This is a genomic window from Alteromonas sp. OM2203 (genome assembly GCF_048517045.1).
Taxonomy (GTDB): domain Bacteria; phylum Pseudomonadota; class Gammaproteobacteria; order Enterobacterales; family Alteromonadaceae; genus Alteromonas; species Alteromonas gracilis.
Genome location: NZ_CP183209.1, coordinates 3,804,348 through 4,265,720, shown reverse-complemented (window position 1 = coordinate 4,265,720; position 461,373 = coordinate 3,804,348). Strand labels below are relative to the sequence as shown.

Sequence of the window (461,373 nt, the reverse complement as noted above, 5' to 3'; positions counted from 1 at the left end):
TATAGTTGATACCGATAATACTGCAATTATAGGGTACTCCATGGGAGGTTACGGTGCTGTTATAAATGCAGGGGCCAAGTTGTCAGATCCTGCCATCAAAAGCCCAATAGCTCCACCTTTTGAATTGCTTGAGCTATATGCGAAACAAAGCAGCAGGGTGGTAGATAGTCGTATTAAAACGGTTGTTGCATTCGCGCCTTGGGGAATGAACCACGGGGTATTTGATACAAATACAATGGCTGAGGTGAAAGTGCCTATTTTATTTGTTGCTGGCTCACAAGATGATGTATCTGGTTACGAAAATGGCGTGAGAGCAATGTGGAAGAGTGCTATTCATATTGATAGAGCGCTTTTGACTTATGAAAACGCTAATCATAATGCGGGCGCGGTAATGCCAGCACCTGAAGAAGCGTTTTTTTTCGATGAGGATTTAGGCTTCAATGTGAGCGAGCACTATACCGATGCTGTGTGGGACAATGTGCGCATGAATAATATTGCACAACATTTTTCTTCGGTGTGGTTGGATCAATACCTTAAGGGGCAGGACAGGTCTGCTTATCTTTCACTGATCCCCTCGTCAAATGATGGCGTATGGGCGCTAGATAAAGAGGGAGTAGCGCTAAAAGAACACACGTATTGGAAGGGATTCAAGGAGAGGACTGCCAAGGGACTGCGCTTTGAGAAGCTAAAAGCTTCGGATAATCCACATTAAATGCAGGGAAAAGGGGCTGTAGCGAACCAGCCCCTTTAAGTTTCGGTCTCAATAAATCACTTTTCCAATAACTAGAATTGGTAGCTCAAACCAAGATGCCACTCTCGCCCAGCACCAGGCACGCCTTCACCTACTTCAACATCGGCATTCATTACACGGTTAATGCCGGCTGTGTGCGGGGCATATTGTTTGTCGAACAGGTTATGAATAGTTGCCGTAACCTGAAGATTCGACTGCGCATTATCAAAAAGCGTTAAAAGCCCCGAGATATGAAATAAACCATAGCCTGCTGTGGGTGCCTCATTTTGAAGTGCCGAGATATGGTTTTGTGCACCTGCTAATTCAGATGTAAGCTGCATCTGAAGCGGCGCATTAAATACCTGAGTATTCCATCGAACTGTTGTTGTTAAATGCTCTGGCGCAATGCGGAACAAAGCATCATCAATGTCATCACGGTTACCATGCTGAATGGTTGCTACTGCTCGCACACTCAAGTATTCACTAAGCTGTCCTTGCACCGTTATATCGGCACCTTTAATAATAGCGTCGGTATTCGTCCACTGAAACGGCGCTGTACCAGCCATCATGGTAGACACCATGTTTGCTGCCATATTCGTACTCGGTGAGCCGGTAATGTAATCTTCTATGTCTTGATAGAAAAGGCGGGGCGAGATGGTCCAATTTTTATAGGTGTAATCAACACCCATATCTAATTTACGCGCAGTTTCATTGTCTAACTCGAGATTGCCTATGTAGTTAAAGCCGTCAGCCATGCCCCCCGAGATGCCAAGTGGCAGCCAGGTGTAACGTTCGAAATAGGTAGGAGCGCGATTTTTCTGAGATATACCGAGCACGATATCAAGCGAGTCGCTCCCATGGTATCGGGTGGTAGCGGCTATATCTAACATGTTGTAGTTTTCGTCACGCTCAGCGGTATTAAAATTACTGACTAACGTAGCAACTGCGGGGTTCATCATCACCATGTTAGACCCCGCTTCTCCGGCCTCCATATTAACGCGGGTGTATCGCGCACCATAAGTAGACGAATAGGCTTCTTTGTTTACTGTCCATTGGGCATAAATACTCGCGGTATCTCTTTTAGCATTAGTAAAGTTATCTACAAAGAACATACCGTTGTTAGGGTTGGTAATAACGGAGTTATTCCGGGCGTGGTGTAAGTAAGCCCCCAATTCAAGCTCGCCAGTATCTAATGGCATAACGTATTTTGCATCTAACCCTTGCGCGATAGCGTCAGCGTTGTTTTCTCGCACCATACCTTCAGACATTATCATGCGCTGGGAAAAGTTATCCATGGCATGTTGGTTACTGTTGCCAAACCAGTTCATAGCAAAGTACTCAGCTTCCTCGGCGTTATAGCGATAACCTAGTCGATACCATGCTGCATCGATAAAACCTATATCCATCGCGAGTGCTGGCGTACCGCTTTCATTGGTATTTAGCTGCTGGTAGCTAGCGTCAAATTGGTGTTTTCCCCATTCATAGCCAAGTCTAAATTTTGCGCCATTTCGCTGATAATTGCTGTTGGGTATAACAATGTTATCACCAGACTCTCGTTCGTCACGCTGCTGATGCATAAACGCGCCACTAACGAAAGCTTGGTCCGTTTTGTAAAGTACATTGCCCTGATATTGTTGCCCGCTACCTGGGGCAATTAAGCTTGCATTTACACTGCCAGTAATACCGCTTCCTAAAGCAAAAAGAGATGCCGCATCGGCGTTAATTCGCAGCTTACCGCCTAGCGTTTGTACTCCAGCATTCACCGGTACTATACCGCGATATAAAGTAGCGGTAAGCCCAGGCTCTGGCAGTACATGAGATAATGGCGAGTCCATTGAATTAGGACCAGCGCCAGCGATGTCGACCCCGTCAACGGATACACCCACTCTATCGCCAAACAAACCCCGATATTGAATAAGGCCTGTAACCGGGCCGTTTCGCGAGATAGAAATACCGGGCAGAAGTGCTAACTGATCGCCAAAGTCCGCGTCTATGTTGGTTGCGGCGGTCACAGCCTCTCGCTCAACTTCTACTGTATTGTCAGTAAGCGAAGAACCAATCACAGTAATCACTTCTGTTGAAGCGCTATCAATGAACTCAGATGTGTTTGCATACACGTGTGCAGATGTGCAGGCAGCTGTTACAGCGAATGCCAATAAAGAATACTTCATAACAATTCCATTAAATAAACGAACGTGTGCACGGTTAAACCATGCGTGTTAAGTGTGTTTTAGGCGTTGTTATGCGAGAGGTGGAGCACGACCTGGCGGAGCCGCAAAGGCAAACGATGTGTGGGGTGCTGCTGCAAGGCGAGACGCCAAGGCGCGATAGCGCACAAAAGATATCACTACCAATGCATCTACAGGTACGTTGTCCATTTGAGGAAGGTCGGCCAACGTGCCGTTGGTACAATCTACGTGCTCAACAGGTGCTTTTAGTAGTTCTGGGCTTATAAATACAAACTCACCTTCAAGCTCTGTTGCGCTTACCGATATATAGCGCATGGTCTTGCCAGTACAGATAAGTTCAATGTCATCGCCCATTAACCCACGAGCATGCTGCATAGTATGCGAAGCAAGGCCCAGTGCTAATGCATTTTGCAAGAGCATACAAAGGCAGAGTGTTAAGGCTGTCAGGTGTTTAATCGACATTGTTTATCTTTTTACGTTGCGCATTTTTATCATAGCCTGCGATGGATGGGTATTTCCACATGTTAATTAATTTCTTTAACACCGGCTTTTTTCAGTTTTCGGTAAAGCGTGCGGGTACTTACGCCTAGTGCGTCTGCGAGGCTGTTTATATCGCCTCTAAAGGTGCTTGCTACCTGAGCGAGATAAGCATCTTCTACCTCTTCGAGAGTCATAACATCCTTGCCAAGATTAACTCCGTTTGTTGTTAGTGGGTATTTATCACCTATACCCTCCATTAAAGCGTTATCCTCGCCGGTGAAATTGTCTAAGACTGGGAGGTCCGACTCGTAGATCACGGTCTCATCGGCAAGTAATACTGCTTGATCAACGATGTTGCGCAACTCGCGAATATTACCCGGAAAGGCGTAGCTGCTTAATTTTTCGAGGGCTTTTTTATGGAAACGCTTTTTCTCATGGGATTGGGCCAAAAAGTGCGTTGCAATTAGCGCAATATCTGACCTTCTCTCTCGCAAGGACGGAAGGTTGATAGGAAAGCCAGCAATTCGATAGTAAAGGTCACGCCGAAACTCCCCCTTTTCTACCATTTGCTTTAAGTTTTTATGCGATGCACACACCAATCTAAAATTGGCTTTCTTCGAAACTACGCTTCCCACAGGACGGTAAGTCTGGGTTTCAAAAAGCCTGAGTAGTTTAACCTGCATGGCGAGGGGAATATCGCCTACTTCGTCGAAAAATAGAGTGCCACCCTCTGCCGCCTCTACCAGTCCTTTTTTATTGGTGGTCGCGCCGGTGAACGCGCCTTTTTCATAGCCAAATAACTCGCTTTCAAGCAAAGCATCAGACAACCCAGTGCATTCAATTACAACAAAAGGTTTTTCAGCCCGATGGCTACTTGAGTGTAGAGCCTGAGACACCAGTTCTTTACCGGTTCCGGTTTCACCAAACAGTAAAACAGATATGTCTGAGTTTGCAGCGCGGTTGATTTTATTCAGCATCGTTTTAAATGCTTCTGACTCGCCAATCATTTTTCCAGCAGAGGGGCGGTTAGACGCAAAGGCAAGCTTATCTAGAATTTCCAGATAACCTATTAAATCCCCGTGACCGTCGAAGATAGGTCGCATCAGAATGTCGCAGTAGCTTTGGCCCTCGCTGGTGGTATGGATATGCACCACACTAGCTGCTCGGCCCGACTTTTTACTTTCCTGCATAGGGCACTGCTCGCCGCATTGGTCACAGGGCTTATTGTTTCGATGAGATACCTGATAACAGGTGCTATAACCGAGCTTGATATCGACAGGATAAGTATCTCTGTAAGGCGCATTGACCGCCTCAATAATGTAGTTTTGATTGATGAAAATAGCGGGTTTATCTATTGCATCTATCATTGCTTGTACAATTGATATGTTCATTGTCAGCGTATTAGTTAATGCTACTTTTATCTTGCCAACTTAACATATTGGCATAGAGCTTGTTGATTGTTTTAGTTGAATCACAATGCCTGAGTGCAAATACGTCCGTCAATAGGAGAGTTAAACAATGAAAGAACGCATCTTTTTAATTGCGTTGGGGTTAGCCGTAAGCGCCGGGTGCCCTTTCGCTAATGCACAAACCAACGAGCTAGCTGAAAGCGATGAGCACGCAAAAGTGAAGCAGGCAAGAGTTCACGCTAAAGCCCTTGGTGGCGCGCTTAAATCTAGACTAAAACAGGCAATTCAGTCTGGCGGTTTGGAAGCAGGTGTAGAAGAGTGTCAGTTGGCCGCAGAGCCTATCGCCGAAAGTCTTAGCCAAAATGGGTGGGAAGTAGGGCGCACTGCGCTAAAAGTGAGAAACCCGAATAACGCGCCAGAAGAGTGGGAGCGCGAGCAGCTAGCCCTTTTCGCCTCTCTATTAGAAAAGACTGAGCTAGAGGGTAAGCAGCCACCCATGCCCATGGATACCTATAAGTATGACAGCGACAGTGGCGAGTTCCGGTACATGATGGCTATTCAACAAGGCCAAGTTTGTATGGCGTGTCACGGCGCCCAAGTTGCACCTTCAGTAAAGGAAACCATTTTAAAACATTACCCTAAGGATGAGGCCACTGGGTTTAAACTTGGTGAATTGCGCGGCGCGTTTACGCTGACTTATTCTGGGCAGTAACTTAAGTTAATTTTGTATCAGCTAATATAAAAGCTCTTTACTCAACCATTTTAAACAAGGCTACGACGCCCCCTCTTCTTTTTTATATGTGTCAATTTTGTCGCTGATAATGACAAAATTGGCGCAAAATTCATATTAGATCCTTGCGATGGATCAAAGTGCACAACTTTTCGCCATGGAATAATTGACCCGCACAGTACGAATAGACTGTCATTCATCAGTTGCTGATTCAGATTAGCGAGAAAAGTGATGAATGGCACAAACCATGCTCTAGCTGTGATGAATGTTCATGTGACAACCACTGAATAACCAATAAATTTATTTAAGGTCAAGCGCTTATCGCGCAAGAGAGACGAGGGAGATAACCCATGAGCGATACGTTAATAGAACTATCGCGGTGGCAATTTGCATTAACTGCGATGTTCCACTTTATTTTTGTACCCTTAACACTAGGGCTAAGCTTTCTACTTGCTATCATGGAGTCGGTCTATGTGATGACAGGTAAAGAGATATACAAGCAAATGACCCAGTTTTGGGGAAAGCTGTTTGGTATTAACTTTGCCATTGGGGTCGCCACAGGCTTAACCATGGAATTCCAGTTTGGCATGAACTGGTCATATTATTCCCACTATGTCGGCGATATCTTTGGCGCGCCTTTGGCTATTGAAGGGCTTATGGCTTTCTTCTTGGAGTCTACCTTCGTGGGCCTGTTCTTTTTTGGCTGGGACAAAATGTCTAAGGTGAAGCACCTTATGGCTACTTGGTTAGTTGCCATTGGTTCTAACTTCTCAGCACTTTGGATCCTAATCGCTAATGGTTGGATGCAATATCCAGTAGGCGCTGAATTTAACTTTGAAGCGATGCGTATGGAAATGACCAGCTTCGCTGACGTTATTTTTAACCCTGTAGCACAGGTTAAATTCGTTCATACGGTTTCAGCAGGTTACGTGACCGGCGCCATGTTTGTGTTGGCAATTTCTAGCTACTATCTACTAAACCACAAGCATATTGCGTTTGCCCGTCGTTCGTTTGCGATTGCAGCCAGCTTTGGCCTAGCTTCAACTTTGTCAGTAATTGTTTTAGGTGACGAAAGTGGCTATGAACTTGGTGACGTGCAAAAAGTGAAATTAGCTGCTGTTGAGGCTGAATACGAGACGCATCCCGCGCCAGCACCGTTCACTGTTTTTGGTATACCTAACGATGAAAAAGAAGAAACCGAATACGCCCTTCAGATTCCTTGGGCAATGGGCATCATTGCTACTCGCTCTTTAACCGAAGAAGTGAAAGGTATTAAGGATCTTAAAGAAGATAATCGTGAGCGTATTTTAAACGGCATCAAAGCTTATGAAGTGCTTGATGATGTAAGAAATGGTACTGCAACAGCTGAGCAGCGCGCAGCCTTTGAAGCCAACAAAGACAGTCTTGGCTACGCCATGCTGCTTGAGCCCTACACAGACGATGTGTCAAACCCATCAGAAACGGCCATTCAACAAGCCGTTGACTACAGCATTCCACCGGTGGCCCCGCTATTTTGGAGTTTCCGAATCATGGTTGCCGCAGGCTTTATTATGCTTGCTCTGTTCTTGTGTGCATTTTATTACAGCACAAAACATAAAATCACCAAGCCTCGCTGGCTACTAAGAGGCGCTCTCTATGGTTTGCCACTTCCTTGGGTGGCCTGTGAAGCTGGCTGGTTCGTTGCTGAATATGGTCGTCAGCCATGGTCTATTGCAGAAGTACTGCCGGTGCATACCTCGGTGTCTAACTTGGCGATTAGCGATGTGGTAACCACTATTGTTGCCTATACCGTCTTCTACACAGCAATGTTCATCATTGGCTTTTACCTAATGAAAAAATTCGCGAAGAAAGGTCCTGTGCCTCCGGAAGATACAAAGACTGAAACTGAGCTTGATCTTATTGACCTTGATGAGCAAGGAGCAAAAGCATGATTGATTATGAACTGTTACGCGTCATTTGGTGGTGCTTAGTTGGCGTGCTGCTAATTGGGTTCGCCGTAACTGATGGCTTCGACTTAGGGGTGGGCGCATTGCTTACCCTTATAGGGAAAAATGACAAAGAACGTCGTGTGATGATTAACACCGTTGGGCCTCACTGGGACGGAAATCAGGTGTGGTTTATAACGGCAGGTGGTGCCATCTTTGCGGCGTGGCCAATGATTTATGCTACGGCGTTTTCGGGCTTTTACCTTGCTTTAGCGCTAACGTTAATTGCCTTATGGATGCGTCCTATTGGTTTTGATTACCGCAGTAAATTACCTAACCCACAGTGGCGCAAAGCTTGGGACTGGGCGCTATTTGCTGGTGGCATTATTCCGTCGCTCATCTTTGGCGTGGCGTTTGGTAACCTGTTATTAGGTGTGCCTTTCGAGCTAGATAGTACCCTTAAATCAACGTATACAGGTTCGTTCTTTGGTTTGCTAACGCCTTTCGCCCTGGTGAGCGGATTACTGTCAGTAGCTATTTTACTTAACCACGGTGCAACCTGGTTACAAATGAAAACCGATGGATTTATTGAAGTTAGAGCCCGCGCTGTGTCAGTAGTATTGAGCCTTGTAGGCGTAGCCTTGTTTGTTATTGCAGGTTTTTGGGTAGCATTTGGGTTAGATGGCTTTGTGATTACCTCTGCAATAGACACTATTGCTACATCGAACCCGCTTAAGAAAGAGGTAGCGATTGAAGCGGGCGCTTGGATGAGCAATTACAGCAAATATCCTTTCATGGTAATAGCCCCTGTATTAGGTGTAGTAGCTGGTCTTGCCTGCGCGCTCTTCTCTAAGAAAGGCAATCCGGGTATGGCGTTCGTATCAAGTGCACTGTTTATCACTGGCGTAATTTTAACGGCGGGCTTTTCAATGTTCCCGTTCTTAATGCCTAGCATCACAATGCCAGAAGCTAGCCTTACCGTATGGGATGCAACATCTAGTCACATGACGCTAAACGTTATGTTCATCGTTGCCTGTATCTTTGTGCCCATTGTACTGAGCTACACCGCTTATAGCTTTTACGTGATGCGTGGTCGTATCAAAAATGATGACCTCGACCAATCTCACACTATCTATTAAGGAGATATTTATGTGGTATTTCGCTTGGATATTAGGTGTTTTACTGGCGTGCTCTTTCGGCATTATTAATGCGATGTGGTTGGAAGCAACGGAAAACATGGATAGACCCGAAGACCAAGAGTAGAAGTGGAGATAGGCTGGCCGCAAGAACACGCCGTGAACCCATCCATGGGGGCTTCGCAGCGGCATCCCTGCCGCTGAGAGTTCTTGCAGCCAGCCTACCACTTCAAAAAAAGTTAAAAATAAACGAAACAACAAAAAAGATAGAAAAGAACAGTGATTAAAGAAAAGGTTCCCAACAGACAAACACTTACTAAGTGGTGTAAGGAAGTGGATAGCGCGCAATCGCTTGGCTTGCGCCGTTCGCTTATGTCACAGGTAGCGGTTAAGTGTTTGTCGCTTTTTTCTTTAATTATTGGCTTTTATTACTTTTCTAATATTGCTCAAGACTGGGTGGTGAATAAAACACCTGCGACTCGTGGCGATGTAGTAGGGCTTTCTTGCTGCTTAGCATTGTGCTGGTTATTTCAAGGCGCGTTTAACGCCCTTTCTAGTATGGGTAAAGCGAAGGCACTTGATAAACTTGAAGCGCATTTGAAGCAGGTGTTTGTCGCCCGTCAGCATGCGCTTATCCGCCAGCACTCTGTTTATTATTGGCAAACCCTTTGGTTGCAGCATATGCAGGCTTTTACCGATTGGGCCCTAGAATATCGGGTGCAGCAAATGATAGCGGTGATAGTGCCATTGCTGGCTTTAGCCGTTATTTTTTACGTAAACCCTGTAATCGGTTTTGGTCTACTGCTTACATTACCTGTTGTGCCGCTTTTTATGATCATCGTAGGCAAAGGGGCGGCCGCACTGCATCGCAAGCACTTTATTGCGCTTGAACGATTGGGTAGCTTGTTTACCGATCGCTTGGCGGCATTGCCTATGCTGGCTAGCTTTCAGGCTCATCAAAAACAAACTGATTTGTTAAAGCAAGCCAGTGATAATTTAAATACGCGAACTATGAAAGTGGTGAGTGTGGCGTTTCTATCTAACAGCGTGCTGGATTTTTTCGCCACGCTTGCCGTGGCCTTAGTGGCGGTATTTATCGGTTTTTCATTGTTGGGTGAATTAAGTATTGGGCCTGCAATAACACTACAGCAAGGTTTGTGGGTGCTGCTTACCGTACCCTTACTGTTAAGTGAAATGAAAAAATTGGGTCAGGTTTATCATCAAAAAGCACAGGCAGAAGCCGCGCAAGACGAACTTGCTCCTTTGTTCTCTGTGTATATTCAAGCTCAAATTAAAATGCTTTCAGATACAAAAGAAGATAGCCATTCTGAGCATATAAACACACCACGCGAATCTTTGCTTTCAGCCTCTCACTTTAACGTTTTTGAGATGAACGCGTCGCTATTTACGTCGTTATCATCCTCTACAAACGAACTGCCTGCATTGCTTAGCGCAGATAGCCTTAATGTTTTTAAAGGCGATAGAATTTTACTCAGCGGTGCTTCGGGCTCTGGTAAAACGCTGTTGTTAGAAGCACTCGGTGGGCAGCGCCCTGCATCTCACAAATTTAACGAGCCGGTTGTGTGGATCACGCAGCACCCAGTAGTAACACCAGGTTCGGTACGAGAGAACTTATGCCTTGATGACTGCTATACGGATGAAGCGCTTAACGAGGTGCTTCACGCGGTAGAATTAGGGCAGTGGCTAGCCCTATTACCCTATGGACTAGACACGTTAATGACAGATTACCCATTACTTTCTGGGGGCGAGGCGCAGCGTCTATCTCTAGCTCGGGCTTTGTTGCGAGACGCTGGCATATGGTTATTGGATGAACCAACGGCGCATTTACCAGATCCCCAACATCACAGACTGGCTCAGCTTATCAACCGCCTAGGTGGCAACAAAACGTTAATTTGGGCTTCGCACAAGGCACTGCCTGCCAATTGGTTCACACACTTCTGGAGTATCAAAAACGGTGAAGTGAAAACAGTATCAATTGCTAGCCAAAGCAAAGAGCAGGCGTCGACCAATGAATAGTACTAAACCCGCCTATTTGACTTTATTGCTCGCCCTAGCTCATGGTGTAGCAGGCATCAGTATCTTGGTTATTTCTTCTTGGTTTATTGCCGTCAGCGCAATTGCGCCTGTGGGCTTTAACTATGTCATTCCTGCTGTTGTTATCCGCGCACTTGCGCTACTTCGCATTGCATCAGGCTACGCCAGTATGTGGGTTGGCCACAACGATTTACTCGCTCGAATAGCCAATATTAGATTAGGCGTATTCAGCCAGCTTGAAAACAGCCAGATTAATGAAAAAGCCTTAACGACGGAAGCACTAGCTCATCATACCGAAGAGCTTGCTAGTCGTTGGATAGCGTGGATAGCGCCGCTGTCTAGCATTATGTTTATTTTCACAAGTCTTTGTTTTATAGCCACGTGGTTTGACTTTCCTGGTGCAGGGTTGCTTATTGGCTTTTTTGCGGCGTGGTTGATAGCGGTAGTACTACAAGGGCTAAGGGCGCTTCGTATCGCTAAGCGCGCAACGTGCGCGAATGCCGAGTTTAGACAAGCGTCAAACAACTTTTTAAATAGTAGTGCAATCTGGCATTTAAACAGGGGGCTTGAAGATCAGCGCGAAGACAACGTTAATTGGGAGCACAATAGCCATAGCGCTTCTAATGCCAGTACGCTGGATGATAAAGAGAAAAAAACATCGAACATAATCGGAAAAAACGTTAGTGCTAAAGCAGTATGGCAAGAAAAGATCGAACAAAAAAATACAGCTAATCGAGCCGCGTGGTGGTTTCAGGGTATAGCGTTTTTGCTGGTTGTGCTAATGATGTCTGGAGCTTTATCCATTGCGCAGACGTTGCTTTTTGCACCCATCGCTATCGTAGTGCCTATGGTATTGCTTGCGGCGCCCGATTGGGCGGGAAACGCGTTTTCAAGCATATCTAAGTTTGCACAATACAAGCAAAGCGTAAAAGCGCTTCGGCAAATGAAAACAACACCCGTCAAGATGCTTTGCGAAAGAGAGATAAATACAGCGATAACCTTAACGGATTTTTCGATAAAAGGCCGTCGTACGAACAAAGTGAATACAAGCATGTCAGCTAAAGGTGTGGTTTGTGTGTCAGGTGCCTCTGGTTGTGGTAAATCATCTTTGCTTCAGGGGCTCGCGGGGCTACTTCCTGCCAACGGGAAACGAGAGATTGATGGCGTAACCATGCCCCCTGGTTTAGTCTCAAACTGGCGCTATGTTGAGCAAGAGCCCATCATATTATCTGGTACGCTTGCTTTAAATTTAGACCCTGCTGGACAGGAAATACCCCACAATCAAATGACGACGCTGCTGCAAGAGCTAGGTTTGGATAAGGGCTTATTATTGACTACTTGGGTAGGCAAAGCAGGACGGCCACTATCTGGTGGTGAAAGAAAGCGCGTAGCGCTAGCTCGGGCTATTTTAGCTAATCCACGAGTATTACTTGTAGATGAGCCGTTTGAAGGCTTAGACATTCACACACAACAACGTGTGTGTGACGTGTTAAACCGCTTTGCTACCGATAAGCTAGTGATAATTGCTTCACATGTCACCCCTAAAGCCCTCGCGGTGAAAAAAAACGTACAGTTAGACGAAGCGAGCATGGTTACCGTTAACGGCGAGCATCGCGCTACTTTGTAGCGAACTGCTCGAAGTCTTTTGTAATGTCTTCCAGGCTTCTTCCTTTTGTTTCAGGGAAGAGCTTGGCGACCAGTATCAAGCTCACTAAAGCGAAGCCTCCGTATATGGCAAATGTGGCGGCAGCCCCCAAATTGGCTAGCTCCCATGGGAATACCATTTGAACCAAGAAGCTTGTGAGTGAATTCACCATACCCACCAATGAAATAGCCAGTGCCCGAGTTTGGTTAGGAAATATCTCGGCCAGCATGGCCCACATAACAGGGCCCAATGACATAGCGAACGAAGCAACAAAGGCTATGATGCCAAAAAGCACTAACGGCGCATTCATAGTAATACTGCTAGTAAGTAGCGGTTGTTGATAGGTGTCGTATTCACTGCTTGTTAGCACGGCCTTAAGCGCACGTTTAAAGCTTACATCTGAATAATAGGTTTCTTTGATTAACGGAGTTAGCTTGGCAGCGACCGAAGGACTCTCTTGGGAAAGTTCTGTAATCTCAGTTTGCTGTACTTGATACGTTGCCTGCTTAAACCCATAAGTGCAGATAGCCATACTGATCACTACGCCAGTAAGACCTATCAACAACAAAGGCTTTCTGCCCCACTTATCAATGGTTAACATGGCGACTATGGTGAACGCTACATTTACCACGCCAATCAATACAGCTTGCATAAAGGCTGCATTGGTACCTACACCACTTTGTTCAAAAATAGTAGGAGCGTAAAAAAAGATAACGTTGATGCCGGTAATTTGCTGCGCAATGGCAATAATGATTCCCACCATCAAAGGAAAACGCATGGCTTTTGTTTTTAGAAAGCCAAGGCGCTCGCCTAGTGACCAAGATCTTTCTTTCAACGATGACGAAATGTCTTCAACCAGCGCTTTTGCTTGTGCATGGTCGAATAAGCGGTTTATTACCTGCTCTGCCTCTTTCTGACGCCCTTTTAATACCAGCCAACGGGGGCTGCGAGGAATAGTAAAAAGTAAGCTAAACCATAGAAGTGCAGGAATAATTTCTAGGCCCAACATATAGCGCCACAAATGTATATCTAAGCCTATGTCGGTCACCCAAGGCGCTGCGCTGTTACTTAGCTGTAATAAATAATAATTGGTGAAATAAGACAGGGCGAAACCAAACACAATGTTGAGCTGGTTTACCGACACCATCTTTCCCCTATTGCGTGGTGCGCTAATTTCGGAAATATACAGTGGGGCGATAATTAGTGAACAAAATGCGATGCCGCCGATAAACCGAGAAAGTACCAGCAGTTCGAAATTGGGAGCGAGGGCAGAGCCAACGGACGAAAGTAAATATAAGAAAGCCACAAGTATGAGCGCTTTTCGCCTGCCTATAGCGTCACTGATACCGCCAGCAAATAGCATAGCGATGAGCGCTCCAAGGGTAGGTGAACTGACAACAAATCCCTGCTGCCAGTCATTTAAGCCAAATTCAGCGTCTATAAAGCCGTTGGCTCCCGCTATTACACTGGCATCGAAACCGAAAATAAAGCCTCCAAGCGAGACAATCAGAGTGTAATACAGAGATGGAGACAGGGCTTTATTCATTTTATAGGTTGCCTAATGTATCCCTATTTATCACTTCAGGAACAAACAGGTGCTCAATTGGAGTAGGGCTCTTTATGTTATAAACATGTTGAAGCACCCAATAAGCCGCCATTTCTCCCATAGCGTGGATAGGGTTATTTATTGTGGTGAGTTTAGGGTAAAGATAGCGCGAAAATAACACGTTATCGAAGCCAACAATGGAAAGCTGTTCAGGGATATCAAAGCCAGCTTCTCTCGCTGCTGTCATTGCGCCTGAGGCCATTTCGTCGTTGGCACAAACTAGCGCAGTAAAATTTGGATAGTGTTTTTGAAGGTGAAGCATGCCTTCATGGCCTGCCGATTCGTGAAAATCTCCTTCAAACATACTAGTTTCTTCAAACTTAATCCCGGCCTCTTCAAGCGCGCGCTTGTGGCCAGCAAGCCGATCACTGGCATCTTTTTTAAACAGTGGGCCGCTGATATACCCAATATGCTTGTGGCCAGCATTAATTGCTGCCTGTGTGGCCAGATAGCCGCCTTGTTCGTTGTCTACAACAAAGCAGTTGTCATTTAAGTCATCTACCTTGCGGTTAATAACAACAACGGGAACATTACCGTCGACCAGTTGTTTTAGATACTCGTCAGACACTGCTTCAGCGTGCAAAATGAGAGCGTCGCAGCGACGACTTTTTAAAAACTCTATAGCCTCGTGTTCACGTTTTTCATCGACATGCCCGGCGGTAATGATAACGTGCTTGCCGTTTTGCTTTAGCACCTGTTCTACGGTACTCATCAAGTCGCCAAAGTAGGAGCCGTGCAGTTCTGATACGAGTAAACCCACACTGTTCGTGCGGTTTGACGCCAAAGACTGGGCAATAGCGTTGGGTTGATATCCCAATGATGCCATTGCTTCTTCAACTTTCTTGCGCGTGCGCTCACTTACCCGCGCGTTACCATTCATAACACGAGAGACGGTAGCCAGCGATACACCCGCAGCTTCTGAGACTTGATAAATTGTTGCCATACAGTTCGGTACTTATTCTTATTTGATACCGCTAATGTACCCATTTAAACGGCTCTTAACCAGTTTTGAGTAGGCCAAAGCACTTTGTTTCAATGTACGTTTTTGCGTCTCATAGTCTACATAGACAATGCCAAAGCGTTTTGAATAGCCTAGCGCCCATTCAAAGTTATCCATTAGACTCCAGGCAAAATATCCGCGTATATCCACGCCTTGCTTCATCGCCTCATCAACCGCGTTAAGGTGGGTATGGAAATAGGCAGTTCGATCGTCATCTTTTACTTCGCCGCCAATTAGCTCATCGTTCATTGCCGCACCGTTCTCAGTGATGTAGATAGGCGGCAGCGCGTAGCGCTGATTAAGATCGACTAATAATTCTGTAAATGCATCTGGCGTGATTTCCCAACCCATAGCCGTAAGTTCGGTGGTAGCAGGAGGGACAACTTCAAACCAACCTGCGCCGTCACTTTTATAGAGAGTGCGGGTGTAAAAGTTGATACCCAAATAATCGATAGGCTGTGAAATAAGATCCATATCACCATCAAGGATCTCAGGCCTAACTTCTGCGTCTAGTCGCTCGATTACGTCAGGGTACTTACCATCTATGATTGGCTGCAAATACCATTGATTATGATATTCATCGGCAAGTTTTGCGGCTTCAATATCGTTACTGTCACTGCCTATCGTATGGCAGTTGCTAAAGTTAAGCACAATCCCATTTTTGCTGTTTGGGCACAGGCGCTTAAGTACTTTTAGCGCTAGGCCGTGAGCAAGTAGTAGGTGATGAGCTGCTCGACGCCCGTTAGCCATGCCTGTTTTGCCAGGCGCGTGTATCCCTTCTTCGTAACCTAGGTAAGCAGAGCAGAAGGGCTCATTTAACGTGGCGTATGAATAAACTTTTTCGCCTAATGTACTTGCAACAGCTTCGGCATATTTCTCAAATTCAAAGGCGGTGTCGCGGTTGAGCCAGCCTCCGTTGTCCTCTAAGTGTTGAGGAAGGTCCCAGTGATATAGCGTTACGAACACTTTCATGCCACGTTCAATAACCTCGTTCACTAGGTTGACGTAAAACTGCATGCCCACTTCGTTGATGGTGCCATCCTGATTCATTACGCGAGGCCAAGAAATAGATAGGCGATAAGCGTCTAAGCCAAGGGAGTCAATAAGTTCAATATCCTGTTTCCAAAGCTTCACATGATCGCAGGCAATATCTCCGTTTGTGCTGTCGGAAATTGTATTTTCTTCTGCACAAAACGTATCCCAAATACAATCTAACCTTCCCCCTCTATCTCCTTCTATTTGAAAGCTTGATGTAGCCACACCAAATAAAAAATCTTTCGATAACATCGCTGAAGTAGAAGGGAGGTTAATTTCTGGCATCGTGAGAATGTCCTGATTATTACAAAATCTTATATTTACAATGTGCAATACAAAGTAAATAACATCATATTTACATTGAATTCGATAACGCTTCATGTAATTATCTGCTCAATGTAAGCGCTTACAAAGTTATAAAAGGGCTATTTTTGCTGTTGTGTAAGCGCTTTCAATTCTAAATCTATCATTAATTCGAAAAATAGCAACAGAGGTTATTTGTGGACACACCAGTGCAGCCTAATAATTTAAACGCCCAAGAGGGAAATGTGAATGGTAGTTACCGTTTTGCACTTATCTCGCTTACTACGTTGTTTTTCATGTGGGGTTTTATAACGTGCTTGAACGACATTCTCATACCTTATCTAAAAGGGGCTTTTAATTTAAGCTTCACACAAGCAATGCTTATTCAGTTTTGCTTTTTTAGTGCCTATTTTGTCGTATCTTTACCAGCCGGTATGGTGGTGTCGCGCATTGGTTATCAAAAAGGTATTGTTCTAGGTTTGGGCATAGCCTGTGTTGGATGTTTGTTGTTTTTCCCTGCTGCCTCGACCCAAATATACGGTATTTTCTTACTAGCACTTTTTATCCTGGCGTCGGGAATTACCGTTCTTCAAGTCTCTGCTAATCCGTATGTTACCGCTCTTGGTGACCCTAATACTGCGTCTTCACGCCTTACGATGACTCAAGCGTTTAATGCGTTTGGTACCACAGTTGCGCCGTTTTTTGGCTCCTACCTGATTTATGGGGCTACCGGTGAACATGGCGGCGGCACGCCAAGTGCGTCAGATGTCCAGGTGCCTTATCTGATTCTTGCTGCTTCGTTACTTTTATTAGCGCTCGTTTTTATGTATTTGAAGCTACCTAAGCTAAATCATACCAGCGCCAGTACGGGTGTATTTAAAGGCGGCGCGTGGCACCACAAGCATCTTGTTTTAGGCGCAGTAGGCATATTTATGTATGTAGGCGCTGAAGTTGCTATTGGCAGTATGTTAGTGAACTATTTAGCGAGTCCTGCAGTTGGGGGGCTTACCGAGGCAGGTGCTGCAAAACTTCTGGCTTACTACTGGGGTGGTGCCATGGTCGGACGATTCATCGGTGCAGTAGTCATGCAAAAAATATCTGGCGGTTATGTGTTGGCGTTCAACGCCTGTGTTGCGATCGTATTAATTTTGTTATCCCTTTCAAGTACAGGAAGCGTAGCGCTATGGACTATACTCGGTGTGGGCTTATTTAACTCAATTATGTTTCCAACCATTTTTAGTCTTGCCCTTCAGCAGTTGGGGAAAGATACGCCGCAAGGCTCAGGTATTCTATGCTTGGCAATAGTAGGTGGCGCTATCGTGCCCTTGCTTCAAGGAATGCTGGCGGACTCTATTGGCGTCACATTGTCGTTTTTACTTCCAGCTTCTTGCTATCTCTACATCGCCTATTATGGTCTTGTGGGAAGCCGCGTAGCTAAATTTCAATCCACTGAAAAGTAACGAGGATTAATAATGCGAAAAAGTCTAATCGCAAACGTTGTTACAGGTGCACTAGTTAGTGTTTTAGTTAGTGCTTGTACAACCGAGAATAACGCTTCTTCAGTTAACAGTGCCAATGATAAACCGAATAAAGCCAGTGAAATTTGGCCTGCATTAAATATCGAGGTGAAGGCTGACCCAGCGGTAGAAAGCAAGGTTTCAGACATTCTTTCTACCATGACACTTGAGCAAAAAATTGCACAGATGATCCAGCCTGAAATTCGCAATATAACCGTCGAGGATATGCGTCAGTACGGATTTGGTTCTTACCTAAACGGTGGTGGCGCATTCCCTAATAACGACAAGCATGCGACACCTGATGACTGGGTAGCGCTTGCCGAAAAGCTATATCAAGCGTCGGTGGATGACAGCCTTGATGGCTCGACTATTCCGACGATGTGGGGAACGGATGCGGTTCACGGTCATAACAATGTTATTGGTGCGACTTTATTTCCTCATAACATAGGTTTAGGTGCAGCAAACAACCCTGAGCTAGTAGAGGAAATTGCCCATATCACAGCAAAAGAAGTGATGGCGACAGGCATTGATTGGGTATTTGCACCAACGGTTGCTGTTGTACGTGACGACCGCTGGGGTCGTACTTATGAAAGTTATTCTGAAGACCCTGCCATTGTTAGGGAATATGCAGCTTCTGTTGTAAAAGGCCTTCAGGGCGCTGCAGAAAAAGATTTTTTAAGCGACCAGCGCGTTATCAGCACAGTAAAACATTTCGTGGGTGACGGTGGAACGGTTGGTGGTGATGACCAAGGCGACAATATTGCCAGCGAGCAAGACTTGTTCGATATTCATGCCCAAGGTTACGTGGGCGGATTAACGGCGGGTGCTCAGTCGGTTATGGCGTCTTTTAACAGCTGGAATGGTGAAAAGCTTCATGGTCACAAATACTTATTAACTGACGTACTTAAAGATCAAATGGGTTTCGATGGATTCGTAGTCGGCGATTGGAACGGCCACGGTCAAGTAGCCGGCTGTAATAACGAAGACTGCGCTCAAGCCATTAACGCCGGCTTGGATATTTTTATGGTGCCTAGTGACTGGAAGGTGCTTTACGACAACACAATCGCTCAAGTGAAAGATGGCACTATTGCAATGTCGCGTATTGACGATGCGGTTCGCCGAATTCTTCGCGTCAAAGTTCGAGCAGGCCTATTTGACAAGCCAAGTCCGGCTAATCGTCCGCTATCGGCCGACCGCTCATTAATTGGTAAAGCTGAGCACCGTGAAGTAGCCGGTCAAGCGGTTCGTGAATCGCTAGTGTTATTGAAAAATAAAGATAAAACTTTGCCGCTTTCGGCGACTAAACGCATAATGGTAGCAGGTGATGGCGCCGACAATATCGGCAAGCAATCAGGTGGTTGGAGTGTTACGTGGCAAGGCACAAATAATACGAATGATGACTTCCCAGGTGGCAGCTCAATTTATGACGGTATTAAGGCGCATGTAGAAAACGGGGGCGGTGACGTAGAACTTTCGGTTGACGGTAGTTTTGAAACCAAGCCTGACGTGGCGATAGTTGTTTTTGGTGAAGAACCTTATGCTGAAGGCCATGGTGATAGAGAAACCTTAATTTATCAGCACGGCAGCAAAAAAGACTTAGCACTGCTAGAAAAACTGAAATCCCAAGGTATTCCTGTGGTATCGGTGTTTATCAGTGGTCGTCCAATGTGGGTAAATGCTGAACTTAATGCTTCTGACGCGTTTGTTGCTGCTTGGCTTCCGGGCTCTGAAGGTGCAGCGGTAGCCGATGTACTTTTTGGTAAGCATGATTTCAAAGGTAAGCTTTCTTTCTCTTGGCCATCGGAACCTCAGCAAATCGTGAATAAGGGCGATGAGACCTACGAACCATTGCTACCCTATGGATTTGGTCTAACCTTTGATGCCGAAAACGTATTAAGCGATTCGCTAAACACTGAGATAAAAGTAAGCACTGATAACAACGAGGCAATGGAAGTTCTAAACGGTGCCGTTCAGTCTCCATGGGTGTTGTGGTTGTATTCGGGTGATGAGTCGTTAACAGTGAGTGCAAGCACTCATACTGTCGGAGCATTGACGTACCGCACCGTCGATAAGGTGGTTCAAGAAGATGCCCGTAAAGTGACATTTGATGGCTCTGAGTTCGCGGCGATGCGCTTTGCAAGTAAGAGCTTTTTCCGCGAGGATTTAAGTGCGCAATTACTCACGCAAGGTGCGCTTAGCTTTAATGTAAGCCGTCATTCAGATATCACGCAGCCTGTAACTGTGGGAATGAACTGTGAAGGCGAGGGCGACGCGCCAGGAAGTTGCTCAACACAACTTGATATCAGTGAGCAGCTTAAAGCAATGCCTGTTGATACCTGGACGAATGTGAGTATTGACCTACAGTGCTTTGTTGACGAAGGTATCGACTTTACCGGTCTTGTAGTACCGTTTGAATTAGGTAGTGCGGGTAAAGCAAGCTTGAGTGTGGCAGATATTCAGTTTAAGCCAGGTGCGGCAGAGTCAGCGAGTATAAGCTGTCAGGATTAACTAGAAAGCTTAAGTATTAACGCTACTACTTTATGAAAGTCGCCAGCCTAAACGCTGGCGACTTTTTTATTTGTAATCACCCGTTACTACGTAATAATGCCTTAGAGAAAAAAGTGTTTTAAAAACCATTGTTGATGCTTTTTGAGAAAATATGCCAAGTACAGGGTTAGCGTTTTCGGACTCAAGAATTACAATGTTCTCAACTCATTAAGACTTGAATTCACAGATTGTTTTAGTCTTTATGACTGAAAATAAAAATGCTACTTCCGCCAAATTTGTTATCCACATTAAGTTCATCGTTACTTTGTTTAATAAGCTCCTATGTTTCCATATCTTTTGGTACTGAGAAGTACTTGGATAAAAGGTTTGTGCGCTGAATCTTGGGGAAATACGCACTTGCCGATAATTATCAACAATCGAATCTACAATTTTTTTAAGCCTCGAAAACCGGCGTTATTTTTGAAGGGAAAGGTCAGGTGACCTAAAGTGAGTTCCTTTCTACCATAGCGTGCTTAGGCACTTGCTTGTCTAATACTACTCTTACCTCAGTCCCTTTGTTCAGGTTATCAAAATTGAAAAGTACTTAGTTGAAGAGTACTTTGGAAAATTTGAGCGCGCTTAAAACAAAAAAAGGGCCTTAAAAAGGCCCTTAGCGTAATAGCTTGATAACTTAGAAAGAATATCTAGCGCCTAGCGTGTAGCGAGGACCATATTGACGAGCAAATAAGAATTGCTCTTCAAAGCGGCCGTAACCACGCTCGGTTTCGTCGTTGATGTTTACACCTTCTAGGAAGACCGTTAAGTGCTCATTTACATCGTAGTTGATGCTGGCGTCAACCTGACCAAAGGTGTCGAACTGAGTCGCTGGGTTATCCGCCGAGCCCTGCGCTTGACCAATACCAACTAGATAGTCTGAACGCCATGCATAGGTTACTTTAACTGACAAGCCTTCTTTCTCGTAGAACACTTGAAAGTTAGCAGAATCACTGATGCCTACCAGCGGGTTTTGCTGTTCAAGGTCGTACGGGTCATACTTTACGTCACCGTCAACAAGCGTTGCGTTAGCGCCAAAACCGAAGCCTGTTTCACCGAACGTATGTTGAACGGCAAGCTCGATACCTTCTACTGTTCTAGAATCACTAAGGTTACGAGGTTTAACCACGTTCCACTCAATAAGCGGGTCGTCTGAGTTAGGCTCAACAACGCCATCTGCATCAGCGTAGCCTGCTTCTCTGAAGTAGTCGTAAATGTTACTGTTGGTGGCCTGAATGCCTTCTGCCTGAAGTGCAGAAACAGCTTCTTGCCATCTTGGCCCCTGATAGATGTCGTTTAGGCCGTCAAAGGTCTCAAGCCTACCTTGGGTATCGATATAGTTTTTCACTGACTTTCTGAATAGGCCGACAGACGCATAGCTCGCTTCGTCGTAGTACCATTCGAAAGATAAGTCTAAGTTAGTTGACTCATATGGTTTAAGGTCGGTACTGCCTTCAGATACTACCCTCGAGCCAATTTTAGGGCTTCCGCTAAATGAACGTCCGCCTTGCAAGAAACCGATAGGTGCGCGAGTAATTGATTTACCCCAAGAGAAGCGGGCAACAATATCGTCTGTTACATCAACTTTCACGTCGAACATAGGAAGCAGTACATCGTACTTACCGGTAAAGTCCTGCTCTTCAACGCCGTCTTGGAAAACAGTGATCCACTCGCCAGCCGCAACCCAATTAACCTGAATAGGTACGCGAACTTCAGCCGTGCTTGGTACTTCCGTTTCTTCGTAGCGAAGACCTGCGTTAACCTGAACATAGTAATCGCTAACTTCAAAATCCCATTCAGTCTGTACGTAAATTGAGTCTGTTGTCTCTTCTACATTACTTACTGAAGGATCGCCGCTGAAATATGGGTCGATAGAGTACGCATTGCTCTCACCCACAACATCAGCAGTGATGAATTGAAGCTGACGCGCAATGGCTTCATCGAAGTCAAAGGTGTAGTAATAGCCAGGGTTCATGCTTGCGCCACCACCATCAAAGGCGTTTAAGAAGCCTGAGGTGTCGTTGCGAACGAACATGCTGTCTGGGAAAATTTCCGTAAACGACGGGCTAAAGCCAGGTCCGCCGCGTAGTCCGCTCCATGCGGTAAAGCCAGAAAGAGACTGTTCTGTGCGAGCTACACCAAAATCAATTTTAACAAGCGGAATATCCCACGCAGAGTTATACCAAGTACCGTCTAATTGCAGTTGCTCAATGTCAGAGCGTCCTGGTGAATAGATGAACTGACTGAAGTTAGAGTCAATTTCACCCGGCATAATTTCGTTGGTGCCGTTATTCCAGTTTACATAGACTTGTGGGATTTCACCTTCACGGTAGTCATAAACTTTAGACTCTAACTGATTTGAACCAAGAATGATCTGCCCAGCGCTACCCAGCCCTTCGTCATAACCATTGTCGGTTTTGTTGTAAGAATCATGGTAATCCAAACGTAAATGCCAATCGTCATTTACCATCCAGTCTAAGTTTACACCCAGTGAGCGGGCGTCAACGCGAGTGGTATTGCGGCTTGCGGTAAACGAGCCGTCATCGCCACTGATATCTGCATAAACAGCTGTGCCGTTCTCATCAAGCTCATAAGCATTAATGTTAGCACCAAAGTTGTTCCATATACCCCAACCTACAGTATTAGTGCCGGTGGTAGCGCGAGACGCCGTGTAGTCTATGGTTGCAGTAAACGCATCTACAGGGCGGAACTGGAAAGTAACCTGACCATTCGAACGTTCACGTTGAATGTCGTTAATGCTGTAGTTCATGTCTTTCGGGAAGAACGCTACATCGGTAATATTGGTGCGGTTATCAACAACATTACTTGGATCTATATTTTGAGGAAGGTCTTCATTCTCTTGAAGTACCCAACCTTGAATGCTAGCAGCTTGTTGTTGGAAATCACGCTCTTGGTGAGAGAATGAAACGCCGAACCCGAACATGTCGTCCGCGAAGGTATTGGTGTAAACACCTGCAATTTCTGGCGTTACATCGTCACCAGCTTCGTTAGACGTATCGTAAATACCTTTCACTGAAATAGTTGCGTTTTGTCCTGACTGGGCAAGCGGCTTCATAGTAATGATATTTACCGTAGCACCTAAACCACCACTTGGGTTTTCTGCACGGGCTGTTTTTTGAAGCTCTAACGTGCTTACGCCTTCAGATGAAAGGTTGGCAAGGTCAAATGAACGGGTAAAACCAGTACCCGGCATTTGACGACCGTTTAGTGTCACTAGGTTGAATTCTGGACCAAAACCTCGAACGGTAATTTGGCTACCTTCACCGTTATTACGGCTAATGGTTACACCGGTAATGCGTTGCAGTGCTTCTGCTAGGTTTGTATCAGGGAATTTACCTAGCTCTTCAGCTGATATGGCGTCTACTACACCGTTTGAACTGCGCTTTAAGTCCATCGAGCGGATCATGCTGCCGCGAATACCGCTAACTTGTATAACTTCTACTTCGCCTTCCGCGGGTGTTGCCGTTTCCGCCTCTTGTGCGTAGGTAGGTAGTGCTAGTGTGGAGCCCATCAACAAAGCCATTGACGTGGCAAGCTGGGTCTTTTTAAAAGTAGTGTGTTTCATAATTGCCCTACTGATTCTTATCAATAAAACACCGCCACCCGTTTTCGAGCGGCGGTGGCTTTGTTATTGCGCCGCTATTTCTACGTTATCTACGCGATATACTGCACCTTCGCCCGTCCCCCATGCTGGGAACATCATGATGACGTTGATAGCACTAATATCTAGGCCAGCGTCAAACAGAGTTTGCAGTGGGAATGTATAGGTCTGCCATTCGCCTTGCACAGGTTCTGCACCTTCAAGACTTGCAGAAAGTGGAAGCTCAACAGCGGTTGATGCGCCTATTGACTCTATTTTAAATAGCCAAGGTGCTGACGAATCATTTGGCATTGAGCTTACTTTCATCTCAAAGCGCACTGCGCCGTTTGTAAGTAGTGAGGATGCATCGTATGAGTGACCGTCATCTGCAATGATGCCCATTACGGTTGGTGCTTCGCCAATTCTAAACTCTGCAACGGTGCCATGCTCAGCGTCATCTATTTCTTCTGTAGGTGTAGAACCGCCGCAGCAATCCCAGATTCTCCACTGCTCTGCGGCAGTATCTGCAAACAGGGTAATACCACCAGCTGGCGCTTCAGCACCACTGTCAGGGTGATAAATCTTCACGTTGTCTAAGCGATAGACCGCGCCCTCACCTGTTCCCCAAGCTGGGAATACCATGATCACGTCGATACCACTTACATCTAAGCCACGTGCCTGCAGGTCTGAAATAGGGAAGGTATAAGTTTGCCATTCACCTTCAGATGGCGCTTGACCCTCTACGCTTTCAGCAAGCGGAAGCTCTACAGCAGTGGAGGCATCGTTAGACTCTACTTTGAATAGCCATGATGCCTCGGCGTTGTTAGGTGCATTAACTACACGCATATCAAATTGCAGTAAACCGCCATCTGTTAGCGCTGTTGCATCAAATGGTGTATCACCGCCGCCAGCAGCAGAGCGTGTGATAAAGCCCATTACGGTAGGTTCTGCGCCAATGCGGAACTCCGCTGTTAAACCGTGTTCTTCATCGTCCATTTCTTCCGTTGGTGTTGAACCACCACAGCAGTCCCACATCGGCCAATCCGGATTTTGGCCGTCTTCGAAGATGGTAAGTTCAGGATAGGTAACGCCACCTTCTTGTGAGATTTCAACATTGGCAATGCGATAAACTGTGCCGTTACCAGTATCCCACGCAGGGAAAACCATGATTACATCGATAGCACTCGTATCAAGTCCAGCCTCAGCCAGTGTACTTAGAGGGAACTCATACGATTCCCACACGCCTTGCTCTGGCGTTGCGCCAGCGGTGTCTGACGGCCCTACATAACCATCCATAAGAGGAAGTTCTGCAAAAGTACTACCTTCAGAACTTTCAATTTTAAATAACCAGTTTGTGGTTGCATTGTTTGGGAGCGAGGTTACCTTTAAGTCAAACTTAACGCTGCCGGTCTCTTCTATTGGCGAAGCGTCGAACGGCGATGCCTCACCTTCTGGGTCGGAGATGAATTGCGATCGGCTAATAAAGCCCATTACTGTAGGTGCTTCACCAAATGTGAATTCATACACTTGACCTTGGCTCGCATCTTCAACTAATGCAGGCGTTGAACCACCACAGCAATCCCATGCTGGCCAATTCGGATTTGGTGTTCCATCAAAGATAGTCAGGTTTTGTGGAATACCTGTAGATGGCGGAGTCGGTACAGGTGCTGCACCTTCAACTAATGCGTCATCTAAAGAATCATAACCTGGGCGCACAGTTTCACAGCCTTTGCCAGTATCTGGGTCTGACGCACATTCATATACGCGTACATAATCTACTTCGAAGGTTTGACCTTCTGCGAATGCTTCAGCATCAATACCGGTTTCATTTACATTGGCTGGCCAATCGCCACCTACCGCAAAGTTTAGAATCAGATAAAACTCTTGGTCAAATGGCGCATTATCCCAGTGAGTTGTTAGCTCGCCAGTACCTTGTTCATAGTACTCAGCATACCAACCGCGGTGTGTAAGACCGGTAGCGTCGCCGTTTGCATTGTAACGCACCTCAGAACGTCGCTGTGTAGCGTACAAATATCCATCCATGTACCAGCGGATTTCTCCTTCCTGCCATTCAATGGCGTAGGTATGAAAGTCATCAGCAGGGTTTGCGCCATCTGGCAATGAATAGGCTTGGCCAGAGCTATCGTTATTTGGCCATTCTTGACCGTAGTGAAGGGTGCCATAGATGTGATTTTCTGGATTACCTTCAGCGTTGGCCGCTTTTAGGTTCACTGCTTCAACAATGTCTATCTCACCAGAGCGTGGCCAACCGCCGTAAACTTCATCAGTTGGCATCATCCAAAATGCTGGCCAGCTACCTTGGCCTTCTGGCATTTTTGCACTCATTTCAATGCGTCCGTATTTAAAGTCGGCTTTGTATCGTGTATTAAGACGGGCTGATGTGTAAGGTTTTGGCGCACCCTCTTCTGCTGGGAGCGCAACAATTTTTAAACTGCCTTCTGAAACAAAGGCGTTGCCTTCACTGTCGGTATAACATTGTGCTTCGTTATTACCTCCACCGTTACAATCTACTTCATGGGTCCAGTTATCGTCATCAATACTAGTACCGTCAAATTCGTCACTCCAAACAAGCTGCCAGTCACTGACTGGAACAGACGCGTCCACAGCTGTGATATTGGTAGAGGTTTCTGCTCCACCACCACAGCCAACTAGGGTTGTGACTGATATCGCAGCAGCTACCTGCGATAGTTGAGTGAATTTTTTATTCATTATTTCAGCCTTGGTCAAAGATTTTGGGTTTTTATGTTGTGGCAAAAGCCACATTTAGCCTTTTGGAAGCGCTTACATTTTTGTTTTAGAGTTTTGTAAGCGCTTACATTTTGCTAACATTAATTCAACGGCAATCAAAGGTCAATGCATCTAGCTTAGTTTTGAACCTTATATTGTTAAATAATTGGTCTAATATATTGCCTCTACAAGTAAGGCGAAAGCGGCGGTGTAATCGATATTTCTTGGGCTGCAAAACGGCAAAGGCAGTCATTTTTTGTAGTTAACAGATTTTTAATGAGAATAGAGATATCAATGTTTATTTCAATCTGTATAGCCGTCAATAGTGTCTAACCACGCGTGTTTTACATCTGTATTGTTAAGTAATGTAGGAGCATGTTTTTTATTTAACAGTTATTAAACACTTGCATTACATTCATCCTGATCGTATTGTTGCATGTAAGCGCTTTCAAGCATTCCGCACTCTTTTGTAAGCGCTTACATAAGGTGCTGAATTTAAGTGCCAAAATAAAGTATCGAATTAAAAATGTGGGGATAGAGTAACGTTTCTACAACTTACCCTTTTCCTACATCCATTAAACAGTAATGCTGGGATACACATGACTACATTTAAGAAAACACGTTTGGCATCAAGCATGTCATTAGTATTGGGAGCACTCATTACCTCTCCAGTACAAGCGCAGGAAAATGATAAAGAAATCGAAGCCGGAAACTTTGAGGTTATTGAAGTAAGCGGTATTAGAGAAAGTTTGACGAAGGCTATGCTGACAAAGAAAGCAGCATCAGGCGTAGTTGACGCAATTTCTGCCGAAGATATTGGTAAGTTTCCCGATACTAACCTAGCAGAATCACTTCAGCGAATTACTGGTGTTTCGATTGATCGCTCTCAAGGAGAAGGTAGTCGAATTACAGTACGTGGTTTTGGACCAGACTATAACTTGGTCACGTTAAACGGTCGTCAAATGCCTGCGGCTAACATTGCTGCTACTTCTGCATCATCGTCACGTTCATACGATTTTGCGAATTTGGCGTCTGAGGGTGTTTCTGCGGTAGAAGTGTATAAAACAAGTCTTGCATCTCAGCCTACAGGTGGCATCGGTTCTACGGTTAACCTAGTTACTGCAAAACCATTGGCAAACCCTGGAAGAAAGGCCACTATCACAGCGAAAGGTATGATGGACGGTTCAACCGAGACCGGTAGCTCTATCACTCCACTGGTGTCTGGTATTTACAGTGAAACGTTCAATGACGATAAGTTTGGTATTCAGATTATCGGTTCTTATCAAGAGCGTGATGGCGGTCAGGCAAGCGCCGAAACAGGTAATGGTTGGTATACTATTAAAGGTGACGGCGGTGACTGGGGCTCGCTACCTCGCGATGGTTCGTTTACCAATGTTCCAGGTCCAAATGATGTTTATTCAACACCTCGTAATCTAGCGTATAACTTTGATGAATTCAGCAGAACAAGAACAAATGGCCAATTGACACTTCAATATGCGCCTAACGACAGAATTACTACATCATTAGATTACACCTACTCTGAGTTGGAAGTTCAAACACAGAGACAGCAACTTTCTACTTGGTTCAATGGGCTTCCTGCCTATGGTGAATATACTCCTGGCACGAATTCAGAAGGCTCTGTAATGGGCCCGGTAATTTACGCTGATTCTACATGCTGTGACATCGGTTTAGGCACTTCAGATACTTCAACTTATAACGAAAACAAATCACTTGGTTTCAATGTTGAATGGGTAGCGACCGACAATCTTACGCTAGAGCTAGATGTCCATTCATCTACTGCTGAAGCGGGCCCTTCTAATGACTTAGGAAGTGATAATGTAGTTAGCGCAGTGTCTTTTGACCGCGTATTAACGGAAGTTGACTACTCACAAGACTTCCCAGTCATGGACATTACTTACGCAGATGGCGTGAACGGGCTAGATCCTGCTCGCATGTCTACATCAGGTACGTCATTCAGAAATAGCTACATGAAGTCTGAAATTGACCAAGTTCAATTCCGTGGTAATTACTTCTTCGACGAAGGAACAATCACGAGTATTGATTTTGGTATTACGGCGATGGAGGCGAAAAACCGTTCTGCTTACTCAGTTGCACAGCGCGATACATGGGGTGGTTATGGAACGGCTGATGATTATCCAGATGATATCTTCATGCAAGAAGACCTTCCAAGTCGCTTCGATGACGTGTTAGGTAGTAATGGTGCTGATTTAGAACCGTTCTACTATGCATCAAATATGCAGGACCTGATTGGAGCGATAAGCGCTATAGCGACAGCAAATGGTGAAACTATCAGTCCATGTGGTACGCGTCTATGTATGGACCCAAATTATCAAGTAGATCGCCGTGTTACTGAAACTCAAATTGCTGCTTACTTGCAAGCAAATATGGAGTTTGAGTTAGCAGGTAAACCAGTGTGGGTAAGTGCAGGTCTGCGCTACGAAGACACTGACGTAGAGTCTACGGCTCTTGTTCCTCAGTTCACGACTATTCAATGGTCAGGAGCAAATGAGTTTAATGCAGTCATTGACGGCGAAACGTTTACGACACTTGACGGTGGATATGACCACTTCTTGCCATCACTTGATTTCAAGATGGAGATGAGTGAAGACTGGTACGTAAGAGCATCTTACAGTGAAACCATCACCCGTCCTGGATACGGAGATATACAAGGTGGCTTAACCGTAAACCAACTTGCACGTTTTAACGGCGGTACAGGTAATGCGGGTAACCCAAATCTATTGCCATTTGAATCAACGAATATCGACTTTTCGACAGAGTATTACTACGGCGAAGGAAGTTATGTGTCTATCGGTTATTTCGATAAAACGGTAGATAACTTTATTGGTTCAGACACGTTTGTAGATACGATTTTCGACTTGCCTACACCATTTGGTGGACCGCGTTACGATGAAGCTGTGGCAGCACTGGGAACAGATGATGCTGGTGCGGTACTTGAGTATTTGCGAGCAAACTTTGGTGACCCTGTACAAGGTATTCCTGGTGAAGATCCGCTGTTACCTATTACGGTAACTCAGGCAGTTAACTCTGATACCTCTCGTTCAGTAGACGGCTTTGAGATGGCGGTTCAGCACATATTCGGTGAAACTGGCTTTGGTGTTATCGTCAACTATACAACGGTAGACGGTGATGTTACTTACGATAACTACAACACGAACAAAGGTGAAGGGGTACAAAACCAGTTCGTGCTTCTTGGTCTAAGCGATACAGCTAACGCCGTACTTTTCTATGAAAAAGACGAGTGGGAAGTACGTGTTGCGTGGAACTGGCGTGATAAGTTCCTGTCAGGAACGATTGACGGAAACGGTGAACGTAACCCGACTTACGTAGAAGCATACGACCAAATTGATGTAAACGTGCGTTATAACGTTAATGAGAACCTTGAACTCTTTGTTGAAGGGATTAACGTAACTGGCGAATATCAAAGAGCGCATGGCAGACACCCGAATATGCTTATGGGTATCTACGATGTTGAGCCTCGCTACAATGTTGGTGTCCGTTACAGCTTCTAAGTATTACTAAGTTGTAACTTAAAGAGCGTTGTGGCTTATGCCGTAACGCTCTATTTTTATCTGCGTTAGAAATAGAGTAGTGTTCACCAAGTCGAAACTCCATCATTGTTGGTAAGTAATATGAAGGAATCACATTTCCAAGCTCCATTAACTTCCATTGTCGTGGCAGGCGGTGGTGCTGCTGGGTGGTTAACAGCTGCAATTCTCGCAGCAGAGCACAACATCAAAAACAATGACCGTGTGTCGGTGACACTTGTAGAATCCCCGGATGTAAAAATATTAGGGGTAGGCGAGGGCACATGGCCCACAATGCGCGATACACTGAGAAAAATAGGGATCAGTGAAGCCGATTTTATCGCATCTTGCGATGCGTCATTCAAGCAGGGCACCCGTTTTGTAAACTGGAAGTCGACAGAGTCGGAGAATGTATACGACCATCCTTTTAGCCTTCCGGCCGGATTTTTCGAAGGTGAAGTTGGGGCATGGTGGCTATCACACGGTCACAAGCATCAAAAATCTACCTTTTCCGAAATGTTTAGTACACAGTCATTACTGTGTAACTTTTCTAAAGCGCCAAAGCAGGTGCAAACACCACCCTATGCCGCCGTGGCTAATTATGGCTATCACCTTGATGCTCACAAATTTGCAGAGCTACTAAAAACACATTGTATCGAAAGATTGGGCGTTAATTATGTTAACGACCATATAGAGCATATTAAAGAAGATGCTGAGGGTTATATAGCAAGTTTGCAGTGTAAGTCCCAAGAAATAAGTGGTGACTTATTCGTCGATTGTACGGGGTTCTCTGCAACCCTGATTGGAAAACATTTTAATTCACCCATCACCGATGTATCACATGGCCTGAAAAATAACAGTGCGATGGCAGTTCAAGCTGGCTACGTAGATGAAAATGTTGATATTGCTTCGGCGACATTATCTACAGCCCATGAGAACGGATGGATTTGGGATATTGGTCTACCGCACAGAAAAGGCGTAGGCTGCGTCTATAGCAGCGAATTTACCAGTGACGAGAAAGCAGCGGAAACGCTAAAAGCCTATCTAACATCATGTAAAAAAACGAAAGATGTATCGGAAAGCGACTTTAGAAAAATCACATTCAGTCCAGGCTATAGAAAAACAGCATGGGTTAAAAACTGTGTTGCGGTAGGGACAAGTGCTGGTTTTGTAGAGCCACTAGAGGCATCGGCTTTAGTAATGGTTGAAATGTCCGCTCGTTTTATTTCGGAGCACTTGCCAAATCATCGTGAAATTATGCCTTCGGTGAGCAAACGTTTTAATAGCAACTTCACGCGTCGCTGGGAGCGTATCGTTGACTTTCTCAAGTTGCATTATGTATTAAGCGTACGAAAGGATTCGCCCTATTGGCGCTTTATGACTAACCTTGATAATGCCTCTGAACAGCTCAAAGACTGGCTGCTTGAGTGGCAGTATAGGCCTATCTCTTTAACAGATTTCTGCTATGCCGACGAACTTTTTCCAGCGGCTAGCTACATGTATGTACTTTACGGAATGAAAGCGCCAGAGCAATTCGCTATTAACTTCTCTCGATACTCTGATAGCGTGATGGGGCAAACGTTAAACGCAGTAAAGGCGAACGAAAAACTGTCTCAGAAGCACATTGCTGCTCTTCCGACTAATCGTGAACTAATTAAGGCAATTCGCGCATAGAATTGCACCTAGGAGAAAATGATGGCAAATCATGTTTTGCTAAACAATGTGGAACATAAAAATCTAAGAGTGATTCAAGACTTTTCACTTTCACCTGACGCTAAGCAAATGTGTGTCGCCGCTTTTCCTGTTGAGGCTAGACATGCACAAGCACATTATCCTCTTGTTTTCGCAAAAGATGGTGAAGGCAACTTTCAAATGGTTGCATTGTTTGGACTAGAACAAGGTGAAAACTTATTTCTAGACGATGACAAGTGGCACGCTTCTTACCGTCCTTTAGTCATTGAAAAAGGGCCATTTTTAATTGGAAGAAGCAACACTGATGACCAAGAGCGCTTGTCTATTCATGTCGATATGGACGACCCGAGAGTAGTAAACGAACCCCACGATAATAGTGTTGATGTGTTTTTGCCTCATGGAGGTAACAGCGAATATATCGACAATGTAGCAAATGTACTCAGCACACTACACGAGTCTCAAGCTAGTCACGAGCAATTTATAGCTGCCCTTGAGGCAAATAACCTTATCGAGTCGTTTGTTGTAGATATTGATCTGGATGGCAACGGAACGAATCGTTTGTCTGGCTTTTATACAATTAACGAAGATGTGCTTAAATCGTTGGATAAAGATGCACTAGGAGATCTGCACGAGAAAGGTCACCTAAACACGATTTACATGATGCTAGCGTCTATGTCTCAACTGAGTACTCTTGTTACGCGTAAAAAAGAACGCGCGTGAGAAATAGACAATTGAGCCGTTGCAAAGATAAGAGAGCGTTTCGCGTCTATGGATAACATGTGGCAGCGTCGCTGCGCCAAACCAGAAACTGTAACAACGTCGACCCTTGAATGCTCGCAAAGTGGACTTGCTAACTATCTTATTGGGCGGGACGAGCCGCTCGTTATAGAGCAGCTTGTTGCAGAGTGGCCACTTGTTCAAGCTGCGAAGGCTAGCAATGAATCTTTGTGTGACTATCTTCTTGAGTTTGATAGAGGTGCAGTCGTTGACGCAATTCGATTGCCAGCGTCTGCCGATGGCCGCATGTTTTATAACGACGATATCACCGGCTTTAATTTCTCGCGGGTTAAAATGCCCTTTAAAACTGCGCTAGGCGCGCTTTTGGCTGAGCAGCATAATTCAACGGCCGAGACCCTTTATGTGGGCTCTACAACAGTAGATTCCTGTCTGCCAGGTTTGCTTGGAAAAAACAAAGTCGCGATTGAGTCGTTAGACCCATTGGGTACGCTATGGATTGGCAATAAAAGTCGCATTGCTGCGCATTACGACGCTCCTGATAATTTAATCTGTGTTGCGTCTGGTAAGCGAAGAGTAACGTTGTTTCCCCCTTCTCAGACGAAAAATTTATATGTTGGGCCGCTGCATTTTACGCCTGCTGGTCAACCGATCAGCATGGTCGATTTCAGTGCCCCAGACCTGAATAAATATCCTCGATTTGAGGAGGCGATGAAGCATGCCTTGGTGGTAGAGTTGCTTCCGGGCGACGCGCTATACATACCGTCTATGTGGTGGCATCACATAGAAGGTACAGAATCAATTAATCTACTTATCAACTATTGGTGGCGAAATGTACCCGCATATATCGGCCGCTCCGAAAATGCTTTATATCACGCGCTACTTACGTTAAAGCAGCTACCTAAGGCACAGCGAAGAGCGTGGCAGGCGCTTTTTGATCATTACGTCTTTGACGACGACGGGATGCGTTTTAATCATATACCGCCGTCAAAGCAAGGCCCTCTTGGCGAGCTAGACGAAAATACCGTCCGCCAGTTTAAAGCGTGGCTGGTTAACAATTTAAAGCATTAAATTAGAGGTAAATATGGCATCTACGCAGACAAAGAAAAAGCAGCGATTGGTCATAGCTGGTGGAGGTACCGCAGGCTGGATGGCAGCAGCGGCATTTACACGGCTGCTAGGTAAAGAAGTTGACGTCACGCTTATTGAAAGTTCTGAAATTGGGACTGTGGGCGTAGGCGAGGCCACTATTCCAACGCTTGTCTTTTTTCATAAGTTGCTCAAGATTAATGAGCAAGAATTTATGGCCCAAACCAACGCAACATTTAAGCTGGGCATTAACTTTGAGAACTGGAAAGATCTTGAACATGCTTATTTACATGCCTTCGGTGTAACGGGAAAAGACTGCTGGGCAGCAGGTTTCCAGCATTTCTGGATGCGAGGTCTGAAAGAGGGGCTCGCAACTGACTTCGGCGATTACTGCCTAGAGCGGAAGGCGGCAGAAGCAAATAAGTTCGCTCATTTGCCAAACAATGGCCTAAATTACGCTTATCATATTGACGCCACACGCTACGCTGGATTTTTACGCAACTTGGCGGAGAAAGAAGGTCTACGTCGCATCGACTCTACAATAAAAGAAGTAACAACAAGAGAGCAGGATGGCTTTATAACGGCGTTAACCTTAGCATCTGGTGAAGTAATTGAAGGTGACTTCTTTGTTGACTGCACAGGCTTCAAAGGTCTATTGATAGAAAAAGCGCTACATACAGGTTATGAAGACTGGTCGCATTGGTTACCTTGCGATAGTGCTGTAGCGGTTCAGACAGAGTCTGTTGGAGAACCTATCCCTTATACTCGTTGTATCGCGCATGAAGCTGGATGGCAATGGCGAATTCCTCTGCAAAATCGAGTTGGTAACGGCATGGTGTTTTGCAGTAACTATTTTTCTGATGATGAAGTCATTGAGAAACTGTTAAACAACGTAGAAGGCAAGCCTCTAAACGACCCTAGAGTTATTCATTTTAGAACGGGAAAAAGGCGCAAACAATGGAATAGGAACTGTTTAGCACTAGGGTTGGCCAGCGGCTTCCTTGAGCCTTTAGAGTCTACGAGTATTCACCTAATTCAGCAGGGCATAGTGCGCTTTCTTCGCATGTTTCCAACTGCAGGAATTGTGCAAGAGGATATTGATGAGTTCAACCGTCAAGCTGATTTCGATATTGAGCACATTCGGGACTTTATTATCCTTCACTATCATGTGACTAACAGGACAGATTCGCCGTTTTGGCGACACTGTCGTCAAATGGATATTCCAGCATCTCTGCGACATCGTATAGATTTATTCAAAAAAACAGGACGTGTGTTTAGAGAAGGTAGCGAATTGTTTGATGATTCTTGGCAGCAAGTCATGATTGGACAGGGATTAATGCCACAAAGCTACCATCCGATTGTGGATACAATGAGTCGACAGGAGTTGGAAACCTTATTAAATAGTATTAAGCAAGGTATTGAAAAAACCGTTGCTAAACTACCTCCTCACCAAGACTACATTACTCGTTTCTGCGGGTAAGGCTTAACAGTTAACTTTCCAGCGTGGTGAGCAATAGGCGCCGCGCTATATCTCAGTTTGTTAACCCTGCTCCAGCGCATTATTTTAATTGCCTCAAAATCGAAAAAAGAAGAAAAAGCTTAAGTAGGTTGGCATAGTATAGTTCGGTACACTTAGCATCGGACACCTACATGCACCATCACCACCACAGTCATCATCATGGTGAACCATCGGCTCATCGCGAAGACTCCGCGCGCATTGGCTGGGCATTCTGGCTCAATTTTATTTTTACTATTATTGAATTTATTGGCGGATGGCTAACTAATAGTGTCGCCATTATGGCTGATGCTGTTCACGACTTAGGTGATTCGCTTTCCATAGGCTTGGCGTGGTATTTAAGTAAACTTGGTCACAAGGCATCAACCGAAAAATACACCTACGGCTTTAAGCGTTTGAGCCTCATGGGGGCGATGATAAATGGTGTGATCCTTGTTATTGGATCAATATGGGTATTGTCTGAAGCCATCCCCCGTTTATACAACCCAGAAATGCCTATGACGGAGGGCATGATAGGGCTCGCTATATTGGGTATTTTGGTAAATGGATTCGCGGCCTACAAGCTCCATGGCGGTCATTCAATGAATGAAAAAGTGCTGAACTGGCACCTAATTGAAGATGCAATGGGGTGGGTCGCAGTACTGGTTGTTGCCATTGTCCTTCACTTTGTAACGTGGCCTATTCTCGACCCAATATTGTCTATTTGTTTTACGCTCTTCATATTAATAAACGTAGTGAGATACGTTGTGCAGACCATGTCTTTGTTTTTGCAAGGAGTGCCCGACTTGGCAACAAGGAATGCAATCAGTAATGCGTTGTTGGCAATACAGCACGTTGAAGAAATCCACCACGTGCATTTTTGGTCACTTGATGGAGAGCAGCATGTGCTTACCGCACATGTGGTAATTAACTGTGCAATAGACAATGAAAAATTGCGACTACTCAAACAAGAAGTCCACGCGCGTTTATCGCCCTTTGGGCTTGCGCATACCACGATAGAGTTTGAATTACCGGGAGAACCCTGCCGTGATGAAAGTGATCATTTACATGCTCATTCTCATCATCATGAGCACGAAGAACTCTAAGCGGGCTGCGAGGTTAGACGCTCTAAACCTCGCTCATATCTTACACGCCACCATTTAAGGCTTAGTCCAATTACGACAAAACATGTCACCCATAATCCAATAAGTGCCGGAATAAAGGCGCTGCTAACACCACCCACAAAGCCTACAGGAGAGAACATCAGATAGAGCGTAGCGATAAGGCCAACCAGCACAATGGCGCACGGTATCGCATAGCGCCACGGGGTCATATTAACTTCGGCTTTGGGCGTAAAGTGCCATGGTGTCGCCATTGGATAGAGCTTGCCTATCGTTAACATAATGGCCAGTTCGATAGCGAATAAGATGGCATAAATATGAATGAAGTTGATATCGACTTCCCATACGAACTTGAGCAGTCCATAGGCGATTACGTGAAAAATGATGGCTACTTTTGCGGCTAGGGCAGGTACTTTCTTGGTAAACAAACCAACTAATACAATGGTGATTACCGGAATATTGTAGAACCCAGTGAATATGCGAATAATTTGCCATAAGCCCTCAGGTGCAAACATCAGTAGTGGCGCAGTGATAAAAGACAGCACAGCGATAACGATACTGGTGATTTTAGCGACGCGTATTAGCTTTTCGTCACTTACTTTGTCTTTCTTGAAGGGCTTATAAACGTCTAAACAAAATAGGGTGGCTGCACTGTTAAGCAGTGAATTAAAAGAGCTAAATACCGCCCCAAGCAATACGGCTAGGAAGAAGCCCGACAAATACTGTGGCAGCACATCTTTCACCAAGTGGGGGTAGGCTAAATCGATAGTTTGAAGATTTTCGTCTTGATACAGGTGGTATGCGATTACGCCTGGCAGCATCATCATAAAAGGCACTAGCACTTTAAAGTAGCCTGAGGACAATACGCCTTTCTGGCCTTCAACCAGGTTCTTTGCCCCAAGGGTACGCTGAATCACGTATTGGTTTGTACCCCAATAAAACAGGTTAGCTAAGATCATACCGGTAAAAATAGTACCGAAGGGGACAGGATCGTCAGCGCCGCCTATGGCATTGAGCTTTTCGGTTTCCGTTGTCGCAATAGTTGAAAGGCCGTCACTAAAGCTTCCGTCACCTAAAGCAATTAAACCAAGTATAGGGACTAGCAAGCCCACAATTAATAGACCTACACCGTTAATGGTATCTGATACGGCCACTGCCTTTAAACCACCAAAAATAGCGTAAAGCGCGCCTACGGTGCCAACAATCACAATGGTTATAACTAAGCCTACTTCATAACTTACGTTAAAGAGGCCTGGTACATCAAAAAGCCGAAGTACGGCAATAGAGCCAGAGTAAAGTACCGACGGAATAGTTACTAATGAGTAGCCCACCATAAATAGAACAACCGTCATCCTACGTACGCTATCGTCAAATCGGTCGCGCAAAAACTCAGGCAATGTGGAGAAAGCGCCCGCTAAATAACGGGGTAAGAAAACAAGCGCCATGATAATGGTAGAGATGCCGGCAGTGACTTCCCACGCCATTGCGCTAAGGTTGTAGCCGAAGGCAGAGCCGTTTAAGCCAATAAGCTGTTCAGCTGAGAGGTTGGTAAGGATCATGGACCCGGCGATAAAAGTGCCGGTAAGCCCTCTTCCAGCAAGGAAGTAACCGTCTTGCGTGTTTACTTCCCCTTTAGTTTTCATGTAAGAAATAACGGCAACCAATGCCATAAATGCCATGCATGATAGTAGGGTAAGGGTGATATCCATGTACTACTCCTATTCGCTACGCTGGCCAGTGTGTCGTGTTCGACATATCCATATCGGTATGCTGAACATCTGGGCCCATGACAATGCGACTGCCTTTTTGAATGAATACCGCCACATCATTAAGTGTAAGTATCTCTTCCTTATATTGTTCTCCTTGCACGACTTCATCGGTACCCAAACGCACCCATTCACCTTTTGGCAAGTAGTACTTAATTTTTCCGCCAGGCACAACACAAGGTACGACAAGTAAATCATCACCGCACATAAATTGTTGTTCAAAACTGTGAGAAAGCGGCTGGTCAGGAAAGGCTAACGCCATAGCTCGCTGAACCGGCAGGCCCGTAAGAGATGCTTTTTCTGCGGTTTCTTTAAGGTATGGAATAAGCTTGTATCTTAGTTTCAGCGCTTCAAACACTGCATCTGAAGCTTCATCGCCGTAAGACCAGGGTTCACGAGGGCCAATACCGTGCAATCTCATGTGAGCGCTAAATACCGACGCTTGTGCCCATCTGACATATAGCTCTGCATCTCGGGTGTCTTTGTAAAACCCGCCTATATCGGTAGCGAAAAAAGGTCCGCCTGACATTCCCCAGGACAAGCTGCCACGGATACTTGCTGCGAGCCCGTGCCAATCTGCTTGTGGATCGCCGCCCCACTGTGAAGGATAACGCTGGCTTCCCGTCCATGCTGAACGGCTAAATAAGAACGGGCCAGTTTTGCAGTAAGCCTCGGCCGCCTCATAGACACAGCGGTTGTAGAGCATACTGTAAACGTTGTGCAGACGATTGCCAGAATCACCGCTATAAGACAGCATATTGTCGTCTTCTAGCTGCTCGCCAAAGTCGGCCTTGATCATGTCTACGCCAAGGTCAAAAAGAGGTTTATGCGAGGTTTTCCAAAACTCGTAAGCTTCTGGATTGGTAAAGTCTAAAATACCTGAGTCTGGTAGCGGTGTAAGCACTTCACCAAATGGACTCAAATCCCATTCGTAGCGATACGCTTCGCCAGTGCGTTTATCTTTTATGAGCCAGCCTTTTTCTGCAGCTTTTTTATAGAGTGGGTTTTTCACTGAAATCATGGGGTATTCCCATACGCAGATTTTGAAACCTAGGGCTTTAAGCTCATCAATAACCGGCTGTGGATCTTCGTAGCGCTTAGGGTCCCACTCAAAAGCAAAGCGGGTATCAGTGTCTTGCCATGCGCGGCCATCGAGTGTTATTACATCGCAAGGCATGTTCTTTTCGCGCACCTCTCGGGCAACGGCGAGTAGCTCATCAGCATCTTTATAATATGCTTTAGAAAGAATGACGCCCAAACTCCACGTAGGCGGCGTTGGCGCAAAGCCTGTTAATTCGCTGTAGGTTTGAAGGTTTTTAGCTGGTGAGTCTTGATGGAACAAGAATATGTCGAGTACTTCATCTTCAACCAAGCACACATACGCTCGCTGTGACCAGAGCGCATATCCCACACCATGAGTAACAGGAGCTGGCGTGTGTACAAAGAGGTTCCAACCTTGTGGGCTCCATGCGTAAGGCGTATTTTTGTATGACTTCTCTGCGTTTACGCCCAAAGCATCATGATTGTACGAGCGAATAAGTTGGCCGCGTTTATTAAGCTTGCCCCATTTCTCGCCAAGTCCATAAACGGCTTCGTCGTAGCTTAGCTCTAAACTTACTAACCAACCCTTGTCAGTTTTAGCAAACGGCGGCAAGCGATGCTGTCGCACAAAGTGGCCGTCAGTGGCGCTTTGCTGAACTAAAACGTCATTTTTATATAGTTTGAAATGAAGAGGAGCGGCAAAAATTTCTAATCGATAGTCACCTGCTGCCAGAGTACTGTGGGACTTGTCACCGGAAAGTACCAATGTTTGTCTATCGGGTGCTTGTGTTAGCATTCCAAAGTCATCAGTTATGTTTGCATCACTTTGAATACGTAAACCAAACTGGCTGATACTTAGGCTCAACTCGCCGTGTTGCGTAGGGACGATAAGTGTTTTATCGTCAGACAAAAAGGGCTGCTCAGTAATGTCAGCGGCTTTAATATCGTTCCAATCTGGCTCAGTTACACAAAAAGCGTTACTCATTTTTACATTACCCTTGATGTCTTATATAAGACATAAGTTAATGAAATGTAACTTAGGTGTCAATCTGCAATTAGTAAATTATGAAGATTTAGATTCGGAGTGGCTTCGCTTTGATGCGTTTGTAGCTTATTAAGTTCTGTTCCTTATCACTGAAGTTTGGGTTAAAAGGGCTTAAAAGCTTATGTTTTTCACAATTAGCGTAACGCCACTTAGCGCGAGCATGGTTAACGCCAGTAATCTCACTGAAGATGCTGACACTCGCGCAGCCAGCACGCGGCCTACTCGTGTAAATATAAGAATGACTGGCACTGCGAGTAGTGCAGAAATCACAACGTCTATCGAGGGGGGTGTGCCGAAAGGTACTATGGCAAGACGTATCAATGCGGTTACGCTAAATACGGCCAACAATGTAGTGCGTATTTCATTTATCGGCCATGTTTGACGATAACACTGAAACACCACAGGAGGGCCAAAGGTCGAGAAAAGGCCGCCGAGCAGCCCTCCTAAGGCGCCCGCAATAGAAAAACCATAAGCGCGGCCTGATGGCTGTACTTGCTTTCTCTTTATTAAAAGTAGGCCGCAGCAGCTTAAAATAGCGAAGCCTAGTAACAGGTTTAACCACGTAGCCATACCTATCGATAAGTATTCTAGTAGCGCATAACCAATCGCCATAAAAGGAATGCCGCTAATAAGTATTATTTTAAATGCACGCGAATTAATTTGGTTACGATTTTTGGCAACTAAGCTAACCGAATTAAAAAGGCTTAAAAAGCTCACCATAAATGTTGTCGCGGTAAGCGGCATGATACCGAATAAGGTAAAGCTAGATACCACCATTAACCCAAAGCCAAACCCGCTTAGGGTTTGCAGGAGCGTCGCAAGACCTAGCAGCGCAAACATGGGCAGCATTGTTTCCAAAAGCATTTACGTTATTCCTATGATGTATGTGATTTAAATCAAAAATGCGCTATAACTCTTGTGTATGATATAAAAACAAAAATTAAGCATTTAGGTTAGAGTTCATGTCTTCATCTCAATTCGATCACAAACTCAGCGGTCCAAGTCTTGCCTTTCAGCCTCTATACCAACAAGTAGCTGAATACATCAAGCAGCTTATAGTTGAGCGTCGATGGCAACCCGGTGAAATGCTGCCTAGTGAGTTCAAACTTGCTGATGAATTCAACGTGAGTCAGGGAACGGTTCGCAAAGCGTTAACACTGCTTACTGACACTAAAATTGTAACCCGCAGGCAAGGCGTTGGTACATTCGTTTCTGAACATACCGCTCAAGATGCATTATTTCGTTTCTTTCCATTGCAAGCCGACGGAAAGGGTGCTGACTTACCTAAAGCAGAGCTAATAAGCAAAGAGCTGGTAGAGCCCAATGAAACGGTACAGGGGGCCCTTGCTTTAACGGCAAAGGATAAAACCGTGAAGCTTAAACGCAGGCGCATACTAGAAAACGAATTTTGTATGCTAGAGACTATTTTCCTGCCTTCCAAAATGTTTCTTAATATCGAAAAACGTGAAGACATTCCTCACACGTTGTACCATTTTTATCAGACTGACTATAACCAAACTGTTTTTAAAACCCGTGACAGCATTAAGGCTGTTCTTGCGTCAAAAAGTGATGCGAAAAGCTTGGGTATTGAAAAAGGAACACCACTACTTTTGGTCACCCGCGTTACTGAATCTATTGACGGCAAGTTAATTGAGTATCGCGAAAGTAAGTGCAGAACCGACCATTATCATTATCAAGTTGAACTTGATTAATTTGATACACCCTAAGGAACCTTTAGGCTGAGTCATCTAGACGGTGGCTTTGCGCTTTTCGCTTACATTATCTTCTGTTTTGCTTCTTCTGTCGCTCATTCTTCACGCTAGAAAGCCGCACCCTAGATTGCTACTACTCTAAGTTAGCCACGGCCTGAATTAAAAAGCTTACGGCAGGTATCCATTCAGGTACCTTGATGCTAGCGCTAATCTTTTTATTTAGCTTGTTAACAGTTTGTTGACATAACAATATCTGTGTAATAACTTATGTCTTATACAAGACCAAAGTTTAAAGCTGAATTTATACAAGAGCATATTGATAAAGTAAAACAAATTAGCTTAATGCAACAAATTCTAAGGTGAATGAAACAATGAACAAGATACCAGAGGTAGGTTTTGGCTTTTGGAAAGTAGATACTGCCATTTGTGCCGAAACAACTTATCAAGCCATCAAAGCGGGCTATCGCCATTTAGATTGCGCAGCAGACTATGGTAATGAAAAAGAAGTGGGCGAAGGTATAAAGCGCGCTATTGATGAAGGTTTATGTACCAGAGAAGAGTTATGGGTAACATCAAAGCTGTGGAATACCTTTCACGCCCCTGAACATGTTGAGCTGGCGCTTGAAAAAACGCTATCTGATTTACAGCTAGACTACCTAGATTTATACCTAATCCATTTTCCAATCGCGCAAAAATTCGTGCCAATCGAAACACGATACCCGCCTGAATGGTTCTACGAACCAGATGCAGCTGAACCTAAAATGGAGCTTGCTCCTATACCGCTTCACAAAACATGGGAAGCCATGGAGGCGCTAGCGGATAAGGGGAAAATTAAACAAATCGGTGTGTGCAACTACAACACAGGCTTGCTTAACGACCTAGTGAGTTACGCGCGTATCAAGCCGGTCATGCTGCAAATTGAATCTCACCCATATCTTACTCAAGAACGTTTAATTCGCTTAGCGAAAGACTATGGTTTAAACGTCACTGCGTTCTCTCCTTTAGGTGCGCTTTCATACCTAGAGCTTGAAATGGCTGATCAGACGGAATCAGTGCTTGAGCAAAGCGTGGTAAAAGCTGCGGCAAAAGCCCATGGTAAAACACCAGCGCAAATTGTATTGCGTTGGGGTATTCAGCGCGGTAACGCCATTATTCCGAAAACGTCAAAAGTGGAACGTATGAAAGAAAACTTGGCGCTTTTCGATTTCTCACTAAGCGACAGTGAAATGCAGGCAATTTCTGCGTTAAACATGAACCGTCGATTTAACGATCCGGGTCACTTCTGTGAAGCTGCCTTTAATCGTTTTCACCCCATTTACGACTAGGAGTTAACTATGAAAAACGTCAATAACAGCTCTGCAGTAGCGTACGCAAGCGTACCTACACAGCACAACTATAACGGCGGCGTATTCCCTGAAATAGTCGTGAACAATGAAAACTGTTCCACCGTAGAGGAAACCGTTGCCTTTGTTAAAGCTAATCAAGCAGAACTTGAAGCAAAGCTTGCTAAATCTGGTGCGCTGCTTTTCAGAGGGTTTCCTCTTGATTCAGCAGAGACTTTTGACGTTTTTTCAGCAGGCTTCGACTATCCTAACTTTACTTACCAAGAGTCGCTGTCTAACGCGGTGCGTATCAATTATACCGAACGGGTGTTTACCGCAAACGAAGCGCCTAAAGATGTAGAAATTTTTCTTCATCACGAAATGGCGCAAACGCCTATTTCTCCCAGCAAGCTTTTTTTCTTCTGTAAAACCGCAGCGGACGAAGGAGGAGCAACGCCTCTGTGTCGCTCAGATAAATTATTTGAAGCGTTGAAAGCTGAAAACCCAGCACTAGCAAACGATTTTAAAGAGAAGGGTCTGAAGTACACGACCACAATGCCAGCAGCAAATGATGCCAATTCTGGTCAAGGGCGCAGTTGGAAGAGTACGCTGAGCGTTGAGACGGTGGAAGAAGGCGAGGCTAAACTTAAAGAATTAGGTTATAGCTGGGAATGGTTGGAAAATGGCAGCTTAAAAGCTATCACTCCCGTACTGCCTGCGGTCATCGAGTTAGATGACGGCTCTGAAGTGTTTTATAACCAACTTATCGCAGCCTATATGGGCTGGAAAGGCGTTCGCGAGAACCCATCCTCAGCAATAACGTTCGGCGACGGTAGCGCTATCCCAAAAGAGGGGTTAGAACGTGTAGCTGCGCTATCAGAAGACTTTACGTTTGACTTAGAGTGGCAAGACGGTGACGTAGCAATTGTTGATAATTATCGCGCAATGCACGGACGTCGTCCTTACTCTGGTGACCGCAAGCGTGTAGTACTTGTGGCCTTGGTTGCGTCAGAGCGATGATGGCATGAATGACATAGCAGTAAAGTGTAAAAACATTTGGCCTGGGCTGGGTATTGCTACCATAACAGGCATGGCGGCGCTGTTTTTAAGTGAGCACTACAATGCCCCTGCTATGTTGTTCGCATTATTGTTAGGCATGGCGGTATCGTTTCTTTATCAAAACGATACGCCATGCGCTTGCGGTATCGACTTTACTGCAAGTACGCTGCTTCGCGCAGGTGTCGTTTTGCTTGGCTTAAGAATAGCCCTAGGTGATTTAGCGGTATTAGGTTGGCAAACGGCACTCATGCTCGCTGGCGCCATATTCACCACGATTGTATTGGGTGTGGGACTGGCAAAAATATTAGGACTTCAAAAGCGTTTCGGAGCGCTTACCGGCGGCTCCGTTGCTATTTGCGGTGCCTCTGCAGCCCTTGCGATCTCTACTATTCTCCCGAAAGGTGAAAACCACGAGCGAGATACGTTACTTACCGTTATCGGCGTAACGGCTATGTCTACTATCGCCATGGTGCTTTACCCGCTAATTGCGGGGCAGTTAGGTATGACAGATACCGAAGCTGGCATCTTTCTCGGCGGCACAATTCACGATGTAGCACAGGTAGTAGGTGCAGGTTACTCAGTGTCAGAAAGCGCTGGTGATATGGCGACACTGACCAAATTGGTTCGCGTTGCCATGCTCATGCCGGTGGTATTGATCATGATGCTTGTCATCAAGCGTTTCTATAAAACCAATACCCAAGCAGAGGGCGGTGAAGTACCTAAAATGCCGCTGTTTCTCATCGGGTTTATTGCGTTAATGCTGCTCAATAGTTTTGTAACGTTACCTGAATTTGTGATTGAAGCAGGCACGCAGGTTTCTCGTTTCTTTCTGGTGGTTTCCATTACTGCTATCGGCATGAAATCAAACCTGGGCAAGCTTGCCGAAGTGGGTGTGCTCCCCATTGTAATGATAGTCGTTGAAACCCTATGGATTGCGCTGCTTATTCTTGGTTTTCTTTACGCCATGTAAAGGCAGTTCATCATTTTACAGCTGCACGTTCTGCACATAATGCGTTTGTATCGATAAGGTGGTCTAAGTGAAAAAACACGGTCTTCACGAACTTTATGCTAAAGACCCTGTAAAAGCCGACGAACAGGTTTTTCAGCAAACTAGCAACACGCTGACTCGGCGCGGTTTTATTAAAGGCCTGAAGTCCCTGTCTTTGTTGCTTGGCGCTGAAGTCGTTTATGGTCAATTTATGCCGGCAGGTCTTATTCCTGCTGCATTTGCCCAGGACGAAACACCATTTTCTATAGAAGGCAAAGACGGCTTAACCATACTCAACGACAGACCACTAAACGCAGAAACCCCCGCACACATGTTAGATGATGCGGTGACACCCGCCTCGCGTTTTTTCGTGAGAAATAACGGTATTCCCCCGCAAAAGCCAGACGCGAGCGCTTGGACTCTCACCATTGAAGGAGAGTCTGCAGAACGGTCGAAGACCTTTACCCTTGAAGAGCTTAAAGCTCAGTTTAAGCATTATACCTATCAGCTAACGCTAGAGTGTGGCGGAAACGGGCGTGCCGAGTTCTCTCCGGCAGCCACAGGTAATCAGTGGACAACGGGGGCGGTAGGCTGTCCGAAATGGACTGGGGTAAGGCTCAAAGACGTACTAGAATCAGTGGGAGTAAAGGATGACGCGGTTTACATTGGCTATTATGGCGACGATCAACACTTGAGTCGAACGCCGGGAAAGGCGGCTATTTCGCGGGGTGTACCTATTGATAAAGCGATGGAAGATGAGTCGTTAATTGCATGGGCTATGAATGATGAACCGCTTCCCTTAATGAACGGCTATCCGCTTCGACTTGTATTTGGCGGCTGGCCTGCATCAACGTCAGGAAAATGGCTCAAGAAAATAGTTATTCGGGATCGTATTCACGACGGTGCGAAAATGCTAGGAAAGGCCTATCGGGTTCCATGTAAACCTGTTGCGCCTGGCGCTAAAGTCGCCGACGAGGACATGTGTATTATTGAAGCCATGCCGGTTAAGTCGCTAATTACGTTCCCTAAGTCTGGCAGCGACCACCCTCTGGCAAAGAAGCTGGACGTTCGCGGTCATGCCTGGAGTGGCGAGGGCAAAATAGCCAAGGTGTTTACCTCTATTGATTTTGGGCAAACATGGCAGCTGGCTCATTTGAGTGCGCCAGCAAACAGGCATGCGTGGCAGCAATTTCGTGCACAGGTCAATTTTCCTCAACAAGGCTATTATGAGGTGTGGGCGAAAGCACAAGACGAACATGGAAAAGCACAGCCTATGGTGTTGCCTGGCTGGAACCCCAAAGGTTACTTAAATAATGCCTGTCATCGAATTGCTATTCGCGTTGTGTGAAAGTAATGATCCCAGTTTTTGAAAGGGCGAGTGCTGCGTGAATAATCTCAAAAGACAACCGTACATCTCTGGCTTACTTGTTTTTATTGGCTTTATTTTATCTTTTGCCGCACTTCATACTAGCTATGCGAGGGCGGGCGAAAAAGGACAGGTAATCAAGGGGACGTCTATGACTGTTGCCAAACCTGAAATAGACGCCCAATCTGGTTTGGTGAAAGCAGAAGGCTTTAATCTAGTACTCGCCCATTGTAGCGCATGCCACTCTCCTTCTCTTATTACACAAAATGCAATGAGTCGAGAGCGCTGGCTGGGCACTATCCGATGGATGCAGGAGACACAAAAGTTGTGGGCTCTAGGAGAAGCTGAACCTGTCATTCTGGATTATTTATCAACCTGGTACGGACCAAAAAAAAGTGCAAGGCGCCCTCAGCTTTCACCTCACTTATTACCTAAACAATGAACTAGAAAGAATTTAGACGAGTTTTTTCTTAAGCTTCTCAATTTTATACCGATATTTAGATAACAACGCTACTTCAGGCTAATAGGTAAACTGCCTGAAAATCTGTTAATGTAAAATTAATTTCATAAATACACTGGTAATCAAAAAATGTTTGTATCTCGCAGTAAATACGAAGAAAAAGAATCTCAAGTGCGGGCGTTAGAGGCAAGAGTTCAAGATGCGTTAGATAAAATTGAGCGACTCGAAGCTGAAAACAGCCAGCTAATTAATACAATAGAAACTGCGAGTAATCAAAGCTCATCGGTCGCTGACTCTACCGTAGTAAGATGCTTGATAGATGCGCTAAGACAATTAGAGGGTGTGAGAGAGACCGTTCTAAGTTCTTATGAACGAATCAATGCAGAAAGCCAATCTATTGTGAATATCAATGATTTATTCAGCGAATCAGCTTCTACACTGAATAAAATTGTTTCAGATATGAGCGGTCTTAATGTACAGATGGGGAGTATGAGCGAGCGTATTTCTGGCTTATCTACTACTGCTGACAACATCAACAAGTTCGTCACCACCATTACAAGCATTTCCGATCAAACTAACCTCCTTGCACTTAATGCGGCGATTGAGGCTGCGCGAGCGGGAGATGCAGGAAGAGGCTTTAGCGTAGTGGCCGATGAGGTTCGCGCACTAGCGACTGAGACAAACAAATCAGCTACGGAAGTATCTGAGCTGGTCAACGGTATCATCCAGTCGACATCTAAAGCTGTTTCTGGTGTGAATCAGCTTCGCGGTAACAACGAACAGTTAGAGAAAGGCATCAATCAACTCAATGGCAGTTATGAAATCATGGTACAGCACTGCGATAGTATGAAATCTACTATCAGCGAAGGTGCCATGGCTACATTTATACAAACTGTTAAGTTAGACCACGTAGTATGGAAAGCTGATGTCTATTCAGTCTTGTGTGGATATAGCACCAAATCGCTTTCTGAATTTAGCGACCACGTAAGCTGTCGATTAGGGCAATGGTATCGTGAAAATGCGAGTAAACCTATTGGGCAGACTGCTGCTTTTAGAGAGATTGATGCACCACATGCAAAAGTGCATAGCAGCGGCGTAGCTGCTATTCAAGCTAAACAAAATGGCAATGATGATGAATCAGATGCTAAGCTTTTAGAAATGGAACAAGCAAGCGAAAGGGTAATGACGCTACTTGATAGGCTACTTGGTTAGCCTATTCAAACTGGTATCAGTTTGATAGGTCAACAAAAATTCTTCGTTAGCAAACACAGCGTTGGGCTTCTCATTGAGTGAATCATCAAAATCCACTGAACAAGAGCGCATTTTAGCGTTAGAAGCCCGCGTTAATTCCCTAGAGCGTCAGTTAAAACGCCAGAAATCGGCGCGAAAAAACGCCGAGTCATTCCTCGAAACCTACTCCCAAGATGCGTATCTCGCGAACCAAGCGTTAAGAAAAGCCCTTAACGACTCAAAGAAGCGGGAACGTGAACTGCTTTATCTTAATCATACCGCGTCCGAACTTACTCAGGCAAAATCTTCGAAAAGTCTCATAATTTCAGCCCTAGAGTCTGCGGTAGAATTTAGCGGTGCATATTGTGGTAAAGCTTTCTCGGTTAAAAATGGAAGATTATGCCTAGGCGATGACGACCGTGTTTTGGTAGATGGACAAGGTTGGATAACGTCTCATGCTTTAGCGGAATTAATGTTAAAAGAGACGCCACTAGATTTAAGGGAAAGCTATTCTCATTGGTGTGTGAGTGTCGTAACGCGGCCAGATACAAATCAAGAAGCTCGCTTGCTACATTTTATGCATGAAATGTCAGAAGGCCAATATACGTGGTTGGTACTACTCACCAAGGATGATCATCTCGAAGAAGAGACACTGTATGTGTTAGACACAACAAAGCACTATTTAAATATCACCTCTCGATATCAAAATAAAAAGAGTGAGCTGAGTATTAGGCAAAACGAATTAAGTCGCATTAAAAAAGACCGCGATTTTTTAGAAGAAAGGCTTGTTAGTGCAGATAAAATGGCGATGCTTGGTCAACTTGCTGCCGGTATTGCTCATGAAATTAACAACCCCATTGGCTATGTGCGCAGTAACACTGTAGTGGCTAAAGATATTTTTAACGAATATCAACGTGCGCTAGACGAAATTGGCGGCCTATGTAAAGTTGCGGGTGGTGAAGTAGAAGAAAAGTTCTTACAGCTTGAGAAACGATTTGCTTTACGTGAAAGCGCCTCAGAAATCACCGAAATGTTTGATGAATCTCAAGAAGGAATAGAGCGAATAATAGACATAGTCAAAGCTCTGCGCAGCTTTTCCTATCCTAGTGGTGGTAAGTATTCTGAAATTAGTGCCATCGAAGCAATGAACACGGCTATCAAGCTAACTAATAACCTGCATAAATATCGTAATAATGTTGTGTTCGACGCGCCAGAAGAAGATGTTTACTTCAATGGAAATTCAGGTCAAATACAACAAGTGCTGGTTAACCTTTTAACAAATGCTATTCACGCCACGCCGCAAGATAATAAAATAGAATTACGAATAGAAAAGAGTGAATACAATTTGTTCCTTATCATCGATGATGAAGGCGAGGGCATGTCGCAAGAGGTTCAGGACAAAATATTTACGCCCTTTTTTACGACTAAACCTGTGGGCGAGGGAACCGGGTTGGGAATGTCAATTTCAATGACCATTATCGAAGAGCATAATGGCAAGATAGATATCGTTAGTGAAGAGGGCAAAGGTACAAAAGTCACGGTCGTTTTGCCTTTCATCTAAAGTTTAATGTCTTACTCTAAGTTGTTGGTAAAATAAATTTTTTTCTAATTTACTTTCCGCACTAGACAGAAGCGTTTTATGATCTAGTCTTATGAGAAAGCATTGCTTCCAATAAAACGGACCCACGCTTTGCGAATTGGAGACAGTAATAGATGAGAAATAACCAGCCAATTACACAAAAAGAATATAAGTTCCCTACTCACCACCGCCTTATTTCTTCCACGGATAAGCGTGGCGTTATACAGCATTGTAACGATGAATTTATAGAAGCAAGTGGCTTCAACAGAGATGAACTAATTGGCAAAAACCATAACATCATAAGACATCCTGACATGCCTTCAGCGGTGTTTAAGGAAATGTGGCGGACTTTGGAGTCTGGGCAAAGTTGGCTAGGGCTGGTTAAAAACCGACGAAAAAACGGTGATCATTACTGGGTGTCAGCGTTTGTTACGCCTGTTTATCAAGGGCAAGCTATAGTTGGGTATGAGTCTGTTAGAGTGCCAGCATTAAATGAAGAGATTCAGCAAGCTTCCGATATTTATGGCAGGTTACAACAAGGAAAGTCTGCGGTATCACCTGTCTCTCGCTTTGCGGATATGTTTAAGCAGTTACTTCCGTCTTTGGCTATTGGTGCGCTTATAATTGCTGTACTTGGTGTTACCCATGGCTTAGGGGCAGGGGCGATAGCGTTGGTCGGAGCGCTAGCACTAATAACTGTTCAACAGCTACAAAACAAGAAAGAATGGAGTGCAATACTCTCACTTAGCCCAGAAAGCTATACCGATGAAACGGTGGCGCAAACTTACTTTTCCGACCCCACGCATATTGCCAAGGTTAAACTTGCTCTCGGGTGTGAGCTTGCCCGCAATCGCACTGCGCTTACACGAATTAAGGATGCGTCGGCGAGCTTAGACAGAATCGCCAAAACAACTCACGAGCAAGCGGAAGGGACCAGCGCAGCGGTTGTACAGCAGAATCAAGCTACACAACAAATTGCCTCTGCTGTTACGCAAATGAGTCAGGCTATTCAAGAAGTCGCGGAGCGTGTAGAAAGCAATGCTAAAAGCGCCCAGTCTGCCGCAGAAAATGTGGCTACAGGCAATAAAAAAGCAGAGCAGGCGATGCAAGCGATTGTCGAATTGCGTGAAGCGGTTCAGTCTATTTCAAAAACAGTTACAGAGCTGGCGCAATCAACGACTGATATCGGCGAAGCGGCAAATATAATTTCTACAATAGCTGAGCAGACTAACTTGCTTGCGCTCAATGCTGCAATTGAAGCGGCAAGAGCAGGCGAGCAAGGACGAGGTTTTGCTGTCGTTGCTGACGAAGTGCGCACATTAGCCTCAAAGACCCGCGAGTCGACAGATAAAATTCATAATATTATTAGTGAGTTGGCTGAGCGTTCAGAGCGTGCGGTGAGGGTTTCTAATGAAGGGCTTGCGTCTGCCGAAAACGGAAGCGCTATTGTAGAAGAAACACGGGGCGCACTATTTGAAATAAACACCGCCGTTAAAGGTATTGCCGACGCCACAGTTGAAATGTCTTCTGCTGTGGAAGAGCAAAGTACTGTAGCAGAACACATCAATCAACAGCTGGTTGAGGTAGCTGACGGTGCGGCAGAGACCCAGCGCTCATCAGAGGCGTCACTAGTTGCAAGTGACGACTTACGTAAAACGGTGACGCAAGTGAACGAGCTTATTATTCGGTTTAGTTCAAATCGCAGAGTAGGAGAATAAAACCGTTGTCACGATAAGCATTATCAATGCTGACTTAAACCTGCATGTAACCCGCGTTTGTAAGCAGCAATAGCGGGGAAAAGAGACACGAGGTAGGTACAGCTTAATATTAACAAAATGATGATGGCACTGCTTTTACCGAACAATGGGCTACTTAAAAATAGCCCATAGGTGCCGCTAAGCCACGGCTTGAGTACATTCATTAACGCTCCCACTAATCCAATACTTAAAACAGCACTTATCACCGTAAGCAACATAGCTTCAATTTGAACAAGTAAAAGCAACGTAAAGGGTCCTGCACCAATGGTTCTTAAAATCGCTATTTCTTGATAGCGCTCGCGCATTGTTGCCAAAAGCATAGTGGCAAGACCTATTAAGGCGCAAATGACAATCAACCCAGATAAACCTAACAGTAAGGCTTCAATATTCCCCATTATTTGCCACAGTTCGGCCAGCGCCATGCCTGGTAAAATAGCCATTAGCGGCTCTTTTTTACTTTGATTGATTTGGTATTGAAGTTGTAGCGCAGTGATACGGCTTTTAAGCCCTAACATTACGACAGATACCGACTGTGGCGTAAAAGCGTCGCTATCGTAATTAACTTGAGTAAGCTCATCATGCTCATGCTCATGCTCATGCTCATGCTCATGCTCATGCTCATGCTCATGCTCATGCTCATGCTCATCAGAAGTCTTGATATGATTGTCGGCCGGATTCCTCACTAGAGAGGCAGTTACCGGCTGCGAACCTGAGTGTGCTTCTTCCAAGCCTTGCAGCGTGACATATACGGCTTTATCTACAGGTGTGCCTGTTTTTTCTAAAACTCCAGAAACGATAAATGGATGTTTGTCGTGGTTATTAAATGAAACATTACCCAAGCCATGAGAAATGACCATCTCATCGCCAACGCCGTAACCTAATTTTGACGCAATATCAGATCCGATAACAGCAGATAAAGGCTGGTTGAATACACCTCCTTCAGATAAGGCCAAATGCTGCATATCACCATACTTAAAATGCTCAAAAAAGCTGTTAGTTGTGCCAACAACTCTAAATCCTTGATGTGTATCGCCCAATGAAAGTGGGATTAACCAAGAAACTTGGTTATTCGTCTTAAGCGATGCAACGCTTTTATAGTCAATGCCTTTTGTTGGAGTACCAATGTTAAATACAGAAGACAATAGCAAATTGAGCTGCCCACTTGGTGCACCCACAATAAGGTCAACGCCGGAAACGGTGCGGGTAAAACTCGTTTTTACCTGATTGCGCACAATATCTACGCAAAGCAACAAACTAATGCTGATAGTTATACTCAAAATCGTAAGTATCGCAGTTGCTTTCCTACGCTTTAAACTTTCTATTGCGATGGTGCTGAGCATCAGACGCACTCCTGCGAAGAATTAGTAATATCTGTACTTGAAGACGAGGCAGAGTTGCCGAGAGAGCCATTTAGTTGAGAGATACTACAATGATGCTCGAAATAACTTTTCATTGCCTCGTCATGACTTACAAATATCATAGTACTGTCGGCCGCAACGTCTTTTAGCAACGACATAAAGCTGTCCCTTGCGTCAGTGTCTAATGCTGATGTTGGCTCATCGATAATCAGTAATTGTGGGTCGTTAATAAGCGCACGGGCTATTGCTACACGCTGTTGTTGACCAATGCTGAGAGCATCGGCTTTGGCGTGTAGCAAACTATCTGATAACTGAAGCCGGTTCAGCAGTTGATAAGTTGCAGCTGTAACCTCTTTAGTATTTTTGACGCTCCCTTCATTAGCAAAATAGACCGCAGCGTTAATGTTTTGCGCAACAGAAAGATAAGGAATGAGATTGAACTGCTGAAATACTACGCCAATATTGCGCGCTCGAAATGTGTCTCTTTGTCGGTTAGATAACGAAGAGAATGGCTGCTCTAATAACGAAATTTTACCCTTTGATGGTGTTAGCGTGCCGCATAGCAGGTTTAGCAGGGTACTTTTACCACTACCGGAAGGGCCAGAGAGAAATATATGCTCTCCTTTCGAGATCTGCCATTTCTTGATATCGAGTATGGGTTTACTCTTTTTAGAATACGCGAACTGTAAGTTAGTTACTTCAATAGCGGTAGTAAACTCAACTTCTCTGTGTTGAACTCTTTGCTTTTGTTCACTTAAATCCACGTTTCGCTCGACCCGTCTACACGTCAAAAAATTAGAATAAGCAGAGATGAAGCAGCAGTTCATCGCAGCCGTAAATAAGTTACCGCTTTATGGTAATGTTATCAAATAACATCATCATAAGCGGTATTAGCTTTTATTATTCGCTTGTATTAAAGACGTAGTAAATCGGAAAGCTTAAATTTACTAGCCGTTAGCCTGAAGCTTTACCACTTCTGCGCTCTCGTCTTCAAGTACGCTTTCAGCTGTGGCGCCTTTGAATATCTTGCTAATTTTATCTTTGTTTTTCGACAGCATAATTGTCAACTCTTCTACGACGCTGTCTTCTAGTTTAATGCCTTTAGCGTAAATATAGCTTGCTAAGTTGTCTGCTGCATCAAGCATTTTATCGTACTGATCGGCTTCTTTTTTGTCGGTAGTTACCAATTTTTCTACCCCTTTGTGCGTAACAACATACTGTGTGGTAATGGCCATGGTAGGTCCCCTATTTATTTAAGACGTAAAAACTGTACAGCATGTTACTGTATAAATAAACAGTAACTGGTAAAATATTTTGCTTAATAATGTTGATAGACTCAAGTATTATACTTTAGTCAAAATAGATTAATTTTTTTGATTACAAGACTACCTTCGTTGGTTCAATCAGTATGGCATTTATTAGTGCCATTGGCTCAAAGGCTCAAACAGGATAGACGGACACGACTTTGTTTTATCCCATTAAAGGAATTAATAAGGCGACTGATATGAGCACGGAAATTCAAAGAGATATTCAGGCGATAGTGTCAATAGATGCCATCCCACACATCATGCAAATATTGGCAAGTAGCTTGCGGCTTCGTTTTATTTGTGTCGCCAGGGTAACCGAGCAAGCATGGACCATGTGCGCTGTCTTAGATAAAGCAGATTTTGGGCTAATGCCGGGCGATCACTTAGAAATAGACACAACATTTTGTCGTACGGTGCGCGCGAGTAAAAAAGAAATCGTGATAAATCACGCATCTGCTGACAAAGAATACCGCGACAATCCAATACCTATAATGTACGGATTCGAAAGTTACTTCTCTTATCCTATCTTTGATGCAAATGGCGAGTTCTTCGGTACCTTGTGCGGTCTAGATCCTGAGCCAAGAGAGCTTCGCAACGAAAAAGTTCATGGCCAAATAAGTGCGTTTGCGAAACTTATCTCAAATCAAATACTGTTGAGTGACCATATCGAGCAAACCTATGCTCAACTTGACGATGCGAAAAAGATGACGCGTCTGCAAGAGCAGTACATCGCTATATTAGGTCATGATATTCGTACGCCTTTGTCTTCAATTCAAATTGGTATTAACTTTTTAGACGATGTTATAAAAGACAGTGAAATAGCTAGCACAATACAAGTCCCAGTATTTAAAGCTGTTTCACGAATGAAAAATAGCGTGCAAAGAATGACGCGCTTGATAGAAGATGCAATGGACTTTACTCATAGTCGGGTAGGTAAGGGGTTGCCGGTTGAACTCGATATTTCACATGACCTGTCAAAGCAGCTGCATTACACAATAGAGGAACTGGCTACAGCAAACCCGCAAGCGACGATAAATATTCATATTGATATCGCATATGGCTTAGTGTGTGATGAGAAACGAATTTGCCAGTTACTTTCCAATTTGTTGAAAAACGCGTTAGTCCATGGTGATCAGACCCACCCTATTTACGTTAAAGTTATTACCAATAACACTGAGTTTCTATTAAGTGTAACTAATAGCGGATCAGCAATTTCAGATGAATCTAAGTCTAGGCTTTTCCAGCCTTTTTGGCGCAGAGAAGAGAGCGAGAAAAAAGAAGGGTTGGGGCTAGGGCTTTTTATTGCTTCTGAAATTGCGAGCGCTCACGAAGGAGCAATAAAAGTCTCCTCAGATTCTAAAAACACGGAATTTACTTTTACCTTCCCATTGAGCCAGCCTTTATCAAACGTTCGTAAAGACGTGTCTTACTAACCGTAAATACGCTGGGTCTGTTGATTAATGCTTGTGCAACGATGTAAGTATGCGTATAATGCGCGCCCTTACAGCCATCCCAATTCGTTCCTTGTCTCCATACAGTCGGCTGTACTGTCGAGGCTACAACCGTAAGGAGCTATAATGCGTCATTACGAAATCGTATTTATGGTTCACCCTGATCAGAGTGAACAAGTACCTGGTATGATCGAGCGTTATACTACAATTCTTAAGCAAGACGGTGGTCAGATTCATCGTTTAGAAGATTGGGGCCGTCGTCAACTGGCTTACCCAATTGAAAAGCTGCACAAAGCCCACTACGTACTAATCAATGCTGAAGCATCTGCAGAAGCTGTTGACGAATTGGAAAATGCTTTCCGTTTCAACGACGTGATCCTACGTAACATGGTTATGCGCACTAAGACTGCTGTGACTGAGCCTTCTCCAATGATGAAAGAAGAGCCTCGTCGTGAGCGTCGTGACGATTCTGCTCCTCGCCAAGACCGCGCGGAAAAGAAAACTGAAACCACTGAAGACAACGCTTAAGGAGATCACCCATGGCTCGTTTTTTCAGACGTCGTAAGTTCTGCCGTTTCACTGCAGAAGGTGTGACTGAGATTGATTACAAAGATATCGCTACTCTTAAGAACTACATCACTGAGAGCGGTAAAATTGTCCCTAGCCGTATTACTGGTACAAGCGCAAAATATCAGCGTCAGCTGTCTTCTGCGATCAAGCGCGCACGTTTTCTTGCGTTGCTTCCGTACACTGATTCACACAAGTAATTTGGCGAATATAAGGGTTAGCTAAGATGAATATCATCCTACTAGATAAAATCGCCAACCTTGGCGGCCTGGGCGACCAAGTGACTGTTAAGTCTGGTTACGCTCGTAACTTCCTTTTCCCACAGGGTAAAGCGGTTCCTGCAACTAAAGACAACGTTGAAAAGTTCGAAGCACGTCGTGCTGAACTTGAAGCGAAAATTGCTGAGCAACTAGCTGCTGCTAACGCACGCGCTGAAAAAGTTGCTGAGCTTGCTGAAGTTACAATCGCAGCACCTGCTGGTGACGAAGGTAAACTATTTGGCTCTGTTGGTACTCGTGACATCGCTGATGCAATCACTGCAGCTGGCGTTGAAGTACAAAAAGCAGAAGTTAAACTACCTACTGGTACTCTTCGCGAGACTGGTGAGTATGACATCGACTTACAACTTCACTCTGACGTTATCACTTCAATTAAAGTGATCATCATTGCTGAAGCGTAATCGCTGACGTATTCGAAAAGAGCCGCTCCTAGAGCGGCTTTTTTTTGCTCTAAATTTTTGTTCGATACTTAAAGATCAATACCAATCCGCATAGATGATTGCTCACCCAGAAGGCGCTGGCAAGTTTCCTAGCAAAGCGTGGGAATGCAGGAATGGCCGTTGCTTTTTAAATTCCCAGAGCGAAGCTTGCCAGACCTTCCCGAAGGGCGAGTTTAAAATATCCCTACCCTCACTCCACGTCGCGGCGCCTAATTAACGATGGGTGTAAGCAAATATGTCCAGCGCCGACAAACAGCGTATTTTTGAGGTCCACTCATCTGCGATAAATAACGTTTTTTAAATGGTATTTAAACAAAATGTTAATAATCGCTAAAATTCTTAGTGTCATGGCTTTAAACTTTTTCTGTCACTACTGCGACCTATAGTAAACCACACAATAAAAAGCATAAGTGCCATATTATGGACATCACTAAGCAAGCAATAAAAAACGCGACCGGGGTAGGTATAGGAATAACACTGCTGGTATTTTTAGGGCTATATAGCCTGTTTAATTTACCTGTACAGCTGTTTCCTGACATTGAAAGACCGAATATTAACATCCAGACCTCGTGGCGCGCAGCGTCTCCCAAAGAAATTGAGTCGGAGATCATTGAGCCTCAAGAGGAAGTGCTGCAAGGGATCCCTGGCCTTGAGTCTATGAGCGCATGGGCAAACCAAGGCAATGCGTGGATTAATCTAGAGTTTGGTTTAGATACGGACATGCAGAAAACGCTCATTGAAGTGATTAGCCGCATGAACCGCGTACCGCCACTACCTCGCGATGCCCTCTCCCCTAATATTATGCTTGCTGGAAGTGGAGGAGACGCGCCCGCTTTGACCTACTTTTTTCTTCAGCGCCTTCCGGGCAATCCAAACGAAATTAATACCTATGTCACCTTTTTTACCGATGTCATTAAACCTCAGCTTGAATCTATCCCGGGTGTTGCAAGGGCGCGTATGGAAAGCGGGGTTGGCGGTGTTGAAGAGTTTCAAATTGTTTTCGACCCATTTAAAGCGGCGCAGTTAGGCATTGACCTAACGGCAGTCGCCAACGAGTTGGGTCGTGCGAATGATATTTCAGGCGGCTTTGTCGATGTGGGTAGAAGACGCTATACCCTGCGTTTTGACGGTCGTTACGAGCCTACGCAAATGGGTGAAATGATTCTTGAATGGCGAGATGGCAGCCCTATCACTTTAAATGACATTGCCGAAATTAAAATCACCCGCGCTGACGGTGCAAACTACAGTGTGCAAAACGGCAATCCGGCCATATCTATTCGCGTAGACAGACAAAACAACGCCAATGTTCTAGCTACCTTAGAAGCCGTAAAAGAAAAAGTTGCACAAATAAACGAACAGGACTTGGCTCCTGAACAGTTAGTAATGGCGCAAAGCTTCGATGCCTCAGTATTCATCTATAGAGCGGTGCAGTTAGTTACCAGTAATTTGTTTATAGGCGTGCTGCTTGCCATTGCCGTGCTTTGGCTCTTTATGCGCCAGCTGCGGGCTACGCTCATTGTGGCATTGGCCATTCCTATCTCACTACTTAGCACTTTTGTGGTGCTTCAACTTACCGATCGTTCGCTCAACATCATTTCACTGGCAGGACTCGCCTTCGCGGTAGGTATGGTGCTAGATGCCGCTATTGTCGTGCTGGAAAACATTGTAAGAACGCGCAAGAGCGCCGAAGCCGAAATCGAAAATAAAGACCCAAATTCACAAACGCACATGGAGGATTGTGCCCATCGGGGAACGAAAGAAGTGTTTGGTGCCCTCATGGCGTCAACAGCCACCACCGTTGCTATTTTTATTCCCGTCATGTTTTTGGAAGATGTTGAAGGGCAATTGTTTGCTGACCTCGCTCTTACCATTGCCATTGCAGTGTGTATGTCGCTAGTGGTTGCGGTAACGGTATTGCCTGTTGTTGCCGCTAGATACCTTAATGGCAATATGCCAGCTGATAGCTTACAGCGGGTATGGGCAAAAATAACCCGCGCTATTATGTCGCTATCAAGTACGCCGCTTCGCCGCCTCGTATTAGTAATAACGCTTATGGGCGTGCCTATTACAGGTAGTGTTCTGCTTATGCCTTCCATGGACTATTTGCCACCCGTAAAACGCGATGCCGTTGACGCCTTCTTAAGTTTGCCTGCAGGTGCCAGTGAAAACTTTATTAGTGAAGAAGTGATGCCAATTATCGTTGAGCGATTGCAGCCCTATATGGACGGAGAAAAGCAGCCAGCGTTGAAAAACTACTACATTATCACATGGCCAAATGGCGGGAGTTTGGGTGTGCGCGCTAAAGAGCAGTCTAAGGTTAAAGAGTTAGAAGCCATTGTTCGCGATGAAATTTTAAAGGATTTGCCGGATACACAAACCTTTTCACAACAAGGCAATTTGTTCGGCGGCTTTGGAAACGGTCGGTCAATTGACATACATCTTCAAGGTACTGATCAAGCCATGCTCGGCATTGCTGCGCAAGCAGGTTTAGACAAATTGAGAGAAGTTTTCCCTAACGCTAATGCGCGTTCGAATCCTCCACTAGAGCAAGCTGAACCAGAGCTTCGCTTTTACCCCAATGACAGCCGAATGATGGAAGTCGGGTTAAATCGCGGCAGTATGGGGAACCTAGTACGTGCCATGGGTGATGGTATGTATGTGGGGGAGTACTTCGATGGCACCAAACGCATGAATATTATCTTCCGCTCAGCGCCCTGGTTTACACCCGAAGACTTGAACAGTACGCCAGTCATGACGCCATCAGGCGAGGTGGTGCAATTAGGCGAACTGGTAGGTATTGAAAGAGCCGTAGGACCAAGCCGTATTCAGCGCATTGATGGTCGAAGAACCCTTACGCTAAACGTAAATCCGCCAGAGGGTATGAGTTTAGAAGAAGCCATGAAAGTGATTACCTCTGAGGTTGAGCCCGCCATTATGGCCATGATGCCTACCGATGGCGCTATTCATTATGGTGGTAGCGCGGATAGCTTAAAAGGGGCTATTGCCTCGATGGCTGATAACTTTCTTTTTGCCATGGTGTTGCTACTGCTGTTAATGGCGGGTTTGTTTAAGTCGTTAAAAGACAGCGTTCTGGTAGTACTTTCTATTCCGCTAGCCACGGTGGGCGGGGTGATTGCTATTCGTATCATGAACATCTTTACCTTACAGCCCATGGACCTGTTAACCATGATTGGCTTCATTATTTTGCTAGGGCTTGTAGTAAACAATGCCATTTTACTCGTGCATCAGACTCGCCTAGGAGAGCAAGAAGGGCTGACCCGTGATGACGCGGTAGAACAAGCCATCAAACTACGTTTACGGCCTATCTTTATGAGCACGCTGACTTCAATCTTTGGCATGCTGCCCCTGCTGTTGCTACCAGGTGCAGGCAGCGTTATTTATCGAGGTCTTGCGGCTGTAATTGTGGGGGGAATGACGGTGAGTACTATATTCACCTTGCTATTACTGCCTACCTTGCTGCGTATGACGGCTTCAACGTCATCTGTAAATATACTCAAACCCCTGGCCGAGCGCATAGAGAGCACTGGCGCTTCGCCGACTACCTCATCCACCGTAAAACAAAATAAATACAACGATCATGTGTAAGGAAAAGACAACCATGAAAGCAATGACTTCTACTCTCGCCCTTAGTTTGTTTACCTTATTTGCAAGCAGTGTATCGTTGAGCGCACAAGCACAGGATAGCAATCAACCACCGCCGGTGCTGGTTCAAATAGATGAAGCCAGAGAGCAAGCGATTTCACAACTAACCTGGGTTCCTGGAACGGTACTTAGCGTTATCGATGCAAACCTTGCTTCTGAGGTAGATGGTCGCATCACTTGGATGGCAGATGTAGGTGATGTGGTAAAAGCGGGGGAGCCTTTAGTTAAAGTCGACGATACTCGCTTAAGCATTACCCGCAATCAAAATGCCTCAAATATTGCCAGATGGCAGTCGCAGGTTGAACTGTTTACCAAACGTCTCGCGAGGTACAAAAACCTTCAGGCCAGTCAAAACACGTCCAGAGGTGAGTTAGAGGAAGTGGAAGCTGACTTAGAGAATGCTAAGCAGGAGTTAGCGCAAGCCAAATTGGATTTAGAATTCACCGAATATCAGATAGCACAAAGCAGTATTCGTGCTCCCTTTACGGCGTTGGTGGTTGAAAGGCTGCAGTCGCCGGGCGAATACACTGGGGTAGGGCAAACCCTACTTCGCGTGGTAAACCCTGATAGCGTTGAAGTTCAGGTGCGCGCACCGCTCAACATATTACCCTATATTGCTAACGGCATGAGCGTAAGCGTTCACAATAACGTGAACCAAGTAGAAGAATCTATTCGTGCCATTGTACCGGTAGGCAACAGTACATCGCGCATGATGGAGTTACGAATTGCCATCAACCCCGGTGACTTTCCTATAGGCAGTGCAGTGCGCGTGGCGTTGCCTAGCAGCGATACTCATGATGGTGTCACCATACCCCGCGATGCGCTGGTACTAAGAAAGTCGGGCACCTTTATCTATCAGCTCAATGAAAATAATGAAGCGGAGCAGGTTAAGGTGACAACAGGAGTGGGCATGGGTGATAGAATTGAAGTGTTTGGCAATGTGAACCCGAAGCGCTCGGTTGTGGTGAGAGGAGCTGAACGCCTGCGTGCAGGCCAGAAAGTACGTTACAACAATGAGCGTGAGTCTTTGACGGCGAAAAGATAAAAAGGAAGCAAGCCAGCTCTCTACCGATAAAGAGACTGTTAACTTGTTACAAATAAAAGGTGGTGAATTACATACTACTGATTAGACTGTAGGCCAATCTAGTTTATCGTTAGCGAGCGAGACTTTAAGGGACTAAAGCAAATGAAGCAGTATATCGCCACCTTTTTTATAGCAACCTGCATGCTAGCTGGGTGTGCTACACCTAATCAAGTGACGAGAGTAGATGAGAGCAATGCTGTAATCAAGTACACCAATGAGCCTGGGTATGAGGATAGATTCAGCAATATTTATGGCGGTTTTAAAGCATACCCCGTCACGTGTACTAATGATTGCTACCCGGCGTCTGCCGATATTGAATGTGAAAGTGACATGCAAAATTGTCAGTTCGTTGGCAACAACCCGCCAGTCAACTCACATACCGGCTTTACCGTAACCTGGTTGGGGCACGCAAGCTTTTTACTTAACACCGCAGGTGGCGAGCAAATACTTATCGACCCTGTGTTTGGGCAGTTTGATTGGCCCGTTAATTGGGCTTTTCGATTGGCGGAGGGGTTTAGCCGCAACGAACCCGCTGAGGTAGGTGAAGACAAACTCGCACAAACCGATGCTGTGGTTTACTCCCATATTCATTATGACCATTTTAATAAGGCCGATATTGCCGAATTAGGCACAAAGCCCGAATATCTCGTTCCGTTAGGTTTCGCAGAGCACTTTCCTAATAGAGGCTACACCATTAGCGAGATGGCGTGGTACACCAGCAAAAACGTAGGCAAAACCTCTATTCACTTCGTGCCTGCCCATCATTTCAGTAACCGAATTTGGGTGCCGTATTTGTACGAGGACGACAATGCAACACTGTGGGGTGGTTGGGTATTTGAGAGTGAAGGCAAAACATTGTTCTTTGCGGGGGATACGGGATATTCACCACACTTCAAAGATATTAAAGCGCGCTTTGGGGAAATAGATGTTTGCCTGTTACCCATAGCGTCTTATTTCAGCGAAACCTCACCTAAATGGTATCGCAAGGTACATACTACGCCAGAAGATGCCATTGTTGCGGCCCAAGACCTAGGCTGTAAAGCCGTAGTGCCTTGGGGCTATGGAAATGCCAGCTGGATGATGGGTGACAAGACGTCACATTCTGCGCTGTTTCGATTGATGAAAATGAAGAAGCAGCTAAACCCTGCAATGCCTTGGGTTATTTTGAATGAAGGTGAGCAGGCGTCTTTTTAATTTAAGCTACGGATAAATGGCCTATTTATCCGCAATCTTATCTGCAATTTTTTGGCATTTTCCCCGCCATTCATCATCAAGCGGTTCAAGTTTCGCTAGCTTTTGTGCCAGGGCTTTGTCTGCTTTGGTATGGGCGCATTGCATTAGGGTGTGAACATTAACGGTATCGTCCTCACGGTGCAGTAGTGTTACTTCGTCGCCAACGCTAATAGTTCCAGTTTTAATAACCCGGTAATACCAGCCAGTAATACCTCGTTCGCCGACAAATCTATCTAAATTGGGCACTTCGAAGCGTTGCGAGATTTTACTGCAAGGGGCACGGGGTGCACTTACTTGCAGTTCTACCTCGCCGAACTTCCATATGTCGCCGATATAAACAGTGGCATCGTCCATGCCCTCTACACTGATGTTTTCGCCAATGCTGCCTAGCGAAAATTCGCCTTCAGGAAAATGCTTTCTTAATGTTAGATAGTTGGTCGGGTTGAACTGATGCAGCACTTTTTCCGGTCCACCGTGAAGACGTTTATTGGCTTGTTCGTCTTCATCGGTTCTGTCCATATGTACCGTTAACTTGTCGATAGGGCTTTTGACAATACTACTCGGTGCCCCACGAGGGCCTAGCGGCTGAGGTTTTCCAGCAAACAAAGCGTTAACAGTAAATGTGGCAGACATGGAATCTCCAAAAAAATATTTTTGTGCATTTAAACCTTTCTACTATAGGGTACGACTAACCTTATAACACTAACAAGTGCTAATGCTAATCAGCACCACAAATAACAAAGAGAAAAAAATGGAACACACACAACAACGTGTTGTACACGCCAATGTGGTGTTTGGTAATAAAAGCGAAAATGAGCTGATATCTAAAGCGAAAAAGGGCGATAAGCAGGCGTTTCGGTCCCTTTACGATGAACATATTGGGCGAGTCTACGCGCTTTGTTACCGGCTTACAGGTGAAAAGGGAATGGCGGAAGATGCTTCGCAAGAAGTCTTTATTCAGCTATGGAAAAAATTGGGTAATTTTGATGGGCAAAGCCAATTTTCCACATGGTTACACAGTGTTACGGCAAACATTACCATCTCCTATATGCGCAAGCAGAAAGGGTGGGTGCAGCGGATGTTTAACTTGGAAAACAGCGGTATTAACGAGATGCCGGCTGAAGGTAACAGTACTGATGTGGACTTAGAAGCATTGGTTATTCGTCTTCCTGAGCGAGCCAGAATGGTTTTTGTGCTCCATGCGTTAGAGGGTTACCGACACGAAGACATTGCAAATATGTTGAATATGGCAGTGGGTTCGAGCAAAGCGCAGTTTTTCCGTGCTAAGCAGTTATTAAAAGATTTTATGGGAGTCGATGATGAGTAATTTTGACGACAAGCTTGCTCAGCATATTTCTGAGCTATCAAAAGAGAAGCAGCCCGAGCGAGATCTGTGGCGAGGCATAGAGCTAGGTATAGCATCGGCTCAAGACAACCCTTCAAACGATGACGCTTCATCACCTACGGTTACATCGAGACAGTGGATGGCGATAGCCGCAAGTGTTTGTTTAGTTACTGTATTGTGGTTCGCTGCTCCTTTTGCGTTTAAAGCTGATGAAAGCCGAAGTGATGGCTATGCCCTGATCGACGCAATGAGTATGCAGCAGCAACAACAAGTAAATAGTCTTCTTGCTAGTTATGAAAGTACAACAGCGCTAACTGAAGATTGGCAAGAACAATTAAAAGAATTAGACGATGCTGCTGATGTTATCAAAGCGGCGTTAAAAGACGATCCAGACAACTCAGCATTAATCAAAATGCTGCATCACGTATATCAACAGCAAATTGCCTTAATTGAGCGAGTGCACGCGCCAAAGTGGCAGCAAATTTAATAAGGGTTTAAAGATGAATATGAATACTAAAAACACATTTTTGCACACGTTTAAAACGCCTGTTGCGGCTAAGGTGCTACTTACTACTGCGTTGCTAAGTATCGCTACAGCGGCATTTGCAGGGGAAAAGGTAGATAAGACCATCGATACATCGGCTTCGCCGAAAGTAGACATTGAGCACATTAACGGAAAAGCGGAAATTCGAGTTTGGGATAAGTCTCAAGTTCGTGTCACCGGTGAATTGGGCGATCAAACTGAAGAGTTCATCTTTGAAAGACGCGGAGATGTTGTGGTTATACACGTTGAAGTCGAGCGCCATTCAAAGAGCTGGTTCAACAAAGGGAAAGATGGCGACGACCTTGTTATCTACATACCTAAAGCAAGCGACCTGCATTATACCGCGGTCAATGCAGACCTTATTGCGGAAGGTGTTACAAAAGCAGTAGATGTTGAAGTCGTGAATGGCGACGTCACACTTAAAAATATTGGTGAGCGTGTTGAGGTCGAGTCGGTGAATGGAGATATCGTGCTCGAGAACGTAAGAGGCCGATTAGAGGCGGAAACGGTAAACGGCGAAATCGAAGCGACACACTCAGGAAACACGCCAGTAAGTTTTGCGTCAGTAAATGGCAAGCTCGACATTACTTCCGATAGCCCAGACGTATCAGTAGAAACCGTCAACGGTCGAATTGATGTAGCCCTTCAAGCGGTTGATGTTTTACAGATTAATACAGTTAATGGGCGTACTTTCGCGAGTTTAGGCCTTAACAAGAACGGCAGTGTAAAAGCTAACTCTGTGGGCGGCGCGATGGAATTTGTCTTTCAAGATGGGGTATCGGCACAATTTGATATTGAAACGCACGCTGGCGGCAATATTGTGAATAATATCAGCGATGAAAAGTCGCAAAAGCCGAAGTATGGCCCAGGTAGCTGGCTACGCTTTATCCATAACGGTGGGGCTGCAAATGTAGATATCTCTACGGTGCACGGCCGAATCGAAATAGACCAAAAGTGAATAAGCTATAGGCAAGGCAATTGAAACTTTAGGTTGAAAAAAAGAGTTTAGTCCACATTTATTAATCAGACATGTGGTGAGTATTGAAAAGCTGCGAGTTACCGCAGCTTTTTTTGTTTGGTCGCTAAAAATGTGTGATTGAGCGCTTAAAAGTAACAAAACTACATTTTAATCGCTCTTAGGTACACGGTAGGAATACTGCGCGCTACGCCTAAGAAAATTGCGCAGTTAATTGTTTTATGCATGGAGGTCAAATTGAGTATTGTTGGACACGTCAAAAGGTTTTGGCGGTTTCATAGCCTAATTATTGGTGCGTTTGGGATTTGCGCGTTTACCTTAGGTTGTGCTGTTCAAGAGCCCGCTTTCTACGAGGGTACTTGGGTTGTGACTAAGGCTTATAATCCGGGTATTTCCGCCCACTCTGTTTCAGAATCAGAAAAGTTCTTAGGTCGCTCTATAACGTATGCTTCAGACACGGCTAAACTAGATCAGACGCTTTGTGAATTGCCGGTCTATTCAACAAAAAATATCAGCAACCAAGATTTTTACGCTGCTTTTAAAGCATCGCCGTCTTCTCTGGGCTTTAGTGACGACAAGATTACTGAAGTAAATTTGTCTTGCTCAGAAGGCACGGACATCTTTGGTTCTACCCTAATCTTTCAGGAAAACGGTAATACCTATACCTTGGTCGATGGTACGTTTTTAAAGCTGGAGAAAACGCTTTAAACGATGTCGCCTTTTTGCGCTTTCACAACAAAAGTCCTACTTCCTTTGTTGAGAGATGAGCGTTAAAAGCGCATAATATCCAACTGACTTTTGTGCATTGGAATAGGTTTCACTTGTGGCTTCTGCGTCTAAAAACGATAAAAGTGTTGAGAAATTGAAGGTTCCACCTCATAGCATTGAGGCTGAGCAATCTGTTCTAGGCAGCATGCTTATCGACCCTGATAGCTGGGATAAGGTTGCAGAACGGGTCACAGATAGTGATTTTTACAATCGTTCGCATCAAATTATCTTTCGTGCAATCACACGTCTGCTCAATAGTAGCCAGCCCATCGATCTGATTACCGTTTCCGAAGAACTAGAAAAGCACGACGAACTTGAAGATGCCGGTGGTTTTGCTTATTTAGGCGAGCTTGCTAAAAATACACCGAGTTCCGCGAATGTTGTGTCTTATGCGCAAATTATTAGCGAGCGGGCTATCACCCGTGAGCTTATTGGTGTGGCGCACGAAATTGCTGAGGTTGGGTACAATCCAGAAGGACGAGATAGTGCTGATATTCTCGACCTAGCCGAAAGCAAAGTATTCGAAATTGCTGAGCGCAGAACGGGGGAGAACGAGGGCCCTCGCGATGTAGAGTCTGTTCTGGGTAAAACTATCGACCGCCTTGAGGAATTGGTGAAAACCAATAAAGAGGTGACGGGAGTAACGACAGGCTTTACTGACTTGGATAAAATGACCAGCGGTATGCAGCCATCTGACCTAATCATAGTGGCGGCTCGTCCATCGATGGGTAAAACTACCTTTGCTATGAACTTGATTGAAAACGCTATGATGGCAGAAGAAAAGCCGGTGCTGGTTTTCAGTCTTGAGATGCCCTCAGAACAAATCATGATGCGTATGTTGGCTTCATTAAGCCGTGTAGATCAAACTAAAATCCGTACTGCGCAACTCGATGATGAAGACTGGGCACGTATATCTAATACCATGGCCATGTTGAAAGACAAAGATAGCTTATTTGTTGATGACTCTTCAGGCCTTACACCAATGGATGTACGAAGTCGTGCAAGAAAGCTCGCTCGTGAACGCGGTGGGATCAGTCTCATCATGGTGGATTATCTACAGCTAATGCGCGTACCTTCACTCAGTGATAACCGTACCTTAGAAATAGCAGAAATCTCCCGCTCACTTAAAGCACTGGCTAAGGAACTTGAAGTACCTGTTGTTGCACTTTCTCAGCTTAACCGTACGCTAGAACAACGTGCTGATAAACGCCCTGTTAACTCTGACCTTCGTGAGTCTGGGTCAATCGAGCAGGATGCCGACTTGATCATGTTTATTTACCGTGATGAGGTGTATCACGAGAACAGTGAATATAAGGGCATAGCGGAGATTATTATAGGGAAACAGCGTAACGGTCCAATCGGAACCTGTCGCCTTACCTTCCAAGGTCAGTTCTCGCGTTTCGATAACTACGCTGGTCCTGCCATAGCAGACGAATATTAGTCTGCTTTTTTAGCGGCTAAATTATGCGTGTTAGCCAATAAGCCATATACGGTATTAAAGAAAATATTATCGACACAAAAAAGGCGCCGTGCGGCGCCTTTTTCAATTCATAGAAAATAAATTACTTTTCTTCAGCTACTTTTACTGTGTCTTTAACTGTCACTGAAATGCGACGGTTAACACGGTGTGCTTCAGCATCGTTATCAGTATCTAGAAGCTGAGTTTCGCCGTAACCGATAGTCTCTAGACGAGATGAATCGATACCGTACATGTCTACCATTACTTCTTTGAAGTTAGCAGCACGGCGCTTAGAAAGGTCCATGTTATATGCTTCAGTACCTGGAGCAGAAGTGTGACCTTCTACTACTGCAGTTGTTGAAGGATATTGCTTCATAAATTCAGCGAATTCAGAGATTTCTGGATCTTTCGGCATTTTAACAACAGCGCTTTCGTTGTCGAACAGAACGCGTAATGTAATTTCTACGGTCTCTTCGTCAAATACTGTACAACCTTTAGCGTCAACTTTAACGCCAGCAGGTGTATCAGGGCACATATCTTTGCTATCTACTACGCCGTCATTGTCTGCATCTTTGATTGCGCAGCCAGTAGCGTCTACCTTAGTACCTGCTGGTGTGTTAGGGCACTGGTCTACGCTGTTAAGTACGCCGTCGTTATCATTGTCTACACTACAGCCTGTTGCATCAACGCGAACACCTGCTGGAGTCATTGGACACTGATCTTTGCCATCAACAACGCCGTCATTGTCGCTGTCTTTAGGTGCAGATGGAGTAGATTTACCAAACGGAACAGCAATACCTACTTTGATGCTGTAGTCGTTGTAGTCTTCGCCAAAGTCATGGTAAGCCGCGATTTCAGTAACTAGCTTAACGCTTTCATGAAGATCCCAGTGTTTACCAATACCGATGTTACCTAGCGTAGTTGATTCACCTACTGCTTGGCGCTTAATACCACCAAACACGAACCATGCATCGTCAGGCATGAAATAAAGTGCGTCGACACCAACCATCTCGCCGCTATCATCGCCGCCGCCAACATAATCTAGATCTAGCGCTGTAAACTCAACACGAGCCGCCCAGCTTTGAGTGAAGCGGAAGCCGTATTCAAAAGCTACACCACGACCATCGTCGTAAAGCTCACCTTCAGTAAGGTCTAGCGGACGAGAATCATCAGTGTTGTAGTACATGCCAGATAGGCCGAACCAACTTTTATATTCAGGTTCAGAAGAATCTTGTGCAAATGCATTGGTTGAAGATAGTACAGCAAGAGATAGCGCTGCCATTTTAAAGTGTTGTTTCATAGTCACATCCTGTTTAACGTTGAGTGATTATCGATTTTTGATAATTTTGTTTTGTGCTTAGTGAAAATTCCAAGCACAAACTATGCCATTTATAATATGGGTTAGGCTGCGATCCCTTGTAATGTGGCAATAATAGTTCGTCTTCCACCATGATCCCGGTGTTCACCGAGCATGATACCCTGCCATGTGCCAAGTGCAAGCTTGCCTTGTTGGACAGGAATAGTAAGTTGACACCCTAGTATACTCGATTTTAAGTGCGCAGGCATATCATCTTTACCTTCATAAGTATGCCTGAAAAAAGGAAGCTCTTCTCTTACACTATGGTTTAAAAAAGCCTCCATGTCCTGCCGGACAGTAGGATCAGCATTTTCGTTAATCGTTAAACTTGCGCTAGTGTGTTGAAGGAATAAATGTAGTAGGCCTACTTCAACGTGGCGGATACTGGGTAGGGCTGCTTCAACATGAGATGTAATCAGATGAAAGCCCCTTGGGTAACTGTCGAGTGTAATTTTTTCAGACTGCCAGAAATTATTTGTCAAAACAAATTTCCAGGTACGCTAGGCCTTCATCGCACATAAACGGAAGGATAATTTTTGCGCCGTCCACTTGATGGCTTATGGTATGCTGTTTTCCCGATACGACAATCGGCGTTGCCATACCAAATTCATAGCCCCGTTCAGCTAAATCACGCTTTGCATTACCGCAAATCATGTTGGTAACTTCACCAACCATATCACCGACTTCTGCATCAAGCTTCTCTGGACGTTCCCCCACCATTCTTTCCATAATGGTAAGAGCTAGAGGTTCATCGAAAGTAATAGACATTGACCCTCTTACATCCGGACCCACCATTCCAATAAGCCCTGAAACATCACCTTTTGCAATATCATTTTGTTTACGCTTCGGCTTTCCCGGTGTCAATTTTGTCTGTGCCATCGTTTCAAGTACGTTTAGAAGGCCAGCAATAAACGGGTTAACAAAATCAGCATTCATTTACACTCTCCAAGTCAGACTGCGCTTCCGTTTTTTGACAATCGGCACATAATCCATGAGCCTCTATAGTTTGTTTCGATACTTTAAAACCATGTTGCTGAGCCTGACTGTCAAGCGTGTCTTTTAGCCCCTCAGACTGAATCTCAGCGACATCGCCGCAGCTATCGCAAATTAAAAATTGAACGGGATGGTTACAACCAAAGTGATAGCAGGCAACAAACGCGTTTGTAGACTCTAGCCGGTGTATCAATCCAAAATCAAGAAGGAAGTCGAGAGCGCGATAGACGGTTGCCGGCTTGGCGCTCGATTCCGTTTCTTTTAAAGAGTCGAGGAGCTCATACGCACCCATAGGACCGTGCTTTGAAACAAGAATTTCATACACCTTTTCCCGTAGCGGTGTAAATCTAGCGCCGCGCTGCTCGCAATACGCCCGTGCTTTATGAATAAGTGTGGTTTTGTTCATTGATGATAACCGTAAACTCGACTTTCATTGTTATATTAAAGCGTTACTTCTGGATCACGTGGGTTTGAATGTACGTGTGATATCAACTCATCTTCCAACGTAAAACGCTCTTCTAATGTTTCACCGAGCGACGCTAACGCTGAGTCTAAATCAGCGGCCTGCTCAAGCGTTACTGATTGTGCAAACGTATCATTAAATGCGAGAGCTGCGTCAGTAGTTTTTGACAATTTGGGGTAGAGACTGTCTCTTAAATTAAGACCTTCTGTGTCGTTTTCCACCAAAATATCAAAGACCTCAAAGTGTCCTGCAGATAAGTAATCAAGTAATGCACTGCAAAAGTTAGCTATTTCATCAGCGTCGGGTAAGCACTCGCTGTCATTATTAATGCCTGCTAATTCACAGTAGGAAACGAGCAACGCTTGCCTGTCCATCAACCATCGGTCAATAACATGGCTCTGACCACCCCATTTCGATTTTACGCTTTCCAATTGTTGCAACATATTGATGTGCTACTCATCTAGCGACAATAGGGTCAGTATAACACTGTGCTCTTGCGACACAAATTTTGCTAGAAAAAGTTCCAATTGAAGTCGCAGCGTTAAAATTACTAGAGCTAATTAATAGTGTACTATCTGAAATTAAAAGACAGAGGTGATATTCAATGATGATTAAGCTAGACGAAGCAATGCTCACAACTCAGCAAGCCTTGTGGGTAGTATTCAGCCGAGGAAAATTAGTTGTTCAAGAGTCATCAGAATCTATCCCTGTCGCTTATTTGCACGAGCTTCCATTTTTGACGTCATATATCAGTGATATTCATCAACTACCTCCTTTAAACGAAACCGCGCAGCGAGATTTGCCGGTGTTTGTGGTTGATTTAGGTGCCGAGCATATTGATGAACCAGGTTGGGAGCGCGTGTCATTACGGCAACTTCTTTTTGCTGAATATGATATTGCTTTTTCGGTTATCGGAAGAGCTTGGCAATACATCCATTTTTTGCGCACTCATCAATTTTGTGGCCAATGTGGTTCGAAGACAGAGCGAGTTGATTGGGAAATGGCTACGCATTGCCATCGCTGTCAGCATCGAAGTTATCCGCGAGTCTCACCTTGTATCATCGTTTCCATTCACAATAACGAAAAAGTACTGTTGGCAAAAGGCGTTCGCCATAGAGATGCCAATATGTACTCAACGCTAGCTGGCTTTGTGGAAAGTGGAGAAAGTCTTGAGCAAGCAGTACACCGAGAGGTGTATGAAGAGGTTGGGGTCAAAGTCAAAAATTTACGATATTACAACAGCCAACCTTGGCCGTTTCCTCATTCACTTATGGTGGGATTTATTGCTGAATACGATGAAGGGGAAATACGCTGCCAAGAGAACGAAATAGATGATGCGCAGTGGTTTGATATCGATAACCTTCCAACTATTCCGCCGAAAGTGTCGATTGCAGGGCAGCTTATTGCAGAAACGGTGTCTCTAATTGGCAACAAATAAAAAACCCTGCCGAGGCAGGGTTTCAGTAAGTTTAGCACGGTCCCATTAGTGGGCTTCTTTTCTTTAACCTCTATATTGTTAGCAAACCACTTTTATTAGTGCAAGCTTTTTTTCAAGATTTATCCGTCTTTAATAATCGACAGTGTGGCGTTTTCAAAGAAGTTGTCGCTTAAACGTAGATTTTTTAACTCAGGTTGTAGCGCACCTCATAAAGAATGCTGGTATACTTTCGCGCTCAATTATCTTCTGTTATTTAGGTGAGTTATATGTCGCAAAATTACCCCAGTGTTGATAAACCCGCGTTAAAGAACGATCGTTATTTGCGTGCGTTACTTAAACAGCCGGTAGATGTCACACCTGTCTGGATGATGCGACAAGCTGGGCGTTACTTACCAGAGTATAAAGCGACCCGCGCAGTAGCTGGCGATTTTATGTCACTTTGCAAAAATGCAGAGCTAGCCTGTGAAGTTACGCTTCAACCTTTGCGTCGTTTTCCACTGGATGCGGCTATTTTGTTTTCAGATATTTTGACCATTCCCGACGCAATGGGACTAGGTCTTTATTTCGAGACCGGTGAAGGCCCTCGTTTCAAAAATCCTATCACGTGTAAAGCAGACGTTGACAAAATTGGTCTTCCTGATCCAGAGGGTGAGCTGCAGTATGTCATGAATGCCGTTCGCACAATCAGACGTGAACTTAAAGGTGAAGTTCCGCTAATAGGCTTTTCTGGAAGCCCATGGACCCTTGCTACCTATATGATTGAAGGTGGTTCAAGTAAAGCTTTCACGAAAATAAAGAAAATGGCGTTTTCGGAGCCAGCAATCCTTCATGCACTTTTGGAAAAATTAGCCGACTCTGTAACGGAGTACCTAAATGCACAAATTGCAGCGGGTGCCCAGTCAGTGATGGTGTTTGATACTTGGGGTGGTGTGTTATCACCTCGCGACTACAAAGAATTCTCGTTGCAGTACATGGAACGAATCGTTAGCGGCCTAACTCGTGAAAATGATGGTCGTAAAGTTCCGGTTACTTTGTTCACGAAAAATGGCGGTATGTGGCTAGAATCAATTGCGGCTACTGGCTGTGATGCGGTTGGTTTAGATTGGACTATCGACATCAAAGAAGCGCGAGCACGTATAGGCGATAAAGTGGCACTCCAGGGAAATATGGATCCATCCATGCTCTATGCACAGCCGCAGCGCATCGAACAAGAAGTTGCCACAATTCTGGAAGGTTATGGCGAAGGAAGCGGTCATGTATTTAACCTTGGTCACGGCATTCACTTGGACGTTCCGCCTGAAAATGCTGGCGTATTCGTTGATGCAGTGCATAAATTCAGTAAGCAATATCACAAGTAAGCATACTTCTCTAAGGTATTTTAATGAAAACGTGGCTTGCGGGGCTGATAATATTTGCATTGATAGCAGGTTATAAGGTCTTTAGTTATCAACACCAACTTAGCGAATCAAACGCTGAGAAAGAACGGCTAACCTCTGTGCTAGACCGTTCTCGAGTCACTGAAACAAGCGAGCTTAAAGTCATGAAACCAGCAACAAAGCTTGTTGCTGGCGGCGGACCGGGCGATAAACAACTAAGTGATAATCAGCTGAGTGATAAGCAACTAAGTAATCTGTCGTACGCCGGCTCAAGACAGCATAGCGCGCTCTCAAATGGGAGCGTTAAAAGCTCAAGGCTACCTGCGTCAGATAATTTCTATTCTGAGACTGAGGGTTCGCTTACTTCTTTTTTCTCGCTCCCTCCAAACAACGAGCGCTTTGTCTTAAGTTCTGTTAAATGTGAAAATGGATTGTGCGAGCTAGTGGGTGAATACGACGGCTCTGAAGCAGAGCTTTCTTCGATCATTGAAGCGCTTGAGAGAGAACCTTGGTGGCACTTCGGCAAGCCCATAATAGCAACCGAGTTCGCACAGCGTGGTTTAAAGCTTAACGTTTCTTTTGCAGCTGAACATTTACTGCATAATGATGAGAAGTTTGGCAACGATGTGCAGGCTGAATTAAATCAAAAGGTGGCTTCAGCGGGTTAATCAGGGAAAAGCAATTTTCGCGTAGTTGCGCACTAAGCGTCGCGCGGTAAGCCTTTTTCTATAACCCGTATTAGCCGATGCTGCTGCCTATTTTGCAACTCTAACGCGCTTTTTTTGAGCCCTTGTTGTTGAAGTGCCCAATCAATATGCCTGTCTACCAAATCACTTACTGTGCCTCGCCTCTCGTTTAAAAGCATTGTGATTCCGCTGCTGTATGAAGCGTTTCCAAGTGCCACGGCTATATTACGCTGCCACTTTTCATAGCCAATTCGCCTTATTGGCGAGCCCTCAGTATTAGATAAAAATGTTTCTTCAGACCAGCTAAAGAGAGTATGTAAAGTTTGTCCGTGGAGGGCTTCTCTAGGATGGAAGTCTTCTTCATCCGTGACGTCGGCATAGCGATTCCAAGGGCAAACCAATTGGCAGTCATCGCAGCCATAGATTCGGTTGCCCATCATGGGCCTTAATTCTTCCGGTATGTCTTTGTCCGATTCTATAGTGAGATATGAAATACAGCGGCGAGCATCTACCGTATATGGGGCAACAATCGCATTAGTGGGACATATCGTTAAGCAGGCAGTGCAATTACCGCAGTTTTCTTCAACAGGAGCGTCAACAGGAAGGGGAAGGTTGATAAAAAGCTCGCCTAAAAAGAACCAAGAGCCCGCCTCTTTATTAAGCGTTAAACTATGTTTTCCTGTCCAACCTATGCCTGCTTTTTCAGCGATAGCATGTTCTAATACTGGCGCGGAATCTACAAACGGACGGTACTGAGTATGCTTGAGTGATGCGGTAATTTTGTCACCCAGTTGTTTTAAACGCTTACGCAATACCTTGTGATAGTCGCGCCCTAGCGCGTAGCGACTTATGTATCCTATCTCTCTATTTTTGAGGTGCTTGGCAAATGATGCATCCGGAGGTAAATAGTTCATACGAACACTAATGACGCGCAAGGTGCCAGGTACCAACTCGCTCGGCCGAGCACGCTTCATCCCATGGCTTTCCATATAGGCCATGTCGCCGTGATACCCATTGTCTAACCACTTTTGCAAATGGGACTCGTGCTGATTTAGATCAATATCGCTGATGCCGACTTGTTGAAAGCCTAGCGCTGCACCCCAAGCCTTGATATTGTTTGTTAATTCAACGAGGTCGATAGAACTAATTTCGGACATTTGCTCATGCTAGATACTCAATTAACGTCAAGTTTATCATACAAATTATTTCGGGCCGATCAGGTTAAAGAAAATGAAGCGCAAGCGGCGGCTGAATCAGGTTGCGATATGTTTACCCTGATGCAGCGAGCGGGTGACGTTGTGTTCAAGCAATGTTTAGAGCTTATGCCAAACTCTGATGTCTATTTAGTACTCGTTGGTCAGGGGAACAACGCTGGCGACGGTTACATCGCGGCGGTTAACGCTAAGTTAGCGGGTAAGCAAGTTCACTTATGTGCGGTTGAGCCACAAAGAACGTTAGAGGGCGATGCAGGAAAGGCGCAGCAGCGTTGGCTTGATTCCGGCGGAAATATCGATGGTTTTGACGCTGCATGGCTGAAAAAAGCTGATGTTGTCATCGATGCCTTGTTGGGAACTGGTATTAACAGTTATATACGAAATGAGTTTGCCGATATTATTGATGCGGTAAATGAATCTTCAACCCCAGTTGTTAGCGTGGATGTACCATCTGGGTTAGACGCCAATACTGGTCAAAGTCTTGGCCGCTGCGTACAGGCCGATATTACGGTGACCTTTGTAGGGATAAAACCTGGCCTTGTGACGGGGGCTGGAAAACAATCCTGTGGCAAGTTGGTTTATGCTGATTTAAGTATTGGGAAAGCCTTTCAGGGGCTTGCGAAAGCTTCTGCTACCATGCTCAATATCGACCACTTTAAGGGAATGGGCCCTCGCGAAATTAACAGTCATAAGGGGACATATGGTCGACTGTTATGCATCGGAGGAAACCGCGGAACGGCGGGCGCTATTCGTTTAGCGAGCGAAGCGGCGCTTAGAAGTGGTGCAGGTATGGTGAGGGTTTATACTCATGAGTCTTCAGTAATCCAGGTTAGTGCAGGTAGGCCAGAACTAATGGTAACCGACTTCAATTTGGACGATGCGCTAGCGTGGGCAACGTGCGTAGTGATAGGCCCAGGGCTTGGGCAAGATGAATGGGCTGAAGATGTGTTTGAAATCACACTGAAGCATTGTCAACACCAGAACAAGCCCGTGGTCATCGACGCTGATGCGCTAAACTTGCTATGTAAACAATCAACAGCATTTACCCTTTCAGACAGTATTCTTACTCCTCATTCTGGTGAAGCAGCAAGGTTACTAGGAGTATCCATCGACGACGTAGAAAGCGACCGGTTTAACTACGCAAGACAGTGCTCTCAGCGTTATCATGCAGTCTGTGTACTTAAAGGCGCGGGAACGCTAATTGACAATGAGAAGAAAACTTGGGTTTGTCGTCATGGTAATCCAGGTATGGCAACGGCAGGAAGCGGCGACGTTTTAAGTGGAATTTTAGGCGCATTGCTTGCTCAGGGCGTAGAAACTGACATCGCAGCAAAATATGGCGTTGTACTACACGCAAAGGCCGGAGATGATATTGCCCAACGCCATGGTCAACGTGGTATGATAGCAAGCGATTTGTTTGATGCAGTTCGTGCGCTTATAAACCACTAATTAGCGTGGTTTTGCTCTAATCGGGCAGGCATCTGCTGTGTTACTCGGCCTTAGACTACTGTGGAATATTGTTGATGTCTTACCCGCATACCTCTTTTTTTGCTAATGAATTAGATGATACCGCGCACCTTGCCAAAGACTTGGCGCAAGCCGTTTCAAGTCAGTTACCTACCGACGCTGTTATCTATCTTAACGGTGACTTGGGCGCCGGGAAAACCACCTTCAGTCGTTACTTCATTCAGTCGTTAGGCCATTCAGGTAGCGTTAAAAGTCCAACCTATACATTGGTTGAACCTTATGAGTTGGATAACGTCAATATTTATCACTTTGACCTGTATCGCCTTGCCGACCCTGAAGAGCTCGAATTTATGGGAATCAGGGATTATTTTGGCTCAGGAGCTATCGCGCTCATTGAATGGTCTGAAAAAGGTGGTGAACACTTGGCATCTCCCGACTTAGTGATTAGTATAAATATTACACCGTCGGGTAGACAGTTCAGCCTAGAAGCTAAAAGTTCGCATGGTGCTAAATTGCTTCAACAATGCAAACGTGTTTAACACGCGCTACAAGTGAAAAAATAGAAAGCATAGCCGCTCCGAGGTTTACGAGAGCGGCATAACAACAATACGAAGGCTAAATATGGTGCGCAGTATAGTTTCGGTATTACTTTTGTGTCTTGTGGTGCAGTTTGCCCACGGCGCGCAAAATAACATCGACGGAGTAAGAATATGGCCGTCGCCGGACAATACCCGTGTAGTCTTTGACATGAAAACGGCGCCTGAGTATACCTACTTTACGCTCAAAAACCCGCTTCGCTTAGTTATCGATCTCAACAATACGAACGACACATATAAACTCTCGGATATCGAAAATAGCGGTAACCTAATCAACAAGCTGCGCTATTCAACACCGAAAAACAGATCGTCTGCAAGGATTGTTGTTGAACTAAACCGAAATACGACACCTTCTCTATTTGCTATGGCGCCAGAGGGTGCCTATGGTCATAGGTTGGTGGTAGATTTACCAGACAAAGCAGCTAAAAGTGCGCCAATGCTCACGGCTTCTGCATCAACAGGCTCTGTAGTGCTCGACGACTCGACGAGCTCTCGCGACAGAGACATAATTGTCGCGATAGATGCAGGACACGGTGGGCACGACCCCGGCTCGGTAGGACCTGCGGGCACGTTTGAAAAGCACATAACGCTGAGCATAGCCAAAAAACTTGAAGGCATGATAAACAAAGAGCGCGGAATGCGAGCCATCATGACACGCAGCGATGACTACTATATATCGCCTAACCGCCGACCTGAAATCGCAAGAGAGAAAAAAGCGGACTTGCTGATATCTATTCACGCCGATGCCTTTAGTCAGCCACAGCCACGAGGTGGTTCTGTTTGGGTACTTTCCATGCGAAGGGCTGATACAGAGTTAGGTCGATGGCTAGAAAAATCGGAGCGCCACTCTGAGTTGTTAGGTGGCGCAGCAGAAGTAATTAACGATAAATCAAGCGAGCGTTACTTAACGGAAACCATTCTTGGTCTTTCTATGGATCACAGTATGGCAACCAGTCATGATTTGGGTAACAAAGTTGTTGAGGAATTGAAGCAGGTAACCAGTCTTCACAAGAGGAAACCTCAAGCTGCGAGCTTTGCGGTTTTAACAGCGCCAGATATTCCATCCATTCTGGTTGAAGTTGGTTTCATTTCTAACCCGCAGGAAGAAAAGAACCTAAATTGGTCTAAATATCGCGAACGTTTAGCTGCCGCCATGTTTAATGCAACTAAGCGTTACTTCAAGCAAGTTCCTCCCGATGGTACACTATGGGCTCAAGAAAGAGAGAACAACCGAACCCACAGGGTTAGGAGCGGTGAATCGTTATCGCTGCTGGCTCAACGTTATAATGTTAAAGTGAGCAGTATAAAAGCAGCCAATGATCTCTCAAGCGATGTAGTTCGAGTCGGGCAAGTATTAAATATTCCGAGAACGTAGCATAGCGCACGCTTTATAAGTCTTTATCGGCATCGTTGCCTCGCGTTGCGCTGTATTCGTCTTTTATCCACTAATTATTTCATAGGGTAGCCCTTTGCCTATACAGCTTTTATCTCCACAACTAGCTAACCAAATTGCCGCTGGTGAAGTGGTTGAGCGCCCCGCATCTGTAGTTAAAGAACTGTTAGAAAATAGTCTAGATGCAGGGGCGACAAAAATTGAAGTGGATATTGAAAAGGGCGGCCATAAGCGAATCCGAATAAAAGATAACGGTTTGGGGATCGTCAAAAGTGAATTGCAGCTGGCGTTAAGTCGCCATGCAACCAGCAAAATTACAACCCTCGATGACTTAGAGCAGATTTTATCTCTTGGTTTTCGTGGCGAGGCGCTGGCGAGTATTAGCTCTGTGAGCCGATTAACGTTGACCTCGCGAACTGAGTCACAAACCGAAGCATGGCAGGCTTACTGTGAGGGTAGAGAGATGGCAGTGAATATACAGCCAGCAGCTCATCCCGTTGGAACCACTATTGACGTCGCCGACTTGTTCTACAACACGCCCGCAAGGCGTAAATTTTTGCGAACGGAAAAAACAGAGTTTCAGCACATAGAAGACGTTATCAAGCGCATTGCGCTAAGCCATCCTGAGGTGTCTTTCATTCTTAAACACAATGATAAGGTTGCGAGACGATTTATTGCTGACAGAGAAGGGAGCTTAGCAAACCGAATTGCTTCTGTTGTTGGTCAAAAGTTTATTCAAAATGCCGTTCACATTGATACCGAATATGAAGGACTCCACATTGACGCTTGGCTAGGTAATGAAGCTATGCTGCGAAGCAGCAACGATTGCCAGTTTAGTTTTGTTAACGGAAGAGGAATGCGTGACAAACTTATTATGCACGCTATTCGTCAGGCCTATGAAACAGTGTGGGGCGTTATAGAACAGCCGAGTTTTGTCGTCTATCTCACTGTTGATCCAAAAGACGTAGACGTTAATGTTCATCCTGCTAAGCACGAAGTGAGATTCCAGCAAGGTCGCTTAGTACATGATTTTATCTCCAAAGCAGTAGGTGATGCATTACATGCAATAACAGGTGACCAGCCCTTGCTCGGTTCACAAGACCAAACAGCATCGAGCGGCGGTTTCATGTCTACTAACGTAGAGCACGACTATATAAGGCCACTTCAAGCTCAATCGGAAAATGGTAGTCGAGCTTTTGGTGAATCGAGTCCTTATCCATCCCAACCTTTCTCACAAGATGATTATTCGAATTCACCGTCAATCAGCCATGGCCAGCCAACATTTGGCTCGGCTAAAATGGCAGGGACGAGCAGAGCGAGCGGCGCTACCCCTCGACAAAGTCGAGGGCCAAACGCAGCATATCAGTCTAGCTATAATGCGCTGATGACGCCAAATAGCGACAACGTTAAAAGAGAAGACAACGCTCAAGGGCCTCTTGAATGTGTAAATCTCTCTTCACTTCAAAGGATGTACCCAAAATCTGAAAAAATTTTCCTGCTTTCGGCGACAAAAGTTGTCAGTATGTGGCTGAGCGAACTATTTTTAAAAGCAGAGCATAGCCAACCGTTACTTATGCCAGTTGCCGTATCACTTGATAACGTAAGCGAACCGCTTCTTACACTTTTGAATTCCTCACACTTTGAAGTTAACAAGGTCGCAGGAAAATATCGATTGCAACAGGTACCGGCAGGAACACGGCATTTACCTTGGCTTATGTGGTTCGAACACTTATTAACTGCTACACCTGACGAAAATTGTGACACATTAGATAAAGTTGTTACGTCGCTGGTATTACCCGCCCACGTACTTGCTGAAGATGTGCATAATCACGTGTGGTACTGGTTGGATGAGCAAAGCGAAGTTAAACAATGGGAAATTATTGAGCAATTTGCTAAAGTGCGCTCGTTAAAACAAGTGCTAGATGTATGGGGAGAATAAAGTGTCCAATGGCATAAATTCTGCATTACCCGTTATAGCTATCATGGGTCCTACGGCGTCAGGTAAAACAGGTTTGGCACTTGAAATTGCTGCGCAAGTAGACAGCGAGATAATAAGCGTCGATTCTGCCTTAGTTTATAAAGGAATGGATATTGGGACGGCAAAGCCAACGCTTGAAGAGAGAGCGGGTGTTGCTCATCATCTCATTGATATTATTGACCCAGTAGAAACGTATTCTGTGTCACAATTCGTGAAGGATACCAACGCACTTATCGGCGAAATATTAGCACGAGGCAAAGTGCCAATTCTGGCTGGTGGCACAATGATGTATTTTAATGCCTTGATAAATGGAATTTCGCCACTACCTAAGTCAGATGAGAACATTCGAGACGAAATAACAAAGCAGGCACAACAGTTGGGTTGGCCTAAATTACACGACGAATTGCGTGGTGTAGACCCAGTTAGTGGTGAGAGAATTCACCCTAATGATCCTCAGCGGATCACGCGTGCATTGGAAGTATTTAGAAATACGGGCAAAACCTTGACACATTGGCAACAGCAAGAAGGTGAAAAATGCCCTTATGATATTGCACAATTTGCCATAGCGCCCGCAGACCGCGCAGTATTGCACTCGCGTATTGCAACTCGCTTCGACATGATGTTGGAGCAGGGGTTTGAGAAAGAAGTATTAAAACTCTACGAACGTAGTGATCTACATGAAGCATTGCCTTCTATACGTTCAGTAGGATATAGGCAGATGTGGCAGTACTTAGATGGCCAGTTGAGTTATGCCGAAATGCGTGAAAAAGGCATAATTGCTACAAGGCAACTAGCCAAGCGTCAACTAACGTGGTTGAGAGGCTGGGAGCAGGTTACGTGGCTAGACACATTTGCTAACGATAATTTGACTAAAATTACAGCGAAAGTCACACTTTAAACAGTTGAGTGTGGTATACATTAGACGTGCAGTGATAGTGAAATTTCTATCACGAATAATAAAAACTAAGGATATCAAATGGCTAAAGGGCAATCTTTACAAGACCCATTCTTGAACGCTTTGCGTAAGGAACGTATTCCAGTATCAATTTATTTGGTAAATGGTATTAAACTTCAGGGACAGGTTGAATCATTCGACCAATTCGTTATTTTACTGAAGAACACAGTAAGCCAAATGGTTTATAAGCACGCAATTTCTACTGTTGTTCCAGCACGCGCTATAACAATGCCTAGCGCAGGAGATTCTGAAAATACTAAAGGTGAATAATTTAAAAGGTAACGCGCTTGTTTGACCGTTATGAAGCCGGTGAACAGGCTGTACTTGTTCATGTAAATTTTTCCGATGAAGACTCAAAAGAGGACTTAAGTGAGCTTGAATTGCTTGTGTCTTCGGCAGGGGTGAATGCGGCTGAAGTTATTACAACTTCACGTACTGCGCCTCTTGCTAAGTATTTCGTCGGCTCAGGTAAGGTAGAGGAAATAGCAGCAGCGGTTAGGGCACATGACGCCAACGTTGTTATTTTCAATCACGCCCTTTCTCCTTCTCAGGAGCGAAATTTAGAGGCCGTGTGTAAATGCCGGGTGTTAGATAGAACGGGGCTCATTCTTGATATCTTTGCGCAACGCGCGAGAACTCACGAGGGTAAGCTTCAGGTTGAACTAGCTCAGTTGAGACATATCTCAACGCGTCTCATCAGAGGATGGACTCACCTTGAGCGTCAAAAAGGTGGTATTGGTCTTCGCGGTCCGGGTGAAACACAGCTAGAGACTGACCGTCGTTTACTTCGTGGTCGTATTAAAGCCATTCTTCGTCGTTTGGAAAAAGTGCAGAAGCAACGAGAGCAGGGTCGCCGCTCTCGTAAACGCGCAGAAATTCCTACGGTATCCTTAGTTGGCTATACGAACGCGGGTAAATCAACCCTGTTTAACACCATTACCGACTCTCACGTCTATGCTGCTGACCAGCTGTTTGCAACGCTAGATCCCACTTTACGTAAAATCGAGTTGAAAGATGTAGGCCCTGCCATACTCGCAGACACGGTTGGTTTTATTCGTCATCTTCCTCATGACCTTGTTGCTGCGTTTAAAGCAACGCTTCAAGAAACTCAAGAAGCTGATTTACTGCTCCATGTTGTTGACGTTGCTGATGCAAAATACCGTGAAACCATGGATGAAGTTAACAACGTGCTTGAAGAAATAGAAGCGGGAGACATTCAACAATTACTAATCTGTAATAAGATTGATAAACTAGACGACGTAAATCCCCGTATAGAAAGAAACGATGAGGGCGTGCCCGTTCGAGTGTGGCTTTCTGCGCAGACAGGTGAAGGGACGGAATTATTAAGCCAAGCTTTAACCGAGTGTTTGGGTAAAAGCATGGTCAATTACACATTGAAGATTCCCCCTGCACAAAGTCGATTGCGCGGTGTGCTGTATGAGCTAAACTGCATTTCTAGCGAAGAGTACGACAGTCAGGGAGACTGGGTAGTGGACGTAAGAATGCCCGCAGCTGACTGGAACAGATTGGAAAAGCGTCTGGAAAACGGAATATCAGAGTATGTTGTGCGACATTAGTCAGTGCTAGTCACTGGGTTGAGCATAAAGAATTCAAAAATATAACAGTAATCTATGGAGTATCAGCATGGCTTGGAATGAGCCGGGTGGCAATAATAACGACCCGTGGAAAAATCGCGGGGGGAAAGAACAAGGTCCCCCAGATCTAGACGATGTGTTTAAAAACTTATTCGGTAAGTTTGGAAAGTCAGGTGGTAACGGTGGTGGCTCAGGTAAAAGCCTTGGTGGTATCGGTGCGGGTATTCTAGTAGGCCTGCTCGTTGTGATCTGGTTTATCAGCGGCTTTTACACTATCCGTGAAGCAGAGCGCGGTGTAGTGCTGCGTTTTGGTGAGTATTATCAACAGGTTGAGCCGGGTCTTCGCTGGGCGCCAACGTTTATTGATACTGTGATACCTGTAGACGTTCAGTCAATACGCGATCAATCTTCATCTGGCTCTATGCTCACGGAAGATGAGAACGTTGTGAGCGTCCAAATGGAAATGCAATTTCGCGTTGTTGACCCTTTCCGTTGGACCTTCGCGGTGGAAAGCCCAGAGCAAAGCCTTAGTCAATCGCTAGACAGCGCAATTCGTTACGTTGTAGGTCATTCTAAAATGGATGACGTGCTCACCGATGGTCGTGAAGTTACTCGTCAGCGTGTGTGGGAAGAGCTCCAAGCTATTATCGAGCCTTACAATATGGGCGTGTCGATTATCGATATGAACTTCCGTGATGCCCGTCCACCTGAGCAAGTAAAAGATGCGTTTGATGACGCAATAGCCGCGCAAGAGGATGAACAGCGCTTTATTCGTGAAGCAGAGGCGTACGCAAGAGAAATTGAGCCTCGTGCTCGTGGTCAAGTAAACCGCATGAACGAAGAAGCGCAAGCGTACAAAGAGCAGGTGACGCTGGAAGCGCAGGGTGAAGTTGCACGATTTAAAGAGCTTCTTCCACAGTATGAGCGCGCGCCGCAAGTAACACGCGAACGTATTTATTTAGAGACTATGGAAGAAGTGTTGAGCAGCACCAGTAAAATCATGGTAGACAGCAAGGGCGGTAACAACATGATGTACTTGCCACTTGATAAGATTATGGAGCGTCAGCAGTCTACATCTAAAGAACGTTCACGCAGCACATTAGAAGGCTTACAAGCACCGGTAACCGATGCAAATGGTCGCAGCCGTAATAGCTCGCCTACCTCAGGCCTTCGCGGTGACAGCTTTAGAGAGGGGAGATAAGTATAATGAAGAATTTATTAATTGCAGTATTCGTTCTTCTTGTCTTGCTAGCATCAGGCTCTCTGTTTGCAGTTAAGGAAGGCGAGCGTGCTATCGTTATCCAGTTTGGTAAAGTCCAGAGAGATGACGCCACGGGCGACACGAAAGTCTTTGAGCCGGGTCTTCACTTTAAACTCCCGTTTATCGACTCAGTACGCGTACTCGATGCGCGAATTCAAACCCTTGACGGTTCTCCGGATCGCTTCGTAACAAGCGAGAAAAAAGACCTTATCGTTGATTCTTATGTTAAGTGGCGCATTGACGATTTTGCACGCTACTACCTTTCAACAGGTGGTAATAAGCTGCAAGCTGAAGCGTTATTAAAGCAAAAAGTTAATAACGGTCTTCGTTCAGAGTTCGGTACGCGCACCATTGCGCAAATTGTCTCTGGCGAGCGTTCTGCGCTTATGAATCAAGCGATGGAACAAGCTTCAACTTCGTCTGATGAACTGGGTATTGAGATTGTTGATGTACGCGTTAAGCAGATTAACCTGCCTACCGAAGTGAGTAACTCAATCTTCCAACGCATGCGAGCAGAGCGAGCGGCAGTAGCCCGTGAGCACCGTTCAGAAGGTCAGGAGCAGGCTGAAGTCATAAAGGCTAATATTGATGCGAAAGTGACAGTTATGCTTGCTGACGCCGAGCGTAACGCTCGACAGCTTCGTGGTGAAGGTGATGCAATTGCTGCGCAAATTTATGCTGAAGCGTATTCGAAGAATGCAGACTTCTACAGCTTCTTGCGCAGTATGGATGCCTACAGAAACAGCTTCAATAGTAAGCAAGATGTTATGGTCATTGCCCCTGACAGTGATTTCTTTAAGTATATGAATCAGTCTAAAGGCAATTAACCCGTCCTTTATTCCTTTTAAAAAGCCAGTCTTTTCGACTGGCTTTTTTATGCGAGCTTGTATATTAAGTTAATGATTTTCAGACTTAATTTCCTTATTTCAAAAGCTTCGCAAAAAATTTGTACAGGACGTTTACCTTTCATTTTCCCTCTCCACTGCCAAATTTTCACTAAATCGGGTAAAATACCGCCTGACTACAATTAAAACGCGTCACTATTTCTGTATAAAGTTGGTGCCTTCCCAGCACTAATCTTAATGTGGTAGACGTCAATAAACGACAGAGGGAAGATTTTGACAACGGAAAACACAAATTCAGCGTCTGCCGATAAAAATGGCGGACAAGGCGGGTTATTTTCTCGATTTCTCGCTACGGTAGAATGGTTAGGAAACCTTCTCCCCCATCCGGTAACGTTATTTGCGCTACTTTCACTCTTCATCGTAGTGTTAAGTGGAATACTAGGCTTTTTCGATATTGCCGTTGCTGACCCACGCCCAGTTGGCGCAAAAGGTCGCGAAGAAGACGGTATGATTGAAGTGATATCGCTTATGAGCGCAGAAGGGCTTCAGCGTATCGTTACTGGTTTGGTAACAAACTTTACCGGCTTTGCGCCGTTAGGTACCGTACTTGTTGCACTGCTTGGTGTATCTGTCGCTGAACACTCCGGCCTGCTATCTGCGGCGATGCGAGCTCTTGTGATGAATGCATCAAAGCGTGCGGTAACGTTTGCAATCGTTTTTGCTGGGATTATTTCAAACACGGCTTCAGAGCTTGGCTATGTGGTGCTTATTCCTTTAGCGGCTATGATTTTCCATTCCTTAGGCCGTCATCCCCTTGCTGGTCTTGCCGCAGCATTTGCTGGGGTCTCAGCTGGCTACAGTGCCAATCTATTGCTTGGTACCGTTGACCCTCTCCTTTCGGGTATTACTGAAGCGGCTGCTCACATGATTGACCCCGATTATATGGTTGGGCCGGAAGTGAACTGGTATTTCATGTTTATCAGTACGTTTGTTGTAGCGACGATGGGCGCATTGGTCACTGAAAAGGTTGTTGAGCCTAGATTAGGAAAGTATGACCCTAGCGAAGCGTCAATAGATTTAGGCAAACAAACGATGGATGCACCGACTGATCTAGAGAAGAAAGGTTTACGTTGGGCCGGTATTTCCTTTGTTGTTGTATGCGCTATCTTGGCATTGACCGTGGTGCCAGAAAACGGCATTTTGCGCCATCCTGAAACCGGCGAAGTGGCAGGCTCTCCTTTTCTTAAAGGAATTGTTGCCTTCATATTTATTACCTTCGCTATTCCTGGTTTCGTGTACGGCAAAGTTACGAAATCGATGAAAAACGATAAAGATGTCATCGATGCCATGTCTAAAAGCATGGGGGCCATGGGCCTTTACATTACGCTAGTATTTTTTGCAGCGCAGTTTGTCGCTTTCTTTAAGTGGACTAACTTAGGCACAGTTTTAGCGGTTAAAGGCGCTGCGTTGCTGCAAGCGGCAGGACTAGACGGCCCAGCGGTATTTATTCTGTTTATCTTGATGTGTGGTGTGGTTAACCTTTCTCTAGGCAGTGCCTCTGCTCAATGGGCTGTAACCGCTCCTATATTCGTGCCCATGCTTATGCTAATTGGCTACGCGCCGGAAGTTATTCAAGCGGCTTATCGTATAGGTGATTCGGTTACGAATGTTATTGCGCCTATGATGAGTTATTTCGGACTTATCTTGGCCATGGCCGCAAGGTATAAAAAAGACTTAGGTATGGGGACGCTTATCGCAATGATGTTGCCTTATTCCATGGTATTTATCGTAGGTTGGACCATACTCTTCTATATCTGGGTATTCCTGCTAGGTATGCCGGTGGGTCCAGGGGCGGCGACTTATTATCAGCCCTAAGCAAATAGTCTGACTCATCGCTGTACGGTTTACTCGGTGGCGAGCAAAAGCGGCACATGTTTATGAAAAGTTTTTCTGAGCATCTGCCGCTTTTTTAATATCTAAAAACTATCAATCTAATCGCACATTTTTGACGTTATCAAAGATCATAAACTACGTTAATTCAGTATAATACGGATACAGCGCAGTACTTCTCGGAATAAGCATAGATGAAATACAAATCGAATAACGGTTTCACCCACGGGCAAGCTGACAAAATCGGGGTGCTAGTAACAAATTTAGGAACACCGCAAGCACCAACTAAACAGGCGTTACGCCCATATTTGAAAGAGTTTCTTTCTGACCCTCGTGTGGTTGAAGTTCCAAAAGCGATTTGGTGGTTTATTCTTAACGGCATTATTTTAAATATTCGTCCCAAGCGTTCGGCAGAGGCCTATTCAACGGTTTGGACCGAAGAAGGCTCGCCTCTGATGGCAATCACGAAAGCGCAGGCGAGTGCTATAGCAGAACGCTGTAAGGCAAAATACGGCGACGATGTTATTGTCGATTTCGCCATGCGTTATGGCAAGCCAGCGGTATCAGACACAATTGAAGCTATGCTTGCAAAAGGCGTGCGTAAGCTTGTGGTTTTACCCCTCTACCCGCAGTACAGCGCGTCGACAACAGGTTCAACCTTTGATGCTATTGCCAAAGATTTCACCTCGCGCCGTTGGCTTCCTGAGTTTCGTTTTGTAAATCATTATCACGACCGCGATAACTTTATCACAGCGCTTGCCAACAAGGTAAAAGCCCACTGGGAAACGCATGGTAGAGCAGATAAGCTGATTTTGTCTTATCACGGTATTCCTAAACGTTATTTGATGAACGGCGACCCGTATCACTGTGAATGTCATAAAACGTCACGACTACTTGCTGAAAAACTTGGGCTTTCACACGACGAATACATGACAACGTTTCAATCTCGTTTTGGTCGAGAAGAGTGGTTGAAGCCGTATACAGATGAAACCCTGAAATCTTTGCCTGAGAAGGGCGTTAAATCGATTCAGGTTATGTGCCCAGGCTTTTCAGCAGACTGCCTTGAAACTATTGAGGAAATTGGTGAAGAGAACCGCGAGTACTTTATGGAAGCAGGTGGAGAGCGTTATGAATATATTGCCGCACTAAACAGCGACAAAGAACATATCGATGTGCTTTTTGACATAGTGCAAGAAAACCTGCACGGCTGGACAGTAGAATCTGATAATGGTCTGCGTGCTGGATTGGCGAGAGCTTTGGGCGCGGAAAAGTAGCTGCGCATTATTCTCGATTTGGTCTAAATCAGTCGCATTTATTTTCACCGGCCGCTTTTCACTCAGGCTATAGGGTTTAGCAATACGATTAAAGGGAGAGAACAACGTGGACGCAAAAGCACCCAAGGCACTACTTAAAGCACAAAAACTAGCGAATCTGCTAGATACGGCGGTAAAGCTTCCTCTTATTCCAATAAGAATAGGTTTGGATTCCATTATTGGCCTTATCCCTGGCGCGGGTGACGCGCTTATGCTGTTTGTATCGTTGCGCATTGTTTGGCTTGGAAAATCTTTAGGTATGCCGAAAGCGCTTGTTGCGCAGATGGTTAAAAACTCGGCCATCGATTTTGGTTTAGGTTTTGTTCCTTTCATCGGCGATATCGTTGACGTGTTTTATAAAGCGAATCAAAAAAACGTTCGCATTATGGAGCGCTGGTGGATAAGCGAAAACAAAGTGAACGTTGATGCCGCTACCCAAGCTAAGCTAGCGCAGTGGGAAAGTGAAAACCCATAGGTCATAGCGTGATCTTTTAAAGTATCGGTCAAGCCATTAGCCCTCGGTTTGGCTTTGTTACTCATGTCTCAAACCCTCACTACAAACCTATTTATCGCATAACTTATACACTACATGCGATAAGCATGGGGCGGCCCTTATTCTCTTATTAACGAGTGAAATAAGGGGCTGAACATAACAATCGACTCACGTGTCATAAAAAAATATCAATCGTTTTTTATGCTGTTGCCGTAGGAATCAATCACAATCTATTAAAATATACCCTTCTACAAGGAGCGTGCAGCACATGAAAGCGTCCGATTTATTTGTGAAAGCGTTAGAAGCCGAAGGTGTGGAATACGTTTTTGGTATTCCCGGTGAAGAAAACCTCGACTTATTAGAGTCGTTGCGTGAGTCTTCGATTAAGTTGGTGCTAACTCGTCATGAGCAAGGAGCAGGCTTTATGGCTGCTACCTATGGACGACTTACAGGAAAAGTCGGAGTATGTTTATCAACCCTCGGGCCGGGTGCTACCAATTTAGTGACTCCAGCGGCTTATGCTCAGTTAGGTGCTATGCCTATGCTTATGATTACTGGACAAAAGCCCATTAAAACCAGTAAGCAAGGTCGTTTTCAAGTGATTGATATTGTCGACATGATGCGACCGATTACCAAGTTTACCAACCAAGTTGTAAGTGGTGACAGGATCCCTTCTACAGTAAGGGAGGCATTTCGACTCGCCTCTGAAGAGCGTCCGGGTGCAGTTCACATAGAGCTTCCTGAGGATATAGCGGCAGAGCAAACGAGCGCACCGCTGTTAAAGCCTAGCGTAGCTCGTCGTCCTATTGCTGAATATAAAGCAATTTCTTCAGCTATTAGCATGATAGAAAACGCACAATCCCCTTTACTACTTATCGGCGCAGGTGCAAACCGTAAGCTAACAGCCAAAATGTTAAGAGAGTTCGTCGATAAAACCTGTATTCCCTTTGTCACTACGCAAATGGGTAAGGGCGTGCTTAACGAGAGCGATTCTCGATTTGTTGGGAATACGGCGCTGTCTGACGGAGACTTTGTTCACAGAGCGATAGAACGTGCAGACCTCATTATTAATGTGGGCCATGATGTAGTAGAAAAACCACCGTTTTTCATGCACCACAACGACAAAAAAGTAATTCATGTTAATTTTGATTCGGCAGCCGTAGACCCGGTTTACTTTCCTCAACTTGAAGTGGTTGGTGACATTGCTAATAGCATTTGGCAAATAAAAGAAGGAATTACCCCGCAAGATAGTTGGAAACTCGATTTCTATAAAGACGTGCATCAAGCCTATGTCGAACATCGCGCCGAAGCGGAAGATGACAACCGATTCCCTATCTTACCCGAGCGTTTAGTGCGAGATATACGTAAGGTAATGCCAGACAACGGCATTGTTACGTTAGATAACGGCATCTACAAAATTTGGTTTGCCAGAAACTATCCCGCTTATCACCCAAATACACTGCTTTTAGATAATGCACTCGCATCAATGGGTGCTGGTTTGCCTTCCGCCATTGCCGCTAAACTCGTCAATCCAGATGCCCCTGTTTTAAGTGTCTGCGGTGACGGTGGCTTTATGATGAATAGCCAAGAGATTGAGACCGCAGTGAGGCTCAAGCTAGATCTTGTTGTGATCATATTGCGTGACGATGCGTACGGTATGATCAAGTGGAAACAGGCAAACATGCAGTTTGATGAGTTTGGTTTAGACTACGGCAACCCTAATTTTGTCAAATATGCGCAAAGTTATGGCGCGCAGGGCTGGCGGGTAGATGATACCGACGTACTCATTCACATGGTGGATAAGTGTTTGAACACAAATGGTGTGCACATTATCGATTGTCCCGTTGATTACAGCATGAATGACAAAACACTAAATCATACGATTAAAGAGCTAAGTGCTAAGCTTTAAGCCAACGCAACATAACGTTAAGGAGTCAACGATGTTAAAGGAAAGCTACCCCTATTATCTAGCGAGTGAACCACATTATGCTAATACCGACCTGGATGTAACTAACAAATACACCCAAGAGGTAGCGACCAAGGTTGCGTTAGCAGATGCGGGTGTTATTGACAAAGCTATTGCTGCTGCTGAAAAAGCCCAGCCTGCAATGGCGGCGATGGCACCTTATGAGAGACAAGCCGTATTAGAGCACTGCGTGAAGCGCTTTACTGAGCGCGCAGACGAACTGGCGCAAGCATTGTGCATTGAGGCAGGAAAGCCAATCAAAGATGCGAAAGGCGAAGTAAGTCGCCTTATCGACACGTTTAAAATTGCCGCTGAAGAGTCAGTGCGCATCAATGGCGAGACGGTCAATTTAGAAATATCAGCCCGCGCAAAGGGCTATCAGGGTATGACCAAAAAAGTACCTATTGGCCCATGTTCGTTTATATCGCCGTTTAATTTCCCGCTTAACCTAGCAGCCCACAAAGTAGCGCCAGCTATCGCTGCGGGCTGCACCTTTGTTCTTAAGCCAGCGTCGCGCACTCCTATTGGCGCACTTATTATTGGTGAAGTACTAGCGGAAACAGACTTACCAAAAGGCGCATTCTCAATTCTGCCGTGTAGTCGTGATGGCGCTGATTTGTTCACTACAGACGAGCGACTAAAGCTGCTTAGCTTTACTGGTTCACCCGATGTGGGCTGGGCGCTTAAAGCAAAAGCTGGAAAGAAGCCTGTAGTGTTGGAACTTGGCGGTAACGCAGCGTGCGTGGTTGACGAAGATGCCGATATTGAAGACGCCATCGACCGCGTCATTGTGGGCGCTTATTATCAATCTGGACAAAGCTGTATCAGTGTTCAGCGTCTGTTAGTGCACAGCAAAATATATGATGAATTTAAATCTCGCTATGTAGAAAGAGTGAAAGCGCTAGTATCTGGCGATCCATCTGATGAAGATACGTTTATCGGCCCAATGATTTCAGAAGGGGAGGCTGAACGCCTCCATGGCTGGATTGAAGAGGCGAAAGACAAAGGGGCAACTATCCTGTGTGGTGGTACTCGAGACGGTGCCATGCTTCAAGCTACGGTCATGGAAAATGTACCGAAAGATTGCGATGCCAGTGCTGAAGAAGCGTTTGGTCCGCTATCCATCTTAGTGCCGTTCGATGACTACGACGAAGCACTTAACGAAGTGAATAACAGTCGTTATGGGCTCCAAGCCGGTGTGTTTACTCGCGATATTTATAAAGCACACAAAGCATGGGACGTGCTAGAGGTTGGTGGCGTCGTCATTGGCGATGTGCCAAGCTGGCGCGTAGACAATATGCCGTATGGCGGTGTGAAAGACTCAGGTCTTGGGCGCGAAGGAATTCGCTACGCCATTGAAGATATGTCTGAAACTCGACTTATGGTAATTCGAACACCACAATAATTAGGTGAGTTTTTAACTAAGTAAACTTAACTGACGTTACACTGCTAACGCAGTAAAAAAGGGCATGTTATCCGACATGCCCTTTTCATTACTTCAATTCACTGACTACAACGATGTAGATTGTAAATTATACCGTTTAGCTCATTGCCCTTTCCCCAAAGGTGCAGATAAACGCCTAGTCGGCTGCATATTCTTCCAATAGTGACAGCGGGATAATATCCAGCGCCTTTTCATGCGTCGCTTCAAGACGAACTTTAGGTGCCACTCCGGCTTCATGAGCTTGTAACCAGCGAGCCGCGCACAAACACCACCTGTCTCCGGCAAGTAGACCGGGAAATGTCATGCTAGGCCAAGGAGTAATAAGATCGTTTCCTTGTCGTAATGAAAACTGAAGAAATTCATCGGTTACTATGGCGCAAACGCTGTGGTTGCCCACATCTGCATCTGGGACATAACAAAACCCTTCTCTAGTAAAACCCGCATTCCCGCAACACAGCTGCAGTGGACGACCATAAACATTTTTTGCGTTCGCCAAAATCAGAACCCTCTTTTACAACGTATCTTTATATTGATGTCGCTTTGTCAAAACATAAGAATGTAAATCGCGTCAAATCTATAACCCTATTCTGCTCACCTTATGGCCCTAAGTATTGAGGGTCAAGTGTGAAGCCATAGTGTAATTACGTTTAAAGGTAAAAAATCGTGCTCGATAAAAGCAAAAAAACAGGTGGAAGTAATTTCTCTGAGGATGAAATCGCGCGCTTTGATGCGCTCGCCGAATCATGGTGGGATCCGAAAGGGAAATATAAAACCGCTTTAGATTTTAATAGGGCGAGATTAGATGTCATTAAAGCGCAGATAGAAAATCATTTCGGAAAGGGTAAATTACCCCCAGACTATTCAACTCTGTCAATGATTGATATTGGCAGTGGTGGTGGCCTTATCAGTGAGCCCTTAGCAAAATTGGGCGCTCATGTAACAGGCATAGACGCCAGCGCGGTCAGCGTAGAAGTTGCCAAGCGGCATGCCGAAAAAAGCGGTGTGGATGTTAATTATAGACATATGCTCTCCAGTGAAGTTGTGGGCGAAGGACTTCAATATGATGTCGTAATTAATGCTGAAGTGGTCGAGCATGTACCAGATCAACAGCAACTGATAAAGGAATGTGCGAGTTTAGTGAAACCAGGCGGACTTCTTATTTTAGCCACATTAAACAGAACGTTTAAAAGCTATATCATTGCAATTGTTGGCGCTGAATATGTTATGCGCTATTTGCCCATTGGTACTCACGATTGGAGAAAATTCGTGAAACCTAGCGAGTTACAACAGTGGGTCGGGGATGCATTTTCCTTAAAATATCAAGTAGGAATGAAATTAAACCCGTTAAAAGGTGAGTGGTTAACGACACCAAGTCTTGCCGTAAACTTTATTCAAACCTATTCCAGAGATGAATAGCTGGCTATAAATTATGCTTATGCTCTGTATGAAAGATGGAAATGGTATTATGAGGCATACCCAATAGCTAGCGCTAGCTAACTGAATTCGCAAACTATTGTCTAGACGGCATGGCTAGAAATGACGTGTATTTGCGGGAGCGCTTTATTAAAACTTGTTAGTAAAGCTTGATCTTTACATTGTGTTTACATAATCATAACAAAGGTCTGACCACAGACCAGGTATTTACCAAAATTATGGGGCACACACTATGACACGAAGCAAATACACACGAATAACCCAAACACGAACCAACCACACGCGACTAAATCAAACGAGAAAAAGCACCTTCGCGGCTATATTGACGTTGCTCTGCTTGTTTGTAGGCTTTTCTGGACAAGCGCATTCAAGCACATACGCAAAAACTAAACACCCAATTGTACTTGTTCACGGATTATTTGGGTTTGAAGATATTTTATTTGTCGATTATTTCTACAAGGTTCCGCATAAACTCAGCCGAAACGGCGCTGTGGTTTATATTGCCGAAGTCTCACCAGCTAATTCTACGGAAGTGCGCGGCGAACAGCTGTTAGAATACATCGATGAAGTTTTAGCATTGTCTGGTGCTGACAAAGTAAATCTAATTGGTCACAGCCATGGGGGTCCAACAGCGCGTTACGCTGCCAGTGTCGCGCCTGAAAAAGTCGCTTCGGTAAGTTCGGTAGCAGGTGTGAACTGGGGAAGTAAAGTAGCCGACCAATTGCGAGATGCCTTTTCAGCGGGCTCTGTTGGTGAAGGTGCTACTGGGCTTGTCGTTGATGCATTTGCCAATATTATCGAAATTGCTTCGGGCTCAGACCCAAGAGACAAGCCTACCGATTCAATTGCCGCCCTTAATTCACTCTCAACTGCTGGTTCAGTGGCCTTTAATCAGCAATACCCAGAAGGGATGCCAACGGCATATTGTCGTAACGATGGCAAAATGCTCGCTGAAAACGGTGTTTATTATTTCTCGTGGAGCGGCGGAAAAACTTACACTAATGCGTTAGATGTTGTAGATCCATTTTTGGCGATAACTGGCACTGCGTTTAAAGAGCCAAACGATGGATTGGTCTCAACCTGCAGTTCACATTTAGGTAAAGTGCTCAAAGATAACTACAAGATGAATCATCTTGATGAGGTCAATCAGAGCTTCGGCATCACACATTGGTTTGAAACCAACCCCGTTGATGTTTTTGTTCGCCAAGCAAACCGTCTCAAAGGCCTAGGCCTTTAATGAGGTATATACCTTGAATTGGCGTTTTATCACCGCAGGAGGGCTGAGTGCTCTCCTTATCGTTGGCGTTCTCTACTATATCAACTCAGACTTTATCGTGTCAGAAACGGGCGCGACTTTGCCGAATGCAAAAGATAACCTTAAAGGTGAAGACGAGTTCGACAAAGAAAGGGCGAGCCAACAAGACGATTCAGGCGTTCACGCGACAAACTATATTTCTGAATATAAGACTGATTCAACTGATACTAGCCTTGAAGTCTTCATCTTAGATTACACAACAAAAGACATCTTCGACCGCTTTATATTCGAGCGAACCTCCGAACTCCCCCATGTGGTTAAACTTGACTATTCGAACCATACTATATCGAAATACACAGAAGAGTCTGCCCATACAGCAGCAGATTTATTTTCTCGCTACGTTGATTATAAGGTGGCGCTATCGTCTGTGGAATTAGAGATAGACCTGTCCGCGCACAATTTACGAGATGTAACCTTTAAGTTAGATGAGCGAGAAAACATACGGCGTAGGTATTTTACCGACAACGAATATCACTACTTATTCAGTCAAGAGGCACAAGTCGACGAAGCGGCATTGGCAAGATTGAGCATTGCTCAGGAAGACACGCTTTCAAAAGAAGAGAGAAAAGCGCTTATAGTAGACGCCCTGAAGGCGGGAAATCCCGCTGAGCGCAACGCCTTTCAACCTACATTGAATATGCACCGCATCAATGAAATTAAAAACACGTATAGTAATGTAAATGATCGCTTCAATGCTGTGGCTGCTGAATTTGGAACACAGGTCGCCCAGCGCTTTGCGAAAACGTGGGAAGAGCGAGCTCATTGGCAGGCAAAAGTAGAAGCATACACACGTTTTAGGGATGGGTTGATGGAGCAAGGGCTTTCACCTGAGACGATGAGTGAGTCGCTTACGGAATACCAAAGGCAGCACTTCACTGCGAACGAGATTAAACGTCTTAAGGTGCTTACAGCGCGATGACAAGGCAAGCAGATACAAAGCACAGTGAGCGAGCAATGGTATGGTAAGACCATAAAAACGCTGAATAGTGTCACCGCTATACGAAGTGATTTGAAAGCGTGCAATACTCTTACTAATCTAGATTTTGTTTATTAACTTACACCGTTAATTTCAACGTTATTTCTACCGAAATTTCCATTGTTATTTCGCGAGGCTAGTCATATCACTATGAAAATCTATGAAACGAAGACCGCTCCTAACCCACGCCGAGTACGTATGTTCTTAGCCGAAAAAGGCATTGATGTTGACTATGTTCAAGTCGACATTCAGAAAGGGGAAAATTTAAGTGCAGAAATGCGGGCTAAAAACCCGCTGGGTAAAATTCCTATTTTAGAGCTCGATGACGGCACGTGTATTGCTGAAACCGATGCCATTTGTACTTATTTTGAAGCGCTTCAGCCAGAGCCGCCGTTAATGGGAACAACGCCAATTGAAAAAGCCACGATATCAATGTGGCAGCGGCAGGTAGAGCTTGCGTTTATGATGCAAATTGGTATGTGCTTCCAACATACTACGGGTTATTTTAAAGACCGCATGACGCCGGTACCAGAGTATGGCAAAGAGGCGGGTATAAATGCGTCTAAATATCTCAATATTTTAGAGCGCCGACTTGCTGTAAAAGAATACATAGCGGGAGATGCTTTTTCTATTGCCGATATAACGGCGTTATGTGCTATGGATTTTGCCCGAGTTGTAAAAATACGTATGAGTGAAGAGCATGTTAATTTAGCCCGCTGGTACGACGCGGTGAGCAGCAGAGCGAGTGCAAAAGCCTAATGATAGATTTATATACTGCGGCAACGCCTAATGGCTGGAAAGCGTCGGTGGCTTTAGAAGAGATGGGTCTTGAATACACCGCTCATACGGTTAATTTAATGAAAGGCGAGCAGAAAACCCCTGAGTTTTTAGCCATGAACCCGAATGGACGTATACCCGTTATCGTAGATAGAAAAGCCGATGGCCACGTTGTTTTCGAGTCTGGCGCCATTATGATTTATCTCGCTGAAAAGACCGGAATGTTCTTGCCGAGTGATGCTAAGGGTAAAAGCCAGGTTATCCAGTGGCTAATGTTTCAGATGGGTGGAATTGGCCCTATGATGGGGCAGGCGAACGTATTTCATCGGTACTTAGAAGAAAAAATCCCTGTTGCTATCGAGCGATACCAAAACGAAGTTCGACGTCTGTTCACCGTGCTCGATGGCAGGCTAGAGGATCGTGAATACTTAGTAGACAACTACAGTATTGCTGACATGGCTAACTGGTGCTGGGTGCGTACTTACGAATGGTCAGGTGTTAGCATTGAAGGCTTGGATAATCTCATTCGCTGGAAGAACAGCATTGAAGCAAGGCCAGCAGCGCGACGTGGCGTAGAAGTGCCTAATAAGATAGATAAAGAGGCGCTGCTTAGAGGGGCTAAAAACGTCGTGACTAGGTAGGCTCTCTCGCTCCTGCTTATTTGAAGAGACTAATCATACTGCGGTTTAAGCGCGTTTATTTTCCTACGAACGCGCTTATGGTTTTTATATGCTCGGGTCCAATACCGCAACATCCTCCCACGATATCCGCGCCTGCCGCTATCCACGTTTGAACATAATCTAAGTAGCGTTCGGGTGTGACGTCATCACGCAGTTCAGAGAGAAGCGCATTTGCTTCATGGCTACGCTTTCTTTCTGAAAAGCTATTGGCGTAAGCGCCAGTGGTAATGGTAGCGTTCATCTGGCGTGTAATAGTGATTGCGCTTTCCATTTCCTCGGGCTGTGAGCAGTTAAAAAGCACGCTGTCGACATGAGATAATAGGTAAGCGATATCTGAAAGGGGCTCGCCAGAGCGTAGAGTTAACGGCTCATCTGGTGAAGCGCGATTTTGCAATGAAAACGACAGCCAAATAGGACGGGAAGAAAGGGTTTTGATAAGTGATACCACTGCCTCTGCTTCCTCCACGGAGCTGGCCGTTTCAATTAACCAAATATCGATATAGGGAGCTTGGGCATCGATAAGTGGTGAAAGTATTTCACTTAGTCGACTGGCATCAAACAAATCTGGACGATAAGAGCCAAACGCCGGTGGAATGCACCCCGCCACGGTTAATTTGCTGGCTTGCTTTGCCTGCTGAGCGGTGACGGCTTCTCTTGCTAGTCTGGCAGCGGTCTCGGCTAGTTTAAATGCTTGCTCGTTAAATGTTTTCTCGCCAATATGAAAGGGCACTAGTGCATATGCATTGGTTGTAATGACGCTGGCACCTGCTTCAAGAAAATGAGCATGAACCTCTCGGACTAATTCTGGCGTTTGCATCAGCGCTAAAGCAGACCATTCGGGTTGTCTAAAAGGCGCACCTATTCTTTTTAACTCGCGCCCCATGCCGCCATCTAGAATTGTAATGTGCTTTTCTCTCACTGGTATACCGCCCCCAACGCTGTCTTGAACTCTTAGATGATTAGTAATAGTTTGCTTGGAGCGCTAAGTTTGCACTGCCTATAGATTGCGCTTTTGCGCCTACAAGGCCAGGACTCACTTGTATCTTTGAAAGCCCCCGCATATCAAGGTGCTCCATCGCCCCTTTGGTTTTTTCAACCAGCGATTCCTTAACGTCATTAGGGATAGCACCATCTATGATTACACCCTCTACATCCAAAAGGCTCATTGCGCATTGAGCTGCAAATGCTAATCCCTTGGCGGTTTCTGAAAGCCAATAGTCAATGACGCCCTCGTCGCATGACCAGTGTGAAGGCGATTCATAAATATGTTTGCCGTTTTGCCCAGCGTCTACGAGTGCCCGTTCTAACAAATAGAGCGAAGATTGAGTAATCAACTGGCGCTGCGACGTGCCGCTAAAAAATGGTAAAGAGCCAATAGCGCCTGCATTGCCCGTTTTTCCGTTTATCAGCTGGTTATTCAAGACAAGACCACCACCTAAAAAGGTGCCGACGAAAATATATAAGAAGCTTTCGTAGCGTTTAGGATTTCCGAAAGACATTTCGGCGCTGCACGCCGCTCCAGCGTCATTTTTAATAAATACCGGTAAGTTGAGGAGGCTTTCAAGGGCGCTTTGAGGATCGAATTCTCTCCACTCTTCCAATTCATTTTTCGGAGCTCCAGCCTCCTCTGCCCAACTCCAAATCTCGAAGGGCATGGCTACGCCTAGACCCCTAACAAGGCGTTGTTGGTCGGTATCAAGATTCTTAATGAGCACGTTGAAGGCACGCTTTGCGAAATTAAGTAAATTGCTAACCGTTGGATAGTCAGACTTCTCGTGAAGTGTTGCTTTTACATTGCCTTTTAAGTCAAGCAGTGTCATGTCGAAGCTACGACGTCCCACTTTGAGGCCGACGCCAAATGCACCATTAGCGTTAATGCCAAAAGGAACCTTTGGCTGACCTACACCACCTTTAATAGGCTTTAAGCGTTTTACTAAACCATCGGCTTCTAGCTTTTTAATGATTACCGTAGCGGATTGCGCGGACAAACCGGTTAATTGAGCGATTTCAGCCTTGGGTAATGCAATACGCTGACGAATGAGCGTAAGGATTTCCCGTTCATTAGTTGAGCGCGCATCAAGTAGTAAAGGCATCCTTTGGGATGGCAGGTGAAAAGCCGTTTCAATATTCAATGTAATTACAATCTGTCCATTAAAAGAGACTAGAGTTTAATAACAAGCTAGCCGTGTATCAAATTTAAGAATTAACGTAGCGCGTGCTTCTGGGTGTCTATTTTAGACTGGTCTAAAATTACGCAAGCTTATCCTACAATTCTTTAGGATGATTTTAAATCAATTGGGTTGATTTAATTGTTTCTTTCGACAATACTATGCCCCAATTATTTAACGATTCGTTAACTTTGTGTTTTTGGCATAAATTTAAACGTCTATTTTGAACTTTGTTGAGCGAGGCTGGTATGAAAATTTTATGTTTAGGTGAAGTGCTTATTGATATGTTAAGCCAAGGTGCGGCGCCCAAAGATGGCAATATACCAGCTATGAAACCTTTTCAACCTTATGCAGGTGGTGCACCTGCAAACGTTGCTGTTGCCGTTGCTCAGCTCGGTGGTAAGAGTGCAATGGTATCAAAAGTTGGCGACGATACTTTTGGCGCATTCCTTAAAGAAATGCTTGAGCACTACAACGTTAATACAGATTTCGTGTGGACAACACAAGAAGGTAATACCGCGTTAGCATTTGTTAATTTAGATGAAAACGGCGAGCGCTCGTTCGACTTTTACGTCGATAATGCAGCACACAAGCACATTTCAGAGCAAGATTTATCGACAATCGATTGCGATAAAAATACTGTACTTCACTTCTGTTCGGGTTCGATTTCAGGCCCTGAGCTTATTCCTGGCACTGAGTTTATTCTAAACAAGGCGAAGGAAAACGGCATGATGGTGTGCTTGGATATCAATTATCGCCCAGCGTTTTGGGATGACACCGCCAACGCGCCAACGCGTATAGACGAAGCGGCGAAGAAAGTGTCTATACTAAAAGCAAGCCGTGAAGAGCTCGCGGAGCTTTATGGCGAAGAAAATGCCGATACAAAAGTGCAGCAGTGGTTAGATAGCGGCGTTAAAGTGGTGCTGGTCACTGATGGCGGCGAGCCAATTCACTATATCACTAAGTCGTTTAGCGGCACGCTAGCATCACCAAAAATGGATGTTAAAGACACCACAGCAGCGGGTGACTCGTTTATTGGTGGTTTCCTGTATTTCCTTTCTACTAAAGTAAAAAATGCCGATGAATTTGATGCATGGGCAGAAAACTTTGAAAACGTAAGTGAAGCCACTGAATTTGCTATTCGCTGCGGTGCTTACACGGTTACTCAGTACGGCGCATTTAGTGCTTTGCCTACACAGGCTAATATAGCTAAATAAGTTATTTGTCAGACTGTTAAAAAAAGAGGGTTCACGTCAAACTGAACCCTCTTTTATTTCTAAGTACTAGCAACAGCGATATTAAAAGTGCCAGGCTATTGAGCTAACTGCATTAATTGAGCCTAGTGCTTATCTGCTCTGCTTTGAAACTTGCGCTCTTCAGTGTTGACCTTAATCCACTCACCCGTGCTGATATACTCAGGTACCTGCACTACCAGGCCAGTAGAAAGGGTGGCTGGTTTAGTACGTGATGTTGCCGATGCGCCTTTAATTGAAGGGTCTGTCTCAACCACTTCAAGCTCAACACTCATTGGTAAGTCCAAGGCAACCGGCACTTCGCTAACGATAACAACCTGAATGCCGTCAGTTTCCTCGTTAATGAACAAGGCTTCGTTTTCAATACTTTCTTTGTTCAAGTGATAAGGGGTGTAGTCTTCCTTATCCATAAACACATACTCGTCACCGTCGATATAAGAAAACATTGCCGGGCGGCGGGTGAGGTCTGCCATATCCAATGTGTCTGAGTCTTTAAATGTTTCGTCGTATTTAGCACCCGTTACCACGTCATACATACGCATGCGATAAATACTGCCACCAGCACGGCCTTGGGGAACAGATCGTTCGATATCACGAACAATGCACGTTTTTCCGTCAAATACCACGGTGTTATTCTTTTTAATTTCACTAGCCTTAGGCATGGCGACTTCCTATTGTTTTATTTTATTCAGGCTGTAAACCCAATCATTTGTCTCTTGCCATTCTCTGCGATTTTGCATGACGAAGAAAGTGTTTTTGCGGGCTTATACCAATCCGTATAGATAAGTCTCGCTGAGTGGGGAATTATCTATGCGGACTGGTATTAACTCTCTATTAACGCTTTTACGTTAGCCAAGGTATCAGCTTCGTTGGCAGGTTTGTCCCAACGAATTCTATGTATGCGTGGAAAACGAAGTGCAACCCCTGATTTGTGCCTTGATGAAGGGTGTACAGCGTCGAATGCCACTTCTAATACGAGTTCTTTTTTTACTTCCCGCACGGGGCCAAATCGGCCCACTGCGTTTCGTCTTACCCAGTTATCCAGCTTCTTTAGCTCTTCATCGGTGAAGCCTGAGTATGCTTTACCAATGGGGAGCAGTTGATTGTTTTCCCACGTACCAAAAGTGAAATCGGAGTAAAAACTGGAACGCTTGCCGTGCCCGCGCTGGGCGTACATCATGACAGCATCAACAACCAGTGGATCGCGCTTCCATTTAAACCATTTACCCTTCGGCCTGCCGGGAATGTACTTACTATCGAGGCGCTTTATCATTAGCCCCTCGACCGCCCGGTTTTGGCAAACGTCTGTGTGCAGTTGGCGAAGGCTTTCAGGGCTCGAAGCGGTGAGGGTTTGCGATAAAAACAGGCGTTTGTTATCTGTTTTGCTGAACCATCTTTCCAATGCTAGGCGCCGAGTTTTCAGCGTTTGTTCTGTCAGGTCTTTCCCATCTAGCACTAACGCATCGTAAACAATAAGCCCAACCGGTGCAGACGATTGTAGCGCCTTACTTGGTTTCTTTTTATTTAGGCGCTGTTGAAGGGCATTAAAGGTGTCCACATCCGGCTGTACGATGGACGAAGCCTGTAATTCGCTTTTATCACTCGTTGTATTTCCAGTAGTTATACCTTGAGCGGTTGAGCCTTCAGATAAGTTATTGTCATGTTCCACGTTGTGGATAACCAGCAGTTCTCCATCTAACACCATGTTACCGCTAACAGACTCAAGTAAGTCGGGAAATGAGTGGCTGATGTCATCGCCAGTGCGGGAAAAGAGTGCTTTTTCGGGCTCATCCTCATTGGTTTTATCACTGTCAAAAGACCTATCATTAAAAGCTTTACTTGACTTAACAACGAGCTGTACACGAATGCCGTCGTACTTGTTTTCAATTTGCCATGTGTTCTCAGTAAATGCCTCAATATCGCTATCTTCAATGGGGTGAGAGAGCATGACAGGGTGAAAGGTTACCGCATTTTCGATATCTGGTTTTTCAGCTTTTCCTTCTAGCCAACGAAGCATATCAACGTAAGGAGGGTGAACCGCATGCCAAAGTGTTTCTATTTCTTTGATATCTTTGTCGCCATAATCGGCCAGTATTTGCTTTATAGAGCGAGCTGACACGCCTATACGCAAGCCTCTTGTGCCCAGCTTTAGTAACGCCCAGCGTTGGGCAGGTGTCATCACTGTTAGGTAGTTGGCAAGTGTGTCAGATACTTTTTGCTTACTTACCGACGCGAAGGTTTCAACGACCTCGGTGAGACTAGGAAGGGAATCCGTAGGCTTACTGTATGGCCACAAATGCGCCACTGTCTCACTGACTTCGCCGACATAATCGTAGCTCATAGCAAATAAGGCGGGGTCGCTGTGTTCAGTGATGAGCTTTTTGACTGTATTGCGCTTAAAAAAATCGAATCTCAATGTGCCTGCCATAGCGGCAATGGCCCATCCACGGTCGGGGGCTGGCGTATTGGCAATGTAGTCCGCTATAAGCTGCGCTTTGGCTTTGTTTCCAGACGTGAAATACAGCTGCTCAAGTAAATGACTGAATGCTTCCACTAATCGCCTCCTTGCTCTTCTTCATCGTAACCCACAAGGGAAAGCGCCCTTGCTTTGAACCCCATCTTCTCAGCCTGATACATCAAGGCATCTTCTCTGCCGTGGGTTACCCACACTTCTTTGGGGTTTACTTCTTCAATGGTTTTTAGCAATTCGGGCCAGTCGCAATGATCAGAAATAATAAGTGGCAGCTCGGCATTTTTTTGCTTGGCACGAGCACGAATTTGCATCCAACCAGATGCCACAACCGGACGCACGTTAGGTAAGCTTCGTGACCATCTGTCGGCAAGTGCCGAAGGCGGCGCAATGACTATCTCACCGGCCAAGGTTTTTTTATCCGTAACCTCAGATACTGGAATTAACTCACCCAAATCTATTCCTAATTGCTTGTATAAATCGCACAGTTTTAGCTGTGCACCGTGTAAGAAAATTGGCTTGGCGTAACCCGCTTCGCGCAGTGCTAGTATCACCCGTTGGCATTTACCTAACGCGTAAGCGCCTACCAGATGACATCGCTCGGGAAAAACCCGTAACGAATGAAGCAGCTTTTCAATTTCCTGTTCAATGGGCGGGTGTTTAAAAACAGGGAGCCCAAAGGTAGCTTCGGTAATCAATATATCGCAAGGGACAACTTTAAATGGCGGGCACGTTGGGTCGTGTCGACGCTTGTAATCGCCAGACACCACAACACGGTAGCCCGCATATTCAATTAGGATCTGTGTAGACCCAAGAATGTGGCCTGCAGGATAAAACGTGACTTTCACGTCATTAAATTCAATGGTTTTTCCTAACGTTACAGCATGCTGATGAATCGCCATCTCTTCACCGTAGCGAGTTTTCATTATTGCCAGTGTTTCTGGGCTGGCATACACGCTGTTATGGCCTGCCCGTGCATGGTCTGCATGCCCGTGTGTGACAAGCGCGGCTGCTACCTCATTCATGGGGTCAATGTAAAACTCACCTGGTTCGCAATACAAGCCGGTATCATCAGTTTTTAGCCACGTTGATGGATGCACTACTTATCATTCCTGCCAAATTAGAGAATGCTTGTTACTACGTAATCAGTCCCTTAAAACGACCACTTGAAGTGTGTAAGGCCAATAATTCAATAAGCGTGCTGAACTTACTGGCTTTATTAATTGTCACAAAATATGTCGATGTGCTTTCGGGCATTGCACTACACGACCTTTTAATTTAACCTCAACGCCCTACTAAAAAAGCTTTTTTTGGATGCTCATAATAAATAAGGATATTGCCTAATGTTACGTTTAAGCGCTTGTTTACTTGCTATTTCAACCCTCCCTGTTTTTGCCCAATCAACAGATATTCAGCATGAAGTTGCGTTAGGGTTTTCTGATGTACGTGATGCCGACGACAATTTTATTGGAGCAAGCTACCGCTACTATTTCGAATCAGTGAACATTGACCAGCAACCCTGGTCGATTAGCCCTTATCTTCAAAGAACGAACAATGTTTCCGTTGATTATTTTGGTATTGATAATATCGACAGCGTAAATGTACGAGGTGAGTGGTTTTACTCAGACGGGTTAGTTATTCGAGGTCGCTATGGACGTATAACCAACGACAGTAGGTTCTTTGACGAAACGTTAAATCGCTATGCTCTAGAAGTGTCTACCTTCGCGAATCAAAATTGGGAATACGGCATTGGTGTTGAGTATTTTCACCTTAATGAAGAGCTTTTCAGTCCCATCAATCCTGGCGTTAGCGAAAAGCGTTCTGATTCAGAATTCAGCTACAGTGCATTTGCAAGATATACGAGCTTTGGGCAACGTTCTGGTAAGTTTTCTCCAGGGTGGGATACCAAATTGAAAGCAACACAGTTTGATGGTGAGTTCTCCGTTGAGCTAGATACAGATTATTACTTCCGTCCTGATTGGAGCGTGGGAGTGACCTATATTCACGAAAGCAATGAAGTAATAGGCTCTGACAACGTTATTGAATTAGGCACCCACTACTGGTTCAACCCGCATTCATCTATCGAATTTGGGTTGGGCTATGATACTGACGAAAGCCAACTAGGCTCGGCTACTTTGCTAGGTACTTTCAGGTTCTAGATAGTTGCGCCAATATGCTTTAGGACCAGGCTTGACCTGGTCCTTTTGGCTGAATCGGATTTATATAACTTCTTTTAGTACGGATGTTAGCTATAAGGTTTTGTTTGCCTCTGTCGCCAATTCTTGCTCTGCAACCAAACCATCATGTTGCTTACTCTGTTGCTTCTTATGAAAGCTGCGAAGATACAGTCTTCGCCATGCCGCTTCAAATGGGCCTTGATCAAAATGATTAGTAATAAAATTCGCCAGCAGCATTTGAATTGCTGTGAGCCCAAGAGTAATTAACATCAAATCGAGCAGCGTTACGGTATAGGCAAACTCGGGATAGTAGTCGGGCATAATCACACGAAACAACATAGCCAAAACAATAGATTGTGTTAGGTAGAGAGTAAACGCCACCTTGCCGCAGTTAATAAGTGACTGATACCACCACGTCGTTGTATTTTTCATTTTGATTAACAGATGAGCGTAGGCAAAAGCACAGAAAATAGCGGGGATGCTTGTAAACATGGGAATAACATCTGAGGTTACTTGCTCAAACATTAGCTGAGGAATAACGGTAATAACAGAGGTGGCTACGGCAACTATAGCCACTTTTTTGAATACAGTAGAAGAAAAGCCAAGGTTAAAGAAATCGCTTCTGTAAAGGTAGGCACCAAACATCATAAGCCCCATCGACTGCCAAAGCATGGTAAAAGGCGCTGCAATAACGGTAGCAAGAACAAAAGAAGCTTGAACTCCAATTTGGAATAAATAACTACTTTGCCATTTTGTAACCTCTTCGGCGTAAGCTTCGCTAGACCTAAGTGGAGGGGCGCCACCGTAGTCGTATCCAAGCGTAAGTACTATGCCAAAAACAAGCATAATGATGCTCCCCAAGACTAAATATTTAACGCTTTTCGCGCGAAGCTCTTCTTGGTCTAACGTTAAGTGTTTTAGTACAAAGTAGGCGCAAAGACTGTAATAAAGCAGTATGTCGCCGCCAAATATAAACACGCCATGTATTAACCCAAATAAAAATAGCCATTTAAGCCGAGATTTAGAAAAGTCTAAAAAGTTGTGCTCACGCTTTTGGCAAGCATCAAATTGAATCGCTAAACTTGCTCCAAACAGTAGGCAGAATAAGGTGCGAAATCTACCATCTAAGAAAAGCGCGCTAAGTGTCGAGATAATCTCATCTGACAAAAGTGATTCTTCAAAAAACGCGTAGCCGGTGTGAAAATTTTGATGATATGCAATGTTTAAAAATAATATGCCAAGGATTGATAAACCTCTAATGGCATCTATGGATTGAATTCGCATTTACGTTCCCTGTAATCATATTTTGTAGTTTAACGAGTGTAGAGTACTCGTTTTCGAAGTGTCGATACTTAAAGTGTATCCGAATATTAACTATTACTAATAACTTAAATCCACTAACAAATAAAAAGTACAGGAGATACCTATTTTTTCAAGAAAGTTATATTGCGCTAAGCCTTCATGGTTATTGCAAAGGTAAAAAGTAAGGTGTTGGCGTATATAAACTTAACTAAGGAATTGGCGTATAAAACCGAAAAGGCATAACAGATACTGTAAATGACATTACTTCCCTCCGCTTTCGCTAAGTGGTTTAAGCAAAAAGGCTGGCAACTTCGCGATTATCAACAGGCTATGTTGGTGGAAAAAGATAAACATGACTGTACTTTGTTGATAGCACCAACAGGGGCGGGTAAAACGTTGTCAGGCTTTCTGCCAAGTTTGGTAGAACTTAGTGAACTCAATGAGAGTAATGCATCAGCTGAAAACAAGGGTAAGCAGAGTGGGTTTAATGGTCTACATACCCTTTACATCTCGCCGCTAAAAGCGCTCACGCAAGATATCCACCGTAATTTGTTGCAGCCCATTGAAGAAATGGCGCTGCCGATAACGGCCGAGACACGCACTGGCGATACGCCCTCGCACAAGCGCCAGCGCCAGCGTAAAAAGCCTCCAAACATACTGCTTACCACACCAGAATCGCTCATGTTGATGTTGAGCTACGCCGATGCCGATAAGCTTTTTGGCAAGCTAAAGCGTGTCATCATCGACGAAACGCATAGTTTAATGGCCAATAAACGCGGCGATTTTTTATCACTTGCTCTCGCACGGTTAAGCGTGCTTTCTCCAAACTGTAAGCGCATTGGGCTGTCTGCCACTGTAGCATTTCCCGAGAAGTTGGGCGCTTGGCTGGCTGGCAGCGACAGTGTAGCTAATATTATAAAAGTGAAAGCGGGTGAAAAGCCTAAAGTTGAAATGTTGCACTCTAAAGCGCGCATGCCTTTTGGTGGCTTTATGGCTCGCTACGCTATCGACGATATATATCAAGCGATTGAGAGTGCTAAGACTACGCTGGTTTTTGTAAACACCCGTGCTCAATCAGAGTTGTTGTTTCAAATGTTGTGGGAGGCAAATAAGGCTGCGCTACCCATTGCACTGTATCACGGTAGTTTGAGTAAAGAGCAGCGCCGGAAAACCGAAGCCATGATGGCAAGCGGCATGCTGCGGGCTATTGTATGTACGTCGGCGCTTGAACTCGGTATTGACTGGGGCGACGTAGACAAAGTCATTCAAGTCGGCGCACCTAAAGGCGTAAGCAGGCTGCTGCAAAGGATAGGGCGAGCGAATCACAGGTTAGATGAGCCGAGTGAAGCGTTACTTGTACCTGCAAATCGTTTTGAGGCACTGGAATGCCAGGCGGCGATCACCGCTATTGAAAAAGGAGAGCTAGACGGCGAAAGCCCACAGCCAGGCGCGTTAGATATTATTCCCCAGTTTATCTTGAACTGTTTGTGCAGCCAGGCTGCTAGCCCTGATACTTTATATCAAGAGATTCTCACTGCTACGCCTTATCAAGGGCTAGATAGAGATGATTTCGATAAACTGTGGCAGTTTACCCAGGACGGCGGTAGCGCATTAAACGCGTATGAGCGTTACCAGCGCCTGACAAGAAACGATGATGGCACTTTTTCGCCAGCTAATCGGCGTGTTATTCAAAGGCACAGACAAAATATCGGCACAATCGTTGAAGCGGGGCGGCTTAAAGTAAAGCGAATCCGTCGAGGAAATCAAGGCAAGATTATCGGAGAGGTGGAAGAGTATTTCGCTCAACAATTAACACCGGGAGATACCTTCTATTTTGGAGGAGAGGTGCTGCGCTTTGAAGCTATTCGCGATATGCAGCTTCACGCCAAACCAGCAAAAGCCAAAGAGCCTAAAATTCCAAGCTACGCAGGTGGGCAAATGCCGCTGTCTACCTATTTAGCGGAAGGTGTTCGCGCTATCTTGGCCAATCAAAACTCATGGAAAGCATTACCTGTGCAGGTACAAGAGTGGCTTAACCTTCAGCAGGCCTTTTCTGAGTTACCTAGTCCTGAGCGGGTTCTGGTGGAGCAATTTCCATTTAGGCAAGCGCACTATACCTTGTACTACACCTTCGATGGACGAAAGGCAAATCAAACTCTAGGTATGTTGCTAACTCGGCGAATGGAGAAAATGGGTATCAAGCCTTTGAGCTTTAGCGTGACCGACTATGGATTATCGGTAGCATCGGTAAACGCCATCACGCAAAGTCAGCTTCAGCAGCTATTTCAGCCGGATATATTAGGGGACGAGCTAGAAGATTGGATGTTACAGGCGCCTATGCTTAAGCGCTCGTTTAGACAAGTGGCGGTGGTGAGCGGGCTGACTGAACAGCGTTATCACGCTAGTCAAAAAACCATGAAGCAGGTTACGTTCTCAACTGATCTTATTTACGATACATTGCGTGAACACGACCGCGATCATATTTTACTCAAAGTAGCCCGGGCTGATGCTGAGCGAGAGTTACTCGACTTGCGACGACTGGCCAATTTACTTATTCGCTACGTAGATTCAGCAACACTGGTGAATCTTGAAAAACCATCGCCCATGGCCATTCCTATAGTACTCGATGTGCGTAGTGAACAAGTAAAAGGCGCTGGTGCGCAAGCCATTATTGAGCAAGCTAATTTATACGCCGAAGCCGAAACCATGTTAGACGAAGTTCGCGCGTTACTTTCAGGGGTTAGCGTTGAATAGGGTGAAACTAAAAAGAATATTCAAACTTCGCTTTTCCATATCGACGATTTATTTCACGCCTGATGCTTTACTTAACAAACATTTGCGGTAAGTCCGTTGAACAGGAAAGCTTAATAGCATTTCGCTAAATAAACGCGCAGCTTTGCCCCGGTAATAAAAACTCACAAACGAAAAATAAAGAGGATAATTTGGCAATAACCGACGCGTGGCTGACTGAAAAAGTCAGTCAGCGCCAAATCACAATTACGAAATACGCAGATTATTTGTGGCTATTAGACGCACGCGGTGTGGCGTATTTACCCGCATGCGATTGGCTGATTGTGTCTGATCTTCACTTAGAAAAAGGCAGCTATTTACGCAGCTATGCGAACCCCTTACCCAGTTTAGATTCCACCGCCACGCTAAAGCGCCTAGAAGGCATTATTGATGATTACCAGCCTAAGCGCGTAATCAGCTTAGGCGATAGTTTTCACGATAAGCACAGTATGTTGCGCATGACCGTTGAAGACCGTCAGCACTTATGTAGGCTTGTTGATAAAGTCGATGAGTGGATGTGGGTGGAAGGTAACCACGATCCTGATTTACCCGACGGCATTCCGGGTACGCCATGTTTTGAAATAGTGCTAGATAACATGGTGTTCAGGCATGAACCAGAAATGTGCGAAACCCGTGCTCAGATTATCGGTCACTACCACCCAAAGAAGCGCACCACTATTTCTCGCCGTCGTTACTCTGGTAAATGCTTTACTAACAACGAAAACTTACTTGTGATGCCAGCCTTCGGCCAGTTCACCGGCGGGTTAGACATAGACGAAGACGTCATGCTAGCGCTTTTCCCCAAGCCGACCCGTCAGGTTTTCATGCTTTACGACAACATTATTTTTAAAGTGTGAGCCACCCAAATAGGGTCAGAGTCTGAGGGATCCCCACGAATTTAATTCCATGTGCCTGCGGCCCAGGCCCGGTCGACTATGGAGCTGTACCATTTGAGTGCAGCTTTCCACTGTCGCATAGTGAATCGTATTCGGCAAGCAACAGCTCTCAGGCCGAGATAGTGGAATGACAGCACGCTTCTGGTGTCGGTATTTGCTTGGAAGCGCCGATGTTTATTCGAAGAGACGACCACCATACCCAGTAGTATTGCCACCAGTGACGCTAACGTAGTCAGCAATACCAGTATTGTTAGACGCTGCTTTTTCACGCTTTTATTCTGTTCATAGCCAAGCCCGAACTTCGTGCTTTTCATGTCTCTGAAGCCCTCTTCAATCTGCATACGTTGGCGATAAATAGCAACGACCTGTTTTGATAAGCTTCGGTGAGACGCCAGTGATGTCGCTAATAGCCACGGGTCTTTTGCGCCTTGTGCATGCACTTTTGAGCGCTTTGAGGCTTTGCGTGTACCATCTGGATTTGAAGCATGACGTCCTTTAGATTTCTGTTTAAACAGAACTAGCGTGCAGGTAAAGGGGTTGCTCCTTACTATTTGGCTGTTATCAAAGCGCTTCGGTCGATTGGTCGCTTGGGCATAAAGGTGACGAATACACTGCCACGTATCTCCTCTATCAAGTGAATAAAGATGTGGCTTACGGATACGTCCAATAATGTCCCATCCAAGTGCCCTAACTGCCCTGAACCAAGGCGATTTATACCCTGCATCGGTAACGATAATGGGTCGGCAATTTGAAGGTAACATGGCGTGTAATGCCTTTAAGAATGCTTTGTGGGTGGCTGGTTTCTCTTTGGTCTTGTTGCAATGCACTTCTTGATAAAGTGTGACGGGCCGACCTTTTAAAGATATTGCCGCGCGTAAAAGAAAATGCGCTTTACGGTCATCTAAATCTGACCAGTCGATTGAGATAACAGGGCGTGTTGTGTTGCCGCAAAATAGTTGGCATATAGATGCATAGATAAACGGTGTTTCACTGAATAAATGCGGGTTTGAAAGCAAGCGGTCAGCTCGTTTAATCCGATGTTTTTCATAAGCTTTAGTGTTAATCCCACGACCTATGCTGGTTACGGTTGCTGCGCTTCCATGAAGAAGGCTTTTTACGCACGCCGTTAGCACATCCCGACGCGCTTTATGCATTTTATAGCTGACAAGCGATACGACATTGTCCACAATAGATAGGGCATTCATGGCAGTTTGGTCTCAGTGATTTTTGGCGATTGATCTGATCACCAAACGTCATGAATGTTCCTATCTTTTTTATCTCACTGATATCGTTATATTATTTGTGGGGATACCTCAGGGTCAGAGTACATTTCTACCGCGGCAGAATTAAAAAAAGGGGTCAGAGTACATTTCGCAGTTATTGCTGCTTCGAAAAAATGTACTCTGACTCCATTTATTTAGGTTAGTCGCGCCAGCGTTTGGTTAGTTCGTCGTAGGCGTCTATGCGGCGGTCGCGGAAGTAAGGCCAAATGCGCTTCACTTGCTCGGTGCGTTCCATATCAAGCTCTACTGTTAGGGTTGTTTCTCCTTCAGCATCGGCTTTGGCTAAAATCTCACCTTGTGGGCCTGCTACAAAGCTTTGCCCCCAGAACTGAATACCAGGGTCACCTTCAACAGGTGAAGCCTCAAAGCCGGTGCGGTTTGCCACGATGACTGGAACAGAATTCGCCACGGCATGAGAGCGCTGAATGGTTTCCCATGCACCGTGCTGACGCGCACGCTCTTCTTCTGTGTCAGTTAAATCCCAGCCAATCGCGGTAGGATAGAACAACAAATCTGCGCCTGCCATTGCCATTAGGCGTGCTGCCTCTGGATACCACTGATCCCAACATACCAATACGCCAAGCTTACCTACGCTGGTTTCAATAGGCGTGAAGCCCATATCGCCCGGTGTGAAGTAAAACTTCTCATAAAAGCCTGGATCATCGGGAATATGCATTTTACGGTATTTGCCTGCAATTTCTTTACTGCGGTCAAATACTACGGCAGTGTTGTGGTACAAACCTGAGCCGCGCTTTTCAAATAGAGACGTTACTAATACGATATTGTGCTTTTCAGCGAGTTCACCGAAAAAGTCTGTCGCTGGGCCTGGAATTGGCTCAGCCAAGTCAAAGGCGTCAGTATCTTCTTGCTGGCAAAAATACAGGGTGCTGTGCAGTTCTTGAAGAAGAATACACTCGCAGCCTTCAGCCGCTAATTTAGCAATTTGTTCAGCACTTTTATTCCAGTTCGTTGCTTTGTCGTTATCAGCAACGGCCTGTTGTACCAGACCCACTTTTAGCTTAGCTGGGCGCATGTATAGACACTCCTTTTTTTAAGGTGGTGATAATTGAATCTTTTAACGTATTTGTGGGTACCTGCATGGAAATACAATGCAAGCTGCCGTATTGTCTTACGAGTACACTGCAATCAATTGGTTCAACAATATGATTGGGATGTGCTCTTTTTACTGTTTCAATGGCTTCTGCGTCTTCTTCTTCACCATAAACAGGCAGTAAAATAGCGTTGTTACAAATCAAGTAGTTAGCGTACGATGCCGGCAAGCGATCCCCTTCATCATTTACAATATTAGGCAGCGGTAAATGAAACTGTTCATGCTCAGGCAGTTCAAGGGCGCACTCGTCACACAACGCTTTTAACCCTTCAAAGTGACTATCGTTAGGGCGGTTGTTACAGGCTTGAATCACTAAGCCTTTATTCGGGGTGAAGCGCACCAAGGTGTCGATGTGACCATCAGTGTCATCGCCTTCTAAATGACCATTTTGCAAAACAGTCACCTTGCTGCAGCCCAGCATGTCTTTAAATGCATCTTCATAGGCACTTAAGGACATATCGCCGTTGCGCTCCGGGTTAAGCAAACACTGCGCGGTACTCAGTAAATGCCCGTTTTCATCAATCTCTAACGCACCGCCCTCTGCAACAATAGGACTGCTGCGTAGTGCAGATTTACACATGGCGGCAAGATAACGCTGATTGGCAAGGTTATCCTCAGCAGCATTAAACTTATTACCCCAACCGTTAAAGCGAAACTCTACCGGCGAGCCATTACCTTCACTATCTTTACAGGTGATGAAACCGTAGTCGCGCATCCACGTGTCGTTAAAGGATGCTGGAACAATAAGCACTTGTGCACTTTCAGGCAGACGAGATAAAACGTTGTCAACATCATCAGGGGCACACAATAAAATAACACTCGCATTATTGCGATTTACTGCCGAGATCACGTTAAGGTAGGTCGTTCTCGCTTCTTCTAGCCATGGAGCCCAGTCGGTTTGTGCATGCGGCCATGCCAGCATGACAGCATCGATGTCATACCATTCAGGTGCCATAGTACGGTTGCCGTGCATAGTAAAATTCCAAATAGCGTAAAAATAGGGTTCGGATTATAGCCATGCCCCACCTGTAGACCAAGGCAAATGGCGATGAAATTAAATGGCTGTGACGATTACTTTATTACATTGGTCTACGCCGGTTAGTTGACGAACGGGTATGCCTTATTTCAAATGCCGCCCACCATTGAGATGAAGGGTTTGCCCGGTCACATAATCACTATCAAAAAGATAGTTCATCGCTTTCACGGCTTCTTGCGCGCCAGGGACTATTTCAAGTAACGACTTTTTAAGTGCTTTCTGTTTATAGGCTTCATCGTCATTTTCATTAAACATAAGCAAAGCAGGAGCAATGCTATTTACTTTTACCTGAGGGGAAAGTTTTTTTGCAAACGATAAGGTGAGATTGTGCAAGGCAGCTTTACTTGCTGCATATGCCATGTGTTTTTCGCTGCCCGTTTCTTGAATGTAATCAGTCATATGAATGATATCGGCTTGGCCTTCATACTCGCGTAGTGCATCTTCTAGCGCTAAGTTAATGCGGTAGGGTGCGATAGCGTGAATCATCATCATTCGCTCTATGAGGCTCTGCTTATCGCTACTGTCTTTTTCTTGTGCCCAATCGGATGCATTATGAATAACGGCCCGATAGGTTTTACTGATTGCCTTAATCTCATCAATTGCTCGATCAATAGCCGCCTCAGTGCTAAAATCAGCGTGTAAAACTGTTGCGCCTTTATCCTTAAGCATCGTGATACTCGGGCGTGGTGTTCGATACGTCACCACTACATGCTGGCCTTGTTCAAGTAAACTTTCGGCCATGGCTAGTCCAAGACGTTGGCTAGCGCCTGTTATAAGTACAGGTGATTTCAAGATGATGTCCTTCTTAAATAAGCAGTCGCAGTTTTATTATTGTGTTAGTAGCACTATCGGTAGCAACAACATTAAATAAAAGTCATGTTGTTGTATAACCGAACTTTTACGAGTAACTCAGCGTAGAAGTTCAAAAAAAGCAGTAACAACGGATAAAGCAATGTTAGCAAAAGAAGCGGTAATTGTGCGCGACGCACTGGACCACTCTATTTCAGAATCAGCACAACGTGTACGAGATGCATTGGAGGCCAAAGGGTTAGAAACGCCAATGGTAGCTAATGGGCTGACAGATGAACAGAAGCGAAAGCGAATTGAAAGTGCCATGCGAGATGTTATGGACACGCTTGGTTTAGATTTGGCTGACGATAGTCTTTGTGACACGCCGGCGCGAATCGCTAAAATGTATGTTAATGAGATTTTTGGTGGGCTGGACTATCGAAAGTTTCCTAAAATTACTGCTATCGAAAATAAGATGCAGATTGATCAGCCAGTGCAGGTTTCGGACATCAGCCTGACAAGCACGTGTGAGCATCATTTTGTCACTATTGATGGCACTGCTACGGTTTCTTACATTCCCAAAGACACCGTAATTGGGCTTTCAAAAATAAACAGGCTCGTTGGCTTTTTTGCGCAACGCCCCCAGGTGCAAGAGCGGTTAACTCAGCAAGTGCTCGTGGCATTGCAAACGCTCACAAACACTGAAGACGTTGCAGTGAGCATAAATGCCACACATTATTGTGTTAAGGCGCGTGGCATTCGAGATACGAATTCATATACAAAGACGTCTGCATTAGGCGGCCGCTTCCTTACAGACAACGAGTTAAAGCGGGAGTTTTTCCGTTAGGCTCATCCCGTTGCTAGCATTAAAAAAACCGCTGAATTCAGCGGTTTTTTGTTTAGAGAGACATGAACTAACCTAGAAGCGAAGGTTACTTGATGACATTGTCGTTAATAATCTCATCGACGATAAGATTTACGCGTCCTGCAATCCCGTCAGCGGGGGTCAGGCTTAGTATCTTGTTACAGCAACTGCATGACTCATGCTGTTCGTGATACATATCGCGAAGACTGTCGAGTTTAAAATCATTAATTGCCCCGCAATAAGGGCACATGTATTCCAAAGTGCTATCACTTTGCATCGTTCTATCCGTTACCATGTTAAACATATCCATATGACACAATTCGAATTTCGCCGGCGGCTTAATTCAGAGAAGTACTGCTAATAGTATTCCAAGAAGTCTTAGCAAGAATTAACCTAGCAAGTATTAAACCAAACCTATTGGAGCATGCATGTTCTCACTTCCTGCGCTTTTAGTGGTCTAACGTGTCGCACACTTCCAAGCATGTGAAATAATCACCAACACACTTAAGTATAGTAGTAATTTTTTCAATTGCTTTTGAAACTATGGGATAGTTGTTAAGTTGTTGACGTGAATGAATTTAAATTGTTTGCTGAACAAGTCCCAACTAATCTGCTAGCTGACGCTAGAAATTAGTTGGGTGTAGTTTATAGAAAGATAATTATGCGGGAAGTAGCCACATTTGTTGAAACGGGGCGAGTAGTAGTGCTGAAGAGTTTATCTCGACCGTTTCACCAGTAAGCAAATCTTTACTCGCAGAGTGCTTAAGTGTTGCCAAAATGCTACGGGATAGTGATTGAGGGTGTTCACTAAAGTTACAAATCGCAAGAAGCTTTTCACCCTCAATATTTTCACGCAAAAAGGCGAAGCAATGCTGATTGTGGGTTTCTAGTATATGGGTCTTGGCCTGACCGAAGATGGCGTTCTGCTTCCTTATCGCTATCATTTGCTGAAGACCTTTAAAAACGCGCAGGCTCGCGGTCTGCGCCGTATTTGAAGGTGTGGTTTCACCTAGTGCTAACTGGGTGTCTTCATTAGTCACAGCGATCCGATTTACCCATCTGTCATCGTGTTTCTTGCTATCGTCATCACGGTAGCTGTAGTCATTAAGCTTTCCAATTTCATCACTTGAATAAAGCAAAGGAATACCGCCGATACTAAACGTAATGCCGTAGAGCAATAACATGCGTTTTACCGCTTCGTCTACGCCTTGCGCGTCGTTATCGCTTAGTGCGCCTTCCAAGCCACACAGTGATGCTAGCGACCCGCATACCCGGCAATCGCCGTTAGACGGGTTTTCAGCAAAAGGTACGCCGTTTGCGAAGCTTCCTTCGAACCTTCCGGTGTAAAACTGATTGAGAAACAAACGATGATCGAACGGATTAATGCCAATGTCATGCGCGACAGCATCGTCGAATGTCCATCCTATATCATCGTGACAGCGCACATAGTTTACCCAGGTACAGTTATCAGATATTGCAAAACTCTTTTTCATTGAGCTGGTTAAAAGCCGCGTTTTGCGCGTTGCCAGCGAGTTCCATAGCAACGCCATTAACAGTGGATTGTAAGACAGTTGACACTCGTCTTTATCGATATATTTCAGTACCTCATCGGGATGTACGATAGCTTCTGACTTAAACACTACGGCGGGCGCTACAATTTGAAGACAACAGTTAAACGCTTGAATCAGCACGTGTGCTTTTTCTTGGTTTTCGCAGTTTGTGCCCAGTTCTTTCCATATAAACGCCAATGCGTCTAAACGCAGCGCAGCACAGCCCAGGTTTGCAAGAAAAAGCATTTCTGAAGTGATTGCATTAAATACTTCTGGGTTGCTGTAGTTAAGATCCCACTGAAAACTGTTGAATGTGGTCCACACCCACTTTTCCATTTGCTCATTAAAGGTAAAACTGCCTCTTCTTACCTGTGGAAAGATTTCTCTAAGCGTATGTTCGTACTGATCTGGAATCGTTCTGTCATCAAACAAGTAGTAATAGTTTTGATATTGTTTGTTACCATCTAACGCCTCTTTGGCCCAGGTATGCTCATCTGAGGTATGGTTAAAGACGAAATCGAGAACAAGATTAATCCCTTCTTTTTGGAGTGCGTCAGCAAGTTTTTCCAGATCTTTGACCGTTCCTAAAGTTGGATTTACCTTGCGGTAATCCGAAACTGCATATCCACCGTCACTATCACCTTTAGGGGCATCGTATAAAGGCATCAAATGAACGTAAGTAACACCAAGTGCTTTGAAATAGTCAATTTTGTCGTGTAGGTCGTTGAGCGTTGGTCCCATCAAATCAACATAACAGGCCATTCCGACCTGTTCTTCATCGCGATACCATAAAGGAGAGTCGAGGCGCTGGCTATCTAACTTTTTAAGTGCAGGCTTCCGGTTTTTTAAACCATCTCTTAAAATTTCAACGAGCTTTTGTAAATGAAAATAGCAGTCGTACTGATGACCATAGACGTAAGTATATTTTTCAAAAAGACGGGGAAAATGCGCCTTCAATCGACGAGTGAATGTCGTCGCGTCTTTCTTTGTAAGGCCAGATAAATCGGTAGATGCCAAGATTCTGTCTAAACATACACCACTGTCAGCAGCATAGCTCATAGAAAACTCCAAATTGTTACACACTTGTATGCTAAGTTAGCCCATCCAAATTATCGGGTTTACAGGCTTTTTAAATTCTGTTAACTTTTATCTTAAACGATTAAGCTTATTTTTCAAGGTTATTAAATCGTTATTTTTTACAAAATGAGTACGTGAAACAGTAAACGTATTTTTATGAATTTAAGAAAGGTTAAGCTAATCCTTTCGCCAGTGTAATTGCGAGACAAAATATGCCTAATCATGACTCTAGTAGCAGAATTATCAGGTGGTTGACGTACCTTATGTTTATGATGTTTGCAATGACATCAGATTCTGTAGGCGAGATAATCAAAGAAGTAAAAGTGGCGTTTTCGGTCACTAATGCACAAGCTAGCTTGATGCACTCACTCCCTATGCTGGGTATTGCGCTATCAGGTCTATTTTTGGGCTTTTTAGCCGATAAGCTAGGGCGAAAACCTACCATAATCATAGGGCTCGCGCTTTTTGGCCTAGCATGCTACAGCTTCCTAATTGCCAACGACTTTATGCTTATTGTGAGTCTAATGAGTCTTTCAGGTGTAGCCGTGGGTATCTTCAAAACGGGTGCCCTGGCGTTAATTGGCGATATCTCGTCATCTACTAAACAGCACACAGCTACCATGAACGGCGCGGAAGCATTCTTTGGCGTAGGTGCAATCATTGGCCCGTTAATTGTTGCATACCTTATTCATCAAGGCGTTGCATGGCAGTGGTTATATGTCATTGCCGGTGGTGTTTGCACCGTACTCATTGTGGGGGCGTTATTAGTTAAGTACCCTGCTTATACAAGAAACACCGGAAACGGTGAAGAAAAGGTATCTATAGCGCAAAGTCTGAAATTGGTTAAAAATCCCTATGCGCTGGGTTTCTCGATAGGTGCATTTCTTTATGTTGCTGCAGAAAGTGCAATTTATGTTTGGATGCCAAGCTATTTAGTGTGCGATGCAACCACACTTAAGGCGACGTATGATTGTTATACAGAAGGCTTTTCACAAACGTTGGCCATATATTCAGTGACCGCCTTCTTTATTCTTCGAGCGGCAGGGCGATTTGTAGGCATCTGGATGATGTCTCGTTTCAACTGGGCACTTGTGTTGATGCTATTCACTGGCGCGATTGTATTGTGTTTCGGTATTGGTTTGTGGGGCGGAAAACAAGTTGCCCTGTTCTTGTTCCCTTTGACAGGTATTTTCATGTCAGTCATATACCCAACCTTCAACTCCAAAGGGATAAGCTGTTTTCCTAAGCATCAGCACGGCAGTGTAGCCGGCGTTATATTGTTCTTCACCGCCGCAGGTGCGGCAGCCGGGCCTTTTATAATGGGGCTTGTGAGTGACGCTAATGGCGGCGATGCTAAATACGGTTTCATGGTGGCAACAGGGTTCGCAGCGTTACTATTTGTGGGCTTGGTGTATAACTACATTAAGAACCCTACAAAGGCGCGTTTGGCTGAAATAGAGGCAAGCGAATACGCTAACTAATGTTCGTTTTTTCTTAGGCTTGTCATCAGCAGGCCTTACTTTCTCTTAAACAGTGCCAGACCTTCCCGAAGGGCGAGTTTAAAATGTCCGTACTCTTTGTTGCGTCACCTTGATGTAGAACCACTATACCTGCGGTAACACGCCGCGATTACGAACATTTTAACTCTCGCTGAGAGGGTAATTGTCTATGCGGAGTGGTATACTCTTCACCTATTCAAGTATCACCGCTAATTGTACTCACGCTAAATGGATGAATTAAAACAAGCGCAAGCGCTATACGACACACTGGTTGAATTTGCAGTGACCTACAGCTTCCAAATTGTAGGTGCCATCATCATATTTTTCATTGGTTGGTGGGTTGCCAACAAAATAGGCCATGTGGTTGAAAACCTAATGGTAAGCAAAGGCATTGATGTCACGCTTAGTCGTTTCACTGGTGGCGCCTGTAAATTGGTGGTACTTGGGCTTGTCATCATCATTGCGTTAGGCAATGTTGGTATTAGTGTTACGCCACTCATTGCTGCGTTAGGCGCAGTGGGCTTGGGGGCAGGCCTTGCCATTCAGGGAATGCTGGCAAATTATGCGGCTGGATTTACCATTATCATCACTCGCCCCTTTGTTGTGGGAGATACCATTCGCGTTCGTGGGGTTGCCGGTGTTGTCGATCAAGTGATGCTGCCCTACACCATACTTATCGACGAAGATAATGTGCATATTCAAATTCCCAATAAGCTTATTGTAGGCGAAATATTGCACAACTCTGCAGAAAATATGCTTATCGAGTTGGAAATCGGTGTTGCATACTCTAGTAATGTAGACAACGTAATTGACGTAATTCGAAACGCGGTTAAAACCGTTGACGGTGTAAGCATTGAAAAGTCACCGGCCATTGGCGTTGATAACTTTGGCGATAGTAGCATCAACTTTGGAATTCGGGTGTGGGCACCCGCGGTCAGGCATTTCGAGGTGCGATATGCACTCAATCAAGCTATTTTTAACGCACTTCAACAGCATGATATTGATATTCCATTTCCGCAGCGGGAAGTTAGAATGCTCGATTAGTCCAAATGATCAGACGCTTTAACTAAAAAATGCCGAATAAAGACACGCTTCTATTCGGCATTTTTTTAATAAAAGAACGCCCTTTAGCGCTCATATAACTCTAGAGGTAAACCGTCAGGGTCTTGGAAAAACGTAAATCGTTTGCCGGTATATTCATCAATTCTTACCGGTTCGCATTCCACGCGCTTTTTCGTTAAGTGATTAATCACTTCGTCCAAGTTGTCGACTTTAAATGCCAAGTGCCGGAGCCCCTGTGCTTCGGGGCGTGACGGCCTTTGCGGTGCGCCTGGAAACGAAAACAATTCTATTTGACTACCGTCAGGCAAGCCCAAGTCGCACTTATACGAATCCCTGGCTTCTCGGTAATTTTCATCAATGATAGAAAAACCTAAGACGTCCGTGTAAAACGCCTTTGATCGCGGGTAATCGCTACAAATAACAGCAACATGATGAAAACCTTTCAACATACTATTTCCCTCGGTGATTCTTATGGCATCTCTTGGCCGCGAGCTACCTCAAATAGCTTATACCAGTGCTCTCGGGTCAGGTGGACACCCATCGCTTTCTGACTAGCCTTAATCCTTTCAACGTTGGTACTACCCAAAACCGGAGCAATATTTGCGGGATGGCGCATAAGCCAAGCCAACACAATAGCTTCGGGTGTCGTTTGATATTCACCCGCAAGATGCGCAACCAAATCAGCCGTGTCTTTATCACTACTCGTTTCTGCCGTTGCACCCGTATACTTGCCTTGGGCCAAACTTCCCCATGCCTGCAGCTGTACATTGTTCATCATGCAATATTCAAGTGTGCCAGGCGCGTACCCGATGTTGCGGTTTGCAGCATTGTTGGTTGTAATACCGTCTTCTAACCAGTCTCTAAAACCCAAGCTCATTTCTAACTGGTTGGCGACTATCGGCGTTGAGAGCGCTGATTGAAGATAGTTAATTTGGTGCCCGTGCATGTTTGATACGCCCACATGCTTAATTTTTCCTTGCTGTTGTAAAAGCTGTAGTGTCCCCGCGACTTCTTCTAACTCCATTAATGGATCAGGGCGATGAAGCAATAAAACATCAAGCTGCTCTATGCCTAAGCGTGAAAGAATACCTTCCACCGAGTTGTGGATATGGTTCGCAGAGAAATCGTAACGCTTTGGTCCCAAATCATCTTCAAAGCGTATTGCACATTTTGATTGGATGATCATGTTATCTTTTAACTCGGGCGCTTCTTTCAGTGCCTCACCAAAGGCAGTTTCGGCTTTGCCAAAGGTATAAATATCGGCGTGGTCAAATACGTTAATATCTAGGTCTAAAACGGTGTCGATAATGGAGCGGGCTTGGCTAATATCATCTTTTGTGACAGGTGAATCATTCCAACCTCCACCGAGCCCCATGCACCCGTAAATTAATCGGCTTGCGTGTGGAAAATGTGCGTTCATTTGTTCTACTTCCTATTCAAAATATCGAGTGGACAAGACGTTAAGGCACTCGTTATTGGTATCAATTCGTTGTTACTCGTCAGGCACTGTAATATGAGGGCACTCATAATAAAAGTTTGATTAGGCGAAATTATTTTTTATAACGACAGCTGGCTTATATCGAATGGTCGAGCCTCACATTGAGGGTCAATGCTCTGTTGTGTCAAGCGACGGCCGTGTTGAGTAGCAACGCGCCTTTGCTATAAAAAAGTTTAAGGAGAGAGAACATATGTTTAAAAAACTGATTTTTGCGATGGCAAGCGGGATTTTCCTTTTGGGTATATCCGGATGTACTGGTGTACCTGAAAAGGTTACACCGGTTAATGAATTTGAGCTTCCTCGTTACTTAGGTAAGTGGTACGAAATTGCAAGATACGATCATAGTTTCGAGGAAGGGTTAAGCAATGTTACAGCAACCTACAGCATGCGCGATGACGGTGGTGTAAAAGTTATCAATCGTGGTTTTTCTAAAGAAGACAACGCTTGGGATGAAGCGGAGGGCAAAGCGTATTTTGTAGATTCCCCTTCAATCGGACACCTTAAGGTCTCTTTCTTTGGCCCATTTTATGCGAGCTACGTAATCATGGAACTAGATAAAGAAGGATACCAATACGCGTTAATCACCGGCCCTGATAAAGACTATCTTTGGATCTTAGCTCGCACGCCCTCAATTGCCGATGATGTGCGTTCTCAGCTTTTAGATACAGCCACAGCTGCTGGCTATGACGTCAACAAGCTAATTTGGGTAGAGCACGAAAAAAATCAGCCATAGCCCAAAACCGTAGTCTCGTTCTGCGCGCAAAAATTGTGAGTTGTGCTATTATTGCGCGCAATATATCCCTCTGTTTGAATAAGTACTAAGAGAGACAAGGCATGCAAACGCTCACCATTACCACGCCAGATGATTGGCATCTTCATTTTCGCGATAACGAAATGTTGGCAGAAACCGTTCCGGCAACCGCGCGCTGCTTTCAACGTGCTATTGTAATGCCGAACCTTGTGCCGCCTGTGGTCAATGCTGATATGGCGATGGCATACAAAAGCCGTATTGAGGCTGCAAGACCTAGTGGCAGTAGCTTCGAACCATTAATGACCCTGTTTCTTACTAATCAAACAACACCTCAAGATATTGTTGACGCCAAGCAAGCCGGTGTCACGGCGTGCAAGTTGTATCCTGCGGGAGCAACGACGAATTCTGACGCGGCAGTAAAAGGTATTCAGGCTTTATACCCTGTATTCCAAGCCATGCAAGAACAAGGTTTGTTGCTACTAATTCACGGTGAAGTGACAGAGCACCACATCGATATTTTCGATCGTGAAAAAGTGTTTATCGATACACACCTAGGCCCAATCGTTGAGGCGTTTCCAAAACTAAAAGTAGTGTTTGAGCATATTACGACCGCAGATGCGGCAAGTTTTGTTGCAAGCGCGAGTGATTTTGTTGGTGCCACCATCACTCCTCAGCATTTATTACTAAATCGCAACGACCTTCTCGTGGGGGGAGTACGGCCACACAATTATTGTTTGCCAGTACTTAAACGCAATACGCATCAAAAAGCGCTTCGCGATATGGTGGCGAGCGGCAATAAAAAGTTTTTTCTAGGAACAGATTCAGCGCCTCACGCGAAACACAAAAAAGAAAACGCATGTGGCTGTGCGGGTTGTTACAGTGCGTGGTCGGCAATTGAGCTTTACGCAGAAGTGTTTGAACAGCTAGGCGCAATAGACAAACTAGAAGGCTTTGCCAGCCATTATGGTGCAGATTTTTATGGTTTACCGCGAAATACAACTACAATGACATTAGTTAAAGAGTCATGGGCGGTGCCAGAACAAGTTACCTTAGCTGATGGCACCGAAATGGTCCCATTCTTCGCCGGACAAACGTTACAATGGAAACTAGAAAAGGCTTTCCAAGCCTAATTTTACTCATTGCTTGTTTAAGTGCTCTGTGGATCAATCCCGCAAGGGCACTGTTCCTTTTTCAGTCCGATACCCATGACTTGCGAAATGTGTTTTCTCAACCTCTGCGAGAAAGCATCGATGAGTATGCCCGTATGGTGCTGGATAATGCTTTATCATCGGAGCAAACTGAGCTGCGACTTATGTCAGATGAAGAGCAGGCGAGCCCTCGTCTCTATCTTAATCTAATTAGAACGGCAGATAATGAGCGGGAGTATTATTGGGTGTCGCCACTGTTTGCTTTTGAGTGTGGCGAGAACGTGCCCTGTACGCCGTACGCAGGGAATCAGCTAACAGAAGTCGCGGTCAGCTACATTGCTATCGATAAAAATTCCACCTCTTTTCAATTTGCAGAACGCGTAAGCGAAAAAATTAGTGAGTATAAAAACTCTGAGGGTTTTTACCTGCTTGCCAATAATGTGAAATCTGCGCTGTCAGCGAGCTTTTCCGAGATAGAGCTAGCCTATGGTCTTGTGAGTCTAGTAGGCCCGTTGGATGCTGATGCAAGCGACCTTTGGGTAATTGCAGACGTGATTCCACTATTTTCTGAAAAGGGGGAGCGGGGCAAGTTAAAAGGCATCGCTGCCGACCTGGTTAATAGCGTTCTCAAAGAAATTTCCTTGCCACAAGATATATTGTCGGCGCCTTGGGAGCGCATTGCTAAAGAGGCTATGTCTAAATCGAACGTATTGGTTTTTGCCGTTATTCGTACGGAAGAAAGAGACGATGTGTTTCACTGGATAACGCCGGTGTCACGCAATCTGCACGGTCTCTACGGCATAAATAAACCCCATTTTGAAAGCTTTGATGATGTACCGCGAACATTCAGAGTAGGGACGCTATTAGAAGACTATCGCTATAACGTTGCCCTTGAAAATGGATTTAAAGTGAGCGCTTATGGCTCTTGGAACGAGTTAGTTGAAGCATTATTTAACAACGAAATAGATACGATTTTCGGTTCTCAGGGCGCGATTGACTTTGGATGCAATCCAAATCAATTCAAATGTGAGACAATAACACTTTCAAGTAAGTACGATATCTCAACGGCCTACCTAGCACTATCCAAGAAAGACACCTGTGTTTTGGTTTTAGAAAAGCTCAAGTTAGCGGCGGCCGATGTGAAAATGAGTGATGAATTTAATGAGCGGCTTTCTTCATGGAGTGACATGGTGTCCCAAGAATACGGCATAGCTCATCATACCGAACATGGTGTAGTGCACCTTTGGAACCCAAATTAATGACAGTTGAAACAGTAAAGCAATTAGATATAAATCCCGCCATCGCAAAGGCGCTAGACTCACAAGGTATACACCAGCTCTCTCCCATACAGTCGCAGTCACTCCCAGAGGCATTGCAGGGTAAAGATGTTATCGGTCAGGCCCAGACCGGCAGTGGCAAAACGCTGTGCTTCGTGATCCCCGCGTTGCAGCAGATAGAAGTGAACGACTTCACCACACAGGCAATTATGCTTTGCCCTACGCGAGAACTAGCTGAACAAGTCGCGCAGCAGTGCCGTACTGCGGCAAAAGATATCGGTAACATCAAGGTGACCACCTTGTGTGGTGGTCAGCCGATGGGGCCGCAAATTCAATCGCTTAAACATAGCCCGCATATCATTGTAGGAACGCCAGGCCGCGTAATGGATCACGTTGAGAAACGCCGCATTGATTTACGTAATGTAAAATTACGCGTTCTTGATGAAGCGGACCGCATGTTAGACATGGGGTTTGAAGATGACCTGCGGGTTATTTTTGGTCAAACGCCAAAACAGGTACAAACTCTGTTGTTCTCTGCCACCTTCACCGAACAAATTGAGCGTGTGGCAAAGCAGTACCTGCATAATCCGGTAACTTGCAAAGTAGAATCTCAAGAGAATAAGCCTGCAATAACTCAGCTGGGTTACAACGTATTACCTCACACCCGCACGCAGGCACTTAAAGCGGTGTTGACGGAATATCAGCCTAAAAATGCCATTGTTTTCTGTAACCGTAAAACTCAGGTCAATGACGTCGTAGATGAATTAATTGAAGACGGTTTTAGTGCAAAAGGGCTTCAGGGGGATATGGAGCAGCATCAAAGAACCTCTGTGTTGATGCAGTTTGCCAGCGACTCATTGCAAGTGCTTGTTGCCACGGATGTAGCAGCCCGAGGATTAGATATAGACGATGTTGCCTGTGTTATAAACTACACCGTGAGCGAAGAGCCCGAAACCCATATTCACCGGATAGGACGCACAGCGCGAGCAGGTGCAAAAGGCATGGCTATCACTCTGGTAAGTGATGAGGAAGAGCATTTTTTAAGAAAAATAGAAGTGCTACAGGAAAGCGATATTCCACTTAAAGGCGCGCAAAGTTTACGGTTCCATAAAAACAAAATTACTCAGCCTGAGTTCACCTGTATTTCATTAAGCGCCGGTAAAAAAGAAAAACTTCGTCCTGGTGATTTAGTTGGGGCGCTGACCAAAGATGCGGGAATTCCTGGCGATGACCTAGGCAAAATCGCAGTTCAAAACAGTATGAGTTTTGTCGCTGTAAAAGCGCGTAGCGTGAAAAAAGCCATGACGCAGTTCAGAGAGGGTAAAATTAAAGGTAAGCGTATTAGAGCTAAAAAGCTTTAATCAAATCATAGCTTTAAAATAAAAGAGCGTATCGTGATAGCCGAAACCGACTTAAGCGTGTTACTTAAAAACTTAAATCCCGTGGCGAGTAGTGAAAATTATGTTTTCACTACACTGCCTGCCGACAAGTTATCAAGCACGCTTGTCTCGGTGGCTAAAGGCATGTTTCAGGAATGCGAGGGCACAACGCTCATCCTGCCAGTGGCCGCGGCCAAGCAAGCTAATCTGCAATTTGAAGGCTACTACCGCTGTATAACGTGTGAAGTGCATTCAAGTTTGGAAGCGGTAGGCATGACTGCAGCTATGTCCACCGCGCTGGGTAATGCGGGAATTAGCGCAAACGTGGTGGCCGCGTATTACCATGACCATATTTTTGTGCCAGTTGAAAAAGTCGATGTGGCGCTAGACGTTTTAACGTCGTTGTCTAACTAATCCTACCTTGTCTGTTTTCTTAATAACGCGTTAACAAGGCCCACCGTTAAACAATATTGCGCGGCATAATACGTCGTCATAACCCAAAAGGCTGATGATGGAAGCGGCGTTTTAAAAACCGACTGGGCGAGAATGGCATCTGAGACCACAAAAAGCATAGCGCCAGCTATAATTAGCTTGGTTCGTGCCAGGCACACTGCGGCTAACCCCATTAGCGTGATAACGCTAATATAGGCGACGACAGGGTAAAATAAGCTTTTCGATGCTGGCAGGATATGGGCAGCCATCAGCGTGGCGAAACTAACGATAATAATACTAACTAGCCACTTAGTTTTGTGCGAAATAACATCGTCGGTGTGTATTCTTTGTTGACGGCAATGCAGTGAAGCAAAGCATACGGCGTAGGATAAATGCGCAAGGAAAAAGCACGATAATCCAGTTATAAAACTGTCCTCAAACGGTATAGCCAGACTAATATCTCCAGCCATGCTAAAAAGTAGTGCAGCCAACACGACATATCGCGGCGTACTATTAAGCTTTATAAACGCAAATACCATCAGTACACAGATGGGAAGCGCTTTAGGTAGGAATTGTGCGACATAAGGTGAAAACGGCAACGTCGCTAAGTAAAGCAGCGCCAAGATCATAAAAACGATAGTTGCTCTTACATTCATATTTAGTTATCTAAAACAGCTTAATTCTATTTTTGTTACACCACGAAAAAGCCCCAGTTTGACGAACAAAACATGGGGCTTTAACTGACGTATTATCTACGCGCGCATGTGTATGCGAATTACCAAATTTTCACGCGTTCTTCTGGTGGTAAATACAACGCATCTTCTTCGGTCACGTTAAACGCTTCGTAGAATTCAGGCACGTTGCGAACAGCACCGTTAGTGCGGAACTTGGTAGGTGAATGAGTATCGGTTTGTACTTGGCTGCGCAAGGCTTCTTCACGGTATTTGCTGGCCCACACTTGGCCGTAACCAATGAATACACGCTGATCGCCAGTAAAACCATCTAGTTCAGGCGCTTTTTCACCATCAAGAGACAGATGATAAGCTTTAAGTGCGATGCTGATGCCGCCAAGGTCGCCGATGTTTTCACCTAAGGTATATTCACCGTTCACGTGCAAGTCTGGCAGAACCTCAAACTGGTTATACTGTTCAATTAAGTTTGCAGTGCGTGCTTCAAACTCGCCGCGATCTTCATCAGTCCACCAGTTTCTCAGAACGCCGTCACCGTCGAAAGTTGACCCTGAATCATCAAAACCATGGCCAATTTCGTGACCAATTACTGCGCCAATACCACCGTAGTTAACCGCGTCTTCGGCGTTCATATCAAAGAACGGAGGTTGCAGGATAGCCGCAGGGAATACAATTTCGTTTAGCGGTGGGTTGTAGTAGGCATTAACGGTTTGTGGTGTCATGCCCCATTCATGGGTCCACACTGGGCCGCCTTGTTTCTTAAGCATTTCTTCGTACAGCACGTCCGAAGAACGCTTTAAATTTCCAAACAGGTCACTGGCATTAACTGTCAGCGCTGAGTAGTCTCTCCACTGGTCTGGGTAACCAATTTTCACGGTAAACTTAGACAATTTGTCCAGCGCTTGCGCACGAGTTTCATCTGTCATCCAATCAAGATTTTCGATACTTTCTTTGTAAGCTAACAACAGGTTATTAACCATTTCCATCATGCGATCTTTCGCTTCAGGCGGGAAGTGCTGTTTTACATAGACCTTACCGATAAGTTCACCAACGTGGGCATTTGAAAGACTCACTGCACGACGCCATTGTGGCTGCTGCTCTTCTACGCCGCGAAGCACTTTGCTGTAGAAGTTAAAGTTTGCTTCATCGAGTTCGGCGTTCAGACGGCCGGCAGACGCATTTAACAAGCCCCATTTAAGAAACGTCTTCCAGTCCTCAAGTGAGGTTTCAGCAATAACGCCATCAATGTTTTGCATGTAGTCTTTTTGTAAAATGCCGAGTGAAGGAATGTCGCTAATGTTAGCTTCAGAAAGGTAAGCGTCCCAGTCGAACTTAGGCATTAAGGCTTTGAGCTCTTCAATGTTTAGCTTGTTGTAATTGGCAGCAAAGTTACGGGCTTGCTCTTTTTTCATGTGCAGTTGAGCAATCTTCGTCTCTAGCGCGAAGAGCATATCTGCGCTTTCTTTAGGCGCCTCGAAGCCCGCTAGCTCAAACATGGTTTGGATATGTTTAACGTAGGCATCACGAATGGTTTGTGACGTCTCATCGTCCTTGAAATAGTACTCGCGCTCAGGAAGCCCCAGTCCCGACTGCCACGTATACATCAAATATTCTTTCGGCGATTTAAGATCTGGATATTGGGTTAGGCTAAATGGTGTGCCGTAGCCATAGCGAGCGGCGTATGCGAAGTACTCGGCAAGGTCGGTATAGTCTTCAATAGCATCAATCTTGGATAGCTCAGGTTTTAGCGGCGTCGTGCCAAGCTCGTTGCGGGTCTCCATGTCCATATAGGCACGGTAGAAATCCCCCACTTTCTGTTCGTCGCTTCCCGCTTTAAAGTCACCTTCGGCAGATGATTTAATAATGTCCATTACGTGGTCTTGCGCTTCATCGCGAAGGATCACGAAAGAGCCGTAGCTCGATTTGTCTGCCGGTATTTCAAAATTATCAAACCATTTGCCGTTTACATAGCGGAAAAAGTCATCACCTGGGTCAACAGACAAGTCCATATTTTCTTTTATAACACCTGAGGAAAGCTGCTGTTGAGCCTCTTCAGTGGCCGCGCTTTGTGTCTGTTGTTCTGTGGACGAATTTTGTGGGCTACAAGCCGTTAAGGCCAGCGCCACGCTTAAGCTTAAAACGCTACGTAACATGTCGAGTTTTTCCTTTTTATTTTATCGGTAGTGGTGACATCTACCGTTAATTTGTTTTTGGCTCGAGGCAATAGCTCTCTCATTTGCTTGAAAGGTTAAGAACTTGAAACACCTACTCGCCTTTTATAATCACACATGTTTTTAGCATGGCAGTGCTAACAGAAAAAGTGTTTATAGTGAAAATACACAGCTTGTAACAACTTGGGGCCTTAATTTCGTTATAGTGATTTCTCTCACCAGAAAAAAGACAGGAAAGGCAATGGAATTAGACAATATCCCTTTTGACAGCGTCTCGCCTTGCGAATACGCAGATGCGCTTCCAAGAGACCAGTTTATGGATTACGCCATAAAACCTTTATGGGATGGTATCCCGCGTATAGCTGGCCCAGCTTTCACCGTAAAATGTGAACCAGGAGACCATCTTATGCTCCATGCGGCAATTTATCGCGCAAGCCCTGGTGACATTATTGTCGTAGAGGCCGATGACAAGTTCGCTGTCGCTGGTGGTAATGTGTGTGCAATTGCGCAGGCTCGCGGGATCAAAGGTTTTGTTATTGACGGTGTGATTCGTGATATTGCAGAAACACGCGAAAACAAGTTTCCCGTGTTTGCTCGCGGTGTGGTACCTAAGCCGGGTGCAAAAAAATGCATATCGCCGCTGAATGAACCAGTGAGCTGCGGTGGTGTTGTAGTTAACGCGGGAGACATTATCGTGGCGGACGAGGAGGGCATTGCTGTTATTCCAAAAGCGGATGCATTAACGGCCTTTGACACTGCCAAAAAGCGGGCCGAGAAAGACGGGGCTATGACGTTAGCGCAATGGCAGGCCGAGCACGTCAAAAAAGTGGAGAGTATTCTGACAGAACTCGGATATACAAACGAGTAGTCTTACCAATTAAACGAACCGTGTTTGTCTATGTCGCTGCCAGCGGTTCACGACATCATCTAATTGGGGCTGGTTGTTCAGTCAAACCACCTAACAGCTTCTCTTTGTTTAGCAGCCATGACCAAGTGTTCTATCAACGGGCGTGGTCATGAGCTTTCTAACACGGTAAAAGAGAAAGGAAATCAGCCCTTATTACTCCATAGTATTAACTAACTTTAAATGAACTTTGCGGTAAAACATGACGCAAAGTTCAACACGCGTTTTTATATCGTGTAGAATTGTGACCTAGCATTTTGGGGCATGCGTAAATGTGCTCTGTCACTGAATAATTAACGAGTTTTACATGTTTTCATTTTTTGAAAAGCTTACCCAGCCTTTCCCTGATACGCCACCTACCCAACCACCGCAAGGCATTGTTGCTTTTTGTAAGTATTATACCAAAGGTATGTGGGGCGTAATTCTCACCGTTTCCGTGCTAAGTGCAATTGTTGCCATGCTAGAAGTGGTATTGTTTGGTTTCTTAGGACAGCTAGTCGATTGGTTTTCCGAGCAAAATCGCGAAACATTTTTAGCCGACCAAAAGTTTACACTTATAGGAATGGGAGTTACCGTACTTGTACTAATTCCCCTGTTTATTTTGCTTCGCTCCTTATTTTCCCGTCAGTCGTTGATGGGGAACTACCCAATGCGCATTAGATGGCAGGCGCACCGCTATTTGCTGGGTCAAAGCCTAACGTTCTTCCACGATGAATTTGCCGGGCGTGTTGCCACTAAGGTAATGCAAACCGCACTATCAGTGAGAGAGACCGTGACTAAAGTTCTCGACTTGCTGGTGTATATCAGTGTTTATTTTATCTCAATGGTTGTGCTTATATTCAGCACTGACTGGCGCCTAGCCATGCCGCTTATCGTGTGGTTCTTTGTGTACATTGGCATCTTAAAAGTGCTGGTGCCTAAACTAAAAGAAGTATCGCAAAAACAAGCAGACGCGCGTTCATTAATGACGGGGCGTATTGTTGATAGCTATACCAATATCACAACGGTAAAGCTGTTTTCACATAGCCGCCGTGAAGCGGATTACGCAAAAGAGAGCATGGATGGTTTTCTTAAAACGGTTTACCCGCAAATGCGTTTGGTCACCGTATTGGAATTCTGCGTGGAAATGGCTAACGCCATTCTCATTTTTACTGTGGGCGCGCTGTCTGTGTACTTGTGGATGGAAAACATCGCGAGCCCCGGTGACATCGCCATTGCTATAAGTTTGTGTCTTCGTTTAAACGGCATGTCCCACTGGGTAATGTGGGAAGTATCAGGCTTATTTGAAAACTTGGGCACAGTGCAGGACGGCATGAACACGCTGGCTCAACCTATTGCGGTTAAAGACAAACCCGAGGCAAATGCACTTAAAGTTAGCGGTGGAGGTATTACGTTTGATGATGTGAACTTCTCGTATTCTGGTGCTGATGACAAACCTATCGATGTCTTTTCTCACTTGGATTTAAGCATTAAGCCAGGGGAGAAAGTTGGCTTAGTGGGGCGTTCTGGTGCAGGTAAATCGACCTTGGTAAATTTACTTATGCGTTTTTACGACACCCAAAGCGGCCGCATCATTATCGATGGACAAGATATCACTCACGTTGGGCAAGAAACCCTGCGTGCCAAAATCAGTATGGTGACACAAGATACCTCGCTTATGCATCGTTCGGTGCGCGACAACATCCTTTACGGACGCACGGATGCTACCGAAGAAGACATGATCCGCGCTGCCAAGCAGGCCGAAGCACATGACTTTATTCTGACCCTCACCGATAGTTACGGAAGAACAGGATACGACACACATGTAGGTGAACGGGGTGTGAAACTTTCTGGTGGGCAGCGACAGCGAATTGCGATTGCTCGGGTATTGCTCAAAGATGCGCCTGTGCTTGTACTAGACGAAGCGACATCTGCATTGGATTCAGAAGTCGAGGCGGCCATTCAAGCTTGTCTAGACAAAGTAATGGAGGGCAAAACCGTGCTCGCTATTGCACATCGCTTGTCAACGATAGCGCAAATGGACCGGTTGTTGGTGCTCGATAAAGGCAATATTGTAGAGCAGGGCACACATGCAGAACTCATTGCTCATAATGGTATTTATGCGAAGCTGTGGGCGCATCAAACCGGTGGTTTCATTGGGGTAGAATAAATCTTAGAAAGAAATAATAGGAAGAGCATTTGGGAGCGATAAACCGCTTGTATCTTGAAAGTGGTTAAGTATAATACGCGTCCCTCCCTTGCGATACCGCACTTTCCTTAGAAAAGACGCACAACTCCCAAGGGCAGTGTAAGTAAATTTTGTGATGTAGACACCACAGGGGTGTAGTTCGAATTGGTAGAACAGCGGTCTCCAAAACCGATGGTTGGGGGTTCGAGTCCCTCCACCCCTGCCAAATTTACTTAAACGAAGAATTTTAAATTGCGCATTGAATAAGTGCGTAAAACAACGACGCTGTAGTGCTAGGATCGTAACATGAGCGAAAAGACGGAAAATCAGTCCAATGCATTGGACATGTTTAAATGGGTAGTGGTTTTTGCACTGCTTGCCGGTTTAGTAACCGCTAACACAATGTACGGTGAGATCTCGGTTCTATACCGTGCCATCGCGATTGTAGTAGTAGTTGGTATAGCTGGTTTCATCGCAGCAACTACCGAAAAAGGTAGTACCTTCTTGAGCTTTGCTAAAGAGTCTCGCACAGAAGTTCGCAAAGTAGTATGGCCAACCCGTCAAGAGGCGAACCAAACTACGCTTATCGTACTTGCAGCGACGTTAGTTATGGCACTAATTTTATGGGGACTAGACGGCATCATCGTTCGTGTAGTTGGCTTTATTACTGGAATAGGAGCATAAACGTATGTCTGAAGAAGAAGCAGTAAAGAAAAGATGGTACGTAGTTCAAGCCTATTCGCAATACGAAGCTCGCGTTAAGAAGACGCTGCTTGAATATATTAAAATGCACAACATGGAAGACTACTTCGGTCAGGTACTAGTACCAACAGAAGAAGTCGTTGAAATGCGTGCAGGTCAAAAGCGCAAATCAGAGCGTAAGTTCTACCCGGGTTATGTATTGGTAGAAATGGCGATGACCGAAGAGTCATGGCACTTAGTTAAAAGCGTTCCTCGCGTATTGGGTTTCATCGGCGGTACATCAGACCGTCCTATGCCAATTACGCAAAAAGAAGCAGACGCTATCCTAAATCGCCTTGAAGAAAATGTTGATAAGCCAAGACCAAAAACATTGTTCGAGCCAGGCGAAGTGGTTCGCGTTACAGACGGTCCATTTGCAGACTTCAACGGTGTGGTAGAGGAAGTAGACTACGAAAAGAGCCGCGTAAAAGTATCGGTACTTATCTTCGGTCGTTCTACACCAGTAGATTTAGAATTTGGTCAGGTAGAGAAAGGCTAAAGCTAACAACGACTCGCAATTTTGAAAAGGCCCCTATTACATAGGGGCTTTTTTATTTGACAAATAAGTTAGTTAATTTTTTTCTAGTATATTGCTAGTAAAGTAATAAAAATTGGCAGACCGTGTAAGACATGGCAAACCCATTGAGGAAATACCACGCTTTCGATGTAAGAATCCCAAAAACCAATATTGGCCCAGCGTTTCAAAACAAAGTTTGAAACGACTAATGCCATTACCCAAGTAAAGGGACAAATATATTCCAGTGCTCCGATAAACAATGCTAATCCTTTTTCTCTAAGAACGAAATTTCACAATTAACAGATAAAGTTTTAATTAGGCTTATTCAGGTAAACCGGAAAGAGATAACTTAGGGATGATATGATGAGGGCAGCAAGCACAACCCACCATTTATAATCTTCACTAACTAATAAACCAATAGTTAAAGCAGTTACGAATAAGAAATTTGTGACAATTATACGCGCAATTGCAAAACGCTTTAACTGACCTATATGAGCTCTCGAACTAAATAGCCGGATCCAAAGTATCGCTGCAATCCCTGAGTAATTGATTAAAAGTAAAAGGCTATTACTTGCAATAAACGCACTAAAGGAAAACAGGCTTAGCATAGCACAAGCCATGTAGAGTCTTGCTAACGGTGATAAAACCATTTGTCTCTCAATTTTGTTTTACCCGTTACTCAGTAATTAGTGTTAGAGCACTTTGACCCAAATATTGATTTCGAGAAAGCCCCAAAGGGGCTCTTTCGAATTAAATAAGCCATAAGTAACAGCTGGTGAGCGAAAAAAATATGAATAGAAAGTGCAGTACTGTAGCAGTCTTCTTTGAAATCTTATTGCTCTCTCCAAAAGAATCCCAAAATCCAACACCTAAAGAACGTTTTAATATTAGGTTCACCCCACAAACTAATAGGGTCCAAATTAAAACAGCTCGAATATCTACCATTATAAACGCGACCTTCATTCATCTGTTGTTATTAATTCCTCAACTTCCGATGCAACGCTTGTTATCGCACCCGAAATCAAGCCACCGCCTACAGATGTTGCGAGAGAGCTAAAACCTCTAACCGGACTCAACGCACCTGCACCCATTCCGGCAAGTGTTCCAGTAGCGATACTACTAAAGGTCGCGTTACGTCCACCACCTATAATTGCGCCGTAGAATCCACCTATTCCACCGGCAAGTGCACCTAAAGCATTGGCCCAAAGAGCACCAGAAACTTGTGAGACCTCTTCATTATTTAATTCAGTAAGTTTTTCCATTGTTAATTAATCCTTATTTAAATGAATATAACTGACTCTGCGCCCCCTGTCTGACGCTATGTAAACTTTGAATCACTTTTGCGATAAAAAATACTGACCTTTCGATGGTTTTTTATTCTAAATAGCCCTTGCATAGTAATTAATCACCTTATATAATGCGCGCCCTTTTAAACGGAAACGGGAAGCCGATTGAGCAAATAATCTCTGTATTTGCGAGGCGTTAGACCCAAACAAGAGAGCATGTAAAATGGCTAAAAAAGTAAGCGGTATTATTAAGCTTCAGGTTGCAGCTGGCGCTGCTAACCCAAGTCCACCGGTTGGTCCTGCACTAGGTCAGCACGGTGTGAACATCATGGAATTCTGTAAGGCTTTCAACGCGAAAACAGAAAGTCTTGAGAAAGGCGCTCCGGTACCAGTAGAAATTACGGTATACGAAGATCGCTCTTTCACGTTCGAAACAAAGACTCCTCCTGCGTCTTACCTGCTTAAGAAAGCAGCTGGCATCAAGAGCGGTTCTGGCCGTCCTAACACTGAGAAAGTGGGTACTGTTACTCGCGCTCAGTTGGAAGAGATTGCTAAAACTAAAGAGCCAGACCTTACTGCGGCTGACTTAGATGCAGCGGTACGTACTATCGCGGGTTCTGCTCGCTCAATGGGCTTGAACGTAGAGGACTAATCGAATGGCTAAATTAACTAAACGCGCTCGCCTGATCCGCGAAAAAGTAGATTCAAGCAAAGAGTACGAAATCAATGAAGCAGTAGCGCTTCTTAAAGAACTAGCAACAGCTAAGTTCGCAGAAAGCGTTGACGTATCTGTTAACCTTGGTATCGACGCGAAGAAATCTGACCAAAACGTTCGTGGTGCAACTGTACTACCTAACGGTACTGGTAAAGACGTTCGCGTTGCAGTATTCACTCAAGGTGCAAATGCTGAAGCTGCTAAAGAAGCGGGTGCGGACATCGTTGGTATGGAAGACCTAGCTGAGCAAGTTAAGAAAGGCGAAATGAACTTTGACGTAGTAGTTGCTAGCCCAGACGCAATGCGTGTTGTTGGTCAACTAGGTCAAATTCTAGGTCCACGTGGCCTTATGCCTAACCCTAAAACTGGTACTGTAACGCCTGACGTTGCAACGGCAGTTAAGAACGCTAAAGCTGGTCAGGTACGCTACCGTAACGATAAGAACGGTATCATCCATGCTAGCATCGGTAAGATTGCGTTCGAAGCGAACCAAATTCAAGAAAACCTTGAAGCGCTACTTGAAGCACTGAAGAAAGCTAAGCCTTCTTCTGCTAAAGGTACATATATCAAGAAGATCAGCCTAAGCACTACAATGGGTGCTGGTGTTGCTCTTGATAAGGCTTCTGTAGGTCTTTAATTTCGCTGAGCATAGGCTCATCGAAATCTCTTAAAGGTTATGGGTTGGAGCTGTGACAATTAGCAGTGCTAATAAGCAGCTCCCGTCCAAGACCGCAGGTGCGGTGTGGTGAAAGAGGTAAGAGAACTTTCACAGTCAACACACTGCTTAATACAACAACCTGCGCAGACGGTGGTTTGACTCAGACTCTCTGGGGTAACAAACACCGTAGAGCGGTATCAACCATGAGGGTTGGTATCAATCTGTGAACCCTGATGGCGTGAGTAGTTAACTACAAACAAAGTCAGATACAAAGAGGTGAACTCAGTGGCACTAGGTTTAGCAGCAAAAAAAGAGATCGTAGCAGAAATTTCTGATGTTGCGTCTCGCGCTCTATCCGTAGCCGTTGCTGAATACCGTGGGATGGAAGTTGGTGAACTGACTGAACTACGTGTAAAAGCTCGTGAGCAAGGCGTATACCTAAAGGTTGTACGTAATACTCTTGCAAAACGTGCTCTAGCCGACAGTCAATTTGCAGACTTAGACAGCGCCTTAACTGGTCCGCTTATCTATGGTTTCTCTATCGACGCACCAGGCGGTGCGGCACGTCTTTTCAAAGACTTCGGTAAGACTAACGATAAGCTTAAAGTTACTGCACTTTCAATTGGTAGCGGTCTTCTTGGTCCAGAGAAATTGGACGCAGTTGCAGCACTACCTACCCGCGACGAAGCGCTTGCGAGACTACTTGCAACCTTCAAAGCACCAGTTGGGAAATTCGTTCAAACAATCAACGAAGTTCCTGGCAAGTTTGTGCGCGTATTGGCGGCGGTCAAAGACACCAAGTAATTGGCGTTTTTGGCATATTGATTTTTTTAACATTTTATACCCAGGAGTTTAGAGAACATGGCTCTAACTAAAGAAGATATCTTAAACGCAATCGCTGAAATGCCGGTAATGGAACTGGTTGAACTTATCGAAGCGGCTGAAGAAAAATTCAACGTATCTGCTGCAGCTGTTGCTGTTGCTGGTCCTGCTGTTGCTGGTGAAGCAGCTGCTGCTGAAGAACAAACTGAGTTCGACGTTGTAATGACTTCATTCGGCGCTAACAAAGTTGCAGTTATCAAAGCAGTTCGCGGCGCGACTGGCCTAGGTCTTAAAGAAGCTAAAGAAGTAGTTGAATCTGCTCCTAAAGCTATCAAAGAAGGCGTAAGCAAAGATGAAGCTGAAGCACTTAAGAAAGAGCTTGAAGAAGCTGGTGCAGCAGTAGAAATCAAGTAATCTGACTTAGTCAGATTATTGCCTGAGACGGCAAGGCTGGTGGTTTTTTGAACCACCAGCCTTTTTGCGCTGTATAGTGTGTAGATTCTAACCCTGACTACATTACGTAAAAGCGCCAATCGGACATACCCATAAAAAGCATAAAAATCCAACAAGTTAACTAATAATTGGTTAAATTTTGTTGTATGCTGGTGTATCTGCCCGAAAAAGGGTTGTGGAAGTTTGTTGCTTAGTGCGCCATTTGAAACGCAGCTTTTAGCCCATAGCACGCGTTTTAAAGCATTTTGCAGCAGGTTGGGTCATAAATCAGCAGGCTGAGGAACCCATGGTTTACTCTTATAGCGAAAAGAAACGTATCCGTAAGGATTTTGGCAAACGCCCACAGGTATTGGAAATTCCATACCTTCTTTCAATTCAGCTTGATTCTTTCAAAAAGTTTATTGAGATCGACGCAGATGCTCAATACGGTTTGGAAGCAGCATTTCGTTCCGTTTTTCCAATTAAAAGCTACTCAGGTAGTTCAGAGCTTCAGTATGTAAGCTACCGCCTGGGAGAGCCCGTTTTCGACGTTAAAGAATGTCAAATTCGTGGCGTAACTTTCTCTGCTCCTTTAAGAGTAAAACTACGGTTAGTGTTGTTCGATAAAGACGCTGCCCCAGGTACCGTAAAAGATATTAAAGAACAAGAAGTGTACATGGGCGAAATCCCGTTGATGACAGAGAACGGTACGTTCGTTATCAATGGTACAGAGCGTGTTATTGTGTCACAGCTACACCGTTCACCTGGTGTATTCTTTGATCATGATAAAGGTAAAACCCACTCGTCAGGTAAAGTGCTATATAACGCACGTGTAATCCCTTACCGTGGTTCGTGGTTAGACTTCGAGTTTGACCCGAAAGATAACCTGTTTGTACGTATTGACCGCCGTCGTAAGTTGCCAGCAACGATTATTCTACGTGCGTTGGAAATGACGTCTGAAGAGATTCTAGACACTTTCTTCGAAAAAGTTAATGTGCGTATCAGCAAAGACAAGCTGATGATGGAAGTGGTTCCAGATCGCCTTCGTGGTGAAACGGCACAGTTCGATATCATTGATGGCGAAGGAAATGTCGTTGTTGAATCAGGTCGTCGTATCTCTGCCCGTCACACTCGTGCACTTGAGAAAGCAGGTCTTACAGAACTTGAAGTTCCGGCAGATTACCTAATTGGTCGCGTATTCGCTGCTACTTATGTAAATGAAGACACTGGTGAAGTGATCGTAAGTGCAAACGAAGAACTAACTTTAGAAAACCTAGCGGCACTTAGCCAAGCGGGTATTAAAGAGTTCGAAACACTTTACATTAACGAACTAGACCACGGTTCATACATTTCAGACACATTGCGTATCGATTCTTCAACTAACCGCCTCGAAGCGCTAGTTGAAATCTATCGTATGATGCGTCCTGGTGAGCCACCGACAAAAGATGCAGCAGAAACCTTGTTCGATAACTTGTTCTTCTCTGAAGAACGTTATGACCTTTCTTCTGTTGGTCGTATGAAGTTCAACCGCCGTTTAGGTCGTGAAGAGCTTATCGGTTCGGGTACATTAGATAAAGAAGACATTATTTCTGTAATGAAGCAGTTAATAATGATTCGTGACGGTAAAGACGAAGTTGATGATATCGATCACCTTGGAAACCGTCGTATTCGTTCTGTAGGTGAAATGGCAGAGAACCAGTTCCGTGTGGGTCTTGTACGTGTAGAACGTGCAGTGAAGGAGCGCCTAAGCTTAGGCGACCTAGACAACGTGATGCCTCAGGATCTTATAAACGCTAAGCCTATTTCGGCTGCGGTTAAAGAGTTCTTCGGTTCATCTCAGCTTTCTCAGTTCATGGACCAAAACAACCCGCTGTCAGAAGTAACGCACAAGCGTCGTATCTCTGCATTAGGCCCGGGTGGTCTAACACGTGAACGTGCAGGCTTCGAGGTTCGAGACGTACACCCGACTCACTATGGTCGTCTATGTCCAATCGAAACGCCGGAAGGTCCGAACATCGGTCTTATCAACTCATTGGCAAGCTTCGCACGCACCAATGACTTTGGTTTCCTTGAAACACCTTTCCGTCGCATTGTTGACGGTGTGGTTACAGACGAAATCGATTACTTATCTGCAATTGAAGAAGGTCAATTCGCAATCGCTCAGGCTAACATTGCGTTGACTGAGAACGGCGAATTGGTAGACGACCTAATCCCATGTCGTCACCGTGGTGAAACTACTTTGATGCCGACTGAAGACATCAAGTACATGGACGTTTCGCCACAGCAAATTGTTTCAATTGCTGCGAGCATTATCCCATTCCTAGAGCACGATGATGCGAACCGTGCACTAATGGGTGCGAACATGCAACGTCAGGCAGTACCTACACTACGTGCTGATAAGCCGTTAGTTGGTACCGGTATGGAAAGAACCATCGCGGTTGACTCAGGTGTTACTGTAGTTGCTAAGCGTGGTGGTGTGGTTGATTACGTAGATGCCAGCCGTATCGTTATTAAAGTAGATGAAGATGAAATGCTTCCAGGTGAAGCAGGTATCGATATTTACAACCTGACTAAGTACACACGTTCTAACCAAAACACGTGTATCAATCAGAAGCCTACATGTAACGTTGGCGACCCGATTGTTGCAGGTGATGTGCTAGCTGACGGTCCTTCAACAGACCTAGGTGACCTTGCACTTGGCCAGAACATGCGTATCGCGTTCATGCCTTGGAATGGTTACAACTTTGAGGATTCAATCCTTATTTCTGAGCGTGTAGCACAGGAAGACCGTTTCACCACTATCCACATTCAAGAGCTTAGCTGTATCGCTCGTGATACTAAGCTTGGGCCAGAAGAAATTTCTTCTGATATCCCGAACGTGGGCGAATCTGCACTAAGCAAGCTTGATGAATCAGGTGTTGTTTACATCGGTGCGGAAGTGAAAGGCGGTGATATCTTAGTAGGTAAAGTAACGCCTAAAGGTGAAACTCAGCTTACGCCAGAAGAAAAACTATTACGTGCAATCTTCGGTGAAAAAGCGTCTGACGTTAAAGATACGTCTCTACGTGTACCTAACTCTGTTCACGGTACCGTTATCGATGTTCAAGTATTTACCCGTGATGGTGTAGAGAAAGACAAGCGAGCGCTAGAAATTGAAGACATGCAGTTGCGTCAGGTTAAGAAAGACCTTACCGACGAGTTCGAAATTCTTGCAGACGGTATCTTTAGTCGTGCACAAACTGCATTGTTACGTGCTGGCGTTGACCAAGCTAAGCTTGACAGCCTACCCCGTGAAAAGTGGTTTGAAATTGCACTTAACAGCGAAGATGCACAGCTAGAGCTAGACCAAATCGCTGATCAACACGCTGAAATTAAAGCTGACTTCGATAAGAAGTTTGAAACTAAGCGTCGTAAGATCACGCAAGGCGATGACCTAGCGCCTGGCGTACTCAAGATTGTTAAGGTTTACCTTGCAGTTAAACGTCACATCCAGCCGGGTGATAAAATGGCGGGACGTCACGGTAACAAAGGTGTTATCTCGACTATCCAGCCTGTAGAAGACATGCCATATGATGCTGACGGCACGCCGGTAGATATCGTTCTAAACCCACTAGGTGTACCGTCTCGTATGAACATCGGTCAGATCCTAGAAACGCACTTGGGTATGGCTGCACACGGTCTTGGTGTGAAGATTGACCGCATGATCAAAGAGCAGCGTGAGCTGGCTGAGTTACGTGAGTTCTTGAAGAAGGTGTACGAGCTTGGTGAGAATCATCAAGAAGTCGACATCGATAGCTTCACTGACCACGAAGTTCGTCGCTTGGCAGAAAACCTTCGTAAGGGCGTACCTGTAGCAACACCTGTATTCGATGGTGCTCGTGAATCTGAAATCAAAGAAATGCTGAAGCTTGCTGATATTCCAGAAAGCGGTCAGATTACTTTGTTTGACGGTCGTACCGGTCGCGAATTTGAGCGTCCAGTAACGGTTGGTTACATGTACATGCTGAAACTGAACCACTTAGTAGACGACAAAATGCACGCGCGTTCTACGGGTTCTTACAGCCTTGTTACACAGCAACCTCTTGGTGGTAAAGCACAGTTTGGTGGTCAGCGCTTTGGTGAGATGGAAGTGTGGGCACTTGAAGCATACGGTGCAGCATATACCCTTCAGGAAATGCTTACTGTTAAGTCAGATGACGTTAACGGCCGTACCAAGATGTACAAGAACATCGTCGATGGCGACCACAGAATGGAACCTGGCATGCCAGAGTCATTCAACGTACTACTTAAAGAAATTCGCTCGTTGGGTATCAACATCGAGCTTGAAGAAAAGTAATACGGCAATCGCCGCGTAATGTTATGAGATGGCCCGGCGCTTGCGCCGGGTTCTAGAGACTGACTCCGCTGGGAGAGTAATGTGAAAGACTTATTAAAGTTTCTAAAGCAACAAAACAAGACCGAAGAATTCGATAATATTCGAATCGGTCTGTCTTCACCTGACATGATTCGTTCATGGTCATTCGGTGAAGTTAAAAAGCCTGAAACAATTAACTACCGTACGTTCAAACCTGAGCGTGACGGTCTGTTCTGTGCGCGTATCTTTGGTCCGGTTAAAGACTACGAGTGTCTTTGCGGTAAGTACAAGCGCCTTAAGCACCGTGGTGTTATCTGTGAGAAGTGTGGCGTTGAAGTTACACTGACCAAAGTGCGTCGTGAGCGCATGGGTCACATCGAGCTAGCTAGCCCGGTTGCGCATATTTGGTTCCTTAAATCACTTCCGTCTCGTATCGGTCTAATGCTTGATATGACACTTCGTGATATTGAACGTGTTCTTTATTTCGAATCATATGTGGTTACAGAGCCAGGTATGACGACGCTTGAGCGCAGTCAACTTCTTAACGAAGAAGAGTACTTGGATGCACTTGAAGAGCACGGTGATGAGTTTGATGCGAAGATGGGTGCTGAAGCAGTGTTCGATCTTCTAAAAGCGTTAGACGTTGACGCAGACGTAGCCGCTATGCGTGAAGAGCTGCCTTCAATCAACTCTGAAACTAAGCGTAAGAAAATTACTAAGCGTCTTAAGTTGCTTGAGTCATTCCAACAGTCTGGTAACAAGCCAGAGTGGATGATCATGACGGTACTACCGGTACTTCCACCAGACTTACGTCCTCTAGTACCACTAGATGGCGGCCGTTTTGCAACGTCTGACCTTAACGACCTTTACCGTCGAGTAATTAACCGTAACAACCGTCTTAAGCGTCTTCTAGATCTTGCTGCTCCAGACATTATCGTACGCAACGAAAAGCGTATGCTTCAAGAGTCTGTTGATGCGCTACTAGATAACGGACGTCGTGGTCGCGCGATTACCGGTTCTAACAAGCGTCCACTTAAGTCGCTTGCAGACATGATCAAAGGTAAGCAAGGTCGTTTCCGTCAAAACCTTCTTGGTAAGCGTGTTGACTACTCAGGCCGTTCTGTAATTACCGTTGGTCCAACGCTACGTCTTCACCAGTGTGGTCTTCCTAAGAAGATGGCACTTGAGCTATTTAAGCCGTTTATCTACGGTAAGCTTGAAGCACGTGGTCTTGCGACAACAATCAAAGCAGCTAAGAAGCTTGTAGAGCGCGAAGCTCCTGAGGTTTGGGACGTACTAGACGACGTTATCCGCGAACACCCGGTACTACTTAACCGTGCACCTACACTTCACCGTTTGGGTATTCAAGCATTCGAACCAACACTAATCGAAGGTAAAGCGATTCAGCTTCACCCGCTAGTGTGTGCGGCGTACAACGCCGACTTCGATGGTGACCAAATGGCGGTACACGTTCCGTTGACAATCGAAGCACAGTTAGAAGCACGTGCACTTATGATGTCAACGAACAACATTCTGTCACCTGCGAATGGTGAGCCAATCATCGTACCTTCACAGGACGTTGTATTAGGTCTTTACTACCTAACGCGTGACAAAGTAAACGGCTTAGGCGAAGGCATGGTATTTACCAGCCCGAATGAAGCAGAAAAGGCATACCGCACAGGTAATGCTGAGCTTCACTCTCGCGTTAAAGTACGTATTACTGAATATGATATCGATGAAGATGGCAACAAAACTGAGAAAGTAACGCTAACTGACACTACTGTTGGTCGTGCGATTTTCTCGTTGATCCTTCCAAAGGGTCTGCCGTTTGAAATCATTAACCAAGCGATGGGCAAGAAGCAGATTTCAAGACTATTGAATGCTTGCTACCGTACGCTAGGTCTGAAAGACACAGTAATTGCTGCTGACCAAATCATGTATACCGGTTTCCACTACGCGATGATCGCGGGTGCATCTGTTGGTATCGACGATATGGTTATTCCAGAAGCGAAGAAAGAGATTATCGACGCGGCGGAAGCAGAAGTTATCGAAATTCAGGAACAGTTCCAAAACGGTCTTGTTACCGCGGGTGAGCGTTACAACAAAGTTATCGATATCTGGTCAAATGCCAACGAAAAAGTTGCTAAAGCCATGATGGACAACCTTAAGACTGACATCGTAATTAACCGCGATGGCGAAGAAGAAGAGCAGACATCATTTAACTCTGTTTATATGATGGCCGACTCGGGTGCTCGTGGTAGTGCCGCTCAGATTCGTCAGCTTGCTGGTATGCGTGGTCTGATGGCTAAACCAGATGGCTCAATCATCGAAACCCCAATTACGGCGAACTTCCGTGAAGGTCTGAACGTACTACAGTACTTCATCTCTACTCACGGTGCGCGTAAAGGTCTAGCGGATACTGCACTTAAAACGGCTAACTCGGGTTACCTAACCCGTCGTCTAGTAGATGTTGCGCAAGATTTGGTTATCACTAATGACGACTGTGGCACATTCGAAGGTGTAACAATGACACCGCTAATCGAAGGTGGAGACGTTGTTGAGCCGTTACGTGAACGTGTACTAGGTCGTGTTGTCGCAGAAGACGTGCTTAAGCCTGGTACTAACGAAGTACTTGTTGAGCGTAACGTTCTGCTAGACGAAGCACTAGTAGACATGCTTGAAGCTAACTCAGTAGACCAAATTCAAGTACGCTCGGTTATCACTTGTGACAATGACTTCGGCGTATGTGCTAAGTGTTACGGTCGTGACCTTGCACGTGGCCACATGGTAGGTAGCGGTGAATCGGTTGGTGTTATTGCAGCACAGTCAATCGGTGAACCAGGTACACAGCTTACCATGCGTACATTCCACATCGGTGGTGCGGCATCAAGAGCATCTGCTGAGAACAGCGTACAAGTTAAGACTGCGGGTAGCCTTAAGCTACACAACGCGAAATTCGTACGTAACTCTGACGGCAAAGTGGTTATCGTTTCTCGTTCAACAGAACTTACTGTTATCGATGAGCAAGGCCGTGAGAAAGAGCGCTATAAAGTACCTTACGGTGCTGTGCTTAGCGTGGATGACGGTGCATCAATTACAGCTGGCGACGTTGTCGCTAACTGGGATCCGCATAGTCACCCAATTATCACTGAACGTGCAGCTAAGATTAGCTTCGCAGACATTGATGACTCTAACACCGAAATGCAGCAAGACGAGCTTACTGGTTTAACACGTATCGTTGTTAAAGACCTTGCGAAAGTTAACTCTAAAGAGCCTAAGCTAATTCTTGAAAGCGACGAGTTCGGTCTTCAAGAAATTCGTCTTCCAAGCTTCACAACAATTGAAGCGAAAGAAGGCAAAGTGGCGAATGAAGGTGACGTGCTAGCACGTATTCCTCAGGAAAGCTCGAAGACTCGTGATATCACGGGTGGTCTACCGCGCGTTGCGGACTTGTTTGAAGCACGTAAGCCTAAAGAGCCTGCTATTCTTGCAGAAATCTCAGGTACTATTGGCTTCGGTAAAGAGACCAAAGGTAAGAAGCGTCTTGTGATTACACCTGCTGAAGGTGACGCATACGAAGAGATGATTCCTAAGTGGCGTCAGCTTAACGTATTCGAAGGTGAGAAAGTGGAAAAAGGCGAAGTTATCGCTGATGGTCCAGAGTCTCCGCACGATATCCTACGTTTACGTGGTATCTCAGCAGTAGCCAACTACATCGTGAACGAAGTTCAGGAAGTATACCGTCTACAGGGTGTTAAAATTAACGATAAGCACATCGAAGTAGTTATTCGTCAGATGCTACGTAAGTGTATTATCACGCACCCAGGCGATACGCAGTTCCTTGAAGGCGAACAGGTTGAAGTATCGAACGTTAAAGTGGCGAACCGTGAAATTGAAAAACACGGTAAGATCCCAGCGCAGTATGAAACACAGCTGCTTGGTATCACTAAAGCGTCACTGTCTACTGAGTCGTTTATCTCAGCAGCGTCGTTCCAAGAAACAACACGTGTTCTAACTGAAGCTGCGGTTCAAGGTAAAGAAGATGACCTACGCGGTCTGAAAGAAAACGTAATCGTTGGTCGTCTAATTCCAGCGGGTACAGGTTTCGCTTACCATGAACGCCGTGCACAACGTCGCAAAGAGCAAATCGAAGAAATGTCAGTTTCAGCTGCTGAAGCAGAACAGGCACTAACCGAAGCGCTAAATGCCGGTGCAGACGAAGATACTGCCGAATAAGGCAAAGATCATAGGAGTACGTTAACGTACTCCTAACATATTGGCATGTCAGGCTGACAGATTGCAGATAAATTAACTGCTTAACCTTTGTACACCTTGACAGTCAGGGCGATGATCTTTAATATTCCGCGACCCGATTTTGGATAGCCATCAAGTGGCTCGATAAACGGTCGCGGTTTTTTGTATCAGCGCTCAGTGAATATTGACGAGCACAATGTTCACAAAGTAGAGCGATTAAACAATTAATCGCATTAATATGGACCCAATCATAGTGATTGGGTTTTCGTAGTTTTTAATCAGGAGCTAGTTAATGGCAACAGTTAACCAGTTAGTGCGCAAGCCGCGTAGAAAGCCCGTTGAAAAAAGCAACGTAGCTGCTCTACAAGCTTGTCCACAAAGACGTGGTGTATGTACTCGTGTATATACTACTACGCCTAAGAAACCAAACTCTGCACTACGTAAAGTATGTCGTGTACGTCTAACTAACGGTTTTGAAGTTTCTTCATACATCGGCGGTGAAGGTCACAACCTACAAGAGCACAGTGTAGTACTTATCCGTGGTGGTCGTGTTAAAGATCTACCAGGTGTTCGTTATCACACAGTTCGCGGTACTCTTGACTGCGCAGGTGTAAACGATCGTAAACAAGCCCGTTCTAAGTACGGCGCGAAGAAGCCTAAGTCATAACGGTTCTCCGTTAGTAAGGCCAAACTGAAGTTTAAGAGTTTTGGGTTTTCCCTGAATTCATACGGAGAATAGAAGATGCCAAGAAGAAGAGTCGTAGGTCAACGTAAAATCCTACCAGAGCCAAAATTTGGTTCACAACTGCTTGCGAAATTCATGAATGTCGTAATGCTCGACGGCAAAAAGTCAGTCGCTGAAAGAATCGTTTACGGTGCGCTTGATATTGTTGCTGAAAAAACCGGCAAAGCACACCTAGATATCTTCGAGGAAGCACTTGATAATATCCGCCCAACAGTAGAGGTTAAGTCTCGTCGTGTTGGTGGTTCAACTTATCAGGTTCCAGTTGAAGTACGTCCAGTTCGTCGTAACGCGCTAGGTATGCGTTGGATGGTAGAAGCTGCACGTAAACGTGGCGAAAAGTCTATGGCACAACGCCTAGCGGCTGAGATGTTAGACGCAGCAGACAACAAAGGTTCAGCGGTTAAGAAACGTGAAGACGTTCACCGTATGGCCGAAGCAAACAAAGCGTTTGCTCATTACCGTTGGTAATCAACGTAATATAACTGAGAGAGATTTATGCCTCGTAAGACCTCGATTGAGCGTTATCGCAATATTGGTATTGTGGCTCACGTGGACGCGGGTAAAACCACGACCACAGAGCGTGTTCTGTTCTATACAGGACTGTCTCACAAAATCGGTGAAGTGCACGATGGTGCTGCTACCATGGACTGGATGGAACAAGAGCAGGAGCGTGGTATTACTATCACGTCTGCTGCGACGACGTGTTTCTGGTCTGGTATGGAGCAACAGTTCGATCAACACAGGATCAACATCATCGACACCCCTGGACACGTTGACTTTACTATCGAAGTAGAGCGTTCATTGCGTGTGCTAGACGGTGCCGTAGTTGTATTCTGTGGGTCTTCTGGGGTAGAACCTCAATCAGAGACAGTCTGGCGACAGGCTGACAAATATCAAGTGCCACGCCTTGTGTTCGTTAATAAGATGGACCGGGCTGGCGCTGATTTTGAACGTGTTGTGGGTCAAATTCGCAAACGTTTAGGCGCAAACTGTGTTCCGATTCAAATCAACATGGGCGCTGAAGAGAATTTTCATGGCGTCATCGACCTTGTGAAGATGAAAGCCATTAACTGGAATGAAGACGACATGGGTATGACATTTACCTATGAAGACATTCCTGCTGAATATCTAGATACCGCTGAACAGTACCGCACCGAGATGATTGAAGCGGCTGCAGAGGCATCTGATGAGTTAATGAACAAATACTTGGAAGGTGAAGAACTTTCTGAGGAAGAGATCCGTTTAGGTCTTCGTAAGCGTACGCTGAACAACGAAATTGTTCTTGCCACTTGTGGCAGTGCTTTCAAAAACAAAGGTGTTCAGGCTGTGCTAGACTCTGTTGTTCATTATCTTCCGTCTCCTACGGAAGTTAAGGCCATCACGGGTGTGCTTGACGATAAAGACGAGACGGAAGCTGAGCGTCACTCAAGCGACGACGAACCGTTCTCAGCATTAGCATTTAAAATAGCGACCGACCCTTTTGTAGGGACGCTAACGTTCTTCCGCTGCTACTCAGGTGTAGTTAATACGGGCGACACGGTATATAACCCTGTAAAGGGCAAGCGTGAGCGCTTCGGTCGTATCGTGCAGATGCATGCAAAAGACCGTGAAGAACTAAAAGAAGTTCGCGCGGGCGACATCGCTGCGGCGATTGGCCTAAAAGATGTAACGACTGGCGATACGCTTTGTGATCCTAATCATGTGATTACATTAGAGCGTATGGAATTCCCAGAACCGGTAATTTCGATTGCGGTAGAGCCTAAGTCACAAGCTGACCAAGAAAAAATGGGTATTGCCCTAAGTAAGCTTGCAGCAGAAGATCCGTCGTTTAAAGTTAAGACAGACGACGAGACGGGGCAGACAATTATCTCAGGTATGGGTGAACTTCACCTTGATATCATTGTCGACCGCATGAAGCGTGAGTTCAAAGTTGAATGTAACGTAGGTAACCCTCAGGTTGCCTATCGCGAGACCCTTCGTAAATCCGTTGAAGTTGAAGGGAAGTTTGTTCGTCAGTCAGGCGGCCGTGGCCAATTCGGTCATGTGTGGCTACGTATTGAGCCTCAGGAAGAGGGTTCAGGCTACGAATTTGTAAACGAAATCGTCGGTGGTGTGGTACCAAAAGAGTTCATCCCAGCGGTCGATAAAGGAATTCAGGAGCAGATGCGAAGTGGTGTTCTAGCAGGGTTTCCAGTACTTGATGTAAAGGTAACGTTGTTCGACGGTTCATACCACGATGTTGACTCTTCTGAAATGGCGTTTAAGATCGCCGGCTCTATGGGTTTCAAAAAAGGCGCCGCAGAAGCAAATCCGGTGTTGCTTGAACCCACAATGAAAGTTGAAGTAACTACTCCAGAAGACTGGATGGGTGATGTAGTTGGCGATATTAATCGTCGCCGCGGCATGATCGAAGGTATGGAAGATGGTGTCGCAGGTGTTAAAATAATACGTGCAAAAGTGCCGCTTTCAGAAATGTTTGGCTACGCAACTGATTTGCGTTCACAAACACAAGGTCGTGCTTCATACTCAATGGAGTTCTTCAATTATTCTGAGGCGCCTAACAATGTGGCGCAGGCTATTATAGAATCTAGAACTTAATCTAAATGAAGGTTCGGTCCGGTCTATTGGTGGGTCGGACTTTTAACTTAGGAAACGAGAAAAATGGCAAAAGAAAAGTTTGAACGTACGAAACCCCACGTAAACGTGGGTACAATCGGCCACGTTGACCACGGTAAAACTACCCTAACTGCAGCTATCACTACAGTTCTTTCTAAAACTTACGGCGGTTCTGCTCAGGCATTCGATCAAATCGATAACGCGCCTGAAGAGAAAGCTCGTGGTATCACCATTTCTACTTCACACGTAGAATATGACACTCCTACTCGTCACTACGCACACGTAGACTGCCCAGGACACGCTGATTACGTTAAAAACATGATCACTGGTGCTGCTCAGATGGATGGTGGTATCCTAGTAGTAGCTGCGACTGATGGCCCTATGCCACAGACTCGTGAGCACATCCTACTTGGTCGTCAGGTTGGTATTCCTTATATCATCGTATTCATGAACAAGTGTGACATGGTTGACGATGAAGAGCTTCTAGAGCTAGTAGAAATGGAAGTTCGTGAACTTCTTAACGAATACGAATTCCCAGGTGATGACCTACCAGTTATCCAAGGTTCAGCTCTTAAAGCGCTTGAAGGCGACCCAGAGTGGGAAAAGAAAATCATCGAGCTTGGTGAAGCGCTTGATTCATACATCCCAGAGCCAGAGCGTGCAATCGACAAGCCGTTCATTCTTCCAATCGAAGACGTATTCTCAATCTCAGGCCGTGGTACTGTTGTAACAGGTCGTGTTGAGCAAGGTATCGTTAAAGTTGGTGAAGAAGTAGAAATCGTAGGTATCAAAGACACTACTAAGACTACTTGTACTGGTGTTGAGATGTTCCGTAAGCTTCTTGACGAAGGCCGTGCAGGTGAGAACGTTGGTGTTCTTCTACGTGGTACTAAGCGTGATGAAGTTGAGCGTGGTCAAGTTCTAGCTAAGCCTGGTTCAATCACTCCACACGTTAACTTCGAAGCAGAAGTATACGTACTGTCTAAAGATGAAGGTGGTCGTCATACTCCATTCTTTAAAGGCTACCGTCCACAGTTCTACTTCCGTACAACTGACGTAACTGGTGCTGTAGAGCTTCCAGAAGGCGTAGAAATGGTAATGCCTGGTGACAACCTTAAATTCAAAGTTGAGCTAATTGCTCCCATCGCGATGGAAGAAGGTCTTCGTTTCGCAATCCGTGAAGGTGGTCGTACAGTAGGTGCTGGTGTTGTATCTAAGATCCTAGACTAATCTAGACTTAGTAACATAAGCCAAAAAAGCGCACTTAGGTGCGCTTTTTTTATGTCTGCACATCAGGGAGCACTTGTTCACTCTAGAACACGCCGTGGACCCATCCGTGCTTTTATGTAAGAGCTCCGACACCGCATCCATGCGGTGTAGGGTTTCAGAGGGCATACACTCACTCTATCGTTAAACGGCATAACAAGAAGTTTAATGGGGAGAAGAAGTAACACGCCGCGGACCCATCCGTGCTTTTGTATTAGCGGCTTCGCAGCTGCTTCCATGCAGCTGAGAGTTCTAGAGTGAACAAGCGCCCCCTTTTAAGTCTATTGAGCCTGTACGGAGAGGAAGAAACGCACCGTAAAGCCACCCTTAGTAGCATCAATCAGCTTCCTTGCTGCGTCAATTTTTGATAGAGCTTTATCCCTTGCAATAGGCATAAAAAAGCTAGGCAAATGCCTAGCTTTAGTCTTGATGCGGTCGAGCCAAGGGAAAACTACATTTGCTCTATTTTGTAACCTTTTGCTTCTAATAGGGCGATTACGCTGTCCTCGCCAACTAGGTGCCCCGCGCCCACTAAAACAAACTCTTGGTCTTCATCACCAAACATGGCTTCAATCTGAGGTACCCAATTTTGGTTACGTTTGGTGAAAACATCATCATAAGAGGTAGGAGATTCACGTTTGAATGTATCTACCACCAATTCATCAATTTGCCCAGTGTCACCCTCTCTCCATGCTTTTATGGTGCTTTTAAGCATGTCTTTTAGCTCTGGTAAGGTTTCCAAGGTTTCAGATATAAGGCGGTCTTCTTCACCCGCACCCATATTAGCTAGCATGTTGATTTGAAAATCTAGTGACTCTAAGTATTCGCTTGTTTTACCGTCACGTGCAGCTAACTGCATAAAATAGGCATCTACACCTTGGCCTGCTAATTGAGAACGCTGCGCTTCCATGGCCACTAGCATAGAAGCAACCATGCCGGGCTTGAATCGCGCGAGTTGATCAGCACTTGCACCAAAATTACTGAGGTAAGTATTTAGCGCTTGATAGGTTTCGTCTGAAATTACGTCCTTTAATGTCTTGCCCTCAGCATACGCTAATCCAGCCATCATCTTTTGTTGACCTTCAATATCTGTGGGATCGGGCATTTTCACTTCAAACACTAACGTATCGGCTTTTTCATAGGTGTCCGTAAATTTGCTAGGAAGCGGAAATTCAGAGACAGGCAAAATGTGGATTGTACCTCCCACATAAACAGTATCTTCGCCGTTGCTTACTTTCCAAACGGAAGTTTTGTCGTCAGCACCGCTAGAGGCAAAAGAGGTGGCTACAGAGCAGAAGGTAAAACCTAATGTTAGTGCTAGTTTGCGTACAGAAAAATTTTTCATCTTAATCCCTAATGTGTTTTACTCAGCAAAAGTTGTTTATGTGTTGCAGCATCCTTTCATTTACTTTTTGAATATTCCTGCGACGACACGTGGCTAGCATAGCAGACTAAGACCCCGTTGTGCCCTGTACTTTCTCTCTGAAAATAGCAATAGTTGCTTGAGATCAGGTGAGCATTTGAATAAAAGTAATTCAAGCAACACTAACGTTAAGTAAGCTGCTCTTTTTTCTTGAGCACATTGCTGTCCAATCACGCAAGGCCGCTTACGGTTTTTCGCGAAAAACGAAACAATAGATAAGGCAAATAAAATGTTTATTGCGCTAACTTGCACTCACTGCCATGGTCACCGAATCATACTGATATGACAACGCGCACTCCTACGTTACCTAAAGCTGCCAGTGATGCCCTAGTGAAAGGCATAGCCAGTTTCCCAACGTTGACAAAAGATGAGGTTATCGCAGCCACACCTTCTACAGATGAAGATTGGCGAAGCTATAGTCAGGCAAGAAATGCCGAACAGAAAAAGAAAGTAAAGAAAATGAAGAAAGAGTTTGAGGTAGGTGTCGAGCTCTTAAAGCTGGGTCAAGTCGTCGTGAGAAAGCTTACGCCTAATGTAGTTAGCCCTGAATTTGAAAACAAAGCCTATATAGATGTCCACGGCGGGGCTTTCGTATTGTTCGGCGGGTTACCTAGTATTGAAGAAGGTTTGCTTGTGGCGAGTCGTTTGGGAATCGTGGTGTATAGCGTTGATTATAGAATGCCGCCGACCTTTCCTTCACCCGCAGCCCTTAACGATGTCACCTCCGTCTATAACACATTGTTAGAGGAAATAGGCGCGCAGAATATTTTAGTAGGTGGGACGTCTGCAGGAGGTGGCCTGGTGCTATCACTGGTGCAGACTCTGATTCAAAAGAACACCCCTCTGCCGAAGGCCATTTATGTAGGTACGCCGTGGGCCGACCTCACGAATACCAGCGATAGCTTGGTCACCAATGAATGTGTTGACAATGTGCTGGTAACTTATGAAGGTCAGTTAAAAGCGGCTGCGCATTTATACGCGGGAAACAAGTTGCTGTCTGACCCTTCAGTATCCCCAATCTACGGTTCTTTTGCCCACTTCCCACCAACGTATTTAGTAAGCGGAACGAGAGACATGTTTTTAAGCGATACAGTCAGGGTTAACCGCGCCATAACAGACAGCGGAGGACTTACACAGTTAGAGCTGTTTGAAGGCCTATCTCACGCCGAATATTTAATTTTTTACAAAACGCCAGAGTCTGAAACCACTTATCGCTTAATGAAGAGGTTTTTTCTTTCAAACTTGTAAGGAGAAAATACGCATACCGGCCGATATGCGTATGGAAAATGGACCTTATCGTACTCACTAGGAACCGAAAGCTACGGCCAATATCGTAACAATGGCACCGAGCCCGGCAATTTTAAGTCCATTTTTGTACATAGGGAGTTTTGGAATAAACATAAGAAAGGCGGATATAACAAAAAACAGCAAACCTAAACCAAAGCTTATATTCAGCCAGAATAGTGGGCTGTTGTTGGTTGCCTTATGTAGCTTCACCATTTTGGCGAGTACAAGTGGATAATCTTTTTTGGTGATGGTGGCTTCGCCCGAGTCTTTATCGTACTGGCCCACGTTTAGCACGACTACGTCTGCATTTTCATCCGTAACTTTGCTCCCTCTTATTTTAAGAAGAGGCAGAAGATCTACACCTGAAAGATTGGATTCAAATTGACGCGTTTCTGTTTGCTCGTATTTTAAAATATCGGTAGGGCGGAATATAAGAAGAATTCCGCTTAGTGCATAGACTCCCATAATACCCGCGAGAAAAAAGCCAAGCCAGCGGTGATACTTACGAAAAGCCATGTGAAATTTTGGAGATGCCATGTTGTTATCTATCTATTTAAAAGTTGCGTATTTATAAACGAGAATGAATCTTATTTAAAGGCTTATTGCGAGAAACGATCATATATGTCGGATGAAAAGAAATTATTTTAGATATCTAAGGTAAAACGTTTTTTGGCCATTCTTTGAAGTGGTATGAAGAGTGTTAAAAAGTTGTGTCTAGATTATACTTTAGTCTTACAATGCAACTTTAGAGCAATAACAAATGATTTAATTAGGTATTGCACCTTTTAATAAAACCAAAATAACGACAGTAGGATTTTAACATGCAGTCTATTGCTATTGTAATACTGGGCATCATAGGAATGTTGTTCGGTTGGTTCGTATATTCTAAATTCATAGCGAGCCGTATCTTCCAGTTGGATGATAGCTTCACAACGCCTGCGCATACGATGCGAGATGGTGTAGATTTCGTCCCTACCAACAAAGTGGTTTTATGGGGGCATCATTTTACGTCGGTAGCCGGTGCGGCACCCATCGTCGGCCCTGCAATCGCCGTTTATTGGGGGTGGGTACCTGCCGTACTTTGGGTTGTATTTGGTACGATTTTGTTCGCCGGTGTTCACGATATGGGAGCGCTGTGGGCAAGTGCCCGTCATAAGGGTAAATCAATGGGAGCGCTGTCAGAAAGCGTAATTGGGAAACGTTCCCGAGCACTTTTCATGATTGTTATTTTCCTCGTTCTGCTAATGGTAAACGCTGTATTCGGTGTTGTAATCGCCAACTCATTTGTTTCACAGCCAAATGCCGTTTTTCCTGCATGGACTGCAATAGCAGTAGCACTCATCATTGGACAGCTACTTAAGCGAAACTTCAGTCTTATCCCCTTATGTATCGTGGGTATAATCGTGTTATACGCATCAGTGTATGCAGGTAGTTATATTCCACTCAGTTTGCCAGAAACCATGTTCGGCCTGGCGGATAAAGCTAATTGGATAATCATTCTCTTTATTTATGCGGCTATAGCATCCCTTCTTCCCGTTTGGATGTTGCTGCAACCTCGAGACTTCATTAACGGCATGCAGTTACTGGTGGGGCTCTTTTTGCTTTATGGTGCGGTGTTCTTCGCCATGCCAGATATTACTGCGCCCGCATTTAATACACAGACAGCAGTAGACTCACCGAGTTTGATTCCGTTGTTATTTGTAACTATTGCCTGTGGCGCTGTATCAGGCTTTCACGGCATTGTGTCTTCGGGCACTAGTTCTAAGCAGTTAGATAAAGAAACTGACGCGCGCTTTGTAGGTTATCTTGGCGCCGTAGGAGAAGGGTCACTGGCGCTTATCACTATTGTAGCCGTAAGTGGTGTTGCGTTTGCGGCCTCACCAGAAGAATGGCATGAGGTCTATAGCCACTTGGGCGCGGGTAGCGTAGGCGCGTTTATCACAGGTGGAGCGAACCTTATCCAGCAAGGCTGGGGCTTACCTGTTGATTTCTCGTCAACAATTCTTGCCGTGATGGTTGTTCTTTTTGCGGGCACAACCATGGATTCCGGAGTACGCCTTCAGCGCTACATTATTCAGGAATGGGGTGACATCTACTCTATCAAAGCATTAAAAAGTGGCTTAGTAGCAACTTTAGTTGCGGTTGGTTGTTGCTTATTATTGGCCTTCGGTGCAGGTGGCGCATCGGGCAGTGGGGGAATGATTATCTGGCCATTGTTTGGTTCAACTAATCAGATCCTAGCAAGCCTTACACTTCTGGTTATCTCAGTAATGCTTATAAAGCTCGGCAGGCCGGCAAAGTACACTCTAATTCCTATGGTATTTGTTCTGATCATGGCTTTCTTCGCAGGGCTGATAAAATTAAAAGAATACTATGTTGAGGGAAATTACTTATTAGTGTTCTTAGATGCCGTGGTGCTCATTGTATCTGTACTTGTTATGTTAGAGGCTTTTTCGGTGGTCTCTAAACTAAGAAAAGAGAAGCAGAGCAACTAAAACGTGACACAAAGGTTTTTCATGGTTGACCTCGTAGTCTAAAAAGCACACTCACGAGATAGTCAACATTCGGCCAGTACATTCGTACTGGCCATTTTTCTTTCCTGGTAATCATTACAATCAATTTTGTCGATTTTCTGTCACACTACACATCTGGTATCATGAATACGTTTTCAATACTGTTATTTGTGCTTCGAACACAATTCTAATGCCAAATAACTAGCGAGGCTGTGTGTCAGATATTATTTTACTTGCTCAAAATTTCTTAGCGCTCTTCGTCGAGTCTGCACCTTGGTTGATGCTAGGGCTACTCGTGGCAGGCATCATGCACGAATTGGTCCCTGTGACTTTTCTAGAAAAGCACATGGGAAGCGCTTCGTTTGGTTCAATTAGTAAAGCAGCAATTATTGGCGCCCCGTTGCCGCTATGTTCTTGTGGGGTGATTCCAGCCGCTCTTGGTTTACGCCGCAGTGGTGCATCTAAGTCTTCAACTATTTCATTTCTTGTTTCTACACCAGAGACCGGCGTGGACAGTGTTTCCGTGTCTTATGCGCTGCTAGGTCCGCTTTACGCCATTGTAAGACCTATTGCGGCGATACTTAGTGCAATCTATGCCGGCTTAATGGTTCGTTTTTTCGCAGAGGCGGATACTCATATTAATAAGAAAGATCAGGTTGACCGTTATCAGTCGTCGTGCTGCTCGTCAAAAGTAACGCCAGAACCAGTGGCAAAAACTTCCTGCTGCGCAAGTGAGCATTCGCATGATCATGACGGCGCAGATATGACCTCACAGACGGATGATGTTCAGTCTTCCAAATTAACTAAAGTGTTCGCTTACGCCAGCGGTAAATTACTAGAAGACATTGTGGTTTGGTTATTGATTGGCTTAGCGTTGGCCGCCGCCATTAAAACCTGGGTTCCCACAGATTTCCTTACGCAGTGGGGAGATGGCATTATTGCTATGCTAGTTATGGCGCTAATTGGCATCCCTATGTATATATGTGCAACTGCGTCTACGCCTCTAGCCGTTGGCTTCCTTGCTGCAGGTCTATCACCAGGCGCCGTATTGGTCTTTTTAATGGCAGGGCCGGCGACAAACGTATCGACGATGGGAATGATTAAACAAGAAATGGGCGCGCGAACCCTAGTGCTTTATTTATTTAGTGTGATTTCCGCAAGTATCGGATTTGGCTATGCGCTCAACTACTTGGTCTCATCTTTTTCATTGGCGTCTATGATAAAAATCGATAGCCATGTTCACGAACACGGTGCCAACGTTCAGGTTATTTACGCACTCTGCGCGCTTTTGTTAGCTGGTTTGATGTTGAGACTTGGCTTTAAAAAGCTCAAAAACTATCGTCAATCCCAAACGCAGCAATCGGCGTGCTGCGGTTAGGTTATATCTTTCATTCTTTCTTATATTTTGCATGCGCGCTTTTGTTATGAATAGAGCGCTTGTATATCCTGTTCTATTATCCATAATAGTCGCTCAATTTATTAAAAATAAACGCGTATAACCCTACAAGGACGCTTGGAATAACGACATGCTTTTACTTATTGTGTACGTCTTGATCGCATTGGGCTTTTCTTTTTTGTGCTCTATTGCCGAGGCTGTGATTCTAAGTGTTTCATCTGCTTACATTTCGGTGTTGGAAAAAGAGGGGAAGCCTAGTGGCGCTTTGCTTCGAAAGCAAACCGACAACATTAATACACCGCTATCAGCCATACTTACATTGAATACAATTGCGCATACCATGGGCGCTGCTGGTGCAGGTGCGCAGGCTGCTGCAGTGTTCGGTGATGCCTACTTGGGCATTATTTCCGCCGTACTTACCTTACTTATTCTTATTTTTTCAGAAATTATTCCCAAAACACTTGGTGCGACCTATTGGCGTGCTCTCGCGCCAGTTACGGCGTATTTTTTGAAGTATCTTTCAATTATCCTTATGCCATTCGTGAAAATGTCAGAATTGATGACCAAGGGATTTAAAGAAGATAGCCCGCTTCGAGGTTTAAGCCGCAGTGAATTACACGCTATGGCAGAGCTATCTGGTCAGGAAGGCCAGTTGGCAAATCACGAAGCCGTATTCCTACAAAGCTTGTTGAGCCTGCATGAGTTAAAAGTAAAAGATGCAATCACTCATCGTACCGCCCTTTTTAAAGTGAGTGAAACGATGACGGTGGAAGAGTTTTTTCATAAGCATGCCAACATTGAGTTTTCCCGCATACCAATATTTGAAGATCAAGACTCAGAAAATATCACTGGATTTGTTATGCGTTCAGACTTGTTGGTGGCTCAAGCGAGAGGGAACACAGATAAACCACTTTTTGAATATGCGAAAGATATGGTCACTGTACTTAATACTATGCCCTTATCTGTAACCTTCGAACACTTTATTAATAAGCATGTACATATGCTTTTGGTGGTTGATGAATATGGCGGTTTAGAAGGGGTGCTTACCCTTGAAGACCTGCTTGAGCGTTTACTGGGTGTGGATATTATTGATGAAAAAGATACCACGGTAAGTATGCGTCGCTTAGCAAAAATGATGACAAAGCGCAAAGAGCAGATGATGATAAAAAATGTGCCTGATGCGTCACTTGAAAATTCCGCGAAGAAACAATAGTCTAATACCAATCTGCATAAGTTAGTACCCACTCGGCGAGAGTTAAAATGTTCGTAATCGCGGCGTGTTACCCCAGGTATAATGGCTAATGCAGGCAAAAACCTCTGTAATTATTAAGGATGATAGATATGAGTCGAGTTATACGGAAAAAAGTGGTTGGTACTGAATGTTCTCGTAAACAGGCTACTAAGCGAAATTCGTTGACGTTAGCGGCCTTTCTCTCTTTTGGTGTGGTTGGAAGTGCAGTAGCTCAAGAGCTCAGTATTCCCTGTGATGAAGTGGAAGAAAAAGCGCTTGCTGAAGCCAAAGATGATGAAGTGAAGCGTATAAGTGCATTCACCCCTGCGGCTCCACTAGAACGTGTCGATCCTAAATACCCTTCTTCAGCAGCCAGAAAAGGTCGTGAAGGCTGGGTAAGGTTGAGCTACGTTATAGATGAACAAGGCAGAGTAAAAGACCCTGTTGTAGAAGATTTCTTCGGAAGTCCCTCTTTCAAAAAAAGTGCACTATCAGCCGTCAAAAAGTGGCAGTATAGCCCAGCAATTAAGGATGGCGAACCTACTCAGCAATGCCATCAGGCTGTTCAAATGGACTTTGCCATGGTCGGGAAAAGTGGTGCTACGCGTAAATTCATTAAAGCTTATAAAAACGTAGACGACATATTTAAAGCGGGCGATCTTGAAGCGGCTGATGAAGCATTTAAAGAACTTGAAAGTTGGGATACGCTCAACCGCTATGAAAACGCGTGGTTGCTCAACTTAGAGTCGGAGCTTGCAAATGAGCAAGGTGATATTGAAAGGGAAGCACGAAGCCTTACTCGATTACTTGCCAGCAACGGACAAAAGCGTTTTAACAATGCGGTCTTCGATGAAGACTACATTGCTTATGTGCTACAAAGAAAAATCCTTCTTGATGCCCAGCGCGGGTATTACGCAGAAGCTTTAAAGTCATATGATCGACTTCAAGAAATGGATGAGCAGGAAACACGCAAAGCAGAAATTGCCCCAATCATTGATAAAATTAACGCATCCATTGCGTCTGATATTAACTTACAAGTGCCGGTGAGCATGGATGATGATGGACGCTGGTTCCACACGCTTGTACGAAATAAGTTTGCTTTTAACAACGTTCAAGGCGAGCTTGATACCGTTGAAGTGCGCTGTGATACTCATAGAGAAAAATTCACGGTTGCTGAGGATCATATTTGGCATATTCCACAAAGCTGGGGGCAATGTCAGGTGATGGTGAAAGGTGACGACGCCACCACATTCGATCTTATTGAAGTCGCTGAGAGTTCATAGGTTCGTTCAGACGGGCTAAAACTGGATAAAGGGAATTAACCATATGAATCGTAAGTTAATAGTAGCGACGATTGCTATTATCGCGGTCTTACTTTATTACTTGCTTTATGTTTCATCTGGAGTTGAACCCAGTACAGCGAACTCAAACAATAGGGCTAGCGAAGAGACAGCAAACCCGCTCAGTGTTAAACAGGAATCTCACTCAACGCAAATGATTCGTGAAAGCGAACCTGATGGTTCTTTGCCGCCAGAGAGCCACAGCGCAAGTCGATGGTGCTCCACAGAAACTGAACCCGAGCATTCAGAGAGTGTAAGAACCGAAAAAGAATCTTTAGAGTGGGATATCGAGAGAGGTAATATTTTATTAGCCGCCGAAGATTCAGTGTTTGAATTCCCAAATGCTGTTTTGCTAGCGCCTTATGCAGAACTGGACTTACAAGATCTCATTGCACACGCAAAAAACGATGATTTGTTCGCATTATTGACTATTATGCAGCGCAGAGATGTTCCTATGAAACATCGAAATAATGCTGCTCGTCATTTAACGGTAATGGGAAATACTTCGACTGCCTTGTCACATTTAGTTGCTTTAGAACTGACACGAGCCAATCATATTTTCGAAATGGAAGGGCAAGTCAATGAGCAAGTAAAAACGCATTTAGTGAACAGTTTAACGTATGTTAGCTATGGGCTAGAGCAGCTTGATGTAACGGCGCTTCGCAGTTATTTGTATTTTGTTCAGCGACACAAAAATGGAAGTTATGCCTTAGATTTAGAAGCGGCACTTTCTCAAAAGGAAGTGGAAACCGTGAAATTTGCAAGAGCACAATTTAAGCAATACTTAAACCACAAAAGACAAGAAAAGTACCTTTCAACTATAGAGGAAAAAGCGTTTCCGAAAGTGGCCAAGCGTCAATTTGAAAAAAGCTTGGCTCTTGAATATCGTACTTTTGGAAGTCTGATACTGGGCAGTAACAATCTGAAAAACATGGGTTTTGATTTTGAAAATCTACCAGATTGCGCTAAGCGTTTATTTTAGAAAAGAATATCAATATAAGTCGATTAAACCCGCAAAAAGATAACCCTGATGGAAAGCAGGTTAATTAGAAAGTGGCCGTGAGTGCCAACTGGAACAAGTGCTCGGTAAAGTGCTCGCTGTCTTGAAAAAAGCGAAGGTTTTGCTGAGTGCCTGAGTTTATTTGCCATTCGGCGGTTAACGAGAAGTGTTCGCTAATATTGCGCCCTGCGCTGATAGTAAACGCACGCCCCGAGCTGCCATTGGGGTCGAGCGCGTAATTGTCATCATCATTTACTTGATACCAGTCAGCACGTGCAGCAAGCGTGTATGGAGTCATGCTGTATACAGCAGCAACAAAGCCACTATTAAAATCGTTATCTACAATACTTTCACCCATTAGAGTGTCGCCCACCAGCAATTGAGAAAATACCGTAAAGATAGGATTATACATGTAGCGAAGCGTTAACGAATGAAAGCGTGTATGCCATGCATAGATGCGGTCGGGGTCGACTGCATTTGCGTCTGCGTTGTTATCGTAATAGTAATAGCGCATTTCAGCGCTGCGCTTGTACGCCACATGCGCTCCGAAATAATAACCAAAACGATTGTCTATTTCTCTAAAAGGTTCGGTCCATGCAGGAGCATCCAGTCTATCTTCATCGATTACACCCGGAATAGGCAGGAAATTCAGTCTATCGTTGTAAAGCGACTGTCTGTCGTGAAGTGCAAAGCCGCGCCAAGAAATCAATGTTCCAGTGCTATCGTTTCCTTTAAATAAGCTGGCTAATACTTTCCAAGACCAGTTGCTTCGCACTTGTCTGCCATTTTGTCTAAAGCTAAATTCAATCCCACCGATTCTGAGTTCTTCACCGATCCAGCTATTTATTGCTGAATTGGTTAAAAAGTGCGGCGATAACCAGCCAAAATCGGTGTTTTCGGCAGAAATAGCGGGGTAAAACGCGCCTACTTTTACCTCTGGCTTTATAGATGAGGCGCTAAGTGGCCGATATCTCAAGTAAAGTTGAGAAATGTTGAGCCGTTCTTCTCCGTCACTGTAAGCATTTAAAACACCAGATAATGTCCAATCATCAAACAAACGCTGGTTGCTTGAGATAACTGCTTGAGAGAGGTGAAAGGTATCACCTTCGAATCGCTGGTGGTTTTGGCCAAAGTCTTGGAAGCTTTGTGTGTTTTCTTTTAGCGCCCAGGTTCCGCGTAACAAAAAGTCTGTTTCTGCGTAGCTTGCTACAGAAAAAACTAACGACAATAGAGCTAATGGTTGAGTGACAAACCGCATTAATAGTCGCCGAAACCAGAATCGAATCCGTCATCCCTGATTATGTTTGTATCAAGCGTCCATATTACTTGAGTATCGGCAGTCACAGAAATGGACTGTGAGGGAAACGCTTTTTCACCTTCCACTTGCGGATGCCAAAAACGTACGGTGTACTCACCATGAGGAAGTGAAATTGAAGACTCACCCTCATTATCGGTTTTTCCAAAATAAGGAGAGTCTGAAACAACTATGTATCCCAGCATCCAGTCATGAATATTACATCCAATATCAACAATACCTGCGTTTTCAAAGCGAAGCGGCTCTGCAGTAAACTCTTTATAAAGTTTTAGTTCGAATTGCTTTGTGGGAGAAAAAGAATAGACGTGGTGAAACAAGTTATCCGCATTAGGGAAGGTTACTTCGGTACCCGCCTTTACCACAAGCACGTGAGGTTCAAACTGTTTATCTATTTGATTCATTACGGCTGGTTCTTGCTGCGGCATCTGATGTGCATCCGGCTCAAATTGAGGCTCAAAAAGAAACACGCCGTTATCGACCGGCTCACCATCGCTATCATTCAGCGTTATAGAAAATGTTGCGGTTTGCTCATCTTGTCCTAAAGCCATACTTGAACAAGCCATAAGAAAAACGGCGCTAAAAATTATTTTATATTTCATTCAAGTACCACGGCAAAAAGTATTCAAAGAAGACGTCAGTTGAATTATACCAGTTCGTATAAATAATTACCCACTCAGCGAGAGTTAAAATGTTCGTAATCGCGGCGTGTTACCGCAGGTATAGTGGCTCTACATAACATTAACACAACAAAGAGTACGGACATTTTAAACTCGCCAGCGCCTTCTGAGTGGGCACTTATCTATGCCGATTGGTATTAGCCATAGAATAAACCCAGTAATATACAACTGCGTTACATCTTTAGTATAGGACCTTGTTGACTGCGTCTTTATTTCGCTTTTAAGAAAACTTTCGCGTTTGTACTTGTGTCAAATTGTGCTTGAGTTTGATGGTGGTTAAAGCTGAGAAAACTTTCTTACCAAGTTATGGTAAACATGATGAAGCCCATCAAGCTGTTCTCGCTCTGCGGTGCCTGCGTTAACCAGTGACTGAATACTTTGATCAAGCTGAAAAAGCGTTTCTCGCATGTGCTGATCGCTCACCATGCTCTGTATCCAAGTGATAGCCGCCATGCGCTCTCCTTTGGTCACGGGTATAACTTTATGCAGGCTCGATGAGGGATATAGGATTGCACTACCGGCGTCGCACTTAATGTTTTGCTCGCCGAATCCTGTTTGAATAACTAATTCCCCGCCTTCATAGTCCTCTTTGGGCGTTAAGAAAACGGTCATCGACATATCGCTTCTCAATACGTCAGGCGTGTTAGGAATACGCATAATGGCAGCGTCCACATGATACCCATAGGTCTGGGACTCGCTGTAGCGATTAAAGCAAGGTGGAAAAATACGTTGAGGTAGCGCGCCTGAAATAACTTTAGGGTTATTGCCCAGCTTACTCAGTAGTGCGTTAGCAAGTTGTTGAACGCGAGCATCCTGAGCGTCAGCCTGACCGTTATTTTTGACACCGGCAGCCATTCCCATTGCCGTATTTTTGCCATCCATAAAGGGAACTTTCGCCAATTGCTGACGAAACTGAGCCACTTCACTTTCTGTCAATAAGTCATCAATAATTATCATGTTTTTCAGCGCTTTTTAGAGATTTATTTGAAATAAAAGACCTAGGCGGTTGGCCACCTAGGTCGTGTTAGCATTAAAATTCGTAGCTAACGGTGCCCGTAATGTTGCGGCCATCACCAATATACATGAAGGCGCCAGAACGGTAGGCTGCCGTCCAGTATTCTTCGTCAAATAGGTTTCCGATGTTAACACGGAACGTCAGCGACTCTGAGTGGTAGTAATTAGCGAACAGGTTCACTACTTGATAATCAGGTACCACAATTGAGTACTCGCCAGTTTCAGCACTGTAGCCAGCGGCCGTATCAGGTTGACCGCCGTACATTTCTGACTGATAGCTATAGTCTCCACCAAAGGCAAACTTATCGTTAGGCTGATAGCGCATTTGAATGTAGAAGCTTTCGTCTGCGAAGTTACTTAGCGCTAGGCCAAGATTGTCTTCACTGTATGATTTGAGAACTTCCGAATCCATGAAAGCAGCGGAAGCTTGAATACTAAGCTTATCGGTAATATCACCGCTTAAGCCGAACTCAATACCTTCTACGCGGTTTTCACCGGTGTTTAATGTACCAAGCGTTGAGTAAGCGTCGCCTACACTCTCGTGTACATCGCTTTTAGTAATGCGGAATAGCGCAGCATTTGCTACAAGTTTTTCATTAAACAGCGACCATTTGGTGCCAAGTTCGATGTTTTCTACTTGCTCAGGGTCAGCTTGTGAGGCTTGTTCTGGCGTACCACAAATGCCGCCATAACCACAGTTAGCGCCAAGATCTGATTCACCGCCGTTTATGTTTGTTGCGGTGCTATAGGAAACGTAAATGTTACCGTTTTCGGTCACATCGTAAACTAACCCTAAATGACCGTTGTAGAGTTCATCTGAGAACTCATAAAGGTCGCTAGAAGTTTGGTTGCTATAGTCGTAGCTATCTACACGAAGACCGGCAAAAAAATTAAAGTTATCGGTCAGCTCAAAGGTATCCATTACGTATAGCGAGTAAGTTTCAATATCAAATAGCGCATCCACGTCGCCACGGGTAAAGGCTTTGCCCATCAACGAACTAATGTTATCAACTTCATTGCCACTACCATCTAATAGGCAGTAACTTTCAGATACACCGCGACGACCGCCGGTTAAGCAGTTTGATGGACTAGTGTAATCCATATTGAACACGCCGTTATCTACCGACTCATCTGTGTATTCAAAACCGAACACGAAACGGTGATCAATACCTGCAAAAGCCGTATCCCAGAATAGGTTAAACTGGGTAGTTACATAGTCAACTTCCTGCCAACCTTGGTGGTTGCTTAAAGATAACGTGTAAGCACCTGGTGCAGTAGGGTCGGTTGCGTCACGGTTAGTGCCGCGCATGCCCGTAGTAATGTACTCGTTCTCTGTTTTACCTACACGGGTTGCGTTATAAAAACGCACGTTGTCACTGATATCGTACTCAGTACGTAAAGTGAATGTGGTAACTTCTGAATTTTGAAAGTCTTCATCCTGCGTGTATACGGGGATATCTTCAAGTGGGTAACCTGCATCTCTGTCGTAGTAGCTACCCAAATCAGGAATATCTTCAGCGTTTAAGTAGTAAATGTCGCCTGTAAATGACAAGCGGTCGGTAGGTTGATTCACATAGGAAAGCTGAACCCCTTCACGATCACGCTCTATACCTTCACGGCCAGGCTTATCTTCTGACGAATAAAGCCCGTTTAAGCGCACAGCGCTGGTTTCAGTAAGGGTTTTGTTTAAATCGACAGTTAAACGCGTGTGTTCGTCGGTACCCACTGCCGCATCAACGCGACCAAAGTTATACGCTGTAGATGCTTTTTTGGTAATTGAGTTAACCGCACCACCTGAAGAGCCACGCCCTGCAAACGTTGAACTTGGGCCCTTCGTAATTTCAACACGCTCGGTTGCGAAGCTTTCTCGAGTTGTCATACCTGGGTCGCGAAGTCCATCAACGAAAACGTCGCTGCGTGCTTCGTGGCCGCGAATAATGTAGCGGTCACCAAAAGCATTACCATTCTCACCGGTACCCAACGTTACACCTGCTTGTGCTTGTAGGATGTCTCTAAGGTCTGTTCTGCCACTTTCTTGAATTTGGTCTTGGGTAAGAACACTAATGGTTTGTGGTGTGTCTACCAAATCAGCCAGACGACGAGGATCACCAGACTTATTGTAGCGATATATTGATTGCTGAACCCCATGAATTTTAATTAGCTCGATGGCTTCGTCAGATACTGCTTTGCATTCTGCTGAGCTGGCATCGGTACACTTTTCTACGTCTTCCTGTGCCATAACTGCGCCACCGCCAAAGGCAAGCGCTGCGGCAATGGTTTGCGCACCCATTGTTAATTTAGTGTTTTTCATCATTTTTCCCTTGAGTGTGTGTAAGGACGACGAAGTCTATGTAATTATTTTTATAATGTAAATATAAATGATAACCATTATCATTAGTAAAATATAAAAGGAGTTTTAAGCAGTGTTTAAATAGAAGTTTTCTAATGTTCTTTTCGTTACTCAGATAGGGTAGGCTAGGAGGTTGAACCCGTTGGGCAATAGTCTGTAGATAGTATGTAGTTGAGTAATTTAGAAGGTACGGTTCTATATCTACTGGTTTTTGAAATACCCGCTATCTAGGCAGAGCAGTTGTCTCATTGAGAAACGGCATAGCGTAATCTAATTATATTTTGCAGTAGCATTGCGGTTTTCAGGTATTGATATTAAAGAGGGAAACCAACCTTAACGATCACTCCTGTTTCATCCTCTCTGTCATACAAGGAAAGATGACCCTTATGGAAGGTGGCAATCATGTTTGCGATGTAAAGCCCTAATCCAAGATGAGGAGAGTGTGCGCCATGTTGTATATCGTTCTCTTTTCTTACCGAAACCATAGATTGGGTGAGCTGATTTTTCATGCCTTTTGGTAAAAGCGGGCCTGGGTTACTTACAGTAAGTACAGCCTGCTTGTCCCTCTTTTCAAGAGCGATGAGTATTTCATCGCTGTCTTGGCTGAAATCTACTGCATTTGAGATAACTTTATCAAAGAGTTGAGCAACAAGTTCAGCAGAGCCGTACACCATCATAGAATTATCTGTTGTTGCAAACTTCCACTGACGCTTTGCATAGGCATGCCTGTAGCCATCAACACAGCCCTTTATCACTTCAACAATGTTGAAGCTTGCCATATCTTCCTGCGCGATAGCTTGTTCTAATCGCGTCGCCTCACTCATGCTGTTTAATATACTGCTCAAACGATTCACACCCGACTGGGCCCGTTCTACAAACACCGCCTGCTGGTCAGCATCGCTCACGTGAGTCAGCATATCCAGTGACGATTTCACCACTGCTATAGGCGTTCTTAATTCGTGAGATAAGCGGGATGCCATGTTTTCTAGATAAGAATTGTACTGCTGCAGCCGCGAGAGTACATCGGCAAACGAGCGGGACAAGTCACCAATTTCGTCACGTTGATTCGATATCGGCATAGTGCCAATGATTTTCCCATTGTCATCAATAACGGCCTCAGTATTGTCGCGAAGGGAGCGAATGCGATTTGAGATTCGCGTGGCGAATAATAAGAGTCCTAATGTGCCTATGGTCATAACTGCCAAAATAACGTGGAATAGCTGCTCTAGTGCCCGGTTTCGCAGGGTGCGAATACCATTCGTCGTTTGCTCTACAATAACCGCTCCCATCACATTTCCTTCAATAAATATGGGGTAGGCTGCAGAAAGAATTATGGCCTTGTTATCGGGGGATAAACGCCAGAGTGAATCGGGCTGTCCGTTAAGTGCGGTCCCTAAATCCTGTCCAGCAAGTGCGTAAGCATCGTCTAGTTCATCAACAAAATCTGACGGTGGTCTAGTAAGAATCTGATAATAAATAGGTAGTAACCACTCACTTTCTATCCAATGCCAAATTGAATTTGATGGTGCTTCTTTCTCGTCTACTTTAATTCCCGTTGCAGACTGGATGTTGCCTGCCCGAGCAAGTACTCGTTTGTGTTTGTCCACAACCCACACCCGCGAGTCGGCATATTTAAGCCCTGCCAATATGCGCTCAATTTCAGGTGATGGCGTTATAACAGTACCAAGCTCAGAGAGTTGATTAGTATTCGCTGTGCCAATGGCATATTGTTTTAATCGGCTTACCGTATCGTCAACATCTACAATAGAAAACGCTAACCCGCCGGTGGTCATTGATAAAGGAAAACGCAGTTCAATGTTATAGCCAACTGCGGTTTCTTGCCACCGTCCCTGAATAGACAGCGCGTTTTCTACCGCTCTTATTGTTGCAGTATTGTCCGAAAGTTTGTAAGCATTTACCCAGCCACTTTCATAGGGAGCAACCACGTATCTTGCTAACTCACCCTGAGGAGTTTCCAGACCTATGAGCAAGTGGTCGCCTGTTTCAACACTTAAACTGTTAGGCTGTCGCCACAGCAACACGTCGTCATTAACTTCAAACATGGCATACAGAAATTGTCCATAGCGCCCCACCATATGCTTAAACGATAAACTTGTTGGCTCGCCCTTATATGCATTGTAATACTCAATAACCTCGTCACTACCATACTCACTCATCAAAGCACCGACTTGCTGCCAGTCGTTGAGTTCTCCATCAAGTCGAATAGGCGATGGAATGGGAGGCGCATAAAGGTCAGTGCCAGGGCGTACGTCTTGAAGATAAGCTGATTGGCTGTCAAATAGGGCAGGGCGCTCATGAAGTGCGGTGGCAACAGCTCGGGCAGTCCCTATCATGGTTTGCTCTTGACCATTTCGCAGGTACTGTTCAAGTTCCCAGACGTAGTTATAACCCAGGTAGGGAATAGTGAATAGGAACAGCGACAGCACCATAAGCTGAAGGCGGATAGAAAAGCGAAATCCCATGGTCTTAGACGGTTGCCTTTGTTGTGCTAAGTTTAATTTTGTCTTCGCGTAAGCTATTTAAAGCTGCCAGCGATACCCCATGCCGTAAACTGTGTCGATATGATCGAAGTTTGAGTCGAGCTGCACAAACTTCTTACGCATACGCTTAATGTGAGAAGTAATCGTTGTGTCATCAACCACCATTCTAGACTCATCCATGAGTTGTTGACGACTCTTCACATGACCTGGGCGCTTGATTAGCGCATGTAACATCCAAAATTCGGTAACTGTGAGTAAGACGGGTTGGTTTTGCCAGCTTACGGTCATTCTTGACACGTCTACTTTCAAGTCTCCTACTTTTAACTCATCTTTTTGGTCAGTAGGTGCTGCGAGTAAGTCTGTGCGCCTAAATAGAGCAGCAATACGCGCTAGCAAGTGGGCCATACTTATATCTTTAGTCAGATAGTCGTCAGCACCCATTCGAAGGCCGCTGATAGTGTCTACGTCATTATCCCGAGCGGTGAAAAAGATAATGGGGAGGGTTTGTGACAGGCCTCTTAGTTGCTGACACAACATAAAGCCCCCTTCTATTTCATCTTTCAAACCAATATCAATAATGGCTAAGTCGGGTAAGGTGTGGTTAAACGCTTCGGCAGCAGACGGCCTATCTTCATAAGCATTTACGCTATAGCCCTGCGCTTTAAGCGCCATAATGTAATTTTCGCGAATGGCCGCGTCGTCTTCCACTAATGCAATTGTCTTTGGCATACATTAATCCGCAAATATAAGTCATATAAAGTGCACACTATACCTATGAATGAAACCTATTGCCTAAGTTCGACATAAAATCCATAAGCCTGCCTCAATTACGCCATAATTGAGGCGCGTAAAGCGTTACCTTCACCCGCATAATACCTTTGAACCTGGCTATTACACCGCTTAATGGAGCCAAATACAGGCGACGAGGATATGGGGGGAAGCATCACAACATTTCCATAATTGCGTACTTTTTCTGCCATGAATATCGCGTTTAATGATGGGGTGCTGTTAAACAATATACCTACGGTAACACGCCGCGATGACGAACACTTTAAATCTCGCTGAGTGGGTACTTATCTATGCGGACTAGTACTATTTGTATGTTGCATAAACAGTACCGTAGAAGCGGTAAGGCTGAACTTCTACGTTAAAAAGCTACCCCTTGCGCTGCGTGCTTCCCCAACGGTACGCAGCGCTTTTTTATGGCGGGTAAAAGGTGTTTTAGGGCTTAGAATCTAAACACGCCCTAGTCTGGCGCCTTCAACGTTTCGCTTTTCAATCTGACAAGCAGACTTGAAAATGGTGTTTTCGCTATTACCTTGTGAAATAGCAGAACTCGATTCAACAGAACTGCTTTAAACAACCACTAAACGCGAGTGTATTCATTTAATAGCATGAACTAGGTTACACTTCGTTAGTTGATTTCTAAATCTCTCTAAAGTTGGTTAGGGCGTGCTGACCTTTGGTGCACATCAAAGGTCAACACGTCTTAGTGGACACACTCTCACTACGGGCAAATCATGAAAGCGTTGGACATTACAGGGTTAACCAAAACCTATAAAGGTGGCGTACAGGCATTAAAAGGCGTCGATCTTACGGTACAAGAAGGGGACTTTTTTGCTTTACTTGGTCCCAATGGGGCGGGTAAATCAACCACCATTGGTATTATCAGTTCTCTTGTAAATCAAACCAACGGCAGCGTTTCCGTGTTCGGGTACGATTTAACAACGCAGAAAGAGCAAGCGAAAGCATGCATTGGTTTGGTACCACAAGAATTTAACTTCAATCAGTTTGAAACGGTACTGCAAATTGTACTGAATCAGGCGGGGTATTATGGCGTGCCACGCAGTGTGGCCAAAGAGCGTGCTAAGAAGTACCTTGCTCAATTAGATTTGTGGGAAAAGCGGGACGCACGGGCCCGCGAATTATCTGGCGGTATGAAGCGCCGGCTTATGATCGCTCGGGCGTTAATGCACGAACCGAAACTGCTTATTCTTGATGAACCAACGGCTGGCGTAGATATTGAAATTCGTCGCTCAATGTGGGGGTTCTTAGAAGAAATTAACCGTCAAGGGATCACTATTATTCTCACCACGCACTATCTTGAAGAAGCGGAGATGCTGTGTCGCAACATCGCAATTATCAATAAGGGCACGATTGTAGAGAACACCAGCATGAAGGCGCTATTATCGAAGCTAAATGTAGAAACCTTCGTGCTTGATATCAAGCTACCGGAAAACGCCGTAGAGAACGACATGTTGCTCATTGGCTTCGAGCATCGCCTTATTGATGATCATACGCTTGAAGTCGATGTTGAAAAAACCGAAGGCCTAAACCCAGTATTTACGCAATTAAGCGAAAAGGGAATACAGGTCATGAGTATGCGCAATAAATCAAATCGCCTTGAAGAGTTGTTCGTACGTTTAGTTGAATCGGCCAAGCAGGCTGGCTAAGCGAATAACGGAGAAGGTAAAAAACAATGAAAACTGAAAGTACGTCAATGAACACAGAACAAAATGTGGGATGGTTTAAGCAAAATTACGTTGCACTCACCACTATTTGGATAAAAGAGTGCACGCGTTTTTTACGCATATGGGTACAAACCCTTGTACCGCCTGCTATTACGATGAGCTTATACTTTGTCATTTTTGGCAGCCTGATCGGCAACCGTATAGGTCAAATGGGTGGCTTTACCTACATGGAGTTTATTGTACCGGGTCTTATCATGATGTCGGTGATTACAAACTCGTACGCTAATGTCTCTTCATCTTTTTTCAGCGCTAAATTTCAACGCAATATTGAAGAGTTATTGATATCACCCGTGCCCACGTCAGTGATTATTCTTGGTTATGTCGGCGGCGGCGTAGCGCGAGCCATACTTATAGGCATAATCGTTACCCTGGTGTCGCTCTTCTTTGTGGATGTGCAAATACATCACCTAGGTATTATTGCACTCACGTTACTGCTCACTTCAACTCTTTTTGCTACGGCAGGGTTAATCAATGCCATATTCGCTAAAACTTTTGATGATATTAGCGTAGTGCCGACCTTTATTCTAACGCCACTCACCTATCTGGGGGGCGTATTCTACTCACTTACGCTGCTACCAGAGTTTTGGCAGTGGGTAAGTAAAGCTAATCCTGTTGTGTATATGGTGAATGGTTTCCGCTATGGGTTCCTAGGCGTGTCTGACGTGAACGTAACGTTGTCGCTAAGTTTACTTGTGGGCTTTAATGCGCTGCTATTTAGCGTAGCGTATTACCTACTTAAAACCGGCAAAGGTATTCGTAGCTAATGGCAAGCGGTAACTCAAGAGAAATCACAACATCGCAGGTGGGTATTCACGATAAGCTAGATGACCTAGTGAAAAAATATCAGATCAGTGAAAATAAAAGACCTATCAGCGAACATACGCAATCAGCCTTTGATGAGGTTTGTGCCTGGCTCAACGCGTTTGATGGTGAAGTTATTTTAGATTCTTGCTGTGGCGTAGGGGAAAGTACGGCGAATATAGCCAGAGCTAATCCCGATGCCCGGGTTATTGGCATTGATAAATCAGCACTACGGATAGACAAGCACGAGCATTACAGTGCGCAGCAGGATAACTATCGGGTGATCCGCGCAGACGTCAATGACTTTTGGCGTCTTGTAAAGCAATCTGATTGGAATGTTACTCAGCACTTTCTGCTATACCCCAATCCGTACCCTAAAAAGACCCAAGTCCAAAAGCGCTGGCATGGCAGTGCGGCCATGGTGGATTTGATGGCGATAACGCCTAATATTCAGGTGCGCAGTAATTGGCTGATTTATTTAATGGAATTTGCGCAAGCAGCAAAGCACTACGGCATGGTGTCAGACTTATCTGAAGTAACCGGTGAAAACCATATGACGCCCTTTGAGCGAAAGTATCGGGGAAGTGGACAGTCTTGCTGGCAGCTAAACTGTCGTAGCGAAGAAAGCTAGGAAAACCAGTAAAAAGACTCGTTTAGTACCGGTTCTCGTTAAGATAAAGACGAATTAATACTTGGTCTTACAGGGCGGGTTTACCGATTTACTCCAGCAAACCTTGTTAGAGCGTATCGCTCTAACAAGGTTTTTTTAAGGTTTGTTCTGCGCGATACGCAACGGCTTTACGTTTTTACAATACACATGCATTGTCAAAGTTAATGGCGCGCATTGGCGCTGCGGACATTCGCCAATGGTGGGCTAAAAACGTAGCCTTGTGCATAGCGTATAGGAAGCCGTTTAACGCACTCTAAGTGCCCCTCGTCTTCGACTTGCTCGGCAATGGTGCTGATACCATGACGCTCACAAAGCAGCAGCAGGTAGTCAACGTATTCTTTCACTGCGTCTTGTTGGTCGTAGTGTTTTATTAGCCCCCCTGCCAGCTTTATCCCTCTTATTGGCAAATTCACGAGTGCACGTATATTCCCTGGGCAAGAGCCTACATTATCTATAAAGACACCTAGTCCCGCGTGCACACTTTTTTCGATAAATGCGGTCAAGCCTTTGGGGTTAGATAATGCGGTCGAGGCGCTTACTTCAATGCTTACGCGCTCCGGCATAGGGTAGCTAGCTAAGTGCATAACTAAGGTATTAGTGAGCGCTTCATTATATAAATCCCTGGCAGTAATGTTGATGTTCCAGGGAATATTGACATCGTGAAAGTAGCTTGCGCATTGCACAAACATACTTGCTGCGAGCGTGTTTACATGTTGCTCTCGTTCAATTAGGTAAAGAAACTCACTTGGAAGAAATGTTTTATCGCCTTGAGTGATAAGTCGTGCTAAACATTCATATCGCCAAACTCCCTGACTCTGTAAGTCCACGATAGGTTGGAAATAAGGCACGATATCTTCGATGGAGAAGTTCTCGGATATTTCGCGTATGGGCATAAACCGACCTCCTTGCGTTGACGTAATCATAGTGTTTGCAGGTTTGATTGCTCATTAAACGTGGCTTATATAGCAGGTTTAACATCAACACTATTCACAAATTAAATATAGTAGAGAGTCTGAAACTTTGCGGCGCTAATTTTAAAGTAGTAATGTGTGTGTCACTGGAAGCTTATTAACGGTAAAGCGAGTTTAAATGCTAGCTCGTTTATACGTTAAATCTGACTAATCAGTCTGCATTGCTGGTTTTGTGCAACGAATTGCTAGGCGCTGCCTCTTGGCGAGCTAGGCAATCTGATGTAAAGTGCGACACCCTGAAAGTGTTGTGATAAGTTTTCAGGTTTGGCAACGAATGGACCGCGCCAACAGGCTTCAGCTTAACCGGTATTGCTTTCGGGTGAGCTCGCAGCTAGCTGCACTGATAAAGGCATGCTAAATGGCTGAAAGGAAAAGTAAGTGTCAGGCCGGTGTCCTACAAAACCGCCTGTTGATTTCGCCTAATAAAAGATAGTGCGAAATGTGTGAATGTTTTAAGTATGAGGTGTGTTGAGTGGGTGAAGCGCAAGTTAGTCTAGAGCACCTGTTTAGGGTCTTTACCAAACCTGAACACAAAGACTCAAAGCTTGCTCAAATTGAGCAGCATTTATCTGACAATATCTTAGATTTTTTGTCGCAGCACGTAGTGACAAAAAAGACATCGTTAGAAGAAATTGAAAAAGACTTCTCAGACTCGAAAGTACCTGAGTCACCAGAGTTTGTCTCGACGCATGCCGAAAGCTTACTTGATAAGCTCGTCGCTCATTCTGTTAATACCTATTCCCCCACGTTCATCGGTCACATGACCTCTGCGCTTCCTTATTTTCACTTACCCCTTTCCAAGTTGATGGTGGGGCTTAATCAAAATCTAGTGAAAATTGAAACGTCGAAAGCCTTCACGCCATTAGAGCGGCAGGTGCTAGGGATGATGCATAACCTAGTGTACGACCAACCACAAAGTTTTTATGACGAACATTTGCACAGTGCTGCCCATTCATTAGGCGCATTTTGCTCTGGTGGTACTATCGCTAACATCACGGCATTGTGGGTAGCGCGAAACAAACTTCTTGGTCCACAAAAGGGGTTTTCAGGGGTGGCGAAAGCCGGTCTTGCAGCGGCATACCGACATCTCGATATAAACAATTTAGGTGTAATGTGCTCTAAGCGAGGTCACTACTCGCTGTCTAAAGCCGTTGACGTACTTGGTTTAGGTCGCGACCAGCTGCTTACCATTCCAGCTCCACAACAAACCCTTGACCCAGCGAAAGCACTTCGTATCGGCAAGCGTTATCATGAAGAAGGCAATAAGCTGCTGGCTATTGTCGGCGTGGGTGGTACAACCGAAACCGGGCATGTGGATCCTCTCGATGAGTTGGCAGACGTTGCTAAAGAGTTAGGTTGCTGGTTCCACGTAGATGCAGCCTGGGGTGGAGCAACGCTTTTCTCATCACGCTACCGCGATAGGTTAAAAGGTATTGAGCGAGCAGATTCGGTAACTATTGATGCTCATAAACAAATGTATGTGCCTATGGGCGCTGGCATGGCATTGTTTAAAGATCCGCAAAACGCCAATGCAGTAAGACATCACGCTCAGTATATTCTTCGTGCAGGCTCGAAAGATTTAGGTGCGACTACACTTGAAGGCTCACGGAACGGTATGGCTATGATGGTGTATTCGGCGCTACATATCTTCGGTCGTAAGGGCTATGAACTGCTTATCGATCGCAGTATTGATAAGGCAAAAGATTTCTCGCACATGATTGATAAAGCGCGAGACTTTGAGCTGACTACTACGCCTACTTTATCATTACTGACGTACCGTGTGTGTCCCGAAGAAGTGCAAGAGAAACTCAAGCACGCCGATGCAAAAACGCGTAACGCCATTAACGAAAAGATTGATGCCCTTGTTGTTGCGGTTCAAAAGCAGCAGCGTGAAGCGGGTAAGTCGTTTGTTTCTCGTACCCGTTTAGAAGCGCCTGATTATCCTTCCCAGTGCATAACGGTATTTCGCGTAGTTTTAGCCAACCCGTTAACTAGCCACAATGATTTGGCGGCGATATTGGCAGAGCAACACTTGATTGCGAAAGAAACGCAGGCGTGGAAAGAGCTAATGGAATTTGTTCGAGAGTTAGAAAAGGTTGCGTCCTAGCCCATCCAATTAAATAAACGCCCGATATCGCAGCCGCTATATTGGGCATTTTTTATTGTTGAATTACGCAGCGCGCTACAATACTAGCTGACTGTATAAGCCAAGTGGCAGGCGTAACTATCGCGTAATTTGAAGGTTATCAATAAGCCGAGTTTTACCCATAAACATAGCAACGAGCAAAACCAGCTCTTTGTCGGTTTCTTTTGCTGCCTGAAAAGTACTCGCGTTAACTACCTGACAATAATCTTTCTTAAAGCCTTTGGCTTCAAGGTTAGCGATCATCGTCTCTTCTAATGCTGTAAAGTTAACGTTGCCTTTTTCGATGGCGCTTTTTACGCGCTGCATTTCTTCATAAATAGCACTGGCGGTAGCCTTTTCTGTCTCAGTCAGATAGCCATTGCGCGAGCTCATTGCTAACCCAGAGGCCTCGCGCTCGGTAGGTACACCATGAATCCTAACCGCCATTGATAAATCGTGAGCTAGCGCACGAATTACCTGAAGCTGCTGAAAGTCTTTTTCGCCGAAAAAAGCGTCATCAGGCTGCACCATGTTAAACAGCTTAGTGACAACAGTAGCGACACCGCGAAAATGACCAGGGCGGCTTGCCCCGCAATGAGAATCTGAAATGCCGGGTACTTCAACAAAGGTCTGAGCGTCGAGACCCGCAGGGTAGATTTCTGCAACGCTGGGTAAGAATACCGCATCAGCTCCAACGGAAATAAGTTTGGCCTTGTCTTCTTCAATTGTGCGGGGGTAAGCGTCTAAATCTTCGTTTGCCCCAAACTGCATAGGGTTAACAAAAATACTTACGACAACTCTATCGTTGTGCCCCTTCGCTTTTTTAACAAGTTTCAGATGACCATCGTGCAGGTTCCCCATTGTGGGAACAAAGCCAACGGTTTCGCCATTTAGCCGCCATGCATTAACGGTAGTGCGCAACGCTGAAATACTATCAACGACTTTCATAAATAACCTCGTTACTCGAAGCTGTGTTCAGCAGAAGGAAACGCACCGCTTTGTACATCTTCAATATACTTCGATACGGCTTTACGCATATCGCCTGTTTCTACTAAATAGTTTTTTGAGAATTTAGGCATATAGTTAGCGCTTATACCAAACATGTCGTGCATTACCAGAATTTGACCGTCGGTATCTTTACCTGCGCCAATACCGATAACTGGGATAGTGAGTGCTTCGCTTACGGCTTTGCCCAACGATGAGGGCACACACTCAAGCACTAATAATTGCACGCCAGCTTCTTCTAGCGCTTTCGCTTCGCTAAGTAGCTTTTCTGCTTGGCTTGCTTCTCGGCCTTGTACTTTAAATCCACCAAATACGTGCACTGACTGTGGCGTTAAACCTAAATGGCCACAAACAGGTACACCGCGCAGGTTCAGCCCTTTGATGGTGTCGCACAACCAACTACCGCCTTCCATCTTTACCATACTTGCACCTGCTGCCATTAAGATGGCAGCGTTGGCATAGGTTTGCTCTGGCGTGGCATAAGACATAAATGGCATATCGGCTAACACAAAAGCGCGCTCGGTACCGCGGCGTACACTTTTAGTATGGTAAGCAATATCCTCTATGGTGACTGGCAGCGTATCGTCTTGACCCTGGAGAACCATGCCTAAAGAATCGCCTATGAGCAATGCATCAACGCCTTGCTCATCGAACATTTTGGCGAAGCTGGCATCATAAGCGGTTAAAGACGTGATCTTTTCCCCGGCTTGCTTCTTCTTAAGCAGGCCCGAAACTGTTACTTTCTTCATGACATGTCTCAGATTGATATTTGTTGATATCGTGTGGCGAACTATACGGATTTTGAGGCTAATTGGAAGTGCGTAGGCGACGAAGCCCGTCTAGTGAACAGTTGGCTACCCACGCTGAAATGGGTTTACCGTCGTACATAACCATATTAGGTGCAATCTCGAATAATGGCACCATAACGAACTCACGCTCAGCCATTCCATAATGGGGAATGATTAAGTCTGCGGTATCGATATTTTCGCTGCCATACAGCAAAATATCGAGATCTAGGGTTCGTGGCCCCCAACGCTCGCCTTTGCGCTCACGCCCCTCTTCCAACTCAATACGTTGAAGCTGCTTAAGTAACCCATGAGGTTTTAACGATGTTTCTATAAGGCAAACCGCATTTATATAATCTGGTTGATCTTGTGGGCCCATAGGCTTACTCGCGTAAAGCGATGAAACCTTAAGTACTCGCGTATCTTCAATTTCACTAATAGCTTCAAAGGCACGCAGGGCTTTACCTTGGCTATCACCAAGGTTGCTTCCAATACCGATGTAAACATGTTCTTTATTCATCAGGACCTCGTTTCGCAGGTTTACGCTTGCGCTTGCGCGGTGGTCCTTTTGCTCCGCCTTCACTTTTTCGAAGGGCATTGAGCATCCCTTTTTGTTTACCATTGTCCGCGTGCTGGAAGTGTGTCCACCACTGAGCTAGTTCAAGAAGGTCGCCACCTTCTATTTGGCCTCTAACTAGCAAGAAGTCATAGCCAGCTCGGAACTTAGGGTGTGTGAGAAGTTGAAATGCACGGCGCCCGAAACGTTTCGGGAGGCGTTGCTGTAAAATCCAAACATCACGTATCACGGTAGAGAAGCGCTTGGGTATCATAATACGTTGAATCTGACGCGAAATAACCTCGCCAGAGGCAATGTTAAACGCATCAAAAGCATTTAAGCCAGACTCACTTTGCAAGCGCTGCGATTGTTCTTCAAGAGGGTACCAGAGTAACGCCGCGTACAAAAATGCCGGTGTAACGCGCTGATTGCTATTAATACGCTCATCGGTATTGGCAAGAACCCGTCGAACAAACTGCATTTCTCGACTGTTTTCGTCTTTTAAAAACGGCGCGAGCTGTGGGAATAAAGGTTCAATTAAGCCGTATTCGTGCAGCATCAGAAAGGTATCTTCGCCTTTACCAGACAAAAACAGCTTTAGTGTCTCTTCAAATAAGCGCGCTGGTGGAATGTTCTGCAAAAGATTGGCGAGTGACTTAATAGGCGCTGCGGTTTTCGCCTCTATTCGCATTCCTAGCTTAGCGGCAAAGCGCACTGCACGTAACATACGAACAGGGTCTTCACGGTAGCGTGTCTCTGGATCGCCAATGAGCTCAACTTCTCGTTTTTCGATGGCGGCGAGGCCATTGGCAAAGTCTTTAACCGTGAAGTCGGCAACGCTGTAATACATGGCGTTAAAGGTAAAGTCACGACGTTCGGCATCTTCTTCTATAGTCCCAAATACGTTATCCCGTACCAGTTGACCTTCGGCATCACGCTTTCCTAATGATTTACCCTTTGGAAGGTCATCATCTTCGTCTGATTCTTGGTGATGCCCTCTGAAGGTCGCCACTTCAATGATTTCACGGCCAAAAACAATGTGTGCAAGACGAAAGCGCCTTCCTATTAAGCGACAATTTCTGAACAAACCTTTAATCTGTTCAGGAGTAGCGTTGGTCACCACGTCGAAGTCTTTCGGTTCGTACCCCATCAAAATATCGCGTACACAGCCACCTACCAAATAGGATTCAAAGCCTGCTCCATTAAGGCGATACATTACTTTCAATGCATTTGCGCTTACGTCTTCACGAGATATACCGTGTTCTCCACGGGTCATAGTCCTAGGCTTTAAAGCGTTAGGTGACGAACTCTCTTTTGAAAAAGCGCGCTTAACAGATTTAAAAACACGATGAATGATGATGGTATCTCCGCAGACTATAAAGGTTCGTTATAATAAGTTGATTCATGCTGTGGAACAATAATTTCGGGCGTTTTCGCTACTTTTTTCCTATCCCACGCTGATATTGCTTCCGTTAACACTGTGCTGACGTCCTCAAAAGCCGATGCATTCGGAAAAGAAAAGCCAAGGAAGCGCATAACTCGCACAATGTTGTCGATGGGTGTTTTGTTGTTAACCGGAGCAGCTCGGTTTTGTTTGCTAAGCTTGCGGCCTGGGGCAACTGCCGCAACCGGGATGTGTCCATATTCAGGCGCTGTATAACCAAGGGCTACATATACAGCGCGCTGCAAGGGTGTCACGTCAATAAGATCGCAGCCCCGAATGACATGGGTTACATGCTGAAAAACATCATCAAGAATAACAACAAGGTTATATGAAAATAAGCCGTCTCTGCGCTTAAGCACAACATCTTCAGTAGATATTCTTCCGTCGCTTGAAGCGTCATTGATATTATCGTGTACGTCGCTTGGTGAAAGAAGCGGTTGAGGCTTAACCTCGCCCATTATGACATCGTAAAAGGGGGCGAGTTGTGTATCAAGTTTTAACCTTATAGCGCTATCTACTTTAGGGCTGGATCGCGAGGCAGAGATACCCTTGTTACGACATTGCCCGTTGTAAATGCCGCCCATCGCTTTAATTTGTTTTCTGGTACACGCGCAATAATACGCGAGCCCATCATTCATCAATTTGTCGAGCACAGCTTGGTAACGGGCATGCTGCCGGCTTTGATAAATTACCGTATCGTCCCAGTGAAGGCCATGTGCTTCAAGGGTAACGAGAATATCTTTATCGATTCCGGCAATACAGCGAGGCTCGTCAATGTCTTCCATGCGTAATAGCCATTTTCCGCTTTGACTTTTAGCGTCGAGATAGCTTGCAACGGCAGTTACTAGCGAACCGAAATGAAGTTGACCTGAAGGCGAGGGGGCAAAACGCCCTACATACTTGTTATGCATAATAAAGACTTAACAAAAAGCCCCATCTTTTCGGGATGAGGCTTTCTATAACAACATTAACGAGGCTAGTGAATTAACCTTGTAGCTGCTTTTCTTTGATTTCAGCCATTGTCTTACAATCGATACATAAATCAGCTGTAGGACGGGCTTCTAAACGGCGAATACCTATTTCGATACCACATGAATCGCAGAAACCGAAATCATCTGCTTCAATCCGCTTAAGCGTTTTTTCAATTTTCTTTATTAGCTTGCGCTCACGGTCACGTGTGCGTAATTCTAGGCTAAACTCTTCTTCTTGAGCTGCGCGGTCTACAGGGTCAGGGAAGTTTGCGGCTTCATCCTTCATGTGAGTTACCGTACGGTCAACTTCTTCGCGAAGTTGGTTACGCCACGCTTTAAGCAATAGTCTGAAGTGTTCTAATTGGGCATCGCCCATGTACTCTTCATCAGCTTTAGGCTCGTACGGCTGCAAACCTGCCAGCGCTAATAGTCCTAGGGATTTTGTTTCTTTTCCTGTTGGCATTTGCCACATCTCCTACACTACGACATCCATCTTGTCCTGATTGGACCGATATCTATATCAGACTCGACAACTTCAGGCAATCAATCGTGTCTATGTAATTATTATGCTGGTGTATCATTTTTATCATTTAGCCAGGTGGCTACCAGCAATCGAATTAGTGCGTTCTCCCACTAAAACAAGGCGCAAATATGAAGGCGAAATGAAAAAAATCAACCTATTTTTTACAAAATCAAAGGGAGTGTTTGATTTAATAGGATTTTTTGTTCGTCTATTATACAGCCTGCAGCAGAGACCGTTACACCAGCGTTAGCGGCAATCTTTACGCTTTTAGCATAGGTTGGATCAATGTGGGTTGCGACCTGCACACTCTTTATCGCCGTATGCTGAACACAAAACAGCAAAGTAGTTTTAACGCCACTCTCTGCTAAGCGAGCAAGTTCTAAACAATGTTTAGCCCCCCGTTGTGTTACGGCGTCGGGAAAAAAGCCTTTATCTGTATTTGCTAATGTAACCGACTTTACCTCCATGTATTCAACTATGTCGTTAAGCTGCGTATCTTTGCGCATTAATTGGAAGTCGAACCGGCTGTTGGCTAAAGGCGGTGTTACTTCAGCTTTCCATGAGGTTATGTCAGAAAATTGATCCAAGACCTTGTTATCTAGCGCTTCTGCCACCAACTTATTAGCATTGTGCGTATTAATGCCGATGAAATGGCCGTCGAAAGTTTGTGCGAGTTCCCAAGTGTATTTCAGCTTTCGATTAGGATTGGTCGACTCGCTAAGATATACCGTGTAGCCGGGCTCGGCACAGCCTGTCATGGCGCCAGTGTTAGGGCAGTGTGCAGTAACGATAGCCCCATTATCAAGCTCAACGTCGGCAAGAAAACGCTTGTATCTTTTTATTAGGGTGCCACGTAGTAAAGAAGGTGAAAACTTCATGAGTCGCCTCTTTGTAAATAATTAGTTTGAAGCCGCTAATGTGTGATGGAGTCAAAATACGCTCAACGTGAATAATATTCATTGAGAAGGCTCAAGTTTTTAGGCTCTCAGTTTATAGGCCGATATACTAATACACTGCTTCAAGCCGTAAGGCAGTTTATCAAACGCAAGAGAGTAACAAACATTCGACTGAGCGCAAAAAGCGTTCATCAATATTATAACGATGTATAAGGAAAAGACGCGATGGCAGATTTTACCATTAGCCTTTCGACAAACAGCGCAGATGCTGTTTGGGGCGAAAATGCAAAGCTTTCTTTTAATGAGTCAGGTGCAGTTATTCATCTGCCTGACGACAAGCTTAACGAGCGTTTTATTCAACAAGCAGCCAGGAAGCTAGATGGCTTAAACTTACCCTCAGTAACCTTGGTGGGAGACTGGCATAAAGAGCAACAGTGGGCTTTTGCATTGAGCTTTACCCGTGCCCGTAAACCTGCATCAATTAAGTGGGCAGACACGAATGACAAAGCTGCGCTCGAGCAAGAGTATGCAGCGCTCCTGTTCACCCGTCAGCTTGTTAATGATACACCAGAAGATTTAAGCCCTGAAACCCTAGCTACGCGGGCGGCGCAATGGATCAAGTCATTAGGTGGTGATAACGTCACTTACTCTATGACGGTTGGAGAAGAGCTTAAGGAACAAGGTTGGATTGGTATTTACAACGTTGGCCGCGGCAGTGAACGTCCACCGGCAATGTTAGTATTAGACTATAACCCTACAGGTAAAGAAGATGCGCCTGTTGACGCTGTGCTTGTCGGAAAAGGAATTACCTTTGATAGCGGCGGTTACAGCATTAAGTCTAGCGAAGGTATGCTAGATATGAAGTGCGATATGGGCGGCGCAGCGACGGTAACAGGTGCTTTAGGTCTTGCCATAACGCAGGGTATTGAAAAACGCATTCAACTTATTCTTTGCTGCGCAGAAAACCTAATTAGCGGTCATGCTTACAAATTGGGCGATGTGTTGACCTATAAAAATGGTGTTACGGTCGAAGTGGTTAATACCGATGCTGAAGGGCGATTAGTGCTGGCTGATGGACTAATGGCGGCAACGGAAACGGGGGCGCCACTCATTATCGATGCGGCAACGTTGACGGGCGCAGCAGCAGTGGCGCTCGGTTCCGACTATCACGCAGTATTTTCGTTAGATGACAATGCTCGCGAACAAATGCTTCACGCAGCAAAAGAAGAAAACGAGCGCTTTTGGCCGCTTCCACTTGAAGATTTTCACGCCGAGCGTTGTCCGTCAGCATTTGCAGATACCGCTAACAGTAGGCCAATGAAAGGCGGCGGCGGTGGTGGTGCGTCAAATGCTGCAGGGTTCCTTTCGCGCTTTGTAAAACCTGAAGGCTGGATACACCTAGATTTAGCTGCGGCATACCATGGCGGCGCAACATCTGAAATGCCGGTGGGCGCAACTGCGAAAGGTATTCGCTCTATTGCTAGAGTCCTAAAGGATTATAGCGCGTAAAGGTCGATTTAGGCGTGAACGGTTTCGTACAAGCTACTCTTGTACGTTGCCTTTACCTAAAACGCTATTTAACAAAAGAGGGGCGCGATGATAAACGTTGCGCCCCTTTCTCGTTAAATGCCACCTAAGCGTTCGGCGAGCTGTTTGTAGCGTTCTACGTCTGAGCTGTCAAAAAGTGGGTTGCCATCTGTGTCTTTGTCTTTAGACACTAATAAACTCTCTCGCTCGAGGCGTTCAACCCTAACATCTTGTACGCCGAGATAGGCTGCCACTTCTTTAACTGTCATTAAACTCATTGTTTTTCCTAGTTTTGATTATTGGTATTAAACCTCTGCGTCGGGCAAAATACTTATCAATTTTAATTACATCAAAAGTTCGCTCGATAAAACATTACCTAAACGGTGTAAAGGTTAGGTTTTCGGGTAAGTCATCTTTTCGTACTTTAAAGTCATTTAAGCGCATTAGCGCTGAAATGACCTGCAAGCAGTCAACCTGACATTAACTTGCCACTTTATCGTCTTTTTAGTTAAGCGCATTTCGGCGAATTTTCGACTATTTTTTGTGTTTTTATTAATTTTAGCCGAGTTCGGTCTTACAGCACGGGCGACGTAAGAGGCATTTGACATGCAAAAGGTGTTTTTAACTCAGGTCGCTTGGTTTACCATTGCGCGCGAATAGCCCCAAACTTGAGTTATACTTGGCGGTTTACATAAATAACGGGCATATGCTCAATTTCGGAGACACGAAGAATATGGACACTTGGTCTGCTGCCATCATGCTCTTTTTGATCATGGACCCCCTTGGTAACCTTCCTGTGTTCATGTCGGTCCTCAAGTCTATTGAGCCGAAAAGACGCCAGTTTATTCTCATAAGAGAGTTGTTGTTCGCCTTAGGTATCCTGTTTCTTTTTCTTTTTAGCGGGCAATCGGTGCTTAACTTTTTAAATGTTGAGCAGGAAACGGTGAGCATTGCTGGTGGTATAATTTTATTTTTGATAGCACTTAAGATGATATTTCCTTCATCGGGCAGTACAAGTGGTCTCGCCGTTGGCGAAGAACCCTTTCTAGTGCCGCTGGCTATCCCCATGATTGCTGGTCCATCAACGTTAGCCGCGTTAATTTTACTTGCTAATCAGGCCCCCGATAGAATGGCTGACTGGTCGATAGCGCTCGCAGCGTCGTGGACAATTAGTGCAGTAATTTTAATGTTTTCAAACATTTTCCATAAAGTTTTAGGGGAGCGTGGTCTAGTTGCTATGGAACGATTAATGGGTATGATCCTGGTTATGATTGCCATCCAGATGCTTCTTGATGGCGTTACCAAATATTTCATGCATGCCACTGGAGCACTGTAAAAATGGTAAAGCAAAAGCTTAATACATTCGGGCGGGTTCGTGCCCTAGAAGGCTGGAAAGCCGTTGCATTTGGCGCTGCGTTGCTCGAGCGTATGTTGCCAAACTATGCTCTTTTTTGTGAATTAACTGAAAGTGGCGATGCAGATGCGCTGCGTAACTGTTTAAATTTGGTGTGGGAAACGCTTAAGTCACCAAAAAGCAAATTCAATATTGCTGTTCAACTGGAAAAGGTGGAAGTAGCCACGCCAGATACCAGTGACTTTGATAATTATGGCGTTTATCCGGCTATCGACGCTGCTATTGGTTTGGCTGCATTGTTGAACCTGATAGCGGGTGATGATCCCCAAGGTGCGGTTGTCATCAGCAAATTATCTCAGGGAAGCGTTGAAGCTTACTTGCTTGCTACTGAAGAGGCCGATGATGAAAGCGTCAAAGCCCATCCGTTAATGGCGTTTGAAGTCGAAGTGCAAAACGAACTCCTCGACTATGTGGAACAAGCTAAGTATCCGGCAAAAGCTGTCGATGAGTTGAAAGCCCTTGCCTTGGAGGCTGGCATTTCTAATATTGGCCTAGAGCTGTAATTTGTTACTTACTCCAAGTTAGTCTTATCTATGCGGATTGGTATAAATGCAAATATCAATGGAAAAGCAAGGTTGGTATTTGCATATTGTTGGCGACAAACAAATTTCTCAACGGCACGTGTTCTTCAGTATTGCGCGACTTATAGCACCTCAATAAGCATATATCTCAGCGCGCTAGTTTGCTTTTCTTTAATAATCTGCCAGTTGTCAGGTAGAGCGGGCGTTGTCAGTGAACTCTCATGCTCCAAATACACCACGCTACCACTTTGCACTCTATTATTTTTTTCTAAAGACGTGAGCGAGGGCAATACCAAGTCTTTGGCAAATGGTGGGTCGACAAAAACAATGTCGTAGGGGGCCGCGCTAGTGCTGTTCAAAATACTAAGCGCATCACCTTGGTGAACACTGGCTGACGCCACTTCGTTTGCTTTCAGTAAAGCGAGATTGCTTTCAAGCTGAGCTGCCGCATGTTTATCAAGTTCAATAAAATCGCAATGAGAGGCATAACGAGAGAGTGCTTCTAAACCTAAGCCTCCGGAACCCGCAAAAACATCCAGGCAGCGAGCGCCATTTACGTAAGGCATTAACCAGTTGAAAAGCGTCTCTTTATTTCTGTCAGTTGTCGGTCTTAACCCTTCTGCATCTAGCACGGGTAGCTTTCTTCCACGCCACTGACCACCAATAATTCTAATTTGACCATTGCTATTTGGCCTGTGGACTTTGGCATTTTTGTAAGAATGCTGTTTTTTTGCAGAAGATGATGCCCGAGTAGGGCGAGAAACTCGCTTCATAGTGTCTGACAGTGGTATCATGCGTTCATTCAGTAGGCGGCAAGTGTAGCCGAATTTGCTAAGAATTTATAAGGATTTGTCCTAACGATGTCGAAACTTTTTGGCTGGTTCAGCAAGAACAAAAAAGCAGAGAAACAAAAAGCGCAAGCGGAAGAAGAAGCGCGCGCGAAAGCCGAGGCAGAAGCACAGGCTAAGGCGCAAGCGGAAGAAGAGGCGCGCTTAAAGGCCGAGGCAGAAGCACAGGCTAAGGCGCAAGCGGAAGAAGAAGCGCGCTTAAAGGCCGAGGCAGAAGCACAAGCGAAGGCGCAAGCGGAAGAAGAATCGCGCGCTAAAGCCGAGGCAGAAGCACAAGCCAAGGCGCAAGCGGAAGAAGAAGCTCGCGCGAAAGCCGAGGCAGAAGCACAAGCTAAGGCGCAAGCGGAAGAAGAAGCGCGCGCTAAAGCCGAGGCAGAAGCACAAGCTAAGGCGCAAGCGGAAGAAGAAGCGCGCGCTAAAGCCGAGGCAGAAGCACAAGCCAAGGCGCAAGCGGAAGAAGAAGCGCGCGCTAAAGCCGAGGCAGAAGCACAAGCTAAGGCGCAAGCGGAAGAAGAAGCGCGCGCTAAAGCCGAGGCAGAAGCACAAGCTAAGGCGCAAGCGGAAGAAGAAGCTCGCGCTAAAGCCGAGGCAGAAGCACAAGCGAAGGCGCAAGCGGAAGAAGAAGCGCGCGCTAAAGCCGAGGCGGAAAACAAGCCCAAAGAAAAGAAATCCCTTTTTGCACGTTTAAAAGAAAGCCTATCGCGCACGAAAGAAAATTTAGGCAGCGGGATTGTTAGCCTGTTTAAAGGTAAGGCGATAGATGACGAGCTGTATGAAGACCTTGAAACGCAGCTTTTAGTGGCAGATGTGGGTATGGACACCACTCAGAAGATCATAAACCACCTTACTGACAGTGCCTCTCGAAAAGATCTTAAAGACGCGGAAGCGTTACTAGAGATAATGAAGCAGCAGATGTCAGGCATGTTGTCACAAGTCAATCAGCCCTTACCTGATGTGATGAAGGCTCATGACTCTAGCGAAGGTCCTTTTGTCATTTTAATGGTCGGGGTAAACGGTGTGGGTAAAACCACCACCATAGGAAAGCTGGCCAAGCAGTTTCAGCAAGAGGGTAAGAAGGTCATGCTTGCTGCAGGTGACACGTTCAGAGCAGCAGCGGTTGAGCAACTTCAGGTATGGGGCGAGCGAAACAATATTCCTGTTATAGCACAGCACACTGGCGCTGACAGTGCATCAGTGCTTTATGACGCGCTTGAGGCGGCTAAGTCTCGCGGTACCGATATATTAATTGCAGACACCGCCGGGCGCTTGCAGAATAAAAATAACTTGATGGAAGAGCTTAAGAAAGTGGTTCGCGTGATGAAGAAGATTAATCCAAACGCGCCTCACGAAGTTATGCTTACGTTAGATGCGGGTACTGGTCAGAACGCAATTAGCCAAGCGAAGTTGTTTAACGAAGCGGTGGGCTTAACGGGTATTACCCTAACTAAGTTAGATGGTACTGCGAAGGGTGGCGTTATCTTTTCTATTGCTGATAAATTTAATATTCCTATTAGGTATATCGGTGTAGGTGAAAGCATTGACGATTTACGCCAGTTCGACGGACAAGAATTTATTGATGCGCTGTTTAGCGAAATGGAAACACCGGAAAGCTAAAACCAGTAAGCGTTAGGGAAAAAGAATGATAAAGTTTGAGCAGGTAAGCAAAACCTATCCGGGCGGTCAGCGCGCGCTTAGTAAAGTGAACTTTCATATCGCGCCAGGCGAAATGGCCTTTTTAACAGGGCACTCTGGCGCAGGGAAAAGTACACTGCTCAAACTTATAAGCCTTATGGAACGCCCAACGGTGGGACGGGTTCTCATCAACGGCCACGACCTTAATGCTATTACTCGCCGAGATATTGCCTATATCCGTCGTGATATAGGGATGATTTTTCAGAGCCACCAACTGTTGATGGACAAGTCAGTTTTTGACAACGTGGCTTTGCCTCTAGTCATTGAGGGGTATACTCACAAAGAAATACGTAAGCGTGTGGAAGCAGCCCTTGAGATGGTTGGTCTTAGAGATAAAATCCGTTGTTTGCCCATCACCTTATCAGGGGGCGAGCAACAGCGTGTTGGAATAGCTCGTGCTGTTGTCAACAAACCTCCCTTACTACTTGCCGATGAGCCTACGGGTAACCTTGACCCTAAATTGTCCATGGAGATTATTCGTCTCTTTGAGGATTTTAACCAGGCAGGTGTGTCAGTGTTAATTGCTACTCACGATCTGGGTCTTATTGCCCGAATGCGATACCGTACTTTAACGCTCAAAAACGGACAAATGATTACCGATGGCCTGACCGACGGCCTTGACTATGGCACTTCAGATAGCGGTGAGGGAGACTGGTCATGAGTATATTATTCAAAGGGCGAGCGAAGGGAGCGTCTTCTGCTAAGGTGGGCTTTCTTCAATCTATCGTCATGTTTTTTGTAAGTCATGTGCGACAAGCGTTATCGAGCCTGGGCGAGCTTTGGCGCCAGCCACTAGCATCACTAATGACTATAGGTGTATTGGGTCTAAGTATAACCTTACCCAGTACTCTTTATATCATGGTTAAAAACACGGAAAAAATAACTGCAGGCTGGGACCAGGCCTCGGAAATTTCGTTATTCTTGAAACCTACTATGAGTGCCGCAAGTTCACAGCAGTTGGTGGCTAGGCTGAATACATGGCCTGAAATAGACAGTGTTGTTTACATTCCTGCCGATGATGCGCTTAGGGAGTTTCAGCACTTATCGGGGCTAGGTGATGCGATTGCTTACCTTGAGAAAAATCCGCTGCCCGATGTAGTACTCGTCACGCCAGCTGAAAAATATGCATCGCCCACCGCTGCAAAAGCATTGTTAGACAAGCTTCGTCAGCAGCGAGAGGTAGATATTGGTAAGCTTGATATTGAGTGGTTAGAGCGACTATATGCAGTGATTGATATCGCCCGAGACCTTGTCACGTTAATTGGGCTTCTGCTTTTCATTGCAGTCGTGCTTATTATCGGCAACACCATCCGCCTCAACATACTCAATAAATACGACGAAATAGTGGTGATGAAGCTGGTTGGAGCCACCGACGCATTCATTCACCGTCCATTTCTATACACCGGGTTTTGGTATGGCCTGTTAGGCGGTCTTATGGCCTGGTTTGCTGTAATCATAATATTGTGGTGGATGGATAGCAGTATCACTACCTTCGCGGCCATGTATCAAAAAGACTTTAATATTACCGGTCTCACTGGAACCGCATTGCTGACTATGCTTGGATTATCAGTGCTTTTAGGTTTACTGGGCTCACTCATCTCAGTTCAGCGACACGTTAGAGAAATAGAGCCAAAATAAATAGCCACTTTACTAACTATAAGAATGGCTACTGTGCTATTGCTCGTGGGTAATGGGATGTGACTGCACTACGAACCCCGTTACCCCATACAATTGCTTGGTTATAAAGCATATGAAGCTGCTTCTGGTCGATATTAAGTAGCTTTGCTTGTTTTATTACATTCATCCAAAGTGCACTTTCAAAAGCACGAACTAGCGTCATGTAGTTGGCAATTTCAATGTTTTTACCAAGCAAGGCATCGTTCACTTCTTCTGACAACGGCAATTGTTTCAAAATGTCAGTCATAGATTGGTCAAGGAGTCCCTCAAGCAGCGAGAACAAACCAGCTAAGAAAGCTATAGGCGGATTGTTTTTCATTCCTCGACGCTCTGCCAGAAGATCAAAGAATTTAGCGCGAACCAGTGACATATGAATAATTTCAAGTGGCTTGTCGTCACCTAAATTCGTTAAGCTTAATAGCGCAATAAATTTCTTAATCTCTACTTCGCCCATATAATTTAGGGCATGCTTGAGCGAGGTAATCTTATAGCGCTTGTTGATGGTAGGGTTATTAATAAATTTCAGTAGTAAAAAACTTAGCGTGGCATCGCGCTCAATAATCTGGCTAATACGGTCAATGTCAAAACTGTTATTCGAACTCTCACCCATCAAATCGACGATGTTCATTTTCGACGCAGGCAATTGCTTTAAAATTCGCGCTTCTGGCTGAGAAAAAAAGTACCCTTGAAAAAAGTCGAACCCTAAATCGAGACATGTTGAGAAATTGTCTTGAGTGTCAACTTGCTCAGCCACTAACTGGACATCTGCATCGCGATAGCGTGGAATATGTTTTTCAATGGTTTCAAAACGCGCCTTCGACACATCAACTTTGACGATATCAATAAGCGGGAATATATCGTGTTTCGATGCCACCATCATGGGGTCGTCTATTGCCAACCTAAACCCAAGCTGCTTTATGTGCTGGCAGGCTTCAAATAGTCCGCTGGATGTGTCCGTTGGGTCAGCAAGTTCAACAACGACAAACTCCGGATTCAGAGTTGTGGGAAAGCGAGAAATGAGTGTGTCAGAAGAAAAAGAAATAAACGATGTTTTTTCGCCGCTAATATCATCAAGGCCTAAAGGGTGAAAATGTTCAGATATAAACTTTGCTTTCTCTTCCTTATGTTCCGGATAAGCGCCCGCTTTACCATCCCTGAACAAAAGTTCGTAGGCAAATACGCTTTTGCTTTTATCTAAAATGGGCTGACGAGCTATAAACGCGAACATAATTTCTTCCTGTTGAAAACGAACTGATATCGTTACTAATTATAATTCCAATTTTGACCGAACCGACGTTAAGTCACTCTCTAGTCTATGATATGTATTCGTAATCTAACAACTATTCAACCATTAATTATCAACTATCTCCTAAGGTGAACCATTTAATTATCCTTCAACGCTGATTGATGGATATGTTTGGCCCATTTAATTGCTTCATTATAATAGCTGTGAAGAAGGCTTTGGCTAATGTCATATTTCACGGCAAATTGTTGTATTCCGGTCCACTTTGCACGTTCGAATAATTGCGCCAAGGTTAAGCAGTTTCTAAGCATTCCTGTGCCACCGCAAAGGGCATTTTTTACATCGTCACTAATTGGAACTTTACTGACTAAGTCATCTATACGCTGTTCCATCATGGCATCTAATAAGGACAATAGGCCCGTTAAAAAACCCTTAAGCGGGTTATCTGCATCTTTAAGCTGAGAAAATACTAACTCGCAAAACTTTGCGCGTACCAGTGCCATCTGAAGCAGCTCTGTCGGTTGACCATCGTTTAAGTTGGCAAGAGCGAGCAGAGAAATAAATTTCTTCACTTCAATTTCGCCCATAAATGTTAACGCGTGCTTGAGAGAAGTAATCTTATGCCGCTTATTCACCATAGGATTGTTTATAAAGCGCAGCAGCAAATAAGTGAGGGACGGGTCACGCTCTATGATTTTGTTTACTTCATCGAAATTCAGTTTCGCCTGACTACTCAGCGTGAGTAACTCCATCATGGTAAGGCTGCTAGGGCCTAGCTTTCTGTGTTTAACAATTTCAGGTTTTGCTAAAAAGTAACCCTGAAAATAGTCGAAGCCCATGGCTTTAAACTTATTAAACTCTTCATAAGTCTCAATTTTTTCAGCGACGAGTTTAATATTTTTAGACTTAAAGCGTTCAACTAACGCGGGAATTTCATCGTGAGCAATTTCGGTAATGTCGATTTTGACTATGCTGGTAAAGGGGATAAACGCCTCCCATTTCCCTTTCATATCGTAATCATCTAAGGCGATAGGGTAGCCAAGCCCGCGAATGTGCCTGCAAGCAGAAACTAGCGCCTCGTCTACTTCAACCGTCTCTACAATCTCGATGACAACCTTGTTCGCGTCCAAAGAGGTGGGAAAGCGAAACATTAGCGTATCGCGATGAAAGTTAATGAACGCTTTTTTATCTCCCGTGATCTCTTCAATACCTAAGCTCAAATGGGTTGAAGTTAGTATCTTAGAGGTAGCTTCATCGGGAGGGATATCTGGAAAGCAATTTTCTTCGCCAATACGAAAAAGTAATTCATATGCGTACACCTCTCGGTCTACATCGAATATGGGCTGTCTAGCGACGTAAGCAAACATCAAGGTCCTCTTTGCTTCACTTGCCTTACTTCTTTGCCTAGTATTTCCCTTTAAGCGTTAAGTCCATTTATTGGCACATTATCCGGAAAATGCGTTGCAGCAGCTGTAGTGCAAAATCGATTAATCCAATCTATTATCTTCAGTTTTAAAGAGGAAAAGCAAGAGATATGATTACCCGATTAAGAATCACGAAAAACGATAGTGATTGAGTAATCGCGTTGGGGTGACAATTAAGCGTTGAATTTCATACCACTGAGATTAGCTTTGCGTCTATATTTGGTAATTAACGTATAATGCTATGATAGTTTACTGAAGATTCAGACTAACTGCAGTCAAGCAGGTGTGACTGCTTCGTTTGGTATTGTTCATTTAATTCGATTATTGCTTTGGTCAGCAGTTAATTTAATATTACTCGCCAGCCGTTTAGTGTGGAGCGATATTCAGAACGTTAATTTGAACTTTTTTTAATAATCTAGGTCTTGATATTGTAGGAAGTGCCACCATACCTACATATCGGTAAAACTTCATATCTTAATTAGGTCTCGCGCAGCTTCGGTTACTTTGTTAATATGAAGCGGCAATAAATGAGGTGAACAATGAGCAACAATTTGCAATCTATGGCCCTGTCAGTGCCACACAGCGGTAGCATTGAAGGCTACATCCAAGCTGTAAGCAGCATTGATATGCTTAGCGCTGAGGAAGAGCGTGAGTTGGCAGTGCGCCTTCGCGAAGACGAAGACTTACAAGCCGCTCGAAAGCTAGTAATGTCGCACCTTCGTTTTGTAGTGCACATTGCAAAATCTTACTCAGGTTATGGCTTACCACAAGCCGACTTAATTCAAGAAGGTAACATCGGTCTGATGAAAGCCGTTAAACGCTTCGACCCAACAGTGGGCGTGCGTTTGGTTTCTTTCGCGGTTCATTGGATCAAAGCAGAAATTCATGAGTTTGTACTTAAAAACTGGAGAATAGTGAAGGTTGCGACTACAAAAGCGCAGCGTAAATTGTTCTTTAACCTACGTAAGGCGAAAAAGCGTCTAGGTTGGTTTACTCATGCTGAAGTACAAACCGTAGCAGACGAGCTTGGCGTTAGCACAAAAGAAGTGCTTCAAATGGAAGCGCGTATGAGCAGCCAAGATCAAGCGTTTGACTTAACAGCAGACGAAGATGAGACGGGTAATTTTGCGCCGGTTCAATTTTTGGAAGATAAGTCTTCTGATGTTGAAACTGATGTCATTAATAATGACTGGGATACAGCGGCAAGTAAGCGACTGTATTCAGCGATAAAAACGCTAGACGAGCGTAGTCAAGATATCATTGAGACGCGTTGGTTAGCAGATAACAAAATTACGCTACAAGACTTGGCTGACAAATATCAGGTTTCTGCAGAGCGTGTTCGTCAAATTGAAAAGAATGCGATGAAGAAACTGCAAGCAGCTATGGTTGCGTAGTAATAAACGTAATCAGCCTGAACGCTTGATAGATACGAATTGAAAAAGCGCCTTTAAGGCGCTTTTTTATTGCTTCAAAAAAGTTAAAACATTAGCCTTACTTTTCTTTATTTTTAGCAACAGGAAGTACGTAAAATACTCCCTCAAACTCCGCCACCGGTGAATCCCCATCTAATATCGCCACGCTCAACTCGAAGCGAGCTTTATTATCATTCTCTAAAGGTTTGAATTTTCCAGATAAGGTTTCGATATTACAGATTGCCCTTGGCTTCATAGTAATAGGTTTGTGGTAGTGAATGTCTCCATCGCCCAAGACAATATCGCCGTCTAACCCACGCTCTTTGAGCTGCAGGTAAATCATTCCCCACCCCGTAAGTGTGGCTAACGAAAATATACTGCCTGCGAACATGGTGCCGTGAATATTGATGTTTTTATTTAGCGATGCGCGCGTTTCAAGTGTGCGCCCGGTGTATTGATACAGCTTGATACCCATATGTTCAGTAATAGGTATCGTTTCTGACCACGTTTCTTGAAGCGTTTTGCACCACTTAGGGTGGAGCACTAAAGTATTATTTTCGGTAAACTTTTTTACCATCTGCTGGCGCTTTAACATACCGAGCTCGTTTGGCGCTTCTCGTTCTATTTCAAAGCCACAAGCACTGAAGAAGTCGATTGAAATCTCGCGACTGTTAGTGACTGCTCGCTCTGCACCAAGGTCTTTTGCAACGTTTTCTAGCGCTGCCATCATCATCTGACCTAGCCCTTTGCGCTGATGATCAGAGTGAACGGCGATGTGTCTTATTTGTGCTTCTTCTGCAGTATTCAAATGCACTCGACCACAGGCTACCACTTCTCCACTGCGGTTGGTAATCATACGGTGCTCTGCGACTTGTTCGTATTCGTCTTTTTCTGAACCCGGAGGGAAGTTCCACGGCTGGCGTAGGTGTTCCCACCGAAAATGAAAATAGGCTTCAAATTCGGTATCGCTCTTTGGCGTCACTACCTTATACACAATAAACCGGCCTTATTAAAAAAATGAAAGAGTATTTAAACGTAAGAATACGAACGGTACAAGTTTATTTGTAGGAGCTGAGAAGGGCGTTTGTAGAAGAGAATGGCTCCTCTGTGTAGCTAAGAAGCAACTACACGTTGAATTGGAATGTTACTGGACCGTCATTGATAAGACCAACCTGCATATCTGCCCCAAATTCGCCCGTGGCCACGGTCATGCCTTTATTTTTAAGCGTATTAACAAACTTTTTGTAAATGGCTTCACCGTGTTCGGGAGGCGCGCCACGCGAAAAACCGGGTCTGTTGCCTTTTTGCGTATCTGCTACGAGAGTAAACTGTGATACGACTAAGAACTCACCGCCTACTTGCTCAATATTAAGGTTCATTTTCCCATCTTCATCATTGAACATGCGATAGCGACACAGTTTATTAGCAAGCTTTTCAATTTCTTCGTCACCATCTTTTTTTTCAACGCCTAGCAGCACAAGCATGCCGTTACCAATTTCGCCAATAACTTCGCCTGCTACAGTTACATTAGCCTGTGATACACGTTGGATTAATCCTATCACTTAGATGACTCCTGAATAAAACGTGACATATCGCGGGTCGCGCGGCACAGCGCATAGCCGATGCTTGGCTCTGACGTACTGTGTCCTGCATCGGGTATGATTTGTAACTGGCTTTGTGGCCATGCTTTATGAAGGGTCTCCGCCGCTTCTGTTTTACAAATCATATCGTATCGACCGTGAACAATTGTGCCAGGAATATGGCTTATTTTGCTAATGTTTTCAAGTATATAGTTTTCTTCTAAAAAGCATTGATTAGAAAGGAAATGACATTCCAGCGTGGCTAAACAGGTTACCAGATGCATAGGGTAGTGGGTGGTTGAGTCACCAACGCCTGGCGGCAAAGATAGACGCGAAAGTCGCTCTTCCCACTGATACCATCTTTTCAGCGCGGCGTGACGCAGCACGTCATTACTAGAGCGAACCATTGCGCTGTAGAAGTCACAAACGGCTTTCGACGTAACGGGCGTGGGAACATCTTTGATAAATCTTCGGTAGTGTTCTGGAAATAACTGGGCTGCACATCCAGATGGTGCTAAAAACCAGTCTCTATCTTCTTGTCTGGCAAGAAAAACGCCGCGAAGAATAAGCCCTGTCACATGGTCGGTGTATTTAAGCGCATACAGCAACGCTAACGTAGAGCCCCAAGAGCCGCCAAACAAAAGTAATTTGGGCACGTGAAGGTGTGCTCTTAACGCCTCAATATCTTCAACATTTAACCATGTGTCGTTGTTAAGCGTATCTGCAATAGGTGTCGAACGACCACACCCTCTTTGTTCATAGCCGATTATGCGATACTTATTACTGTCGAAGAAGCATTTATAGTTAGGTGGCAAGCCAGCGCCAGGCCCACCGTGGATAAAGAGTACGGGGATACCGTCTGGGTTGCCACTTTGTTCAAAGTAAAGCGAGTGCCCATTTCCTACTTCGATAAATCCATTCTCATAGCAGGTAACATCGGGGTAAAGTCGTTTCATTTTGTTTCTGCGCGTTGTGTGAGTGCCTGTTTTAGTTTAGTTTATTGTTATACAAACGTTTGCGTGCTGACTGCTTCAACGCTGTTTTTGTTTAGATATTAAGTGTTAAACACAAAGTGTATACTATAGAACAAATGTCATTACGTACTAGCTAATCATATTATAGTCATAAATGCGAGGATGTTTATATGGCGGGTCAAGGATCGGGCGGTAATGTAATCGCCGCAATTTGTAACTTTTTTATTCCTGGTTTGGGTCATTTGGTTCAAGGTCGAATTTTAGGTGCCTTGTTCTACTTTGTGGCAGTTGGCGTTTGCTATGCTCTCGCGGCAACAGTCGTGCTTGCTATTGTATTTTGGCCATTAGGAGCCATCTTACATCTAATCAGCATCATAAGTGCAGCACGTTATAGAGGTGGAGTAACCGCATGAAATTAATCGCATCGGCATTGGTTGCTATGCTTGCCCTAAGTGGATGTCAGTCTGCATACTACGCGGCATGGGAAAAGGTAGGCGTTGAAAAGCGCGATATCTTAGTCGACCGTGTAGAAAACGCCAAAGAATCGCAAGAAGACGCACAAGAGCAGTTTAGCTCAGCCCTTGAGGCGTTTAGTGCAGCCGTTGCTTTCGATGGCGGCGAATTAGAAGATATTTACGACCGTCTTAACGGACAGTACGAAGACAGTGTTGCCGCATCAGAAGAGGTAAGCGCACGTATTGATAAAGTCGAGAGTGTGGCCGAAGCCTTGTTCGATGAATGGTCAGAAGAGCTGGAAAAATACGAGAATGCTTCGCTCAAGCGCGACAGCTCAGCAAAGCTTCGTGAAACTCAGCGTCGCTATGCGTCACTGATGAAAGCCATGCGCAAAGCAGAGAGTAAAATGCCTCCTGTGCTTAGCGCACTGCAAGACAATGTGTTGTACTTAAAGCATAACTTAAATGCTAGCGCCATTGGTGCACTGCAAGGTGAGCTCTCAACGATTGAAAACAACGTTGCACAGCTTATTGGCCAGATGAACTCGGCTATAGCAGAGTCTGATGCTTTCATAGCATCAATGAAAAATTAGAGAATAAGTACTAACAGAGAAGGGGAGCAACGCTCCCCTTTTTTATAACTACAATCCTACTTCGAGTGCTTTTTCACTACAGTTTATCGTGAAACGACGTACTACTCTTTAGGTACCTTGCGAGGTTCATTTTCCGCTTTTTTGTTCTCAAAGGCTTCGCCTAGACTACAGGTGAACTCTGCACCGAATAATACGATTATCCATGATAGATAGACCCACAAGAAGAGGATGGGTACGACGGCAAGAGCACCGTATATCAGTTCATATGATGGAAAGTTTGTGACGTAGAGCGCAAAGCCAGACTTCGTTATTTCAAAAGCGATAGTGGCAACAACAGCGCCAACAAAGGCATGTCGCGCATAAACTCGTCTGTTTGGGACCACCATATACAAAATGGCAAAAGCGAGGAGGGCAGCGCCGCTGGGCACGAGACTTAATAAAAATGTTCCAAGCCCAGGTGTGTACTCTTCGGTAAATGCCGCAAGACCGGTTAAATAAGAGCTGACTACTACGCTAGAGCCAATAAGCATGGGGCCAAGGGTGATTACCATCCAATAAATAGCGAAGGTATATACAATCGGTCTGTCACTTTGTGTGCGCCAAATTCGGTTAAGCGTTTTGTCTACGTTTGATATTAGCATGAGCGCAACGACCAAAAGCGACAAAATACCAATGGCGCTCATTTGAGAAGCATTTCCCACAAAGTCGGTCATGTATTTGTGGACTACATCGCTGGCCGTCGGCACGAAATTGCTAAAAACAAAGTGCTCAAGTTTACTGCGCACAGACGCAAAAGCGGGAAACGCAGACATGATGGTAAAGGTCACCATAATAAATGGCACCAAAGATAACAACGTTACATAAGCTAAATGGCCGGCAGAGATAGTTATATTATCTTCTTTGCAGCGCTTTATGAAAATGCTGAAAAGCTCTCTCATCTGAGGGGTAACATTGTTATATAAGGTTTTAACCTTGTCTAAATCCACTCAACTTCTCCTGACGATACCTTATAAAGAAGGAGTATGGGGGGCTTGATTTTAAGACCCATGGGTATCGATAGTTCATAACTTGTTATTTGAATGGTAACTGGGGGCGGCCTCGCTGGCAAAAGTTTAATATAAACTTTATACAAAAAAGGCGCATTAGCTGCGCCTTCTCGTCTGCATGTTTCGTCCACTCAAAGTGACTACCTTTGCGGATTGGTTTTACGCACCTGAACGCACACCCAACATGTGACAGATAGCATAGCTGAGTTCACTGCGGTTCAATGTATAAAAGTGGAAGTGCTTTACCCCTTCTTTTGCCAGCACTTTAACCTGATCCATAGCAATGTTTGCACCAATAAGGTTACGAGTAGCTTGGTCATCAGCATCAAGGCCATCAAACATTTTGTGTAACCAGCCAGGCACGTGTACGTTCGTAAAACCTGCGAACTTAACCAAAGTTTGGTAGTTGGTTACGGGTAAAATACCCGGTACTAAATCTAAATCTACACCAGCGGCGGCGGCTCTGTCTCTGAATCGCAAAAATACGCTAGTATCGAAGAAGAACTGCGTGATGGCTTCCGTAGCGCCAGCCTCTGCTTTGCGCTTTAAATTGAGTAAATCGAATTGGGCATTAGGCGCTTCGGGGTGTTTTTCAGGATAAGCAGCAACAGAAATATCAAAATCGGCAACGTCTTTCAAAAGTGCAACTAAGTCAGAGGCATACATCTCTGTTTTTTCTACTCCCGGCGGCAAATCGCCCCGTAGCGCTACAATACGGCGAATACCTGAATCCCAGTAGTCTTTAGCAATTTGTTTAAGCTCATCGCGGCTCGCATCGACGCAGGTTAAATGAGGAACTGCGGCTACGCCTGTCTGCTGCTGAATGCGTTTAACAACATCGTGAGTTCTGTCGCGTTCGCCACTGTTTGCACCATAGGTTACCGACATGTAGCTGGGCTTTAGCGGCGCTAAACGCTCGACCGATTTCCAAAGGGTTTGCTCCATGGCTTCCGTTTTAGGCGGAAAAAATTCAAAAGATACATCTATATCACGCAGTTCCGACAGGGACTGGTTTAATGCATCGATACCTTGCGCGTACGAAACCATGGTTTATTCTCTCAAAAATATGTTCTTATGGACGTTTAGACGTCTAAATTAAAGAATATATGTCTAGACGTCAAGAGGTTTACACTGCTCAATTGACCTTTTCGTGAACTTGTTTAGAATTTCTGTTCATAATATAAAAAGAGTAGACCGAGTTAGCACAATGGCAGAATGGAATGGCAAATATATTCACCCCTACGCAGAGCATGGCAAAAAAAGCGAACAAGTAAAAAAAGTCACTGTCTCTATCCCAATTAATGTACTCAAAGCTCTGACTGATGAGCGCACCCGCCGTCAAATAAACAATTTGCGTCACGCGACTAATTCCGAGCTGCTTTGTGAAGCATTTCTACATGCGTTTACTGGGCAGCCTTTGCCAAACGATGATGATCTGCGTAAAGACAACCTTAACCGCGTCCCGGCAGAAGCTAGACGTATTATGGAAGAGATGGGGATTGACCCAAGTTTCGAGAACAACGTAACCGAAGACGACTAATCGTTACCTTCTAATTAAAATATAAAAAGCGGCGCCCTTACTGTGAAATGATTTCGCACTAAAGGCACCGCTTTTTGCTGCGTGTTATATCAGCAATTTACAGCCTGTGTTGAGAAGCTAAAACCTGCGCTTAGCAACCTTAGCTTTCAACGACAAAAAGATTGAATTTTATTCGCTTGCGCTCTCGGGCAAACGTGCCACACCAGACGCTATTGCTGCTTTAGAAACTGCAGTTGCAATGCGTTCACAAAGGCGAGGGTCCATCGGCTTCGGAATAATATACTCTTTACCAAACGTCAGGCTGTCGCTTTTACTGGCCGCTAATACTTCCTCGGGAACAGGCTCTTTGGTAATACTGCGAAGAGCTTCTACGGCCGCCACTTTCATTTCATCGTTAATTGCCGTTGCGCGAACATCCAACGCGCCCCGGAAAATAAACGGGAAGCATAAAACATTATTCACCTGATTCGGATAGTCAGAGCGACCTGTGGCCATGATAAGGTCTTTGCGCACCTCATGAGCCAGTTCTGGTTTTATCTCAGGGTCTGGATTTGAACAGGCAAATACAATTGGGTTTTCAGCCATTAGCGCCAGTGTTTCTGGTGGCAAAACATCTGGTCCTGATACGCCAACAAAGATATCTGCGCCTTCCATAACATCTTCTAACGTCCGCTTGTCGGTATTATTCGCAAAGAGCTTTTTGTGTTCAGTTAAATCTTCGCGACGAGTATGGATGACGCCTTTTCTATCAAGCATGTAAATACGCTCGCGCTGAGCACCACACTTAATAAGCAGCTCCATACAGGCAACCGCGGCAGCCCCTGCACCCATACATACAATTTTAGCGCTCTCGATATTTTTACCCTGAATCTCTAGCGCGTTAAGCATACCTGCTGCAGTTACGATAGCCGTGCCGTGCTGATCGTCATGAAACACCGGAATTTTGCAACGCTTAATAAGCTCTTGCTCAATTTCAAAACACTCTGGCGCTTTAATATCTTCTAAGTTAATTCCGCCGAAGGTATCAGCAATGTTGGCAACAGTGTTGATAAACTCTTCTGTAGTGCGATGCTTTACTTCAATATCGATAGCATCAAGCCCCGCAAAGCGCTTAAACAGCAGGGCTTTGCCTTCCATTACAGGTTTCGATGCCAGAGGTCCTAAATTCCCCAACCCTAAAATAGCGGTTCCGTTACTGATAACGGCAACCAAGTTACCTTTACCCGTATATTTATAAGCGTTGTCGGCATCTTCAGCGATTTCTCTGACCGGCTCGGCAACGCCTGGGCTATAGGCAAGAGCAAGGTCATCGACACTATCGGCAGGCTTGGACAGCTCAACGCGGATTTTTCCAGGGGTAGGTTTAGCGTGATAATCGAGTGCGCGTTGTCTAAAATCTGACATGTAAAATGGTATCCTTGAATGTAGGGTTCATCGGTGTTTTGCCCTCGGTCTGTCGCTATTTTATTGTTGTTGTAGGTATAGATAAATTAACGTGAGCGCAATACAACTAAGCAGTTAAAAACGTCTTATAATCAATTGCTAGCGCCAGAGTTAGTACTGAACGATGTGTGTCGTACCTAAAGCGCCAGAAGGCTACTATTGAGCTATTATTCACAGAATTAATACTCACTATTAGTATGCCGTTGGCAACTCTAACACAGCTAATTACTGTGTACATATCTGATCAGAATTCTCATTTACCAATGTAGGTGAGACGTACTAATTAGACCAGTAAAATACCGCTATAATTGGCATTCATATTATTTATTTTGACCGGCTGCTTCATTCGGTTGATCTATTGAGAGAGCGTGGGTTTTAACGTTGCGTTGACCGAGTGCGACTAAATAGAATGTTTGTTTCAGCGATATCCAAGCGTCTTCAGCATTGTATGGTGAAAACCATCGTCTTTTTTAGGCGCCTATTTTGTCTGGTAACATGACATAAAAACTAATGCGAATGCTCACTTTTATGAGTGAACGCTCCACGGAGAGTTACCAAATGACAGAAAGAAAATTAATTGCCGTTCTTACCGATGTTTGTGAAACGGCGAAGCAAGGTGAAAATGGCTTTGTTTGGCTAACTCATACTGGTCACTGGAGAACGCCACAGGTAGTGGCGGTATTCACAACTGAGCAAGCAAGAAAAAAGGCGCTAAGTAGCGGATGGGATACCTGGTTCATCAATGAAGTGAATATTGCCTTGGACTCAGTTAAATCGGAGGCACAAGCCATTCATTTTGATAGCGAAGAGGCTTGTAACAGTAGCAGTAGGGGTGACTGGGAAAAGCATCTGTCGCGGCGAGATAGCTTCCATTAACTTCAAGTGACGCTGCTTGGTATAAACCATCAAAATAGAAATAATTTAAGTAATAAAAAAGCGCCATAAAGGCGCTTTTTCAAACTCGATATCAGGCTTACTTTTTGCCCAATGCACCGAAACGCTTCTTGAAGCGATCAACACGACCACCAGTATCAACGTTACGTTGCTTACCAGTGTAGAATGGGTGACATGAAGAACATACGTCTAGGTTGATGTCTTTACCAAGCGTAGAACGAATATTCATTACGTTACCACATGAGCAAGTTGCTGTGATTTCTTCGTATTTAGGGTGGATATCTTGTTTCATTGGGTTACCTCACATAATAAGGCCGTATCGCTATACAACCCGAAGTCGCACACCATACGTTACTTAATTCAAATGATAAGTCGTTCAAAGAACAGCCTATCGCAAAAAGAGCGGCGCATGATAAAGGATGGGAGGGGCTTGATCAAGCGGTTTTTGACTAATTGCTAAACAAGGAAGCGACACAAGAAGGCCAAGCCAAAACATTCCTTTCATGCTTAACCGTAAAGTATGTTTAAATATTTGTCGTACAAGACTAAGGCAATACGGGCGAGTAATAAATTGTGCTGTGAGCAGCGCAAATTTCTGCAATGTTAGGCTTAGCAGATAGGCCTAGTCGTGTAAGTGATTTTAATATAAGTAGCCCATTATTAAGAGTTCGGTAAGCGCAGTGTGCGCTGTAAAAGTCATCAAATAAGGTAGAACGTTCGCAATGGCCTTTATCCAAGTTGCCGTGCCAGTGCCACTGCGCCAACTTTTCACATATACCCACGGCAGCGCACTAAGTGCGGGCGTGAGGGTGGTTGTACCTTTTGGTCCACGCAAATTAGTGGGTGTGGTCGTTGAAACACTGCAAAAACCTGAAAGTAAAATTGATAATGCCGATAAGCTAAAGGCCATCGAGTCGGTACTTGACGACAACTCTGTTATAGATGATGCGTTGCTGAAAATGGCCCAGTGGCTCTGGCAGTATTATCATCATGCGCCGGGTGAAGTTTTACACGCCATGTTGCCTGTTTTACTGCGCAAAGGTGAGTCGGCGGCCCCTACACCGCAAGATATGCTAATGCTTACCGAAGAAGGTAAGCAAACGGCTGCAGACACGTTATCGCGGGCTCCTAAACAACAAGGCTGTTTTACGGCTCTGGCTGGTGGTGCCTTATTAGCCTCGCAGGCGCGCAAGCAGTATGGAGCACCTGCAGTCAAAGCGCTCGTCGAAAAGTCTCTGGCAAGTATCGAAGAAGTGGCACCTGAATTGAAGTCAGGCAGTTGGCTTGCCTCTTTATCACTGTCTGAAAAACCAATTCCAGACACTGAGCAGTCAGTTGCTATTGCCGCGCTTAACCGTCAGCAAGGCAACTTCGCGGTGAGTTTGCTTGAAGGGGTTACCGGTAGCGGTAAAACAGAAGTGTATCTCCAGGCTATCGAGCCTTTGTTGCGTGCGGGTAAGCAGGTCCTTATTCTGGTGCCAGAAATCGGACTTACGCCGCAAACGGTGTCTCGTTTTGAAAAGCGGTTCGGTATAGCCGTGGGTGTTTTGCATTCTCAGCTTTCTGATAAAGAACGGCTGCACGTTTGGCAGCGGGCCAAGGCTGGCGAGCTCGGTATTGTCATAGGTACACGTTCGGCAATTTTTACTCCCCTAAACAACCCCGGCATGTTAATTGTAGACGAAGAGCATGATGAGTCATTCAAGCAGCAAGATGGCTTGCGTTATCACGCGCGGGATCTTGCTGCTATGCGCGCCAAGCAGCACAACATTCCACTTCTATTAGGTAGCGCCACTCCGGCACTTGAAACGCTAAACAATGCATTAACTGGTCGCTATGCACACTTACAGTTGACCAAGCGTGCTGGCGGCGCGAGAAGTACGCACCAGCACGTTTTAGATGCTCGTGATCAGCCGATTCATTATGGTATTTCGCAAGGCCTGTTGACCATTATGCGTCAACATATCAGTGCAGGTAATCAGGTATTAGTATTTGTAAACCGTAGAGGCTATGCGCCAGCGCTGCTATGTCATCACTGTGGTGAAACCGTAATGTGCAAGCGTTGTGAGCGCCCTTATACCGTTCACAAATCACAAAACCGGCTACAATGTCACCATTGTGGTGGTATGCGTTCGATGCCGTCGAACTGCGAGGCGTGTCACCATCCTGAGCTTGTAACAGCTGGAACTGGAACGGAGCAGGTTGAGCAAGGCCTTTCAAACCTATTTCCTGGCGTTAAACAAGTGCGCATAGATAGCGACACCGTGCGGGGAAAAGACAAGCTTCACCAAACCCTTGATGCAATAAACCGACAAGAGTATCAGCTACTGGTTGGCACTCAGATTTTATCAAAAGGTCATCATTTTCCGCATGTAACATTAGTCGCGGTTTTAGACTGCGATGGCGCCTTGTTTAGTGCTGATTTTAGAGCGCCAGAAAAGCTTGCTCAGCTTGTTACGCAGCTTGCGGGAAGGGCAGGACGCGCTAGCAAACCGGGGGAGATGTGGCTGCAAACCCTAAATCCTCACCATCCGCTGTTACAAGACTTGGTGCACAATGGCTACGGGCATTTTGCTAGACATGCACTAATGGAGCGAAAAGCGGCAGGGCTTCCACCCTTTACAAGTCAATTCGTTATTCGTGCCGAAGCCAGCGACAGCAGTTTGGCCTATCACTTCTTGAGAGAATGCAAACAGGTATTCAATCAACAACACGCCGTTGAAATAAACGGTCCGTTTCCCTGTTTGATTGAAAAGCGGCAAGGCCGATTTCGGTTTATGCTGGTATGCAGCCATGAAAAGCGAGCGCCCCTTCATAACGCGCTACGTTTGGCACTGCCATTTCTACAGGCGTTGCCACAGGCAATGAAGGTAAGGTGGTCAATAGATATAGATCCTACCGATTTCAGTTAGCTTGTTGAGTAGCAATACGTTAAAATTTCTACTCAGTGGAAGGTGTGATAAACACTTTTCTTTGCCAAATTTGAACCTTAGTCAAATTTGAATTACGACGTTTCCTTACGAATACGAACAACGATAACAAGTAGGAATATTGCCGACTATGGCCCAACGCGATTATGTCTCTCGTGGACGCTCTACCCAAAAAAAGAAGTCTTCAGCAAAGGGACGAAAACCTGCTGGAAACGCTCAGGTAAACGGAGCGGTAGCCGCAAAGCTCCCCATTATTCGAATTGTAGGTGTGTTTGCCCTTGTGATTGGCTTCGGTGTTTTTTTATGGTCAATCAAAGATAACGTTGAAGAAGATGTAGATACACAAGTATCGCGCCCCATTGCACCAACGGAAGAGTCATTGCCTGAATTGCCCGAAGAAGAGTGGGAATACATAAAAACTCTGCCAGGGTATGAAGTTGAAGTAGAAGTAAAAGAGCAGGAAAAATCCGATAAGCGTTATTTAATGCAGTGCGCCTCGTTTAGAACACGTGCTCAGGCTGAAGAGATGAAAGCTAAAATTGCGTTCCAAGGTTTAGAAGCTTTGATTAAACAAAGCTCTGGCAGCAACGGCGAATGGTTTCGCGTTATTTTAGGCCCTTACGAGTCGAAAAGAGATGCGGAAAAAGCGAAGCACAGTCTGCGTAAAGTGAACATAGCGACTTGCCAAATTTGGTACTGGAATTTATAGCATTTCATATTAGGTAACATGTAATACGTAGCATAAAGCGCAGAAATAGGGTGTATGTAAGGAATGCATTTACAAGGAAGTTCAAATGAGTATTGCCACTAATGAGCAACCCGACTACGCGGCTTATAGCATAGAAGAGCTTGAGGACGTTCTAGAAAATATCGATAAGGAGGCCTTTCCAGAGCGCTACCAGGCAGCGAAGAAACAGCTCGCTTCAAAGCGAGCAATGTTGCCGTCTGAGGATGATACGGATAGCGTCCATCAAGATGAGCATTTCACTCGACCTAAATGGTCTGAACTACACCTGATAACACGCATCTCAAACGTTACCTTTTTGGTACTTATTGGCGCAATGTTCATAACAGTTTTTAATGATTTTCTAGTGATTAATGCATGGCTAGACAATTCAACATGGGCCATTCTACTGCTCATTGTTGTTTATAGTGCCCTCTTTTACTTCTCTATCTATATCGATCAGCGACACGCGCAATTCGTGACTAAAGATTTCCGCGGCAAAATAACAGTTTTCGGTATGCCGTTTCTGGTATTTTTCTTAAGCTCGAGTTTTGTTGATACGGCATTGCCCTACACCCTGCATTTAGCGTCCCATAAACAAGAGGTAGAGCGAAAAATAGCTTATAAGAAAGGAAGCGGTTCTAAACACTGTCGACATTCGCTGTTGCTACAAGAGAGCGTAACCTTTTCCGATGGTCGCTTATGCTTAAGTCAAGATGAGCATAAACGTTTACCAAATGAAGGGTGGGTTTATGTAGAGGGCCATGAAAGTGGTTTTGGTTTTGAAATCGAAGAGTATCGATTTCGCTAAATTTCAATCATGATTGCCTGTACATCAATAACTTCAAACACAATTAGTCCGAGCACAATCAGGTTAACCACAATCGTTATCCAATAAACACTCATAAATGCCGATTTGCTGCGCTTGTGTTTAAACAATTGCTGAGCTATCAATGCGCCAGGCCAGCCTCCTACTAAGCTCAATAAGTGCAGCTTTGCCTCTGAAATTCGCCACATGTTGTTTTTTGCCGCAAATTTGTCAATACCGTAAAAGAGCACGGTAACTAAGCTCAACGCTCCATAAACAATCGATACTACAACAGGTAACTGACCCCACAATGTTAGCAAGGCAATTACACTGCAAAATATGCTTGATAGAATAACGTTTCGCTTTGTGTGTGAGGTATGCTTATTAGCGCTAGAGCGTTTTGCTTTGTAATCTTTCAGCAAACTAATGTTGTGAGCGCGGTGGCTACCTTTCTTATCTTTCTCTATTTCATAAATGATGATATCGCCATTGATGGGGCGCCTGGAACATTGTTTAAATGCCTTTATGTGAGCAAACGCTCTTATACCACCGCCGTTAGGCTCGACGAAACCAAAACCTTTAACATCATCCCACTGCTTAATTCTTCCCTGATACTTCATAACCCTTCCTTTACTGCTATTCGTGTCGCTACTACAACTTCATTTTACTGCTTGGACATTTCTTCAAATAACCACAGGCAAAACTGATGAGAGTATGTATGCAATAAATAGCGCATTCAATAGATAACCTTTGCACTAAGCCCCTAGCGCAGAAAGCTTTGAGCGCACATTATTCACTCTTACCCTTGAAATTAACACGCCTCCCCCCACTTATTTGTTATTGAATTATTACGCTGCTGCCTTAGTGAGGCAAAAAGCTACACATATAATGCAGTAGCGCCCAGCTAAACGGGGAATTAACGTGACAACGATTGTATCTGTACGACGTGGGAATCAAGTGGTAATGGCCGGTGACGGACAGGTATCACTGGGCAACACCGTGATGAAAGGTAATGCGCGCAAGGTGCGCCGTTTATACCACGACAAAATTTTAGCGGGCTTTGCGGGTGGTACAGCCGACGCATTTACGCTATTTGAGCGCTTTGAGGCTAAGCTTGAAGCCCACCAAGGCCATTTAACCAAAGCGGCGGTAGAGCTTGCCAAAGATTGGCGGACTGATAGGGCGCTGCGCAAGTTAGAAGCCTTGCTTGCCGTAGCAGATGAAACTGCATCATTTATTATTACCGGTAACGGCGATGTCGTGCAGCCAGAACAAGATCTTATTGCGATTGGCTCTGGTGGTAACTACGCGCAAGCTGCGGCTACGGCACTACTTGAAAACACTGAACTGAGCGCCAAAGAAATTGCTGAAAAGGCGCTGACCATTGCTGGCGATATTTGCGTATTCACTAATCATAGCCAAACGGTTGATGTACTGGATTACTAAGTAATAGCGTAACGCTGTTATCAGCTCGCTGCCACAGCTTTGAAACTGGTAAAGCGAGTACTTGTTAGATAAGGGTTTATTCATGTCTGAAATGACACCAAGAGAAATTGTTCACGAGTTAGACCGTCATATTATCGGTCAGCAAGATGCCAAGCGCGCAGTGTCTATTGCACTTCGAAACCGCTGGCGTCGTATGCAGCTTGAACCAGAGCTGCGTCAAGAAGTCACGCCAAAAAACATTTTAATGATTGGTCCTACGGGGGTAGGTAAAACTGAGATTGCTCGCCGTTTAGCAAAGCTAGCAAACGCGCCTTTTATCAAAGTTGAAGCAACAAAGTTCACTGAAGTGGGCTATGTAGGTAAAGAAGTTGAAACCATCATTCGTGATCTTGCCGACATCGCGGTAAAGATGACGAAAGAAAACGAAATGAAAAAGGTGAAATTCCGTGCAGAAGAAGCTGCGGAAGAGCGAATTTTAGATGTTTTATTGCCTCCACCAGAAGATGCGTGGGGCAATAAAGAAAACGTTGAAGATCGCGGTACACGTCAGGCATTTCGCAAGAAGCTTCGTCAGGGCGACCTAGACGACAAAGAAATTGAAATCGATGTGGCACTTCCGCAGGTGGGCGTAGAAATTATGGCGCCTCCAGGCATGGAGGAAATGACCAACCAGCTTCAAGGCATGTTCCAAAACTTGTCCGGTTCGCAGAAGAAAAAGAAGAAGCTGAAAATTAAGGAAGCTTTCAAGCTGCTTATTGAGGAAGAGGCGGCGCGCCTTGTCAACCAAGAAGACTTGAAAGAAAAGGCCATTGAGTCGGTAGAGCAGCATGGCATTGTGTTTATCGACGAAATTGACAAAATTTGTAAGCGCGAAGGTAACTCGTCTGCAGACGTATCTCGCGAAGGCGTTCAGCGTGACTTACTCCCACTTGTGGAAGGTTCAACGGTATCAACTAAGCACGGCATGGTGAAAACTGACCATATCTTGTTTATTACCTCGGGCGCTTTCCAAATGAGCAAGCCGTCAGATCTTATTCCTGAACTTCAGGGCCGTTTGCCTATTCGCGTTGAGCTTTCTGCCCTTAAAGTCGGTGACTTTAAACGCATTCTTACTGAGCCAAATGCGTCGTTAACGCACCAGTACATTGCGCTAATGAAAACCGAAGGGGTTGATATCAGCTTCGATGATTCGGGTATTCAGCGTATTGCCGAAGCAGCGTGGCAGGTGAATGAGCGCACTGAAAATATTGGTGCCCGCCGTTTGCACACGGTGCTTGAACGCCTTATGGAAGACATCTCGTTTGACGCTTCTGAAAAGAGCGGTGAGTCATTCGTGATTGATGCAGATTACGTTAACAGCCACCTAGAAACCTTGGTGGATAACGAAGACCTGTCGCGCTTTATTTTGTAATGCAGTTTTGAGCTCGCAAACAGCTCAGCTAAAAAGCCTATCGGGTGTAACATGACCCAGTGAGCTTTTGAAAATAGAGTATTTAAGCCCAGAAATATGCTCTGGGCTTTTTATTTTTCATTTAAAAATCTTGTCTTCATATTGCTATATAACATTTTAATGTTGCCCTCCTGCAAAATTTTTCGGCATACCAACTTCTATAAGCCTCAATTGAAAACGACCTGGCGTGTAAAACCTCTTGTTAAATTTTTGTTGATCAGACTTTACATAAATAGTATAACCTAAAAAGACAACGTTGTTTATTTGAAATTACACCACTTCAACAATCAAGGCGCGATATGAAAAATTACACATTGCATCCATTAACACGTCAGCTAAGGACGGCTATAAAGCCTACTCCACTTTTACTGATGCTAATGGCAACGTCGTTACAAGCTCAAGAGGCTGGGTCTGATGATTCGGAATTGCCAGAGGAAGTAGAAGTAATAGAGATTTCTTACGGTTATAGCGCCGTCGAGAAGAAAGATTTAACTGGGGCAATAGCCACAGTGGACATCGAAGACGTGATTGATTTGCCTGCCGGCAACATTATGCAAAATCTTCAGGGAAGAGTACCTGGTTTACAAATCACCACCACAGGTAATCCAAGTTCGACAGCAACCGTGAGGATCCGCGGTCAGGGACTAGGACCTCTTGGCAACAATGACCCGCTTTACATTATCGATGGAATTCCAACAAAGTCTGGTCTACACGAAATTAATAGCAACGATATTGCCGATGTACAGGTGTTACGTGATGCGGCCGCTGCAAGTATTTATGGGGCTCGCTCTGGAAACGGTGTAATTGTTGTGACCACAAAGAAAGGTCACGATGGCCTGGACTTTAACTTCCGATACAACCAGAGTATTGAAGATTATGACTATGACCTACAGCCACTCAACACGTTAGAGCGTGGTGCCGTAGTGTGGCAGGCGGCAGTCAATGACGGGTCAAACCCTAATTCAGCGAGCCCGCTTTATACATTTGACTGGAATCAAAATTTTCAAAATCCCGAATTATATTCGGTCATTCTGCCTACCTTTACTGATCCAGAAGGTGTTCAACGCCCCGCCGATACTAGATGGTTTGATGAAGTTACAAGAACCTCTAAAGTCTCTGATGTGAATTTCTCGGTGGCAGGCGGCAATGACGTTTCCAAGTTCTATACATCACTGGGCTATTTTGAGGCCGAGGGTATCGTAGATGGTTCCAAGTTCGAGCGATTAGCTTTCAGAGTCAATTCTGAACATGTCGTTGTTGAAGATAAATTAAAAGTCGGTCAGACATTTTTGATCACTGATCAGCAAGCTAACCTTATCAATGACCTAGCGGGCCAGATACTAGGACTATCAATTGAGCAGCAGTCAATCGTTCCCGTTTACAACGATGTAGGAGGCTGGGGTGGGCCGGTGCCTGGAATTACTGACAGAGACAATCCGGTTCGAATAATCGAGCAAAATCGTGATAACGGTCATACCTACAATAAACTCATGGCGAACTTTTTTGTTGAGTACACACCGATTGAAAACTTAACGCTTAGGGGAAATGTAGGGGTTGATTACAGTCAGTTTTATTTTAGAAATTTCACTCGTGCGTTTACCGCTGGCTCACTAAGCGGTGCAGACAGATTAACGGTTGAAGACAACTGGAATCAAAGCATCATTACTGGCGCTACAGCCACTTACAAACTCGTACTTGATGACCTGCACAAGTTCAATTTCTTAGCCGGGGTTGAGCAAATTAATTATGAGCGTGAATTATCTCGCGGCATTGGGTCAGGCTTCGCTTCGGATGACCGTTCTTTCGCTTATCTGTCACAGGCTACGTCGGATGTAAGAGTAGAAGGCGAAGGAGACAACTGGTCTCTCGATTCTCAGTTCGCACGCGTGGACTACAACTATGACAACCGTTACTTGTCCTCATTCACCATTCGCCGAGATGGGTCGTCTAGATTTGGTGATGCTAATGAGTATGGTAATTTTCCAGCAGCGTCATTGGGCTGGGTTGTCAGCAACGAAGACTTTTTCGATATTGATTTTATCGACACCTTAAAGTTCAGGGGAAGCTGGGGGGAAACCGGTAATCAGGAAATTCCTACTGATGCGACGGTTACAACCTATATACCCCGTTATGCGACCCAGTCACTTTTCACAAACCAGCAAGATGAGGGCACGGCATACGACATTACCGGCGCAAATGGCGGCACATTACCATCCGGCTTTGTTCGGGCGCAAACTGGCAACTCTGATCTGAAATGGGAAACATCAACCCAGGTTAACTTCGGCTTAGATTTCGAATTGTTTGAGAGAACGGTCTATGGAAGCGTAGATTGGTTTAAAAAAGAAACCCGCGACATTCTTACTCTCACTCAACCAATTGCAACGCTTGGCGAAGGGGCACAAAAGTGGGTCAATGGCGGCACCATTGAAAATGCTGGTGTTGAATTGGTGCTTGGATATGAAAAGTGGATAGATACAGGCTTGCTGGAAGACGAGTTGCTTGTAGATATCAACTTCAATATATCTTCTGCTGAAAACACCGTTACAGCCTTGCCTGAAGATGTCGTGAATTCCTTTGGGGGAAATGGACAAGATAAAACAATCTTGGGGCGTTCAATTAACTCAGTTTATGGGTATGTAGCAGATGGTATATTCCAAAATCAAGACGAAGTGAATGAACATGCTACACAATCGGGCGCAGCGCCGGGTCGAATCCGTTGGCAAGATTTAGATGGTAATGGCGTTATTGATGAGAACGACCAAGACTTCTTTGCAGACACGGATCCAGATTTTATCTATGGAATGAACTTCACGTTTAAATATAGAGACTGGGACTTCAACATGTTCTGGCAGGGAGTTAAAGGAGGACAGATAAGGAACAACTGGCGACTATTCACCGATTTTACTTCCTTAAACATTGGCTCAAATTATGGTGCACGAACGCTTGATGCCTGGACTCCTCAAAATACAGACAGCGATGTCCCTGCTCTTACCCTGATTGATAACAATGGGGAGGGCCGTCAGTCTAGCTTTTTCTGGGAGGAAGGCACTTACCTGAAACTTCGCAATATCAGCGTTGGCTACACGCCTACATTAGATTTCATCGAACGCTTAGGCCTTAACGATGCTCGCATTTATTTGCAGGCTCAGAATCTTTTGACTATCACGCCTGATGGCACATTGAGTGAAGATCCTGAAACTCCTAATGAAGTTTTTCCTGTACCCCGCCGCGTTACTCTCGGGCTGGAATTCTCTTTTTAAGCTAACAGGATAATGGATAAAGACACATGAATTATATAAGCAAACTTTTGACAACAAGCTTGATTGCGCTTTCAGTCGTATCTTGCGGAGGAAGCGATGAATTGGACAGTGAACCACAAGCAGTGCTCACTGAAGACCAGGTAGCAACGACTGAGAATATAGATGCTTTGGTTATCGCCACGTACTCCTATCTTGGCAATGATCACTATACAGCACCTAATTATCTGTGGCCGACAGGCAACCTGCGTGCTGGTGATGCGCACAAAGGTGGAAACGGTCCTTCGGATATCTTCGCCTACCACGCACTTTCAATGTACGAGCCCTTAGTGCCGGATATGGAGTCATTCCCACCTGATTTGATCGATCTCAATAACAAGAAATGGACCCGTAACTATACCGGTATTTCGAGAGCTAACGCAGCACTTAAGGTTATTGCAGAGACGCCTTCTGGTGAATTACCAGGTGCCGATGAAAAAGCGGCAGAGTTACGTTTTTTAAGAGCTATCTTTTATTTCGATTTGAAAATCCATCACAAGCATATCCCTTGGATTGATGAAACAATGACTCAAGAGGAAGTATTAGCGACGACGAACCGTGATCTCACAGACCAGCAGTTATGGGACAAGATCGCAGCAGATTTTCGTTTTGCCGCGAACAGCCTGCCAGATGTTCAGCAGGATGTCGGCCGGGCGTCCGCACTGTCAGCCAAAGCCTATTTAGCTAAAACCCTTTTGTATCAGGCGTACGAGCAAGACGAATTGCACAATGTGGTGAGTATCAATCAGCAGAAACTCGAAGAAGTAGTCAGCTTGGTGGATAGTATTGAAGCCAGTGGACAGTATGGTCTTTACGACGATTATGCAGAGAATTTTCTTATCGAATTTGAGAATGGAAAGGAGTCTGTATTTGCTATTCAGCGTTCATTGAATGATGGCAGTCCTGACGGAAGAGGTTCGTGGTCTAGCGCGTTGAATGCGCCAATGTCAGGCGGTTTTGGTTGCTGTGGTTTCCACGTTCCAACAGAAAACTTCGTTAACGCGTTTAAGACCGATAACTCGGGTCTGCCCCGCTTCAACACATTCAATGACAGTGTGTATAACGTAAATAATGACCATGTTGACCCTCGGCTCGACCATACAGTGGCGATGGAAGGCAAGCCATTTAAGTACGACCCTAACCTTATTCATGGTGGCGACAGCTGGGCACGGGCACCAGGTATCTATGGCAATTACACTGGAATGAAAGACTTAGAACACCCTGAGTGTGACTGCCGGGGTGAGAACGGTCCTTTCCCAATATTCTCTCTCAATACCGTATTAGTACGCTATGCCGATGTATTGTTGTGGAAAGCAGAAGCGCTGATAGAGCTTGACCGCTGGGAAGAAGCAACCCCGATTATCAATCGTCTTAGAGAGCGGGCCGCAGCCAGCACGGCGAGATTAAACGATGCGAGCTTATACCGTATTGGCACTTACGACACATTTTCCAGCAAAGCAGAAGCAAGGCAGGCACTGCGCTGGGAAAGGCGCGTTGAGTTAGGGCTAGAAGGTCATCGATTTTTCGATTTGGTTCGCTGGGGCGTAGCTAAAGAGACCATTGATGAATACCTCACTACCGAGCGCGGCAGAAAGCCCTACTTGGAAGACGCTGCATTTACAAAAAATAAGCATGAATACCTCCCAATCCCTAATCAGCAGATTAATTTGAGTGGCGGAATTTATATACAGAATCCGGGCTATTAAGCCCGGTATTCCTAAAGTGGTTAAGAGGTAAAAATATACATCATGAACAAAATAGTTTACTGGTCACTCACTGTTGCAATAGCCGGATTTTTATTTGGCTTCGACACCGCAGTGATATCTGGAGCAGACCAATCCATTCAAGCACTTTGGGACACTACGCCCCTTTTCCATGGGTTGTTCGTCATGTCTTCTGCACTGTGGGGAACGGTGATTGGCGCGTTAATGGGGAACTGGCCCTGCGATAGGCTTGGGCGCAAAAAGACGTTAGTCCTTATTGGCATCCTCTATTTACTCTCTGCTATAGGTTCAGCACTCGCTCAGGATCCGTATACCTTTGCCATTCTTCGGTTTATCGGAGGCTTAGGAGTAGGGGTATCTTCAATCGCTGTACCCGCTTACATTTCTGAAATTGCACCAGCCAAAATCAGGGGGCGGCTAGTCGCAACCTACCAATTTCAAATAGTATTTGGGATCCTCATCGCTTTTCTTTCAAATTATTTGCTCTCGGGCGTTATTGTTGATGACTGGCGAGTGATGCTAGGAGTTGAAGCCGTGCCAGCATTGATCTACTTCCTAATGGTACTGAAAGCACCGGAGAGTCCTCGCTGGTTGTTGCTGCATCGCGATGACGAAGCCCGTGCTCGAGAGGTCTTTTTATCGCTACAGAGTGAAGGTGTCGAACAAACTATCAGCGCGATAAAAGCTGATAAGGCAGGGCGTAAAAGAGAGTCTTTATTTAAACCTGAGTTTCGACTTCCGGTGATGCTTGCCTTTTTACTTGCTGCATTTAACCAACTATCAGGTATTAACTTTATCATCTATTACGCACCACGCGTGTTTGATATGGCGGGTTTAGATGGCAGCACCGCATTGCTTTCCACAGCGGGTGTCGGATTAGTCAATCTTGTATTTACGATGGTTGGATTAAGCCTGATAGATAGGCTTGGGCGAAAATCATTAATGTACATTGGCTCTATCGGTTACATCCTGTCTTTAGCAACCGTTTCATGGGTTTTCAATAGCCAGGTTAGCGGCACCATTGTGGTTGGCGCAGTGTTCGTATTCATCGCGTCTCATGCGGTTGGGCAGGGCGCCGTTATCTGGGTTTTTATTGCAGAAATTTTCCCCAATTCCGTGCGCTCTAAAGGACAGTCATTGGGAAGCGGTACACATTGGGTTTTTGCTGCGCTGATCGCGCTTTTAATGCCTCAGGTATTAGCCGCCTTTTCTGCCAGCCAGGTCTTCGCGTTCTTCACATTTGCTATGTTCTTACAGCTTATTTTTGTTCGATTCATGATGCCAGAAACGAAAGGGAAAACGCTTGAGGATGTGTCTGCAGCGTTATCAAAATAGAGGCATTTTAAATATGAAAACACTATTAGGTCTTATTATTTCTTCAGCTCTTGTTGGATGTTCCATGAATCAAATTAGTCCACTTCCCGAGGACTCGACTCTTATGGTCGAGGCCGCTCGCAACGAAGCTTTTCGTCCCCAGATCCATTTCTCACCGAAAGAAAAGTGGATGAATGATCCCAACGGTATGTTTTATCTCGATGGCGAGTATCATCTATTCTTTCAGCATAATCCCGATGCCTCCATCTGGGGTCCTATGCATTGGGGGCACGCTGTGAGTAAGGACCTCATGCATTGGGAGGAGTTACCAATAGCGCTTTACCCTGATGAGCTTGGCACCATTTTCTCTGGAAGTGCAGTCGTCGATGTCGAGAACACCAGTGGCTTGGGAAGCAAAGCTAATCCCCCTATTGTAGCGTTGTATACCTATCACAATGCGTCAATGGAGAAACAGGGAAGAATTGACTTTCAAACCCAAGCGCTTGCTTACAGTTTAGATAAGGGGAGAACATGGGAAAAGTATTCTAATAACCCTGTTATTGACAACCCGGGCATAAAAGATTTTCGCGACCCGAAGGTCATGTGGCATGAACCGTCAGGAAAGTGGGTGATGGTGCTAGCACAAAAAGATCATATTGGTTTTTACAGTTCAGATAACCTGATTGACTGGTCGTTAGAAAGCACATTTGGTGAAGATATAGGCAGCCATGGCGGTGTGTGGGAGTGCCCGGAACTGCTGCTATTGCCTGTCGAAGGAACTGATGAATCTAGATATGTATTGTTGGTAAGTATATCGCCAGGCGGCCCAAATGGAGGCTCGGCAACCCAATACTTTGTTGGTGATTTTGACGGCAAAAAATTCGTATTAGATGCTAAGTGGCAAAGCGAGCTCTCACCTACTGTGGCTAATTTTCCAAAAGGCACGGTTTTCGATAATTTTGAAGATGGAGCTGACAAGTGGACGCAAGAAGGGAATGCCTTTGCTGATGCACCCACTATGGGGGGACATGCCAACCAGCCGCCCCCCTCTGGTTACTCTGGTGATTATCTTGTAAACAGTTTTGCAGATGAAGATCGTGCGCAAGGAACACTGACGTCGGAAACGTTCACCATCTTTGAACCTTATATCAACTTTAAAATTGGTGGCGGCCATCATCCAGACCGGGTTGGCGTTCAACTCGTGGTGGAAGGCAATATAGTAAAATCTGAAACAGGCCTTAACCGAGAAATGCTCCATTATGCGAGCTGGGATGTTAGTCAGTGGCAAGGTAAATCTGCATTTTTGAGAATTATCGATAACGAGTCCGAAAGCTGGGGACACACTTACATTGACGATATTGTGTTTGCGAGCGAGCCTGCAACAAATCGAATAGAGCCCGCTATTTGGCTGGATCACGGTACAGACAATTATGCAGGGGTAACTTTTTTTAAATCGCCAGAAAGCGATGAAGCACGTCATATCTTCATGGGCTGGATGAGCAATTGGTTATACGCTAATGATGTACCAACGGAAATGTGGCGTAGTGCGATGACATTGCCTCGCACGCTGCATCTCGTTAAAACTAGCAAAGGACTTCGTGTCCGTAGTCAGTTGGTAGACGAAGTGGATAAATTGGTTGAAGCTTCTACTGAGTCGTCACTGCTGGTGGCAGGAAAAGCAATGAGCCTCTCTTCTCTAGATAACACTGGCAGGGAATCGGCGCTTCGCTATTCTTTTGAAGTTCAGGGAAATTCGCCTTCACCCCTTTTGATTCGACTTGAAAACCAAAGCGGTGAATTTGTTGATATTGAAATAGATCATCAACAATCGAAGGTGTTACTAAACCGAAGTAATTCTGGAGAAACATCATTTAGTGAGCATTTTGGAAAAGTGCAGAAGGCAGAGTTAGCAACAACAAGCGACTCCTACAACGTTACAATAATTGTCGACCGGTCATCATTGGAACTATTCATTAACGATGGCACTACCACAATGACAGCACTGGTATTTCCTAAGTCTGTTTACGAAACGCTGCGAGTAGGACCTGATAGTCAATCATTGCATCAAGTATCTATTGAGCGCTTAGGCTCTGTGTGGTCTTCTAATTAGGTAAAACGCCTAGGGAATTATTATGAAGTGGCAGTCAAACTCAGCATACTGGTCATCCGCGTTAACGTTTTTTGCGTTTTTCCTGACCTGGTCGTTTTGCTATTCGCTCTTTCCGTTATGGCTAAACCAAACCCTTGGGTTAACCGGAAGGGAGACGGGCGTCGTCTTTGCGATCAATGCAATGGCTGCCTTATTCATAATGCCAGTTTATGGTGTGCTGCAGGACAAGTTGGGAACCGGCAAGCAGCTATTGTTTATGTTAGGTATCCTCATGGCTGGTGTGGGTCCTTTCTTTATCTTTGTCTATCAGCCGTTGCTCGCGTCTTTCTTTTATCTTGGTGCTGTAGTGGGCGCTGTGTATAGTGCGTTATCGTTTGGTGCCGCGGTTGGAACGCTTGAAGCGTTTATTGAAAGGCTTGGTCGGCAACATAATGTTGAGTTTGGTAAAGCCCGATTATGGGGGTCGCTAGGCTGGGCAAGCGCGACGTTCATTGCTGGAGGTCTTTTTAATGTTGACCCCAGGCTGAATTTTGCGCTAGCAAGCATCAGTGGACTGGCGTTTGTCATCTGTCTATTCTGGTTGCCTAAATCTGCGAGCACGGCGTCGTCTTCAAACAGTAACGTCAATTTAAGAGACGTATGGGCGCTCTTTGGGCAGAAGAAGTTTTGGCGCTTGAGTGTGTATGTGATGGGCGTATCCTGCCTGTATCAAATATACGATCAGCAATTCCCTATTTATTTTGCATCGTTATTTGCCTCGCCAGAGGAAGGAAACAGGTTCTACGGTTTTTTGAACTCACTCCAAGTATTCGTTGAAGCAGGGATGATGTTTGTTGCTCCTTATATTGTCAATCGAATAGGTCCAAAACAGGGTTTGCTGTTAAGTGGGGCCATCATGGCCATTCGAATGTTGGCTTCTGGTCTGGTTGCAGACCCTGTGTCCATTTCACTGGTAAAATTGCTACATGCATTAGAGCTTCCGATCTTATTAGTCGCGATTTTCAAGTACATTGTAGCGAATTTTGACGCAAGGTTATCGGCGACGATTTACCTCGTTAGCTTTCACGTATTCACTCAGGTAGTGACAACCCTTCTCTCATCGCCAGTTGGGGAGCTATACGACACACTGGGATTCGCAGATGCTTACTTGCTCCTTGGCAGTGCGGTCACGATTAACCTTGTCGTTTCTTTTTGGCTTCTGGAAAATGCTAAGCCTGAAACGTTAGTAACGGTTAAAACGACTGACGGCTGACAAGAGAAAAACGCGCGGTTTCGCGCGTCTTGTCTGTTCTTTCTGTAAGCAGGTAATTAAATGCCCACTTACCCATTTCGTAATGAGGAAGTGCCATGGTTGTTAGCCCTGGTTGTAAAAGAGAAGGGATGATATCCCAGTCATCGAAGCTGCCTATTCCAATGTCTTTACCAACCTGAAGGCCAAGAGATTGAACCACAAAGTAGACTTCCACGGCCATTGGGTCCTGACCACAGAGAATTGCGTCAGGTTTAAAATCTTTAATTAATTCCGCTGCGCGCTGACGGGTAATAGAGCGTTCTTCACCCTCGTTACCAATAATAACGGATTCGATTACAAGATTGTCTGAGCTTTGTTTGGCGTCAGCAAACGCCTGCTCAACCCCTTTTTTACGAAGCTTGGCAGCAATAATATTTTCGTTTAGGTTCAAAAAAGCAATACGCTTGTAGCCTTTGCTCAGCATGTTCGCTGTAATTTCCCGCGCGGCTTCTTGTTCGTCGGGTACAATAGAGGGAAATTTACCATCGCTGTCGTAGCAATTAGCTAGCACGGTGGGAACTTCTGAAAACTGAGACGGTAGCCGAACTTCTCGATGGTACATCGCCGCATAAATAATGCCTTCTGCTCGGTGCTCAAAAAGATGGTTTACGGCCCCTTCAACACTGTACTTATTCACGTTTACGTTGAGTACCATCAGCTCTTTATTGTGCTGCCAGGCAAGATCCTGTGCCCCCCTAATAAGATCAAAAGTGTAAGGTACTCTTAGTAGCTCATCTGCAATAAAGCCTACAACGCCAGATTTCTTACGACGGGTCATTTGTGCTGCGCGATTGGGACGATATCCGAGTTCTTCGATTGCCTTAAGCACCTTCTCCCTATTCTTGGGTTTAACTGTAGGGTCGTTATTCACTACCCTAGAAACAGTTTTGAATGCGACGCCTGCATGTGCAGCTACGTCTTTAATCGTCACCATAGCAGATTATTCCCAAAAAATTTGTCATCAATATCAATGTGCTAACGCTTATCACTTTTATCACACTTTTGAATAAACTGGTAATAGCCGAGACGATTTTTATCAACCTCATAAAAATGTAAAAAAAATGTTGAGTTAATGTGCAGCTGACATTAATATCGTAAAGACAACGTTGTTTATTTGTATGGAAACCCAAAAAGAATGTCAAAGAACAGCCGTACGAATTTGACATAACCAATTAAAAGTAAACGGACATAGCCTTACAGGGGGCTATGGAGGAAAACCATGAAAATATTAAAACCCACTAACAGAGGGTGGAAATTATCAGGACTCATTTTAGTGGTAAGTGCATCTCTTTCAGCATGCTCCGATAGTGATACTGATAAAAATGAGGTTGAGGCAGAGCTAATTATTTTACAGGAAGGGCAGAGCCCCTCTGATGTCATTGGCGGTGGGAATCCTCCCGAAGAGCAAGAGCCTGATGAAGATATCGTTATCACAGACAACCCAGAGACTTCCGGTCAACCTCTTTTTAACAACCCCGAAAATAGTCAACAGGTGCTCTCGGGCTTTGAATTCTGTTGTGGCCAGTATAATACATACGCTGAACACGGATTTGAAACCGTGACCGGCGACTTCGACAAATTAGACGGAGGCTGGTGGGGAGCCGATGTCGCAGGCGTGATCGGAGAACGGGTTTTCTCAAGCTTTGGCGATGGATTCGATAGTAGTGACGAGGCACTGGGTTGGATAGGATTTAGTGCAGTCGGCACGATGGATAGTCCATCCTTTGAAATATCCGAACGATTTATAAACTTTCTTGTTGGTGGTGGCGCAAATGGTGTGTCTGAATCTAACACCACGGCGGTAGCGCTGGTTGTTGATGACGAAATAGTGTTACAGGCTAGCGGTGACGATACAGCTATGAGTATGAGATGGGTCAGCTGGGATGTGACCGATTATCTTGGTATGACCGCGAAAATTCGTTTTATCGATCACCACCCAGATGATAAATCTGACACTGCTTTACCTTATTTATTGGCTGATGAGTTTCGTATCTCAGATGAAGCGGCCGCCCTTCCAGAAGCAAGCAGTCAGTTGTTAACGTCGGTAAATATTTCTGTCGAACCAGAGGTGGAGGGAGTCTCTGCATTTAGACGTGTTTCAGATCCTGGCCAGAATATCGCTGGGTTCGAGTTCTGCTGTGGTCAATTTAACACCTACGCAAATCACGATTTCTTGGCTACGGGCGACATGGTCAAGCTTGATGGTGGCTGGTGGGCTGCTGATATTGTCAACCATCAGGGCGAGCGAATCTTTTCCAGCCGCGGAGATGGTTTTTCAGCAGACGGCACCGGACTTGGCTGGATTGGCGATGAAGCTACCGGCACGTTAAGCACGCCTCCTTTTGAAATCAGCCATAAATTTTTAAACTTTTTAGTAGGTGGCGGTACCAACGACTTTCGCACTGATAACGCAACGGCAGTGGTGTTACGAGTTAATGGCAAAATCGTGCGTCAGGGCGTAGGAAATGGACTAGAGTCGCAGCTTGACTGGTACACGTGGGATGTGAGTGCACTGCAAGGGCAGACCGCTGTACTGGAGATTATTGACCAGCACGAAGGAGAAGATGATGGAAGTCTCGCCTTCATCATGCTCGATGAGGTCAGGCTTGCCGATTTTGCGGCAGTAGAGCCAAACAAACTCGATTTGGTGAGTATGCCAGAAGGTCATGATGTGTCTTTACCTTTGGTAATGGCCGACCCAAATCCGTATTTCCGTGATGGTGAATTCTACATTTATTATTTAATAGACACCGCATTTCATGATTGGTATCTCACTAAAACGAGCGACCTTCAGCAGGCTAGCTTTCCCCAGCGGGTGCTTGAAGCTACTGGAGATACCAATACGCAAGACCAGTGGACGGGCTCAGGCAGTGTTGTAGAAGATGCAGAGGGTCAGACGCATATTTTCTTTACGGGCCATAATGCTGACTTCAATCCAGTGGAAGCAACAATGCATGCCGTGGCGACAGACAACACGCTTACAAACTTTACTAAAATCCCAGAGGATACCTTTACGGGAAGTAATGGATATAGCGATTTTGACTTCCGTGACCCCAAAGTATTCTGGAATGAGGAAACCAATAACTACTGGATGCTTATTACCACGCGCTTTGAAGGGCAAGCGGCAATTGGCTTGTATACTTCTGACAATCTTGTAACTTGGGCAGCGCAAGCCCCCCTGTTTATGATGAATACGCCACTTAACCTTGAAGTGCCGGATTGGATTGATTTTGGCGACAATCAGTTCATGGTGTTTTCAGATCAGAATGACGGCGAAAGGGATATCAAGTATTTGCATCAGACGAGTGCTGGGTGGGAGCTGGCAAACTATGCGTCGCTTGATGGCAAGTTTTATTATGCTGGCCGCACAGCATCTTCAGAAGAAGCGACGCTTATGTTCGGCTGGATACCTCATAAAATTACCAGAACTAATGCCGGTGTGGGAACGTTTGGCGGCGACTTGGCGATTCATCAATTACATCAAACCTCTTCTGGTGAGTTAGGTGTGATGATTCCGCACTCTTACAAAACGGAGTTTGCACAGCCTATCTCTACCGATATACAGCAACAGGAGGGCTCGGTATCAGGTGTTGCTCCGATTTCATTGATGTCATCCTCTGCTTTTACGTTGGACACATTGGGCGAAAAAAATCGCCTGTCGATGACGGTAAGAAGTGAAGCATCAGGCGGTAGATTTGGACTTTACTTCCCCTCTCAAGGAGAAGGTGAGCAGGTGGCCAGACTTGAATTTGACACCAACAGCAATAAAGCATCATTTTATTTTGGTGACACACCTCCAACGGGTGGTGCGAGCGTAACTCCTACTCCAGCCATTGAAGGTGAGTCGCTTTTCGTCAGAGCAGAGGATCCTGAACAAAATATAGCGGGGTTTGAATTTTGCTGCGGACAGCACGGGACATTGTCTGGGCATGAATTCACAAACGTCACTGGCGATTTCGTGAAGCTGGATGGCGGCTGGTGGGGCGGTGATGTCGCTAACAACGTGGGTGAAAGGGTATTTTCAAGCTTTGGTGACGGTTTTGAGGAAGACGGAACTGCCCTTGGCTGGATTGGCTTTGGGGCAACCGGAAGCGCAGACTCCCCGTCTTTTGAAATTACCAAACCCTACATAAACTTCTTAATTGGCGGTGGTTCCAACCCGTTTGACAGCGCTAATGCAACCGCCGTTGTCTTGTTGGTAAACGGAGAAGTAGTGCGTAGCCAGTCAGGTGTTGATGCTGAAAAAACGGCGGATGATAAGTTTCGAATGGAATGGGCAACCTGGGATGTCAGTGATCTTATAGGACAGACCGCCGTTATCAGATTGATAGATCAACATTCAGATGACGGTACAGATACAGCGCTACCTTATCTTTTGGCCGACCAGTTTAGAGCTGCTGATTTACCTGCGGTCAGTGACGGTGAAGAAGTAAGTTCCGGAAGTCTAGATGCGCAAGTCGCAGTACCTATGGACCTTACCTCTAACGTTAAACTTGATGTGTGGTTAGACCCAGAAGCAGGGCTTGGAACGGTTTACATCAACGATTTCAGGGCGCTCAGCTTCAGACTATACGACCTTGATCAAAGGCCGATAGGGGTTTATACACGAGAGCACAATATTTCAATAGTTGATCTTCAGAGATTCACAAAGAATCCGTAAATATAAGCCATGAGCAGATCACAGAGATGTGGTCTGCTACATTGATGAGGAGCTCATCTTAACTTTGTATCTGACAAAAGTTCTATAAGCCTGCTCGTAATATCCAAGCCAGTATCGTTTTCTACTTTCAAAAAATAAGGGCTGGGGTTGGCTTCTAAAAAAAAGTACTTTCCTTTCGCACTTTTGCGCCAGTCTATCGCGCACCAGTGCATACCTAATGCTTTGCATATTTTGACAGCTAACTGCTGAATGTCGTTGGGGATTATGGTCACCGATACACTGGCATTATCGTCGTTCCTGTAATCTAATTCACTAGAGTCAATTTGTACGCTGAGCACGTCATTGCCCAGCACATAGCTTCGTATATTTACGCCGGCAATGTATTTTTGAAAGGTAACAGGGCGTTCACTGAGTAAGGTGTTAAGTAAGGGCCGCATATTGGGTTGTTTATTCACGAATTGTGCAGTTCTTCCGCCGCGCACAGGCTTATAGATAACCTCGCGCATATTATTGCAAAACTGCGTGGCGACTTCAGGCGCATTGCCTACAAAGGTGTAGGGAATATGTGCACCTAGTTTGCCAGCAATACGCGATTGATAAGGTTTGCACTGGTGGCTTCGGACAGCGTCGATAGGGTTGACCCACTTAATGTCAGCATAACTGAACCAGCAAAGCAAAGTGCTGGCGCGCTCCTGCTCGGTCCAGCCGTAATGCTCAGCCGCGCGAGCGCGTTTATCTTGTACTTTGCCATCTAAAGTTGCATCTTTGACCCCCTTGTCTGGTAACTCGCCCGGCAGGTATTCATGCCAGTAGGCAGCCTTGGTATTTGAAAAGGTCACTCTAGGCTGGTCACATAGCGACGATGAACTGAAATGAATTAATCCGTCATCAAAATCGGGGTCGTAACTGATGGTCCAGGTCGTGCCAAAATAACGTGTATTGGCAATATAAAAAGGTATATCACGTTGACGTAAGGCCTGTGCGATATGCTGAATTTGGGGGTCTTGTTCACTTCCTAATAATGCGACGTGCATCCGTGCTCCTTGCTCGAGGAAAACTTTAAATTACGGGTAATAAAAACAACACATGCATGCACATACCGCTGAAGGCATACATATGTTGTTAAAGCATGCTAAGTGGGATTAAGACAATATATCCGGAAGTTCGCCGCCGCCCTCTCCAATAGCCAATGTGATATATACAGGCTCTTTAGGTTCGGGAACGATCGCTGGTGGGTTTTCAATCAATCGTGCCCGCAAGCCTCCGGATACCTCAAAAAGTTGGGCTTCTGCAAGTTGCACAGGGTGACCGGCTGTAGGTTGTTTATGACTTAGTTGATGTTGATGGTTTTTCATAGTGTACGCTCCTTGTAGTGGCGTGTTGAGTAACAAGACAATGTCACTTAAAGTGACGTTGCCTCTTGGTAAAGCGTTCTAAAGCACCCTGCAATGAGCGCAGAACGATTTGATATATTGAGCTTTTTATAAATATTGGCGCAGTGAAACTTTACTGTCCTTTCACTGATGAATAACTCTGAGGCGATGACTTTGTTAGAGCAGCCTTCCATAATTTTGTGTGCAACTTGTAACTCCCGTTTAGATAAGCAATCAATTGGGATCACGCTGCCATAGGCGGTAATACCACTTGCATCTATCTGCAAACGTTCAGCGGCTGTCATCAACACCGCAGGTTCTCTTATTTCATGGTCTTTCATTAGATTTCTCCGTGTTTACCTGATATTGCGCTCCAGATACTTCTGCGGGAGAGCAGGGATATAAGATGCCGTCTGCCAGACGATAAACTTTGTCTGCCATGGCGATAGACTGTGGACGATGAGCCACAATGATTCGTGTCATATTTAAAGATTTGAGGTGATGATTGATTTGCGCTTCGTTAGCCATGTCCAAATGGCTACTAGCTTCATCTAAAAACAGTATGTCAGGGTTCTGATAAAGGGCTCTGGCAAGAAGCAGTCGCTGCTTTTGGCCGCCGCTTAAACTGCTACCCATATCGCCCACGAGTGAGTGATATTGCATGGGCATTTTCATAATTTCTTCGTGTATGCAGGCAAGGTGTGCAGCATGAACCATTTTCTTAAAGTCAGCCGCTTGCTCAAAACAGCAGATGTTTTGTGCAATTGTACCGCTTAAGCAAGTGTCTTCTTGTAACACCGAAGCGATGACTGGGCGTTTGACGTTAGCAAAATTCACGCTACCTTCTGATAAAGGATACAGCCCCATTAAACACTTTAAGAGCGTACTTTTTCCGCAGCCGCTATCGCCAATAATGGCAACGATGTCGCCACATTCGACTAAAAGGTTGATATGCCTGAATACCCATTCATTCGACGCGCTATAGCGATACCCTAACGAGTTGGCATTAAGCGCTATGGTGTTAGATGGTGTGCTTGATGAGAGCGCATGGGTATAACTAAACGAACTAATAGTATTTGCCGCCAGAGTATTTGGCTTTGCCTGAGCAGGTGTTAACAAGATATCGCTGAGACGAGTAAAGTGAACGCCGAGCATATTTAGCTCAATCACTTTATTGACTACGCCGTCCAGCGCATTCACGAAGCGGGTTTTATAAGCTATAAACGCGAGCAACATCCCGATTGAAAGCGTATTTTCCATTACCAGGCTTGCACCAACATACACAACCACTAGGTTCTCAGCGCCAAATAAAAGCTGATTTGAGAGTGTGCTGCCGATATTAATTTTGCCAAGGGTAATATCTTTATTTAACGTTGCTACTAGCTTGTTCTGCCAGTGTCCGTGGCGCTGCACTTCTTGTCCGTAGACCCGAATAGGCAGTATAGCCCTAACGCTTTCCATAAAATGACTTTGCTCTGATGCGGCCAGCGCAATACGTTCCGTGGTAAGTCGCTTAATTAGCGGCATTAGCCCTAGCCGAATACATAAATACACCAACATAATAGCGACGACGACAAGGGTAAGTTTTATCGAGTACAGCATCATTACGGCTAACGTGACCAGGGCCATGAGCCCATCTAGCAATGCGGTAACTACGCCAGTCGTTAAGAATTCTCTGATATTTGCTAGCGAGCCAAAACGTGAGACTACATCACCGATATGGCGCTTATCGAAATAATCTAGGGGAAGTGAAAGTAAGTGCTTAAATACCGACGCCGACATTTGAAGCTGAAGGCGAGAAGACACCGATAAAATAACCAGTTTTCGAACGCCGCTTGTAAAAGTTTCAATAATTAGAAGAAGAGCAAACCCAATAGCAAGGGCCTTTAACAGCGCTTCGTTGTTGTAAATCAGTACATCATCGACCACCGTTTGCATGTAATAAGGCGCGGCTAATGCAAATAGCTGCAACACAATGGATAGGGCGAATAAGGTGATCAGATTGCGCTTGAACCCTGTGGTGCGCGTAAAAAATTGAGAAAGCCCTAGGCGCGGCGAAGACGTTTTAGGTGAAAACGTGTCTGTAGGTGATACTTCAAGCGCAATACCTGTTATGCATTTGGATGCGTCATCAAATGTGAGCTTCCTCTCTCCGAGTGCTGGGTCATGAATAGTAATCACGTCACCTTTTACTTTGGTGAGTACAACGAAGTGATTCATATTCCAATGCAATATGGCGGGACAGGCTAGCTGCGCTAGGTGTTCCATTTCAATTTTAATGGCTCGGCTTTGAAACCCTAAGTCGCTTGCAACTCCCATAACATCCTTTAACGTACTGCCTCTAAGTGACACAGACATGGTGTGTCGCAGTGCGTTGAGATCTCGCTTATCGCCGTAATATTGAGTAATCATGGCCATACAAGCTAGTCCACACTCAGCCGCCTCGCTCTGCAAAATAACGGGAACGCGTCGCTTTGTGTGAAGCGAGGTTGAGACGAGATTCATGATAACGCTAGTCATCCTTAAAGCTTCCCTTTAATGCTATAAATCGGTTCCATCAACCACTCCATCAAGGTGCGTTGACTGAGATGCACATCAGCAGAGAAGGTCATACCGGCTTTAAGCGAAATGTTGTTACCGTAAGCCAATATTTCGTTAGCGCTTATCTTCGCAGTGACCAGATACGCAGGTTCGTTTATTGATATCGGTACATCGATAAGTTCGCCTGGCAGGATCAGGGAGGGCGAGATATTAGTAATTTCTCCCGTCTGCACGCCAAACTTTTGATAGGGAAATGCATCGTAGCGAATGTGTAGGGCCTGGCCTTCACGCAAAAAGCCCGCTGAACGCACCGGTACCGCGATACGCGCCTGGATATCGGAGTTGACAGGAAGTAAAGTCAGCAAAGGGCGCGCGTTGTCAACGGTGTAACCTTTCTTTGCACGCAGGCCAGACACTTGCCCGCTGCGAGGCGCATAAATGGTTTCCTCAGCACTGCTCTTATGACTTACAATCTGCTGCTGAAGATCGCTCAGCGCGTTTTCCAAATTCGCCATCTCATTGGCCTGGCGCTTAGGTAGCGTTGCGATTTCATGCTGTAGCTTTGTAATGTTGGTCTGTTCTATACGTTTGTCTTTTTTAGCCAGCGTCATCTGTTGTTCTGCTGTCAAGCGCTGAAGCGTTTGGTTTTCAAAATCGGCACGGCTGATATGCCCTTTATTTAAGAGAGACTGTGCTGTTTCCCATTGATGAAACGCCATGTTCCAATGGGCCTCAGAAAGTGCAACGATAGCGTCTAAGTCATCTAATGTGCGCTTTGCCTGAGCTAACTGGTCGCTCAAAGTTTTGGCTTGAGCAAGATGAAGTGCCTGCAGGCGAGAAATATTTTCTAACGTTCGCTCATGTTTAGCTTCAAGTTCTCTAAGCAGTTGGATGCTCACGGGATTACCTGATGCATCACTATTACTGTAATCAATCGTGATTAACGGTGTGCCTGCCTCTACCTGATCACCATCTTGAACTAGCACATCAATCACTTTGCCACGACGAGTATCAGAATAGAGCTTAAATACACCGTGGCTAGGCTCCAGCCATCCATTAACCGAGGCCTTTCGGGCATAACTACCCATGTTCAGGTAAATGATCACCGCAACTATCCAGACAATGAGTAGAAGGGCAATAGCCGAAAAGACAGGTTTAGGTGTCATTAAAAAATTACCGTCGAGTGTGTTTGCTTGTTCATCCACGGCTTCCTTTCTAAATAGTCCTGTTCTCATCGTCTATCCTTGTACTGAGGGTCTGGTTGATTGTTGCTGATGGTTAATACGTTCTTTTTGTGTCCCGCATAGAAAGGTATCTGGCTGCCGCTTCCTTACCGGCTATTCATCCGTGGCATCGCAATCCGTGATGCCTCCTTTGTTGTGCTACCAGATACCTAGTGGTCATCGTTACTGCGGTGACGGTGTTCACTTTAGATGGGCGGCTAAGTTAATGAATTTTATGAGAGGTCTATATTTTTAGAGCGCAAGGTTTATAAAGGTTTGGCCTATTTTTAAATGTGTTTGGCTCGATTTTAAAGGTTGATATGACGCAAAGAATTAGCAAACGAATAAAAAGAAGTCATAGATCTGTATAAAGAATGTGCTATAAAAAACAATGGAATATGAAAATAACACGGTAAGAATAAATAGAAGGAAGTCTCATGTTTGTGCCAAGCATACTTTTGAAACAACTTTACACACGCGCAAGTCTGACCAAGACGGATAAAGGCCTCTCTTTTTCTCTAAAAAACAGATTAAAAGACGCAACCATCAAAGAGGTAAAATGGATATCCCTTGATGGCGAAAAAATTCCCGAAGAAAAAATTTCGCTTCAACTTACCCCTGATTCTTGCATTTCAGTAGACGCATTGAACAAATCAGGCGGAGAACCCTTTGGTTTGCGTCAAACTATAACCGTGCATTTAGACATCGACGAAGCACCTTGTCCGGAAAAGCGAAAGCTAGGCATTTGTTTTTCTGCATCCCCATTCGGAAAGCTCAAATTTGAGGTGGAAGATAATATAACGGCACCAGGACAACGCAGTGCGTTTATTCCTCGAGACGACATGGATGACTACGGTGAGAGCATTATAAAAACACGCCAAGAGTATTTCGAAAGTGCGACGGGAAAGAAAATTGACCATGTAGGTCAGTATTCCATCGACCCACAGGCACTCAAAGGAAATATTGAGCACTTTATCGGCGTTGCTCAAGTTCCTATTGGTATTGCAGGGCCTTTAAAAATAAACGGCGAACATGCGCAAGGAGAGTTTGTCGTGCCGCTGGCAACTACCGAGGGTACATTGGTAGCATCGTATAATCGCGGTATGAAATTGCTCAATATGAGCGGCGGCGTAACGGCTACGGTAGTAGATGATGCTATGCAGCGAGCGCCAGTATTCATTTTTGAAAATGCCCGAGGTGCTAGAGACTTTGTTAAGTGGATAAAAAAGAATTTCGAGAAGATAAAGGAAGAAGCTGAAGCAACATCAAGTATTGCAAATCTTACCTATATCGATCACTTCCTTTCTAATAAGTTCGCCTTTTTGCGCTTTAACTTTAAGACGGGTGATGCAGCGGGGCAGAACATGGTTGGCCGCGCTACTTTCGCTGCCTGCGGGTGGATCTTGGATCACTACGAAGGGATAGAGAACTTTTATCTTGAATCCAATTTCGCCACTGATAAGAAAGCATCACAGATCAACATCATGCGCACTCGCGGTAAGCGCGTTACCGCCGAAGCAACAATTAAGCGTGAACATTTGTTAGAGGTGATGCGTGTAGAGCCTAAACAGATTGACTACCACGGCCGAGTTGCTGGTGTAGGTTCATTCTTGTCTGGTGTGAATAATACCGGTCTTCATTCGCCGAACGGTATTACTGCTATGTTCATTGCCACAGGGCAGGACGTGGCAAACGTGTCTGAATCGTCGGCAGCAATAATGTATTCCGAGTTAACTGAAGACGGAGACTTGTACGTCTCTATCACAATACCTTCTCTTATAGTGGCCACCTATGGCGGCGGTACAGGTATCGGTACGCAGCGCGAGTGTTTAGAGCTTCTCGATTGTTACGGTCGTGACCGCGTGTATAAATTTGCGGAAATTGTGGCCTCGGTTGTGCTAGCTGGGGAGATATCGTTGGCATCAGCAATAAGCTCATCAGACTGGGTATCGTCTCACGAACAGTACGGGCGAAATAGATAGACGGTGAGTTAGGTTGTCCTTCATCGGCCAATAACGGTTAAAAGTATTGGCCGATGAATGCACCTCGGTTTCGTTTCGCTACGGCCTGCATAAAGGCGCTAAAGCGCTGTGCGTTACCGTTACTTCGGCTAAAGCCAACGCCGTGTATACGAATGACAGGCTGCCCGTTGTTACCTTTGTTAGCTTGGGTAATTTGACCAACGATTTGATCCAAGTTAGTCCTTTGATAATCGTCACCAAATACGTAAAGGCTTACCCGGCCCTTGGTGTTCTTATATAGCTTTATGGCCTTTAAAATACCCGCTTCGGGCTGACTCGCACCGCCTTTGAAGTTTTTCATTTGGTTCATCGCCGTATCGCGCATGGTTTTTCTATCATCTAACCATTGCCCAGCTTTACTTGAAAACATAAAGCTACCGTCTGCGGACATTATTTGAAACCCTTTCATTTTAGGGTGGTTCTTTAAAATGTCGTTCACTACTGTGATAACGCGATTCCACCCACTGCCGGAGGACATTGAGCCCGAATTATCGATAGCAAATATGACATATTCAGCGTCGGTGGGTATGCCTCCCACGTCATCATCAGGCGTATCGGTTGGGTTTGGTGTGTTTAGCATGGCAGTAGCTTGGCGAATCTCCTTACGTAAGGATGACGCCTTATCTCTTAGCTGGTCTATGGTTTGCTGCGCACGGGGAATAGACGAATCGAGATTATCTCTTTCTTCTGTAACTGAAGCGGTTTTGCTTTGCGCTGCTTTGAGTTCCTGCAGTTTGTCTGACAAGGCGCCTTTTAACGTTTCAACATCAATCTGGGCCTGTAGTACCTGATCAATCAGCACGCTCACGTTACTCGGGCCGCGCTCGGTATCCTCGGTGCCGTTTTTCGCCAGCAGCACAAGCATAACTACCGCGCCAAAGGCACAAGAAATGATGTCAAGAAAGGCAATGTTGAATACCTCAACAGGGGCACGCTGAATTTTCCTCACGGTTTCATTCTCACTATGGCCACTCCGGTGCTGGTGATAAGAAAGTGCCGCTGGTTGCTCGGGTCCATTCCCAGTACATCGGAGATGCGAATGGATCGCCTTCTATCGGCAGCAAAATGACGTTGTAGTGCACGCCTTTTTTGGCCCGCTTAACAGTTTCAACAAAAAGGGTCTGACGGCAGTCAGAAGAGATTGATTTTTTACTGCTAATAAAATTTTTACAGTTTAATGGCAACCCATCGCCCAGCGTAGGCAAGCCATCGGTTACGATATACACGTCGGTAATATTGGGGTTGGCTTTAAACAAACTAGCTAAGCCTTCTTGAAGATTAGTCCCACCATTTGGCACGACGCCTCCGAGGTCTTTTACGATAGCGTTCATAGAACCGCTTACTTTAGCGCTGTTTACATTGCGAAGCCCCAGGGTAGTTGCTGTATCTGAAAATGCTACTACCGTTACCCGTGATTCTAACGGCACGCGCGCCAGCATCCATTGGGCAACGCGCTTTGTGCGTACCCATTTAGGGGTAGAGACTTTCTGTCCATCACTGAGCGCCAGCTTGCCTAAAATATCCAGAAGATTATCGCCCATCATTGAGGCACTTTTGTCGATAAGTAAGCCGATTTCGGGGCCCTCTATCTTCATACCGGTAATATAGTTTTGTTCGCCCGTACCCTGCATTTGTATATTGGCCGACTTTTCAACTTCTTTAGACAGCGCTGCCAGCTGATTTTCAAGGTCAGCGACTACCGCCATTTCGGTAGACATGTCTTGCAATAGCTTCGACTGATCCTGGGTGCTGTCAGCCTGGGCTTGTTCAGCGTCATCTTGCTTTGCCGACTCCAGCGCAATCTTGTCATTAACTTCGTCGAGCGACTTTTTAAGTTTTTGCTGTTCCTGTTCAGCGGCAGCGAGCTCTTGCTCTAATTTCTCTTTTTCTTCCGTTGGCGTAGGCGTGAAAGCTTTGAAATCCACCAGAATAAAAATAAGAATAACCGCGCCAAGGCCACAGGCCATAACGTCTAAAAAGGCTAGATTAAATCCGTCTTCGGCTTTACGCACTTTAGGCATGGGTATAATCGCCTAATTAGTTGTGAAGGTGCGATAGCAAGTGATGTTCGCAAGACTCTTGTGTGCGAATAACCATTTTGTCTTGGCGGCCGTTTAAAAGATGCATTAGTAACATCAAGATAAGCGAGATAAAAAGCGCCACTAGCGTTGAATTAAAGGCAACGCCGAGAGAGGCGGTCATGCCTGCAATATCACCGTCTAGCGCGGCGTCTGCCTGGGCTAGGGCAGCACCTATACCTCGCACGGTGCCAACGAAGCCGATAGAAGGAATGGCCCAGATAATGTAGCGAATCACGTTGTTACCGCTTTCCAATTGCGCCGCTATATTTTCTACCGATGCATGGATAGCGTCCGCGGCATGCTGCACGTTTTGCGTATTTTTGAAGCGTCTAATACAGTTTATCCAAGTGCTGTAAGCTGGGGTGTCGCTGTATGATGAAGACGAAAGCTCATTCAATGCTTTATCTACGTCAAGGGGCGTGTCTTTGTTGTGTTCAGGAAGAAGATCACGTGAATAGATCTCTTCTTCATCAAGCAGCTTCCAAAGCTTGTAGACCATCAGAAAAATACAGAACAACATTAGTGATATACAAACTTGTTGTTCGACATCTTTAAGGATAACCCAGATAGATGAGAGGGAAGCCGTTCCCGCGGTCGCCATGACTTTCTCAGCTGCAGGGCGAATAACTCCCGCAAATAGAAAATGTACCAAGGCGAAAATAAACAAAAATACCCCGCCACTTACTAGAAAGCTGGGGTTCATTGACAACGTATTCTCTTTACTCATGGTCAGTCCTTGATACTTAAATATTAGTCGGGAAGTCTTGTGGCGAGTCTAGCGATACAAAGTAGGCGCTGGCCGTCCCCGCTATGCCTAAAAGCACAGCAATGATTAATAGTTTCTTTTTCATGTTAGTTCTCATATCTCGCTATGCGAAAGCCTATGTCGTCCGCCGGCGTATTTTCACCACTGCGTACACTAGCCCGAATATTCTTAAGTCTGCCTGTTAGATAAGACGCCCCTTTGACCACATGTTTCCCTTGTCCAACGGGGCCTAAGTAGTTGGTGTAGGAACCTGAATGGCTGGATGTTGCAACATCATAAGTATCGTGAACCCACTCGCGCACATTGCCGTCTAAATCGAAGAATCCGCCGCGCTCGGCCTTAAATGAGCCAACCGGTGCTTTATTTGCGAATCCGTCGTCGTAGTCTTTCAATATGAAAGTTTGTTTGCCGCTGAGTGATGCGTCGGCGAAGTTTCCTTGCTTATCACGTATACGATACTGATCACCCCATACGAAAGTTGTCGAAGATGCTCGTCGATTTAATTTGGCTACAAACTCCCATTCAGCTTCAGTAGGCAAGCGGTAACCCTTCGAAGAGGCATCAACTCCCGCTACTCGTTTATTTTTAATGATATAAAAAGGCGTTAGCCCTTCTTTTTCGCTCAGCCAGTTCGTAAAGGCCGCGGCTTCATCCCAAGAAACGTTGCTAATTGGTAGTGCGCTGCCGCCACCTTTTCCGGTAAAGGCGGCAAATTGAGCTTGGGTTATTTCATGCTTAGACACCCAGAACTTGCGAGAGAAAGATACCTCTCGTTGAACTTCATTGCGTTGACGATCTTTTTCGTTTGAAGGAGAGCCCATGGTGAAAGTTTTTGGCGTTACCAAGGCGAGTTGAATGCCTAACGTAGTGGCGAAAAGCGGTTTGCCTTCACGGCGCCTTGCTTCAAATTCAGTTAGCATATCAGCATGAACTGTTGCAGTGCGCTTTGCGCTGGGTGTTACTGTTTTAGTTACGCTGCGATAACCTTCGCGCTCAAAAGTAACAGTATGTGGTAGCGCTTGGAGGGTAATGTCCAGCGGTGTCTGGCCCTGTGGTGCGCCGTTGATTGAAACCTTTGCATCGAGTGAGGCAGTAATGTTTACCTGGCCCAGCTCCTTTGTAAGGGTAAAAGAGAGCGACTTGTTTTCACCGGGTGCTAATCTTATTTTCTCACTTTGCGAGACAAACCCTGTTTTTTCATATTTAACGGTATGAAGAGAGTTCGCATCTACGCGGGAGTTATTGTCCACTGGCTTATTGTTTACGGTAAGCACGCCGCCTGGTGGCGTAGTAAATACTGATAGCTGTGCCTGAAGCGGCTTGAGATTATAGTCTCTCGACGGTGAAAGCCGTTTATTAGTCACTTCAATCACGTCTTTCAACGGTTCTAGGCCCGGTTTTGTTACTTCTACCTCGTACTTGCCACCTTCTGTTTCGAGTGTAAGGGGTGTTGTGCCAACGTCCTTACCGTCTAAGGCTACTGATGCACCGGTAGGGGTAGAGTTGATAGTGATCGCACCCTTAATCGGAGATAAGGGAATGACTTTTTCTAATTGTTGTGCGATATCAGCCTCAAACTGAACTTCACCTATTTCAAAGTGCGGATGACTTGCGCTAACTGTATAGCTACCCTGAGCTAACTCGGTAGTGAAAGTCTGTGATACCGACATTTTTTCGTTATTTAAATACCACGTTACCTCATTGAGCGAGGGAGATGTGGATGCGGTAAGCTCTGCTGGTAGAGGCGAGAGCGTAACGTTAATTGTGCTTGGTGAGGTTTCGTTAATGATGACGCTTGCAGCTTGATATTTAGGTGCTGATAATTGTACTTCCGCGTGGCTGCCAAATACATACAGTTTGTCGCTGATGAACATGGCGGTACCATCTGATACCGAAAGTTCCGGCGCCACTGCGGCTCGCTCTGGAGAAACGACAAAAGCATACCCTTTTGTAAGAAACAGCCAGCTAAAGTAAACAACGAGTACGGCGATAAGGCCTATAAGTGATGCGATAGCAACGCCCTTTCGTCGTTTTTTTCCTTTAGCAATGGCGTCGTCAATACTGCTCACAATATAGGCCCTTATACTTTTTCAGTGCAAACAATATGCACTGATGGATTGTTGTCTGATGGTGATACCACAATTTCTTTAATTGTAGAGCGGTAACCTTCGCGGCTTCCTTCGACGCGGTACGTACCTGGTTTAAGTTGAATGGTTTTACGCTTTATCTCACCAACAACCCCAACGCCGAGTACCTTGATATAGGTGTCGTTATCAGAGGTGATAGTAACGGGGCGAGGTTGTTTAATTTTATCGACAATACCTTCTAGCTCCGTTATTTGTGTAAGGAGTTTGGCGCTTTTATTGGCGTAGTTGCGAGCCTGTTCGATATCTTGTTGGGCAAGGTTTCTGACATTGTTATCAGATAGGCGCTCAGGTCTTTGTTGATACGCCTCTAAACGCTTACTTGCATTTAAAATGCCATCGGCATCTTGTTTGGCTTGAAGTAGCGTTGGGCTGGCAGAAAAAGATGTAAGGCCCTTATTAGCCAACATCTGCACGGTTTTCCATTCATCAGCGTCTGCGAACAAGGTGACTTGGCTTTCAATTTTTTGCTGTTCGCTCCCCGCAATTAAAGACGCCAACTTTTTACTGATGATATCTAGCTCGCTGCTCGAAGACTTAAGGCTTTTAGCCTCATTAATACGTTGTGTTGCTGTGGTAAAATCTCGCGCTTCAATAGCCTTATTGGCGCTGGCGAGTAAAGTGTTGAAGCGGTTTTCGCGTATCTGGCGTTCAATAGCATCGAGCGCTTGCTTCGAATCTTCTCGAAAGGGGTCAAGGGCGACAATTTCCGCATATGCATCACGCTGTTTTTGAATATTATTTTCCACACGACCAACGCGTGCTTGTTCGTAAGCGTCTTGCACTTCGCTATATACATCAATTCGTTGCTGCAATATCTTAGCTTTTTCGAAATCTGGGTTGGTTGTAAGCGATACTCTGTTTAAGTTAAATGCCTCTGAAATATCATCTTTTTCGAAAGCAGAGAGTGCGCTTTCATAAGGCGCGGTATAGGCACTTTCGTATTCAGCCTTCAATGCTGAAACAGAGCCGTTAACCACTTCTAGCGCTGTTTCAACCTCGCTGAAGTTAGACGAGCTATAGGCGTTAAATGCCTTGTTTAGTTCATCCTCAACGACATTTACTTTTTCTGAAAATTCCTTTGAATGGGCAACGCGCTGAACGAGTTCACTTACGCGCTGTTTGCTGTCACTGAGCGCCATTTGAAGAGCTTTTCGTTCTTCTGGGCTCAGGGACGTTGATGAGGGGCTTTCAGAAGGTTGATTTACCGTTTCTGTCTTATCAACCGACAAATCAACATCCGTTGAAACGCTCGGCATAAAAGATATAAGGACGACGCTTGCCGCACCAACAAAGAGTATTACTGCACAGCCAAGCAATGCCTTTTTTATCAATGCTTTCTTTTTGGCTCTGCTTTGCTCTATTTGCTGTTCAACACTTGGCATGCGTGTTCCTTCGCTTTCTTATTTTATTGTGTAAATGAGTAGTGGTGGAACTCAACTTTGAAACAACGCAAGAAGATGACTACGCTTACAGCGCAGTCATCGGTGTTGCTTCCATATCATAAATATCTTTAAGGCGAGAGCGCAGCTGGTAATATTGCTCAGCTGCCGTGCCCTGTAGCTCAATACGTTGATTATCAATTTCAACAATCTGATCAGCAACCTGAATATCAAGGTTTTGACCCATCTCGTCGAACAAGTCACGTTGGGCGTGAAGCTCTTTATTGGTTTGAATTGCTTGGCTTAGTGAGCCTATAGCAGCAATACCCGCACCTGCAGCAGCCACTTGCCCAACAGTAGAACTGGAGTTCGAGCCTAGCAGTACCGAGGCTACAGCAAACAAACCCGCAGTAACCTGTTTGGTGGTGCGTTCTGCTTCAAGCTCTCTGATTTTCTTGGCTTCGGGCAGCGTTTCTTTCTGATATTTTCTATACGGCGCTTCTGTTGTTACCCAGAACGAATCGTACGTTTCTTGAAGACTATCAATAAACTGTTCATCTTTTGCTTGAATTGCGCGCACGCGGCGAAGCATTGGGTCGCTTTCAGAAGGCGCACTGACCAAGTCAATTTCGCCTTTGCGGTTCTGAGAAAGATACTGGCTGAACGATTCAGGGCTATACATTTGTGCGTAGCGCAGATCAGAGACCATTTGAACCTCTTGCTTGTAAGCCTCTGACTTCTTGATAAGCAAGTCGTAGACAAACTTGGCAATTTGTTCGAACACTGGGCCATTTGGGTTTTCACCACGAGACATCGCATCGCGATACCAGCCTTCGCTTACGCGATACTCAAACTCTTCCTCACCCCATACTGTGTTCTTAGCGTCCATGACTCTTACGCCAATCTCTACGGTTTCAGTATCTGAATAATTGATTTTTCCAAGTACGTATACATCGGCAAGAGCAGATGCATCAGGCGTTACATTGATGCTGCCAAAAGACTTGGTTTCGCCCAACGCTTCTTTGGTTGCAATGGCAAAACGGTTAGCCTCTAGCCTACGCACCTGTGGCCAGATGCCTTCTTCTTCTATTTCGTCGTAATCGATAGAGCCATCGCTGTCAGTTGGAAAACCTGGGTCGAATACCGGAATGGCAACATCCATATAAATTTCTGAGTTATAATTATAACTATTTCTCTGGGCGCCTAAAGGCTGACCAACCCCAGGCCCCACCATAGATGGACCAACACTAGAAACATTCGTTTGCGTGGAACCACAGCCGCCTAAAAGTATAAACGACGCTGTTGCGACCACTGTAAGCAGGGCCTTTGGTTTAAATGAAGACATTTCCTTTCCTTCCTCTGAGTTTATTAACAGCCGTATTGCTCTTTTAATGCTTGGAAGTGAGCTTTTTCGGTCTCATCTTTTGCTCCTTGCAAACCGGCAATTACGGCGTCACATACCGCTGAACTACCACCTTTTGCTTGTCCGCCAACGGACTGTTTTGAAGGACCAGAGCTTGAGGTAGTGGTTTGTGTATTCGATGATGAATCTTGAGATTCGGTATTACTTTGCGAGTCAGATTGCCCTGCACCTGAGCCAGAAGACGCGGTGACGGAGGTACTTCCTGTACCGCCACCTTGCCCTGTACCTTGGCCAGCTGCGTTAGCAACACTTTGTGCGCTGGATTGTGCAGCAGCGTCCATGCATTCTTCGCTTTGATTTAATGCGCCGAAAAGAGAGTCATCTAGCGCCTGAATTTTTTCTGCTTCGGTCATGGTTGACATATCTTGTTCACCAAAGTCGAGTACCGAGCAATCTTGATAATAGGTAGGAGTATCGCTTGTTTGTGCGCAAACAGGCGTTAAAGAAAATGTATAGAGTAATAAAGCAAAGGGCAAATAGTTCGGCATCGCCATTAAGTCCTTTTATTTACAATGTTTGAGACATGCGTACAACCTCATTCCTTTTTTATTTATAGCATTCTTTCATCCAAGACAAAACACAGATTTAAATTAATGGTATAAAGTAAAAGCACTGAGACAAAAAAGCCGACAAAACATAAGGTTTTATCGGCTTATTAATTTAACGTTAGTCAATGAGCGCTAGCGTTAATTAATGCTCCCAATGATAGTGGTGCGCCTTTGCTTCAACTTCATCTGCGGTTTGCTGCGGCATAAAGGTGGCATTGTCTTGCTCAAAGAAGAACGGTTTGCGTTTTTCTTTGCTTCCCACTTCGTTCATGGTCGCTGACTCATAAACGCGGCCATTGAGTACGGTGTATTCTACGAATTCACTCTTTCTGATATCGCTAAGTACATCACCATCAATCACGACCAGATCAGCAAGTTTACCTTTTTCGATACTGCCAAGGTCTTTGCCCATTCCTAGGTGTTTCGCGCCATCAATCGTGCCACCGCGTAGCGCTTCCCAAGGTGTAAAGCCGCCTTGCTCCATGATCCACAGTTCCCAGTGAGCAGCTAAGCCTTCGCGTTGCCCGTGCGCACCAATATGTACACTGACCCCATTATCTCGAAGTTCTTTGGCGTAGCTAGCTACGTTTTGATGGTTATACTGATTTTCTGGCGCTGTTGGTCTGCGAATCGCGCGGCTATCTAGAATAGTTGACGGGGTATAGCGAAGAAGGCGCGGGTTCTTCCACACTTCTGTTTTGTCGTACCAGTACTCTTCACCCATCATGCCGCCGTAAGAAACAACAAAGGTCGGCGTGTAGCCAAATTCTGTGGCTTTCCATAGCTGAGTGACGTCGCTGTAGCCTTTCTCCACAGGAATGCTGTGCTCAAGACCCGTGTGACCGTCTACCAGCATAGTCAGGTTTTGTTGAAGCTTACCGCCCCCTTCAGGCACTACCATCATCTCTTGATTTTTTGCTGCCCACAGCACCTGCTGACGCTGATCACGGCGGGGCTGGTTGTAGCTTTTCACCGAGATAGCCCCGGCTTCTTTCAAGCGCTCTACATGGAAGTACGCATCTTCATAATTGTTGATAATCGCTTTGTAACCTAGTCCTTCTGCACCGTATAAAATAGTACCGGTGGAGTAGATACGCGGCGCAACAATATCGCCTTTACGCTGTAATTCAGCCGCAGCGAAAATTTCCGTTGTATCGTTTGAAGGGTCATGAATGGTGGTTACACCGAACGACACATTCGAGTACTGACTCCAGTTTTGCTGAGGAATAATCTCATTGCGGCCCTGTGAGCCGTGCGCGTGTGCATCAACAAGCCCTGGAATAATCGTTTTACCTGAGGTATCTATTTGCATAGCATCTTCAGGAATAGCGATGTCGCCACGTTTACCCACCGCTTCAATACGATTGTCTTTAATGAGCACCACGCCATCTTCAATTACCTCTTGGGTATTGTCTGCATCGCGCATGGTGACCACTTTACCGCCAACCAAGGCTTTGTAGCCAGAGGGCTTGTCAGCTTTAGTGGTGAACGACAAATCCATACCTTCAGCTACCGGCTCAGGCAACGTTTCTGCTGCGCCATCAACAAAGGCAAAGGCTTCATCGAGTGAACGGCTAAATAGGGTAGGGCCGTTAAACCAGCTAAGGGTTTTGTTGTCAGGCGACCACGTTAGGTATTCACCTGCGCGACTTGAGAGCTGAGTTACTGGCAGTGACGTCATATTCGGACCAACAGTAATGCGTTTGCCATTTTCTACAAACGGCGCCACATAAGTTTTAAATTGGTATACGAAGGCAACCCATTTCTTATCATGAGAAAGTTTGTACTCACTTACCTTATCTGCACCGTAAAGGTGAGTTCGTTTGTCGTTGCCTTTAAGGTTAACGCTTGAAAGTTGGGTTTCGTAGTACGCTTCGCCGCCCGCTGATTCGGTGAAGTACACCCTGTCGTCGTTACCCGCGAAATGCGCGTTATAGCCGCCTTCAGAGACTTTTTCTACCGTGTCTTCTTTAAGGTTCGCGACATAAATACCTGGCTCAACCGAGTATTTAGGGTCGAGTAAATAGCCGCCGGTAAATTTGCGGAAAACCACTTTTTCGCCATCGGCAGAGAACGAAGGCTCAATGTAGTGACCAGGCTGTTGGGTAATGACTTTTCCTTTACCACCACGGGCAGATACCACGCGAACAGTGCCTAAATCTTGGTCATCCCATGTGGTATAAACAATCGACTTTCCATCGTTAGAAAAACGCGGATAGTATTCGTCGTGATCGTTTTGTTTAGTTAAGCGCTTAATTTTGCCAGACTTCACGTCGCGTACATAAAGTTTACCTAACGCTTGGAAAAGTACGGTTTTACCGTTCGGCGACATTTGCGACCAGCGGATCATGCGAACGTCAAACTCATCAGGGGCTACATCAACGTTAAAGCGCAGGGCATCTGCGTATTTCACGGTGCCTTCAACGGTTACGTCCATGGTGCTGGTGGTTTTATCTTTCACGTCAATGGTGTGAAACTTGCCGCCTGTCCAATATACAATTTTACTGCTGTCTGGCATCCAGTCGAAGTAGGCAAAGTAGCCTTCCGAGCCAAAGCCTTCTTGCATATCTCGCTCAAGTTCCAACGTAAGCGGAGTTTCCACCCCTGTCTTTATGTCTTTAATGAAAAGCGCGGTTCTGTCTTTAACACGGCGCACGAAAGCAATGTATTTTCCGTCGGGTGAAGGCGTAGGTACAACGGCGCCGCCTGTACCGCTTATATAGCGGCTCTCTTCGCCGGTTTCGCGATCGTAGCGAGTGATAGCAAAAATGCCTTCTAGCGGGTCGCGATTATATTCGAAACGGGCGCCTGGAACGGTGTTTTCGGTGAAATATATATACTTACCGTCATGAGAAAATACAGGGTCGGCAATGTTTTGCTGGTCGCGTTTTCCGCTGTTACGGGCTTTAATTTGAAGTCCGTCGCCACCTGATTTGTGGTACATCCAAATCTCGCCTGCTGGAATACTGCGGCTAGACATAATGCCTTTGGTTACCACTAAATATTCGCCGTCGGGACTCCATTTAGGTGAGTGTATGAGATTACTTTTTTCTTTGGTTATTTGGCGAAGGTTGCTGCCGTCAATATCCATAACCCACACGTTACTTAACCCATCTTGATCCGAGATAAACGCAATTTGCTTACCGTCAGGAGAAATGGAAGGGTGAATATTCCACGCGAAGTCTTGAGTAAGTGGCGTCGCATCGCCGCCTTTTGTGCTCACTTTGTAAAGATCGCCGAGCATGTCGAAAACCATAAACTCGCCATTTGGCGCCACGTCTAAGCTAGACCACGTGGTTTCATTGGTTTTGATAGTAACTTCGTTTAATGCATAAGGCGGGTTGTTAACGTCCCACTTTTCAGATTCATTTTCTGTCTTTTCTTCACCGTCGTTTTGGGCATATGCAATAGGTGCTGCACTTAAGCCCAACGCGCTTACCAGCGCTATGGCTAGCAAGTTTTTCTTTGTTGTTATCATAATAATGTTTCCAAGTGCTTATTTTTTATTTTCTGTCGGCATCAGAGTACATGAACTCACTTACTGTTTTGTACCCTTCATTTGTAAATTTGAGGTTAATCTTACTGCAAAGTAGTCGAGATTAATTTAGCTGATGCGATTGTAGGTATGATTTTAACGTTCAGTTATCCTTTCATCACTGTCAATGATGCTTGTCTATTACAGCAATAGCCGCTAATTTCGTAACAAGCTATTAACAACGAATTGTGTGGATATAACCGTGAGCGACGCTGAACAACAAATGCATTATTCTACTTGTACGCTTTGTGAAGCAATGTGTGGCATTGAAGTAGCGACAAAAGGCCGTCAAATACTGTCAATAAAAGGGGATAAAGATAACCCGTTTAGCCAAGGACACATTTGCCCGAAAGCCAGTGCGCTCAAAGACTTATATGATGATCCTGACCGTTTAAAGCGCCCTGTAAAAAGGGTAAAACGTGAAGGACAAGAAAGCGCCTGGGAAGAGATCGGGTGGGATGAAGCCTTCGACCTAGTTGCTAATAACCTGCACCGCATTCAACAGACCCACGGTAACAATGCGGTAGGTGTATATCTAGGAAATCCCAATGCGCACAACATGGGCTCTATTCTTTTTGGTCCCTATTTTTATCGCGCGCTGAAGACCCATAATCGTTACTCTGCCACATCAGTTGATCAGCTGCCGCATCATATTATCAGCCGCAGGCTTTTCGGCCATATGTCGCAAATTCCTATTCCTGATATCGACCACACGCAGCACTTTATGATTATTGGGGGTAACCCGCTGGCATCAAACGGCAGCATTATGACTGTGCCTAACGTTAAAAAGCGCTTAAAAGGTATTCAAAAGCGGGGCGGAAAAATTGTGGTTATTGACCCGAAAAGAAGCGAGACAGCAGACCTAAGCTGTGAGCATCATTTTATCCGCCCTGGCAGTGACGTATTACTCTTACTCGCTATGCTTAACGTATTGTTTGAAAAAGAGTTGTATAACGTAGATGCCTTAAAGCCTTACGCTGAAGATATCAGCGAAGTAGAAAAATACGTTAGGCCTTATTCGCCACTAAAAGTGAGTGAGCACACGGGAATCTCAGCTAGTGTGATTACTCAGCTTGTTACCGAATTTTGCGAGGCTGAATCGGCCGCTTGTTATGGGAGAATGGGGGCGAGCGTGCAAGCGTTTGGTACGCTAACGCAATATCTAATTATGCTATTTAACATGCTCACCGGAAACTTAGATAAGCGCGGTGGCATGATGTTTACTCAGCCAGCGGCTGATACCCTGCCAGTGTCAGGCAAAGGCAGTATGGGTGATTTCACTTCACGGGTGCGCGGGCTTCCTGCCTTCGCTGGAGAGTATCCTGTAGCCTGTTTGGCTGAGGAAATCCTTACCCCAGGTGAGGGGCAAATTAAAGCAATGGTAATTGGCGCAGGTAACCCAGTAGTTACAACGCCAAATGCCGAGCAACTCGACCGCGCTTTTTCCACTCTCGAATTTACCGTAGCGGTTGATTTTTACATTACTGAAACCTCTCGCCATGCAGACATTATTCTTCCTCCGGTAACTGCCCTTGAACGGGATCACTACGATGTCGTTTTCCATAATTTTGCAGTACGAAATTTTGCTAAATACTCAGAAGCGGTAGTGGAAATAGACGAAGATCAGTTAACCGACTGGCAAATTTATCTGTCTTTGGCGCAGCGGCTAGATGCACTAAACGGAAAGAGCACGGACCACTACCCATCGCTATGGGAAAAGCAGCCCAAAGGCGTGGTTGACGACCTCTTAAAAAGGGGGATGTACGGGAAAAATGGACAGGGTGAAAATGCTGGGTATAAGCTTTCTTTAGAGACGTTAAAAGCGCATCCTCACGGTATTGATTTAGGACCGCTGCAAAGCGCGCTACCACAAGCAATTTTTCACGAAGACCAAAAAATACATTTAGACTTTGAATATTTTATGGCGGACTTGAAAAGGGTTGATGCTCACTTTTTTAACGAGCAGAACCAGCCTAACTCGCTGGTACTCATTGGTCGACGTCATATAAAAACCAACAACTCATGGCTTCACAATAGCCCGAGAATGGTCAAAGGCAACAATCGGTGCACTTTGCAGATAAATCCAGAGGACGCGGATAAACACGGTGTTAAAGATGGAGATGCAGTAACCGTGCGGTCTCGTGTGGGGCAGCTACAAATAGAGACTGAAATTACAGATGCGATTATGCCCGGCGTAATTTCTATTCCGCATGGGTGGGGGCATGATAAGAAAGGTATTCAGCTATCGGTCGCAAGCCAGCACCCCGGCGTTAATACGAATATTCTTACCGATGATCTGCAGGTAGATGAGCTTTCCGGAAATGCGGTGTTAAATGGCGTGCCGGTGGAACTTGAAAAATTAAGTTAGGAAAAAGGGGCACCCATACTAAAAAAACGGCTTTTGTTGTGAATCAAAAGCCGGTTTTAAAATCAGGGCAAAGTCGCTTACAGAAATAGCGCTTGCAAAAAGAGAGTGACGTGAGCTGATAGGTTGTGATCAGCTTTTTTGCCATGCGAATCAGAAGTATTAAGTCATCGTAACAAATTCTTCGCCACTGGTAGGGTGAATAGCCACGCATGCATCAAAGTCAGCTTTCGTTGCGCCCATCTTAATTGCAACAGCAAAACCTTGCAGAATTTCGTCCATGCCATGACCAATACCGTGTAGGCCAACTACTTTTTCATCTTTACCTGCACACACCAACTTCATTTTTGTCATCTGACGATGGCGAGTCACTGCAGTATACATAGACGCAAAGCTTGAGCTATATACTTTAATATTGTCCTCACCATACTGCTCAATGGCCTCAGGTTCTGTTAAACCAATCGTACCGATAGGCGGGTGGCTAAAGACAACCGTAGGAATGAGCGAGTAATCCATGTGTGCATCTTTTTGGCCGTTAAACAGACGTTCACTGAGCAGACGACCTGCTTTAATCGCCACCGGAGTAAGCTCGGCTTCACCGGTAATATCACCTACTGCGTAAACGTTTTTCGCTGTGGTATTTTGATATTTATCCACTTTTACTGTTCCGTCATCACTAAGCTCAACGTCAGTGTTTTCAATATCAATATTGTCGGTAGATGGCTTACGGCCAATGGCCCAGATGAGGCAATCGGCCTTTATCACTTCGCCATTGGTTAAATGCACTGAAAGCTCACCATCGTCAGCTTTTTCTACTTTTTCCACGCTGGCATGGTCATGTAATTTGCAGCCTTCAGCGTGGATCATATCTACCAAGGTTTCATGAATAATGGGGTCGAAATTTCTCAGTGGTGCGTGTTTGCGAACGACCAGGTGTGATTCAGTACCCAGCGCATGAAGGACACCCGCTAACTCAACACCTATGTAACCTGCACCCACAACGACGGCGCGCTTTGGCTGCTCTTTGAGAGCAAAGAAACCATCGGAATCAATACCGTACTCAGCACCTTCGATATCTGGAATGATTGGGCGCCCGCCAACGGCAATAGTGATATGGTCAGCGGTATACTTTTCCCCGTTTACCTCTACCGTATTGTTATCGATAAACTTGGCAAAACCGCGAATTAGCGTCACGTCATTTACAGTGAGTACACGGTCGTAAGATGCGTGGATACGCTCAATGTAGGCTTGGCGACTAGCAATAAGACTGTCCCAACTAAAGTGATTTACCGATAAGTCAAAACCGTATTCTGGCGCATAACGGTGAATGGCTTCTGCAATTTGGGCCCCGTACCACATGGCTTTTTTTGGAACGCAACCAACATTTACGCAGGTTCCGCCGATGTCTTTTGCTTCAATGATGGCGGCTTTTTTGCCGTGTTTAGCCGCGCGATTGGCAGAGGCAATACCGCCACTACCACCACCAATGCAAATATAGTCAAAATGTGTCATACAAAAAGCCTTTTTTGTGGGTTAGACGAGTACAAACCTCTAAAAATTCTCTACGCCTTGATGAGGTTCGCTCGCGAAGCAACGTCGACGCCAGTGCGTATCATATAGAATAGTATTCTAGAGACCGGAACTTGCTTCAAGGAATTTCAGATAAATAATCAATGGGGATGAGTTTAACTGGATAAAAGACAAAACGAGATAAACTTTATGTAAGTTACCATCTCGCTTTGCCCGATAGCCTTTTATTCACTTTAGCTATTTATAGGTGCAGAAAGGTTTTCTGGTTCAATTTGAATACTAAACGCTTTACCGCGTTCTTCTTCAAAGTGAATCAGTTTTTGTATCGTTGCATCGCTAAGTACGTGACCTTCAGGAAGTATTAGTATATGGCTATCGTTATATAAGTTTTGCGCCAAAATCATTCCAGACTTTAACTGTGACGCTTTTAACGAGGTGGACAGCAATTTAGACGTCGTTACGTCTTCCGCCTCTAAAAGAAGGTCAAGAAACTCACCATCATAGCGGGTATTTCGGTGCTTTTTCATTTCTAACTTTGCGTCACGGGGGCTCATCTCAATACCGCTCATGCGGCCAGTCACATGGCGCCAATAGTCGCGCGCTATAGCGAGTATACGCGCTCCGGCGGGGATCTCTTTGGCGACTTTATTGTAAAGTCCTGAACCATTATAGTGTTCAAATTGAAACTCAATGATATCTGAAACTTGGTTAAGTTCGTGGGCAGGCGCTAAGATCAGCGCAGCTTGCTTGGTTTGCGACAGGTAATTTTGTTGCTGCTGATACTTAAGTTTTGAAAATGGCGCTTTAAAGTCTTCCGTTTCTAACCCTAAAAGCCCTAATTCACATATCAAGCCCGCGTAACGGACATTCTTTATTTCATCTTTTTCAAAACGAGCGATGCGCGCAATTTTTGAGGCAAGTTCGCTTACTTCAATAGCGAACTTGCCATCAATGTTCGGATTAATACTAATTACATTAAAAAGCACCTGTTCCATCGCAATATTGTGTTTTTCAATCTTGTTAAGGGCGGCCTTTATTTGACGCGTGCGTTTTTGAACAACTTGTTCTAGGGATGCATTAACATCCTTTAACTTTTTATTCTGTAGTCGAGTCAGTTTCTGAAGGCGTAAATTTTCTGTTTTTAATTTTACCCTTTCTAGCCCTTCTTCAACGACCGCGATTAGCTCTTGATTATCCCATGGCTTTTGCAAATAGCGATGGATCTTGCCTTGGTTTACTGCCTTGATAGTTGACTCTATGTCTGCGTAGCCGGTGAGTACAACACGAAACGTTTCAGGGTAATTAATGGCTACTTGCTCTAATAGCTCAGCCCCGGACATCTGTGGCATCTTCATGTCAGAAATAACCACGTGAACTTCGGTTTGACTCATTAGCTCCAAGGCTTTTGCACCGCTGTCAGCAAGAAGCAATGTAATATCCATGGTAAATAGCGCGCGTTTTATCGCACGGAGTATGTTGGGCTCGTCGTCAACAAATAGTACCGTGTAGGTTGTTGCTTTTACGTTAGGCTCTGTCATAAATAATAATCCTTTTGCACGACACTATAATTGTTGTTTAAAGCAAAGCATAAAATCACTGATAACTCGCCCATTATTCGTGTTCTCCCTCACTATTGTTGTTTGACTCACCTGAGTCAATAGGAAGCATAAGAGTAAACGTACTGCTTTCACCTTCAATGCTAGTTGCACAAAGCGACCCCCCATGCTCCTGTGCAATGCCAAAGGAAATAGAGAGACCTAGCCCTGTACCTTGACCTTCAGGTTTGGTGGTAAAGAATGGGTTAAAAAGTTTATCTAGATGGCTAGCTGGAATACCGCACCCTGTATCTTCTACGCGAAGTTCAACGAAGTTGTTCACCGTACAAGTAGTGATGACAATTCTTCCATTTTTACCCGTTGCCTCAATTGCTTGTCCCGCATTGATTAATAGATTCGTAATCACCTGTGAAATTTTGCCCACGTTCATTGTTACATCTGGCACTCTGCCCAAATGGGTTTCTACTGTGCAAATATATTTAAGTTGATTGTTAACCATGGCTAACGTGGTACGAACACAGTCGTTGATATTATGCTGTTGCATTTGGTCGCTATCAACGCGCGAAAACAATTTAAGTCCTTTAACAATTTCAGCAACCCGATGAAGCCCTTCCTGCGAGTCAGCCAATAGTTCTGATATGTCTTCATTAATAAACGTCATATCCTGATTGGCTAGCATTTTTTCAAGCTCGCTAAGCGCAGTGTTTCTGGTTTTTTCATCCTTTGCTTCAAGCGCTGCGTTTATCTGTGAAAAAATCATTTGATACGTAGCAACATACTCGCTCAACGTGGCTATGTTGCTACCAACAAAGCCAACAGGGTTGTTTATTTCGTGCGCCACGCCAGCTGCCAACTGACCCACTGAAGCCATTTTTTCCGCTTGTAGCAACTGAACTTGGGTCTCTTTTAAGTCTTTATTTGCTTCCTGTAATTGGAAGTTTTTCTGGTTTAAAAGAGAGGTTCTATCTTGGACTTTCTCTTCAAGTAACGTGTTAAGTTCTTTCAACTCGTCTTGCGCACGTTGTTTTTGCTCATTTTCTTCTTTTAAGCGCTCAACCAATTGGTTAAATGCCTCTGCCAATTCACTTAATTCGTCTTTACCACGAACAGGTACAAACACTTCTTTGTAGTCATTGCTTTTGACCGCATCGCCTAAGTGTTTCGCACCCTCGTGTAATTGACGAAGCTGCAACATTAGGAATGAGCCAAGTAAGTATGAACAGAGCCCAACTAAGATAAATTCAAGTAGCGCTAGCGTAACAGTCCAGTTCTTAACTCGCGACACTGACTCAGTAACTGAAGCTATGTTCAACCCAATTTCTACATATCCGTAAAGCGTGTTGCCTACCATGATTGGAGCACGAGTATCATAAATACCATCGCCAGCTTCTGACACTGAATTATCGGCAATAAAATCACGGCTTAATGCTTCTTGATTGCCTTTTTCTACAAATATATTGCCATCCTTATCTTTAACTTTTACATAGGCGATATTGGGGTTAGTCAGTATTTCTGAGACATCGGCATCAAGCGATGCTAAGTCATAACTTAAAAATGCGTTCTTGGTTGTCGAAACAAAGAGTGACACTGTGGTGTCGGCAGATTTTTTTACATTGTTATCGACGAGATCGTTTAACAGTTGAAACACAGTAACGAGTAGTACTAGAAGCAATAAGGCTGCTATCGATGCTACCCCTGCTATAGTTTTTGTGCGTAATGAAAACTTCATGCTCAGTCTACTCATAGGTGAGGCCTAGATAACGATGCAATCCCGAGTGCCCTTACATCATCCCAGTCCTTGTCGTCAGACGCGGTAAAACCACTTAAGCCAATATTCTTCAAAAGCAATGATTTACTTGTGTCGTTAGATACTGCTATTAACGCATTAAGAATAGCTTGTCTGTCGGCTTCTGCCATATTTGGGTGGGTCACAATAGGGTGGGGTGTGTAACCCTCGCTTGTCCAGAGAACTCGCAAATCCTTTCTTACATTCTCTGGCAACGTATTAAGAGTGCGCATAATACCACCCCCGGCACTGAAAAAGTTACGTTGTACAGCAAGATAAACGGAGTCATGTGAATTAACATACCGTGGGATAAACGGGATATCGTTGTTGCGAAGGTGCGCGCTTGTAATAATAGTCGCAGCAAACGCTGCGGGCGCAGGGAATGCGATCTCAGCGCCTGCTAGATCATCGATTTCTTTGATCGGGCTGTCTTTGCGTACGACAATTAAGCCACGTATTTTCTTGTCTTTCTGATGGACTAGCGAGCGATAACCCGGTGATTCATTGAAGACCACAAAATGATAGGGGTTGATGTAAGCTAAATCATATTTGCCTTGTGCTAAATCAGACTCGAACGTAGGGATGTCTTTAGCCGTCTTAAACTCAATATCAAGGCCGGTGAAATTACTAATGTAATCAATTAACGGCTGCCATTTCTCCGCCATTTTTTTCGCCGACTGTTGCGGCACCACACCGATGGTTATAGGGTCTGCACTCAAAGAAAAACTGCTCAGCAAAAAGCAAACAGTCACAAATACACATCGTAGATATAGACCCATACTTATTCCCTGTAGGTGATATTACATTGACATAAACTGTTCTAATACAACAGTTAAATCGTGGTTAGAAAACGGCTTTTGAAGCGTTGCATCTGCTCCGATATCAAGTGCACGCTCTAAACTCGAATCATCAAGTGCTGAAATAACTACTATCTTTAGATCTCTAAATTTCGACTGCTCTCTTGTGAACTCGATGACGCTGTAACCATCCATTCCAGGCATACTCAAATCAAGCGTCATAACTTTGGGTTCGTACTGACTTAGCATTATGCCCGCCTGAAACCCACCCGTTGCAATGTGAGAGTCAAAACCTGCACGTCTGGCAACGCGCTGAATAGATTTAGCAACTGGCATCTCGTCGTCAACAATAAGGATTGAAGATGATGCTACACCTTTCAAGGCATCTGGTATGGGCATCTCATGACGCTCTAAAAACTCTACAAAGTCTTCAACTAATACGCGATTATTGCCGCGTCCGGGAAGCTTAAAACCCTTGAGCTTGCCGCTTTCTATCCACCGGATAACGGTACGGAGATTCACATCGCAGTAGGACGCTATCTCACCTGACGTCAACGTTTTCATATCATGGCCTTGTTGTTTTATTAATCAAAATTATAGTATGAGAAGTAGGGTGAGACAAAGTAGACAAAAGGATGATATGTGACAATTGCGACAGAGTCTTGGTTTGCTCGCATAGTGCAAATTGAGTATCACGAACGCCTGATCCTAACACTAACAATAGAAGTAGAACCGAAGTAGATCAATTAGAGGCTCAACAATGGCTTGCTTTTACCCCGTGAAGCCCCATCATTATTTTATCAAAGCGTAAAGAGTGAAAAGATTATGACAACCCCTGCAATTGAGATGGTCGACGGCCTACCTATTTTTTCTGCTATTGAACCTGAATCAATCAAGCCTGCAATCGAAAAAGCAATTGAAGCATGTAAAAGTGAGATAGAAGAAGTTGTAGCATCGAAAGATTATTCTTATGAGAATCTCGTGCTGCGATTAGAAGAAGTAGACGACCGTTTAAGCAAAATGTTCTCACCCGTGTCGCATATGAACAGTGTGGTGAGTAGCGACGCGCTTCGCGAAGCTCACGATGCCTGCTTGCCCTTGTTATCTGAATATGGCACCTGGGTTGGTCAACATGAGGGGCTGTACAATGCTTACTCTGAGCTCAAAGCATCGGAGGAATTCGACATACTGAGCGAAGAGCAGCAGAAAGTGATTGAGAATGCTGTTCGTGATTTCACGCTGTCTGGTGTCGCGCTTCCCGAAGACCAAAAGAAGCGCTTTGCCGATATTCAGGCAAAGCTCAGTGAGCTATCGTCGACATTTTCTAATAATGTGATGGACGCTACTATGGGGTGGACTAAGCACGTTACAGATGAAGCCGAACTTGCCGGTATGCCAGAATCAGCTGTAGAAGCCGCAGCGCAAGCGGCGCATCAAAAAGATTTGCAGGGATGGTTGTTTACATTAGATATTCCTTCTTATCTGCCAGTTATGCTTTATGCGGATAATCGAGACCTGCGCGAAGAAATGTATCGCGCTTATTCTACCAAAGCGTCAGAGCAGGGCCCGAATGCAGGCAAATGGGATAACACTGATATCATTAAAGAAACCCTGATGCTTCGCACCGAACTTGCTGAGCTACTTGGTTTTAGTAGCTACGCAGAACGTTCCCTTGCGACAAAAATGGCTGACTCTACTGACCAGGTTATCGGTTTCTTGCGCGATTTGGCTGCAAAATCTAAACCTCAAGCCGAACGTGAGCTAGAAGACGTAAGAACGTACGCTAGTGAGAAACATGGAGTGACAGACTTAGCTGCTTGGGACTTACCTTACTACAGCGAAAAACTGAAGCAGGAAAAATACACCATTTCTGATGAAATGTTGCGCCCTTACTTTCCTGAAGACAAAGTATTATCAGGTTTGTTTGAAGTGGTGCATCGCCTTTACGGCCTCAAAATCATTGAGCAGCCTGGTATTGATACTTGGCATAAAGACGTTCGCTACTTCACCATTACAGACGATGCCGATGTAATGCGCGGTAGTTTTTATCTAGACTTATATGCGCGGGCGAAAAAGCGCGGCGGCGCTTGGATGGACGAGTGTCGCGTTCGCCGTGAAAAGGTAGATGGTGAACTACAGCTTCCAGTTGCGTACCTTACTTGTAACTTCAATGCACCAGTGGGAGATAAGCCAGCGCTTTTCACTCACGATGAAGTGGTGACCTTGTTCCATGAATTTGGCCACGGTATCCATCACATGCTCACTAAAATGCGTGTCGCGGGTGTTTCTGGTATCAATGGCGTTCCATGGGATGCGGTAGAATTACCTAGCCAGTTTTTGGAAAACTGGTGCTGGGAAGAGGATGCTCTCAACTTTATCTCAGGGCATTACGAAACCGGTGAGCCGTTACCGGCTGATTTATTAGAGCGGATGCTGGCGGCAAGAGACTATCAATCTGCAATGCAGATGGTGCGACAGCTTGAATTTAGTTTATTTGATTTCCTATTACACAGCGAAAAAGGCAGTGAAGTAAACGTTCAAGCCACTCTAGACAAAGTTCGTGAAGAAGTAGCGGTTGTTATCCCGCCTTCATTTAACCGCTTCCAGAATAGTTTTGGGCATATCTTCGCGGGTGGTTACGCTGCGGGTTACTACAGCTACAAATGGGCTGAGGTACTCTCTGCAGACGCTTACAGCAAGTTTGAGGAAGACGGTATTTTTAACCGCGAAACAGGCAAAGCGTTCTTAGAAAATATACTAGAAATGGGCGGTAGTAAGCCTCCGATGGATTTGTTTGTAGCCTTTAGAGGACGTGAACCTAAGGTCGATGCACTTCTTCGCCACAGCGGTATAAAGGGCTAAGCGGCTATGGCTGAGTCTTTTCAAACTATTTACCGCCGAGCGTGCGAGCGCAAAGGCGGCGAGAGGGTGCTTGAAGCAATGCTTCGAGCGCCTCTTACTAAGGCAAACGTTGAAAAAATCTCAGATGATCGTTTTTTGGCAGCTATGACCAAGCAAGTCTTCAAGTCTGGATTTGTGTGGCGTGTAATCGAACAAAAGTGGCCTGACTTCGAAACTGTATTTTTTGGTTTTGACGTGGATAAAGTGTTGTTGATGCCTGATGAAATGTTAGAGCAAAAAGCATCTGACAAACGCATTGTAAGAAACTATAAAAAAGTCACAACCGTTCGCGATAATGCCATGATGATTAAAGATGTCGCCCTCGAATACGGCAGTTTTGGGAAGTTTGTCGCGAGCTTCGAAAAAGATAACATCACAAGCTTGTGGGAGTTTATGAAAAAGCGCGGCGCGCGGCTTGGTGGAAATACCGGCCCCTATATGCTTCGGGCGTTGGGTATTGATACTTTTTTATTTTCTCGCGATGTCGAGGATTACCTGAGAAAGCACGATATTGTTAACGGCGGTTTAACATCAAAAAAATCATTATCCTCAGCGAACGCAGCCTTCGCGCAATGGCATCGTGAAAGCGGGCGTTCTCTTCAAGAAATAAGCGCTATCGTGGCGTTCAGTTGGGGAACCAACAATAGGCCAGTCTAGAGAAAAAGGGGCGCATTAAGCTTAATGCGCAACTCGGGCATAAAGCTTTTGCTTGGCAACACAATCCTATACACTTCAGCATTAAGAAAAATATTCAAACTACAGGACTGTCATGAGCGACAATCAAACTCCCGCTACGCAAGTAGACACTGCAACCGAGCAAACAACGCACTTCGGTTTTAAACAGGTCGATAAAGGCCAAAAAGCGTCTTTAGTTGCTAATGTTTTTGATTCAGTAGCGGCGAAGTACGACGTCATGAACGACCTTATGTCGATGGGTGTTCACCGTTTGTGGAAACGCTTCACTATTGATTGTAGCGGTGTGCGTGCGGGCAATAAGGTATTGGACATTGCAGGTGGCACTGGCGACCTTACGGCAAAATTCTCTCGCCTGGTAGGTCCAACGGGGCGAGTTACCCTTGCCGATATTAACTTGTCTATGTTGAAAGTAGGGCGCGATAAATTGCGCGACCGCGGCTTGGTTAGCAATATTGATTACGTTCAGGCAGATGCTGAGGCACTGCCGTTTCCAGATAATCACTTCGACGTTGTAACAATGGCATTTGGCTTGCGCAACGTTACAGAAAAGCAAAACGCGCTTAATTCAATTTATCGTGTACTTAAGCCCGGCGGTCGGTTGTTAGTTCTTGAGTTTTCAAAGCCAACTACTGAGCAGTTGAGCAAACTTTATGACATGTATTCATTCCATATTCTGCCAAAGATGGGACAGCTCGTTGCTAACGATGCCGAAAGTTATCAGTACTTGGCGGAAAGTATCCGTATGCACCCTGATCAAGAGACATTAAAAGGTATGTTCGAGGAAGCTGGTTTCGAGCAATGTGATTACCAAAACCTCACAGGCGGGATTGTTGCGCTGCATAGAGGGTATAAGTTTTAATGCCTACATCTGCGCTAGTGGCCGCTGCTGCTGAATCGGTAATCAATAAGATCTTGTCTTTGGATGAAGATAGTGAGACGAGGTTGAAGCCTCTTCGAGGTGCAAGACTTACCGCATTTGTATCGCCGCTTCCCTACGGTATAACGCTGTCATTTTCTGACCGTATCGATGTGCTCACTGAGCAGGGAACCTTCGAGGAAGCCGTGGCGTCTATAGGGCCAAAAGATTGTTGTATTAAAACGTCACTTCAAACACTACCCGAACTCAAAGAAACCAGTCAGCTTACTCGACTTATCCAGCAAAAAGCGTTGGTACTAGAGGGGGAGCTAAATGTAGCTCAACAAGTAAGCGCGCTTTTTCAACAGCTTGATATTGATGTTGAAGAGATACTGGCACAGAAAACCAATGACGTGGTTGCTCATCAAACTGTGAAAACAGTAAACGCAGTGCATGAAAAAACAATGAAAGCACTGGCTTCCATGGGGCAGGTGCTAGGCAACGCCATGGTAGAGGAAAAGCAGCTAGCTGCTCACAAGCTTGCGGTTATGCATTTCAGTGATGAAGTGAACGAGCTTCGTGATAGAGCAGAAAATGCAGATGCGCGGCTACGCCAGTTAGAAGCAAAGATAAAGCAAGACTAATAGAAACAGGCTCATAGATGCGTATTGTTAGGTTTTACCGAATTAACAAGGTACTGTTGGAACACGGTTTAGACGAGTTGATTCCAGCGAAGTGGTTACCCTGGTACGCGCGAGCAATGCGCCATACTATTTTTTGGGTGAGAAATAAGCATAAAGGAAAATCTGCCGGAGAGCGTATCACTCTTGCTCTTCAAAACCTTGGCCCAGTATTTATAAAGTTCGGTCAAATGATGTCTACCCGCCGTGACCTGCTTCCTCCGGCCATTGCAAATGAACTGGCACGTTTACAAGACAAAGTGCCGCCGTTTTCATCAGATGCGGCACAAGAGATTATTAAGCAGGCATTGGGGCTTTCTGATTTAAGCGACTTATTTAGCGAGTTTGAAACAAAACCGTTAGCGTCCGCCTCTATCGCTCAAGTTCATGCGGCTAAGCTCAAGCACAACAACGAAGACGTTGTGGTTAAAGTACTACGACCAGATATACGCGATACCATAGTAGCCGACATGGAGCTATTGTTTAGCCTAGCTAATGTATTGCAGCGCTGGCTCCCCGACGGTAAACGGTTACGCCCGGTAGAAGTGGTTGTGGAATACCGCAAAACGATAGTTGATGAACTCGATTTGCTGCGAGAATCAGCAAATGGTATTCAGCTAGGGCGCAATTTCGAAGGTTCTGATGCGCTGTATGTGCCGAAAATTTACAGCGACTATTGCCGCAGTAACGTGCTTGTAATGGAACGTATTTACGGCCTGCCTATTTCAAATATCGACGCCCTGCTCACACAAAATACCAACATGAAAAAATTGGCAGAGCGAGGTGTAGAAGTATTCTTTACCCAAGTTTTTCGCGACAGTTTTTTCCATGCTGACATGCACCCGGGCAACATATTCGTATCTACGGAACACCCTGAAAACCCAAAATATATTGCTATTGATTTTGGCATTGTGGGAACCCTTAATCGCGAAGATAAACGTTACCTAGCTGAAAACTTTATAGCGTTCTTCAATCGCGACTACCGCAAAGTCGCGCAGCTTCATGCTGATTCAGGCTGGGTGCCGCAAGATACCAACATCGATGAGTTTGAAATGGCCATTCGCACAGTGTGCGAGCCTATCTTTCAAAAGCCCCTTGCTGAAATTTCTTTCGGCAACGTACTGTTACAGCTATTTAATACAGCGCGTCGTTTCAATATGGTTGTGCAACCCCAGCTTGTGCTGCTGCAAAAAACCTTGCTCTATATCGAAGGGTTGGGTCGACAGCTTTATCCTCAGCTCGATTTATGGAAAACAGCGAAACCGTTCCTCGAAAACTGGATGAAAGAGCAAATTGGCTTCACAGCGATGATGGGTAAAGTAAAAGATAACTTGCCGTTTTGGTCAGAAAAACTGCCTGAAATGCCTGATCTGCTTTATGACAGTTTGCAGCAGATGAAGCGCCTGCCTTTACAGCAACAAAGAGCGCATTTGGCACTGCTTCAAGAGCAGAAAAAGACAACTCAGACCACTCATTTAAGTGTGGTGGGTGCCACCTTTGTGCTCACATCCGTTATTCTACCTACTTACGGTTTATCATGGTATTTCCCTGCATTTACTGGCCTGATAGGCGCAGTTTGCTGGTTCTTAGCTTGGCGTAAAGGGCTCTAGTTATTGTTACGTTGGGGTGAAATATTTATGAAATCCGTTGTTTAGTGATTAATTTGTATAGTAATCGTCCCGAAGAGTGTTATAGTGTTCTTGGCTCTTAGCCAATGTCTTTAAATAGACGCGATTTTGTATTATTTGCTATATGTTAAAACCGCTCGAGTTACCCTGTAATTTGTTGTAAGTTGTTTGTCCATTCGTAAGTAAGACCCAATACTCCGCCAATTTAAAGACTTTAAAGAAACTAAGTTACACGCGCTTATGCGCAATTTAATATGATATTTGAGGTCTATACGACATGTCTAAAGTTACAGGCACAGTTAAGTGGTTCAACGCTGATAAAGGTTACGGTTTTCTAACACAAGATAATGGCGGCAAGGACGTATTCGTTCATTTCCGTGCAATTATCTCTGACGGTTACAAAACGCTTCCAGAAGGTCAGCGAGTAGAATTTGAAGTTGAAGAAGGTCAAAAAGGTCTTCAAGCTGCTAACGTGCAAGCTATCTAAGAATTCAAAAACGGCGGTCATTAGACCGCCGTTTTTCTTTCAGCAACACCCAAAATTTTTCTTCTCCCCAGCTTTGATATTCTCAAATCAATTACTACGCGTTTTATAGCAAGCCACTTCTTAATCCTTAAATACGGCCCACAAATATTGCGTCTCGATAGGCTTTAATGCTTTACTCACCGTATTAGCTAACTTCTTCAAAGTTACTCTTTTATGGAGAGCACCATGCGAATTATCGTTTTCTTGCGAGTTTCACTGTTAATTTCAATTTTCGTCTTTACCGCGCAGTCTGCTAACGCAGAACCACAGTCCCAACCTGAGCCTGTTCAGCAGAGTGATGGGAATATACTAGCTGTCGTTTTAGGTCAAAACGTTACTCGCACCGATGCGATGCCTAATGAAAAAGAGCAAAAAGAAATAAAAGAGCAGGCTAAAGAAAATTATAACGACATGCTTGATTATGTTGTTCGTGTAAATGCTTCGACAAAAATTTATGAATTGGTTTTAGAAGACTACGCGGCAAAAAAGGGGATTGAGCTTAACCAAGCTCTCGTTACTAAATTTATGGAAAAGTTTGCCAATCAGATGTCTGAGAAAAATAGCAGTAAGCCAATTAAAGAGATTGCAGAAAAACAGGTCATGCAGTTTCAAACTGAAAAGGTCCTGTTCGACGAGTTTGGTGGCAAGGTGATATTTCGTCAGTCTAACCCGCAAATGCCGATTGATGCATATAAGGCCTTGCTCAACCGCTATCGTGAAAATAATCAATTACAGATAATAGACAGTGCGCTAGAAGAGGCATTTTGGAATGTTTTTACTCCGCCATTTCAATATGAAATTGCACCAGAAAATGTAGACTTTACTCAGCCATGGTGGCTGTAGTGCGCGGGATGAGAGAAATATATGAAGCCAGTTAACGTCGAAGCCTTATCAATCCTTTTTATAAGAGCAGCATATCTTTATGCGTAATGATAAAAGTAAAAGCATCGACGGGATTGATAAAGCCATTTTAAGGTTACTTCAAAACAATACAGAAACGCCTGTTGCAGAAATCGCAGATCAAGTAGGGTTAACAGTAACGCCCTGCTGGCGTCGCATTCAAAAGCTTGAAGAGAAGGGAATTATTTCAAAGCGCGTTGCTCTGTTACAAGCTCGGCAGCTCGGCCTTACCATGACCGTCTTTGTGCAAGTGAAAGCAGGTCGGCACGATGGAAAGTGGCTTGCTTCGTTTGCTAAGCACGCCGCATCTTTTGATGAAGTTGTAGAATGTTATCGCATGTCAGGAGAGTATGATTACTTACTTAAGGTACTGGTTACTGACATGGATTGCTTCGACCATTTTTACAAGCGCCTAGTTAACGGAATAGAGTTCTCAGATGTCACATCGAGCTTCGCTATGGAGCAGATAAAGTACACGACGGCAGTGCCGCTGAGCCATCTTTAATCGTTAAAACGCCAGTAACAAGCAGCAGAACAAGAAAAGAAAAAGCTGAATATACAAAGAAATAGTGGATTAAGTTATCATTTAAAAGGCAAAAAAATGGGGCCGGTTTGACGGGCCCCATATGAATTAATGATTTTGGTCTTCAACGTGCTGTTCGGCGAATATCTTGGATTTCTTTTTGATTTTACATCCTAAGATACGCTGCGCATTCTTTCTGCCGATGTAATGAGCTACAGGGTAGGGGTGCGCGCGCTTGAAGAACCGTGAGATTGAATGGAAAACATTTTCCATAAGTTGGCTCCTTCTAGTAAAAATTGCCCCACTTAAAATATAGTAATGTTACAGTTTGATGTCAACACTTATCTTCGTTAAGGAATAACGACGCCATGCAGAACGAGCTCTTTGCACAGATTTCGTTAAATCAAACAGTTACCATTTATTTTTATACTTTAGTTTAAGAAAAAGATCAGTTTTTACGCTTTTAGCTAAAATATTTGAGGAAAATAAATGAAAATACGTGAAGAGAAGCTAAAAAATATGTAATCGATAATACAGCTGGAAAGAAAGTGAACACCATTGTTTTCCAATGATGCCCACTATTACTTTAATTTATTTAACTAACAAGGAGGTGTGTTACTAAGACATACACGGGCCTCAATAGTAAGAAAGCTTTTCTGATTTACCAGAAAAGATCTTATACACCATGGCCGTGTAGGCCAGAATAATGGGCACAACAATGACCACGCCAACAAGTAAAAAACGTAGAGAGTTTGCGTCACTGAGCGCATCCATCACTGTCATCTGTCCAGGAATGATAAACGGATAGTAGCTTATGCCGAATGCGGCGAAGCAAAGTAAAAATACGAGTAGAGCAATAAAGAACGGAAGCCATTCGCCTTTACCTTGCGCGTCAGGTAGTTTCTTAAGCAACACACCACAAAGTGCTAAAAGCGCGAAACACGTTACCGGGATGGCGAAAAGTACATACCCCCAAGGTGCAGACAGCCATAAGTCTCGCACGTCATCGTGTAAGGTTAGGTTAGCGATACTTACTGCGACAATCCCAACAGCCAGTATTCCCAAACCTCTTCTCGCCCAGTAATAGGCTTTTTGCTGAAGCTCACCTTCCGTTTTAAGTATGAGCCAGCACGAACCAATAAACGCATAGGCTGCGGTAACACCAAATGCTGCAAGTAAGGCGAAGGCTTGTGCCCAGATATCTGTGCGAAGCCCCGTTACGTAAATACCTAACATATAACCTTGCGCTAGTGTGGTAAGCAACGAGCCGTACTTAAACACCAAGTCCCATTTTCGCTTTTTCACCTGCACAACCTTGGCGCGAAAATCGAACGCTACGCCGCGAAGAATAAGCCCTAACAGCATGAAGGTTGCAGGCAAGTACAAGGTTTGTAAAAACTCACTGTGGGCTTCAGGAAAAGCAATGAGTAACAGACCTATTGCAAGTACAAGCCAAGTCTCATTTGCATCCCAGTAGGGTCCTATGGATGCAATCATATCATCTCTAAACGCTTCTGTTCTTGGTGGGATCAATACACCTACGCCTAAGTCGTAGCCATCAAGAATGGCATAAAGTAAAACCGATAACCCAAGTAGCCCCACGTAGATATTGCCGAGCATTTCTGCTGATACATTTTCAAACATGTTTGCTCTCCTTAAACCGTGGCAGGATCGGGATCGCTAGGCTGCATTTTAGCTTTCGCAACTTCCCGTTCCTCTGTTGTGATCTCTTCTATTTCAACAGCTCTTCTGCACATCAACATCAATGTGCCCATGTAAGCTATAAGTAGTACCGTATAAATAACCAAGTACAGGGTAAACGAGAGTGCTATGTTTCCAGGCGGCAACTGCGTAACGGCGTCAGCGGTTTTCAGTACGCCGCTCACCAAATAAGGCTGTCTGCCGATTTCGGTTACATACCAGCCTGCAAGCGTGGCTATCCAACCGCTAAACGCCATGCCAGCAAAGGTACGTTTAAGCCATAACGGGAAATCTTTTTTACGTAGCAAGTACAGACTGCCTATCCATGAAACCGCAAGCATTAGCATGCCCATCCCTACCATTACCCTGAATCCGTAAAATACCGGCGCAACGGGAGGATGTTCGCCTTCGAATTCATTTAGCCCTTTGATTTCACCTTTGAGCTCATGAGTTAGAATAAGGCTTGCACCGTAAGGAATAGGAATTTCAAAGTGATTTTCTTTACTTTCCTCATCGGGAATGGCAAAAAGTAACAAAGGCGCACCTTCGGTGGTCTCCCACAGCCCTTCCATAGCCGCTATTTTTTGCGGCTGGTGTTCAAGGGTATTTAAACCGTGCATGTCGCCTGCAAATATCTGCAGCGGTATTAACACTGCTGCCGTATAGGTGGCGGTTTTAAGCGCAAGCTTCGGCGCTAATTTATCGTCGCCTTTAAGCATGCGGTACGCTGAGAGCCCGGCTATAAGAAAACTGGCCGTAAGCCCTGAGGCTAACATCATGTGAACAAAGCGGTAAGGGAAAGAAGGGTTAAATATAATTTCCTTCCAGTTTGTTGCATACACCACACCGTCGACCACTTCAAAACCCTGCGGCGTTTGCATCCAGCTATTTAGTGCCAATATCCAGAAGGCAGACGTTGTAGTGCCCAGCGCAACGATGAGGGTAGACGCAGTATGCAGCCAGTTGGGGACCCGGCGTATGCCAAATAGCATGATACCTAAGAAAGTGGCTTCTAAGAAAAAGGCAGTGAGCACCTCGTAACCTAAAAGCGGCCCGGCGACATTGCCCACCTTTTCCATAAACCCAGGCCAATTGGTGCCGAACTGAAATGACATTGTCACACCGCTTACCACGCCAAGCGCAAAGCTAAGTGCAAACACACGAACCCAAAAACGATACATGCGCATCCATACAGGATGGCCCGAAGTGTTTGAGCGCAGTTTGAAATAAAACAAAAACCATCCCATTGCCATCGTGATGGTTGGAAATAAGATATGAAAGCTAATATTTAGCGCAAATTGTAAACGAGACAGCAAGAATGCATCCACAGAAGGCCCCCTTAGTTAACGCTGTTTTTTCCCGGAAGTAGCTTATCCTTAAGCTCAAGCATACGACCTACGCCAGAACCCAACTTCATTAAAGTGTTAAGCTTTTCAGGTCCAAGATTTTGAAGTTCTTGTGACCATGCCGTAATTGATTCGAGTAAATCGTGAATTTCGTTCAGTTTGTGTTGAGCGTTCGCCTCTTTTTCATTGGCTGGTGCGTCGAGCAAGAGATCCCGCAGCAAGCTCATAGTTGGGTCTATTTCCCGCTTTCTACGCTCTTCAAATACCCGATTAGCAAGCGTCCAGATATCGCCAGCGGGAATAAAGAACTCTTTTCTCTCCCCTGGTACTAAGTGCTGTTTTACTAAGCGCCAAGACTGAAGCTCTTTTAAACCCATACTGGTGTTGCCTCTGGAGATATTCAGAGCGTCGGCGATTTCTTGCGCTGAAATGGGTTCTTCATTCAACACAATAAGCGCAAGGATTTGCCCTACGGTTCTATTGAACCCCCAGCGACTTCCCATTTCGCCAAAATGCATAACGGCAGAAGTAATTAACGGCGTCATCTTCATTTTTATATTCCAGAAGTTTCAGAAATTACTGAAAGTTTATTGCGATAAATCAATAAACACAAGAGTAATTTAGGTTTGTGAGCTATTTTTAATTGAAAATTTAATGAATATTAATTAGAGGGCTTTAATAGATATCGCATGATCTTTGGTAAGTAACTTGTTATCGTTGCACGAATTTAATATTTACTACGAAACCTAGCTTTCCCCAATTTCTCGGCCAAGGCAATGCAACACAATATAGATAGAAAAAACACACAGCTTCAGAACTGTGAAGATGAGGCTATACATTTAATCGAAAGTGTTCAGAGCTTTGGGTATGTCATGGCAATAGACCCTGAGTCAAAAAAAGTTCAGGTGGTCAGTGAAAATATCAACGATCTTTTTAAGGTTGATATTGTACCCAACCAAACCCTTATTACCGAACTCATAGACGTCCCTTCTGCTGAAGCACCAACTTTCCAAACCATATATGAAACGGTAAAGGGCGGAAACACTCGCCGCGCATATCAGTGGAAATTTGCCAAAAATGCGCTTTGGCTTGATAGTTGGGAAAAAGAAGGTAGTGGGGTAGCATTTGACTCAAATGGCTTACTTGTCATCGAATTAGAACCTACACCGCAGCTTAGTTACGAAGCCGCCCAACAGTGGGTACCAATGGACGTAGATATACGTACCTTGTTACCTGACGTGGATGACTGTGAGTCAATCAACGATGTTGCTGATGCTATCGCTCAAGTGTTCAAGAGATACATTGGTTTTAGCTCTGTCATGGTTTATCAATTTGATAAAGATTATTGCGGAGAAGTTATAGGAGAAGCAAAAGCCGCTTCTTCGCGCTCTTTCAAAGGGTTAAAGTTCCCTGCATCTGATATACCGAGCCAAGCACGTGAGTTGTATTTAAAAAATAGAGTACGCTGTGTATTTGATGTAGAAGAGGCGCCAATTGGCTTACAACCACCAATAGCAGAATCGGGCCGTCCTCCCGTCAATTTGTCCATGTCGATGGTCCGCTCGGTTTCTCCGGTTCATATTGCCTATTTAAAAAATATGGGGGTTCGCTCTTCGTTTTCCGTTTCCCTTGTATTCGAAGGTAGGTTATGGGGTCTGCTGGCTTGCCACAATAATGAACCTAAATATATTGATCAGAAAAAGCGATTAGTATGTGAATCACTCGGTCATTTGTATGCCTGGCAACTGCATACAAAAGCTCTACACGAAAAGAAAGAGCAGTTTCAAACTCGTCAGCGTAAGCTAAATAATATTATTCATCAGCTAACAAGTTATCCAAACCCATTAGAGGCCATTACTCAAAAAGAAGCAGGCCTTTTGGACGTGGCCAATGCATCAGGAATGGCGGTTATAACGCCAATCGATAAATACTTAGTGGGCAGAACACCGTCTGAAAAAACCTTAACCAGGCTACTTAACAAGCTGGTTGTTACCAATTCGGAAGAGTCGATAGCTATTAATAAGCTGGGAAATGAAGTCACTGAAGACTGCGACCTAAACGGCATTCGGGGTATGTACATATCTTGTGTGTCGGCAAAGTTGGGGTATTACACCGTATGGTTCAGAGAGCCTAAAGACAAAACCATACGCTGGGCAGGTAAAGAAGCTGCCAAAAAAGACATTGGCAAATCACTCACTCCTCGCAACTCGTTTGATATGTACTTACAGAGCGTTGCTGACGAGTCAGTAGAGTGGACAGAAGACGACCAGCTAATTATCGAAGGCTTTGACCACTTATTTATTCCCTATGCACTTAGCCTAAAGGCATCTTTAGATAAGCAAATTAGTAAGTTGGAAGAACTAGATAAGGCCAAAGATCAATTCTTGGCAAGTATATCCCATGAGCTTCGTTCGCCGCTCAATTCTATCGTTGGCTGGACCGATTTGGCATTAATGGATGTTAAAAACGTTGAAAGAATGACTGACGCTTTAGGTGTTATAAAACGTGCTGCGTCAACTCAGGCGGCATTGATAAATGACATCCTAGACCTATCACGCATCATTTCAGGCACTATGAAACTCAGTATCCATTCGTTGAATATTGCCTCGTCGATTTCAGAAGTGGCAAAGTCTTTTGAGGCTGGGTTTGCAAGCAAGAATATTAAACTCTCCATAAATTGCGAAGACGAATACACCCAAATATTAGGTGATAATTTACGGATAAAGCAGGTTATTAATAACCTGTTAAGCAACGCCCTCAAGTTCACGTCTAAAGGCGGCACAGTACATGTTCGCGGCAAACGAGAACATTCTAACTATTTGTTCCGTGTGAAAGACAATGGAAAGGGAATGACACAAGAACAAGTAGCCAGAGTATTTGAACGCTTTTATCAAGGTAAAAACGAGCATAATAAACACGGTCTTGGATTAGGGCTGTCTATTGTGAAAAGCCTTGTGGAAATGCATGGTGGCGAGATATACGCTGAAAGTGATGGGCTAAATTCAGGCACCACATTTTTTGTTTCCATGCCCATTGCGCCGCTTAGCCTGCACGATGATATTATCGAGACCAAAAACACGGAAATTAGTGATTTGACCGAGTCTCTGCGACTCGACGGCTTGCGCATATTAGTAGCGGAAGACGAACAAGACGCAAGAGACTTCATTAAACTCTTTTTGGAATCAAATGGTGCTCGCGTCAACGTGGCGAAAAATGGTTTATTGGCATGGAAAGAGTTAAACGATATGCCAGAAGCATTCGACCTGTTGCTGTCAGATATTGGCATGCCTGAGATGGATGGGTTAGGTTTAGTTACTAAAATTCGCGCCAGCGAAGTTCCAGAAATTGCCAAGCTCAATGCAGTTGCGTTAACGGCTTACGCTTATACATCAGACAGGGTGAAAGCCCTTAAAGCAGGCTTTAATAACTATGTTTCTAAACCGGTCGATGGTGAAGAGTTACTGACTATTTTGGAAATGTATTTGCCAGAATCTGCTCATTAGCAAGTTAAAGCGTAAACGCTGCGCTAACGAGTTCTTGTTAGCGCAGTACATTGAGTACGGTAACTAACGCATAAACGCATTAACGCAAGCGCGTAAGAATGACGCGCAAAGATTAGCGCCTAACAGGGCGTCTTAAAGATTGCTCATGGTTACCGCGAGTAGACACCGCTACCAGCGTTGAAGCAGGCGTTGATAAGTCGTCTTGTCTAACAAAGACGCTCTGATCGAAGGTGTTTCGTCTTGTACCAGTGATGCCTGCGCTTGTTCCAATGATTCGTAAGCCTTGCCATCAATGAAGAACTTACTGTTTTTCGATGTAGGCTTCCCGTCGAGGGAGTATGAAGTAGCCAGGCTATCAGATGAACGTGTTATATCAGTATGACCGATAAAGTCAGCAGTACCATCGCCGTCAACATCTTTCGTTAACCAAGGCAATGAGAGAGGAGCGTTGAACTCCCCATTACTCTGCATGGAAGACACCGTTTCATTAAATCGTTCGATCATGCTTTTTGCGTCAGCAAGCTCTTTCCTAACTGCGAGCTGAAAACCAGTTTGTGCCAGCGGTTTTGCCGAATAATGCAATGTTTCTTCGTTATCATTTGCCAACAGAATATTAAGTTCTCGAGCGAGCAGTTCTGTGGTTAGCAGGAATGGCGCTCGATCATCTGCAAGCTGACGAAATGCATCAAACGTACTAGGGTTTCGCGACCATTTTATCTCTTTGAGTGTTCTGAACATGGGGGTATTGGCAAAGCGATTTTCAATGGCAACGCGATTATCTTTGAGGTGGGGAAATAGCCTTACGTTCTCTACCTCGGCGTTTTTACTTACGGCATATAAGTAGGCGGGCAGGTAGACATCAGACAAAAGTAAGTGGCTACTATCTTCCCCTAAGTTAACGTAAGCAAATTCGCCATCTAATTTCCCCGTTAAAACAGAACTTCCCAAAAAAGCATCGCGCATCACGCGAAGCTCGACGTCTAACTCAGCTTTTTCAAACACTTTTTTCAGTAAGTTATTAATACGAGCGGGCTCGCCGTCATCGCTGATGTAAGTCTCGAAGGATGAGGCGCCAAGAGTTGTGGGCGCAGCGTGAAGTTGCAAAATATTGCAGCAGTAAAGTACAAGGCTTACGCTCAAGAATAAAGCGCGACGAGTGAAAAAGGAAAGCGGGAAAGCGTTACATCTTGCCAAAAGTGGACTCCGTACTGCAACCATGCATTTTCTACACTCTAATGCAGTTAGCGGTTTAATTCCAATAAACTCACCATTCGCAAAATTAACAAAATGTAAGCGACATCAATATATTGCATATTGTGTCGCTAACTTGATAAGTGTGATTTTTAATTTGATAAGGAGCGTTTACTGTTTTAAACGTCGCCCAACCCCTAACGTAATGAGTAAGGGGTTGATACTATTGGTTTACTCGCCGAAGCTACCTGCGGGACCCGGGTAGACCACTACGCTTTCCACGCCATCTTTATTAACGCTGGCAACTCCGAAGAAGTAGTTGTCGATAACCACGTTCTCAAGTACCGCTTCAGTAACGTTACCCACGTATTTACTGAATTCCCATTGCGGAGCGTCAGTATGACGCCAATACACCTTGTAACCTTTGAGCTGAGGGTTTTGCTTCGCATCCAGAGCATCCCACTTAAGCGTAGTTGAAGGCTGCACAGCGCCCGCAATCTCTACATTAGCTGGTGGGTTAGGGGCCCATGCCATTGCTGCAAGGGAAACCGCATTTAATCCGGTAAGCTTCGCTGCGTAATCAAAATTAACGCCATCTAAGGTATCGCCATAGGCAATGCCATCTTCAACGCGAAGGTCTTGGTGCTGGCGGGTGTAGTTTTCGTTGGTTTCCATAATGCGAATGCCCGGATACCCCAAGTCATTAAATGGGCGGTGATGACCACCACGACCAAAGCGGTCTAAGCGATAAATCACCATGGTGTCTAAATTCTCAATGTACTTGTCAGCAATGTTATCAATATAGCGGGCAAGGTTGCGACTTGGCGAGTCAACTTCACCCCCTGTGAAACGACGCATACGTGCTTCTTTTTCCGTCTCAGTTACTCGCGTCCCTTCAGCAAACAAACGCGCGGTGGTGTTGTTAATTACACCGTTAACCCCTTCAATGTTGCCAATCATGTCATTATTTAAGACCGCTTTAATTCGCCAGCCGTCTTTTTTGGCTTGGTTTGCCATAATACGCCCGCCGAAAAGCCCTTGCTCTTCGCCAGATAGTGCTGCATAAACAATGCTGCCGTTGAACTTATATTTTGATAAAACCCGTGCAGCTTCAAGTGTTCCAGCTACACCCGAAGCATTATCGTTAGCGCCCGGTGAGTCCGAGGCGAAATCCATCACATCTGACACCCGTGAGTCGATATCGCCAGACATGATCACGTACCGATTAGGATCTGTGGTGCCACGTTGAATGGCGATTACGCTAACAACCTCTACTGGGTCGGGAATACGCTTCTCTCCGCTAATCACTTCAGACTGATAGTACACCTCTAAGCAGCCACCACATTCAGCCGAAATCTTGTCAAACTCAGACTTTATCCAACGCCGTGCCGCGCCTATGCCACGAGTATCAGACTCGGTTTCAGAAAGAGTGTGACGAGTGCCAAAGTTGACCAGAGTAGTAATGTCTTTCTCAATGTTTTCGGCAGAAACGTTTTTGGCTATATCGTAAAGCGCTTGTTGCTGTTCGGTTTCTGCATTGGCGACAAAAGAGGCGGCAGTACTCAACAACATAACTGATACTATTCGGCTGGTTGTTGGTCTTATTTTAGTTAGTGCGGACAGTTTTTTTATCATTGTTTTCTCCAGTGTTTATCTTTTCACCATAACGAATACGGTAGAAACGTACAATTAGAGTAAACGTGTGTAATGGTTGGTTATCGCAAGTAATAAAAGATGAACGTTAAGTTCGAATAATTCGGTGATTAAAACGGGTTCAAATAGACAATAAAAAGCCGGCGTCTGCCGGCTTGTAGGATATGAGACTGCGTTAGTGTTTAGATAAACGCAAACGCGTCACCAAACAGATTCTCTACTTTCAAACCGCGCTGAGTAAAATCATCGCGTACAACTTTTGCCATTTCAAATCGACCGGCAACGTATACTTGAACGTTCGAGAAGTCAGCGTGGTCAGCCATCACTGCATGATGCACCCAACCCGTTCTGCCTTTCCACTCGTCGCAAGCAAATTCAACAACGGGAACAAAAGTAAAGTGGTCGTTCGCATCGGCTAATGCGTTAAGCTCTTCAGCTAAATATAAATCTGCGGCATGCTTCCCGCCCCAGTAAAGCGTAACCGGGGTCTTGTCGCCATTTTTCAGGTGCTCTTGTAAAATTGAGTAGGTATACGAGAAACCGGTACCACCCGCAATTAACACTATTGGCAAGCCGTTGCTTTGCAAAAAGGCGTTACCGTTACCCACATTCACAACAATTTCACCTTCTGCGCGCATGCGTTCAAGCACTTCACCTGCATAGCTGTTGCCCGGCTCGGCACCAATGTGTAGCTCGATACGGCTATTATCAAATGCGGCATTGGCAATAGAGAAAGGGCGCATATCTTTCTCGCCCATTACTACCATAGCGTATTGGCCTGCTTTGAATTCAACTGCACTTTCAGGCGTTAACTCAACTTTTTGTACCACTTCTGTTAAAGGCGTGATGCTTGCAACCTTGCATTTAATCTCTGACATGTATTCTCTTCTAACCTTCTTGCTTAGCGTAACGCCTTAATATGGGATATTAAAAAACCGCTCGTTTGCATTTAAATGAATTGGCTTAAACGTAGTGACTACATAATACCAAGACTATCCCAAATATCATCTACGCGTTTTTTAACGTCTTCATCCATCACGATGGGGACACCCCATTCCCGGTCAGTTTCGCCAGGCATTTTATTGGTAGCATCCATTCCCATTTTTGAGCCGAGGCCTGAAACGGGTGATGCAAAATCTAAATAATCTATGGGCGTGTTTTCTATCATGACCGTATCGCGGGCTGGGTCCATGCGGGTAGTAATTGCCCAAATAACGTCGTTCCAATCACGCGCATTTACGTCGTCATCGCACACTATCACAAATTTAGTGTACATAAACTGTCTTAAAAACGACCATACGCCCATCATCACTCGTTTCGCATGTCCAGGGTACTGTTTCTTCATCGTTACCACCGCCATGCGATAAGAGCAGCCTTCAGGTGGTAAGTAGAAGTCTACTATCTCAGGAAACTGTTTTTGTAAGATGGGCACGAATACTTCGTTTAACGCGACACCTAAAATGGCGGGCTCATCGGGCGGACGACCAGTATAGGTTGAGTGATAGATAGGATTTTTACGGTGCGTAATGTGGGTAACAGTAAACACCGGGAAGTCATCCACTTCATTGTAATAACCGGTGTGGTCGCCGTAAGGGCCCTCAGGCGCAGTCTCATCTTGTGCTATATAGCCTTCAAGCACAATTTCTGCGCTGGCAGGTACTTGCAAATCGTTACTGATAGACTTAACCACTTCGGTTTTATCTCCGCGAAGCAAGCCAGCAAAGGCGTATTCAGAAAGTGTATCTGGAACGGGGGTAACTGCCCCTAATATGGTAGCTGGATCTGCGCCAAGTGCTACGGATACAGGGTAGGGCTCCCCGGGGTGTGTTTGGCACCATTCACGAAAATCGAGTGCGCCACCACGGTGCGACAACCAGCGCATAATAAGTTTGTTTTTACCGATAACCTGCTGACGATAAATACCCAAGTTCTGACGCTTTTTATGGGGGCCTTTAGTTACACTTAAACCCCAAGTAACGAGAGGCGCTGCGTCACCTGGCCAACAGCGCTGTACAGGAATTTTAGATAGATCTACGTCATCACCCGTTAATATCACCTCCTGACAAGGTGCTTTTTTTAGTACCTTGGCAGGCATGTTCAGTACCTGCTTAAATACCGGAAGCTTTTCCCATAGGTCCTTAAGCCCTTTTGGCGGCTCAGGCTCTTTCAAGTAGGCGAGTAATTTGCCTACTTCGCGCAATGCTTCTACAGAGTCTTGCCCCATGCCCATCGCCACGCGCTCTGGTGTACCAAAAAGATTGGCAAGAACCGGCATATCATGGTTTTTGGGGTTTTCAAATAACAGAGCAGGGCCGCCAGCGCGCAAGGTACGGTCTGCAATTTCCGTCATTTCTAAGTCGGTGTCTATGGGCTGGGTAATGCGTACTAGTTCGCCTTTGGCTTCTAATTGGCGAATAAAGTCTCGTAAATCTTTGTATTTCATCAGTGCAGGTGTATCCACGAATGTAATTTATGGCAAGAATATACTATTTAGCGATAAAGTCCGATCAGTAAGCGCTGCTAATCTGTGATTAAACCTTTTACAGACAAATTAACCTTTACAGAGGCCATATTTCTGTGTGATATAAGAAAACGTTAAAAATTTTAACAAATCTAGGTTCTGTCAATCCAACGTGTATGAGACGACTACACTGTAGACAAGCAGGCCTATCTTTTGCCTAAGGTGGTTACATGAGCTCATTCGATCAGGATATGCTAGACGAATTAAACTTATTGCTTAAGTTCCCTGCAGACAGTTTACTTCAAGGCCTTAAAATTCATCACGACGCTAGTCAAACAATGGTAAACGCAGCGTCTAGACTGTACTCAAAAGGGTTGATTACTCAGCCCGACGGCGGTTATCTCACCGATTTAGGTATCGATCTCGCCGATCACGCCCGTCACATCCAATCAGCATTGTGCCCGAGAAAAAGTAGTCACTAGGTTTTTTAGACTGCCAATTAACCTGCCTTACAATAGCCTTCACGGGAATGTAAGCCTTATTATCTAGTCATTTGTACGAGATTGTGTAAAGAAAGGCATGTCTTAGTTAAGATAATCTATAATAAGTCGATAACTTAACTAAGACACTGCAATCATCAGATACACTTTTGCTATGAAACGTTTTTTATCGACCGCTTTATTTATTTGCGCCTCAGCGACAGGCTTTTCCGCTTGTGCGCTAGAAGGTGAAACGATTGAAGAGCTGCGCGCTGTTCAGCTCTACAGCCAAGACGCGTTAATCGATATGATCAATGCCAATACGCATTTAGATAAAGTAGTAGAAGATAGGTGCCAGTTAGTACAAGACATTGAAGCGCGCGCCGACGTACTTAAAATCCCCGCCTACCAGTTTTTATGGGGTGATATGTTAGCGTGGGGCGTGTGCATTGATGCAGCGCCGTCGCGAGGCATTGGTTACATGGAAGACGCTGCTAACCAAGGTTTGCCTGCCGCGCTCGAGCAGCTTGGACGTTATTACGCAAATGGCACGTTGGTTCAGCAAGATAAGTCCCGCGCCGTCGTGTATTTACGTGAAGCCGCTGCGCTCAAAAACTTAAAAGCGCAGATTAGGTTAGTTGAATTATTCTTGGAAGGCTTCGGTAGCCCTTACGACTATGAAGATGCCTACCACTGGCTTTATAACTCGGTGACGAGCGATAAAAAACAGCATCAACAAATCGCGTCTTACTTAGCTCGACTGGAAAAGCTAATGCACCCTAAAGCTGTGCGCCAAGCTAAGCGTCCGATGGACAGTTAAACAACATCTGTAGAGGCTTCATTCCCAGTGGCTTGAACGGTTGCTCTTTCTTTTAACGCCTTGCGTTGTTCATCCTGTTGCGTGGGTGTGGATAGCAAGTTCAACAGAATTTGGGTAAGCCAATAACCTAACGCTTTCGCCACCCGGTAAGCATAGGGCGTATGAGCTGAACTTTGCCTATGTATTGCACTAAAAATACTGCCGGAATGTGCACTAGTACACAGAAGTAAAGTACATCGGCCATAATACTGTGTACCCATTCCAGCGTACTGTTGCCGAACATGGCATCAATCTCTTCCATCATAAACCCGGTAATACTCAATCCAAGCATAAGAGCTATGACAGCAAATACCATAAGCCAGCCGAAAGGGTTGTGACCATGGCTAGTCGGAATTTGCCTATGTCTTAAGTGACCGACATGGTCTAAGAAGGTTTGCTTATCTAGCGATATATTCGAAAAACTAGCGTATGATGCACTTTCATTTTTATAAGAATTAGATTTGCTCGAGTAAAACCCCCACGCAACACGCGACAATATAAGTGCTAAGGCAACATAACCCGCTATTTCATGATAAAGCCGGCCGGGCTCTACAATAAAGTAATTGGTGAGAAAGGCTGCGACAATACCCCAGTGGCATACGCGCACAATCCTATCCCAAACATAAATATCTGAAGGCGTGTCTTTAGCTTTACTCATCACGAGCTCTTCTTAAGTTAAAACAAAAACGCTGCAATAGTTTGCAGCGCTTTTATCAAGTTATAAAGCAAGCGACCCATATGCCGTTTGCTAACACGAACTTAGTGCATTTCTTTTTTAACAATGCTGCCATCAACAGGGTTGAAGTAAATTTCAACTTTATTTTCTTCTTTATCGAAGCCATAGATTTCGTAGCAGCTGCCGTCTGTCACTTTGAACTCATTAATTTTATAGCCTTGTGCTAGCAACTGAGCCTGAAATGCATCTTGATTTTGCCATTCAGATTCTGGTGCAGTAGTACATTGCGTAGTGCCGTGCTCAGCACTACATGCGCTTAATAAGGTTGCAGCGCCAATAGCAGTAGCCATCATTAGTTTTTTCATCGCAGTCTCCATTTCGCTTTTTAGTTAAAAGTTATTTCTGTCCTACAGGGGAAGAGTGTACTTATTTTGTTCTTTTATGAATAGGGCTTTTGTTGTTCACTGTAAGTGCTTATTCTTGTCTATTTTTTGGTTCAGGTTATTAATGTATGCAAATAAAGAGCATCAGCAAATAAAAATTAGCGAATAGTGTGTTGCTCTTTTTTATAGTGAATAAGTGAAAGCTCAAAGCCACAGGCATCTGCATATTTACGTAAGGTTGTCCAACTAGGGTTACTATTTCCTTTTTCTAAGCGGCTAATATTACTCTTGTGCGTTCGCAATTTTTCTGCAAGCTCTTCTTGAGTGAGCCCCGCTTCTTTTCTCATGGTTAACAAGTGCTCGATAAGCGAGAACTCACTTTCTAAGCGCTCGTACTCTTTTTTTACTTCTGGATTTTTAAATGCTTCTTGTTTTAGATTTTGTAAAGTCATAGCGAGGTCACCTCTTTCATCCTCAGTTTAGCTATTCGCAGTATTTCTTTTGGTGTTTTTTGAGACTTTTTTACGAAAGCATATAAAATGTGTACTTTTCGCCCGTTGTCATAACAAAATATTCCCCTGCCAATCCCTTCTTTTGCTTTCGCTCTCAATTCGAATAATCCGTGACTTAAAGACTGAGTATGCGGAGCACCTAAATTCGGGCCATGTTTTTCCATAAGTTCGAGTAATCTTATGAAGCGCGCCAGTATTCCTGGTGGCATAGTCAATATTTGCTTATTTACGTCCTTATAAAACTCGACTTTCCAATCCATTATAATTCCAATTGAGTTGTCATAAATGATAACTTTTGTTGCGCATTAATTCAACAAAAGTTATATAACCCGCTACCGTGTAACAACTGAATTTTGGTATAGGACGAGACAAGCGGTAGCTGTCATAAAATTGCCTCCAACTTGTCATGTATGGTTCATCGAACCGTCTCAAACGAGCTCTAGATTCTTGTGCTTCTGTATTCACAAATAATAAGTAGTGTCGTCAATTTGTTGGCGAAATTCTTATAAACATACAAAACACTTAATAAGCACACTAAAGGAATCATTTGATGCACCCCCTGTACCTACGAACGGTTTATTCTCGCTCTCTGCTAGCCACAACAATTGCTTTTGCGCTATCTACAGCTGCAACTGCTCAGGAAAATACGCCAAATAGCGCCAACGAAAAAGACTACATAGAAGAAATTACCGTTACTGCGCAAATGCGTGAGCAGTCTGTTATGGATGTGCCAGTAACTATGGATGTCATTGGTAGCGAGTTCTTAGAGCGTACCAATATTATGGAGCTTGATGAGCTTTCTCGTATTTTGCCGAATGTCCAAATTCAAGAGCAAGCAGTAAGTCTACCGTCGTTCAACATTCGCGGAGTGACCGACGATGTATCTTCAGTATCGGCAACCCCTCGTATTTCCGTATATCAAGACGGCTTTGATATCAGTAAGAAAACGGTAGCGAGTGTTGCACTTTACGATATTGCTCGCGTTGAAGTACTCAAAGGCCCTCAGCCAACACTTTTTGGTGTGGCAGCAGCAAACGGTGCGGTAAGCATCCACTCTAATCTTCCTACCTTTGAGCAAGAAGGTAAAGTACAGGTTGGCTACAACTCTGAGCAAGGCCAAGAACTCGAGTTTATGTATAACCAGCCGATTAACGACAACCACAGTTTTCGTATAGCGGGTCTTTATCGTGAGATGGACGGCATTGTAGAAAACAATGCATGTAGCGCCGACTCTTATTACGGTAACGCCAATATGTACAATCATCTTGGCGAAGAAGTGCCGTGCAATAGCGAAGATTTACAGGGTGTATCAGTCCAGGCGTTGCGCGCAACGTGGCGTGCGAACTATGATCAGCTAGAAATTATCGCTCGTGCTGCAATGGAATATAACGACCAGCCGGGTATTGCATTTAAATCCGGGTCTATTGCTCCGAATGGCGGTGACACAAGTCCGTTTAGTTCGGCAGAATTTAGTTTGGGTGGTGAATTGGGAATTGAACGCACGCTTCAAGCTTACGATCTGACTTTAAACTACGACTTTAACCAAATGCTTAGCTTGCATGCCGACGCCTACTATAAAGATGTAGAAGTAAGCGAAGGTTTCGACGCTGATGGTTCAGCTTTGCGTATTCAAGACGCCTACTTTGATAACGACGCTACGCTTCAAGGTGCGTCAATGCGCTTAGTGTATGATTCTGGTGATAAACTTGCAGCATTCGTTGGCGCGTCTATCACCCAAGACGATTCGATTTTGCCATTCTATGTAATGGTAGACCCGTTTGTTCGTGGTACGTTTGATGCCGTAAAAGCACAGCTTGAGGCCAGTTCAAACATTCCACTTAATCAAAATATTGCCACCGACGCGTCGCTAGGAGACATTGAAGCACTGCGCGCTATGTTAGTGTCACAGCTATTTAATGCCGACGGTTCTCCTATTTCCAACCCTGCGCTGCCGCCTATTTTCATTCAAGGGCCCTTCATATTTGAAGCCGAGTTAGATATTGCGTCTTACGTTGCTGAAGTGTCGTACTTTGTTACAGATAGCATTAATGTGACAGCGGGCGTGCGCTATATCGATGAAACCCGCTATACACGCAATACCTTTACTACCGCAGATGGTGCTTTTACTTTTGACGCGGAGCGTGACTTCGACGATACCCTACCGCGCTTTGCCGTAAGCTATGACGTTAATAACAACTGGAACGTATATGCGAACTACGCCAAAGGTCGTCGTTCACCGGTTGTCGATACTAACGCAGGTGGTGTTAACGTTACCAAAGCAGAAATAGTTGATAGCTACGACGTAGGTGTTAAATATCAAAGCGCCAACTTCATGTTCTCTGGCGCCATTTTCACCTACGAATATAGCGACTATCAGCAAAGCTTCACCGATGCAGAAACTCTTCAATCTATCACCGTGACGGTTGGTGACTCTACCATGTCGGGTATCGAAGGTATGGCTACTTACAATTACAGCGAAACGCTGACATTAACAGCAAGCCTTGGTTTTCTAGATGCAGAGTTTGCCAATGACACTGCCGATGGCTCGCCATTTCAGTACGGCGGCAACAAGTTCCGCTTAGCACCAGAAGTTAGCGGCGCGATAAATATCAATAAAGTGTTCAACATGAACAATTTTGATATTGATGTTAACTGGCTAACCAGCTTCCAGTCTGAAGTATTTTTTGAAAGCAGTAATTACCCGGGTCTTTCTCAAGATACCTACTCACTCACTGATGTGTCGGTGAAACTGCTTCAAGACAACAGCAAGTTCGCTTACGAGTTCTACGTAAATAATCTGTTTGATAAAGAGTTCTTGATTGATGCGGGCAACACAGGTGGTGGTTTAGGTATTCCTACTTTTGTTCGCGGCATGCCGCGCATTGCAGGTGTGCGTCTTTACTATGAGTTTTAAAAGCCGATAGTCAGAAAAGACCATTCCCGTCAAAACGCCGTTCATTTTGACGGGAATAGAACTTAGCTTTTAATGAATGTTTAAAAAGTCGTACCTAAAGTTTTAATTGTCATTTAGGTGATCCTCCCATTCATACTTCCTTTTTGTCTTGCTATACTTGAGATTCTCAAAGAACCTTGGAGAATCTTTATGCCCTTAAAAGCTACCTCAGTAAGATTAGATGATGAAACGCTTGCACGTGTAGGCGAAATGGCTAAAGCGATGGATAGGCCTAGGGCGTGGTTGATGGCCGAAGCTGTCAAGCAGTATGTTGCTCGCGAAGAGTGGTTTATTCAAGAGGTGGAAAAAGGTGTGAAGTCCGCTGATGAGGGGCGCTTGACCGACCAAACTGATGTTAAAGCTAAATGGGAGGCTAAGCGTGCAACTCAAATGGACTGATCTCGCTGTTACCGACTTAGAGAAAATTGAAGTTCATATTGCTCAAGAAAATAGCCCCACTGTCGCTATCGATGTTGTTATAAACATCATTGATAGTTCGCACCTAATCTTATCAGAACACCCTAGGGCGGGTCGCCAAGGCCGATTGAAGAATACGCGGGAGCTTGTGATTAATGGCCTGCCGTTTATCGTTATATATCGAGAGAACATTATTACAAATTGCATCGAAATACTACGTGTTCTTCATGACGCTCAGCAATGGCCGAACGCAGACTAAAAACAAATTGTTTTTGGAAAGAATTAAGTTTGTTGTGCGACTCGCAACATAGCGTTCATAGCCTCTAGTTGTACAAATAACGTGTATAGACTCAAGCCTATACACGCTAACGAAATTGCAGAATGCTATGCCTTCATCTCATAGCTATGCGTATTAACCACTTTTCCAGTTTTGGTTAGAATAGCATCCACATAGTGCCATGTGGCTTTTGCAGTATTCTCTGTAACGGTCAACGTCATGAACCCGCGCTGGTGAAGATTACAGTACTGCAAGTCTTCAATGAGTAACGGAAGATCATCGGCAAGGGTTTCTGCCATTTCATCATCCATGTTTAAATAATGTTCCATTCCCGGCGATGTCACACCTGGTGTGGCAAGTTCAACTCCCACCTCTGTGCCATCTTTAAGGGTTAATTTATTGTGCCATGCGTTATGCGTATCGCCAGCAAGCGCTATTACTGGTTTGCCGATAGATTTTAGCTGCATCAATACTTGTTCGCGCTCAACAGGGTAGCCATCCCATGCGTCTAAATTATAGGGCATTACGGTATTGATAAGTGCCAACTCTTGTTCGCTTAGCGTCGCCCCCTGCATTTGCTTGCGCTTAATATTCGCAAGTTGGTGCACGTGCGCAGGGATCTCCTCTCGCTTAACACCGTTAAAAATAGAGACAGGAAATAGCATGCGGCCAATCAATAGCTGTTGACCGAGAACTTGCCATTTTGCCTGGCTTTGCTGCATAGAGGTATGTAGCCAATTGCGCTGGGTTTCTCCAAGAAGTCCCCGTTTAGGGTTGCTGATATCTTTCATAAAGCCCACTTGGTCAAAGGCTTTAGTTTCAGCGTCGCGATAGTTGGCGTATTCAAGCTGCTTGTCACGAGCAAGTACACGGGTATCAAGCATGTATAAATCAAGCAGGTTGCCAAAGGTAAATTGCCGATAAATTTCTAAGCGCTCAGTGCCAAATGGCGGGCGAATAGGGAGCCATTCGTAATACGCTTGCACTGCTGCCGCGCGACGTTCATAAAAATCACCTTCATCTGCCTGATGATTTTCAGCCCCATCTTTATAGGTGTCGTTTGTAATTTCATGGTCATCCCACACAACAATAAAAGGCTTATTCTGATGCAGCGCAAGTAGGCCTTCATCCGTGCGGTATAGCGCGTAACGGTTTCGATAGTCGGTGAGCGTATAAAGCTCTGTATCGTTATCGGGCGCGAAGGTTCGACCAATTTCTTTTGCATGTTCCGTGGCGTAACCCTTTCCATCGTACTCATAAATATAGTCACCAAGGTGCAATACATAGTCGATGTTGTTGTCTTTCGCTGCTTCCATATACGGGGTGAAAAAGCCAGCTGGATAGTTAGAGCAAGAAAATATACCAAATGTGACGTTAGACACATCGGCTTCAGGTAACGTGCGGGTTTCACCTACAGGGCTGGTATTGTTCGCGCTTTTGAAGCGGTAAAAATAACGACGGGCGGGGCTGAGACCTTTTACATCTACTTTTACAGTAAAGTCATGGGTTGCTTTGGCTTCAACCATGCCGCTGCTTACCACATCGCTAAAATCAGCATCGCTTGCCATTTCCCACAAAATATTGGCTTTAACTATCCCTGTACCTTGTGCAGGCAAGGCGCGCGTCCAGATAATAACGGCATCTTTTAGTGGGTCGCCACTAGCGACTCCATGGGTAAACTGTGCGTCAGTTTTGGGGGAGTTATTTGCAGAATTGCTAACAGTACAGCCCGCTAGCCCAGTAGACACAGCCACGCTTGCTCCAGCGAATGACGACAGTTTAATAAATGATCTTCTATCCATATCCATGCTCTTTTAAGGGTTTGTAAGATAACTAGTGATGTAATTGTTTTGTTGAACGTGCGTGAAACAAAAATGCAAACCCATTTTTATACTGAGTGTTTGTGACAATGGGATGTCAGGCTGAAGTGAATCGATAACTGAACGTTAGATCGAAGTTTACACATTTGTGCTCGATTAAAATATAAACATATTTTTGAGACAGGATTACCTCTATGGTAATCTTATATAGGTCGTTATATGACAATTGTGAGCTTCCTACATCAAGAGCTACTCGAAATGTGGCTCTCAGATTACGATGAATGGCTTCCGCTAGCATATCGTCATGAAGTCTGGAATGCTTTGTTCGATTTGGACGCTGCATCACAAATATCTGATTTGCTAGATATCGGCGCACTAAGATCCGAAGAAAGCGCTCTTTGGTATGTGACAATCACGGTGAATAGCGTAGAGCCTTGTGGAGCGGTAACTTGTTATTTTAACGATGGTGACTGTTTCAGTCTTGATTTCAGAGAATACAATCCATGAAACAAAGTATGCACATAGGTATTGAATACAGAGGTAACCAGGGCAATGCAATAATTGATGCTGGAGAACGAGCGTCAAGGCCCGAACATCTCAAGAGGCCTCATCCCGGTGAAGTGTTCAAACGTCGGTGTATGTCGAAATCATCGTTGAAGCAAAACGAGATTGCGCAATGTCTAGAAATTTCGACTAAACATTTATCGCGATTTGTTAACGGGCATTCAAATCTAACTATTGAATTTGCTCGCAAGCTAGAAGCCGTGAGCGGAATAAGTGCTCAGGCTTGGATGCATTACCAAGTTGCCTACGATTTGTACAGAACAGCAAATAATAAACCCAGTTTAAAATCAATTTACTAAACCAAAACTCAGCTAACTGGCTTATCGCCGTTACGGCAAGAGGGTGACTAAAAAAATTTCAGTGTCACCCAAATTGAAGCAGTTCGCTTAGCACGGCAACGACATTTGGGTTTCCAGCGAAGTAATTTGTTAAATCCAATATGCCCAAACAACGCGTAATCTTTTACCGTAAATACTGTTATACTGTGCATCAATTAACCACCTGAACCAAATTCGGTTCGAGTGTCTAAAAATTCATATTCCAACGTTTTCTCTGGTGCCTTAAAAATAAAGGCCGCAAATAAAAACGTTTTGAGCGAAATACAAAAGGTAAATTTAAAATACATGAGTGACGATCCGCATTATCAGCGCGAGAAAGAGAAGTACGACAATCCGGTAGCTAGCCGGGAATATTTAATGAGTTTACTAAAAGAGCACGACAACCCGTTGTCGTTTCTTGATATCTGTAATTTGGTGAACGCGTTCGACGAAGAAGCGCGTATTGGTATTCAGCGTCGCCTACGTGCTATGGAGCGCGAGGGGCAGGTACAGTTCACTAAACAGAAGAAATACATACTTCAAAACCGTGATGAAATAATTAAAGGTCGTATTATCGGCCATAGAGATGGTTTTGGCTTTCTACGCCCGGAAGATAAAAGCGGTGACTTGTTTATAAGTGCAGGGCAAATGAATTTATTCCTTCACGATGATGTTGTAGAGGCGCGAGTGAGCGGTACTGATCGCCGCGGTAGAAAAGAAGCCTTTATTACCCAAGTCATAGAGCCTCGTAGCGAACCTATCGTGGGTCGTTACTTTGTAGAGCAAGGTTTTGGCATGGTTGTGCCAGATGACAGCCGCTTGCAGCACGAAATTGTCATTCCGCCCGAAAGTACACATGGTGCCCGCATGGGGCAGGTGGTTGTGGTAGAACTTACTCAGCGCCCACGTCGCAAAATGAATCCAGTGGGAAAAATTGTTGAAGTACTTGGCGAGCACATGGCGCCAGGTATGGAAATCGAAATGGCCCTTCGCACGTTTGATATCCCGCATCAGTGGCCAAACGGCGTTACTAAGCAAGTGGAAAAGCTTACCGATCAAGTGCCTGATGAAGCCAAAGAAGGGCGTATGGATTTGCGCCAGCTTCCGCTGGTGACTATTGACGGTGAAGACGCCCGAGATTTCGATGACGCTGTTTATTGCGAACCTCTCGATGATGGTGGCTGGCAGCTTTGGGTAGCCATTGCTGATGTGAGCCACTACGTGCGCACCGGCACAGCCCTTGATGATGAAGCGCAGCAGCGCGGTAACTCAGTGTATTTCCCTGACCAAGTCATCCCCATGTTACCTGAGGTGTTGTCGAACGGACTGTGTTCACTAAACCCTGAAGTTGACCGCCTGTGTATGGTGTGTGAAATGACCATCAGCGCCCAAGGGAAGCTAGAAGAGTTTCAGTTCTATGAAGCAGTGATGAACTCTCATGCCCGTCTTACCTATAATAAAGTATGGGGTATTCTACAAGGTGATAAAGAGCTGCATCAGCGCTACGAGCCACACGTGCCTCACCTTCGTAACTTGCACGACCTTTACCGCGCTCTCAAAAAGGCCCGCGCCAAACGTGGTGCCATTGAATTTGAAACCCAAGAAGTGAAATTCGTCTTCAATGCTCAGCGCAAAATTGAAAATATTGTACCGCTAGTACGTAACGATGCGCACAAGCTTATTGAAGAGTGCATGATCATGGCGAACGTAAGTGCGGCCCTGATGCTTGAAAAGCATGAAGCGCCAGCGCTATACCGAGTGCACGATAAGCCCGATGCTGACAGGCTAACCGCATTTACCAGTTACTTAAGTGAAATAGGCATTCCTCATCGTATTGTTGAAGATGCAGAGCCTGCTGCGTTTACCGATGTGGTGCTTAAAACTCGTGGCCGTGTAGACGAAGAACTTATTCAAACCATGTTGCTGCGTTCAATGAAGCAGGCGGTATACGATGGTGACAATGTGGGTCACTTTGGTTTGGCCCTTGAGGCTTATGCGCACTTTACGTCACCAATACGTCGCTATCCTGATTTAGTGGTACACCGAGCGCTTAAAGGAATTATCGCTAAACAGAAGGGCAAAAAAGCAGTAAGTGGTGCGAAAAACTATACAGTCGAGGAAGTAGAGCAGCTAGGCGAGCAGTGTTCAATGACCGAGCGACGCGCCGATGATGCAACCCGCGATGTTGCCGACTGGCTGAAATGTGAGTTTATGCTCGATCACGTTGGCGATACCTTTGAAGGTGTGGTGAGCTCGGTGACAAACTTTGGTTTATTCGTTCGCTTAACGGAATACCATATCGACGGCCTGGTGCACATTACATCGCTAGATGATGACTACTATCACTACGACGACGTAAAACAAGCGCTCGTTGGCGAGTCAGGCCATGGCCAGTTTAGGTTAGGTGACACGGTAGAAGTCACGGTTGCTGCGGTTAATCTTGATGAAAGAAAGATTGATTTATTGCTCGATAAGTCTATGCTGCGCTCCGCAAAAGGCAAGAAGGTTAAAGTGAAATCAGCGAAAAAAGCAGCTGATAAACCTACTCGCTTCGATAATAAGCCTCGCTCTGACAAAGGCTCCCGTTCTGACAAGAAAGGCAGCAAGGGTAAAGGCGGGTCAAACTCGTCCAGTCGTAGCGGTGGAAAGTCGTCAAGTCGCGGTGGCGCAAAAGGCGGTAGCAGCGGCAAAACATTGTCATTGAATAAAAGAGGTAAGCGTTAAATGGCGCAGCAAGAATGGTTATACGGGTTACATGCTATGCAGTCGGTACTTGAAAAAGAGCCAGAGCGTGTAATGGAAGTGTGGGTGCTAAAAGGGCGTAACGATGAACGCTTAACCAACATTGTTAACCAAGCACGACGTTTTGGCATTTCGGTTCAATTTAGTCAGCGCAAAGCGCTAGACGATAAAGTGAATGGCGAACAGCACCAAGGTGTCGTAGCAAAGGCGAAGCCTGCCCGTGTACTAGATGAAGCCGACTTGGATAAGATTCTGGCAAACGAGGCGCAGCCGCTTATTTTAGTGTTAGATGGTATTACTGACCCACATAACCTGGGCGCTTGTTTGCGTACCGCGGATGGCGCAGGTGTTCACGCGGTTGTAGTACCCAAAGATAATTCAGCAAGTCTTAACGGTACGGTGAGAAAAGTGGCCTGTGGTGCAGCGGAAGTCGTGCCCCTTATTCAAATCACAAACTTAGCTAGAACGTTAAAGCATCTTCAAGATAAGGGACTGTGGATTATAGGTACAGCAGGTGAGACCGATAAAACCCTTTATGACGTTGATCTAAAAGGCCCGACCGCGCTGGTAATGGGCGCTGAAGGTAAGGGTATGCGTCGATTGACCAAGGAAACTTGTGATGAACTGGTTAAATTGCCAATGGCAGGCAGCGTAACCAGTCTTAACGTATCGGTGGCTACTGGCGTTTGTTTATACGAAATAGTCAGGCAGCGCAGTTTGTAGGGCTATATGAATGCTGTTGCGTCGATAGTTAAGCGCAAAAGCACATAAAAAATTTGGAAGGCGCGCAGAACGAGTTTTGGCGCGCCTTTTTTGTTTCTGCTTTTCTCAATAAAAAATCACTCTGCTAACGCGAAAGGTATAGTTTTTAGGCTTTACTGAATAGCATTTAATATTTTGTTACATTTCTAATTGTAAAATAAATGTTATTTATGGGGTTTCATTCCTAATATGAATTCGCTCATAGCGTTTGATTAGAGTGGCTTGCGTACATTAGAGGGGGGTTCTGCCCACATTTAAAGGTATGAAAAATACTCACCAAGGTTGAGGTATTATACTCAACGTATTGATTAGCCGACTAATATGAGCTCTGCGAATAAGCTGACGCACTTGCTTATTTGCATACCTGACAAACGGGTAGGTCGTTGCAACGCTGTTGCGTCGGTTGTCATGGATGAGCTTTTCGTATGAGGTAATGGTTATACCTGTATGTCATTTAATAACAAATAGCTTCAAAAGCACGAACAAAAACAGTGCTGAAGTTAATAAGACAGATAAAACAGGAAATAAATTTTGAACTCAAAATTAAATAAGAAACACACATGTCTAACAGCAGCTGCTCTAGCTGTATCACTCGGTTTAACAGGTAACTCTGCAATGGCTGCCGGCGAAGGCCTGGTAAAAGTCAAAGAGAAACCTCAAACCGTAGAACAAGCATTAGGTAAACGCCTAACTGTTGATCGTTTAGTTACCGCAGGGCCACAGCGCTACATCGTTAAGTTTAAAGATGAGATGCAAAGCGAGTCGATTGAGGTTGTTTCTTCAAACGACAAACTGAACGGCAATAAACTTAAAAGCGCGAAGACTAAAGGTAAAAAACCTTTCGACATTGCTGCGGCAAAATCTGAAGTCAGAAAAGCAGGTGGCGCTATCAATAAAGAGCTGAAAAAGCAAAAAATGGTAGCGGCTACCATGAGCAAATCAGCGCTGAACAAGCTTCGCAATAACCCTAACGTAGAAAGTATTGAGGTGGACGTACTTCGTAAGCCAATGGCGCAAACAACCCCTTACGGGTATACCATGGTTCAGGCCAACCAGTTCGGCCAGTCAGACACCACTGCTCGCAAAGTATGTATCATCGACACAGGTTACAATTTGGGTCACCCAGATTTGCCAGGTACTAACGATGGTGTAACAGGCCAGGCAAACAACAGTGCAGTAGGTAACTGGTATAACGATGGCAACGGTCACGGTACGCACGTAGCGGGAACGATAGCGGCATACGACAACAATGAAGGTGTGGTTGGTGTATACCCGGGTGTTAACATGCACATCGTTAAAATTTTTAACGATAATGGCCAATGGACGTATGCGTCAGATCTTATCGATGCCATCTCTCAGTGTCAGGATGCCGGCTCTAATGTTGTGAACATGAGCTTAGGTGGGGGCAGCGCTTCTACTACCGAGCGCAACGCTATGCAAAGCTTCACTGATGCAGGCATGTTGTTAGTTGCAGCTGCAGGTAACGATGGTAATAGCGCCAAATCTTATCCAGCATCTTACGATGCCGTTATGTCAGTAGCAGCGGTAGACTCAAATGAAAACCGTGCAAGCTACAGCCAGTATAACGACCAAGTAGAAATCGCAGCGCCAGGTAGTGCGGTTCAATCGACCTACCCAACAAATACGTACGCAGCACTTAGCGGTACTTCAATGGCAACGCCGCACGTCGCTGGTGGTGCAGCTCTGGTATGGAGTTATTTCCCGCAGTGTACAAACAATGAAATCAGAAGTGCGCTTAATGCGACAGCAGAAGATAAAGGTAGTGCAGGTCGAGATAACTTCTATGGTTACGGTTTAATGCAGCTCGCAGACGCTTACAACTATCTTAATACTAACGGTTGTGCCGGCGGTAGCGGTGGCGGTGACAACGGAACAGACCCGGGTGTAGAGCCGGTATCGGGCCAGTTAACTAACTTGTCTGGAACGCGCAGAAACTGGGACCGCTACACATGGACAATTCCTGAAGGTGTGACGCGAATGACAATTCAAACTTCTGGTGGCTCTGGCGATGCAGACCTTTACGTGAAGTTTGGCTCTCAACCAGAGACAAGTAGCTTTGATTGTCGCCCTTACCAAAATGGTAATAACGAAGTGTGCACCTTTGATGCGCCAGCATCTGGAACCTGGCATATTGGAATCCGTGCCTATTCTTCGTATAGCGGTGTAACGCTTTCTTACTCATACGAGTAGTTACTTCGGTCTCCCTAACGACAACTTTTAAGCCTGCTTTTGCAGGCTTTTTTATTTTTTTAAAAGGTTATTGCACCTAATTTTCTGCATAAAGCGGTCAGCGTTTTATAAAGATATGTCAGCTTTGCAAAGAGAGCGTAAAGCCAAGAACTAATCCCATCTAAGACAGCCATATCGCTGTATTGTGCGTGCCCATAAAGCACTTCAACTGTGCCTATCCCGTTCGACACTGGCACTCATCCAACAAAAGAAAAATTTTAAAGGACATTCAATTTATGCAATTGACCTCTCATTCTTTGCTTACTGGAACCTGGTTCCGCACACTGGCAATGGGATTTATTGCCCTCGTGTGGCTTACTGCTTGTGGTGGCTCAGACAGCACCAGTTCAGATTACTCTTATGCTTATCTTCAGTTTTACAATGCGTCTCCTAATGGCGCGAATGTGGAAATGCGGGAAGTAGATGGAGATAGCTTTGGCTCAGCACAATTTGGTGACACAACGTCAATGTATTCAATGGATGATGGTGAGCTTGAGCTCGAATTCATACGCACAGATGCAAACGATCAGGAAGTGTATATAGACACCGTAACGGTAGACCTTAAAGACGGTTATAAAACTATCGTAGTGATGAGCGGCGACTTTAGCTCCCCAATATTTACGACCTATTCATATGAACGCGAGACAATGGAAGACCACTTTCGTTTGTTCGGCTTATCAGTAGCGGTGGATGGTGCATCTTATGACTTTTATATGAGTGAGTCTGGCGATCCATTCGAGGCTGCAAACTATCTTGGTACGGTAACAACATCAGATATGCTTGAGTTTGAATACTGGGATAAAGATGACGACAGCGACTATTTCGATGAAGGTGAATATACCATCTATCTTACCGAGCCGGGCAGTGATGAGGTTTTGTTCGAGTCGCAAACCCTTGATTTCGTTTACGAGACAGAATACGTAATGACGCTTCGTGATGTAAGTGGGGCGATCCAGGACGGCCTTGTTGTTGACACCATACTAAATTCTTCAACAGTGACTGCGCTTACCGATGTTGAAGCCGACTCTCAATATCGCATCTACAACTCAACCAACCTTGATACCCCGCTTCAAGTGACCTTTGGCGGTAATACCGACGAAGAAGAGGTAAGCTTCACATTGGCCGCTGGCGCATTATCAGAGTTTAGTGCAATTCGCTACGGCGACTACCGTGTAACGGTTACCGACCCTTCTGGCAAAGTATCGGGGCTTAGCAACAAACTTATTACACTTAATCAAGGTGAAAGTAAGGCGGTATTGATTTACAACACCAACGAAATTCTTGGTGCAGCTACATTTGTAGAAAGCGGTTTGCCTCAGGCATACGATAAAACCGTAAACTTTATTAACCTTGTTAGTGATTTTGACGATGTTGATTTTTACTTAGTTCGAAACGATGAAACCATCGACACTGCCGAATATGATGTACAGAATCTAGAATTTGCAGAAAGCACCAGCGAAGTTTTGCCCTCTGATTATTACGAAGTGATTGCCGTTTATGAAGACGGAAATGAAGAGCAAGTGCTGCTTGATAGAACAGCGTTATTTGGTTTTACCGAGGAAGAGAATTACATCGTGACCGTCGAACCTGCAGACACACCTACTGGCTATGAAATTAACATTCTTTATTAATGAGTTAGTGGCAAAATTAGACTAATTGATAGGGTCTAAAACTTTAAATTATTGAAATTTCTTTTACGTTTAAAAGGTCGACATATTATATGTCGGCCTTTTTAATTTCTGACGTCGGCTGGGAAGCACATGAGTATCATCAAAGAGTTACAAATAATTTCTAACGACCACACCATGTCTTTAGATACTAAACTTCGCAACCTGTTGGCGGTGGGGACGAAAATTCTTGGCCTAGAAACCGGGATTGTGAGCAATATCCGAGGCGACCAATACAGCATATTAAGCGTTGTAACGCCAGATGACAGTATACTCGTAAACAGTTTCTTTGCGCTTCCTGATACTTACTGTGCAGATGTTGTAAATGCACAGTCTCACATTGCTTACCACGACATTAATTGTGAACCTGGTGCGTCACACCCTTGCTTTGCTAAATACACGCTTAAAAGCTATTTAGCAGCACCGGTTAATGTATCAGGAGAATTCTTCGGTACCGTAAATTTCTCTTCACTTACATCTCGGCAAAAGCCTTTCACCTCAATAGAGGTAGATTATTTGCTGTTGCTGGCAACTTGGATTGGTAATGAGCTCGAGCGCCAGCAGGTAATGGAGAATCTTCATGTACAAAAAGCAATCTTGGCAGAGCGTAATTTATTACTCAGTCAAGTGACTAATCTTGCCGGCGTGGGGACATGGGAGCTTAACCTTGATACGCAGGCACTTAGTTGGTCTGGTGCACTCAAGCGCATGTTACACATGCACGGAGAAAAAACTCTCAAACTCGAAGATGCGACCAATTTGATAGCCGACGATGCTCAGCGGAAGGACTACATAGAGCGCTTCGCACATATGATAAAAACAGGCAAAGACTTTGTGTACGAATTAGAGGTACGTACCGATGCCGGTGAGCCTCGTTGGCTGGAGAGCAGAGCACACCCCATTATCGAAAATGGACGTTGTACAAAAGTGATTGGCGCAACTATGGACATCACTCAGACTTATCTTGATAAGGCCGTGTTAAAACATAAATCTGAGCTAGCAGAAAACGCTTTAAAAACCCGAAGCGAGTTTTTAGACAAAATCAGTCACGAGATACGTACTCCCATACATGGCGTGCTTGGTATGCTAGAAGTGCTGATGGGCACGTCTTTGAATACCAAACAGTTTGAACTTGCTTCCAATGCATCAAAGAGTGCAGATTCTTTACTCAAAATTGTTAATGACATACTAGATTTTTCAAATATTGACGCAGGTGATATTCCTTTTGAAGAAGCGGCGACTGATTTAGCCCTAACAATTGAAGAACAAGTGCCCATGTTTGCTCGTTTGGCTAAGCAAAAGGGGCTTGAATTAAACGTAAACACAGAGAATCTTAAAGGAAAGGTATTCAAAGCTGATAAATTACGGTTAGGGCAAATTTTGCTTAATCTTCTTAATAATGCGATGAAATTCACTAAAGAAGGTAACGTTACTGTCGAAACGAACTGCATCCGCTATGGAAAGGGAAGGTATCAAGTAAAAATCGTGGTGACAGATACAGGAATTGGTATAAGCGAGCAGCAGCAAAAAATAATATTCTCTCCATTTATGCAGGTAGAAAATTCAGCGCAGCGGGGTTATGGCGGAACAGGGCTTGGTTTATCTCTTGTGAGCAAAATTGCAGAGCATTACCAAGGTAAAATTGGTGTGAGTAGTCATCTAGGCGTGGGTTCGCGGTTTACTGTTACGTTGATGTTAGATGATGCCACGACAGGCGTCGATATTGGAAAGACATACGCAAGTAGAAACGACTATACGCCTACCCGCCAGGAGTTAAGCAGGCTAAAAGCGCTTATCGTAGAAGACAACGAAATAAATCAGTTAGTAATAAAAGAGCAGTTAAAAGAAATAGGGTTACCTAGCGAACTTGCAACTAATGGAAAAGAAGGCGTTGAAAAAGTAAAACGCTCATTGACTGAAAAATCACCTTATGCTGTTATTTTCATGGACTGCCACATGCCGGTAATGGACGGTTTAGAAGCGACAAGACATATACGGGCGCTAGGAGAGCAGGCAGAGCACATTCCAATTATTGCGTTGACGGCTAATGTTTTAACAGACGATAAAGAAAAATGCTTGAAATCCGGTATGAATGACTTCATATCAAAACCTGTTGGTGTAAGTCGTTTGAAAGAATGTGTGTTCAGGCATCTCAGTAGTCAGATGCAAAACAACGTATCCGCGCTAAAAGATCCTGCTTGATAACCTATGACGTGGTTATCAGCCCCGACTTTTAGTCGGGGCTTTTTTATTGTCCGCATAGTCTAAAAATAATTCAATTTACCGCTATCACTTCCAAAAGTTTTCTGTTATTATTTCGCGCCCTTTTTATGGGGGTATGTACATAAAAGCAACGATATCCAGTTGTTTTTTAGCAGCACTAACGACTCGGGAGAGTCTTAATTTAAGAGCGGAGCACTAACATGATCCAAATGCAAACTAACCTGGACGTTGCAGACAACAGCGGCGCTCGCAGGGTTCAGTGTATTAAGGTTCTTGGTGGCTCGCATCGCCGTTATGCAGGTATCGGTGACATCATCAAAGTTACTGTTAAGGAAGCAATTCCTCGCGGTAAAGTAAAAAAAGGTGACGTACTGAACGCAGTGGTGGTGCGTACTAGAAAAGGCGTTCGTCGTGCAGATGGTTCTACCATCCGTTTTGACGGTAACGCGGCTGTTATGCTTAATGCAAACAAGCAACCAATTGGTACGCGTATCTTTGGCCCGGTTACCCGTGAGTTGAGAAGTGAAAACTTCATGAAAATCATCTCATTGGCCCCAGAGGTACTATAAGGAGTCACGATAATGGCTAATAAAATTCGTCGTGATGATGAAGTAGTCGTATTAGCGGGTAAAGACAAAGGCAAACAAGGCAAAGTCCTTAAAGTGCTTATTGCTGATAACCGTGTAATTGTAGAAGGCGTTAATCTCGTCAAGAAGCACACTAAGCCAAACCCACAATTGGGCGTAGCTGGTGGCATCGTTGAGAAAGAAGCTTCTATTCACGTTTCTAATGTTGCGATTGTTAACCCGGCAACGGGCAAAGCAGATCGCGTTGGTTTCCGTTTCGAAGATGAGAAGAAAGTACGTTTCTTCAAGTCTAACGGCGAACTTGTTTAATTATATTGGAGAGTACGATGGCGAAACTGCATGATTTCTATAAAGAAACAGTAGTAGCTGAACTTGCTAAGCAGTTCGGATACAAAAGCGTCATGCAAGTCCCTCGGATTGAAAAAATCACTCTAAACATGGGTTTAGGTGAAGCAGTTGCTGACAAAAAGGTACTTGAGAATGCTCAAGCTGACATGACGGCTATCGCCGGTCAGAAGCCTGTAGTCACAGTTGCAAGAAAATCAGTAGCGGGTTTTAAAATCCGTGAAGGTTATCCGATTGGCTGTAAAGTAACCCTACGCGGCGAGCGTATGTGGGAATTCCTTGAGCGTTTGATTTCAATCGCTATTCCACGTGTTCGCGATTTCCGTGGTTTGAATCCTAAATCATTCGACGGACGTGGTAACTACAGCATGGGCGTGCGTGAGCAAATCATTTTCCCTGAAATCGATTTCGATAAAGTGGATAAGGTTCGCGGTATGGATATCACTATCACTACCAGTGCGAATACAAATGAAGAAGCACGTGCTCTGCTGGACGCGTTTAACTTCCCATTCAAAAAGTAGGGGTGTAGGGTTATGGCAAAAGAATCAATGAAGGCACGCGAAGCTAAGCGCACTAAGCTAGTAGCTAAGTACGCTGAGAAGCGCGCCGCACTTAAAGCGATTATCAGCGATGTTAACGTTTCTGAAGAAGAGCGTTGGGACGCTGTTCTGAAGCTACAACAACTGCCACGTGACTCTAGTGCGTCACGTCAACGTAACCGTTGTCGTGTAACTGGACGTCCACATGGTTACCTACGCAAATTCGGTCTTAGCCGTATTAAGCTTCGCGAAGCAGCGATGCGCGGTGAAGTCCCTGGCCTTAAAAAAGCCAGCTGGTAAGGAGTAGCTGATAATGAGCATGCAAGATCCTATCGCGGATATGTTTACCCGCATCCGTAACGGCCAGATGGCACAGAAAGTTTCTGTGACTATGCCTTCTTCAAAACTTCGCGTTGCAATTTGTGAAGTATTGAAAGCTGAAGGTTATATCACTGACTTCGCTGCTTCTGGTGACGTTAAGCCTGTTTTAGAAGTTACGCTTAAGTACTTCGAAGGCAAGCAAGTAATTGACACAATTGAACGTGTAAGCCGTCCTGGTCTGCGCATCTATAAGAAAAAAGATGAGCTTCCAAAGGTTATGGGTGGTTTAGGCGTAGCTATCGTGTCGACTTCTAAAGGTGTGATGACTGACCGTGCAGCGCGTAACGCTGGCATGGGCGGTGAGATCATCGGTTATGTAGCATAACGGAGGAGTTGAAATGTCACGTATAGCAAAAGCCCCAGTAGACGTTGTATCAGGTGTAGAAGTTTCTATCTCTGGTCAAGAAGTCACTGTTAAAGGTAGTAAAGGCACTTTGACCCGCGTTTTTAACGACGCTGTAGAAGTTGCACAGGAAGAGAACCAACTTAAAGCACTTCCACGTGAAGGTTTTGCTGATAGCTGGGCACAAGCAGGTACTGCTCGCTCTATCCTAAATGCAATGGTTCAAGGTGTTTCACAAGGTTTTGAGAAAAAACTTACTCTATTAGGTGTTGGTTACCGTGCAGCAGCACAGGGTAACACGCTTAACCTAACGTTAGGTTTCTCTCATCCTGTAGCATACCAAATGCCTGAAGGCATTACGGTTGAAACTCCTAGCCAAACTGAAATCGTCGTCAAAGGCGCCGATAAGCAGGTGGTTGGTCAGGTTGCGGCGAACATTCGCGGATACCGTCCACCAGAGCCTTACAAAGGTAAAGGTGTTCGTTACGCTGACGAAAACGTACGTCGTAAAGAAGCTAAGAAAAAGTAGGTGGGTGATACGATGGATAAGAAAACAGCTCGCATTCGTCGCGCTACTCGCGCACGTGCAAAAATTCGTGAACTGGCCGCGCATCGCTTGGTAGTAAACCGTACACCTCGCCACATTTACGCTCAGTTAATCGCTCCTTGCGGTTCTGAAGTGTTGGCTGCAGCTTCAACTGTTGAGAAAGATCTTGCAAAAGGTCTTAAGTCTACAGGTAACGCTGAAGCAGCGACGGTAGTCGGTAAAGCAATCGCAGAACGCGCACTTGAGAAAGGCATTAAAGCAGTGGCTTTCGATCGCAGTGGTTTCCAATACCACGGCCGCGTTAAAGCATTAGCTGATGCAGCTCGCGAAGCTGGTCTTCAGTTCTAGGAGTTTATAATGGCTAAACAAGATGTTCAAAATGGTGAATTTCTAGAGAAATTGATCGCTGTAAACCGCGTATCTAAAGTGGTTAAAGGTGGTCGTATCTTTAGTTTCACTGCATTGACAGTAGTGGGTGACGGTAACGGTCGCGTTGGTTTTGGTTACGGTAAGGCACGTGAAGTACCTGCTGCAATCCAAAAGGCAATGGAAAAGGCACGTCGCAACATGGTTGACGTAGACCTAAACGGTCACACGTTACAGCACCCGATTAAAGGTCGTCACTCTGGCTCTAAAGTTTACATGCAGCCAGCATCTGAAGGTACCGGTATTATTGCCGGTGGTGCGATGCGTGCAGTACTTGAAGTAGCTGGTGTACAAAACGTACTTTCAAAATGTTACGGCTCTACGAATCCAATCAACGTTGTACGTGCAACAATCAACGCGCTGACAGAAATGAACAGCCCGGCGAAAGTTGCTGCGAAGCGTGGATTGTCTGTAGAAGAAATTTTGGGGTAATCAGACATGGCAACGATTAAAGTAAAGCAAACTAAAAGTGCAATTGGCCGCTTGCCAAAGCACAAAGCTACGCTTAAAGGTTTAGGCCTTCGTAAAATCAACCATGTTCGTGAACTGGAAGATACCCCAGCCGTTCGTGGCATGATCAACCGTGTATATTACATGGTTGAGATAGTGGAGGAGTAAGACATGCGTTTAAATACAATTTCTCCAGCCGAAGGTTCAAAGCCTACTGGTAAGCGTTCTGGTCGTGGTATCGGCTCAGGTCTTGGTAAAACGAGTGGCCACGGTCACAAAGGTCAAAAAAGCCGTTCAGGTGGCCGCGTTAAGCCAGGATTTGAAGGTGGTCAGATGCCATTACAGCGTCGCCTTCCTAAGTTCGGTTTCACTTCACGCAAGAGCTTTGTTACTGATCAAGTAACTCTTGCTGAAATCGCGAAGGTTGATGGTGATACTGCGTCTCTTGAGACTTTAAAAGCAGCTGGACTTGTTAAGAAAGAAATCCAGTTCGTTAAAGTTGTAAAGAGCGGTGAAGTTTCACGCGCTGTTACAGTAAGCGGGTTAAAGGTTACTAAAGGCGCTAAAGAAGCGATTGAAGCTGCTGGCGGTAAAGTAGAGGAATAAGCTAGATGGCTAAACCAGGATTGGATTCAGGCGCTAAAAGCGGCTTGAGTGAGCTTAAGGCAAGATTGTTGTTCGTACTTGGTGCGATTGTTGTATTCAGACTAGGTTCTTACGTTCCTATCCCTGGCATCGATCCAGCGGTACTTGCTGACTTGTTCGAGCAACAAAAAGGCACCATTGTAGAAATGTTCAACATGTTCTCCGGTGGTGCGCTTGAGCGTGCATCCGTTCTGGCTTTGGGCATTATGCCATACATTACTGCATCCATTATTATGCAGTTGCTCTCGGTGGTTCACCCGCCGATGGTGGAGCTTAAAAAAGAAGGCGAAGCAGGCCGTCGTAAAATTAGTCAGTACACGCGTTATTTAACGCTTGTATTGGCTATCTTCCAATCTATTGGAATTTCGACTGGTTTGCCTAACCTGATTAATGGATTGGTGATAAACCCTGGCTTCGGATTCTACTTTACGGCAGTAGTGAGCCTAGTCACAGGAACTATGTTCCTTATGTGGTTAGGTGAGCAAATTACCGAACGAGGTATTGGTAACGGTATCTCTATATTGATTTTTGCTGGTATTGTCGCCGGTCTGCCAACAGCGATAGGTCAGACAGCGGAACAAGCAAGGCAGGGCGACATTAATTTGTTGTTCCTACTGTTGATTGGCGTAATTGTCATTGCTCTTACATACCTAGTTGTATTTGTAGAGCGCGGACAGCGCAGAATTGTGGTAAACTACGCAAAACGTCAGCAAGGCCGTCAGGTTTTTGCTGCGCAAAGCACCCATTTACCGCTAAAAGTCAACATTGCTGGTGTAATTCCACCAATCTTTGCTTCTAGCATTATTCTGTTCCCGGGTACTATCGCAGGATGGTTCGGACAGAATGAATCAACAGCGTGGTTGCAAGATGTAGCGCTTATGCTATCTCCTGGTCAACCGCTGTACGTGATGTTATACGCAGCTGCGATTATCTTCTTCTGCTTCTTCTACACGGCGTTGGTATTCAACCCGCGTGATACAGCAGACAACTTGAAGAAGTCTGGCGCGTTCATCCCAGGTATCCGCCCGGGTGAGCAAACGTCACGATACATTGACAAGGTAATGACTCGCCTTACACTGGCTGGCGCACTGTACATAACCTTTATTTGTTTAGTGCCTGAATTCATGTTGATTGCGTGGAATGTGCCGTTCTACTTCGGTGGTACGTCGCTTCTAATTATCGTAGTTGTTATCATGGACTTTATGGCACAAGTTCAGACGCATTTGATGTCTAGTCAATATGAGTCTGTGCTGAAGAAAGCTAACCTTAAAGGCTACGGCCGATAAGTTAGCCCCTTAATATTGATAGAAAGGGGAAAGATGTAATGAAAGTTCGTGCATCAGTAAAAAAGATTTGCCGTAACTGTAAAGTTATCAAGCGCAACGGTGTTGTGCGTGTAATTTGCAGTTCTGACCCAAAGCATAAGCAGCGTCAGGGCTAATCAAAGCGGTACAGAATATTTGCAAGGCTAAGAAAGCAGAACCTGAATTGTACTTATCAGGTTCTGCTAGTTTTGTTTAAAGTATTTTGAACCTTAATTTGCAATTTAGTCGACGGATAAGTATCCTATCGGGCTTTTTAGGTCGTCGACAAATAAACAAGAGGAGTGCTGTTAATGGCCCGTATCGCTGGCATTAACATTCCTGAGCACAAGCATGCTGTAATCGCTATCCAAGCGATCTATGGCGTTGGTCCCACACGTGCGAAAAGCATTTGTGCGGGTGCTGGTGTTGCAGAAAATACAAAAATCAAAGAGCTAGACGAAGCTACTATTGATAAGCTTCGTGACGAAGTGGCTAAATTTACCGTTGAAGGTGATTTACGCCGTGAAGTCTCTATGAGCATCAAACGTTTGATGGACCTGGGTTGCTTCCGTGGTATTCGCCACCGTCGTAGCTTGCCTCTACGTGGTCAGCGCACTAAAACTAATGCGCGTACCCGTAAAGGTCCTCGTAAGCCAATTAAGAAGTAAACGGGGAGTAAGTTATGGCTAAAGCACCAGCTCGTAGCACGCGTAAGCGCGCTAAACGTCAGGTTGCAGACGGTATGGCTCATATCCATGCGTCTTTCAACAACACAATTGTGACTATTACAGACCGTTCAGGCAATGCACTAGCATGGGCGACATCTGGTGGTTCAGGTTTCCGTGGTTCACGTAAATCTACCCCATTTGCTGCACAGGTAGCTGCTGAGCGTGCAGGTGTTGCTGCACAAGAATACGGTCTTAAGAACCTTGAAGTATTTGTTAAAGGTCCAGGTCCAGGCCGTGAGTCTGCGATCCGTGCTCTTAACGCTACAGGTTATAAGATCACAAACATTACCGATGTGACCCCTATTCCTCACAACGGTTGTCGTCCACCGAAAAAACGTCGCGTTTAATCGACGGACAGTTGGAGAAAGATCATGGCAAGATATTTGGGTCCAAAACTCAAACTTAGCCGTCGCGAAGGAACTGACCTGTTCCTAAAAAGCGGCGTTCGCGCAATCGATTCTAAATGTAAGATCGATACAGCGCCTGGTCAGCACGGTGCCCGTCGTGGCCGTCTGTCTGACTACGGTGTTCAGCTGCGTGAAAAACAAAAAGTTCGTCGTATGTACGGCGTTCTGGAAAAGCAATTCCGCAACTACTATAAAGAAGCTGCACGTCTAAAAGGCAACACAGGTGAAAACTTGTTACAGCTTTTAGAACAGCGTCTTGATAACGTAGTTTACCGTATGGGTTTCGCTAGCACACGCGCTGAAGCACGTCAGCTAGTTAGCCACAAGGCGATCATGGTAAATGGTCAAGTTGTGAACATCCCATCGTTTAACGTTTCTGCCGAAGACGTGGTTTCTGTTCGTGAAAAAGCTAAGAAGCAAGCGCGTATCGTAGCTGCTTTGGAACTGGCTGACCAACGTGAGAAGCCAACCTGGATTGAAGTAGACAGCAGCAAAATGGAAGGCACTTTCAAGCGCGTTCCAGAAAGAACTGATTTGTCTGCGGAAATTAACGAACAGTTGATCGTCGAACTTTACTCTAAGTAAAGCTAACTAAAGAGGAAGCATTGTGGGTTCTGTGACTGAATTCCTAAAACCGAGATTAGTTGAGATCGAAAACGTTTCTCCTACTCGTGCCAAAGTAACTTTGGAACCACTAGAGCGCGGCTTTGGCCACACTCTAGGTAACGCCCTACGTCGTATTTTACTGTCATCTATGCCAGGATGTGCAGTTACCGAAGTAGAAATTGATGGCGTTCTTCACGAGTACAGCACCAAAGAAGGTGTACAGGAAGACGTTATCGAAATCTTGCTAAATCTTAAAGGTTTAGCGGTTCGCCTTGAAGGTAAAACTGAGGCAACCCTAACTCTAGTGAAATCTGGCGCTGGCCCTGTTGTTGCTGGTGATATTCAGCATGATGGCGACGTAGAAATTACAAACCCTGAGCACTTAATTTGTACTTTAACTGGCGAAGCCGAAATCAGCATGCGTATTAAAGTAGAAATGGGCCGTGGTTATGTACCAGCTTCTACCCGTCGCTCCTCTGAAGAAGATGATCGTCCAATTGGTCGTTTGTTAGTTGACGCTTCATACAGCCCAGTTGAACGTATTGCTTACACTGTTGAGTCTGCTCGTGTTGAACAACGCACAGACCTTGACAAGCTAATCATCGACATGGAAACGAACGGTACTTTGGATCCTGAAGAAGCGATCCGCCGTTCTGCAACCATCCTAGCTGAACAGCTTGATGCATTCGTAGATCTACGTGATGTATCTGAGCCAGTAGCGAAGGAAGAGAAGCCAGAATTCGATCCGATTCTGCTTCGTCCAGTAGATGACCTAGAGTTAACAGTACGTTCTGCAAACTGTTTGAAAGCAGAAGCTATCCAGTACATTGGTGACCTGGTACAGCGCACTGAGGTTGAGCTACTTAAAACGCCTAACCTTGGTAAGAAATCGCTAACTGAAATCAAAGATGTTCTAGCATCTCGTGGTCTTTCTCTAGGTATGCGCCTAGAAAACTGGCCGCCAGAGAGCATCGCTGAAAAAGATTAATCAGGTTTTTATCAAACTGATTTGTAGAGAAGGATAAAACTATGCGCCATCGTAAGAGTGGTCGTCAGTTGAATCGCAACAGCAGCCATCGTCAAGCTATGTTCAAAAACATGGCCGGTTCTTTGGTCAAGCACGAAGTGATCAAAACTACGTTACCAAAAGCGAAAGAATTACGTCGCGTAATCGAGCCTCTAATCACTATGGCTAAAGAAGACAGCGTTGCAAACCGCCGTCTAGCTTTTGCCCGCACTGGTGACAAAGAGGTTGTAGGTAAACTATTCAACGAGCTTGGTCCTCGTTACGAAGCTCGCCCAGGCGGTTACACTCGCATTCTTAAATGCGGTTTCCGTGCTGGCGACAATGCCCCAATGGCATATGTTGAGCTAGTTGACCGTCCAGTTGTAGAAGCTGAAGAAGAAGCAGTAGAAGCAACTGAAGAGTAATTAATACTCGATTAGAAAAAGGGGCCTGGGTGAAAACTCAGGCCCCTTTTTTTGTACCCAAAGAGTAATGGGGTCAGTGTTACATCTCTGACCCCATTATTCTTTTCACCCTGCATCTGCCCAATCAACTGGATCTGCTTTTCTATATTTCTATTCATCATTTTGGCTTGTTGTTTGCTGTATTTCTTTGCAACGCAAATTTTAAAAGTCATCCCAATAAAGTATTCGCCATTTATGTATTTCAGTTTTTCATGGCAAGGAAGGTTATGTTAACTACGTCGTCGTTTACACAGTCGCTATCATCAACTCCGTTGTTTAGTAAAACACTGTCAACCGCTTACGAGCGGCTAAGTTCAGGACTAAGAATCAATAAAGCTGCAGATGACAGTGCTGGTTTACAAATATCGAATAGGTTGACGTCAGAATCCTTGGCGAAAAACCAATTGCGAAGAAACTTAAACGACGGCATTAGCTATGCACAAATAGCGGAAGGCGGGCTGCAAGAATCTGCCGATATATTGCAGCGTATGCGGCAATTAGCCATGCAGTCTCAAAACGGCATTAACACTGATGCAGATAGACGCGCACTTGATAAAGAATTTCAGCAGTTAAAAAACGCACTCAATGGCATTGCTTACAATACCGAAGCGTTTAACCGATTGCCTTTGCTAGGTGATAACGACTTATTGTCTGATAACGTAGCCTCAATTGGTGATACCTTTGTAAAGGGTAATACAGTCCAATTGAGCAGTGGCTTACGTTCTGTAGCGTACATTCCCGCTGGTTCAACAAATATATCTATAGATATTGATAGCTTTTCAGCAGACGATGATCTGCAGGTATTCACAACTAGCGGTAGGCACCTGGTTGGTACACCACTGTCTGACAATGTGTGGGGTACCAATAACGTTAACTCGACGAGTGACATCAAACGCTTTCTATTCTTACCAGAAGAAGGGTATGCACCAACGGCGAGCTACGATGGTAGTTCTTTGATTACTAGCGGTTCTGGTACGATTAACGGAACAACATTCACCTTCTCAGGCGATCAGCACCCCGGAGTTACAACAGAAAGCTTAACCATTGATAATACGAGCGAGCCGCTTATTATTTCAGTAGTGGGGCAAGGTGTATTTAATGCCACAGTCGACTGGGATACGTTGGGTGCTGCAGGAAGCGGTGGAAATAGCTTTGAAGCTGGCCCTGTGGATATCACTGCTACTAATTCGCTAAGCGATGGCACAGATTTTATAAACTTAACTAAAACGCCAGTGGGTTTATCTGACCTAGACATGGTTGAAAGCGATGTGCTTACCTTTGAAAACGCAGAAGCGGCGTTACAGCAAATTGATGATGCATTGGAATATGTTAGCGAAAGCCGAGCGTTTTACGGCGCAAAGATGAATCAAATGGAGTCGGCCCTAAAACTCAATGACCGAATGCACGAGGGCTTAATGGCAGCGCGTTCTCAAATCCTCGATACAGACTTCGCTGCAGAAACCGCTAAATCTACACAGGCGCAAATCGTCGAGCAAGCCAGTATTTCTGTAAGGGCTCAGGCTAAGTCTACTGATGAACAGGTTTTGGGGTTGTTGAATGGAACCGTGAATGATAGTTAGAAATGCTCTTCATTGTGACAAAGTTGATGTTTTATCATTTTCAATAGCGATTTATAGTAAAATCATTCTACGCTTTTCAACGTAAAAAGGCGTTAAAAGCTTTGTATATATCCACATTCAAAAATCTAAGGAAAATACGAGAAATGGGAAGCCAAATTACGTGCTTTAAGGCCTATGACATTCGAGGTGAATTAAATTCACAACTTACCGAAGAAATAGCATACAGAATTGGCTATGCATTTGCTGCTGAACTAAGTGCAAAGACGGTAGTGGTTGGCAGTGATGTTCGTTTAACCTCTACGCCCTTAAAGCTAGCACTAAGCGCTGGCTTGATTGATGCCGGTGCCAAAGTGACTGATATTGGAATGGCTGGCACAGAAGAAATATATTTTGCAACTAAACATTTAGGTGTTGATGGCGGTATAGAAGTTACTGCCAGCCATAACCCGATAAATTACAATGGCATGAAGCTTGTGAAAGCTGGTTCTGTTCCAATAAGTGGCGATACAGGCTTAAACGCAATAAAAGTACGCGCAGAAGCATTGAGTGAAGAGTTCGTTTCAGGTCGTCTATCTTATTATACTTCTGGTGCATTTATCGATGCTGATGCTTTTTTTAACGGGCACGCGCATATAGCAATAGAGAAGCTGGAAGAGACGGGGCAGTATTCCAAACAATCGTGCATGAAAGATTATGTTACTCACATGCTGTCGTATGTTGAGCTTAATAACTTTACACCTCTTAAAGTTGTGGTTAATGCAGGCAATGGTGCGGCTGGTCCAGTTCTCGATGCCATTGAGCATGAAATGCAAAGACTAAACGTGCCTATTGAATTCATTAAAGTACACCACAATGCAGATGGCACTTTCCCAAACGGCATTCCTAACCCTCTTTTACCCGAAAACCGTGCCGACACAGCCGATGCAGTAAAAGCCTCAGGTGCCGATTTTGGTATAGCCTGGGATGGTGATTTCGACCGCTGTTTTTTATTCGATGCAGACGGTGAGTTTATAGAAGGCTACTATATTGTAGGTCTTCTGGCTGAAGCATTTATAGAAAAAAATACTGATAGCAAAATTATTTACGATCCGCGGGTGTATTGGAACACTGAAGACATTGTGGCAAACGCTGGCGGCACGCCAATTAAGTCAAAAACTGGCCATGCATTCATTAAAGAAAGAATGCGTAAAGAAGATGCTGTATATGGCGGCGAAATGAGTGCACACCATTATTTTCGCGACTTCGCTTACTGTGATTCAGGTATGATCCCATGGCTATTAATTGCAGAACTAGTGTGCGTGAAACAGCAAACCCTAGCCAGTATGGTGAAAGAGCGAATAAAGGCGTTCCCTTCTTCAGGCGAGATAAACAGTAAACTTAAAGATGCTGATGCAGCGCTAGAACGAGTGACGAACAAGTATCAAGCATTAGCAAGAGTTATTGATACTACCGATGGTCTAGGTTTAGAGTTTGACGATTGGCGCTTTAATTTACGTAAATCGAATACAGAGCCGGTAATTCGCTTAAATGTAGAAAGTAAGGGCAATATTTCTCTAATGGAAGAGAAAACTAAAGAGGTGTTAGCCCTTATACGCGCTGAATAAGTAAAAGCCGAACGCTAAATTTTAAAATAAAGATAGGGCAAAAGTGCTGAACGTTGCCCTATTTTTATTGCTACCTAGTTTTTGCCATTTAATCGCAATACAAACCTTTGTATACTAACCGCTGAATATATAACTATTAGGACGTGGGCAAAGCACCCACACATCAAGGATATTACAAATGAAACCAGTAGTATTAGCTGGCGGCTCAGGTAGTCGCTTATGGCCAAAATCTCGCGCAGCACTTCCAAAGCAGTTTCTGTCTCTCACATCAGACAGCACAATGCTGCAAGACACGATAACTCGCTTAAAAGGCACACCAGCTCAGAATCCAATTTTTATTTGTAATGACGCTCATCGCTTTTTAGTTGCAGAACAGCTTCGCCAAAAAAATATCCAACACGGGGGTATTCTTCTAGAGCCTGTTGGTCGTAATACAGCACCGGCAATCGCGTTAGCAGCATTGCATGCTACCATTAATGGTGAAGATCCAGTGCTTCTGGTATTAGCTGCAGATCACCTTATTAAAGACAACCAAGCGTTTCACATTGCTATTGCTAAAGCCGAAAAGCTAGCAGAGCAGGGTAAACTTGTTACTTTCGGTATTGTTCCTAACCAGCCGCATACGGGTTATGGATATATCAAAGCGGGCGAGAAAGCGGGCGATGGTTTTGAAGTTGCGCAGTTTGTAGAAAAGCCTGCTTTGGAAACTGCAAAAGAATATGTAGATTCTGGGAGTTACTACTGGAACAGCGGTATGTTTATGTTCAAAGCAAGCCGTTACTTGGAAGAGCTACAGAAATATAACCCTGAAATGCTAGACGTGTGTAAGCGTGCTATCGATACAGAAACACCTGACCTAGATTTCATCCGTGTAGACCACGACATTTTTGCGACCTGCCCAGACGATTCAATCGATTACGCGGTAATGGAAAAAACAGATAGCGCTGCCATGGTTCCATTAGACGCAGGTTGGAGCGATGTTGGTAGTTGGTCTTCACTGTGGGAAACTGCCGAGAAAGACGAAAACGGCAATGCTACTGTAGGCGATACTATTCTAGAAAACACCAAAAACAGTTACGTAAATGCCGAACAGCGTTTGGTTTCTGTAATCGGGCTAGAAGATGTTATCGTAGTAGAAACCAAAGATGCCGTTATGGTAGCCCACAAGGATGATGCGCAAAGCATTAAAACGGTTGTGAACAAACTTAAAGCAGAGCATCGCCCAGAGTTTGAATTCCACCGTGAAGTATTCCGCCCATGGGGTAGCTACGACTCTATAGATAGCGGTGCTCGTTTCCAAGTAAAACGTATTACGGTTAAGCCTGGTGAGAAACTATCTGTTCAAATGCACCATCATCGTGCAGAGCATTGGATTGTAGTATCGGGCAGCGCAAACGTAACCATTAATGAAGAAACGCAGTTAGTTACAGAAAACGAGTCGGTTTATATTCCTATCGGCGCTGTTCATGCACTAGAAAACCCTGGTAAGATCCCCCTAGAGCTTATCGAAGTGCAGTCTGGCGCATACCTTGGTGAAGACGATATTGTACGTTTTTCTGATAGATATGGGCGGGTCGCTAAGTAGTAATTAATTAGACTTTTAAGCTAATTTGATCTAACAAGCAGGCGTTTAGCCTGCTTGTTATCTCCTAGCGTAAAATAGGTTAAAGATAATCAGCAACAATTTCATATTCAGAAGCAAAATAACTCTCTAAATAGCGCAAAGTGCTAGGGAATGATGACGAACTATTCCTTACATTCTCTTTTGCTTCTATTAATGGCTTGCCAAGTAACTTTTGTAGTCGCTTCAAATCTGCACTGTTTCTTGTGGTACTACCCACAAAGTCAAAGTCGTTAAGGCCGATGCTTTCAAAATAGTGCGCGTAAACGAAAATATTCTTAGCCAACGCGTTTTCTTTGATCATGCGCTCAAATATATCTTCTTTCTTAATTATGCCTTTATCTAAATAATGCTGTTTTACGAACGCATATTGCGCATTTTCATCTTTTGTAGCTAAGTAGTGGCCGAGTAACGACCACGCGCGCTCGAGAGGATCTCTCACCCATGTTACTTTTTTCGCATTTGGGAACATGCTGATTTGAGCAGAGTGTGTAGGAAAATGACCGAACACCACTTTTGCGCTTCGCGGAATCCATATGGGTTTACCTAGCCCAAGTTCTGCGGCCCCCGTATTTCGATAAACACCAAAAACCGGGCGTTTTCCAAGTGCATTAACAAAACTTTGTCTTAATGAACTTCCCGCTGTTTTTGGTACATGGTGTACAACCCAATCTACGTCGCTATTAGGTGCTCTGGGGCTTACTTCTTTTGGAGACAGCTTCCGTTCTAGTTTTTGAGAAAACGATAATTGATACATAAATAATAAAACGCTGCGGAACTCTCAATGTATGAAAAATAAATACTTTACTAGTACCGATTAATAAATAAAGCGGCGCAATAATACATTGGTGAAATTGAAAAGTATAACTGCACATAACATTATCACAGCGCTTTTAGCGACAGGCACATAAATACGAATTACTGTACATTCCTCGTTGCTTTATTACAGTTTTAATTAGCTGCTAAACTCGTTACACTATGAAAATTGTAATGGACGCAGTAGTCCAAGGTAGTCTCAGGAGACAACATGCCACGTGCAGTGCTTATTTCTGTTGGTGAGCTTTCGCTAGAGCCAATCAAAACATTGGTTGAAAGTAATGGTGTTACCACCGCAACAATTGTAGTTTCTGATACTGCCAGCCTTAAAAACTTAGATGCATTAACCAGTAAACTTACTGAACAACACCAAAACGCAGAATGCCTGCTGGTTCACGCCAGTAACGGCGTTGAAAAAAGTGTTTTAGGCTTTACCGGCATTGCCACCCACCTTATCTTCAGTGCTCCAGAAACCTATCTAACGCAGCGATTAGTGGCTAGTCAATCCACTGAAAATACTGATACAACGTCTCAAGCGCTAACACAGCAGTTCACTCAACAATACAGTGAATATGTTCAAAACGCATTAAACGCACACGAGCAAAACAGCGCGCTACGCCTATGCTCTATCGATGACATATTGGCCAATCCAGCCGTGTTCATAAAAACTGTGTTCGAAAAAGACAGCCAAGAAGTTAAAAGCGAATTAACCACAAATTTGGTTTACCAAACCATGGCGTTAAGTGCGGCTGCCGCGTTAGTTGATAATGACGAACTGTTCGAGCTTTATGACGATGCGCTCTCAGTGGGGCAGTTATTTGGTGAGTTTTCTGTCCATATTAGCCCAGATTCTGATACGTTTAAGCACAAGAGCACGGTACTACGTGAAGTTGCGCTAGCCATACAGCAAAAGAACCACCAGATGACCGCGCTAAACAAAAAAGCCTCAGAGCAGGCCACCGAAAATGCTGCGAAAATAGCTGAAAAAGACAACGCACTAGCAACCGCCAACGAGCAGCTATCGGCAAAGCAGCAAAAATGCGCTGCGCTACAACAAAGCTTAGAAGTACGTGCTAACGAGTTAGACGCAACAAAAAGAGAATTAGCCGCAACAACGAGCGAGTTAGGCGCTAAAGCAAAAGATTTAGAGGCCAAAACAACCAAACTAAGCGAAAAAGAAGCGCAATGTAACCAGCTTACGCAGCAACTTGCAGAGCACAAAACAACAGCAGAGCAGCAGCAAAAAGCTGTAAACGCCGAGTTGGAGAAGCAAAAGCAAGCACTAGCAACCGCTAACGAGCAGCTATCGGCAAAGCAGCAAGAATGCGCTGCGCTACAACAAAGCTTAGAAGCAAGTGCTAACGAGTTAGACGCTACAACAAAAGAATTAGCCGCAACGGCGAGCGAGTTAGGCGCTAAAGTAAAAGATTTAGAGGCCAAAACAACCAAATTAAGCGAAAAAGAAGCGCAATGTAACCAGCTTACGCAGCAACTTGCAGAGCACAAAACAACAGCAGAGCAGCAGCAAAAGGCTGTAAACGCCGAGTTAGAAAAGCAAAAACAAGCAGTGACAACCGCCAGCGAGCAGCTATCGGTAAAGCAGCAAGAGTGCGCTGCGCTTCAGCAAAGCTTAGAAGCACGTGCTAAAGAATTAGACGCAACTACAAAAGAATTAGCCGCAACAACGAGCGAGTTAAACGCTAGAGCAAAAGATTTAGAGGCCAAAACAACCAAACTAAGCGAAAAAGAAGCGCAATGTAATCAGCTTACGCAGCAATTTGCAGAGCAAAAACAAACAGAAGAGTTAACACAGCTTCAGGTAATGCAGCTTCAAGAAGAGTTAGAAGCCATCTCGCAAGAAGCCAGTCGTTTAGTGCAGGCTGAAATAGCCCTTAAAGCATCAAACGAAAATGCGCTGCAGCTACAGCAAAAACTTAGCGTGGCACAAGAGGAGCTGCAGCTCTCAGCGCTCCAAATAACACAGCTTCAAGAAGAGTTAGAAGCCATCTCGCAAGAAGCCAGTCGTTTAGTGCAGGCTGAAATAGCCCTTAAAGCATCAAACGAAAATGCGCTGCAGCTACAGCAAAAACTTAGCGTGGCACAAGAGGAGTTGCAGCTCTCAGCGCTCCAAATAACACAACTTCAAGAAGAGTTAGAAGCCACCTCGCAAAAAGCCAGTCGTTTAGAGCAAGCTGAAATAGCCCTTAAAGCATCAAACGAAAATGCGTTGCAGCTACAGCAAAAACTTAACGTGGCACAAGAGGAGTTGCAGCTCTCAGCGCTACAAATAACACTGCTTCAAGAAGAGTTAGAAGCCACCTCGCAAAAAGCCCGTCGTTTAGAGCAAGCTGAAATAGCCCTTAAAGCATCAAACGAGAATGCGTTGCAGCTACAGCAAAAGCTTAGCACAGCCCAAGAGGAGGCCGAGTTTGCGACATTGCAAATATCGCAGTTGCAAGAAGAATTAGAACATGTATTTACTCAGTGCGAAGCATTAAAAGCAAAAGAAAGTGAAGCAGCTAGCTTATCGGATAAATACAGCCAGCAGCAAACAGCTGTTGAAACCCTGAGCACTGAAAATGCGTTGTTAACGAAGCAGATATCGCAGCTTCAGCAGGGCCTGGAAAAGGCAGAGCTTGAAAAAGAAGCGTTAACACAAGCGCACAACGAACTACAACAAACGCAAACAGCGCATGATGCGGCAACCGCAACAAGCAATGAAAAGCTTCACAATGCGGAATTAGAGCTAGAGCTTGCATCACTTCAAATTTCACAGCTTCAAGAAGAATTAGAGTATTACTATAACGCATGGCAAGAAGCACAACAAAATGGAACTCAGGTAATTAAAATGGGCAAACATCATCAAAAAGTGTTCGGTAAAGCTCAGGCTGAATCATTGGTCATTACAGGAAAATATAGCGAGGACGGCTACCAGGATGCACATTTTATGCTCAATAATGTTCTGCTTGGTGATGGAAGACACTTCGCTGAACTAGCCGTTAAATTAGTAAGGATCGGCGAATATATCGCTATTGAATTTAGAGACAGCAGTGACGGTTCACTGTTTCAACATTTCGAAGACTCCGTCGACGAATATGGCCCTTTTTTACGCTTTTTTGTCCAGCCTCCGGAATCGCACCTCGAGCAGCAACAGGTGACTTTTAGTAGGATGAATACAAGTGATCGTGTATTGCTAATGAGCGTTATAAATTTGTTAGCCGAACACATCCAAGACTCTAACATAAACTGTGAAACTGTTCTTACGAGTAGTGATTGGCGAACATGGCGAATTTCTGCTATCAAGTTGGCTGAATTAATTGATGATATGCCAATCTGGCTTAGTTTCGATTCTGTTATTCTTAAAGAAGAATATCAAACAGAGGGGTATGAACATTTATGGTTGTCATTTCACAACATGTTAGTGGGAGATTCGTGGAAAGAAATACTAGAACTGAAAGTAGCCGCTACGGGTATTAATAGCGGTACGGCCACTTTTTGCGACGCAATTTCACTAGAGTTTAGAGAACAAGAAGACGGAACTGTTCCTTTATTCACTTGGCCACCCGAAACTGTAGATGAACATGGCCCGAAATTTACGGTTTCCCTATCCGATTTGGATAACCTGTCTGAAGTTGCTAGAGCAGACCGATTACTAATTCTACATCTGGCGACTAATTTACCCGAGATTATCTATAAAATTGCTGAAAATGCAGAGCTTGTTAGTCGTCATAAAGATGAATGGGCCTATGCTGCTAAATTCTTACTAGCAGGCCCAAAGGAAGTATCAAACTCTGATAATCATGAAGTTTATAGCTTAAAAGAAGCTATAAGTATGGGGAGCTATCAGCATTTGTTGTTTTCAAGCTACGATAATTCTACAGATGTAAAATTAAAAGCAGAAAATATAAATCCAGATACGTTTGATGCTGAAGTCTATCTTGAATTTAGGAATGGAAATGAAAAAGTAATTGGCAATTCTACGGAATTCTATGGAGAAGATGAGTTTGGCCCAAGAGTAGTTATTCCTCTTGAAGTATTATTGATAGAACTGCATTCCAAATCATCTACAGAATTAGATTGGGCCATTCAGTACTTTATTAACATTGAAAATAAATTAACAACACTCCAAAATTTAGATGAACTGATTAAACGGTTATGGACAAATCTCCTAACAAGGAAAAAGGAAATTGTCGATAACTAACGCACTAAAATTGTAGAGATAAAAAAGCAAGAAGCTTTTCATTTTTAATTTTATTTAGGATAAATTGAGTAATGAGTTTGGAGTTAACCAAGTTACTATCTAATACGAATAAATCGCTTGGAACAATTCTTCATGTTGGTGCTGGTACGGGAGCTAATCTACAGGAGTTGCAGCGAGCCAAGCCCAGAGCAATTACTCTTGTTGAATCTTCACGCGCGCTATTTACTCAGTTGAGCAAAAAAATAAAAAAGCATCAACACATCATTGCGTTCAATGATTGGATTGTGTCTTCAGAGGATCAGACCGAAAAAGCACATATCTTCGATAACCCAAGGTACAACTCATTGGCTGCTCCTTTGGATATCGACGTTAAACTACCAAATATTACTTTGAAGGATATTTCTGAAATAGAAGGGAGATCAATTAACGAGCTAATCCAATCAATTAAATTATATGAAAAAGATGTAAATATCCTAATATTATCAGTTTTAGGTTACGAGAGGCAGCTAATCGATAGTATTAATGAGGAGCTTATAGAAAAGTTTGAATACATTGTTATCGAATGTTCATCAAAAATTTCTTATAAAGGGCAGTGGAACTCTGAAGCTGAAATTGAGAGTTTTGTTAGGATTAATACTAGTTGTAAAGAAAATAGCGATACACTTGTATATTATTTTCAAATTAATCACTCATACATAAATGCGAAAAGGGAACTTGGTTTAATAACTCAGGAACTACGTTCGTCCAATAACAAGATCCTTGAATTGGAAGACGCTATAACGGAGCTTGAAGCTACTAAGAAGTCATTGATATCAGAATTTGAAGAATATAAAACCACTAGCACAGCAGATGTAGCTGCACTTAATAGCACATTGCAAGATACACTCAAGCAGCTAGATGAGTTGAAAACAGAGAAGAACGAATTTCAGGTAAAATTAAAGCCCTTAATTACAGAGGTTGAACACTTCAAGGGGCAGCATCAAAACTCAAGTAAATGGGCAAAAAACTTAGAAGCTGAAAGAGATGAACTGTTAAAAATACAAGAGCTGAATGAATCAGAGCTAAGTACTCTGAAAAAGGATTTGAATACGATTGAAACGTCCCATCAAGATGCCAAAGTGAGGCTAAATAAACAGGAAAGAGCCTTAGAATTGACAGTTAAGTCTAATTTACGGTTAGAGGAAGAAAACAGAGAATTAAGGGAAGCCATCAAGGAGAAGGTTAGCCAGGAAACTAACTTAACAAAGCTCGTTGGGCAACTATTTGGGGCTTTAAAAGAAACAACCAAAGCTTTAGAAATTTCAAACTCCAAAAGTAACTCTTCTTCAGGTGATTCAAATGAATGAGAGCTCGATTAAAGATATCGCGGCTCTTATTGAAAGAAATAAAGCCGTATTAGCCGAGGTCCCGTTAAACCTCCGATCCAAAACGCGCACGCGATTAACTGAAAAAAAAGTATCAGAACTAACATATTCATATGAGAGCCTTCTGGAAAAAAACAGTAAAAATTTGACAATAAGGTCAATACATCATTTTGCATGCAGTGGCGGCTCTTTAATATCTAAATGCTTAGATGTTATGCCCTCCGTGAGACTTCTTAGCGAATTACATCCAAATGCGAGGAAGCATCTTCATACCGCTAGTCACAAGTTTACACCTTCTGATGTCATTTCTTGTGCTTATTATGCAAGCGTAAACGACTTAGATGGCCTAGCATTTAATATCATGGAGGCGTCGGTTAAGCTCGCAATTGAACATGCTTATTATCAAAGAGAGTTTTTGGTTTTTAGAGAGCACAGCCATACTGACTTCTGTGTTGGAGGTGAACCTAAAAGTGTTAACTTTTTCAAAAAAATTAGAGATGATATTTACCGTGGAATCTCAGTAGCAACAGTGAGAAACCCAGTAGACAGCTATTTGTCGCTCATGAAGAATAACTGGGTGCATTTCGAGCCTTCTACGTTTAATGAATATTGTAAGCGTTTGAACTTGTTCTTAGCGGGTTTTGAAGAGCAAGAGATTTTCTTTTACGAAGACTTCTTAGATAAACCCTTAATCATAATGGAGAGTATTTGTAACACTCTTGCTATACCATTTTCCCCTACTTTCATAGACACATATGACACAAGAAAAATAACGGGAGACAGCGGAAGAGGTTCTGATTCAATAAAGAGGTTGCCGCGACGAGACCTCTCTCCTGAATATATTAGAGAAGTAAATGATTCCGAAGAGTTCGAAATGTTTTTAGGTAGATTTGAATATTATAGAAAAGAGACGGAGAGTCTTAAGAAATGAATTTTTATCATATTATAAACCCATACAAGGTTGATGAAAGCTCCCCGGCGTTTATCGAACAAAAGAAGACACTTGACTCTTTGTTCACAGCGATTAACTTTCTTGATGAAAATACAAATGTAACTATTGTTATGAAGGTATCGGAGGCTGACTACCCTTATTTTGAGCAAAAATATAAACAGAATAAAAATGTTAAGTTGTTGAAGCTTGCTACCGATTCCAGTCAGATCTCACCGCCATTTAATGTTAAGCGTGAATTGCCCCTTCTTAACGATCTGTTGGACATTAGCACTATAAATATGGATATTCAGGAACGTGATTTGGTGGTCGTTACGAATATGGATATTTGTGTACAGCCATTCTTTTATATGGAATTGCTCAGAATTCGAAATACAGGAAAAGACATCTTCGTAATAAATAGAAGAACTATTCCAAAGGAGCTAATAGATAAGGACTTGTCTGAGGCGTATGTATCTGAAGGTGAAAAGCATATAGGTCACGATTGTTTTGTGTTTCCAATTTCTGCATTACATAAATTTGATATTAGAGAACACATCCTAGGTATCGGCTTTGTATTCCGACCATTTTTACTAAATTGCATACTCCATTCTGAAAACTTCGCGGAGTTAGATGATGTATACCTGACCTTTCATTATGGTGACGATATGTTTTGGAAGAATGAAAAGTTTAGCGATTACCTGGAACATAATAAGCAAAAACTGATTGAAGTATACAAGGCCAACAAATCTTTAATTGACAATGCAAAGCAGGATCCGAGAAAAAAGGTTTGGCTAGACAAGTTTTTTAGTTTTGGTTTTCTAGGGTAACGTTTATGTTTAATTTAAGGAAAGAATTAGAACAAAGTTATGGACTTCACAGAGCTGGCTGGTCTTATGCTATTAGTTGTCTCGAGGACTATCATGATGAGCAAGGACCGGATTTTATAAGTTTTCTAGAAAAGAAATTCGTTTTTGGCACTGATAAAGGCGACATTAACAATGCTTATGAGCCGCCTAGAAAACCTTGGGTCGGGGTCGTACATTGCCCTGTTAATGTCCCATTATGGTTTAATCGACAAAATTCGCCTGAGTCATACTTCGAGACAAATGAGCTTAAAGGTGCTCTAAAGTATTGTGTAGGACTTGTTTCTCTATCTTCTCCACTGAGCAGTTGGCTCGAAGAAAGATTAGATGTGCCGGTAACAACATTACTTCATCCTACAGAAGAGTGTAGCCGTCGATTCAATGAGACAGTGTTAAAAGAAGATAGACCACTGAATGTTGTACAACTAGGGTTTTGGTTAAGAAAACTACATGGCATCCATCAACTAAAGCTGAATGAGAAAGAGTTTAAGAAATATACAGTGGGTTCTTCGCGGCCTCATCAAACTCGATTAGTTAATATCGAAAAGCAAATATTCAATTTTGATATTGATAGAAATGAAGTGGAGCAAATTGGGTTCTTAGAAAATGCTGACTATGATGAGCTTCTTGCCAATTCCGTAGTTTTCGTAGACTTCTACGATACAAGTGCAAATAATGCAATAATAGAATGTGTAGTTCGGGGAACACCTATATTGTGCCCTCCGTTAAAAGCTATAGTTGATTACCTTGGGCCTGATTATCCTTTATATTTTCAATGTAATGAAGACGCGGAACGTATACTAAATGATAGGGACTTGCTGCTGAAGGGAAGTCGCTATTTGAGGAATAGTGGGGTTGCAGCTCGATTAACCCTAGAAACGTTCAAGAGAAACTTTAAAGAAATCAAATTTGTAGGTTAGCCATCGTGAGCGTAGTAGAGAGTTTGAATAAAAATGGGAGATATTTAGGGGCTCTTTCTTTTCTCCTAAAACCTGGTTATCGGGATTCCTGTAGTGATTTGGTAAAGTATAGCTGCTTATTGGTAGAGGCCACAAAGGCGAAGAGTTCGTTATCATCCGAACACAGCAATACCTTAATGAAAAAAGTTGAGGAAAGTTTCAAATGGATAGCGGAAAGCTTACCTGAAAAGGACTTTGCTAAACTATTAAAAGATCTTGATGATAAAGAACTTTTAACCCTTGCGAGACCATTTCTCACAGAGTTTTGTACTGAGTTAAATTTCTCTAAGATGGGAGAATCTTACGAGCATGGTTTATTATCAGTAGTTTTTAATTTTTCTCCTAATTCTGAGAAACTTTCAAATCTGAAAATTGACCAGGTTCGAAAGCTAGCTGAATTGGCAGAGACATATCACTTTTACGAGAAAGCCATTTTATTTGGAAAAATAGTACTTGATAAAGCCCACCATCCTTTTTGGGATTATCATTTTATAGCGCTTCAACATAGCCGTTTAGGTGATACAGAAACCGCAATTGATTACTATGAAAAGTTTCTCAAAGTAAGTATTAAAAAAGGTAATAATAATGCAATTAAGACCGGTTTTGTCCGGTATCTCGAATGCTGCCAACAACTGATTATCGATAAAGATAAAATTATCGCGGTTGAGAGTGAGGTACCTCCCGAAGTCCTTGAGTTGCAAGAAGTTAAAAATACTAAAAAAGAGCTTTTTGATATTATCGATTTTAGGACGGTTTTGGCTAACGCTCAGAACAAAAGTTCAGTGAAGGTGGGGTATAAAGCATTGTCATCTGTGGACGATGTCAATATCGCGATCGCTCGCTTAAAAGATGAGGTTAAAGTGAAACCTAACTTTGAGGCGTTTTATGAGCTCTATAAATATTACTCGGTGCTTGGAGACGTGGCCAATGCGGCGCAGTATTTACGTCTCGCCCAAGATTTTAACTTTTTCCTATTTAGAAGCTATGAGTCGTTAGTTTGAATAAGCTTGAAAGTATTTTAGTTACCGGTTTTTTCAGAACTGGTAGTACGCTTTTATTTTCTGCGTTACGCCAGTGTGTTGACCTAAGGGTTTATTACGAACCATATCATCCTGATATAGTGGAGTATGTGGATTCTTGCCAGAAAGGGTTGCCAAACGCCGATAGAGAAAGATTGGGGCATACAGTAGATGGTGACTACTTTGAGGAATACAGAAAGCTAAATCTCGATGAAATGGCAGCCGCTTTTAATAAAGAAGATAGAACTGTTCATCATCCAGTGCTGAATTCTCTATCGACTAAACTCGATCTCTTCAACTATGTTCGTTACTTACACGAATGTGCGTATAAAGAAGGTAAGGTCCCAGTCTTACAAGCAAATAGGTTGAATTTTTGCTTTGACTGGTTTTCGAAACATTTTCCATCAAACTATAACGTATTAATAACAAGAAAGCCTTCAGATATCTTCTCATCTTTAAGGAAACTAGCTCTAAAAGACGGGATTGATCTGCGAGTTGATACAGTTGGGCTTGACTACTGGAATGTTTTATCAATTTTCGATTCTTTAAAAGCCAGATATTCTAAAATTATAGAGCTGGAAAAAAGTTACTATTACAAACTTTGTTTTGTTGTTGAATGGATTAATCGTATTGAAAGTAGTAAAGCAAATTTGGTAGTACCTTACGAGTTATTGGGGAATGGCAATACGCAAAAGGCCATATCTCATGCATTGAAAGTTTTCTCAAATAATGTGCTTCCTGTAAGTAAATATATCGAGGAACACTATGTAGAGGTAGCCCCTAAATCTAAAAGTGAATATATAACGAGTATTGAAAGGTTGGTAGACAAGCAACTCTCCTTTCTAAAGAATGCATATGAAGGTGAAATATGAAGTGGATATCACTTGGTTCGACATGCCAGCCAGCTTATTGGATTAGAAATGAACTGAAGCAACCTGAAGCTTATTTTTTTGATTGGTTAATTACGCCCCCCAAGGCTTTGATTAAAGTGTTGGATGATGGTATTGATGATCTCTTAGATGTAAAGAATCTTTCAATCCATCATAGAGGTATTCGTGTCATCGATGATTTGAGCGGATTAGAGTTTCAGCATGATTTCCCCGAGGATGAAACGGGAAAAATATTGGATAGTTATGTAGATTATGTTGATAACGTAAGAGATAAATATATTAGACGCTATGAGCGATTGATTGAGCTAATTGCCTCAGATAAGCAAATCGTATTTGTTCGCTATGGAGACAGACCGTCCAACATTCCCTCACTCAGGGAAAAAATTCAAGAAACTCTTATGAATAGCAAATCGATTCTTATCTTCGCTAGCGAACATATAGAGTGCGATCAGGAAGACTTCCCATTTTTTTATTTTAATCTCGAACCTTGTAGTGACTGGAAAGGTGATCAACCGAAATGGAAAGAAATAGTTGATAAAATTACAAGACTAGAAAGTGAAACCAAATGAACAAAAATAAACTTAGAACAATGGATGATAGCGAGATTATTTCGTTATTATCCAGCGAAGTTGTTCCTGTAGAACAAAGCAACAGGAATTTGAATTATGATACGTCAAACATTGGTTATGCACTGTACTCCGAAGTTTTGAGCAGAAGTGGACACGGACATATATATAATTCGACTAAGAAAGATTTGAAAGTTGTATCGGAATACTTACGGACGCTCGACATCGGATTCTATGAAGTCAGTGACTATGAGAACTCTCAAGAAGTAGTATTTGATAATAGTCCAAATGAGTTAAGCGGAAAACTGGATGTCCCAGGCTCTATAATAAAAGTTGCCTTTAACACTGCTATAAAACAACGTCCAGCGCTGTACCTTAATCGTCTAAAAGATGTATATATGGTATTTAGTGGAAGGCATTTTTGTATTTTCTCTTTAAATGAAAAGAAGATACATTCTAGCTCTTCTTTTTTGTTGCATGAAAAAGTAATAGAAAGCCTAGTAAAAAAATGTGAGACGTTCTCTAAAGTTTTTTTCTCTGGTGACTTCAGAGGGATGAATAATGTGTGTCATTTTTCGTATGATTGCTTGCCTAGAGCTCTCTTAGCTAAAGACTTATTAGGATATGACCGCTTCTTATTCAATCCGACTTATAATACCGACGAATATCAAGCTCAGCTTCTAGATTTGGCTCAAATCGATAGAATCTCGCTGCCGGATTATTCCGTTGTGCATTTTGATGAGTTGGCTTTTTTTAGCAATGTCTCACCTGAAGATATGTGTCACCCTACGTTTCATTATCATGGTGGTTTAACATCACAGCTAAGCATGTTAGGAAATAAATTACCAAAAGAAGGTCAAAGGAAGAAATTCTATATTTCTAGGAAAGATGCTCATACCCGGCAGATATTGAATGAAAAAGAAGTTGAAGAGAAGTTAGTTGCCTACGGTTTTGAAGTTATTGTTCCCAGACAATTATCAGCATTGGAGCAATTTTCCGTGTTCAGAAATGCAGAAGTTATTGTTGGTTCTCATGGGGCAGGTTTGACCGGATTATTTTTTTGCGATAATTCAACCAAGATCATTGAGATTTTCAATCCCGAGAAGGGTACTGCCGCATATGGGGCGATGAGCTACGCACTTGGCCTGAATTATGATTATATTTTAGGTGAGCCTAGGGAGAGTGAAGGTCATCATGATATTGTAATAAACATAGAAGAGTTGATAGAAAAGGTCACTTATTAAAATGAAAAAAGCACTTATCACCGGTGTAACCGGCCAGGACGGCTCCTATTTAGCCGAGTTTTTATTAGAGAAAGGATACGAAGTTCACGGTATTAAGCGTCGTGCTTCGCTGTTTAATACTGATCGTGTGGATCATATCTACGAAGATCCTCACGTAGAAAACGCTAACTTCATTTTGCACTATGGTGATTTGACGGATTCTTCAAATCTTATCCGTATTATGCAAGAAGTGCAGCCAGACGAGGTGTACAACCTAGGCGCACAGTCGCACGTTGCGGTATCTTTCGAAGCCCCTGAATATACAGCCGATGTAGATGCTATGGGCACGCTACGTTTGTTAGAAGCTATTCGCTTTTTAGGGCTTGAAAAGAAAACTAAGTTCTACCAAGCGTCTACTTCAGAACTTTATGGTGAAGTACAGGAAATTCCGCAGAAAGAGACTACACCGTTCCACCCGCGCTCGCCTTATGCCGTAGCAAAAATGTATGCGTATTGGATAGCGGTTAACTACCGCGAGTCTTACGGTATTTATGCCTGTAACGGTATTTTGTTCAACCATGAATCTCCACGCCGTGGTGAAACTTTTGTTACCCGCAAAATAACGCGCGGTATAGCCAATATTGCACAAGGTTTAGAAAGTAAGTTGTATCTAGGTAATATGGATGCACTACGCGACTGGGGCCACGCTAAAGACTACGTTCGCATGCAATGGATGATGTTGCAACAAGATACACCTGAAGACTTTGTTATTGCCACAGGTAAACAAATATCTGTACGCGAATTTGTGCGTATGTCAGCTAAAGAAGCGGGTATCACCCTTGAGTTTACCGGTGAAGGCATAAAAGAAATAGCGACGGTTACCGAAGTGAATAGTGAACTAGCACCAGGCGTTAATGTGGGTGATGTAATAGTAGAGGTAGACCCTCGTTACTTCCGTCCTGCAGAAGTCGAAACACTGCTTGGCGACCCAACAAAAGCCAAAGAAAAACTAGGCTGGGTACCAGAAATTACTGTTGAAGAAATGTGCGCAGAAATGGTGGCCCACGATCTTGGTAAAGCGAAGCAGCATGCGCTGTTGAAGCAGCACGGTTATTCGGTAGCAGTGGCTAAAGAATAATAAGGCAATTAGCTTTATATAAATTTACATTCAGGCGGCTCTAGTCGCCTTTTTTATTTGCGCTTATTTTGTAGAGCAGGGCCGCACGGATAAGCACTGAGTTTGTCGCTGGTATTAAGATTGTCATTATGTTCAAAGAAGTAAACGAAGCTATTGAATTGTACGATTTTGAAGGTGCTTTAGGTTTATTAGAAGAGTGTACTCATAACGTTGAATACTATTCTGTTACTAAAATAAAGTTACTGTGTTTACTCGAACGATGCGATGAAGCAACAACCTTTTTCTCTAGCATAAGTGAAGACGACCGCAGTGAAATCATATGTGAAGCAATGGTTACTGGGTTAATAGTTAACCATCGCTTTGTTGATGCAACGAGGCTGATGCTTTCGTCAATAAAAGAGAATCCTAGCTACCAAAAATTGAAAAATAGTTTTCAAAACGCGTTAATTCAGTTGGGCTTACTTGATTTAGCTTATAAATTTACATTATCTTTTGAAGCTAAGATAACCGAGTTTAATGTTGGCCAGCTAACGAATTTAGCAACCATGCTGCTTATAAAAAAGAAAATTAAGCAGTCGGCGTACATTTTTGGCTTAATAACAAAAAACTTTAGTATTAACTATTGGGCGCGAATCACACCATGGCTAATGTTAGCCCATGGCCAAAAGAGTGAAGTTTGTGCTGAACTGTTTGCTCTGTCTAAAACACAGCCACACAGAGTGCTGAACACCCATCACCATTTCTCACAATACGAATACACTGATTTATACAATTACATTGTAACTTCTCAAAGTAGCATTGAACCAACGGCTAAGCCTTGCGAAGATGACCATGCATTTGTAAGCCTACTCGAAGCGCCGAATACGAATACTCCATTTAAATACGACTTTATTAAATTATGTATTTGGAAATATGCGCATATATTGCAAGGAGCACCAGTCACATTTATAGAGAGAGTTCGCGAAAATACTTATATGGCGGCTTTACATGATGAAGCTGCGAGAAGCTTATATAGCAGCACTGCCATTAACCTCCTGCAAAAAAAACATTCGCCTGAAGTAGTACACATTGCAAACCTTGTTAAACAAGTTGACGGCCCGGTTGTGTTCATAGCGAGTCATCTTAGCTACCCCGGTGGGTTGCATACATTGTATGCAAAAATAGACAACATACATTACGTAAAAACGCCCCTCGGTGGAGATATAGAAAAAGAAAAAGCGTTTAATACCATTTATATAGGCCCGCACTTTTTACAGAAACCTAATTTGTTCGAACTAAATAGAATGTTAAAAGTGCTTAAGCGAAAGCAGACTTTATTGATAAAGCTTGACCAGCAGAATCAACTTTTAGAGAAGAGCTCTCAGCCTTTAAATGCTCAATATGAGCGTGAATATAACTTTTATTTTTCACAGCTAATTTGGGAAACTCGAGCAACATGTATGTTTATTGACGTTGACTTTTACAATGAGCAGTACCACTTTACGTGTGAAAAATTACCGCACCCCAATGATTATAACCAGCTTGATGCCTGGCAGAGTGATGTAATTAATGAATATGACAAGCATATCTCTGCACGCATTCGTGGTGAACGCGGCAAGAATAATCCTGCGCTAGACGACGTTACAAAAAGTATGCTCAAACAAGAATACCATCACCAATTTGATAGCATTGACCGTTTACTGTCAGAGTAATATGGTTTAGATAAGAGCTTGCAAGAAAAGCAACGACTAACGGATATGTTCTTTACTAAAGGTAATAACCCTAATGCAATACGCGAATTTGTTGTCAAAAACGCTTACAGACAATGCCAACAAGATTGTACTGTGCCAATTAATAAATTCAAAAACAAACGCATTCCTGGAATTAACAGGCGCAGAGCTAGATTTGCGTGCTCGAGAATTTGCGGCAAATTTGATAGCGGCGGCGCCTAAAGAGCGAACCGTTGTAACGTTAATGGATGAGGGAATTGAGTTTGGTGTTGTTTTGGTTGGTTGCATTTATGCAGGCGTGACGGTTGTGCCTACACCAATTCCTAAAAAAGCAGGAAAATCGCTAGATAGAATCACGTCTATTTTATCTGACTGTAAAAGCGGAATGTTATTAACTAATTCAAAATACGAATCTTTATTAAAGTCGAATAAAAAGCTAAGTGAGTACTGCATTCATACTTACGAAGGGCTTCAACAAACAAAAAACGAGCGTTTGGTAATGTTTCGGCCACATGAAAATGACATTGCGGTTATTCAATACTCTTCTGGTTCTACAAGCTCTCCCAAAGGCGCCAAAATAACCTGCGCAAATATTCTTGCAAATAGAAACGACTTAAGCGAGCCATGGAACATGACCGAAGGGCGAAGTATTCTACTTTGGTTACCTAACTACCATGATATGGGGCTATTCGCCATCTTACACTCCTTATCGTTAGGTATGCGAGTCGACATTATGTCGCCCTTCGATTTTGTAAAAAAACCGACAAAATGGATAGAGCTGATAAGTGAAAGAAAAATTAACGTATCAGGCGGGCCTGCATTCGCTTATTCCATGGTTACGGCCAGCACCGACTTATCAACGCTTAAAGAATTAGATTTAAGCCATTGGGATGTTGCTTTCTGTGGCGCTGATTATGTACCAATACATATACTCGAAGACTTTGAGTTAAAACTTGATAACGTTAGCTTCCCACGTGGTCGTTTGTTCTCCTGCTATGGTATGGCAGAAGCTACGGTTCTTGCGGCTGGGCAACCTATACCTTCTGGCAGAGAAGCTGAAAGAAAATCGAAATATAAAGATTTAGCTGCGTGTTACTTAGGGCCATCATTCAAACCGAAAGTCGCTATATTTAACGATGAAGGCGCTCCGGTATTAAACGGTTGCGAAGGTGAAATTTGTTTACAAGGCGACAATATTACTAAAGGTTATGTATCAAGTGAGCGTGCCGAAATTAAACATAACGGTACTACATGGTTTAGAACTGCAGATTTAGGCATTATCGACGGCGACTGGTTAACGATTACCGGCCGCAAGAAGGATTTAGTCAAAATACGTGGAATTGGTATTTACAGTATAGACTTAGGAATTCACGCAGAAAAAGTGAATGCTTCACTTAATGCTAATGCATGTCTATTCGAAAATAATCGTGAAGAAGAACAGGTGTTTAGTATAGAAACCTACGGCAAAATACTAAATACAGACAGTGCCCAAGCGGAAGCCTTATTGAAGGCTGAGCTTAATGAATGTTTTGGTTTGTGCTTATCGTCTGTCAATATTCTGCCAAGAGGAGCAATTGCTAGGACGACAAGTGGAAAAATACAAAGGTGGCGTTGATGAATACTATGCATCAATTGGTGCCAATAATCATTAAAGACGCGCTGCTGGCTAAAAAAGTATTGGCATCAAAATCTTTTATCATTGCTCCAGTTCCACAGTACATTCGAGATATCGATTCAAGAACTGAACACGACTTCTCTTTTTTGAGCGACTTCGCTGAGCGCATTTTGCTTTTTATGAATGGTAAAGAGTTATGGGAAGCCAAAAAGCTATTAGCTCAGTCTTTAAATCGTGAAGAATTGAATTGCTACACAATGAGTTTTCAGCTCCACATTGATCGATTGCTAACACCGACCAGACCGAATAATAAGATAGACCTTGTTAACGATGTGACTAACCACCTTTATAAACACGTGGTTGAAGATTTATGGGGAATTCGAGTAAGCTCACAGAGCATGTTGCTAAAAATGGCGAATGGCGTTGCAGGGCTGCTCGAACCAATGCCTCGTATACGTAAGTTACTTGAATATCAAAATGACTGTGAAGACTTCTACAAGGAGTTAATACCACAAGTTTCGCTTTTCCGTAAAACGTCAGCTTTAGCATCGAAACTACAAGCACAGTTCGCGCATTTAGATGAGCGTAATTTTTGCTTTTTACTTATGTCGCTGGTTGGTGGAATGCGATCCGCCTTTGATGCGCTAAACAATGGTTTTTTCGCTTTCTTGCAATTAGACACCGAAAAAAGGTCGGTGCTCAGTAAGCAACAGATATTTGACAAAAATGTTGATCTTTTCGCATCGTTGTTTAGTCCGTCTAAAGTATTGGCGCGAATTTGCAGTGAAACAACCAAGGTGGGTGACCAAGAATTTGTAAAAGGACAAAGGGTACTCATTGATATACGCGCCGCGAACACCACGTTAGAAGACGTAACGAATAGCGACCCATTATGCGTACGGAATTTTTTCAATAAAAATATATCAAACGTGCACTTTGGTGCTGGAGTCCATCGCTGTCCCGGCAAGGATGTGTCTCAGTTTATGTTTCCAAAAATTTTTAATGCTGTTACGGAACAGCTTAAATACAGCACATTAAATTCAGCGGATATATTGTTTGAAGATAATGAAATGACGAAGAGAATTATTTCTATGCCAATAAATGTCATGCAGACAATAGAAACTTTATGACGACAATGAACTCCAAATTCGAAAATAAGGAGGGGATTGTATTTGTTGACGATTATCCTCTGGCCAAATCAATTCTAGATAGCGAAAATTTTCAGGTTCCAGATTTATATGGTTTTTTGAGTCGTTTGGAAGAAGCAACAGATATCAGCTTAGAACACCTTAAGCTAAATATCTGGTGTTCACCATTCTTCTTGGAAGGTGAACGTCAGCAAGAAATTCGTAAGCTGTATTTTAAGTATATAAATAATACAACATTGAAGCTGTGGAAGCCTTTTATCGATCAGGCAATAGAATCAGTTGTAAAAACTATCCCTGAAAACGTGCCTTTCGATGTTGTAACGGCTATAGGCGAAAAAATTTTCACACGTATTGCACGGCCGATGTTGGGAGTTTTCCCAAAAAATGAAGCTTTATTTGATGAAAAAGCGATGACCTTACAACGGCTTGTAGAGCCAATGCTATCCATAAAAAAGCTACAGGCAATCGATAGAGACTTGTTCGAATTAATGGCACAACTGCATGGTACTGAAACGGCTATTGAGCTTGAAGGTATGCCAACACATTCCTTGTTAACAGCACTTGTAGAAAACGAAAAAATTCCCATTGATGAAGCGTATGCTTTAGTCACTACGCTTTACGCCGCTATGGCTCCGCTAGCACAGACCGTGGTTAATCTTGTTGAGTATATTTATGTTAATAAAATTACAAATGAAAATGAGCTGCAGGAAATTGTAGAAAAACAAATTCAAAATTTTGTAGCACCAAATTTTATCCACAGAGTGGTAAAACGGGGCTGTGTGATAGGTGAAATGCGCTTTTCTAAGGGCGATACAATCTTAATTGACATACGCGGCACTGTTAGCAAAGCTGGTGGGCAACAACATCTGTCGTTTGGCCATGGCCTGCATTTTTGCTTAGGCGCAGCGCTTTCAAAAATGGTAATGAAAAAAGTGGTAACTGAAATTACAAAAAAAATTGAAGTTGCAGAGATTATAGTTAGTGAGTTGGACTTAGCGAACAGCATAGCGATGGCACATAAGCAACTCATTGTTAAAAAGGCGCAGATAGATGAGTAATGATTTACAAGGCATAGTTAACTTCATACTAGAAAACGTTGCTACTCTAACGAAAACAGACCGTTCACTATTAACGGCAGATACGCATCTTGGATCAGTGGGTGTTGATTCACTTAATGCGGTGTTGTTATGCGGTAAGCTAGAAGATGAATATGAGTTAGAAATAGAGCCAATAACCATGTTTCAGTATAAAACTGCAAATGAGGTGGCTGGTGCTATTTCGAAAATGCAGAGTGATGTATGAGCATTTACTCAGTTGGTTTATCAACAACCGGTCACGATCCCGCTATCGCAGTTGTATCCCCAGCTGGCGAAGTTATTTTCGCTGAGGCTACGGAACGCTTTTTACAAAGTAAGCGAGCGTGGGGGGCACAGCCAGATCAACTCAGTCATGTTAAGCCAGTTTTAGATGAAATTATTTGTAACGATCCGAGTGCAGAGTTTCAGATTTCACTAAGTTGGTCAGGGACAAAAAGTGATATCCCAGTCGCCAAAGAAAGCCCATTCATTGCCACTGATATGTTGGAGTGGATGGTTGCGTTTCAGGGCAATTTACAGCAAATATCGGGAGCAAACATACGCTTTGTCGGAGGTGAGCGGGTAAGAACCGAGGTGTTTAAATTCGATCACCACTTATGTCATGCGGCCAATGCGGCCTATTCTTCCAACTTTTCTGAGGCTTCTTCTTTTGTTTTGGATGGTGAAGGCGAAGTTGGTGCAGCAACACTGTTTCGTTGGAAAGAAGGCTTTTTAAAAAGGAAATGGCGTTCTTGGGGGCCAGGAAGCTTAGGTAGTTTTTATACTTGGGCAACAGAAGTTTGCGGTTTCACCTCTCAATACGGTGAAGAGTGGAAGGTAATGGGGCTAGCTGCTTATGGTGACATAAACCATGAATGGGCCGAAAAACTGTATACGCTGTTTCGTGTCGAAGACGGTAGGATTTTGTGGAACGAACAATCGCAAATTCAAAAAGTGGTAAATTTTTTCAATAAAATTAAACAGCAAGACAATTCCCATTACATGGAAATGGCAGACTTTGCAGCAACAGCACAGCATGTATATTGTAAATATGCTACTGACATTCTTATTGATATTCATGCTCAAGAAAATCTGGATAATTTGATATTATCAGGTGGTTGTGCATTGAACTCGTCGTTCAATGGGCAGATTACGTCATCTACGCCGTTTAAGAATATCCATGTACCTTCTGCCCCCGCAGACGATGGAAATGCCATTGGTGCTGCCCTACTTGGTTGGCAAAAGACATGGCAGAATGAATCGGGTACTCCACAACCTATTAAGTATGGGAGAGCGTCGCCATTCTTAGGTTCTAAACCAGACGTGGAAAATGTGGATAGCTACTTGAAAAACTTGAACTATGAAGTTGAGCGTTGTTCAAGCCAGTCTGCGAGTAGAGTTGCTGCGCTACTATCTGAAGGTAAAATTATTGGCGTAATGAGGGGAAGAGCAGAGTTCGGCCCACGCGCTCTTGGTAATCGTTCTATACTCGCAGACCCCCGAAGCGCTGAAATGAAAGCTACAATAAACAAAGTTGTAAAAGGCAGAGAAGCTTATAGACCTTTTGCACCGGTAATACCAGAAAAGCACTTGAGCGAGTGGTTTGAAAATCCTCAGCTTTCCCCTTACATGTCATTTGCATTGAAGTGGCAAAAGCATGCTGAAGGTAAAGTTCCAGCAGTTGTACATAATGATGTTACGGGGCGACTACAAACAATCAACCGACACGAAAATAGCTGGTTAAGTGCGCTAATCGAAGAATTTTATTCCCTGACAGGCGTACCCATAGTGCTTAACACTAGTTTTAACGTTATGGGCAAGCCTATCGTTCATTCAGTGTCAGATGCTATATTGGTGCTTATTAGCTCTGGCTTAGATGCTGTGCTTATTGAAGATACACTTATACTAAAGCGCTAATACCCTAAGCCCACCAAATACCCAAGTTAGTTAGGCATCTAATTTTATCATCAAGAGTTTTCCCCGATAATGGGTGGGCTACGTAAACTTCTTCGGTAATGCTGTCAACCAGGCGAGGAAAGTGGTGATGTGGTAACACACACACGTTTAAGTCATCACCCTTGTTCTTCGCTTTAGATGTCATTACGGCTTTTGATGTGGTGAAGTTTGTCTCTCTAAAAGGTACCAGTACTGGTTCCTCTATTTGCCAGCCGGTAATTCTGCTAGCTACTTCTCTATTTACCGATACTTGGTCATCTTTATCGTTTATTACACGTTCTTTTATTTGTGTTACGAAGTGCTTTGCCTGCGGGCTATTATTTAAGTAGAACAAGCCACAGCACAACACAACACCATAAAGGGCGTGCACATCATGTGGCCATACTGTACCTTGCGTAAATACAATATTGGAATTAAGACTCGAAATCATTGGCAGCGGGTTGCGAAGCCATACTGCGTCAGCATCTGAATGAATTATTTCGTCATGCTGTTGCAGAAGATCGTTAAGCACTTCAAGTCGGTGTTGCCATAAACCGCCAAAGTTTTGTCCTTCCACCTCAATAGGCCTGTGAAGGGTATCGCAAAAATCAATAGCATCTCGAGTTTCGTCGTCTAACGTAATTACCAAAGCGTGTTGCTCTAGTCCTATTTTCTGTAATGCTAAGTACCAGTTTTTTAAAACGGGGATATAGCTATTGTTACAAAAGGTAACTATTTTAATCATGAAATTTTGCATCCATAGCAAGTGTAATCAATTTTTTCGCCATCAAATGCTATACCTATCTCGGTAAAGTAATCATCTACGGCTTCCTTACAGCCTTGCCAATGGCCATAGTCATCAATAATTAAGTAGCCGTTTGGCTCTAGCAAGGGATAAAGTTCCCTCAAAGCGGCCATAGTCGGCTCGTACAAGTCGGCATCAAGCCTTAAAATAGCAATTGATTTTGGTTTGATTTTAATTACAGTTTCTTGGGCTGGTCCTGCAATTAAAAATAAAGAATCATTGGCTACCCCTGCCTCTAATACTTTGGCCCTAACACTTTCTTCTTTACACGGAGCGTCACAGTATTTCGTTAAGTCGTATTCTTTGATCGATTTACCATTCAAGTCGTTTTCGTTGGGAAGGTCTTTTTCAAATCCTGCAAAGGTATCGTACAAGAAAAACTTTCTTTTAGCATACTTTGAAGATGCTAACGCTGCTATAACGCTCGAGTGGCCAGCAGCAACACCAACTTCTACAAATGCACCCTTTAAGCCTGAACTCTCAATATCCCTCATTGCATGGATCAAATAATTTGCTCTTGGGGCACCTGATTGTTTTTCATTGGTATAGATAGAAGGATGATTTACATTTTCGTAAATATTTTTGACTTCTTTCATAATTTCAGCACTAGTTTCTTGAAGAGCAATATTGAATCGCGCTGCCTTATGTTGCCAACGGCTATTTTTTGCTGACTTTCTATTGAACTGGTCAAACTCAGTTAATACAAGCTCTCCAAGTTTTTCACGCCGCTCTACTTCGTTGTTAACGCCAATATTTTGCGTGTCGTCTATAAGAACTATGTGATCCCGTGTAACTAATGGTTTTAGTAAGTCTAGGTCGGTTTGAATTGTTTTATCTTTCCCTCCATCGAGATGTACAAAATCAAATTGGTTTTTCGGAAGCGTATGCAACACCTCTGTTGAATAGCCTTCAATGAAAACAATGCGATCAGGGAACATTCGCTTTAAATAAGATACACAATGATGCGCATGTTTAAACTCAGCGGGGTCGACAATCGTTATTTTACTAGTTGTATTAGCAAGTAAAAATAATAGCGCACTGTGGCCCGCGCAAAATCCTATTTCTAAAATATGTTGCGCATTTTTCGCTAGACTGAGCAGGTTTTCCCTTTTTTGTAAAAGTGAATGCTCGGGCCTTCCGGCCAATGCATTTTCTAAGTTTACGTAAAAAAGGTTTCCTGTCATTCTTGCGCCGTGCATCAACACTAGCATGGCAATGTCGTTTAAATACGGCTTTGCTGCTTCTTCAAGCTGGCACAGTTCAGTACTGCGCACTGGTGCATGAAACACTTGAAGATTTTTACGATGGTTAATATTTCTGGTATTACTCTGATTGCGTGCCTTTAACGTTAACTCAAGGTCAAATGTGCAGCCTCGCTTAGTGAATTCTTCCCGCCACTCCAGTTCTGGTCGCTCCGCAATATGACCGTGACCTCCTTGCCCGGGCCTAGCGCCGGAGAATACGATCATGCGATCTGCGCGAGATACAAGAAAGTCAAAAAGTTCTTCATGGAGCTCAAGCGGGATATGTTCGGCAACTTCAATTGATATAACGATATCAAATAGTTTGTTTAACACGCTAGGTACAGGAGTGTTGAAAATATCAACATTCAATAGTGAGACATTGGTGCCATAAGAATCACTAGATTCAACAGCGGGTTCTATGCAATAAGATGGCTCAAGATGTACCGAGTGTGATATGTAGTTGGAAAGAGCACCGAGACCAGAGCCAAATTCGAGAAAGTTCTGCGGCTTTACTTCGTTGATTATAAAGTCGCCTAAGCCTGTGTTTAGATTTCTGCCATAAAGCGTCTCATGGGCCTTTTTGTCCCAGCCACCACCCTCGTAACCTTGGTGTTTAATTGTCTGTGTATTTTCTGAAGACATTAGTAATCGCCTCGAGGTAATCGCTCTGGCATTTGCCCAAAGCACATCATTCTTTGTGTAAGCCTGCTCATCATTGTGGTTTTTATCTCATTATACTGTGGTTCGTAAAACAGATTTTTAGTTTCCTTAGGGTCATGAAGTATGTTGTATAATTCACCGCAGTCATCAGCATACATGCAGATTTTCCATTCCGAGTTTCTGAGCATAGAGCCCGGCCCATAGGGGGTCGGCGCTAGCGCGCCTTTAATTCTTAAGCCATCTATAGGTTCTTTGGGTTGCTGTAAGAGCATTCCAGCATCGGCGTAAATGTCTTTACGCGTGCAGTTCTCACTTATTTGAGAGAGCGCATGTGAGCCAGGTGGTTGCTTTAAACCACATAGATCAAGTGCAGTAGCCATACCATCCATTAATTCAACTAAATTACTATTTTTTCCTTTCGGTAAGCGATTAGTTGGATCGTATATAATCAACGGTACTCTCATTAAACATTCATAAAAAGCTGGAATTTTATGAGTAACACCGAAATCACCAATAAACTCGCCGTGGTCGCTCCAAAACACAATAATCGTATTATCAAGTAAGTTTAAATTCCTTAGCGTGCCAAGTATTCTGCCGACCTGATCGTCTACATAACGAATTTGACCGCAATACATCGCCATAGCTTGCTTTAATTCATCAGTTGGCATATTGATTTCGCCACTGTGGATACGCCAATGAGTTAGTCTTCTTATTTCATTTTCAACGGGGGCGTTTCTGTAGTTTGCGGGTAAATCAAACTGAGATGCGTCGAATAAAGAACAATAAGGCTCAGGACAAGTAAAAAACGGGTGGGGGTCTTGATAGTTAAGAGTAAGGAAAAACGGTTGCTCGCCATGAGCATGCCGCTTTATAAAATCAATACCACTATCAGTTAGTCGTTTAGTCAAGTTCCATTGTGAATCAATGGGTAACTCGGCTGAGTCCCATGCGTTTACATAATTAGGGTTCTGTCCCATTATCCCAATACAAATGTCTTCGCCTTCATCATACAGGCTGCCAATTACATTACCTTTGAAGCAGTGATCTTTACCCCAGATAGCACGTTTGTAACCAGCGTCACCCAATATCTTCAATGCATTAGGCTTTGATTGATCATACTGTCCACCATATTGCCGAACACCGTGCTCGATAGGATATTGCCCAGTCAAAAAGCTCACTCGGCTTGGGCCACACATAGGAGCAGAGGTAAAAGCGTGCTCAAATAGCGTTCCCATTTGCGCCAATAAGTCAATGTTCTTCGTTTCGATGAATTTATGACCGTAACACGATAAGTAATCCCACCTAAGCTGGTCAGGATTGATGATAACTATGTTAGGTTTCACTTAATTCTCCGTGTGCTGAACACTAGAAAGTGTATTGAAAGCGTTCAATTTCGTCTTGAAAAATATCGGCTACTAAATCTATAGTTTTCTTATTTTGATAGTAGCGTTGGTAGCTTTGTCGGTTTGACTTGTTTATATGGGGGAGTTGTAGATTATCAATTTGTAGCTTTTCGCATAACGTTTTAAAGTCCTCAGATATATGTTCAAAGCGAATGTAAAAATCAATATTATCGAAATAATTTGTAGCATTAGCCGATGTTTTTAGAAAGTGTGCATGAGGCTTTACGGTTGACTGAATAAAAGCTTCAAACTCATTTTCAGACCACTCAACAGAACCACGATGAGGCGAGAAAAAAAATGAAACGCACCTATCCCAGGGATTTCGTACACATGCTATTTTTAGCAATTCTTCAAAAGTAGGTTTATCCATCTGCGAACGATAATCCTCAAGTGATGAGTGTTTGTGAATATCTATTGATTGAGAACGAATTTCGAATCTATCGATACCATCATGCATGTCGTTTGTGAACACCATTTTATCGTCACTGAAAGGTAACAATACTTTTTGTATTGCATTGCCGCCTGTCTTTGGTATGTGAATAAATAGAAATTTATGCTTCGTCGATAGCACTGATGACTTCCTCTAAAAGATTTACATATTCAGTATAAGTTAACGCGATAGCTCACTTTTTGCATCAAAATTTAAATTCAAAACTCTTCAATCGTCATTTCATCAAACCTCAAGCAACATCAGAATAAAGTTGATAATATTAAAGAGTTATTTAAATATATTTCGATGTATTATGACATTAAGCTTTTTGTGAGCAATAGCAATTTCGTCTTTGCTCGATTCCGCTGCGCAAAGCTTGCATAATAGGCGTATGTTTCCCAGTATGTATATCATTGGCCAGTTTTGTTGAGCGCCGATTCTAATTTGATTAGTAAAAGCCTTGAAGCAAAACGGAGAGGCAACAACCTTGAACAATACATGTGCGCAACGAGTTGCTTCACTGCGTTGTTGGTACATGTAGTTTTATAAAAGTGAATAGGATATGAAAACAGTATTTGTAGCGGGCCACCGAGGAATGGTAGGCGCGGCAATTGTTAAACAATTAGAAAAGCGTGAAAATGTCACTGTTATCACGCGTACCCGTGCCGAGCTCGATTTAACAAGTCAGCAAGCGGTAAGTACCTTTTTTGCTGATAACAACATTGATGAAGTTTATTTAGCCGCTGCGAAGGTTGGCGGTATTCATGCTAATAATACGTACCCAGCAGAATTTATTTATGAAAACCTAATGATAGAAGCGAACATTATTCATGCTGCACATATGAATAATGTGCAAAAGCTTCTGTTTTTAGGCTCAAGTTGTATTTATCCCAAGCTAGCTGAGCAACCAATGACTGAAAGTGCTTTGCTAACAGGCACATTGGAAGAAACTAACGAACCCTATGCCATCGCAAAAATTGCAGGCATTAAGCTTTGTGAGAGCTACAATCGTCAATATGGTCGCGATTATCGCTCGGTAATGCCTACAAATTTGTATGGCCCTAACGATAACTTCCACCCAGAAAATTCGCATGTTATACCAGCATTGTTACGCCGTTTTTACGAAGCAGCACAGCGCGGCGATAGCGAAGTAGTAGCATGGGGCAGCGGCACACCAATGCGCGAGTTTTTACATGTAGACGATATGGCAGCAGCGAGTGTGCACGTAATGGAGCTTGATAATGAAACATATCAAGCCAACACCCAGCCAATGCTTAGTCACATCAATGTTGGCACAGGTGAAGACTGTAGTATTCGCGAGTTAGTAGAAACAGTAGCGAAGGTAACTGGCTTTAAAGGCGAAATTACATGGGATACGTCTAAACCAGATGGCGCCCCGCGTAAGCTTATGGATGTGTCGCGTTTGCATGCCCTAGGCTGGCAGCATACCTATAATCTTGAACAAGGCCTTCAGCACGCGTTCGATTGGTTTTTAGCAAACCAAGATAACTTTAGAGGCTAACGCATAACAAGCGCAAAACACCGAGCAAGCTCGGTGTTTTTATTTGAAAGCAGGAGTAATTTTCGCCATCTCTATTTGAACGAAAAGTTACTGAGTAACTTTTCTATCATTTTATTTGTATTTGCCTTTGTTGCAATCGGAACCCGTGTTTGAACTAATAAAAAACGGTCGTTCTGATAACTCAATATCTGTTTCATATAGTAGGTATCACCTTCAATATTTACGTGAGCCGTTGTTGCTAGTGCTGGAATATTATTCAGCGCAGTTTGTTCGTTCGTTAATATCTTGATATCTTCAGGCGAAGTGTCTTTTTTGATCAAGTGGGCCGCAAGTTGCTGCGTTGTTGTGCCTTCGCTCACCCCATGGCTTATTACTAACGTACTTTTGCCCGAGCTGTCAGATAATGGCTGCATAACAAGTGAATTGCGAAAACGCGTTGTAATTTTGTAGTCAGGTGTGTCGGTGAGTTCAAAGGGTAGCCCAGTAAATAGGCGTAGTTGTTTATCAGTTTTTACACTTAAACTAGTTATTGAGTGATAAATCGCCTGCTTGTGCGCAGTAGTTGCGCTTTCCGGATAGCTAGCTTCCACAACGACAGAAGACAGTTCATCACCACATATCAGCATTTCTTTATCAAACACGGTGCCCGCAATAGCCTGCTTTACCGAAATTAGATTACAAACTGCATTCTGCAGCTGTACTGCTTTGTTTTTAATCAACTGCATTTTCTGTTGAGCTAAGCTTTCTTGGCTAAATCCAAGTAAGTACTCTTGATAGGGCACCTCTACTTCGTACACTTTAATTCTAGAAAAGCTTTCTGCTTGCACAAACCCATAGTGTTCAGGGGTAAGCGTAAAGCCGCTTGCAGGCGTTAATCTAACGTGAAGTCCGTCACTAAGCATAAACCTTTGTGCTTGGGCTAATTCAGCTACAGAGGTGTTGCCACTCGTTTCCCGTTTCTGTGTTGCTATGCACGAAGGTAAGCAGATGCTTATAGTTAATAAAAATAGCCATTTCGACAGCATGTTTTCGATATACCTTTCAGAAGTGAGAAAGTTCTGGCTTTCTTCATCATAGAATGAATACCTAAATTAGGCGTTAGTGAGCTTACGGATGGCGTTAACTGCCAGCCGACTACTATGAATGTTTGACGTTTTTTCTCAATTAGCCAAATGTCTACTTGTATAACGGGGGTGCTAGACTAGACTCAAATTCTAAACGAGTAAGTTAACACATTTTTAATGTAGTTGAATGCTGGTCATTCACAAGTTCGCGCAATAAAAAATGTATTTGCCTTCTACTACGCTATAGCAGCTACGCAGATAGCAAAAGACGCCAAACGTAGGTACCTCGGAAGAGGCTAATTCAAGATAACGGAAAACACAAATGCGCATTGCCTCTTCGACGCAAGGTTACGGTTTAAGGTTTCATCACTCTCTCGTTTGGTTAATCGCGTCTCTTTGTGTTTTGTTTGGAATGCATTCTGCCTATGCAGGTACTCCTACGTTTTCTACTTCATTTTCTCCTTCTACTATAGCTCCTGGTGGTGTTGCTAAATTAACCTATGTAATTGATAACACAGCCAACGATACCCCCGTTTCTAATGTTGCATTTTCAAATACGCTGCCCTCAAGCATTACGTTAAATTCACCGCTCAATGTGGAAGACAATTGTACAGGGCTGACAACCGCAACAGCGGGTGGAAATAGTGTGAGTTATGCACTAGAGCGTCTTCCAATAGGCAGTACATGCGAAATTTCTGTCGATGTTACCAGCACTACACCCGGTACACATGTTAATACAACTGGCGACTTAACTAGTTCTGGTGGCAGTTCAGGTTCGGCATCAGCTAGCCTTACTGTCGATAGCGCAAGGCCAAATTTATCTATCGCCGTTTCACCAAGTTCGATGTCGCCTGGAGCTGTAAGCAGGCTTACATACATATTTGATAACACATCGAATGGTTCTGAAATGGCGGCGCTACACCTTGATGCTGTACTGCCAAGTGGTGTTGTAATTTCAAGCCAACCAAATACTACTACAAGCTGTACTATCATTGAAAGCAATGGGTATTCAGGCGTTGTTGTTACTCCCGGAACTCGCAATATTAAGCTTGGATACTTCACCGTAGCCGCAGGAGCAAGTTGTACGGCTAGTGTAGATATAACATCGTCTATCATTTCTGACTATACACTGAACTCAGGTGTTTTATTTAATGCGACGGTACAAAGCTTTGGTTCTTTCACGTTTGTCCAAAGCCCCGTTAGTTTGGGAGTGCAGGATACGGCACAGTTAAGTGTAGAGAGTTCGCTGTTGAGTATTAGTACACCTAATTCTGTAGTACCAGGTGTACCTACTACGCTCACATTTACGTTACTTAACAATAATCGCGATCAAGACATTACTAATCTGAGTTTTACAGACGATTTAAACGCTGCATTAACTGGGCTAAGTGCTACCAACTTGCCAGCAAGTGATTTTTGCGGTGCGGGTTCTTCAATTTCAGGCACATCCTTATTAAGCATTTCGAATGTTAGTTTGGCGTCGGGTGAGAGTTGTAGTTTTGCTGTTAATGTTTTAATTCCATCAAATGCCTCAGCGGGAAGTTATACAAATACTTCGAGCATCATTGCATATGATCTTGATGGCTCACCCACAACCAGTATAGCTGCAAGCAATGCGATTAATATTTACAGTGCACCGTTGTTAAATATGCAAGTGGTTGATGATCCCGTTGGGCTTGGCGACGATGTAACTCTACGATATACGGTAACGAACACCGATTCGGCTAATGCTTTAAGTGATGCAACGTTTCAACATACGCTGAATACATTGGTGGCAGGAGTTACGATTAATACGCTACCCGCCGCCAATAGCTGTGGGACGGGTTCTACTTTTACCGGTAATACAGACGGTAGTGGGAACCTCAATTTTGTTATGAATGATGGTGTACTAGCCGCTGGGGGAAGTTGTTCAATTGATGTAGCTTTAACAATGCCTGTAAGTGGTGCTCTTGGTGACTTTGTGCTGACGACAGGCAACATAACGGGAGTAGTAGACGGGGAAACGCTAGTGGGGGCAGCCGCAAGCGATACGCTAAGCGTGATTGGCGCGCCAGCATTAACGCTATCTCTATCATCTGGTAACGCGTTGCCAGGTGATACTGTTACGGCAACTTTTACACTTAATTACAGCGCTAATGCCAGTGCTGATGCTACTGAGTTAGGCTTCAGCGTTGATTTAGATGCTGCATTAACTGGGCTTATTGCTACTAATGCAACACAAAATGATGTGTGTGGCACAGGTTCAAGCATTTCAGGAAGTTCTGTACTCACCTTTGCGGGAGGCGAGCTATCCGCTGGAGATACGTGTAGTTTTTCTGTTGTGTTGCAAATTCCTAATTCTGCGTCAGGAGGCACCGTTTCTATTACTACTAGCGCGGTTGCTGGTACTGTATCGGGTGTAGCTGTCTCAAATGCGGCGGTTAGCAACAATATATTAATTTCAGGCATCACAGCAACGAAAGTATTCGTTACAAACCCAGTACTCCCGGGTAGTGAAACAGTACTCCGTTACACCCTCTCAAATTCTGCTAATGCGGCGGCGGCAACAGCGATATCGTTCTCCGATAGCTTAACTTCGGTTATTAGCAGCATGTCGGCAACTAGTTTACCTAGCAGCCCATGCGGTATTAGTTCCAATATATCAGGTACAACAAACCTTTTCTTCTCGGGTGGAGAACTACTGCCGGGCGCAAGTTGTTCCTTTGATGTGCCAATAAGCGTGCCTTCTGGGGCCACTACAGGAGTATATAACAGCACCAGTTCAGCAATTAGTGCCACAGTGGATAGCGTTAATGTAAGCGCGGGCGAAATGAATAGCGTGTTAAGTGTTGAGGAGCTAACAGTCAATATTACTACCTCTGCAAGTAATCCAACATCTACAAATCCTATCCCCGTTGCAATAAATTTTAGTAGAGATGTGGTTAATTTCGATGCTTCAGATTTAGTTATTGCCAACGGTAGTGTTACTAATTTTGTAGGAAGCGACAATGCCTTCTCAGCCGAAATTACGCCCACTGCAGATGGTGAAGTTACCGTTGATTTACCAATAAATTCGGTTGATGATGCCATAGATAATACGGTTAAAAACCCTGCAGCAACGCAGCTCACTGTTATCTATGAATCAACGCCAACCATTGCCGACCCTAGTATTTCAATATCATCACCAAGTGACACTGGTGCAGCGTCAGGGCCCATAACCTATACCGTCACTTATACAGACGTTACGCAGGTAAACTTAACAGATGCAGCGGTTACACTTAATAAAACAGGTGATGCAAATGCAACGGCTGTAGTAACAAACGGTGATAGCACAACTGCTACGATAACGCTTTCGAATATTACCGGCGACGGAACGTTAGGGGTTAGTATTGGAAGTAATACAGCACGAAACTCAACTAAACTAGCGGGTGGGGCTGGTCCATCCACAACATTTGTTGTAGATAACACACAGCCAACAGTGGCTATAACCTCTTCGCTTACTGGATCTGTTTTTAATCAAAGTAGTTTCACGGCTACCTTTACATTCAGTGAGTCAGTGACCGACTTTGATGCGGCCGATATAACAGCGGTAAATGCCGCGGTTAGCGGTTTTTCAGCTATCAGCAGCACGGTGTATAGCGCCACAATTACGCCTGAAAACGAAGGTGCGGTCACTATTGACGTATTGGCCGGTGTAGCACTAGATGCAATTGGTAACGGCAACTTAGGGGCTAGTCAGTTTCAAGCAAATTATGATGTCACAACGCCAACGGTATCTATTACTTCCGATATTATAGGTGCATCAACGAACAGTGCCTTTGTTGCTACATTTACATTTAGCGAGGATGTTACGGGGTTTGCAGTAGGCGATATTGGCGTTGCTAATGCAACGTTATCAAACTTTGCGGCGACTAACGCATCGGTTTACACCGCTACCGTTACGCCATTAAGTGACGGTGCTGTAACATTAGATATCGCCTCTGACATAGCCCAGGACACTGCCACCAATAACAATGCCGCCGCCACACAGTTTACTACCACTTATGATGCAACGTCGCCGACAGTGGCGATAAGTTCAACCATATCAGGTGGCGTTACCAATAGTGCCTTCGTTGCTACCTTTACCTTTAGTGAAGACGTAACTGGCTTTGTGACAAGCGATATTACTGCTAACAATGCTACTATTGGAACACTGTCTGCAATCAGCGGTTCGGTTTACACCGCTACCATTACGCCGGTAAGTGACGGTGCGGTTAGCATAAATATACCGGCGAATGTGGCACAAGATGCTGCTGGCAACGTTAATACAGCTGCGCCATCCTTTGCTACGTCATTTGATGCTACAGCGCCGAGCGTTGCTATCACCTCAAATGCTACAGGCTCAGTTATCAATAATGCATTTACGGCCACCTTTACATTCAGTGAGAGTGTAACGGGCTTTACGGCAAGTGATGTTATTGCAATGAATGCCACGGTAGGTGCAATGTCGTCAAGTAGCGGTGCGATATATACCGCAGTGGTAACGCCCACAAGCGATGGCACAGTTACATTGGATGTTGCAGCAAATGCTGCACAAGATGCCGCAGGCAATAATAATGGTGCAGCACCTACCTTTACCACTACATTCGACGCTACGCCTCCATCAGTTGTGATAACGTCGAATGTCGCAGGCTCAACAACGAACAGTGCATTTACTGCCACCTTTACCTTTAGTGAAAGCGTAACTGGGTTTGCGCTGGCCGATATAACAGCGAGCAATGCATCTGTAAGTAACGTTACGGCAGTCAGCAGTTCGGTTTACACCGCTACTATTACGCCAGCTAATGATGGCGTTGTCACATTAGATATTGCAGCTGGCGTTGCGCAAGATAGCGCAGGTAATAATAATACGTCTGCAGCGCAGTTTACTACCACTTATGATGCAACGTCGCCGACAGTGGCGATAAGCTCGACCATATCAGGTGGCGTTACCAATAGTGCCTTCGTTGCTACCTTTACCTTTAGTGAAGACGTAACTGGCTTTGTGACAAGCGATATTACTGCTAACAATGCTACTGTTGGAACACTGTCTACAATCAGCGGTTCGGTTTACACCGCTACCATTACGCCGGTAAGTGACGGTGCGGTTAGCATAAATATACCGGCGAATGTGGCACAAGATGCTGCTGGCAACGTTAATACAGCTGCGCCATCCTTTGCTACGTCATTTGATGCTACAGCGCCGAGCGTTGCTATCACCTCAAATGCTACAGGCTCAGTTATCAATAATGCATTTACGGCCACCTTTACATTCAGTGAGAGTGTAACGGGCTTTACGGCAAGTGATGTTATTGCAATGAATGCCACGGTAGGTGCAATGTCGTCAAGTAGCGGTGCGATATATACCGCAGTGGTAACGCCCACAAGCGATGGCACAGTTACATTGGATGTTGCAGCAAATGCTGCACAAGATGCCGCAGGCAATAATAATGGTGCAGCACCTACCTTTACCACTACATTCGACGCTACGCCTCCATCAGTTGTGATAACGTCGAATGTCGCAGGCTCAACAACGAACAGTGCATTTACTGCCACCTTTACCTTTAGTGAAAGCGTAACTGGGTTTGCGCTGGCCGATATAACAGCGAGCAATGCATCTGTAAGTAACGTTACGGCAGTCAGCAGTTCGGTTTATACTGCTACTATTACGCCAGCTAATGATGGGGCGGTGACAATAGATGTTCCGGCCAATGCAGCCCAAGATAGCGCGGGTAACAGCAGCACAGTAGCTAGTCAATTTTCAACAATTTATGATGCTAGCGCACCAAGCATTGTCATTACGTCTGATATCACTGGTGCCATTACCAACAGTGCATTTACGGCTACCTTTACTTTTAGTGAGGATGTCACTGGTTTTGCTCTGAACGATATAACTGTGGCCAACGCCACTGCCAGTGCATTATCATCAAGCAATAACGCAGTATATACCGCTACAATAACCCCTGTGAGCGACGGTGCGGTTACTGTTGATGTTGCAGCAAACGTTGCTGAAGACACAGCTGGAAATGCAAATACTTCAGCCACCCAATTTACTACCACATACGATGTAAGCTCGCCTTCGCTAACTATAACGTCGGATATTACCGACTCGCTGACAAATAGTGCGTTTATCGCTACGTTTACTTTCAGCGAGGAGGTTACTGGTTTTACACTTGGCGATATTAACGCGACCAATGCTACAGTGAGTTCTTTAACGCCCACAAGTATGTCGGTATATACGGCTACAATAACGCCATTAAGTGATGGGTCTGTTACTGTTTCTGTGGCTGCTAATATAGCCCAAGATGTGGCCGGAAACGGCAACGATGCCGCTACAACTTTTTCTGTTATTTACGATACAACTTCTCCCCAACTGTTAAATAGCTCTCCATCAAATGAAGAGGTAGATGTTGCTATTGCTCGGTTGGCTGTAACCTTAAACTTCAGTGAAACCATCCTGGTAAATAGTGGCTCAATTGATTTAGTTAAACTTTCAGACAGTACGGTGGTTGAAACGCTGTCACTCTTGGGTGATTCTGTTACACGCGAGCCCACAACGATTACCGCACAGTTTGCAGCAAACCTAGAACAAAATGAGATTTATACAGTTGTTATTAGCGCTGGTAATATATCAGATGCTGCGGGTAATAGTTGGCAAGGATTAGCTAGTAGCGATCTCTCATTTACCGCTGTAAATGAACCACCCGGAAGCAACGATGATGTAGCGGTAGTTGATGAAGATGATGCAGTAGTTATCGCCGTACTTGCTAATGACGAAGACTTGTCAGATGGCGTGAACCCCTCGAGCGTCAAGGTAGAAATGCAGCCGTTGCATGCAACAGCAAATGTAAACACAGACACCGGGGAAATTACTTACACGCCAGAAATCAATTTCAATGGCATGGATAGCTTTACTTACACAGTAGAAGACAACCAAGGTAGTGTCTCTGCGCCTGCGACGGTAACGATTACTGTTAATCCAATTAACGACATACCCATAGCAGTCGACGACAATGCATCAACAGGTGAAGATCAATCGTTAGTGATTTCAATTCTTGACAATGATGACGATGTAGATGCGTTAAGTAATTTACAGCCCAATACGCTAGACCCCGAATCTATAACTATCGAAACCGATGTTAACTCCGGTGCGCTAGAAATTGTTGGCGCAGCGGCGGCAAGCGCAGACAGCACATTGCAAGTTGGCCAGGTTATCTACACTCCTAACACAAACTTTTTTGGAACCGATGTATTTACGTACACAGTACGCGATACCGAAGGTGCTACTAGCACTGTTGCTACCGTCACAATAAGTGTGGGGGCGATTAACGATAACCCTGTTGCAAGTGATGACTCGGCAAACACAACAGAAGATGAAGCCGTTGCAATAAGTGTTACGGCTAACGATTCAGATACCGAAAATGAACTCGATATACAAAGTGTTACTATAGAAGCACAAGGAACACTGGGTGTCGCCTCCGTTGATAACAACACAGGGGTAATAACCTACACGCCTAACGCAAATAGATTTGGGACAGACAGTTTTCAATATAGTGTGCAAGATCAGCAAGGTCTAGGCTCAAATATCGCAACGGTTATCGTAACTATCACATCGGTAAATGATGCTCCGGTTACTCTAGATGATACCTATACGTTAGCTACAAGAGTGCCTACAGCGTTAGCAGTACTTGATAACGATAGCGACCCAGATAGTGAGTTTGAGCCTGACAATGAGATAAATGCCGCCAGTGTGAGCGTGGTATCAGCTCCGTCGCTGGGTACAGTAAGTGTTAATGGGGTAAGCGGAGTTATCACATACACACCAAACGAAGACGTAACCGTAGCATCCGACTCATTTACCTATAATGTTACGGATCAATTGGGATCGATTTCTAATACAGCAACGGTGCAGATTGGGCTACAGCTGCAGTCTATTCGTTTGGTCGCAAAAGATGATACCGCTGAAGCTGCAGAAGACACCCCAATAATAATCAATATTTTGGCGAATGATGGTGACGAAACGCGCACACTAGATATAGCCAGCGTTAATATTACTCAGTTGCCTACCAACGGTTCGGTGCAAAAAAATAACGACGGTTCGGTAACCTACAATCCGAGCTCCAACTTCTTTGGCAACGATGGCTTTAGTTATACCGTTAGTGACATTGATGGAGATGTATCAAACGTTGCTCGAGTTAATATAAACGTTTCGGGGGTTAACGACGCGCCAATCATATCGGGTTCGCCTGCGTTATCTGTTATTGCCGGGCAGGAATATAGGTTTGTGCCGTCAGTTACCGACATTGACAGCAGCTCATTTATTTTTAGTGTAGATAACGCACCCTCTTGGGCAGCGTTTGATACTAGTACCGGTACACTATCTGGTAGCACAAGCGAATCAGATGCGGGCAATTACACAGATATTGTAATAAGTGTTAACGACGACGCTGGAGCGACTGCAAACTTATCGCCTTTCTCTATTGAGGTCGTGAGTACTGCTTCACTGACGCCAACAGTTAGAAATATAAGCCAAAATACAGCGGAAGATGAGTCTGTTACTTTTTCAGTGGCTGGCACCGACCCTAATAATTTACCGCTTACCTATCAACTGGTTCAGCAGCCCCAATCGGGTACTTTATCGGGTGCTTTGCCATTACTCACCTATACACCAGATGAAAACTTTTTCGGTTCAGACACTTTTACCTACACCGCGAGTAATAACGACTACACCTCTCAACCTGCTACCGTTTCTATAACCGTGACAGCTGTTAATGACGCACCTGAAGCTACTGACGATGTGGCAACAGTTGTTCAAGGGCAAGAGATTGTTATTGATGTGCTCGCTAACGATAGCGACATTGAAAGCAGCGCATTAACCATAACTAGTGCCCAAGCAGCTCAAGGGATGGCGACTATTGTAGATAATAAAGTTGCTTACTTAGCTGAGGCCAACACGACAGGCACGGTTATTGTCGATTACACCGTTAGCGATGAGGGTGGCCTGTCATCATCGGCGAAAGTAGTTGTTACTGTCACTGCCGAAGAGGGGAGAGTACCAAGCGTTAATTTAGAAGTTCCGGAAGACATAACATTGAACGCTACAGGGTTAATTACCCGCGTAGACCTGGGGCAAGCTATTGCAACCGACGCCCTTGGAAACCCAGTAGCCACAAGGCTCAAGACACCACCATTTTTCAAACCAGGTAAACACACCGTTGTTTGGGAAGCAGACGCACAGGGTGATGTGCAACAAGGCTCACAGCTAGTAAGTGTTAACCCTATAGTATCTATTGATAAAGCTCAGCGCGTTAAAGAGGGAAGCAGGGCTACTATTAAGGTTTTTCTAAATGGCGTAGCTCCTACATACCCAGTTAACATACCCTACAGCGTATCGGGCACGAGCAATAGCGATGATCACAACTTAGTAGACGGTACGCTAGTTATCGAAAGCGGTACACAAGCAAGCATAGCCTTCGACATTGCTAACGATGGAACAATTGAGGGCGAAGAGACAGTGATTGTGTCTATTGCAGGTGCCACTAATGTGCGTAATTCAGAGCATATACTCACAATCGTGGAGGGCGGGTTACGCCCAGTACTAAGATTAACTGCCACGCAGAATAACACCGCTGTCACTACCATATACCCTCAAGCTAGTACTGTAGACGTAACGCTATCTTTTGAGAACAAAGCATTGAGCGATATTGTATTTGTGGATTGGAGCGAAAGCTCCAGCGAACTGAATGCGCTTAACATATCATCGTCGGATACAATTTTCAGATTTTCTCCAGAAAGTCTTGATGCTGGTGTATACCACGTAAAGGCTAAAGCTACAGATATCGATGGATTAGAGGGCTTTACTGACATTACTTTACTTCTTGCCTCTTCATTGCCAACGCTAACTGACGAAGACAGTGATGGTGATGGCATTCCAGATAATCAAGAAGGCTTGGGGGACAAAGATGGTGACGGCATTCCTGATTATCTAGACGCTACAGACGAATGTAATGTGCAGCCAATAAGCAATAATAATGTTTCGAATTTACTCGTTGAAGGAGAGGTTGGCGCATGCTTTAAACTCGGCGCAACGGCAATCGTAAACTCAGGTGCAATTAACATTGATAAAACCATAATTACACCTGATACCGAAACAACCCTTGTGGGCCCAGTATTTGACTTTGTTGTTGCTGGTCTTAGGGACGTTGGTCAAAGTTACCGCATAGTGTTGCCTCAACAGAATATTATTCCTGCGGGGGCAATATATCGCAAATACTCTGCTTCAGAGGCACGTTGGAAAGACTTCGAAATTAATGGAACTACAGACGCTGTGCATTCTGCCAAAGGTGAGCAGGGCGTTTGCCCACCGCCGGAAAGTGAAGCTTATGTTGCAGGTCTTACGGAAGGGCATTGGTGCCTTCAACTTACCATAAGTGATGGTGGACCTAATGATGAAGATGGCATAGCCAATGGCACAATTGTTGACCCATCAGCTTTGGCTGTGGCTGCTAGCAATAATCGACGCCCGGTAGCAAACAATGACGACATAGCATTATCTTCTGATAGTGATAATCGACTAGAAGTATTGTTGAACGATACAGATCCAGACAACGATGAATTAACGCTTTTATCTGCGAACGCTTTCTTGGGTGCGATAGAGATAGTAAGTAACGAGCTGGTATATGTGAAGCCAGATGCCTTCTCAGGTGTAGATACAGTTTTATATGCCATATCAGACGGTAAAGGCGGTTCAGCATTTGCAACAGCAACACTGAATGTTGACGTTAATAATGCGCCACAAGCGCAGGATGATACGGCACAAACAAATAACCGAACAGCGGTAAATATTGACGTATTAGCGAACGATACAGATGCAGATGGCGATGCATTAAGCCTTGTCTCGGTCGCGGTTGATGCCGGGCAAGTAGCCATTATTGATAATACCATTAGCTACACGCCCAACGTTGGCTTCGTTGGCAGCGCAACTATCTCATATCGCATAAAAGATACGAAAGAGGCGATAGGTGAGGCAAATGTTATAGTGAGCGTAAGCGAACGATTGAACCAAGCTCCTATAGCGCAAAGTGATAGCGCAGAAACAACAATTGGAACGCCCATTATCGTTGATGTAATTGCAAACGACACCGATATTGACGGGGATGTACTAACAGTCGTCAGCGTTTCGGCAACTCAAGGTGAAGCAACAATAGAAAATAACAAAGTGCAGTTTACCCCCCCGAACGAATTTGTTGGTTCGGTATTGGTGACATATTCAGTGTCTGATGGAACAAATGAAGCAGAAGGAAGACTGTTTATCAGAGTGATTAAACCGTTTAAATCTGAAGGCGGAGCTTTCTCTGTATTGCTCACGTTGCTACTGGTGCTTGTATTAGTATGTCGTTTATTCCTAAACAAAAACATGAAAATGAGCAGTCAGTCGCGCACGAATAGTGAATAAATTAAAAGTTTAACAATGTTAAAAGGCATTGGGAGAAATAGTATGTTATTAACCTTCAAAAACGCTAGGTCCTTATCTTTTCAGGTTTCTTTGGTTGTATCGCTCTGCGCCTCTGTTTCGGCTTATGCTAACCAAGATGAGTTTGTTTTAGAGCCCTACGAATTAAAGCAGCGTTTGGCTCAGCAAAAGCGTCAGGTAGAGTTGAACGCTATGCAAAAAGGGGAGCTGCTTGCAATGCCATCAAGTCAACATTTGGATGTTTCTACAGTAGATAATTACGATGAATATGTGTTTACTGTTACTAATCAGCAGGGCTTTAGAAAACAGGTTAAAAACACCTATGGCAGTGTAGATATATACGATATGGACCTGCCCTATGACGGCCAATACGACTATGAAATATTAGCGATAAAAAACACTGGTGAAGAAATAGTTGATGTTATGAATAACGGCAGAGGTGCCAATGCATCAACAACAATAACAATATCAAAAACCATTACCGGAAACTTTACGACGATTAATGGAAACATTGTTATTCCAGAGACACTGGCAGAGTCTGAGCCAAGCGTGCTAACCCATAAAATAGACACGTTGCCACAAAAAAATAAAATTAGTAATCAAAAGCTCATAGTTACTCCAGTTACTTCAACTAAAAGAAAGACTATCACACGCCCCAACGAACCAATGATGTTCTCGGCCAAAGAGATATTTTCGGGAGAGGAAAAATAATGAAACTTAAAAACAGTGTTCTATCCAAAGTTTTGTGTGTTCCACTTTTTCTTCCAATAACGAATGTTATAGCCGATCAACAGTTTCAAGACGATGTGATCGTTATTGGCAGTTTGTGTGTGGGCGTTGACTGCGTTAACGGCGAAAATTTTAATTTTGATACTATTCGTTTAAAAGAGAATAACTTACGAATAAGATTTACTGACACAAGTTCAAGTTCGTCTTTTCCTACGACCGATTGGGAAATTACAGTAAATGACTCAGCTAATGGGGGGGCAAACTTTTTTCGAATTGCAAATATAGACGATAATAAAAATCCTCTTACTATTTTAAATACTGCGCCAGATAACGCCATCTACGTTACAAACAATGGTGTTGGCTTCAATACTGCTTCCCCCCTTGTTAATTTGCATGTAAAAGCCGGCAACTCGCCTACGTTGAGACTAGAGCAAGATCAATCAAGTGGTTTTTCTGCACAATCTTGGGATGTGGGTGGAAATGAAACTAATTTTTTTGTACGTGATGTGACAAACAGTTCAGCACTTCCTTTGAGAATCTCAGCTGGCGCAAGCAATGCGAGTATTTTTATTGCGAATGACGGTGATATTGGTTTTGAGACAACAACACCGGATGGCTTGTTCGATATTGCACATCCAATTGATGCTAATAATCATGCTGTTTTAGTAGATTCGACAGGTAACTTTGGTATCAACATCGACAATGGCTTTACACCTACAGGTCTTTTCGATGTGCAAACTACTGGTGGCGTATCAAGGTTTACTGTGAACAGTGATGGGAGTGTAGGTGTTGGTACAAGTTCGCCTTCAGGTAGATTTGATGTTAGAGATAGTAGCGACGTTACTAGCTTTTTTAATATCGGTGCCAACGGCGTAACCACATTTCAAAGTGGTTTTTTTGACAATGATAGCTCGGCTTGTCCTGGTGGTGCCCCTTGTGAATTATTTTCTTCTTTGATGACAATCGAAGAGACCAGTCCTGATTCAAGGGGGCGTATGGTACTCAACTTGAAAAACAACGGAGCATCTTGGCTTGGCTTTGAAAACACTAACTCAAATGAGCAATGGATTGTTTCAAATTCGCCAAAGAGTTTAAATTTTGTTTTTGCCGATTTTAATTCAGGTGACTTGACAGTTCCCTTTCAGCTGTTTAACAACGGTGATGTAAAAATGGCTGGAACCTTATATTCGAACTCTAGCGTTCATCTTAAAGAGAATGTGGCTTCGGTAAGCGTTCAACAAGTTCTAGAGCTCATTGAAAAGTTGAATGTTTATACGTGGAACTATACTGATAATGCAGAGGACCACAAACATATTGGACCTATGGCTCAAGATTTTTATCAGTCTTTCGGTTTAGGAAAGGATAACGAACATATAAGTAGTCTAGATGTGAGCGGCGTATCTTTGGCTGCAATTCAAGCGCTTTACGCTCGAATAAAGGAGCTTGAAGAAAAAGTAAAGGCAATGGAGGAAAGATAGTTTTTTCATTATTGTGATTCAGTCGCCTGTTGTAAAAAGCAGGCAAAATCTGTCGTGCGTAGATAATAAAATTTGGGGAAGTAAGTACAGCTTATCTCTGCAAATGCTAATATTTGATTTTACATGATGAGTTTTGCCCCCCATTGACACCAAACTTTGCTGCTCGTGAGTGTGATGATTATACTTAATTAAGAATGAATAAAATAAGTGACTCAACCGACTAATATGAAACGACTCCGTATGAATATCATCGCTTCTGGCTGGGTCGCTTTAGGCTTTCTTTTCTTCTTTTATCAAGTTTCGAAAGTGTCTGCTGTCGAGTCTGTAGTTGCCAAAAAGTTTGCTACAGATGAAGCCTCTCTAGACCTTGAATTATCGCGCCTGATTCACGCCCACCAAATCAATGCAATCTATACAGATAAATCGCAAAGTGCAGATAAGGTTAAACTAGGTCAATTACTTTTTTTCGACAAAGTATTAAGTGGCAGTAAAGATATGGCATGCGCCACATGCCATCATCCAAACACGCATTCTGGAGATGATTTAAGCCTGTCGATCGGTGTCGGTGGTCATGGAATAGGTTATACGCGAGTGCTCGGTGAAACGCGGCTTTTGATACCGCGCAATGCGCCAGAAATATTTAACCGAGGCTCACCAGAGTGGCGAAGTATGTTTTGGGACGGGCGTGTAGAAATCGATTCTCATGGCGAAATAAATTCACCAGCAGATGAGAACTTGCCATCAGAGCTGCTCGACAATGTAGTGGCGATGCAAGCCATGTTCCCTGTAACGTCTCGCCAAGAGATGCGAGGGCGAAAGGGTGATCTTGATATTACGGGTAAACCTAACACTCTAGCGGCAATGGGCGATACGGATTTTGAAGAAATTTGGGCTCGCGTAATGGCACGAATTACTGCTATTCCAGCATATGTCGACTTGTTTGCAAAAGCCTATCCAGAAACATCTATCGATGACTTACATTTTGCCCATGCGGCAAATGCATTGGCTGCTTTTCAAACACTATCATTTGCGTTTGAAGATAGTCCCTGGGATCGTTATTTGAGAAGGGAAACGAACGTCTTACCTACTAAGGCGAAAGAGGGAGCTATACTCTTTTATGGTCAAGCAGGTTGCTCTTCGTGTCATAGCGGTACATTAATGACCGACCAAAAATATTATAATATTTTGGTGCCACAAATTGGGCCAGGCCATCGTGACAGCGCGGGTTTTGATATTGGACGGGCTAGAGTTACCGATAAAAAGGAGGATGCATTTGCGTTTCGCACTCCGCCCTTGCGTAATGTCGCTATTACCGGCCCTTGGATGCACAATGGCGCTTACACATCGTTAAAAGCCGTTATCGAACACCACCAAAACCCTCTTGAGATGCTTCAGTCTTACGATGTTTCTCAACTTGATAGAAGCTTAGGAAAAACCTTTCGTTTGAATACATCTACCATTCTCTTGATGTCGCAAACTTTTTCTCCAGAAATTAATGTGGTTCCAGATTTAGATAATAAGGAGATGGAGCAATTAATCGCATTTTTGGAGGCGTTGACTTCACCTTCGTCCAAGGATTTGTCACACCTTGTACCCGAAAGCGTCCCCAGCGGGTTACCCGTCGATCACTAAGTTATAATAACTCTTCTTTTGGAGATATTGATGTCTTTCACCTTTTTTAAAGGTAAATACCTTGCTGTTTATGCAGTGAACATAATGTTTTGTTTACTATCAGTGAATAGCCAAGCTGCTCAAAATGCCTCAATAGCAGCACCAAACACTATCCAAGCGAAGCCGCTACACATTACTGAGCAGAGAAAGACAACTCTTTTTACTCGACTAGAAGAAGCTGATACAGGCATTCGATTTTTCAACAAACTCTCAATAGAAAATCAGCGTAACTTCACCTTCAATGGCGCAGGTTTGGCGTCGGGCGATTTTGATGGAGATGCTTTAACCGATTTGTATCTTGTTACTGAGGAAGGTCAAAGTAAGCTTTATAGAAATATAGGTGGATTCAAGTTTGAAGATGTCACCGAAAAAGCGGGTCTAAAGCAAAACAAACAAGGCTTTGCTATCGGTGCCTACTTTGCAGATATAGACAATGACCGAGACCTCGACTTATTTCTTACTAACTGGCATGTTCCTAATCAACTTTACCGTAATAATGGTGATGGTACCTTTACCGATATCACTGATATATCGGGCGTGGGCTATAACGGTGGCTCAACTACCGCTACGTTTGCAGACTATGATCGAGATGGTGACTTAGATTTTTTTGTCGCTACCTATCGGCCTGCTGATTTAGCTGCTGAAATAGGCACGCCAAAACTTGAAATGAAAGACGGAACGATTAGTGTCCCAGAGAATTTGAAAAGCGCTATAGAGTTATTCGAAACCAAGAAGGGGCTGAGTGTTCGGCAACTTGGCGAGGCGGATTTACTTTACCGCAATAACGGCGATAGTACATTTACCGAAGTAGCCAAAAATGCGGGTATTTCTGGGGGGTATTGGGGGCTTTCAGCATCGTTCAGTGATATTGATAACGACGGTTGGCCTGATTTGTATGTTACCAATGACTTTTGGTCGCCAGATACGTTTTACCACAATAACGGTGATGGCACTTTCGCGTTAATAGATGCTAGCAAAATACAGCAAACTCCGATGTTTGCTATGGGCATGGATTTCGGAGACATAAACAATGATGGCCTAATGGATTTCTTTGTAGGCGATATGTTGAGTAAAGATGCGACTTTACGATTAACTCAGCATGGCTTGATGGATACTACGTTGCCTCCTGATGAAGCGGCAGCGCAAGTTATGCACAACGGTTTATTTTTAAATAATGGTGATGGTTCGTTTAGTGAAATAGCGTGGATGGCTGGCGTGGCTGCAAGTGAATGGACATGGTCCACAAAGTTTGCCGATATCGATCTCGATGGCTTCGTAGATCTGTTAATCAACAATGGAATGGTGGGCGACTTGATGGACAGCGACGTACTCGCCAATATCAATCTTCCTCAATTTAAAAATGCCCCAGCCTACTATAACAGCTACCCTAAGCTAGCAACGCCAAACGTTGCCTTTCGTAATAACGGCGACCTCACCTTTAGTGATGTTTCAGCAGAGTGGGGCGTTGATGATGCCAATATTGCCCATGGCGCCACACTGGCAGATTTTGACAATGATGGCGATTTAGACAAGATAGATAGCGTTATGAACGAGGCGCTTGGTGTATACCGGAACGATGCTAAAAATAATCGTATTGTTATTGAACTTGTGGGTTACCGGTCAAATACTTTTGGTATTGGGGCTAGAGTTACAGTAACCGCGAAGAACGGGGCTAAACAAATAAAACAGATGAGCAGTTCGGGCGGGTATCTGTCGAGCCATGCGCCAATTCTTGTATATGGCTTAGGTAATGCAACTGAGATAGAGCTGATTGAAGTAGAATGGCCCTCTGGGCACTATCAACAATTCAGTTCAATTGATAATAATGCATTGCTGGCGAATCAGCGTTATAAAATTGCAGAGCAAAATAAGGAGATTTCTCTGCCGCCAGCTCTTAGGTTAAAGGCTGATGGTGTGCAATTTGAAGAAGTCGGTTTGAAAGTAGGTTTAACAAGCGCCCATGTCGAAGCAAATTTTGATGATAGACAATACAAAGGCTATGACGATTTTGCAGAGCAGCCTTTGTTGCCACGTCGGCTTTCGGCAATTGGGCCCGGTGTGTCATGGACAGACATGGATAGCGATGGCGATGACGACCTTTATGTTGCTGGAGCACATGGACAGCCGGGCATGGTTTATCAAAATGCAGGAAATAACACATTTGAGTTGATTGAAAATCGCCTTACTCCCTCTACCCTCGAAGAATTAGCAACGGTATGGCATGCTAATGGTTCTTTCGCTTCTAGTTTTAGTCGATATGAAGCGCCTTATGCACCCATAGCAGCAATACTGGGCGGTGCGCAAACTCAGCAACTTAACGGCGTAGCCACAGGAGGCGCGCTAGCATTAAATGATATAGACGGCGACGGTGATTTGGACCTTTTTGTGGGTGGCCGAGCAATTCCCAATAAATGGCCGTTACCTGCGTCGAGTTATATCTATCGTAATGATGGTGATACCTACATAGATATTACCGCTGAAGTTGCCCCTGGGCTATTAGAACTTGGACTCGCTACTGGTGCCATGTGGCTCGATATTGATAATGACCAAGATAGCGATTTAATGATTGCTACCGAATATGGCCCTATTCGTTTGTTCGTTAACAACCAAGGTTTTTTTAAAGATAACACCGCTGCATATGGGCTTGACAGCTGGCATGGTCTATGGACGGGCATTACTGCTGGAGATTTTAACGAAGACGGGCATATGGACTTTGCTGCTGCGAACTGGGGCATGAATACTCGATACAGTGCATCAGATAAATATCCCCTCATGCTCTATGCTGGGAACATTGATAGCGAACACAATGGAGTCAACGACATAGATATTGTAGAGGCTGAGTACGTCGATGGTATTTTAAGACCAATGCGTGAACGCGGAATGGCAGGAGCTGAAATGCCATTTGTTTATGAAAAATTTTCTACTTTTCGAGATTATGCCGAGTCATCATTGACAGAAATTTACGGTGAGCGCCTAGAGCATGACGATGTCACTACGCTCTATGCTAATACGTTACATCATGGAGTTTTTATAAATGATGGTAAAGGCCGTTTTGATATGCAACCTTTACCTGGCCTAGCGCAGGCAACAACGGGGTACGGCATTACTTCTGCCGATTTTAACAACGATGGCCATGAAGATTTGTATCTGGTAGGTAACTTTAGTCATATGGACCACGAGTTCAGGCAATTTGCTGGTGGTACTAGTTACTTACTTCAAGGAAAAGGTGATGGTACTTTTAATGTAGTTCCAACTAAAGACAGCGGATTGTTTGCTCCTCATGATGGTCGAGGGGTTGCAGTTAGCGATTACAATAAAGATGGGTGGGTAGATATCGCTGTGGGTGTGAATAACCAAAGGCCTATGTTGTTTGAAAACAAGGGTAGCAATGGCAACTGCTCGGTGACGTTAAACCTAGAAGGAAAACATCCAAACTCACTCGCTATAGGCGCGCGGATAGAAGTGACTAGAGACGATAGCACGAAAACAACGCGTGAAATTCAGGCTGGAAGTGGTTATTTTTCGCAAAATAGTGCTGTGCAGTTGTTTGGATTAGGGAAAGATGAGCGTGCGTCAATTAGAGTTGTTTGGCCGAATGGCAAGATTAATGTTAAATCGTCTGTTCAATGTGGCAGTGTGACTTTGAATCAGTGAAATCTGTCGGCATAATCAAACGTTGTAGGTAGATAATTAATTGCACTGGGCACGCCCGGTGCTTTTTTTATGGAGCGAAAATGGCATTTTTAGAGAAACAAATATTTACTACCGTTATCGACAGTACACCTTTAGTATCTATCGACCTGTTGATAGAAGATAAACATGGCCAGATTTTACTTGGTTACAGAAATAACCGCCCTGCTCAAGGCTATTGGTTTGTGCCTGGTGGACGGATTTTAAAAGGTGAAAGCATGGATAATGCTTTCAAGCGTTTAACCTTAGCTGAGCTCGGAACAGAATTTTCTCGTGGCCAAGCTGAGTTCTTGGGGCCGTATGAGCATTTTTACGAAGACTTTGTGTTTGGCGAGGGAATATCTACACACTACGTTGTACTGGGTTACAAGATAATTTGTGACATCGATATAAACACACTTCCTAATGCTCAGCATGGAAAATATAAATGGTTTACCAAGCAAGAAATGTTAAGCAGCGACACCGTTCACAAGCACAGTAAATGGTACATTGAATAACATATTAATGAACCGTTATTTCTTTTGATGTAACATTACGACATACATGGAATGGACGTAAAAATACATGAAAAGAAAATTAAAAAACTTAGTAAAGCGCTTACTCGGTAAGGGTGAGCTGAATTACCACATTGATACAGTATCAAGCGATGTAGTGGCAGGTTGGGCACTAAATTCTGCTAATCCGTCGGCGCCATGTGAAGTGGTGCTTAAAACCGGCGATAAAGTGCTTGCGAAAACTAAAGCTGCTACCTTGCGTGAAGACCTCGTTGCCGCGGGCATTGGTAACGGTTGTCATGGGTTTACACTGCAACTCGATATGTTGCCATTTTCCGCAGAGGCACGCGAGGCGCATGTCTACATAAACGGAAAGCGTGTCACAGCACAACCTATATCGCTTAAAAGTAGCTTTACAGACGTGTTGGGCGAGTTTTCTGTTGAGGTGGAACGAAGAATGGATGCGCTACTTGCTATTCAAAACGAGCGAATGCAAAGAGAATTCGACTATATCAAAAAGCAGTTAGAGTCAGGGAAGTAATGATAGACGTACCACCACAGGTAGTGGTGTTTTGCCCACTGCCCCCAAAGCCTAATGGCATAGCTGATTATTTTGCTGAGCAAATTCCATATTTTTCTAGAACAACAAAAGTGACAGTTGTTGTTGAAAACACGCATCCAGCACCTACGGGAATAGCCGCAAACGTAACAATATTGTATTTAGAAGAATACATGTGGCAGCAGCATAAGTATGCTGATATACCCCATATATATCACGTAGGTAATAACCCTGATACACAGTATATGCTTCCAGTGTTACTTTCAAAGCCTGGACTTGTGGTGGTACACGATCTTAATTTACATTATCTCATCGACCTAACTAACTTATCGCAAGGCGACAAAAGCGGTTACACGTTAGCACTGCAAAATAACTACGGTGAATTGGGCACTGTTATTGGGCAGCAGCTTTCGAAGTTTGGCTGGAAAGGTGAATTCATGCCCCACGAGCTAATGATGAACGCTAGCATCATTACGGCGGCAGAGCGCATTCTAGTGCACTCAAAATATTCAGCCGACAAAATAGGGGCACTTGGCCATAGCAATGTAAGTATTGTGCCTCATCATTTTTCACCTGCCGCCCGCCAGTATCAGCCAAAGCTTAAAATGCAGTATCGTGGCGAGTTAGGTTTGCCGGGCAATAAACCTGTTATTACGTCTATGGGGTTTATTGCAAAGGCAAAACAGATTAAAGAGGTGCTAACCGCGTTAGCGGCGCTCAAGCAAAAAGGCGTGGAGTTTACCTATGTACTTGCGGGTAAATGTAAGCCCCACGAGTACGACGTTTATCAAGATATCGCAGACAGTGGGTTAGCCGATAATGTTGTGGTTACCGGTTTCCTAGACGAAGACGCATTTTTCAAATACATGTTGGCCTCTGACTTTATTGTTAATTTACGCTACCCAACAGGAGGTGAGTCGTCTGGTACATTAACACGCGCCATGGGGATGGGGTTATGCTGCTTGGTTGTTAATATTGGGCCGTTTAGTGAGTTACCAGAAGATTGCGCGGTTAAACTGAACTGGGATGAAAGCTTTAGTGAAAACTTACAACTCTGCTTGCAACGTTTAATTGAAGATAAGCAATATCGTGTCACGTTCGGAAAAAACGCCCAAAAGTGGGTAGAGCGGACACATAATATTAGTGTGACTACCAGCGCTTATTTGAACGAAGCGGCAAAGCTTAACGATAGTACCGTCTTTAACACTAAGGCGTTGAATAATATTCAGCATTGTTATCTTATCGAACAGCAAGTAATAAACTGGCGACGTGCTAACCATGTGAACGCCGATAGTAGTAATGTATGGTGGCAGGCCAATCTAGTGCCCATCTCTGCACCTTCGGTGTTAAGCATTAGCGCTAACCCAGTACACCAAGCTACTATACTTACTTCTCTGTTCGGCTATCAAGAGAGTCAAATTACTAAACTTACGCCTGCTCAGTTATCCCAACATGACATAACTACTACATATCCGCTGGTGGTGTGCGATGCCTCGCTAGTAGATGTGGCGCAATCGCCTGTCAATTGGTTTGCGCAGCTTAATAAGCTGCTAGAAATAGGTGGCAAAGTAGTTATTTCATTACTCAACCCAGAGTTGGGGTCAGGTGTGGCTATTAATGATCCTTCCAGTGAATATCCGCTCGATAGGGCCAGTGTAAAGCGTTTTATTCAAGCAGCAGGCTTTTCAATTGATAACACCGTAGCTGGTCCGTTAGACGTTTCTATGATAGCGGATACGGCGCCAACAAAAGAATATTGGACGTTTTCAGCTACTAAACGATCTTGGATGGTTAACATAAACCCACAGGTATACCAAAACGGAAATAGTGAATTGCGGTGGTTATATGCTAACGAGCAAAGCTCAGATGCGCAGGGAGCAGATAATGCCTAATGCGTCGACCAATACTGTAGAAGCACCACTGGCGTTGGCTGCAGCCCGCCATAATATTAATCTGGATGTGTTAGTTACCTCAGCGTTTCTTCGAAGCTTACCGCAGCTTGGCGAAGTGGTGTCGGCCACAATACCGCAAAGTATTATTGCTATCTTGGCACGCGCAGCGGGCGCAAACGTAACCTACGTAATGAACAAAAACCTGTGCGACCAACACGGGTTGGCTTTTTTTGAAGCAAGCAAAGCGGCCGGTGTAGAGCCAGTGTGTTTTGACACCTCTCCAATGAACGTAGAGCTACTGCCAAAAGTACAGGCGGGTTTTGAAGGGCTTGGTGTACTGCCGCAGCGTTTAGCTATAACCACTCCAGATCGTTATTTGAGCAGCAGAGTGAAGGTAAGTTGGCTTGCACTAGATAAGCTCTCGCTATCTATTTTGGAAGTGGCTGAATACACGGTTCAGCAACATAAGCCGTTGATAAGTGGTTTTGTTTCTCCAGAAAACGCAGATGACGTGGTAAAGTGGAGTAAGCGTAACAATTATCATAGCGTAACGAATAAATTAACCACGTTGACTGCGACTAATGCGGCCACCTATTGTTGGTTGGTGCCGAGTGTTGATATTTTGCAATCGGTAGAAGCATTAGTGGGCAAGCACGTAAGCCCAGTGAACACAAAGCTGCCTATGGCGATGGTTGCACAGCAAGCTTGGCCAACACTGACAGAAACTAACGATGGGCTTGCCCACCAAACTCTCGATTATCTGTTGCACAGAAGGCGCTGGTATTATTTAGATAAGCTGTTAAACATAGGCTTGTACCCAATGGAAACCGACGGAGATAGCTTCTGGCGCTGGATGGGAGCCAACGGCGTGCGGCTTTTCCTGCCCCTTCGAGCAAGCGGGCACTACATCCTATCGTTCAATGTGTTTTCAGTTGTCGAAGGGCTTGAAAATGCAACCATTCGTTGTTTTATTAACGGGCGTTTAAAAACAACGCAAGAAGTAACGGCTGGGACTACGGTGAATATTCCCTATTTTGCCGAAACTGACGGCAGTTTGGCCGAGTTGTTTATTGTGTCTGAACAAAAAATAAAAATAGCTGATAGAGCGTTAAGCATTGCAATCTCCGAGCTAACTGTATACTGGGAGGAAATGCCGTTATGAATAAGCATGTACTGATTGTTTCACCCATACCTTCCCACCCACAATTTCAAGGGAACAGTGCGCGTATATTCAGGCTAAACAGAATGTTTCAGCTTTGTGGCTACCAGGTACATTTTCTCTACTTCGGTATGGAAGGGCTGAGTGAAGAGCAGCGCAAAGCTATGGAACAACAGTGGGACTATTTTTACTTTGTTCAGCCAGAAGGCCCAGCCGCTGAACCCTCGTTCGGTGAGTATTTTGACATAGACGATTGGTACGACGACAGAGTGTCTGATTATGTCGACGGGCTATGCCAGAAATGGAACTTTGATGTCTGTGTTGCTAATTATGTATGGTTTTCAAAAGTGTTAGATGTGCTGCCCGATACCACACAAAAAGTAATAGATACCCACGATGTATTTGGTGACCGACATATTGTAGCGAAAGAAGCTGGGCTAGAGCCTGTCTGGTTTTACACCACAAAAGAATTAGAGGCCTATGCATTGGATAGAGCGGACCTTATTTTAGCAATACAGAATGAAGAAAAAGCCTATTTTGAATGTATTAGCAAAAAGCGTGTAGAAGTTATGGGTTATGTGGTGCCGTTCCAGCCTTTGGTAGTGCAAAAACACAGTAAAGTGGTTATTGGTTACATCGGCTCTGGAAACCCGTTTAATGTAGAAAGTTTACGGGTGTTTCAGCAAGAGGTGATGGCAAAGCCAGAGCTGATGCAGCAGTTCACCTTTTTATTAGGTGGCACGGTGTGTAAAGCATTTGACGAAATGAACGAAATTTTTGATATCATAGGGCTCGTTGATGATTTAGATGACTTCTATCGTCGAATTGATATTGCGATAAACCCTATGGTGGGTGGTACTGGGCTTAAGATAAAATCGTTAGAAGCATTGTCTTACGGTAAGGCATTATTAGCGACCGAAGATGCTATGGTAGGTATTCCCAGCAACGACGCATACCATAAAGCAAAGTCGATTACTGAGATGGTAGGCAGTCTGGCCGCGCTCAGTAATGCGCGTTATGAGTTACTGCTTAAAAACTCCAAAGATGTTTTCGACCAGTATAATGGTGAACACATTAGTAATTTTAAAACTTTATTCGGTTGAATCAATGGATTTTCAGATTTACAAAAAGATGCTTGGTGATTGGGCATCTTCTCAACAACCTGTTTTTATTATGGGTCCTGAGCGAAGTGGTACTAGCTTACTATTCCAACAAGTTTCAAATCACCCTGAGTTTTGTGATTTTTCTCACGCGACGGTCGAAACGTTTTGTTTTGTTAAGCCATGGTTACTCCTTGAGCCCGCTGGCCCAGAAAACTATGAAATGCGCGTGTATTTAGGTCAAAAAAACTTTAATGCGTTTCAAGAGAAAATTCATCCTCTTATCGAGCGTAACAGGAAATTATCGGCAGAGGGAATGCATTTACAGTATTTAAATAGTCCTGAACGTGAGACTATTTGGTATGAACGGCGTTACAAACACTTGCTGAGAGCGTTCTTCTTCAATTCGTGGCAAAACCTGGGAAAGAAACGTTTAGTTGAGAAAACCCCTGCGCATATACGATGTGCTGAAGAGATCTTAAGCGCTTTCCCAAATGCAAAATTGCTTATCTGTACTCGTGACCCCGCAGAAATTATTGCATCCCATAAAAAGCGCTTTAAAAAAGAGGTTGAACTTGGGAAGAAGCCTGGCGACCAATCTATCGCGTGGTTAAACCACTCAACCGCCGATTATCTAGAATATTTTTCTGCCATTGACAATAAAATTTCGGCACTAGCTGCGAGACATAGCAATAAGCTTATCGTAGTGCCGTATGGTCAGTTAACAAGTGAACCAGAGCAAAACCTTAAAAAGGTCTTTGATTTTATTGGTGTGGATAATATTGGCGCTACGGCCTCCGCGGATGAAAAAACTGAGCAGGCTTGGGATCCGCTTCTTAATCAAGCACCACAAAAAAACCATGTAGATTTTTCTGAACAGTTGAGTCCACAAGACATTGAATTAATAGATGCTCATAGGCCTAGTCTTAAAAATAGCTGGATATAATTGAATGGAGTTCGAAAATATTGTAGTAATGCCTATTCAGCAAGTTCTAGGTAGCCCTTTTGGCAACTCTGAACATAAGTTGGGGCCGGTGTGGCCTGACTGGAATGAGGCTGGTGAAATTCGTTTTCAGCGAAAAGGTCGACCAAAGGATGATAAGCCTTGGCTTGGCGACAGAACACAGTTGACCTACGCACTTGGTGATTATGTGTGGTGTGGCCCCATTGTTAATCATTTTGGACACCAAATTGCCGACTTTTCTACTCGTATTGCGTGTTACAGAGGCAGCGATGCAAAGTACCTTTTTTCTGTAAGAAAAGGAAGTGGCTTTACATTTGACGATCTGCCTAATTTTATAAAAGAAATCTTTCATTGGTTCAAAATCGATAAAGATAATATTTTTTTTGTAGAGCGGCCTACCGTTGTACAAAAGCTTAAAGTAGTGCCACAACAAGAGCAGTTGCCGCAGCATGGGCCATCACAAAATTATCTAAGTATACTTGATGGCCTTGTTAGAGCGAATAAATTAGATGCGATTGAGCGAAAGGGTACTTTCTATATATCTCGTGCTGGCATGCTAAAAGGTATGATAGCGGGTGAGTCGTATCTCGAATCATTCCTGTCCTCTCAAGGCCTAACAATCATTAAACCAGAAACATTATCCCTGTGGGAGCAGCTTAAAATATACATGAGTGCCGAAACGCTAATATTCTCAGAAGGTTCTGCACTCCATGCACTTCAGCTGTTAGGTCATTTGGATTGTAAGATAAGAGTTTTGCAAAGGAGGCCTAACTTTTTAATGGCGAAAGGGTTGCTGACACCCCGCACAACAGAACGTGGCGAGTTAAGTTATCATCAGGTAGGGAAAATAGTTGCAGGGATAAGAGCTGACGGTGAACCTGCGACTGATGCAGGTATCACTATCCCTCGGATACCCAAGTTAGTTGAATTTTTTGAGTTTGAGAAGTTAGACTTCAGCACTTTTGAAGAAGACAAGCTTAGGGCGGCGATTGAGGTTGATGTGAAGCGTTTCATTGATAATGAGTATGAAAATCCTCGTTCTGCGGTTTCTGGTCACATGGACAAGTTGATAACGCAATTAAACGAGTTAGGTCTAATATAAAACTCTATGCTGAGAATTGTTATACATGTTGGTCCGCCAAAATCCGGAACTTCAGCTATCCAAAAGTGGCTGACTGAAAATAGAGAGCGTTTAATTGTTCAAGGTGTTTATTATCCTGAGCACGGCGTAGATAAAAATGGAGTTAGTTCTGGTAACCTTTTTGCACTTTTTGAATCATTGCCAAATGGCAATTTAGAATTTAGTGATAAAAAGCTTGCCCTACTGGAAAAAAACGCCGATGTCAAAAAATGCCACACGATTATTTTATCGTCTGAATTCTTTTTCCAACATATAGTGATGTTGGCAAAAAAGTTACCAGAGGCAACTTTTTTGGCTTACATTCGGTTTCCTCTCGAAGTAGTTGAGTCTTCTTACAATCAAGGTGTTAAAAGGCACAAAAATATTCAGGCTTTCGGTGTTAGTGAGAGGCCTTTGCATTATCAGCTTCAAGATTTAATTAACAAGATGAAGGTTGCTGGCACGAAAAGGTTTAAGTTGAGGCCTTATTTGAAAGACTGTTTTTATGATGGCAATTTGATTTCTGACTTTTTGTATAGCGTTGGATTAGACCCAGCCCTATACACAGTAGAAAAAGAACAGCTTAGAGTAAACCCATCTTATACGCTTGAAGCTTTGGAATTTAAAAGATGGTTTAATCAGTTTGAACTTGGTGGGCTCTCTCACAAGATGGATATTTTTTTACAGAGCATAAATGATGGAACAATAAGCTATTCGCTAGTCTCGCCCCAAATGTTTGAACATCACAAAAAACTATTTATAAAAAGGCTTCGAGAGGTTAGTGCAGTATATGAAATCGACAACGTCGAAAAGTTTATCGATAGTGCTAAACATATCAGACAGAAAAAATATGTTAGGCAAACTCTCTCAGATCAAGACTTCAAAAATATGTTAGATCGATATATTGCTAGACATCCAGAGGATATAAGCTTTTTTGTTAAGTTGCTGTTGAATAATAGAAAAAATGCAAATTCACTGTTTAATAGTCAAAGGTTAAAAATAATAAAGAGACGTATGCCTATACACGTTTTTTTAAATGAATTGCTTAAACAAATTTATAGAAACACCTTTGGTCAACGACAAAAGGGCTCAATTTCAGAAAATGGATTATGAAAATCTCCTCCAAACGCACAGATTGTTTGCCTCATTTGAGCGTTGATATCCATTGAAATACGGACATGCGAAATTGGCTTTTCAAATAGATTTATGAATATATTCACTCAATATCTACCTTGGACGAGGAAACGAATCGAGACTGTTTCTTCAACTATCTGGGAACAGCTCTTTTCTCCAGCCAAGGGGATCATCCAAGACCAGTCACAACCGATCAGCAATTTGATGGTTCTAGTTGGTCAGAAGCTTGCCCAAAATACTGATTTATCAACGTTTAAAAAGCGCGCAGAGCTCGTTTCTTGGTATAACGAATATGGCCGTAGTATTTTCAATATTGATGAGTTAGAGCAAATCTTCGCCTATGCAACAAGGGCCAAGCCAGCCAACGACAAAGAACTTATTATAGAATCAGGCGGGGTAAACCTTGTCGGTTACAATAGAGGGCGTTTAGGTTTAGGTGAGGATATTCGTGGTTACGCTGCCCTGTTAGATGATATGGGCTGCCCCTATTCTATTGTTCATGTTGGCCACCCTTCTGACGACCCGTCTGCGTTTACTCACCCCAATGAAGGGATAGTAAGGTATAACAAGTCGATATTTTTTCTAAATGCTATAGAAATAGCTAACTTGCTAGCGATTTACGATGATTTTTCAAAGCACTTTGGTCGTGCTGTTGCCGTGCCGCCTTGGGAGCTAGAAAATGTGTCTGAGGAATGGATATCTACGCTAGAGTCATTTGAAGAAGTGTGGGGAATATCTGCGTTTACCACCACCGCACTTCAAAAAGTGCATAGTAATGTGCACTATGCTGCCCCAGTTGTTTTGCCGTTAAGTGAAATAGATAAAGTTGACAGAAAAGCCAATGAGACTTTTCGGTTTTTATTTATTTTCGATGCTGGCTCCTTTATCGAAAGGAAGAACCCGCTAGCGATTATTGAAGCTTTTCAACAAGCCTTTCATTCTTCTGAAAATGTAGAATTAGTTTTAAAAGTAGCAAATGAGTCAGACGGTGAACATTGGACTACCGTGAAGCAGAAAGCTTACTCAGACCGTCGCATTAAAATAATAAGTCGCTTAATGAATACAGCAGAATTAGATGCACTGTGGTTGACCGCTGATTGCTATATATCACTTCATCGAAGCGAAGGGTTTGGGCGAACGATAGCTGAGGCTTTACTAAGAAAGCTACCTGTTATAACAACTAATTATTCAGGAAGCACTGATCTTTTCCCTGAAGGTTACCCTTGGTTAGTAGACTATGAATTAATACCAGTGGAAGAGAGTGCATATCCATTTGCATGTAATTCTAGGTGGGCAAATGCGTCGATTGAAGATACAGTAAAAAAGATGCGGCATGTGAGAGCATTGAAGAATGAAGGCCACCTTCAAGATATAATTAATAATGCGAAAGACTTTGTAACTAAGCAGTTTATATTTGATAACGACTCAAGACCAATAACAAGGTGGTTAAAATGCGAAAAGGAATAATTCTAGCAGGTGGTTCAGGCACGCGCCTTCACCCGTTAACTAAGGTAGTAAGTAAGCAGCTTATGCCTGTTTATGATAAACCAATGATTTTTTATCCCCTTGCCACGTTAATGATGTCTGGGATAAAAGATATTTTAATTATTACAACTCCTGTTGAGCAGCAACGTTTCATCGAACTTATAGGCGATGGGAGCGATTTGGGTATTAACGTGCAGTATGCTGTACAGGCATCACCAGATGGACTTGCTCAAGCCTTTCTTATTGGTGAAAACTTTATCGGCAACGATAGTTGTACGTTGGTTCTAGGCGACAATATATATTACGGGCATGATCTCAAACGCTCACTTCAGAGTGCATATAGTCAAGACTCTGGTGCTACTGTTTTTGGGTATCATGTTACCGACCCAGAACGTTATGGTGTTGTGGAGTTTGACGAAGAGTGGAACGCACTTTCGATAGAAGAAAAACCTGCCGTGCCCAAATCGAATTATGCGGTAACTGGGCTTTATTATTACGATAACCGCGTGGTCGACTTCGCAAAAGAAGTTAAACCCTCACACCGTGGCGAGCTTGAAATTACCGACCTGAATAATCTGTATCTTCAGGACGGTAGCTTAAAAGTAGAGCTAATGGGCCGAGGCTCAGCATGGTTAGACACTGGTACCCTTGATTCGCTATTAGATGCTGCCAATTTTGTTGCCGCTATTGAAAAGCGCCAAGGCCTTAAAGTGTGCTGCCCCGAAGAAGTTGCTTACAGAATGGGGTATATTGACGCCGAGCAGTTAGCCAAGCTTGCCGCACCGCTTAAAAAGAGTGGTTATGGCGATTACTTGTTAAAAGTGATCAGCGACAGAGTAAAAGCGTAGAGTAAACACCAAGTCTTAAGTGGAAAACAGATGCAAGTAATCAGTACAGACATACCCGACGTAAAAATTATCGAACCAAAAGTATTTGGCGACGAGCGCGGCTTCTTTTTAGAAACTTTTCGTACCGACTGGTTCAAGAAAGAATGCGCAGATGTAGATTTTGTTCAGGATAATCACTCTAAATCTAGGCAAGGTATTCTTCGCGGTCTTCATTATCAAATGGAGCAAACTCAGGGCAAATTAGTGCGCGTAGTTAGCGGTGAAGTATATGATGTAGCTGTAGATATGCGTAAAGACTCACCCACCTACGGTAAGTGGGTTGGGGTTACATTGTCTGCTGAGAACAAACGTCAGTTATGGGTACCAGCCGGCTTTGCTCACGGCTTTTATGTTACCAGCGAGTCTGCTGAGTTTGTGTATAAATGCACCGACTATTATCACCCAGAGTCTGAGGTGTCGGTTAAGTACGATGACCCTGCGTTGAATATTGACTGGCCGTTAGTCAATGGCGAAAAGCCTTCTTTATCTGGTAAAGACGAGGCGGGTTTGGCTTTTGTAGATGCCCCTGCGTTTTAATTCACTGAGCTTGAAGGAATAGCGATGAAGATTGTAATTATTGGAAATGCAGGCCAGTTGTCTTATGAACTTGTACGCATTTTGGGTGAGGATGCAATTTGTTTAGGCCCAGAAGATACCGACATCACTAAATTTGATGTGGTATCAGAAACTCTGTCTAATCTAGCGCCTGAGATTATTATCAACGCCGCAGCTTACACTGCAGTTGATAAAGCTGAAGAAGACCCAGCTCTGTGCCATGCTATTAATGCGACTGCAGTAGAAAATCTTGCAAAGTATTGTAAGCAGGCTAATGCGTTCTTGGTACATGTATCTACCGATTATGTTTTCAACGGTCACAAAGGCTCACCTTACTTACCTACCGACCCCATTGAGCCGCAGGGCGCTTACGGAAAAACAAAAGCTGATGGCGAAAAAGCCTTACTTGAGATACTACCCGAAGCAAGCTGTTTGATTAGAACTGCTTGGGTGTATTCGTCTCACGGCAATAACTTTGTTAAGACCATGCTGCGCTTAATGGCTGAAAAACCTCAGCTTACTGTAATAGATGACCAAATTGGCACGCCAACGTGGGCAAAAGGGTTGGCTGAAGCTTGTGTGTCAGCTGCTGAAAAACACACAGTTGGTGTTTACCATTGGACCGACGAAGGCGTAGCAAGCTGGTACGATTTTGCTGTAGCTATACAAGAATTAGGCATTGAGAAAGGGCTGCTAGCTAAAGCTATCCCAGTATTGCCAATTCCTTCTAGCCAGTACCCAACCCCAGCTAAGCGCCCTCATTACAGCGTGCTAGATAAACAATCTGCTCGAGAAGTGTTTGCAACATGCAAGCCTACGCACTGGCGTAAGCAATTGTCCGCTATGCTTGATGAATTAAAAGCCTAACCAGTAAGAACAGAATGATATTTTGGTAAAAAGAAAATGAGTAAAACAATTTTAGTTACAGGTGGCGCGGGTTTTATTGGCTCAGCGGTTGTTCGCCACCTTATAAACGATACCGACTACACTGTGGTCAATTTAGATAAGCTAACTTACGCGGGTAACCTAGAATCTTTAACGTCAGTCTCAGACAGTGATCGCTACAGCTTTGAACAAGTTGACATTTGTGATGCAGAAGAAGTGAAGCGCGTGTTCAATACGCACAAGCCCGATATTATTATGCACTTAGCGGCAGAATCTCATGTGGATCGTTCTATCGATGGCCCCGGTGAGTTTATTCAAACCAACGTAGTTGGCACGTATACCTTGCTTGAACAAGCAAGAGCATATTGGTCTGAACTTGAAGGCGATAAAAAAGCCGGGTTTAAGTTCCACCACATTTCTACTGACGAAGTATACGGCGACCTTCCTCACCCTGATGAAGTAGAACCTGGAACTGAGCTTTCACTTTTTACGGAAGCTACGCCATATGCGCCAAGCTCGCCTTATTCGGCAAGTAAAGCAAGCTCAGATCAGCTAGTGCGTTCGTGGCTTCGTACGTATAAGCTGCCAACGCTTGTAACTAACTGCTCAAACAACTATGGTCCGTACCACTTCCCAGAGAAGCTGATTCCGTTAGTAATCTTAAATGCGTTAGCTGGTAAGCCGTTGCCTGTATATGGCAAAGGTAACCAAATTCGTGATTGGTTGTATGTTGAAGACCACGCGCGAGCGTTGGTCGTTGTAGCGATTAACGGCGAGATTGGTGAAACCTATAACATTGGTGGGCATAACGAAAAGCAGAATATTGAAGTGGTGCAAACCATTTGCTCAATTTTGGATGAAGTTAAGCCGAAGGATAGCAAATACGCCGAGCAAATCACTTACGTGCAAGACCGACCTGGCCACGACATGCGCTATGCCATTGACGCAAGCAAAATTGAGCGTGAGCTAGGATGGAAACCACAAGAAACTTTCGAAAGCGGTATTCGTAAAACCGTTGAATGGTATTTAGCTAATGAAGGCTGGTGGAAAGCGGTATTAGATGGAAGCTACCAAGGTGAACGTTTAGGCACTGGAAGCTAATACTCGTCACTGTAAAACGTGATATTATATAAAAGCCGCATACAACTGCGGCTTTTTAATTGGTGTCAGACAATGCTGTTAGGGATTAAATTAGCTGTATGAAGAAGTTCGCGATGATGACTGTTAAAGGTGCTATTGGTTTAGTGCCTAAAGCGGTGAGAAACAAGCTTAAAGGTAATCATAAACTTACCGAGTTTTATAGCCGTTCTTTACAGCGTTCGGGGTTATTTTATGGCTTTCCGTCTGAAAAAAAGCGTATGGCACTATACAAAGATTACCTGCAGTATCAGAGTAAAATATTAGGTAGTAAAGCAGTCGGCAATGAAGCCAATTTAGCCTTTATTTGTATTATAATTGGCCACAAAGATTTAGCGATTTCTCTAAAAAGTTTGAGAGAAGTTAGCAATGGTAAAATGGATATCAGAGTTGTTACAGAGAAGACGTTAGGAATGAAAGTGTCTCGATTTCCAAGTCTAGCAGGGGCTGTACGCGACTTGGATGATAACACGCTTCTTTTTTTCCTAAATAGTGGTGACACCATTACTCATGACACCGTCAAAGTGTTCACAAACAATAACGATGAAGCAGACTTAACTTACAGTGATACGGACAGGATTGACGTCAAAAAACGAAGAGTATCACCACATTTTCTACCAGATTGGAACCCAGATCTGCAATATTCCACGGGGTATGTTTTTACAGGTGTTAAATGTAAAGCCAAATTGCTGAAGCAAAATTCCGTAAAGTCACAAACTATAGCTGGACTGGTGGCGGAGCTATGGCTTAAGCAGCCTGAATTACTAATTAAGCACCTGCCGTTTACTCTTGTACATAGAACAACAAACAAAGCTGCAGTCGATGAACGCCTTAAAGATATAAGGGAGAGATTGTCTGATTGCACAACAGCTGTAGCGTCATTCAACGCTGAACTTGGCGTAAACCATATACAGTGGCCAATAGCTTCGGAGCCTTTAGTTACACTAATTATCCCTACAAAGAACGCTAAAAAGCTTGTTCAAGCTTGTATTGATTCTATTTTGGAAAAAACCACTTATCAAAATTATGAAATATTGTTGATTGATAATGGTTCGGACGAAAAAGAAAGTATTAATTACTTTAGTGAGCTAAACAAACATCCCAAGATCAAAGTATTGAGCTACCCAGGTGAGTTTAATTATTCAGCAATCAATAATTTTGGCGTGGAACATGCTTCAGATAGATGCGCGATCATAGGGCTTATAAACAATGATATAGAAGTAATCGCCCCTAACTGGCTTTCGTCAATGGTAGGGCATGCCAGTCGTGAGGACATAGGCTGTGTAGGCGCTAAGTTGTTGTATTCAGATGGTAGAATTCAACACGCAGGCGTTGTAATGGGGTACGGTGGTGGTGCAGGTCATGCACATAAATATTTCCCTCGTTATCATCCAGGATATATAAAGCGATTAATCGCTACGCAAAATTACTCAGCCGTAACTGCAGCCTGTTTGCTAGTAAAGAAGTCTTTATTTCTTGAGGTGGGCGGGCTAAATGAAAAGGATTTGACAGTAGCGTTTAACGATGTAGATTTTTGTCTCAAAGTTAAAGAAACTGGCGCTAGAAATATTTACTGTGCGGAAGCCGAATTATACCATCATGAGTCAGTAAGCAGAGGTACAGACCATGCGCCAGAAAAAGCAGCAAGATTTAACCGAGAATTACACTATTTAAAAACAAGATGGGGCAACTATATTGACCATGACCCTGCATACAGCCCTAATCTAACACTTATGCGAGAGAACTTTTCAATTAAAACGAAGGGGGAGTTTTCTCAATAAAATCAAACATAAGTTAGTTTCAAAATTGGATATTATATTAAAATGGAATCGTCAATGAGCAATTATAAAATAGCAGTTGCAGGCACAGGCTATGTAGGGCTTTCAAATGCAGTGCTACTAGCACAACACAATGAAGTGAAAGCGGTTGACCTCGTACCTGAAAAAGTCGAGATGCTGAACAACAAGAAGTCTCCAATTGAAGACAAAGAGATCTCAGAGTATCTAACGACTAAAGAGCTTAATCTTGAAGCTACATTAGATGCTAAGGTCGCTTACAAAGATGCTGATTATGTCATTATCGCTACTCCCACGGATTATGACCCACAAACAAACTACTTCAACACAGGTAGTGTAGAAGCAGTTATCAAAACGGTAATGGAAATCAACCCAAATGCTGTGATGATTGTTAAATCGACCGTGCCAGTAGGCTTCACTAAAGACGCAAAAGCACGTTTTGGTACTGAAAACCTAATCTTCTCTCCCGAGTTCTTACGTGAAGGTAAAGCACTTTACGATAACCTTCACCCTAGCCGTATCATTGTGGGCGAGCGTAGTGAGCGTGCAGAAGTGTTCGCTAAGTTACTTCAGCAAGGCGCCATAAAAGAAGATATTGATGTATTGTTTACTGATAGCACCGAAGCAGAGGCCATTAAGCTATTCGCCAACACATACTTAGCTATGCGTGTGGCTTACTTTAATGAGTTGGATAGCTATGCAGAACGAAACGGTTTAGATACAAAACAGATTATTGAAGGTGTAGGTTTAGACCCACGCATTGGTAAGCACTATAACAACCCAAGCTTCGGTTACGGCGGTTATTGCTTACCTAAAGACACCAAGCAGTTACTGGCTAACTACAGTGAAGTGCCAAATAACATGATTCAGGCCATTGTAGATGCTAACCGCACCCGTAAAGATTTTATTGCTGATTCAATTGTAAGCCGTGGCCCCAAGATTGTTGGTATATACCGTCTTATCATGAAGACCGGTTCAGACAATTTCCGCGCCAGTGCGATTCAAGGCATCATGAAGCGTATAAAGGCGAAAGGCATTGAGGTTGTGGTATACGAGCCAGTACTTAAAGAAGATGACTTCTTTAACTCGCGCGTCGTAAACGACCTAGAAGAGTTTAAGAAAATCTCTGACGTTATCGTAGCAAACCGTGTAACCGGTGATATCGAAGACGTACTCGATAAAGTTTACAGCCGCGACTTGTTCAACGCCGACTAACTTAAGAATTGAGATTGCGAAAAGCATCAGTCTTTTCGCAATCCAACCTCACAAAAAAGCTTCCCAAACCCCCAAAATCAAAATAAACTCTCGCCAATTCAACCCCTGCCATCAAGCCTCAAGCTTACTCATATCCGGCGGGGAAGAAGCATGCTTTAAAATATTGGGGTCAGAGTACATTCCTCTCTCCAATGCAATCTGTGTAATTGGTTACCAAAACCAGTAAACAGAGTGATGCGTTCATGCTACCTATCATATAAACCCGCATGAACATGTTTTTGTTTTAGTTTGCTTTTTAGCGGAGTCATTATGAATAGGCTGCGTGAGCTGTCCAGCCAAGTGATGGATGTTTACCAATCTCTTTCTCAAGAATTTAGTGCGTTCCAATCTAATCAGTCTCTCAATTGTGTAGAAAAATGTGGTGCGTGTTGCAATAAGCCCGACATTGAAGTGTCGCCACTAGAAATGTTGCCTTTTGCGTTGCACCTGTTTGATACGGGGCAGGCCGAACAAGTGTTCGATGAACTTGAAAGCTACAGCGGCTTTGCTTGTAAGCAATATCAGCGCTTAAGTTTAGATGGTTCAGAAGGTTATTGCGGTATTTACGAGTATCGCCCTGGTATTTGTCGTATGTTCGGCGCGGCTGGCTATAAAACGAAGTCCGGCGAGGCAACGCTTTCGGTATGTAAAACCATTAAGCAGGCAGTACCTGAAAAGTATGCGGCTTCGCTAATTGCCATACAGCCACAGCGCTCAGACGCAATCGAACAACCGTTAATAGGCGATATCGCTGCAAATAATGCAGGACAATCTACAGCCATTAAGCCGCCTATGATCGCAGAAGGTAGACAGAAGCTCGCTCAACTTGACTACGAGTTAGGCGATAAGCTTATGCCGATAAACGATGCGCTTCGCTTCATGTTAGAAAAGATACTAACGCTTAGCTTCTATTCACAAGATATAGATGATGGCGTTGCGGCTTAATAAACGCAGGGCAGTGTGGTTATTCCGCGTCTGTTGTTAAAGCGTGTTCTGTATACCTCAATGTTATCCCCTGCAATACAAAATGCGATAGCGAGATACCCAAGTTTAAAGGTAGATAAACAGCGAATGTCATATCATCCATAAAATACTGGGGAATAGGATGTCTTCGAAATGGATAAGAAAGTCGTTGATCGTGAGTGTTTCGAGGTGGTCGAGACGCTCGCTGAAAATGCATACATTGGTCGCGGACGTTTCGACTGGTCGAAGGTTAAGAAGGAAGCGCATCGCTTGCTTGACGAGCGCTTCGGTGAATCACAAGTAGAGCTTTGCGTGGAAAAATGTAAAGGCTAAGCTAGTTACTGAAAATCTCTTTTGCTGAGCCAATGATATGCTCACTAAGCGTGTACTCTGCGCGGCTTTTGCCTGTAATTGCGTAATATCGTTCACTCAAAGCCTCTGATTTGCCAATACAATGCACATCGTATTGTTTTTCTACATGCTCGGCTATCGCCGAAGGGGCGCAAAATACACCAAAGTTCTCGCTACCAAATAGTTTTAAAAGGGCACTATCGTCGAACTCTGCAACAATTTTGGGGTACAGTTGCTCTGTTGCTAGCCAGCTGGATAGGGCGTGTCTAATACCCGAGGTGTTACCCTGCATTAAAAGTGGCATGTGGTTTAGGCAGTCAGGAAAGCGTTGGTTGGCTGAAAGTGGTTGCTTGGCAAAAAAGCTTAGCGAACTTTCACCAAGGAAGTAGCTGTTTGCGTTTACTTGGGTGCCCGGAGCAATTCCTCTGTCAGCCACAATGAAATCGACAGCGTTAATGGCCAGTTCTTTTAACAGTCCATCGAAGCTATCTTCTCTTATCACAAACCTCACATTGGCAAATTTACGCATGGTATCGTGCACAAAATCGTAAAAAAGCACTTTTGGAATACCATTTGTAATACCTATTACAAATTCTTTCGTATTCACTTCATCGCTATTGTTAAGTATTTCAGCCAGTTGATTACCCTTGTGAAATATTTCACTGGCATACTGGTACGTCACTTTGCCTTTCGCGTTTAGGTATAGTCGTTTGTTTATTCTATCGAATAAGGAGTAACCAAGCTGACTTTCAAAAGTACTCAGTTGCCCGCTCACTGTTTGAGGAGTAACGTGAAGTAATTTTGCTGCTTTTGCGATACTGCCTTCGCGTGCAACAAGATAAAAATAATATAGATGATGATAGTTTAGATGATGCATACTTTAATCAGGTACTCGATTATTGAAGTATTTGAAGGCAGAAATGTACTCTGACCCCATTATTTGCAAACGCAACTATTTTCGATGAAGTATGAAGAATATAACAGATTTATTCTAAGTTACTAATGCAATACACTACATATCGTTGCTTTGAAATTGTACAAGCAGCGCGTTTCTCAAGTTTTTAAGCTAGCGGTATTTTGAAGACATAACTATGGCAAAACCAATAGATTTACGTAAAACGCGAAAGACTCTATTTTCTCTACTCAGGCCCGAGGCTGGCTTTTTTTGGGTTGCTATTGCCTATGGCGTTGCAATCAGTTTAATGACGCTCGCGGTGCCTATTGCGGTTCAAACCTTAATTAACAGTATCGCGAATATAGGCTCTACCCGTGCGGTAGTTATTTTGGCCGTTGTACTATTTCTTACTTTATTTATATCTGGTGTGTTTAGTGCGCTTCGCATGCGGGTTATGGAGTTTTACGAGCGAAAGGTTTATGCACGGCTAACGGCCGACCTAGGCCTTAAAACCATACTAGCACCGCACAGCTTTTTTGAAGGGCGTCAAAACGTGAGTATCACACAGCGGTATTTTGACATCATGACGTTTCAAAAGAACATGCCGTCTTTGATGATAGATGGTTTTGCGTTGGTACTTCAGATGCTGGTGGGTTTTACCCTGGTGTCGTTTTATCATCCCGCATTGTTTGCATTTAACGTGGTGCTGCTACTCACCATGTATGCCGTATGGAAACTGTGGGGCCGCGGCGCTAAACGCACGGCCATCGAACTTTCTCACGCTAAATATGATTCTGCTAAATGGCTACACGACATTGCCATTGCCCACGAGTTTTTCAAATCGGCTGATCACGTTGAATATGCGGGCCGAAGCACAGAAAGCTATATCAGTAACTATGTGCAAAAGCATAAAAATCATTTCCATTATACCTTCTCACAGGTAGTGATGTTCTTGCTAATGTACGCCGTGGCGAGCGCCGCTTTGTTGGGTATTGGTGGTGTCCTCGTCGTGCAGGGAGAACTTTCAATCGGTCAGCTCGTTGCTGCAGAGCTGGTAATGTCTGCCGTATTTTTTGGGCTATCTCGTTTCACTCAATACTTGAAGCTTTATTACGAGCTATATGGCGCAGCTGAAAAGTTGGGCGGGGCTTTGGCTATGCCACAAGAAGAGCTGAATACTTCAGACCATATCCCCGCCTCTTCAAGGCTTGTATTTAACGATGTTGATTTAAAACACGGTAACGATCATTGTCTTCTTAACGTTGTTTTTGAGCCAAGCACAAAGTATTTCGTCACTACCGATAAGAGCTGGGTGCAAAAACAGCTTCTTGGTTTGCTCAAACAGTACGACCGCGTTAAGGCTGGCGATATATTACTTGGTGAATTAAGCCTAAACGACTACGACACCCATGAGCTTAGACAAGCGGTGACGATATTAGACCGTTCGTTAATCATTGAGGTTTCTATAGAGCGTTATCTAAAGCTGGCTAACCCACAAGCAAGTATTGCTGATATTCGAGCCGCGCTTACAGAGGTAGAGATGATAAAGGTTATCGATAGTCTGCCAGACGGGCTTCAAACCAAAGTGTCTGTATTGGGTGCTCCGTTGCAGCCTCTAGAGTTTTTACTACTTAAACTTGCAGCAGCCATTATTGCCAAACCAAAACTGCTTATACTCAATCAGCATTTTGATGCTATTCCCATCGAGATGCGAGAACGACTACTCAGACGCTTAGATAAATACGACTTTACCGTGATGTATTTTACTAACATACCGATACCTGATTGTTTAGATGGTGTGCTTCATTTACACGACAATGCGACCGAAGTGCTTAACGAGTATATTGAAGAGACAGCGCCAACGCGCGCAAATGTACAAAGTGACACGAGCAATAACTCGAATAACAATAAGGAGGGTGAGTAAGTGAATAACGCAGAACGTCGCTTTTTAGACAACATTACCTCATTGCCTTCTTTGAAAGTGCCAAAGCTACACAGAATAATTACGGGCATTATTATCTTCTTGGTTATTGCTGCTGGAATGATTTTGTACTTTACGCCTTGGATCCAGACTGCCTATGGTACAGGGATGGTGGACTCCCTTGATCCGAAAGACAGAACCCAACCAATTAACGCGCTTGTGGATGGGCAGGTAAAGCAATGGCATGTCAGGGAAGGGCAGCAAGTAAAAGCCGGCGAGCCTATCGTCACGCTTATTGATATTGATGCGCAGCGTCTTGAAAAACTGCAATCACAGCTTACCGCCGCTAACTCGAAGAATCTAGCTAACGAAACCGCAGTTAGAAACGCTGAGAATAACTTGGCGCGTCAGAAGTCTTTGGAAGAGCAGGGGCTGGTATCGCGAAAAGAAGTAGAGAAAGCTGAGATAAAAGTACAAGAACTGCGGGCTAAGGTGGCTGCGTCTGTTTCTGAAATCAATGAAGTAAGTATGATCTTGTCACGTCAATCTACGCAAACTAAATTTGCGCCGGTGGACGGTACTGTGGTGCGTTTATTGTCGGGTGGCGTTTCTACCTTTGTAAAGTCTGGCGATATTCTTGGGCAATTTATACCAGAAGATGCAAAGCGTAGTGTTCGCGTAACGGTAAGAGGGTTAGACGCGCCACTCGTTAAACCTGGAGCAAAGGCGCGCTTGCAATTTGAAGGCTGGCCCGTTTTTCAATTTAGCGGGTGGCCTGGCAGTGCAATTGGTACGTTCGGCGGCGAAGTGGTGTATGTAGAGCCAGTCGCGAACCCTACCGGAGATTTTAATGTGTGGATAAAGCCAGACGAATCAGATATTCCATGGCCAACGGAAAGCTCGGCCCGTTTGGGTAGTCGGGTTAAGGCATGGGTACTGTTAGAAGAAGTACGCTTGGGCTATGAGATGTGGCGTCAGCTCAATAATTTCCCTCCGTTGCCTACGCAAGATTCTACATCAGGCGGTTCGAAAAACGCTGGAGCGTCGATATGGTAGTGCGAGAGACTACAGTTATCGCTGCGGCTTTTGCATTGCTGTCTTCATTATGTTGCTTTGCTGCAAATGCGCAGTCGGCGGAAGGAAAGCAAGCGCCATCCATTGAAGTGTTTATCGATAGCATGGTGAATTACCATCCTTATGTTTTAGCGATTAATGAAGGTAATTATCAAGCCGCCGCAGAACTTGAAATAGCAAGAAGCAGCTTCGACCCTTTTATTGAACAAAAAACGAAAAGTCGTGTTTCAGGTTATTACGACGGCACAAACTTAACCCAGCGGTTTACTAACCCTATAGAGGATTACAACGCCTCTGTGTTTGGTGAGTATCGCATTGCAGCTGGAGACTTTCCTGCTTATGAAGGTGATTACGACACGCTATCTGGCGGCGAAGCAAGTGTTGGTATTGCAATGTCTTTGTTACAAAACCGTGAGATAGATAAGCGCAGAACTGAGCTTAGAAATGCTGGTTTAGCTTCATCACAATGGCAAGCACTGGCCACTAGCCTCATCAATGACTTTGTATATAAAGGCGTAAGTGAGTACATAGCATGGTACGAGAGCGCATTACAGATACAGGCGGTTTCTGAGCTGTTAGCTACCGCGTCAGAGCGGGAAAAGGCATTGGTCACACGTGTAGAAAAAGGTGACTTGGCCAATATTGTACTAACAGAGTTTAAAGCAAACCTTTTACAGCAGCGTTTAACGCTAGCTGAACTTAAACAAAAAAGAGACATGCATGCGCAGATGCTATCGTTTTATTGGCGCTCATCAAACGGCGACATGATTGCGCTTGATAGCGATAAACTGCCAGCTGATATAGATTGGCCCTACTGGATAGGGAACGGCCAACTGGTTACCCTTCGTAATGCTTTGCGTAGTCACCCAGAATTAGACGTAATGAAGCTAGAGCAGCAGGTAGTACAAAATAAGGTAGCGCTAGCAGATAATGCACTACTCCCTAAGCTTGATCTCACCGCATCGATTGCTAGAGACGTTGGCGCAGGCTCTGAATCATTAGAAGGTACAGAAACAAAAGTTGGTTTGTCGTTTTCTTACCCACTTGGCAACAGAAAGGCGAAAGCCGAACGGGCTCAGCTACAGTCTAAGCAACGAGAGCTTTCTCATAAACTCACATCTACCGAACAATCAATAGTACAACGTTTTGAGCAAGCATTGATTTACTGGAGCCAAGCGAAAGATATCGTGGCTCTTCAAAGTGAAAACGCCGCATTAGCAAAAACCTTATCGGTGGTAGAAAAAACAAGGTTTGATGCTGGCGACAGTGATATGTTTGTTTTAAATGCGCGGGCGCAAAACGAAATTAAAGCGAAGATAAAAGAGATCAAAGCTAAGGTAGACTTATTAAAAGCAGAACTCATGCTATATAAAGAAGCGGCGTTACTTTATTCTTTCACCAATTAGCTGGTAAGTCATAGCAGTTATAAACCGGTGCATTGCTGTTTAAACTGCATAACTTAGCTAAGTTTAAACACGAAGCAGAGCAAAGAAAAACGGCGTATTGATTTCTCAATACGCCGTTTATTATATTGGCTTCTATTAGCTGATAAAGGTTAGTTAGCTACCGCACTATCAAAGTCTTCTTCAGATAAACCAGCAGACATAGCATATTCTTTCAACTTGTCGTGGGTTACCCCCGCGTGTTGTGCCGTACTTAAAATACGAATAACTTGCTCGCGCTGTTCAGATGACTCTCTTACCGCTGTTTCCACAACCGTTTGCGCTTCATTAGGAAAGACAGCTAATAGAGCATCAACCACATATTCGCCAACAAAAGGCACAGCATTAAGTGCACTTGTCATTATTTCAACGATGCGATTAGGGTGTTCTTGAGATAGCGTTTGAACAATACTGTCTGCAGCATCAGGTTGAGTTAACACGGCTACGCGAACTATTTCATCTAACTCTTCAGGCGTTGATACCGCCGCAGCGTGAACAACAAAATCTACATAGGTAGGTTCAGCCTTAATGGCTAACTGAACGATGTTAGGGCAACTGCTTACTTCCTTTTCTATGGCAAGCTGAACAATTTCTTCGGTAGAAGAAGGCTGAGCTGATATAGCTGCGAAAATGATTTCCCTATATTTGTCAGGGTAAGTGTCTAGTGCAATGTCGACGATAGACACAATTTCTTGGGGATAGTGACCAGCGATGGAACTAATAGCACGTCCGACCGACATGGTTTGATCGACTTGACGTTTTAGAAAGGCTGTTTGAAAGCGATTCGACTCTTCAACGGATTTTTCTACGCTCGCTGAAGTGGATGGCTGAATAGCTTCATTAGATGAAGCGTCTTGCGCCATTGCCACATAACTAACTTGAGAAGCTAGTAGTGCTGCTGATAGCAATGTAAGAGTTCGTAACATAACCCACCTTTATAATTATTGCGTAGTCAATTTCTGACACTACCAGTATTAATACATTTATAAAGAACGCAAAGCATAGGTCATTTACGCTTATATACATTCTTATACGTATTCCCTTACGCAAGCTTAATTATTTATCTCGAACATCAAGCGCTAATATATTAACGGCAGGATCAAATACTACTTTAAGGACGACTACTTTATAGGATCTGAACCACCATCCTATTAGTAATTAGTCCATATTGTCTACTATTTATCACATTTGAATGAAAAATAGCCGGTTAGTTCAGTTTTTTCATCTTTTTTAAAATAAGTGTTGACGTGAGCGCTCATTTCCCTAAAATGCGCATCCGCTTCGGGGGAAAAGCAAAACAGCAAGCCTCCTGAAGTAAGTCTCTACTACCTTTATAGGCCAGTAAAGACGGGAGTTTAGAAGAAACGCTTCAGAAAATAAATTTTCAAAAAGTGTTGACAACGAAAACTTCCAGCGTATAATGCGCACCTCACTCGAACAGGGTGAGTCACTAAGAAGCAACGGCTTCTAGTGAATGTTCTTTAACAATTTAGACAAGACAATCTGTGTGGGCACTCGTTAAGAGTGTCACATAACGACGATTCATATTTCGATATATTTAATTGAAGAGTTTGATCATGGCTCAGATTGAACGCTGGCGGCAGGCCTAACACATGCAAGTCGAACGGTAACATTTCTAGCTTGCTAGAAGATGACGAGTGGCGGACGGGTGAGTAATGCTTGGGAACTTGCCTTTGCGAGGGGGATAACAGTTGGAAACGACTGCTAATACCGCATAATGTTTTCGAACCAAACGGGGCTTTGGCTCCGGCGCAAAGAGAGGCCCAAGTGAGATTAGCTAGTTGGTGAGGTAAAAGCTCACCAAGGCGACGATCTCTAGCTGTTCTGAGAGGAAGATCAGCCACACTGGGACTGAGACACGGCCCAGACTCCTACGGGAGGCAGCAGTGGGGAATATTGCACAATGGGGGAAACCCTGATGCAGCCATGCCGCGTGTGTGAAGAAGGCCTTCGGGTTGTAAAGCACTTTCAGTTGTGAGGAAAAGTTAGTAGTTAATACCTGCTAGCCGTGACGTTAACAACAGAAGAAGCACCGGCTAACTCCGTGCCAGCAGCCGCGGTAATACGGAGGGTGCGAGCGTTAATCGGAATTACTGGGCGTAAAGCGCACGCAGGCGGTTTGTTAAGCTAGATGTGAAAGCCCCGGGCTCAACCTGGGATGGTCATTTAGAACTGGCAGACTAGAGTCTTGGAGAGGGGAGTGGAATTCCAGGTGTAGCGGTGAAATGCGTAGATATCTGGAGGAACATCAGTGGCGAAGGCGACTCCCTGGCCAAAGACTGACGCTCATGTGCGAAAGTGTGGGTAGCGAACAGGATTAGATACCCTGGTAGTCCACACCGTAAACGCTGTCTACTAGCTGTGTGTGCCTTTAAGGCGTGCGTAGCGAAGCTAACGCGATAAGTAGACCGCCTGGGGAGTACGGCCGCAAGGTTAAAACTCAAATGAATTGACGGGGGCCCGCACAAGCGGTGGAGCATGTGGTTTAATTCGATGCAACGCGAAGAACCTTACCTACACTTGACATGCTGAGAAGTTACTAGAGATAGTTTCGTGCCTTCGGGAACTCAGACACAGGTGCTGCATGGCTGTCGTCAGCTCGTGTCGTGAGATGTTGGGTTAAGTCCCGCAACGAGCGCAACCCTTGTCCTTAGTTGCCAGCATTAAGTTGGGCACTCTAAGGAGACTGCCGGTGACAAACCGGAGGAAGGTGGGGACGACGTCAAGTCATCATGGCCCTTACGTGTAGGGCTACACACGTGCTACAATGGCATTTACAGAGGGAAGCGAGACAGTGATGTGGAGCGGACCCCTTAAAGAATGTCGTAGTCCGGATTGGAGTCTGCAACTCGACTCCATGAAGTCGGAATCGCTAGTAATCGCAGGTCAGAATACTGCGGTGAATACGTTCCCGGGCCTTGTACACACCGCCCGTCACACCATGGGAGTGGGATGCAAAAGAAGTAGTTAGTCTAACCTTCGGGAGGACGATTACCACTTTGTGTTTCATGACTGGGGTGAAGTCGTAACAAGGTAACCCTAGGGGAACCTGGGGTTGGATCACCTCCTTACCATTACGTCGAAAGACGCACTTGATGCAGTGCCTACACAGATTGTTTTGTTTATATAAAGACTCGCTTCGCGAGTGTCGCGATTAACTGCTTTACCGGAAGGGAACCTTCCTGACAGTTAACCTTCTCGCTAAAGAAGTGAAACCTAGATGTTTCAATATAGAGTGCTAATTAATGATCACATTCATTGATTAGTGTTTTTAGAAGCACTAATGTTCTTTAACAATTTGGAAAGCTGATATTAATAGTAATCAATCAAAATTGAGTAACTGAGAAATCGAAAGATGACTTTTTACTCTACTTGACTGAATTGCTTGTTATCAATTTATTGATAACAAGGCAATTCTTCCGATTAGCTTGTCATTCATGCGACATAACTTAGACAGAAGTCAAAAGGCTGTTTGGGGTTGTATGGTTAAGTGACGAAGCGTATACGGTGGATGCCTTGGCAGTTAGAGGCGATGAAGGACGTGTAAGTCTGCGAAAAGCTGTGGTGAGCCGACAAAATGCATTTGAGCCACAGATGTCCGAATGGGGAAACCCACCTGTTTACAGGTATCGTTACGTGAATACATAGCGTAACGAGGCGAACGAGGGGAACTGAAACATCTAAGTACCCTTAGGAAAAGAAATCAATTGAGATTCCCCTAGTAGCGGCGAGCGAACGGGGAACAGCCCTTAAGCTGTATTGAATGTAGTGGAATCCTTTGGGAAGAGGAGCGATACAAGGTGATAGCCCTGTACACGACGCAATCTTTACAGTGAAATCGAGTAGGTCGGGACACGTGTTATCTTGACTGAATATGGGGGGACCATCCTCCAAGGCTAAATACTCCTAACTGACCGATAGTGAACCAGTACCGTGAGGGAAAGGCGAAAAGAACCCCTGTGAGGGGAGTGAAATAGAACCTGAAACCGTATACGTACAAGCAGTGGGAGCACCTTCGTGGTGTGACTGCGTACCTTTTGTATAATGGGTCAGCGACTTATATTTAGTAGCGAGGTTAAGTGAATAACGGAGCCGTAGCGAAAGCGAGTGTTAACTGCGCGTTTAGTTGCTAGGTATAGACCCGAAACCCGGTGATCTAGCCATGGGCAGGTTGAAGGTTGAGTAACATCAACTGGAGGACCGAACCCACTAACGTTGAAAAGTTAGGGGATGACCTGTGGCTGGGGGTGAAAGGCCAATCAAACCGGGAGATAGCTGGTTCTCCCCGAAATCTATTTAGGTAGAGCCTCGGACGAATTCCATTGGGGGTAGAGCACTGTTAAGGCTAGGGGGTCATCCCGACTTACCAACCCTTTGCAAACTCCGAATACCAATGAGAACTATCCGGGAGACACACGGCGGGTGCTAACGTCCGTCGTGGAGAGGGAAACAACCCAGACCGCCAGCTAAGGTCCCAAAATATTGCTAAGTGGGAAACGATGTGGGAAGGCACAGACAGCTAGGAGGTTGGCTTAGAAGCAGCCACCCTTTAAAGAAAGCGTAATAGCTCACTAGTCGAGTCGGCCTGCGCGGAAGATGTAACGGGGCTAAGCAATATACCGAAGCTGCGGCAGCACAGTTTACTGTGCTGGGTAGGGGAGCGTTGTGTAAGTGGATGAAGGTGAGTTGTAAAGCTTGCTGGACATATCACAAGTGCGAATGCTGACATGAGTAACGATAATGGGAGTGAAAAACTCCCACGCCGGAAGACCAAGGTTTCCTGTCCCATGCTAATCAGGGCAGGGTAAGTCGGCCCCTAAGGCGAGGCAGAAATGCGTAGTCGATGGGAAACGGATTAATATTTCCGTACTTATATAATCAGTGATGGAGGGACGGAGAAGGCTAGGCAAGCTTGGCGTTGGTTGTCCAAGTGAAAGCGAGTAGGCCGAAAACTTAGGTAAATCCGGGTTTTTAAAGCTGAGACGCGAGACGAGCTCCCAAGGGAGTGAAGTTGTTGATGCCCTGCTTCCAGGAAAAGCTTCTAAACTTATGATTATATGAACCGTACCCCAAACCGACACAGGTGGTCAGGTAGAGAATACTAAGGCGCTTGAGAGAACTCGGGTGAAGGAACTCGGCAAAATTGTACCGTAACTTCGGGAGAAGGTACGCCCCTGTTTGTGAACACTTCGCGTGGTAAGCAAATGGGGGCCGCAGTGACCAGGTGGCTGGGACTGTTTATTAAAAACACAGCACTCTGCAAACTCGTAAGAGGACGTATAGGGTGTGACACCTGCCCGGTGCCGGAAGGTTAATTGATGGGGTTAGTTTTCGGACGAAGCTCTTGATCGAAGCCCCGGTAAACGGCGGCCGTAACTATAACGGTCCTAAGGTAGCGAAATTCCTTGTCGGGTAAGTTCCGACCTGCACGAATGGTGTAACCATGGCCACGCTGTCTCCACCCGAGACTCAGTGAAATTGAAATCGCAGTGAAGATGCTGTGTACCCGCACCTAGACGGAAAGACCCCGTGAACCTTTACTACAGCTTGGCACTGAACATTGAACCTACATGTGTAGGATAGGTGGGAGGCTTTGAAGCACAGTCGCTAGATTGTGTGGAGCCGTCCTTGAAATACCACCCTTGTATGTTTGATGTTCTAACATTGGCCCCTTATCGGGGTTGTGGACAGTGTCTGGTGGGTAGTTTGACTGGGGCGGTCTCCTCCCAAATAGTAACGGAGGAGCACGAAGGTTAGCTAATCACGGTCGGACATCGTGAGGTTAGTGCAATGGCATAAGCTAGCTTAACTGCGAGACAGACACGTCGAGCAGGTACGAAAGTAGGTCATAGTGATCCGGTGGTTCTGTATGGAAGGGCCATCGCTCAACGGATAAAAGGTACTCCGGGGATAACAGGCTGATACCGCCCAAGAGTTCATATCGACGGCGGTGTTTGGCACCTCGATGTCGGCTCATCACATCCTGGGGCTGAAGTCGGTCCCAAGGGTATGGCTGTTCGCCATTTAAAGTGGTACGCGAGCTGGGTTTAGAACGTCGTGAGACAGTTCGGTCCCTATCTGGTGTGGGCGTTGGATGATTGATGGGAGCTGCTCCTAGTACGAGAGGACCGGAGTGGACGAACCGCTGGTGTTCGGGTTGTCATGCCAATGGCATTGCCCGGTAGCTACGTTCGGAACGGATAACCGCTGAAAGCATCTAAGCGGGAAGCCGGCCCAAAGATGAGTCATCCCTGACCTTTAAGGTCTGGAAGGGTTGTTATAGACGATGACGTTGATAGGCAGGGTGTGGAAGCGTTGTAAGGCGTTAAGCTAACCTGTACTAATTGCCCGAGAGGCTTAACCATACAACGCCCAAGAAGCTTTGGACTTCTGAGTGTTGTAGACAAGCTAAGCTCTGATAAAGAGCAGCAAGTAAGAGTAAAAAGCAGTTACTCACTGATTGAATTAATATTATCTTTCCCAAATTGTTAGTTATTAAGCAACGATGATTAAATAGGCTCTAAAGAGTACTGTTAGTCCTCCTTGCGCAGAAGTCATGATAAAAAGCATCATGATTCTGCACTAAAAGTTTTTCCTGGCAGCCATAGCGATACGGTACCACCTGACTCCATTCCGAACTCAGAAGTGAAACGTATTAGCGCCGATGGTAGTGTGGGGTCTCCCCATGTGAGAGTAGGACACTGCCAGGTCCCATTAAAAAGAACCCGCCTAACGGCGGGTTTTTTGCTTTCTGCAGCAGAAAAAATGGGGTCAGAGTACATTAATTCCCCGCTCATGCTCCAGCGAACATCAAAATGGGGTCAGAGTACTTTATTTCATTAGCTGCCACTGCAATTGTCCTAATTAGAAGCCAACTACCACTGCGACTTATTGGCAATGTAGAAATGTACTCTGACCCCAATATTCAATGTAGAAATGTACTCTGACCCCAATATTCAAAGTAATACTCTTTGCTCCCACTATGTGCATTGAAGTAAATAAAGTTCTACTACCAACTGCTTATAGAAATTAGATAGAAATCAGACTACATTTGAAAGATGTTAAAGCAATGTTAAGTGCGTTTGATGAAGTATTTATTGATGGCGGCTATCGCTGGGTTAAGCAGTTTGGCGGCACATTGGGTCACTGATAATAACTGGATAGCTTCTGGCATTACTTTTGTCAGTGCTCTGGTAGGGGCGTTTTTTATTTATAGCGCGTCTGATAAAAAGGTAATTGAAAATGTTAGCGCATCAATAAAGTTAGATGTTACTAGTCATAAAAATAACGATGCTACGAAGGTGAGTCATGCCGTAAGTAACATTGCTATAGGCGGCGCCTCTGTTTCGTTTTTTCTCGAACAATTATCAAAAGCCTTCAATGAACAGGTCGCACACATTGGTGAGATGAGCGGGCGACTCCAGCACTTAGAAACTTCATCAAGCTCGTTAGATGAACTTGCAAAGAATGCCTATGCGTCAATGAGTGAGTCTGACGAAAAAACACAATTAGGTAGCTCGTCTTTAAAAGAAGTGTTGAAGCAGCAACAGCAGCTCGTAAAAAATATAAATGCGTCCTCAGAAGCATTAGCCATTTTAAAAAGTAGGGCTGAGGGTATCAGTACTATCACCAATACGATTAATCAATTGGCCGATCAAACAAATATGTTGGCGTTAAATGCCGCTATCGAAGCCGCAAGAGCGGGTGAACAGGGAAGAGGCTTCGCCGTTGTTGCGGATGAGGTAAGAGAATTAGCAAAAAAAACAACGGATGCTACATCAGGAATTGAAAGCTTGTTGAAAGATATGAACACGAGCAGCCAAGCCGCGGTCGAGACAATGCAAACGGTGCTAAATTCTAGTGGCGATATGAATGTGCAGTTACAAGAAAGTGAAAATGCCATCTCTTATTCAAGCTCATTATCTACGCAAGCTCGCGAATCAATGGGCGCTATGCAAGGTATGGTAGAGAGTAATACTGAACACAGTGCAGGTATTAGTGCCAATATATTAAAGCTACATAGCACGACGGAAAATCTAGAGCGAGATCTCAATGATGTAGCAACACGAGCGCTTACATTGAGCAGCCAAGCAGAAGATATATTCAGACTGTTGGAGAGTTTCGATGTAAATGACAGGAATAGTGAAGTAAGGGATATCGCGATATCTACAGCAGAAAAAATAGGTAAGCGCTTCGAACAAGCAATATCAAACGGTGAGATATCCGAGTCACAATTGTTTAGTTTTGATTATACACCGATGCCAAACACCAACCCCGAGAAGCACACAACTCCTTTTGATAGCTTCACTGACAAGGCGCTTCCTGAGTTGCAGGAGCCCATATTAGATAATCACAGCTATATTATTTACGCTGGAGCAGTAGATAAGAATGGCTATTTTCCTACTCACAATAAAAAGTACAGCCAGCCCCTTACCGGTGATTACGAAAAAGACTTAGCGAATAATCGCACGAAACGTATATTTAGCGATAAAACGGGTAGTCGTTGTGGTAGTAATACCTCTACTTTTTTACTTCAGACATATAAACGGGATACCGGTGAGATAATGCACGATCTATCAGCGCCTATTTATGTTAAAGGTAAGCACTGGGGCGGGTTTCGTATTGGCTACAAAGCCGAAGAGCAGTAGCGCCAGCAAGAGCCGAAGGTTGCATACCCATGCAACCATTATTTGCGTGTTTACACTTTTATTTAGTGCTTGGTTACCCTACCATTAGCGAATTGTTCGCAGTTCGTAAAATTATATGCCTTCATTACAAAGCTATAGCACGTTTGGTCTCTCTGCATCCTGTGATTCAATTGAGCTATTCACCGATGTTTCATCTTTTTTATCTATATACAATTCAATCAAAAATCGAACTGATAACGCCATCTACATTCTTGGTGGTGGAAGCAACTCCATTTTTACCAATGACTTTGATGGAACAGTATTGGTTAACGAAATTAAAGGTATTAGTCATTTCGATACAGAGAGTCATCACTTTTTAAGAGTTGGCGCTGGCGAGAACTGGCATGACTTCGTGACTTTGTGTATGAGCGAGAAGTGGTATGGGTTTGAGAACTTAGCATTAATACCTGGTTCGGTTGGCGCTTGCCCTATTCAGAATATTGGCGCCTATGGTGTAGAGGTAAATACGTTAATTGAAAAAGTGGAGTGTGTATTCCTTGAGACCGGCGAACAAGTTGTGCTGAGTAATGAGGACTGTCAATTTGGCTATAGAGACAGTGTGTTTAAACACGAACTCGCGAACAAAGTGTTGATCACTCATGTAAACTTTAAACTGCCCAAGCACTACGAACTTGAAACTAGCTATGGTGAATTAGCCGCGCTTTCTGAGCCAACCCCAGAAAAGATATATAGTAAGGTAATAGAAATTAGAAAGAACAAACTTCCCGACCCAACCGAGCTTGGCAATGCAGGGAGTTTCTTCAAAAACCCAGTTGTTTCACAAGCCGTGTATCAAGGGATTGCGCAAGGATACGATTCAGTACCTCATTTTGTAGTCGGCGGAAGTGCTGAAGTACCAGCAATTGAAAAAGAACAAATAAAAATACCGGCTGCTTGGCTTATTGACCAAGCAGGTTTTAAAGGCAAGACTTTAAATAAAGTACGATGCCACCCTACACAGCCATTGGTACTTACTAATTTAGGTGGAGCCACCGGAAGCGACGTTGTCACCATGGCAAGAGATATCATAGCAAGCGTACATGAAAAGTTTGGCATACAGCTTGAGCCAGAAGTGCGCTTATTAGGAAACAAAGGACTTATTTCGCTATGAGACAAGCATCAAAAGCTATAAGAAAACATATACTGGCTTTGTTGTCTGACGGCCAGTTTCACTCTGGTGAAACTATTGCCCAGCAAGTGGGCCTATCGCGTACAGCAGTTGCAGGCCATATTTCCCAACTCGCCGATTGGGGATTAGATGTATTTAAAGTAAAAGGTAAAGGCTACCGTTTAGAACGAGGGTTTCCATTGTTAAGCGCCGACAGCATTAAACGTCATTTAGGCAATACAAAACGAGCGGTTATTGATGTGGAGTCGGTTTTACCTTCCACCAATACGGAAATGAAGAAGCGTATTGCGAGTAAACGAGAAGATCTTGAAAACGGCGATGTGGTTTTTGCTGAAATTCAAACCGATGGAAGAGGACGACATGGCCGTTCATGGTTAGCACCGGTAGGCGGTAGCTTAACATTCTCTATGTATTGGTCTTTTCCTGACGGTTATCAAAGCATGGCTGGGCTTTCTTTGTTAGTTGGGCTAGCGGTTTGCGATGCACTTAAAGAGTTTGGCGTAGAAGACGCCGAGCTTAAATGGCCCAATGACATTTATTTACAAGGTAAAAAGCTTGCGGGCGTACTTATTGAGGTAGAAGGACAGATTGGGGCCACCGCTCACAGTGTTATCGGCATAGGCTTAAATGTTTGTGTTCCCGATAACCAATACGATGTGGGTCAGCCTCATAGCGATCTCGCTTCATATTTAGGCACTATCCCAGATAGAAATGCACTAGCTGCAGAAATCATTAAATCCCTGTGGTCTTATTTGCCTAAATTCACTCAGCAAGGCTTCGGGCCATTTACTGCATATTGGGAAGCGCTCGACTTATACGCCGATAAACGTATTGTTTTACAAATGGGCGAGAAGCGTTTTTCCGGTATTGATAGAGGCGTAGACGCAAGCGGCGCACTTCTGGTTGAGACCCAAGATGGAATTACACGATTCCACGGTGGTGAAGTTAGCCTTAGAGGCAACTAACGCTCTATTTCACGGCTAAGTTACGAAGTGTCAGAAAATATTTTGTCATAAAAGTACTTCGTATTTCGACTCTGTGATTTTTAGAAAGCATTTTAACCGTTCGTTTTACGCAATTCTTTGCGATCGAAATCAAAAACTATGAACAATATTGAAGAAAACCACGTCATCTTAGTGGATATAGGTAACACCCGAATTAAATATTCACTGCTTTGTGACGCCGAAGAAGAGCCAAATGCTTGCGAAGATGCCATTTCTCTTTTCTTTTTTATCGATTCTCAAGAAAAAATATCTCATTTATACGTTGCCTCGGTAAGAAACCAGGAACTGGTTGATGAAATTTCCACCATGTGTAATGAGAGAAATATAATTTTTGTAGAAAAGCACACAGAGAAGGAAGCCTTCGGGATAAAAAATAGTTATGCGAATGTTCAAAAAATGGGCGTTGATAGATGGCTTGCTATGATCTGCGCTGCAGAAAAATCAAAAAAAGCATTTTTTGTTATGGATGTGGGTACAGCAATCACGGTGGATTTTGTTGTAGATGGTCAACATTTAGGCGGTTGGATCGTGCCTGGATTTCAAGTTATGCGTAATGCATTGGTCGCTTCAACTAAAAAAGTGTTCGCGAATGATGAAATTCCGACCACTTTTGGAGTGGGAACCGACACGGAGGATTGTGTGGCAAGTGGGTGTCATGCAGCCCTTTATGGTGTTTATTTGAGCGCTATTGATTACATATCAAGCAAACAAACCGAATTTGACATAATTTTAGGGGGTGGAGACAAAAAAGTGTTTGCATTCTTAAAATCTGCTGATAACATGCGCCTCGCTCATTTGGTGATGCAGGGTCTTGCCCGCTACGCTCGAAGTGAACTTCTAAAGTGAACATCGACGTAAGTTTTTGATTAGTTGAAAAATTGGTCAAAAAAGAAAATTGAAAAATTTTCAAAAAGACACTTGCACAGAGTTAAACAATACTCTATAATGCGCACCCACTTGATGTAGTGCCGACTTAGCTCAGTTGGTAGAGCAACTGACTTGTAATCAGTAGGTCGCCAGTTCGATTCCGGCAGTCGGCACCATCAATCTGGAGGGGTACCCAAGCGGTCAACGGGAGCAGACTGTAAATCTGCCGGCTCAGCCTTCGCAGGTTCGAATCCTGCCCCCTCCACCACTTTCTCTATGAGGTGGCCAGAGAATTAGGATTGCGGGCATCGTATAATGGCTATTACCTCAGCCTTCCAAGCTGATGATGCGGGTTCGATTCCCGCTGCCCGCTCCAAATCAGTGCTGATATAGCTCAGTTGGTAGAGCGCACCCTTGGTAAGGGTGAGGTCGGCAGTTCAAATCTGCCTATCAGCACCAGTTTATTTCTCCCCAGCTCATGTAAAAAACTCTAAATTTTTTAATGTAACTTTGCTGGGATAATAGAAATGGCAAAAGAAAAGTTTGAACGTACGAAACCCCATGTAAACGTGGGTACAATCGGCCACGTTGACCACGGTAAAACTACCCTAACTGCAGCTATCACTACAGTTCTTTCTAAAACTTACGGCGGTTCTGCTCAGGCTTTCGATCAAATCGATAACGCGCCTGAAGAGAAAGCTCGTGGTATCACCATTTCTACTTCACACGTAGAATATGACACTCCTTCACGTCACTACGCACACGTAGACTGCCCAGGACACGCTGATTACGTTAAAAACATGATCACTGGTGCTGCTCAGATGGACGGTGGTATCCTAGTAGTAGCTGCGACTGATGGCCCTATGCCACAGACTCGTGAGCACATCCTACTTGGTCGTCAGGTTGGTATTCCTTATATCATCGTATTCATGAACAAGTGTGACATGGTTGATGATGAAGAGCTTCTAGAGTTAGTAGAAATGGAAGTTCGTGAACTTCTTAATGAATATGAATTCCCAGGTGATGACCTACCAGTTATCCAAGGTTCAGCTCTTAAAGCGCTTGAAGGCGACCCAGAGTGGGAAAAGAAAATCATCGAGCTTGGTGAAGCGCTTGATTCATACATCCCAGAGCCAGAGCGTGCTATCGATAAGCCGTTCATCCTTCCAATCGAAGACGTATTCTCAATCTCAGGCCGTGGTACTGTTGTAACTGGTCGTGTTGAGCAAGGTATCGTTAAAGTTGGTGAAGAAGTAGAAATCGTAGGTATCAAAGATACAACTAAGACTACTTGTACTGGTGTTGAGATGTTCCGTAAGCTTCTTGACGAAGGCCGTGCAGGTGAGAACGTTGGTGTTCTTCTACGTGGTACTAAGCGTGATGAAGTTGAACGTGGTCAAGTACTAGCTAAGCCTGGTTCAATCAATCCACACACAAACTTCGAAGCAGAAGTATACGTACTATCTAAAGATGAAGGTGGCCGTCATACTCCATTCTTCAAAGGCTACCGTCCACAGTTCTACTTCCGTACAACTGACGTAACTGGTGCTGTAGAGCTTCCAGAAGGCGTAGAAATGGTAATGCCTGGTGACAACCTTAAATTCAAAGTTGAGCTAATTGCTCCGATCGCGATGGAAGAAGGTCTTCGTTTCGCAATCCGTGAAGGTGGTCGTACAGTAGGTGCTGGTGTTGTATCTAAGATCCTAGACTAATCTAGACTTAGCAACATAAGCCCCAAAAAGCGCACTTAGGTGCGCTTTTTTTATGCCTTTTGGAAAGAGAGTGAGTGTATGCCCTCCGAAACACGCCGTAAACCCATCCATGGGGGCTCCGACACCGCATCCATGCGGTGTAGGGTTTCAGAGGGCATACATTCACTCTATCGTTAAACGGCATAACAAGAAGTTTAATGGGGAGAAGAAGTAACACGCCGCGGACCCACCCGTACTTTTGTATTAGCGGCTACGACATCGCATTTATCCTATGGCGGGATTTAGCAAGCACTTGTTTAACATGGATAAGGGTAGTGGGTAGCTTTAATCGAAAGTTGAGCTAAGCTTAGGTATTGATAAATCTGAAATTTATCATTGTTATGTGTTTCTTTCTTTAGTGCGAAGTGGCAAGCTTCAGTTTAGTCTTACATTAAGGTTTTATAAGGTAATGTCATTCGAGTCAGTCCTAAATGAATCAGAGTTCAGCACCATTATTTTGGAAAATCGTAGTGCCTACGAGCAAGATTTAATAGCGTTTAACGAGCTACTACAGGCTGACTATCTCTACTTGGGCGTCAAAAAAACAGATAGCATTTCCGTACTCATAGGGCTGTCTCATCACTCACCGATTGCAGAAATAGAATATGAGCTTAACGGCTCTCCTTGTGAAAGTGTTTTGTTAACTGGGCCATGTGGCTATGAGTCAAACGTTCACGAGCACTTTCCCGCCGATCAAACCCTTAAAGCGCTTGAAGCTCAAGGGTATTTGGGCGCAGGACTTATTAATGAAAGAAGTCGTGATATTGGTGTGCTCGTCGCTATATTTAAAACGCCGAAAAAAGACATCACAGAGTGGCTACAAGTATTTTCACTTCAAGCGAAACTGTTTTCTACGCAGCTTCAAAAGGACTTTTTTGCGATAAAAACAGCACATAACTTGTCGCTTATTGATGAGATAAGTCGTATGTCGCAAACAGGGTCATGGGAGTTTTACCCTGAAACTGAAAAGTTGATATGGTCACCGGAAACCTATCGAATACATGGCCTGCCAGTAAGCAGTGAGATCAATCTTCAGAAAGCTATCGACTTTATCGCCACTGAGTATACAGCCGAAATTACACGTGCATTTGAAAATCTACGCAATAGCCAGCAACCCTATGACATTCAGTGTCAAATCATTGATACATCTGGTTCAGCAAGGTGGGTAAGAGCTTCTGGAAAGGCTGAGTTTTATAAGAACGGCGAAGTTAAACGGCTGTTTGGTGCGTTTGAAGATATTACCGAATACAAAACGGCGCTGATTCTTAATGAAGATCGCGCCAAAAGAATTCAAAGTATATTGAACAACATTAATGACGCCGTATTTAGTATTGATACAAAAGGCACCATTACACACTGTAACGACGTTGCACTTAAAATGTTTGGCTATACGCGAGGTGAGTTACTCGGTCACTCCGTTGAGATGCTAATGCCAGAGCCTTACGCCTCTAATCATGCCTACTACATGCGTAATTATATGGAGTCGGGAGTAGGCAAAATTATCGGTGTGGGTCGTCAGCTTCCAGCTAAACGCAAAAACGGCGACATTTTTCAGATGGAGTTGTCATTATCTGAAAGCAGTGACTTAGGTGAAAGGGGCTTTATTGGGGTTATTAGAGATATCAGTGAACGTATAGAAGCGCAGGATACCATTTATAACCTTGCTTACACCGACCCGGTTACTCATCTTCGAAATCAGCAGTGGTTTCATCAGCGTTTTAAAGATTTGATGCTGCGCGCATCAATGAATCAAGAATACATACATATTCTGCTCTTAGATATCGATAACATGGCCCAAATCAACACTCGATTTGGCTTCGGAAATGGTAACTACGCCATAAGAAAGGTCGCCGAGCAGTTGCTATTCGTTATCGGACACGACTATGAGATATTTAAGTATGGTGGTGATAGCTTTGTTGTGTTGTCGAAGAAAACCTACAGAAAAAAAGAACTCCACAAGTTTGATTCGAGCTTGGTGGAAAGTGCGCTGCTTAATCCTCGTCACTTCGATATTATTTTAAACTCCGTGAAATGGTCTCTAACCGCATCGCTGGGAAGTGCTATTTTTAACCCACAAGGTCAAAGCTTCGAGTCGATTATTAATGTAATTGAGCAAGCGGTTAAAAGAGCTAAACGAGCCGCACCTTTTGGGCTATGCCATATATCAGAAGAGGGTTTTAAAGAGTTTGATCGCTACCTAGATATAAAGTCTAAGCTTGAGCAAGCGATAGAAGACGATGAATTATCAATTGTGCTTCAGCCCCAAGTCACCCATGACGGAACGGTTTCTTCCTTTGAAGCGCTTGTGCGGTGGTATTCGAAGGCGCTGGGGCAGGTGAGCCCAAGTGAATTTATTCCTATCGCAGAAGAGAGCTATGCCATCTGCGAAATAGGTGACATCGTTTTACGAAAAACGCTCAACGTGATTAGTAGCTTCGTAAAGAACGGCTTAAATACCAGCATTGCGATCAACATCAGCGCTAGACAAATCGTTATGCCTGACTTTGTTAACACGCTTCTTTCTCGCGTAAATCAGTTTGGCATACCACCTCATATGTTAATGCTAGAGCTAACTGAAACCGCTTTAGTCGTAGATATTGAATTGGTTAAAGAAACCATGCTTGAACTGGCGAAGTTCGGTTTTCGTTTTTCAATTGATGATTTTGGTACAGGTTATTCCAGTCTTGCATACCTCAAAGTTCTTCCTATCAGCGAACTCAAGATAGATAAATATTTTGTGGACGACATAGGAAAGGACTTTGATGGAAAAGCCGCGCAGATTGTTGACGCTATTATTGAAATGGCAAGAGCGCTTAACGTCTCCTGCATTGCCGAAGGTGTAGAAAGCGAAGAGCAGTTAAACTATCTGAAAGCTAAAGGCTGTGAAAAATTCCAAGGCTATTACTTCTCAAGGCCAGAACCACAAGCGCATTGGGAAGGCCTTCAAAAAAATACAAAGCTTCCTTAATGTTAAAACAGCGCCTGCAAATAGCGTTTATCGTATTGCTTAGTCTTAAGCGTGTTTTAACCGCTTTTTGTCGCTTTAACAGAAAGCGTTCTTGCTAGTTTGCTGATCTCGTGCTGTTATAGTGTAACAATACCAAGCGATGATATTTACATTTAGCGCAGTAAGAGATTTTTATGATTACACGACGTCAATTTTTAGTGGGCTCTTTGGCTTTTGGTGGCCTAGCTACCAGTGCCTTTGGTAAGCAATTGAATGTGGCGTCTATGCCGATGAGCGAGGGATACGGAGCGCTTTTACCCGACCCGCAAAAGCTACTCGATTTACCTAAGGGCTTTACTTATAACGTTATCTCAAGCCTTGGTGATGTAATGTCTGATGGTATGCACGTTCCCGACAGAGCAGACGGTATGGGTTGCTTGCCTATTAAAGGTAACAATAACAAAGTGGCGCTCATACGTAACCACGAGCTGCATCCTAAACATTTGAGTGCTCAGCCTGATTCTATTCAGCAACATACCAGTAAACTCGCCTACGACAACTACGCTGATGGTGTGGCGTTGCCCGGCGGCACCACAACGATGGTGTACAACCTTACCACACAAACGGTAGAGCGAGAGTTTATTAGTCTTACTGGAACGGTAAGAAACTGCTCGGGTGGTATCACGCCTTGGGGCACGTGGCTAACGTGTGAAGAGTCGGTAGACCGCCCTCATGGCCCTAACGGTGATGTGGTAAACAAATCTCACGGCTATATCTTTGAAGTGCCAGCAGATGCTGATTCACTGATTGAAGCTAAACCACTTAAAGCAATGGGGCGTTTTAATCATGAAGCGGCGTGCGTTGACCCTAAAACCGGCATTGTTTATTTAACCGAAGATAGGGGCGATAGCTTGCTGTATCGCTTTGTGCCTCGCGAATACGGAAACTTGGCTGCTGGCGGGCAATTAGAAGCCTTAGTAGTAAAAAATAACCCCCAGTTTGATACGCGTAACTGGAGCTCCTCAACGATGCCTATAGCGACCTGGTTTGACATTGAGTGGGTAGCGCTAGATAACCCAGAGAGTCCGGATGATGATTTACGTCAGCAAGGGTATGACAAGGGTGCAGCCTTGTTCGCTCGCGGTGAAGGCATACACTGGGGAGACGATGAGTTGTACTTTTGCTGCACCAATGGCGGGGAAAAGCAGCTCGGTCAGGTAATGAAACTTGTTCCTTCCCAAAATGGTAAACAAGACAAGCTGCAGCTGTTTCTAGAAAGCGAAGACAAGAACTTGTATAACTTTGGTGATAATTTGACTGTGTGTCCAAACGGGCATTTGTTAGTGTGTGAAGACCAATACACCGACATCGTCGATAATCATTTGCGCGGCGTCACGCCAAGTGGAGAGGTGTATAACTTTGCCAAGTTACACGCTCAAACAGAGCTTGCCGGCGCGTGCTTCTCGCCCGACGGCAATACGCTTTTCGTCAATATTTACTCACCCACTAAAACGTTGGCGATTACAGGTCCTTGGGCCAGGGCGTAATACTTATCAATGCGGACTGGCATTTTGGTTATTTTCACTAAGTAACATTGGAACGGTGTTTTACTCTTACGCCGTTTCTTGCTTATGAGGTTCTTTGCTGCTCAGGTTCCTTGCTCTCTCGCTCAAAAACTACATCGCCTAGCGCGTGCGGTTTCCGACAATAAATTTGTGTTGAAACATCTGTAGTTCATTGCTGAATTAATTGAGCCAGCAGTTTTATAATCTTAATTCTCTATCTTGTGAATCAAATTATCTCATTTTAATAGTTTTATCTAATCAATAATAATGCGTTTACTTTAACAAGGAGAGCGAAATGAACGCATTACTAAAAAAACTAACAATCACGACTAGCCAACGTGTAGCTTCCACCCCTAATCAACCAATAAAGGTGCAGTGCAACTACACTGATAACTATTATGGTGATCAAGTATGTGTGGAAGTAAAAGCCCCTAAACCCCTTAGCAACCTTCATGTAGGCGTGCAGCTATGAGATGCTCAATAAAATGTGCGCTACCTAAATTTGGTTTGGGTGACAAAGCTGTCAGTACGCTCAACTTAGGGATAAGCGCTTGACAAGAACTCGGCAGAATCGCGCACCAGTAGACGATAACCAAAACTCCTAAACGGCAGACTCGTGAGGCCAGTTTTAGTACTTGGACTTTTGTCATCCCAAATCCAGCGCGAGCTTCATGGCATTACTGTGAATTTTTACACCGGAGAAGATAGCTGGGGAGTAGTCGCAAACAACGCTATGGCTGACGTACTGACCTGAGTTGGCAAATAACTAGCGGCTTATGCGGTAGGCGTAGTGAAAATAGGGGGAACTCCCTATATGTATTTGAGACGGGCAGGCTGATACTCAACGTACAGTTTGTCTAGCTCGAGATGCGAAATGAAACATTTGATTGCCGTTGTATTTGTTCTGCTAAGCACGCCTTCCCTAGCTGGCGTTGTTACTTATGACTTTACGCGACTTATATTTGGGGCAGATTCACAAAAATCCAGTTTAGCCGGTCAGATTACTTTTGATGAATACGAAACCCAGTTCAACAGGAGCACATGGCTGTCGTTTTTCTTTCAGCTAGAATTTGATGGCGATATTTACCATATTCTAGAGGACGACATTGCTGACTTTGTGATAGTTAATTTAAATGGTGGTGTGTTTGGTGATGAAAGCGGCGAAGGTTTTGAGTTTTTTATTGAGGACTCAAGCGTTCCTTACGAGTTTACTATTAGTTCAGGATTAGCAGGTTTAGGAGAAACAGATACGTGTGTTTTCTTCGAAAGTGGCGAGCGCTGTGCGGGTGGCTTGTTTCAACTGGTTAAAACTGTAGAGCCTAATAATGGCTCCAACAATGGCTCGACACAAGTGAGTGAACCCGCGTCTTTCGCAACTGCCATGCTCATTCTATTAACGTTTACTTCAATGAGGAAGCGCAAGCAGTAAGGCTTCTTTGATTTGAGTGAGTGGTTTATTTCCAGTACCACGTTTGTTCCCCCTCCAACCTATTAATTTTTTCGGTTGTTGGTATTTTTGCCCTCCATCTATGAGGGCTTTTTTCTTTTTGAAATTTATGTTTTTGCGAAGCGTTTTAAAACGGCTTCGTATAGGGGGAACTCCCCATAGTTTTACCTCTTTGCTTGTTAAATACTCAATGGGTACTTAAAGAGAGGTGTATTATGAAATTCCTTAATAAGAAAACCGTATTATCAGTAGCTATTGCTTGTGCTCTACCAGCAAGCATGGTGAATGCAAAAACGTTCGACAAAACATTGGCCGATGCACTTGCTGCTTCGCCACTAGAGCTACAACAAGTTATTGTTACATTTGAAGGTAAGGGGCCTGCCACAACAGAACAAATTACAGCACTTGAATCGTTAGGTATCACTGGCGGAGTTAGCCTTCGCAACGTGCCTATTGTTGGCGTGCTAGCGAACAAACAGCAAGTAGAATCGCTTTATCAACGGGATGACGTAGTTTCGGTATGGAATAACGATCCACTAGAACTAGAAAATCATGAGTCTACCCAAATCACGGGCGTTCAGGCACTACAAGCTGACCGCGATATTCGCATAAATGGCATGCCAGTATCGGGTAAAGGTATTGGTGTTGTAGTCAATGACTCGGGTGTTGACGGCACACATAGCGATTTAGCATTCCCTGATCACGTTGTTCAGAACGTACTAGCCCAGGTGAATTTAAATAGCTACAGCGGCATTTTACCTATTACTTACCAAGAAAATGTGTCTAACACCGATATTCTAGGCGGTCATGGAACACACGTGGCAGGCACTGTAGGCGGTAACGGCGCTAAGAGCGGTGGTTTACACGCAGGCGTAGCACCGGGTGCAGACATTATTGGTTATGGCTCGGGCGCAGGTCTATTTATCTTAGATACTATCGGCGGCTTCGACTACGCGCTGACCCACCAGTTCGACTACAACATTCGGGTAATTTCTAATTCATTTGGTAACACAGGTGATGTAGGTACAGACTTCAACCCAGACGACCCAACGAACATTGTAACTAAAGCATTGGCTGACAACGGTATTATTACCGTGTTCTCAGCAGGTAACTCAGGCCCAGGCGAATCGACAATTACCGGTAACTTTAAAAAGGCACCTTGGGTAGTTACAGTGGCTGCGGGTAACAAGCAGGGCGAGCTGGCTGACTTTAGTTCACGGGGTGTTGACGGAAAGGGTGGGCAGGCAGTTGTCGATGGTGAGGTGTTCACGTGGGAAGACCGTCCTACCGTAACGGCGCCAGGTGTAGACGTTATTTCTGCACGAGCTTCACTGTCTAGTTTAGGCGCACTGAGTGCCACTGCCGACGCTGAAATGATAGAGCCACAGCACCTACCTTTTTATACCGTATCGAGCGGTACTTCAATGGCTGCACCACACGTATCAGGTATTGTTGCACTTATGCTAGAAGCAAATCCAAACCTTCAGTGGGAAGACGTGAAGCGTATTCTTCAGGAAACCGCAACACCAATGGCAGGCATGGACGAGTGGGAAGTGGGCGCAGGTTATGTTAACACTTATGCCGCCGTAACTGCCGTGCTTGAAGGCGATGAAGTATTTGGCGATACAGTGAAGAAAAATCGTAAATTTAACGCATTTGCAAATGTGGCTGAGGGTGAAACCTTTACGCGGTCTACAACCTACTTGCCAGTCGGTGAGTCACCGACTGAAACATTTGAGGTTGGTCCTGAAGTATCCATGGTAGTGGCAAATGCTTCAATTGAAACAGCTACGGCTTTTGTACTAGAAGACCCGGCAGGCAATACCTACGGCTCTGGTATCGGCTTACCTGTGCTAGGGTCTTCTGTAGGTACTGCAGCGCCAGGTATGCTGGGCACGTGGAAACTGTATAGCCGCGGTATTGGCAGCATTAGCGGTGTGTCGGTTGACCCGCTAGGTGTAACAAACGGTGTGGGTATCCCTGGGACTAACGATGTAAACATTCGTTTGTTAGTGACATCAGGTTACACCGGCATTGATGATGCTGCAGGTCACCCAGCTAAACCTTTTATTGAGTACGTTGTTGCAAACGAGCTAATGGACGCACAAGAAAGCGGGTTTGCGCCAGATGCACCACTTACCCGTGTAGAGCTTGCAGATACGCTAGCGCTTAGTGCCAACCTTCGCCAAACTAACGATGGCAACGCGGTTAACTATAGCGATGTGAGTGCAGAGCGTGCTGCTGCGGTAAACTCTGCGACGGCGACAGGTGCGGTACTAGGTGATTTAGAGATGAATACGCAACCTGTGATGCAAGTCGATGGCAATTTCTTTGGTAGCAATATACAGGTGACGAAAGAAGAAATGGCATATTCGATGATTCAAGCTTTGGGCCTTCAAAATGAAGCGCAAAGCTTCGATGCTGACAAAGTTATCGCTATCGTGCTTGGCGTGGCAGTAGAGGTTGAAGATACTGATGCTATTGCACCTGAGTATCGTGGCTATGTTCAGCAGGCACTAGCCGCTGGGTTAATGCAGGTGGAAGTGAGAGTAGAGCAAGCGCCATTTGCTCTCCAGCCTACGCTTAAAGCCTTCTTTAACCCACAGAATGGGGTGTCACGAGGCGAGGCTGCGTTTATCCTTACGCAATACGCTGAGCTTTAGTCCTTAGGGTTGAGGGCCGGTTGTAACATTCAAAACACGCGGTAAACCCATCCATGGGCGCTCCACAGCAGCATCCCTGCTGCTGAGGGTTTTGAATGTTACAACCGGCCCTCGCGTAATCTGTAGGAGGAGGGGGGAGATGAAGCAAGGCCCCTCTTTTTTGTTTAAGTCTTGCCGAAAGTTTATCGCTCAATATTGGAATTTGTTCACGGGCGTTCTGCCGTAGTCTCCCTGCTGCTGAAGGGTTTGAATGTCACAACTACCCCTAGCTGAATTTACATGGGGAAAGGGGAAACGGAATTTAAAACGGGGTATGAATAACGTTATTCTAGCAAGCCAGCTTTTCCTGCCATTCTGATGAGCTCTGCTGAACTGCTTAAGTTGAGCTTTTTATAAATATTGCTGCGATGATTTTCTGCCGTTTTAAGGCTCATATCTAATAGCTCAGCAATCTTCTTGCTGGTGTTGCCTGCTGCAACTAAGAAAAAGACTTCACGCTCTCTTCGTGTTAATACACTTAATGGCGATATATGCTTTTGGCAATGCTCATCCAAAGGTTTAGTTATCTCATCGGGGAAGCACGTTTTGTTGGCAGCCACTTTTTTTATTGCGTCAACCAGACTGTCACCAGAAGACTCTTTTAAAATGTACCCCTTTGCACCAGCATCGCGCATGGCTTCTATGTATTCCACCTCATTGTGCATTGAAAGCACGAGTATCCTTGCGTCTCTGCGCTGAGATAAAATTTTATCAATGGCAACCAGCCCGCTCATACGCGGCATAGAAATGTCCATTAAGATAACATCAGGGGAGAGTTTTAGTACTGCTGCAATAAGCTCAACGCCATCGTCGCATTCTCCCACCACGCTAATATTTGGATTTGCGTTTAGCATCTGAGACACGCCTTGGCGCATAAGTACATGGTCATCGGCTAGCACTACACGAATTGTCATACGGGTACCGTTACTGTTGTTCTTGTGCCTTTTCCAATGGCAGCGTCTATTTCTAGCGTCGCGTTGAACGCTTCTGCTCTATCGCGAATACTTGAAAGTCCAATTCCTGGCTCTATTGTCTTGCTGTCAAACCCTACACCATTATCAAGAATATCTAAACGAACAACGTGATGATGGTAAGAAATGGTTAGGGTAAGGTCAGTGGCTTCACTATGTTTTATAGCATTTACCAGCGTCTCTTGCGCAATTCTGAATAGGAGGGTGCTTATGTCTTTAGGGAGATCGGACGGTAATGTTATATCTGTGTGATAGTTAATATCTTCGTCACTTAGCAAATTTCGACAAAGCCAGTTGAGTGCAGGTTTAAGACCTAAGTCATCTAGGATAGTGGGGCTCATTAGCCGTGATAACTGCCTGACATCATTTAGTGCCATTTCAGCAATATTGTGTAAGGCCTCTATTTCAGGCGATGAAGAAGATAACGCCTGAAGCCGTCTGGTCAACCCGGTAAGCAACTGCCCTATACCGTCGTGAAGCTCTCTAGAAAGCTTCGCCTTTTCTGATTCTTGTTGGGCCCACAGTCGTTTAGCAAGTTGTTGCAGTATTTCTTGGTCGGCATCCAGTCGCGCTTGAAGCGTTGCCTGTAATGCCTTAATACTCTCTATTTCTTTGGTTAAATCATTCAAGGTAGGCGTTCCTGTAGTCGCCCGCCTGCTTTTCTGGTAACTGGGTTAGCCACTGCGCCGTTAATTCATTCACCGTTTCTGTTTTGCCAGGAACGGCTCGATAGTAAAGATGGTTGCGCCAGTATGAAGGGTATAAAGCGAGCTTTTGCTTGAGCTTTTCGATAGATTCTTCATCCCCAAGTGATGCTTTTACATAAAGCCACTGAAGGTAAGACTGATAATAGGTAGGTTTGATAAGCGATCCCAGTTTTACCATGGCGCTACTATTTTCACTTAGAGAAAGCCGCTCTTGCATGTCGAGCAGAATTTTTATTTTGGTAATAACCGGCACGTTACTGTTATCTACAAGCGTATTGTAGATCTCGTCTAGTTCGTTATTCAGTGTGCCTTGATGGTGCTTGAGCCCCAGTGTTACCCATTGAAAAACGGCAAACTGCTCGTGACGCTCTTTGCTAATTGTAGGTGCTACAGTTTCAAGGCTATTTTCCAAACATGACCAGTTTGCAGTGAGTAAACATATTTCAGCTTCCCACAGAAGAACCTCTGTTTTTGCTCTGCTATCTTCAGAGTCGTGGGCCAAGCGTCTTGCATCCGCGGCGTGTTTAGTGGCTTCTGCCAAGTTACCGTTCGCAAAATTTAAGTAGCTGAATAGCAGGTGGTTTATCATTCTCTCTTGGTTATGCTGATTTCCAAGTTTCCCATCAACGGTTGTTATGTGCCGCGAAGCTATGTTCTTATCGCCTTTAACTAGACTGAGTTGCGCCAAGTTTTGGTAAGTCCGAAGTAAATGAGATTCGTCCCCGTTTCTCTCAAACAGTACCTTAGCTTGTTGCCAGTAAATCTCTGCAAGTGAGATATCACCAATTAAAAAGTGCATATAAGCCACGTTGCTCATGCTTTGTGGCTGAAGCACTTTGTCATCGGTTTGCACCCGTAAGTCGAGACCTCGTTTGTAATAACTCAGCGCTTTCTCGTACTGTCCTCGCTCTTCAAACATAAAGCCTAAGGTATCGTTCACATGGGCTTCCTGTGCTAAGTCACCTAAATCGTGCAATAGTTTCACGGCCTCTTCAAGCGACGCTTTTGCGGTAGCATAATCGCCAGTAAGTGAGGCAGCTATAGCCAGGTTTGCTAGCGTTTTTGCCCGGTCAGAAGGCTGTGTCTCTGCATCGCGCAGTGTAAGTGCGTCGTTAAAATATTGCGCCGCGGTCACATTGTCGGCTGTGCGAAGGTAAGCGATACCAAAAGCGTTCAGTACTAAACTCTCACCCTGATTATTTTTTGCTTGTCGAAACGCCACCAGTGCTCGCGTTAATGATTCGCTGGTGGCGGTGTCAATGTCTCCGTTTATAATTTGCAAACGAGCAAGTTCAAACCACAGTTGTCCATCATTAGGGCGCAGTATTAATGCGTTTTTATAGTCAGTCATTGCTTTGGCATCTTCGCCTGCCCACTGATATATGTCTGCACGTATTGATAGTAATTCAGGTCGGTTTGGAAACTGGGCAACCAGGGCGTCTATCGACTGTATAGCAAGAGGCAAGTCCTCGTTGAGTTCAGCTCTTAATAATTCGGCCTGTAATCGCCAATACTGTGCCAAGTTGGGAATGTTGCTTAAACTATCTAATGCCTGCCTTGCACCATCATAGTCACCGCCATTCATTGCATTACGGGCTTTTGCTACCCACCCCCCCGGATAGTCCGGTGTTGTGGCAATTATAGCGTCAATGGTGTCTGAGCTATTTAACGTCTTTCCCTTTTGCCACGCACTATCTAAGGCATCAAGGTAACGTAAATCGGGAAGCGGCTGGGGCGATTGAGTTTCAATAGCGTCAAATAGCGACTGGACAAGTTTGTTGGCAAACGCACTCAAATCATCGGAGAGGGTGTTGGCATCTACATTATGCGACACGGTAAAAATTGCTGTATTGGCCGGCATACTTAGTACGCTGGCGTGGATCAAATATGTACTACTGCTGGTGGGCGTAGCATCAAGTAATAATACGCTGTTTGCCACAAGCGAGGCGGCTAAGTCGACTCTATCGCTGTCATTGCTAAATGGTGACAAAGCCAAATTTGCAACCAAGGTTTGGGTTTGCGCTCTATCATCCAATACAATATAGGGGTGAGTAGATAGTGAATAGCGAAGTAGGTTGTTTATAGTATCTAAAAGAGGGTACTGAGGGTCATTCAATACCAACAGCTGAATAGGTTGATCTGTTGCTAATTGAGGCTGATCTTTTCGGTGCGAGGAATAGGAAAAGATACTCGCACTCACGATCAATACTAATAAAGCAATAGCGGAAAAAGTGAATCGTGGGCTGAAGCTATTACCTGTGTCACTACTTTTGCCTGCGTCGCTCACACTAAGCGCCTGTTCTAGAGAAAGCCTTTTAGCCGGGAGGTGGTGAGTTAACTGGTTGATGCAGACCTTGCGTTTTTTAGCCCAAAGATAGTGGTAAAGGCCAACTCCTTCTTTTTCAACACAGTCCAACATGTCTTCTAAAACCTTGCCTAGGCTATAGGTGTCGGAGTGTTCAGTTGCTTTCCCGGTTTGCATGACTTCTGGAGCGGTGTAGCGTTGATGACCACTCGTTTGAACACCAGACAATGCGCTTTGTCCAATACCAAAATCAATAAGTTTGATGTCTTCATGGTGATCAATAAGGATATTGTCGGGTTTTATATCACCGTGTTTAATGCCTATTGCTTTGCATGCCAATAAGGCGCTGATTAGCTGTTGCTGCCACTTATCGAAATCGGCTTTGCTGATAGGTTGTCGAATACGAGTGTACAGTGGCTCGCCTTCGATGAACGCCATTGTAAAAAAGGCGGTGTCGCCGTCAGAAAAAACGTCATGTACGCGAATGATGTTAGGGTGTTGCAGTTGTCTGGCAATATTAACTTCATTGCGGATGGTTTGCATTTTTACCGGATCGCTTGCACCACCTTCAATGACCTTAAGCGCTACTTTTACATCAAGCAACTCGTCAATAGCACTGTAAACGGAAGCTTGAGCCCCTGACCCAAGTCGCTCAACAATGAGAAAGCGATTAGCTAAACGAGAATTGGGCACGACAGAAGCCCCTGAAGCTAAAACTTCAGTTTTAAGAAAATCGGTCTGCGACGAGAATACATCTGGCCTGTTCAAAGCCCTCTCCACACTTCACTAATCACCATCACAACGTAAGCAATAGACGATTGGCGTCGCGATAAATATTGTTCTTATACAAAAGGCTATTTTGTCATTTTAAGGCTTCCATGCGGGTAGAAATTTGCACGGTAAATTTCAACCAGCCCTCTAGCTTATAAGTGAAAGTTTATGCTCTATTGTGTGGAATAACAAACGCATCGAAATCATATTTGCCAAAGAGGTGGCAAATTCAATGTCAGTTTGGGTGAAGTAACGCCGCCCTTTTGTTGAGTCTGCGTACAAAACGCCGACGGGAGTTTCGTTTAAGCATACAGGAACGCAAATAGCAGCCTGAATACCGTGATTTATTACACTTTGTTGCTTGTTGAGTGATTCGTCGCAAACAATATTACCGATAGCGCGAACTGCATTGGTTTGCATGCACTGATTAATAATGGTGCGGCTTCCCGTAAATTCCTCACCCTGCATCCAGCTCTCGTAGCCCACACCAAGTTGATAATCATTTGTTTTGTCGAACAAAATGAGGGAGGCTCGTTCACAGCCTAACGACTGAAGCAAACACTCTCTAGCAAGATTAATCAGCGCAGTGCTGCCATTGCAGCGTTGAAGCTGTGTTTGATATTGCTTTAACTGGTGCTTTCTCCATTCCCGATGGCTATCAAGTTTAACCACGTTGTTCAAATCAATCGGAGTAAATTCACAGGGTACAGGACCAAGTTGCAAAACCTGCGGCTTGATTAGGGTTAGATGCTTCACTTGCATTCCCGCACTGAAACATCCTGTAGAGCTCATGTCATTAAGCTGCCATACGTGGTCGTTGTCAGCCTGCTTGTTGGCTCGTAATACGATATGAGAGCGAGAGACTTGAGGGTGTGGAATAACGATGTCTGCACTTTCAGAGCGGCCGATGTGATACTCACGACCCTCAAAAAGCAAGTGTTCACTTACGCTACCGTTCCTTTCTGTAAAGGCAAACTGTAATGGCATAGCATCGCCCTCATCGTGTCACTGTCACTGAATTTTTATTGTTTTTGCAACCTACTACCATGCCCAGATAGGCACGAAGCCAAGTTGATCGTAAGCCCGTGTATCTTTTCGAAAAACAGTATGGGTTTAAGGTCAACAGGGCTATTTACAGCGTTCTTAAACTAAAACGTAGTGTTTGCAGCTGAGTAAGAAGTAGACCTTTCACATTAACTAGGTCGCCACTTGAACGCCATACGTCAGCAATCTGGCTTCCAGAAGCACTATCAACAAGTGTGATAAGGCTATCAACCGCAGTTAATGCTGCATCGTCATCGTTTATCGCTAGCGCTGACTGAATGTCATTTATTCCACTATCAATAGCTGCTTCTAGCAGCGGTGCTATTTCGTCGCGGTTGTCATTAACAGTCGTACTTAAAGAGGCAACTTTGTCGTTAATGACAGTAGTTGAAGGACGATTATCGAGCAAAATAATAAAATCGGAAAACTGCCCTGTACTACCACGAGCGCGAATACTTCCAGAGGACATGAGGACTGTTATATCTTCAAATGCCCCGCCGTTATGTGATGTAAACAAGCGCCATGGAATAGTTGGGGTGTAATGGATAGCTTTGGTGTAAAGCTCAACGGTAGCTAAGCCTTCAAAGCCAAACCCTGCATCCGGTTTAGGCGAAATGGAAACAAGAACAGGGAAGCCTGAAACTGCGCTAGTCAGGACAGATGGTAGTCGGCTTGTAATGGTTAAGTCTGTAGGGTCAAGTAATTCAGCGGTAATCTCAATATTGTTTGCATTAAGACCAATACTGTTTTCGAACTCAACGGATAGATCTACTTCAATTAAGCTGCTCAGCGTCAGTTTCGCCTGAATCTTATTGTCGTCGACAGTAAGGGTGTTAGGTGTAACTAGTTGCGCTTGCGCAGTAGAAAGCAAAAGTAGAGCAGTGGTGGCAACAACGGTAGTAAGTTGTCTGAATTTCATCGCTTTAAACATCATAGGATGACCTCTTTCAGTATTGGTTAAAATTTAGCCTATAACGGTGCCATTATCAATCTAAATAATGACACCGTTTTCAGAGGCTTGCGATTTATTCAAAATACTGAACAAAGAAGCGTGATGCGAGCACCGCGTAATGCGCTCTGGTTATCACAGTATCTGGCGCAAAGCGCGCAGTGATGGTTGGCACAATGCTAAATGGACTTTGCTCTACACCGAACTCAGCATTAATCAGTGACAAGGTAAGGGCTAGCTGCACGTAGCCTTTCATGTCAGCTGGAATACTGTCTTGGTCTTCTAGCACGATTTGCTCGCCATTGTAATCAACAACGATATCGGCGTTGGGATCGAAGCTTAGCGCCGCTTCCTCAAGGCCCAAAATTTGTACAAGTGAATAAGCAATATCTAACTTGGTAACACTTGCAAATGGGTCTGCGCTGCCGTCAATACTTCTTAGAACAGGTGCTTGGTTACGAAGTTTGTCTTTAAGTGCACCACCTTTAACCATGACCGATTCTACAAACGCTTTATCAAAACCAGGTACTGAGCCGATGTTAGGGCGCTCTTCGTTTAGCAGGTCACGGTATTGTCTTACTGCACCGCCCATTACCGCATAGCGAGCAAAGTCCTTACGTTTAAGGCGGGCATCTGGCGAGAAACCACGGCTGTTAATGGCATCCATTAGACGCTCGCTAACAGCAAATTCAATGGCGTTTTGCTGAGGGTGACCTTCAACATCGCCCATACCTTCAAAGCCACCACTATTTTCGAATGATACAGTAACGTTGAAGGTCTCAGGCAGGCCAGGGCCGTTAGTTAAACCTAGTGGGTCAGCTTCCACACCAGATAATGACGTCAAGCCGTATATATAAACACCCCACGTACCGGGCATTGCTGGCGCAGCAACTCGCATGGTAGTGGTTAGCACAGGAGTGGTGAGATTGCCGCGATATTCCGTACCATCAGGAGCAACCAATACCAATTTAGTAAGGTTAGCAAGCGTGTCTGCCGAAGCTTTGACGAGTACTTCCTCGGTGCCTACTTCAAACTCAACAATTTCGGGAGCGCCGATGGGGGCATAAAACACATCAAAGTTTTCTACACGTTCACTGGTAGAAACGAGAGCATTTGCCTTAAAGATTTTTTCAACAAGATTGTTGACTGTAACCTTGTGGTCCAAATCTTCATTGAAGGCTGCTGCCACTGCTGAACGAGCGTTTACATACCCTGCACCCACTTCCCAGCGCTCATATCCTGGCATATTAGTTGCTGTTTCTTGAAGTAATCGCTTGATTGTGAGGTTGTCTAAGTTAGGGTTAGCCTCAAGCATCAATGCAATAATGCCTGAAACATGTGGTGTTGCCATTGAGGTGCCAGAAATCATCGTGTAGAAGGGGATGTTCTGTGGCTCAATTGCACCTAAATCAGCATCTCCGCCATTTGCTGCCGCGTTCAACACTGCGCGGGTGGAAATAATATCTACACCGGGGGCAACGATCGTTACGTCGTTAGTATATGTCCAATCTGTGCCATCTGGCATAGTAAAGTCGCCAGACTCGCTTTTAAGTCCACGGGATGAAAAATTTGCTAGCTTGCCAAACTTATCACCAGCACCAACTGAGATGCCCCACGGAATTTGTGCATAGGGGTTATGTGAGTCTTCGCCTGGCCCACTGTTACCTGCCGCAAAAACGCTAATCATCCCCATGGTGTGTGCTTTGTAGCTTGCCAGTGATACCGGGCCTAATGGCTCGTATTTTCCGCTGGAACCCCACGAGTTGCTGATTACTTTGATAGGATTATCGAAGGTATACTGTTTACTAATTGCGTAATCAAAGCCACCAATCGTATCAAGTAGTAAAACTGCGGCGCCTGAACCATATCCAATAATATCTGCATCCGGCGCTGCGCCTTTATGCTTGCCGCCAGACAATACGCCACTACCCGCGATGGTGCCCGTAACATGAGTACCGTGCCCAGAATTAAGGTCGGTATTTACTTGGTTAGACAGAGTAGGGCCAGTAACGCCTACGATTGAGAGCGCGCCAGGATTTAAAATTGCTTGAACATTATCGACTACCGTATCACCAAAGAAATGGTCTTGGTGAGATGCATCAATACCCGAATCAATTACCAGAACAGTTGAACCTTTACCCGTAAATTCGAGGTTGTTTCGCGAGGCGAAGTCCTCCCCTTGTAAATCTGCAACGCCAGTAATTTCGCGCGCATCGGCATTAAATAATTCCATTTTTCGGTTAGCAAAAACGGAACGTACACCATCAAATTTTGCAATGGCTTCAATTTGATTCTTAGTGGCTACTACACCAATAATTGGAAGGTTTTTAAACTGAACACCTTCAGTAATGCCTAGGTTTAAAAGTTGAGTAATCTGCGACTCAGCAAGTGGTGACATTTGATCATAAGTCACAACAGCCATTAGAGATTCGGCAGGTGAAAGCGTCATCAGTTTGTCTGCCATTTGAGAACCAATGTACGCATCAGCAAGTGTAATAGCTGATGGACTTGCAAGCATTGCAGCAGCTAACGTAGATAGGGCGAACTTCTTCATATTCTTCTCCAAATTCATGAGGCTGCGCTTTCACTTGGTACAAAGAGAATATTGCCTACAATATTTTCATTAGTACCTTCGACCGCGTTTTACGTTATTAGGTTTATAACGCTTACATCACGCGAACATCATAAGGTGGGGTCGCAGCAAAGTACGACTTAATAGTGGCGGTTTGAATGGCTCTCGAACATAGGGGTTTCACCCTAGTTTTTTAATTTTATCAGTCTGCGCTTGCGGCATTGGTTAACAACTACGTAAGGTTTGGTTTAACTCATAACGATGGACTACGCGGTGAGTTTAGACAAAGCGCTCACAACGTTGAGAACCAACTTAAAAGTGTTGATAACGCACTTCAACCTCTTATTGAACAACAAGAAGCTCAAGTACGTATTTACGGTTTAGGCATTGCCGCGCTCACATCTGTCGTATTAATTCTTGTTTTAATCAAGAGTTTTGCGACATTTCATCGGGCTTTTGTTAACTTTCTTACTTTCTTTTATCGCTGCAAACGTCAATATCAAAAAATTGATACCAGGAAGTTAGGGTTTGCAGAATTAAAATCACTTGCTGAACTGGCAAACGAGATGGTCGAGTCAAAACGAAATATTGAAGCGCGTTTAGCCAGTGTTGAAGCCGAGTTGGCCAATAAAAAGCATCATAGCACCTAGTAGGGACTTTGTTGCACCAAGCGACCAGCTCGCTATTGCATTTATAAGGTATGAGTAAAATGAAGTTTAACCGTTTGGGAACGAGCGATTTACAAGTGTCAGACATATGTTTGGGCACTATGACTTGGGGTATTCAAAACACTCAGCAAGACGCTGACGAGCAATTGGCCTTTGCGTTAGATAAAGGCGTGAATTTCATTGATACCGCAGAAATGTATCCAGTACCGCCAAACGTTGATACCTACGGCGACACAGAGCGTGTTATTGGAAATTGGCTTTCACGCAACGCGTCTAAGCGTAAAGACATCATACTGATGACTAAAATAGCCGGCAGCGGACTTAAGTATATTCGCAATGCGGGCCCAATTACTTCTGGTGCGATCGCCAATGCGTTAACGTACTCTTTGGAACGTTTGAATACAGATTATATAGACGTTTATCAACTTCACTGGCCTAACAGAGTTACCCCTCACTTTGGTAAACATTGGCCGGATGGCGCAAATCCAACAAAAACCGATCGTGAGAAAGAACTCGACGGTATGCGAGATATCCTAATGGGGATCAAGCGCGCCCTTGATGAAGGAAAAATTAGGCACTGGGGGCTGTCGGATGATACGCCTTGGGGTATTCACGCTTTTCTTATGCTCTGTAAAGAGCTTGATATGCCTTTGCCCGTGTCTATTCAAAACGAGTTCAGCCTACTTCACGCGAAGGATTGGCCGTATCTCATTGAAATGTGTGAGCTTGAAAACATTGCTTATTTACCATGGTCGCCACTGGCCACGGGTATGCTAAGTGGTAAATATCAAAACGGTGCGCGCCCGGAAGGGAGCCGATGGACATTAGCTCAGCGTATGGGATTATTCAGAGATAAACCGCCTGCGCAAGCTGCCACTGCTGAATACATAAAAATTGCTGAAAAAGCTGGAGTAACGCCCTCTCAACTTGCTTTAGCCTGGTGTAAACAAGTACCCGGTGTTACTTCTACTATCATAGGGGCAACGACAATGCCTCAGTTGAAAGAAAATATAGAAGCGTTTGATATGGATTTGTCTCAAGAGACGTTGAAGGCTACTCATGACGTATTGCGCCAATATCCCATGGGTTTTTAGGCCTACATAAGTTTCGGGTTTCATCCTTGTTGTCTGCGTGGTGCAAGGCCGCTAAAAATGACATAGTGCAAGTTGAAGGGCTCGAATCTTTCTAGCCAACATTTTCGCAAAAGTGGCGGGCGTTCCCCGTCATTTTTGTGTCACACGTTGGTAATACTATGGGTTTTTCTGTTATAACTTGTACCCACTATTAAATGATTGACCCACAGATAATTTCCGCCAGTTCAGTAGAAAAGAACAACAACTGGCAACGATGGCTTCTTCTTATTTTACTTGTTTATGTCATGCTACTTGCCGTAAGTATGATTGGCAGCGGTTTTAAATATGCGGCTGGCGAGCAAGCGCGAGAGCTTTTCAACTTCGCTTCAAACCCTATCATGGGCTTGATTATCGGCATGGTGTCTACCGCTTTAATTCAGTCTTCAAGCACGGTTACTTCGATTATTGTTGGAATGGTTGCTGGTGGATTACCTATTACCATTGCCGTGCCCATGATGATGGGCGCAAATATCGGAACCAGCATCACCAATACACTGGTAAGCCTTGGGCACGTTGCAAAAAAAGAAGAGTTTCAGCGGGCTTTTAATGCCGCTACCATCCACGATTTTTTCAATGTTTTATCGGTGCTCATATTTCTACCGCTTGAGATGGCGTTTGGCATTCTAGAGTATCTAAGTGGTCAAATTGTAGCGCTTATTCACACTGGGGAAGCGTTAGGAGTAAGTGGGTTTAATCCCATAAAGGCAGCCACACAGCCCGTAACAGATTTAGTTTCTCAATCACTCCAGTTTTTGCCGTCGGTTTATCCGGGCATTGTTAAAATCCTTTTGGGTATTGCACTTATCATGGTTTCAATTACCTACATGGGCAAGATCATGAAATCGCTTATGGTCGGCAAAGCTAAGGATTTATTACATAAAAGCATTGGGCAAGGCCCCATATCAGGTATTACATCCGGCGCTCTGATGACGGTTTTGGTTCAGTCATCATCTACCACCACGTCGCTCATGGTGCCTCTGGTTGGTGCTGGCGTTTTAAAAGCCCGTGAGATATATCCTTTCACCCTGGGGGCTAATATCGGAACGTGTATCACTGCGTTAATTGCTGCTTTAGGAGTAGTGGGTGTAAATAGTGGGTTCGCTTTGCAAATTGCGCTTGTACATCTTATTTATAATGTACTTGGTGTAACGCTTATTTACGGTATCCCTGTTCTGCGAAATATTCCAATCAACTTGTCGTATCAGCTATCAGTTCTGGCAGCGGAAAGGAAAGTGTATGGTGCGGCCTATGTCGGTGGACTTTTCTTCGTCGTTCCATTGGGTATTATCTTTACGACTATTTAGTCCCCCAAAAGCGGGTTTTCTGAGTGGCAGGGCATAGCTTTTTACTTATCAGATAAAGAAAACCGGCGCTTCTTAATGAAGAAGCGCCGGTTTTTTTGTTACGTCTTAATTTTCTTAGAACGCGTATTTCGCTGAGACTTGGAAGCGGTTCATGTCGCCTTCAAGGCCTGATTCAACTTCTCGTTTTGCGAAAGCGTATTCGGCACCTACCGTTAATGCCTTGGTTGGCGAATATAGGTAGTTCACACGGGTACTATATGTGCTTTCGGTGGTAGCCAAGCCAGTTAGCGATACATCATTGTCAGCTTCAAAGGCCGAGAACATAATGCTACTGCGCGCCTTATCGCTCCACTTGTGGCGATATGCAATGCCGTAGCCTGTTGAGTCAATAGCTTCGAGGTCACCGCTTTCGTTAAGAACTGCGCCATTTACCGCATTTAGAGCTGAATATCGGCCAAGACCGCTACCGGTATTGAATGTAAAACGGATATCATCGCCGTTCGACAGGTTGTATTTACCCGTCACTGACACACCAAAGCTGGTTTCGTCAGCATCAATGCCAGCGGCATTGTCATAAGAAAGCTGTCTAACTAAGCCCGCAACCTTTACATAACCCCAGTCCTGTTTTGACGTATATGCCGCGATTAAATCAGGGATTGCGTTGTCGTCACTGGTGATACGGCCACCGCCACCAAATGGCGTTATGGTAGATTCCGGGTTTTCTAATGCAATTTGAAGGCCGCCGTTGGTATATCTCAGCATGACTTGGCGTCCGAACGTTATGCCGTCAGTTGTACCAATAAAGTCGAGTGATTCAGGCAGAGCACCTACATCCATAAACGTAGTCCAGGTTTGGCCTACCAACCAGTTTTTGTACGTTATATAGGCGTGACGAACACGTGGTACGTAAGAATTACTAATACGCTCATCACCGCCACTGGTAACAACAAAATCAAGTTCAAACACACCGTTTATCGTATCGCCTTCTTCTGTCGGCGTAGACGTTGCGAAACGGAATCGTGAAGTCCGAATATGTGCATCAAATTGTGGGTCTTCGTCAACGCCACCAACAGGAGTTAGTGAAGGGATGTAAAAGTCTCGGCCAACGCTACCCGACGCAATGGTGCCGTCTGAGTAGTCACTGACCATGGCGTCAACTTTGACATAGCCTGTGAATTTCACACTTGTATCGCCGATCGTTGCTGCTTGTGCTGCACCGTTTGATGCTGCTAGGCACAGCGCTACCGCCGTCGCCGTATTTTTTATTTTAGCTTTCATCGTGTCTGTTCCAAAAGTGGTTAAATAAATGTAAATTCAACGTTAACATTACTGATTGTGTACGTATTATCGCAAAATTAAATACGCCTATGGTCGCATAAGACCATAGTCGTAATACTTTTCCGTAATACTTGACGCTTAGCACCTAAGTAGGGTGTTGCTAAGACCAAAGTCTCATTTTGCTTTGTGCTTGAATGGCTAGAGTGTTTCATCATAAAACAAGAATTTTACATTATTGATATTGGAGGCAATCCTTATGAGCGCCAGCAAGACTTATCCTGTACCTGAGAACATTCTTCAGTCTACCCACCTCAATGCATCGCAATATGACGCGATGTATAAGCAGTCAGTAGAAGCGCCGGAAGCGTTTTGGGCGGAACATTCGTCTATTCTTGAGTGGTATCAAAAACCTACGAAGATCAAAAACACGTTTTTCGGCGAGAATGATGTCTCAATAAAGTGGTTTGAGGATGGTGAACTAAACGCTAGTTACAACTGCATCGACCGCCACTTGGCTAAGAACGCCACTAAAGTCGCCTTCCATTGGGAAGGCGACTCTCCAGAAGATAGTCAAGATATCACTTATCAACAAGTGCATTATGAAGTGTGTAAATTAGCTAACGCGCTTAAAGGAATGGGTGTTGAAAAGGGTGATCGCGTCGCTATTTACATGCCGATGGTACCAGAGGCGGCGTACGCTATGCTGGCGTGTGCCCGAATCGGCGCTGTGCATTCGGTCATATTTGGTGGTTTCTCACCAAATGCAATTGCTGATCGCATTAACGACAGCAGCGCTAAAGTTGTTATTACTGCCGATGAAGGTCGTCGTGCGGGCAGAAGCATTCCATTAAAAGCGAATGTAGATAAAGCCTTAGCAAACGGCGCGTGTCCTTCCATTAGTCATGTCGTTGTTCACAAGCTAACGGGTGGCGATATCGATTGGAACGAAGAGCATGATGTATGGTGGCATGACGCCATCGAGGATATGTCAGGTCAGTGTGAACCTGAAGTGATGAACGCCGAGGACCCACTATTCATTCTTTACACGTCAGGCTCTACGGGCACACCTAAAGGCGTTGTTCATACAACCGGTGGCTACCTGCTTTATTCTGCAATGACATTTAAATATGCATTCGATTATAAAGATGATGATATTTATTGGTGTACCGCTGATGTGGGCTGGATCACAGGTCATAGCTATATGGTTTATGGACCTATGGTTAACGCTGCATCTCAAGTATTTTTTGAAGGGGTTCCTACCTATCCTGATGTAAAACGTATTGCGCAGGTCGTTGAAAAATATAAAGTAAACAGCCTTTATACCGCCCCAACGGCAATTCGCGCGCTCATGGCTCATGGTGATGTGCCAGCAGAAGGGTGTGATTTGTCTTCCCTTCGTTTACTCGGTACCGTCGGTGAGCCAATTAATCCAGAGGCGTGGGAGTGGTATCATCGCGTCATTGGTAAGGGACGCTGCCCTATTATTGATACTTGGTGGCAAACCGAAACGGGTGGTCATATGATTTTACCTCTGCCGGGAGCTACGGAGTTAAAACCAGGGTCAGCAAGTCGACCATTTTTCGGTATTCAGCCTGCCTTATTTGATGCCGATGGCAATGAATTGGAAGGTGCAGCTGAGGGCAATCTAGTTATAAAAGACAGCTGGCCAAGCCAGGCTCGTACCGTCTATGGTGATCATCAGCGCTTTATAAACACTTACTTCAGTGCATACAAAGGCGTTTATTTTACCGGTGACGGCGCGCGCTGTGATGAAGACGGTTACTATTGGATCACAGGACGTGTAGATGATGTACTGAACGTATCAGGGCATCGCTTAGGTACCGCTGAAATTGAAAGTGCGCTGGTCGCCCATCCTAAAGTCGCTGAAGCGGCAGTAGTCGGGTACCCTCATGATATCAAAGGGCAGGGGATTTACGTTTACGTTACGCCTAATGAAGGTGTTGAGGCTGACGAAGCACTAACCAAAGAGCTCAAAGCCTGGGTACGCCAAGAGTTAAGCCCTATTGCTACCCCTGACATGATCCAGTGGTCTAATGGTTTGCCCAAGACTCGCTCGGGTAAAATCATGCGCCGAATCTTACGTAAGATTGCTGCCAATGAACATGAGCAGTTAGGCGATACATCTACATTGGCGGATCCGTCGGTTGTTGATACACTGATAGAGGAACGTCTAAATAAGTAAGCATTAAGGGCATAGACAATGATAACTCTTCTGATCGCTGATGATCATCCGCTGTATCGCGATGCACTGAGAGGCGCTTTGTCCTTGTCTCTGCCAGCCTTGACGCTTAAAGAGGCTGGCGATTTACCTACTACTGTCGATATTCTCAATAACGAGGATATCGACTTATTACTTTTAGACTTGCATATGCCGGGCAGTAATGACCTGTTTGGTCTTCTGCATATTCGCAAGCTTTTCCCTGATGTTCCTGTTGCTGTAGTGTCGGGTACAGAAGACGCTACACTGATTTCAAAGATTATTAGCGTTGGCGCGCTCGGCTTTATTCCTAAAACCGCGAGTGCCCAGGATATTGCGAATGCCGTAGAGGCGATTTTAGATGGTGATGTTTGGCTACCTGATAATCTCAGCGAAAATGTCGATGAAGTTGATGAAGCGTTCTCTGAGCTTGCAGATAAAGTAGCGTCACTAACGCCTTCTCAATACAAAGTTTTATGCTACATGCGAGACGGACTGTTAAATAAACAAATAGGCTTCAATTTAGATATAGCCGAAGCAACAGTGAAAGCGCATGTAACTGCCATCTTCAAAAAGCTTGGTATTAATAACCGGACTCAGGCTGTCCTAATCGCTTCTCAGCTTGAATTGGAGCCACCGACTCACTAGCGTTGAACTGTTGAATTGTTTTGGTCGCAGTAAACTCTGGAAGAAATTTTTCAAGGGCAATTCGACTGGGTTCGCTTAACAGCGGGTTCTGAATTTTTAGTTCAGTGCGACCTTTGAGCATCGACATACCGTGTCGAAAATTATCCTGAGAGAGCAGAAGTTCCTGAAACCTTCCTGAATCAAACATGATAAGCAAGCCCTCAGCAATTCGGTTAGCTAACGCGTGATTGTCGCTTCTTACAAAGAAGAAAATAGGGCTCGGATAGGAAATAATAAGGTTGTCATCTATGGCAAGCCCTCGAGTTAGCTTTTCATCTTCAAACTCTTCTCTAATTTCCATTACACTGCGCGGAAAGATGTCGGCAAATCCTTCAGAGACAATACGAAAGGAAGCGCGGTAGGTCGTTTCTAAAACCGGCAGGTCATTAGCGCGAAAGATTTTTGTATCAGGCCAGTCGTAGCCAAGAACTGTTCTGAACGATTTGAGCTCTTCCAAGGTTTTAACGTACTTAAGGCGCTCATCTCCCTCTTTTACAAAAAGCGCACGCTTCCCGAATAGCCCGGCCATTATTGGTATGCGGACAGGAAGAAACTGGCGCTCTCTTTCCGTTGACGTTACGCTCCAAGTGACATCTAACAGGTTGTGTTCAAGGTTACGTAATTGGCGTTCTTGCGCCGACTCTTGACCACTAACCATAATCTCGAAAGTACCGTATTGAGGTTCTGTAACCAGAAGCGCTTCAGTTAGCAGCGTTTTAGCGTATGCATATACACTGTCTCTTCCAGGGTGAACATTAGGCAAACGAATTAGGGTATGGGGTAAGTCGTTATTTACTTTATTGAATGCTGGCTCTGTCGCTTGAGCACCAAAAAGCACGCATGCACTTAGCAGTGGTAACACTATACCTAAAATTATTGCCCTAACGTCCATATGTGTTATCTCATGCGGTCAGCGCACGCCTTGTTAAGAGAGGCTTCATCATTACCTTTGACCTGGCTGATGACTTTTAATCCTTCCCCGTAAGCAGAAAATCATATTCGGGGTCTACAATAAATTGCCCGCTCATTGCCTCGCGACCCAGTAACATAAGATAGGTCATTTCCGAGCGGTCAGTGAGGGTTAACTGAATATCCCACTGATATCCGTCCATTATTATAGGCGTAATTATCACATATCGCCTCTCTCGTGTAGCGGTTGAGCTTTTTACTCGCTTTTGGCCTTCTACACGGGCTTCTCTTCGCACAACACGCTCAACGTTATGAATATCAGGGTGGATATCAAATTTAATCCACAGCTCGCCGTCTTGCTCAAATTCTTCGATATTGTCTACGTGTAGCGAAGAGGTTGCGGCCCCTGTATCTACACGCACATTTAAATCAGTAATCGCAAGCTTGGGTAAATCGCACAGCTCTACTGCACCGACAATTTTCTTTTTGTTCATCAGTTTATCTACCAATTTTATAAAATAGGAGCCTGCTCTAGTGGCAATAAATTATCCTGTAGTAGTTCCACATGTTCTGCAACCGTATCTGGCTCTGAGAAGTATGCAATGTGGTAAACCGCCTCGCCTTCTTGCGTTAGCGGAATATTTTGTTTGCCAATTACCACGCCCTCTGCAGGGCTCTCTAAACTATCTAAATAGTTACCGAATGGGTCTGCAATAATTGCAAGTTTGTCACCTTTCTCTACGTGATCACCCAGCTGAGCTAAATGGGTAACAAAGCCGCTTTCTGGCGCTCTTACCCACCCACTTTGTCTGGCGATAAACCGCTCAATGTTATGGCCTTTACTCCGGCTTTTATTGAGCATGCCCAAGTGGCGCATGGTGTTTATAATACCCCTTACGCCCGCACGAATAGAAAACTCATCATAGCGCAGCGCTTGCCCGGCTTCATAGAGCAATATTTTAACGCCACTTTCACTTGCCGCTTCGCGTAAAGATCCATCCCGTAATTCTGCATTCAAAAGTACGGGAACACCAAATGCTTTGGCCATTTCTAGGACATCTGCGTCGTCTAAATCTGCACGAATCTGAGGCAGATTGCTTCGATGTATAGCACCGGTGTGCAAATCAATGCCCACATCACATTTACTTACGACTTCTTTAAAAAATAAATTCGCTAATCGTCCTGCTAAAGAGCCTTTTTTGCTGCCTGGAAAACTGCGATTTAGATCTCGTCGGTCAGGTAAATAACGAGATTGGTTGAGTACGCCGTATACGTTCACCATTGGCACCGCGATAAGGGTTCCTCTTAAACGCTCTATAGCTTTTGAGCGGATTAGTCGTCCCACAATTTCGATGCCGTTGAGTTCATCACCGTGAATGGCAGCGCTGACAAACATAACTGGACCAGGGCGCTTACCTCTTTTCACATAAACGGGAATGCTCATATTGGTCGCCGTGTACAACGGCGGCATTTCCAACTCAATCTTCTTTGTTTCGCCAGGGGCAATGGTTTGACCCCCAATTGTTAAAACATCATTTACCACTAACGTTTCCCATATCTTGTTTTTACAGCAAAAATTTAGAGGCTAGCCTCTGCCACGGGTTTTCGTTTTATGCGGCTCAGCGCTTTTTTCGATAAACTCAATGATCATACTTGCTACGTCTTTGTTGGTTGCTTTCTCGATACCTTCTAAGCCAGGAGAGGAATTCACTTCCATTACCACTGGCCCGTTATTTGACCGCAAGATATCTACACCACAACAGTTGAGCCCCATGGTCTTAGCCGCATCTACAGCCGTTTTGCGTTCAGCAGGACTTAGACGTACTAAGCTTGCCTGCCCACCGCGATGAAGGTTAGAACGGAATTCACCCGGTGCTGCTTGGCGTTTCATAGCGGCAACCACTTTCCCGCCCACTACGAAACAACGAATATCTGCGCCGCCCGCTTCTTTTATAAATTCTTGTACCAATATGCTGGCGTTTAGCCCCATAAAGGCTTCAATAATAGACTCAGCAGCTTTTTGTGTATCAGCAAGTACAACGCCGATACCTTGGGTGCCTTCAAGAAGCTTTATCACTACAGGGGCACCACCAACAGTTTTGATGACATCATCAATTTTGTCAGGGTGGTGGGCAAAACCCGTTCTCGGCATGCCAATGCCTTTGCGTGAAAGAAGCTGCAGCGAGCGAAGCTTGTCTCGTGAGCGACTAATCGCGACTGACTCGTTCAGGCTGTAAGTGCCCATCATTTCAAACTGACGCACGACTGAGGTGCCGTAAAAACTCACAGAAGCGCCGATTCGAGGAATAACGGCGTCGTAATAAGGAAGTTTTTTCCCATGGTATCGTACAGACGGTCGCGCACTTGTGATATCCATGTAGCAATGCATGGTGTCGATGACGTCAACCTCATGCCCGCGAGCCTGACCAGCTTCGACTAAGCGTGAAGTAGAGTAAAGACGAGGATTTCTGGAAAGTATTGCAATGCGCATTATAAAAAGCCTGTAGTTTGTGTTTTGTTTGTCGTCTAATCGACATGTCTTTTAACACGTTAGAACGCGAATTTGAATTAGACAAGTCATTTTTGCGCGCATACTAATGTATGTGGTAAAGAGAGTCTTACGAATATTTCTTGTTGTGGCGATTGCTTTTAATGCATGAACTCGCCTTTTATTCACGTTAGCATGGTAGGGCGCAGGAACACAGGTCGTAAAGGTCTGAAAATTTAGTTTGCTAGAATTAAAAATGAGAGAGGGTTTAGGTTGATGAATGAATGGTGGCATGCGTTTTTGGCGTGGTTGATTCAGTACCAGTCAAATGTCGTGTGGAGTGGTCTGGCTTTACTATTTTATTTAGCGATGTCTCGCAAGCTTCTGCCAAAATTAGAAACCAATATCGAAAAATCTAAGCTGAAGTCTAGTAGTGCGCTAAAGGGGCTATTCGCCGCACGCGTGATTGTGGCCACTGTTACTGTTGCCCTGTTGCTGCTTGCATGGGGTATTGATTTCTCAGGTTTATTGGTGCTCTCAACGTCTATTATTACCGTAACAGGCGTCGCACTCTTTGCAAGCTGGTCGCTTATCAGCAATATCACTGCGTATTTTATTTTACTGACTAACGTTGCCTATCGCAGGGGCAACTACGTGCGTATTCTCGATGGCGATAACTATATTGAGGGCGTAATCGCCGATTTAGGGCCGTTCAGCACCCGATTAGTTACCGCTGACCGCGAAACGTTGATGTACCCCAACAACTTAATTCTCACCCGGCCGGTGTTACTCAACCCTAAACAAAAATGGGGCGCAATGGGAAAAGTGGTGGCTAAGCCGAATGTTGAGTCATCCGTTACGAAAACCGACGACAGCAAGCCTCATGAAGAGTTGCTATAGTCGGTTTAGGGCTTTCCTAATACAAAGTTAGCGTAACAAGGCAGAGCTACACGTTTTTTGCTTCTCTGATATAGCGGGTCATACTTTGAAGCAGAGCCCGTAGTTTTGCCGGTTTAAGGGGTTTAGCTAAAAAATTAACTCCCTGTGCTTTGCATTGGGTTACCAAGCTTTCATCTGGTGTTGCTGTGATTAACGCTGCTGGCATTACTACATTTAACCGATGTCTAATCTCTTCGATAAGTGCTAGCCCATTTTTCTCGCTATCGTGACTGAGTTGGTAATCCATTAGGAGAATTTGGGGCTGAATGGTCTCACATATTTTAAGGGCATCATCCCAGTTATTTGCAAGCACAACATTAATTCCCCATTTTTGTAGTAGCGTTTGCATTGCGTCCAGGTTTTCCCTTTGGTCGTCCACACAAAGAACATCCATGCCGGTAAATGTCGTGGAGCGAGGCTTGGTTGTCTCGCTAGACACCACTTTAGATTCGGCTTTCGCAAGAGAAAACGTAAAGCAACTGCCTTTACCTATCTGCGACCTTACCCGTATGTCGCTATCTAGCTGTAAACTTAACCGGCGTACTACGCCTAACCCGAGCCCAATGCCGTGTTCTTTGCTCTCGTTAGCGCGGAAAAAGTCTCCGAAAATACTGTCTTTTTTATCGTTGGATATACCAATTCCAGTGTCGAGAATTTTGAAATGAACGGTATTGCTAATCGGTTTGACGACAAATAATACTCTTCCACTTTCTGTATATTTCACAGCATTTGAAAGCAAGTTTTGCGTAATTCGGTAAAGGTAAGTCTTATCTGCTCTGACCCAGCATGAGCGAATAATGGCTTTAAATCCCAGCCCTTTTTCTTTTGCTCTCATGGCCATTTCGTCCACGAGAGGAGAAAGAAGAGTGCGAACATCGATAGACTCTAAGTCAGGTTTCATTTCACCCTGGTCTAAGCGTGCAATATCTAACAGTGTGCCAATAAGGGTTTCGCTAGAGGTTACGCTATGCCCCAACTTTTGAATAATGGCGTGGGCTGACTCTGAAAGTTCTTGTTCTTCCAAAGCGCTGACATAAAGCTTGGCAGCGTTTAGCGGTTGCAGTACATCGTGACTGGCCAGAGCAAGAAAGCGGGTTTTACTTGCATTAGCGTCTTCAGCTGCTTTTCGCGCTCTTATTAGTTCCTTCTCAGCTTCTGAGCGTCGTTCAATTTCAAGACGCAGTTCGGCGTTTATTGAATGCACTTCTTCTGTACGTTTTTTAATTCTGGCCTCAAGGTCAATGTTCGATTCTTCAAGTGCCTGCTGAATTTCTACGTGGCCGGTTATATCGTTGAAGCTTGTTACAAAGCCTCCCCCGGGTAGAGGGTTGCCCACCATTTCGATAACGCGGCCGTCTTTACGCTGGCGAGTAAAGCGGTGGGGCATGCCTGACCTTAAATGGCTAAGGCGCTTTTCCACTTCTCCATCGACATTATCGGTACCAAACTCCCCCTGAGATGCATTGTATCGTATGAGTTTTTCGATAGGCGTACCGACAGCCAGCAGGTTATCAGGGTAGGGATAAAGGTTCGCGTATCGTTTATTCCAAGCCACCAGATTGAGATGCTTATCTACAACGCTAATGCCTTGATCCATATTCTCAAGCGAAGTTAATAGCGCGGTCATGTTAAATTGCATGGCTTGAGTGGTATCGTCAAAGAAGTTAATAACTTCTGTAAAATCCATTTTTTTACCGCGCAATGCACTGTCTAGCAGTACTTTGGCGCTCGATGCGCCTATCACTCCACCGAGAGCCCGCTCACAAAAAGATAAAAATGACTCGTCAGGTGTACTGTCGTGGTCGAGATTGCAGTGATTTAACTGCTGATATTGTCCAAGCAATTGTTTACAACGACCTGTACCCATAAAGGTTGTAAGCAAGGTGACAAGATCGGATACGGTGACGCTAATAGTTTGCGTTTTTACGGTGTTGTTTCCAGAGATGGCCGGAGAAACAAAGGCTTCGGCCTGTATGCGGTCGATGAGACGCTGAGGCGCGAAATGTGAAAAAAGAATATAAACAAAACTGTTTGCCGCTAAGCTAATCATTGCCCCTTGGCTAATTAGCTCATTTTGTTCCAGCTGAGAGACTTGTTCACTCACAATTGGGAGTACTAGCCATAACACCCAGATGACCAAGCCCACCATCAGACCAGCATACACTCCGTGTGCATGAGCTCGCTTCCAGTAAAGTCCGCCAACAATGGCAGGCATCAGTTGAATAACCAGGGAGAACGCAATTAGTCCGATGGAGTGAAGAGAGCGACTGCTCGTCATTTGTTGATGGTACAAAAATGCCATCAGCAGAATAAAGGCAATGACAATCCGTCGGATTAAGCGAATTTTTTTCGATACGTCTTTCTTGTCGTCGGTATTTCCCGTGAACGCCAAAATGCGAGGAAGGATGACATCGTTGGTCAGCATAGTACTAAGGGTTAGTGTTGCTACGATGATCATGGCCGTCGCTGCAGAAAGGCCACCTACAAATACAATAACTTGGAGCAGGGTTGATTCTGAAAACATCGCCAACGACAACACATAAGAGTCGGGCTCTATGCCTTGTCCTGCGAATATCGATTTACCGGCAATGGCGATGATAGGGATCACTGCGGAGATCACCGCAAGGTATAACGGGAAGAGCCAGCGCGCGGTTCGTAGGTGCCCCAAGCTCAAGTTATCGATGATTGCCACGTGAAATTGTCTTGGTAAGCAGACAATAGCTGCTGCTGCCATGATGGTCTGTGCGATAAAGCTAAACGAACCAAATTGGGCTAACGCGATTTCGTTAGTGAAGCTTTCAAAAAATGGCCCAGTTTGAGTGCGTTTCCACGCGCTGTAACCAATGATTGCAACAAGAACCAATGCCAGTAATTTTATTGTCGATTCAAAAGCAATAGCCAGCATTAAACCTCGACGGTACTCCGTTACATCAGTTTGCCGTGTACCAAAATAAATGGCGAAGGCTGCGATAAAGCCCGTTGCGGCAATAATGATGCCGTTGCTGTTAGGTTGTTGTGTCAGCAATTGGAAGGTGGCGCCTACGGCTTTTAACTGAAGTGCAATATAGGGAATAGTGGCAAGTAGCGCGATAAGTGTAACAACTAGCGCAACAGTCTGACGCTTACCGTAGCGCGAAGCGATAAAATCAGAAATGGTGGTAATGTGCTGCTTTTTGCTAACGAACGTAAGTTTATAAATAAACTTGTAACCTAACACGTAAACCAAGATAGGCCCCAGCATGATCGGAAGATAAATCCATGTGTCTCTGCTTGCTTGGCCCACCATGCCAAAGAATGTCCACGCGGTACAATAAATGGCAAGAGCTAACGAATAAATCGCAGGGTGAGACGTCAGCGCTCGCGCGGTGGGCGAATTTTTTTCTCCCCAGCTTGCTAGTGAAAAAAGCAAGAAGAGATACAAAACTGCAAGTGTGACCCAACCAAAAACCATAAGATTCCTTTAACGGGGTTTTAACAACTTTGTTGTTATTATAATCATTTCGACCATAGTCTACCTACGACCATGGTCTCATTTTGAATTTCACCTTCCAGGTCTAGAGTAATACGCAAGCTCCTAAGTGCTTGACTTTGCTGCTGGTGGTTGTCTTTAGTCAGTTACCAATTAAGCAGCAATAACGTTAACAAAGCCGGGCGTTAGGAATATGTAAAAACATAACAATCAATTAACCTGATGTGAGGGTGAAACAATGGCATTTAGAAACGAAGAGGACAAGAAAGCGTATTGGAGCGAAAACCTCGCTCTACTCGCTAAGCTGTTAGTCGTTTGGTTTATCGTATCATTCGGCGCCGGCATTATTTTTGTCGATATCTTAAATGAAATCCAATTTTTTGGCTTTAAATTAGGCTTCTGGTTTGCACAACAGGGCTCAATTTATGTATTTGTTGCATTGATCTTTGTCTATATGGCGAAGATGAACGCCATGGATAAACGCTACGGCGTAGATGAGGAGTAAATCATGGACGTTCAAACATTAACGTTTATTATCGTTGGCGCATCATTTGCGCTATATATCGCAATTGCAATTTGGGCTCGTGCAGGGTCAACCAATGACTTCTACGTCGCTGGTGGCGGTGTGCCTCCGGTCATGAATGGTATGGCTACTGCCGCTGACTGGATGTCGGCTGCATCGTTTATTTCGATGGCAGGTCTCATCTCTTTTATGGGGTATGACGGCGCGGTTTACCTAATGGGGTGGACTGGCGGTTACGTCTTGTTAGCCTTGTGCTTAGCGCCTTACTTGCGTAAATTCGGCAAATTCACGGTGCCTGATTTCATCGGCGATCGTTACTACTCTCAAACTGCACGTACGGTTGCCGTATTCTGTGCAATTTTTGTTTGCTTCACCTATGTTGCCGGCCAAATGCGTGGCGTGGGCGTAGTATTCAGCCGCTTCTTAGAAGTAGATATTGTAACCGGCGTAGTCATCGGTATGGTTATTGTGTTCTTCTACACAGTGCTTGGTGGCATGAAAGGTATTACCTATACACAAGTAGCGCAGTATTGCGTAATGATATTTGCCTATATCGTACCAGCGGTATTTATATCAATGATGGTCACAGGTCACATCCTGCCGCAAACAGGCTTTGGAGCAACGCTCGCCGACGGGTCGGGGATGCACCTGCTGCAAAAACTCGATAATTTATCCGTCGAACTCGGATTTAACGAATACACATCGGGCACCAAAAGTACCATAGACGTATTCTTCATTACCTTTGCACTAATGGTGGGTACAGCGGGTCTTCCTCACGTAATCGTTCGCTTCTTTACCGTACCTAAGGTACATGATGCGCGTAAATCAGCAGGTTATGCACTGGCGTTCATTGCAATCTTATATACAACAGCACCTTCTCTTGCTGCATTTGCTCGCGTAAATATGATTGAAACCATCAATGGCCCAGAGATGACAGGCACAAGCTATGAAGAAGCGCCGTCGTGGATTAAAAATTGGGAACAAACCGGCCTTATCGTTTATGAAGATAAAAATGGCGACGGCAAGATGTTCTATTCGGGTGATGAGCGCAACGAAATGAAAGTTGACCGCGACATCATGGTATTGGCTAACCCTGAAATTGCAAACTTACCAGCTTGGGTAATTGCACTCGTGGCAGCGGGTGGTGTGGCAGCAGCCTTGTCTACCTCTGCGGGCTTATTGTTAGTTATTTCAACATCCGTGTCTCACGATCTGTTGAAACGAAACTTTATGCCAAATATTACCGATAAAGCTGAGCTTATGTACGCACGTTTAGCGGCGGGGGTTGCAATTGTTATCGCAGGCTACTTCGGTATCAATCCGCCCGGCTTTGTTGCGCAGGTCGTGGCCTTTGCCTTCGGTTTGGCTGCATCGAGCTTCTTCCCAGCAATCATCATGGGTATCTTCAGCAAGCGCATGAACGACAAAGGTGCAATTGCGGGAATGATATCAGGTATCGCGTTTACTGCGGCTTACATCATTTACTTCAAGTTTGTAAACCCTGCAGCTAACACCCCTGACAACTGGTGGTTCGGTATTTCGCCAGAAGGCATCGGAACGCTAGGTATGATGGTTAACTTTATCGTGGCTTTCCTAGTGTTCAAAGCTACCGATGAAGCGCCTGAAGAAATTCAAGAGCTAGTAGAAAGCATTCGGTATCCAAAAGGTGCAGGTGAAGCATCAGCTCACTAACCTGATACAGCCTAAAGATAGGCGATAGCAAAATGAAACCAACCTATTGGCGAACGTGAATAGGTTGGTTTTTTCTTTTGTTTTTTCTTTTTTTTGAGGGACGAGCTCATTTTTGTTGTGTATGTGGGCTAAAATTTACACAGCGAAGGCGAACAAACCCTATCACTGGACGATTTCTATGACTGCAATGGCTAAACAAGTTGAAGACTTTCTGAATACGTCGGCGCCGCTTGATACCCTCGATAGCGAACAGAAGCTGCAATTAGTTAAACACGCAGATTTAATCTACGTGACGGCTGATATTGTTGCTGAACTTCAGCAAGGTGCTCCGGCGCTTTTCTTAATTCAAAGTGGTCAATTTTCTGTGCAAGATTCAGATGCGCCCCTACGTCATTTAAGTGAAGGGGATTACTTCGGCTATGCTAGCATCATGGAAAAACGTCCATTTTCCTTAAATATTAGCGTGGATAGTCCGGGGTTAGTTTATCGTTTTGATGCTGCCGTGATTGAGCCATTATTTGAAGATACCGCGATACGCCATTTCTTTGATGGACTTCGAAATAATGCCCTGCAAAATCATGCGATATCTGATACCAATTCCATGTGGTTGTATAAAGGTCTTTCAGATGTTATCGAAAAATCGCCCGTTTCGGTGGAGGAAATAACGTCAATATCAGCGGCTGCTCAGCTGATGACAGAGCAGAAAGTTTCATCCTTACTGGTGACTAAAGAAGACAAACTTATCGGCATTGTGACCGATCGGGATCTTAGATCAAGAGTGGTTGCCACGTCATTAGATACGTCGTTGTCGGTTGACCACATAATGACGCCTAACCCTGCCCAAATAATGGGAAACAGAACATTATTCGATGCGTTAGCGTTAATGACTGAACGTAATATTCATCATTTACCCGTCATTGATCATCAGTCGCTTGTGCCATTAGGTATGGTTACGGCAAGTGACATTATTCGCCACCAACGAGGAAACGTTCTTTTTATTATCGGCGAACTGAGCAAAGCAGAGAATTTATATGAATTAACTCGTTTATCTTGGCAGCTTCCTCACTATTTTTCGGCGCATGCAAAAAAAGCCGGCGATTATGACATTGCGGGAAAAATTTTGTCTCAGGCAACAGACATCATGACCAGAAAGTTGATCGGTTTTTTTCAGCAGGACCACGGCAAAGCACCCATGATGTTTTCGTGGCTGGTTTATGGTTCTCAAGCCCGGGAAGATCAGACTATGGGGTCTGATCAAGATAACGGTTTATTGCTTGCAAATCGCCCTACAGAGTCTCAGTCAGACTACTTTGCTGCTATGGCAGAGTATGTCTGCAACGGGCTTGCGAAATGCGGTATAAAATTATGTGATGGTAATATTATGGCCAGTAACCCCACGCTTCGCTTATCGCTAGATGAGGCAGTGGAAGAGGCGAAGCAATGGGTTAATGCGCCTACAAAAGATGCCATTATGCATTTTAATATTTTTCTTGATGTGCGATGTGCAGCAGGTGATGTCAGTCTATTTAAACAGCTACAAAAGCGCAGAGCCCCTTTAATGCAGCAAAATATGTTTTTAGCGGCCTTAGCTAGGCACAGTAATGAAATATCGGTTCCTCTATCGATGTTTCAAAAGTTTATTTATGAAAAAGCTAAAAACGACAAACGCAAGGAAAAGGACGTTATTGATCTTAAAACTCGAGCAGTTGCACTCATTAATAATATTGCCCGTATTTATGCGCTTGCAGACGGTATATTGCTTCCCAATACACTCGCTCGCTTAGACGCGCTTTCTTCAAGCTCTCAGCTTTCTAAGCGAGATGCGGCTAACCTCAGAGATATTTGGCTTTTCTTAAATCGTTTGCGCTGGCGTCATCAGTTAGAAAACAAAGTTACGGACAACAGAGTATCCGTATCAATGCTATCTTCGATAGAAAAGCATCAGTTAAAAGCCGCATTTAAAGCGATTGATCGTACTAATCAAGCCATGGTGATGAAATTTTCTGGCGGTGTAAGTTAGCCGCTATGATGAAAAAATTTATACATGCTTGTAGTTCATTTCTTTTTAAGAGAAATAAATTTAGACGCTATCTACGCGATAGGCGTCTTTGCGATACCACGTTTGTAGCGTTAGATTTGGAGCTCACTTCGTTAGATGCAGACAAGTCACAAATTACGTCAATGGGTTATGTGGTGGGTAGAGCCGGGCGTATGGCCCTTTCTTCGAGCGGCTATCACATTATCAAAACAAACGGGGACTTGGGGCAAAGCCCAGTGATCCATGGACTAACGCAAGATATTCTGGCACAAGGTGAAGACATAGCAGAAGCATTGACCGCGATATCGTCGCTATTCAAGGAAAACATTTTATTATTTCACAATGCCCGACTCGACCTTATGGCGCTAAATTCTGCGTTTAAGCAATGCCAGCTTCCTCAAATAGAGATCATGTATATCGATACCCTCCAATTGGCTTTGTACCAATTAAACAAGCAGCATCAGGTGCTACCGAACAACAGTGCAACACTTACAGTGTGCCGACAGCGTTTAGATTTACCCGCGTTCCCTGCTCATAATGCTTTAGATGATGCGCTCGCCACTATACAGTTGTTTTTCGCACAGCTGAATGAATTGGGTATCACTCAAGAGCATTTGCTAGAGACGCTTTTACATACAAAAGCAGTGGGAAGGTATCAGCTTGGCTAGTCACTTATAAGCTTTTCGCTAGCGAGGGCATTTTCAATTGGTTTCGACCACCTGTCTTTGCCAAATACAGATTTTTATCCGCTTCTAACATGACATAATCGATGGTTTTATTGTCGTCCGCTTGTTTAATCGCTAACCCTGCACTCAGTGTAACGCGTTCATATTCAGAAGCTGCGTGGGGGAGGTTGAGGTCATAGACAGTAGTAAGTAACCGCTCTGTTACCAACTTTGCGCCTTCAAGATCAGTGTTAGGCAATATGACCAAGAACTCTTCTCCCCCGATCCTTACCAACTTATCCATGGGTCGTAGCAGCGCTTCATTGATGGTTTTGCTTACCTTCCATAGACAGCTATCTCCGTCTAAGTGCCCATACATATCATTGTATAACTTGAAATAATCCACATCGAATATGACTAAGGCAAGAGGACAAACATTGCGTAGCCCATCTTTTACCAAACGCGGAAGATAGTCATCTAGATAGTGTCGGTTGTAGGCGCCGGTGAGTTTGTCAATGTAGATAAGCTTTTCAAGTAAATCATATCTTAGCTTATGGTTTAGGTGTGACTTTACCCGATTGCGCAAGGTGCATGCGTTTACGGGCTTTAAAACGAAATCGACACATCCAGAATCCCAGCATTTATTTTCTTCTTCATCAGAGCTAGAAGAGGTGACAAAAATAATAGGAATGTTAGCAAGGGAAGGTTTTTTTCTTAATAATAGCGTTGTCTCATGCCCATCAAGTTCAGGCATAGAAACGTCCATTAAAATTAAGTCTGGTGTGCGAAATTTACAATAATCGATCGCATCTTGCCCTGAGGCTACAGAAACGCAAGAAACCATATCTTCAAGTAGCGTTTCTAGCACCAGTCTGCTGCTCGCTTGGTCGTCGACAATTAACACAGTGCAATCATCTAAAGTGCGTTCGCCGACCTGTTTATTATACACACTCAGTCCTATCTGCGGGAGGAACCATCTACCACACACATTACTCCTGTAAGCTTCAAAAGTGGATTAAACATAAGTTGAATATAACGACATTTACTTTTGGTTTATCGAAATGATTTTAGGTAAACACTTGGAAGAAGGCGAGAATGAAAACGGCAAGGTTGCAGAGCACGCCAATCATGTAGAAATAGCTTCTTGGGCTAGGATTCTTTTCAGTCGCAATAGCATAGTAAAGGGCCATGTGGATAATTCTGCACAGTGCATATACCCAAATGAGCGATGCCAAGATGTTGGTCGGCGCACCTAAAAATATACAAAACAGCGCGGGAAGTGTAAATTGATGCACGTTTTCTAGCGAATTATGAAACGTTCTGTGACTTCTAAAAACAAAACTATCGTGACTTAACTCTTCGCTTACTTTACCCGGGATGTAGGTTGACTGTTTTCGATGTGCAATCGCAGCCACGATATTCTGTACAAAAACGGTCAAACAAATTACCAGTAAACCAGCAATGCTATAGGTATATACCGAAAACATAAGAACTCCTTTTCAGACTTTTGTAACGTTTAATTTGTCTAGCATCTAGTAAGCAAATTTGTACGAGAAGTATAAAGGATTGGATCGAGGGTTTAAAAAAACGGAAGCACTGACGTATCAGTGCTTCAGAGTCTTTTTTAATTTCTTTATATTATAATGCAGCCGCTACTTCAGCAGGCAACAATACAGTATCAATCACGTGAATTACGCCATTGCTTGTCATGATATCCGCTTTAATTACCTTCGCATTGTTGATCATAACGTTGCCCATCTTCGCCGAGATGTCTACTTGACTACCTTCTACCGTCGTTGCATTAGAAAGCGTTGATACGTCTTCTGCCGTCACTTTACCTGCTACAACGTGGTAAGTCAGAATTTGAACAAGCGTTTGCTTGTTCTCTGGCTTCAACAACATTTCAACGGTACCAGCTGGTAGGGCCGCAAATGCTTCATCAGTAGGAGCAAACACGGTGAAAGGACCGTCACCTTTTAACGTAGACACTAAATCAGCAGCCTTTACCGCGGTGACAAGGGTTGAGAACATTTTGTTACCAGCTGCGGTATCTACGATGTCCATATTTTCAGCATCTTTATGATGCCCAGCGAAAGCTGAAGCACTAAAAAGAATAACGACAAACGCACTAATTAACTTTTTCATACTATTTCCTATACATGATTAAAAATTTAACACGAAACTATGTGCTCTCTAGTTACTTGCCACTTCATCCAGCTAGCGAGCGTTACTGAACTGACAATGCTTACGGTAGAAAGGTACTAATTGATGATTAACTTTCCGTAATCTTACAAAAAGCTTGCTTCGCCTCGGAAAAGCACGAGATGAACATTTGCGCCGAATAGATAAAAAGTCGGGATGTAAATAAAATGTGAAAATCGGGTGGTGAGCTATACTTATAGCATCGAGTACACAAAAAGGGTGCCTGTAATGAATGCTCGAGTAACTGCCTTATTATTGTTTAGTATTATAATAGGGGCGTGTAAGTCTACTGAAACGGAAACGACTGACGCTGCGCCCACCTTACTTAATGACAGCCTGTTCCCTGCATACAGCTTGTTTCCCGTTGAAACCCCTGAAGAGATATTTTTCTTAGATGAAGACGCAAAGCGCTTTGCGGAAAAAGCGGTGTATGAGAAGAGCATCTTACAAAAGAATGTGAAAGGCTTCGTTAAGGCAATATTCGATCATGCCGACCAGGGTATGCTTTATCGCAACAGCGCAAACACTACTGCGAATACTACTTTCCACAACCGCGCGGCAAATTGCCTTTCATTGTCAATTATGACTTACGCTCTTGCTGAGCATGTGGGTCTCAATGCGACATTCTACGAGGTAGATATCCCCGAATACTGGACGCGTAGAGACGGATATAGCCTGCTCAATGGCCATATTAATTTGCGAGTATCAGTGCCTAACGATGGTGTAGTTGCAGCCCTTGGCGGCGCTTGGGCTGATGTCGATTTCGACCCTCAGATGTTACGAAATTATTTTCCGCGTAACGCCGTATCTCTTAACAAAGTAATATCAATGTACTACAACAACAAGGGAGCGGACGCTCTGGTGGCCAATAGTTACACCCGAGCCTACAGTTATTTTCGCTCAGCGGCGAAACTATCGCCAGAGTTACAGCAAAGCTGGGTTAACTTGGGCGTGTTATATCGCATGGTCGATGAATACGAACAAGCAGAATTAGCCTATAAACATGCGCTATCGCTTAATGACGATAACCTAACAGCGTGGGAAAATTTATCTATTCTTTATATTTATCAAGACAGAGACGTTGAAGCTTCCCGCATTACGCAAATGGTAGAAACAAAGCGCAAAACCAATCCTTTTTACCATTATATTTTGGGAGAGCAAGCATTCGATTCTGGTGATATCGAGATAGCAATTAGCCACTACGAAAAAGGCCTAAGGCTGGATAAAAGCCGTCATGAGTTACTCTTTGGCATGGCGAAAGCACATCATGAGTTAGGAGATGTGAGTGAAGCCCAGCGCTATTTACAGCAGGCCGTTAAGCATTCACCCAACGAACAGGATAGGCAACGCTATACTTCAAAGCTTGCAGCAATAGCTAGTAGGTAAAAAAAAGCCGCAGACTAGCTGCGGCAAAAGAATAACACTACAAAAGGAACTTAATTTATATAACGCCCAGCTCACGAAGGCGCTCTTGCAGGTATGACCCTGCGGTATGACGTTCTGAAAGAACAACATCTGGTCTTGGGTGTAAAAACAGTGGCAACGAGATACGAGATTTCGTCATATCTGCACCATCTGGGTTTACAACCCTATGAGTAGTTGATGGGAAATATTCGCCTGATGCTTCTTGAAGCATGTCGCCAATATTCACAATTAAGTTCCCAAAATCACAAGGAACGTCAATCCAACTACCGTCTTTAGCTTGTACTTGCAATCCTGGCTCGTTAGCCGCAGGTAAGATAGTAATCAAGTTAATATCTTCGTGCGCAGCGGCGCGAATTGCGTCTACCTCTTCATCACCTTTTAGTGGTGGGTAGTGCAGTATACGTAGCAAGGTTTGATCAGAATCTTTGATCATATCGCCTAGCGGTTGACTGTACTTATCACTCACCTCTGAAGGAGAATGCTTCTCTATCCAGCCCAACAGCTCTTTCGCTAGCGTGTTTGCTTCCTCATAATATTGAGAAATTTGAGGACGTAGTGCTTCAGGGCACTGACCCCATGGATAGAAGTGGTAATACTCTTTAATATCTTTTTTCGTAAAGCCTTTAGCTACCTCAGATACGCTCTGAGGGAAAAATCCGTCTTGTTTACCTTTGTTGTACAGGTAATCATTCTTCTCTTCACTGTCGAAGAAGCCCTGCCAATTGTCGTAAATACCTTGAACTAATGACTGTTGGATAGGGTGATTTTTCAAAACACCGAACCCCGTCTCGCGAAGTGACTTCACGAATTCTTCTTGTGCGTTTTCCGCTTGGTAATCAACAGCAACTAATTGCATAACTTTATCCCGTATATTTTGACTGCGGCATTATAAAGGTAGACGGGCTACAGAAAAAAGTCGCAGAAATTGACATAAATCAACCCCGCGATGAATTGGCGCGTAATTTACAGAAACCTGACTAGTTAGTCTAGTTTTTTCTTGACCAACTGGTCTAATTTAATGATCTTTAACCTAGAGAGAGGAAAAAGCCTGCCAGTGCGGCACTCATTAAATTAGATAGCGTAGCTGCGATAACTGCTTTTAATCCTAATCGCGCAATTTCATTTCTGCGTGTTGGTGCCATTACACCAATTCCACCCATCAAGATTGCGATAGAAGAGAAGTTTGCAAAACCACAAAGAGCAAAGGTGATAATGGCCTGAGACGCTTCAGATAGCTGTGCTTGGTTTTCCAAGAAGTTAAGGTAGGCAACAAATTCGTTCACCACCATTTTCTGACCAATAAAGCTGCCTGCAAGTTGTGCTTCGTCCCATGGGACGCCGATTGCCCATGCAAGAGGTTGAAGTACATAACCCAGGATCCCTTCAAACGTTACGTTTTCATAGCCAAATAGTCCTGCACTCCAGCCTATAAGGCCGTTGACCATCGCTATAAGTGCAATGAAAGCGAGTAGCATTGCGCCCACATTTAGCGCAAGCTGCATGCCTGACGATGCACCACTGGCGGCAGCGTCAAACACATTAGCGTAAACGGTATCTTCCGCTTCCACATTTTTAGATTCTATGCTGGCAGTGTTTGTCTCTGGCAATATTATCTTTGCCATAAGCAACCCTCCAGGAGCAGCCATAAAGCTGGCTGCAAGTAGGTATTTTAACTCTACACCCATACCTGCATATCCGGCCATTACCGAGCCCGCAATAGAAGCCAATCCACCCACCATAACCGCAAATAGCTCAGATGTAGTCATATTAGGAATAAAAGGACGCACGACCAATGGTGCTTCAGTTTGCCCAACAAAGATGTTAGCGGCCGAAGACATTGATTCCGATTTGCTTGTTCCCAATAGCTTTTGTAGCGCGCCACCGATGATCTTTATTACGATATTCATCACTTTTAAATGATAAAGAACTGCAATCAAGGAGGAGAAAAATACGATAACCGGAAGTACATTAAACGCAAATATAAAGGCTATAGATTTGTCGCCAATAGGGCCAAACAAAAAGTTAATTCCATCTTGGCTATAAGCAATAATATTGGCAACAAACTCTGTTGATGCTAACAGAACCTCTTTTCCAGGCTCAGAATACAGGACAAATGCGCCAACGGATGCTTGAATAGCAAATGCGCCACCCACGGTGCGCAAATTTATACTGCGTTTCGCTGATGATAACGCAAAAGCAATACCCAGAAGGACTGCAATGCCCAGTAAACTTACCATAGAAATGTTCCCTTAAAGAAGCGCTTGCTGAATGTGTGATTTGATCACATCTAATGCAATTTGGTTTTTACCACCTTGCGTCACTACTACGTCGGCAGTGAAGCGGCTTGGTTCGATAAATTGATGATACATAGGCTTTACAGTCTCTTCGTACTGTTTAGCAACAGATTCGATACTGCGACCACGTTCTTTAAGGTCACGCATCATCCTGCGCATCAGACAAATATCTAGAGGCGTATCAATAAAAATCTTAACGTCATAAAGAGGAAGCAAATCTGTTCGAGCCAACAACATAATACCCTCGAGAATGATAACAGGAGCCGGATTAAGGCGTTCTGTTTCAGGTAATCGAGTATGCGTTTTATAGCAGTAGTGCGGATAATCAATCGGCTGACCTTCGCGCAAAGCTTGCAGATGTGCTTTTAATAGTTCATGTTCAAAGGCATTAGGGTGATCGTAATTATTTTTCTCACGCTGTTCCATCGGAAGATGGTCTTGCGCACGATAATAGTGATCTTCACGCAGTACTTGAACAGGACGACCCTGAGCACTGAAGCCGTTGAACAAATTTTTTGTAAAAAGAGACTTTCCAGAGCCTGAAGCCCCAGAAATGGCAATAATAAGTGGCGATTGCATAGTACTATAAAGCTGGTTTTGTTGGTGCAAAGATACGCGTTTAGGCCTCGCGAATCAATGATATATTCACAAGTTATCTGTTTTTGGATCGGTCTTTGCTAGAACTTTATTGTATTTTCAAGGCATTGCAGGCTGTTTACTTAATTAGCAAAAAATGACAAAAAGCTCTCCAAGTGGTCAGTTTTTAGTTAGTTACCGATGATTGTTATATCCTCTTGCTTGATAGATGGTATTGCGTAAGAGTGTTGTTTAGACCGAGAACCCTCGCCCTGAGCCCGCGGTGGGTAATACGTTTCTTTCTCTTCGCTGAATGAAGAGAATACTTCGTCTAGAGCTGCTCTAATTTCGCTTAACGTCTTGTCAAGATTTGCGTTGAAATCTGGGCGCTTACGTTTTGTGTGGCCAAGTTCAATTAAGCGACCAAAACTTTTATTTGCAAGGGCTAATAGTTCACTTGGCACATCTTTGTGCGGGGGGAGTGGTACACCGGGATGTTCAATGCAATATTTCACCAGTGCAGTGTAAAAGCAAAGTGGCTTGTTTTGCAGGGTAACGACCTTATCGTCGATACCATTTGAAATTGTTTTTTCCTGAAGATTGATTACCAGCTTCGGTGAAGGCGGAATCACTTCTTCTAGCGACATTGGTTTCTTTTTAACCTTATTTGAGACACTGAAAATAGGGGTCAATAGTAGTGACGACAGCAGTGCAGTCCAGCTAAAAGAGAGCGCACTTAGCGTTCCAACGGCTCGAATTTCTGCGGTAATCGTTTGTTCTGCGTTCTTGAAATTAGCATTAATAATAGAACTGTAAGATGTAAAATCTTCTTTATCGTCCTCAACATTCTGAATACTCTTTACAAGAACTGGATAACCTCCATCGTTGAGCGCCTTATTGAGTTTCTCTAGATACCTAATAATTGCAAATTGATTAACGGGCGTATTTAGCGTGCTGTTTCCTACGTCAAGAAAGGCGCTATCCAAGCTTATTCTTCGTTCTACCTTGTCGACTGCTTCATGAATTGATGATTGATGAGACCAGTATTGTGCGACGAGAGCCACACACTGTATACACGCAAAAAGTGCAAAGAATATAAAAAAGATAAAAGGCTTAGGCTTCCAGTTGAGAGATTTATTACTCATTAGTTACAGCCTTCTTCAAGTGTAATCGTTTTGTAATAAGGCCTTGGGTGTGACATAGCTATCTCGTTTACAACCGTTTGCATGGCACAAAATAGATCCGTGTTTTGCGTCAGCATTTTTAAGTACCACTGCATGCCGCTAACATCCTCTTGAAGGGGCGTTGCATAGTTTTTGGAAAAGTTCTCACTATCTTCTTCAGCCCAATAGGACGAAATTATATCGATTTCGCCGGCGAGTAAGGCTCGCCTCAATTCTTGATGAGAACTGTAGTAAACAATGTTTACGTTGCTGTCACTTAACCCAATATTCTGTATCACGGTTTTCGGCACAATGTGGCCAGAGCGGCTGCTTGGATAATCTAAAAGTCCAATGCTTTTTCCTAGCAAATACTCTTTTGAAAGCAGTGGTCGTTCTCTCAAGGCAATAAAAAACGCTGAATAATCTGGATGGGAAGCTAGTTTCGTTAACCCATATATCTGATCTGCGCCAAACGCATCAACCACATTACTTTTTACCAGCGCCAAGTTAACCACGCCGTGGTTAATGTAACGGAAGGTGTCATAGTCGCTTTGACCGATAGTTACCTTGACCTCGCCATATTGACGCTTGATGATTTTATCATCACACAAACGCTCGCTAGCCATTTCTGCGATTCTGCCATCGGTAACATAAACAGAAAAAACATCATTGTTACCCTCAAGACCAGTCTTGCAGGTTATGTAATGACCAGTTTGTGGCGCGATATCGCCATACGATGCAGAATTTAGAAAATAGTTTATCGAACCACAACTAACAGCGGCCAAAATAAAAATTATCCATTTTCCTGAAGCAACAATTCTGAAATTAGTCAAAAAAACGACCGAATGAATTAACGATTTATAATGTGATTTCATCAGTTAAGGTTATTTATTGCAATAGGTAAGTTTATTTTAATGTGTTAATGTATTAATAATTAAAGGTTTTTTATGGGTGAACCTGATTTTTATTAAACGCTGTTTATTAGTTGCCCGTCTGTCAAGAATAGATCCAGCAAATCGAAGCGGGTCAGCAATAATAATAACAAGTAAATTAACTTGACCATGTGGTCAAGAAAAAATTTGCAAACTCAATAATCTCGTACGATTGCTGTTAAATAAAAATGTAAAAGTGTAATAAAAATGACATGAACCTTGACGACAATTCATCAGGTTCCGGTTAAGATGCAAGCACACTGCGTGATTTATGTGCAGTCTTTGGCCGAAAAAAAGAATTTTAAACAAAAAGGGAAACACACACATGAGCTCAACAGCTAAGTTCAGTCGCATCGCGGCTGCGGTTGCGTTGTCAATCGGTTTGTCGACCACTGCAATGGCGCAAGAAACGTCTTCTTCGATGCAGGGACGAATTTTGACTCCTACAGGCGCTCCAGCTGCCGGCACCGTTATTAAAGTGATTCACGAACCTTCAGGTACAACTCGTGAAGTTATCGTTGGTGAAAATGGTGCATTCAACGTCCGCGGTCTTCGCGTTGGGGGTCCTTACACAATCGTAGTCGACTCAGATGCGTATCAAGATACAACAATTGATAGCGTATTCTTAGAACTAGGTAACCCATTCGGTCTAAACCTAACTCTAGATGATCAAAGCGACATCGAAGTAATCTCAGTTAGCGGCAGCAGTATCGCGGCAACAGCTTTTGGCGCAACAGGCCCTCAAACGGTTTTCGACATCGAGTCTCTTGAAAACGCGCCTGCAATTAACCGTAGTATTGGGGATATTGTTCGTGCAGACCCACGTGTGTTCCTTAACGAAGCCGGTAATGATGCGATCAGCTGTGGTGGCCAAAGCCCTCGTTTTAACAGTCTAACGCTCGATGGTATTCGCTTGAACGATGCGTTTGGTCTAAATAGCAACGGTTTTCCTACTGAACGTCAGCCATTCTCATATGACGCCATCGACCAAGTGGCTGTTGAACTTGCACCGTTCGACGTAGAGTATGGTGGCTTTACTGCGTGTAACATCAACGCAGTAACCAAGTCTGGTACAAACGAGGTAAAAGGAAGTGCTTTTTATGACTTCACTAGTGACTCATACCGCGGTGAGGAAGTTAACGGCGTAGAGCGTGACAACGGCAACTACACTGAGCGCCGTTACGGTGTGAACGTTGGTTTTCCTCTAATTGAAGATACACTTTTCTTTTTCGGTGCCTACGAGAAGCTAGAAGGTGTGCAGTTGTTTGACTACAACGCTTTGGGTCGAACTGTAACTCAAGGTGATATTGACCAAGTAGCTGAAATTGCACAGCGCGTATACGGTTACGATGTTGGCGGTCTACCTGGCTCAGCTCCAGTTGAAGATGAAAAAATTCTCGTTAAGTTAGACTGGAACATCTCTGATGCGCACCGTGCCAACCTTGTTTACAATTGGAATGATGGTTTCAGCATTAGTCAGTCTGATGGTGGTTCGACTCGACTATCTTTAGACAATCACTTTTACGAGCGTGGCGCTGAATTAACTACAATTGTAGGCTCGCTTTTCTCTGATTGGAATGACGATTTCTCGACTGAATTGCGTATCGGTCATACCGATCTTGATAATCGTCAGGTTTCTTTGGACGCTGCATCTGGATTTGGTGAAGCGCAAATAAACACTGCAGACGGCGGTACGATTTACATCGGTCCAGATGACTCACGTCAGTCGAATAACCTTGATTACACAGTATTTAACTTCAAGTTGGCTGGTACTTATTACTACGGCGATCACACAATCACCGCAGGCGTCGAATATGAAGAAGTCGATGTTTTCAACTTGTTCATGCAGCACACAGTAGGTGAGTATCGCTTCCTTAGCATAGCTGACTTTGAAGCAGGTCTCGCGGACCAGATTTATTACAATAACTCCGCAGGTACTAACAACCCAGATGACGCAGCAGCATCTTTTAAACAGGATATTACTACGTTCTATATTCAGGATGAGTTCTATCTTACTGACGACCTGAAGATTATGGCTGGTTTACGCTATGAAAGATATGGCTCTGACGACACGCCAACAGCTAACCAAAACTTCGCAAACCGCTATGGTTTCCCTAACACCATGAATGTCGACGGGCTAGACCTAATTCAACCGCGTGTTGGCTTTAACTACACGGTTAATGACGACTTAGAAATTCGCGGTGGTTTAGGGCTATTCTCTGGTGGTAACCCGAACGTCTGGATTTCAAATGCATATTCTAACGACGGTGTTACCAACGTGGGTACTGTTGTAAACCGTTTCGGAAGTGATATACCAGGATTTGTGCGAGGCGAAACGTCAATCTTAGATATCGATCTTTCTGGTGAAGGTCGTCCAATCTATGATGCGCCTCAAGCAATGGTAGACCTAGTAGCTGGTACCAGCATCACAGATGGTGATGCACAGGTAAACGCTACAGATCCTGACTTTGAAATACCATCAGAGTGGAAGTACAATTTAGGTGCAACGTGGACAGCACCGGGTGATTACTTAGTAACGGCTGATATCATCTATACTGACCGTCGCGACGCCCCTATTGTTCGCGAAGCCAATCTTGAGAGAACGGGTGAAACTACATTTGATGGCCGCCCTGTGTATACTGAGATAGATGACGGTCGTCGTCTAGGCCAAGACTACATTCTAGGTAACGTACGTGGCGACAGCGGTAGCACGCTGCTGATCTCTGGTGCTATTTCTAAAGAGTGGGATAATGGCATTGACGCTACATTAGGTTACTCTTATGTAGATGCGGAAGATGCACACCCAATGACCAGCTCAACAGCAGGCTCAAACTATGAAAACGTTGCGGTTACTGACGTCAACAATCCAGGTGTAGCAACATCTGACTATGCAATCAAGCATCGCTTCACTTTCAATTTAGGTTACGCTCATGAGTTTTTTGATGGCTACGAAACTAGCTTCAACCTTTTCATGACTGCTAACGAAGGCCAGCCTTATTCGTTTGTGTTTGGCGATAACGGTGCCTTTGGTTGGGATAGTGCAGATTTCCGTCAACTTCTTTACGTTCCAACTACTGATGATGCAAACGTGACATTTGTAGACAACGTAGACCGTGATGGTAATGTTCTACAAACTGCGGAAGAAGCGCGTGCAGGATTCAACGAATTCGTTGAAGCTTACGGCCTAACTCGTGGTGAAGTTGTAGAGCGTAACTCTGAAACTTCTAAGTGGTGGTTTAAAGCTGATATTCGTATCTCTCAAGAGCTACCTGGTTTTGTTGAAGGTCACAAGGCAAGTGCATTCTTTGTTATTAACAACGTAACAAACCTTCTCAATGACGAGTGGGGTGATTTCCGCCAAGGTTCAACACGTCTAAATGTGGTAGATGTTGATCTTAATGATGCCGGCGTCTACGAGTATAGTAACTTCGGCATGCCAGCAGAAAATGTTCAACGCGATGCTTCTTTATGGGAAATGCGTATAGGTGTTAACTACCGCTTCTAAACAATAGTTAACACTAACTACTAGTTGTAGTGTTAGGTGCCACTCTCCTTTACAGGAGGTGGCACTTTTTTATGCCTGTGATTTATCTCACTCATTTGCTACTAATCGATCCTTCTCTTCTTTTATGATCTAAGACCCTCCACCACACGAATTAACGGGCGTTACATTTTTTAAATGCTCGCAAGGAGGGCTTATGTCAAAACGTATGTTAATGGTAATGACGTCTCACGAAATTATGGGCGACACGGGTGAGAAAACAGGTATGTGGCTAGAGGAGTTCGCCGCACCTTATTACGCATTTAAAGACCAAGGTTACACAATTACATTGGCCTCGCCGATGGGTGGGCAGGTTCCGATTGATCCTAACAGTCTATCTGACGATGCCATGACAGATGATGCAATTCGATACACGAAAGATGAATTAGCACGTAGTGCGATAGCGTCAACTATTCCACTTGAAGATGTACGTGCTGACGAATTCGACGCGGTATTTTATCCTGGCGGTCATGGACCATTGTGGGACCTCTCAGATAACGCGCACTCTATCAAATTGATTCAAGAGACTATTGCCGCTAATAAGCCCGTCGGAGCAGTTTGTCACGCTCCAATCGTGCTGAAGGATGTAAAAACTCCTGATGGCAAGTATTTAGTAGACGGCAAAGCCGTAACCGGTTTTTCAAATAGCGAAGAAGCCGCAATGGAACTCACTGATGTAGTGCCTTATCTTGTTGAAGATGAGTTAGTCAAGAAAGGCGGAAATTATGAAAGTGCAGATGATTTCGCTGTGAAGGTTTGTACTGATGGTCTATTGGTTACCGGTCAAAATCCGCCATCGTCACGCCCAGCAGCAGACGCGCTCATTAAGCTTCTGTCCTAATTAACGTGCTAATCCTAAAAATGAAGAAACCGCCTTATTACGGCGGTTTCTTTGTTTTGCGAAGCTATAATTTCATTTAAAGCGCTTTTTAACCAATGGCACTTTTACTTGTACTTTTAAGCAAAAGCACTTTTTTAAACGTTCTCAAACAGGTCTTCAACCCGCTGTCTTAGCTCTTCTATTTTAGATACATCTGCGGGGGCAATAAATATTGTATCATCGCCGGCAATGGTACCTAACACACCGTCTTTTTTGCTCAAAGAATCTAGCAAGCGCGCGATAAGCTGAGCAGCACCTGGACTCGTTCTGATAATCACCATCACATTGTTGTGCACAATGTCTAATACGAGCTGTTTTAACGGGCTTTTAGCCGTTGGCATACCAAGCTCAGGGGGAAGGCAATAAACCATGTCACCACGGGCGTTACGCGTTCTTACCGCACCAAACTTGCTCAGCATTCTTGATATTTTTGACTGGCTGATATTGTCAAAGCTTTGCGACTTCAAAGCATCCACAATTTCGCCTTGTGAACCGTAACTTTCCGCTTTGAGAATCTCTTTAAAAGCCTTGATGAGTTGCTCTTGTTTTGCGTTTGCCATTAGCGCTCTTTTCTTTTCTGAGGGTTATCGTTAGGAATTATATTTAGTATGCGTATATTGTGCCGCACAGGTGGACTTTGCGCAATTTCTTTGCATAATCATTCATGATAATGAATATCGAATAAAAATCGCCATAAATAACGTTAATAAGACGATCCGGTGATTGAGTTTTCCCCCGCGTTGCATTAGTGTGACGTTCCGTTTAAATACGTGAAGTAATCCCATAGGAGAAATGGTATGAAAGTAGCCGTGTTAGGTGCTGCCGGTGGTATTGGTCAGGCGCTGTCTTTGTTGTTGAAAACACAATTGCCAGCAGGTTCAGATTTAGCGCTTTACGACGTTGCGCCAGTAGTTCCTGGTGTTGCCGTTGATTTGAGCCACATCCCAACTGCGGTAAAAGTAACCGGTCACGGTAAAGATGACCTTGCTGGTGCATTAACTGGAGCAGACGTTGTTCTTATTCCAGCAGGTATGCCTCGTAAGCCAGGTATGGATCGTTCTGATCTGTTCAACATCAACGCCGGCATTGTTAAAAACCTAATTGAAGGTGTAGCTGATAACTGCCCGAACGCGTGTGTTGGTATCATCACTAACCCAGTGAACACTACTGTAGCTATTGCAGCTGAAACGCTAAAAGCAAAAGGCGTTTACGACAAGAACAAGCTTTTCGGTGTAACTACGCTTGACGTTATCCGTGCTGAAACTTTCGTTGCTGAACTTAAAGGTGTAGACGTATCTTCAGTGCACGTACCGGTAATCGGTGGTCACTCTGGTACAACTATCCTTCCTCTACTTTCACAAGTTGAAGGCGTTGAGTTTACTGACGAAGAAGTGTCTAGCCTAACTACTCGTATCCAGAATGCGGGTACTGAAGTTGTTGAAGCAAAAGCGGGCGGTGGCTCTGCAACCCTATCTATGGGTCAAGCAGCAGCACGTTTCTGTTTATCTCTAGTTGCAGCAATGCAAGGTGAGAACGTGGTTGAGTACACTTACGTACAAACTGACGATAGCGACGACGCAGCATTCTTCGCACACCCAGTTCGCCTAGGTGCAAACGGTGTTGAAGAAATCTTGCCATACGGCGAGCTAAGCGCATTTGAAGAAAAAGCGAAAAACGACATGCTTGAAGGCCTACGCGGCGACATCAAGCTAGGCGTTGACTTCGTAAACGGCTAATCGGTGAGTGTCATTGGCGGGCCTTTGAACGTAGGCACGCCGTGAATACTTCCCTGTAGGCTTCGCCACCGCTTCCCTGCGGTGGAGAGCCTACTTATCAAAGCCCCGCCACCTCCAAACACCTCAATAGCCTAATCACTGAAGTTTTTTTAGAAAAGAGCAGTCTGTTACGACCTTACTTATTGAGCTTTTTTTGTTGCATCTTTGTAGACATTGCGACGGCGTTTGTGGTGCAAGTTTACTTATCAAAACTTCTCTCAGCCCCAAATCTCATTTTTCTATATTTACAGATTTATTACCCACAGATAGGGGGGCTTCGTTAAAATCCAAACGTTGAATAATTCCATGCTGAAGAATGACTATGTAACCCAGCGTTAGTACGGTAAATGTGTAAAAAAAAGAATCGCTATCTTTCAAGTAGGAGGCGATGAACGTTGTAAAGATCAAAACTAGGTAAGTGAAATCAGCCAATTTTTTATGTTTCATGGTGTTTTACCCTCATTAGGTGGAGATTAAAAGCTCGCCCAAAGGTGAGCTTTTATCACTTCTTACTCGTCGAAATAGCCAATGAACATCATTGCTCCGCCGACAGCGAGTCCGAATATACCTGTAGCTGGACCTCCGGCAATCCCAAGGCCTATTACTGCCATGCCTCCAGAGGTCCAGTCACTCATTGCTCCAGACACTTGTGTTACTTCTTCTACATTTAACTCTTGCATAAGTCATCCTTAATCTATTAATAAAAGCCCCAAGAATTGGGACCTTTAAAGTGTATTAAGGTCGAAGCGACTTTTTAACTGTATGGATGATCTGTTTGTAACCTCTTGTGGGAAACCATGATTAATAAGGTCATATTATGTTGGCAATTTCGAATGGAACTGTGTTTAGGTTAGTTCAGAGATGGGTATTTCGTTACATCAAAAAGCCTGATTTCACCTGAATCAGCAGTAATACCTTTAACTGTAGTATAAGCATAACCCTTCAATATTCTGTGGCTGTCAGCCATGAGAAAAAGATTAGCGGCATACCTGTATTAGTTCTAATGGGCAAGTGCCAATATGATGAGATAATGTTTTTGTAATGTGGGAAAGAGCAAAATTTTGGCTATCCTTGAATAACGCTTTTTTGAAGTCGAAGGTGGTGTCACAGCGTAACCCCATAGGCCAATCCTATAACCTAACTAACGTGTGAGTTGTATAACGCAAACGAACAGGCAAAGAGGATGTAATATGAGCGATGCAAAGTTAGGTGATGTAAATGATTCGACAAAAAAATGCCCGGTCATGCATGGTGGTTTAACAGCCACGGGGACAACAGTAATGGACTGATGGGCTGAAGCCTTAAACTTAGACATTTTGCATCAGCACGATACGAAGACAAACCCAATGGAAGAGGACTTCGATTACCGTGAAGAGGTTAAAAAACTAGACTTTCAAGCCCTTAAAAAAGATCTCACCGACTTAATGACAGATTCACAGCCTTGGTGGCCAGCAGATTGGGGGCACTATGGCGGTCTTATGATTCGTATGTCGTGGCATGCTGCAGGCTCGTACCGAATTGCAGATGGGCCTTATTTACGTAAACCCTGAAGGCGTTAACGGTAAACCAGATCCACTTAAAACGGCAGCCCTCGTACGTGAAACCTTTGCGCGTACGGCAATGACCGACGAAGAAACCGTTGCGTTAGCAGCCGGTGGCCACACGGTCGCTAAATGTCACGGTAACGGAAGCGCAGAAGCGTTAGGCCCAGACCCAGAAGCAGCAGGCATTGAAGAAGCGGGTCTTGGTTGGATGAACCATGAGAGTCGCAGTATTGGTCGCGATACCGTATCAAGTGGCATTGAAGGCGCGTGGACGACGAATCCTACGCAATGGGACAACGGATATTTCCACCTACTGCTTAATTACGATTGGGAACTGAAAAAGTCTCCTGCCGGTGCTGAGCAGAGGGAACCAATTAACATTAAGGAAGAAGGTAAGCCTGTTGAAGATCCATCAAAACGCTATAACCCTATTATGACCGACGCCGATATGGCGATGAAAATAGATCCAGAATATAGAAAAATTTCTGAAAAATTCTATAACGATCGTGAATATTTCAGCGAAGTGTTCGCTCGTGCATGGTTTAAACTTACTCACCGCGACCTAGGACCAAAAGTTCGTTATATAGAGCCTGACGTACCTGTTCCTTTCTCACTAGGACGTGGTGATGCCACTGACGACATGACCTATGCTGAATCGTTTGATCCGCTAGAGCCAATTGCAGATGGTTACAGAAACTACCTTCAAAAAGACTTTGTTGCAGCGCGGACGAAGGTGATGAACGCAGACCGTTTTGATCTAACTTGTTAGTACTTATCTTGAGTGTAAGTAGAAAGACTTAAGCAATAAAAAAGCCCGCTTCATCATATGAAGCGGGCTTTCTTGATCTTTTTACTTAGCGAAGCGATTGGTGACTAACAAAATAAAGCTATGTGCGTCAATTCAACCACTTCGCTAACACAGTGACTAACCTGTATTACGCATACCAATGGCAATACCCGCGATGGTAACCATCATTGCGCGTTCTAAGCTGGTGTTCTGTGCATCATCACCGGCTTTACGAATACGATCTAGAAGCTCAATTTGCAGGTAATGTAGAGGTTGTAAATACGCAGCGCGAATTTCCATAGACTCTTTACCCTGCGGGTCGTTCTTCATAATGTCGTCATCGCCTGTGATAGCCAACAGTGACGAGATGCTTTCTTTAAGCTCGCTACGCAGCGCTTCACCAAAGTGCTTGAGCTCTTTAGGTACAAGGCGCTCATCATAAGCTTCACTAATGCGTGGGTCGGCTTTGTGGAACACCATGTCTAGCATTGAAAGACGCGAACGATAGAATGGCCATTCGCTGAACATCTCGTTAACCACTTTCTCATTCTCAGGGGTCTTCACGCTATCAATAGCGCGCATCACGCCTAACCAGCTTGGCAGAACTAAACGGGTTTGTGCCCATGCGAAAATCCATGGAATAGCACGAAGACTTTCAATACCGCCTTGTGGCTTGCGCTTAGCAGGGCGACTACCTAGCGGAAGTTTACCTAACTCTTGCTCAGGTGTTGCCACGCGGAAGTAAGGTACGAATTCTTCATCGTGTCTTACCGTAGCGCGGTAGTTATCGCGACCTTGGGCTGCCATTGCGGTAATAAGCTCTCGCCATTCTTCTTTAGGCGCCGGAGGCGGGAACAACATGGCTTCAATAATAGCGCTGGCGTAAATACCTAGGCTGCGTTTAGCTAGCTTTGGCATGCCGAACTTATAGCGAATAGTTTCGCCTTGTTCTGTTACACGGAAGCCGCCGTCTAATGAGCCAGGAGGCTGAGAGTAGATAGCTGCATGTGCAGGCAAGCCACCACGACCAATCGTACCACCACGACCATGGAATAGGGTCAGGCTTACGTCAAATTCATCAGCAATGGCTACAAGCGCTTCTTGCGACTGGTACTGTGCCCAGCCTGCTGCTAGTGCACCAGCGTCTTTTGCTGAATCAGAATAACCAATCATCACAAACTGACGACCTTTCACGTAACCGCGATACCAGTCGATTGATAGAAGTTTGCGCATGACATCAGGTGAGTTGTTCAAATCGTCCAACGTTTCGAACAATGGCGCTACTGGCATTGGCCAATCTACACCGCTTTCCTGAAGTAGTAACTGAACCGCTAATACATCTGATGGCTCACTTGCCATAGAGATAATGTAGATCCCAAAGCCGTGCTTGCTGTGTTTCGCAATAACTTTACAAGTATCGAGTACTTCTTTTACGTCATCAGACGCATCCCATTGCGCAGGGAAGAGTGGGCGTTTTGAGCCCAGTTCTCGCAACAAGAACGCTTGCTTGTCGGCTTCGCTCCACTGTGCGTAGTCGCCAAGGCCAAGATAACGAGTTAACTCGCTAAATACGTCGGCGTGACGCTCAGAGTCCTGACGTACGTCTAGGCGTAGAAGGTGAATGCCGAAAACACGTGCACGGCGAATAGTATCTAGAAGTAGACCATTTGCTACAACCTGCATACCGCAGTCTAGTAGAGACTGATAGCAAAGCATGAGCGGTTCGATAAGCTCGTCGTCGCTTTCTATCCAGTTTGACGTGTCCGGGTTTTTACCCGCAAGATAGTCGGCAATACCATCGCGGGTAGCAATGAACTTGTTCACTAAAGGGCGAAGTAGGGCGCGGTATGGCTCGATGGCGTCGCCCACTTTTTCGCGTAGTTCTTCGTTGCAATCGTACATTGAAAGTTCAACTTGCAAACGATCAAGGTCGATAGCGAAAAGCTTAGCTGCGCGCTTTCTTGCCAGTAGCAATACTTGCTCGGTTACCTTTGAAGTAACAAATGGGTTGCCGTCTCTATCACCACCCATCCAAGAACTAAATTGTACTGGTGATGCGTCTAGCGGTAGCGATACGTCATAGTCTTCGTTTAATCGGCCATCAAGCTCGCGCATGAAATCAGGTACGGCTTCCCATAACGAGTTTTCAATAACGGAAAAGCCCCAACGCGCTTCATCAACGGGGGTAGGGCGAACTGAGCGAATTTCTTCAGTGTGCCAAGCTTGCGCAATAAGATCAGCAATGCGGGTTTCGATTTTCTTACGCTCAACATCACTAAGCGACGCCTGATGCACTGCTTGAAGGCAGTCGGCGAGTTCTTTGTGTTTGTGAATAAGCGTTCGGCGCGTGACTTCAGTCGGGTGCGCAGTTAATACAAGGTCAATATTCAGCTTTGCTACAGCATCTTGTACTTTGTCAGCTGTTAATTCAGCTTTATCTAGGTGTTTGAACAGCGCATCAATTGATGCATCGACATTCATTGCCGCGTTGTACTCTTGCTCGGCAATATTGCCCAAATTCAAGAATTGTGCGAAAGCACGGCCAACAGTCAACAAATCGCTGTCAGACATTGTTTTGAAAGTTTCTTTCAGTTCTTCACTGCATGCAGCGTCTCCCTGATAAGAGGCTCGGCCGCCTTTACGAATCTTTTCAATGCGGTCAAGCCACTCTTGACCCAATTGATTTTTGATTGTTTCACCAAGGGTTTTACCAAGGTATCGAACGGTATCTTTCAGTTCAGCATCATAGTGTGTTTGCATGCTATCCTCCTAAATATATGGGCTAACCATACTGTGTCCTTTGCGACTTGTCTAACCACTTTCGGTTATAATTTACAACATTTTGATACTTTTGCACCCTAATTAACATTGCTCAAAGCAAGATATTTTATGGTGTGATACACTCTTGCACCGGAAAATGCAGAAACATTTTCGCATTATGCGGTTTGTTTGAAATTTGTACTGCATTTGTAATTTAATTTCAGGAGTTCTTGTGACTGATACATTCAACACAGTAGAAACCCAAGCAAGTTACGGCATTGGTTTTCAAATGGGTCAACAATTGCAATCAAATCCTTTTGACGGTTTGGCAATCGATGCAGTTGTTGCTGGCCTAAAAGACGCTTTTGCGGGTCAAGCCCCTCAAGTTGACAACGATACGCTGCGCGATGCGTTCGGCGAAATTCATAAGCGTATGCAAGCGGCTAAAGAAGAAGCGAGCAAAGCAGTTATTGAAGAAGGCACAAAGTACCTTGAAGAAAACGCGAAGCGTGACGAAGTAACGGTAACTGAGTCTGGCCTTCAGTATGAAGTCATTGCGGAAGGTGACGGTGAAACACCAGATGCATCTAGCACTGTTCGTGTTCACTATCACGGTACGCTTATTGACGGTACAACATTTGATAGCTCTTACGAGCGCGGTCAGCCGGCTGAATTCCCTGTTGGTGGCGTGATTAAAGGTTGGACCGAAGCCCTTCAACTTATGAAAGCAGGTGCTAAGTACCGTTTATACGTACCACATGACCTAGCTTATGGTGAACAAGGTGCTGGTGCAGCGATTGCCCCATACAGCACATTGGTATTTGATGTAGAACTACTAGACGTTCTAGGTTAAAAACACCATTACAGGAGTGCTCACTAGCGCTCCTGTAAAATTCAGCCTTCACTTTTCTTCCCTCAGTCTCTTCTTTTGTTTTCCCACAAATATTTATTAGTTCTCGGCTAACAAGATGAAGTGATGCCGTTGTTTAATAACCTGTAAAATATAACAAATCTTCAAATATGAACGGGTGAGTGCTCAAGTTTTGTTGGTGTAACTACACGTATGCGATATGCTGGTTCCTTATCTGCTCCGAGTTGTTATCAGTGGCTTCGGCATTACAATAGGCCCACGCTCAAATAAGGAAAATTATTATGGTTATCAAGCCTAAAGTGAGAGGCTTCATTTGTACAAACGCGCATCCGGTAGGCTGTGCTAAAGCGGTTGAAGAACAGATTGCTTATGTGGAAGCGAAAGGTGACTTGGGCGAAGGTCCTAAAAACGTATTAGTGATTGGAAGCTCTACAGGCTATGGCTTGGCGTCACGTATCACATCTGCCTTTGGCTATGGCGCAAAAACACTTGGTGTGTGTTTTGAGAAAGCACCAACGGAACGAAAAACAGGTACAGCCGGTTGGTATAACACAGCTGCATTTCATGAAAACGCGAAAGCGAAAGGCCTGTATGCAGACACCATCAATGGCGATGCATTCTCTGATGAAATTAAAAACGAAGCCATTGAAAAGATCAAAGCGGAAATGGGCAAGGTTGACTTGGTTATCTATAGCCTTGCATCGCCCCGTAGAACCGACCCTGAAACAGGCGTAACGTATAAGTCTACCCTTAAGCCAGTAGGTGACGCATACACAACAAAAACCTACGATACCGATAAAGACAAAGTACACGAAGTGGCATTAGAGCCAGCTAACGACGAAGAAATTCTGAACACTATCAAAGTAATGGGTGGCGAAGATTGGGAACGTTGGATGGACTTTTTGCGCGACGCAGATGTGCTTGCTGAAGGCTGTAAAACAACGGCGTATACCTACATTGGCAAAGAGTTAACATGGCCTATCTATGGTCAGGCAACGATTGGAAAAGCGAAAGAAGACCTTGATCGCGCCGCTGCCGCTATTATTGGCAAAAACAGCGACTTACTTGTGCAAGCAAATGTGAGCTCGTTAAAAGCATTGGTTACGCAAGCAAGCTCGGCTATTCCAGTGATGCCACTTTATATTTCACTTATATACAAGGTGATGAAAGAAGAAGGTACTCACGAAGGCTGTATTGAACAGATTTATGGCTTGTTTACACAGTGCTTATTTGGCAATACACCAACGTTAGACGAAGCAAATCGCTATCGTATGGATGGTAAAGAAACGAACGACGCTACTCAAGCGAAAATTAAAGCGCTGTGGGACCAAGTGACACAAGAGAACTTTCATGACTTAAGTGACTACAAAGGTTATCACCATGAGTTCTTAAAGTTGTTCGGTTTTGATATAGAAAATGTAGATTACGACAGCGAAGTTGACCCATTAGTTAAGTGGTAATTCTTTAACTTACTATTAATTAACGTAACGTTTAAAAATGAAAAGCCGTCTGATTTGACGGCTTTTTTACGCCTAATTACAGTCTACTACATAGGAAAGCTGCGCAAAATGTAAATGAGTGAGACCAAAGGTTTACATTAAATTGTAGAAAAATTTGCCTTTATACTTAAATAGCGTGGCACAAACGTATGGGTTAATGCTAAAATCCCGAAATTAAGTAGGGGCCTTTTCTGCCTCTACCAAAACAGCAGTAGCGATTGCAGCTACACAACAACAAGAATAAGTGTAAATTTCTGCTGGTGGTCTATAAAAATAGGGCGAATTAAGCGTCCGCAAAAGGAATTATGCGTTACGGCTTCATAACAGGCTGACCGTAACAATTGCAGCAGGTTCCATCATTCAACAACGAAAAGGTGTCTAACACCTGTTAATAGTGCGTTTTTGCATACTGACAGGCCGGTTTCCTGCGGTCATGCAAAAGGGTATTTCTATTAGAGTAGTGCGATTACATATGATAAAAATCAAGAAAGGTCTCGACCTCCCAATTGAGGGAGCGCCAAAGCAGGAGATTGCTGATGCATCTGCTGCTACGCGCGTTGCCATTCTGGGAGAAGAATATGTGGGTATGCGCCCTACCATGCACGTCCAAGTTGGCGATGTAGTGAAAAAAGGTCAGGTACTTTTTGAAGACAAAAAGAACCCTGGCGTTAAATTCACTGCCCCAGCAGCGGGTGAAGTGGTAGAGGTTAACCGTGGTGCAAAACGTGTTCTTCAGTCTGTAGTTGTTAAAGTAAGCGGCAGTGATGCTGTGACATTTGACAAAATTGCAGCTGACCAGATCGCGAGCGCTTCACGCGAGCAGCTTCAGTCAATCCTTGTAGAGTCAGGCATGTGGACGGCGTTCCGTACACGTCCATTTAGCAAATCTCCAAAGCTAGACTCTGTTCCAAGTTCAATTTTCGTTACAGCAATGGATACTAATCCACTGGCAGCAGATCCTGCTGTGATTATTGCTGAGCGCCAAGACGATTTCGTAAATGGTCTTAAAGCGTTAACGCAATTGAGCGGCGGCAAGACTTACGTTTGTAAAGCGGCAGGTGCGTCAGTTGCTACTGGCGATGCGGCAGTTGATGTTGAAGAATTTGGCGGTCCTCACCCTGCGGGCCTACCGGGTACTCACATCCACTTCCTTGATTCTGCCGGCATGAACAAAACGGTTTGGCACATCAATTACCAAGACGTAATGGCGATTGGTGCATTGCTGACTTCAGGCGAGCTAGATAACCGTCGTGTTATTTCACTAGCAGGTCCTGCAGCAACAAACCCACGCCTAGTGCGCACGGTAATCGGCGCAGACTTAACCGAGCTAACTGCAAACGAGCAAGTTGACGGTGAAGTACGTGTTATCTCTGGTTCTGTACTTAGCGGTACAACGGCGATGGGCGTCCACGGTTTCTTAGGTCGTTTCCACACCCAAGTTTCACTATTAAAAGAAGGTCACGAGAAGAAATTGTTCGGTTGGATCCTACCTGGTTCAAACCAACACTCAGTGACACGCGCTTACTTAGGTCACCTAAGTGGTAGCAAGAAATTTGATATGACAACAACTACCAATGGTTCAGAACGTTCTATGGTTCCAATTGGTAATTACGAACGCGTTATGCCCCTAGATATCATTCCTACGCTTCTGCTTAGGGACCTGATTTCTGGTGATACTGACGGTGCTCAGACATTGGGTTGCTTAGAGTTGGACGAAGAAGATTTGGCATTGTGTACTTATGTATGCCCTGGCAAATATAACTATGCTCCTATCTTACGCGACTGTTTGGCCACGATAGAGAAAGAGGGTTAAGTCATGGGTTTAAAAGCGTATTTAGAAAAGATCGAACCAAACTTCGAACCAGGTGGTAAGCACGAAAAGTGGTATGCGCTTTACGAAGCTGCGGCGACCATTTTCTACACCCCAGGTAAAGTAAACAAAGCTAACACGCACGTGCGTGACAGCATTGACCTTAAGCGCATCATGATCATGGTATGGATGGCAACATTCCCAGCTATGTTCTTTGGTATGTACAACATCGGCTTCCAAGCGCAAGAAGCAATTGCTGCTGGTGCAGGTACACTACCTGATACGTGGCAAGCAGGCCTATTCGCTGCACTTGGCGGAGACTTGGCAAATGCGGGTACACTAGGTCTATTTTTCTATGGCGCATGTTTCTGGTTGCCAATCTACGCGGTAACGTTCGCGGTAGGTGGTTTCTGGGAAGTATTGTTCGCGTCTGTGCGCAAGCACGAAGTTAACGAAGGTTTCTTCGTTACATCGGTGTTGTTCGCACTAACACTTCCAGCCACTATTCCTCTATGGCAAGTTGCACTAGGTATTACCTTCGGTGTTGTTATTGCTAAAGAAGTATTCGGTGGTACAGGTCGTAACTTCCTTAACCCAGCACTGTCTGGTCGTGCATTCCTATACTTTGCATATCCTGCACAAATTTCAGGTGACCAAGTATGGGTAGCGGCAGATGGTTATTCTGGTGCAACGTCTCTAAGCCAAGCGGCGTCTGGCAACCTTGACTATGCGAACATGGATCAGTGGATGAACAGCTTCATCGGTACTATCTCAGGTTCTGCGGGTGAGGTGTCTACCCTTGCTATTATTCTTGGTGGCTTGTTCATCATGTACATGCGTATAGCAAGCTGGCGCATTGTTGCTGGTGTAGCAATTGGTGTGGCGTTCTTCGCAACCTTGCTAAATCTAATCGGCAGCGATACTAACCCTATGTTTGCAATGCCTGCACATTGGCACTTTGTTGTTGGTGGTCTTGCTTTTGGTATGTTCTTTATGGCGACAGACCCAGTTTCTGCGTCGTTCACAAACCAAGGTAAGTGGGCTTACGGTATCTTCATTGGTTTCATGACGGTACTAATCCGCGTCCTAAACCCAGCCTTCCCTGAAGGTGTAATGCTAGCGATTCTATTTGCTAACTTGTGGGCGCCACTGTTCGACTATTTCGTCGCACAAAGCAATATCAAGCGGAGGGTAGCACGTGTCGGCTAAGAAAGAATCTTTAGGCAAAACGGTAGGTATTGTTGTTGCCGTATGTTTAGTTTGTTCAATTGTTGTTTCTGGCGCGGCTGTTGGCCTTCGCTCTCTACAACAAACAAACGCTGCTCTTGATAAAAAGAGTAACATTCTTAATGCTGCAGGCCTTTACGAAATGGGCATGAGCAACAACGCAATTGAAAGCACGTACAGCGAGCGAGTAGAGCAGCGTTATGTAAATCTTGACGAAGGTACTTTTGTAGAAGCGCCTAAGCCAGATTACGATATGTATAAAGCAGCCAAAGAAACTGAGTACAGCACAAAGGTAACTAACAGCAATGTTGGCTTCCAGCGCCGCCCTAACGTGGCAAGTGTTTACTTAGTTCGCGACGACGCAGGTGATGTTTCTCGTATCATCCTTCCTGTACACGGCAGCGGCCTTTGGGATCTTATGTACGGTTTCTTAGCGGTAGACGCAGACGGCCAAACGGTTCGCGAGCTTATTTACTATCAGCAAAAAGAAACACCAGGACTAGGTGGTGAAGTGCAAAACCCTGCTTGGCAGGACAAATGGGACGGCAAAGAGCTTTACGAGAATGGCGAAGTTGCTATTCGCGTAGTGAAAAATGCTAACCCTAGCAATCCTCACACTATCGATGCGCTTTCAGGTGCAACCCTAACCAGCAACGGTGTTGAAAACACAATTCGTTACTGGGTAGGCGAGCAAGGCTTCGGCCAGTTCCTGAAGAACCAAGCATGGCGTTCATAAGGGAAGTCTCATGGCAGATACTAAAGAAATGAAAAAGGCCCTCTTTGGGCCAATCCTGGACAACAACCCGATCGCCCTACAGGTATTGGGTATCTGTTCAGCACTGGCAATTACCACTAAGCTGGAAACAGCATTGGTAATGTCGCTTGCGCTTACCAGCGTTGTAGCGTTCTCAAACTTGTTTATTTCACTAATTCGCAACCAGATTCCATCTAGCGTTCGAATTATTATCCAGATGACCATCATTGCGTCGTTGGTAATCGTTGTTGACCAAATTCTGAAAGCGTATTCGTATGAGATATCGAAGCAGCTGTCGGTATTCGTTGGTCTGATCATTACTAACTGTATCGTGATGGGTCGTGCTGAAGCCTACGCCATGAAGAGCCCACCTCTGATGAGCTTCCTTGATGGTATCGGTAACGGCTTGGGTTACTCTTTCATCCTAGTTGTAATTGGTACAATTAAAGAGCTATTTGGTTTCGGTACTATTTTAGGTTTCGAAATCCTTCCATTGGTTCAAAACGGTGGCTGGTATCAGGGTAATGGTTTGTTAATCCTACCATTCAGCTCATTCTTCTTAATCGGCGGTATGATTTGGGTAATCCGTACTATCCGTCCAGAGCAAGTAGAGCCTAAGGAGTAAGTCATGGAACATTATTTGTCGTTATTTGTTCGCTCAATCTTTGTTGAGAACATGGCGTTATCACTTTTCTTAGGTATGTGTACCTTCCTTGCGGTATCTAAAAAAGTTAAAACTGCTATGGGTCTTGGTGTAGCGGTAATCGTGGTACTTGGTATCTCGGTTCCGGTTAACCAAATTATTTATGTAAACATTCTTGCTCCAGGCGCGCTAGCATGGGCAGGTTTCCCAGAAGCTGACCTAAGCTTCCTTAACTTCCTTACGTTTATCGGTGTTATCGCGGCATTGGTACAGATCCTAGAGATGAGCTTGGATAAGTTCTTCCCAGCGCTTTACAATGCACTAGGTATCTTCCTTCCGCTAATTACCGTTAACTGTGCAATTTTCGGTGGTGTGGCATTTGCGGTACAACGTGAATACAACTTGACCGAAAGTGTTGTTTACGGCGTAGGAAGTGGTATGGGCTGGGCAATAGCAATTGTATTGTTAGCGGCAGTACGTGAAAAGCTTAAGTATGCTGATATGCCTGATGGTGTTCGTGGTCTTGGTTCTGTATTCATGATCGCTGGCCTAATGGCACTTGGCTTCCAGTCATTCACTGGTATTCAGCTGTAATAGAGCTCGGGAGCATATAAATGAATAATGTAGAAATATATCTAGGCGTAGGCATGTTCATTGCCATCGTTCTAGCGTTGGTATTTATTATCATGTTTGCCAAGTCTAAATTGGTACCAAGTGGTGATGTAACCATCACTATCAACGGTGACCCAGACAAGGCAATCAAAACTGCACCGGGTGGTAAGCTACTTGGTGCACTAGCTGACGCGGGTTACTTCGTATCGTCTGCGTGTGGTGGCGGTGGCTCATGTGGCCAGTGTCGTGTAGATGTACACTCAGGTGGCGGTGAAATTCTTCCGACTGAACTAGACCACATCACTAAAGGTGAAGCACGCGAAGGCTGCCGTCTTTCATGTCAGGTTGCGATTAAGCAAGACATGGAAATCGAACTGGAAGAGTCTGTATTTGGTGTTAAGAAGTGGGATTGTGAAGTTATCTCTAACGATAACAAGGCAACATTCATCAAAGAACTTAAGCTTAAAATTCCTAACGGTGAAAGCGTACCTTTCCGTGCAGGTGGTTATATTCAGATTGAAGCGCCAGCTCACCACGTTAAGTATAAAGAGTTCGAGATTCCTGAAGAATACCGCGGTGACTGGGAGCGTTTTGGCTTCTTCGACATCGAGTCTAAAGTAGACGAAGAGACTATTCGTGCTTACTCAATGGCGAACTACCCAGAAGAAGAAGGCATTATTATGTTGAACGTGCGTATCGCTACGCCGCCACCTAATAACTTAAGCCTACCTGCTGGTAAAATGTCATCGTACATTTGGAGCCTGAAAGAAGGTGACAAAGCGACTATCTCTGGTCCATTCGGTGAATTCTTCGCGAAAGAAACTGAAAACGAAATGGTATTCGTAGGTGGTGGTGCTGGTATGGCCCCAATGCGTTCACACATCTTCGATCAACTTCGTCGTCTTAAGTCTAAGCGTAAGATGAGCTTCTGGTACGGTGCACGTTCACTTCGTGAAATGTTCTACACAGAAGACTTCGACGAGTTAGCAGCAGAGAACGATAACTTTGAGTGGCACGTAGCACTTTCTGATCCTCAACCAGAGGACAACTGGGAAGGCTATACAGGGTTCATTCACCAAGTACTTCTAGAGAACTACTTGAAGGATCACCCTGCACCAGAAGACTGTGAGTTCTACATGTGTGGACCACCGATGATGAACGCGGCCGTAATCAACATGCTTAAAGATTTAGGTGTTGAGGACGAAAACATCATGCTAGATGACTTCGGTGGCTAAGCTACCAAGCTAACAAGCAATCTAAAAAAGGGGCGAAAGCCCCTTTTTTGTATAAGCTTAACGCGCAACGTACATCTCGCCTCAAGGCTGTGTACATGTTAGTAAGGACAACAATGTGATTCGATTTGCAATTCGAATTTTTCTCGCTTTTTTTGCTATAGGTATTCTTTTACTAGCAAGCTGTAGCGATGACAAAACGCCTGTGGTACACCTTCAGGGCCAAACTATGGGTACTACCTACAATGTGAAATACCTTGTAGCTGAAACGCCGGTAGAAGGCTTACAGGCTGAAATAGACGCCCGTCTTGTTGACGTTAATAAGATGATGTCGACCTATGACCCTACATCAGAGTTATCAAGGTTTAATCAATACCGCTACACCGATAACTTTGCTGTGTCGCCAGATACACTTACCGTGGTAAATGAGGCACTGCGCTTGGCAAACCTCAGTGGCGGCGTACTCGATGTAACCGTTGGTCCACTGGTTAACCTATGGGGCTTTGGCCCAACAAAGCGCCCTGAAAAAGTACCGAGCCAGGCAGACATCGACGAGATTCGAGAGTATGTAGGATATAAGAAGCTATTAACCACGCCGACGGGCTTAAAGAAAAGCCACCCAATGTTGTACGTCGACTTATCTACCATTGCTAAAGGGTTTGGCGTTGATGAAGTGGCAGAGATCCTTGAAAAGCACGGTATTGAAAACTACCTTGTGGAAATAGGCGGTGAAATGCGCGTGAAAGGCGAGCGTGGCGACGGCAGTGAATGGCTTATTGCTATTGAAAAACCGGTTACTACTGAGCGCGCTGTACAAAAAGTGGTGTCTATTGGTACTAACGCAGTGGCAACATCCGGTGATTATCGCAACTATTATGAAGAAGACGGTGTTCGTTATTCGCACCTAATCGACCCCACAACGGGAAAACCAATTTCCCATAACTTGGTGTCGGTCACAGTTGTTCACCCATCATCTATGACGTCAGATGGTTTGGCGACTGCGTTTAATGTGATGGGATGGGAACAGGCGATAGCGGTTGCAGAGCAAGAACAGCTTGCCGTATTTCTCATTCGTCGCACAGATGACGGATTTGAAGAGTATGCGTCGCCAGAATTTGATAAACTGGTCACAGTTCATAATTAGGGGGTAGCAATGTCTACATTCATTCTTGCTTTTGGTTTCTTTCTTACTATGGTTCTGGCTATGGCCATCGGTTACCTAGTTCAGAAAAAAACGATTTCTGGAAGTTGTGGTGGCTTAGGCGCACTAGGTATTGAGAAAGCCTGTGACTGCCCAGAACCGTGCGATCGCAAAAAGTCGCGCATGGAAAAAGAAGAAGCCCGCCAGAAAAAGTTAAACGAGTGGAAACAAAATCAAATTTTTTAATGCTTAGTCTCTCGTTGGCTTAATATTTAAAAGCGCTGTTAGAGTAAATCGACAGCGCTTTTTTGTATCTGTTCACTCTGAGCTTAATCTTGTAATTATTCTAAACCCTAAATGCTTCCTGCATTCCAAGCTGTTCTTGCCTACTAATTCCGATACTAGATGCTACCGCTTCCCAGTTTTTCACTGAGTGCATCACTTCGTCATAGATTTTATTAGCTTCAGATTCTTTTAAATTAAAGTAATCAGCGACACTAAATGCTAAGCCATAATCCAGGTCATTTGACATGTCATCTATGTTTAGGTGTAAGCCGGTCTTATCGATAGACGGGTTTAAATCATAAGCAGGTGACAGTGCCCAACCTTTTTTTGTCAGTAAGAAGCCGTGATTGCGTAAATGGTCATCGGTATTAGATACTGCAATATTAAACACAATACGGCGCCACAACTGCGCTAAGTCTTTTTGAGTTTGCGAGCCATTCACGGTTAGGAATTCTGCTAACTCTAGGTAACTCGCATCTTCTGTTTCGCCTCTGCCGTCGTAGTATTGAAGCTGAGTCATGGCTGATGAAAAATGTATTCGCTGACCTTTATCTCGGTCAAATCGTTTAGTGATAAACGTATGATGAGTCGAGTTAAACTTTTGAATATCACATGGATACATGTCAATGCCAGCATCAAGGGCTAGCTTATGGCAGACCATTTCCCAAGCGCCGACATCTGTAGTGTCGTTACTATTGGGAAACTTGGCTATCCACAAATCATTGTTGTCATCTTGGGCACATGCTTTAGGGCGAGCACCACCTATTGAAGAGCCCGGCGCAATGAGCATGCTTAACCAACGGTAATACTCGTCACTATCAATGTTTTCATCGTTTTCGATCATCATTGAGGCATACTCTAGTTGTTTCAGTGACGCCATTGGCGGTGCGGCATACTCAGCATTATCATCTACGAAATTGCCCTCTGGGGATGTTTTGAATCGTAAACCTCCCATCCGGTAGGAGTCATGAACGCCAAGTAAATAATCCATGGCTGTCATTCTTGCGGTTTCTCTGTGGCCATTTTTAAAATCGAGAGCTGCACGCCGTTTCATCAATAACTCGCCCCAACGGTCTGGGCAAGAATCTAGAAACACGCGGAAGTTCCTATCACTTCTATCGTTATAATGCTCCCCTGAAGTTAATGCTAGTGACGGGTCGAGCTGCATGCGAAACGGAGACGTTAAAAAATCACTATCGTATTCAAAGCTAAAAACGCCACCTCGTGATGTTTCCTGAAATAAAAGGTGGCCAGCAAAAACAGGTTCTTTTATTGGAAACCAAGAAGCATAAACTTCAGCCGTTACTCGACTCATCGCTTTTTCTCCAATAACTTCATGTCTTGAAGTTTACTTCCCAACTCATCGTGCCCGGCCATGTCAGCAAAGTTACTTTCCATGCCGAACACCGCCATCACTTTTAAGTAAGCACCAATAGCAACACCAGGGTCGCCATTGAATACTTTAGTGATGGTCTTAGGGTCTAAGCCTGTACGTTCTGCTACCAATGATTTGGTGAATTCTCGGCGTTTCATAGCCAGAAATAAGTCTTCACCAAAAGTGGTGAGGATCTTCTTTTGTTTGGGAAACAGTTTTTTGTGACCAGCTACACTTGCCATACTCAACTCGCTAGGGATTATTTTCCCATAAATTGCATATTAATACGGATAATTATCCCTTATATATAAAATTATTCAAGTTTGATTTTTAAGGTCTTTGTTTTGGTTAGGTATAATTATCCCGTTAATTGCGTTTTAATATGGATAATTATCCTTTTCATCAACTATGTTTTCAGAAGTATCGAGCTGAACAGTAGGATATTCACCAGTGCGATACTTGTACCAACAAGGCCATGTATTTCTGTAGTAAAGAAACAAACGTAAAACTTGGCTTTATCTAGCCAGGTAAACCGACACAGAATGCATTTTCATAAAGCCGTTAATCATATGCATGTATCTTTAACTCTATCTAAAGTCTACAAGGAGATAGTGTAATTCAACGCAATTAGTAATATACTGTCTTTTTGTACAGTTTTACGTTTGTAGCGATATAGCAAAGGCAGGTAATGCGAAAAATTATCCACGTCGACATGGATTGTTTTTACGCCGCAGTTGAAATGCGCGACAACCCAGCCTTGCGCGATATTCCTATTGCCATTGGCGGCAGTGCCGACCGTCGTGGCGTTATCTCTACCTGTAACTATCCCGCCCGCAAATTTGGTGTACGTTCAGCCATGGCTACAGCGTATGCCCTGAAACTATGCCCAAACCTCACTTTAGTAAAAGGGCGCATGGATGTTTACGCTGCCGAGTCGCAAAAAATACGTAAGATTTTTGCTGACTATACCGACTTAATTGAGCCTCTATCATTAGACGAAGCCTACCTAGATGTTACCAACAGTGAGTTTTGTGGTGGCAGTGCTACATTAATAGCTGAAGAGATACGTGCTCGTATACAAAACGAACTAGGTCTTACCGCTTCAGCAGGAGTGGCGCCCTGTAAGTTTGTGGCAAAAGTAGCAAGTGATGAAAACAAGCCGGACGGCATTTGCGTGATAACGCCAGACAAGCTCGATGAGTTTGTGCGCGACATGCCGCTAAAAAAAATCCCGGGCGTTGGCAAAGTGACTATGCAAAAGCTGCAGCGCATGGGCTTAAATACGTGCAACGATGTTCGTGAGTATCCTTTTGAGCGCATTCAAAAAGAGCTTGGAAAATTCGGCAGTGTATTGTGGGAGCGTGCCCACGGGATCGATGAGCGTGAGCTATCCGTATCTCGTGAACGCAAGTCTATCGGCGTAGAACGCACGTTAAACGAAGATATACACACGTTCAATCAGTGCCTCGATTTTTTGCCGCACCTGTTTGAGAAGCTTCAAGAACGAATGGAAAATCATAAGAAGCGAACGGGCAAGCCTGTGCGTATTCGAACCCAGGGTGTAAAGCTCAAGTTTAATGATTTCCAGCTAACCACGGTTGAACATCGCTGCGCAACCCTAAATGAAGCTTACTTTCGCACATTGATGCAGGAAGCCTTTGAACGGGCAACAGGGCGAGGTATCCGTCTTGTGGGCGTGCACATAGGGCTTGCGGCCGTTCAATCAACTCAGCAATTAGTTTTGCCTTTTGAACAGATTTAGCTAAAGGTATCATGCATTTTTTAATGCTCGTGCGCTGCAGCTGCAATATAGTCGCTTGTTATACTTAGTGCGGCGAAGTTGTGGGGCATACCGCTAATGATATCTTGCGTTGCGAAAGCACAGGCTAGTGATTTGGTAGCCAAGGCATTTTATCTGCGGCACTCAAACAAAGCAGCCAACAACTGCTATTTTATTACTCTTTTAATGAAGAACATTATGAACTCAAATCAACTTAAAACCCCAGGTCGCTATAAGCACTACAAAGGTAATTTATACGATGTTTACGAAGTAGCCACCCATTCAGAAGACGAAAGTAAATTAGTGGTATATCGGCCGTGTTATGGCGAAAAGGCGTTATGGGTTCGCCCTTTGGATATGTTTGTTGAGTCAGTGGATAAAGACGGAGAGACACTCCCTCGTTTTGCTTATGTGGGTGATATTCCTGATGACGAAAAAATGATCTAA

The 461,373-nt window shown here is 44.4% G+C and carries 368 protein-coding genes, 5 tRNA genes, 3 rRNA genes and 1 pseudogene (1 of these 377 cut by a window edge); 246 read left to right on the top strand and 131 right to left on the bottom strand.

The window, feature by feature from the left end; genetic code table 11:
• On the top strand, positions 1 to 712 hold the 3' portion of the coding sequence (locus ACM0P2_RS18645) for an alpha/beta hydrolase family protein (RefSeq protein ID WP_159119782.1). 644 nt of this gene lie to the left of the window's left edge; 712 of the gene's 1,356 nt are visible here — the last part of the coding sequence; its start codon lies beyond the left edge, outside the window; the stop codon is at positions 710 to 712.
• Positions 713 to 783: 71 nt separating this feature from the next.
• On the opposite strand, the gene ACM0P2_RS18640 is transcribed toward ACM0P2_RS18645, so the two are convergent.
• The 3 genes from ACM0P2_RS18640 to ACM0P2_RS18630 form a co-directional block, all read right to left on the bottom strand.
• On the bottom strand, positions 784 to 2,901 hold the full coding sequence (locus tag ACM0P2_RS18640) for a TonB-dependent receptor plug domain-containing protein (RefSeq protein WP_419226978.1): 2,118 nt from the start codon (positions 2,899 to 2,901) through the stop codon (positions 784 to 786).
• A 69-nt stretch (positions 2,902 to 2,970) separates the two neighbouring features.
• Complete coding sequence (locus ACM0P2_RS18635) at positions 2,971 to 3,381, bottom strand: hypothetical protein (RefSeq protein ID WP_159119780.1); 411 nt, start codon at positions 3,379 to 3,381, stop codon at positions 2,971 to 2,973.
• Positions 3,382 to 3,443: 62 nt separating this feature from the next.
• Complete coding sequence (locus ACM0P2_RS18630; protein WP_159119835.1) at positions 3,444 to 4,766, bottom strand: sigma-54 interaction domain-containing protein; 1,323 nt, start codon at positions 4,764 to 4,766, stop codon at positions 3,444 to 3,446.
• 151 nt (positions 4,767 to 4,917) lie between these two features.
• On the opposite strand from ACM0P2_RS18630, the gene ACM0P2_RS18625 reads away from it, so the two are divergent.
• The 6 genes from ACM0P2_RS18625 (at position 4,918) to ACM0P2_RS18600 (ending at position 12,281) form a co-directional block, all read left to right on the top strand.
• Positions 4,918 to 5,520, top strand: coding sequence for a Tll0287-like domain-containing protein (locus tag ACM0P2_RS18625; RefSeq protein WP_159119779.1), 603 nt, complete (start codon positions 4,918 to 4,920; stop codon positions 5,518 to 5,520).
• Positions 5,521 to 5,888: 368 nt separating this feature from the next.
• Positions 5,889 to 7,469, top strand: a complete 1,581-nt coding sequence (locus ACM0P2_RS18620; RefSeq protein ID WP_105932601.1) for a cytochrome ubiquinol oxidase subunit I — start codon at positions 5,889 to 5,891, stop codon at positions 7,467 to 7,469.
• A complete protein-coding gene (cydB, locus tag ACM0P2_RS18615; protein ID WP_159119778.1) occupies positions 7,466 to 8,602 on the top strand; it encodes a cytochrome d ubiquinol oxidase subunit II in 1,137 nt (378 codons plus the stop codon). The genes ACM0P2_RS18620 and cydB overlap by 4 nt, the downstream gene beginning before the upstream one ends.
• Positions 8,603 to 8,612: 10 nt before the next feature.
• The gene (gene cydX, locus ACM0P2_RS18610; protein WP_012519975.1) at positions 8,613 to 8,726 is read left to right on the top strand and encodes a cytochrome bd-I oxidase subunit CydX; all 114 of its coding nucleotides are present in this window, start codon (positions 8,613 to 8,615) and stop codon (positions 8,724 to 8,726) included.
• Positions 8,727 to 8,878: 152 nt separating this feature from the next.
• Positions 8,879 to 10,636: an ABC transporter transmembrane domain-containing protein gene (locus tag ACM0P2_RS18605; protein WP_419226976.1), complete on the top strand. Its 1,758-nt coding sequence runs from the start codon at positions 8,879 to 8,881 to the stop codon at positions 10,634 to 10,636.
• The gene (locus ACM0P2_RS18600; protein WP_419226975.1) at positions 10,629 to 12,281 is read left to right on the top strand and encodes an ATP-binding cassette domain-containing protein; all 1,653 of its coding nucleotides are present in this window, start codon (positions 10,629 to 10,631) and stop codon (positions 12,279 to 12,281) included. Before ACM0P2_RS18605 ends, ACM0P2_RS18600 begins: the two co-directional genes overlap by 8 nt.
• Here the strand turns inward: ACM0P2_RS18600 and ACM0P2_RS18595 are convergent.
• From ACM0P2_RS18595 to ACM0P2_RS18585, 3 genes are read right to left on the bottom strand one after another with little or no spacing between them, the layout of a single operon-like run.
• Entirely contained in the window at positions 12,271 to 13,845 is a 1,575-nt protein-coding gene (locus ACM0P2_RS18595; RefSeq protein ID WP_159119776.1) for a sugar porter family MFS transporter, read from the bottom strand. The two genes, ACM0P2_RS18600 and ACM0P2_RS18595, sit on opposite strands and share 11 nt — an antisense overlap.
• A gap of 1 nt (position 13,846) precedes the next feature.
• On the bottom strand, positions 13,847 to 14,848 hold the full coding sequence (locus ACM0P2_RS18590) for a LacI family DNA-binding transcriptional regulator (protein ID WP_159119775.1): 1,002 nt from the start codon (positions 14,846 to 14,848) through the stop codon (positions 13,847 to 13,849).
• An 18-nt stretch (positions 14,849 to 14,866) separates the two neighbouring features.
• Positions 14,867 to 16,225 (bottom strand): GH1 family beta-glucosidase, encoded by a 1,359-nt coding sequence (locus ACM0P2_RS18585; RefSeq protein ID WP_159119774.1) that lies wholly within the window; start codon positions 16,223 to 16,225, stop codon positions 14,867 to 14,869.
• 215 nt (positions 16,226 to 16,440) lie between these two features.
• Between ACM0P2_RS18585 and ACM0P2_RS18580 the strand changes: the two genes are divergently transcribed.
• Together ACM0P2_RS18580 and ACM0P2_RS18575 are read left to right on the top strand one after the other, a co-directional pair.
• Positions 16,441 to 17,703 (top strand): sugar MFS transporter, encoded by a 1,263-nt coding sequence (locus tag ACM0P2_RS18580; RefSeq protein ID WP_105932607.1) that lies wholly within the window; start codon positions 16,441 to 16,443, stop codon positions 17,701 to 17,703.
• Positions 17,704 to 17,715: 12 nt separating this feature from the next.
• Positions 17,716 to 20,268, top strand: a complete 2,553-nt coding sequence (locus tag ACM0P2_RS18575) for a glycoside hydrolase family 3 protein (RefSeq protein ID WP_419226974.1) — start codon at positions 17,716 to 17,718, stop codon at positions 20,266 to 20,268.
• 670 nt (positions 20,269 to 20,938) lie between these two features.
• Here the strand turns inward: ACM0P2_RS18575 and ACM0P2_RS18570 are convergent.
• Positions 20,939 to 23,887: a TonB-dependent receptor gene (locus ACM0P2_RS18570; RefSeq protein WP_159119772.1), complete on the bottom strand. Its 2,949-nt coding sequence runs from the start codon at positions 23,885 to 23,887 to the stop codon at positions 20,939 to 20,941.
• 63 nt (positions 23,888 to 23,950) lie between these two features.
• The gene (locus ACM0P2_RS18565) at positions 23,951 to 26,632 is read right to left on the bottom strand and encodes a family 16 glycosylhydrolase (protein ID WP_419226973.1); all 2,682 of its coding nucleotides are present in this window, start codon (positions 26,630 to 26,632) and stop codon (positions 23,951 to 23,953) included.
• Between the two features lie 617 nt (positions 26,633 to 27,249).
• Here ACM0P2_RS18565 and ACM0P2_RS18560 point away from each other — a divergent pair.
• The 6 genes from ACM0P2_RS18560 to ACM0P2_RS18535 all read left to right on the top strand — a co-directional run bounded on the left by ACM0P2_RS18560 (position 27,250) and on the right by ACM0P2_RS18535 (position 36,333).
• Positions 27,250 to 30,201, top strand: a complete 2,952-nt coding sequence (locus ACM0P2_RS18560) for a TonB-dependent receptor (RefSeq protein WP_236547162.1) — start codon at positions 27,250 to 27,252, stop codon at positions 30,199 to 30,201.
• Positions 30,202 to 30,321: 120 nt separating this feature from the next.
• On the top strand, positions 30,322 to 31,890 hold the full coding sequence (locus ACM0P2_RS18555) for a tryptophan halogenase family protein (protein WP_159119770.1): 1,569 nt from the start codon (positions 30,322 to 30,324) through the stop codon (positions 31,888 to 31,890).
• A gap of 21 nt (positions 31,891 to 31,911) precedes the next feature.
• On the top strand, positions 31,912 to 32,628 hold the full coding sequence (locus ACM0P2_RS18550; protein ID WP_159119769.1) for a SapC family protein: 717 nt from the start codon (positions 31,912 to 31,914) through the stop codon (positions 32,626 to 32,628).
• Between the two features lie 48 nt (positions 32,629 to 32,676).
• Complete coding sequence (locus ACM0P2_RS18545; protein WP_236547161.1) at positions 32,677 to 33,714, top strand: cupin-like domain-containing protein; 1,038 nt, start codon at positions 32,677 to 32,679, stop codon at positions 33,712 to 33,714.
• Positions 33,715 to 33,727: 13 nt separating this feature from the next.
• Positions 33,728 to 35,212 (top strand): tryptophan halogenase family protein, encoded by a 1,485-nt coding sequence (locus ACM0P2_RS18540; RefSeq protein WP_419226972.1) that lies wholly within the window; start codon positions 33,728 to 33,730, stop codon positions 35,210 to 35,212.
• Between the two features lie 170 nt (positions 35,213 to 35,382).
• Positions 35,383 to 36,333 (top strand): cation diffusion facilitator family transporter, encoded by a 951-nt coding sequence (locus tag ACM0P2_RS18535; RefSeq protein WP_419226971.1) that lies wholly within the window; start codon positions 35,383 to 35,385, stop codon positions 36,331 to 36,333.
• On the opposite strand, the gene ACM0P2_RS18530 is transcribed toward ACM0P2_RS18535, so the two are convergent.
• From ACM0P2_RS18530 to ACM0P2_RS18520, 3 genes are all read right to left on the bottom strand, one after another.
• Complete coding sequence (locus tag ACM0P2_RS18530) at positions 36,330 to 38,057, bottom strand: solute:sodium symporter family transporter (protein WP_419226970.1); 1,728 nt, start codon at positions 38,055 to 38,057, stop codon at positions 36,330 to 36,332. The two genes, ACM0P2_RS18535 and ACM0P2_RS18530, sit on opposite strands and share 4 nt — an antisense overlap.
• 16 nt (positions 38,058 to 38,073) lie before the next feature.
• Positions 38,074 to 40,140, bottom strand: a complete 2,067-nt coding sequence (locus tag ACM0P2_RS18525) for an alpha-xylosidase (protein WP_419226969.1) — start codon at positions 40,138 to 40,140, stop codon at positions 38,074 to 38,076.
• Positions 40,141 to 40,311: 171 nt separating this feature from the next.
• Positions 40,312 to 41,064, bottom strand: coding sequence for a TSUP family transporter (locus ACM0P2_RS18520; protein ID WP_419226968.1), 753 nt, complete (start codon positions 41,062 to 41,064; stop codon positions 40,312 to 40,314).
• A 98-nt stretch (positions 41,065 to 41,162) separates the two neighbouring features.
• On the opposite strand from ACM0P2_RS18520, the gene ACM0P2_RS18515 reads away from it, so the two are divergent.
• The 9 genes from ACM0P2_RS18515 to ACM0P2_RS18475 all read left to right on the top strand — a co-directional run bounded on the left by ACM0P2_RS18515 (position 41,163) and on the right by ACM0P2_RS18475 (position 51,634).
• Positions 41,163 to 41,912, top strand: coding sequence for a GntR family transcriptional regulator (locus tag ACM0P2_RS18515; RefSeq protein ID WP_419226967.1), 750 nt, complete (start codon positions 41,163 to 41,165; stop codon positions 41,910 to 41,912).
• 371 nt (positions 41,913 to 42,283) lie between these two features.
• Positions 42,284 to 43,237, top strand: a complete 954-nt coding sequence (locus tag ACM0P2_RS18510) for an aldo/keto reductase (RefSeq protein WP_419226966.1) — start codon at positions 42,284 to 42,286, stop codon at positions 43,235 to 43,237.
• A gap of 9 nt (positions 43,238 to 43,246) precedes the next feature.
• Positions 43,247 to 44,254: a TauD/TfdA family dioxygenase gene (locus ACM0P2_RS18505; protein WP_419226965.1), complete on the top strand. Its 1,008-nt coding sequence runs from the start codon at positions 43,247 to 43,249 to the stop codon at positions 44,252 to 44,254.
• Positions 44,255 to 44,258: 4 nt separating this feature from the next.
• Positions 44,259 to 45,263, top strand: a complete 1,005-nt coding sequence (locus ACM0P2_RS18500) for a YeiH family protein (protein WP_419226964.1) — start codon at positions 44,259 to 44,261, stop codon at positions 45,261 to 45,263.
• Positions 45,264 to 45,330: 67 nt separating this feature from the next.
• Entirely contained in the window at positions 45,331 to 46,629 is a 1,299-nt protein-coding gene (locus ACM0P2_RS18495; RefSeq protein ID WP_419226963.1) for a sulfite oxidase, read from the top strand.
• A gap of 169 nt (positions 46,630 to 46,798) precedes the next feature.
• Positions 46,799 to 47,089: a hypothetical protein gene (locus ACM0P2_RS18490; protein ID WP_236547171.1), complete on the top strand. Its 291-nt coding sequence runs from the start codon at positions 46,799 to 46,801 to the stop codon at positions 47,087 to 47,089.
• A 147-nt stretch (positions 47,090 to 47,236) separates the two neighbouring features.
• The gene (locus ACM0P2_RS18485; protein ID WP_159119760.1) at positions 47,237 to 48,319 is read left to right on the top strand and encodes a methyl-accepting chemotaxis protein; all 1,083 of its coding nucleotides are present in this window, start codon (positions 47,237 to 47,239) and stop codon (positions 48,317 to 48,319) included.
• 73 nt (positions 48,320 to 48,392) lie between these two features.
• A complete protein-coding gene (locus tag ACM0P2_RS18480; RefSeq protein WP_159119759.1) occupies positions 48,393 to 49,898 on the top strand; it encodes a sensor histidine kinase in 1,506 nt (501 codons plus the stop codon).
• Positions 49,899 to 50,050: 152 nt separating this feature from the next.
• The gene (locus tag ACM0P2_RS18475) at positions 50,051 to 51,634 is read left to right on the top strand and encodes a methyl-accepting chemotaxis protein (RefSeq protein WP_159119758.1); all 1,584 of its coding nucleotides are present in this window, start codon (positions 50,051 to 50,053) and stop codon (positions 51,632 to 51,634) included.
• Positions 51,635 to 51,657: 23 nt separating this feature from the next.
• On the opposite strand, the gene ACM0P2_RS18470 is transcribed toward ACM0P2_RS18475, so the two are convergent.
• The 3 genes from ACM0P2_RS18470 to ACM0P2_RS18460 all read right to left on the bottom strand — a co-directional run bounded on the left by ACM0P2_RS18470 (position 51,658) and on the right by ACM0P2_RS18460 (position 54,266).
• The gene (locus tag ACM0P2_RS18470; protein ID WP_419226962.1) at positions 51,658 to 53,013 is read right to left on the bottom strand and encodes an ABC transporter permease; all 1,356 of its coding nucleotides are present in this window, start codon (positions 53,011 to 53,013) and stop codon (positions 51,658 to 51,660) included.
• On the bottom strand, positions 53,013 to 53,795 hold the full coding sequence (locus ACM0P2_RS18465) for an ABC transporter ATP-binding protein (protein WP_236547160.1): 783 nt from the start codon (positions 53,793 to 53,795) through the stop codon (positions 53,013 to 53,015). The genes ACM0P2_RS18470 and ACM0P2_RS18465 overlap by 1 nt, the downstream gene beginning before the upstream one ends.
• A 183-nt stretch (positions 53,796 to 53,978) precedes the next feature.
• On the bottom strand, positions 53,979 to 54,266 hold the full coding sequence (locus tag ACM0P2_RS18460) for a YebG family protein (RefSeq protein ID WP_159119755.1): 288 nt from the start codon (positions 54,264 to 54,266) through the stop codon (positions 53,979 to 53,981).
• 269 nt (positions 54,267 to 54,535) lie between these two features.
• On the opposite strand from ACM0P2_RS18460, the gene ACM0P2_RS18455 reads away from it, so the two are divergent.
• The 7 genes from ACM0P2_RS18455 to ACM0P2_RS18425 all read left to right on the top strand — a co-directional run bounded on the left by ACM0P2_RS18455 (position 54,536) and on the right by ACM0P2_RS18425 (position 63,015).
• Positions 54,536 to 55,771, top strand: a complete 1,236-nt coding sequence (locus ACM0P2_RS18455) for a GAF domain-containing sensor histidine kinase (RefSeq protein ID WP_419226961.1) — start codon at positions 54,536 to 54,538, stop codon at positions 55,769 to 55,771.
• A 144-nt stretch (positions 55,772 to 55,915) separates the two neighbouring features.
• The gene (gene rpsF, locus ACM0P2_RS18450) at positions 55,916 to 56,317 is read left to right on the top strand and encodes a 30S ribosomal protein S6 (protein ID WP_014951120.1); all 402 of its coding nucleotides are present in this window, start codon (positions 55,916 to 55,918) and stop codon (positions 56,315 to 56,317) included.
• Positions 56,318 to 56,328: 11 nt separating this feature from the next.
• Positions 56,329 to 56,556: a 30S ribosomal protein S18 gene (gene rpsR / locus ACM0P2_RS18445; protein WP_012519954.1), complete on the top strand. Its 228-nt coding sequence runs from the start codon at positions 56,329 to 56,331 to the stop codon at positions 56,554 to 56,556.
• A 26-nt stretch (positions 56,557 to 56,582) separates the two neighbouring features.
• Entirely contained in the window at positions 56,583 to 57,035 is a 453-nt protein-coding gene (gene rplI / locus ACM0P2_RS18440) for a 50S ribosomal protein L9 (protein WP_012519953.1), read from the top strand.
• Between the two features lie 459 nt (positions 57,036 to 57,494).
• Complete coding sequence (locus ACM0P2_RS18435) at positions 57,495 to 60,680, top strand: efflux RND transporter permease subunit (protein ID WP_419226960.1); 3,186 nt, start codon at positions 57,495 to 57,497, stop codon at positions 60,678 to 60,680.
• Between the two features lie 13 nt (positions 60,681 to 60,693).
• On the top strand, positions 60,694 to 61,782 hold the full coding sequence (locus ACM0P2_RS18430; RefSeq protein ID WP_419226959.1) for an efflux RND transporter periplasmic adaptor subunit: 1,089 nt from the start codon (positions 60,694 to 60,696) through the stop codon (positions 61,780 to 61,782).
• A gap of 141 nt (positions 61,783 to 61,923) precedes the next feature.
• Positions 61,924 to 63,015: an MBL fold metallo-hydrolase gene (locus ACM0P2_RS18425; protein WP_419226958.1), complete on the top strand. Its 1,092-nt coding sequence runs from the start codon at positions 61,924 to 61,926 to the stop codon at positions 63,013 to 63,015.
• Positions 63,016 to 63,036: 21 nt separating this feature from the next.
• On the opposite strand, the gene ACM0P2_RS18420 is transcribed toward ACM0P2_RS18425, so the two are convergent.
• Positions 63,037 to 63,687, bottom strand: coding sequence for an MOSC domain-containing protein (locus ACM0P2_RS18420; RefSeq protein WP_419226957.1), 651 nt, complete (start codon positions 63,685 to 63,687; stop codon positions 63,037 to 63,039).
• A gap of 118 nt (positions 63,688 to 63,805) precedes the next feature.
• On the opposite strand from ACM0P2_RS18420, the gene ACM0P2_RS18415 reads away from it, so the two are divergent.
• The 5 genes from ACM0P2_RS18415 (at position 63,806) to dnaB (ending at position 68,128) form a co-directional block, all read left to right on the top strand.
• Positions 63,806 to 64,381: an RNA polymerase sigma factor gene (locus ACM0P2_RS18415; protein WP_419226956.1), complete on the top strand. Its 576-nt coding sequence runs from the start codon at positions 63,806 to 63,808 to the stop codon at positions 64,379 to 64,381.
• Positions 64,374 to 64,886, top strand: coding sequence for a hypothetical protein (locus tag ACM0P2_RS18410; RefSeq protein WP_014999873.1), 513 nt, complete (start codon positions 64,374 to 64,376; stop codon positions 64,884 to 64,886). Before ACM0P2_RS18415 ends, ACM0P2_RS18410 begins: the two co-directional genes overlap by 8 nt.
• A 13-nt stretch (positions 64,887 to 64,899) precedes the next feature.
• Entirely contained in the window at positions 64,900 to 65,901 is a 1,002-nt protein-coding gene (locus ACM0P2_RS18405; protein WP_419226955.1) for a DUF4097 family beta strand repeat-containing protein, read from the top strand.
• A 255-nt stretch (positions 65,902 to 66,156) separates the two neighbouring features.
• Positions 66,157 to 66,627 (top strand): hypothetical protein, encoded by a 471-nt coding sequence (locus ACM0P2_RS18400; protein WP_419226954.1) that lies wholly within the window; start codon positions 66,157 to 66,159, stop codon positions 66,625 to 66,627.
• 115 nt (positions 66,628 to 66,742) lie between these two features.
• On the top strand, positions 66,743 to 68,128 hold the full coding sequence (dnaB, locus tag ACM0P2_RS18395; protein ID WP_105932633.1) for a replicative DNA helicase: 1,386 nt from the start codon (positions 66,743 to 66,745) through the stop codon (positions 68,126 to 68,128).
• 121 nt (positions 68,129 to 68,249) lie between these two features.
• Here the strand turns inward: dnaB and ACM0P2_RS18390 are convergent, their stop codons facing one another.
• The 5 genes from ACM0P2_RS18390 to rsd form a co-directional block, all read right to left on the bottom strand.
• Positions 68,250 to 69,446, bottom strand: coding sequence for an OmpA family protein (locus ACM0P2_RS18390; protein ID WP_120962642.1), 1,197 nt, complete (start codon positions 69,444 to 69,446; stop codon positions 68,250 to 68,252).
• A gap of 101 nt (positions 69,447 to 69,547) precedes the next feature.
• Positions 69,548 to 69,985 carry a secondary thiamine-phosphate synthase enzyme YjbQ gene (locus ACM0P2_RS18385; protein WP_159119748.1) on the bottom strand — a complete coding sequence of 146 codons (438 nt, stop codon included), beginning with the start codon at positions 69,983 to 69,985 and terminating at the stop codon, positions 69,548 to 69,550.
• The gene (locus tag ACM0P2_RS18380) at positions 69,975 to 70,439 is read right to left on the bottom strand and encodes a chemotaxis protein CheX (protein WP_105932636.1); all 465 of its coding nucleotides are present in this window, start codon (positions 70,437 to 70,439) and stop codon (positions 69,975 to 69,977) included. Before ACM0P2_RS18380 ends, ACM0P2_RS18385 begins: the two co-directional genes overlap by 11 nt.
• On the bottom strand, positions 70,429 to 70,902 hold the full coding sequence (locus ACM0P2_RS18375) for a transcriptional repressor (protein WP_105932637.1): 474 nt from the start codon (positions 70,900 to 70,902) through the stop codon (positions 70,429 to 70,431). The genes ACM0P2_RS18380 and ACM0P2_RS18375 overlap by 11 nt, the downstream gene beginning before the upstream one ends.
• A gap of 35 nt (positions 70,903 to 70,937) precedes the next feature.
• Positions 70,938 to 71,402, bottom strand: a complete 465-nt coding sequence (gene rsd / locus ACM0P2_RS18370) for a sigma D regulator (protein ID WP_419226953.1) — start codon at positions 71,400 to 71,402, stop codon at positions 70,938 to 70,940.
• Positions 71,403 to 71,563: 161 nt separating this feature from the next.
• Between rsd and nudC the strand changes: the two genes are divergently transcribed.
• The 3 genes from nudC to ACM0P2_RS18355 all read left to right on the top strand — a co-directional run bounded on the left by nudC (position 71,564) and on the right by ACM0P2_RS18355 (position 74,441).
• Entirely contained in the window at positions 71,564 to 72,397 is an 834-nt protein-coding gene (gene nudC, locus ACM0P2_RS18365; protein ID WP_159119746.1) for an NAD(+) diphosphatase, read from the top strand.
• A 266-nt stretch (positions 72,398 to 72,663) separates the two neighbouring features.
• Positions 72,664 to 73,755, top strand: a complete 1,092-nt coding sequence (gene hemE / locus ACM0P2_RS18360; protein ID WP_159119745.1) for a uroporphyrinogen decarboxylase — start codon at positions 72,664 to 72,666, stop codon at positions 73,753 to 73,755.
• A 23-nt stretch (positions 73,756 to 73,778) separates the two neighbouring features.
• Positions 73,779 to 74,441: a hypothetical protein gene (locus tag ACM0P2_RS18355; protein ID WP_159119744.1), complete on the top strand. Its 663-nt coding sequence runs from the start codon at positions 73,779 to 73,781 to the stop codon at positions 74,439 to 74,441.
• Positions 74,442 to 74,473: 32 nt separating this feature from the next.
• Here ACM0P2_RS18355 and queG read toward each other — a convergent pair whose 3' ends face one another.
• Positions 74,474 to 75,616, bottom strand: coding sequence for a tRNA epoxyqueuosine(34) reductase QueG (queG, locus tag ACM0P2_RS18350; RefSeq protein ID WP_159119743.1), 1,143 nt, complete (start codon positions 75,614 to 75,616; stop codon positions 74,474 to 74,476).
• A gap of 6 nt (positions 75,617 to 75,622) precedes the next feature.
• Here queG and ACM0P2_RS18345 point away from each other — a divergent pair, with 6 nt between their 5' ends.
• From ACM0P2_RS18345 to ACM0P2_RS18280, 14 genes are all read left to right on the top strand, one after another.
• The gene (locus ACM0P2_RS18345; RefSeq protein ID WP_419226952.1) at positions 75,623 to 77,122 is read left to right on the top strand and encodes an NAD(P)H-hydrate dehydratase; all 1,500 of its coding nucleotides are present in this window, start codon (positions 75,623 to 75,625) and stop codon (positions 77,120 to 77,122) included.
• Between the two features lie 74 nt (positions 77,123 to 77,196).
• A complete protein-coding gene (gene tsaE / locus ACM0P2_RS18340; RefSeq protein WP_198816426.1) occupies positions 77,197 to 77,679 on the top strand; it encodes a tRNA (adenosine(37)-N6)-threonylcarbamoyltransferase complex ATPase subunit type 1 TsaE in 483 nt (160 codons plus the stop codon).
• Positions 77,680 to 77,761: 82 nt separating this feature from the next.
• Positions 77,762 to 79,111: an N-acetylmuramoyl-L-alanine amidase gene (locus ACM0P2_RS18335; protein ID WP_419226951.1), complete on the top strand. Its 1,350-nt coding sequence runs from the start codon at positions 77,762 to 77,764 to the stop codon at positions 79,109 to 79,111.
• A 94-nt stretch (positions 79,112 to 79,205) separates the two neighbouring features.
• Positions 79,206 to 81,068 carry a DNA mismatch repair endonuclease MutL gene (gene mutL, locus ACM0P2_RS18330; protein WP_173359208.1) on the top strand — a complete coding sequence of 621 codons (1,863 nt, stop codon included), beginning with the start codon at positions 79,206 to 79,208 and terminating at the stop codon, positions 81,066 to 81,068.
• A gap of 43 nt (positions 81,069 to 81,111) precedes the next feature.
• Positions 81,112 to 82,005: a tRNA (adenosine(37)-N6)-dimethylallyltransferase MiaA gene (gene miaA, locus ACM0P2_RS18325; RefSeq protein WP_419227717.1), complete on the top strand. Its 894-nt coding sequence runs from the start codon at positions 81,112 to 81,114 to the stop codon at positions 82,003 to 82,005.
• A 78-nt stretch (positions 82,006 to 82,083) separates the two neighbouring features.
• Complete coding sequence (hfq, locus tag ACM0P2_RS18320; RefSeq protein ID WP_014951092.1) at positions 82,084 to 82,332, top strand: RNA chaperone Hfq; 249 nt, start codon at positions 82,084 to 82,086, stop codon at positions 82,330 to 82,332.
• A gap of 17 nt (positions 82,333 to 82,349) precedes the next feature.
• Positions 82,350 to 83,639 carry a ribosome rescue GTPase HflX gene (gene hflX / locus ACM0P2_RS18315; RefSeq protein WP_105932647.1) on the top strand — a complete coding sequence of 430 codons (1,290 nt, stop codon included), beginning with the start codon at positions 82,350 to 82,352 and terminating at the stop codon, positions 83,637 to 83,639.
• 67 nt (positions 83,640 to 83,706) lie between these two features.
• Positions 83,707 to 84,858 carry an FtsH protease activity modulator HflK gene (gene hflK, locus ACM0P2_RS18310; RefSeq protein WP_105932648.1) on the top strand — a complete coding sequence of 384 codons (1,152 nt, stop codon included), beginning with the start codon at positions 83,707 to 83,709 and terminating at the stop codon, positions 84,856 to 84,858.
• Between the two features lie 5 nt (positions 84,859 to 84,863).
• Complete coding sequence (gene hflC, locus ACM0P2_RS18305; protein WP_105932649.1) at positions 84,864 to 85,745, top strand: protease modulator HflC; 882 nt, start codon at positions 84,864 to 84,866, stop codon at positions 85,743 to 85,745.
• Between the two features lie 291 nt (positions 85,746 to 86,036).
• Positions 86,037 to 87,638 (top strand): AbgT family transporter, encoded by a 1,602-nt coding sequence (locus ACM0P2_RS18300; protein ID WP_159119738.1) that lies wholly within the window; start codon positions 86,037 to 86,039, stop codon positions 87,636 to 87,638.
• A gap of 209 nt (positions 87,639 to 87,847) precedes the next feature.
• Positions 87,848 to 88,927: a ferrochelatase gene (hemH, locus tag ACM0P2_RS18295; protein ID WP_105932651.1), complete on the top strand. Its 1,080-nt coding sequence runs from the start codon at positions 87,848 to 87,850 to the stop codon at positions 88,925 to 88,927.
• 106 nt (positions 88,928 to 89,033) lie between these two features.
• On the top strand, positions 89,034 to 89,441 hold the full coding sequence (locus tag ACM0P2_RS18290) for a DUF4112 domain-containing protein (protein WP_159119737.1): 408 nt from the start codon (positions 89,034 to 89,036) through the stop codon (positions 89,439 to 89,441).
• A gap of 286 nt (positions 89,442 to 89,727) precedes the next feature.
• Positions 89,728 to 91,368 (top strand): acetolactate synthase large subunit, encoded by a 1,641-nt coding sequence (locus ACM0P2_RS18285; RefSeq protein ID WP_419226950.1) that lies wholly within the window; start codon positions 89,728 to 89,730, stop codon positions 91,366 to 91,368.
• A 31-nt stretch (positions 91,369 to 91,399) separates the two neighbouring features.
• Positions 91,400 to 92,830, top strand: a complete 1,431-nt coding sequence (locus ACM0P2_RS18280) for an aldehyde dehydrogenase family protein (protein ID WP_159119736.1) — start codon at positions 91,400 to 91,402, stop codon at positions 92,828 to 92,830.
• Positions 92,831 to 93,005: 175 nt separating this feature from the next.
• Here the strand turns inward: ACM0P2_RS18280 and ACM0P2_RS18275 are convergent, their stop codons facing one another.
• The gene (locus tag ACM0P2_RS18275) at positions 93,006 to 93,365 is read right to left on the bottom strand and encodes a DUF2237 family protein (RefSeq protein ID WP_419226949.1); all 360 of its coding nucleotides are present in this window, start codon (positions 93,363 to 93,365) and stop codon (positions 93,006 to 93,008) included.
• A gap of 167 nt (positions 93,366 to 93,532) precedes the next feature.
• On the opposite strand from ACM0P2_RS18275, the gene ubiG reads away from it, so the two are divergent.
• The 5 genes from ubiG to ACM0P2_RS18250 all read left to right on the top strand — a co-directional run bounded on the left by ubiG (position 93,533) and on the right by ACM0P2_RS18250 (position 98,012).
• Positions 93,533 to 94,285 (top strand): bifunctional 2-polyprenyl-6-hydroxyphenol methylase/3-demethylubiquinol 3-O-methyltransferase UbiG, encoded by a 753-nt coding sequence (gene ubiG, locus ACM0P2_RS18270; protein ID WP_419226948.1) that lies wholly within the window; start codon positions 93,533 to 93,535, stop codon positions 94,283 to 94,285.
• Between the two features lie 250 nt (positions 94,286 to 94,535).
• Entirely contained in the window at positions 94,536 to 95,540 is a 1,005-nt protein-coding gene (locus ACM0P2_RS18265) for an esterase/lipase family protein (RefSeq protein WP_419226947.1), read from the top strand.
• Between the two features lie 13 nt (positions 95,541 to 95,553).
• On the top strand, positions 95,554 to 96,537 hold the full coding sequence (locus ACM0P2_RS18260) for a lipase secretion chaperone (RefSeq protein WP_159119733.1): 984 nt from the start codon (positions 95,554 to 95,556) through the stop codon (positions 96,535 to 96,537).
• A 207-nt stretch (positions 96,538 to 96,744) separates the two neighbouring features.
• Positions 96,745 to 97,353: a glutathione S-transferase family protein gene (locus ACM0P2_RS18255; RefSeq protein ID WP_159119732.1), complete on the top strand. Its 609-nt coding sequence runs from the start codon at positions 96,745 to 96,747 to the stop codon at positions 97,351 to 97,353.
• Positions 97,353 to 98,012 (top strand): glutathione S-transferase family protein, encoded by a 660-nt coding sequence (locus tag ACM0P2_RS18250; protein ID WP_419226946.1) that lies wholly within the window; start codon positions 97,353 to 97,355, stop codon positions 98,010 to 98,012. The genes ACM0P2_RS18255 and ACM0P2_RS18250 overlap by 1 nt, the downstream gene beginning before the upstream one ends.
• Positions 98,013 to 98,067: 55 nt before the next feature.
• Here ACM0P2_RS18250 and ACM0P2_RS18245 read toward each other — a convergent pair whose 3' ends face one another.
• Complete coding sequence (locus ACM0P2_RS18245) at positions 98,068 to 98,934, bottom strand: homocysteine S-methyltransferase family protein (RefSeq protein ID WP_419227716.1); 867 nt, start codon at positions 98,932 to 98,934, stop codon at positions 98,068 to 98,070.
• Between the two features lie 76 nt (positions 98,935 to 99,010).
• Entirely contained in the window at positions 99,011 to 100,183 is a 1,173-nt protein-coding gene (locus tag ACM0P2_RS18240; protein ID WP_159119730.1) for an ROK family transcriptional regulator, read from the bottom strand.
• Positions 100,184 to 100,467: 284 nt separating this feature from the next.
• Here ACM0P2_RS18240 and ACM0P2_RS18235 point away from each other — a divergent pair, with 284 nt between their 5' ends.
• A complete protein-coding gene (locus ACM0P2_RS18235) occupies positions 100,468 to 101,436 on the top strand; it encodes a carbohydrate kinase family protein (protein ID WP_159119729.1) in 969 nt (322 codons plus the stop codon).
• 122 nt (positions 101,437 to 101,558) lie between these two features.
• Here the strand turns inward: ACM0P2_RS18235 and yeiP are convergent, their stop codons facing one another.
• The 3 genes from yeiP to ACM0P2_RS18220 form a co-directional block, all read right to left on the bottom strand.
• On the bottom strand, positions 101,559 to 102,134 hold the full coding sequence (gene yeiP / locus ACM0P2_RS18230; protein ID WP_105932661.1) for an elongation factor P-like protein YeiP: 576 nt from the start codon (positions 102,132 to 102,134) through the stop codon (positions 101,559 to 101,561).
• A gap of 161 nt (positions 102,135 to 102,295) precedes the next feature.
• Positions 102,296 to 104,026 carry a cisplatin damage response ATP-dependent DNA ligase gene (locus tag ACM0P2_RS18225; RefSeq protein WP_419226945.1) on the bottom strand — a complete coding sequence of 577 codons (1,731 nt, stop codon included), beginning with the start codon at positions 104,024 to 104,026 and terminating at the stop codon, positions 102,296 to 102,298.
• Positions 104,026 to 105,042 carry a ligase-associated DNA damage response exonuclease gene (locus ACM0P2_RS18220; RefSeq protein ID WP_419226944.1) on the bottom strand — a complete coding sequence of 339 codons (1,017 nt, stop codon included), beginning with the start codon at positions 105,040 to 105,042 and terminating at the stop codon, positions 104,026 to 104,028. Before ACM0P2_RS18220 ends, ACM0P2_RS18225 begins: the two co-directional genes overlap by 1 nt.
• Before the next feature lie 243 nt (positions 105,043 to 105,285).
• Here ACM0P2_RS18220 and ACM0P2_RS18215 point away from each other — a divergent pair, with 243 nt between their 5' ends.
• Entirely contained in the window at positions 105,286 to 106,101 is an 816-nt protein-coding gene (locus ACM0P2_RS18215; RefSeq protein ID WP_419226943.1) for a putative porin, read from the top strand.
• Positions 106,102 to 106,191: 90 nt separating this feature from the next.
• On the opposite strand, the gene ACM0P2_RS18210 is transcribed toward ACM0P2_RS18215, so the two are convergent.
• Entirely contained in the window at positions 106,192 to 107,403 is a 1,212-nt protein-coding gene (locus tag ACM0P2_RS18210) for a DUF418 domain-containing protein (RefSeq protein ID WP_419226942.1), read from the bottom strand.
• 273 nt (positions 107,404 to 107,676) lie between these two features.
• Here ACM0P2_RS18210 and ACM0P2_RS18205 point away from each other — a divergent pair, with 273 nt between their 5' ends.
• Together ACM0P2_RS18205 and pdeM are read left to right on the top strand one after the other, a co-directional pair.
• On the top strand, positions 107,677 to 110,175 hold the full coding sequence (locus tag ACM0P2_RS18205) for a ligase-associated DNA damage response DEXH box helicase (RefSeq protein ID WP_419226941.1): 2,499 nt from the start codon (positions 107,677 to 107,679) through the stop codon (positions 110,173 to 110,175).
• A gap of 188 nt (positions 110,176 to 110,363) precedes the next feature.
• Positions 110,364 to 111,068 (top strand): ligase-associated DNA damage response endonuclease PdeM, encoded by a 705-nt coding sequence (gene pdeM, locus ACM0P2_RS18200; RefSeq protein WP_419226940.1) that lies wholly within the window; start codon positions 110,364 to 110,366, stop codon positions 111,066 to 111,068.
• Between the two features lie 41 nt (positions 111,069 to 111,109).
• Here the strand turns inward: pdeM and ACM0P2_RS18195 are convergent, their stop codons facing one another.
• The 4 genes from ACM0P2_RS18195 to folM all read right to left on the bottom strand — a co-directional run bounded on the left by ACM0P2_RS18195 (position 111,110) and on the right by folM (position 115,329).
• The gene (locus tag ACM0P2_RS18195) at positions 111,110 to 112,312 is read right to left on the bottom strand and encodes an IS4 family transposase (RefSeq protein ID WP_419226939.1); all 1,203 of its coding nucleotides are present in this window, start codon (positions 112,310 to 112,312) and stop codon (positions 111,110 to 111,112) included.
• A gap of 217 nt (positions 112,313 to 112,529) precedes the next feature.
• A complete protein-coding gene (locus ACM0P2_RS18190; RefSeq protein ID WP_419226938.1) occupies positions 112,530 to 113,423 on the bottom strand; it encodes a carbon-nitrogen hydrolase in 894 nt (297 codons plus the stop codon).
• A complete protein-coding gene (locus ACM0P2_RS18185) occupies positions 113,410 to 114,474 on the bottom strand; it encodes an agmatine deiminase family protein (RefSeq protein WP_159120511.1) in 1,065 nt (354 codons plus the stop codon). Before ACM0P2_RS18185 ends, ACM0P2_RS18190 begins: the two co-directional genes overlap by 14 nt.
• 147 nt (positions 114,475 to 114,621) lie before the next feature.
• Positions 114,622 to 115,329, bottom strand: a complete 708-nt coding sequence (gene folM, locus ACM0P2_RS18180) for a dihydromonapterin reductase (RefSeq protein WP_173361107.1) — start codon at positions 115,327 to 115,329, stop codon at positions 114,622 to 114,624.
• A gap of 160 nt (positions 115,330 to 115,489) precedes the next feature.
• Here folM and folE point away from each other — a divergent pair, with 160 nt between their 5' ends.
• Positions 115,490 to 116,173 carry a GTP cyclohydrolase I FolE gene (folE, locus tag ACM0P2_RS18175; RefSeq protein ID WP_105932671.1) on the top strand — a complete coding sequence of 228 codons (684 nt, stop codon included), beginning with the start codon at positions 115,490 to 115,492 and terminating at the stop codon, positions 116,171 to 116,173.
• 85 nt (positions 116,174 to 116,258) lie between these two features.
• Here the strand turns inward: folE and ACM0P2_RS18170 are convergent, their stop codons facing one another.
• Both ACM0P2_RS18170 and ACM0P2_RS18165 read right to left on the bottom strand, forming a co-directional pair.
• Positions 116,259 to 116,501 carry a hypothetical protein gene (locus tag ACM0P2_RS18170; protein WP_159120513.1) on the bottom strand — a complete coding sequence of 81 codons (243 nt, stop codon included), beginning with the start codon at positions 116,499 to 116,501 and terminating at the stop codon, positions 116,259 to 116,261.
• A 349-nt stretch (positions 116,502 to 116,850) separates the two neighbouring features.
• The gene (locus ACM0P2_RS18165; RefSeq protein WP_419226937.1) at positions 116,851 to 118,800 is read right to left on the bottom strand and encodes an alpha-amylase family glycosyl hydrolase; all 1,950 of its coding nucleotides are present in this window, start codon (positions 118,798 to 118,800) and stop codon (positions 116,851 to 116,853) included.
• Positions 118,801 to 119,081: 281 nt separating this feature from the next.
• Here ACM0P2_RS18165 and ACM0P2_RS18160 point away from each other — a divergent pair, with 281 nt between their 5' ends.
• Together ACM0P2_RS18160 and ACM0P2_RS18155 are read left to right on the top strand one after the other, a co-directional pair.
• Positions 119,082 to 120,299, top strand: coding sequence for an MFS transporter (locus tag ACM0P2_RS18160; protein WP_105932674.1), 1,218 nt, complete (start codon positions 119,082 to 119,084; stop codon positions 120,297 to 120,299).
• A gap of 246 nt (positions 120,300 to 120,545) precedes the next feature.
• Positions 120,546 to 121,361, top strand: a complete 816-nt coding sequence (locus tag ACM0P2_RS18155) for a mechanosensitive ion channel family protein (RefSeq protein ID WP_159120515.1) — start codon at positions 120,546 to 120,548, stop codon at positions 121,359 to 121,361.
• Between the two features lie 83 nt (positions 121,362 to 121,444).
• On the opposite strand, the gene ACM0P2_RS18150 is transcribed toward ACM0P2_RS18155, so the two are convergent.
• Both ACM0P2_RS18150 and ACM0P2_RS18145 read right to left on the bottom strand, forming a co-directional pair.
• Positions 121,445 to 121,828, bottom strand: a complete 384-nt coding sequence (locus tag ACM0P2_RS18150) for a VOC family protein (protein WP_159120516.1) — start codon at positions 121,826 to 121,828, stop codon at positions 121,445 to 121,447.
• Positions 121,829 to 121,848: 20 nt separating this feature from the next.
• Entirely contained in the window at positions 121,849 to 122,799 is a 951-nt protein-coding gene (locus tag ACM0P2_RS18145) for an aldo/keto reductase (RefSeq protein WP_159120517.1), read from the bottom strand.
• Positions 122,800 to 123,067: 268 nt separating this feature from the next.
• On the opposite strand from ACM0P2_RS18145, the gene ACM0P2_RS18140 reads away from it, so the two are divergent.
• From ACM0P2_RS18140 to ACM0P2_RS18120, 5 genes are all read left to right on the top strand, one after another.
• Entirely contained in the window at positions 123,068 to 123,610 is a 543-nt protein-coding gene (locus tag ACM0P2_RS18140) for a lipocalin family protein (protein WP_159120518.1), read from the top strand.
• Between the two features lie 101 nt (positions 123,611 to 123,711).
• The gene (gene pyrC / locus ACM0P2_RS18135) at positions 123,712 to 124,758 is read left to right on the top strand and encodes a dihydroorotase (protein WP_419226936.1); all 1,047 of its coding nucleotides are present in this window, start codon (positions 123,712 to 123,714) and stop codon (positions 124,756 to 124,758) included.
• Positions 124,728 to 126,035 (top strand): substrate-binding periplasmic protein, encoded by a 1,308-nt coding sequence (locus ACM0P2_RS18130; protein WP_419226935.1) that lies wholly within the window; start codon positions 124,728 to 124,730, stop codon positions 126,033 to 126,035. Before pyrC ends, ACM0P2_RS18130 begins: the two co-directional genes overlap by 31 nt.
• Positions 126,035 to 127,414, top strand: coding sequence for an ATP-dependent RNA helicase DbpA (gene dbpA, locus ACM0P2_RS18125; RefSeq protein ID WP_159120520.1), 1,380 nt, complete (start codon positions 126,035 to 126,037; stop codon positions 127,412 to 127,414). Before ACM0P2_RS18130 ends, dbpA begins: the two co-directional genes overlap by 1 nt.
• Before the next feature lie 33 nt (positions 127,415 to 127,447).
• Positions 127,448 to 127,846 carry an ACT domain-containing protein gene (locus ACM0P2_RS18120; RefSeq protein ID WP_159120521.1) on the top strand — a complete coding sequence of 133 codons (399 nt, stop codon included), beginning with the start codon at positions 127,448 to 127,450 and terminating at the stop codon, positions 127,844 to 127,846.
• Between the two features lie 2 nt (positions 127,847 to 127,848).
• Here ACM0P2_RS18120 and ACM0P2_RS18115 read toward each other — a convergent pair whose 3' ends face one another.
• Both ACM0P2_RS18115 and ACM0P2_RS18110 read right to left on the bottom strand, forming a co-directional pair.
• On the bottom strand, positions 127,849 to 128,520 hold the full coding sequence (locus ACM0P2_RS18115; RefSeq protein WP_159120522.1) for a lysoplasmalogenase: 672 nt from the start codon (positions 128,518 to 128,520) through the stop codon (positions 127,849 to 127,851).
• A 119-nt stretch (positions 128,521 to 128,639) separates the two neighbouring features.
• Positions 128,640 to 130,706, bottom strand: coding sequence for a M13 family metallopeptidase (locus ACM0P2_RS18110; protein WP_159120523.1), 2,067 nt, complete (start codon positions 130,704 to 130,706; stop codon positions 128,640 to 128,642).
• A gap of 259 nt (positions 130,707 to 130,965) precedes the next feature.
• Between ACM0P2_RS18110 and ACM0P2_RS18105 the strand changes: the two genes are divergently transcribed.
• From ACM0P2_RS18105 to nusG, 5 genes are all read left to right on the top strand, one after another.
• Positions 130,966 to 131,592 (top strand): RraA family protein, encoded by a 627-nt coding sequence (locus ACM0P2_RS18105; RefSeq protein ID WP_159120524.1) that lies wholly within the window; start codon positions 130,966 to 130,968, stop codon positions 131,590 to 131,592.
• A 343-nt stretch (positions 131,593 to 131,935) separates the two neighbouring features.
• On the top strand, positions 131,936 to 133,777 hold the full coding sequence (locus ACM0P2_RS18100) for an ABC transporter ATP-binding protein (protein ID WP_419226934.1): 1,842 nt from the start codon (positions 131,936 to 131,938) through the stop codon (positions 133,775 to 133,777).
• Between the two features lie 167 nt (positions 133,778 to 133,944).
• Positions 133,945 to 134,021 (top strand) — tRNA-Trp (locus ACM0P2_RS18095).
• An 80-nt stretch (positions 134,022 to 134,101) separates the two neighbouring features.
• Positions 134,102 to 134,479 carry a preprotein translocase subunit SecE gene (gene secE / locus ACM0P2_RS18090; RefSeq protein WP_020744440.1) on the top strand — a complete coding sequence of 126 codons (378 nt, stop codon included), beginning with the start codon at positions 134,102 to 134,104 and terminating at the stop codon, positions 134,477 to 134,479.
• A gap of 4 nt (positions 134,480 to 134,483) precedes the next feature.
• Complete coding sequence (gene nusG, locus ACM0P2_RS18085; protein WP_015068310.1) at positions 134,484 to 135,035, top strand: transcription termination/antitermination protein NusG; 552 nt, start codon at positions 134,484 to 134,486, stop codon at positions 135,033 to 135,035.
• Between the two features lie 977 nt (positions 135,036 to 136,012).
• Here the strand turns inward: nusG and ACM0P2_RS18080 are convergent.
• Complete coding sequence (locus tag ACM0P2_RS18080) at positions 136,013 to 136,315, bottom strand: hypothetical protein (protein WP_173361109.1); 303 nt, start codon at positions 136,313 to 136,315, stop codon at positions 136,013 to 136,015.
• A 247-nt stretch (positions 136,316 to 136,562) separates the two neighbouring features.
• Here ACM0P2_RS18080 and rplK point away from each other — a divergent pair, with 247 nt between their 5' ends.
• The 10 genes from rplK to tuf (ACM0P2_RS18030) all read left to right on the top strand — a co-directional run bounded on the left by rplK (position 136,563) and on the right by tuf (ACM0P2_RS18030) (position 152,165).
• Entirely contained in the window at positions 136,563 to 136,991 is a 429-nt protein-coding gene (gene rplK / locus ACM0P2_RS18075) for a 50S ribosomal protein L11 (RefSeq protein WP_015068306.1), read from the top strand.
• 4 nt (positions 136,992 to 136,995) lie between these two features.
• Positions 136,996 to 137,691 (top strand): 50S ribosomal protein L1, encoded by a 696-nt coding sequence (gene rplA / locus ACM0P2_RS18070; protein WP_159120528.1) that lies wholly within the window; start codon positions 136,996 to 136,998, stop codon positions 137,689 to 137,691.
• A gap of 306 nt (positions 137,692 to 137,997) precedes the next feature.
• Positions 137,998 to 138,516 carry a 50S ribosomal protein L10 gene (gene rplJ / locus ACM0P2_RS18065; protein ID WP_159120529.1) on the top strand — a complete coding sequence of 173 codons (519 nt, stop codon included), beginning with the start codon at positions 137,998 to 138,000 and terminating at the stop codon, positions 138,514 to 138,516.
• Between the two features lie 57 nt (positions 138,517 to 138,573).
• Positions 138,574 to 138,948 (top strand): 50S ribosomal protein L7/L12, encoded by a 375-nt coding sequence (gene rplL, locus ACM0P2_RS18060; RefSeq protein WP_105932692.1) that lies wholly within the window; start codon positions 138,574 to 138,576, stop codon positions 138,946 to 138,948.
• A gap of 325 nt (positions 138,949 to 139,273) precedes the next feature.
• Positions 139,274 to 143,302, top strand: a complete 4,029-nt coding sequence (gene rpoB / locus ACM0P2_RS18055) for a DNA-directed RNA polymerase subunit beta (protein ID WP_159120530.1) — start codon at positions 139,274 to 139,276, stop codon at positions 143,300 to 143,302.
• Positions 143,303 to 143,383: 81 nt separating this feature from the next.
• Positions 143,384 to 147,556 carry a DNA-directed RNA polymerase subunit beta' gene (gene rpoC / locus ACM0P2_RS18050; protein WP_159120531.1) on the top strand — a complete coding sequence of 1,391 codons (4,173 nt, stop codon included), beginning with the start codon at positions 143,384 to 143,386 and terminating at the stop codon, positions 147,554 to 147,556.
• A 310-nt stretch (positions 147,557 to 147,866) separates the two neighbouring features.
• A complete protein-coding gene (gene rpsL / locus ACM0P2_RS18045) occupies positions 147,867 to 148,241 on the top strand; it encodes a 30S ribosomal protein S12 (RefSeq protein ID WP_014951037.1) in 375 nt (124 codons plus the stop codon).
• A 75-nt stretch (positions 148,242 to 148,316) separates the two neighbouring features.
• On the top strand, positions 148,317 to 148,787 hold the full coding sequence (rpsG, locus tag ACM0P2_RS18040; RefSeq protein WP_014980519.1) for a 30S ribosomal protein S7: 471 nt from the start codon (positions 148,317 to 148,319) through the stop codon (positions 148,785 to 148,787).
• Between the two features lie 27 nt (positions 148,788 to 148,814).
• Positions 148,815 to 150,917 carry an elongation factor G gene (gene fusA, locus ACM0P2_RS18035; RefSeq protein ID WP_173361110.1) on the top strand — a complete coding sequence of 701 codons (2,103 nt, stop codon included), beginning with the start codon at positions 148,815 to 148,817 and terminating at the stop codon, positions 150,915 to 150,917.
• A gap of 63 nt (positions 150,918 to 150,980) precedes the next feature.
• Entirely contained in the window at positions 150,981 to 152,165 is a 1,185-nt protein-coding gene (gene tuf / locus ACM0P2_RS18030) for an elongation factor Tu (protein WP_390609671.1), read from the top strand.
• Positions 152,166 to 152,652: 487 nt separating this feature from the next.
• On the opposite strand, the gene ACM0P2_RS18025 is transcribed toward tuf (ACM0P2_RS18030), so the two are convergent.
• On the bottom strand, positions 152,653 to 153,546 hold the full coding sequence (locus tag ACM0P2_RS18025) for a TraB/GumN family protein (protein ID WP_159119386.1): 894 nt from the start codon (positions 153,544 to 153,546) through the stop codon (positions 152,653 to 152,655).
• Between the two features lie 360 nt (positions 153,547 to 153,906).
• On the opposite strand from ACM0P2_RS18025, the gene ACM0P2_RS18020 reads away from it, so the two are divergent.
• On the top strand, positions 153,907 to 154,872 hold the full coding sequence (locus ACM0P2_RS18020; protein WP_159119385.1) for an alpha/beta hydrolase fold domain-containing protein: 966 nt from the start codon (positions 153,907 to 153,909) through the stop codon (positions 154,870 to 154,872).
• A gap of 57 nt (positions 154,873 to 154,929) precedes the next feature.
• Here the strand turns inward: ACM0P2_RS18020 and ACM0P2_RS18015 are convergent, their stop codons facing one another.
• A complete protein-coding gene (locus ACM0P2_RS18015) occupies positions 154,930 to 155,448 on the bottom strand; it encodes a hypothetical protein (RefSeq protein WP_159119384.1) in 519 nt (172 codons plus the stop codon).
• A 284-nt stretch (positions 155,449 to 155,732) separates the two neighbouring features.
• Here ACM0P2_RS18015 and ACM0P2_RS18010 point away from each other — a divergent pair, with 284 nt between their 5' ends.
• The 5 genes from ACM0P2_RS18010 (at position 155,733) to ACM0P2_RS17990 (ending at position 162,373) form a co-directional block, all read left to right on the top strand.
• Positions 155,733 to 157,406, top strand: a complete 1,674-nt coding sequence (locus ACM0P2_RS18010) for a carbon starvation protein A (RefSeq protein ID WP_159119383.1) — start codon at positions 155,733 to 155,735, stop codon at positions 157,404 to 157,406.
• Between the two features lie 232 nt (positions 157,407 to 157,638).
• On the top strand, positions 157,639 to 158,802 hold the full coding sequence (locus tag ACM0P2_RS18005; protein WP_159119382.1) for an SO_0444 family Cu/Zn efflux transporter: 1,164 nt from the start codon (positions 157,639 to 157,641) through the stop codon (positions 158,800 to 158,802).
• Positions 158,803 to 158,950: 148 nt separating this feature from the next.
• Positions 158,951 to 160,033: a CNNM domain-containing protein gene (locus ACM0P2_RS18000; protein ID WP_159119381.1), complete on the top strand. Its 1,083-nt coding sequence runs from the start codon at positions 158,951 to 158,953 to the stop codon at positions 160,031 to 160,033.
• Between the two features lie 128 nt (positions 160,034 to 160,161).
• Positions 160,162 to 161,334 carry an energy transducer TonB gene (locus tag ACM0P2_RS17995; RefSeq protein ID WP_159119380.1) on the top strand — a complete coding sequence of 391 codons (1,173 nt, stop codon included), beginning with the start codon at positions 160,162 to 160,164 and terminating at the stop codon, positions 161,332 to 161,334.
• A gap of 43 nt (positions 161,335 to 161,377) precedes the next feature.
• A complete protein-coding gene (locus ACM0P2_RS17990; protein WP_159119379.1) occupies positions 161,378 to 162,373 on the top strand; it encodes a hypothetical protein in 996 nt (331 codons plus the stop codon).
• Positions 162,374 to 162,437: 64 nt separating this feature from the next.
• On the opposite strand, the gene ACM0P2_RS17985 is transcribed toward ACM0P2_RS17990, so the two are convergent.
• From ACM0P2_RS17985 to pdsR, 6 genes are all read right to left on the bottom strand, one after another.
• Entirely contained in the window at positions 162,438 to 163,649 is a 1,212-nt protein-coding gene (locus ACM0P2_RS17985) for a hypothetical protein (protein ID WP_159119378.1), read from the bottom strand.
• Complete coding sequence (locus tag ACM0P2_RS17980; protein WP_159119377.1) at positions 163,649 to 164,305, bottom strand: methylamine utilization protein; 657 nt, start codon at positions 164,303 to 164,305, stop codon at positions 163,649 to 163,651. Before ACM0P2_RS17980 ends, ACM0P2_RS17985 begins: the two co-directional genes overlap by 1 nt.
• Before the next feature lie 354 nt (positions 164,306 to 164,659).
• Positions 164,660 to 165,340 carry a Fe2+-dependent dioxygenase gene (locus ACM0P2_RS17975; protein WP_159119375.1) on the bottom strand — a complete coding sequence of 227 codons (681 nt, stop codon included), beginning with the start codon at positions 165,338 to 165,340 and terminating at the stop codon, positions 164,660 to 164,662.
• 73 nt (positions 165,341 to 165,413) lie between these two features.
• The gene (locus tag ACM0P2_RS17970) at positions 165,414 to 167,708 is read right to left on the bottom strand and encodes a TonB-dependent receptor (RefSeq protein ID WP_173360586.1); all 2,295 of its coding nucleotides are present in this window, start codon (positions 167,706 to 167,708) and stop codon (positions 165,414 to 165,416) included.
• A gap of 353 nt (positions 167,709 to 168,061) precedes the next feature.
• Entirely contained in the window at positions 168,062 to 170,230 is a 2,169-nt protein-coding gene (pdsS, locus tag ACM0P2_RS17965; protein ID WP_159119373.1) for a proteobacterial dedicated sortase system histidine kinase, read from the bottom strand.
• A 57-nt stretch (positions 170,231 to 170,287) separates the two neighbouring features.
• A complete protein-coding gene (gene pdsR, locus ACM0P2_RS17960) occupies positions 170,288 to 170,977 on the bottom strand; it encodes a proteobacterial dedicated sortase system response regulator (RefSeq protein WP_159119372.1) in 690 nt (229 codons plus the stop codon).
• Between the two features lie 791 nt (positions 170,978 to 171,768).
• Here pdsR and ACM0P2_RS17955 point away from each other — a divergent pair.
• The 3 genes from ACM0P2_RS17955 to trmB are packed head-to-tail and all read left to right on the top strand — an operon-like array spanning position 171,769 to position 174,211.
• Positions 171,769 to 172,701 carry an ABC transporter ATP-binding protein gene (locus tag ACM0P2_RS17955; RefSeq protein WP_159119371.1) on the top strand — a complete coding sequence of 311 codons (933 nt, stop codon included), beginning with the start codon at positions 171,769 to 171,771 and terminating at the stop codon, positions 172,699 to 172,701.
• A 26-nt stretch (positions 172,702 to 172,727) separates the two neighbouring features.
• Positions 172,728 to 173,543: an ABC transporter permease gene (locus tag ACM0P2_RS17950; protein ID WP_173360585.1), complete on the top strand. Its 816-nt coding sequence runs from the start codon at positions 172,728 to 172,730 to the stop codon at positions 173,541 to 173,543.
• Positions 173,543 to 174,211 carry a tRNA (guanine(46)-N(7))-methyltransferase TrmB gene (trmB, locus tag ACM0P2_RS17945; RefSeq protein ID WP_159119370.1) on the top strand — a complete coding sequence of 223 codons (669 nt, stop codon included), beginning with the start codon at positions 173,543 to 173,545 and terminating at the stop codon, positions 174,209 to 174,211. The genes ACM0P2_RS17950 and trmB overlap by 1 nt, the downstream gene beginning before the upstream one ends.
• 200 nt (positions 174,212 to 174,411) lie before the next feature.
• On the opposite strand, the gene ACM0P2_RS17940 is transcribed toward trmB, so the two are convergent.
• Positions 174,412 to 175,143: an EAL domain-containing protein gene (locus ACM0P2_RS17940; protein WP_159119369.1), complete on the bottom strand. Its 732-nt coding sequence runs from the start codon at positions 175,141 to 175,143 to the stop codon at positions 174,412 to 174,414.
• A gap of 550 nt (positions 175,144 to 175,693) precedes the next feature.
• On the opposite strand from ACM0P2_RS17940, the gene panP reads away from it, so the two are divergent.
• A complete protein-coding gene (gene panP / locus ACM0P2_RS17935; protein ID WP_159119368.1) occupies positions 175,694 to 177,328 on the top strand; it encodes a pyridoxal-dependent aspartate 1-decarboxylase PanP in 1,635 nt (544 codons plus the stop codon).
• Between the two features lie 117 nt (positions 177,329 to 177,445).
• Here panP and panC read toward each other — a convergent pair whose 3' ends face one another.
• From panC to sfsA, 7 genes are all read right to left on the bottom strand, one after another.
• Positions 177,446 to 178,294 carry a pantoate--beta-alanine ligase gene (gene panC, locus ACM0P2_RS17930; protein WP_159119367.1) on the bottom strand — a complete coding sequence of 283 codons (849 nt, stop codon included), beginning with the start codon at positions 178,292 to 178,294 and terminating at the stop codon, positions 177,446 to 177,448.
• 11 nt (positions 178,295 to 178,305) lie between these two features.
• Positions 178,306 to 179,100 (bottom strand): 3-methyl-2-oxobutanoate hydroxymethyltransferase, encoded by a 795-nt coding sequence (gene panB, locus ACM0P2_RS17925; protein WP_159119366.1) that lies wholly within the window; start codon positions 179,098 to 179,100, stop codon positions 178,306 to 178,308.
• A gap of 58 nt (positions 179,101 to 179,158) precedes the next feature.
• On the bottom strand, positions 179,159 to 179,656 hold the full coding sequence (gene folK / locus ACM0P2_RS17920; RefSeq protein WP_159119365.1) for a 2-amino-4-hydroxy-6-hydroxymethyldihydropteridine diphosphokinase: 498 nt from the start codon (positions 179,654 to 179,656) through the stop codon (positions 179,159 to 179,161).
• On the bottom strand, positions 179,649 to 180,968 hold the full coding sequence (pcnB, locus tag ACM0P2_RS17915; RefSeq protein WP_159119364.1) for a polynucleotide adenylyltransferase PcnB: 1,320 nt from the start codon (positions 180,966 to 180,968) through the stop codon (positions 179,649 to 179,651). Before pcnB ends, folK begins: the two co-directional genes overlap by 8 nt.
• A gap of 98 nt (positions 180,969 to 181,066) precedes the next feature.
• Positions 181,067 to 182,047 carry a tRNA glutamyl-Q(34) synthetase GluQRS gene (gluQRS, locus tag ACM0P2_RS17910; RefSeq protein WP_159119363.1) on the bottom strand — a complete coding sequence of 327 codons (981 nt, stop codon included), beginning with the start codon at positions 182,045 to 182,047 and terminating at the stop codon, positions 181,067 to 181,069.
• Between the two features lie 73 nt (positions 182,048 to 182,120).
• On the bottom strand, positions 182,121 to 182,570 hold the full coding sequence (gene dksA, locus ACM0P2_RS17905; RefSeq protein WP_105932256.1) for an RNA polymerase-binding protein DksA: 450 nt from the start codon (positions 182,568 to 182,570) through the stop codon (positions 182,121 to 182,123).
• Positions 182,571 to 182,791: 221 nt separating this feature from the next.
• Entirely contained in the window at positions 182,792 to 183,508 is a 717-nt protein-coding gene (gene sfsA / locus ACM0P2_RS17900; RefSeq protein ID WP_159119362.1) for a DNA/RNA nuclease SfsA, read from the bottom strand.
• A 243-nt stretch (positions 183,509 to 183,751) separates the two neighbouring features.
• On the opposite strand from sfsA, the gene pepB reads away from it, so the two are divergent.
• Positions 183,752 to 185,035: an aminopeptidase PepB gene (gene pepB, locus ACM0P2_RS17895; protein ID WP_159119361.1), complete on the top strand. Its 1,284-nt coding sequence runs from the start codon at positions 183,752 to 183,754 to the stop codon at positions 185,033 to 185,035.
• A 113-nt stretch (positions 185,036 to 185,148) separates the two neighbouring features.
• Here pepB and ACM0P2_RS17890 read toward each other — a convergent pair whose 3' ends face one another.
• Complete coding sequence (locus tag ACM0P2_RS17890) at positions 185,149 to 185,331, bottom strand: MerR family transcriptional regulator (RefSeq protein ID WP_105932177.1); 183 nt, start codon at positions 185,329 to 185,331, stop codon at positions 185,149 to 185,151.
• A 455-nt stretch (positions 185,332 to 185,786) separates the two neighbouring features.
• On the opposite strand from ACM0P2_RS17890, the gene ACM0P2_RS17885 reads away from it, so the two are divergent.
• Positions 185,787 to 186,389 (top strand): YhgN family NAAT transporter, encoded by a 603-nt coding sequence (locus ACM0P2_RS17885; RefSeq protein WP_159119360.1) that lies wholly within the window; start codon positions 185,787 to 185,789, stop codon positions 186,387 to 186,389.
• Positions 186,390 to 186,391: 2 nt separating this feature from the next.
• A complete protein-coding gene (locus ACM0P2_RS17880; protein ID WP_159119359.1) occupies positions 186,392 to 186,970 on the top strand; it encodes a YjaG family protein in 579 nt (192 codons plus the stop codon).
• A 140-nt stretch (positions 186,971 to 187,110) separates the two neighbouring features.
• Here the strand turns inward: ACM0P2_RS17880 and rsmD are convergent, their stop codons facing one another.
• Positions 187,111 to 187,782 carry a 16S rRNA (guanine(966)-N(2))-methyltransferase RsmD gene (gene rsmD / locus ACM0P2_RS17875; protein WP_159119358.1) on the bottom strand — a complete coding sequence of 224 codons (672 nt, stop codon included), beginning with the start codon at positions 187,780 to 187,782 and terminating at the stop codon, positions 187,111 to 187,113.
• Positions 187,783 to 187,848: 66 nt separating this feature from the next.
• Here rsmD and ftsY point away from each other — a divergent pair, with 66 nt between their 5' ends.
• From ftsY to ftsX, 3 genes are read left to right on the top strand one after another with little or no spacing between them, the layout of a single operon-like run.
• On the top strand, positions 187,849 to 189,450 hold the full coding sequence (gene ftsY / locus ACM0P2_RS17870; protein WP_419226933.1) for a signal recognition particle-docking protein FtsY: 1,602 nt from the start codon (positions 187,849 to 187,851) through the stop codon (positions 189,448 to 189,450).
• A gap of 25 nt (positions 189,451 to 189,475) precedes the next feature.
• On the top strand, positions 189,476 to 190,189 hold the full coding sequence (gene ftsE, locus ACM0P2_RS17865; protein WP_105932182.1) for a cell division ATP-binding protein FtsE: 714 nt from the start codon (positions 189,476 to 189,478) through the stop codon (positions 190,187 to 190,189).
• Positions 190,186 to 191,166, top strand: coding sequence for a permease-like cell division protein FtsX (ftsX, locus tag ACM0P2_RS17860; protein ID WP_159119354.1), 981 nt, complete (start codon positions 190,186 to 190,188; stop codon positions 191,164 to 191,166). The genes ftsE and ftsX overlap by 4 nt, the downstream gene beginning before the upstream one ends.
• Before the next feature lie 28 nt (positions 191,167 to 191,194).
• Here ftsX and ACM0P2_RS17855 read toward each other — a convergent pair whose 3' ends face one another.
• Both ACM0P2_RS17855 and ACM0P2_RS17850 read right to left on the bottom strand, forming a co-directional pair.
• Complete coding sequence (locus ACM0P2_RS17855) at positions 191,195 to 192,433, bottom strand: EAL and HDOD domain-containing protein (RefSeq protein ID WP_159119353.1); 1,239 nt, start codon at positions 192,431 to 192,433, stop codon at positions 191,195 to 191,197.
• Positions 192,434 to 192,588: 155 nt separating this feature from the next.
• The gene (locus tag ACM0P2_RS17850; RefSeq protein ID WP_419226932.1) at positions 192,589 to 193,815 is read right to left on the bottom strand and encodes an EAL and HDOD domain-containing protein; all 1,227 of its coding nucleotides are present in this window, start codon (positions 193,813 to 193,815) and stop codon (positions 192,589 to 192,591) included.
• A 596-nt stretch (positions 193,816 to 194,411) separates the two neighbouring features.
• On the opposite strand from ACM0P2_RS17850, the gene rpoH reads away from it, so the two are divergent.
• Positions 194,412 to 195,266, top strand: coding sequence for an RNA polymerase sigma factor RpoH (gene rpoH, locus ACM0P2_RS17845; RefSeq protein WP_105932186.1), 855 nt, complete (start codon positions 194,412 to 194,414; stop codon positions 195,264 to 195,266).
• A gap of 97 nt (positions 195,267 to 195,363) precedes the next feature.
• Here rpoH and ACM0P2_RS17840 read toward each other — a convergent pair whose 3' ends face one another.
• The 3 genes from ACM0P2_RS17840 to pip all read right to left on the bottom strand — a co-directional run bounded on the left by ACM0P2_RS17840 (position 195,364) and on the right by pip (position 197,820).
• On the bottom strand, positions 195,364 to 196,278 hold the full coding sequence (locus ACM0P2_RS17840) for a bifunctional GNAT family N-acetyltransferase/hotdog fold thioesterase (protein WP_159119351.1): 915 nt from the start codon (positions 196,276 to 196,278) through the stop codon (positions 195,364 to 195,366).
• 130 nt (positions 196,279 to 196,408) lie between these two features.
• Entirely contained in the window at positions 196,409 to 196,846 is a 438-nt protein-coding gene (gene dtd / locus ACM0P2_RS17835) for a D-aminoacyl-tRNA deacylase (RefSeq protein WP_173360579.1), read from the bottom strand.
• On the bottom strand, positions 196,843 to 197,820 hold the full coding sequence (pip, locus tag ACM0P2_RS17830) for a prolyl aminopeptidase (RefSeq protein ID WP_173360578.1): 978 nt from the start codon (positions 197,818 to 197,820) through the stop codon (positions 196,843 to 196,845). The genes dtd and pip overlap by 4 nt, the downstream gene beginning before the upstream one ends.
• 188 nt (positions 197,821 to 198,008) lie before the next feature.
• Here pip and ACM0P2_RS17825 point away from each other — a divergent pair, with 188 nt between their 5' ends.
• Entirely contained in the window at positions 198,009 to 198,251 is a 243-nt protein-coding gene (locus ACM0P2_RS17825; RefSeq protein ID WP_159119348.1) for a hypothetical protein, read from the top strand.
• On the top strand, positions 198,248 to 198,886 hold the full coding sequence (locus ACM0P2_RS17820) for a DUF2959 domain-containing protein (RefSeq protein ID WP_159119347.1): 639 nt from the start codon (positions 198,248 to 198,250) through the stop codon (positions 198,884 to 198,886). The genes ACM0P2_RS17825 and ACM0P2_RS17820 overlap by 4 nt, the downstream gene beginning before the upstream one ends.
• Before the next feature lie 101 nt (positions 198,887 to 198,987).
• Here ACM0P2_RS17820 and ACM0P2_RS17815 read toward each other — a convergent pair whose 3' ends face one another.
• Positions 198,988 to 199,872 (bottom strand): virulence factor BrkB family protein, encoded by an 885-nt coding sequence (locus tag ACM0P2_RS17815; protein WP_159119346.1) that lies wholly within the window; start codon positions 199,870 to 199,872, stop codon positions 198,988 to 198,990.
• A 219-nt stretch (positions 199,873 to 200,091) separates the two neighbouring features.
• The gene (gene metF, locus ACM0P2_RS17810) at positions 200,092 to 200,979 is read right to left on the bottom strand and encodes a methylenetetrahydrofolate reductase (protein ID WP_105932193.1); all 888 of its coding nucleotides are present in this window, start codon (positions 200,977 to 200,979) and stop codon (positions 200,092 to 200,094) included.
• 160 nt (positions 200,980 to 201,139) lie between these two features.
• On the opposite strand from metF, the gene metJ reads away from it, so the two are divergent.
• The gene (gene metJ / locus ACM0P2_RS17805; RefSeq protein WP_159119345.1) at positions 201,140 to 201,472 is read left to right on the top strand and encodes a met regulon transcriptional regulator MetJ; all 333 of its coding nucleotides are present in this window, start codon (positions 201,140 to 201,142) and stop codon (positions 201,470 to 201,472) included.
• 168 nt (positions 201,473 to 201,640) lie between these two features.
• On the opposite strand, the gene ACM0P2_RS17800 is transcribed toward metJ, so the two are convergent.
• Entirely contained in the window at positions 201,641 to 202,876 is a 1,236-nt protein-coding gene (locus tag ACM0P2_RS17800) for a malic enzyme-like NAD(P)-binding protein (RefSeq protein ID WP_159119344.1), read from the bottom strand.
• Between the two features lie 597 nt (positions 202,877 to 203,473).
• Between ACM0P2_RS17800 and ACM0P2_RS17795 the strand changes: the two genes are divergently transcribed.
• Positions 203,474 to 203,791 carry a hypothetical protein gene (locus tag ACM0P2_RS17795; RefSeq protein WP_159119343.1) on the top strand — a complete coding sequence of 106 codons (318 nt, stop codon included), beginning with the start codon at positions 203,474 to 203,476 and terminating at the stop codon, positions 203,789 to 203,791.
• Positions 203,792 to 203,888: 97 nt separating this feature from the next.
• On the opposite strand, the gene rpmE is transcribed toward ACM0P2_RS17795, so the two are convergent.
• On the bottom strand, positions 203,889 to 204,101 hold the full coding sequence (gene rpmE / locus ACM0P2_RS17790; protein WP_014950975.1) for a 50S ribosomal protein L31: 213 nt from the start codon (positions 204,099 to 204,101) through the stop codon (positions 203,889 to 203,891).
• A gap of 430 nt (positions 204,102 to 204,531) precedes the next feature.
• Here rpmE and priA point away from each other — a divergent pair, with 430 nt between their 5' ends.
• The 3 genes from priA (at position 204,532) to ACM0P2_RS17775 (ending at position 208,274) form a co-directional block, all read left to right on the top strand.
• Positions 204,532 to 206,721, top strand: coding sequence for a primosomal protein N' (gene priA, locus ACM0P2_RS17785; protein WP_419226931.1), 2,190 nt, complete (start codon positions 204,532 to 204,534; stop codon positions 206,719 to 206,721).
• Between the two features lie 148 nt (positions 206,722 to 206,869).
• A complete protein-coding gene (locus tag ACM0P2_RS17780) occupies positions 206,870 to 207,448 on the top strand; it encodes an SPOR domain-containing protein (RefSeq protein ID WP_159119341.1) in 579 nt (192 codons plus the stop codon).
• Positions 207,449 to 207,533: 85 nt separating this feature from the next.
• Entirely contained in the window at positions 207,534 to 208,274 is a 741-nt protein-coding gene (locus ACM0P2_RS17775) for a hypothetical protein (RefSeq protein WP_159119340.1), read from the top strand.
• On the opposite strand, the gene ACM0P2_RS17770 is transcribed toward ACM0P2_RS17775, so the two are convergent.
• Entirely contained in the window at positions 208,271 to 208,891 is a 621-nt protein-coding gene (locus ACM0P2_RS17770; RefSeq protein ID WP_159119339.1) for a DUF1294 domain-containing protein, read from the bottom strand. The genes ACM0P2_RS17775 and ACM0P2_RS17770 overlap by 4 nt on opposite strands.
• 301 nt (positions 208,892 to 209,192) lie before the next feature.
• Here ACM0P2_RS17770 and hslV point away from each other — a divergent pair, with 301 nt between their 5' ends.
• The 7 genes from hslV (at position 209,193) to ACM0P2_RS17735 (ending at position 220,863) form a co-directional block, all read left to right on the top strand.
• On the top strand, positions 209,193 to 209,717 hold the full coding sequence (gene hslV, locus ACM0P2_RS17765; protein ID WP_014950969.1) for an ATP-dependent protease subunit HslV: 525 nt from the start codon (positions 209,193 to 209,195) through the stop codon (positions 209,715 to 209,717).
• A gap of 82 nt (positions 209,718 to 209,799) precedes the next feature.
• On the top strand, positions 209,800 to 211,128 hold the full coding sequence (hslU, locus tag ACM0P2_RS17760) for an HslU--HslV peptidase ATPase subunit (RefSeq protein WP_159119338.1): 1,329 nt from the start codon (positions 209,800 to 209,802) through the stop codon (positions 211,126 to 211,128).
• A 338-nt stretch (positions 211,129 to 211,466) separates the two neighbouring features.
• Positions 211,467 to 214,427 (top strand): SusC/RagA family TonB-linked outer membrane protein, encoded by a 2,961-nt coding sequence (locus tag ACM0P2_RS17755; RefSeq protein WP_159119337.1) that lies wholly within the window; start codon positions 211,467 to 211,469, stop codon positions 214,425 to 214,427.
• A 26-nt stretch (positions 214,428 to 214,453) separates the two neighbouring features.
• Complete coding sequence (locus ACM0P2_RS17750) at positions 214,454 to 216,169, top strand: RagB/SusD family nutrient uptake outer membrane protein (protein WP_159119336.1); 1,716 nt, start codon at positions 214,454 to 214,456, stop codon at positions 216,167 to 216,169.
• A 42-nt stretch (positions 216,170 to 216,211) separates the two neighbouring features.
• Positions 216,212 to 217,522, top strand: a complete 1,311-nt coding sequence (locus ACM0P2_RS17745) for a sugar porter family MFS transporter (RefSeq protein ID WP_419226930.1) — start codon at positions 216,212 to 216,214, stop codon at positions 217,520 to 217,522.
• A gap of 13 nt (positions 217,523 to 217,535) precedes the next feature.
• Positions 217,536 to 219,611 carry a glycoside hydrolase family 32 protein gene (locus ACM0P2_RS17740; RefSeq protein ID WP_308469240.1) on the top strand — a complete coding sequence of 692 codons (2,076 nt, stop codon included), beginning with the start codon at positions 217,536 to 217,538 and terminating at the stop codon, positions 219,609 to 219,611.
• Positions 219,612 to 219,633: 22 nt separating this feature from the next.
• On the top strand, positions 219,634 to 220,863 hold the full coding sequence (locus ACM0P2_RS17735) for an oligosaccharide MFS transporter (protein WP_173360573.1): 1,230 nt from the start codon (positions 219,634 to 219,636) through the stop codon (positions 220,861 to 220,863).
• On the opposite strand, the gene ACM0P2_RS17730 is transcribed toward ACM0P2_RS17735, so the two are convergent.
• The gene (locus tag ACM0P2_RS17730; protein WP_159119333.1) at positions 220,844 to 221,836 is read right to left on the bottom strand and encodes a LacI family DNA-binding transcriptional regulator; all 993 of its coding nucleotides are present in this window, start codon (positions 221,834 to 221,836) and stop codon (positions 220,844 to 220,846) included. The genes ACM0P2_RS17735 and ACM0P2_RS17730 overlap by 20 nt on opposite strands.
• 285 nt (positions 221,837 to 222,121) lie before the next feature.
• Here ACM0P2_RS17730 and ACM0P2_RS17725 point away from each other — a divergent pair, with 285 nt between their 5' ends.
• Entirely contained in the window at positions 222,122 to 225,562 is a 3,441-nt protein-coding gene (locus ACM0P2_RS17725; protein ID WP_419226929.1) for a hypothetical protein, read from the top strand.
• A 53-nt stretch (positions 225,563 to 225,615) separates the two neighbouring features.
• On the opposite strand, the gene ACM0P2_RS17720 is transcribed toward ACM0P2_RS17725, so the two are convergent.
• The 5 genes from ACM0P2_RS17720 to ACM0P2_RS17700 form a co-directional block, all read right to left on the bottom strand.
• Positions 225,616 to 226,596 carry an ATP-grasp domain-containing protein gene (locus ACM0P2_RS17720; protein ID WP_159119331.1) on the bottom strand — a complete coding sequence of 327 codons (981 nt, stop codon included), beginning with the start codon at positions 226,594 to 226,596 and terminating at the stop codon, positions 225,616 to 225,618.
• A gap of 108 nt (positions 226,597 to 226,704) precedes the next feature.
• Positions 226,705 to 226,917 (bottom strand): hypothetical protein, encoded by a 213-nt coding sequence (locus ACM0P2_RS17715; protein ID WP_159119330.1) that lies wholly within the window; start codon positions 226,915 to 226,917, stop codon positions 226,705 to 226,707.
• 47 nt (positions 226,918 to 226,964) lie between these two features.
• Positions 226,965 to 227,276, bottom strand: a complete 312-nt coding sequence (locus tag ACM0P2_RS17710; RefSeq protein WP_105932204.1) for a helix-turn-helix domain-containing protein — start codon at positions 227,274 to 227,276, stop codon at positions 226,965 to 226,967.
• On the bottom strand, positions 227,263 to 229,455 hold the full coding sequence (locus ACM0P2_RS17705) for a peptidase domain-containing ABC transporter (protein WP_236547137.1): 2,193 nt from the start codon (positions 229,453 to 229,455) through the stop codon (positions 227,263 to 227,265). The genes ACM0P2_RS17710 and ACM0P2_RS17705 overlap by 14 nt, the downstream gene beginning before the upstream one ends.
• Positions 229,456 to 229,457: 2 nt before the next feature.
• A complete protein-coding gene (locus tag ACM0P2_RS17700) occupies positions 229,458 to 230,711 on the bottom strand; it encodes an HlyD family secretion protein (protein ID WP_419226928.1) in 1,254 nt (417 codons plus the stop codon).
• A 425-nt stretch (positions 230,712 to 231,136) separates the two neighbouring features.
• On the opposite strand from ACM0P2_RS17700, the gene ACM0P2_RS17695 reads away from it, so the two are divergent.
• A complete protein-coding gene (locus tag ACM0P2_RS17695) occupies positions 231,137 to 232,681 on the top strand; it encodes a hydroxymethylglutaryl-CoA reductase (RefSeq protein WP_419226927.1) in 1,545 nt (514 codons plus the stop codon).
• 37 nt (positions 232,682 to 232,718) lie between these two features.
• Here the strand turns inward: ACM0P2_RS17695 and ACM0P2_RS17690 are convergent, their stop codons facing one another.
• From ACM0P2_RS17690 to ACM0P2_RS17655, 8 genes are all read right to left on the bottom strand, one after another.
• On the bottom strand, positions 232,719 to 233,669 hold the full coding sequence (locus ACM0P2_RS17690) for a VWA domain-containing protein (protein WP_159119327.1): 951 nt from the start codon (positions 233,667 to 233,669) through the stop codon (positions 232,719 to 232,721).
• Positions 233,670 to 233,682: 13 nt separating this feature from the next.
• Positions 233,683 to 234,741 (bottom strand): VWA domain-containing protein, encoded by a 1,059-nt coding sequence (locus tag ACM0P2_RS17685; RefSeq protein WP_419226926.1) that lies wholly within the window; start codon positions 234,739 to 234,741, stop codon positions 233,683 to 233,685.
• 16 nt (positions 234,742 to 234,757) lie between these two features.
• Positions 234,758 to 235,528 carry a MotA/TolQ/ExbB proton channel family protein gene (locus tag ACM0P2_RS17680; RefSeq protein ID WP_159119325.1) on the bottom strand — a complete coding sequence of 257 codons (771 nt, stop codon included), beginning with the start codon at positions 235,526 to 235,528 and terminating at the stop codon, positions 234,758 to 234,760.
• 125 nt (positions 235,529 to 235,653) lie between these two features.
• Positions 235,654 to 237,636: an SUMF1/EgtB/PvdO family nonheme iron enzyme gene (locus ACM0P2_RS17675; RefSeq protein ID WP_159119324.1), complete on the bottom strand. Its 1,983-nt coding sequence runs from the start codon at positions 237,634 to 237,636 to the stop codon at positions 235,654 to 235,656.
• Positions 237,637 to 237,647: 11 nt separating this feature from the next.
• Complete coding sequence (locus ACM0P2_RS17670) at positions 237,648 to 239,096, bottom strand: hypothetical protein (RefSeq protein WP_419226925.1); 1,449 nt, start codon at positions 239,094 to 239,096, stop codon at positions 237,648 to 237,650.
• A gap of 85 nt (positions 239,097 to 239,181) precedes the next feature.
• The gene (locus ACM0P2_RS17665; RefSeq protein WP_159119322.1) at positions 239,182 to 240,438 is read right to left on the bottom strand and encodes a hypothetical protein; all 1,257 of its coding nucleotides are present in this window, start codon (positions 240,436 to 240,438) and stop codon (positions 239,182 to 239,184) included.
• A gap of 23 nt (positions 240,439 to 240,461) precedes the next feature.
• Positions 240,462 to 241,004, bottom strand: a complete 543-nt coding sequence (locus ACM0P2_RS17660; RefSeq protein ID WP_159119321.1) for a hypothetical protein — start codon at positions 241,002 to 241,004, stop codon at positions 240,462 to 240,464.
• 202 nt (positions 241,005 to 241,206) lie between these two features.
• Positions 241,207 to 244,542, bottom strand: a complete 3,336-nt coding sequence (locus ACM0P2_RS17655; protein ID WP_159119320.1) for an amidohydrolase family protein — start codon at positions 244,540 to 244,542, stop codon at positions 241,207 to 241,209.
• Positions 244,543 to 244,801: 259 nt separating this feature from the next.
• Between ACM0P2_RS17655 and ACM0P2_RS17650 the strand changes: the two genes are divergently transcribed.
• The gene (locus ACM0P2_RS17650) at positions 244,802 to 246,967 is read left to right on the top strand and encodes a molybdopterin oxidoreductase family protein (RefSeq protein WP_173360582.1); all 2,166 of its coding nucleotides are present in this window, start codon (positions 244,802 to 244,804) and stop codon (positions 246,965 to 246,967) included.
• Positions 246,968 to 247,126: 159 nt separating this feature from the next.
• On the opposite strand, the gene gorA is transcribed toward ACM0P2_RS17650, so the two are convergent.
• From gorA to ACM0P2_RS17625, 5 genes are all read right to left on the bottom strand, one after another.
• Positions 247,127 to 248,476, bottom strand: a complete 1,350-nt coding sequence (gorA, locus tag ACM0P2_RS17645; protein WP_419226924.1) for a glutathione-disulfide reductase — start codon at positions 248,474 to 248,476, stop codon at positions 247,127 to 247,129.
• 251 nt (positions 248,477 to 248,727) lie between these two features.
• The gene (locus ACM0P2_RS17640; protein ID WP_419226923.1) at positions 248,728 to 250,032 is read right to left on the bottom strand and encodes a response regulator; all 1,305 of its coding nucleotides are present in this window, start codon (positions 250,030 to 250,032) and stop codon (positions 248,728 to 248,730) included.
• A gap of 73 nt (positions 250,033 to 250,105) precedes the next feature.
• A complete protein-coding gene (locus ACM0P2_RS17635) occupies positions 250,106 to 251,779 on the bottom strand; it encodes an ATP-binding protein (protein ID WP_159119314.1) in 1,674 nt (557 codons plus the stop codon).
• Between the two features lie 11 nt (positions 251,780 to 251,790).
• Complete coding sequence (locus tag ACM0P2_RS17630; protein ID WP_419226922.1) at positions 251,791 to 252,615, bottom strand: phosphate/phosphite/phosphonate ABC transporter substrate-binding protein; 825 nt, start codon at positions 252,613 to 252,615, stop codon at positions 251,791 to 251,793.
• 21 nt (positions 252,616 to 252,636) lie between these two features.
• Positions 252,637 to 253,197 carry a response regulator gene (locus ACM0P2_RS17625; protein ID WP_159119288.1) on the bottom strand — a complete coding sequence of 187 codons (561 nt, stop codon included), beginning with the start codon at positions 253,195 to 253,197 and terminating at the stop codon, positions 252,637 to 252,639.
• A 261-nt stretch (positions 253,198 to 253,458) separates the two neighbouring features.
• Between ACM0P2_RS17625 and prlC the strand changes: the two genes are divergently transcribed.
• The 8 genes from prlC to ACM0P2_RS17585 all read left to right on the top strand — a co-directional run bounded on the left by prlC (position 253,459) and on the right by ACM0P2_RS17585 (position 261,325).
• Positions 253,459 to 255,495: an oligopeptidase A gene (prlC, locus tag ACM0P2_RS17620; RefSeq protein WP_419226921.1), complete on the top strand. Its 2,037-nt coding sequence runs from the start codon at positions 253,459 to 253,461 to the stop codon at positions 255,493 to 255,495.
• 6 nt (positions 255,496 to 255,501) lie between these two features.
• A complete protein-coding gene (locus ACM0P2_RS17615) occupies positions 255,502 to 256,191 on the top strand; it encodes a DNA-3-methyladenine glycosylase I (RefSeq protein ID WP_159119286.1) in 690 nt (229 codons plus the stop codon).
• Between the two features lie 112 nt (positions 256,192 to 256,303).
• Positions 256,304 to 257,089 (top strand): bifunctional demethylmenaquinone methyltransferase/2-methoxy-6-polyprenyl-1,4-benzoquinol methylase UbiE, encoded by a 786-nt coding sequence (gene ubiE, locus ACM0P2_RS17610; RefSeq protein WP_334049805.1) that lies wholly within the window; start codon positions 256,304 to 256,306, stop codon positions 257,087 to 257,089.
• Entirely contained in the window at positions 257,089 to 257,730 is a 642-nt protein-coding gene (locus ACM0P2_RS17605; RefSeq protein WP_159119284.1) for a ubiquinone biosynthesis accessory factor UbiJ, read from the top strand. The genes ubiE and ACM0P2_RS17605 overlap by 1 nt, the downstream gene beginning before the upstream one ends.
• A 17-nt stretch (positions 257,731 to 257,747) precedes the next feature.
• Positions 257,748 to 259,376, top strand: a complete 1,629-nt coding sequence (gene ubiB / locus ACM0P2_RS17600; protein ID WP_173360643.1) for a ubiquinone biosynthesis regulatory protein kinase UbiB — start codon at positions 257,748 to 257,750, stop codon at positions 259,374 to 259,376.
• Between the two features lie 295 nt (positions 259,377 to 259,671).
• Complete coding sequence (locus tag ACM0P2_RS17595; protein WP_012519905.1) at positions 259,672 to 259,881, top strand: cold-shock protein; 210 nt, start codon at positions 259,672 to 259,674, stop codon at positions 259,879 to 259,881.
• A gap of 225 nt (positions 259,882 to 260,106) precedes the next feature.
• Positions 260,107 to 260,763, top strand: coding sequence for a hypothetical protein (locus tag ACM0P2_RS17590; RefSeq protein WP_419226920.1), 657 nt, complete (start codon positions 260,107 to 260,109; stop codon positions 260,761 to 260,763).
• 79 nt (positions 260,764 to 260,842) lie between these two features.
• Positions 260,843 to 261,325: an Lrp/AsnC family transcriptional regulator gene (locus ACM0P2_RS17585; protein ID WP_105932218.1), complete on the top strand. Its 483-nt coding sequence runs from the start codon at positions 260,843 to 260,845 to the stop codon at positions 261,323 to 261,325.
• A gap of 654 nt (positions 261,326 to 261,979) precedes the next feature.
• Here ACM0P2_RS17585 and ACM0P2_RS17580 read toward each other — a convergent pair.
• The 3 genes from ACM0P2_RS17580 to ACM0P2_RS17570 are packed head-to-tail and all read right to left on the bottom strand — an operon-like array spanning position 261,980 to position 264,941.
• Positions 261,980 to 262,987 (bottom strand): cytochrome d ubiquinol oxidase subunit II, encoded by a 1,008-nt coding sequence (locus tag ACM0P2_RS17580; RefSeq protein ID WP_159119281.1) that lies wholly within the window; start codon positions 262,985 to 262,987, stop codon positions 261,980 to 261,982.
• Between the two features lie 11 nt (positions 262,988 to 262,998).
• Positions 262,999 to 264,372 carry a cytochrome ubiquinol oxidase subunit I gene (locus ACM0P2_RS17575; RefSeq protein WP_419226919.1) on the bottom strand — a complete coding sequence of 458 codons (1,374 nt, stop codon included), beginning with the start codon at positions 264,370 to 264,372 and terminating at the stop codon, positions 262,999 to 263,001.
• An 11-nt stretch (positions 264,373 to 264,383) separates the two neighbouring features.
• On the bottom strand, positions 264,384 to 264,941 hold the full coding sequence (locus ACM0P2_RS17570) for a GbsR/MarR family transcriptional regulator (RefSeq protein ID WP_120963335.1): 558 nt from the start codon (positions 264,939 to 264,941) through the stop codon (positions 264,384 to 264,386).
• Between the two features lie 225 nt (positions 264,942 to 265,166).
• On the opposite strand from ACM0P2_RS17570, the gene ACM0P2_RS17565 reads away from it, so the two are divergent.
• Complete coding sequence (locus ACM0P2_RS17565; protein ID WP_159119279.1) at positions 265,167 to 267,893, top strand: ATP-binding protein; 2,727 nt, start codon at positions 265,167 to 265,169, stop codon at positions 267,891 to 267,893.
• A gap of 168 nt (positions 267,894 to 268,061) precedes the next feature.
• Here ACM0P2_RS17565 and ACM0P2_RS17560 read toward each other — a convergent pair whose 3' ends face one another.
• The 4 genes from ACM0P2_RS17560 to ubiD form a co-directional block, all read right to left on the bottom strand.
• Positions 268,062 to 269,087: a substrate-binding periplasmic protein gene (locus ACM0P2_RS17560; RefSeq protein ID WP_159119278.1), complete on the bottom strand. Its 1,026-nt coding sequence runs from the start codon at positions 269,085 to 269,087 to the stop codon at positions 268,062 to 268,064.
• A 228-nt stretch (positions 269,088 to 269,315) separates the two neighbouring features.
• Complete coding sequence (locus tag ACM0P2_RS17555) at positions 269,316 to 270,656, bottom strand: M28 family metallopeptidase (protein WP_236547134.1); 1,341 nt, start codon at positions 270,654 to 270,656, stop codon at positions 269,316 to 269,318.
• Between the two features lie 263 nt (positions 270,657 to 270,919).
• Positions 270,920 to 271,615, bottom strand: a complete 696-nt coding sequence (gene fre, locus ACM0P2_RS17550) for an NAD(P)H-flavin reductase (RefSeq protein WP_159119276.1) — start codon at positions 271,613 to 271,615, stop codon at positions 270,920 to 270,922.
• 98 nt (positions 271,616 to 271,713) lie between these two features.
• Positions 271,714 to 273,180: a 4-hydroxy-3-polyprenylbenzoate decarboxylase gene (gene ubiD / locus ACM0P2_RS17545; protein ID WP_159119275.1), complete on the bottom strand. Its 1,467-nt coding sequence runs from the start codon at positions 273,178 to 273,180 to the stop codon at positions 271,714 to 271,716.
• Positions 273,181 to 273,428: 248 nt separating this feature from the next.
• Between ubiD and ACM0P2_RS17540 the strand changes: the two genes are divergently transcribed.
• Positions 273,429 to 273,680, top strand: coding sequence for a TIGR02647 family protein (locus ACM0P2_RS17540; protein ID WP_120963341.1), 252 nt, complete (start codon positions 273,429 to 273,431; stop codon positions 273,678 to 273,680).
• Between the two features lie 172 nt (positions 273,681 to 273,852).
• The gene (locus ACM0P2_RS17535; RefSeq protein ID WP_159119274.1) at positions 273,853 to 274,497 is read left to right on the top strand and encodes a tetratricopeptide repeat protein; all 645 of its coding nucleotides are present in this window, start codon (positions 273,853 to 273,855) and stop codon (positions 274,495 to 274,497) included.
• Positions 274,498 to 274,624: 127 nt separating this feature from the next.
• Here the strand turns inward: ACM0P2_RS17535 and ACM0P2_RS17530 are convergent, their stop codons facing one another.
• The 4 genes from ACM0P2_RS17530 to ACM0P2_RS17515 all read right to left on the bottom strand — a co-directional run bounded on the left by ACM0P2_RS17530 (position 274,625) and on the right by ACM0P2_RS17515 (position 276,367).
• Positions 274,625 to 275,194, bottom strand: a complete 570-nt coding sequence (locus tag ACM0P2_RS17530; RefSeq protein WP_159119273.1) for a cytochrome b/b6 domain-containing protein — start codon at positions 275,192 to 275,194, stop codon at positions 274,625 to 274,627.
• Between the two features lie 101 nt (positions 275,195 to 275,295).
• Positions 275,296 to 275,577: a PepSY domain-containing protein gene (locus ACM0P2_RS17525; RefSeq protein ID WP_120963344.1), complete on the bottom strand. Its 282-nt coding sequence runs from the start codon at positions 275,575 to 275,577 to the stop codon at positions 275,296 to 275,298.
• A gap of 176 nt (positions 275,578 to 275,753) precedes the next feature.
• Positions 275,754 to 276,047, bottom strand: coding sequence for a helix-turn-helix domain-containing protein (locus ACM0P2_RS17520; protein WP_105932230.1), 294 nt, complete (start codon positions 276,045 to 276,047; stop codon positions 275,754 to 275,756).
• Positions 276,044 to 276,367, bottom strand: coding sequence for a type II toxin-antitoxin system RelE/ParE family toxin (locus ACM0P2_RS17515; protein WP_159119272.1), 324 nt, complete (start codon positions 276,365 to 276,367; stop codon positions 276,044 to 276,046). Before ACM0P2_RS17515 ends, ACM0P2_RS17520 begins: the two co-directional genes overlap by 4 nt.
• 290 nt (positions 276,368 to 276,657) lie before the next feature.
• Here ACM0P2_RS17515 and ACM0P2_RS17510 point away from each other — a divergent pair, with 290 nt between their 5' ends.
• The 3 genes from ACM0P2_RS17510 (at position 276,658) to ACM0P2_RS17500 (ending at position 279,736) form a co-directional block, all read left to right on the top strand.
• Positions 276,658 to 279,021: a TonB-dependent receptor gene (locus tag ACM0P2_RS17510; protein ID WP_159119271.1), complete on the top strand. Its 2,364-nt coding sequence runs from the start codon at positions 276,658 to 276,660 to the stop codon at positions 279,019 to 279,021.
• A gap of 189 nt (positions 279,022 to 279,210) precedes the next feature.
• On the top strand, positions 279,211 to 279,459 hold the full coding sequence (locus ACM0P2_RS17505; protein ID WP_159119270.1) for a CopG family ribbon-helix-helix protein: 249 nt from the start codon (positions 279,211 to 279,213) through the stop codon (positions 279,457 to 279,459).
• Positions 279,440 to 279,736 (top strand): type II toxin-antitoxin system RelE/ParE family toxin, encoded by a 297-nt coding sequence (locus ACM0P2_RS17500; RefSeq protein ID WP_159119269.1) that lies wholly within the window; start codon positions 279,440 to 279,442, stop codon positions 279,734 to 279,736. Before ACM0P2_RS17505 ends, ACM0P2_RS17500 begins: the two co-directional genes overlap by 20 nt.
• Before the next feature lie 125 nt (positions 279,737 to 279,861).
• Here ACM0P2_RS17500 and ACM0P2_RS17495 read toward each other — a convergent pair whose 3' ends face one another.
• On the bottom strand, positions 279,862 to 281,556 hold the full coding sequence (locus ACM0P2_RS17495; RefSeq protein WP_159119268.1) for an alkaline phosphatase D family protein: 1,695 nt from the start codon (positions 281,554 to 281,556) through the stop codon (positions 279,862 to 279,864).
• A 237-nt stretch (positions 281,557 to 281,793) separates the two neighbouring features.
• On the opposite strand from ACM0P2_RS17495, the gene ACM0P2_RS17490 reads away from it, so the two are divergent.
• From ACM0P2_RS17490 to ACM0P2_RS17360, 27 genes are all read left to right on the top strand, one after another.
• Positions 281,794 to 282,081, top strand: coding sequence for a hypothetical protein (locus ACM0P2_RS17490; RefSeq protein WP_159119267.1), 288 nt, complete (start codon positions 281,794 to 281,796; stop codon positions 282,079 to 282,081).
• On the top strand, positions 282,078 to 282,437 hold the full coding sequence (locus ACM0P2_RS17485; RefSeq protein ID WP_159119266.1) for a HigA family addiction module antitoxin: 360 nt from the start codon (positions 282,078 to 282,080) through the stop codon (positions 282,435 to 282,437). The genes ACM0P2_RS17490 and ACM0P2_RS17485 overlap by 4 nt, the downstream gene beginning before the upstream one ends.
• Before the next feature lie 324 nt (positions 282,438 to 282,761).
• Positions 282,762 to 285,179, top strand: a complete 2,418-nt coding sequence (rnr, locus tag ACM0P2_RS17480) for a ribonuclease R (protein ID WP_159119265.1) — start codon at positions 282,762 to 282,764, stop codon at positions 285,177 to 285,179.
• The gene (gene rlmB, locus ACM0P2_RS17475; RefSeq protein ID WP_105932239.1) at positions 285,180 to 285,920 is read left to right on the top strand and encodes a 23S rRNA (guanosine(2251)-2'-O)-methyltransferase RlmB; all 741 of its coding nucleotides are present in this window, start codon (positions 285,180 to 285,182) and stop codon (positions 285,918 to 285,920) included.
• Positions 285,921 to 286,490: 570 nt separating this feature from the next.
• Complete coding sequence (locus ACM0P2_RS17470) at positions 286,491 to 288,170, top strand: S8 family serine peptidase (RefSeq protein WP_419226918.1); 1,680 nt, start codon at positions 286,491 to 286,493, stop codon at positions 288,168 to 288,170.
• 275 nt (positions 288,171 to 288,445) lie between these two features.
• Positions 288,446 to 289,840, top strand: coding sequence for a DUF4397 domain-containing protein (locus ACM0P2_RS17465; protein ID WP_419226917.1), 1,395 nt, complete (start codon positions 288,446 to 288,448; stop codon positions 289,838 to 289,840).
• Between the two features lie 129 nt (positions 289,841 to 289,969).
• Positions 289,970 to 292,078 carry an ATP-binding protein gene (locus ACM0P2_RS17460; protein WP_419226916.1) on the top strand — a complete coding sequence of 703 codons (2,109 nt, stop codon included), beginning with the start codon at positions 289,970 to 289,972 and terminating at the stop codon, positions 292,076 to 292,078.
• A gap of 221 nt (positions 292,079 to 292,299) precedes the next feature.
• A complete protein-coding gene (gene rplN / locus ACM0P2_RS17455) occupies positions 292,300 to 292,668 on the top strand; it encodes a 50S ribosomal protein L14 (RefSeq protein WP_012519228.1) in 369 nt (122 codons plus the stop codon).
• Between the two features lie 12 nt (positions 292,669 to 292,680).
• Positions 292,681 to 292,995 (top strand): 50S ribosomal protein L24, encoded by a 315-nt coding sequence (gene rplX, locus ACM0P2_RS17450; RefSeq protein WP_014950912.1) that lies wholly within the window; start codon positions 292,681 to 292,683, stop codon positions 292,993 to 292,995.
• Between the two features lie 17 nt (positions 292,996 to 293,012).
• Positions 293,013 to 293,552, top strand: coding sequence for a 50S ribosomal protein L5 (rplE, locus tag ACM0P2_RS17445; RefSeq protein ID WP_014950911.1), 540 nt, complete (start codon positions 293,013 to 293,015; stop codon positions 293,550 to 293,552).
• Between the two features lie 12 nt (positions 293,553 to 293,564).
• A complete protein-coding gene (gene rpsN / locus ACM0P2_RS17440) occupies positions 293,565 to 293,870 on the top strand; it encodes a 30S ribosomal protein S14 (RefSeq protein WP_105932243.1) in 306 nt (101 codons plus the stop codon).
• A gap of 13 nt (positions 293,871 to 293,883) precedes the next feature.
• On the top strand, positions 293,884 to 294,276 hold the full coding sequence (gene rpsH / locus ACM0P2_RS17435; protein WP_012519224.1) for a 30S ribosomal protein S8: 393 nt from the start codon (positions 293,884 to 293,886) through the stop codon (positions 294,274 to 294,276).
• 13 nt (positions 294,277 to 294,289) lie between these two features.
• Entirely contained in the window at positions 294,290 to 294,823 is a 534-nt protein-coding gene (gene rplF, locus ACM0P2_RS17430) for a 50S ribosomal protein L6 (RefSeq protein WP_105932245.1), read from the top strand.
• A gap of 12 nt (positions 294,824 to 294,835) precedes the next feature.
• Complete coding sequence (gene rplR, locus ACM0P2_RS17425; protein WP_105932260.1) at positions 294,836 to 295,189, top strand: 50S ribosomal protein L18; 354 nt, start codon at positions 294,836 to 294,838, stop codon at positions 295,187 to 295,189.
• A 9-nt stretch (positions 295,190 to 295,198) separates the two neighbouring features.
• Positions 295,199 to 295,699: a 30S ribosomal protein S5 gene (gene rpsE / locus ACM0P2_RS17420; RefSeq protein WP_012519221.1), complete on the top strand. Its 501-nt coding sequence runs from the start codon at positions 295,199 to 295,201 to the stop codon at positions 295,697 to 295,699.
• A 6-nt stretch (positions 295,700 to 295,705) separates the two neighbouring features.
• Positions 295,706 to 295,885 (top strand): 50S ribosomal protein L30, encoded by a 180-nt coding sequence (gene rpmD, locus ACM0P2_RS17415; protein WP_014950907.1) that lies wholly within the window; start codon positions 295,706 to 295,708, stop codon positions 295,883 to 295,885.
• Positions 295,886 to 295,888: 3 nt separating this feature from the next.
• The gene (gene rplO, locus ACM0P2_RS17410) at positions 295,889 to 296,323 is read left to right on the top strand and encodes a 50S ribosomal protein L15 (RefSeq protein WP_105932246.1); all 435 of its coding nucleotides are present in this window, start codon (positions 295,889 to 295,891) and stop codon (positions 296,321 to 296,323) included.
• A gap of 5 nt (positions 296,324 to 296,328) precedes the next feature.
• On the top strand, positions 296,329 to 297,648 hold the full coding sequence (gene secY / locus ACM0P2_RS17405) for a preprotein translocase subunit SecY (RefSeq protein WP_014977524.1): 1,320 nt from the start codon (positions 296,329 to 296,331) through the stop codon (positions 297,646 to 297,648).
• A 38-nt stretch (positions 297,649 to 297,686) separates the two neighbouring features.
• Positions 297,687 to 297,803, top strand: a complete 117-nt coding sequence (gene rpmJ, locus ACM0P2_RS17400) for a 50S ribosomal protein L36 (RefSeq protein WP_012519217.1) — start codon at positions 297,687 to 297,689, stop codon at positions 297,801 to 297,803.
• A 174-nt stretch (positions 297,804 to 297,977) separates the two neighbouring features.
• Positions 297,978 to 298,334, top strand: coding sequence for a 30S ribosomal protein S13 (gene rpsM / locus ACM0P2_RS17395; protein ID WP_012519216.1), 357 nt, complete (start codon positions 297,978 to 297,980; stop codon positions 298,332 to 298,334).
• A gap of 14 nt (positions 298,335 to 298,348) precedes the next feature.
• Entirely contained in the window at positions 298,349 to 298,741 is a 393-nt protein-coding gene (rpsK, locus tag ACM0P2_RS17390; RefSeq protein WP_012519215.1) for a 30S ribosomal protein S11, read from the top strand.
• A 24-nt stretch (positions 298,742 to 298,765) separates the two neighbouring features.
• Complete coding sequence (gene rpsD, locus ACM0P2_RS17385) at positions 298,766 to 299,386, top strand: 30S ribosomal protein S4 (protein WP_012519214.1); 621 nt, start codon at positions 298,766 to 298,768, stop codon at positions 299,384 to 299,386.
• A gap of 19 nt (positions 299,387 to 299,405) precedes the next feature.
• Complete coding sequence (locus ACM0P2_RS17380) at positions 299,406 to 300,395, top strand: DNA-directed RNA polymerase subunit alpha (protein ID WP_105932247.1); 990 nt, start codon at positions 299,406 to 299,408, stop codon at positions 300,393 to 300,395.
• A 41-nt stretch (positions 300,396 to 300,436) separates the two neighbouring features.
• Entirely contained in the window at positions 300,437 to 300,838 is a 402-nt protein-coding gene (gene rplQ / locus ACM0P2_RS17375) for a 50S ribosomal protein L17 (RefSeq protein ID WP_012519212.1), read from the top strand.
• A 266-nt stretch (positions 300,839 to 301,104) separates the two neighbouring features.
• A complete protein-coding gene (locus ACM0P2_RS17370) occupies positions 301,105 to 302,457 on the top strand; it encodes a flagellin (protein WP_419226915.1) in 1,353 nt (450 codons plus the stop codon).
• Between the two features lie 143 nt (positions 302,458 to 302,600).
• On the top strand, positions 302,601 to 304,061 hold the full coding sequence (locus tag ACM0P2_RS17365; protein WP_419226914.1) for a phosphomannomutase CpsG: 1,461 nt from the start codon (positions 302,601 to 302,603) through the stop codon (positions 304,059 to 304,061).
• A 178-nt stretch (positions 304,062 to 304,239) separates the two neighbouring features.
• On the top strand, positions 304,240 to 305,646 hold the full coding sequence (locus ACM0P2_RS17360; protein ID WP_419226913.1) for a mannose-1-phosphate guanylyltransferase/mannose-6-phosphate isomerase: 1,407 nt from the start codon (positions 304,240 to 304,242) through the stop codon (positions 305,644 to 305,646).
• A 79-nt stretch (positions 305,647 to 305,725) separates the two neighbouring features.
• Here the strand turns inward: ACM0P2_RS17360 and ACM0P2_RS17355 are convergent, their stop codons facing one another.
• Positions 305,726 to 306,439, bottom strand: a complete 714-nt coding sequence (locus tag ACM0P2_RS17355; protein ID WP_419226912.1) for a hypothetical protein — start codon at positions 306,437 to 306,439, stop codon at positions 305,726 to 305,728.
• Positions 306,440 to 306,709: 270 nt separating this feature from the next.
• On the opposite strand from ACM0P2_RS17355, the gene ACM0P2_RS17350 reads away from it, so the two are divergent.
• From ACM0P2_RS17350 to ACM0P2_RS17275, 16 genes are all read left to right on the top strand, one after another.
• The gene (locus ACM0P2_RS17350) at positions 306,710 to 310,699 is read left to right on the top strand and encodes a hypothetical protein (protein ID WP_419226911.1); all 3,990 of its coding nucleotides are present in this window, start codon (positions 306,710 to 306,712) and stop codon (positions 310,697 to 310,699) included.
• A gap of 71 nt (positions 310,700 to 310,770) precedes the next feature.
• Positions 310,771 to 312,045 (top strand): hypothetical protein, encoded by a 1,275-nt coding sequence (locus ACM0P2_RS17345; RefSeq protein ID WP_419226910.1) that lies wholly within the window; start codon positions 310,771 to 310,773, stop codon positions 312,043 to 312,045.
• Positions 312,038 to 312,994 (top strand): hypothetical protein, encoded by a 957-nt coding sequence (locus ACM0P2_RS17340; RefSeq protein WP_419226909.1) that lies wholly within the window; start codon positions 312,038 to 312,040, stop codon positions 312,992 to 312,994. The genes ACM0P2_RS17345 and ACM0P2_RS17340 overlap by 8 nt, the downstream gene beginning before the upstream one ends.
• Positions 312,991 to 313,821: a hypothetical protein gene (locus ACM0P2_RS17335; RefSeq protein WP_419226908.1), complete on the top strand. Its 831-nt coding sequence runs from the start codon at positions 312,991 to 312,993 to the stop codon at positions 313,819 to 313,821. The genes ACM0P2_RS17340 and ACM0P2_RS17335 overlap by 4 nt, the downstream gene beginning before the upstream one ends.
• A gap of 5 nt (positions 313,822 to 313,826) precedes the next feature.
• On the top strand, positions 313,827 to 314,777 hold the full coding sequence (locus ACM0P2_RS17330) for a hypothetical protein (protein ID WP_419226907.1): 951 nt from the start codon (positions 313,827 to 313,829) through the stop codon (positions 314,775 to 314,777).
• 176 nt (positions 314,778 to 314,953) lie between these two features.
• Positions 314,954 to 315,817: a hypothetical protein gene (locus ACM0P2_RS17325; RefSeq protein WP_419226906.1), complete on the top strand. Its 864-nt coding sequence runs from the start codon at positions 314,954 to 314,956 to the stop codon at positions 315,815 to 315,817.
• Positions 315,814 to 316,707, top strand: coding sequence for a sulfotransferase (locus ACM0P2_RS17320; RefSeq protein ID WP_419226905.1), 894 nt, complete (start codon positions 315,814 to 315,816; stop codon positions 316,705 to 316,707). The genes ACM0P2_RS17325 and ACM0P2_RS17320 overlap by 4 nt, the downstream gene beginning before the upstream one ends.
• A complete protein-coding gene (locus ACM0P2_RS17315) occupies positions 316,704 to 317,294 on the top strand; it encodes a DUF1796 family putative cysteine peptidase (RefSeq protein WP_419226904.1) in 591 nt (196 codons plus the stop codon). Before ACM0P2_RS17320 ends, ACM0P2_RS17315 begins: the two co-directional genes overlap by 4 nt.
• On the top strand, positions 317,291 to 318,535 hold the full coding sequence (locus ACM0P2_RS17310; protein WP_419226903.1) for a glycosyltransferase family 61 protein: 1,245 nt from the start codon (positions 317,291 to 317,293) through the stop codon (positions 318,533 to 318,535). Before ACM0P2_RS17315 ends, ACM0P2_RS17310 begins: the two co-directional genes overlap by 4 nt.
• Before the next feature lies 1 nt (position 318,536).
• Entirely contained in the window at positions 318,537 to 319,652 is a 1,116-nt protein-coding gene (gene gmd / locus ACM0P2_RS17305; RefSeq protein WP_419226902.1) for a GDP-mannose 4,6-dehydratase, read from the top strand.
• 128 nt (positions 319,653 to 319,780) lie between these two features.
• Positions 319,781 to 321,343, top strand: a complete 1,563-nt coding sequence (locus tag ACM0P2_RS17300; RefSeq protein WP_419226901.1) for a hypothetical protein — start codon at positions 319,781 to 319,783, stop codon at positions 321,341 to 321,343.
• Positions 321,344 to 321,416: 73 nt separating this feature from the next.
• Positions 321,417 to 322,976 carry an AMP-binding protein gene (locus tag ACM0P2_RS17295; protein WP_419226900.1) on the top strand — a complete coding sequence of 520 codons (1,560 nt, stop codon included), beginning with the start codon at positions 321,417 to 321,419 and terminating at the stop codon, positions 322,974 to 322,976.
• Positions 322,976 to 324,106: a hypothetical protein gene (locus tag ACM0P2_RS17290; protein WP_419226899.1), complete on the top strand. Its 1,131-nt coding sequence runs from the start codon at positions 322,976 to 322,978 to the stop codon at positions 324,104 to 324,106. The genes ACM0P2_RS17295 and ACM0P2_RS17290 overlap by 1 nt, the downstream gene beginning before the upstream one ends.
• A complete protein-coding gene (locus tag ACM0P2_RS17285) occupies positions 324,103 to 325,182 on the top strand; it encodes a hypothetical protein (protein ID WP_419226898.1) in 1,080 nt (359 codons plus the stop codon). Before ACM0P2_RS17290 ends, ACM0P2_RS17285 begins: the two co-directional genes overlap by 4 nt.
• Complete coding sequence (locus tag ACM0P2_RS17280) at positions 325,175 to 325,426, top strand: acyl carrier protein (RefSeq protein ID WP_419226897.1); 252 nt, start codon at positions 325,175 to 325,177, stop codon at positions 325,424 to 325,426. Before ACM0P2_RS17285 ends, ACM0P2_RS17280 begins: the two co-directional genes overlap by 8 nt.
• Positions 325,423 to 327,117 (top strand): carbamoyltransferase, encoded by a 1,695-nt coding sequence (locus tag ACM0P2_RS17275; RefSeq protein ID WP_419226896.1) that lies wholly within the window; start codon positions 325,423 to 325,425, stop codon positions 327,115 to 327,117. The genes ACM0P2_RS17280 and ACM0P2_RS17275 overlap by 4 nt, the downstream gene beginning before the upstream one ends.
• A 4-nt stretch (positions 327,118 to 327,121) precedes the next feature.
• On the opposite strand, the gene ACM0P2_RS17270 is transcribed toward ACM0P2_RS17275, so the two are convergent.
• The 4 genes from ACM0P2_RS17270 to ACM0P2_RS17255 are packed head-to-tail and all read right to left on the bottom strand — an operon-like array spanning position 327,122 to position 331,818.
• Positions 327,122 to 327,880, bottom strand: coding sequence for a putative nucleotide-diphospho-sugar transferase (locus tag ACM0P2_RS17270; protein WP_419226895.1), 759 nt, complete (start codon positions 327,878 to 327,880; stop codon positions 327,122 to 327,124).
• Positions 327,877 to 329,826, bottom strand: a complete 1,950-nt coding sequence (locus ACM0P2_RS17265; protein WP_419226894.1) for a TylF/MycF/NovP-related O-methyltransferase — start codon at positions 329,824 to 329,826, stop codon at positions 327,877 to 327,879. The genes ACM0P2_RS17270 and ACM0P2_RS17265 overlap by 4 nt, the downstream gene beginning before the upstream one ends.
• The gene (locus ACM0P2_RS17260) at positions 329,826 to 331,187 is read right to left on the bottom strand and encodes a sulfatase (RefSeq protein ID WP_419226893.1); all 1,362 of its coding nucleotides are present in this window, start codon (positions 331,185 to 331,187) and stop codon (positions 329,826 to 329,828) included. Before ACM0P2_RS17260 ends, ACM0P2_RS17265 begins: the two co-directional genes overlap by 1 nt.
• A gap of 22 nt (positions 331,188 to 331,209) precedes the next feature.
• The gene (locus tag ACM0P2_RS17255; RefSeq protein WP_419226892.1) at positions 331,210 to 331,818 is read right to left on the bottom strand and encodes a sulfotransferase family 2 domain-containing protein; all 609 of its coding nucleotides are present in this window, start codon (positions 331,816 to 331,818) and stop codon (positions 331,210 to 331,212) included.
• Positions 331,819 to 332,239: 421 nt separating this feature from the next.
• Between ACM0P2_RS17255 and fcl the strand changes: the two genes are divergently transcribed.
• The gene (gene fcl, locus ACM0P2_RS17250) at positions 332,240 to 333,199 is read left to right on the top strand and encodes a GDP-L-fucose synthase (RefSeq protein WP_419226891.1); all 960 of its coding nucleotides are present in this window, start codon (positions 332,240 to 332,242) and stop codon (positions 333,197 to 333,199) included.
• Between the two features lie 71 nt (positions 333,200 to 333,270).
• Here fcl and ACM0P2_RS17245 read toward each other — a convergent pair whose 3' ends face one another.
• Positions 333,271 to 334,101, bottom strand: a complete 831-nt coding sequence (locus ACM0P2_RS17245; protein ID WP_419226890.1) for a hypothetical protein — start codon at positions 334,099 to 334,101, stop codon at positions 333,271 to 333,273.
• Positions 334,102 to 334,585: 484 nt separating this feature from the next.
• Here ACM0P2_RS17245 and ACM0P2_RS17240 point away from each other — a divergent pair, with 484 nt between their 5' ends.
• From ACM0P2_RS17240 to ACM0P2_RS17135, 22 genes are all read left to right on the top strand, one after another.
• Positions 334,586 to 345,715 (top strand): Ig-like domain-containing protein, encoded by an 11,130-nt coding sequence (locus ACM0P2_RS17240; protein ID WP_419226889.1) that lies wholly within the window; start codon positions 334,586 to 334,588, stop codon positions 345,713 to 345,715.
• 42 nt (positions 345,716 to 345,757) lie between these two features.
• Complete coding sequence (locus tag ACM0P2_RS17235) at positions 345,758 to 346,444, top strand: hypothetical protein (RefSeq protein ID WP_419226888.1); 687 nt, start codon at positions 345,758 to 345,760, stop codon at positions 346,442 to 346,444.
• A complete protein-coding gene (locus ACM0P2_RS17230; RefSeq protein WP_419226887.1) occupies positions 346,444 to 347,940 on the top strand; it encodes a tail fiber domain-containing protein in 1,497 nt (498 codons plus the stop codon). Before ACM0P2_RS17235 ends, ACM0P2_RS17230 begins: the two co-directional genes overlap by 1 nt.
• 240 nt (positions 347,941 to 348,180) lie before the next feature.
• Entirely contained in the window at positions 348,181 to 349,572 is a 1,392-nt protein-coding gene (locus ACM0P2_RS17225) for a cytochrome-c peroxidase (protein WP_419226886.1), read from the top strand.
• Positions 349,573 to 349,602: 30 nt separating this feature from the next.
• A complete protein-coding gene (locus ACM0P2_RS17220; protein WP_419226885.1) occupies positions 349,603 to 353,265 on the top strand; it encodes an FG-GAP-like repeat-containing protein in 3,663 nt (1,220 codons plus the stop codon).
• 80 nt (positions 353,266 to 353,345) lie between these two features.
• Positions 353,346 to 353,798, top strand: coding sequence for a GDP-mannose mannosyl hydrolase (locus tag ACM0P2_RS17215; RefSeq protein ID WP_419226884.1), 453 nt, complete (start codon positions 353,346 to 353,348; stop codon positions 353,796 to 353,798).
• Positions 353,799 to 353,865: 67 nt separating this feature from the next.
• A complete protein-coding gene (locus ACM0P2_RS17210; RefSeq protein ID WP_105930294.1) occupies positions 353,866 to 354,336 on the top strand; it encodes a hypothetical protein in 471 nt (156 codons plus the stop codon).
• Entirely contained in the window at positions 354,336 to 356,246 is a 1,911-nt protein-coding gene (locus ACM0P2_RS17205) for a glycosyltransferase family 4 protein (RefSeq protein WP_419226883.1), read from the top strand. Before ACM0P2_RS17210 ends, ACM0P2_RS17205 begins: the two co-directional genes overlap by 1 nt.
• Entirely contained in the window at positions 356,239 to 357,408 is a 1,170-nt protein-coding gene (locus tag ACM0P2_RS17200; protein ID WP_419226882.1) for a hypothetical protein, read from the top strand. The genes ACM0P2_RS17205 and ACM0P2_RS17200 overlap by 8 nt, the downstream gene beginning before the upstream one ends.
• On the top strand, positions 357,405 to 358,508 hold the full coding sequence (locus ACM0P2_RS17195; protein ID WP_419226881.1) for a glycosyltransferase: 1,104 nt from the start codon (positions 357,405 to 357,407) through the stop codon (positions 358,506 to 358,508). The genes ACM0P2_RS17200 and ACM0P2_RS17195 overlap by 4 nt, the downstream gene beginning before the upstream one ends.
• 4 nt (positions 358,509 to 358,512) lie before the next feature.
• On the top strand, positions 358,513 to 359,451 hold the full coding sequence (locus ACM0P2_RS17190) for a sulfotransferase family protein (protein WP_419226880.1): 939 nt from the start codon (positions 358,513 to 358,515) through the stop codon (positions 359,449 to 359,451).
• 4 nt (positions 359,452 to 359,455) lie between these two features.
• Positions 359,456 to 360,571 carry a glycosyltransferase 61 family protein gene (locus tag ACM0P2_RS17185; RefSeq protein WP_419226879.1) on the top strand — a complete coding sequence of 372 codons (1,116 nt, stop codon included), beginning with the start codon at positions 359,456 to 359,458 and terminating at the stop codon, positions 360,569 to 360,571.
• Positions 360,572 to 360,577: 6 nt separating this feature from the next.
• The gene (locus ACM0P2_RS17180; protein ID WP_419226878.1) at positions 360,578 to 361,702 is read left to right on the top strand and encodes a hypothetical protein; all 1,125 of its coding nucleotides are present in this window, start codon (positions 360,578 to 360,580) and stop codon (positions 361,700 to 361,702) included.
• A 93-nt stretch (positions 361,703 to 361,795) separates the two neighbouring features.
• Positions 361,796 to 363,190, top strand: coding sequence for a glycosyltransferase (locus ACM0P2_RS17175; RefSeq protein WP_419226877.1), 1,395 nt, complete (start codon positions 361,796 to 361,798; stop codon positions 363,188 to 363,190).
• A complete protein-coding gene (gene rfbA, locus ACM0P2_RS17170) occupies positions 363,175 to 364,056 on the top strand; it encodes a glucose-1-phosphate thymidylyltransferase RfbA (protein ID WP_419226876.1) in 882 nt (293 codons plus the stop codon). The genes ACM0P2_RS17175 and rfbA overlap by 16 nt, the downstream gene beginning before the upstream one ends.
• Positions 364,057 to 364,086: 30 nt before the next feature.
• Entirely contained in the window at positions 364,087 to 364,632 is a 546-nt protein-coding gene (gene rfbC / locus ACM0P2_RS17165) for a dTDP-4-dehydrorhamnose 3,5-epimerase (protein WP_419226875.1), read from the top strand.
• 24 nt (positions 364,633 to 364,656) lie between these two features.
• Positions 364,657 to 365,517: a dTDP-4-dehydrorhamnose reductase gene (gene rfbD, locus ACM0P2_RS17160; RefSeq protein ID WP_419226874.1), complete on the top strand. Its 861-nt coding sequence runs from the start codon at positions 364,657 to 364,659 to the stop codon at positions 365,515 to 365,517.
• A gap of 36 nt (positions 365,518 to 365,553) precedes the next feature.
• Positions 365,554 to 366,636 (top strand): dTDP-glucose 4,6-dehydratase, encoded by a 1,083-nt coding sequence (gene rfbB, locus ACM0P2_RS17155; RefSeq protein ID WP_419226873.1) that lies wholly within the window; start codon positions 365,554 to 365,556, stop codon positions 366,634 to 366,636.
• A 143-nt stretch (positions 366,637 to 366,779) separates the two neighbouring features.
• Positions 366,780 to 368,453 carry a glycosyltransferase family 2 protein gene (locus tag ACM0P2_RS17150; RefSeq protein ID WP_419226872.1) on the top strand — a complete coding sequence of 558 codons (1,674 nt, stop codon included), beginning with the start codon at positions 366,780 to 366,782 and terminating at the stop codon, positions 368,451 to 368,453.
• Positions 368,454 to 368,495: 42 nt separating this feature from the next.
• Positions 368,496 to 369,683 (top strand): nucleotide sugar dehydrogenase, encoded by a 1,188-nt coding sequence (locus ACM0P2_RS17145; protein WP_419226871.1) that lies wholly within the window; start codon positions 368,496 to 368,498, stop codon positions 369,681 to 369,683.
• Positions 369,684 to 369,992: 309 nt separating this feature from the next.
• Positions 369,993 to 370,667, top strand: a complete 675-nt coding sequence (locus ACM0P2_RS17140; RefSeq protein ID WP_159119199.1) for a YkgJ family cysteine cluster protein — start codon at positions 369,993 to 369,995, stop codon at positions 370,665 to 370,667.
• A gap of 171 nt (positions 370,668 to 370,838) precedes the next feature.
• A complete protein-coding gene (locus ACM0P2_RS17135; RefSeq protein ID WP_159119197.1) occupies positions 370,839 to 371,018 on the top strand; it encodes a hypothetical protein in 180 nt (59 codons plus the stop codon).
• Position 371,019: 1 nt separating this feature from the next.
• Here the strand turns inward: ACM0P2_RS17135 and ACM0P2_RS17130 are convergent, their stop codons facing one another.
• A complete protein-coding gene (locus ACM0P2_RS17130; protein ID WP_159119195.1) occupies positions 371,020 to 371,913 on the bottom strand; it encodes a LysR family transcriptional regulator in 894 nt (297 codons plus the stop codon).
• 214 nt (positions 371,914 to 372,127) lie between these two features.
• Here ACM0P2_RS17130 and ACM0P2_RS17125 point away from each other — a divergent pair, with 214 nt between their 5' ends.
• The 3 genes from ACM0P2_RS17125 to ACM0P2_RS17115 are packed head-to-tail and all read left to right on the top strand — an operon-like array spanning position 372,128 to position 376,332.
• A complete protein-coding gene (locus ACM0P2_RS17125; protein ID WP_159119193.1) occupies positions 372,128 to 373,855 on the top strand; it encodes an ABC transporter ATP-binding protein in 1,728 nt (575 codons plus the stop codon).
• Positions 373,856 to 374,908, top strand: a complete 1,053-nt coding sequence (locus ACM0P2_RS17120; RefSeq protein ID WP_159119191.1) for an HlyD family secretion protein — start codon at positions 373,856 to 373,858, stop codon at positions 374,906 to 374,908. It begins immediately after the preceding gene.
• Positions 374,902 to 376,332: a TolC family protein gene (locus ACM0P2_RS17115; RefSeq protein WP_236547127.1), complete on the top strand. Its 1,431-nt coding sequence runs from the start codon at positions 374,902 to 374,904 to the stop codon at positions 376,330 to 376,332. The genes ACM0P2_RS17120 and ACM0P2_RS17115 overlap by 7 nt, the downstream gene beginning before the upstream one ends.
• A gap of 149 nt (positions 376,333 to 376,481) precedes the next feature.
• Here ACM0P2_RS17115 and ACM0P2_RS17110 read toward each other — a convergent pair whose 3' ends face one another.
• Complete coding sequence (locus ACM0P2_RS17110; protein WP_159119189.1) at positions 376,482 to 377,294, bottom strand: hypothetical protein; 813 nt, start codon at positions 377,292 to 377,294, stop codon at positions 376,482 to 376,484.
• A 633-nt stretch (positions 377,295 to 377,927) separates the two neighbouring features.
• Between ACM0P2_RS17110 and ACM0P2_RS17105 the strand changes: the two genes are divergently transcribed.
• From ACM0P2_RS17105 to ACM0P2_RS17025, 17 genes are all read left to right on the top strand, one after another.
• A 16S ribosomal RNA gene (locus tag ACM0P2_RS17105) occupies positions 377,928 to 379,460 on the top strand.
• A 413-nt stretch (positions 379,461 to 379,873) separates the two neighbouring features.
• Positions 379,874 to 382,754, top strand: a 23S ribosomal RNA gene (locus ACM0P2_RS17100).
• Positions 382,755 to 382,983: 229 nt separating this feature from the next.
• Positions 382,984 to 383,099 (top strand): 5S ribosomal RNA (gene rrf / locus ACM0P2_RS17095).
• Together the 16S, 23S and 5S rRNA genes form the textbook arrangement of a ribosomal RNA operon.
• A gap of 375 nt (positions 383,100 to 383,474) precedes the next feature.
• Positions 383,475 to 385,037, top strand: coding sequence for a methyl-accepting chemotaxis protein (locus ACM0P2_RS17090; protein ID WP_159120610.1), 1,563 nt, complete (start codon positions 383,475 to 383,477; stop codon positions 385,035 to 385,037).
• A 115-nt stretch (positions 385,038 to 385,152) separates the two neighbouring features.
• Positions 385,153 to 386,187, top strand: a complete 1,035-nt coding sequence (murB, locus tag ACM0P2_RS17085) for a UDP-N-acetylmuramate dehydrogenase (RefSeq protein WP_159120609.1) — start codon at positions 385,153 to 385,155, stop codon at positions 386,185 to 386,187.
• Entirely contained in the window at positions 386,184 to 387,170 is a 987-nt protein-coding gene (gene birA, locus ACM0P2_RS17080) for a bifunctional biotin--[acetyl-CoA-carboxylase] ligase/biotin operon repressor BirA (protein WP_039222269.1), read from the top strand. The genes murB and birA overlap by 4 nt, the downstream gene beginning before the upstream one ends.
• Positions 387,171 to 387,308: 138 nt before the next feature.
• Entirely contained in the window at positions 387,309 to 388,055 is a 747-nt protein-coding gene (locus ACM0P2_RS17075) for a type III pantothenate kinase (RefSeq protein ID WP_173361231.1), read from the top strand.
• Positions 388,056 to 388,176: 121 nt separating this feature from the next.
• A tRNA-Thr gene (locus ACM0P2_RS17070) sits at positions 388,177 to 388,252 on the top strand.
• 7 nt (positions 388,253 to 388,259) lie between these two features.
• A tRNA-Tyr gene (locus ACM0P2_RS17065) sits at positions 388,260 to 388,344 on the top strand.
• A gap of 33 nt (positions 388,345 to 388,377) precedes the next feature.
• Positions 388,378 to 388,452: transfer RNA gene (locus ACM0P2_RS17060), tRNA-Gly, on the top strand.
• A 7-nt stretch (positions 388,453 to 388,459) separates the two neighbouring features.
• Positions 388,460 to 388,535 (top strand) — tRNA-Thr (locus ACM0P2_RS17055).
• Between the two features lie 68 nt (positions 388,536 to 388,603).
• A complete protein-coding gene (gene tuf / locus ACM0P2_RS17050) occupies positions 388,604 to 389,788 on the top strand; it encodes an elongation factor Tu (protein WP_419226870.1) in 1,185 nt (394 codons plus the stop codon).
• Positions 389,789 to 390,236: 448 nt separating this feature from the next.
• On the top strand, positions 390,237 to 392,795 hold the full coding sequence (locus tag ACM0P2_RS17045; protein WP_159120429.1) for an EAL and GGDEF domain-containing protein: 2,559 nt from the start codon (positions 390,237 to 390,239) through the stop codon (positions 392,793 to 392,795).
• 173 nt (positions 392,796 to 392,968) lie between these two features.
• Entirely contained in the window at positions 392,969 to 394,321 is a 1,353-nt protein-coding gene (locus ACM0P2_RS17040; protein ID WP_419226869.1) for an alkaline phosphatase PhoX, read from the top strand.
• A gap of 313 nt (positions 394,322 to 394,634) precedes the next feature.
• Positions 394,635 to 394,811 (top strand): hypothetical protein, encoded by a 177-nt coding sequence (locus ACM0P2_RS17035; RefSeq protein WP_419226868.1) that lies wholly within the window; start codon positions 394,635 to 394,637, stop codon positions 394,809 to 394,811.
• 402 nt (positions 394,812 to 395,213) lie between these two features.
• On the top strand, positions 395,214 to 395,768 hold the full coding sequence (locus tag ACM0P2_RS17030; RefSeq protein WP_419226867.1) for a hypothetical protein: 555 nt from the start codon (positions 395,214 to 395,216) through the stop codon (positions 395,766 to 395,768).
• Between the two features lie 233 nt (positions 395,769 to 396,001).
• The gene (locus tag ACM0P2_RS17025) at positions 396,002 to 398,449 is read left to right on the top strand and encodes a S8 family serine peptidase (RefSeq protein WP_419226866.1); all 2,448 of its coding nucleotides are present in this window, start codon (positions 396,002 to 396,004) and stop codon (positions 398,447 to 398,449) included.
• 323 nt (positions 398,450 to 398,772) lie between these two features.
• Here ACM0P2_RS17025 and ACM0P2_RS17020 read toward each other — a convergent pair whose 3' ends face one another.
• The 6 genes from ACM0P2_RS17020 to ACM0P2_RS16995 form a co-directional block, all read right to left on the bottom strand.
• On the bottom strand, positions 398,773 to 399,402 hold the full coding sequence (locus tag ACM0P2_RS17020; protein WP_419226865.1) for a response regulator: 630 nt from the start codon (positions 399,400 to 399,402) through the stop codon (positions 398,773 to 398,775).
• The gene (locus tag ACM0P2_RS17015) at positions 399,399 to 400,088 is read right to left on the bottom strand and encodes a sensor histidine kinase (RefSeq protein WP_419226864.1); all 690 of its coding nucleotides are present in this window, start codon (positions 400,086 to 400,088) and stop codon (positions 399,399 to 399,401) included. Before ACM0P2_RS17015 ends, ACM0P2_RS17020 begins: the two co-directional genes overlap by 4 nt.
• Positions 400,081 to 403,239, bottom strand: a complete 3,159-nt coding sequence (locus ACM0P2_RS17010) for a protein kinase domain-containing protein (RefSeq protein ID WP_419226863.1) — start codon at positions 403,237 to 403,239, stop codon at positions 400,081 to 400,083. Before ACM0P2_RS17010 ends, ACM0P2_RS17015 begins: the two co-directional genes overlap by 8 nt.
• A 150-nt stretch (positions 403,240 to 403,389) precedes the next feature.
• On the bottom strand, positions 403,390 to 404,229 hold the full coding sequence (locus ACM0P2_RS17005; protein WP_419226862.1) for a GAF domain-containing protein: 840 nt from the start codon (positions 404,227 to 404,229) through the stop codon (positions 403,390 to 403,392).
• A gap of 145 nt (positions 404,230 to 404,374) precedes the next feature.
• Complete coding sequence (locus ACM0P2_RS17000) at positions 404,375 to 405,220, bottom strand: DUF6689 family protein (protein WP_419226861.1); 846 nt, start codon at positions 405,218 to 405,220, stop codon at positions 404,375 to 404,377.
• A 91-nt stretch (positions 405,221 to 405,311) separates the two neighbouring features.
• Positions 405,312 to 407,789 carry a S8 family peptidase gene (locus tag ACM0P2_RS16995; protein ID WP_419226860.1) on the bottom strand — a complete coding sequence of 826 codons (2,478 nt, stop codon included), beginning with the start codon at positions 407,787 to 407,789 and terminating at the stop codon, positions 405,312 to 405,314.
• A gap of 239 nt (positions 407,790 to 408,028) precedes the next feature.
• On the opposite strand from ACM0P2_RS16995, the gene ACM0P2_RS16990 reads away from it, so the two are divergent.
• The 3 genes from ACM0P2_RS16990 (at position 408,029) to ACM0P2_RS16980 (ending at position 410,912) form a co-directional block, all read left to right on the top strand.
• Positions 408,029 to 408,457 carry a hypothetical protein gene (locus ACM0P2_RS16990; RefSeq protein ID WP_419226859.1) on the top strand — a complete coding sequence of 143 codons (429 nt, stop codon included), beginning with the start codon at positions 408,029 to 408,031 and terminating at the stop codon, positions 408,455 to 408,457.
• 59 nt (positions 408,458 to 408,516) lie between these two features.
• Positions 408,517 to 409,569: an aldo/keto reductase gene (locus ACM0P2_RS16985; RefSeq protein WP_419226858.1), complete on the top strand. Its 1,053-nt coding sequence runs from the start codon at positions 408,517 to 408,519 to the stop codon at positions 409,567 to 409,569.
• Between the two features lie 194 nt (positions 409,570 to 409,763).
• The gene (locus ACM0P2_RS16980; RefSeq protein ID WP_120963503.1) at positions 409,764 to 410,912 is read left to right on the top strand and encodes a Na/Pi symporter; all 1,149 of its coding nucleotides are present in this window, start codon (positions 409,764 to 409,766) and stop codon (positions 410,910 to 410,912) included.
• A gap of 114 nt (positions 410,913 to 411,026) precedes the next feature.
• On the opposite strand, the gene ACM0P2_RS16975 is transcribed toward ACM0P2_RS16980, so the two are convergent.
• On the bottom strand, positions 411,027 to 412,190 hold the full coding sequence (locus ACM0P2_RS16975; protein ID WP_419226857.1) for a DcaP family trimeric outer membrane transporter: 1,164 nt from the start codon (positions 412,188 to 412,190) through the stop codon (positions 411,027 to 411,029).
• Between the two features lie 256 nt (positions 412,191 to 412,446).
• Between ACM0P2_RS16975 and acs the strand changes: the two genes are divergently transcribed.
• Both acs and ACM0P2_RS16965 read left to right on the top strand, forming a co-directional pair.
• Complete coding sequence (acs, locus tag ACM0P2_RS16970; RefSeq protein ID WP_159120435.1) at positions 412,447 to 414,393, top strand: acetate--CoA ligase; 1,947 nt, start codon at positions 412,447 to 412,449, stop codon at positions 414,391 to 414,393.
• An 18-nt stretch (positions 414,394 to 414,411) separates the two neighbouring features.
• Positions 414,412 to 415,056, top strand: coding sequence for a response regulator transcription factor (locus ACM0P2_RS16965; protein WP_159120436.1), 645 nt, complete (start codon positions 414,412 to 414,414; stop codon positions 415,054 to 415,056).
• Here the strand turns inward: ACM0P2_RS16965 and ACM0P2_RS16960 are convergent.
• From ACM0P2_RS16960 to rimK, 4 genes are all read right to left on the bottom strand, one after another.
• On the bottom strand, positions 414,992 to 415,933 hold the full coding sequence (locus ACM0P2_RS16960; RefSeq protein ID WP_419226856.1) for an amino acid ABC transporter substrate-binding protein: 942 nt from the start codon (positions 415,931 to 415,933) through the stop codon (positions 414,992 to 414,994). The genes ACM0P2_RS16965 and ACM0P2_RS16960 overlap by 65 nt on opposite strands.
• Positions 415,934 to 416,063: 130 nt before the next feature.
• Positions 416,064 to 416,498 carry an ATP-dependent zinc protease gene (locus ACM0P2_RS16955; protein ID WP_159120437.1) on the bottom strand — a complete coding sequence of 145 codons (435 nt, stop codon included), beginning with the start codon at positions 416,496 to 416,498 and terminating at the stop codon, positions 416,064 to 416,066.
• Between the two features lie 17 nt (positions 416,499 to 416,515).
• On the bottom strand, positions 416,516 to 417,547 hold the full coding sequence (locus ACM0P2_RS16950) for a succinylglutamate desuccinylase/aspartoacylase family protein (protein ID WP_173360906.1): 1,032 nt from the start codon (positions 417,545 to 417,547) through the stop codon (positions 416,516 to 416,518).
• 42 nt (positions 417,548 to 417,589) lie between these two features.
• Positions 417,590 to 418,495 (bottom strand): 30S ribosomal protein S6--L-glutamate ligase, encoded by a 906-nt coding sequence (gene rimK / locus ACM0P2_RS16945; protein WP_105930414.1) that lies wholly within the window; start codon positions 418,493 to 418,495, stop codon positions 417,590 to 417,592.
• 273 nt (positions 418,496 to 418,768) lie between these two features.
• Between rimK and ACM0P2_RS16940 the strand changes: the two genes are divergently transcribed.
• Positions 418,769 to 419,392, top strand: a complete 624-nt coding sequence (locus ACM0P2_RS16940; RefSeq protein ID WP_159120438.1) for a mechanosensitive ion channel family protein — start codon at positions 418,769 to 418,771, stop codon at positions 419,390 to 419,392.
• 46 nt (positions 419,393 to 419,438) lie between these two features.
• On the opposite strand, the gene ACM0P2_RS16935 is transcribed toward ACM0P2_RS16940, so the two are convergent.
• Entirely contained in the window at positions 419,439 to 422,882 is a 3,444-nt protein-coding gene (locus ACM0P2_RS16935) for a PAS domain-containing hybrid sensor histidine kinase/response regulator (RefSeq protein WP_159120439.1), read from the bottom strand.
• 256 nt (positions 422,883 to 423,138) lie between these two features.
• Here ACM0P2_RS16935 and ACM0P2_RS16930 point away from each other — a divergent pair, with 256 nt between their 5' ends.
• From ACM0P2_RS16930 to ACM0P2_RS16915, 4 genes are all read left to right on the top strand, one after another.
• Positions 423,139 to 423,405, top strand: a complete 267-nt coding sequence (locus tag ACM0P2_RS16930; protein WP_105930411.1) for a DUF4212 domain-containing protein — start codon at positions 423,139 to 423,141, stop codon at positions 423,403 to 423,405.
• A gap of 3 nt (positions 423,406 to 423,408) precedes the next feature.
• Positions 423,409 to 425,115, top strand: a complete 1,707-nt coding sequence (locus ACM0P2_RS16925; protein WP_159120440.1) for a sodium:solute symporter family protein — start codon at positions 423,409 to 423,411, stop codon at positions 425,113 to 425,115.
• 178 nt (positions 425,116 to 425,293) lie between these two features.
• Entirely contained in the window at positions 425,294 to 427,135 is a 1,842-nt protein-coding gene (locus tag ACM0P2_RS16920) for a DUF294 nucleotidyltransferase-like domain-containing protein (protein WP_173360907.1), read from the top strand.
• Between the two features lie 5 nt (positions 427,136 to 427,140).
• On the top strand, positions 427,141 to 427,821 hold the full coding sequence (locus tag ACM0P2_RS16915) for an exonuclease domain-containing protein (RefSeq protein ID WP_419226855.1): 681 nt from the start codon (positions 427,141 to 427,143) through the stop codon (positions 427,819 to 427,821).
• A 4-nt stretch (positions 427,822 to 427,825) separates the two neighbouring features.
• On the opposite strand, the gene ACM0P2_RS16910 is transcribed toward ACM0P2_RS16915, so the two are convergent.
• The 3 genes from ACM0P2_RS16910 to ACM0P2_RS16900 all read right to left on the bottom strand — a co-directional run bounded on the left by ACM0P2_RS16910 (position 427,826) and on the right by ACM0P2_RS16900 (position 429,963).
• Positions 427,826 to 428,767, bottom strand: coding sequence for a diguanylate cyclase domain-containing protein (locus tag ACM0P2_RS16910; RefSeq protein ID WP_159120443.1), 942 nt, complete (start codon positions 428,765 to 428,767; stop codon positions 427,826 to 427,828).
• Between the two features lie 118 nt (positions 428,768 to 428,885).
• The gene (locus ACM0P2_RS16905; RefSeq protein ID WP_159120444.1) at positions 428,886 to 429,305 is read right to left on the bottom strand and encodes an MAPEG family protein; all 420 of its coding nucleotides are present in this window, start codon (positions 429,303 to 429,305) and stop codon (positions 428,886 to 428,888) included.
• 151 nt (positions 429,306 to 429,456) lie between these two features.
• A complete protein-coding gene (locus ACM0P2_RS16900; RefSeq protein ID WP_120963511.1) occupies positions 429,457 to 429,963 on the bottom strand; it encodes a fasciclin domain-containing protein in 507 nt (168 codons plus the stop codon).
• Between the two features lie 285 nt (positions 429,964 to 430,248).
• On the opposite strand from ACM0P2_RS16900, the gene ACM0P2_RS16895 reads away from it, so the two are divergent.
• Positions 430,249 to 431,406: a tetratricopeptide repeat protein gene (locus ACM0P2_RS16895; RefSeq protein WP_159120445.1), complete on the top strand. Its 1,158-nt coding sequence runs from the start codon at positions 430,249 to 430,251 to the stop codon at positions 431,404 to 431,406.
• A gap of 55 nt (positions 431,407 to 431,461) precedes the next feature.
• Here the strand turns inward: ACM0P2_RS16895 and ACM0P2_RS16890 are convergent, their stop codons facing one another.
• From ACM0P2_RS16890 to ACM0P2_RS16870, 5 genes are all read right to left on the bottom strand, one after another.
• Positions 431,462 to 432,301: an isopenicillin N synthase family dioxygenase gene (locus tag ACM0P2_RS16890; RefSeq protein WP_105930403.1), complete on the bottom strand. Its 840-nt coding sequence runs from the start codon at positions 432,299 to 432,301 to the stop codon at positions 431,462 to 431,464.
• 169 nt (positions 432,302 to 432,470) lie between these two features.
• Positions 432,471 to 433,682 (bottom strand): NupC/NupG family nucleoside CNT transporter, encoded by a 1,212-nt coding sequence (locus tag ACM0P2_RS16885; protein WP_159120446.1) that lies wholly within the window; start codon positions 433,680 to 433,682, stop codon positions 432,471 to 432,473.
• A 12-nt stretch (positions 433,683 to 433,694) separates the two neighbouring features.
• Positions 433,695 to 434,318, bottom strand: coding sequence for a uridine kinase (gene udk / locus ACM0P2_RS16880; RefSeq protein ID WP_105930445.1), 624 nt, complete (start codon positions 434,316 to 434,318; stop codon positions 433,695 to 433,697).
• 188 nt (positions 434,319 to 434,506) lie between these two features.
• The gene (locus ACM0P2_RS16875; RefSeq protein ID WP_159120447.1) at positions 434,507 to 435,460 is read right to left on the bottom strand and encodes a hypothetical protein; all 954 of its coding nucleotides are present in this window, start codon (positions 435,458 to 435,460) and stop codon (positions 434,507 to 434,509) included.
• Entirely contained in the window at positions 435,460 to 436,353 is an 894-nt protein-coding gene (locus ACM0P2_RS16870; protein WP_159120448.1) for a PhnD/SsuA/transferrin family substrate-binding protein, read from the bottom strand. The genes ACM0P2_RS16875 and ACM0P2_RS16870 overlap by 1 nt, the downstream gene beginning before the upstream one ends.
• A 382-nt stretch (positions 436,354 to 436,735) precedes the next feature.
• On the opposite strand from ACM0P2_RS16870, the gene ACM0P2_RS16865 reads away from it, so the two are divergent.
• Together ACM0P2_RS16865 and ACM0P2_RS16860 are read left to right on the top strand one after the other, a co-directional pair.
• Positions 436,736 to 439,915 (top strand): TonB-dependent receptor, encoded by a 3,180-nt coding sequence (locus ACM0P2_RS16865; protein WP_173360911.1) that lies wholly within the window; start codon positions 436,736 to 436,738, stop codon positions 439,913 to 439,915.
• 193 nt (positions 439,916 to 440,108) lie between these two features.
• Entirely contained in the window at positions 440,109 to 440,792 is a 684-nt protein-coding gene (locus tag ACM0P2_RS16860) for a type 1 glutamine amidotransferase domain-containing protein (protein ID WP_419226854.1), read from the top strand.
• Positions 440,793 to 440,926: 134 nt separating this feature from the next.
• Here ACM0P2_RS16860 and argR read toward each other — a convergent pair whose 3' ends face one another.
• Positions 440,927 to 441,391, bottom strand: a complete 465-nt coding sequence (gene argR, locus ACM0P2_RS16855; RefSeq protein WP_105930397.1) for a transcriptional regulator ArgR — start codon at positions 441,389 to 441,391, stop codon at positions 440,927 to 440,929.
• A gap of 237 nt (positions 441,392 to 441,628) precedes the next feature.
• Between argR and mdh the strand changes: the two genes are divergently transcribed.
• Positions 441,629 to 442,567, top strand: a complete 939-nt coding sequence (mdh, locus tag ACM0P2_RS16850) for a malate dehydrogenase (protein ID WP_159120450.1) — start codon at positions 441,629 to 441,631, stop codon at positions 442,565 to 442,567.
• Positions 442,568 to 443,115: 548 nt separating this feature from the next.
• Here mdh and ACM0P2_RS16845 read toward each other — a convergent pair.
• Positions 443,116 to 443,286, bottom strand: a complete 171-nt coding sequence (locus ACM0P2_RS16845) for a hypothetical protein (protein WP_202941858.1) — start codon at positions 443,284 to 443,286, stop codon at positions 443,116 to 443,118.
• A gap of 510 nt (positions 443,287 to 443,796) precedes the next feature.
• Between ACM0P2_RS16845 and ACM0P2_RS16840 the strand changes: the two are divergent.
• Positions 443,797 to 444,889 (top strand): annotated as a pseudogene (locus ACM0P2_RS16840) (peroxidase family protein); the annotation flags it as partial.
• Between the two features lie 186 nt (positions 444,890 to 445,075).
• On the opposite strand, the gene ppc reads toward ACM0P2_RS16840, so the two are convergent.
• Positions 445,076 to 447,697, bottom strand: a complete 2,622-nt coding sequence (gene ppc, locus ACM0P2_RS16835) for a phosphoenolpyruvate carboxylase (protein ID WP_159120452.1) — start codon at positions 447,695 to 447,697, stop codon at positions 445,076 to 445,078.
• A 232-nt stretch (positions 447,698 to 447,929) separates the two neighbouring features.
• On the opposite strand from ppc, the gene ACM0P2_RS16830 reads away from it, so the two are divergent.
• The 10 genes from ACM0P2_RS16830 (at position 447,930) to nqrM (ending at position 457,732) form a co-directional block, all read left to right on the top strand.
• Positions 447,930 to 448,550, top strand: coding sequence for an FKBP-type peptidyl-prolyl cis-trans isomerase (locus tag ACM0P2_RS16830; RefSeq protein ID WP_390608695.1), 621 nt, complete (start codon positions 447,930 to 447,932; stop codon positions 448,548 to 448,550).
• Between the two features lie 299 nt (positions 448,551 to 448,849).
• Positions 448,850 to 450,028: an enoyl-ACP reductase FabV gene (fabV, locus tag ACM0P2_RS16825; protein ID WP_419226853.1), complete on the top strand. Its 1,179-nt coding sequence runs from the start codon at positions 448,850 to 448,852 to the stop codon at positions 450,026 to 450,028.
• A gap of 511 nt (positions 450,029 to 450,539) precedes the next feature.
• Positions 450,540 to 451,880: a Na(+)-translocating NADH-quinone reductase subunit A gene (locus tag ACM0P2_RS16820; protein ID WP_159120455.1), complete on the top strand. Its 1,341-nt coding sequence runs from the start codon at positions 450,540 to 450,542 to the stop codon at positions 451,878 to 451,880.
• 3 nt (positions 451,881 to 451,883) lie between these two features.
• The gene (locus ACM0P2_RS16815; protein ID WP_014950797.1) at positions 451,884 to 453,086 is read left to right on the top strand and encodes an NADH:ubiquinone reductase (Na(+)-transporting) subunit B; all 1,203 of its coding nucleotides are present in this window, start codon (positions 451,884 to 451,886) and stop codon (positions 453,084 to 453,086) included.
• Complete coding sequence (locus ACM0P2_RS16810) at positions 453,076 to 453,840, top strand: Na(+)-translocating NADH-quinone reductase subunit C (protein WP_105930389.1); 765 nt, start codon at positions 453,076 to 453,078, stop codon at positions 453,838 to 453,840. The genes ACM0P2_RS16815 and ACM0P2_RS16810 overlap by 11 nt, the downstream gene beginning before the upstream one ends.
• A gap of 10 nt (positions 453,841 to 453,850) precedes the next feature.
• A complete protein-coding gene (locus ACM0P2_RS16805) occupies positions 453,851 to 454,483 on the top strand; it encodes an NADH:ubiquinone reductase (Na(+)-transporting) subunit D (RefSeq protein ID WP_118492037.1) in 633 nt (210 codons plus the stop codon).
• A gap of 3 nt (positions 454,484 to 454,486) precedes the next feature.
• Entirely contained in the window at positions 454,487 to 455,095 is a 609-nt protein-coding gene (gene nqrE / locus ACM0P2_RS16800; RefSeq protein WP_159120456.1) for an NADH:ubiquinone reductase (Na(+)-transporting) subunit E, read from the top strand.
• Between the two features lie 20 nt (positions 455,096 to 455,115).
• Positions 455,116 to 456,348, top strand: coding sequence for an NADH:ubiquinone reductase (Na(+)-transporting) subunit F (nqrF, locus tag ACM0P2_RS16795; RefSeq protein WP_159120457.1), 1,233 nt, complete (start codon positions 455,116 to 455,118; stop codon positions 456,346 to 456,348).
• A gap of 115 nt (positions 456,349 to 456,463) precedes the next feature.
• Positions 456,464 to 457,489 carry an FAD:protein FMN transferase gene (locus tag ACM0P2_RS16790; protein WP_105930387.1) on the top strand — a complete coding sequence of 342 codons (1,026 nt, stop codon included), beginning with the start codon at positions 456,464 to 456,466 and terminating at the stop codon, positions 457,487 to 457,489.
• 9 nt (positions 457,490 to 457,498) lie between these two features.
• Positions 457,499 to 457,732 carry a (Na+)-NQR maturation NqrM gene (gene nqrM, locus ACM0P2_RS16785; protein WP_419226852.1) on the top strand — a complete coding sequence of 78 codons (234 nt, stop codon included), beginning with the start codon at positions 457,499 to 457,501 and terminating at the stop codon, positions 457,730 to 457,732.
• A gap of 100 nt (positions 457,733 to 457,832) precedes the next feature.
• Here the strand turns inward: nqrM and ACM0P2_RS16780 are convergent, their stop codons facing one another.
• On the bottom strand, positions 457,833 to 459,086 hold the full coding sequence (locus tag ACM0P2_RS16780) for a type II toxin-antitoxin system HipA family toxin (protein ID WP_159120458.1): 1,254 nt from the start codon (positions 459,084 to 459,086) through the stop codon (positions 457,833 to 457,835).
• Positions 459,083 to 459,388 carry a hypothetical protein gene (locus ACM0P2_RS16775; RefSeq protein WP_020744337.1) on the bottom strand — a complete coding sequence of 102 codons (306 nt, stop codon included), beginning with the start codon at positions 459,386 to 459,388 and terminating at the stop codon, positions 459,083 to 459,085. Before ACM0P2_RS16775 ends, ACM0P2_RS16780 begins: the two co-directional genes overlap by 4 nt.
• A gap of 446 nt (positions 459,389 to 459,834) precedes the next feature.
• Here ACM0P2_RS16775 and dinB point away from each other — a divergent pair, with 446 nt between their 5' ends.
• Together dinB and ACM0P2_RS16765 are read left to right on the top strand one after the other, a co-directional pair.
• Positions 459,835 to 460,908, top strand: coding sequence for a DNA polymerase IV (dinB, locus tag ACM0P2_RS16770; RefSeq protein ID WP_159120459.1), 1,074 nt, complete (start codon positions 459,835 to 459,837; stop codon positions 460,906 to 460,908).
• A gap of 216 nt (positions 460,909 to 461,124) precedes the next feature.
• Positions 461,125 to 461,373: a DUF1653 domain-containing protein gene (locus tag ACM0P2_RS16765; RefSeq protein WP_159120460.1), complete on the top strand. Its 249-nt coding sequence runs from the start codon at positions 461,125 to 461,127 to the stop codon at positions 461,371 to 461,373.

Bases quoted from the DNA above. Each gene is read 5' to 3' on its own strand.
- ACM0P2_RS18640 (WP_419226978.1), bottom strand. From the start codon at position 2,901: ATGAAGTATTCTTTATTGGCATTCGCTGTAACAGCTGCCTGCACATCT.
- ACM0P2_RS18635 (WP_159119780.1), bottom strand. From the start codon at position 3,381: ATGTCGATTAAACACCTGACAGCCTTAACACTCTGCCTTTGTATGCTC.
- ACM0P2_RS18630 (WP_159119835.1), bottom strand. From the start codon at position 4,766: ATGATAGATGCAATAGATAAACCCGCTATTTTCATCAATCAAAACTAC.
- ACM0P2_RS18625 (WP_159119779.1), top strand. From the start codon at position 4,918: ATGAAAGAACGCATCTTTTTAATTGCGTTGGGGTTAGCCGTAAGCGCC.
- ACM0P2_RS18620 (WP_105932601.1), top strand. From the start codon at position 5,889: ATGAGCGATACGTTAATAGAACTATCGCGGTGGCAATTTGCATTAACT.
- cydB (WP_159119778.1), top strand. From the start codon at position 7,466: ATGATTGATTATGAACTGTTACGCGTCATTTGGTGGTGCTTAGTTGGC.
- cydX (WP_012519975.1), top strand. From the start codon at position 8,613: ATGTGGTATTTCGCTTGGATATTAGGTGTTTTACTGGCGTGCTCTTTC.
- ACM0P2_RS18600 (WP_419226975.1), top strand. From the start codon at position 10,629: ATGAATAGTACTAAACCCGCCTATTTGACTTTATTGCTCGCCCTAGCT.
- ACM0P2_RS18595 (WP_159119776.1), bottom strand. From the start codon at position 13,845: ATGAATAAAGCCCTGTCTCCATCTCTGTATTACACTCTGATTGTCTCG.
- ACM0P2_RS18590 (WP_159119775.1), bottom strand. From the start codon at position 14,848: ATGGCAACAATTTATCAAGTCTCAGAAGCTGCGGGTGTATCGCTGGCT.
- ACM0P2_RS18585 (WP_159119774.1), bottom strand. From the start codon at position 16,225: ATGCCAGAAATTAACCTCCCTTCTACTTCAGCGATGTTATCGAAAGAT.
- ACM0P2_RS18575 (WP_419226974.1), top strand. From the start codon at position 17,716: ATGCGAAAAAGTCTAATCGCAAACGTTGTTACAGGTGCACTAGTTAGT.
- ACM0P2_RS18570 (WP_159119772.1), bottom strand. From the start codon at position 23,887: ATGAAACACACTACTTTTAAAAAGACCCAGCTTGCCACGTCAATGGCT.
- ACM0P2_RS18565 (WP_419226973.1), bottom strand. From the start codon at position 26,632: ATGAATAAAAAATTCACTCAACTATCGCAGGTAGCTGCTGCGATATCA.
- ACM0P2_RS18560 (WP_236547162.1), top strand. From the start codon at position 27,250: ATGACTACATTTAAGAAAACACGTTTGGCATCAAGCATGTCATTAGTA.
- ACM0P2_RS18555 (WP_159119770.1), top strand. From the start codon at position 30,322: ATGAAGGAATCACATTTCCAAGCTCCATTAACTTCCATTGTCGTGGCA.
- ACM0P2_RS18550 (WP_159119769.1), top strand. From the start codon at position 31,912: ATGGCAAATCATGTTTTGCTAAACAATGTGGAACATAAAAATCTAAGA.
- ACM0P2_RS18545 (WP_236547161.1), top strand. From the start codon at position 32,677: ATGGATAACATGTGGCAGCGTCGCTGCGCCAAACCAGAAACTGTAACA.
- ACM0P2_RS18540 (WP_419226972.1), top strand. From the start codon at position 33,728: ATGGCATCTACGCAGACAAAGAAAAAGCAGCGATTGGTCATAGCTGGT.
- ACM0P2_RS18535 (WP_419226971.1), top strand. From the start codon at position 35,383: ATGCACCATCACCACCACAGTCATCATCATGGTGAACCATCGGCTCAT.
- ACM0P2_RS18530 (WP_419226970.1), bottom strand. From the start codon at position 38,057: ATGGATATCACCCTTACCCTACTATCATGCATGGCATTTATGGCATTG.
- ACM0P2_RS18525 (WP_419226969.1), bottom strand. From the start codon at position 40,140: ATGAGTAACGCTTTTTGTGTAACTGAGCCAGATTGGAACGATATTAAA.
- ACM0P2_RS18520 (WP_419226968.1), bottom strand. From the start codon at position 41,064: ATGCTTTTGGAAACAATGCTGCCCATGTTTGCGCTGCTAGGTCTTGCG.
- ACM0P2_RS18515 (WP_419226967.1), top strand. From the start codon at position 41,163: ATGTCTTCATCTCAATTCGATCACAAACTCAGCGGTCCAAGTCTTGCC.
- ACM0P2_RS18510 (WP_419226966.1), top strand. From the start codon at position 42,284: ATGAACAAGATACCAGAGGTAGGTTTTGGCTTTTGGAAAGTAGATACT.
- ACM0P2_RS18505 (WP_419226965.1), top strand. From the start codon at position 43,247: ATGAAAAACGTCAATAACAGCTCTGCAGTAGCGTACGCAAGCGTACCT.
- ACM0P2_RS18500 (WP_419226964.1), top strand. From the start codon at position 44,259: ATGAATGACATAGCAGTAAAGTGTAAAAACATTTGGCCTGGGCTGGGT.
- ACM0P2_RS18490 (WP_236547171.1), top strand. From the start codon at position 46,799: ATGACTGTTGCCAAACCTGAAATAGACGCCCAATCTGGTTTGGTGAAA.
- ACM0P2_RS18485 (WP_159119760.1), top strand. From the start codon at position 47,237: ATGTTTGTATCTCGCAGTAAATACGAAGAAAAAGAATCTCAAGTGCGG.
- ACM0P2_RS18475 (WP_159119758.1), top strand. From the start codon at position 50,051: ATGAGAAATAACCAGCCAATTACACAAAAAGAATATAAGTTCCCTACT.
- ACM0P2_RS18470 (WP_419226962.1), bottom strand. From the start codon at position 53,013: ATGCTCAGCACCATCGCAATAGAAAGTTTAAAGCGTAGGAAAGCAACT.
- ACM0P2_RS18460 (WP_159119755.1), bottom strand. From the start codon at position 54,266: ATGGCCATTACCACACAGTATGTTGTTACGCACAAAGGGGTAGAAAAA.
- ACM0P2_RS18455 (WP_419226961.1), top strand. From the start codon at position 54,536: ATGAGCACGGAAATTCAAAGAGATATTCAGGCGATAGTGTCAATAGAT.
- rpsF (WP_014951120.1), top strand. From the start codon at position 55,916: ATGCGTCATTACGAAATCGTATTTATGGTTCACCCTGATCAGAGTGAA.
- rpsR (WP_012519954.1), top strand. From the start codon at position 56,329: ATGGCTCGTTTTTTCAGACGTCGTAAGTTCTGCCGTTTCACTGCAGAA.
- rplI (WP_012519953.1), top strand. From the start codon at position 56,583: ATGAATATCATCCTACTAGATAAAATCGCCAACCTTGGCGGCCTGGGC.
- ACM0P2_RS18435 (WP_419226960.1), top strand. From the start codon at position 57,495: ATGGACATCACTAAGCAAGCAATAAAAAACGCGACCGGGGTAGGTATA.
- ACM0P2_RS18430 (WP_419226959.1), top strand. From the start codon at position 60,694: ATGAAAGCAATGACTTCTACTCTCGCCCTTAGTTTGTTTACCTTATTT.
- ACM0P2_RS18425 (WP_419226958.1), top strand. From the start codon at position 61,924: ATGAAGCAGTATATCGCCACCTTTTTTATAGCAACCTGCATGCTAGCT.
- ACM0P2_RS18420 (WP_419226957.1), bottom strand. From the start codon at position 63,687: ATGTCTGCCACATTTACTGTTAACGCTTTGTTTGCTGGAAAACCTCAG.
- ACM0P2_RS18415 (WP_419226956.1), top strand. From the start codon at position 63,806: ATGGAACACACACAACAACGTGTTGTACACGCCAATGTGGTGTTTGGT.
- ACM0P2_RS18410 (WP_014999873.1), top strand. From the start codon at position 64,374: ATGAGTAATTTTGACGACAAGCTTGCTCAGCATATTTCTGAGCTATCA.
- ACM0P2_RS18405 (WP_419226955.1), top strand. From the start codon at position 64,900: ATGAATATGAATACTAAAAACACATTTTTGCACACGTTTAAAACGCCT.
- ACM0P2_RS18390 (WP_120962642.1), bottom strand. From the start codon at position 69,446: ATGAAACAACACTTTAAAATGGCAGCGCTATCTCTTGCTGTACTATCT.
- ACM0P2_RS18380 (WP_105932636.1), bottom strand. From the start codon at position 70,439: ATGAATGCTGATTTTGTTAACCCGTTTATTGCTGGCCTTCTAAACGTA.
- ACM0P2_RS18375 (WP_105932637.1), bottom strand. From the start codon at position 70,902: ATGAACAAAACCACACTTATTCATAAAGCACGGGCGTATTGCGAGCAG.
- rsd (WP_419226953.1), bottom strand. From the start codon at position 71,402: ATGTTGCAACAATTGGAAAGCGTAAAATCGAAATGGGGTGGTCAGAGC.
- nudC (WP_159119746.1), top strand. From the start codon at position 71,564: ATGATGATTAAGCTAGACGAAGCAATGCTCACAACTCAGCAAGCCTTG.
- hemE (WP_159119745.1), top strand. From the start codon at position 72,664: ATGTCGCAAAATTACCCCAGTGTTGATAAACCCGCGTTAAAGAACGAT.
- ACM0P2_RS18355 (WP_159119744.1), top strand. From the start codon at position 73,779: ATGAAAACGTGGCTTGCGGGGCTGATAATATTTGCATTGATAGCAGGT.
- queG (WP_159119743.1), bottom strand. From the start codon at position 75,616: ATGTCCGAAATTAGTTCTATCGACCTCGTTGAATTAACAAACAATATC.
- ACM0P2_RS18345 (WP_419226952.1), top strand. From the start codon at position 75,623: ATGCTAGATACTCAATTAACGTCAAGTTTATCATACAAATTATTTCGG.
- tsaE (WP_198816426.1), top strand. From the start codon at position 77,197: ATGTCTTACCCGCATACCTCTTTTTTTGCTAATGAATTAGATGATACC.
- ACM0P2_RS18335 (WP_419226951.1), top strand. From the start codon at position 77,762: ATGGTGCGCAGTATAGTTTCGGTATTACTTTTGTGTCTTGTGGTGCAG.
- miaA (WP_419227717.1), top strand. From the start codon at position 81,112: ATGGGTCCTACGGCGTCAGGTAAAACAGGTTTGGCACTTGAAATTGCT.
- hfq (WP_014951092.1), top strand. From the start codon at position 82,084: ATGGCTAAAGGGCAATCTTTACAAGACCCATTCTTGAACGCTTTGCGT.
- hflK (WP_105932648.1), top strand. From the start codon at position 83,707: ATGGCTTGGAATGAGCCGGGTGGCAATAATAACGACCCGTGGAAAAAT.
- hflC (WP_105932649.1), top strand. From the start codon at position 84,864: ATGAAGAATTTATTAATTGCAGTATTCGTTCTTCTTGTCTTGCTAGCA.
- hemH (WP_105932651.1), top strand. From the start codon at position 87,848: ATGAAATACAAATCGAATAACGGTTTCACCCACGGGCAAGCTGACAAA.
- ACM0P2_RS18285 (WP_419226950.1), top strand. From the start codon at position 89,728: ATGAAAGCGTCCGATTTATTTGTGAAAGCGTTAGAAGCCGAAGGTGTG.
- ACM0P2_RS18280 (WP_159119736.1), top strand. From the start codon at position 91,400: ATGTTAAAGGAAAGCTACCCCTATTATCTAGCGAGTGAACCACATTAT.
- ACM0P2_RS18265 (WP_419226947.1), top strand. From the start codon at position 94,536: ATGACACGAAGCAAATACACACGAATAACCCAAACACGAACCAACCAC.
- ACM0P2_RS18255 (WP_159119732.1), top strand. From the start codon at position 96,745: ATGAAAATCTATGAAACGAAGACCGCTCCTAACCCACGCCGAGTACGT.
- ACM0P2_RS18250 (WP_419226946.1), top strand. From the start codon at position 97,353: ATGATAGATTTATATACTGCGGCAACGCCTAATGGCTGGAAAGCGTCG.
- ACM0P2_RS18245 (WP_419227716.1), bottom strand. From the start codon at position 98,934: ATGGGGCGCGAGTTAAAAAGAATAGGTGCGCCTTTTAGACAACCCGAA.
- ACM0P2_RS18235 (WP_159119729.1), top strand. From the start codon at position 100,468: ATGAAAATTTTATGTTTAGGTGAAGTGCTTATTGATATGTTAAGCCAA.
- yeiP (WP_105932661.1), bottom strand. From the start codon at position 102,134: ATGCCTAAGGCTAGTGAAATTAAAAAGAATAACACCGTGGTATTTGAC.
- ACM0P2_RS18215 (WP_419226943.1), top strand. From the start codon at position 105,286: ATGTTACGTTTAAGCGCTTGTTTACTTGCTATTTCAACCCTCCCTGTT.
- ACM0P2_RS18210 (WP_419226942.1), bottom strand. From the start codon at position 107,403: ATGCGAATTCAATCCATAGATGCCATTAGAGGTTTATCAATCCTTGGC.
- ACM0P2_RS18205 (WP_419226941.1), top strand. From the start codon at position 107,677: ATGACATTACTTCCCTCCGCTTTCGCTAAGTGGTTTAAGCAAAAAGGC.
- ACM0P2_RS18195 (WP_419226939.1), bottom strand. From the start codon at position 112,312: ATGAATGCCCTATCTATTGTGGACAATGTCGTATCGCTTGTCAGCTAT.
- ACM0P2_RS18190 (WP_419226938.1), bottom strand. From the start codon at position 113,423: ATGCGCCCAGCTAAGCTAAAAGTGGGTCTGGTACAACAGGCCGTTGCT.
- ACM0P2_RS18185 (WP_159120511.1), bottom strand. From the start codon at position 114,474: ATGCACGGCAACCGTACTATGGCACCTGAATGGTATGACATCGATGCT.
- folE (WP_105932671.1), top strand. From the start codon at position 115,490: ATGTTAGCAAAAGAAGCGGTAATTGTGCGCGACGCACTGGACCACTCT.
- ACM0P2_RS18170 (WP_159120513.1), bottom strand. From the start codon at position 116,501: ATGGATATGTTTAACATGGTAACGGATAGAACGATGCAAAGTGATAGC.
- ACM0P2_RS18165 (WP_419226937.1), bottom strand. From the start codon at position 118,800: ATGAGCTATGCTGCTGACAGTGGTGTATGTTTAGACAGAATCTTGGCA.
- ACM0P2_RS18160 (WP_105932674.1), top strand. From the start codon at position 119,082: ATGTTTATGATGTTTGCAATGACATCAGATTCTGTAGGCGAGATAATC.
- ACM0P2_RS18155 (WP_159120515.1), top strand. From the start codon at position 120,546: ATGGATGAATTAAAACAAGCGCAAGCGCTATACGACACACTGGTTGAA.
- ACM0P2_RS18150 (WP_159120516.1), bottom strand. From the start codon at position 121,828: ATGTTGAAAGGTTTTCATCATGTTGCTGTTATTTGTAGCGATTACCCG.
- ACM0P2_RS18145 (WP_159120517.1), bottom strand. From the start codon at position 122,799: ATGAACGCACATTTTCCACACGCAAGCCGATTAATTTACGGGTGCATG.
- ACM0P2_RS18140 (WP_159120518.1), top strand. From the start codon at position 123,068: ATGTTTAAAAAACTGATTTTTGCGATGGCAAGCGGGATTTTCCTTTTG.
- pyrC (WP_419226936.1), top strand. From the start codon at position 123,712: ATGCAAACGCTCACCATTACCACGCCAGATGATTGGCATCTTCATTTT.
- ACM0P2_RS18130 (WP_419226935.1), top strand. From the start codon at position 124,728: ATGGAAACTAGAAAAGGCTTTCCAAGCCTAATTTTACTCATTGCTTGT.
- dbpA (WP_159120520.1), top strand. From the start codon at position 126,035: ATGACAGTTGAAACAGTAAAGCAATTAGATATAAATCCCGCCATCGCA.
- ACM0P2_RS18115 (WP_159120522.1), bottom strand. From the start codon at position 128,520: ATGAATGTAAGAGCAACTATCGTTTTTATGATCTTGGCGCTGCTTTAC.
- ACM0P2_RS18110 (WP_159120523.1), bottom strand. From the start codon at position 130,706: ATGTTACGTAGCGTTTTAAGCTTAAGCGTGGCGCTGGCCTTAACGGCT.
- ACM0P2_RS18105 (WP_159120524.1), top strand. From the start codon at position 130,966: ATGGAATTAGACAATATCCCTTTTGACAGCGTCTCGCCTTGCGAATAC.
- ACM0P2_RS18100 (WP_419226934.1), top strand. From the start codon at position 131,936: ATGTTTTCATTTTTTGAAAAGCTTACCCAGCCTTTCCCTGATACGCCA.
- secE (WP_020744440.1), top strand. From the start codon at position 134,102: ATGAGCGAAAAGACGGAAAATCAGTCCAATGCATTGGACATGTTTAAA.
- nusG (WP_015068310.1), top strand. From the start codon at position 134,484: ATGTCTGAAGAAGAAGCAGTAAAGAAAAGATGGTACGTAGTTCAAGCC.
- ACM0P2_RS18080 (WP_173361109.1), bottom strand. From the start codon at position 136,315: ATGGAAAAACTTACTGAATTAAATAATGAAGAGGTCTCACAAGTTTCT.
- rplK (WP_015068306.1), top strand. From the start codon at position 136,563: ATGGCTAAAAAAGTAAGCGGTATTATTAAGCTTCAGGTTGCAGCTGGC.
- rplA (WP_159120528.1), top strand. From the start codon at position 136,996: ATGGCTAAATTAACTAAACGCGCTCGCCTGATCCGCGAAAAAGTAGAT.
- rplL (WP_105932692.1), top strand. From the start codon at position 138,574: ATGGCTCTAACTAAAGAAGATATCTTAAACGCAATCGCTGAAATGCCG.
- rpoB (WP_159120530.1), top strand. From the start codon at position 139,274: ATGGTTTACTCTTATAGCGAAAAGAAACGTATCCGTAAGGATTTTGGC.
- rpsL (WP_014951037.1), top strand. From the start codon at position 147,867: ATGGCAACAGTTAACCAGTTAGTGCGCAAGCCGCGTAGAAAGCCCGTT.
- rpsG (WP_014980519.1), top strand. From the start codon at position 148,317: ATGCCAAGAAGAAGAGTCGTAGGTCAACGTAAAATCCTACCAGAGCCA.
- fusA (WP_173361110.1), top strand. From the start codon at position 148,815: ATGCCTCGTAAGACCTCGATTGAGCGTTATCGCAATATTGGTATTGTG.
- tuf (WP_390609671.1), top strand. From the start codon at position 150,981: ATGGCAAAAGAAAAGTTTGAACGTACGAAACCCCACGTAAACGTGGGT.
- ACM0P2_RS18025 (WP_159119386.1), bottom strand. From the start codon at position 153,546: ATGAAAAATTTTTCTGTACGCAAACTAGCACTAACATTAGGTTTTACC.
- ACM0P2_RS18020 (WP_159119385.1), top strand. From the start codon at position 153,907: ATGACAACGCGCACTCCTACGTTACCTAAAGCTGCCAGTGATGCCCTA.
- ACM0P2_RS18015 (WP_159119384.1), bottom strand. From the start codon at position 155,448: ATGGCATCTCCAAAATTTCACATGGCTTTTCGTAAGTATCACCGCTGG.
- ACM0P2_RS18010 (WP_159119383.1), top strand. From the start codon at position 155,733: ATGCAGTCTATTGCTATTGTAATACTGGGCATCATAGGAATGTTGTTC.
- ACM0P2_RS18000 (WP_159119381.1), top strand. From the start codon at position 158,951: ATGCTTTTACTTATTGTGTACGTCTTGATCGCATTGGGCTTTTCTTTT.
- ACM0P2_RS17995 (WP_159119380.1), top strand. From the start codon at position 160,162: ATGAGTCGAGTTATACGGAAAAAAGTGGTTGGTACTGAATGTTCTCGT.
- ACM0P2_RS17990 (WP_159119379.1), top strand. From the start codon at position 161,378: ATGAATCGTAAGTTAATAGTAGCGACGATTGCTATTATCGCGGTCTTA.
- ACM0P2_RS17985 (WP_159119378.1), bottom strand. From the start codon at position 163,649: ATGCGGTTTGTCACTCAACCATTAGCTCTATTGTCGTTAGTTTTTTCT.
- ACM0P2_RS17980 (WP_159119377.1), bottom strand. From the start codon at position 164,305: ATGAAATATAAAATAATTTTTAGCGCCGTTTTTCTTATGGCTTGTTCA.
- ACM0P2_RS17975 (WP_159119375.1), bottom strand. From the start codon at position 165,340: ATGATAATTATTGATGACTTATTGACAGAAAGTGAAGTGGCTCAGTTT.
- ACM0P2_RS17970 (WP_173360586.1), bottom strand. From the start codon at position 167,708: ATGAAAAACACTAAATTAACAATGGGTGCGCAAACCATTGCCGCAGCG.
- pdsS (WP_159119373.1), bottom strand. From the start codon at position 170,230: ATGGGATTTCGCTTTTCTATCCGCCTTCAGCTTATGGTGCTGTCGCTG.
- pdsR (WP_159119372.1), bottom strand. From the start codon at position 170,977: ATGCCAAAGACAATTGCATTAGTGGAAGACGACGCGGCCATTCGCGAA.
- ACM0P2_RS17955 (WP_159119371.1), top strand. From the start codon at position 171,769: ATGAAAGCGTTGGACATTACAGGGTTAACCAAAACCTATAAAGGTGGC.
- ACM0P2_RS17950 (WP_173360585.1), top strand. From the start codon at position 172,728: ATGAAAACTGAAAGTACGTCAATGAACACAGAACAAAATGTGGGATGG.
- trmB (WP_159119370.1), top strand. From the start codon at position 173,543: ATGGCAAGCGGTAACTCAAGAGAAATCACAACATCGCAGGTGGGTATT.
- ACM0P2_RS17940 (WP_159119369.1), bottom strand. From the start codon at position 175,143: ATGCCCATACGCGAAATATCCGAGAACTTCTCCATCGAAGATATCGTG.
- panC (WP_159119367.1), bottom strand. From the start codon at position 178,294: ATGAAAGTCGTTGATAGTATTTCAGCGTTGCGCACTACCGTTAATGCA.
- panB (WP_159119366.1), bottom strand. From the start codon at position 179,100: ATGAAGAAAGTAACAGTTTCGGGCCTGCTTAAGAAGAAGCAAGCCGGG.
- folK (WP_159119365.1), bottom strand. From the start codon at position 179,656: ATGAATAAAGAACATGTTTACATCGGTATTGGAAGCAACCTTGGTGAT.
- pcnB (WP_159119364.1), bottom strand. From the start codon at position 180,968: ATGACCCGTGGAGAACACGGTATATCTCGTGAAGACGTAAGCGCAAAT.
- gluQRS (WP_159119363.1), bottom strand. From the start codon at position 182,047: ATGCATAACAAGTATGTAGGGCGTTTTGCCCCCTCGCCTTCAGGTCAA.
- dksA (WP_105932256.1), bottom strand. From the start codon at position 182,570: ATGCCAACAGGAAAAGAAACAAAATCCCTAGGACTATTAGCGCTGGCA.
- sfsA (WP_159119362.1), bottom strand. From the start codon at position 183,508: ATGAAGTTTTCACCTTCTTTACTACGTGGCACCCTAATAAAAAGATAC.
- pepB (WP_159119361.1), top strand. From the start codon at position 183,752: ATGGCAGATTTTACCATTAGCCTTTCGACAAACAGCGCAGATGCTGTT.
- ACM0P2_RS17890 (WP_105932177.1), bottom strand. From the start codon at position 185,331: ATGAGTTTAATGACAGTTAAAGAAGTGGCAGCCTATCTCGGCGTACAA.
- ACM0P2_RS17885 (WP_159119360.1), top strand. From the start codon at position 185,787: ATGGACACTTGGTCTGCTGCCATCATGCTCTTTTTGATCATGGACCCC.
- ACM0P2_RS17880 (WP_159119359.1), top strand. From the start codon at position 186,392: ATGGTAAAGCAAAAGCTTAATACATTCGGGCGGGTTCGTGCCCTAGAA.
- rsmD (WP_159119358.1), bottom strand. From the start codon at position 187,782: ATGATACCACTGTCAGACACTATGAAGCGAGTTTCTCGCCCTACTCGG.
- ftsY (WP_419226933.1), top strand. From the start codon at position 187,849: ATGTCGAAACTTTTTGGCTGGTTCAGCAAGAACAAAAAAGCAGAGAAA.
- ftsE (WP_105932182.1), top strand. From the start codon at position 189,476: ATGATAAAGTTTGAGCAGGTAAGCAAAACCTATCCGGGCGGTCAGCGC.
- ftsX (WP_159119354.1), top strand. From the start codon at position 190,186: ATGAGTATATTATTCAAAGGGCGAGCGAAGGGAGCGTCTTCTGCTAAG.
- ACM0P2_RS17855 (WP_159119353.1), bottom strand. From the start codon at position 192,433: ATGTTCGCGTTTATAGCTCGTCAGCCCATTTTAGATAAAAGCAAAAGC.
- ACM0P2_RS17850 (WP_419226932.1), bottom strand. From the start codon at position 193,815: ATGTTTGCTTACGTCGCTAGACAGCCCATATTCGATGTAGACCGAGAG.
- rpoH (WP_105932186.1), top strand. From the start codon at position 194,412: ATGAGCAACAATTTGCAATCTATGGCCCTGTCAGTGCCACACAGCGGT.
- pip (WP_173360578.1), bottom strand. From the start codon at position 197,820: ATGAAACGACTTTACCCCGATGTTACCTGCTATGAGAATGGATTTATC.
- ACM0P2_RS17825 (WP_159119348.1), top strand. From the start codon at position 198,009: ATGGCGGGTCAAGGATCGGGCGGTAATGTAATCGCCGCAATTTGTAAC.
- ACM0P2_RS17820 (WP_159119347.1), top strand. From the start codon at position 198,248: ATGAAATTAATCGCATCGGCATTGGTTGCTATGCTTGCCCTAAGTGGA.
- metF (WP_105932193.1), bottom strand. From the start codon at position 200,979: ATGGTTTCGTACGCGCAAGGTATCGATGCATTAAACCAGTCCCTGTCG.
- metJ (WP_159119345.1), top strand. From the start codon at position 201,140: ATGGCAGAATGGAATGGCAAATATATTCACCCCTACGCAGAGCATGGC.
- ACM0P2_RS17800 (WP_159119344.1), bottom strand. From the start codon at position 202,876: ATGTCAGATTTTAGACAACGCGCACTCGATTATCACGCTAAACCTACC.
- ACM0P2_RS17795 (WP_159119343.1), top strand. From the start codon at position 203,474: ATGACAGAAAGAAAATTAATTGCCGTTCTTACCGATGTTTGTGAAACG.
- rpmE (WP_014950975.1), bottom strand. From the start codon at position 204,101: ATGAAACAAGATATCCACCCTAAATACGAAGAAATCACAGCAACTTGC.
- priA (WP_419226931.1), top strand. From the start codon at position 204,532: ATGGCCTTTATCCAAGTTGCCGTGCCAGTGCCACTGCGCCAACTTTTC.
- ACM0P2_RS17780 (WP_159119341.1), top strand. From the start codon at position 206,870: ATGGCCCAACGCGATTATGTCTCTCGTGGACGCTCTACCCAAAAAAAG.
- ACM0P2_RS17775 (WP_159119340.1), top strand. From the start codon at position 207,534: ATGAGTATTGCCACTAATGAGCAACCCGACTACGCGGCTTATAGCATA.
- ACM0P2_RS17770 (WP_159119339.1), bottom strand. From the start codon at position 208,891: ATGAAGTATCAGGGAAGAATTAAGCAGTGGGATGATGTTAAAGGTTTT.
- hslU (WP_159119338.1), top strand. From the start codon at position 209,800: ATGTCTGAAATGACACCAAGAGAAATTGTTCACGAGTTAGACCGTCAT.
- ACM0P2_RS17755 (WP_159119337.1), top strand. From the start codon at position 211,467: ATGAAAAATTACACATTGCATCCATTAACACGTCAGCTAAGGACGGCT.
- ACM0P2_RS17750 (WP_159119336.1), top strand. From the start codon at position 214,454: ATGAATTATATAAGCAAACTTTTGACAACAAGCTTGATTGCGCTTTCA.
- ACM0P2_RS17745 (WP_419226930.1), top strand. From the start codon at position 216,212: ATGAACAAAATAGTTTACTGGTCACTCACTGTTGCAATAGCCGGATTT.
- ACM0P2_RS17740 (WP_308469240.1), top strand. From the start codon at position 217,536: ATGAAAACACTATTAGGTCTTATTATTTCTTCAGCTCTTGTTGGATGT.
- ACM0P2_RS17735 (WP_173360573.1), top strand. From the start codon at position 219,634: ATGAAGTGGCAGTCAAACTCAGCATACTGGTCATCCGCGTTAACGTTT.
- ACM0P2_RS17730 (WP_159119333.1), bottom strand. From the start codon at position 221,836: ATGGTGACGATTAAAGACGTAGCTGCACATGCAGGCGTCGCATTCAAA.
- ACM0P2_RS17725 (WP_419226929.1), top strand. From the start codon at position 222,122: ATGAAAATATTAAAACCCACTAACAGAGGGTGGAAATTATCAGGACTC.
- ACM0P2_RS17720 (WP_159119331.1), bottom strand. From the start codon at position 226,596: ATGCACGTCGCATTATTAGGAAGTGAACAAGACCCCCAAATTCAGCAT.
- ACM0P2_RS17715 (WP_159119330.1), bottom strand. From the start codon at position 226,917: ATGAAAAACCATCAACATCAACTAAGTCATAAACAACCTACAGCCGGT.
- ACM0P2_RS17710 (WP_105932204.1), bottom strand. From the start codon at position 227,276: ATGAAAGACCATGAAATAAGAGAACCTGCGGTGTTGATGACAGCCGCT.
- ACM0P2_RS17705 (WP_236547137.1), bottom strand. From the start codon at position 229,455: ATGACTAGCGTTATCATGAATCTCGTCTCAACCTCGCTTCACACAAAG.
- ACM0P2_RS17700 (WP_419226928.1), bottom strand. From the start codon at position 230,711: ATGAGAACAGGACTATTTAGAAAGGAAGCCGTGGATGAACAAGCAAAC.
- ACM0P2_RS17695 (WP_419226927.1), top strand. From the start codon at position 231,137: ATGTTTGTGCCAAGCATACTTTTGAAACAACTTTACACACGCGCAAGT.
- ACM0P2_RS17685 (WP_419226926.1), bottom strand. From the start codon at position 234,741: ATGCCTAAAGTGCGTAAAGCCGAAGACGGATTTAATCTAGCCTTTTTA.
- ACM0P2_RS17680 (WP_159119325.1), bottom strand. From the start codon at position 235,528: ATGAGTAAAGAGAATACGTTGTCAATGAACCCCAGCTTTCTAGTAAGT.
- ACM0P2_RS17670 (WP_419226925.1), bottom strand. From the start codon at position 239,096: ATGCCAAGTGTTGAACAGCAAATAGAGCAAAGCAGAGCCAAAAAGAAA.
- ACM0P2_RS17665 (WP_159119322.1), bottom strand. From the start codon at position 240,438: ATGTCTTCATTTAAACCAAAGGCCCTGCTTACAGTGGTCGCAACAGCG.
- ACM0P2_RS17660 (WP_159119321.1), bottom strand. From the start codon at position 241,004: ATGCCGAACTATTTGCCCTTTGCTTTATTACTCTATACATTTTCTTTA.
- ACM0P2_RS17655 (WP_159119320.1), bottom strand. From the start codon at position 244,542: ATGATAACAACAAAGAAAAACTTGCTAGCCATAGCGCTGGTAAGCGCG.
- gorA (WP_419226924.1), bottom strand. From the start codon at position 248,476: ATGACACATTTTGACTATATTTGCATTGGTGGTGGTAGTGGCGGTATT.
- ACM0P2_RS17640 (WP_419226923.1), bottom strand. From the start codon at position 250,032: ATGACAGAGCCTAACGTAAAAGCAACAACCTACACGGTACTATTTGTT.
- ACM0P2_RS17635 (WP_159119314.1), bottom strand. From the start codon at position 251,779: ATGAAGTTTTCATTACGCACAAAAACTATAGCAGGGGTAGCATCGATA.
- ACM0P2_RS17630 (WP_419226922.1), bottom strand. From the start codon at position 252,615: ATGGGTCTATATCTACGATGTGTATTTGTGACTGTTTGCTTTTTGCTG.
- ACM0P2_RS17625 (WP_159119288.1), bottom strand. From the start codon at position 253,197: ATGAAAACGTTGACGTCAGGTGAGATAGCGTCCTACTGCGATGTGAAT.
- prlC (WP_419226921.1), top strand. From the start codon at position 253,459: ATGACAACCCCTGCAATTGAGATGGTCGACGGCCTACCTATTTTTTCT.
- ACM0P2_RS17615 (WP_159119286.1), top strand. From the start codon at position 255,502: ATGGCTGAGTCTTTTCAAACTATTTACCGCCGAGCGTGCGAGCGCAAA.
- ubiE (WP_334049805.1), top strand. From the start codon at position 256,304: ATGAGCGACAATCAAACTCCCGCTACGCAAGTAGACACTGCAACCGAG.
- ACM0P2_RS17605 (WP_159119284.1), top strand. From the start codon at position 257,089: ATGCCTACATCTGCGCTAGTGGCCGCTGCTGCTGAATCGGTAATCAAT.
- ubiB (WP_173360643.1), top strand. From the start codon at position 257,748: ATGCGTATTGTTAGGTTTTACCGAATTAACAAGGTACTGTTGGAACAC.
- ACM0P2_RS17595 (WP_012519905.1), top strand. From the start codon at position 259,672: ATGTCTAAAGTTACAGGCACAGTTAAGTGGTTCAACGCTGATAAAGGT.
- ACM0P2_RS17590 (WP_419226920.1), top strand. From the start codon at position 260,107: ATGCGAATTATCGTTTTCTTGCGAGTTTCACTGTTAATTTCAATTTTC.
- ACM0P2_RS17585 (WP_105932218.1), top strand. From the start codon at position 260,843: ATGCGTAATGATAAAAGTAAAAGCATCGACGGGATTGATAAAGCCATT.
- ACM0P2_RS17580 (WP_159119281.1), bottom strand. From the start codon at position 262,987: ATGTTTGAAAATGTATCAGCAGAAATGCTCGGCAATATCTACGTGGGG.
- ACM0P2_RS17570 (WP_120963335.1), bottom strand. From the start codon at position 264,941: ATGAAGATGACGCCGTTAATTACTTCTGCCGTTATGCATTTTGGCGAA.
- ACM0P2_RS17565 (WP_159119279.1), top strand. From the start codon at position 265,167: ATGCAACACAATATAGATAGAAAAAACACACAGCTTCAGAACTGTGAA.
- ACM0P2_RS17555 (WP_236547134.1), bottom strand. From the start codon at position 270,656: ATGTTGTTGAGTACTGCCGCCTCTTTTGTCGCCAATGCAGAAACCGAA.
- fre (WP_159119276.1), bottom strand. From the start codon at position 271,615: ATGTCAGAGATTAAATGCAAGGTTGCAAGCATCACGCCTTTAACAGAA.
- ubiD (WP_159119275.1), bottom strand. From the start codon at position 273,180: ATGAAATACAAAGATTTACGAGACTTTATTCGCCAATTAGAAGCCAAA.
- ACM0P2_RS17540 (WP_120963341.1), top strand. From the start codon at position 273,429: ATGAGCTCATTCGATCAGGATATGCTAGACGAATTAAACTTATTGCTT.
- ACM0P2_RS17535 (WP_159119274.1), top strand. From the start codon at position 273,853: ATGAAACGTTTTTTATCGACCGCTTTATTTATTTGCGCCTCAGCGACA.
- ACM0P2_RS17530 (WP_159119273.1), bottom strand. From the start codon at position 275,194: ATGAGTAAAGCTAAAGACACGCCTTCAGATATTTATGTTTGGGATAGG.
- ACM0P2_RS17525 (WP_120963344.1), bottom strand. From the start codon at position 275,577: ATGAAAAAACTAATGATGGCTACTGCTATTGGCGCTGCAACCTTATTA.
- ACM0P2_RS17520 (WP_105932230.1), bottom strand. From the start codon at position 276,047: ATGACTTTACAAAATCTAAAACAAGAAGCATTTAAAAATCCAGAAGTA.
- ACM0P2_RS17515 (WP_159119272.1), bottom strand. From the start codon at position 276,367: ATGGATTGGAAAGTCGAGTTTTATAAGGACGTAAATAAGCAAATATTG.
- ACM0P2_RS17510 (WP_159119271.1), top strand. From the start codon at position 276,658: ATGCACCCCCTGTACCTACGAACGGTTTATTCTCGCTCTCTGCTAGCC.
- ACM0P2_RS17505 (WP_159119270.1), top strand. From the start codon at position 279,211: ATGCCCTTAAAAGCTACCTCAGTAAGATTAGATGATGAAACGCTTGCA.
- ACM0P2_RS17495 (WP_159119268.1), bottom strand. From the start codon at position 281,556: ATGGATAGAAGATCATTTATTAAACTGTCGTCATTCGCTGGAGCAAGC.
- ACM0P2_RS17490 (WP_159119267.1), top strand. From the start codon at position 281,794: ATGACAATTGTGAGCTTCCTACATCAAGAGCTACTCGAAATGTGGCTC.
- ACM0P2_RS17485 (WP_159119266.1), top strand. From the start codon at position 282,078: ATGAAACAAAGTATGCACATAGGTATTGAATACAGAGGTAACCAGGGC.
- rnr (WP_159119265.1), top strand. From the start codon at position 282,762: ATGAGTGACGATCCGCATTATCAGCGCGAGAAAGAGAAGTACGACAAT.
- rlmB (WP_105932239.1), top strand. From the start codon at position 285,180: ATGGCGCAGCAAGAATGGTTATACGGGTTACATGCTATGCAGTCGGTA.
- ACM0P2_RS17465 (WP_419226917.1), top strand. From the start codon at position 288,446: ATGCAATTGACCTCTCATTCTTTGCTTACTGGAACCTGGTTCCGCACA.
- ACM0P2_RS17460 (WP_419226916.1), top strand. From the start codon at position 289,970: ATGAGTATCATCAAAGAGTTACAAATAATTTCTAACGACCACACCATG.
- rplN (WP_012519228.1), top strand. From the start codon at position 292,300: ATGATCCAAATGCAAACTAACCTGGACGTTGCAGACAACAGCGGCGCT.
- rplX (WP_014950912.1), top strand. From the start codon at position 292,681: ATGGCTAATAAAATTCGTCGTGATGATGAAGTAGTCGTATTAGCGGGT.
- rplE (WP_014950911.1), top strand. From the start codon at position 293,013: ATGGCGAAACTGCATGATTTCTATAAAGAAACAGTAGTAGCTGAACTT.
- rpsN (WP_105932243.1), top strand. From the start codon at position 293,565: ATGGCAAAAGAATCAATGAAGGCACGCGAAGCTAAGCGCACTAAGCTA.
- rpsH (WP_012519224.1), top strand. From the start codon at position 293,884: ATGAGCATGCAAGATCCTATCGCGGATATGTTTACCCGCATCCGTAAC.
- rplF (WP_105932245.1), top strand. From the start codon at position 294,290: ATGTCACGTATAGCAAAAGCCCCAGTAGACGTTGTATCAGGTGTAGAA.
- rplR (WP_105932260.1), top strand. From the start codon at position 294,836: ATGGATAAGAAAACAGCTCGCATTCGTCGCGCTACTCGCGCACGTGCA.
- rpsE (WP_012519221.1), top strand. From the start codon at position 295,199: ATGGCTAAACAAGATGTTCAAAATGGTGAATTTCTAGAGAAATTGATC.
- rpmD (WP_014950907.1), top strand. From the start codon at position 295,706: ATGGCAACGATTAAAGTAAAGCAAACTAAAAGTGCAATTGGCCGCTTG.
- rplO (WP_105932246.1), top strand. From the start codon at position 295,889: ATGCGTTTAAATACAATTTCTCCAGCCGAAGGTTCAAAGCCTACTGGT.
- secY (WP_014977524.1), top strand. From the start codon at position 296,329: ATGGCTAAACCAGGATTGGATTCAGGCGCTAAAAGCGGCTTGAGTGAG.
- rpmJ (WP_012519217.1), top strand. From the start codon at position 297,687: ATGAAAGTTCGTGCATCAGTAAAAAAGATTTGCCGTAACTGTAAAGTT.
- rpsM (WP_012519216.1), top strand. From the start codon at position 297,978: ATGGCCCGTATCGCTGGCATTAACATTCCTGAGCACAAGCATGCTGTA.
- rpsK (WP_012519215.1), top strand. From the start codon at position 298,349: ATGGCTAAAGCACCAGCTCGTAGCACGCGTAAGCGCGCTAAACGTCAG.
- rpsD (WP_012519214.1), top strand. From the start codon at position 298,766: ATGGCAAGATATTTGGGTCCAAAACTCAAACTTAGCCGTCGCGAAGGA.
- rplQ (WP_012519212.1), top strand. From the start codon at position 300,437: ATGCGCCATCGTAAGAGTGGTCGTCAGTTGAATCGCAACAGCAGCCAT.
- ACM0P2_RS17370 (WP_419226915.1), top strand. From the start codon at position 301,105: ATGTTAACTACGTCGTCGTTTACACAGTCGCTATCATCAACTCCGTTG.
- ACM0P2_RS17365 (WP_419226914.1), top strand. From the start codon at position 302,601: ATGGGAAGCCAAATTACGTGCTTTAAGGCCTATGACATTCGAGGTGAA.
- ACM0P2_RS17360 (WP_419226913.1), top strand. From the start codon at position 304,240: ATGAAACCAGTAGTATTAGCTGGCGGCTCAGGTAGTCGCTTATGGCCA.
- ACM0P2_RS17355 (WP_419226912.1), bottom strand. From the start codon at position 306,439: ATGTATCAATTATCGTTTTCTCAAAAACTAGAACGGAAGCTGTCTCCA.
- ACM0P2_RS17350 (WP_419226911.1), top strand. From the start codon at position 306,710: ATGCCACGTGCAGTGCTTATTTCTGTTGGTGAGCTTTCGCTAGAGCCA.
- ACM0P2_RS17345 (WP_419226910.1), top strand. From the start codon at position 310,771: ATGAGTTTGGAGTTAACCAAGTTACTATCTAATACGAATAAATCGCTT.
- ACM0P2_RS17340 (WP_419226909.1), top strand. From the start codon at position 312,038: ATGAATGAGAGCTCGATTAAAGATATCGCGGCTCTTATTGAAAGAAAT.
- ACM0P2_RS17335 (WP_419226908.1), top strand. From the start codon at position 312,991: ATGAATTTTTATCATATTATAAACCCATACAAGGTTGATGAAAGCTCC.
- ACM0P2_RS17330 (WP_419226907.1), top strand. From the start codon at position 313,827: ATGTTTAATTTAAGGAAAGAATTAGAACAAAGTTATGGACTTCACAGA.
- ACM0P2_RS17325 (WP_419226906.1), top strand. From the start codon at position 314,954: ATGAAAAAAGTTGAGGAAAGTTTCAAATGGATAGCGGAAAGCTTACCT.
- ACM0P2_RS17315 (WP_419226904.1), top strand. From the start codon at position 316,704: ATGAAGTGGATATCACTTGGTTCGACATGCCAGCCAGCTTATTGGATT.
- ACM0P2_RS17310 (WP_419226903.1), top strand. From the start codon at position 317,291: ATGAACAAAAATAAACTTAGAACAATGGATGATAGCGAGATTATTTCG.
- gmd (WP_419226902.1), top strand. From the start codon at position 318,537: ATGAAAAAAGCACTTATCACCGGTGTAACCGGCCAGGACGGCTCCTAT.
- ACM0P2_RS17300 (WP_419226901.1), top strand. From the start codon at position 319,781: ATGTTCAAAGAAGTAAACGAAGCTATTGAATTGTACGATTTTGAAGGT.
- ACM0P2_RS17295 (WP_419226900.1), top strand. From the start codon at position 321,417: ATGCAATACGCGAATTTGTTGTCAAAAACGCTTACAGACAATGCCAAC.
- ACM0P2_RS17290 (WP_419226899.1), top strand. From the start codon at position 322,976: ATGAATACTATGCATCAATTGGTGCCAATAATCATTAAAGACGCGCTG.
- ACM0P2_RS17285 (WP_419226898.1), top strand. From the start codon at position 324,103: ATGACGACAATGAACTCCAAATTCGAAAATAAGGAGGGGATTGTATTT.
- ACM0P2_RS17280 (WP_419226897.1), top strand. From the start codon at position 325,175: ATGAGTAATGATTTACAAGGCATAGTTAACTTCATACTAGAAAACGTT.
- ACM0P2_RS17275 (WP_419226896.1), top strand. From the start codon at position 325,423: ATGAGCATTTACTCAGTTGGTTTATCAACAACCGGTCACGATCCCGCT.
- ACM0P2_RS17270 (WP_419226895.1), bottom strand. From the start codon at position 327,880: ATGATTAAAATAGTTACCTTTTGTAACAATAGCTATATCCCCGTTTTA.
- ACM0P2_RS17265 (WP_419226894.1), bottom strand. From the start codon at position 329,826: ATGTCTTCAGAAAATACACAGACAATTAAACACCAAGGTTACGAGGGT.
- fcl (WP_419226891.1), top strand. From the start codon at position 332,240: ATGAAAACAGTATTTGTAGCGGGCCACCGAGGAATGGTAGGCGCGGCA.
- ACM0P2_RS17245 (WP_419226890.1), bottom strand. From the start codon at position 334,101: ATGCTTAGTGACGGACTTCACGTTAGATTAACGCCTGCAAGCGGCTTT.
- ACM0P2_RS17240 (WP_419226889.1), top strand. From the start codon at position 334,586: ATGCGCATTGCCTCTTCGACGCAAGGTTACGGTTTAAGGTTTCATCAC.
- ACM0P2_RS17235 (WP_419226888.1), top strand. From the start codon at position 345,758: ATGTTATTAACCTTCAAAAACGCTAGGTCCTTATCTTTTCAGGTTTCT.
- ACM0P2_RS17230 (WP_419226887.1), top strand. From the start codon at position 346,444: ATGAAACTTAAAAACAGTGTTCTATCCAAAGTTTTGTGTGTTCCACTT.
- ACM0P2_RS17225 (WP_419226886.1), top strand. From the start codon at position 348,181: ATGAATATCATCGCTTCTGGCTGGGTCGCTTTAGGCTTTCTTTTCTTC.
- ACM0P2_RS17220 (WP_419226885.1), top strand. From the start codon at position 349,603: ATGTCTTTCACCTTTTTTAAAGGTAAATACCTTGCTGTTTATGCAGTG.
- ACM0P2_RS17215 (WP_419226884.1), top strand. From the start codon at position 353,346: ATGGCATTTTTAGAGAAACAAATATTTACTACCGTTATCGACAGTACA.
- ACM0P2_RS17210 (WP_105930294.1), top strand. From the start codon at position 353,866: ATGAAAAGAAAATTAAAAAACTTAGTAAAGCGCTTACTCGGTAAGGGT.
- ACM0P2_RS17205 (WP_419226883.1), top strand. From the start codon at position 354,336: ATGATAGACGTACCACCACAGGTAGTGGTGTTTTGCCCACTGCCCCCA.
- ACM0P2_RS17200 (WP_419226882.1), top strand. From the start codon at position 356,239: ATGCCTAATGCGTCGACCAATACTGTAGAAGCACCACTGGCGTTGGCT.
- ACM0P2_RS17195 (WP_419226881.1), top strand. From the start codon at position 357,405: ATGAATAAGCATGTACTGATTGTTTCACCCATACCTTCCCACCCACAA.
- ACM0P2_RS17190 (WP_419226880.1), top strand. From the start codon at position 358,513: ATGGATTTTCAGATTTACAAAAAGATGCTTGGTGATTGGGCATCTTCT.
- ACM0P2_RS17185 (WP_419226879.1), top strand. From the start codon at position 359,456: ATGGAGTTCGAAAATATTGTAGTAATGCCTATTCAGCAAGTTCTAGGT.
- ACM0P2_RS17180 (WP_419226878.1), top strand. From the start codon at position 360,578: ATGCTGAGAATTGTTATACATGTTGGTCCGCCAAAATCCGGAACTTCA.
- ACM0P2_RS17175 (WP_419226877.1), top strand. From the start codon at position 361,796: ATGAATATATTCACTCAATATCTACCTTGGACGAGGAAACGAATCGAG.
- rfbA (WP_419226876.1), top strand. From the start codon at position 363,175: ATGCGAAAAGGAATAATTCTAGCAGGTGGTTCAGGCACGCGCCTTCAC.
- rfbC (WP_419226875.1), top strand. From the start codon at position 364,087: ATGCAAGTAATCAGTACAGACATACCCGACGTAAAAATTATCGAACCA.
- rfbD (WP_419226874.1), top strand. From the start codon at position 364,657: ATGAAGATTGTAATTATTGGAAATGCAGGCCAGTTGTCTTATGAACTT.
- rfbB (WP_419226873.1), top strand. From the start codon at position 365,554: ATGAGTAAAACAATTTTAGTTACAGGTGGCGCGGGTTTTATTGGCTCA.
- ACM0P2_RS17145 (WP_419226871.1), top strand. From the start codon at position 368,496: ATGGAATCGTCAATGAGCAATTATAAAATAGCAGTTGCAGGCACAGGC.
- ACM0P2_RS17140 (WP_159119199.1), top strand. From the start codon at position 369,993: ATGAATAGGCTGCGTGAGCTGTCCAGCCAAGTGATGGATGTTTACCAA.
- ACM0P2_RS17135 (WP_159119197.1), top strand. From the start codon at position 370,839: ATGGATAAGAAAGTCGTTGATCGTGAGTGTTTCGAGGTGGTCGAGACG.
- ACM0P2_RS17130 (WP_159119195.1), bottom strand. From the start codon at position 371,913: ATGCATCATCTAAACTATCATCATCTATATTATTTTTATCTTGTTGCA.
- ACM0P2_RS17125 (WP_159119193.1), top strand. From the start codon at position 372,128: ATGGCAAAACCAATAGATTTACGTAAAACGCGAAAGACTCTATTTTCT.
- ACM0P2_RS17115 (WP_236547127.1), top strand. From the start codon at position 374,902: ATGGTAGTGCGAGAGACTACAGTTATCGCTGCGGCTTTTGCATTGCTG.
- ACM0P2_RS17110 (WP_159119189.1), bottom strand. From the start codon at position 377,294: ATGTTACGAACTCTTACATTGCTATCAGCAGCACTACTAGCTTCTCAA.
- ACM0P2_RS17090 (WP_159120610.1), top strand. From the start codon at position 383,475: ATGAAGTATTTATTGATGGCGGCTATCGCTGGGTTAAGCAGTTTGGCG.
- murB (WP_159120609.1), top strand. From the start codon at position 385,153: ATGCCTTCATTACAAAGCTATAGCACGTTTGGTCTCTCTGCATCCTGT.
- birA (WP_039222269.1), top strand. From the start codon at position 386,184: ATGAGACAAGCATCAAAAGCTATAAGAAAACATATACTGGCTTTGTTG.
- ACM0P2_RS17075 (WP_173361231.1), top strand. From the start codon at position 387,309: ATGAACAATATTGAAGAAAACCACGTCATCTTAGTGGATATAGGTAAC.
- tuf (WP_419226870.1), top strand. From the start codon at position 388,604: ATGGCAAAAGAAAAGTTTGAACGTACGAAACCCCATGTAAACGTGGGT.
- ACM0P2_RS17045 (WP_159120429.1), top strand. From the start codon at position 390,237: ATGTCATTCGAGTCAGTCCTAAATGAATCAGAGTTCAGCACCATTATT.
- ACM0P2_RS17040 (WP_419226869.1), top strand. From the start codon at position 392,969: ATGATTACACGACGTCAATTTTTAGTGGGCTCTTTGGCTTTTGGTGGC.
- ACM0P2_RS17035 (WP_419226868.1), top strand. From the start codon at position 394,635: ATGAACGCATTACTAAAAAAACTAACAATCACGACTAGCCAACGTGTA.
- ACM0P2_RS17030 (WP_419226867.1), top strand. From the start codon at position 395,214: ATGAAACATTTGATTGCCGTTGTATTTGTTCTGCTAAGCACGCCTTCC.
- ACM0P2_RS17025 (WP_419226866.1), top strand. From the start codon at position 396,002: ATGAAATTCCTTAATAAGAAAACCGTATTATCAGTAGCTATTGCTTGT.
- ACM0P2_RS17020 (WP_419226865.1), bottom strand. From the start codon at position 399,402: ATGACAATTCGTGTAGTGCTAGCCGATGACCATGTACTTATGCGCCAA.
- ACM0P2_RS17005 (WP_419226862.1), bottom strand. From the start codon at position 404,229: ATGCCATTACAGTTTGCCTTTACAGAAAGGAACGGTAGCGTAAGTGAA.
- ACM0P2_RS17000 (WP_419226861.1), bottom strand. From the start codon at position 405,220: ATGATGTTTAAAGCGATGAAATTCAGACAACTTACTACCGTTGTTGCC.
- ACM0P2_RS16995 (WP_419226860.1), bottom strand. From the start codon at position 407,789: ATGAAGAAGTTCGCCCTATCTACGTTAGCTGCTGCAATGCTTGCAAGT.
- ACM0P2_RS16985 (WP_419226858.1), top strand. From the start codon at position 408,517: ATGAAGTTTAACCGTTTGGGAACGAGCGATTTACAAGTGTCAGACATA.
- ACM0P2_RS16980 (WP_120963503.1), top strand. From the start codon at position 409,764: ATGATTGACCCACAGATAATTTCCGCCAGTTCAGTAGAAAAGAACAAC.
- ACM0P2_RS16975 (WP_419226857.1), bottom strand. From the start codon at position 412,190: ATGAAAGCTAAAATAAAAAATACGGCGACGGCGGTAGCGCTGTGCCTA.
- acs (WP_159120435.1), top strand. From the start codon at position 412,447: ATGAGCGCCAGCAAGACTTATCCTGTACCTGAGAACATTCTTCAGTCT.
- ACM0P2_RS16965 (WP_159120436.1), top strand. From the start codon at position 414,412: ATGATAACTCTTCTGATCGCTGATGATCATCCGCTGTATCGCGATGCA.
- ACM0P2_RS16955 (WP_159120437.1), bottom strand. From the start codon at position 416,498: ATGAACAAAAAGAAAATTGTCGGTGCAGTAGAGCTGTGCGATTTACCC.
- rimK (WP_105930414.1), bottom strand. From the start codon at position 418,495: ATGCGCATTGCAATACTTTCCAGAAATCCTCGTCTTTACTCTACTTCA.
- ACM0P2_RS16940 (WP_159120438.1), top strand. From the start codon at position 418,769: ATGAATGAATGGTGGCATGCGTTTTTGGCGTGGTTGATTCAGTACCAG.
- ACM0P2_RS16935 (WP_159120439.1), bottom strand. From the start codon at position 422,882: ATGGTTTTTGGTTGGGTCACACTTGCAGTTTTGTATCTCTTCTTGCTT.
- ACM0P2_RS16930 (WP_105930411.1), top strand. From the start codon at position 423,139: ATGGCATTTAGAAACGAAGAGGACAAGAAAGCGTATTGGAGCGAAAAC.
- ACM0P2_RS16925 (WP_159120440.1), top strand. From the start codon at position 423,409: ATGGACGTTCAAACATTAACGTTTATTATCGTTGGCGCATCATTTGCG.
- ACM0P2_RS16920 (WP_173360907.1), top strand. From the start codon at position 425,294: ATGACTGCAATGGCTAAACAAGTTGAAGACTTTCTGAATACGTCGGCG.
- ACM0P2_RS16915 (WP_419226855.1), top strand. From the start codon at position 427,141: ATGATGAAAAAATTTATACATGCTTGTAGTTCATTTCTTTTTAAGAGA.
- ACM0P2_RS16905 (WP_159120444.1), bottom strand. From the start codon at position 429,305: ATGTTTTCGGTATATACCTATAGCATTGCTGGTTTACTGGTAATTTGT.
- ACM0P2_RS16900 (WP_120963511.1), bottom strand. From the start codon at position 429,963: ATGAAAAAGTTAATTAGTGCGTTTGTCGTTATTCTTTTTAGTGCTTCA.
- ACM0P2_RS16895 (WP_159120445.1), top strand. From the start codon at position 430,249: ATGAATGCTCGAGTAACTGCCTTATTATTGTTTAGTATTATAATAGGG.
- ACM0P2_RS16890 (WP_105930403.1), bottom strand. From the start codon at position 432,301: ATGCAATTAGTTGCTGTTGATTACCAAGCGGAAAACGCACAAGAAGAA.
- ACM0P2_RS16885 (WP_159120446.1), bottom strand. From the start codon at position 433,682: ATGGTAAGTTTACTGGGCATTGCAGTCCTTCTGGGTATTGCTTTTGCG.
- udk (WP_105930445.1), bottom strand. From the start codon at position 434,318: ATGCAATCGCCACTTATTATTGCCATTTCTGGGGCTTCAGGCTCTGGA.
- ACM0P2_RS16875 (WP_159120447.1), bottom strand. From the start codon at position 435,460: ATGAGTAATAAATCTCTCAACTGGAAGCCTAAGCCTTTTATCTTTTTT.
- ACM0P2_RS16870 (WP_159120448.1), bottom strand. From the start codon at position 436,353: ATGAAATCACATTATAAATCGTTAATTCATTCGGTCGTTTTTTTGACT.
- ACM0P2_RS16865 (WP_173360911.1), top strand. From the start codon at position 436,736: ATGAGCTCAACAGCTAAGTTCAGTCGCATCGCGGCTGCGGTTGCGTTG.
- ACM0P2_RS16860 (WP_419226854.1), top strand. From the start codon at position 440,109: ATGTCAAAACGTATGTTAATGGTAATGACGTCTCACGAAATTATGGGC.
- argR (WP_105930397.1), bottom strand. From the start codon at position 441,391: ATGGCAAACGCAAAACAAGAGCAACTCATCAAGGCTTTTAAAGAGATT.
- mdh (WP_159120450.1), top strand. From the start codon at position 441,629: ATGAAAGTAGCCGTGTTAGGTGCTGCCGGTGGTATTGGTCAGGCGCTG.
- ACM0P2_RS16845 (WP_202941858.1), bottom strand. From the start codon at position 443,286: ATGCAAGAGTTAAATGTAGAAGAAGTAACACAAGTGTCTGGAGCAATG.
- ppc (WP_159120452.1), bottom strand. From the start codon at position 447,697: ATGCAAACACACTATGATGCTGAACTGAAAGATACCGTTCGATACCTT.
- fabV (WP_419226853.1), top strand. From the start codon at position 448,850: ATGGTTATCAAGCCTAAAGTGAGAGGCTTCATTTGTACAAACGCGCAT.
- ACM0P2_RS16820 (WP_159120455.1), top strand. From the start codon at position 450,540: ATGATAAAAATCAAGAAAGGTCTCGACCTCCCAATTGAGGGAGCGCCA.
- ACM0P2_RS16815 (WP_014950797.1), top strand. From the start codon at position 451,884: ATGGGTTTAAAAGCGTATTTAGAAAAGATCGAACCAAACTTCGAACCA.
- ACM0P2_RS16805 (WP_118492037.1), top strand. From the start codon at position 453,851: ATGGCAGATACTAAAGAAATGAAAAAGGCCCTCTTTGGGCCAATCCTG.
- nqrE (WP_159120456.1), top strand. From the start codon at position 454,487: ATGGAACATTATTTGTCGTTATTTGTTCGCTCAATCTTTGTTGAGAAC.
- nqrF (WP_159120457.1), top strand. From the start codon at position 455,116: ATGAATAATGTAGAAATATATCTAGGCGTAGGCATGTTCATTGCCATC.
- nqrM (WP_419226852.1), top strand. From the start codon at position 457,499: ATGTCTACATTCATTCTTGCTTTTGGTTTCTTTCTTACTATGGTTCTG.
- ACM0P2_RS16780 (WP_159120458.1), bottom strand. From the start codon at position 459,086: ATGAGTCGAGTAACGGCTGAAGTTTATGCTTCTTGGTTTCCAATAAAA.
- ACM0P2_RS16775 (WP_020744337.1), bottom strand. From the start codon at position 459,388: ATGGCAAGTGTAGCTGGTCACAAAAAACTGTTTCCCAAACAAAAGAAG.
- dinB (WP_159120459.1), top strand. From the start codon at position 459,835: ATGCGAAAAATTATCCACGTCGACATGGATTGTTTTTACGCCGCAGTT.
- ACM0P2_RS16765 (WP_159120460.1), top strand. From the start codon at position 461,125: ATGAACTCAAATCAACTTAAAACCCCAGGTCGCTATAAGCACTACAAA.